Consider the following 453,882-nt stretch of genomic DNA (forward strand, 5'->3'; position numbering starts at 1 on the left):
GCATCGCGTTGAGCCTGGACGCGCCCACGCCGGAGGTGCACGACGAGTTCCGCCAGGTCAAGGGCTCCTGGCAGCGGACGATGGACATCCTCCACAACGCCCACGAGATCGGGCTCAGTGCCCAGATCAACACCACCGTGACCACCCACAACCTGCACCTGCTGCCGCAGATGGTGGAGTTCGTCCGCGAGGTCGGGGCGGTGCAGTGGAGCGTGTTCTTCCTGGTGCCGATGGGCCGGGGCCAGGAGCTGTCGATGATCACCCCCGAGGAGCACGAGCGGGTGCTCAACTGGCTCTTCGAGCTGTCCCTGGCCGGCGACTTCGACGTCAAGGCGACCGCCGCACCGATGTACCGACGCATCGCGGCCACCCGCGGCGGCCAGGGCGTCTCCGGTGCCGGGTTCGCGTTCGGCGACGGCCTCGCGCGGCCCAAGCACGGAGTGAACGACGGCCGCGGCTTCCTGTTCATCTCCCACCTCGGCGAGATCATGCCCTCGGGCTTCCTGCCGATCTCCGTGGGCAACGTGCGCACCGACGACGTCGTCGACGTCTACCGCAACCACGAGCTGTTCCGGGCCCTGCGCGACCCCGAGGCCCTCACCGGCAAGTGCGGCGTGTGCGAGTTCCGCGACGTCTGCGGCGGCCAGCGCGGCCGCGCGTACGCCGTCACCGGGGACCCGCTCGCCTCCGACCCGGCCTGCGCGTACGTGCCGGCCGCCTGGGCCGGCTGAGGGCTGGGCTGGGCTGGGGTTGGGGGCAACGTCCCACTGGCCTCACCCTCCCCGGCGTTCACGAGTTAACGTGTGAAACCCGCACCTCCCACACGAAGGAACACGTGGGAAGCGCCAGTTTCGTGTGGCCAGTACGCCGTACGCCGCACCTCGCTAGCCCGCCCCCGCGTCGTGTGCCCGACGACGCGCCGCAGCGCGTGCTCAGGCACACGACCGAGCCTGGCCGGCTGGCAGGCGCGCACAGCGAGTGCGCCGCGCCCCGCTGGCCCCACCCTCCCCGGGATTCACGAGTTAACGTGTGAAACCCGCACGCCCCACACGAAGGAACACGTGAGAAGCGCGGGTTTCGTGTGCCCAGTACGCCGTACGCCGGTCCTCGCTGGCCCGCGCCCGCGTCGTGTGCCCGACGCCGCGCCGCAGCGCGTGCTCAGGCACACGACCGAGCCTGGGCGGCGGCTGCGAGGCGCGCGCAGCGAGTGCGCGTCGCCCCCTCAGAACCGGAGGATCGCGGCGGCGTACTCGATCTCGGGAAGGTCCTCCTCGGCGAGGACGTGTACGGCGCCGCCGTGGGCGAGCGTCATCGCGGCGGCGCGCTCGACCAGGTCCTGGCAGCTGGGGTCGGGGGTCTCGCTGATCGTGATCGTGCCGGCCTCGGCGTCGAAGGTGCCCCACACGGTCGGGTCCATCCGGAGCATCAGCGTCTCGACCTGGCCGCGGTGCGCGGACTTCACCAGGTGCTCCAGGCCCCAGGCGACCTTGGGATCGTGCTTGCCCTTGAGCGCGGCGAAGCGCGCGACCGCGTCGCGCCGGGTGGCGTCGAGCCGGGGGCGAGCCGCCTCGTAGGCGACCTCGTGCAGGCGGGCGCGGTCCAGCGAGTCGGGGTGGGTGTCGATGACGGCCTCGAGCAGCGCCCCCAGGCCGCTGGCCTTGCGGAAGTGGCCGCCGAGCTCCGCATCCGCCACGAGTACGACGGGCAGCTTGCGGTGCGCGGTGACCGCGTCCATCACCGCGGCCACCTTGTGGGCGAAGTCGACGAGCTGGCCCTTGCGCCATTCCGGCGGGCTGTCGCCGTACACCTGGGAGTTGGCGATGCTCCCGCCGGTGCCGACACCGCGCGCGGCGGGCGAGGCCTGGACCGGGTTCTGGTAGTCGGACTCGGCCGCGTCGTCCTGGATGCCGTGCGGCATCTGTGCCGCCCGGTTCTCGACCAGGGCGAACCGGGAGGCGGTGTAGAGGGTGACGTGGCGCGCCGCCAGCGCGAGCACCCGGAAGCCGCCGTCGGCGGCCAGCAGCGGCAGCAGCGGCTTGGCGTGGAAGCCCGGTCCCACGGTGACCCCCTCCTCCAGCTCGAGGGGTACCCGGTAGGAGCGCATCTCCTCGCGATCGAGGAAGAGGGCGAGCCCGGCGTCGCGGTGCTGCCAGAAGAACTCGTCGTCGAGCAGGGCGAGCGCCGGCCTCAGCGTCGCGTCCGCCTCACCGGCGGGCAGGCCCGCCTCCACCAGTCCCTCGCGGGCCCGGCCCACGAGGTTCTTCAGACGGATCTGGTCCTGGCGGGCATCGGCCCCGGCGACATGGGTCGGCAGGAAGAGCGACACCGCGAACGGGGTCTCGACGGCGGCCAGTCGGGTCAGGTCGGACGTGGTGAACATGCGCTCTCCTTCAACTCCGGGAGGCTGCGAGCCAGGCGCCGCAGCGACGAAGGGGCCGGCTCTCGATCATGCCTGGCCGGCCCCACCGGGCACACCCCCCGCAGTGAAGGGAACGTCAGTTCACCGACTCCCGGCGCAGCGCCTCGAGCGCGGCGGGGTCCAGCGGCGGCAGCGCCGCGTCCCGGGTCAGCGAGGGCGACATCGACGCGGTCGGCACCGCGCCGCTGCGGCCGCGGTAGACCACGTAGGGGCGCCACAGGTAGGCCAGCGGCGCGGACCAGACGTGGACCAGCCGGGTGAAGGGCCACATCGCCATGAACAGGAACCCGCCCAGGGCGTGCAGCTGGTAGGCCAGCGGGGCCTCGACCATCAGCGCGGACTCGGGACGGAACCAGAAGACCCCGCGGAACCACACCGAGATGCTCTCGCGGTAGTCGTAGCCGTGCCCGACGTACTGGCTGAGCACCGAGATCATCCCGAGCCCGATCATCAGCACCAGGGCGGCGTAGAGCACCCGGTCCGACATCGTGGTCGTCATCCGCACCCGCCCGTGCAGCACCCGGCGGGCGAGCAGCAGGATCAAGCCGATCACCAGCATGATGCCGGTGACGGTGCCGCCACCGACCGCGACCACGTGGTAGGCGTGCTCGGAGATGCCGAGCGCCTCGGTCCACGAGGCGGGCACCAGCAGGCCCATCACGTGCCCGGCGATCACGCCGAGGGCGCCGAGGTGGAACAGCGGCGAGCCGAGACGCAGGATCCGGCCTTCGAGGAGCTGGCTGGTGTGCGTGGTCCAGCCGAACTGGTCGTGGCGCCAGCGCCACACGTGGCCGACCAGGAAGACGGTGAGGCACAGGTAGGGCACGACGACCCAGAGGAAGTGGTTCATGCCGAGACCTCCGACGAGGGGCAGGTGGGATAGGGGGCGACGCCGATCCGGGCGAGCTCGTCCGGACCGTTCAGGTCCGGTCCGTTCAGGTCGGAGCCGTAGGGGTCCAGGCCGACCGACTCCACCGGCGGGCCGTCCACCGCGAGCGCGGCGATCGCCTCGATGTCGGCGGCGGTCAGCGGCGGCAGGGAGAGGGTGATGGTGTCCAGCACGTGCAGGTACGGCGAGCCGGTGGAGTCCAGCGCCGCGCGGAGCAGCTCCAGCCCGCGCCGGTGCTGGCGCAGCGGGGCCTCCCCGTCACCGGGGCCGACCATCGCCGCGAACTCCAGCACCACCGGGAGCAGGTCCGGCAGCTCGCCGTCGGCCAGCTTCAGCCCGCGTGCCCGGTAGCGCTGCTTGAGGGTGAGCAGCGCGACGCCGCGCTTGCGGGTGTCGCCGTGCAGGTAGTAGGTCAGGTAGAGCCCCGACTTGCGCTGCAGGTCGAACGTCGCGACGTAGTGGCGCTGGACGGCGCCGAGCTCGGTCTCGCTCAGCCAGGCGAGGAAGGCCTGGAGACCCTCGCGCGCCTCGTCGTGCTCGATCGCGGCGGCGGCCGCGGCCAGCCCGTCGCGGGCCGCGAGCAGCTCGTCGTCGGGGTAGGTCAACAGCAGCGCGGCCAGCTCGAAGACCCGGACGCGGTCGGCCGGCTCGACGCTCGAGACGCCCCTCACGCCAGGCCTCCGGCCGGCTCGATCGACAGCCCGGGACGGCCGTCCTTGCGGCGGAAGGAGAGACCCTTGCCGCCGATCCGGACGTCGTCGTCGGACTCGACGAGGTGGAAGCTCTCCACCGACGCGCCGACGGCGGCACCTTCGCCGCCCATACCCGGCCCACCTTCGCAGTCCAGCGAGCAGTCGTTCTGGGCGGCCGCCTGCGCCTCGAGCGCGGCGGCGTCCTTGCTGTAGGCCACCGGGATCACGTAGCGCTCGTCGTACTTGGCGATGGCGAGCAGGCGGTACATCGCCTCCACCTGGTCCGCGGTCATCCCGATGCCCTCGAGGAGCTCCTCGGCGACGGTGCCGTCGAGGGTGCGCACCCGCATGTAGGAGCGCATCGCGGCGAGCTTCATCAGCACGCCGGCGACCGCGTCGGCGTCACCGGCGGTGAACAGCTCGGCGAGGTACTCCACCGGGATCCGCAGGTCGCGGATGGTGTGGAAGACGTCGTCGGCGTCGGTGTCGTCGCGCCCGGCCTGACCCACCGCGTCGAGCACCGGCGAGAGCGGCGGGACGTACCAGACCATCGGCAGCGTGCGGTACTCCGGGTGCAGCGGCAGCGCGATGCGGTACTCGCTGATCAGCTTCCACACCGGCGAGGCCATCGCCGCGTCGAGCCACTCCTGCGGCATGCCCTCCTCACGCGCGGCCTGCTGGACGGCCGGGTCGTGCGGGTCGAGGAACACGTCGCGCTGGGCGTCGAGCAGGTCGTGCTCGTCCTCGACCGAGGCCGCGGCGAGCACCGCGTCCTCGTCGTAGAACACGATGCCCAGGTAGCGCAGCCGACCCACGCAGGTCTCCGAGCAGATCGTCGGCTGGCCGGCCTCGATGCGCGGGAAGCAGAACGTGCACTTCTCCGCCTTGCCGGTGGCGTGGTTGACGTAGACCTTCTTGTAGGGGCACGACGAGACGCACATCCGCCAGCCACGGCACTTGTCCTGGTCCACCAGGACGATGCCGTCCTCCTCGCGCTTGTACATCGCGCCCGAGGGGCAGGCCGAGACGCAGGCGGGGTTGAGGCAGTGCTCGCAGATCCGCGGCAGGTGGAACATGAAGGTCTTCTCGAACTCGAACTTGACCTTCTCCGCCACCACCGCGGGGTCCATCTTCACGATGTTGGGGTCCTGGTCGGCGCGCTCGTGCGCACCGCCGAGGCTGTCCTCCCAGTTGGCGCCCCACTCCAGCGACATCGGCTTGCCGGTGAGCGCCGAGCGCGGCTGCTTGACCGGGGTGTCCTTGAGCCCGGCCGGCGCGTTGACCAGCACGTCCTTGTCGAACGTCGCGGGCTCGTAGTAGTCCTCCAGGGCGGGGAGGTCGGGGTTGGCGAAGATCCGGCTGAGCCGCTTGGTGCGGGTGCCCGAGCGCAGCGTGAGCCGGCCCTTGCGGTCCAGCATCCAGCCGCCGTGCCACTTGTCCTGGTCCTCGTAGTGCTTGGGGTAGCCGATGCCGGGCTTGGTCTCGACGTTGTTGAACCAGACGTACTCGGTGCCCTCCCGGTTGGTCCACGTCTGCTTGCACGTGACCGAGCACGTGTGGCAGCCGATGCACTTGTCCAGGTTCATCACCATGGCGACCTGCGCGCGAAGCTTCATCAGTACTGCACCTCCTGCGCGCGACGGCGGATGACCGTGATCTCGTCGCGCTGGCTCCCGATGGGGCCGTAGTAGTTGAAGGCGTAGGTCAGCTGGGCGTGACCACCGGCCAGGTGGGTCGGCTTGATCAGGAGCCGGGTCATCGAGTTGTGGTAGCCGCCGCGGCGACCGCTCTCCTCGGTCTTCGGCACGTTCACCGTGCGCTCGGGAGAGTGGTACTGGAAGCTGGTGCCCTCCGGCATCCGGTGGCTGACCACGGCGCGGGCCACGATGACGCCGTTGCGGTTGACCGCCTCGATCCAGTCGTTGTCGGCGACCCCGATCTTGGCGGCGTCCTCGACGCTCATCCAGACCACCGGGCCACCGCGCGAGAGCGCCAGCATCAGCTCGTTGTCGTGGTACATCGAGTGGATCGACCACTTCGCGTGCGGCGTCAGGAACCGCACGGTCACCCCGCCGTCGACCAGCTCACCGGGCGGCCCGAAGTGGCGCGCCATGTTGAGCGGCGGACGGAACGCCGGCAGGTGCTCGCCGAGCTCGGCGACCCAGTCGTGCTCGACGAAGAAGTGCTGGCGCCCGGTCAGCGTGTGCCACGGCTTGGAGCGCTCGACGTTCAGCGTGAACGGCGAGTAGCGGCGCCCGCCCTTCTCCGAGCCCGACCACTCCGGGCTGGTGAAGACCGGCTGCGGCGCGCGCTGGGTGTCGGGGTAGGAGATCTGGTCGCGCTCGTGGCCCTCGATCAGGTCGACGAACGGCTGGCCGGTGCGCTCCTCGAGACGACGGAAGCCCTCCTCGGCGACCCGGCCGTTGGTGGTGCCCGACAGCGCCAGGATCGCCTCGCACATCCGGTCCGCGGTGGCCAGCGACGGGCGTCCCGCGAAGGGGCCGTCGGCGACCACGCCGTTCTCGCGGCGCAGGTACTCCAGCTCGGCGGTGACGTCGACGGTGATCGCCTTGGTGGTGGTGCCGAGCTTGTCGAGCAGCGGCCCGACCGCGCGCATCTTCGCACCGATCAGCGTGTAGTCGCGCTCGATCTCGACCAGCTTGGGCATCGTCACGCCGGGGATCGGGTCGCACTCGGCCGGGTGGCCCGGGCGGGCCTTCCAGTCGCGGACCCGGCCGCCCGGGGTGGCCAGCTCGTCGGCGGTGTCGTGCTGCAGCGGCGCGGCGAGCACGTCGCGGCGCACGCCGAGGTGGGTGACGGCCAGCTCGCTGAACCGGTCGGCGATCGCCAGGAACGCGTCGTAGTCGGTGTGCGCGTCGGCCGGCGGCGGCACCGCGGGGCTGAACGAGTGCACGAACGGGTGCATGTCGGTGGTCGAGATGTCGTGCTTCTCGTACCAGGTGGCGGCCGGCAGCACCACGTCGCTGTGCAGGCCGGTGTTGGTCATCCGGAAGTCGATCGTGGTGAGCAGGTCGAGCTTGCCGGTGGGCGCGTCCGGACGCCAGGTGAGGTCGCGCGGGCGCTCGCCCTCGCCGCACTCCTCAGCGCTGGCCAGGGAGTCGACGCCGAGCAGGTGGCGCATGAAGTACTCGTTGCCCTTGCCCGAGGAGCCGAGCAGGTTGGCCCGCCACAGGGTGAGGCAGCGCGGGAAGTTGGCCGGGTCGTCGGGGTCGTCGGCGGTGGCCTTGAGCCTTCCCGCCTGCAGCTCGGAGACGATGTGCTGCGCGACCGGGACGCCGGCGGCGGCCGCCTCGTCGGTGAGGTCGAGCGGGTTGCGGTTGAACGCCGGGTGGCCCGGGGACCAGCCCATCCGCTGCGCGGCGGCGACGGTGTCGGCGAAGGACATCCCGTCCAGGCGACCGGTGCCCAGCGGCGAGGACAGCTCGTCGGCCGGGACCCGCTCGTAGCGCCACTGGTCGGTGTGCAGGTACCAGAACGGGGTGCTCGCCTGGTGGCGCATCGGGCGCTGCCAGTCGAAGGCGAAGGACATGTGCTGCTGTCCGGTGATCGGACGGGCCTTCTCCTGACCCACGTAGTGCGCCCAGCCGCCGCCGTTCACGCCCTGGCAGCCGGTCAGGGTGACCAGCGCGATGAAGGCGCGGTAGGTCATGTCGGAGTGGAACCACTGGTTGGCGCCGGCGCCCATCGCGATCAGCGAGCGGCCCTTGCTGCGCTCGGCGTTGCGGGCGAACTCGCGGCCGATCTTGGCGGCCATGGTGGCGGGGACGCCGGTGATCGTCTCCTGCCAGGCCGGGGTGTTGGGCTCGGAGGCGTCGTCGTAGCCGGTGGGCCAGGTGCCGGGCAGGTCGCCGCGCTTGACGCCGTACTGGGCCATCAGCAGGTCGAAGACGGTGGTGACCAGGTGCTCGCCGATCTGACGGACCGGTACGCCGCGGCGCATCGTGGTGCCGCCCTCGGTGTCGCCGATGTCGAAGCGGGCCAGGTCGACCTCGACCGCGCCGCTCTCGTGGCCGGCCAGGCCGACCGCGGGCACGACGTCCTCGAGGTCGAGGTTCCACTTGCCCATGCCGGAGTCGTTCCAGCGGAAGCCCAGCGAGCCGTTGGGCACGACCAGGTCGCCGTTGCGGTCGTCGACGAGCACGGTCTTGTGGGCCGCGCCCTCCTCGGTGTCGCCGAGGTCGGCGGCGGTCAGGAACCGGTCGGAGGTCCAGGCGCCGTCGCGCTCGCGCAGCGTCACCAGGAACGGCAGGTCGGTGAACTTGCGGACGTAGTCGGTGAAGTAGGGGACCTGGCGGTCGCGGAAGAACTCCGCGAGCACGACGTGGCCCATCGCCATCGCCAGCGCGCCGTCGGTGCCGGGGTGCGGGGCCAGCCAGTCGTCGGCGAACTTCACGTTGTCGGCGTAGTCGGGGCTGACCGCGACCACCTTGGTGCCGCGGTAGCGGGCCTCGGCGAGGAAGTGCGCGTCGGGCGTGCGGGTCACCGGGATGTTGGAGCCCCACATCACCAGGTAGGTGGAGTTCCACCAGTCGCCGGCCTCGGGGACGTCGGTCTGGTCGCCCCACACCTGCGGGGACGCGATCGGCAGGTCGGCGTACCAGTCGTAGAAGCTGAGCAGGGTGCCGCCCATCAGCGCGTGGTAGCGGGTGCCGGCGGCGAACGAGGCCATCGACATCGCCGGGATCGGGGAGAAGCCGACGACCCGGTCCGGCCCGTACTTCTTCGTGGTGTGCACGTGGGCGGCCGCGATCATCGTGGTCACCTCGTCCCAGTCCATCCGGACGAAGCCGCCGCGGCCGCGCTGGCTCTTGTAGATGTGGGTCTTGATCGGGTTCTCGACGATGTCGGCCCAGGCGAGCACCGGGTCGCCCAGGCGCGCCAGCGACTCGCGGTACATCTGCGCGAGCGCGCCGCGCACGTAGGGGTGACGCACCCGCGACGGGGAGTACTCGTACCAGGAGAACGACGCGCCGCGCGGGCAGCCGCGGGGCTCGTAGTCCGGGGAGTCGGGTCCGGTCGTCGGGTAGTCGGTGGCCTGGTGCTCCCAGGTGATCAGGTCGTCCTTGACGAAGACGTTCCACGAGCAGGAGCCGGTGCAGTTGACCCCGTGGGTGGAGCGGACGACCTTGTCGTAGCTCCAGCGGTCGCGGTAGAAGGACTCCCACGCCGAGCCGTCGACGCCCTCGATGTGGTGCAGGGTGCGCCCGGAGTCGCCCACCGTGTCGCGGGTGAGGAAGCGTCGGGCGGCCAGCAGCGGGCCCGTCCCTGGCACGTGGTCGGTACTGGCCGACGCGGCGGGGCGGGGTTCTCCATGGCGCACGAGGACGGCTCCTTCTCGGGGGGTGAGGGTGGCGGGTCGTGGCGCCGGGCCACGGCGTCCTCCAGGAAAGGAGACGACCGCCGAGAGAACCTTCCCCTTTCGGCGCCGCGTAGGGACCTGCGATTGGGCCCCACCGCACGGGACCTTGGACCCCGTGGAAAAGGGGACCCTGGGCCGATCGGCCGTGGTCAGACCCTCTCGACACCGATTCAATATCGTATATTGTGTAGGAAACACCTGATCGTGAAGGGAGCCGGCATGCCGATCCAACCCGGTGGCGCCGGTCTGTCGATCGCCGCCGGCGTGCGCGAGTTCGCTCGCGCCACGCCGCACGCCACCGCCGTGATCGACGGCGACCGCACCCTGAGCTTCGCGGCCCTCGGCGAGCGCTCCAGCCGGCTCGCCCAGGCGCTGCTCGCCCGCGGGCTCGCGCCCGGCGAGCGCGTCGCCGTACTGCTCGGCAACCGCCTGGAGTACCCCGAGCTGGCGGCCGGGATCGCCAAGGCCGGGCTGGTGATGGTGCCGCTCAACCCGCGGCTGACCGCCCCCGAGGCGCGCTTCATCCTCGAGCACTCCGGGGCCCGCGCGGTGGTCCTCGACGACGCGCTGGCGCACGTGGTCGGCGACGCCGTCGCCGAGACCGGGCTGGTCGCCCTCTGCCTCGACGGCACCGGGCTGGGCCCGTCGTACGAGGACGCGCTGGCCACCGCGCGCGCCGCCGACCCGCTGGTCGCGGTCGGCGAGCTGGACCCGTTCTGCATCGCCTACACCTCCGGCACCACCGGCCGCCCCAAGGGCGTGCTGATCTCGCACCGCAGCCGGGCGCTGACCTTCTACCTGAGCGCGCTGGAGTGGGGCCTCGGCCCGGGCCGCAGGTCGGCCGCCGTCGCGCCGATGTACCACGGCGCCGGCTTCGCGTTCGGCTACGCGCCGGTCTTCGCCGGGGGCACGGTGTCGATGCTGCGCGCGTGGGATCCCGAGGAGTTCCTCGCCCTGGCCGAACGGGACCGCGTGCAGTCGACGTTCCTGGTCCCGACCCACGCGCAGATGCTGCAGGGCCTGGGCGAGGGCGCGGTCGCGCGCCACGACCTGAGCGCGCTCGACACGCTCTACTTCAACGCGGCCGCGCTGCCGTGGACGCTGAAGCAGTGGGTGATGGCGCAGTTCCCCCAGTGCGGCATCCACGAGCTCTACGGCTCGACCGAGGCGGGCATCATCACCAACCTGCGCCCGGTCGACCAGCACACCCGGCCCGGCTCGGTCGGCCACGCCTGGTTCCTCACCGACCTCCGGGTCGTCGACGCCCAGGGCGAGCCGGTCGGGCCCGGGGAGCCGGGCGAGCTCTTCAGCCGCTCGCCGTTCCTGATGAACGGCTACCACGACGATCCCGAGGCGACGGCCGCCTGCACCACCGCGGACGGCTTCGTCACCTGTGGCGACGTGGTGGTCCGCGACGAGGACGGCTACGTGCACATCGTCGACCGCCTCAAGGACCTGATCATCTCCGGCGGCCTGAACGTCTACCCGCGCGAGGTCGAGGACGTCCTGCGCGAGCACCCCGCGGTCCTCGACGTCGCGGTCGTCGGCGTCCCGAGCAGCACCTGGGGCGAGGAGGTCGCGGCCTACGTCGTGCTGCGCGGCGACCTCGACGACGCCTGCCGCGAGGAGCTGGTGGCGCACTGCCGCGAGCGGCTCGCCGGCTACAAGACGCCCCGGCACTGGAGCGCGCTGGCGGCGCTCCCCCGCAACGCCGGCGGCAAGGTCCTCAAGCGCGAGCTGCGCGACAGCCTCGTCGCGGGCGACTGAGCACACCACCGACCCACCCCACCACCCGAAACGAGGAGCACCTGTGCGACCCCATGTCGAGCTCATCCAGGAAGACGACTACGTCTGGCACGGCGCCGAGCTGCCCGGCGGCGAGGGCCGCGCGAGCGAGCGCCGGCTCTCGGTCGACGAGGAGGACGGCTCGTCGTCGCTGCGCGTCGACTTCCACACCGACTGGGGCCGCGGTCCCGGCATCCACCACGCCAACACCGAGTACTACGTGCTCGAGGGCGAGATCGACTACGGCGGGCGGCGGATCGGCAAGGGCGGCTACGTCTACGCCCCCAAGGGCGTCCCGATCGACTACCTCAAGGCTGCCGAGGGCACCAAGATCCTGCACTACCGCGAGTACGGCGACGCGGGCTTCGACCCGGTCGACTCGCTGGCCGGCGCCTCCCGCTGGGCCGACGCCCGCGAGGACCTCATCGTCATCGACTCCGAGGCGATGAAGTGGGACGCGGTGCCGAACCCGGGGCCGATGCCCGGCCTGTTCATCAAGTACCTCCACGTCGACCCGGTCAGCGGCTTCTACACCCGCCTGGTGCACGCGCAGGAGGGCTGGTCGGACCACCGCCTGGCCCACCACCCCTGCTACGAGGAGGCCTACACGACCCAGGGCCACATGGAGTACAACTTCGGCACCCTCGACCTCGGCACCTACTTCTTCCGCCCCGCGCGGGTCAAGCACGGCCACTTCACCACGATGGAGGGCGGCGCCACCTGGCTGCTGCGCTCCGACGGGGAGCTGGCCAACTGGTACACCCAGAACGAGTGGGTCCGCTGGGGCGGCGAGGGCGTGAACTACGGCCCCGACGGCCTCGACGAGGCGCCGCACCCCGCCGCCCGGTGGGCGCACTCCACCCACGAGATGGCCCAGCCGTGGCGCACCGAGGAGGACATGCGCCAGCTCACCGCCTCATGGCAGTTCCAGCGCGACCAGGGACAGCACGACGCGCCGGTCGCCCACCACGGCTCGGGCGCCAACAAGGCCGACATCGCGATCGCCAAGGCGCTCGACGCCTTCAACCTCCAGGGCGGGCACGGCGGCGGCGAGCACACGCACTCCCACGACCACGACCACTCCCACGAGCACGGTGACGCCCACGAGCACGGTGACGCGCACTCCCCCGAGGCCGCCGGACTCGACTGGGGCTGGAGCGGGCGCGAGACCGAGCACGCCGACGAGCGCTCCAGCCACAACTGGGCCGAGGGCCGCCCCTGGAAGAAGGGCGACCCGATCCCGGCGCCGATCCTCTCGAGCCTGCCGGTCCGCAGCCGCTCGCGCGGCCGCTGGGACGGCGACGGGATGTGATGGAGGCCGTCCACGGGTTCAACGGACACAGCTTCGCGGTCCTCCTGCACATCGCGCTGTTCGCGTACTGGCTCGGCGGCGACGTCGGCGTCTACTACGCGAGCCGCTACATCCTCAAGTCCGACCTCGGGCCGGAGGCCCGCGCGGTGTCGACGAAGATCATGCACGGCGTCGACATCGCGCCGCGGGTCTCGCTGGTGCTGATCCTGCCCAGCGGCATCACGCTGATGGCCTGGGGCCCGCTCGGCGAGGAGTTCTTCGTGCAGGGCTGGCTGCTGGCGCTGGTGTGGGTCGCCACCCTGGCCTGGCTCGCGGTCTCGGTGATCGACTACCGCGGCGGGGACACCCCGATCGCCCGGTTCTCGCAGCGCGCCGACCTGCTGGTGCGCTACGGGCTCAGCGCCGGGCTGGGCGCGGCCGGGCTCTACGCGATGGTCGCCACCGACCCGTTCGGTGTCGACACGAACCCCAAGTGGCTGGGCGCGAAGGTGGTGGCCTACGCGCTGTGCATCTTCTGCGGCGTGATGATCCGGCGCCGGCTGCTGCCCTTCGGCCCGGCGTTCGGACAGCTGGTCACCTCCGGCTCCACCCCGGAGGTGGAGCGGGCGATCAGCGCCTCGATCCGCCGGTGCGAGCCGTGGGTCTACGGGATCTGGGCGCTGGTGCTGCTCGCCGCCGCGCTCGGCGTCATCAAGCCCGGCTCGTCGGCCTTCTGAGACCGGCCCCACCGGTCACCGAGCAGCCGCCCGAAGACCAGCGCCGGGGTAAGCAGCATCCCGGAGCAGAAGCTGTTGCCGCAGGTGGCGCCGGCGCCGATCACCTCACCGATCGCGAACAGGCCGGGGATGACCTCCCCGGCCTGGTCGCGCACGGCGAAGGTGTCGTCGATGTCGAGACCGTCGAAGGTGACCACGGCGATGCCCTGGTTGAGCAGCGCGTAGAACGGCGCGACGGCGATCGGGGCGGGCAGGTGGGTGCGCCCGTGCTCGGGGTCGACGCCGGTGGCCACCGCACGGTTGTACGCCGCGACGGACTCCACCAGGCCCTCGGCGTCGATGCCGGCGAGCGCGGCCAGCTCCTCGAGGGTGTCTGCGGCGTGCACGCCGGGGCGCGCGTTCGCGTGCCGACGCAGGTCGTCGGGTTGCCACCCCACCACGATCGGGGGCTGCCCGGCCCCGGAGCGGGCGACGGTGTCGTCGTCGAAGACGGTCCAGAAGACCTGGTCCGGCAGGTCGGTCAGCGCCCGCTCCTTGGCGTCGATCGACGGCTCGTCCTCGGCGATCCAACGGCGCCCGGCGCGGTCCACGTAGATCTCGCGCGGCGCCCGCTCGGTGGTGAGCAGCACCCGCTCCGCCCAGTTGGCGCGATGCGGCGTCTGCGGGTCGGGCATCCCGCCGAACGTCGGCAGGTAGGTGCCCGCTCCCTGCAGGGCGGCCCCCACGGCGCGGCCGAGGTGGATGCCGTCGCCGGTGGAGGTGCGTGAGGCGACGGTGACCAGGGCGACGCCGTGCCGCTCGGCGAACAGCTCGGGGTCGGCGCCGTACCCGCCGGTGGCCAGGACCACCGCCTCGGCAGTGACCTCGTGCTCGGCGCCGTCCCGGTAGACCTCGACGCCGCCGACGCGCCCCGCGCCGTCGGTGACCAGCCCGGTGACCGGGGCCTGGGTCCACAGCGTCAGGTCGTAGGACGCCCGGACCGCCTCGAGCTCGGCCTCGAGCACGTGCAGCACCGAGAGCCCGCCCTCGACGCCGTAGACGGTGCGCGCGATCTCGTAGGGCTCGTGGCCGTAGACCAGCCGCGGCGTCTCGGGGTCGAAGGGCATCCCGCGCGCGACCAGCCACTCGACGACCTCGGGCGCGTGCTCGGTCACCAGGCGGATCAGGTCGCGACGCCCGGTACGGCGGCTGATCCGGTCGATGTCGGCCAGGTGCCGGGCCGGGTCGTCGTCGATGCCACGCGCACGCTGCAGGCTGGTCCCGCCCGCGGAGAGGTGCCCGCCGCTGAGGTGCAGCGTGCCCCCGATGCGCCGGTCCTTCTCGAGCAGCAGCACGCGGGCGCCACCGCGGGCGGCGCGCGTCGCGCAGGACAGTCCGGCCGGGCCGGCGCCGACGACCACCAGGTCATACCGTTCAACCGTCATCCCTAGATCATATATGATCTTTGGGATGAGCAGCCTGCCCGCCCCGCCCTCCCCCACGCCCGGCCCGGCCACCGGCCCGCTCGCCGGGATCCGGGTCATCGACGCCTCGACGATCCTGGCCGGGCCGCTGGCCTGCCAGATCCTCGGCGACTTCGGCGCCGAGGTGATCAAGATCGAGCATCCGGTGGCCGGGGACGGGATGCGCGGGCACGGGCCCTCGCTGGACGGCAGCCCGATCTGGTGGTCGGAGATCTCGCGCAACAAGCGGGCGATCGGGCTCAGCCTCTCCCGGCCCGAGGGCGCCGCACTGTTCCTGCGGCTGGCCGCGAGCGCCGACGTGGTGGTGGAGAACTTCCGGCCCGGCACGCTCGAGCGCTGGGGGGTCGGGCCCGAGGAGCTCCACGCGGCGAACCCCGGCCTGGTGCTGCTGCGGGTGACCGGCTTCGGTCAGAGCGGCCCGTACGCCGGGCGGGCGGGCTTCGGCACGCTCGCCGAGGCGATGAGCGGGTTCGCGCACCTGACCGGCGACGCCCAGGGGCCGCCGACGCTGCCGGCGTTCGGCCTGGCCGACTCGATCGCCGGCATCGCGGCCTCCTCCGCGGTCTCGATGGCGCTGCTCGAGCGCGCGAACAACGGCGGGCTCGGCCAGGTGATCGACCTGAGCCTGCTGGAGCCGATCATGGCCGCGGTCGGCCCCGGGCCCTCGGTCTACGGGCTCACCGGCGAGGTCGGCACCCGCCACGGCAACCGCTCCACCAACAACGCCCCCCGCAACGCCTACCGCACCAGCGACGGCCACTGGGTCGCGGTGTCGACCAGCGCCCAGGCCATCGCCGAGCTGGTGATGCACCTGGTCGGGCACCCCGAGGTCATCGAGGAGGCCTGGTTCGCCTCCGGCCACACCCGCGCCCTGCACGCCGACCTCCTCGACGGCTACGTCGGCGACTGGATCGCCGCCCGCACCCGCGACGAGGTGGTCACCGCGTTCACCGAGGCGGGCGCCGCCGTCGCCCCCGTCTACAGCGCCCGCGACGTCGTCGAGGACGAGCACGTGCGCGCCACCCGGATGCTCACCGAGGTCGACGACCCGGCGCTGGGCCCGGTGCTGCAGCACAACGTGATGTGGCGGATGTCGCGCACCCCCGGCCAGATCCGCTTCCCCGGACGCGCGCTCGGCGAGGACACCGACGCCGTCCTCACCGAGCTGGGCCTCAGCGCCGAGGAGCTCACCCGCCTACGCGACCAGGAGACGATCCGATGACCACCTCCCAGCTCCTCGACCTGGCCGCGGCCGGGCTGCGGCTGATCGACCTCGGCCGCCCGCTCACCGTCGGGATGCCGCAGTCGCCCAACCACCCGGCGTACTGGCACGCGCACCCGCGCCGGCACGGCGACATGGTGCGCGCCGACGGCGGCTCGGCGGCCAACGACATGATCTCGATGGGCACCCACGTCGGCACTCACGTCGACGCGCTGGTGCACGTCTCCCAGGACGGCCGGCTGCACGGCGGGCTGGACGCCCGGGATGCCCTGCAGGGCGGGCGCTACGTCGGGCTCGGCGCCCAGACGATCGAGCCGATGGTGCGCCGCGGCGTGCTGCTCGACGTGCCCGGCGCCCTGGGCGTCGGCCGGCTCGAGGCGGGGCGGGAGATCACCGTGGCCGACCTCGAGGCCACCGTCGCCGCGCAGGCCAGCCGGATCGGCGCCGGGGACGTGGTCCTGGTGCGCAGCGGCTGGGGCCAGCACTTCGACACCGGGGACCACGAGCTCTTCATGGGGCAGCGCTCGGGCGTCCCCGGTGTCGGCGAGGCCGGGGCGACCTGGCTGGCCGGCCAGGGCGTGCACGCCGCCGGCGCGGACACCATCGCCTTCGAGCGGCTCGCGCCGGGCGCCGGGCACGGCCTGCTGCCCGCGCACCGCGTGCTGCTGGTCGAGCACGGCATCTACATCATCGAGACGATGGATCTCGAGGAGCTCGCCCGCGAGGGCGTCCACGAGTTCCTCTTCGTGCTCTCCCCGCTGCCGCTCGTCGGCGCGACCGGCTCGCCGGCCCGGCCGCTCGCGGTGGTGTCCCGGTGAGCGCGCAGACGCTGGGCGAGCGGGTTGCCGACTTCGCGGTGACCGCGGCCACCCAGGGAGTCCCCGACGCCGTGTCGGCCAGCGTGCAGCAGCGCGTCCTGGACGTCCTCGGCCTCTGCGTCGCCGCGCACCGGCTGCCGACCAGCGCCGCGATCCTCGGCCACGTCACCGACCAGGGCGGGCACCCCCAGGCGACCGCCGTCGGGCTGAGCGGGCGGGTCACGGCCGCCCAGGCGGCGCTCGCCAACGGCGTGCTCGCGCACTCCCTGGACTACGACGACACCCATCTCCCCTCGGTGCTGCACCCGAGCGCCGGGGTCGTCCCCGCCGCGCTGGCGGCGGCCGAGCACTGCGGCGCCTCCGGCGAGCAGGTCGTCCGGGCGATCGCGGCCGGGCTCGAGGTCGCCGTCCGTCTCGGGATGGCCGGGTACGACGAGGAGCTCGGCAACTCGGTCTACTTCGAGCACGGCCAGCACGCCACCTCGATCACCGGCGCGATGGGCGCCGCGGTCGCTGCCTCGCTGGTCTACGGGGCCGACCGCGCCGGCGTGCTCGACGCGCTCGGGCTGACCGCCTCGATGGCCTCGGGGATCATCGAGGCCAACCGCACCGGCGGCACCGTGAAGCGGCTGCACTGCGGCCTGGCCGCGCAGTCCGGGGTCACCGCCGCCCAGCTGGTGCGCCGCGGGTTCACCGGGCCGCCGACCGTGCTCGAGGGCCGCTTCGGCTTCTTCGAGGCGTGGCTGCACGGGCAGTACCGCGCCGGCGCGGTCACCGACGGCCTGGGCAGCGACTGGTCGGTGCCGGGCATCTTCTTCAAGCCCTACCCGGCCAACCACTTCACGCACGCGGTGATCGACGCCGGTCTGGCGCTGCGGGCCCGGGGCGTCGCGCCGCAGGACGTCGAGTCGATCGTCGTCGGGGTGGCCCCCTCGGTGATCCGCACCATCGGGGAGCCGATCGAGGTCAAGCGCGCACCCCAGACCGGGTACCAGGCGCAGTTCAGCGCGCCGTACGCGGTGACGGCGGGGCTGTTCGGGGGCGGCGGCCTCGGCCTCGGCCTCGACGACTTCACCGACGCGCTCGCCCAGGATCCGGCCCGCCGGGCCGTGATGGCGCGCGTCAGCGTGGTCCCCGACGAGCGGTGCGCGGCGATCTACCCGCACCAGTTCCCGGCCGTGGTCACGCTGCGCACCGTCTCGGGCGAAGTGCTCGTCGAGGAGGTGTTCGCCAACCGCGGCGGCCCGGCCCGCCCGCTGAGCGACGACGAGCTGTCCCGCAAGTTCACCGACAACGTCGCCGGGCGGCTCGCCCCGGAAGCGGCCGACGCGGTTCGCCGCGGCGTCCTCGCCCTGCGCACCGCGCGCGACCTGTCCGCCCTGCTGACCCCGCTGTCCACCCTCTCCACTCCCGAGGAGCACCTATGAGCGAGCTCGACCTGATCATCACCAACGTCTCGGTGGTCGTCCCCGGCCAGGCCGACCCGCAGCCGCTCGACATCGGCGTCAAGGACGGCACGATCGTCCGGCTCGAGGCCGGCCTCGCCGCGGCGTCCGGGGACCGGGCCGCCCGCGTGCTGGACGGCGGCGGCAAGGTGGCCTTCCCCGGGGTGGTCGACGCCCACCAGCACTGGGGCATCTACAACCCGCTCGCCGAGGACGCGGCCAGCGAGAGCCGCGCCTGCGCCCAGGGAGGCGTGACCACCGCGCTGACCTACATGCGCACCGGGCAGTACTACCTGAACAAGGGCGGCGCCTACGCCGACTTCTTCCCCGAGGTCCTCGCGCTGACCGAGGGCCGGGCGATGGTCGACTACGCCTACCACCTGGCGCCGATGAGCCGCGAGCACATCGAGGAGATCCCCGACCTGGTCGGCGAGCACGGCGTGACGTCGTTCAAGATCTTCATGTTCTACGGCGGGCACGGGCTGCACGGGCGCAGCACCGACCAGAGCTCCTTCCTGATGACACCCGAGGGCGAGCGCTACGACTACGCGCACTTCGAGTTCGTGATGCGCGGCATCCAGGCCGCGCGGGAGAAGTTCCCCGAGATCGCCGACCAGATCTCGCTGTCCCTGCACTGCGAGACGGCCGAGATCATGACGGCCTACACCCGGCTCGTGGAGGAGGACGGCACGCTGAGCGGCCTGCCCGCCTACAGCGCCTCCCGCCCGCCGCACTCGGAGGGCCTGGCGGTCACGATCGCGTCGTACCTGGCCCACGAGACCCAGCTGCCCACGATCAACCTGCTGCACCTGACCTCGCGCAAGGCCGTCGAGGCCGCGCTGCTGATGGCCGACGCGTTCCCGCACATCGACTTCCGCCGCGAGGTCACCGTGGGGCACCTGCTCGCCGACTGCGACACCGCGCACGGGGTGGGCGGCAAGGTGAACCCGCCGCTGCGCCCCCGCGAGGACGTCGAGGCGCTGTGGGCCTACCTGATCGACGGCAAGATCGACTGGGTGGTCTCCGACCACGCCTGCTGCCGCGAGGAGCTGAAGTTCGGCGAGCCCCGCGACGACGTCTTCCTGGCCAAGTCCGGGTTCGGCGGCGCGGAGTACCTGCTCGCCGGGATGGTCTCGGAGGGCTCCAGGCGCGGCGTGCCGCTGGGCAGGATCGCCGAGCTCACCGCGACCAACCCCGCGACCCGCTACGGGCTCGGCGCCACCAAGGGCGCCCTCGCCGTCGGCAAGGACGCCGACATCGCGCTGGTCGACACCACCGTCACCTGGACCGTGCGCGCCGAGGAGTCGGAGTCGACCCAGGAGTACACCCCGTTCGAGGGCGCCGAGCTCACCGCCAAGGTCACCGACACCTTCGTGCGCGGCCACCAGGTGATGGCCGCGGGCGTGGTCGGCGGCGACCCGGTCGGGCGCTACCTGCGCCGGCCGACGGCCTGAGGGAGCACTCGTGTCCCAGACCGACGTGGCTGCCGTCGCGCTCGCCCGGATCCCGGACGGCGCGCCCGTGCCGGAGGACTTCCGGCTGGTGCGCCTGCCCCGCTCGCCGCTGAGCGACGGCGAGGTGCGGATCGCGGTCCGGTGCCTGTCCCTGGACCCCTACCAACGCTCGACGCTGGGCGGCCGGCACCTCGGTGACGCCGCGGTCGGACCGGGCGACGTCCCGGGCGGCCGCGCGCTGGGTGAGGTCGTCGAGTCGCGGCACCCGGGGCTCGCGCTGGGTGCGCTGGTGCTCGCCGAGACCGGCTGGCGCGCCGAGGCGGTGGTGCCCGGCACCGCCGCGACACCGGTGGCGCTGCCCCCCGACGTGGCGCCGTCGCACGCGCTGGGCGCGCTGGGCATGCCGGGCCTCACCGCGTACGCCGCGCACGTGCGGCACCTGCGCCCGCGCGCCGGCGAGACCGTCGTGATCGGCTCCGCGACCGGCGGGGTCGGCGCCGTCGCCGGCGCGCTGGCGCGGCTCGCGGGCGCCCGCGTGGTCGGCATCGTCGGCTCCGCGGAGAAGGCCGAGCTCGCCACCTCACGCCTGGGCTACACCGCCGCCGTCCGGCGCGGGCCGGGCCTGGACGACGAGCTCACGCGCGCCTGCCCGGACGGGATCGACGCCTACCTGCACCTCGGTGACCAGGCCACCCTCGACGTGGTGATGGAGCGGCTCGTCGTCGGGTCCCGGGTGTCGCTGTGCGGGCTGATGGACCAGACCAACGGCAGCGCGCCGACCCGGCTCCGCGCGGGGGCGGTGATGGCGGCGCGGGCGGAGGTGCGCGGCATGGTCGTCTACGACCACGCCGACCTCGCGCCCGAGCATGCCGCGCGGGTCGGCGCCCTGCTCGCGAGCGGCGAGCTGGTCAGCGTCGAGGACCGTTACGCCGGGCTCGAGCGAGCGCCCGAGGCGTTCGCCCGACTGATGAGCGGGCGCAACGTCGGCAAGGTCCTCGTCGACGTGAGCTAGAGCCCGTAGCGGGCGAGCTTGTCGTCCTTGGCGCCGCGGGCGAACTTGCGGGCCATCCGGGCGGTGGTCAGCCAGGAGATCTCGTCCCCGTTCTTGGTGCTGGCCAGCATCCGGTCGACCAGGTACGGCGCGACGTCGTCCACGTGGTCGGTGAGGATGTTGAGCATCTTGCGCTGGCTGGAGACCGACTCGGGGCTGGTGGCGGCCTCGCGCAGCCAGCCGTCGGTGAGCAGGATGCCGGGGCGCACCTGCCCCACACGCACCGTCGTACCCCGCACCTCCTTGACCAGGGCCTTGGTGAACATGTCCAGCCCGCGCTTGGTCGCGGAGTAGACACCCATCCCGGGCCGCAGCGAGCCGTCGCTGCCGCCGCCGAGGACGTTGAAGACCCGACCGCCGCCGGCGGCCGTCATCTCGCGGACGGCGACCTGGGCGCCGTTGATGGTGCCGATCATGTTGGTGCCGACCATCGTCGCGACCTCGTCGGGGGTGGTCTCCACGATGGTGCGCATCGTGTAGGCGACGCCGGCGTTGTTGACCCACAGGTCGACGGCCCCGAACGCGGCGGTCGCCGCGTCCCACAGCGCCTGTACGGCGGCGGGGTCGGTCACGTCGGTGGGGACGCCGATGACCCGTGCGTTGCCGGCGGCCTCGGGCTGCAGCTTGCCGACCGCCTCGTCCACGGCCTGCTGACTGCGACCGGAGACGGCGACGTGGTGGCCTCGGCGGAGCAGCTCGCGTGACAGCGCGAAGCCGATCCCCTTGGTGCTGCCGGTGACGACGGCGTTCGTCGACGAGGTGGTCATACGGTCCTCCTGGGCTACTCGGACGAGACGGTGCCCCGGCCCTTCGAGGAAGGACCGGGGCACCGTCAGCGGATCAGTGGTTCAGCGGGTCAGCAGGCCGCCTTGGCCGCCTTGACCGCGGCCGCGTGCTTCGCCTTCTCCGACGCCAGCGTCTTCGAAGCGGCCTTCGCGCCGGACTGCGCCTTCTTCAGCGCGGTCTTGGCGGCCTTGAGCTGCTTCTTGGCCTTGGCCTTGGCGGCCTTCTTCTTGGCCTTCTTGACGGCCTGGTTCGCCTTCTTGACCTTGGCCTGGGCGTTCTTGACCACGGCCTGGGTGCTCTTGACCTTGGTCTCGGCAGCCTTGACCTTGGCCAGGGCGGACTTCACGTTGGCCTCGGCGGTGGTGCAGGCTGCCGAGGGTCCGACCTGGACGGTGCCCATGGCCTGGGCGGAGGTGAGCGCGCAGTCGATCGGAACAGCCATCTCCGCGTCGCCGAAGGTGACCGTCAGGGTCGCGGAACCCTTGGCCCCCGACATGCTGGCGGCGTGGTTGCCGGCGGCAGCCGGGGTGACGGCCGCGGTGCCCGTGCCGTTGATGGTGACGAACCCAGGCACGGGCTGCCCGATGGCATTCCCGGGCGCCAGGGTGCGCTCCCACGTGCTGAGCTGGACGTCGCCCGTGGCAGCGGCCGAGCCCACGGTGATCGCCGGCGTCACCTTGCCGGTGACCTTCTTCACCGGCGAGGTCTGCAGGTAGTCGGAGAACTCACGGCCCATGGTGAGCGTGGTGCTGACCGGGATGCTCAGCGCGGTACCGACCGTGCCGGTCGCGGGTGTCGTCGCGGTCGTCTCCAGCTTGGCCGGGTAGGAGCCCTTGCCGCCGAAGCCGCTCTCGCTCATGTCGATGGTGCAGACCGCGTTCATGTCGGCGAGCTGCAGCTCGTCGGCGAAGGAGACCTCGACCGGAGCGGTCAGCGAGCAGTCCTGAGCGGCTGCCGAGCCACCCGCCGCCTTGTCGACCTGGTAGGAGTAGCTCTTGATGCTGATGCTGCTCGGGCGCGAAGCGAGAGAGCCCTTGGCCTCCGGCATCTTCGTCGGCGTGCCGCCGATGAAGTCGGCCTTGTGCGAGCCGGTGAGAACGACGTCGGTCTCGTTGGCCGCCACGGTGAGCTTGTTCGAGATCGTCGCCCCCGGGAAGTTCACGAACTGCGCCGGCGCGCCGTTGGGCATGTCGCTGAGCTTGGCACTCAGCTGCGCTCCGCCGTTGCTGTGCGCGAGCGTGAGGGTGATGTTCGCGTTGTAGGTCGAGGTCTGCACGCCGGTGCCACAGCTGAAGTTGGCGGTCGTTGTCGACGTGACGACAGCGTTGGCGGGGGCCATGAGGGCCGGTACCGAGAGCACGCCCAGGGTCAGGGCTCCGGCAGACAGGCCGGCAAGCTTGCGAAAACGCATTAATCCTCCTCGGGGCGACCACACCACCACAAGGCGTGATCTACGTCTCATGGGAAGATATACGATATCGAGGGCTTGTCCAGCGTTTCCGGGAACGTCTGTGTTAATTCGCCGCGTCGGATGGGTTGGTACCGACGCCGGGCCCCGCAGGCGTACGTCGCCGGCGGCGCGGGCGGACGTGACGGCCGTGGGTGGCCGTAGGCAGGCGCCAGCGCAGCGCGCGCCGTACTCCCGGGACAAAAGCAGCCTCGTGGTGCCCCTGAGGTAAGGCCCGCCGTCAACTACTGATGTGGTCGGGCGAAGCTTCGGCCGACAACATCAGGCTTCCCCGGCCGACCGGGGAAACCGACACCGCCCGAGCCGCCCGCAGGCCGTACGCCGCGGACGCGCCGCCGGTCAGCTCCGCACCCGCGCCAGGATCAGGCGCGCCTGCCGGACCACGGCCTCGTCGATGAAGCGGCCGTCGTCGTCGACCGCGCCACCCGAGCCCGCGAGCTCCCACCGCTCCACCAGGCGGCAGGCCGCGTCGACCTCCTCGGCCGACGGCGTGAAGACCTCGTTGGCGACGGCCACCTGCCCGGGGTGGATGCACGCCCGGCCGACGAAGCCGAGGCGGGCCAGCTCGACCGTCGAGGCCCGGAAGGCGTCGAGATCGCGGAAGTTCGTGGAGACCGGTGCGATCGGCGGCTTGATCCCCGCAGCCGCGGAGGCCAGGACGACGTGCGAGCGGGTGTAGAGCAGCTCCCGCTCATCGGGTCCGGGGGTGATCCCGACGTCGGCACGCAGGTCGGCCTCGCCGACCTGGAGACGCTGTACCCGCGGTGCCAGCCCGATCTCGCCGGCGCGCAGGACCGCCCGGGCGCTCTCCAGCAGCGGCACCACCCCCGCGGTCGAGCCGAGCGAGGCCAGCAGCCGGTCGAGGTCGACCAGCTCCTCGACGCTCTCGGTCTTGGCGAGGAGGAACCCGGTCAGCGCCGGGGCGCCCGCCATCGCCCGCACGTCCGCCTCGCGCAGCGCACCGGGGTTGACCCGCACCCAGACCCCGACGTTCTGCAGCACCGGCAGGTCGTGCAGCCAGATCCGGGTGAGGTCGCGGGCCCGGTCCTTGTCCTTGGGCGCGACGGCGTCCTCGAGGTCGACGATGACCTCGTCGGCGCCACGCTCCAGGATCCGCTCCAGCTTGTCCTCGGCGTGGCCGGGCACGTAGAGCGCCGAGCGGGCCAGGAAGTCGCGGTGCTCAGCCGACACGGGTCTCCCCCTTGATCAGCGACTTCGCCACGACGGTGCGCAGGATGTCGTTGGTGCCCTCGCCGATGCTCATCAGGATCGAGTCCCGGTAGAGCCGCTCGACCTCGAACTCGGTGGAGTAGCCGTAGCCGCCGTGCACCTTCATCGAGTCGATCGCGGCCTGGAGCGCCACCTCGGAGCAGAAGATCTTCGCCATCGCGGTGGCGCCGTCGGCGCGACCCGCGCGCACGGCGTCCGCGGCCCAGTAGGCCATCAGCCGGGCGGCCTGGACCTGGGTGCCGAGCTCGCCGAGCTTGAGCTGGATCGCCTGGAAGTCCGAGATCGGCTTGCCGAAGGCCTTGCGCTCCTGGGCGTAGGCGAGCGCCTCGTCGTGCGCGCGCTGGGCGATGCCGACCGAGCGGGCCGCGATGTTGACCCGGCCCCACTCCAGCGCGGAGAGCACCTGCTGCATGCCGCGGCCCTCGACGCCGCCGACGAGCTGGGAGACCGGCACCTCGACGTTGTCGAGCAGGATCTCGCAGGACTCGGTGCCCTTGTAGCCGAGCTTGGGGATGTCCTTGGTGACCTCGAAGCCGGGGGTGCCGGCCTCGATCAGCAGCACGCTCATGCCCTTGTGGGCCGGCGAGGCGCTCGGGTCGGTCTTGACCAGCACCGGCAGCGGGTCGGCGTAGCGGGCGTTGGTGATCCACATCTTGGTGCCGTTGACGACGTAGTGGTCGCCCTCCAGGCGCGCGGTGGTGCGGATGCCCTGCAGGTCGGTGCCGGCGTCGGGCTCGGTGAGGCCGATGCCGGTACGGCGCTTGCCGGTGGCTAGGTCGGGCAGGTACTTCTGCTTCTGCTCCTCGGTGCCGTGCATCGAGATCAGCCGGCAGGACAGCGAGTGGCTGCCGAGGATGCCGGCGATGCCCATCCAGCCGCGCGCGATCTCCTCGAAGACCAGCGCGAAGGCGACCGGGTCGAGGTCGAGGCCGCCGTACTCCTCGGGGACGGTGATGCCGAACAGGCCCATCTCCTTCATGCCCTCGACGATCTCGGTCGGGTAGCGCCCGGCCTGCTCCCACTCGCGGGCGACCGGGACGATCTCCTTGTCGACGAACTGGCGCAGCAGCGCCTTGAACTCGCGCTGGTCCTCGTCGAGCGTGAAGTGCATCAGTGCTCCTCGGTGGTGTCGGGGGTGTAGTACGGCAGGGCGCGGCCGTCAGGGAGGTCGACCCAGGCGACGGTGACCGCGTCGCCGATCCGCCAGCCGGCCTCACCCGGGACGGCCGGCTCGAGCCGGGTCAGCACGACCGGCCCTTCGCTCAGCCGCACCCGCGCGAGCGTGTACGGCGTCGTCAGCCCCGGGCGTGGCGCCCGGTGCACGACGGTGAAGGTGTCGACGGTCCCGGTGCCGGCGGCGTCGACCTGGCTCAGGTGCGCCATCGAGCCGCAGCCGGTGCACAGCGCGCGCGGCGGGTGCTGGACCCCGCCGCAGCCGGTGCACGACTGCACGGTGAGCCGGTGCTCGCCGGTGGCGGCCCAGTAGTCCGCGCTCGTCTCGTCGGCGGGCGGCACCTCGCCGGGCACCCACTCCGCGCTCATCGGTCGACCCCCAGGACCACGGTGGCGTGCGTCGAGAGGATGCCGCCGGTGCCGTGGGCGACCGCGATCTCGGCCCCGGGGACCTGACGCGCGCCGCACTCGCCGCGCAACTGGCGGACCGCCTCGACGAGCAGCAGCACGCCGTACTGGCCCGGGTGGCAGTACGACAGCCCGCCGCCGTTGGTGTTCAGCGGGTGGCTGCCGCCGGGGCGGATCGTGCCGCCCTGGATGAAGTCCAGCGCCTCGCCCTCCCCGCAGAGCCCGAGCGCCTCGACGCTCAGGGCCGCGGTGATCGTGAAGGAGTCGTAGACCTCGGCCACGTCCACGTCGGCGGCGCCGATCCCGGCCCGCGCGTAGGCGTCCCGCACGGCGCCGCGGGCACCCGGCACGGCCAGGTCGGCCACCGCGGTGAACGAGGAGTTCGTGGTGCGCTCGCCGTAGCCGAGCACCTCGACCGGCTGCCTGGCCAGGTCGCGGGCCCGCTCCAGCGAGGTCACCACCACCGCTCCCCCGCCGTCGGTGACCAGGCAGCAGTCGGCAGCGGTCAGCGGCGAAGAGATCATCGTGGAGTCCACGACGTCGGAGACGCTGAGCGAGCCCTTGCCGTGTCGGAACGCCTTGGGGTTCAGCAGCGCCCACTCCCGGGCCGCGATCGCGATCTCGGCGAGCTGCTCGCGGGTGCCGCCGTAGCGGTGCAGGTAGGCCTGGGCCGCCATCGCGTAGTACGACAGCGGGTAGAGCATGTCGTAGGGCTCCTCGAACTGCGCCTCGGGGACCCACGGCTCGTGCACGCCGCCGAGGCGGCGCGAGCGGGCCGAGCGCTGGTTGGAGGCGAAGGAGATCACCACGACGTCGGCCTGCCCGGCCTGGATCGCCTGGGTGGCGCGGGCGAGGTACATCTCGAACGCGCTGCCGCCGGCGAACGTCGAGTCGGTCCAGGTGGGCACCACGCCGAGGTAGTCGGCCAGCTGGGTCGCGGAGAACCGCGAGATGCCGTTGGTGGCGATGCCGTCGACGTCGGCCAGGCTCAGCCCCGCGTCGGCCAGCGCGCGGGTGACCGCCTGGGTCTGCAGGGTGAGGATCGAGGAGCCGGTGACGCCCAGGTCGCACTCCGCGGCGCCGACGATCGCGACACCGGTGCTCACCGGGCCCCCGGCCCGTCGGGGGTGCCGAGCAGCACCACCGCGCGGCACGGCGCCGCCGCCGCCCGGGCGTCGGTGCCGTCCTCGGCCACCACGACGACCCGCATCTCCACGACGATCCGGTCCTCGCCCACCTCGGTGACGGTGCCCGAGCAGCGCAGCCGCTCCCCGGCGAAGACCAGGTTGCGGAACGTGAAGCCGAGCTCGTGCACGAAGGACTGCGGGCCGAGCCAGTCCTGGAGCATCTCGACCAGCAGCGCGCCGTAGACCTGGCCGTCGACGATCGGGCCAGGCAGGCCCTTCTCGGCGACGTACGCCGTGTCGTAGTGCAGCTTGTGCCAGTCCCAGGTGGCGCCGGCGTAGGCGACCATGTCGGTCAGGGCGAGGGTGCGCTCGAGCACCGGCACGGCGTCGCCCACCGCGATCGCGGCGTGGTCGGCGGCCCGGCTCGGGAGGGTGTCGCTCATGGTTGCTTCTCCAGACCCACGAAGATGATCGTCTCGGCGTTCTCGGCGAGCAGCTCGCCGTCCTGGTTGGTGTACGCCGCGGTCGAGGCGACGACGAGCATCTCGTTGCCCGAGCCGGTGACCTTCTCGGTCACCGAGGTGATCCGCCAGGTCGCGGTGATCACGTCGTCGGGGCGGATCCGGCGGTGGAAGGTGTAGGCGTTGCCCCCGCGGACCTGCCGGGTGCCGGGGATCTCGAGGCCCCAGGTGTGCCCGGCGTAGCCCTCGTGGTCCATCGGCAGCGCGGCGTACTGGTTGGTCTCGCAGACCAGGGTCAGCGGCGCGGTCACCCCGCTCAGCCCCTGGGACCGGGCGTAGGCCGGGTCGCTGTAGAGCGGGTTGTCGTCGCCGATCGCGAGGCCGAAGTAGCGCCCGGCGGCGGCGCCGAGCGGCTCGGGCGCGGTGTAGACGGCGGTGCGGCCCTCGAGGGCGCGGACCTGGTCGGTGAGCAGCGTCATGCGCGGTCCTCGGGGTAGAGCGCGGTCGGGAAGACCTCGAGCAGGAACTCCGGGCGCAGCAGGCTGTGGCACAGCGCGCCGGTCGAGGCCGGCCACGGCGGGCCGAGGAGGCGCCGGCGGACCTCGGCGACCTCCCGGTAGTCGCCGACGGCGGAGGCCACGCAGTACTCGGTGGTCTCCAGCAGGTCGGCGGCGCCGAGGCCGGCGTGCTCGAGCAGCTGCAGGATCGCGCCGTACGTCGTCTCGGCCTGGGCGCCGAGGTCGTCGGCGTGCAGGGCCTGCTGGGTCTCCATGTCGAGGGCCGCGAAGCCGGACATGAACAGGGTCCGCCCGGCCTTGACGCCGGGCGCGTAGGTCAGGGTGTCGTAGCGGCTCCAGCCGGGGTTGACGATCTCGAGCGGGTGCCGCGACGCGGTGACGTCGATGGCGACCAGCGCACCCGGCGCGTGCAGCCGGCTCATCAGGATGCCACCGGCGCCGGGGTAGACGCCGCCCTCGTTGTTGCCGAGCAGCTCCTTGCGGACCCGGTGGGTGCCGCGGTAGACCGCCCGGGTCTCCGGCGTGGAGTAGTCGTAGGTGGTGACCGCGTGGCCGAGGCTCAGGCCGACGGCCTCCAGCATCGCGCCGGCCCGCTCGAGCACGTAGCGGTACTGCGCCACGAAGTCGCCGGGGGCGACCACGTCGCCGTGCGCGTCGATCGGGGTCACGGTCGGCAGGTAGACCACGCCGTCCTGTCCCTCGGTGATCGAGGAGGCCTGCCAGGTGCCTGCCTCGCGCGTCTCGGAGGCGACCCGCAGCTGCCGCCCGCCGCCCTTGACCGCGTGCAGCTCGACCTCGATCAGCGCGGCGCGACGCACCAGGCGCTCGACGACGACGGTGCGCACGGTGGGGCGCTCGCCGAGCAGCTCGCGGCGTACGCCGGCGGCGTCCTCGTAGGCGGGCAGGCCGGCGACGGTGACGTTCTCGCTGACCCGGGTGACGTCCTCGGGGCCGAGGCCGGCGGTGGCCAGGATCTCCAGGCACTTGGCATAGGCGATCCGCGCCTGCTGCTGCATCGTGCCCTGGACGGTCATCTTGCCGAGCGCGTCGTCGAGGCGCGCCGAGGTGTGCCCCGAGGTCCAGGCGCTGTCTCCCTCGCTGAGCCCCAGGGAGAAGGTGAAGCCCTCCTCGGGCAGCCACGCGAACTCGGCGGGCCTGATGGCGGACAGGGTCATGCGGGGGCCTCCTGGCGGGTGGGGGTCGGCTCGGCGGCGGCGGCCGCGGCCAGGGTGAGGATCTCGGTGAGGTCGGGGGCATCGCCCAGCGCGCGCACGGCCGCGGCGAGCTCACCGGCGAGTGCCCCGACGTTGCCCTCGAGCTTGGCGAGCAGGGCGTCCTCGGAGAGGGGGTGGGCGCCGCCGCCGGGGCTGCGCTCGAGGTGGGCGGCGACCCGGCGCCCGTCGGCGAGGCTCAGCACCACGTCGCCGGCGGCGTCGGCGGCAGCGACCCCGGCCACGTCCTCGGTGGGGCTGACGTCCCAGGTGACCCGCTGTGCCAGCGCGCCGATCTCGGGGCGTTCGAGGTTGGCCGCGGTGTAGGTCTCGATGCTGACGCGGCCGTCGAGCAGCAGTGCCGCGACGCTCCACGGCAGGCTGAACTTGGCGGCGTACGGGCTCGCCGGACGGGCCAGGTCGCGCCCGCTCGCGCAGACCACGGAGGCGGAGTCCGGGTGCACCCGGGCGTGCAGGCCGACGATCTCGCCGGCGTCCGCGCCGGACCGGTCCAGGGCGAGCCGGGCGGCGGCCATGGTGACGTGGGCGAGCTGGCAGGTGGGCCAGGGCTTGATCCCGATCCGGGTGGTCTCCCAGTCCTGCGGGGCGTCGCCGCCCAGGTCGCGCAGGATGACCCCGGTGTCGACCGTGCCGGCGGCGAGCGCGGCGGGGGCGAGCGCGTCGTAGAGGCCGTGCGGGCCGTCGAAGACGGTGTGCGGCCCGGTCGCCCCGGCGGCCGCGAGGCGCGCGGCGAGGATGCCGGACTGCGAGGCGAAGCCCGGGTGCAGCTGCTTGGTGCTGGCGCCGGTGGCGAGGAAGGCGAGCAGGCCGCCGGCCTGGCTGCCGGCGATGCCGAGCGCGTGGGTGGTCGTCGCCGCGTCGAGCCCCATCAGCCGGGCGGCGACGGCGGCCGAGGAGAAGACCCCGGCGACCATGGTGGCGTGCAGGCCACCGGCGTGGAAGCCGTTCGGCGCGGCCGCCGCGACCCGGCAGGCGACCTCGTAGCCGACGACGGCCGCCTGGAGGATCTCCCGGCCGCCGGCGCGGACCTGCTCCCCCACCGCGAAGGCAGCCGGCAGCACGACCGCGGTCGCGTGCACCAGCCCTGCGGCGTGGGTGTCGTCGAAGTCGAGGGCGTGCACCAGGGTGCCGTTGGCCAGGGCGGCGGCGGGCGCCGAGAGCCGGGTCCGCGCCCCGAGCACGGTCGCCTCCGGGGGTCCGCCGAGGCCGGTGGCGACGGCGACGGCCGGGGCCGCGGCGCCGGCGCGCTGGCCGGCGACCGCGGCGCCGAGCCCGTCGAGCAGGTGGCGCAGGGCGGCCTGCTCGACCTCGGCCGGGATGTCGACCGGGCCGACCGCCCAGCCGGCCAGGGCGGGGGCGATCGTCACGTCTCGGCCCCGAAGGCCCCGGCCGCCTTCAGCTCGGCGATCCGGGCCGGGTCGTAGCCGGCGACCTCGCGCAGCACCTCGTCGAAGTGCTCGTTGCGCTGTGGGGCCCGCACGTAGTCGGGCGGCGCGTCGCCGACCCGGACCGGCGAGGCGAGCTGACGCACGGTGCCGTAGTGCGGGTGCTCGGTCTCGACGATCAGGTTGCGCTCGATCGTGTGCGGCTCCTTGAGCGCCGCCTCCACGTCGTTGATCGGCCCGCACGGGATCGAGGCCGGATAGAGCCGTGCCAGCCAGTGGTCGACGGACTCGGCGCGGAAGATCTCCTCGAGCAGGCCGGTCAGCTCGTCCTGGTTCTGCTGGCGCAGCGAGAAGGTCGCGAACCTGGAGTCGGGGGCGGCCCACTCGGGGTGGCCGATGACCTCGGCCAGCCGCACCCAGAACTTCTCCTTGGCGCAGCCCACGATGAACCAGCCGTCGGAGGCCTCGAAGGCCTGGAACGGCACCAGCGAGGGGTGCGCGGAGTGGCTGATCCGCCGCGGCGTGTAGCCGGCGTTCATGTGCCAGGTGGCCGGGTAGGTCAGCATCGACATGGCCGTGTCGTAGAGGCTGACGTCGCAGTCCATCCCGACCCCGTCGCGGCGCGCGGAGTGCAGTCCGGCCAGCAGCGACAGCGCGGCGACGTAGCCACCGGAGAAGTCGACCAGCGAGAGCCCCGACTTGGTCGGCGGCCCGTCCGGCTCGCCGGTGAGCTCCATCCAGCCGGCCAGCCCCTGGAGCACGTAGTCGTAGCCGGGCTCCTGCTTGCGCGGACCGGTCATCCCGAAGCCGGTCAGCGAGCAGCACACGATCGCCGGGTTCAGGTGCTTGAGCTGGTCGTAGGTGATGCCGATCTTCTCCGGCACGTCTCCGCGCAGGTTGGAGTAGACCGCGTCCGCGTTGCGGACCAGGTCCTCGAAGACCTCCCGGCCGGCGGCGGTCCTGATGTCCAGCGAGAGCGACTTCTTGTTGCGGTTGAACGTCTCGAAGAACAGCGAGTCCTCGCCGCTGAAGTACGGCGGCACGTAGCGCCCGACGTCGCCGCCGACGCCCGGGTCCTCGATCTTGATCACCTCGGCTCCGAGGTCGGCGAGGTGCACGCTGCCGAACGGACCGGCGCCGTACTGCTCGAGGGAGATGATGCGGACGTCCTGAAGCGGCTTCACGGCCGACCTCCTGTGAGGGTCTCGATGAGGCCGATGACCTCGTCCTGCCCGGCGCGGATCTGCGCCGGGCTCAGCCCGTGGGTGGGCGCGGAGAGCTTCACCGCGTCGGCGAGCCCGTGGTAGGCCGCGAGCTGCTCGGCGACCCGGTCCCGGTCGCCGTTGAGGGTCAGCGCATCGACCATGGTGGGGGTCACCGCCTCGGCGAGGTGCTCGGCGCCCCGGCCTGCGCGGAACGCGTCGATCACCGACTGCTGGGCCTCGCCCAGGCCGTGGAAGGCGAAGAAGTCGGCGTAGGTGCGGACGCTGGCGTAGAAGCCGACGTGCCCGCGGACCCGCTCCAACGCCTTGGCGGGGTCGGCGTCGACCGAGCAGCAGGCCGAGACCACCAGCTCGACGTCCTCGCGGCGGCGGCCCTCGACCTGGGCCAGGCCGGCCTCGATCTCGGGCAGGATCCGCTTCTCCAGGTACGCCGGGGAGCACAGCTCGTGGCTGATCCAGCCGTCGCCGATGCGGGCGGCCAGCCGGGTCATCGCCGGGCCCATCGCGGCGAGGTAGAGGGGGATCTCGCTGCGCTGCACCGGGTAGGGGCGCTGGTAGCCCCGGATCCGCATCGGCTCGAAGTCGCCGGCCAGGTCGATCTCCTCCCCGGTGGTGGCGCCGGCGACGAAGTGCCGGATGTTGCGCACCGTCTCGCTCAGGTGGGTGACCGGCCGGCCCCAGCGGGCGTGGTGCCAGTCCTCGTTGAGGCGCTGCACGCCGGTGCCCAGGCCCAGCACGAACCGTCCGCCGGACAGCTCGTCGAGGTCGAGGGCCTCCAGCGCGGTCACCATCGGGCTGCGGGTGAACGCCAGCGCGATCGCGGTGCCGACCTGGGCGGTGGTGGTGGCCTGTGCCACGGCCGCTGCCGCGACGGTGGCACTGCGGTGCAGCTCGGGAACCCACACCGCCTCGGCACCGGCCAGCTCGGCCCGGCGGGCGGCGTCGGCCAGCTCGGCGAGCGTCTCGCCCCAGGGCGCGAAGGTGATCCGCATCGTCAACGCGCTCAGGCCTCGGCCAGCGCGGTGCCGTCGAGGAGGTCCCGCTTGCCCTCGGGGAAGATGCCCTCGAGCTGCTCGGCCCCCTGCTTGTAGACGTAGAACATCCGGCGGAACGAGCAGACCTCGTCGCCGTCCTGGTTCAGGGTGCGGGTCTTGACCGTGACGATGCCGGCGTGCGGGCGCGTGGCCGACTCGCGCTTCTCCAGCACCACCGACTCGCTGAAGAGGGTGTCGCCGGCGAAGACCGGGTGGGTCATCTTGATGTCGTCCCAGCCCAGGTTCGCGAAGGCGTTCTGGGTGAGGTCGGTGACGCTCTGGCCGACCGCGATGGCGACGGTCAGGGTCGAGACGACCAGCGGCTTTCCGAACTCCGACTTCGCGGCGTACGCGCTGTTGAAGTGCATCTGGTTGGTGTTCATCGTCAGCAGCGAGAACTGGATGTTGTCCGCCTCGGTCACGGTCCGCCCGAGCGGATGGCGGTAGATGTCGCCGATGGTGAAGTCCTCGAAGAACCGTCCCCGCCAGCCGGGCTGCACGCTCACTGTGATCCTCTCGTCGGGCTGTCACGGAGGTCGGCTGAGGCGACCTCCAGGTGTGGTGCTGCGCTGCGCAGCAGCAGGTCCGCGACCAGGTCGGGCCGGGTCAGCGGCGCGTCGTGCCCGGCGTCGAGGACCTGGTACGGCGTGCCGCGCGCGTCGAGGCGGCGCCGGGTGGTGCCGCAGGGGTAGGCCGGGGGTGTGTCGGTGAAGAAGACGTAGGTCGCCGGGACCATCGGCTCCTCGCCCGAGGCGCGGTCCAGCGACGGGGCGAACGGGGTGGGCACCAGCCGCTGCTCGAGCCACGCCGCGGTGGCCGCGTCGAGGTCGCCTCGCGCGGGCTCGGGCCGGGGCATGATCAGCGCGTCGCGGGCCGGCAGCAGGGCGTCGTCGGCGGGCGCCGGCGCGACGTCGACCGCACGCTCGCCCGGGTCGGGCACCGCGGCGTCCAGGTAGACCAGGCGACGCAGCCGGCGCGGGGAGTGCACGGCGACCTCGCGGACCACCACACCGCCCTGGCTGTGGCCCACCAGCACGACGTCGCGCAGGTCGTGGCCCTCGAGGAGCCCGACGACCTGGTCGGTCCAGGTCGCCAGCGCGGTGGCCGCGGGGTCCAGCGTGGGCGCGTGCGCCGCGTGGCCGGCGGCGAGCAGGCGCGGCACCACCCGGGACCAGGCCCAGCCCTCGCGGAACGCTCCGTGGACCAGCACGAAGGTGCTCATCGCGCGCCCTCGCGGTAGCCGGGCTCGTCCAGGACGACCTCGAGGTACTCGCGCGGGTAGGAGTCGTAGGGCTGCAGGTGCTCGTACATCGCGACGAGATGCTCGGTGTAGCCCGGTCGGCGCGTGCACTCCTCGTAGTCCGCGACGGTCTCGAAGTAGCGCAGGTGGGTGAAGTGCGTGCGGTCCTCGACGCCGCGGACCAGGCGCCGGCCGCGGTAGCCGGGGTGGTCGGTGAAGAACCGACCGAACTCGCCGGAGAGCGCGACGTACGCCGCGGCGTGCTCCTCCCCGGGCTTGGTCCAGGCCTGGCTGACGACGACGAACATCGCTCGACCTCCTCGTCGCTCGGCAGGGCACGGACACAATCAATGACAACATAGATCATATATCTGTAGCGTGGTGGCATGAGCAGCAGTGCGCAGACCAAGACGATCCACGAGTTCCTCGCCGAGGCGCCCGACGTCGACAGCTCCGAGCTGTGGGCCGCGTTCTGGGAGATCCTGAGCGAGGCCAAGGACCGGATCACCGCCGAGCTGCCGGTGCAGGCGCACCCGTCCGGCACGGGCCTGGAGTACTGGACGACCGACGACGGCAGCTACGAGGGTTCGCTGAGCCCGTTCGTCGGGGACCCCGACGAGGGCGTCGAGTGGCTGGTCCACTCCTGGATCGGCAACCGCAAGGCCTCCATCCTCGACATGAACCTGCAGGTCTGGCTCGGCCCGCACATCGACGTCCCGCACCTGATCATCGTGTTCGGGACCGTCCCGCAGGTCTTCTTCTTCACCGACCTGGTCCCCCGCCGCGACCTGATGGTCGACACGGACCACCTGGGGCGCTACTACGAGCCGCTCAACGACGCGTTCCTGAGCCTGCGCGGCGACGACCGGTTCACCTGGTCGGTGAGCCACGGCAGCTACATGCGCGCGTTCCTGTCCCCCGTCGGCCACTCCTACGTCGCCGAGCGCACCGACGACGTCGTGGAGACCCTGCGCGCCGTCGTCCGCGAGCGGGTCGACACCTGGCTCGGCTGGGTCCGCGACGCGGCACCGGTCCCGGCGGCCCAGCGCGACGCGCTGCGCGAGCGCGACCACCTGGTGCGCACCTATGGCTACACACTCGACCCCATGAACGAGCTGTCCAAGAGGTTCCTGGGCGCCGAGCGCGTCGAGGAGCTGGTGGCGATCCGCGCCGGTCTCGGACAGATCCACCAACGACAGACCCACGAACACGGAGGCAACGCATGAAGGTCCTGATCATCGGAGCAGGGCTGGTCGGCTCGGCCGCCGGCGCCCGGCTGCGCGAGCTCGGCCACGACGTCGCGGTCACCACCACGACCCCCGGCAAGGTGGAGGGGCTCTGCGAGCGCTTCGAGGAGGTGCTGGTGCTGCGCGGCAGCGACGCCGAGGCGGTCGAGGCCGCGATGGCCGGCCGGGACGCGGTCGTCGTGGCGGCGGGCCCGTCGGCCCAGACCTCGATGACGCCGGAGCAACGGGCGGTCACCTACCGGGAGATCCTGGTGGAGACCGCCGAGTCGGTGGTGGCCGCCGCCGACGACGACGCGCCGTACCTGGTCGCGCTCTCCTCGCTCTCGGTCTACGGCACCGCCGCCGATCATCTCGAGGCGGTCGCGGAGGACTCGCCGGTGACCGACTCGACCGATCCGAGCCCGACCATGTTCCTGGCCATGGAGAAGGTCTACCGCGAGCGGGCCGGCGACCGCTCGTGCGTCTTCCGTTGCGGCGACATCTTCGGCGCCGAGGACCCGCCCATCGAGGCCAAGATCGCGATGGCCCACCAGTACCTCGGCGGGTCGGTGCCGTTCTCCGCGGACGCGCTGTTCTACCGGCTCGCGGTGCAGGACGCGGCCGACGCCATCGTGCACGCCCTCGAGTCCCGGCTGCTGGGGGTCCACAACCTCACCCACCCGCAGACGCCGCCGACCAACGCGGCCCTGTTCGACGCGATCTGCGCCGCCCAGGGGCTCCCGCCGCTGGCCTACCGCAACGAGATCGCGTCCCCGACCCGGCCGATCTCGGTGGACCGGCTCACCGCGTCCGGCTTCGTGGCGCACCGCTCCTACGACGGCGCCGCCCTGACGGCCGCCACCACGACGGCAGCCGCCGAGGACTGAGCGGCACCCGACGACGAGGGGCCCCCGCCGCAACCGGCGGGGGCCCCTCGTCGTACGGCGTCAGCGTGCGCGGCGACGCTGCGGCACGCACAGCAGCCCGGCGGCGCCGAGCAGGGTCAGCGCCAGCGCCCACAGGCCGATCACCGGCAGTGAGTCACCGCCGCCGGTCTTGGGCAGCGAGGCCGTCGAGGCCCCGGTGGACGCGGCGCCGCCGGCCCCGCCTGCACTGCCGCCGGGGTTGGCGTCGGAGACGGGCTCGATCTTCTCCGAGCCGACGGTCATCTCCCCCAGCACGGTGCGCGCGGCCACGCACTCGGCGCTGATGCCGGCCGAGGGGAAGTCGAAGGCGAAGGTCGAGACCGCGACCTCGTGCACGTCGCCCTCGGCGGCGACGCTGCCCGACAGGTCGCTCACGGCGACCTCCTCGTTCGGCGCCGCCTTCACGTTCGCGGTGCTGGTCAACGTGGTGGCCTTGCCGCCCACCTCCGCCTCGAGGGTGTACTCCATCGAGCCGTCGATGGGCACCGGGGCGATGCCCGGCAGGTCGCTCATCGTGGCCACCAGGGAGACGTCGTCGCCCTCATTGACGCGGTAGCCGCTGACCGTGATGTTCGCGTCGTAGTCGAACTTGCTACCGATCGACAGCGTGCAGGCGAAGCTGGCCTTGCCCTTCGCGGGCTTGCCCGCCGCGGAGGCCGGCGGCGTGGTCGAGGGGGGCACGGTGGGGCTCGCCGTCGGCGTGCTCGTGGCGCTCGTGGTGGTGGTCGGGGTGGGGCTCGCCGTGGGCACGGTGCCCTCGGTCAGCGGCAGCGTGCCGAGCTTCTCGCCCGCCGTGGGCGTGCAGACTCCGCTCATGGCGAACGCCGTCACCGTGAACTTGTAGCCGGTCACCACCACCGCCACGTCGGCGGCGCTCGAGGTGAAGGTGCCCTGCAGGTCCGGCATCTCGAAGGGCTGGTTGCCGCCGGAGTTCGTCACCTTCCCGCTGCCCTTCAGCGTGACGGCCGTACCCCCGAGGGTGAGGTCGAGGCTGTTGGTGAAGTCGTAGTTGTTCATCTTGACCGGGGCCACGCCGTCCATCTGCGAGAGGCTCGCGGTGACCGTGACGGTCGTCGAGCCAGCCGGTCGTACCGCGGTCAGGCTGATCTCGCCGGACCAGTCGTAGGCGGGGAACTCGCCCAGCGCGCAGGTGAACTTGGTGGTGCCGACCAGCCCGGCATCGGCCGCCGTCGCCGGGGAGCTGACCGCCGCGACCGCCCCGATCACGATCCCGGCGACCCCCAGCGCCGCCGCGGCCTGATGGCGCAGTCGGGCGAGACCGCCGCGAGCCGCCCTCATCGTGCGCTCACCTCACGACGGCGACCGGGCACCAGCAGCATCACGCCGACGCCCGCCGCGAGCAGGGCGGAGGCACCCAGCCCGAGCACCGGGAGGGAGTCGCCGGCACCGGTCTTCGGCAGGGCGTCGGGGGCGGCAGCCGCCGGCGGTGCCGCGGTCGTCTCGGCCGGCGGCGCCGCGGCGGCGGCGGGAGCCGCGCTGGCGAAGCTGATCGGGATCACGTGGGTGTTCGCGTCGACCGTGGCCTGGTCGATCGCGGTCGGCAGCGGACCGGCCGCGATCACGCACTGCTGCGTGGTGCAGTCGATGCTGCCGAACTTCTCCTTGACCACGATCGTGAAGCTGGCCACGTTGCCGCTCGCGTCGGCGTCGCGGAACACCGCACCGCCCTGCAGGTTGCAGTCGGCCGGCCCGACGTAGCCCTCCAGGCACTGACCGATGGCGATGCCGGCCATGTTGGCGTCGAAGCCGGTCCCCGAGATCGTCACGGTCTGACCGTCCTCGAGCCCCTCGGAGGCACTGACGGTGAGCGTCGGGGCGGCGAAGCCAGGAGGGGCGGTCAGCAGCACCATCACCAGTGCGGCGCCCAGGCCTCGAAGCAGCAGGGTCACTCGTCTTCTCACGTCGGTCTCCTCGGTTGGTCAGCTGGTGGGCACGGGTTGTGCCCGCGTCACCAGCGGGTCAGGCGTGGGCTGGTCGGGACCGCTGGCCAGGCGCAGGCCCGAGCGGTGGATGGCGGCCTGGTCGGCGCCGAGGTACGACGTGACGACAGCCGGGTCGTTGCGCACCTCGTCAGGGGTGCCGGTCGCGATGACCCGGCCGAGGCTCATCGCGAGCATCCGGTCGGAGAGCCGCGAGAGCAGCGGGAGGTCGTGCTCGATCACGATCATCGTGGTGCCGACCTCCTGGCGGATGGCGAGCAGCAGGTCGCCGAGCGCCTCGCTCTCGCTCTGCGCGATGCCGGCCGACGGCTCGTCGAGCAGCAGCACGCGCGGCTCGAGGGTGAGCAGGCAGGCCAGCTCGACGACGCGGCGGGTGCCGGTCGACAGGGAGCCGACGGGAAGGCGCGCGTAGCGGGTCAGCCGCATCCGCTCGAGCACCTCGTCGGCGGCCAGGGCCTTGTCCTTCTCCGCGGTCCGGATGCCGAGCGCGGAGGTCCACAGCCGGGTGGGATCGGCGCGCTCCTGGGCCACCATCAGCGTCTCGTGCACGGTCAGCGTCGGGAACAGTGCGGCGTCCTGGAACGAGCGGACCAGCCCCTCGCGGGCCCGCTCCTCGGGACTCGCGGTCGTGACGTCGATGCCGTCGAAGAGGACCCGGCCCCGGTCGGGGCGGGTGAAGCCGGCGACGATCTCGAAGCAGGTCGTCTTGCCCGCCCCGTTCGGCCCGATCACGCCGAGGATCTCGCCGGGCGCCACCTCGAAGGAGACGTGGTCCACCGCGACCACCCCACCGAAGCGGCGCGAGACGCCGTCGACGGTGAGGACCGGGCCGGCGGTGGCGCTCTGGGCTGCGACCCGGGGCACGAGCCCCTCCAGCCGCGGCTTCTCGTGCAGCGGCGACGACGTGTGCCCGCTCGGGTCGACCACCCCGTGCCGCTCGCGCAGCGGGTCGATCCCGTGCCGTCGGGCGAGGGCGTCGTAGACCAGGTCGCGGCCGCGGCCCAGCACGCCGCCGAGTCCGTCGGGCAGGAAGATGACCACCAGCAGCCAGCCCACGGCCAGCACCGCCTGGCCGACCATCCCCATCCCGGTGAGCGCGGGGAGGCCGACGATCAGCAGGGCGCCGATCAGCGGGCCGAGGGTGACGGTGAGACCGCCGATGACGGTCACCGCGACGACGTCGATGCTGGCGTCGGCCGGGAACGAGTTCACCGTCAGCTGCGACTGGCTGTGGCCGATCACGATGCCGCCGAGGCCCGCGAGGGCGCCGGAGACGGCGTAGAGCTGCATCATCCGCATCCGGTGCGGCACCGTGTAGGCGCGTGCCGCGGACTCGTTGTCGCGCAGCGCCTGCACCATCCGGCCGAAGCCGCCGTGCCGCAGGTTGTTGGTGACCCACACCCCGACGCACAGCACCAGCAGCGCGAAGAGGTAGTAGTCGACGGCGAAGGAGAGCGGGTAGTTCCACCAGGTGGGCTTCGCCGGGGCGATGCCGTCGCCGAGGAAGAGGCCCTGGCGCAGCAGCCAGGTCGAGGTGGCCAGCGCGAACGCCAGCGTCGACACGGCGAGCGCCAGCCCGCGCAGCTTCATCGCCGGGATGCCGACCAGCGCGGAGGCGAGCGCCGCCGAGACCACACCGCACAGCACGCCGAAGAGGAAGTTGCCGGTGGACTGCGCCACATGCACCGAGGCGGCCGCGGCGATGCCGGCGTAGGCGAACTGGCCGAGCGAGAGCTGGCCGGAGACCCCGGTCAGCAGGCCGACGCTCAGGCCGACCAGCGTGTAGCCGGCGACCAGGGTGAGCACCGAGGCGGTGTCGTTGCTGACGACGTAGGCGAGGCCGATCGAGAGGACGACGCCGGCGACGGCCAGCACCCGCGGCAGCCAGACGATGCTGCGCACGTTGCGGTAGGCCGCGGGCATCGGCGGCAGCACCACCCGGCGCCACAGCCCCTTGTCGTGGCTGGAGCGCCCGAGCTGCGGCTGACGCAGCAGAGCGGTGACGATGACCAGGGCGATGACGACGGTCACCAGCCCACGGGTGTCGGGGTTGGAGAGCAGCACCTGCTCGATCACGCCGATGCCGAGCGAGGCGGCGATCGCGATCGGGATCGAGGACATCCGCGCGATCACGGCGCCGGCCAGACCCTTGAGCAGCAGGTCCGGCCCCAGGCCCTCCATCCCCGCGCCGGCGGTGGTGGGGGTGACCAGGATCGCCGAGAAGGCCGCGATGCAGCCCGCGATCGACCAGGCCAGGGTAGCCATCCAGCGGGCCGGGATGCCCTCGAGGAGGGCGACGTCGGCGTCGTCGGCGGCGGCCCGGATCGCCATCCCCATCCGGTGGTGGCGCAGGAACCAGCCCAGCCCGACCAGCAGCACCGGCGCCAGCACCAGCATCGCGACGTACGGCGTGCCGATCGGCAGCGACCCGATGTCGAAGGTGGGCAGGTGGGTCGGCCGGGGGTAGGTGAACCCGCTGACGCCGTCGGAGTTGATCAGCAGCGACAGCACCAGGATGAGCTGGGAGAGCCCCAGCGTCGCGATCATCCCGACCAGGTTGGGCCGGCCCTCGAGGCGCCGGATCACCACGATCTCGATCAGCCCGGACAACAGCCCCGCGAAGACGATGGCGACCACGAAGGCCAGCCAGTACGGCGCGCCCCAGTCGACGACGAGCAGGGCCAGGATCGAGGCCCCGAACGCGCCCACCGAGCCGTAGGCGAAGTTGACGAACCGGCTGGAGCGGTAGACCAGGACCAGGCCGGCGGCGAGCAGGCCGTAGGTCACGCCGGTGAAGAGGCCGATGACCAACCGGTCGACGCCGAAGTCGAAGCCGCTCATCCGGCCACCGCCGCGTGGCCGCCGAGCATCAGGGAGCGGACCCGCTCGGGGTCGGCCGCCAGGGTGGCCGCGGCCTCCTCGGCGATGATCTCGCCCTTCTCCATCATGTAGACGCGGTCCACCAGCGAGAGCGCGACGTTGACGGACTGCTCGACCAGCAGCACCGAGGTCCCGCGCTCGTTGATGCGGCGCACCAGCTGGACCAGTCCCCCGACGACGACCGGGGCGAGGCCGAGGGAGAACTCGTCGATCACCAGCACCTTCGGCTCCGCCACCACGGCCTTGGCGAGCGCCAGCATCTGCCGCTCCCCGCCGGACAGGTGCGAGGCGGGCTGGTCGCGGCGCGCGTGCAGGCGCGGGAAGACCGCGAGCGCGGCCTCGACGGCCTCCTTGGTCCGGCGCCGGCTGCCGCTCGGGTAGGTGTGCATCGCCAGGTTCTCGGCGACGCTGAGCGAGGGGAAGGTGGCCTGGCCGACGACCTGGCACAGCCCCAGGTCCACGCGCTTGCGGGTGGAGACCAGGGTGACGTCGACGCCCCGGAGGCTGACCGTGCCCTCGTCGGGACGCAGCAGCCCGCCGATCACCTTGAGCAGCGTGCTCTTGCCGACGCCGTTCGGTCCGAGCAGGGCGACCATCTCGCCCTCCTCGACCACCAGGCCGGCGTCGAAGAGCACCTGCACGGGGCCGTAGGAGGCCCGGATGCCGTGGCAGGCCAGTGCCGGCGCGCTGCCCGGGCTCGGGCTCGGCCGGCGCGGCGCCTCACTCGTCATCGAAGGGCACCTCGGGGCCCTCGTAGACGAACGTGCCGACTTCCTTGTCGTAGCGCAGCACCCGGTAGCTGCCGACCGCCGCGTGCCCTCCCCCGCCGAGCGCGTTGCCGAAGCCGGACGAGGTCTGGAAGGTCGAGCCGTCGCGGTGCACGATCTCCGCCCAGGCCGCGGCGTTGAGGTCGCCGTCGATGCCGTCGGCCCCGATCTTCAGCAGCCGGACGGCGTCGCAGTAGGGCAGCGCGACGCGCGCGGCCTCGCGGCTCTCGAACGTGATGCCGGCGTCCTCGTAGACGCCGATGCACTCGTTCTCCGCCTCGCCGGTGGGGAACTCCATCACCGAGTCGGGGACGTCCTGGGGTGGGTGGAACCCGATCCCGACCATGCCCTCGAGGGTGTCGGCGGGGATGGTGTCGGGGTTGGTGACGAAGAACGACGGGTTGTCGAAGCTGGAGATCGCGTAGCGGGCCGAGAAGCCGTCCTGCGAGCCGGCGACCGTGGCGAAGACCGACGCGAGCCGGGAGCCGCCCAGGAACATCACCCGGTGGACGTCCTTGCTCCGGAACGCGACCGCGGCCTGCTCGAGGCCCTGGAAGAGGGTGCCGGTGTCGGTGGTGTCCACCCAGGCGACCTCCGGGTCGAGGCCCTGCTTCTCCAGGAGCGGCACCGCGAGCCGCTTGACCGTGTCCTGGTTGACCGGCGAGTCGGCGACGACCACGCCGACGCCCTTCTCGCCCTCGAAGAACTTCTGCTCGCCGAGCACCCGCAGGTAGGTGCGGACGAAGGCGTCGTACTCCGGGAAGCTGGCCGTCCACAGGTACGGCGCGAGCTCCTCGTGGTACGACGTGCTGGCGGCGTAGAGCGAGGCGTCGAGGACCAGCGTGCTGCGCTTGGCGTAGCAGGGCCGGGCGTTGACCTGGTACTGCCCGGTCATCACCACCGCGAAGGCCTTGTCGTCCTGGGTGATCTTGTTGCACAGCTGCTCTTCGGCCGCCGGCGAGTCGGTCTGCGCGTCGTAGACGTGGAAGACGGCGTCCAGCTTCTTGCCGCCCAGCCCGCCGTTGTCGTTGACCCAGTCCTCGAGCGCCTGGACCTGCGCCTCCTGGTCACCGACGGAGGCGGTCTCGAAGCCGGTCATCTTCTTGACCGCGTCGAGGTCGACGGCGACGAAGACCACCTTCACGGAGTCGTCCGTCACGCCCGGGCCCGGTCCGGCCGCGGCCGCGGCGGCGAGGTCCGTGCCGCCGGTGTTGCCACCCGGCATCAGCGTGCCGCAGCCGGCCAGCGCGAGCGCGAGCGCCGCGCCGACACCGGCGACGCGCACCTGGGTCGACCGGTCGCGGGTCCATCTCCTGGGGGGCAGCACTTTGGACGTCACTCCGCTCGCTCGGGATCGGCTCACGCGACTCGACCCGTGTCGTCACGTCGGAATAGAGAATATACGATATTAAGATGCACGAGAAGACCTGCCCCACCATTTCTCGGCCGCCTCGAGGTCGATGATCGCCTCGCCGCCCTGGGCCTCGCCCGGGGCTCCTCGGCCGGCCGCACCGGCGGCTGCCCACCAGCGGTCGGCCGCGGCCAGGTCGACCACCGCGTCCTCGGTCCCGGGCAGCGCGAGGGCCGCCACCGCCTTCCGGCGGTGCGGGGCGAGGCGGTGCCACAGGCCCCAGCCGAGCAGCCCCAGCGCGCCCGCGTTGAGCACGAAGAGCCCGGCGGGGTACGTCGTCCAGTCGACCTCGAACGCGCCGGTCTCGGCGTCGCCCACCTGGCCGACGACCCGGTACTTCCCGAACGCCGCGATCGGCAGCTGCAGCGGGACGGTCACCACGGTCTGCTCACCCGGCTCGAGGTCACCCACCTCGGCATCGACCAGCAGCGGCTCGACGTCCTCGGAGCGACCGACCGCCACCCGCACGACCGGATTCGAGACGGCCGCCTCGCCGACGTTGCGCACCAGGAAGATCAGGTTGCGCCGCGGCGAGCCGCCGAACAGCTCCGTAGGCGTGGCCCGGCCGTCGAGACGCACCTCGGAGACCACGAGCTCCTCGGCCACCGCGGCGTCCGAGGGCGTCGCCGGCGGGGCGACCGGCTCGACCACCGGGAGGTTGCCCGGCAGTGGGATGTCGGCCGCCGTCGGGGCGGCCGCCGACGGCGCGCTCGCCGTCGGGGTGCTCGCGGTCGGGGTGCTCGCGGTCGGGGTGCCGGCCGAGGGGGTGGTGCTGCCGCCGGCGGAGCTCGGCGGCTCGGCCTCGTCTCCCCCGGTGCCACCGGCCGGCTCCTCCGGCCCGGCGGGAGTCTCCTCGCCACCCGGCTCGCCCGCGCCGCCGATCACCCCGGAGATCAGGTACTCGGCGCCGATGTGGCCGCTCGCGCGCGCCTGGTCCACCACGACGGTCCCGGTGTCCGCATCGGCCACCTCGAACGTCGCGGTGAACTGCCCGGCGGCGTCGACCTCGACGACCACGCGGGGGTCGGAGGTCGCCGGCGCGGAGCTGTCGGGGCCGGCGTGGCCGCGGATGGTGACCTGGCGCAGCGGGTCCCACCCGGTGCCGGTCAGGGTGACGAGCGTGGAGTCGCGGGTGAGCTTCTCGGCTGCAGCCACGCGCTGCACCTCGAGCACGGTGAAGCCGACGTCGACCCGGCTGGCGCCATCCGCGACGCGCAGCGTGCCGGCCCCCACGCCGGCGAACCCCGGCACCGTGAACCGCGCCGTCGCCGTGCCGTCCGGCTCGGTGACCACGCCGCCGACGGCCGTGCAGACCCCGGCCGCGGTGCACAGCTGCAGGGCGACCGGCGCCGCCGAGGCGAGGCCGGCGAGGGCGGCGGTGACCTCGTCCCCGGGACGGGCCGCGTCGAGCACGTCCTGGTCCGTCACCGAGGTGACGGTGGCCGAGGAGGACGCCACCGCGGCGAAGTCGGTGGTGACGTCGGTGGGCACGGGATCGGTGGCCGGGTTGGGTCCGCCCGGCGTGCCCGACTCCTGGCCGTTGCAGGCGACCCGGAGCCCGGCGCTCGGGGCGTCGAAGTACACGGCGTCGAGCCGGACCACCTGCTCACCGGCGGCGGGGATCGCGATCTCGGCCTGGGCCACCAGGTCCGAGACCGGCTCCCCGGCCGCGACCTCGAACGGCACGACGACCGGCTCGGCCAGCGGCACCTCGCCCAGCGAGAACAGGAACGACGCGGTGCCTGCGAGGTCGGCGGTCTCCGAGACGACGGGGCCGTCGGTGATGGTCATGGTGGCGGTGCGGGTGCCTCCGGCGGCGGTGGCGCCGGCGCTCTCCAGCTTGACCTCGCCCACGAGCGAGGACAGCCACGGGCCGAGCTCGGTGGAGTGGTCGAGCGCAGGCGGGGAGTCCAGCGCGGCGGCGCTGGGCGCGTAGGACCAGCACCCGCCGGACGGCGGCAGCAGCGCCTGGGGCGCGAGCTCGTCGGCCTGGGCGGCGACGACTCCGAACGAGGAGGTGGCGCCGGCGATCATCAGCGCGGCGAGCGCGCGAGCCCCTGATCTCATTGCCTCACCCCCGTGAACGGACGTCGATCGACGATTCGGCGATGATATATTCATTTGGTGGACCTGCGGCGGATTTCTGTGACCAGATTCATAGTGCGGGCATTCGCGGAGCTCGCGATCACCGCGGGGCTGGTCCTCACCGTGTTCGTCTTCTACGTCCTCGTCTGGACCAACCACCGCACCGCCGGGGAGCAGGACGACCTGCTCCGCGACTTCCAGGTCCAGCAGCGCGAGGGCCGCGACAGGACCCAGAAGAGGGCCGCACCCGAGTCGGGCGAGGGCTTCGGCATCCTGCACATCCCGGCCCTGGGCGACTGGAGCTGGGTGGTGGTCGAGGGGGTCGACGACGACGACCTCGCCCGCGGGCCCGGACACTTCCCCGAGACCGCGCTGCCCGGCGAGGTCGGCAACTTCGCCGTGGCCGGGCACCGCGCCACGCACGGCGAGCCGTTCGCCGAGCTGGACCGGCTCACCGAGGGCGACCCGATCGTCGTGGAGACCGTCGACGGGTGGCTGGTCTACGAGGTCACCTGGGTGCGGATCCTGACCCCCACCGCCACCGAGGTGCTCGCCCCCGTGGCCGGGCACCCCGGCGAGAAGGCCGTCCACCGGACCCTGACGCTGGTGACCTGCCACCCGCGGTGGAGCTCCACCGAGCGGCTCGTGGTCGGCGCCCAGCTCGTCGAGCGGCGCAAGGCCGACGCCGGGCCGCCCGCGGTGCTGGGCTGATCCGCCGGCGCTACTCCCCGACGGTGATCTGGTCGAAGGGCAGGTGCGGCTCGACGGCCGGGAACACCCAGCCGAGCAGCGCCCAGACCACCAGCGCGAGCAGCGCCAGCGCCTGAAGCGCCTTCAGCGGTGTCGGCCCGGGCAGCAGGCGCCAGAGGACGGCGTACACGACGGGCAGCCTAGTGCTCGCGCAGCAGCGAGCCGTAGCCCTGGATCCGGTCCTCGATGCCGTTCTCGCGCAGCGCCATCCACCAGGTGGCGGCGTTGATCGCGATCACCGGCTTGTCGAGCCACCGCTCCGCCTCGTCGGCGAGCTCGGACATGCACAGGTTGGTGCCGCACTGCACGATCGCGTCGACGTCGTCGTTCACCGCGAGCAGCGACTCGCGCAGCGTCTGCTCGCTGACGTGGGCGATGGACACGGCGGTGGGGCAGCTCAGCCCCCGGATCTCACCGACCTCGAAGCCGAGCTCGGTGAAGAACTTGCGCACGTTCTCGTCGCCGATCGGGGTGTACGGCGTCACGATGCCGATCTTGCGCGCGCCGTAGAGGTTCAGGGCCCGCTCGCAGGCCTCGGCTCCGGTGGCGACCCCGAGACCTCCGGAGAGCTCCTTGATCTGCTGCACGAACTGGCGGTTGCCCTCGACGCCGTCCCAGAAGGTCTCGGCGCTCATCCCCATCACCATGTAGTCCGGCTCCATGGTCATCACGCCCTCGACGCAGTCGGCCATCGCGGCCCGGATCTGCACCAGCAGGTTCTGCATGCCCTCGTCGTCGGCGATCCGGCCGTCGCGGATCAGGATCCGCCCGTAGTGCGAGGTCACGCCGGGCACGCGCATCGCGTCGAACTCGGGCTGCACGATCGTGTTGGTGCTGGGGGCGATCACGCCGAACTTGCGGCGCCAGCCGAGGCGGTCGGTCACTGGGGAACTCCTACGGTTCGGGGGGAGGTCTCGGTGGCCGGCACGTGCCTGCGGAGCCCGAAGGCCCCGAGCAGGAAGCACAGCTGCACCACGGAGTTGGTCAGCTGCTCGGCCCACTGCAGCTCTGCTGACTGGTGGGGCCGGGCGGCCAGCGGCGGCAGCACGAGGGTGCCGACGATGTAGACGACGAAGAACACGACTCCGAGGGAGTGCCCCTCGCGGCGGGAGAGGCGGATCCCGAGGATCCCCACGAAGACCGCGCCGATGGCCGAGACCACCAGCAGGGGCCAGGTGTCCGAGGTCTGCAGCGCCATCAGCGCGCCGACGCCCGGGATGACCAGGAAGGGCCACCACGGTGCCGGCTCGCGGCGCCACACCCCGACCAGCGCGCAGGCGATGCCGGCGAAGCCGAACGCCAGGCACGGGAAGAGCAGGTTCTCCAGGATCGGGTAGTTGCGGCACGGCTCGGCCGCGACCAGCAGCTTCCACACCGCCTTCGCCAGGCCGCCGAGGGTGACCAGGGCTCCGGCGAGGAGGGCCGGCACGCGCACGGAGGGCAGCACCCGGCCCGCGGCGAGCGCCATCACCACGGTGCCGGCGCCGGCCAGCAGCACGGGCACGAAGTCCTCCACCGCGAGCGCGAGCCCGTACTCGGTGCACGGATCGATCGCCATCACGCCACCGTGGCGGAGTCGGGCGTCTCGGACGCGAAGATGTCGCGCTTGCGCAGGCCGGCGGTGAGGAACCGTCCCATCGCCTTCGGCGTGGTCAGCCACGCGACGCGGGCTCCGCTGCGGTGGGCGGCCAGCAGCCGCTCGGCCAGCCAGGGGGTGACGGTCTCGACCCGGTCGCCCAGGATGTTGAAGATCCGGCGGGCCTTCTCGAACGCCTCGGGCTGGCCGTCGTAGTCGTCGGTGAGCAGGTCGGTGGCGACGATGCCCGGCGACAGGAACCCGACCTTGACCCGGCCGCCCTTGGTCTCCTTGACCAGCGACTCGGTCAGGTAGGTCACCGCACGCTTGGAGGCGCCGTACGTCGCCAGGCCGGGCTGGTGCTGGCCGTTGGAGCCGAAGCCCTCCATGTTCCAGATCCACCCGCCGCCGGGCTGCGCCTCGAGGCCGGCCAGGGCGACCGTGCAGCCGTTGACGACGCCCGCGACGTTCACCGAGAGCACCTCGGCGACGGTCTCCTCGGGGATCTCGGGCAGCGGACGGCGCGGGGCGGACAGCCCGGCGTTGTTGATCCAGACGTCGACGCGCCCGAAGGTCGCGACGGCGTGGTCCCACAGCGCCTGGACCTGCGTTCGGGAAGCGACGTCGGTGGCCAGACCGGTGACCCGGTGCGCGCCGGCGCCTCGCGCCAGCTCGCCGACAGCTGCCTCGACGCTGCTCGCGGAGCGGCCGCACACCACGACCCGGCAGTCGCGGGCGAGCAGCTCGCGGGCCAGGCCGAGGCCGATCCCGCGGGTGCCGCCGGTGACCACCACGACGCGTCCCTCGGCAGCCCTCACGTGGGCTGCCAGGTGAGCAGGCCGTGCACGAAGTGGGTCGTGGTGTCCCCGCGGAACAGCTGCCACACCACGGCCAGGTCCCGGGTCTCGGTGTCGATCAGCACCTCGCGGCCCCTGATCTTCTCGACGCCGCGGGCCTCGGGGCCGACCAGGTGCTGGCTGGTGAACAGGGCCCGGCCGTAGGACGTGGCGTTGCCGAACACCTCCGGTCCCTCGTACTGGGTGCGGGCGCCGTCGCGGACCCGCTCGAAGCCGTAGCTGCGCTCCAGCGCGCCCGACCAGGTGACCTGCTGGTGGGTCCGGCGCAGCGAGAGCGGCGTGTGCTCGATGACGACCTCCACCTCGCCGAGCGAGCTCTGGTCGGCCGCGTTCACGAACAGGCTCCCGCTCCAGGTCCCGCGCTCCTTGGTCGGCAGCACCTGCGGGACCGAGCCGCGCCGGGTCTCCAGCGCGATCCAGTCCTCGACGAAGCGCTGCGTCTCGGGGTTGGTCTCGTGGTCGAAGGTGCGCCGGTAGATGCCGTTGAAGACCGCGCAGACCGCCCAGCCGTCGTGCAGCACCGAGGAGTAGACCTGGGTCTCGCCGTCGGGCAGGACCTGGTTCCAGGTGCGCAGGTCGGCCTGCCAGCCGGGCGAGTAGTAGTGGGCGTCCACGAACAGCCCGTAGGGCTGCCCGGTGCCGTAGAAGTCCGGCCCGCAGTAGACGCGGTTCTCGTCGGAGTCGACGATCCCGAAGTCGAACTGGGCACCGAGCTCGAAGCGGTTGCGCAGCGGGCCGCTCGCCTCGAGGCGGGTGTTCATCCAGTACCGGGCGACGCCGTCCTCGATCACGCTGGCCCGGTCCACCCGCTCGAAGCCGACATGGTTGCCGGTCGCGTCGAAGAGGCCGGGGCGGCCGTGCCACTCCCCCTCGATGCGCTTCTGCCACTCGCTGGTGGCCTGCTCGTCGGCGTCGACGGCCGGCGACACCGTGCTCACGCGGGCTGCTCCGCGGGGATCGCGTTGTCCACCAGCAGCGCCCGGACCGCCTCCGCCTGCTCCTCGCCCAGCAGCCGGGAGATCTGCGCCCACACCTTGTCGACCTGCGGGCTGAACAGCAGGGCCCGGTTGCGGGCGTCGCGCGCAGCCAGGTCGGTGTCGGCGATGTCGGCGGCGACCTCCGCGGGCACCTCGCCCTCGAGCAGCGTGAACCAGTGGTCCAGGTAGGACCGCACCGCGACGTCGAGGCCGGCGAAGGCCTCCACGGTGGAGCGGAAGGCGAGCATCCACGAGGACATCACCGTCAGCTGCCGCGGCTCCAGCGCGGCCGGGGTGAAGCCCTCCTCGGCGCACACCCCCAGGTAGGTCTCGGTCAGCGGCGAGTGCGCCCAGTCGTTGTAGGCCATGTGGGTGCCGGCGTCGACGCGCTGGATCAGGTCGAGGTGGAAGGCGTGGTGTCCGCCCGCGTGCACCGAGTCCAGCGTGAAGTGCGGGACCGGGCTGGTCTCGGGGGTGAAGGCGAACACCATGTGGCTGTCCATCTGGATCTGCGGGACCACGATGCCGACGTAGACGACCTTGGCGACGCGCGGACCGGTGAAGATCCGTGCCTCGCCGACCGACATCGGCGGCCCGAAGGCGGCCGAGGTCAGCGGCAGGTACGGCGCCCCGTCCGGGCCGGCCACCTCGGTGAGCTCGGCGCGCTCGACGAGCGCGTCCAGGGCGCCGTGGCACAGGGCCGCGGGCAGGCTGACGTCGGCGCTCATGCGGGGACCTCCTCGGTGCTGGTCGGGGCCTCGGGGGCGGGCGGGCCGGTGCGCGGCACATCGCCACGCGCCGCGCGCTCGGCGTTGCCGCTGAGGATCTCCTTGCTGCGGACCTCCTTGAAGTTCCACGCGCTGGCGAGCTCGGGCACCTCGCGGCGCACCGGCGAGGGGATCACCCGCGCCTCGACCCGTGCCGGGCCCTCGCCGGCGATCGTGTTGCCCTCGACGGACCAGCCCATCTCGATGAGCTCCTGGCGCCGGCGGCGGTACAGCACGGCGTTGAGGTCGCTCTTGACGTGCAGCTCGTCGGACAGGTCGAAGGGCAGCAGCTCGGGCCGCACGTTGTCGACGATGGTCTGGTCCTCGTAGAGCACCTTGAAGACGCGGCGCCGGGCGTCGCGGTCGGCCCACTTGCCCTTGAAGAACGTCCGCAGCGCGACGAACTTGACCATCGTGGTCTCCTCGTCGATCGGGATGTTGACGTCGAAGATCTTCAGGTCGCCCATCGGCGTCTGGATGTGCAGCAGGATCATGTTGGGCAGCCACCAGGTCGTGGAGACCGGGACCGGGGGCCGCTCGGCCAGGGACTGCTTGTTCGGGTTGATGGCGCCCCACAGGCCCTTGGAGCGCGGCGGGTTCAGGACCACCGAGACCTTGCAGTGCCACGGCCCGCTCTCCACCTCGAAGTCCGGCACCTCCGGCTTCTCGCGGTTGCCGAACACGCCGCCGTGCACGAACGGCGTGTGCGCGACGTCGACGCCGTTCTCGAGGATCCGCTCGTAGTTGGACTTCCACAGGAACTCGCCGGTGACCGCCCGGTACTTCTCGGTGTCGTCGATGTCGGACCAGTCGGGGATCGGCGGGCGCTCCTCCTCGGGCAGGTCGCCCATGTACACCCAGACGAACATGTACTTCTCGACGACCGGGTAGGAGTCGACGCGGGCCTTGCGCGGGATGCCCTTGTCGGGGTGCGCCGGGATCGTCTGCACCTGGCCGTCGGGCTTGTACTCCCAGCCGTGGTAGGGGCAGACGATGCAGTCGCCCTTGATCTCGCCGCCGGACAGTGCCGCGCCGCGGTGCACGCAGAGGTCGGACATGCAGACCACCGAGTTGTCGCTGGTCTTGCGGTAGAGGACCAGCTGCTGGCCCAGCAGCTTGATCTTCTTGGGCTCCCCGGGCTTGACGTCCGTGCTGAACTCGACGGCGTACCAGAAGTTCTTGAACATGGTCTTCTCCTAGCGTCGCCGGACGGCGGCGATCTCGGGCGGGGACTGCTCGGCGAGCAGCTCGAGCTGGGACTTCGCGGACGGACTGCTGCTCAGGTGGGCGCTCATGAAGGCGGTGACGACGTCGGCGAGCACCGCGCGGAGGCGGTCGTGGTCGGCGTCGGTCGGGGTCTCGAGGAAGCCCCGGGCGGTGGACGGGTCCTCGGGGTGCGCGGCGAGCATGTGCCCGGCGCCGGCGAGGTGGACCAGCCAGCACTCGGTCGTCGCGGCGACCCCCTCGCGCCAGGTGCGCGCGACCGGGTCGTGACCGGGTGCCCCCGGCGCCGCGCCGTACCGGATCGCGCTCGCGGCGACGACCCCGTCGTCGGTGCCCGCGATCAGCATCGTGGGCGCCTCGACCGGCGCCGGCAGCAGCGTCTCGGGCGGGTGGCCGAGCATCTGCGAGGCCATCGTGTGCGCGCCGTAGGTGACCACGGCGCGGATCTCGGGGAACCAGGACGGGCTCGCCGACTGCAGGGCGACGGTGCCACCGGCCGAGTGCCCGAACACGCCGACCCTGTCCAGGTCGAGCAGGCCCGCGAGGGGTCCGCTCTCAGCCAGCCCGGCCAGCGCGTCGAGCACCGGTCGCAGCGCGGGGGTCGTCGGCCGCTGGCCGTAGTGCTGCGGGCCGGCGGCGACCACGTCGACACCGGGGGTCAGCCCGGGCTCGCCGGGGAAGAGCTCCCCCACCCAGTCGTAGCCGACGACGACGAGGCCGGCCTCGACCAGCCGCAGCGCCAGCCAGCGGTAGGCCTCGGCGGGACAGTTCACGCCGGGCAGCAGGACCACCACCGGGTACGGCGCACCGTCGGTGTCCGCAGCGAGCCTGCCGCTCATCCGCTCGGCGTCGTCGCGCGCCGGCAGCGCCGGGTAGCGCACGGCCAGGTGCACGGTGTCGTACGGCGCCTGGGCGCCAGGCACCCGGCAGGCCGTGCGTAGCGCGCGGACCAGGACCGACATGGGTCAGTCCTGCTCGTGCGCGCGTGGCAGGACCCGGTCGCCGCCCCACAGGGCGCGGACCAGGGTGGAGGTCATGTCGGGGCCGAAGAAGCGGTCGCCCATCTCGTTGGCCGGGTCACGCTCGGCGATGTTGCGGCGGATCAGCTCGTCGCTCGCGGCCAGCGCGGCCTGCTCGTCGGCCGGCACCCGCTCGGCCTCGTCGACCCAGCCGATCCACCGCTCGAGGTGCTCCTCGGTGATCTCGGCGACCAGGTCGGTGGTGCGCCGGTCCGGCGGTGCCATGTAACAGTGCGCCGTGGGCGAGAGGCCGGCGCGGACGAAGGCGCTGCGGCTGACGAACGGCTCCAGGAAGGGGTTCTCGGTGCGGATCTGCTCCCACCGGGCGTTGACCGGGCCGTAGTAGCGGTCGTAGGCGTCGGTGTCGGTCATCAGGTAGGAGCGCGGCACGGAGTCGAGGTAGACCCAGCCCTGCGGGAAGGCGCCGAGCGCCATCCCGAAGTGCGGCACCCGGACCTGCGGGCCGAGCCAGACGGTGAGGTGGACGTTGCAGAACCCGAGGGCGGCGTTCTCCATGTGGGAGTGCACCATCCAGTCGATCTCCGGGCCGGCGTAGGTGCGCACCCGACCGGTGGGACCGCCGTCCGCGCCGAACGCCTCGAGCTTCTCGGAGGACGGGTCGCGGGTCAGGTCGAAGCGCTGCGCCAGGCGGGCCTGCAGCCGGTCGACGAGCGCGAGCCACGCGCCGAAGGTCTCCGAGACGTCGGTCGGGGCCGCCTCGTCGAAGTGCTCCTGCACGGACTTCAGGTTCTGACTCATGCGCGCGCGCTCCCTGTGGTGAGGTCTAGATATGAGACTATATATGATCTAGATGTAGAACAAGGGCTCTTCCCGCCGTCGCGCCTCCATCTTGGGCTGACCGCCGCTCTCCCGGGGGCGAATCCGGCAACCCGGCTCAGCCGGTGGGATAGGCCGCCGCGCCGAGCCCCCCGCCGCCGGCCCGGAAGGCGGCCGGGGCGTGCACGACGCAGGGCTGGACGTACTCGAGGACTCCCTCGTCTCCGTACTCGCGTCCCCAGCCGGAGCGCTTGACCCCGCCGAACGGCGCCCGCAGCGCCAGGCCGGTGCGGTTGTGGGTGTTGACGAACGTGAAGCCGGCCTCCAGGCGAGCCGCGAGGGCGAACGCCCGGTCCTCGTCGGCCGACCACACCGACGCGCCGAGTCCCAGCTCCCCGGCGTTGGCGCGGGCCAGCGCCTCGTCCTCGGCGTCGAAGGCGAGCACCGGCAGCGTCGGGCCGAACTGCTCGGCGGCGACCAGGGGATCCGCGTCGGCCGCGCCCAGCACCAGCGTCGGGCGCACGTAGTAGCCACGGCCCAGATCGGTGCCCGGGTCGACGGTGCCGAGCATCAGGGCCCGGGCGCCGCGGTGCACGGCGGCGCCGACCAGGCCGGCGACCCGGTCCGCCGAGGCGGCGCTGACCACCGGGCCCATCGACACGCCGGGGTGCAGCGGGTCGCCCACGCAGAGCACCCGAGCGGCCGCGGCGCGCAGCGCCTCGACGGTCTCGTCGTAGCGCGAGCGGTGGACGTAGAGCCGCTTCACCGCCATGCACACCTGGCCGCTGGTGGCGAAGGCCGCCATCACCAGCCGCTCGGCGCCGGCGTCGTCGAGGACCACGTCGTCGAGGAGCACGGCCGGGTCGTTGCCGCCGAGCTCGAGCAGCGCCGGGGTGAGCGCGCGGCCCGCGAGGGCGCCGATCGCCCGCCCGGCGGCCTCGCCGCCGGTGAAGGCCACCCGGTCGACCTGCCGGCTGCCGACCAGCGCGGCGGCGGTCTCGGCGTCTCCCTGCACCACCCGCAGCAGCCCGTCCGGCAGGCTCGCGGCGAGCACCTCGAGGAAGCGCTGCACCGCGAACGGCGCCAGCGGGGACGGCTTCACCACCACCGCGTTCCCCGCGACCAGCGCCGGGCCGACCTTCAGCGCCGCCAGCACCACCGGCGCGTTCCAGGGCGTGACCGCGCCGACCACCCCGAACGGGCGGTGTCGGACCAGGAGCCTGCCCTGGGCGTCGTCGATCTCCCGGTCGACCAGCAGCGCCTCGGCACGGTCGGCGGCCCAGCACAGCACGCTGAGCGCGAACCCGACCTCGCCCCGGCTGTCCGAAAGCACCTTGCCCGTCTCCCGGGCCATCAGCTCGGCCAGCTCGTCGAGGACCGGCTCGAGCGCCGTCGTCGCCGCACGCAGGGCGCCGGCACGCGCCGGCACGGGCAGGCGCGACCAGCCACGCTGCGCGTCCTGCGCCTGTGCCACGACCTGGTCGACGTGGGCGGTCGTGGCGACCCGGAAGGTCCCGACCAGCTCGTCGCGGCGCGCCGGGTTCTCGCGGGCGATCTCGTCGACCCGCAGCCGCGGCGCGGTCGTCGACGCGCTCACCGGGCCTGCCCGAGCACGGTCCGGGGCTCGCGCAGCGAGTCCAGCATCGAGGTCCGCATCAGGTGGGCGCGGGCCGCGGCGGGGTCGGCCGCGAGCGCCCGGAGCCGGTCGTGGTGCGCGCGGCGGACCTCGGGGTCGCGCTCGCGCAGCTCCTGCCAGTTGTCGTGGGTGACGGTGCGCACGTAGGACAGCGCGACGTCGCGGCGCCGGTCCAGCACCTCGTCAAGGAGCGCCACATCGGCCCCGCCGACCACGTCGGCCAGCGCGGCACCGGCCAGGCAGGCGTCGTGCAGGCCGCTGTTCATGCCCATCCCGCCGAGCGGGTTGTTGACGTGGGCGGCGTCGCCCACCAGCAGCACCCGCCCGACGCGGAACCGGTCGGCGACCCGCTGGTGCACGCGGTAGAGCGAGGCGTGCAGCAGCCCCCACTCGCGCCCGAGGTCGGCCACCCCCCGCAGCCGCTGCTGGACCCGCGCGGCGTCGGTCTCGGTCGCGTCCGGGGTGTCGGGGTCGGTCGGGAACAGGATCCGCCAGTGCTCCGGGGTCTGCAGGAGGACCAGCCACTCCTCGGGGTCGAAGACGTAGTTCACGGCCGCGATCCCCGGCAGCGCCACGGTGAGGTCCTCGGTGGTGGAGACCACCAGGAAGCGCTCGGGGTAGGTGATGCCCTCGAACGCCGCGCCGATGCTCTTGCGGACCGCGGAGCTCGCCCCGTCCGCACCGACCACCCAGTCGGCGCGCCACTCCCGGCCGGCGCCGGTGCGCACCACCGCGCCCCGCTCGTCCGCCTCGACCGCGGTGACCTCCTGGTCGAAGTGCACGGCGCAGGCCCCGCTCTGGCGCAGCGCCTCGAGCAGGATCGGGGTGAGCTTGCTCTGCTCGCACTGCACCCGGAACGGGTAGGCGGTGTCCGCGGCGAGGATGCCCAGGTCGAGCTCGGCGATCGGGCCGGTGACCCGGTCGCGGTACTGGAAGGTGGTGGAGACGATGCCCCGCTGCATCAACGGCTCCAGGACCCCCAGCTCGGCCAGCATCTCCAGGCTCGGCGGGTGGTACGTCGAGGCGCGCGACTCGGCCGCGAGACCGGGGCCCGCCTCCAGGACGACCACCTCCAGCCCGCGGCGGACCAGGGTGAGCGCGGTGGTCAGGCCGACCGGCCCGGCCCCCACGACGATGACCACGTTGCTCATGAGTCCTCCAGGGAAGCGGCGTAGCGTCGGTCGAGCTCGAGCTGGTCGTCCAGCCCGAGCAGCTGCGTGAGTTCGGCCCACTCCAGGCGTCGGGTGGTGCCCGCGTGGCCGTCGCGGACGATCGCGGCATACACCGCGGCGGCCGCGTCGGCGGCGGCGAGCAGCGCGGAGACCGGGTGGATCACCAGGCGCACCCCGAGACCGCTCAGCTGGGCGTCGCGGGGCCCGGCCTCGACCGGCCCGCCCGCCTCCGAGCGGTTGTGCACCAGCGGGACCCGGCCGACGGCGCGCTCCAGGGCGCCGCTGACCGCGGTGAGGGCGGCCAGGTCGGCGCCCTCGACGAAGATCGCGTCGGCGCCGGCCCGGGCGTAGGCGATCGCGCGCTCGACCACCGAGTCCAGGCCCTCGACCGACAGCGCGTCGGTGCGCGCGACGATGACCAGGTCGGTCCCGGCCTCGGCCGCGGCGCGGACCCGCCCGGCGGCCTCGGCGACGTCGACCACCGCCTTGCCGGCCAGGTGGCCGCACCGCTTGGGCGAGGCCTGGTCCTCCAGGTGCAGCCCGGCCACCCCCGCGGCGGCGTAGAGCCGGGTGGTGCGACGCGCCTGGAGGGCGTTGCCGTAGCCGGTGTCGGCGTCGGCCAGGAGCGGCAGCCCGTCCAGGACGGCGGCGAGCTGCGCCGCGCGGGCCGCGATGTCGGTGGCGTGCACGTGTCCCAGGTCGGGCAGGCCCAGCGCCACCGCCGAGGTCGCGGCGCCGGACAGGCACACGGCGCGCGCGCCGGCCCGGGCGGCCAGCAGCGCGGTGACCGCGTCGTACACGCCGGGGAGGTGGACCAGGTCGGGCCCGGCCAGCAGCGCGCGCAGGCGCGCCGGCGCACGGTCGTGGGGAGTCACCGCGCTCACCGCGAGTGCAGCGCGAAGCCACTCTCGACGCCGACGACCCGGGCGCCGGTGAACACCCGGATCGTCTCCAGGGTGCCCTCCTCGCCGAGTCCGGACAGCCCCCAGGCGGGCCGCGGCGTCATCAGGTGCAGGCTCATCATGCTCGAGCCGTTGACCTTGACCTCGCCGGCGCGCACCCCGCGGGCGAAGTCCAGCGCCTGCTCGGTGTCGGCGCCGAGCACGTAGCCCTCCAGCCCGTACGGCGTGGCGTTGGCCAGCTCGAGGGCGTGGGCGAGGTCGCGGTAGGGGTGCACGGTCGCGACCGGGCCGAACACCTCGTGCAGCGCGTCCTCGGAGGCCACCGCGGTGAGCAGCGTCGGGGTGAGGAAGTGGCCCCGCTCGGGCAGCGGCGTGCTCGCCGCGGCCACGCCACCGCGGGCCACCTTCTCCTCGACGGCCGCGCGCAGCCGGGCCAGGTGGAGCGAGTGCACGACCGGCCCGAGGTCGGTCGCCTCGTCGAGCGGGTCCCCGGCGCGCAGCTCGGCGAGCCGCTCCAGGGCGAGCGCCACGATGGCCTCCGCCGACTCGGCGGGCAGCACCAGCCGGCCCAGGGCCCGGCACCACTGCCCGTTCAGGGTGGTGAGCAGGTCGACGACCGCGCGCGCGGCGTCGCCGTGGTCGGCGTCGGGCAGCACCACCAGGGCGTTGTTGCCGCCGAGCTCGAGCTGGGTGGCGGTGAAGTCGGGGGCGCAGGCCAGCGCGATCGCGCGACCGCCCTCCAGACCGCCGGTGAACGAGACCGCCCGCACCCGCGGGTCGCGCACCAGCGCGCCGCCGACGGCGGGTCCGCCCTGGACGAGCTGGAAGGTGCCGGCGTCGGGCCCGGCGTCGAGGCCGGCCTCGGCGAGCACCCGGGAGACCACGCGCGCCAGCTCGGTGGTGGCGTAGGGCGCGTACTCGCTGGGCTTGAGGATCGTCGGGCAGCCGGCGGCCAGCGAGCTGGCGACCTTGTGGGCGGCCATCGGCGCCGGCGCGTTCCACGGCACCAGGCACAGGGCCGGGCCCAGCGGCAGCCGGTGCACCTCGACAGGGTGACCGGTCGGGCCCTCGAGCCGCTCGAGAAGGGCGCCGTCGCGCAGCATCTGCGCCGCGAGGCGGAAGGCGCCGGGCACGATCACCGCGGCGATGGCGGTCTGGCGCACCGGCACCCCGGTGGCGAACGCCTCGAGCGCGGCCAGCCGGGGCAGGTCCGCCTCGAGCTCGCCGGCGATCGCGTCCAGCACGTCGGCGCGCGCGTCGGGCGACATCCGCGCCCAGGCGCCGGACTCGTACGCCGTGGCGGCCGCGGCGGCCGCGGCCTCGCAGTCGGCGGCGGAGGTGGCCACGGCGGCGCCGAGCGGGGTCGCCAGGAACGGGTCCTCCAGGACCAGGTCGAGGCGCTCGGTCGGCACCGACCAGCGCCCGGCGACGAGCTGGGCGACCTCGGGCAGCTCGATGCGCAGCCGGCCCGCGCCGTACGACGTCGTCGTCACCCGTCAGCCTGTCCTGCCAGGGCCGGCTGGGGGGCCGGCGGCTTGTCGAAGGAGTCGCTGGTGGTCAGCCCGGCCCATGATTCCTTCTCGACCAGCATCCGCGCCAGGTCCAGGCGTCCACGTTCGGCAGGAAATGCCTGGACCAGGCCCATCGCGGTGTCGCGCACGGCCCGGCCCACCACGTTGTCGAGCAGCGCGCCGGAGGTGCCGCACATCTTGAGCGCGCCGATGGCCACGCCGAACGCGCGCTCGCAGATGGCGCCCTTGGCGAGCTTCCAGCTCTGCACTACCTCGGCCTTGGGCAGGATCGGCGGGTCGCTGGCCTCGAGCTCGATCTGGCGGCGCAGCCACAGGTGCGCCTCGGTGAGCTGCTGCTCGCCGTCGCCGACGAGCACCTGGTGCATGGGGCTCGAGGCGATCGGCTTGCCGGTGTCGGCGAAGGTGGCCTTCATGGTGCGGTCGAAGGCGTACTCCCAGGCGCCGCGCGCGATCCCGGCGTAGATGGCGGCGATGGCGATCTGGTTGCCCACCCACGACCCGCGCGACATCTCGGTGGCCCGGCCGAACCCGCCGGGCACGGTCAGCGCCTTGTCTGCGGGGACGAAGCAGTCCTCCATCACCAGGCCGTGGTTGTCGGAGGCCCGCATCCCCAGCCCGTTCCACTGCTGGCGCGGGCGCACGCCCACGGAGTCGCGGGCGACCAGGAAGAGGCTGAGCGCGTCGAGGCCGTCGACGTCCTCGCGGCGCGCCGTCACCAGGTAGTAGTCCGCGGTGCCCGAGAGGCAGCCGAACGACTTCTCGCCGTTGAGCAGCCAGCCGCCCTCGGTGGCGGTGGCCAGGGTGCTGATCAGCACGTTGGCGTTGCTGGCCTTGACCGCCTCGCTCGCGAAGTTCGCCAGGCACCGCTGGTCGCGGCCCATCAGGTGCAGCACCTGCTCGGCGAACGCGCGCACCTCCTCGCGCTCCTCCTCGGCGTACAGCCCGGCCTCGATCGCCGCGAGCGGCAGCAGGCCCCGCGAGGAGGCCGAGCAGTGGAAGAAGAACGCCAGCGCCGTCGAGCCGCACGCGGTGCCCAGGGCGTACGTCGTGGCCGCGAGGTCGCGCAGACCGCCGCCCAGGCCGCCGTACTCGGTGGGGACGACGAGGCCGAGCAGCCCGGCATCGGCCAGCAGCGCGACGTGGCTCTTGGGGAACTCACCGCGGGCGTCCGCCTCGGCGGCGGCGGCGCGGATCGTCGGCAGCACCGACTCGACACGGGCGGCGCGCTCCCTCTCGGCCTCGGTGAGGTCGGGAAGAAGCAGCTCAGCGGTCAGTTGTGCCGTCATCCTGCGGCTCCTACGTGGTCGGCGGTGAGTGGAGTGGCGTCGTGGCGCCTCGCGGGCAGGTCCGCCCGGTCGGCGAGGCGCTGGCGCGCGAGCGCGGCCAGCTGGGTCAGGGCGGCACCGTCGACGGGGGTGTGCACGTCGATCGTGCCGAGCAGGCGGATCAGGTCCTCGGTGGCGAGAGCACCGTCGAGTCCGGCCAGGGTGGCGTCGAAGTTGGTGACGCCGCTCTTGAGCGCCGTGAGCGCCTTGACCAGGCCGAGGCGGTCGCGGTCCTCCAGGCGCACCCGCAGCGGCACCGGCCGGGCCACCCCCACCGCCTCCTGCAGCACGGCCCGGATCTGCAGCGGGGTGGCCGCGCCGGCGGTGTCGTCGAGACAGATCTCGAGGACACCGCTCTCGGCGAGCACGTGCACGGCGGCGAGGACGTCGTCGGCGCGCTCGGCGGCGAACGCCCCGCGCAGGATCACCGAGGTGCGCGCGGCCAGCGGCCCCAGCTTCTGGACCGCCTGCGCCACCTGGCGCGGGTCGGCCGCGGTCAGGGCCAGCTCGAGGGTCTCGACCCCGAGGTCCACGGCGATGCGCGCCTGCTCGGCGCTCGCGACGAGGGCCGAGCCGGTGGCCACGCCGGGGAGCGCGACGGGCGGGGTCGCCCCGCCGGTGAGGTCGAGCACCCGGACCCGGATGCCGGCCGCGCCGACCCGGGCCGCGGTCTCCGCGCTCCAGGCGGCGTCCTCGCCGCGCGCCAGGAGCGCGGCGACCAGGCCGCTGTCGGAGAGCGCCGCGACGTCGGGCAGGACGTCGGCGAACTGGCCCCAGCCGCGCGAGTGGAACAGCAGCGGCGCGGTGCGTCGCGCCCGGTGCGCCGCGGTCACCTCGCCCACGAAGATGGTGTGGTCCCCGCCCGGGTGCTCGTGGACGACGCGGCAGTCCACCCAGCCGAGCCCGGAGTCGAGGAGCGGGACGCCGGTGGTCGCGGTCGACCAGCTCTCACCGGCGAAGCGGTCGGTGACGCCGGGCACCATGCCGGCGAAGCGGCGGGCGACCTCGGCCTGGTCCTTGGCCAGCACGCTGACCCCGAACACCCCGCTGCCCGAGATCAGGGCGTGGGTGTAGAGCGAGCGGTCCAGGCAGATGGACACCAGGGGCGGCGACAGGCTGACGCTGGAGAACGAGCTCGCGGTCATCCCGTGCCGGACTCCGTCGACCAGCGTGGTCACGATCGTGACCCCGCTGGGCCACTGCGACAACATGTCGCGGAACGCAGCCGCTTCGACCATGTGGGCCTCCCCTCCGTTGTGTGTAGATAATATACAATATCTTCGATAGCGGAAGGCAAGCGCGGCGAGGAAGTCCGATCCCTCACCGGAGGTGGCGAAGATCTAGGATCTACTCAGCGTCACCCCCGCCACACCAACTGAGGAGCCCGTGCCATGGCCCGACGAGTCCGGTCGACGTCGACCGTCCGACCGATCGAGCACCTGTCCCTGGTGGACCGGGTGACCGACGAGCTGCGTCGCGCGATCCTGGTCGGCGACATCCTGCCCGGGTCCGCGATCTCCATCGTCGAGCTGTGCGAGCAGTTCGACGTCAGCCACATCCCGGTCCGCGAGGCCCTGCGGCGCCTGGAGAGCGAGGGCATCGTCAGCCTGCGCCCCGGCCGGTCCGCGCTCGTGGCGTCCCTCAGTGTGCAGGACCTCACCGACATCTACCGGCTGCGGCGCATCATCGAGGGCGACCTCGTGGAGCGGGCGGTGGCGAAGATGACCGACGAGCGGATCGCCGAGGCCGAGGAGGCGCTCGAGGACTACATCACCATCGAGCGCGAGCCCGCCTCGCTCGCCGTGGCGCACCACCACTTCCACGCCGTCCTGCTCGAGGACGTGATGGGCGCGACCGACCTGCGAGTCCTCGAGCTGCTCTGGCACACCGCCGACCGCTACCTGCACCTGCTGATGAACGACCTCGACGTCGCACCCGAGACCCAGGAGCACCGGATCGAGGAGCATCGCAGGATCCTCGACCTGGCCCGCGCCCGCAAGGCCGACGAGACCCGTGACGCCTGGGTCGCCCACCTCGACGCGAGCGAGCAGGCGCTGCGCGCGGCCCTCGAGGGGCGCGCGGTCCCGCTCGAGGCCTGAGCCTCAGGCTCTGCTCACCAGCGCGTCGGCCAGCAGCGCGCCGGCCAGCGCCCACGGCCGGCCGTCGACCAGGTCGGTACCGCGGGTGACGAACCGGTTGACCGCGCAGGCCGGGCGCAGCGTCGCGAGGGTCACCGGTCCGTCGGCCGGCACCGGGTCCGGCCGGCTGATGACGCCCGCGAACGGCGTCTGCCACGGCGTCCAGAGCGTGAAGTCGGGAGAGAGCGGCACCAGCGCGCCGGCCCCGAGCTCGCCGGGCCGGCTGGCCACCGCCAGATTGAGCCGGTTCTCCGCCGCGCGCTCGAGCAGCAGCAGGTCCAGGTCGTGGGCCGCCCCCACGGTGAACGGCACGGCGACCACGTCCACGTCCTGCAGGGCCGCTAGCCGGAACGTCTCCGGGTAGAGCGCGTCGTCGCCGACCACCACCGCCAGGCGGCCCCAGGGCGCGTCGTACACCTCGACGCGGTCGCCGAGCGCCGTCGCCCAGCCGGCGTGCCGCTCGCAGCGGTGCAGCTGCGGCTGGCGCAGCCGGATGCCGCCGGCGCCGACGACGAGCCCGACGTGCGCTTGGCCCTCGGCGAGGCTGGTCACGACGAGGGCGTCGGTGTCCTCGAGCAGCGCGACCAGCTCCTCGACCGAGGGGCCGGCCAGCTCGGGCAGCACGACCAGCTCGGCACCCTGTGCCAGCGCCTCGCCGACCAGCGCGACCATGTCGGCGCCGGGCGGCGGGGTCACCACCGCCGCGACCACCGCCTCGGCGCCGGCGGGCGCGAGGCGACCCACCGGCGGCGCCACGATCGGCCCGTAGAGCTCCGGGCGACGCGAGGCGAACACGTCGGTGCCGTCCGCGCGGCGCTTGTCGTCGGCGCGCTCGACCTCGATGTCGGCGACCACGACCGCCTCGCCGGCGCGCGGAGCGATCGCCAGCACCGACCCGTCCGGGGCGACGATCTGGCTCTCCCCCGCCCCGTGCAGCAGCGACTCGGGCACGCCGGTGCGCTCGAAGACGGTCGCGATGCTGTGCGCGGGCACGAGCGGGCCGACCTTGTTGGCGGCCACCACCCAGACCCGGTTCTCGACGGCCCGGACCGGGACGTGCAGCGAGGCCTCGTCGAGCGCGAACGAGTTCAGGCTGTTGAGCAGGATCTGGGCGCCGCCCAGCGCCAGCAGCCGCGGCGTCTCGTTGATGACGCCGTCCATGCAGGAGTACAGCCCGATCCGCCCGTACGGCGTGTCGACGACCGCCGAGGCCTCGGTGGCGGGGTCGAGGTGGTCGCGCTCGCTGCCCATCAGCACCTGCTTGTCCGCGGTGGCGACGATCGTGGCGTCGGGGCCGAAGAGGATGTTGGTCCCGGTGGCGCGGCCGTCCTCACGGGCCACGACGCAGTTGGCCATCAGGTAGATGCCGTGGCGGCCCGCGCGCTGCGCCAGCTCGGTGACGAACCGGCTCTCCAGCGTCACCGCCATCCGACGCGCGTGCGCGCGGTCGGCGTACCAGGAGACGTGGTGGGTGAACTCCGGGAGCACCACGATCCGCGCACCCCGGGCGGCGGCCTCGTCGGTCATCCGCAGCGCGGTGGCGAGGTTCTCCTCGATGTCCTCGGACACGGCGAACTGGACGGCGGCGACGCGGACGACGGTCACAAGAGGCTCCTATATATCTTCTACGATTACCGATAGCCTGCTCAGAGTATCCCGGTGACAGGAGCATGAGGCATGTCGAAGACCGCCAACGAGACAGTCGCTGGGTCGGACACGGTGCAGGTCCAGGCCTTCGCCGGCAGGCCACCGGTCAGCGTCGACCTGGCCAAGGCCGCCCCCTTCGGGTGGTGGCCGGCCGTGTTGATCGCCCTGGTGGCCTTCATCGACCGGGTCGAGGTCAACCTGATCGCGGGCGCGCTGCCCCAGATCCAGGACCACTTCGGCTTCAGCGACGCCTGGGCCGGCGCCATCCCCACGGCCGCCTCGGTCGCCGGAGCCCTGCTGGTGCTGCCGGCCGGTCGGCTGGCAGACCGGGCACCGCGGGTGGTGACGATCTCGCTGGTCGTGCTGATCTGGTCCCTGTGCTCGGTGGCGAGCGGCCTGGCGACCAGCTTCCTGATGTTCTTCATCGTCCGGATCGCCATCGGCGGCGCCGGCCAGCTCTACAACCCGCCGGCCTCCTCGCTGCTGGCCGACTACTACCCGGCGCGCAGCCGGGCGAAGGCCTACGGCTTCGAGCGCGCGGGCTACTACATGGGCCTGCCCTGCGGGGTGATCCTGGGCGGCGCGGTGGCCGACGCCTACGACTGGCGCACGGTCTTCTTCGTCGCCGCCGTGCCCGGCCTGCTCGTCGCCCTCCTGGTCCTCACCGTCAAGGACCCGCTGCGCGGCCTCGGCGACCGCCTCGCCCAGACCAGGGCCGGCGACAAGGACGCCGCGCACGCGCTGCACGTGGTCGACGACCGGACGATCTGGGCGCAGACCGCCGACCTGCTGCGCATCCCCACCCTGCGCGGGGTGACGGTCTCCCTGGCCATGCTGTCGCTGGGCGTCGCCGGCCTCTTCTACTGGGTCCCCACCTTCCTGGTCCGCGTCGAGGGCGTCAGCGAGTCGACCGGGTCCGCGCTCTCTGGGGCGGTCGGCGGCACCGGCATCGTGATCGGCATCGTGCTGGGCTCGCGGTTCGGCGACCGGTACCACGGCATCCGCAAGGGCTGGCGGATCAACGTCTCCGCCGCCTTCCTCCTCGTCGGCGCGCTGGGGCTCACCGGGACCGTCCTGCTGCCCGGCGTGGAGGTGCGCAGCGCGATGATCGCGCTCGCCTGCATCGGCTTCGCCGCGGCGATCCCGAACATGACGGCCGCCAACGCCGACGTACTGCCGGCCAACGGTCGCGGCATGGGCTTCGCGGTGCTCACGTTCCTGGTCACCCTGGGCGGCTCCGCCGGCCCACTGCTGATCGGCTTCGTCTCGACCATGCTGCGCGACAGCTTCGAGCTCAGCAAGGCCGACTCGCTGCAGTACGCGATGCTGACCCTGCTGCCCCCGCTGTTCGTCTGCATCGGCATGGCCGCGCGGATCCGCCACACCTACGACGAGGACGCCGCCAGGGCGCTCGCCGCGACCTGAGGGCGGCGCGCCGGCGCGGTCAGCCGTAGCGGCGCGCCGGCGCGGTCAGCCGTAGTGGCGCACGACCGCACGGCCGGGCCGGGCGGGCACCGTGGTGCCGGCCGGGGCGTGCACCCAGCTCGGCTCGTCGAGCCATAGCACGTCCACGTCGGTCTCGAAGGCCTGCTCGGCCAGGTCGTCGTGGACGCTGAGGGTGCCGACGAGCTCGTCGTGCGCGCCCCGCTGCTCCCCCACCGCCAGGGGCGCCACCTGCGCGGTGCCGGCGTCGGCGGCGGGGCCGTCGGTCCAGCCGCCGCCCGGCCCGGAGAACCAGACCAGGGCGCGGGTGCCGTCGGCCACCGAGGTCGCCGAGCGGGTCGCGCGCGGCTCGACGACCAGGAGGTCGCCCAGTCCGGCGGTGAGACCGCTGATGCTGAGCGCCCCGGAGAGGATCACCATCTCCTCGCCCGCCGGCTGGTGGCCGACCGCGTCACGGCGCCAGCCGTCGGGGAACTGCACCATCACGGTGCGGGTACCCCGCTCCGCGTCGGCGTGCAGGAGCACCATCCGGGCCGGCTTCTGCGCACCCGCGATCTGGTGGTCGCGCCAGTCGAGGTCGGGGGCGTCGAGGTCGAGAACGGTCATCGTGGTGCTCCTAGGGTCGGGTCTGGGTCTGGGGTGCCGGGTGGGCGACGAGGTGGGCGACGACCTCGGCCTCGGACAGCACGTCGGCGTACTTGGAGTCGAGGTCGAAGAGGTTCTGCTCGTGCGTCGCGGCGTCGCGGTCACCGCACGCCTCGGCCACCACGACCGGGCGGAAGCCGTGCTGCAGCGCGTCGAGCGCCGAGGCCCGCACACAGCCGCTGGTGGAGAAGCCGGTGACGACGACGGTGTCCACGCGGGCCGCGGTCAGGGTGGCGGCGAGGCTGGTGCCGAAGAACGACGACGCGTACTGCTTGCTCACCACCAGCTCGCCGGGCTGCGGCGCCGGGGCGGCCGGGAAGGCGCCGTACGGCGAGTCCGGCTCGAAGACCGACAGGCCCGGGACCTTGACCGCGAACCAGCCGGCGTCGGCGCCGCCCGCGGCCAGCACCACCTGGGTGAACAGCACCGGGTGGCCGGCGGCGCGGGCCGCGTCGACCACCCGCGCGGCGCTCGCGCGGGCGGCCTCGAAGCGCCCGCCGGCGTCGGTCAGCGGACCGTCCAGGTAGGCGCGGACGACGTCGACGACCAGGACGGCCGGCCGGGTGCCGAACCCGATCCGGCCGCGGAAGCCCACCGCCTCGTAGTCGGCCGCGCGGTCCATCCTCAGATCACGCCGTCCGCGGCGAGCGCCACCCGCTCCTCGGCGCCGAGGCCGAGCAGGTCGCCGTAGACCTCGTCGTTGTGCTGGCCGAGGTCGGGCCCGGTCCACCGGATGCTGCCGGGTGTGGCGGAGAGCTTGGGGACGACGTTCTGCATGGCCAGCTCGCCGAACCGCGCGTCGGGCACCCGGACGATGGCGTCGCGCGCCTGGAAGTGCGGGTCGCTGATCATGTCGGCGGCCTTGAAGATCCGGCCGGCCGGCACCCCGCCCTCGTGGAGCTTGGCGAGCAGCTCCTCGGAGTCGTGCTTGGCGGTCCAGACCGCGATGTGGTCGTCGAGCTCCTGCTGACGCTCGCCGCGCCCGGAGTGGTCGCCGTACCGACTGCCGGGCTCGGCGAGCTCGGGCTCGTCCATCAGCGCGGCCAGCCGGCGGAACACCGAGTCCTGGTTGGCGGCGATCAGGATCAGCTGCCCGTCGGAGGTCGGGTAGACGTTGCTGGGGGCGACGTTCGGCAGGACCGCGCCGGTGCGCTCACGCTGGTAGCCCTGGACGTCCCACTCGGTGACGGTGCTCTCCATCATGGCGAGCACGGACTCGTAGATCGCGCTGTCGACGACCTGCCCCTGGCCGGTGAGGTCGCGGTGGCGCAGCGCGGAGAGGGCGCCGATCGTGGCGTGCATCGCGGCCAGCGCATCGCCGATCGAGATGCCGGTGCGCGAGGGCTGACGGTCCGGCTCGCCGGTGATGTAGCGCAGGCCGCCCATCGCCTCGCCGATCGAGCCGTAGCCGGCGCGCGAGGAGTACGGCCCGGTCTGGCCGTAGCCGCTGACCCGGACCAGGACCAGGCGCGGATTGATCTCGCGGAGCCGGTCGTAGCCGAGGTTCCACTTCTCCAGGGTGCCGGGACGGAAGTTCTCCACCACGATGTCGGCCTCGGCGACCAGTTGCTCGAAGAGGCGCTGGCCGGGGGCCTCGCGCAGGTTGAGGGTGACCGAGCGCTTGTTGCGCCCGACCACCGGCCACCACAGCGAGCTGCCGTCGGCCTTCTCGCGGCCCCACTGACGCATCGGGTCCCCCACGCCCGGGGGCTCGACCTTGATCACGTCGGCGCCCATGTCCCCCATGAGCTGCCCGGCGAACGGACCGGCCAGCAGCTGGCCGGCCTCGATGACGCGGACGCCCGCGAGGGGGCCGCTCGATGCGATCGTCATGATCGGATCATATATCCGATAGTCTTTGAGAGTGAGTCAGGTCCAGATCGTCGAGGTGTCCCCGCGCGACGGGTTGCAGAACGAGTCGCGCCTGATCTCCACCGCGGACAAGGCCGCGCTGGTACGACGGTGTCTCGACGCCGGCGCCCGGCGGATCGAGGTCACCGCCTTCGCCCACCCCGAGCGGGTGCCGCAGATGGCGGACGCGGAGGCGGTGATGGCCGAGGTCCGCGACGACCCGCGGCTGCGCTCGATCGGCCTGGTCCTCAACCGCCGGGGACTCGACCGCGCCATCGCCGCCGGCTGCGACGAGGTGACCGTGGTGGTGGTGGTCTCCGACGGGCTGGCGGTGCGCAACCAGGGTGTCGACGCGGCCGCCCAGGTGGCCGCCTGGCAGGCGATGGCCGCCGACGCCCGGTCCGCGGGGCTGGCCACCACGGTGATCCTGGCGGCGGCGTTCGGCTGCCCCTTCGACGGCGAGGTGTCGACCGCGCGGGTGCTGGAGGTGGCCCGCGGCGTACTCGACGGCGGCCCCGACGAGCTGGCGATCGCGGACACCATCGGCGTCGGCGTACCGGCCCAGGTCCGCTCGCTGGTCGCGGGCCTGCGCCGCCTCGACGCGGACATCCCGTTGCGCGCGCACTTCCACAACACCCGCAACACCGGATACGCCAACGCACTGGCCGCGGTCGAGGCGGGTGTCAGCGTCCTGGACGCCTCCGCGGGCGGCATCGGCGGGTGTCCCTTCGCGCCCGGCGCCACCGGCAACATCGCGACCGAGGACCTGCTCTACCTGCTGCACCGCTCCGGCATGAGGACCGGGCTGGACGCCGCGTCGCTGGCGGACACCGGCACCTGGGTGAGCGACCTGCTCGGCCTCCCGCAGGCCCCGGCGCAGCTCGGCCGGGCCGGCTTCTTCCCCGGACCCTGAGCGTCACCCCGGCGGCCACTGGCCACACGAAACCCGTACTTCCCACGTGTTCCTTCACGTGGGAAGTACGGGTTTCACGAGTTAACTCGTGAAAGCCGAGGGGCCCGCGACCCTCCCCTTGTGCGTCATCACCTGCCGGTAGTAGTCGACGAGCTCGAGGCGGGAGGCGGCCGCCTCGTCCACGACGACGGTGGCGCGGGGGTGCAGCTGGAGCACCGACGCGGGGCAGCGCGCGGAGAGCGGGCCCTCGACCGCCGCGGCGACGGCGGCGGCCTTGTGCTCCCCGGTGGCGATCAGCACCAGCTGCCGCGCGCCGGTGATGGTGCCCAGTCCCTGGGTGATCACGTGCAGCGGGACGTCGTCGGGGGTGGCGAAGAAGCGGGCGTTGTCGCGGCGGGTCTGCGCGGTCAGCGTCTTGACCCGGGCCCGCGAGGTGAGCGAGGAGGTGGGCTCGTTGAAGCCGATGTGCCCGTTGGTGCCGATGCCGAGGAGCTGGACGTCGACCGGGCCCTCGGCGCCGATCAGCTCGTCGTACGCCGCCGCGGCCGCGGCCGGGTCGGGCGCCATCGAGTCGGGGCTGTGCACCCGACTCGGGTCGAGGTCGACGTGGTCGGTGAACACGTCGCGGATCACGCGGTGGTAGGAGGCCGGGTGCTGCGGCTCGAGGCCGACGTACTCGTCGAGCAGGAAGGCGGCGAGGCCGGCGAAGCTGAGGCCCTCCCGGTGGCGCCGGATCAGCTCGGCGTACACGGCCAGCGGCGAGGAGCCGGTGGCCAGGCCGAGCACCCGGGCGCCGTCGCCGATGGCTGCGGTGATCAGGTCGGCGACCTGCACTGCCGCCTGGTCGGCGTCCGCGGCGATGACGATCTCCATGGTCAGGGTCCTTCCGGGTGCGTGCTCGGTGATGGGTGTGGAGGCCGTGGGAGCCAGGCGCCATGTCGCATCACGCCGACCGGCGCCAGGTCGTCGTCGAGGGCCAGCAGGTCGGCGTCCAGCCCCGCGATGAGCCGGCCGACGCTGTCGCCCAGCCCGAGCAGGCCGGCCGGCACCGCGGTGGCGGACCGGACCGCGTCGCGCATCGGTACGCCGGCGCGCACGGCCCGGCGCAGGATCGACGCCAGGCTCGAGGTGCCGCCGGCGATCGAGCCGCCGGCGCCGCCGTCGGCGATCCGGGCGACGCTCCCGGTGACCTGGACGTCCATCGACCCCAGGCGGTAGCGCCCGTCCGGCATCCCCGCGGCGGCCATCGCATCGGAGACCAGCGCGATCCGCTCGGGGCCGACCAGCTCGAAGACCATCCGGACGGTCTCGTCGGACAGGTGGACGCCGTCGCCGATCAGCTCGACGACGAGGTCGCCGCGGGCCGCGGCCGCCAGGCAGGCGGGGACGGCGCCGGGGTCGCGGTGCTGCCAGGGCGACATGGCGTTGAACAGGTGGGTGGCGCTGAGGGGGCCGGCGCCGGCGACGCGGATGGCGCCGCGGGTGACGGCCGCGGTCGCCGCGGTGTGGCCCAGGCTGGGCAGCACCCGGTGCTGGCGCAGGGTCTGGGCGACCTCGGCGAAGCCCGGCACCTCGGGCGCGACGGTCATCGAGCGCAGCGACCCGCGCCCCGCCTCCACCAACCGCTGCACGAGGTGGCGGTCCCCGGCGATCAGCGTCGCCGGGTCCTGTGCGCCGCACTGGTCGGTGGAGAGGAACGGGCCCTCCAGGTGCACGCCGGCGATCTCCCCGGCCTCGGCGAGGTCGGCCAGGACCGCGAGCCGCTGCTCCAGGACCTCGATCGGCGCCGAGACCAGGCTCGCCAGCATCGTGGTGGTGCCGTGCGCGCGATGGTGGCGGACCGCGGCGCGGCAGCCGGCCGCGTCGGACTCGGGGAACCCGAAGCCGCCCCCGCCGTGGTTGTGCAGGTCCACCAGGCCCGGGACCACCCAGGCGGCCTCGGTGGCGTCTGCGAGGACGTCGGCGGGGCACTGCGCGGCCGGGCCGACCCAGTCGATGCGCGACCCGACGATCACCACGACGCCGTCGGCGAGGATCGAGTCCTCGCCCACGACCGACCCCCGGACCGCGCTCACGCGCGGCGCCGCAGGGGTCCCGTCGCCCTGGTCGGGACGGGAGCGCGAGGGGTCTGGCTGCGGCGAGGTCACAGCGGAGGCGTCCCCGCGAGGGCCTCTCGACCGAGGCGGCCCGGCATCCGGTCCCCGGCCATCTCCGCGGCCATCAGCGCGGCGCCGAGGGTGGCGGCGTCGGTGCCGATCACCGAGGCGCGCACCTGCGGCGGCCGGCGCCAGGTCAGCGCCTCGGCGAGGCCGGCGCGGACCGGGCCGAGCAGCGCCTCGCCGGCTTGGGCCATGCCCCCGCCCATCACGATGAGCTCGGGCTCCAGCACCAGCGTGCAGGTGGCCAGGCTGGTCACCCAGGCCGAGACCGCCTCGTCCCAGACCTGACGCGCCACCGGGTCGGTGTCGAGACGCTCCGCCACCTCGCTGGCGCTCGCCGCGCGCCCGGACAGCGCCAGGTAGCGCCGCGCCACGCCGCCGCCGGAGGCGTAGACCTCCAGGCAGCCGCGCTGACCGCAGGGGCACTGCTCGCCGCCGGGACGCACCGGGGTGTGGCCCAGCTCCCCGGCGCCGCCGGCGCTCCCGCTGACCGGCGTCCCCCCGACGACCAGGCTGGCCGCGATGCCGGTGCCCACCGAGACGTGCACGAAGTTGCGGCACCCGCGCGCGGCGCCCAGCGACCACTCGGCCTCGCCGGCGGCGCGCGCGTCGTGACCCACCGCCACCGGTACGTCGACGACGGACTCGACCACCGAGCGCAGTGCCACGTCGGTCCAGCCGAGGTTCGAGGCGTAGTGGACGATGCCCAGCACCGGGTCGATCACCCCGGGAGAGACCACCCCCGCGCCCACGATCAGCAGGTCCAGGCCACCGGCCCGGGCGGCCAGCTGCGCGGCGACGTCGCGGACGGCGTCCTGCGCGGCCAGTCCACGCCCGGTCGTCACTGAGTGCCTCGCCCGGATGTGGCCGCCCTCATCGACCAGCGCGGCCTTCACCGTGGTGCCGCCGACGTCGATGGCGAGGACCGACGGGGCGCTCACCGCCCGTCCTCGAAGGCGCGTACGGCCGCCAGCACGTCGGCGACGACCTGCTCGCTGGTCACGGTGCGCGAGCCCGCGTCGTACTGGCGGGAGGAGACGGCGCTCGCCGACTCCACGACGCCCGGGGCCCGCAGGTGGACCTCCCGGCAGCCGGTGGCCTCGAGCAGTGCGGTGACGTTGCCGGGGCGGACGCCGCCGGCCACCACGACGCGGATCCGGTCTCCGGCCGCGCCGACCAGCTCGGTGAGGGAGTCGAGGTGGTCCATCGCGGCGCCGTCGCCGCCGGAGGTGAGCACCGCGGACACGCCGAGTCTCGCCAGTCGGTCCAGCAGCGTCGCGGCGTCACCGCCGGCGAGGAGGGCGGTGTCGAAGGCCTTGTGGAAGGTCACCGGGCACGAGTCGCAGGCCGCGATCAGCTCGGCCAGCGCCGACTCGTCGAGGCCGCCGTCGGGGGCGAGCGCACCCACTGTGAAGCCCAGTCGCGCGTCGTCGTCCAGGGCGGCGCGGATCGCGGCGATGTCCACGAGCATCACGTCCAGCTCGGCCCGGGTGTACACGAAGTCGCCACCGCGAGGCCGGATCAGCACCTGGATTCCCGCGGCACCGGCGACGGTGGCGGCCTGCAGGCAGAAGCCGATGGTGGGGGTGGTGCCCCCCTCCGACAGCGAGGCGCACAGCTCGACCCGGTCGGCGCCGGCGCGGCAGGCCGCCGCAGCGCCCCCGACGTCGTCGACGCAGATCTCCACCGCGGTCATCGCGCGCCGTCCAGGGCCAGCATGTCGGCCCCCAGGTCGATCTCGCCGACCCGGACGCCGCCGCCGAGCAGCGGCAGGTCCATCAGCGGCGCGGCGGCCGAGACGTCCACGCCGAGCGAGCGCAGGGCCGCCAGGCCCACCAGGGTCGTGGCGCGGGGGTTGCCGTCGGTGACCTTCATCGCCACCGCCTCGCCGGTCGGGGCAGCCATCGCGATCACGCCCTCGGCGCCGCCCTTGGCCAGCAGCCCGGGCACCAGCGTCATGGCGTCGGAGTTCTGGTGCGGGTGGCCGCCCACGAAGAAGGGGTGGGCCCGCATCGCCGCGGCGACAGTGGCGGGCGCGGACCCGTCCTCGGCGAGCACGAGCCGGCGGAACGAGGTGGCGAGCCCGCGCACGGTGACACCGAAGAGCGGCGCACCGCAGCCGTCGACGGTCACGTGGCGCACCGGCTCGCCGGTCAGCTCCTCGACGACGTCGCGCACCAACAGCTGCAGCGGGTGGGCGGGGTCGAGGTAGCCCGCGACGTCCCACCCCTGGGTGGCGCACGCGAGCAGCATCGCGGCGTGCTTGCCCGAGCAGTTCATCCGCAGCCGGTCGGGCCCGGCGCCGGCGGCCAGCAGGGCCCGGCGGGTGGGCTCGTCCTCCGGCAGGTCGACCGGGCAGCCCAGGGCGTCCTCGTCGACCCCGGCCCGCTCGAGCAGGCGGCGCACCACCTCCACGTGCCGGTCCTCACCGGTGTGGCTGCCGGCCGCGATCGCCACCTCCTCGTCGACCAGCGGGGCGCCGGCGCGCACGCAGGCCAGCGCCTGCAGCGGCTTCACCGTGGAGCGGGGCAGGATCACCTCGTCGGCCGACCCGATCTCCACGGCGACGGCGCCGTCGCGGTCGAGGGCCACCAGGTGGCCGGCGTGGCGGCTCTCCACGAAGCCTCCGCGGCGTACGACGGCAAGCTCAGTCATGACGGACCCCTTCCGAGGCGAGGGCGGTAGCGGCGACCGGGCCGGTGGTGGCCAGGGCGGGTGGCGGCACGGGTGCGTCGGCGCGGGCACGCAGCCGCGCGGCGACGAACGACAGGCTGCCGTTGACGATCAGGTACATGAGGGTCACCACGACGTAGGTCTGGATGAGGAGTCGGTTGTAGGAGGTCAGCACCTGGGCGCGGTAGAGCAGCTCGGTGAACGCCACCACGTAGCCCAGGGAGGTGTCCTTGAGCAGGCTGACGAGCTGGCTGACCAGGGAGGGCGTGACGTGGCGCAGCGCCTGGGGCAGCACGACCTTGCGCACCACCTGCGCGCGGCGCAGGCCGAGGCTGAGCCCGGCCTCGCTCTGGCCGCGCGGGAGGCTGAGGATGCCGGCGCGGACGATCTCGGCGATGGCGGCGGAGTTGGCCAGTGCCAGCGGGATGACGAGCTTCCACAGCACCGGGGGGTTGATGCCGTAGGCCGGGAGCGCGAAGAGCATCACGTAGATCAGCAGCAGCACCGGGACGGTGCGGAACAGCTCGACGAAGACCACCGCCGGCACTCGGATCGCGGCACTGCGGCTGGTGCGGGCCACGGCCAGCAGTACGCCGCACGGCAGGCTCAGCAACCCGACCACGGCGGCCGCCTGGAGGGTGCCGCGCAGGCCGATCAGCAGGTACTCCGCGATCTCGGGGGAGAACAGCGGCGTCCATCGATCGGCGGCGAGCTGCCCGGACTCCTGGAGCTTGAAGAGCCCGACACCGACGACACCGGCGATCACCAGCAGGCTGAGCACCGAGGCGATCCGGTTGCGCCGCCGGGCGGCCGGGCCGGGGTTGTCGTAGAGGTAGGCCAGTTGGTGGGTTCGAGCACTCATCGCTGGACCGCCACCTTCTTCTCGACACGACCGGCCAGCAGCCCGAGACACAGGGCCATCGCCATGTAGACGGCGCCCACCGCGACGTAGATGGTGATCGGCTGGGCGACCACGTTGTTGATCCGGTTGGCCGCGCTGGTCAGCTCGACGACGCCGACGGTGGCGGCCAGGGCGGTGTTCATCAGCAGCGCGATCATCACGCCGCCGAGGGGCTGGACGACCGCCCGCAGCGACTGCGGGACCACGATCTTGCGCATCACCTGGTCGAAGCGCATGCCCAGGGCGCGCGCCGCCTCGACCTCACCGGGTGCGACGGTGTTGACGCCGCTGCGCACCGCCTCCGCGACGTAGGCCCCCTCGTAGAGGGCCAGCACCACGATCACGGTGGTCGTCAGCGGCATCATCAGCCCGGCGTCGGGCAGCGCAAAGACGGCCAGCAGCAGCAGCGCCAGCAGAGGGACGTTGAGGAAGTACTGCACGTAGCAGAATGCGGTCGCGCGCAGCACCCGCACGGGGCTGATCCTGGCCACGGTCACCAGCACCCCGATCACCAGGGCGCCCACCGAGGAGAGCCCGGCGATCATCAGCGTGGTGCCGAGTGCCTCGACGACCAGGTCGCCGTTCTGCGTGAGTGCGTCCATCCTGCTTCCTCAGCTCGTCCCTCTGCCGACGGGGTGGATCAGGAACCCGGGACCGAGCCGATGGCCGGCGGGTTCGGGGCGTCGCTGCCGATGGCCTCGCCGATCGAGTCCTCGAAGGCCTGGGCCCACTGGCCGCCCTCCTGGATCTCGAGCAGCCAGTCGTTGACGAACGCCTTGAAGTCGGCGTCGTCGGGCGGGAGGCCGACGCCGTAGGGCTCCTCGGTGAACGGGTCGCCGACGACCTTCAGGTCCGGGTTGGACGCGGCGTTGGTGGCCAGCAGCAGGAAGTCCTGCACGTAGGCGTCACCGCGACCCTGCATCAGCGCCTGGACGGCCTGCGGGTCGGTGCCGAAGGTGACCAGCTCGGCGTCGGGCGCGTGCTCGGGCACCGCCTCGACGGCGGGGGTGTTGGCCCCGACGATGACCTTGCGTCCGTCGAGGTCCTCGATGCTCTCGATGCCGTCCTCGTCGGCCTGCACCGAGATCGCGAGACCGGACATGAAGTACGGGCCGGCGAAGGAGATCTGCTCGGCGCGCTCCTCGGTGATGGTGTAGGTGTTGAAGACGACGTCGACGGTGCCGTTCTGCAGCAGCGCCTCGCGGGTCTCCGAGGCGGGCGGCACGATCTTCACGTTGGGCTCGCCGATGATGTAGGTGGCCAGCAGCTTGGCGAGCGTGATGTCGAAGCCCTCGACGTCGTCGGGGTTGGTGGGGTCCTGCTGGGAGAGCAGCGGCGCGTCGAGCGCGGCAGCCACGACGAGCTCGCCGCGCTCCTTGATCTCGGCCATCGTGGTGTCCTCGCCGATGACCTTGTCATCGGCGACGGGCGCGTCGGCGAAGATGCCGGTGGGTTTGCCGGCCGAGTCGCCCTCGCTGTCCGAGCCGCAGCCTGCGAGTACCAGGGAGAGCGCGGACACGGCACCGAGGGCCGTGCCCAGGCGCCTCCAGCGTCGGATGTCAGACATGGTGTTCCTTTCGCGTTGCTCCACGGTGCGGAGCTTCAGGTTCAGTGGGACATGACCGAGTCGAGGAACGCGCGCGCACGGGCGGTGCGGGCGTTGGTGAAGAAGGTCTCGGGCGTGGCTTCCTCGACGAGCCGGCCCTCGTCCATGAAGACGATCCGGTCGGCGGCCCGGCGGGCGAAGCCCATCTCGTGGGTGACCACGACCATCGTCATCCCGTCGCGGGCGAGGTCGGTCATCACCTCGAGCACCTCGTTGATCATCTCCGGGTCCAGCGCCGAGGTGGGCTCGTCGAAGAGCATCGCCTTGGGCTGCATCGCCAGCGCCCGCGCGATCGCGACGCGCTGCTGCTGGCCGCCGGAGAGCTGCGCCGGGCGACGGTCCGCCTTCTCCGCGAGACCGACCCGCTCGAGCAGGGTCATCGCGCGCTGGCGTGCCTCGGCCTTCCGCAGGCCGCGGACCAGGGTCGGGGCGAGCATCACGTTGTCCAGCACCGAGAGGTGCGAGAAGAGGTTGAACGACTGGAAGACCATGCCGACGTCGGCACGCACCCGGGCCAGGGGGCGACCCTCGACGGGCAGCGGCACGCCGTCGATGGCGATGCTTCCCGAGTCGATGCTCTCCAGCCCGTTCAGGGTGCGGCACAGGGTGGACTTCCCCGACCCGGACGGGCCGACGACGACCACGACCTCCTGGCGCGCCACCTGCAGGCTGACGTCGCGCAGCACGTGCAGCTCGCCGAAGTGCTTGTCGACGTGCGACAGCTCGAGCATCGGGACCGTGCTCTGCTCGGACACCTGCGGCCTCCTGACGTTCTGGGATGTGCTGGGGGTTGCGTGAAGCCGAACTTAACGCAAGATTGTTTCTAGGAATACAGACTATGAATCTACAACTTTGGAGTAACCCATGGCTGACCCGCATGCGCAGGTGCTCGAGTTGGTCCGCCTGGGTACGGCGACGTCTCGCGCCGACGTCGCCCGAGTCCTGTCGATCTCGGCCTCCACCGCCTCGACCCGGGTGGACGCCCTGGTACGCCGCGGGCTGCTGGTGGAGCACGCCCACACCGAGGCGCGCGCCGGCCGGCGCCCCCGGCTGCTGGCCCTGCGGCCCGGGCTGGGCACCATCGCCGGCATCGACCTGCGCCACGACGCCGCGCGGATCCGGGTGGCCGACCTCACCGGCGAGCCGCTGTCGACCGCCGAGATCGCGATCTCCCTGGACCGGGGCGCGACCGCGGTGCTCGGCGCGGTGGCCGAGGCCCTGCGCGACCTCGACGGCGCCTCCGACCTGATGGCGGCGTGCGTCGCCGTTCCCGGACCGGTCGGGCCGACCCGCGACCAGGTGGTCGCCCCCGCCCGGATGCCCGGCTGGCACGGCGTCGACGTGGCCGCGCTGGGCAAGCAGCTCTTCGGCGTGGTGACGCTGCTGGAGAACGACGCCAACCTGGTCGCGGTCGGCGACCACCTGCGCGACTCCGGACCGGGCCCCAAGATGGTGGTGAGCGTCGACACCGGCATCGGCTGCGGGGTGCTGGTGGACGGGCGACTCTTCCGCGGCGCCACCGGGATGGCGGGCGACATCAGCCACACCGCCGTGCCGGGCGCCCCGGAGGTGCCCTGCTCGTGCGGGCACACCGCCTGCCTCGACGTCGTCGCCAGCGGCTCCGCGCTGCTGGAGGCGCTGGCCGCGGCCGGAGCGGACGCCACCACGGTGGAGGACCTGATCCGGATGGTCGACGACGGCCACCCGCTGGCCACCGGGCTCGTCCGCGAGGCCGGCGAGCGGATCGGCGGTGTGCTGAGCCCGGTGATCAGCTTCTTCAACCCGACCGAGCTGGTGCTGGCCGGACCGGTGAGCTCGCTGCCGACGTTCATGGCCGCGCTGCGCTCCATGGTCTACGCCTCGTGCCTGCCGGCCACCACCGCCTCGCTCACCATCAGTCGCGTCGACAACGGCAGCGAGGCGACGCTGGCCGGGGCCGTGCACGTGGCAGCGGACGAGGCGTTCGCCAGCGGCCCGCTGGCGGCGCGGATCCGCTGAGCCAGGTCACGGCGAGGCGTCGCCCTCGACCTCGGCTCCCTGCGCGACCTGCACCGGCGTGCCCTCGACGTCGACCTCGTTGCCGGTGAGCTCGATGCCCCGGCCGGCCTCGACCGCGATGCCGTTGGCCGCGCCGGCGAGCCGGTTGTCGGCGATGAGCACGTCGGTGGCGGCGCCCGCGCCTCGCCCGTCCGCACCGGCGTCCTCGGCCACCAGGATGGCCCAGAAGCCCTCGCCGGCGCCGATGCCGCTTTCGGTGCCGGTGACGGTGTTGTCGCGCACGACCGTCCCGGGCGCGTTGCGCAGCTCGACGCCGGCCGTGGAGCCGTCGCCCCCGACGATCTCGTTGGCCTCGATGAGGGTGTCGCGGGTGCCGAGGATGACGAGCACGCCCTGCTCGTTGGCGACCAGCCGGTTGTCGTGGACCCAGTTCCCCTTGCCGCTCGCGTCGTGCCGGTTCTCCTCGCCGCCGGAGTTGCCCAGCGCGACGGCGGCGGCGCCCACCCCGGTGACCGCGTTGCCGCGGATCTCGTTGAGGTACTCCCCCTCGCCGTGCAGGTCGATGGCGTCCAGGACGGTGGAGTCGATGACGTTGTCGGCGATCAGGTTGTTGTGGGTGGGGAACTGCAGCAGGATCCCGTGGCGCAGGTGCGTGCCGTCCAGGCGGTTGTCGAGCACCACGTTGTAGCGCGAGTCGTCGTCGGCGTCGGGATCGCGCTGGTCCGCCTTGCCCTCGACCACGATCCCGTAGCCCGACCCGCCCGGGCCGACGCTGGTAGCGTCGGCGACCTGACAGCGTGTCACGGTCACCTCACGGCTGGCCTTCACCGTGATCCCGTGACGCTGGAACAGCTCCACCGCGACGTCCTTGACGAGCACCCGCCGGCTGCCCTCGCCGTCGTCCTCGCCGATCTGCACGCCGTACATCGGCCCGCCCCCGGGCCCCTCCTCGTCCGGGTCGCTGCCGAGGTCTCCGTCGTGCTCGGAGGTGATGGTGAGCCCCACGACGGCAGCATCCTCGACGCCCACTGCGCGCACCACCGCGCTGTCGTCCTCCCCGTCGAACGACGTGCGCAGCAGGGTCTCGCCGCTCCCGGCCCCGCGCAGCCGCACCCCGTCGGGGAGCAGCAGGTTCGCCTCGTCGTCGTCGGGATGGGCCGAGCGCAGGTCGTAGACCCCCGCCGGCAGGACGACCTCGTCGCCCTCCTGCGCCGCGGCCAGCGCCTCGCGGATGGCCGGGGCGTCGTCCCCGGTGCCGGGCTCCGGGTCCGCTCCCGCGTCGGTGACGTCGCGGGAGGCCCCGGTCGGCGGGGGCGGCACCCGGACCTCGACGCGCGAGCCGTCGGGAGCCACCAGTCCGGCCGCCGACGCACCGCGCGCGTCGACGCTCGGCTCGGGCGTGGCACGCGGCGGTGCGGGATCGTCTCCGGTGCAGGCGCTCAGGGAGAGCGCGAACAGCACGATGACGATCCCGCACCGCCGAGGGGCCGACACGTCCGTGGACGACTCGGCCGCCGGCGCCCCTGCTACCTCCTCCGCACCCGGATCACCAGCGTCCGGGTGGCACGCTGCGCGTCCTCCGAGCCGGTGTAGATCAGCCGGAGCCGGTGGGTGCCGGCCCGCAGCCGGGGCAGCCGGACGGTCGCGACGCCGCGCGCGTTCAGGGTGTCGCGACCTCGCACCCTGTTGCCCTCGCGGATCACGACCGAGCCCGCGGCGGGCTCCCCGCCCGAGAGCACCCGGAAGGTGACGCGGGCCCGGCGCGACGGAGTGATCCGCTTCGGGCGCACGGTCGGCTTCAGGATCTGCGAGGCGGTCTTGCCCGCACCGATGCTCAACGGCACCGTCTGCCGCAGCGCGATGTCGGCAGAGGACCCGCCCACGTTGACGGTGTAGTCGCCGGGCGCCGTGGTCCACTCGCCGTCCGCCCAGGCCCTGAGGTCGTCGGGGTCCTCGGGGACGAAGTAGGAGAACGGGTGGTTGGCGGCGTTGGCGTCGAGCACCACCGTGACGCGCTTGCTCTCACCGGGAGCCAGGCTGACCTTCTCGAAGCCCACCAGGCGGTTGAAGTTCTCCCGGGCCGCTCGGGGCAGCCTCAGGTAGACCTGCGAGGCCTCCTTGCCGGCGACGTTGCCGGTGTTGGTGACGGTGTAGCTGACCCGCAGACCGGCCTGCCGCTGGCCCCGGCGGATCTTGGTCACCTGCAGGCCGCTGTAGTCGAAGGTCGTGTAGGACAGGCCGTAGCCGAACGGGAAGAGCGGCTCGGTGCCGGTCGCCTGGTACCAGCGGTAGCCCATCTTCAGGCCCTCGGTGTACCGGACGACCCGCTGCGGCTCGCCGGGGATGGGGTCGCGGCCGATGCCACCGGGCACCCCGGTGTCCTCCTTGTAGCCCGGGTACTGCTCCTGGGTCTGGTAGGCGGCCTCCCGGTCGGTCTTGCCGAAGGTCACCGGCAGCTTGCCGGAGAAGTTGTTGACTCCGAACAGCGCCTCGGCCACGACGTTGCCGTCCTCCTGGCCCGGGTACCACGCCTCGACCAGGGTGTTCACCTTGTCGATCCACGGCATGTTCACCTGACCCTGGGTCTTCAGCACCATGATCGTGTTCGGGACGGCGTCCAGCACCTGCGGGATCAGCTCCTGCTGGTTGGTGCCCTCCACGGTCGGCAGGTCGAGGTCGGGGACCTCGTTCGCGGCGCCCGCGGGGTTGCCGCCGGGGTTCTCGTCCTGCCAGTTGCTGTTCTTGTCCCACGTCTCGCGGGCGACGTCGCCGGCCATCAGGATGGTCACGTCGGAGCCCTCGGCCAGCTCAACGGCGCTGTCGATGTCGGTGCCGTCGTTGTAGGTGACCGTGGCGTCGGACCCGAGCTGCTCGAGGACGTTCTCCAGGCCCTCCTCCGGGCTGACGGAGTACGGCGCGTTGACCGAGACGTTGTTGCTCCGGTCACCGCTGCGCGGCGGCAGGGTCGCCTCGCCGGCGAACCACTCCGCGCCGATCAGGGCGATCGAGTCGACGGCGCCCGCGTTGATCGGCAGCTGGCGGCGCGCGTTGCGCAGCAGCACGAGGCTCTCCGAGGCCGCGTCCTTGGCCACCTGGGCGTGGGTGCCGCCCGGGACCATCTCGTCCTCGAGCTCGTCCCAGGTGAACTCGGTGTGCGGGTCGTCGAAGTCGCCGAACTGGAACATCTTGATGTAGCGCTCACGCAGCATGTCGTCGATGTCGGCCTCGGTGACCTCGCCGTCGCGGATCGCGGCCTTCACCAGGTCCGGCTGGTACCACTCCGGCTCCTCGTCGACCTCGACGTCGGTGCCGGCCAGGATCGAGGGCACCGTGCTCTGCTGGGCGCGACGGTCGGAGAAGACGTAGCCGTCGAAGCCCCAGTCCCGGCGCAGGGTCTGGCGCAGCAGCGGCCGGCTCTCGCAGTTGTAGCTGAAGTTCACGTAGCCGTAGGCGCACATCACCGAGGAGACGTCGCCGTCCTTGACGGCCATCTCGAAGGGCAGCAGGTAGAGCTCGTGCATCGCCCGTGCGGGGACCCGGATGGCCGCGGTCCACCGCTCGAACTGGAACTCGGAGTCGTTGGCGACGAAGTGCTTGGCCGTCGACTGGCTCACGCTGCGCTCCTGGATGCCGCGGATGATCTGCGAGCCCAGGGCGCCGGTCAGGTACGGGTCCTCACTGAAGAACTCGTTGTTGCGTCCGCCGTACGGCGTGCGGATCAGGTTCAGCACCGGCCCCCACAGCACCTGGTGCGCCCAGGCCCGCAGCTCCACGTCGAGCACCCGGCCCCAGTCGAGGTTCGTGGTGCGGTCGAACGTGGCGGCGGACGAGATCTGCGCCGGCAGCGCCGTCGCGGTGGGCTCGGGGAGGCAGTCGCCGCCCCGGATCCCGGTGCCTCCGTTGGCCATCCGGAAGTCGGGGATGGCCAGCGCCGGGATCCCCTCGATGTGGCGGCCGATGAGGGTGAAGTCGCAGCCGACGCCGTTGTCGGGGTCCCCGTCGTCGAGGTCCTCGTTCCAGACGGGGCGGTTGAAGATCTGCTCCAGCTTCTGGTCGAGCGTCATCGCGTCCAGCAGGAGCTCGGTCCGCTGTGGCGCCGGGAGGCTGGTGTCCATCCAGGGCAGCTCTTCCTGGGCGCCCGCCGGCTGCTGGATGCCGACGGTGGCCCCGAAGGTCGCAGCCAACAGGGCGAGAGACGTAAGCGCACTGACGATTGGTCTTTTCATGGGTACGAACCGATCCGTCGAGACGTGACGTGGATCACTCACGATGCGCCTCTGTCCCAGGGACTTCAAGGGTGCCCACGTCGCACCCACGGGCTCTCGACGGACGTCGCGCGGCAGCACAGGACAACAGCACGAAACTCGACCAAACCGGGCTCAGGAGGCGTTCACCGAAGACGCTGGGCGCATGCCCCGGTCGCTAGCCTGGCTCGGGTGACCCCCCACGACGTGCGCCGGCTGGCGCGATCGGCGCCCGAGCGGTGGACCGAGCTGGAGCTCGTGCACCGCTCGGCCTGGTTCGACCACGTGCAGGCCACGCTGCGGCACGGCGAGCTCGACGGCGTACGGCTCTCGGACGGCCAGCGGATCCGGGAGCGCGGTGCGCCGCCGTCGTCGTGGGCGGTGAGGCCGCTGGAGCCCTACGCCACCAACTACGAGTGGTCGGCGATGCTCGACCCCTTCGAGCTGACCGAGGCAGTCACGATCACCGAGGTACGCCGCGAGGAACTCTTCGGCCGGCCGGCGCTGGCGTTCGTCGCCCACGCCGTGCCCGGCTACGACCCGGTCTGCGCCTGCTGCCCACTGGTCTTCTCCGAGGTCTCCGAGCGACTCGAGCACGGCGAGGAATGGACCGCGCAGCCCGGCGAGCTGCCCGACGGCGTCGACCTCGCCCTCGACCTGGAGGTCGGGATCGTGGTCAGCAGCCGGGATCGGGGCGGGCGCCGCGGAGGCTGGTTCACCAACGAGCTGCTCCACGTGTCCTGAGCAGAGGCCCGGAGCTCGGAGGGTCGCTCGGCCACGCCGGACCTGAGCGATCCGTGGCATGCTGCGGCGATGCCCCAGGTGACAGCGCAGGCGTGGGTCGCGGTTCAGCCGGACACGGCGTTCGCGGTGTCACAGACGACCGGCGAGGTGAGGCTGGGCTGGGACCCGTTCATCCGCCACCAACACCTGATGGACTCCGCCGACCGGCCCGGCAAGGGTGTCCGCACGCTGACCAAGGCCCGCGTCGGGCCGACGATGATCAGCCGCTACGTCTCCTACCGCCCACCCACCTCGGTCGGTATGACGATGGAGAAGGGGCCGTGGTTCTTCGCGACCTTCGGCGGCGGCTGGCGCTTCACCCCCGAGGAGCGGAACGGGGTGGCCGGGACCCTGGCGGTGTGGAAGTACACCTGGTCCGCTCGCCCGGCCTGGCTGGGCCCGCTCGCCGACCCGATCGGCCGGTGGCTGCTGGACCGCGAGATCCGGGCCCGGATCGCTGCGTTCGCCCGGGCCTGCGAGGACCCGGCGGTCATCGCTGCGGCGTAGGTCGCGGACCCGTGCCTACGGTGCGATGCTGCCGTCATGAGCACGGCGACCGAGGTCTCGGTGACGTGGGACCAGGCACTGGCCTGGCGACTGGAGCGGCACCTGCTCGACCCCGTCGGGTCCGGTTCGGTGGCCGACGTGGTGGCCCGGCTCGGCGCCGTGCCGTCGATGGACGAGTCGCTCGCCGAGCTCGCGGTGCGGACCCGCCGGCAACGTTCGGGTCCCGGCGAGCTCGCGCAGGCGCTGGCGGAGGGGACGGTGATCAAGGCGTTCGCGTTCCGCGGGTCGATGCACTACCTCTCGCCCGAGGAGGGCGGCATCTACCTCGCGCTCCGCTGCGCCTCGCGACAGTGGGAGCTGCCCAGCTGGGTGGAGTACTACGGGCTCACCGCGGCGGCCTGGCCGGACTTCCGGGCGGCCGTGCGCGAGGCGCTCAGCGGCGGCCCGTTGACCGTCTCCGAGCTCGGTGAGGCGCTGAGCGAGCACCGCGCCTACCGGCACCTGGCACCGGTCTTCGACGAGGGCGCGGGCACCCTGGTCAAGCCGCTGACCTGGCAGGGAGACATCAGCCTCGGGTCGCCTCGCGAGGGCCGGCCCACCTTCCAGCGCCTCGACGCCAACCCGCGGTGGCGCGGCCTCCCGGACCTCGACGACGCGGGCCCGCAGGCGATCACGGCGTACCTGCGCACCTACGGGCCGGCGACGTTCGCGCACCTCCACTACTGGCTCGGCGACGGCCTGAGCGCCGGCCGCAGGCGGCTGGACAGTTGGCTGACCCAGCTCGGCGACCGGCTCGTCGCGGTGGACGTGGAGGGCACCACCGCCTACGCCGTGCGCGACGACGTCGACTCCCTGAGCGGCGCACGGCCCTCGGACGCGGTGCGGCTGCTTCCCGGGCACGACCAATGGGTGATGGGCCCCGGCACCAAGGACGTCCACATCACTGCCCCGTCGCACCGGGGCCCGGTCACCCGCAAGGCCAACCTGGTGATCGTCGGCGGTGTCGTCTGCGGGACGTGGGCGCGCAAGGGCGAGGAGCTCACGGTGACCTGGCTCGGCGAGCGGAGAGCCCCCGGGAAGGCCTTGGCGCAGGAGGCCGCCCGGCTGGCCGGCATCCTCGGGAGCGACCTCCACCTGAGACCGACCACCTAGCCCCGCCGCCTGCGCCGGCCGCCCGCCGTACTCCGTGCGGAGTACGGCGAAGTGTCTGCCGTGGCCAGACGCGTCAGCCCCGCCTGCTTGGCAGCGTGATCGCCATGACCACTGAACTAGCGGCGCCCGACCACATCGGCGCCCACAAGAGACCGAAGAGATCACGGACCAAGACCCTGCTGCCCTGGCTCATGGTGGCCGTGTGGGTCGCGCTGGTGGTGGGCGGCTACTCACTCGCCGGCAAGCTCGACTCGGTGACCCGCGATGGGCAGGCCGACTACTTGCCGGCCAGCGCCCAGTCGACCAAGGTGCTCCAGGCCGAGGCCGGCCTGCCCGGCGGCGAGAGCGGCCTGCTCATGGTCGTGTACGAACGACCGGGCGGCCTCCAGCCGGGCGATCGGGAGGCGGTCGAACGCGGCCAGTCCGAGCTGGCGCAGCGATTCGGCAACGACACCGACGCACTGCCCGAGATCGTCGACTCCGACGACGGCACGGCCCTGTTGTACGCGCTTCCGCTCGACCGTGAGGCGGTCGCCGAGGAGGCCGGCGCCATCGCGGATGCGCGTGCCCTGCTCGACGACCGGCCGAGTGGCCTGAACGCCTATGTCACCGGTCCGACCGCGCTGGGGGCCGACATGGACGAGGTCTTCGATGCCGTCGACGCGAGGTTGATGCTCGCTACTGCGGTGGTGGTGGCGCTCCTGCTGATCCTGACGTACCGCAGTCCGCTGCTGTGGCTGGTCCCTCTCGCCTCGGTCGGGGTCGCGGCGCTCACGTCGATGGGCGCCGTTTACGCGCTGACCCAGATCTTCGGATTCACCATCACCAGCATGAGCTCAGCGCTGCTGATCGTGCTGGTCTTCGGCGCGGGCACCGACTATGCCTTGCTTCTCGTGTCTCGCTACCGCGAGGAGTTGCACCGCCACGAACGGCCGATCGACGCGATGCTGCCGGCGCTGCGTGGGGCTGGCCCGGCCATCCTCGCTTCGGCGGCGACGGTGGTCGCCGGCCTGCTGTGCCTGTTGGCCGCGGATCTCAACAGCATCAGCAGTCTCGGCCCGGTGGGTGCGGCGGGCATCGGGGCCGCATTGCTGGTCATGCTGACGCTTTTTCCGGCCCTGCTGGTGGTGCTCGGGCGCCGGGTCTTCTGGCCGTTCGTTCCGCAACTCGGGGGTGAGGCACACAAGCCCCGTTCTGGGTGGGCTCGACTCGGCGAGCTGGTCGCGCGCCACCGCGTCGTCAGCTGGGCGGTGCCGCTGGTGATCCTGGGCGGTCTCGCGCTGGGCACGGTGGGTGCCAGCGGCTCGCTTCCGCAGCTGGACCAGTTCGCCCGTTCGACACCGGACTCGGTGACCGGGGCGAAGCTGATCGAGGCGCGCTACCCCGACGAGAGCGGTCAGCCGCTGACCGTGATGAGCCGGCCGGACCAGAGCCGCGAGGTGCTGGCCGCCGTCGAGAGTACGCCGGGGGTCGCCCAAGCCGAGATCGGCCGGGCCAGCGACGACTGGGTCGAGATCTCCGTGCTCCCGGTCGACTCTCCAGAAAGCGCGGGTGAGACGGCAACGATCAAGCAACTGCGGGAGAACGTGGGCAAGGTCGCCGGTGAGGCCGCGCTGGTCGGCGGTCCGAGTGCCGAGAAGCTCGACGAGGCCGAGACCAACACGACCGACCGCAATCTGGTGATGCCGCTGATCCTGCTGGTGGTGCTCGCCATCCTCGGGCTACTGCTGCGGGCGATCGTGGCTCCGCTGGTGCTGGTCGCCACCGTCGTGGTGTCGTACTTCGGAGCCCTCGGACTGTGCAACCTGTTGTTTGACCATGTGCTCGGATTCGCCGGGTTGGAGTCGTCGGTGCCCCTGATCGGGTTCCTCTTCCTGGTCGCGCTCGGTGTCGACTACAACATCTTCTTGATGACCCGGGTGCGTGAGGAAGCCGTCCGGCACGGCACGGTCGATGGCACGAAGCGTGGCCTCGCAGTGACAGGTGGCGTGATCACCTCGGCCGGCATCGTGCTGGCGGCGACGTTCGCGGTGCTCGCCTCGCTGCCGCTCGTCATGCTCGTCGAGATTGGGATCCTGGTCGCCGTCGGCGTGCTCATCGACACCTTGCTGGTGCGGTCCATCGTGGTTCCCGCACTGACGATGTCGCTGGGTCCGCGGATCTGGTGGCCCAGCAAGCTCTGGCGCACGGGATAGGACTGTGTCGATGGCCCTGTCGATGACACTGTGTGAACCATGAGGCCGCTCCGTCCGCCAGTAGTCGATTGGCTGCTGGCGGCGGCGGCGTTCGTGCTCGGCGTCGTCGTCGCGATCACGCTCGAGGCGGTCGATTTCGACGGCGAGCGAAGCGTGGATCTGGGGGCGATCGCGCTCCTGGGCGCGATGTCGGCTCCCTTGCTGGTCCGCCGGCGCTGGCCGATCCTCGTCGTCCTCGCGGTCCTCGCCGTGTCGACGCCGTACCACCTCCTCGACTATCCCCATGAGGCCACGATGCCGGCCTCGCTGGTGGCGGCGTTCACGGCGGCGCGCTACAGCGAGCCACAGCGGCGGGCCCTCGCCGCCCTGGTGGCGGTGGGTGCGGTGACCGTGCCTGTCGTCGCCGACGAGGCGTCAGGGGCACCTGGCGATGCTCTCCTCGGCGTCGGCTGGCTGCTCATGGCCTTCTTCGCCGGGCTCGCGGTCCGCTTCCACCAAGCCTGGAAGGCCTCCGTCACCGCGCGGCTCGAACAGGAGCGTGCCGGCGAGGTCGAGCGGCGGGTCGCCGAAGAGCGGGTACTGATCGCCGCCGAACTGCACGACGTCCTGGCACACGGCCTCGCGGTCGCGAACGTCCAGGCGTCAGTCGCTGCGCATCTGATCGACCAGCTGCCGAGTCGGGCCGATGCACCGCTGCGGGAGCTGTCCAGCACACTGCACAACCTGTCGGACACGAGCCGAGCCACGCTCCATGAGCTGCGTGCCATTCTGGACATCCTGCACGGTGGCGAGGCCGAGCCAACCGAGCCAGTGCCCCAACTCGGCGAGCTGCAACGTCTGGTGGACATGGCCGAGGCGGCTGATGTCCGGGTCGACGTGGAGGCTGCCGGGCTGCCGGACGAGTTACCGTCGACGGTGTCCGTCGTGGCCTATCGGATCATCCAGGAGTCGTTGACCAATGTCATTCGACACTCGATGGCCAAGCACGCGATCGTCCGGCTCGACCAGGACGGCCACCGGCTGCGGATCGCGGTCGTCGATCACGGGCCTGCGCGACCGGACTCGACCGTGACATCGGCCGGCTTCGGGATCGTCGGGATGACAGGCCGGGCGCAGGCCGTCGGCGGTGAGCTGTCCGCCGGGCCTGGCGAGTCCGGAGGATTCGAGGTACTGGCCAGCCTGCCGCTACCGGAGATCTGGCGGGTGCCGTCGTGATCCGGGTCCTGCTCGCCGACGACCAGACTCTGGTGCGCGGCGCGTTCGCGCTGCTGGTCGAGTCCGCTGCGGACATGGAGGTGGTCGGGGAGGCCGGCACCGGCGACGAGGCGGTGACGCTGACCCTGGACCTGCGCCCCGACGTCGTCTTGATGGACATCCGGATGCCGAGCACCGACGGCATCGAGGCGACTCAACAGATCTTCGCTGCCGATGGATCGAGCGGCCCCAAGGTGCTGATCCTGACCACGTTCGAGACAGACACCAACGTACTGCGCGGCCTTCGCGCGGGGGCGTGTGGATTCCTGCCCAAGGACACCCGTCCGGACGCGCTGCTGGACGCCATCCGCACCGTCGCGGCGGGCGAGGCGCTGCTGTCGCCCGGCGCGACCAGGACGGTCATCACCCGTGCGCTGAGTCGCCCGGACGCGCCGGCGCCCGAGCGGCTGGCCAGCCTCACGGCGCGCGAACGCGAGGTGCTTCGGCTGGTCGCCGCGGGCCGAAGCAACCAGGAGATCGCGGACGAGCTGGTCGTCAGCCCGCTGACCGCCAAGACTCACGTGGGCCGCATCCTCGCGAAGATGGGCGCTCGTGACCGGGTCCATCTCGTGATCGCCGCGTACGAAGCAGGGCTCCCCTAGGCGCTTCGCCCAGCGGTTCGCGCGGCCCACGCCAGAAACAGAAAAGCCCCCGCCCCGGCATACCGCCAGGTCAGGGGCCTTCTTGTGTTGTGCGCCTGTAGGGATTCGAACCCCAAACCTTCTGATCCGTAGTCAGATGCTCTATCCGTTGAGCTACAGGCGCCCGTCCCGCACCGTGGCGCGAAGACTGGATGAGAATAGCGGACCCGGTCGCAGAACCCGAAATCAGTCCCCCCTCCGGACCGCCCATCCCCTGACAGCGACCGACTTTTGGGGCAGCATCAGCCACGGACACGGTTCTGAATCGAAGGAGCTGGCTGACGATGGCAGACGTTGACGCAGCACTGGACGCGGCTGGGCTGAGGAATCCCGAGGTTCGCGACTACGTCCACTACTGGGCGGACCTCACCGGTGCCGCCCGGGTGGAGGTGGTCAGCGCCGCGGACGACGCACGCCTGATCCAGGAGGCCCTCGAGGCCGGCGAGCTGCATCCGGCGGGGCCCGGGCGCTACTACTCGCGCAGCTACCACAAGGACACCGCCCGCTCCGAGGAGCGCACCGTGGTCGCGACGAGCAACCCCGAGGATCGCGGCGTCTACAACAACTGGCACCCCGCCGAGGAGATGACGCCCCTGCTCGAGGAGCGGATGCGCGGCGCCTCGGCCGGCAAGACGATGTACGTCATCCCCTACCTGATGGCGCCGCCCGGCAACACGCTCGCGCCGTACGCGACGGGCGTGGAGCTCACCGACGCGCGCACCGTCGTGCTGCACATGATCCGGATGTCGCGGGTCGGCGTGGAGTTCGTCGAGGACCTCGCCGACCCCGGCCAGTTCGTCCGCGCGGTCCATGTCACCGGCGACCTGGAGCACCTCGGCCAGGGCACCGAGCACGACCAGCGCTGGTTCGTCACCGTCGCCGACCGACGCACGATCCTGCACTTCGGCTCCTCCTACGGCGGCAACGCGCTGCTGGGCAAGATCGCCCACGCGCTGCGCCAGGCGGCGTACGACGGCTGGACCTCGAAGCTGTTCCTCGCCGAGCAGTACATGCTGATCGGGATCCGCGACAAGGAGACCGGGCGGACCTACCACGTCTGCGGCGGCTTCCCGAGCGCGTCGGGCAAGACCAACCTGGCGATGATGCTTCCGCCGGACACCCTGGGCGACCGCTACGACGTGTGGTTCTACGGCGACGACATCGCGTGGCTGTGGGTGGACGAGGCGAGCGGCAAGCTCTACGGCATGAACCCCGAGTACGGGGTCTTCGGCGTCGCCAAGGACACCAACGAGCGCACGAACCCCACCGCGCTGGCCTCGGTGGGCGACGACACCCAGGTCATCTTCACCAACGTCGCCTACAACCCCACGACCCAGGAGGTCTGGTGGGAGGGCCGCACCCCGCAGCCGCCCGCCGACCCCACCGGCTGGCTGGACTGGTTGGGCGCCCCGATCGCCGAGCGCGAGCCGGGCGACACCAGCCCGTGGGCGCACCCCAACAGCCGATTCACCACCCAGCTGGACCACGTGCCCAACATCGCGCCCGACTACAACGCGGCGCCGGGGGTGCCCATCGACGCGATCATCTTCGGTGGGCGCACGCGCGACCGCGAGCCGTTGATCCGGGCGATCCACGACCTCGCCGAAGGCGTCTACGACGGTCTGACCCTGGGCGCGGAGGCGACCTTCGCCGCGGAGGGCGTGGAGGGCAAGCTGCGCTACGACCCGATGTCCAACCGCCCGTTCATGGCCTACGCCGAGGGCGACTACGCCGCCCACTACCTGCGCATCGTGGGGGCCGCGACGGACCAGCCGATCTTCGCCCACGTCAACTGGTTCCAGCGCGACCCCGAGGACGGGCACTTCCTGTGGCCGGGCTACCGCGAGAACCTGCGTCCGCTGCTGTGGCTGCTGCAGCTCAAGAACGGCGAGGCGCAGGGCCGCCAGACCCCTGTGGGGATCCTGCCGACCAAGGAGGAGCTCGACCTCACCGGCCTCGAGATCGACCCGCACGACCTGGACCGGGTGCTGTCGATCGACGTGCCGCGCTGGCGCCAGGAGATCGGGTTCCGCGAAGCCCACCTGGAGCAGTTCCCGCGGCTTCCCGAGGCGATCTGGGAGGCGCACCGGCGGGTGGCCGCCGCGCTCGAGGCCGAGGCCGACTGAACCCACCCCGCGCACGACCCGCCGGCCCGCGCCGTTTCTTTAGTGGATCGATCCAATATGTGACCCCGCAGGCCGGACGTTACCCTCACCCCACCAGAGGACGCGGCGGCAAGCCTGTCGCACCTCATGGCTAACCAGCCGCGACAACGACGCCGCGCGATCACACAGACACTCCACGACACCTCCATCGATACGCTCGATGGGCGAGGTCGGCACCCTACTGGGCGGCCTCGCGATGCGCGAGAGGGAAACGAAGACATGACCGCCGAACTCCAGGTGCCCACCACCCACGAGGGCATCCTCGCCTGGGTCAACGAGATCGCTGAGCTCACCCAGCCCGACAACATCCACTGGTGCACCGGCTCCGACGAGGAGTGGACCCAGCTCACCGAGGCCCTCGTCGCCTCGGGCACCTTCACGCAGCTGAACCCGGCGATCAAGCCGAACTCCTTCCACGCGGCCTCCGACCCCACCGACGTGGCGCGCGTCGAGGACCGCACCTACATCTGCTCGGTGGACGAGAAGGACTGCGGGCCCACCAACAACTGGATGGACCCGAACAAGATGAAGGACCTCATGCGCGGGCTGTACGCCGGCTGCATGAAGGGCCGGACGATGTACGTCATCCCGTTCGTGATGGGCCACCTCGACGCCGAGAAGCCGATGTTCGGTGTCGAGATCACCGACTCCGCCTACGTCACCGTCTCGATGCGGGTGATGGCGCGCATGGGCAGCTCGGTGCTGCGGCGCATGGAGGAGCTCCAGGCCTCCGGTCAGGACGTGCACTGGGTGCCGGCGCTGCACTCGGTGGGTCACCCGCTGGCCGAGGGCGAGGCGGACGTCGCCTGGCCGTGCAACGAGACCAAGTACATCGTCCAGTTCCCCGAGGAGCGGATGATCTGGTCGTTCGGCTCGGGCTACGGCGGCAACGCGCTGCTGGGCAAGAAGTGCTACGCGCTGCGCATCGCCAGCGTGATGGCGCGCGACGAGGGCTGGCTGGCCGAGCACATGCTCATCCTCAAGCTCACCTCCCCCGAGGGCGTGCGCAAGTACATCGCCGCGGCGTTCCCCTCGGCGTGTGGCAAGACCAACCTCGCGATGCTCGCGCCGACCGTCCCGGGCTGGAAGGTCGAGACGCTCGGCGACGACATCGCCTGGATGCGGATCGGGGAGGACGGTCGCCTGTGGGCGGTCAACCCCGAGTACGGCTTCTTCGGTGTCGCCCCCGGCACCAACCAGGACACCAACCCCAACGCGATGAAGACCATCGACAAGGGCAACTCGGTCTTCACCAACGTCGCGCTCACCGAGAACGGCGACGTCTGGTGGGAGGGCCTGGAGAACCCGCCGGCCAAGGCGACCTCCTGGAAGGGCGAGCCGTGGACCCCGGAGTCCACCGAGCTGTCCAGCCACCCGAACTCGCGCTACTGCACGCCGATCAAGCAGTGCGACATCCTCGCGGCCGAGTACGACGACCCGCGCGGCGTGCCGATCGACGCGATCCTCTTCGGCGGTCGCCGCAAGACGACCATCCCGTTGGTGACCGAGGCCCGCGACTGGGTCCACGGCACCTTCATGGGCGCCACCCTCTCCTCGGAGACCACCGCCGCCGCGGTGGGCGCGGTCGGCGTGGTGCGCCGCGACCCGATGGCGATGCTGCCCTTCATCGGGTACAACGCCGGTGACTACTTCAGCCACTGGATCAACGTCGGCAAGGACAACGACGCCGCGAAGCTGCCGCGGATCTTCTACGTCAACTGGTTCCGTCGCGACCAGGACGGCGGCTTCCTGTGGCCCGGGTTCGGTGAGAACAGCCGCGTGCTGAAGTGGATCGTCGAGCGCATCGACGGCCAGGCGGCCGCGGTCGAGACCCCCATCGGTCACGTCCCGGCTCCCGGCTCCCTCGACGTCGACGGCCTGGACATGTCCGCCGAGGACCTCGAGGCCGCCCTCAAGGTCGACCCGGAGGAGTGGAAGGCCGAGATCCCGCAGATCCAGGAGTGGTTCGAGAAGTTCGGCGACGACCTGCCGACCGTGCTGTGGAGTGAGCTGGACGGCCTGAAGCAGCGTCTCAACGGCTGATCCTCGACCCCGCGGCCCACGCTGCGGAGCGAGTCCGTCCCAGGGCCCCATCCGATGACTTCGGGTGGGGCCCTGCGCCGTACCGCGATCGAATGGATAATGCGCACGGGGCTAGGGAAGGGACAGCGTGGATCAGTACGGGCCAGAGGAACGCGAGCTCTTCGAGACTGCGGGTAGCAACCTCTACGAGGAAGCGTTGAGCACCGGCGGCATCAAGATCGAGGATCCGCGCCTCGGCGACGGCGGGCCGCTCAAGCGCGCCTGCGATCTCCTCCTCGACCTTGGGCTCCTGACCCTCGACACCGCCACCGACTACCTCGTGGCCACCGACCCGTCGGCTGTGCAGTCGCGGGTGGTGACTCCGCTGGGACAGCAGGGGGCCGAGTTGCTCCATGAGTCCTCCCAATGGGCCGAGGCCTTCACCAGCCTCTCCCAGGTGTGGCGCCGCGCACCCCACCCCGCCCAGGGCGTGATCACCGAGCTGCGCTCCGAGGCCATCAACCCGTTCCTCACCTCGCTGGTCCGCGACGCGGAATCGGAGCTGCTCACCGCCCAGCCACAGAGCGGGCGGGCAGCCGCACTGGAGACGGCGCTGCAGCGCGACATCGCGGCACTCGATCGCGGAGTACAGATGCGCACGCTCTACCAGCACGCGGCGCGACGCAGCTCCGACACCCACAAGTACGTCTCGGCCGTCACCGCCCGGGGAGCCGAGGTGCGCACGCTCGACGAGTTCTTCAACCGACTCATCGTCGTCGACCGCAGGATCGCGGTCATCCCCGGCCACGAGGGGCTCTACGTGGCCCTGGCGATCCGCGACCCCTCGCTGGTGGCCTACCTCGTCGACATGTTCGAGAGGCACTGGGAGCGTGCCCGGCCGTTCACGAACCGCGAGACGTCGATGATGAAGGACATCGCCGCGGAGCAGCGGGCGATGACGATCCGGATGCTCATCGAGGGTCACGCCGATCCGGCCAGCGCGAAGCGGCTAGGCGTCAGCCCACGGACATACGCCGGCTACATCTCCGACCTCAAGGAGGAGTACGAGGCACAGACGCGATTCCAGCTCGGCTACGCCATGGGCCAGCGGGGAATCTCGGGCCACGAGAGCCACGACGCCTGACCTGCGATGCCAGGACCCGCCACCGCCGGCCGTGCGCCGGCTCAGGCGGGCGACGGGTCGTCCTGGTGCAGAAATATCACAAGGGCAGTGACGTTGCCGTCACTGCCCTTGTGCCTTGAGACGGGCCGGGGGGGATGGCTCAGGGACCGAACATGTGGGGGTTGGTTGGTCCGCGTCTCAGGGATCGTGGGGTTCGGGGGTCTGGGTCAGTACCCCCAGCTGGTGTCACGCAGCTGGACTACCTTCGAGGAGTCCGTCTTGCCACCAGGAGCTGCCTGCGCAGGCACCGTGGTCCCGAGAACAGTAAGGCTGATGACCGCAGCCGCCAGTGCAACACCGAAACGACGCACGTTCTTCATAGTGACCTCACCTTCTTGCGAGGGTCACCGGCGACCCTCCCTGGGAAGCATTCTGCTGGGACTCGAAGGCAGTTACACGGAAACGCTGCCTCACAAACTTGCATTGCATCAAATTGCAAACCCGGGGCCTGCTTTTGCGGCGGGGCGTCGGCTTCCCCGGTCGGCCGGGGAACCCTGAACTCGGCGGCCGAAACTTCGCCTGACACGTCCAGGAACTGCCCCGCTCCGCACCCTCCGCGCCGCCTACCCGCAGGTAACTGGTGGATCGCACGCACCAGGTGCACGGGAACCTCCAGTTACCCGCCGGTCGCCTTGTGACAGCCATCCAGGTGGGGACGGGCGGGGTCTGGTTGGTGGGTCGCTGAGCTGGGCTCTAGTACGACCGGTCCCGGTCCCGGTCCCGGTCCGGCACGGCTCGAACCGGGGCGGGCAGGGGCGTCGGCTTCCCCGGTCGGCCGGGGAACGCTGCACTTGGCAGCCGAAACTTCGCCCGACAAGTGCAGTAGTTGACAGCGCGGCTCGCCTCAGCGGACGCGTGAGTCACACCACCACCGCCGATAGGACCCGCGCACCCGCCTGCCAGCCACTGACGACGCCCCCCGCCGTACGCCGCACCCCCGCAGCACAAGGGCCCACGGCCAAGCCCAACCCAGCCCACGCCCCCGCGCACCCTCCACCACCTCGACGTCTCGAGAGCTGCCGGGCCACCGCCCCACCCGGAACGCCCGCAGCCAGGAGCGTCGGTTCCCCCGGCCGACCGGGGAAACCTCCACCCGAAAGCCACCGAATCACCCGCAAGCACCCGAAAGGGACCGAAATGACGAGAGCCGCCCCGGTTCCCGGTCTCCCGGGCCTGGGGCGGCTCCTGCACCGACTCACGTCGGTCCGACTCACGACTCTCGTCGTGAGCCCACTGCGGAGGCGGCGGGATTTGAACCCGCGAGAGGGCACAACCCTCAACCCGCTTAGCAGGCGGGCGCCATAGACCGGACTAGGCGACGCCTCCTCGACAGCCGTCACAGGCTACAAGGCACCGTGCGCTCTTGCCGAATCAGGGGTGGGACCGGCGCGTCCTCGGGGCTCGCAGCGACGCCGGCTCAGAGCCGACGCAGGCCCTGTCCGCGCTGGAGGTGGTCCTGGAGGTCACGCACGAAGGCCTCACGCTGGACCGCCAGGACGGTGACCGGGATCGTCGTCGTCCTGCCGTCCTTCAGCCGGATCACCACGCAGGGGCTTCCGCCGACGTTGGCGGTGACGGCGTCCTCGACGTCCTTCCACCGCGCCTGGGTCACGCCCGCGCCGCGCACGTGGCGGACCTGGTAGCCCTCCTCCCCCAGCCGTACGGCGTACCCGCGGGTGAGCACGACGACGCCGAGCGCACCCAGCGCCACCAGGCACACCACACCCACCACCGGCAGCAGCCAGCCGGGCAGCCCGACCGCGACGAGCAGCAGGGCGAGGAGCACAGCCACCCCCGCGACGACCAGCGTCGAGCCCAGCAGGCGAGCGGTCAGCGAGGCGGAGAGTCGGTAGTCGGACACGACACGATTGAAGCAAGACCGGCCCGCATCCTGCTCATCGGGGGCGCAGTTGTGATCGCCGGGTGCGGCACGCCACACTCTGTGCCCGAGGCGCGCCATCTTCGCGCCCACCGGACGCCGGGAGGGCGCAGATGAGTACGACGCCGAGCGCGGCCCTGCAGGGGGTCCTGCAGGCCCTGGACGCGGCCCCACGTCCGAGCGGCCGCACCTCGCAGACCGCCGACGTGGCGCTGGGAAACTGGCGTTGGACGGTGCGCCAGCGCATCCGGGCGGTCCGCGACATGCTCGTCGACGAGAGCGCCTACGAGGGCGAGAGCTGGGTGACGGCACACGGGGGCAGCGTCCTGCGCGAGCGCAACGAGCTGCTGCTGCGCCTGAGCCGGATGATGCCGCAGGTCCTCGAGGCCAGCGACGTGAGCGCGCTGCGTGAGGAGTTGCGGGGGCTGCTGGGCGACATCTCCGAGCACCTGCAGCGCCCGCGCGAGCTCGCCACCGAGGACGGCACCTAGACTGCTCCGCGCACGGTCACGACGCCGCCGAGGTGGCTCGCGCCGGGCGAGGAGGGGTGCCGGAGTGGCCGATCGGAACCGCCTTGAAAGCGGTCGCTGGCAGTGATGTCAGCCGCGGGTTCGAATCCCGCCCCCTCTGCCAGCAGCTCAGTCGAGCACGACCAGCACGTCGCCCTCCTGGACGACGTCCCCGGGGGTGACCCGGACCGAGACCACTCGCCCGGCGACCTCGACCAGCACCGGGATCTCCATCTTCATGGACTCCAGCAGCACGACCGTGTCCCCCGGTGCGACCGTGTCGCCTGCCGCGACCGGGACCTCCATCACGTTCGCGACCATCTCTGCCACGATCTCGATCTGCTGGGTGCGAGCCATGATCGTGACGGTAGTCGTTACTTGCAGGTACCCCGAATGGCTAGAGCAGCGGCTGGCTGCGGGCCGGCTCGGGGCGCACCGCGGCGGCCTCCTCCAGGCGCCGGGCCCGGGCGCCCCTGGGCCCGGTGAGGACCAGGTCGAGGCGGATCACCAGGTAGCCGACCAAGAGGCCGAGCAACAGGCTGTAGAGGACCGAGAGCCCCGCCTCGGCCAGCGAGGCCGCGGGGTTGACGATCATGTGGACCAGCGGCACGGTCGCGGTGATGCCGAAGGCGCAGAACCACCAGCCCTGGCGGCGGCGCGCACGCATGTGACATCCCCAGACCAGGGCCGGCACCCCGAGCAGCACCATCATCGGGCGCGGCACGCCGCCGAGGTGCTCACGTGCCCAGCGCGTCGCCTCCATCACCGACTCCACCACGTCCGGCATGCCGTAGCGGCGCAGCATCTCGGCGTACGCCAGCGTGACGGCCAGCAGCAGGCTGCCCACGAGCACCGCGAAGAAGCCGCGCCGGCCCAACCCGTGCAGACCCGCACCGAGGCGGTAGACCGTGGCGAACGAGGCCACCAGGGCGAGCGCCAGCGTGACGTACTCGAAGCGGTCCAGCACCACGACGGGCTCGTAGCCCACCGCCGCCAGCCCGCCACCGGTAGCGACGACCAGCGCCACCAGCAGCTCCCGCACGGCCTGGGCGAAGGTGACGGCGGGCACGGTGGCCATCACCGCGAAGACGCCCGCCACCACGCACACCAGCACCGCCGCACCGCTGCGCAGCAGCTCGTTGCCGACCACCAGGACCCCGGTCCCCAGGACCACGGCGAGCAGGGTGAAGACGAATGCCCGCCCGCCGGTGCGCACGGCCAGACCCCACACGTACGCCGCCGTGAGGGTGACGGTGCCGGCCCCGCCCAGCCATGCCGGGCCGACCGGCACGATCGGGGCGATCATCCCAGCCACGCCGACCAGCACGACCAGGGCCCACAGCAGCTGCCGGGTACGAGGCGCGGGTGGCTTCCTCCACCGGCCGGCGCCGCCGGCGCCGAGCCGCCCGGTCCCGCGCGACGGCGCCGCCTCGCTCCGGTGGGCGCGCCGGTCCGCGGGGCGGACGGCGGGCTGCTCCATCGTGATCGGCTCGGAGGGGAACGGCGCCACGGCCGCGGTGACCGCGGGCTGCTCGGCGGTCGGCGCCTCGCTCGACGGAGCCGGCTGCGCGGCGTGCGGAGGCGCGGCCGCGATCCCGGCGCCGCGGGCACGCAGACGCGCCAGGCGCGAGGGGGGTCGCGCGGCGGCACGACGCGGAGCCGCGCGACGGCCCTTGGAGGTGGACGACACGACGAGGAAGGTTACAGACGCCGGTTGGACAGCGACGGGTTGGTGCGCCGGGCCCGGTCCAGCACCTCACGCTCCAGGGTGGCCCGCAGCACCCCGGGCTCGGGCCCGGCCTGGGCAAGCGTCTCCCCCATCGGGTCCACGACCAAGGAGCAGCCCGTGTAGCGAGGCGCCGGCTGGCCCACCGCCAGCACCCAGGTGGTGTTCTCGATCGCCCGGGCGCGCGCGAGCGTGCGCCAGTGGTCGACCTTGAGGGGGCCGGCCAGCCACGCCGCCGGCACCACCAGCACCTCGGCTCCCCGGTCCACCAGCGCCCGGGCCAGCTCGGGGAAGCGCAGGTCGTAGCAGGTCATCAGCCCGACGCGGAAGCCCGCGACGTCGACGACCACCGGCTCGGTCGTCCCGGCGCTCAGCCGGTCGGATTCCCGGTAGCCGAACGAGTCGTAGAGGTGGATCTTGCGGTACGACGCGGCGACGCCGGGCCCGCGCGCGACCAGCGTGTTCCAGGGCCGCGCCGGGTCGGCGGAGGTCTCGAACATGCCGGCCACGATCGTCGTGCCGCGCTCCTCGGCCACCCGCTCCACCTCACGCACGAACGGCCCGTCCATCGGCTCGGCGAACGGGCTCACGTCGGAGCCCGACGGCCCGAAGTCGCGCGCCCACGCCTCGGGCAGCACGACCAGGTCGGCGTCCTCGGGCACCAGTGCGGCGAGCCTGCGGCGATTCTCGGCGGGGTCGAGCCCGGAGGCCTCCTGGACCAGCGCGATGCGCAGCGAGTCGCTCATCCCCTCAGGGTGACAGACTGCGCCGGTGGACTTCGACCTCAGCGCCCAGGGTTTCTCAGCCGTCGTCCTCGCCGGCGGCACCGCCGCCCGGATGGACGGCGTGGACAAGGCCGCGATCGAGCACGCCGGGCGCACCCTGCTGGCCTACGCGCTCGATGCGCTCGTCGATGCCGACGAGATCGTGGTGGTGGGCGAGCAGGTGTCGACCGAGCGTCCCGTCACGTTCACCCGCGAGGACCCGCCCCGCGGCGGCCCCGTCGCCGGGCTGCTCACCGGCCGCGACGCCCTCTACGCCACCCCGAGGCTGCTCGGCGTCCTCGCCGTCGACATGCCCCGGGTCACCGCGCACACGTTCCGCCGGCTCCGCGAGGCCGCGGCAGGCCACGACGGCGCGTTCCTCGTCGAGTCCGGCGGCGAGCGGCGCCGCCAGCTGGCCGGGGTGCTCGACGTGCGCCGCCTCGAGGAGGTCCGGCCCGGCCGGGAGGAGCAGCACGGGATGGCGCTGCACCGGCTGCTGGCCGACCTCGACCTCGCCGAGGTGCCGGCCAGCGGCGACGAGGGCGCCGACGTCGACACCTGGAGCGACCTGCGCGACCTCCGCGGCTGACGCGACACGCCGCAAGTTGCGGACCCTGCCGGGTTGGGCGAGGGTGGGACTCGTGAACCTGCACGACTGGATCGACGAGCTGTGCGACGTCCTGGATCTCGACGCCGACGTCGAGGTGGACGAGGGACTCGTCCTCGACCTGGCCCGGATCGCCGCGCACCAGGTCGAGCGCCCCGCCGCACCGATCACCACCTACCTGCTGGGCCTGGCCGTCGGGATGACCGCGGCCGACCCGGAGCGCACCGAGCAGCTCGCGGGGCGGGCCCAGGCCCTGGCCGAGGGCTGGGAGCGGCCCGCCGGCGCACCGGACCCCCTGGACGTCTCCGAGCCCGTCCCCGACGACTCGGGCGTCGACCACTCCGCGGACGTCTTCGAGGCCTGAGCGGCCGGTGTCCGGCGCCGACACGGGGTCTCCTGGACGGCGCCCTGGACGGGGCTCCTAGGGTGGACGTCATGCGTGCCGTCATCGCCCCTGAGCCCGGGGGCCCCGAGGCCCTGACCATCATCGAGCTGCCGGACGCCGATCCCGGCCCGGGAGAGGTCGCCATCGCGGTCGTGGCCACAGCCGTGAACCGCGCCGACATCCTGCAGCGCCAGGGCTTCTACCCGCCGCCGCCCGGGGTCACCGACGTCCTCGGCCTGGAGTGCAGCGGCACCATCGCCGCCGTGGGCCCGGACGTGACCGGCTGGTCGGTGGGCGACGAGGTCTGCGCGCTGCTCTCCGGCGGCGGCTACGCCTCACGGGTGGTGGTGCCGGCCGGCCAGGTGATGGCGGTCCCCGCGGGCGTCGACCTGGTCACGGCAGCCGCGCTGCCCGAGGTGGCCTGCACCGTGTGGTCCAACGTGTTCATGGTCGCCGGCCTCCAGCCCGGCGAGCACTTCCTCGTGCACGGCGGCGCCGGCGGCATCGGCACGATGGCGATCCAGCTCGCCTCGGCGTACGGCGCGAAGGTCTTCGCCACCGCCGGCTCTCCCGAGAAGCGGGCGTTGTGCGCCGAGCTCGGTGCCGACGTCACCATCGACTACCGCGAGGAGGACTTCGTCGAGGTGCTGCGCTCGACCGGGGACGGCCACGGCGCCGACGTCATCCTCGACAACATGGGCGCGAAGTACCTGCCCCGCAACGTCTCCGCGCTCGCCGTCGAGGGCCGGCTGGTGGTGATCGGCATGCAGGGCGGCACCAAGGGTGAGCTCGACCTCGGCAAGCTGCTGGCCAAGCGCGGCACCGTCACCGCCACCTCCCTGCGGGCCCGGCCCGTCGAGGAGAAGGCAGCCATCTGCGCCGCGGTGGCCGAGCACGTCTGGCCGCTGGTCGCCGACGGGCAGGTCCGGCCCGTCGTCCACGAGCGGATGCCGCTCGACGAGGTGGCCCGAGCGCACGCACTGATGGGCGAGGGCGGGCACAGCGGCAAGATCCTGCTCACCCTCTGAGCAGCGGCCCCCGTCTGGAGGCCCGGACTAGATTGGGCCCATGAGCGACCACACGCAGCCTCCCGCACGCTCCGCTGGCGCCTCCTCGGAGCCCGGTGAGCACATCGTGATCGTCGGGCCGGACGGCCAGCCGATGGGCACCGTGCCGGCCAGCGCGGTGAACGCCATGCCCGCCGAGCAGCCAGACGAACAGGACGAGGAGCGCAGCCTCACCGACCTCGTCGAGCAGCCGGCCAAGGTGATGCGGATCGGCAGCATGATCCGCCAGCTGCTCGAGGAGGTGAAGGCGGCGCCCCTGGACGAGGCGAGTCGCGCCCGGCTCAAGGAGATCCACCACTCCTCGATCCGGGAGCTCGAGGCCGGCCTCGCCCCCGAGCTGGTCGAGGAGCTGCAGCGGCTCTCGCTCCCGTTCGCGGAGGGCACCCCCAGCGAAGGCGAGCTCCGCATCGCCCAGGCTCAGCTGGTGGGCTGGCTCGAGGGCCTCTTCCACGGCATCCAGACCGCCATCTACGCCCAGCAGATGGCCGCCCGGGCCCAGCTGGAGCAGATCCGCCGCTCGCTGCCGCCGGGGATGTCGGCCGCGGCCGGTGCCCCGCACCCCGCCCCCGCGGAACGGCAGGGCCCGACGGGTCCCGGCACCTCCGGGGGCATGTACCTCTAGCGTTCGGGACGCTCGCCGATCCGGACCAGGATCAGTCCGAGCAGGCCGACCAGGACCAGCGCAGCGCCGGGTGCGGCCAGCCGCACCAGCGGCGTCGGCTCGTCCTCCTCGACGATGCTGCGCTCGGCCGTGGTCGGCGGCGGCGTCGGCGCCGCCCCCTCGCCCAGCGCCCGGGCCACCCGGTCGGTCAGCGACGTCGTGGCCGGCGCCGAGCCGCTGCACGGGCGCACCGCCCAGCCCCCGCGCTCACGCACCAGGAAGAGCACGTAGGAGCCCCCCTCCTGCAGCCGGACCACGTCGAGCAGCGGCGGCAGCGTGACCTCGAGGGTGCTCGCGTCGGGGGTGCCGGCGAAGACCCGCTGCACGGTGACCAGCCAGACCTCGGCCTCGGTGGCCGGCGGGGTCTTCTGGCCCGGGCTGCTGCTCGTCGCGCCGGCCCGGTTGCGTGCGGTACCGAGCAGGACGACGTCCGCGTTCGCGGCGTGCTCGGCGACGGACTGGACGGCGCAGCGCGGGGCCGACGGCTCGGCGGCGGCCATGGGCGTGAGGCCGAGCGGCGCCAGGCCGGCCACCACCGCCAGCAGGAGCGCGCTCAGGCGGCGTGCGGTCAGGCGGCGTGCGGACGACCGGGAGGGACGTCGTACGTGGTGAGTGTCGTGCGTGGTGGTCATGCCGCCCTTCCCAGGTGCTGCTCGAGCGTCTGTGCATGGGTGGGACGCCGGCGCCGCGTGGCTCCCTCCCCTGCTTCGCGGCCCCAGTCAATCAGGCCGGGGCCGAGGCCGGTGCCCCCCGCCCCGGGGGCAGCGGCGCTCAGATCTCGAAGATCTCGGCCAGCACGCTCGCCACCCCGTCGGCGTCGTTGCCCGGAGCGCGCCGCGTCGCGCTCGCGTGCACCGAGGGGTGAGCGTTGCCCATCGCGTACGACGTCCCGGCCCACTCGAGCAGCGCGATGTCGTTGGGCATGTCGCCGAACGCGACCACCTCGGCGGACGCCACGCCCATCTCCTGGCACAGCAGCTCGAGGGTGGAGGCCTTGGTGACGCCGTGCGCGCTCATCTCGACCAGCGCGCCGGAGGAGGACCAGGTGGTCGTGACCAGGTGGCCGACCGCCTTCTCGACGTCCGCCCAAAACGACTCGGGGTCCCTGGTGTCGTGGCGAGCCAGCACCTTGACCACCGAGTCGTCGGCGATGTCCTCCAGCGCCCCCACCGGTACGGCGTGCGGGGGCGCCACCCGGGGCAGGAACGACTCCTCCCGCGCGAACCCGTCGGTCTTCTCCAGCGCGAACGCGGTGCCCGGCACCAGTCCGCGCACCAGCTCGCCGACCTGCACGGTCGTCGCCGGGGCGATCGTGCGCGCCGAGCGGACCTCGTGGCGCGACACGTCGTAGACGATGCCGCCGTTGGAGCAGATGGCCAGCCCGTGCCCGCCGACATCGCTCCACAGCGCCTCCATCCAGCGCAGCGGACGACCGGTCACGAAGACCACCGGCACGCCGCGCCGGTCGAGCTCCTCAAGGACCTCGCGGGTGCGTGCGGTGACGGTGCCGTCGCTGTGCAGCAAGGTGCCGTCCAGGTCGGTCGCCACCAGCCGGGGCACGGGAGTCGGCGCGCTCACGAGGTCAGCTGAACCAGCGGTCGATCTCGACGGCCGCCCCGTCCTCGTCGACCCCCAGGGTGGACGCGTCGGCGGTGTCGTGGACGATCTGCACGGCCTGGCCCATCGCGACCCCCCGGCCCGCCCAGGCGAGCATCTCGAGGTCGTTGCGGCCGTCGCCGATCGCCAGCACGTCGCTGGCCCGCACGCCGAGGGCATCGACCACACGCTGCAGGCCGGAGGCCTTGGAGACGCCGACCGGGGCGAGGTCGAGCCACGCCGTCCAGCCCACGACGTAGTCGGTGCCGTGCAGGCCGAGGCGCGCGGCCAGCTCCATGAAGTCCTCCGCGGTGGCCTCGGGGTCGCGGATGATCACCCGGCTGACCGGCTCGGCGACGATGTCCTCGACCGCGGTGATGATCATCTCCCCGGAGAGCTCGCCGTCGGGGAAGTGCCGGTTGACCCGGTAGCCCACCCCACGCTCCTCGACCCCGACCAGCGCCTCGGGGTGGTGCTCCAGCACCGCAGCCACCGCCGGCGCCGCGTCGAAGGTCTCCTCGTGGACCACCTCCATCGGCGGGTAGCGGAAGATCACCGCACCGTTGGAGGCGACGATCCACAGCGGCTCGTCGCCCTCGGTGTGCAGGTCGAGCAGGTCGGCCACGAACGTCATCCCGTGCGGTGAGCGGCCGCTGGCCAGCACGATGTGGGCGCCGGCGTCCTGGGCGCGCTGCACCGCGGCGTGCACCGCCGGGGTGATCTCCTCGCGCGGGCTGCTGCCGGCGTCGCTCCAGCGGATCAGCGTCCCGTCGATGTCGAGGGCCACCACCTTCGGTCGCCAGCCCGGGGAGCCGGGGGCGCCGGCCGTCGTGGTGGGGTCCTGGCCCGGACCGGACGCGGCCTCGCCGGACGGGGTCTCACCGAGCGGGGTCTCACCGGGCAGCACGCCGTCGCGCAGCGAATCAGCCACGGACCGGCTCCAGCAGCTCGCGTCCGCCGAGGTAGGGCCGCAGGGCGGCCGGCACCCGCACCGACCCGTCGGCCTGCTGATGGGTCTCCAGGATCGCCACGATCGTGCGGGTCATCGCGCACAGCGTGCCGTTCAGGGTCGCCACGTGCTTGATCCCGTCGTCGCCGAAGCGGGCCCGGATGTCGAGGCGCCGGCTCTGGAACTCGGTGCAGTTCGAGGTCGAGGTCAGCTCGCGGTACTTGCCCTGGGTGGGGATCCAGGCCTCGCAGTCGAACTTGCGCTGCGCCGAGAGCCCGAGGTCGCCGGCCGCCACGTCGATCACCCGGTAGGCCAGCTCGAGCTTGCCGAGGAACTCCTTCTCCCAGCCCAGCAGCCGCTGGTGCTCGGCGTAGGACTCCTCGACGGTGGTGTAGACGAACATCTCGACCTTGTCGAACCAGTGCACCCGGATGATGCCCTTGGTGTCCTTGCCGTGCGAGCCGGCCTCCTTGCGGAAGCAGGGGCTGAAGGCGGCGTAGCGCTTGGGCAGCGACTCGCCGTCCAGGATCTCGTCGCTGTGGTAGGCGGCCATCGGCACCTCGGAGGTCCCCACCAGGTACATGTCCTGGCCCTCGATGCGGTAGACGTCGTCGGCGGCCTGGCCCAGGAAGCCGGTGCCCTCCATCGCCCGCGGCTTGACCAGCGACGGTGGGATCACCTCGATGAAGCCGGACTCGCGGGCCTGGTCCATCGCCATGTTGACCAGCGCGCGCTCCAGTTGGGCGCCGACGCCGGTGAGGAAGTAGAAGCGGCTGCCGGAGACCTTGGCGCCGCGCTCGATGTCGATCGCACCGAGGATCCTGCCCAGCTCGATGTGGTCGCGCGGCTCGAAGCCCTCGGCGGCGAAGTCGCGCGGCGTGCCGACGGTCTCCAGGACGACGAAGTCCTCCTCGCCCCCGGCCGGCGCCTCGTCGGCCGCCGGGTTCGGGATGCTGGCGAGGGCCGCCTGCCACTCCTCCTCGGCCGCGCCCTGGGCGGCCTCGGCGGCCTTCACCTCGGCGGCCAGGAGCTTCGTGCGGGCGAGCAGGTCGGCCTTCTCGTCCCCGGTGGCCCGGGGGATCAGCTTGCCGAGCTGCTTCTGCTCGCCCCGCTTGGCCTCGAACTGCGTGATCGCGGTACGGCGCGCCTCGTCGGCGGCCAGGGCGCGGTCCACGACGTCGTCGGACAGACCGCGCTTGGCCTGGGCGGCGCGCACGCGGTCGGGGGCTTCACGGAGGAGTCGCGGGTCGATCATGCGGCAAGGCTAGCCGTCGGCCGCGATGAGGGCGGGGACGGGCCGCACGCCATACTTGAGCGTCTGTCCACCGCATGATCGCCGAGCATTCGCTCGTGCCTGTGAGAGGAGCCCCACGAGTGCTCGACCGTTCCCGCCTGGTCACCCTGGTCTGGGCCGCGACGGCCCTGGCGGCCTACCTGGCGCTGGCCGGGCTCGTCGTCACCGACTGGGCGCCGCTGCGCGAGCTGGACGGCCGGGGCGAGTCCGCGACCGCGTGGACGGTGGACCACTCCGCGCTGCGCACGGCCCTGGGCATCGTCGAGGACGTCTTCAGCTCGATCGCGATGACGATCTACACCGCGGTCCTGGCGATCGCGCTCTTCGTCAAGGCCTACCGGCGGGCGGCGTACTTCACCGTCGCGGTGATGGCCTCGACGGCTCTGGCCACGACCGGCTCCAAGCTCCTGTTCGGCCGCGACCGGCCCGCCTGGCAGGACGGTGTCGACATCCACCTCAACAACGCGTTCCCCTCCGGGCACGCCTCCTCGGTCGCGGCCATGGCCGGGGTCGTCATCGTCCTGGTGACGATGCTGGTACGCCGCGCCAACGTGCGCCGGGCGGCGACCGTGCTGTCGCTGGCGGTCCTGGTGCTGGTCTGCCTGGACCGGGTCCTGCTGGGGCGCCACTACCCCTCCGACGTGGTCGGCGGCGCGCTGCTGGCCCTGACCTTCGTGCTGCTCTCGCTGGCCCTGATCAACCCCCGCCCGCGCAGCATCGCGGAGAGCACCGAGCCGCTGCAGGAGGTCTACACCTCCCAGCGACGGCTCTCGGTGGTGCTCAACCCGATCAAGGTCGAGGACCCCGGCCAGTTCCGCTCGATCGTGTCCACGATGGCCGCCGAGGCCGGCTGGTCCGAGCCGCGCTGGCACTACACCTCGATCGAGGATCCCGGGCGCGGGATGGCCGAGGCGGCCGCCCTGGAGGGCTCGGACCTGGTGATCGTCTGCGGCGGCGACGGGACGGTGCGCGAGGTGTGCGCCGTGCTCGCCGGCACCGGCATCCCGGTCGGGATCGTGCCCGCCGGCACCGGCAACCTGCTGGCCCGCAACCTCGACATCCCCCTCTACATCCGCTCCGCGATCGACGTCGCGCTCAACGGCCAGGACCGGGCGATCGACCTGGTGAAGGTCTCCGGCGACGGGCTCGAGGACACCCACTTCATGGTGATGGCCGGGATGGGCTTCGACGCCGCGATCATGGAGGGTGTCAACGAGGGTCTCAAGAAGCGCGTCGGCTGGATGGCCTACGTCGTCTCCGGGCTCAAGTCGCTGATGTTCCCGGCGGTCCGGGTCGAGGTCTCCGTCGACGACGGCCCCTTCACCAAGCACCGCGCCCGCACCGTCGTGGTCGGCAACGTCGGCTTCCTGCAGGCCGGGATGCCGCTGCTGCCCGACGCGACGATCGACGACGGCGAGCTGGACGTGGTGATCCTGCACCCGAAGAACTTCTTCGCCTGGGTCCCGCTGGCCTGGCGGGTGATGCTCAAGGGCAAGCACACCGACGAGCTCGTCAACCGGATGACCGGTGCCACCGTGGTGGTGCGCGCCGCGATCGACACCCCCCGTCAGCTGGACGGCGACTCGATCGGCTCCGGGCGCGAGCTGCGGATGGAGTGCATCCACGGCCGGCTGCTGGTGCGCGTCCCCCGCTGACCGCCCGCGCCGCGCAGCGCCGCGTCGAGTGGTGACTCACGGGTAACTGGAGGATCGCCTTCACCTGGTGCGTGGGAATCTCCAGTTACCTCTGGGTAGGCCGGGTCCAGCGGGGTGGAAGCGGGATGGGCGCGTGGGCAGCCACGGACGAGGAACGTCGCCTCGTCGCAATCCCCCCACGCGCCGTCTGTCGCCCGCAGCCGTCTGTCGCCCGCAGCCGGCGCTTCCCGCGCCCACGCTGCCCGCCCAGGGCCAGCCCGGCCACGCGCCGCCAGCACCACCAAGCCCCGCCCCGCCCCGCGCCGCCCCCGCGCAGGCCACACCCTGGGTCGCCCCACGCAGCGACTCACGGGTAACTAGAGGATCGCCTTCATCTGGTGCCTGGGAATCTCCAGTTACCTCTGGGTATGCCGGGCCCCGCGGGGTGGAAGCGGGATGGGCGCGTGGTGGCAGCCGTGGACGAGGAACGTCGCCTCGTCGCAATCCCGCCACGCGCCGCCCAGCCCCGCGCAGCCCGCCCCGCCCCGCCCAGCCCAGCCCCGCCCAGCGACCCACGGGTAACTGGAGGATCGCCTTCACCTGGTGCCTGGGAATCTCCAGTTACCGGTCAGTCACCCGTCGGGGTGAGCGCGAAGACGGGGATCAGGCGCTCGGTGCGCGCGGCGTACGCGCGGTAGTTGGGCCAGGTCTCGACCATCGCGGCCCAAGCCTCACTGCGCTCGGGGCCGCTCAGCTCCTGGGCACGGGCGGCGAGGGCGCGTCCCTTGAACTCCACGCGCGCCGTGCCCTCCGCCTCGATGACCGCGCGCAGGTTGGCCACCCACAGCGGCGTCTTGGCGGCGCCCCAGTTGGAGCCGGCGACCAGCCAGGCCCCTTGGTGGGGCACGCACAGCAGCGGCGTGGTGCGCGCGACCCCGGACTTGCGCCCGGGCACGGTGAGGAAGAGCTCGGGCAGGCCGGCGAAGGTGAGCAGCGTGACCCGGCCACGGGAGACCCGCCGCAGCGTCTGGTCGACGCGGACGATCACCGGCAGGTACCTGGGCAGCCACGGCTGGCGGCCCAGCGCGATCGCGGCCGGGCGCAACGGGTTCATGGCCGCGACCCTAGGCGCGGCAGACCGCGCTGTCAGCGGCTTCAGCGCGGGCGCGCGTGCGCGATCGCCTCGTCCTCCTCCGGCGAGAGCTGCTGCTCGCTGGACCACGAGGTGATCGACTTGGCGTACGTGCGGGCCTCGCTGCGGCCGTGGATCGAGGTCAGCACGACGCCGTGCCCGGCGTCGTCGAGCAGCGCCAGGGACCAGGACAGGTGCCCGCCCATGTCCCCGAACGCGTCGTAGCGCACCACGGCGAGGTGGCGCAGCGCGTCGGCCGCCTCGGCGCGCAGCGCGGCGACCTCCTGGCGCAGGCCGTGCACGTCCTCGGGCAGGGCGTCGGAGGTGGCCGGCCGCTCCTCGGGCCGGGCGCGACGCAGCGCGAGGACGGCGAGCGCGAGACCTCCCAGGGCGACGATCAGGGCGAGGGAAGCGAGGGCCACGGGCATGGCGCCAGAGCCTAGTCGTCGTCAGGCGCGCCCTTGGTAGGCCCGCCGCCGCGAGCAGGTCGCGGCGTGTGCCTCAGTGGCCGCGTCGCAGCGCCTCGAGCCAGGCGGCGGCGTCGCGGAAGTCGCGGTCGGAGGTGCCGGGGCGGATCTCCGGCGCCACCTTGTCCACCCGGGGGTAGCTGCCGAGGAAGCGTACGTCGGCGGAGGTACGGCGCAGGCCCGTGAGCGCCTCGCCGACCCGGGCGTCGGCGAGGTGGCCCTCGCAGTCGATCGAGAAGCAGTAGCGGCCGAGCCCGACGCCGGTGGGGCGCGACTCGATGCGCGAGAGGTTGACGCCGCGCAGCGTGAACTCCTCGAGCAGTTCGAGCAGCGCGCCGGGGTGGTCGTTGCGGATGAAGACGACCAGCGAGGTCTTGTCCGCGCCACTCGGCGGCGCCACCGGCCCCGGTCGGGTGACCAGCACGAAGCGGGTCACCGCGTCGGGGTTGTCGCCGATGCCCTCGGCCAGCGTGGTCAGGCCGTAGCGCGCGGCGGCCAGCGGGGCGGAGATCGCGGCGTCCCAGGTGGCGCTGCCGTCGGCGAGGCCGGCGGAGGCGGCGGCGGTCGAGGTGGTGTGCACCACGCTCGCGCCCGGCAGGTTCTCGGCGACCCAGCGCCGGGTCTGCGCGGCGGCGTGCGGGTGGGTCGCCACCACGCGGACGTCGGCGCGCGTCGTACCGGGGCGCACGGAGAGCGAGAAGCGGATCGGCACGGTCATCTCGGCGGTGATCATCAGCGGCGCGCCGGTGGCCAGCTCGTCCAGGGTGACCGGGACCGATCCCTCGACCGAGTTCTCGATCGGCACCACCGCGCCGTCGCACTCGCCGCTGCGCACCGCGTCGAGGGCGACGGTCACCGTCGCGGCGGGGCGCCGCTCGGCGTCGGCGGCCTGCGGCAGCGAGCCCAGGGCCTGCTCGGTGAAGGTCCCCTCGGGACCGAGGTAGGAGAAGCGCGCGGAGGCTGGGGAGGGCACCCGCTCACCCTAGTGTGCGCCCGCGCGCGCCCCGATGGGATCCTCGGCGCGTGGATCTCGTCGTCGTCGCGCTCACCTTCGCCGCCATCTTCGTGGTGGAGCTGCCGGACAAGACCTTCCTGGCCACGCTGGTGCTCTCGACGAAGTTCCGGCCGCTCTACGTCTGGATCGGCGTCGGTCTCGCCTTCGCGGTGCAGGTGGGCATCGCGGTGGCCCTCGGCAAGGCCGCGGCGCTGCTGCCCGAGGACCTGGTGCACGGCGCCGCCGCCGTGCTGTTCCTCGCCGGGGCCGTGCTGCTGCTGCGCGAGGCGCGCGCCCACGACGCGGCCGACGACGGCGCGGAGTTCGCCGAAAAGGCCCCCGAGGCGCAGGGGTGGAAGGCCATCGGGGCGAGCTTCCTGGTGCTGTTCGCCGCCGAGTGGGGCGACCTCTCGCAGCTGCTGACGCTGTCGCTGGTGGCCAAGTACGACGACCCGGTCAGCGTCTTCGTCGGCTCGCTGGGAGCGCTGCTCGCGGTGAGCGGCCTCGCGGTGCTGGCGGGTCGCTGGCTGCTGGGCCACGTCAGGCTCAGCGTCCTGCACTACGTCGGGGCGACCGTGTGCCTGGCGCTGGCCGCGCTCACCACCTACGACCTGCTGCGCTGAGCGGGCGCCTCGGACGGGCGCCTCGGACGGGCGCCTCGGACGGGCGCCTCGGACCGGGCCCGCAGGCCGGGTCGCCCGGTCTAGAGTCTCGTCCATGAGTGCCGACACCGCCGCCGCGCCGGAGGCCGACCGCCGCGTCGCCACGACCACAGGGGCCGACAGCGAGGTCGGCAGGCTCCGCACGGTCCTGCTGCACCGGCCCGGCCCCGAGCTCAAGCGACTCACCCCCCGCAACAACGACCGGCTGCTCTTCGACGGCATCCCGTGGGTCGCCCGGGCCCAGGACGAGCACGACGCCTTCGCCGCGGCGCTGCGCGAGCGGGAGGTGGAGGTGCTCTACCTGACCGACCTGCTCGCCGAGACCCTGCAGAGCGAGGCGGCGCGCGAGCACGCCATCACCACCGCCCTGTCCGGCCTGCACCTGGGCGACACGCTGCGCGACTACCTGGTCGGCGCCCTGCACGACGCCTCCCCCGAGGAGCTGACCACCCACCTCACCGCCGGCATCCGCAACGACGAGGTCCGCGGCGGACATGGGCTGGTCACCTCGCTGCTGGCCAGCGACGACTTCCTGATCGACCCGCTGCCGAACCTGCTGTTCACCCGCGACTCGAGCGTGTGGGTGCGCGACCGGGTGACGGTGACGTCGCTGGCGATGCCGGCCCGGGCCCGCGAGACCCAGCTGACCGAGCTGATCTACACCGACCACCCCCGGTTCGCGGGGACCGCGAAGCTGCACGGCTGGCAGTACGAGCACGTCGAGGGCGGCGACGTGCTGCTGCTCGCCCCCGGCGTGATCGCGGTGGGGGTCGGCGAGCGGACCACGCCGGCCGGGGTCGAGCGGCTCGCCCGACAGCTCCTCAACGACGCGCTGGCGCACACCGTGCTCGCCGTACCCATCGCCCAGGAGCGCGCCACGATGCACCTCGACACGGTGTGCACGATGGTCGACGTCGACAAGATCGTGATGTACCCCAACATCGCCGACTCGCTGCAGGCCTACGCGGTGACCGCGCCGGAGGGGACCGTCGCCGACGACCGCGACCTCCGGCTGCTGGTCAGCGGACCGGAGCCGTTCCTCGTCGCCGCGGCGAAGGCGATGCACATCGACACGCTGCACCAGATCGACACCGGCCTGGACCCGGTCACCGCCGAGCGCGAGCAGTGGGACGACGGCAACAACACCCTCGCCCTGGCGCCGCGGCTGGCGGTGGCCTACGAGCGCAACGTGGAGACCAACGACCGGCTCGAGGAGGCCGGCATCGAGGTGGTCCGGATCGCCGGCTCCGAGCTGGGCTCCGGACGCGGCGGCCCCCGCTGCATGAGCTGCCCCGTCACCCGGGACCCGCTCCCCACCCCCTGACCCGCCTCCCCCGCCCTCCCCGCCTCCCCCCGCCCGGCCAGCTGTAACGCGGGGTTACTCACACTGACGCAGCGCTATTTCGCTGCCATAGTGGGTGTAACACCGCGTTACAAGCCTCGTGCCGGCGCGCGGCGTGACATCCAGGCGCCCCGGCCGTTGAGACGGCCGTGGACGGACCACAGCAGAGAGGCAGGACCCCGATGACGGGAATCTTCGACGGGCTCGCTCCCCAGGACGTCGCCCGGATCAAGGCCGCGGCGACGCCGGTGAGCGTGCCGGCGGGCTGGTCGCCGATCTGGGAGGGCACCCCGGCCGACAAGGCCTACATCATCGAGGCGGGCGAGGTCTCGGTACGGCGCCACGGCCACGAGATCGCCACCCTCGGCCCCGGCGACATCGTCGGCGAGACCTCGATCATCAACCACACCCTGCGCACGGCGACCATCGTCAGCCTCTCCGAGCTGCGGCTGCTGCACCTCTCGCGCGAGAAGCTCGAGCAGCTCTGCGTCCAGGTCCCGGCCTTCCAGCAGGCGCTGGAGAAGGCCGCACACGACCGGATGTCGCCGCACCCCGACAACCTGCAGGCCTGAGACGTACCCGCCGACCCGGCGCCCACGACGAGCTCTGCCTCGAGCACGACCTCGACCATCCGACGGGGCGCGACGAGGGATCGCCGTTCCGCTCCAGCGGCTGCGGCGGTCAAGGGTTACTCGCGACTCGAACCATGGGTGCTGCGGCGCCGCTAGGCTGCCCCCGGCGCCCCGGCCGGGGCGGCACGACGACACGCCTGCACAGGCACGCACGAGGGGGTGGCAGTGGCGACGCTGACCGCGGACAAACGGGTTCTGCACGCTGATCTGACGGGGGACACCATCCGCGCCGCGGCTGGGTCGATGGTGGCCTACTCCGGCAGCATCGACTTCAAGCACGCCGGCATGGGCGGCGGCGGAGGCTTCCGGGCCGCGCTCAAGCAGAAGGTCGCCGGCGAGTCCCTCATGCTGATGGAGTGCACCGGCACCGGCCGCGCCTACCTCGCCCAGGACGCCCTCGACGTCACGGTCGTGCACCTCGACAACGACACGCTGACCGTGGAGTCCGAGCACATCCTCGCGGTGACCGCCGGCCTGAAGCTCGACGTCCAGTTCGCCGGCCTGCGTGGGATGACCTCCGGCCAGGGCCTGGCCACCACGAAGGTCACCGGCACCGGCCAGTGCGCCATCATGTCCGACGGTCCACTGATCGGCCTCGAGGTGGTCCCCGGCCAGCCCCTGGTCGTCGACCCGGACGCCTACGTCGCGGGGACCGGCCAGCTGCAGATGTCGCTGGTCTCCGGGGTGTCGTGGCGCTCGCTGATCGGCGAGGACGGCGGCGAGCCCTTCTCGCTGCGCTTCGAGGGCCAGGGACTGGTCTACATCCAGCCGGCAGAGCGCTGAGGAGGCTGCGATGACGTTCGAGAAGGTCAACAGCAAGGTGGTCCGGGTCCAGGTCGACCCGCAGCGCCCGGTCCTCGCCCGGCGCGGCGCGATGCTCGGCTACGACGGCGCGGTCAGCTTCCGCCCGATCGCGGGCCAAGGTCAGGGCGTCGGCGGGATGATCGGCGCCGCGATGTCCGGAGAGTCCAGCCGGATGATGGCGACCGAGGGCACCGGCTCGGTGCTCTACGGCTACGAGGGTCTCTACATCACGGTGATCGAGCTGACCGGCGACTCCCTCATCGTGGAGGCCGACCGGCTGCTCGCGCACGACGCCAACCTCCAGACCAGCGTCGAGTTCATCGGCCAGGGCGGCGTGCGCGCCGCCGTACGCGGGGCGATGACGGGCCAGGGCCTCTTCACCACCCGGGTCTCGGGGCACGGCTCGGTGGCGGTGCTCTCGCACGGCGGCACCTTCGACCTCCAGCTCAACGGCGACACCGTGGGCGTGGACCCGCAGGCGTACGTCGGACACGTCGGCGCGCTCAACGTCGACCTCAAGGCCAGCGTCGGGATGCGCGACCTCATCGGTCGCGGCTCCGGCGAGGCCTTCCAGCTCCACGTGACGGGCCACGGCACCGTCTACGTGCAGGCCTCGGAGGAGAAGTTCTGATGATCGGTGGGTTGAACATGTCCGTCTTCAACGCCCAGACGCTGCCCAGCAACGACAACGTCAACGCCTACGCGTTCTCGATCGACCTGGCCGGCGAGTGGTTCCTCAACAAGGGCGCGATGATCGCCTACTACGGCAACATCGACTTCTCCGGGGTCGCGGCGTTCGCCTCGCGGGCCTCCTGGGTGGCCGCCCGGTTCTCCTCCCCGCTGTACGTGCAGGACTGGATCGTCGCGGCCGGCCAGGGCAAGCTCGTGATCGGCGACCACGGCAACGACATCAACTCCTACGACCTCGAGGCCGGCAACCTGACGATCAAGCAGGTGAACCTGCTGGGCTTCGAGCCGGCCCTGGAGCTCAAGCAGTCGATCGTGCCCGGCTTCGTCACGCTGATCGGGACCGGCAAGTTCCTGGCCTCCTCGAACGGGCCGGTGATCTTCGTGGAGCCGCCGTTCCGCGCCGACCCGGACGCGCTGCTGGGCTGGGCCGACTGCCCGTCGCCCTCGCAGCACTACGACCTCAACTGGATGGCCGCCTCGTTCATGGCCGGCGTCCAGGGGATGTTCGGCCGCCAGTCGGGCGAGGAGCGCCAGTACGACTTCACCGGCGCGGGCACGGTGCTGATGCAGTCCTCGGAGAGGCTGCGCGAGGACCCGGCGATGATGCGGATCGTGGAGTCCCACACCAACCTGCTCGACGCCGCCAGCGCCGTCGAGCTCGGGCGCCGGCTGGTCGCCCGGGGCCAGCAGCAGTAGGCCCGGGGAGCTCTCAGCGGCACTCTCGCCGCCGCGATAGCCACCCACCCGATAGAACTGACACCACGACAGCACCACCAAGCGAAAGGGAATTCAATGGGAGTCTCGCTCAGCAAGGGCGGCAACGTCTCGCTCTCCAAGGAGGCGCCGGGTCTGACCGCCGTCAACGTCGGTCTCGGCTGGGACACCAACACGTTCTCGGGAGGTGAGTTCGACCTCGACGCCTCGGCCATCATCACCGGCGCCAACGGGAAGGTGCTCTCCGACCAGCACTTCGTCTTCTTCAACAACCTCAAGTCCGCCGACGGCTCGGTCGAGCACCTCGGCGACAACCTCACCGGTGAGGGCGAGGGCGACGACGAGGTCGTCAAGATCAACCTCGCCGCGGTGCCCGCCGAGGCCGAGAAGATCGTCTTCGCGGTCTCGATCTACGACGCCGACACCCGCAAGCAGAACTTCGGCGCCGTGCGCAACGCGTTCATCCGTGTGGTCAACCAGACCGGCGGCACCGAGATCGCTCGCTACGACCTGACCGAGGACGCCTCGGTGGAGACCGCGATGGTCTTCGGCGAGGTCTACCGCAGCGGCGCCGAGTGGAAGTTCAAGGCCGTCGGCCAGGGCTACGCCTCGGGCCTGCGCGGCATCGCCGCCGACTTCGGCGTGAACGTCTAGGACCTGTCTCCCATGGTCGACTACACCAAGCGCCCCGCTCCCTCCGGCGACGGAGGGAGCGGGGCGGGCGTGTCCCTGAGCAAGGTCACGCTGACCAAGTCCGCCCCGTCGATCTCGCTGGCCAAGGGCCAGGGAGCCTCGGGGCGCATGCGGATCAACCTCAACTGGGCCCAGACGCAGCAGGCTCCCGCCAAGGGCCTCTTCCGCAAGGCCCGCTCCTCCGGCGTCGACCTCGACCTGGCCGCGCTGTGGGAGCTGCAGGACGGCCGCAAGGGCGTCGTCCAGGCCCTCGGCAACTCCTTCGGGTCCCTCGACGCCGCGCCGTACGTGATGCTCGACGGTGACGACCGCTCCGGCCAGAACGCCGCGGGCGAGACGCTCACGGTCAACCTCGACCGGCTCTCGGAGATCAAGCGGGTGCTGGTCTTCGCGTTCATCTACGAGGGCACGCCCAACTGGGCGGCGGCCGACGGCGTCGTGACCCTGCACCCGGTCGGGGCGGCCCCGATCGAGATCCGCCTCGACGAGACCTCGAACTCGGCGATCACCTGCGCGATCGCGATGCTCACCAACGACGGCGGCGCGCTGCGCGTCGACCGCGAGGTGCGCTACATCAACGGCTCCCAGGCCGAGCTGGACCGCTCCTACGGCTGGGGCATGCAGTGGGCGAAGGGTCGCAAGTGACCCACCAGCTCCAGCGGGGCGGCAACGTCGGCCTCGCTGGAGCCGGTCTCGGCGCACGCGTCGTGGTCACCCTGACCTGGGTGGCGCGCAGCGGTGTCGACGCCGACCTGTCCGCCTTCCTGTGCGACGGGGGCGGGCGGGTCCGCTCGGACGCCGACTTCGTCTTCTACAACCAGCCCTCGGGCGCGGACGGCGCGGTGCGCCACCTCGGCAAGTCGGCGCGCGGCGCCACCACGCTCGACCGGGTGGCGATCGATCTCGCCGGCGTGCCCGCCGACGTGGACAAGATCGTGATCGGCGCCTCGCTGGACGGAGGCCGCTTCGGCGACCTGGCCGGGCTGGGCGTGGAGGTCACCGACGAGCAGTCCCCGGACTCGGCGCCGCCCGCGGTGCGCACCGAGCTCGAGGCGGGCGCGGAGACCGCGATGGTCTTCGCGGAGGTCTACCGCCGCGGAGCCGAGTGGAAGGTCCGCGCGGTCGGGCGCGGCTGGACCGATGGCCTGGCCGCGATGGCCACCGACGTGGGCGTCTCGGTCGACGACGAGCCGGCTGCTGCCTCGGCGCCCGCGCCCGCGGCGGCCCCCGCCCCGGCGGAGGCGGTCAGCCTCGAGAAGCGCCGGGTGATCGACCTGGAGAAGAAGCTCACCTCCACCGGTGACACCCAGATGCTCAGCCTGGTGAAGAAGGCCGGCGTGAGCCTGGAGAAGCGGGGGCTCGGCGAGCACACCGCCCGGGTCGCCCTGGTCCTCGACATCTCGGGGTCGATGAACCGCCTCTACTCCCGCGGCGCCGTCCAGCGCCTGGCCGAGCGGGTGCTGGCCCTCGGGCTGCGCTTCGACGACGACGGCGAGGTCGACGTCTTCCTGTTCGGCAAGTCCGTGCACCAGCCCGGCGGGCTGCGCCTGGAGGGCTACCCCGAGTACGTCAAGGCGATGCTCAAGCAGCACCCCCTCGAGTTCGACACCCGCTACGGGGCGGCCGTCACGGCGGTGCGCAGGCACTACTTCGGGAGCAGCGACGAGCGGACCCAGCCGCATGCGGCCGACGTGCCGGTCTACGTGATGTTCGTGACCGACGGGGAGCCCTCGGACAAGCCGCTGGCCACCAAGCAGGTCAGCGCCGCGTCGTACGAGCCGATCTTCTGGCAGTTCATGGGCATCGGCTCGCGCGGCTTCCCCTACCTGGAGAAGCTCGACGATCTGGAGGGGCGCTACACCGACAACGCCGACTTCTTCTCGGTCACCGAGGACGAGCTGCTCGGGACGAACCCGATCAGCGACGACGCCCTCTTCGAGCGGTTGATGACCGAGTACCCCGGCTGGCTGAGCCGTGCCCGAGCCCAGGGGCTGCTGACCCGCTGAGCCCTCCCGGCGAGGTTTCGCCGCCTCGCCCCGCGGGGACGTAGGCCGCATGACGCGAACTGTGACGGCCGTGGGGTCGCTGCTCCTGGCCCTGCTGATCGGCTTCGGCGCGGCCTGGTTGGTCCTCGGCCGAGACCCCGACGACCGCGAGCTCGCCTGCGCCGGCGCCCGCTCGCTGCCGCAGGACCTCGGAGACCGGTGGAGCCTCGCCGAGCTCGACAAGGTCGATGGGGTGGCGATGCTCGCCAAGGCCGCCGGCTCGACCGGCGACGACTACGACGACCTCGACGCGCTCGGTCGAGCCGGGCGCGAGCTCCAGGAGGTCGTGACCGGCGCCAGGTCCGAGCGCTACGCCAGCGCCCGTGAGGCCCTGCTCGACGCCTGCTAGCGGCACGCTCGGGTCGGCCGCCCGTAAAAGGCGAGACGTCCCGGCCTCCACGGAGGCCGGGACGTCTGGTGGGCGATCAGGCAGCGCTGATCACGCGTCGCTGATCAGGCTCGCGCCGGCTCCGCGAGCGGGACCAGCGCGCACAGGATCGAGCCGAGGACCGGCAGCTCGCACAGGTCCTCCGGTGTGGGCGTCGGTACGCCGCCACCGCCCTCGGCCAGCGCGCAGAGCTCGCTGATGCCCTCCATCGCGCACAGCTGGGTGACGATCTCGTCGAAGCTCGGGGCCGCACCCCCGCCGATGGCCTCGCACAGCTGGGCCGCACCGGGCAGGGCGCACAGCTGCTCGGCGAACTCCTCCGGGCTGGGCACCGGCGCGCCCTCGCCGCCACAGATCCCCGGGATCGGGAGCACCGCACACAGCTGCTCGGGGCTCAGCGGGGAGGACGGCGGGTCGGCCGGCCCCTGCTGGCAGGCGGCGAGCCGCTGACGCGCGCCGGACTGGGCCGAGCGGGCGCGCTGGAGAGCCTTCTTGGCGCGTGCCTTCTTGGCCCGGGCCTTCTTCACGGCCTTGGCGGCCTTGGCCTTCTTGGCACCCTTGGCACCCTTGGCCTTCTTGGCCTTCTTGGTCGCCTTGGTCAGCGCACGGGTGGCCTTCTTGAGCTGCGCCTTCTTGGTCTGGACGCGCTTGGTCGACGTGGCCAGCGCGGTGCGCTCCGCGCTGCAGTCCGCTGCTCGGGCGCTCCCGGCGGGAGCGTCGGCTGCCGCGGCTGTCGCTGTGGCACGGGCCGGGCCGGTCAGCGCTACCGAGGCGGCGACGGCGACGAACAGGGCGATCAAGAGCCCGATGAGCTTGCGTGGATGCACGGTTTCCTCCCGGAATGCGGTGGCCTGCCCTACGCCGAGGGCTGCCGAATGTTAGCCACGTCACAGGGAGCCTCCCGATTTCTTGCATCTCGCGCGGAGTAAAGAAAGCGCCCACGCACCTCAAGTCCCGGGTCCAGATACCGATCAGGAGGACTACGGCGCGTCCGCCGAATGCCCGGACAGCGCCCCGTCACCACGGGGGACAACATGTCGCGCACCAAGCACCGAGCCTTCTTCGTCACCGCACTGCTGACCATGGCCACCCTGACCGCGCTGTCAGTCGGCACCGGCGACGAGAGCGCTGCGGTCACCGCGCTCGACCGGGCCCACCAGGTCCAGCAGGCTCCCGCCGCGACCCCGAGCCTGCGCCCCGCCCGCAGGTGCCGGCCGGCCAACCACCCCAGCCGCCGGCCACCTCGCCTGCACAAGCACCGGCACTGCCCGCGGGCGAAGCCCGCCGTGGCGCCGACCCGGGCTCCGGCTCCGGCTCCCGCGCCGGCGGCTCCGGCACCGGCAGCTCCGGCACGACCGGCTCCCGCACCAGCGGCTCCCGCACCGGCAGCTCCCACACCAGCGGCTCCCGCACCGGCGACTCCCGCACCGGCAGCGCCGGACGGCTGGACGCTGGTGACCGCCGACGAGTTCGGCGGCGGCACGCTCGACACCACCAAGTGGGTGCCCTACACCGGCGTCCCGGGCTGCTGCTCGGACACGCGCTGGCACCCGTCGCAGGTCGAGGTGTCCGAGGGCACCTTGAAGCTGCACTCCCGACCGGAGGGTGGGGTATGGCGCTCCGGTGGGGTCGGCGGCTGGAACTGGGCGGGGGCCGCGCGCACCTACGGTCGCTTCGATGCCCGGATCCGGTTCGACGCCGGAGCCGGGGTCTCGGCCGCGGCGCTGCTGTGGCCCGCGGACAACTCCTGGCCTCCGGAGATCGACTTCTACGAGATCGCCGAGACCTGGGGCGACCGCTCCCGAATGATGGTGACCACCCACTGGCCCACCGCGTCGGGACGCCAGCTCTCCCAGCACGTCACCACCAGCGACTTCACCCAGTGGCACACCGTGTCGGTGCGCTGGTCCGCCGAGGCGATCACCTACCTGCTCGACGACCGCGTGCTCAAGGTCGAGACCGACCCGGCCCGGATCCCCGACACCAGGATGTGGGTCGGACTGCAGACCCACACCCACCGCATCGACGGAGCCTGGCCCACGCTCGCGGGGGGCCGGTCTTCGGTCGCGCTGGAGGTCGACTGGGTGCGGGTCTACCGAGCCGACTGAGCAGCTTCCGGCTCAGCCGGGCGAAGGAGTCTGAAGAGACCTCCGTGGAAAACGCTGAGTGCGCAGGTCACGGCTTCACCCTCGACCTGCCCCTGACGCTCGCGACCGACTTCCTCCGTAACGCCGCTGAGCCGAAGCGGCTTGGACAAGCGCGACGACCCGGAGCCGGTTGCTGACTCTTCCCCTTCACGGGGCCCGGCGATCCATGGTGTCGACGCATGAACAGCGGCGCGGGGTCGAATCCCTTGCGCGGCTCCGAAGAGCCGTTACTCATGGTCGACGTATCGGCATGGTGACCCGCCGGGTGGACGTTCTCAGCGTGCCTGACATGCGAGGCTAGATTGCTTCAGGAGTCCACCCTTGTGCCGATACTCCATACGATGACCCCGCTGAGGAAAGTGCTTCCCGTGAGCGACCGCCTCAGCGCCTCCCGTGCGGCCGCCGCCCGCCCTCAAGGCGAGTTCAGGGCAGCTATGGCGCTCCGTCGGGCGCGGCTGCTCGCCTTTCTCACCTCCGGGGCGATCTGGATCGCCGGGGTTTCGATAGGCACCGGCATGTGGCCCGTACTGTCCTTGATCGCGGCCGCCTACGTCTTGGTTGGCAGTGTGGCGTTCGCACGTGCCGAAGCGCGTACCCGCCCGACGTTGGTTGCGCTGTGGGTGTTTGCAGTCGCGTTGTGGTCGCTCGCCTTGAGCCCTGTCGGGGAGCCCTGGGCCATCTGGGGGATCGTCATCGGATTCGTGGTCGGGTCGCTCTGCTTCGGTGCGTGGATCGGTGCGGGCTTCATGTTGCTGCAGTTCTTCAGGCCCACCGCCCGACCCTGACTCCACGCAAACCCACCTCCCTCGCCCAACTGCTTGAGCGGTCGTCGCAGCGGCGGGGCGCGCACCTTGGACCTCTGCGCTTCTCGGCGCGTTCCTGGCCATCAACGCCATCGCCTGGCAGGTGCACCTACAGGCTCATCGCGAGCCGAACCGGGGCTCGGGGAGACCACCGGGATCTCCGCACGGTTTCCGCCGGAAGATCTGAAGACCCGGCCGTTGCTGACGGGGGATACAACAACGGCCGGGCACAGGAGAATGTACGGGACGCTCAGGCCGTGGAACAGCCAAAATCCCCGATTTCTTGCGAAGTGATGTACCTCACCGGATGGTGACCTGGCGGTTGGTCAGACCCGCCCGTGTCGCACGCTCCGCGGACGTCAGCGGCGTGGGGTCGGCCAGCACCTCGGCGAGGTCCGCGGCGAAGCGAGCGGCCGGTTCCTCGAGCACCTGCGCACCGGTCCCCAAGGGGAGGTCCCACACCGGAGCCAGCAGTCCGTGGGCGCGGAACATGCCCACCAGGCGCGAACCCTCGACCAGGCGGTCGCGGCCCGCGGCGTGCAGCCGGGCCAGGGCGTCGAGGAGCCGGTCCTCGGGCTCGGGCATCACCCAGCGCAGGTGCTCCTTGGTGCCCACGTCGGTCCAGTACGCCGCCTCGACGCTGCGCAGCCGCACGGTCGGGGAAGCCGCGCCGTTGGCCTGCTCCAGGGCCGCCAGCATCGCCGGGGACTGGTCCTCGACGTCGGCGAGCCAGTAGCCGAAGCCCTCGTGCACGGTGATCTCCAGCGGCTCGTCGACGACGAGGTCCTGCAGTCGCGGGCCCTCCCCCGGCGCCTCGATCAGCCCGACCACGTCACCGGGCGCCGCCTCCAGCGCCCGCTGGAGCACCGCGCCGGCGTCCCGGGCCGGGTCGCCGTACTGGTGCTGGACCTGCAGGCCCAGCCAGATCGTGCCGTCCTCGCGCACCAGCGCCGGGGCTGCCCCCGGCAGGAGCGAGCAGAGCAGGACGGGACGCTCGGAGTCCTTGAGCCTCAGTGGGGCGGTCGCGGCCGGCACCAGCTCGCGCAGCGCGATGACGTCGCACTCCGAGGGCATCCCCTCGAAGGGACGCACCACGAAGGTCGCGGCCCCCGGGTCGGACGAGCCGTGGCAGGCCTTGTAGCGGCGGCCCGACCCGCACGGGCAGGGCTGGCGCGGCGCCACCTCCCCGGGAGTGCCGGGGGCTTGGTCACGGGCCTTGGTGCGAGAGCTCTTTCCCATGACAGTCGAACCTATACGCCGAGCAGTTGGCGCAGGTAGGCCGGCCTGTCGGTGATGACCGAGGCCACTGCGTAGCGCTGGCACACCTCGAGGTCCTCGGGGGTGTTGACCACCCACACGTTGACCTCCCGGCCGCTCTCCACCAGCCGCCGGGCGAAGCCGGGATGGTCGCGCAGCTCGGCGACTCCGGGGCCCAGCGCCCAGTGCGGCCCGATCAGGCGTCGCAGCATCGGCCAGTGGTGGGCCTTGTCGATGAGCATCACCAGCCGCAGGTCGGGGGCGAGCCGCTCGACCCGGCGCAGCGCCGTCGCCGAGAAGCTCATCACCTTGGCCGGTGAGTCCGCGCGGTCCCATCCGAACTCCCGCAGCAGCTCCACCACCCGCCGCTCGACCAGACCGGCGAAGCGCGTCGGGTGCTTGGTCTCGATCGCGATCTCGATGGGCCGCTCGTAGTCGGCGACGGTCTCCAACAGCCTGCGCAGCGTCAGGACCCTGCCCAGCTCCTCGTCGCGCTCGGTGTGCTCGTCGTCCAGCTCGGCCCAGGGGTTCTTCCACGAGGCGAAGTCCAGGTCGCTGAGCTCGGCGAGCTCCATCGTGGAGACCACCCCGCGGGTGCGCGCCGTACGACGCAGGTCCCGGTCGTGGACGCAGACCAGGTGGCCGTCGGCCGTCAGCCGTACGTCGCACTCGAGGCCCTCGGCACCGGCGTCGAGGGCGGCGAGATAGGCGCCGAGTGTGTGCTCGGCGAGCTCGTGGCTGGCGCCGCGGTGAGCGACGACCTTCGGCCTCATGCGTCTCCTCGTGAACGGCGAACGGCGGGCCGGGTACCCAGCTCGGATCGGCATCGCGCCGCCCCGAAATGGTGCACCCGGCCCGCCGCGGTGTCCACGCCGGGGCCCCGGCACTACGCCCGGTGGGCGCCGTCAGCCGGGGCGAGAGGGGATCAGCGACCGCCCAGGGCCGGCAGCGGCAGCTGGCCGATCAGGTTCTTCAGCAGCCCGGTCAGCCCGCCGAGCAGGGTGTCCACGATCCGCACGACGGTGCCCAGCGGCGTCTCGTTGATCTTCTCGACGATGTCGCGGATGAGCGAGATCACCCCGGCCAGGGGCTTGCCCAGCGGAGAGCCCTCGAGCAGCTCGAGCACGTCGCGGATCGCGCTGGGGTTCTCCTGGGCGTAGAGCGCCGTGACGGCCACCGTGCCCATCTCGCGCAGCTCACCGGGGTCGAGGGCGCGCAGGCGCTTGATGATCTGGGTGGCGCGCTGCGGCCGCTTCGCCTGACGCAGGCTGCGCTCCAGCTGGTTGATCCGGGCCAGGCCCTGCTTGGCCGCCCGCTCGAGCTGGGGGCCGAGACCCTCCAGGTCCGTCATCTTCGGGTCGGCGAGGATCTCGCGGTACGCCGCGCGCTTGCGGTCGGCGACGTTGGCGCCCACCCGCTTCTTGCGCGCCAGGCGCTTGGCCCGGGTGGCCGCAGGCCGCGCAGCCGACGCCTCGGCGGCAGCCGCAGCCGTCTTCGCGGTCGGTTCCGCGGACCGGGCGACCAGCTGGGCCGGCGCCGCCGAGGCGCCGGTGAGCTGGGCCCCCGAGACGGCCACCGCGCCGGACAGGACGGCCGAGGTCAACAGTCTTGCTACGCGCGTCATCTGCACGGTTCTCTCCCTCATCAAGTGCTCCGGGCGGCTCCCGCGCCCGCTTGCCCACAACGTACCCACGAGATGTCACACCGAGTAACACCGAGCGTGACATCTCAGTGTGCGGTCACAAATGGCCCCTCCCGGGGCGCCTCAGCGGCTCAGCAGGGGGCGCGCTCAGCGGGAGCGGAGGAAGGCCCCGAAGTGCGGCACCGTGAAGGCGACGCTGCCGCGCTCGGCGGAGAAGACCAGCCCCTTCTTGATCAGGCCGTCGCGCGCCGGGGAGAGCGACTGCGGCTTGCGCTCCAGGTGCCGCGCCACGTCGGCGGTCGACACCGGCCCGTCGGCGTTGTCGGCTCCGAGGTCGGCCATCGCCACCATGTAGTCGCGCTCGGCCGGCGTCGCCCGGTCGTAGCGGGCGCCGAAGAAGCCCACCGCGAGCTCGGCCTCCGCCTCGGGCGCCGCCACCCGCACGTCCTCCACCCGCACCGGCGACCCGACGGCCGCGTCCCAGGTCACCTTTCCGTACGCCTGCACGAAGTAGGGATAGCCGTCGGTGAGTCGGTAGAGCTCGTCGAGCGCGTCCGCCTCGAAGTCGACCTCCTCGGTCGAGGCCGGGACCCGCCAGGCCCGGTCGGCCATCTCCCGGGGCAGGCGATCCACGGACACGTAGCGGAACAGCCGCTCGGCGTACGACTTGGAGGCGGCGAGCGCCACCGGCAGGTGCGGCAGGCCGGCGCCCACCACGATCAACGGGGAGCCCTGCTGGCTGATCTCGTGGCAGGCCCCGCACAGCGCGGCCAGCTCGGGCGCGGGGATGTCCTGCATCTCGTCGATGAACACCGCCATCCCGACGCCGAGGTCGCCGGCCAGCTCGGCCACGTCGGAGAACAGCTCGACCAGATCGAGCTCGAGGTCACCGGAGTCCGCACGGCCGCGGGTGGCCGGCACGTCGATCGGCGGCGTCCAGCGCATCCCCTTGCGATCCTCGACCGACGTGCGCAGAGCGAAGCTCTTCAGCACCCCCGCCACCGCGTCCACCCGGTCGGGGTCGCGGTGGCGGTGCGACACCTCGCGGATGCCCGCGTGCACCGCCTGGGCCATCGGGATCCGGATGCTCTGGTCCGGGCGGGCCTCGATCTTGCCCGTCCCCCACGCCCGCTTCACGGCCTGCGAGCGCAGGGCGTTGAGCAGCACCGTCTTGCCCACCCCCCGCAGTCCCGAGAGCACCATGCTCCGCTCCGGGCGTCCCGCGGCCACCCGCTCGAGCGTCACCTCGAACTGGCGCAGCTCCCGGTCGCGCCCCGCCAGCTCGGGGGGACGCTGGCCGGCCCCTGGGGCATACGGGTTGCGGATCGGATCCATGTGCGGACGATATCTGCGCGTCTAGGGTGGGGGCTAGATTTGGGTAGCGTGTCCTGTGTTGGGCGCCCTCCCGGTCGCCGTTTGGTCCCCAACGGATGCGATTCCAGGCGCCGAGGGTCCGTTTCTGCCCAATCGACGACCCCGGCACCCCTCACGGGGCCACGTCCGGGTCCGCGGGCCAGCTTGCGACGTACGCCGCTGTGGCGCCGACCTTCGACCGAAGCGCACGGATGCACCTCGTTTGGTCCCCAACGGGGGTGATGTGCGGCCGCGAGGGTCCGTTTCCGCCCAATCGCGGCGCCTCGGCGTGCCTTGCCCGTTCGAGGGAAAGCCGACGTCGTACGCCGTTGCGTCGAGGCCGGCGAGGAGGTCACGCGGAGGCATTCCGGTCGAGGCCGGGCCAGGGCCGTAGGGATGGGTCGGGGGTCGCCGAATGGTCACTAACGGCATGCTCCTGCGCGAAATATGCCCCGTTGGGGACCAAACGGCGACAAGGGACGGCGCCGGGCAGCGGTCGACGCCCCCTGCGCGGGGCCCCGGCGCCCTAGACTGAGCGGCGTGCCCGAGCTGCCCGAGGTGGAAGCCCTGGCCCTCGATCTGAAGGGCCGGCTCAAGGACCACGCGATCACCAAGGTCCACCTGGCTGCGTTCAGCGCCCTGAAGACCTTCGACCCGCCGCTGTCCGCGCTGGAGGGGACGCTGGTCGACGACGTCACCCGGCACGGCAAGTTCCTCGACGTCGAGGCCTCGGGCCTGCACCTGGTGCTGCACCTCGCGCGGGCCGGCTGGGTGCGCTGGCGCGACGAGGTGCCGACCCTGCCGCCCAAGCCCAGCAACAAGTCGCCGATGGCCGCGCGGGTGGTGATCGACGACGTCGCCGGCCTCGACATCACCGAGGCGGGCACCAAGAAGAGCCTGGCGATGTACGTCGTGCGAGACCCCCAGGAGGTGCCCGGGATCGCCCGGCTCGGACCCGACCCGCTCGGCGAGGGGTTCACCCGCGACCTGCTCGGCCAGATCCTCGCCGACGCGGGCCGCGCCCAGATCAAGGGGATCCTGCGCAACCAGGGCACGATCGCCGGTATCGGCAACGCCTACTCCGACGAGCTTCTCCACGCCGCGCGGCTCTCGCCGTTCAAGCCCGCCAACAGCCTCAGCGACGACGAGCTGGAGATCCTCTACGCCGCGATCCGCACGGTGCTCGGCGATGCGGTCGAGCGTTCGCGCGGGCTGGCACCCAGCCAGCTCAAGGGCGAGAAGAAGTCGCACCTCGCGGTGCACGGGCGCACCGGCGAGAAGTGCCCGGTCTGCGGTGACGTGGTCCGCGAGGTGTCGTTCGCCGACTCGAGCCTGCAGTACTGCCCCACCTGCCAGACCGGCGGCAAGCCGCTCGCCGACCGGCGCATGTCCCGACTGCTCAAGTGAGCCCGCTCGGATGAGCCCGGCCCGTTCCGAGGTCGCGCGCGTGGCCGCCTCGCCCGAGGCCCGCCGCGCGCTGCATCGCCGCACCCTGCGCGTGGTCGTCGTCTCCCAGGTCTTCGGCGGCGCCGGCCTGGCCGCCGGCGTCACGGTCGGCGCGCTGCTGGCCCAGGAGATGGTCGGCGGCGCCGGGATCGCGGGGCTGCCGGCCGCGTTGTTCACGCTGGGCTCCGCCCTCGCGGCGTACCTGGTCGGCATCGTCTCCCAGCGCTCGGGTCGCCGGCTGGGCCTGGCCGCGGGCTTCCTGACCGGCGCCGCCGGCGCCGTCGCGATCGTCGTCGCCGCCGTGATCGACAGCCCGCTGCTGCTCTTCTCCGCGATGTTCGTCTACGGCGCCGGCACGGCCACCAACCTGCAGGCGCGCTACGCCGGCACCGACCTGGCCCCGGCGCAGAGCCGGGCCAGCGCCGTCTCCATCGCGCTGGTCGCGACCACCTTCGGCGCGGTCGCCGGACCCGCCTCGGTCGGCCTGCTCGGCGACCTCGCCGCCGCGCTCGGCATCCCCCGGCTGGCCGGCCCGTTCCTGCTCGGCGCGGTGGCGTACGGCGTGGCGGGGCTGGTGCTGTTCGTCGCGCTGCGCCCCGACCCGTACCTGGTCGCCCGCGCCGCCGCCGCCCTCACCGACGCCGACGCCGACGCAGACGCCGACCCCGACGAAGCCCGCGCCCCGTCCTCCCCCGCAGCACCCGCACCCACCAGCCCACCCACCGGCGCACCCCCCACGAGCGCCCGCCGAGGCGTGGCCGTCGGCGCGACGGTGATGGTGCTCACCCAGGTCGCGATGGTGGCGATCATGACGATGACGCCGGTGCACATGCGCCACCACGGCCACAGCCTGGACGCGGTGGGGTTCGTGATCGGCATGCACGTCGGGGCGATGTTCCTGCCGTCCCTGGTCACCGGCCGCCTGGTGGACAAGGTCGGGCGGGTGCCGATGGCGATCGCGGGAGGCGCCACCCTGCTCGCGGCCGGGCTGGTCGCCGCGCTCGCCCCCGGGGACTCCCTGCTGACCCTGACCCTCGCCCTGTGCCTGCTCGGGTTGGGCTGGAACTTCGGCCTGATCAGCGGCACGGCACTGGTCGTCGACGCGGCGCCGCTGGAGACCCGGGCCCGCACCCAGGGCGCCCTCGACGTCCTGGTCGCCCTGGCCGGCGCCTCCGGCGGCGCGCTCTCGGGGCTCGTCGTGGACGCCTCCAGCTTCGCCACGCTCTCGTTGGCCGGCGGCTTCCTGGCCCTGCTGCTGGTGCCGGTGGTGGCGTGGTGGCGACGCGACCCCGCGGCCGCCTCGGCATCGGGCACGGGGACTAGCGTGGGGGCATGACCCAGATCCCCACGGTGACCATCGACGGCGTGCCCGATCCGCTGCCCGAGGGCCTGCACGTGCTCGACGTGCGCGAGCAGGTCGAGTGGGACCACGCCCACATCGAGGGGGCGCTGCACGTTCCGCTCTCGCAGCTCGTGCAGCGCCTCGACGAGGTGCCGGTCGAGCAGACGCTGGTGGTCTGCAAGATCGGCGGTCGCTCCGCCCAGGCGGTGGCCTGGCTCAGCCAGCAGGGCCGTGACGTGGTGAACCTGGACGGCGGGATGGTCGAGTGGGCCGCCGCCGGTCGCCCCATGGTGAGCGAGACCGGTCAGCCGCCGCGCATCGCGTGAGGCCTGCTCAGCGCTGCGGGGTCACTCCGACTCGGGGGCGCTCGGTGCACCGTCGGGCATGAGCTCCTCCATGGACTTCTCGATCTCGTCCTTGCAGGTGGTGCTGACGTACTCGCCGAACGCGTCGAACTTCTTCTCCTCCGACTCGCTCATGTCGGGGTCCTCGATGTCGGCGGCCTTCGCGTCCTCGTCGACGTCCTTGGCCCACTTGACGAGCAGCTCGAAGCCCTCGCGCTCCTCGTCGGAGATGCTCTTCGGGGTGCCCGTCTCCTCGAGGTCCTCGGCCCAGTCCTTCAGGTCGCCGCCGGTGGTGTCCTCGCCGCCCATCGTCGAGGCCTCGATGTAGGCGTTGCAGAAGTCCCCCTCCGAGGCGTCTGTCGGGGCGCCGTCGCTGCCGCAGCCGGCGAGCGCGCCGCCCATCAGGATCAGGCCTGCGGCCAGGGATACGTGCTTCATGTGCTCTCCTGTCGTGGGTGATGTCTCGGGGCGGGACCCTGCCCAATCCACCCGCTGTTCATGCCTGCGGGCCGGATCGGCGGTTCAGCGGTCCAGCGCCCGTGGCAACGGTACGGCCAGGGCCTGACCCAGCCGCCGCAGGTAATGGGCCCGATCCACCTCGACGACGCCGAGGGAGGCCAGGTGCGGCGTGCTCCACTGCACGTCGAGCAGGCGCCGCTCGGCGTGCTCGTCGGTGAGCAGGTCGACCAGCCCGACCAGGGCGACCTTCGAGGCGTCCCGGGCCCGGTGGAACATCGACTCTCCGGCGAACAGGCCCCCGATCGCCAGCCCGTAGAGCCCGCCGAGGAGCTCTCCGCCGCGCCAGGCCTCGACCGAGTGCGCCCACCCCAGCTCGTGCAGGCCTACGTACGCCGCGCGAACGTCGGCGTCGATCCACCCGCCCGGCCGGCGCGGGTCGCCACAGGCGTCGACCACCTCGGCGAACGCGGTGTCCACCCGGATCTCGTAGTCGCGCACGGCGCGGCGCAGGGAGCGCGAGACGACCAGCCCGTCCAGCGGCAGCACGCCTCGGCGTACCGGGCAGAACCAGTGCGGCGGCTCGTTCGCCATCCCCGAGGGCATCGGGAAGAGGCCGCGCCGGTAGGCGGCCAGGATCGTGCCGGGGGCCAGGTCCGCCCCGATCGCCACCAGGTCGTCCTCGGCCAGCTCCCCGCGCTCGTCGAAGCGGGCGGGGTCGCCGAAGTCCCAGACGGTGGGCGGCGGCTCGACGGGCACGATGCTCACCGTAGCGACACACCGCCCCGGGAGCGTCCGAGCCCCGGCACCATCGTCGGCTCCGTAGGATCGCTGCATGAGCGTCAAGCAGAACGTGAGCCGGGTCCTGCTGCCGAAGGCCGCCCAGCTGGCCCCCGGCCTCAGCAGCAGCTTCGTGCGTGAGGCGCTGCACCGCGCGATCCGAGGCGTCGGTCCCCTGCCTCCGGCCGCCGAGGCCGCCGACAAGCACCTCGCCGACCACGACGGCGACCACAAGCGCGCGATCCGCGAGCTGATCGACAACCACGTCCGCTACGCCGGCGCGCAGGGGTTCGTGACCAACCTGGGCGGCCTGGTCACCGCGGCGGTGACCATCCCGGTCAACGTCACCGGCCTGGCGCTGGTGCAGAGCCGGATGATCGCGGGCATCGCCCACCTGCGCGGCTACGAGCTGGAGGACCCGCGGGTGCGCAACGCGCTGCTGGTGTCCCTGCTCGGCGAGGAGGAGATCGAGAAGCTGCTCAAGAAGCGCAAGATCCCCGCCCCGCCGATGGCGCTGGCCACGGCGCCGGCCCACGACCCGGCGCTGGACCGGATCGTCTCCGCCGAGGTGGCCGCGGCGATGCTGGCCAAGGTGGCCGGCAAGCAGATGGTGACCACCGTGGGCCGGCGGGTGCCGGTCGTCGGCGGCCTGGTGGGCGCCGGCAGCGACGGCTGGTCCACCTGGCGGATCGGCCGCTACGTCGACAAGGAGCTCCTGCCCCGCGCGCGGCGGTAGACCCGCATCACCCGGGCGCCGGCGCTGGAGGAGTCCAGCCGGCGCACGATCTTCTCGCGCAGCCGGTACGTCGGGCGCAGGTAGGCGCGCTCCAGGGCCTGCCGCGCGTCGGCCAGCTCCGCGGCGAGGTGCGCCTCGCTGTGCCGCAGCCGGGTGTTCTCCATCAGCAGCGCGCGGGTGGCGTCGACCGCGGCCGCGGCGACCAGGCGCTCACGCGGCCGGTCCGGGTCGGCGTACTCGAGTGCGGGCGGGCCGCCGCGCAGGTCCTCGAGGTCGCCGACCACGTCGTACCCACGCTCGGCGATCGCCTCGATCCACCGCCCGGCCACCTCCTGGGCCCAGGGATGCACCTGCGGCGGGAGCGCCAGGCGCGGTGACTCGGTGCGCCGCGACAGCGTCTGGTGGGCCAGCAGCTCGCGCACCAGCGGCCGGTAGTCAGCGGGCTCCAGCACGTTGTTGACGGCCAGGTTGAGCCGGCGGATGAACGTCGTCTCGGGCACCCCCAGGGACGGGTTGACCCGCTCGGCCTCCAGGTCGAGGTCGAGGCCGTCGAGACCGAAGACCCTGCTGAACCGTTGCCACAGCAGATCGCGCGGGGCACCGGGGGCCGGCACCGTGACGAGGTGGACCCGCTCGGGGGGCAGCGCGTGGCCCCAGCGGTGCAGGATGTCGGGGATCTCCTGGGCCGCCCAGAACCAGCTCGCGATCCGGCCCGGGCGCTCGGGGTCGCGGATCATCTCCAGGAACCGCGCATAGGTGACGGTGCTGCGGTGCTTGACGTTCTCCTGCCACTCGGCCGGGATCTGGCGGACCAGGTCACGCACCGAGAGCACCAGGTGCACCTCGGCCCCCGCTCCGTGGCCCAGCGACTCCAGCGCCCGGTCCGCCTCCTGGCGGGAGGCGGTGGCCAGGATCTCGTGGCTGATGATCGCGGTGCCGTCGAAGTCGGCCACCTCGCCGGCCAGCTTGTCCCAGGCGCCGACCGCGTCGGTCTCCAGCCCGCCCCACGGCAGCCGCATCAGGTCGAGCGCGGCCAGGAACTGGGCGTCGAAGCGCTCGGCGGGATAGAGGATCCCCTGCTCGCGCAGCACCTCGCGGTTGCGGAACAGGACGTCCTGGAAGTACGACGTACCGGTCTTGGGCGTGCCGACATGCACCAGCACCCGCTTGCTCGTCACGCCTTGTTCCTCGTCTCTCGTCGTCCCCGTTGCTGGATGGGTCCCCTGGCGCCGTCGAGCAGCATCCGCACCGCCAGGGCGAGGGCCGCCGCGTCGAGCGACGCGGGGCTCGCGGGCGCGTCGGCGGAGGACTCGGCGGGCAGCAGCGCCTCGAGCCGGCCGTGCACAGGGTACTGAGCCGCGGCGAGCGCCCGGCACTGGTCGGCGGCCTGGAGCCGCAGCCACGCGCGCTGCTCGGCGGGGACCACCGGCGGCAGCGACCAGCCGCGCACCGAGGCGTCGGAGCCGTGCCCGCCCGGCGCGACGGCCGAGCGGGCGACGGCGGCGATCGCGTCGTCGAGCACCGCGCGGATCAACGTCGTACGCCGCGGCGCGGGCACCATCAGCCCGAGCACGCGCGAGACCCGGCGGGTCACCTCGAGGGCGACGCTCGGAGCCGGTGCCGGAGCGACCGGCGGGCGGCGTGCCGGCACCAGGTGGGCGAGGGCGCCCGGGTCCATCACCACCTGCACCTCGCGTCGGCGCTGCGCCCACACCGCGGCCTGGGCGGCGAGGTCGGCGCGCGGCGGCAGCTGGTCACGGGCGTGCCAGCTCGCGCAGAAGTCCCGCCAGGAGGCGGTGCCGCCGTCGAGGATCCGGACGGTCCACACCGCGCCCATCAGGTGCTCGAGGTCTCCGCCCAGCACCAGCACGTCGCCGCGACCGGGCGCACAGCGCTCGGCCGCGAAGCCGGCGCGCAGCGCACGCGCCAGCACCGGGTCGCCGACCAGGCGGGGGTGGCGTCGCCAGGGCAGCGGCCGTGGCCGCGCGGAGGCGCGGGGTCGCCACCGCGCGCGGCCCGGCTCGTCGGGGGCGGCGACCGCGTCGTCGGCCAGCAGCCCGACCGCCGGGCGCAGCAGCTCGCGGGGAGCCAGTGCCGCGGGGTCGACCGCCGGCGCGCCGAACGGCTCTCCGGCCAGGGTGCCGGCCAGCGGCAGGTCGAGCGCCCCCCGGCCGGGCGGGCTGGACGCCAGCACCCGCTCGACCAGCGCCGGCTCGACGGCCGCACCCGCGGCAAGGTTGATCCGGCGCAGCAGCTCCAGCTGCTGGGCGCCGGGCAGCGGCCCGTCGCTCGGCGCGCCGGGCCCCGCGGATCCCGCTGCGCGCGCGCTGCCCGCGGCGGCCTCCGGGTGCCACGCGAGCCAGGGGGTGGTCCCGCCGGTGCGCAGGTGGTCGACCCACGCCCAGGCGCGGGCGCGAGCGTCGCCGGGGACCGCGCCGCTCACGTGTTCCGCAGCCTGTTGACGTGGGAGCGGATCCGCTGCCCGAGGGCCCGCTCGGGATCGGGCCGGCTGGCGGCCTCGCGGGTCATCGCCTCCAGGGCGTCGAGCGCCGCCTCGAGCTGGGGCCGGGCGCCCACCCGGTCGGGGTTGTGCCAGACCTCGTCCTCGGCCGGCCGCACCGGCCGCAGGTCCTCCACGTCACCGACGACGTCGACGCCGCTGCCCTCGATCCACTCGATCCAACGCTCCGCCTGCGCCTCGGCCCAGTCGAAGCGTCGCGGGGAGAGCCGGACCGGGGTGGAGCGGCGATGGGCGAGGCGCTCGTGGGCCAGCAGGTCGCGGACCAGGACGTCGTAGCGCTCCTCGCGACGTACCTCCCGCCCCATCCGGCGGTTGAGCCGGCGGATCAGCTGGGTCTCGGCGATGCCCAGGGAGCGGTTGGTGCGCTCGCTGTCCAGCGGCGCCCAGGCGGGGTCGATGCCGAACACCCGACAGAAGCGCAGCCACAGCTCGTCGCCCGGCCCGGACGCGCTCGCCTGGGGCACGGTGACCACGTGGATCTGATCGGGCGACAGGTTCGCCCCCCAGGTGGTCAGCACGCTGGGCAGGTCGAAGGCGGCGCGGAACCAGGGGCCGCCGCGCTCGACGCCGTCGAGGAAGCGGCTGAAGCTCCACTTGCGGCCCTGCTTGATGCTCTCCTGCCAGGCCGCCGGGAGCTGGCGGCCGAGGTCGCGGGCGCTGTACACGATGTGGATCTCGCTGCCGGCCAGGTCGTTCATCACCCGGGCGACCTTCTCGGCCGGGGCCGGCGCCAGGATCTCGTGGCTGATGATCACGGTGCCGTGGGCGCGGCGGACCCGGCGCACCATCGTCTCCCAGCTGCCGGCCGCGTGCCCGGGGGCTCCGCCCCAGTCCTGCTCGAGCAGATCGAGGGCGGCGCGGAAGTGGAAGAGGTCGGCGTCCAGCAGCCGCGACTTCGACGGCAGCACCACGCCGTGCTCGGCCAGGGTGGCCGCGTTGCGCATCAGCCGGTCCTGCAGGTAGGTGGTGCCGGTCTTGGGCGCCCCGATGTGGAGGTAGACGCGACGGCTCATGTGGTCGATTCTGCCGTACGCCGTTCAGCCCTCACCCAGCGCACGGACCACCGCCGACGGGCTGGGGCGACGCAGCCGCCCGGCCATCCAGGTGCTGGTCGCGGCCAGCGCCTCGAGGTCGACGCCGGTGTCGATGCCGAGCCCGCGCAGCATCCACACCAGGTCCTCGGTGGCGAGGTTCCCGGTGGCGCTCTTGGCGTAGGGGCAGCCCCCGAGTCCGCCGGCGGAGCTGTCGAAGGTGGTGATGCCGACGCCCAGCGCGGCGTACGCGTTGGCGAGGGCCTGGCCGTAGGTGTCGTGGAAGTGCATGGCCAGCTGGTCGGGGCGCATCCCGGCAGCGGTGAAGGCGTCCACCAGCGCGGTGACGTGGCCGGGGGTGCCGACGCCGGTGGTGTCGCCGAGGCTGAGCTGGTCGGCGCCGAGGTCGAACAGGCGCCTGCCCACGGAGACGACCTGCTCGATCGGGACGTGACCCTCCCACGGGTCCCCGAAGCACATCGAGACGTAGGCCCGGACCCGGACCCCAGCGTCGCGGGCGCGGCGCACCGTCGGCTCGAACATCGTGAACTGCTCGTCGAGGCTGCGGTTGAGGTTGCGCTGGGCGAAGGTCTCGGTCGCGGAGCCGAAGATCGCGATGTGGCGCAGCCCGAGGTCGAGGGCGCGGTCGAGCCCGCGCTCGTTGGGCACCAGCACCGGCAGGTCGCGCGCGTAGTCGCCGTGCTGGTCGACCAGCAGCGTCATCAGCTCGGCGGCGTCGGCCAGCTGCGGCACCCACTTCGGATGCACGAAGCTGGTCGCCTCCACCACCGGCAGCCCGGCGGTGAGCAGGCGGCCGACCAGCTCCGCCTTCACCTCGAGCGGGACTCGGGTCGCCTCGTTCTGCAGGCCGTCGCGGGCGCCGACCTCGTAGATCGTCACCTGCTCGGGCAGGCCGGGAGTGGGGACCTGCTGGGGACTGCGCACGGCGCGCTCCTCTCCTGCTCGGACGACTGGGCCCGACGCTACTCGGACTCGGCGGAGACGGTGGGCTCAGCGGCGGTGGGCTCAGCGGCGGTGGGCTCGACCACGAGCAGCCGGGCGCCCAGCGCGACCTGGGCGCCGGCCACGGCGTCCACGACGGTGACCGTGCCGGCGAACGGCGCCCGCAGGGTGAGCTCCATCTTCATCGCCTCCATGGTGGCCAGCACGTCGCCGTGCGCGACCGGGTCGCCCGCGGCGACCGGGAGCGTGAGCACCGTGCCCGGCATCGGCGCGAGCACGGTCCCGTCGCCGAGGTCCGCCGCGTGGTCCAGGAACGGGTCGGGGCGGGTGAACACGTGTCGCTGGCCGCGGTGCACCACCTCCACCGCGTGCGCGGTCACGTCGACCACCGCCTGCTCGCGTCGGCCGTCGATCGCGAGCACCACGACGTGGCGCTGCGCGCTGAGCTCGCGCACGGCCCGCTCCGTCTGGTCCCGGACGATCCCGGCGGCGCGGTCGACGGTGACCGGGCGGTCCAGCTCGATGCACTGGGCGGCGGGCGGCGCCCCGAGCCGGAACCCGTCCGCGCGGAACGGGTCCCCGGCCCCCAGCCCGCCGGGCAGGAGGCCCTCGGCGACCAGCATCGCCTGGGTCCAGGCGGCGAAGACCCGGGCCAGGTCCGCGGCGGGCGGCTCGAGCCGCGCGGTGTCCAGCCAGGCGGTCTCGACGGCACCGGCGCGGAACTCCTCGCCGGCCACCAGCGCGCGCAGGAACCCGACATTGGTGGTGAGACCGAGGATCGCGGTGTCGTCGAGGGCGGCCAGCAGCGTGCGCCGCGCGCTCTCCCGGTCGGCCCCGTGCACGACGACCTTGCCGAGCATCGGGTCGTACGACGTGCTGACCACCTGGCCGCTCTCCAGGGCGTGGTCGACGCGCGCCCCCTGCGGCCAGCGCACCAGCGTCGCGGTGCCGGCCTGCGGCAGGAAGCCGCCGAAGGAGTCCTCGGCGTAGATGCGCACCTCGATCGCGTGCCCGGTGATGGCGAGGTCCTCCTGGCGCAGCGAGAGCCGCTCCCCGGCCGCGACGCGGAGCTGGTGCTCGACCAGGTCGAGGTCGCCGCAGATCGCCTCGGTGACCGGGTGCTCGACCTGCAGGCGGGTGTTCATCTCCAGGAAGTAGGCCTCACCGGTGTCGGCGTCGACGAGGAACTCCACGGTGCCGGCCCCCTCGTAGCCGACGTGGCGGGCCAGCGCGACCGCGGCGTCGGTGAGCCGCTCGCGCAGGGCCGGGTCCAGGCCGGGAGCAGGGGCCTCCTCGATCACCTTCTGGTGGCGTCGCTGGGTCGAGCAGTCGCGCTCGAAGAGGTGCACGACGTTGCCGTGCGCGTCGCCCAGCACCTGCACCTCGACGTGGCGGCCGTGCTCGACGTACTTCTCGACGAGCATGGTGTCGTCGCCGAACGACGACAGCGCCTCGCGCTTCGCGGCGGCCAGCGCCGCGTCGTACTCGCTCGCGTCGCGGACGATGCGCATGCCCTTGCCGCCGCCGCCGGCCGCGGCCTTGACGAGGACGGGGAACCCGGCGTCCTCGCCGCGGGGCACCACCGGCACCCCCGCCGCCACGGCGATCTCGCGGGCGGCGTCCTTGCGGCCCATCTGCTCCATCACCACCGAGGAGGGCCCGACCAGCTTGATCCCGGCCCCCTCGAGGGCGCGGGCGAACTCGGCGCGCTCGGAGAGGAAGCCGTAGCCGGGGTGGACCGCGTCGGCCCCCGACGCCTGCGCGGCGGCGAGCACGGCGTCGATGTCCAGATAGCTCGACACGCGCAGCGCCTCGTCGGCCTCGCGCACGTGCAGGGCGTGCGCGTCGAGGTCGGTGAAGATCGCCACGCTGCGGATGCCGAGGCGCCGGCAGGTGCGGATCACCCGTCGGGCGATCTCGCCGCGGTTGGCGACCAGGACGGTGTGCAGATCGAGGGCCAGCATGCTCATCACATCCGGAAGACGCCGTAGGAGGGGTCGGGCAGCGGCGCGTGCGCGGCCGCGGCCAGGCCCATGCCGAGCACCCGGCGGGTGTCGGCGGGGTCGATGACGCCGTCGTCCCAGAGCCGGGCGGTGGAGTAGTAGGGCGAGCCCTGGTGCTCGTACTGCTCGCGGATCGGGGCCTTGAACGCCTCCTCCTCCTCGGCCGACCACTCGGCGCCGCGGGCCTCGAGGCCGTCGCGGCGCACGGTGGCCAGCACCGAGGCGGCCTGCTCGCCGCCCATCACCGAGATCCGCGCGTTGGGCCACATCCACAGGAAGCGGGGGTCGTAGGCGCGCCCGCACATGCCGTAGTTGCCGGCGCCGTAGGAGCCGCCGATGACGACGGTGAACTTCGGCACCACCGAGCAGGCCACCGCGGTGACCAGCTTGGCGCCGTCGCGGGCGATGCCGCGGTTCTCGTACTCGCGCCCGACCATGAAGCCGGTGATGTTCTGCAGGAAGACCAGCGGGATGCCGCGCTGGTTGCACAGCTCGATGAAGTGGGCGCCCTTGAGCGACGACTCGCTGAACAGGATGCCGTTGTTGGCCACGATGCCGACCGGGTAGCCGTGGATCCGGGCGAACCCGCAGACCAGGGTCTCGCCGTAGAGCCGCTTGAACTCGTGCATCCGGCTGCCGTCGACCAGGCGCCGGATCACCTCGCGCACGTCGTACGGCGTGCGCGGGTCGGTGGGCACCACGTCGTAGAGCGTGGCCGGGTCCTCCAGCGGCTCCTCGGAGGCGTGCCGCTCGAGGGTGGCCGGGCGCCGGCGCTCGAAGGTGTCCACGATGCTGCGCACGATGGCCAGGGCGTGCGCGTCGTCCTCGGCCAGGTGGTCCACGACGCCGGAGGTGCGGGCGTGGACGTCGCCGCCGCCCAGCTCCTCGGCGGTGACGACCTCGCCGGTGGCGGCCTTCACCAGCGGCGGGCCGCCGAGGAAGATCGTGCCCTGCTCCTTGACGATCACGGTCTCATCCGACATCGCCGGGACGTAGGCACCGCCGGCGGTGCACGAGCCCATCACCGCCGCGACCTGCGGGATGCCGCGCGCGGAGAGGTTGGCCTGGTTGAAGAAGATCCGGCCGAAGTGCTCCTTGTCGGGGAACACCTCGTCCTGCATCGGCAGGAAGGCGCCGCCGGAGTCGACCAGCGCGATGCACGGGAGGTGGTTCTGCGCGGCGACCTCCTGGGCGCGCAGGTGCTTCTTGACCGTGACCGGGTAGTAGGTGCCGCCCTTGACGGTGGCGTCGTTGGCGATCACCACGCACTCGCGGCCGCTGACCCGGCCGATGCCGGTGACGATGCCGGCGCTGGGCACGGTCTCGCCTGCCGCGACGCCGGCGTCGGAGCCCGCGCCGTACATGCCGGTGGCGGCGAGCGGGCTCAGCTCCAGGAACGGGCTGCCGGGGTCCAGCAGCCGGTCGACCCGGTCGCGCACCAGCAGCTTCCCGCGGCCGGCGTGCTTGGCGCGCGCGGACTCCGAGCCGCCCTGGCGCACCACCGCGAGCCGCTCGCGCAGCTCGGCGACGAGCTCCTTCATCTCGGCAGCCATCCGCCCACCTCCGGGTTAATGTTCGCTAACCAACGTCGGGATGCTACCGCCTGGTGGCTCGCCAGGCCATGGCTGGCGACGAAAGCCGCCGTGCGCGAGTAGCCTGCCTCACGTGGAGCCCGGGTTCGTCGCCGCCGTCGACCGGTGGCACCGCCGTCACCCGCGCACGTCGATCCCGTTGGCGGTGCTCTACAAGTTCCTCGACGACCAGGGCAACTACCTCGCCGCCGCGCTGACCTACTACGCGTTCATCGCGATCTTCCCGCTGATGCTGCTGGGCACCTCGATCCTGGGTCTGGTGCTCGAGGGCCGGCCCAGCCTCCAGGAGAGCCTGCTCGACACCGCGCTCAGCCAGTTCCCGATCATCGGCGATGAGCTCGGCCGCCCCGGTGGGCTGCAGGGCTCGACCGAGAGCATCGTGATCGGCGCGAGCGTCGCGCTGTACGGCGCGGTCGGCCTGGGCCAGGCGATCCAGAACACCCAGAACGCCGCCTGGGCGATCCCGCGCAACAGCCGGCCCAACCCGATCCTGGCGCGGGTGCGCAGCCTGGGGATCCTGCTGGTCGTCGGCGCCGGGCTGCTCGCGGTGAGCGTGGCGAGCGAGGTCGCGAACGCCACCGACGTCTTCGGCTCCGACCCCGACTGGTGGGCGGGCTGGGCGCTGCGGCTCATCAACGTCCTGCTCGTCGGCGGTGCCTTCACCGTGCTCTTCCGGCTCGCCGCGGCCCGCGGCCAGCAGCTTCTGCGCGCCGCCCCGGGCGCCTTCGCCGTCGCGATCATGTGGCAGGGCCTGCAGATCATCGGCGCGTACTACGTCTCCTCGGTCCTGGTCGGGACCTCCTCGATGACCCAGACGTTCGGCCTGGTGCTCGGCCTGATGGGGCTGATCTATCTCAGCTCGGTGGTCTCGGTGATCGGCATCGAGATCAACGTGGTGCTGGCCAAGCGGCTCTACCCGCGGGCGCTGCTCACGCCGTTCACCGACCGGGTGCGGCTCACCGAGGGCGACCGACGCGCCTACGCCGGGCTCGCCCAGGCACAGCGGTTGAAGGGCTTCGAGACGGTCAGCGTCACCTTCGCCGCCTCGCCGCTGGAGAAGGCGGACGAGGAGGACGACCCGGCTGCTCTCGAGGGGGACGATGGGGCCGATGCCGCCGCTCCGATCGGTCCTGGGGCTCAGTCCGCGCCGGGGGTTCCGGCCGCGCCGGCCGCGCCGGGGGGTCCGGGGGCGCCGGGAGTGTCCGAGGCGCGCGAGGGTCCCGATGCCCCCCGCTAGCGACGCATCGGCGCCGGTGAGCCGGCGCGAGCAGATCCTCGACACCGCCGCAGAGCTGTTCGCTGCCCGCGGCTTCCACGGTGTCTCGGTGGTCGACCTCGGCGCGGCCTGCGGGATCTCCGGACCTGCGCTGTACAAGCACTTCGCGTCCAAGGACGCGGTGCTCGCCGAGATGCTGGTCTCGATCAGCGAGGAGCTGCTCGCCGTGGGCCGGGACCGCGTCGCCGGGATGGCCGACGCCGACGCGGCGCTGAGCGCGCTGATCGAATGGCACGTGGACTTCGCGCTGCGCCACAAGCCGCTGATCGTCGTCCAGGACCGCGACTGGCAGTCGTTGCCCGAGGACGCCCGCGAGCGGGTCCGCACGCTGCAGCGCGACTACGTCGACCTGTGGGCCGCCCAGCTGCGCCGCCTGCACCCCGGGCTCGGCCTCGACCCGGCCCGCGCGATGGCGCACGCGGCGTTCGGTCTGATCAACTCCACGCCCCGCAGCGCCCTGCTCCCCGAGCCGACGATGCGCGACCTCCTCACCACGATGGCCCGCGCCGCGCTCGCCGTACCGCCCCGGCCACGCCCCATGTAACGCGGGGTTATGCCCACCACCACAGCGCTGTGACGCGGTGGCAGTGGGCATAACCCCGCGTTACAAGCAAGGGGGGTGGCGCGGAGGGGGTGTGGTGCGGGGGCGGGTTGGGGGATGGCTAGCCTCACTTCGTGGTGACGACCCCCTCCTCGTTGGTCTGGCGGATGCTGCGCCGCAACTGGCGACCGCTGAGCGTGTTCATGGCGCTGCTGGCGGCCTGGCAGCTGTGCGAGGCGCTGGTGCCGGTCGTGGTGGGGCTGCTGATCGATCGTGCCGTCGCCACCTCCGACGCCGAGGCCCTCGCCCTGTGGGGTTCGGTGCTGGTCGGGCTGTTCGTGGTGCTCAGCCTCTCCTGGCGGTACGGCGCGCGGCTGGGCGTCGGCGTGATGGAGCGCGAGACCCACCGGATGCGCGTCGAGACGGCCGGGCGGGCCCTCGACCCCCGCGGCACCAGCAGCCCCCTGCTCCCCGGGGAGACACTGTCGCTGGCCACCTCCGACGCGGAGGCGGTCGGCCAGCTGATCAACTCGCTCGGCTACACGCTGGCCAGCCTGATGGCGATCCTGGTCAGCGCCTGGGTGCTGATCGGCATCGACCTGCGACTCGGCCTGGTCGTGCTGATCGGGGTGCCGGTGGTGCTGGCGATCATCCAGCTGGTGACGCCGACGATCTCGCGTCGCAGCCACCACCAGCAGGAGACCGTCGCCCGGGCCACCGGCGTCGCGACCGACCTGGTCCGCGGCCTGCGCGTGCTCAAGGGGATCGGCGCCGAGGACGTGGCCGGGCGCCGCTACCGCAGCCACAGCGCGGCGGCCCGCGACGCGAGCATCCGCACCGCCGACGCCTACGGTGTGATGACCGGCCTCGCCACCGGGTTGAGCACGCTCTTCCTCGCCCTGGTCGCGCTGCTCGCCGGGCGGCTCGCGGTGGAGGGCGAGATCTCCATCGGCGAGCTGGTCGCCATCGTCGGTCTCACCCAGTTCCTCGCCGAGCCGATCAGCGCTCTCGGCGAGGTCGGCGCGCACGCCGGCCGGGCCCACGCCTCGGCGCGCCGGATCGTGGCCTACCTGAACAGCCCCCCGCTGCTGAGCGCCGGCGAGGCCACGCCCCCGCCCGGGGCGCCGCCGGGCCTGCGGCTGGGCGACATCGCCTCGGAGCCCGGCGAGCTGCTCGCGGTGGTCACCGACCCGGCCGACGCGGCGCGCACGATGCGCATCCTCTCCGGGGAGCTGCGCGAGGACGAGCACGACTGCGCCCACCTCGACGGCGTACCGCTCGGGGAGCTCAGCGTCGAGGCCCGCCGCAGCCGGCTGGTCGTCGCCCCGCACCACCCCGACCTGTTCGAGGGCACGCTGCGCAGCAACGTCGAGCCCCCCGGCGGCTGCGACGAGGCGACCGTGGACCGGGCCCTGGCCGCGTCGGCGGCCACCGACGTCGCCGCGCTGCGCGAGGAGGGCGTGGACCAGCCGGTCACCGCGCAGGGCTCGACTCTCTCCGGGGGCCAGCGCCAGCGCGTCGCCCTGGCCCGGGCGCTGGCCTGCGACGTCCCGGTGCTGGTGCTGCACGACCCCACCACGGCGGTCGACGCGGTCACCGAGCACCGGATCGCGGCGGGCATCCGCGCCCTGCGCCACGCTCCCGGGTCGCGGCACACCACCTGGCTGCTCACCACCAGCCCGGCCCTGCTCGCCCAGGCCGATCGCGTCGTCGTGCTGACCCAGGGGCGGGTCACCGCGAGCGGGACCCACGCCGAGCTCAGCGACGACCCCGACTACCGCGAGCTGGTGCTGCGATGACCCGCGACCTGCTGCCCATCGCGAGCCGCCAGGAGACCGTGCGGACCGCCTGGCGACTGATCGCGACGCGGCCCTGGCCGCTCCTGGCGGCCGTGGTCTCGTTCGCCGTGGCCGGGCTCAGCGGACTGGTCGCGCCCTGGGTGCTGGGCGGGCTGGTCGACGACATCCGCGCCGGTGCCGACTCCGCCGACGTCACCCGGGTGGCGCTGCTGATCGCCGGCTCGGCCCTGGTCGCGGCGCTCAGCAGCGGCCTGGCGGTCGCGGCCCTCGCCCGGGCCGGAGAGCCGGCGCTGGCCGACCTGCGCGAGGAGGTCCTCGACCGGGCCCTGCACCTGGACGCGGCCCGGGTGGAGAGCGCCGGTGTCGGCGACCTGCTCTCCCGCGTCGGCGACGACGTGCGGATGATCGCCGACGCCCTGGTCCGGGTGATCCCGACCCTGGTCACCGCCGTCGTCACCATCTCCTTCACCGCGCTCGGGCTGCTCGCCCTCGACTGGCGCCTGGGGCTGGTCGGCCTGCTCACGGTGCCGGCCTACGTCACCGCGCTGCGCTGGTACCTGCCGCGCTCGGGTCCCCGCTACCGCGACGAGCGGGTCGCCCAGGGCGAGCGCGCCGAGGTGCTGGTCAGCTCGATCGAGGGCTCGCCGACCGTGCGCGCCTACGCCCTCGAACACGAGCACAACGCACGCGTCGAGACCACCTCCCAGCGTGCGCTCGACATCGCCCTCGACGTGTTCACGCTGCTGACCCGCTTCTTCACCCGGATCAACTCCACCGAGCTGCTCGGCCTGGTCCTGGTCATCGGCGCGGGCTTCTGGCTGGTGCGCGAGGACCTGAGCACGGTCGGTGCGGTGACCGCGGCCGCGCTCTACTTCCACCGGCTGTTCAACCCGATCGGGGCGCTGCTGCTGCTCTTCGACGAGCTGCAGTCCACCGGCGCGTCGCTGGCCAGGCTGGCCGGCGTCGCCGCGCTGCCCGAGCCGACCCAGCCCGACGCCGAGCTGCCCGAGACCCCGGGCGCCCTGGTGCTGCGCGGGGTGGGCCACGAGTACGTCGCCGGCCGGCCGGTGCTGCACTGTGCGGACCTGCGCCTGGAGCCCGGACGACGCGTCGCCCTCGTCGGTGCGACCGGGGCCGGCAAGACCACGCTGGGCGCCGTGGCCGCGGGAGTGCTGCGTCCCACCCACGGCGAGGTGACGCTCGCCGGCGTCGACTACGAGGAACTGCCGGCCCACGCCGTACGGCGCCGGGTGGTGCTGGTCAGCCAGGACGTCCACGTCTTCTCCGGCACCGTCCGTGAGGCGGTCACCCTGGCCGCGGAGTCGGCGAGCGACGCCGAGGTGCTGGCCGCGCTCGAGGTGGCGCACGCGGGCGAATGGGTCGCGGCGCTGCCCGAGGGGCTGGACACGCTCATCGGCGACGGCGCCCATCGCGTCACCGCCGCCCAGGCCCAGCAGCTCGCGCTGGCCCGCGTCGTCCTGGCCGACCCGTGGGTCGTGGTCCTCGACGAGGCCACCGCGGAGGCCGGCTCCGCCGGCGCCCGCGAGCTGGAGGCCGCGGCGCTCGCGGTGACCCGCGGCCGCGCCTCCCTGGTGGTGGCCCACCGGCTCACCCAGGCGCGCACCGCCGACGAGATCCTGGTGCTGCACGACGGCGAGGTCGTCGAGCGCGGCACCCACGAGGAGCTGCTGGCCCGCCAGGGCAGGTACGGCGAGCTGTGGGCGGCGTGGTCGGCAGCGGACTGAGCCGCTGACTCACGAGGCCGCCCGCAACGCAGTGACGGGCCGTGCGAGGGCCTCGGCGTCGAGCTGGATCGCGTGGACGCCGACCTGCTCGAGCAGGGCGCGCAGCGCGGACAGGCTGAGGGCCTGGCGGGGATGTCCGGCTCCCATCGCCTGCTCGAGGGCCGCTGTCGAGCTGAACGCCAGACCGGTGCGCACGCCGTCGGGTCGGCGGCACAGGCTGAGGCTGGTCGCACCGGAGGTGCCCACCCGGACCGGGACGAGGACCGTGCGGGGTTCGTGGGAGTGATTCACGCCCCTCACCCTGTCCGCCGGCCGCCGGGCCGGGGAGGGGTCATGCCGTCAAGATCCGCTGCCGAGCCGTCAATATCTCGTCATCGTTGCGCCAACCCCCTACCGGCGGGCGAGCCGGGAGCCGCAGCATCGCTCCATGACCGACCCGGACCTGCCCTTCCTGCTCTCCTCGACCGCGGATGCCTTCACGAGGTCGCTACGCGCCGCGCTCGACGGCGACGCCGCCGCGGCCCGCGCGGTGCTGGCCGGCTCGGCGCAGCGGCACGACGTCTGCGCGGCCGTCAGCAGCCGGATGCGGCACCGGGCTCCGGTGGCGATGCCGCAGCTGGTCGACGAACTGCAGTTCCTCCGCGACCTGCGCGACGCCGGTGACCTCATCGACCGGCTGGCGCACCAGGTCATCGGTGGCAGCGTGGCGCTGAGCCAGGTGCAGCACCGGGAGGTCACCGCGCTGCTCGAGGCGGGAGGCCGCCGGCTCGGCCAGCTCGCCGAAGGCCCGCGCGGACCGGGGCTCGGACCGGGCTACCTGAGCTGCGGCAACGCGCTGCGCGAGCTGGCCGCTCGCTGCTCCCGAGACCGCTCGCCGATCCTGTTGCTCTGCTCGGCGCTGGCCTCAACGCTGCTGCACGCCTCGCGTCACGCGACGCGGGCCGCCTGACGCGCGGACCGCCTGACGCCACGGACCGCCGGCCAGCAGGGCTCAGAGCACAGCGTATGGCCTGGTCCTGCTGGGCGCGGCGGTCACCGGTGACCTCGACGCCGTCCCCGGTTCAGCGCCTGCCGCTGCCGGCACGACGGTGTCGGCCGAGGAGCTGACGCGTGATCGCGACTGGTCACACCGGCACGCTAGGCCCGCCCGGTCGCTCCGCTCGGCGTCTTGTCGCGGAGTTGTCTCGCCTTGATGCGCTCTTGTCGGCTGCGGGCTCGCGCGCGGTCGTACAGTCCTCCCCCGTCGCGTCGTCGTCCCTCCTCAGTCGAACCCTGAGAGGTGGAACCCTCAGAGCGCGTGCACCAGCGACGTCGCGCCGACCAGCCGCCGGACGGCGTCCTCGCTGCCGCTGACGCTGACGCCCGGCAGCCGCTCCAGCGGGACACCGCCGATCACGCAGGCCTTCCAGTCCGCGGTGCTGGCCTCCACCACGGCGTCGGCCGCCTCCGGCGCGAGCTGCCTGTCCACGGTCGTGGCCCGCTCGGAGACCCGGGCCAGGTAGGTGACGGGCTCCGCATCCGTACGGCGCGAGTCCGTGAGGCTGAGCACCACCTCGTGCTCCCCCCTCCCGGCGCCCGGCCGTGCGTGGGCGCGCATCGCCAGGACCAGCGTGTCGGGGCTCATGTCCGCCCCGAGCGGCAGGGCCGGGGACGCGACCGCCCATAGCGACAGCGCGGTGTTGACGGCCTCGAGGCGCCCGCCCCACTCGGTGAGCTCGTAGACGTCGGTGCGCCCGGGCCCGGGCAGCCGCCGCCGGCGCGCGATGCCGTGGGCCTCGAGGTCGTGCAGACGCTGGGTGAGCACGGCGGGGCCGATGCCGACCACGTCCCGCTGGAGGTCGGAGAAGCGCTTCGGCCCCAGCAGGAGCTCCCGCACCACGATCAGCGTCCACCGCTCGCCGATGAGATCGAGCGCGTGGGCCGCGGCGCAGCCGTCGTTGAACGACCCGTAGGACCGTCGAGTTGCCATTGATACAGATTACTACGACTACAGTAGTGTCCACTTCACTATTCGTAGTATCAGGCGAGGAGCGGGACATGCGCGCATCAGCTGCGGCGACCTGGCAGAGCGTCCACGCCGAGCGGCGACGGCTGGTCGCGGACCTCGCCGACCTGAGCCCCGACCAGTGGACACGTCCCTCCCTCTGCCCGGGATGGGATGTCCACGACGTCCTGGCGCACCTCCTCGACACGGCACGAACCGGCCGCCTGGGCTTCGTCCGCTCCATGGTGGCGGCCCGGATGGACTTCGACCGCGCGAACGCGCACGGGATCGCCCGAGCGAGGCACGCCGACCCGCGCGACACCCTCGCCGCGCTCCGGCAGGCGGCCGACCTCACCCGGACGCCGCCGGCGAACCTCGCCACCCGCCTGGTGGAGGCCATCGTGCACGGAGAGGACATCCGCAGGCCGCTGGGCATCCCCGGCCGGTACCCGGAGCCCGCCATCGTGCAGGCCCTCGCCCATCAGCTGCGCACCCCCGTCGCCTTCGGCGGAGGGCGCGAGCGAGCCGCCGGCCTCCGCCTGATCGACCGGAGCACCGGAGCCGCCTGGGGCGAGGGCGAGGCGGTCGAGGCCGAGGCCCTCGACCTGCTGCTGCTGGTCTCGGGACGCGGCCCGGCCGAGCAGCCCGACACCAACGAGACGGAGACCTCGTGAGATGAGAGCCGGAGAGCGGGAGAGGTCCGAGAACGACCGGCTCTGGGCCCTGGCCCACCGCGAGCGTGCCGCCCTGGCCGAGGACCTCTCGAGTCTCAGCGCCGCGCACTGGCGGCGCAGCACGCTGTGCGGACAGTGGGACGTCGAGCAGGTCGTCGCCCACCTCACGGCCGCCGCGAGCCTGACCCAGTGGTTGTGGCTGCGCAGCATGCTCGGCGCGCGCCTGCGTCCGCACGTGCACAACGAGCGCCGGCTGGCCGAGCACCGCGGGACGACGCCCGCGGACACCCTCGAGCGGTTCCGCGCCGTCGTCGACAGTGTCACCGCGCCGTCGGGCCACACCGCCGCCTACCTCGGCGAGATCGTCGTCCACGCCCAGGACATCCGCCGCCCGCTGGGCCTGACCCACACCCCGAGCATCGAGGCGTTGACACCGGTGGCCGAGTTCTACGCCCGCCGCGACTTCGCCGTGAACAGCCGCACACACGTGGCCGGGCTGCAGCTGCGCGCCGACGACGGGCCGTTCGCGACAGGGTCCGATGCGACGGGCCCCCTGGTCACCGGGTCGACGCTCGCCCTGGTGATGGGCATGGCCGCCCGCGCCGCCTATCTGGACGACCTCGACGGTCCGGGCGTGGCCGTGCTCCGGTCGCGTCTGTCCTGAGGGCGCCCCACGGACCGCACCACCTCAGAACAGGTGGTCCACCGGCTGCCCCGGCTCCTCCAGCAGCTCCAGCAGTCGCCGGGCGCGGGCGGCGGCGTCGAGCGCGGTGTCGAGGTCGTCCTCGAGCCGCGGGTCCACCTCCGCGTCGGCGCCGGGGTCCTGCTCGACCGCCGTCGTGCGCGCGTGCAGCCGGGCGAGCAGCTCCTCGCGGGCCAGCCCGCGCAGCTGGAGCAGCACGAACGGGTCTGCCGCCGCCAGCCAGCCCAGCTGGTAGAGCACCGCCAGCGCGTGCCGGCACGGGTCGACCCAGGCATCGCAGGTGCAGGCGGCGCCCAGCTCCCCGCCGTAGGGCAGCAGCTCCACGCCGGACTCGTCCGCGTCCTCGACCAGCTGCAGGGGCAGGTCGCCGGCGAGCAGATCGGCCACCCGCCCCGCCTCGGCCGCGACCAGCTCGACGAGGGTCTGCAGGCCGGCCGCGTCGATGACCGGGACGGCGCCGGTCACCGTCCAGGCGTCATCGCCCTCGCGGACCGCGGCCAGGAACGTGCCCGCGTCCACCGTGATCGCCCCCACGCCGCCCGAGCGGGCCAGCGCCCGGGCCTTGCGCAGGTCCTCCTCGGCGTAGGCCGACTCCTCCACGGCTCGCACCCAGGCCCGCGCCCACCAGGTGGTCGCCCGCGGGGCACGCCGCGCCGGGAAGCGGGGATGGGTCACCGCGCTCACGCATCACCGTCCCCATCCGGCTCGGCCGCCGCGGCCGGGCGGCGCAGCTGCACCAGGTCGCGCAGCTCGGCGTCGTCGAGCTCGGTGAGCGCGCTCTCGCCGCGGCCCAGCACCGCGTCGGCCAGGGCCCGCTTGCGGCTCAGCAGCTCGGCGATGCGCTCCTCGATGGTGCCCTGGGTGATCAGCCGGTGCACCTGCACCGGGCGGGTCTGCCCGATCCGATAGGCGCGGTCGGTGGCCTGCTCCTCGACGGCGGGGTTCCACCAGCGGTCGAGGTGGATGACGTGGTCGGCGCGGGTCAGGTTCAGGCCGGTGCCGCCGGCCTTGAGCGACAGGATGAAGACCGGAACCTCGCCGGCCTGGAAGCGCGCCACCATCGCCTCCCGCTCGCGCACCGGGGTGCCGCCGTGCAGGAACTGGTGCGGTACGCCGGTGCGCGCGAGGTGGGTCTCCAGCAGCCGCGCCATCGCGACGTACTGGGTGAAGATCAGCACCTCGCCCCCCTCGGCCAGGACCGTGCCGAGCAGCTCGTCGAGCAGGTCGAGCTTCTCCGAGCGCCCGGCCAGGCGGGGGCTGGCCTGCTTGAGGAACTGCGCCGGGTGGTTGCAGATCTGCTTGAGGCCGGTCAGCAGGGCCAGCACCAGTCCGCGGCGCGCCTCCTCATCGGAGCGCTCGATGCGCTCCATCGTGTCGCGCACGAAGGCCTCGTAGAGCACCACCTGCTCGCGGGTCAGGGAGAGCAGGTGGTCGGTCTCGGTCTTGGCGGGCAGCTCGGGGGCCACGCCGGGGTCCGACTTGCGCCGGCGCAGCAGGAAGGGGCTGATCAGGTCCGCGAAGCGAGCCGTCATCTCGGGGTCGACGCCCCCCTCGATCTGGGCGGCCCAGGCGCGCCGGAAGGCGTTGCGGCTGCCCAGCAGACCCGGGATCGCCCAGTCCAGGATCGACCAGAGCTCGGTCAGGTCGTTCTCGACCGGGGTGCCGGTCAGCGCGACCCGGGCCCGGCTGTCCAGCGTGCGCAGTGCACGGGCAGTGGAGGAGCGCGAGTTCTTGATGTGCTGCGCCTCGTCAGCGACGACCAGGTCCCAGTCCACGCCGCCGAGTGCCCGGGCGGCGGCGGCCGGCGCGGCACCGGCCTTCGCCGCGGCGGGCAGGCAGTCGCGGCGCATCGTGCCGTAGGTGGTGAGCACGATGGCGCCGGCCCGGTCGTCGCTGCCGCGCAGCCCCTCCAGCGAGCGCTGCGCGCCGTGGAAGCGGCGCACCTCGACCTCGGGGGCGAACCGGTGGATCTCCGCCTCCCAGTTGCCGAGCAGGGAGGCCGGGCAGACCACCAGCGTCGGCCCGCGCGCGCCGGCCTCGCGCCGATGCAGGTGGAGCGCGATCAGCGTGACCGTCTTGCCCAGGCCCATGTCGTCGGCCAGGCAGGCGCCGAGCCCGAGCGAGGTCATCTCGGCCAACCAGGTCAGCCCCTGCAGCTGGTAGTCGCGCAGCTGCGCGCGCAGCAGGGCCGGCGGGGCCACCGGGTCACCGGTCGCGGCGGAGCGCAGCCGCTCGCGGACCTTCTCCAGCGTCGCGCCGACGATCACCTTCTCGGTGACGTCGCCGACCTCGACGACACCGCTCAGCGTGGCGGCGAGCGCCTGGACGGGCGTGGCCGTGCGGACCAGGCGCTTCTTGGCCTTCTTGACCATCGCCGGGTCGACCACAGTCCAGCTGCCGCGCAGCTTGAGCAGCGGACTGGCCGAGCCGGCCAGGTGGTCCATCTCCTCGGGCGTCAGCGGGTCGCCGTGCACGGCCAGCTGCCACTGGAAGCTGAACATCTGCTCGGCGCCGAACAGGCCCTCGACGAGCTGGCCCTCCCGCGTGGCGGGGGTCCGGGTGGCGGGCGCGGCCCGGTCCAGCACCGTGGCGGCGGTCAGGTCGCGCCCCAGCGACTTGGGCCAGAGCACGTCGACGCCGCGCTGCTTGAGCGCGGCGACGCCGTCGTCGAGGAGGCTGACCAGCTCGTCGGTGTCGAGGGTGATCTCGTCGGGGACCCGCATCTCCAGGAACCGGTCCAGCACCGGCCACGCCTCGGCGGCCGCCCGCAGCGCGATGATCGCGTGGGTGCGCGCCCGCTCGCCGAACCCGTGCGCGCCGGGCTCGGTCCACAGCAGCGCGGCGTCGCAGACGTGCAGGAAGTTGAGCTCGTCGTGCACCTGCAGCACCAGCCGGACCGCGCCGGCCACCAGCTCCTCCTCGTCGGCCTCGACCCGCAACGAGAGCGTCACCAGCTGGGCCGGCTCCTGGTGGCCCTCCGCCTGGACGCGGTCCAGGCGCGCCTGCAGCCGGTCGGCGAACCGTCCGCCGCGGCGCCTCTGCCCGCTCGAGCCGCCCCGTCCGCCGCTCAGGCCTCCCCGTCCGCCGTCCGGTTCGCCGCTCGAGCCGGTCGCGCAGGTCGCGCCGGTCGCGGCTCGCGGCGCGCTGCGCGGCATCGCGTCGACGACGGCGTCCAGCACGCGGCGTACCACCCCCTCGGCAGCGGCGACGTCGAGCCCGTCGTGGGCGCCGGCCCGGGCCAGCATCACGATCCGGTCCTCGTCGTCCTCGCTCAGCTCGCTGAGCCGCCAGCTCGGCACCGCCATCGGCGAGTGCGCCGGCGCCGGCTCGAAGCGGCCCGCGGCCACCAGCCGCATCCCCAGCAGGGCCGCGCCCGCGAGCAGCCGCACGCTGGGGTGGGCGTCGTCGCGGGCGTGCGCCCGGGTCAGCACCGGCAGGGCCGCGCGCATCGGCAGGGCGACCTCGCGGGCCGCCGCACCGGGGGCGGCGGTGAACTCCACCACCGCGTCGCGGGGCGGTACGGCGTCACGCAACCGGGCGGGCCCGGTGACGGGGACGAAGCTCAAGTGGGACCTCTCGAGGCGGACGAGGACGAAGACGGCGACTCGACGCTAACGCCCGGGACCGACACCGAGTTCCCGGCGGATCGCTACGCTCGGCCCATGAGTCTCCTCGACGCACCCCTGGCCCGCCTCGACGGCGCCCCCGCCACGCTCGGCGAGATCCTCGAGGGCCGCGCCGCCCTCGTGGTCAACGTCGCCAGCAAGTGCGGCCTCACCCCCCAGTACTCCGCGCTCGAGCAGCTGCACGAGAAGTACGCCGAGCGCGGCTTCACCGTGGTCGGCGTGCCGTGCAACCAGTTCATGGGCCAGGAGCCGGGCTCCGCGGAGGAGATCCAGGAGTTCTGCTCCGCGACGTACGGCGTGACGTTCCCGATGACCGAGAAGATCGAGGTCAACGGCGAGGGCCGTCACCCGGCGTACGACGAGCTCGTGCGCACGCCCAACGAGAAGGGCGCGGCCGGCGACGTGGAGTGGAACTTCGAGAAGTTCCTGCTCGCGCCCGACGGCTCGGTGGTGGCCCGGTTCAGCCCCGGCGTGGTCCCCGACGACCCGCAGTTGGTCGCCGCGGTGGAGTCGGCCCTCAGGTAGCCGGGTCCCGGCCCTCGGCCCGGGCGGTCCAGCGCACCGGACCCGTGCCGCGCTCACCGAGCGTGTCGTGCAGGTTGTAGAGGGTGCACGACTGCAGCGACAGGCAGCCGCACCCGATGCAGCCGTCCAGCGAGTCGCGCAGCCGCTCGAGGTAGGCGAGGCGCTCGTCGAGGCTCCGCCGCCAACGGCGCGACAGGCGCGCCCAGTCGGCCTTGGTGGGCGTCCGCCCCGACGGCAGGGAGGCCAGCGCGTCGGCGATGTCGCTCAGCGACGCGCCGATCTTCTGCGAGACCCGGATGAACGCGACTCGCCTCAGCACGTCGCGGTGGTAGCGGCGCTGGTTCCCGGTCGTGCGGATGCTCTCGATCAGCCCCTGCCGCTCGTAGAAGTGCAGGGTGGACACGTTCATGCCCGAGCGACGCGCCACCTCCGCCGGCGTCAGGTAGCGGCGGCGGATCTCCTGGTGCGATGTCACGCTCACTCCTTGACCTGAACCATGGTTGAGGTTGTTGCATCGTGTCATGACCCACGACCCGCTCGACACCCTCGATGAGGCCTACCACCGGCTCCGCTCCACCGGCCCGGAGTTCGACGGCTGGCTGAGCAACCACGGCCCGATGGCGGCCGAGGCCCTGGCCCGGCACGGACACGGAGACCAGATCGCCACCTGGCTGGACGGCTACTGCCGGCGCCTCGAAGCCGCACCCGGCCGCTCCAGACGGATCGAGAGCTGGCGCCCGGCGCTGGGTGATCCCCGACGACTGGGCGACTGGCTCGCCTGGTTCGCGGACGAGCTGCGCGAGCGCCCGTGGGCCGAGGTGCTCCACACCTGGTGGCCCCGGTTGACGCCCGGCATCGCGGCAGGGGCCACCCACGGGGTGATCCGGGTCGGCCACGCGGTCCGGGTCCTGCGCGAGGAGGGTGAGAGCCCCGAGCGCCTCGCCGAGCTCGCGCAGGGGCTGGGGTACTGGGCGGCCCGCTGGCAGCCGGTACCCGCTGCCACCGGGCCCGACGGACGGCTCAGCGCGGCAGCCGCCCTGGCTGCGGTACCCCCGGTCCCGCAGCAGGTCGGCGGCATCGGAGCCAGGCTCGCACAGCTGAGCGGGACCCAGGGCTGGGCCGACGCGCAGCGGGCGATCGCGCCGTCGGCCGACTGGCCGCAGTTCCTGCGCGACGTGGTCAGCGCCGCCGTACGGCGATATGCCACGCATGCCCACGGGAACCCGGTGATGCTCGTCCATGCCGCCACCGCCCCCAACGCGGTCCTGCGGGGTCTCCCGTCCCTCCCGACCGAGCAGTGGGCCGCCAGCGCGGCGGCCGCGTGGTCGGCGTCGGCCGCCGTCCAGTCGGCCTACGCACCCGCGGTCGCCCGGCCCCCGGCCAGCGCCCAGGCGACGAGCGCGGACGCGTTCGCCCGCGCCGCCCAGCACGGGGACGAGCACGTCATCAAGCTGGCCGACACCGCGCTCGACGTCTACGCATGGACCGGCGACGACCTGGCCCTGCGTGCGGTCGAGTCGGCTGCGCTTCTGGTCGAACCGGAGCAAATGTGACCCACCGCATACCCTGCAAGGGTAAAACGGGGGTGACGCGGACGCACCCGTCTCCCTAGGGTCGCCGGGTGTCTACGAGCCTCGACAAGCAGCAGCCCTCCGACGTCCCCGGGAGCGACAAGCTGGACAAGGACGTCCTGATCATCGCCGGCGTGGTCGTGCTGGGGGCGATCATGTCGATCCTCGACATCACGGTCGTCTCGGTCGCCCTGGAGACGTTCCAGAACGAGTTCTCCGCCACCGCGGCCGAGGTCGCCTGGACGATGACCGGCTACACCCTGGCCCTGGCCAGCGTGATCCCGCTGACCGGCTGGGCCGCCGACCGGTTCGGCACCAAGCGGCTCTACCTGCTGGCGGTGCTGCTGTTCACCGCCGGCTCGGTGCTCTGCGCGGTGGCCGACAGCCTGCAGACGCTGGTCATCTTCCGGGTGCTCCAGGGCCTCGGTGGCGGCATGCTGATGCCGCTGGGCATGACCATCCTGACCCGCGCCGCCGGCCCGCACCGGGTCGGCCGGGTGATGGCCGTGCTCGGTATCCCGATGCTGCTGGGCCCGATCTTCGGCCCGATCCTCGGCGGCTGGCTGATCGAGGCCGCGTCGTGGCACTGGATCTTCCTGATCAACCTGCCGATCGGCCTGCTGGCCCTGATCTACGCCTGGATCGTGCTGCCCAAGGACCACGTCGAGCCGTCGGAGACCTTCGACTGGCTGGGCATGGTGTTGCTCTCGCCGGGTCTCGCGCTGTTCCTGTACGGCATCTCCTCGATCCCCGAGGCGCAGCAGACCGAGGGCACCATGTGGACCACCGAGGTGGTCGGCACCATCGTGGCCGGCGTGCTGCTGATCGCGGCGTTCGTGCCGTGGGCGCTGAACCGCAGGAACGCCCACCCGCTGATCGAGCTGCGCCTGTTCAAGAGCCGCCAGCTCACCTCCGCGGTGCTGTCGATGGCGCTGTTCGCGATCGCGTTCTTCGGCGCCAGCCTGCTGTTCCCGCTGTACTTCCAGCAGGTCCGCGGTGAGGACGCGCTCGGCGCCGGCCTGCTGCTGGCGCCGCAGGGCCTCGGCGCGATGCTCACGATGCCGATCGCCGGCGCGCTCGCCGACCGCAAGGGCCCCGGCAAGGTCGTGCTGGTGGGCATCAGCACGGTGACCCTCGGGATGGCGATGTTCACCCAGCTCGAGGCGGACACCTCCTACGCCTACCTGCTCGGGTCGCTGTTCGTGATGGGCCTGGGCATGGGCGCGACGATGATGCCGATCATGTCCTCGGCGCTGCAGACGCTGACCGACCACACCATCGCCCGCGGGTCCACGCTGATGAACATCACCCAGCAGGTCGCCGCCTCCGCCGGGACCGCGCTGTTCTCGGTGCTGCTCACCCAGGGGATGCGCGAGAGCGAGTCCGTCGGGACCTACCTGGGGGTGCGCTCGATGCTGTCCCAGGCGAGCGGCGCCGAGGCGGAGGGGCTCAAGGCCAAGCTCGCCGAGATCGCCCCGATCGCGCTGCCCGAGCTGGCCGACTCCTTCGCCACGGTCTTCGTGGTGGGCACGATCCTGGTCGGCTGCTGCCTGATCCCGGTGTTCTTCCTGCCCCGCAAGCCCCCGGCCGAGCCGGTGGACCCCACCGCCATGATGGGCCACTGACCCCCTCCCCCCTCCCCACCCCCACCCTCACCCCCGCCCCGCGACCCGTCACTGCCTCGACGTATTCGTCGGCGTGTCGCGGCGGGGGTGACGGGTCGGCGCGGCGGCACGCTCGCCTCCTGACCCAGCGCGCCGCCCGAACCCACCTGTGCGCGGCGCCCATGGTGTGCCGGGTCGCCGGTTCCTAATGTGAGCGGCGTCACACCATCTCGGGCACTGGCGTCGACACAGGTCCTCGCCGCATCACGCCCTCCATCCGCCTTGGAGACGAGCATGCGCACACGCACCGGCATCATCAGCACACTGGCCACGGCGGGAGCCCTGATGGCCTCCCTCCTCACGGGCGCGGGCGGCCTCGCCCCGGCGTACGCCGAGAGTCCCTACGAGCGAGGACCGGACCCGACCCGGACCAGCATCGAGGCGGCGCGCGGCCCGTTCGCGGTCACCTCGACGTCGGTCTCCGACCTGTCCACGCCGGGCTTCGGCTCGGCCACGATCACCTACCCCACCAGCACCTCCGAGGGGACGTACGGCGCGGTCGCCGTCTCCCCCGGCTTCACCGCCTCCGAGTCCACCATCGCGTGGCTCGGCCCGAGGCTGGCCTCGCAGGGCTTCGTCGTCATCACCTTCAACACCCAGAGCCGGCTCGACCAGCCGGGCGCCCGCGGCGACCAGCTGCTCGCCGCTCTGGACTACCTCACCCAGCGCAGCAGCACCGCCATCCGCTCGCGCATCGACCCCACCCGGCTGGCGGTGATCGGCCACTCGATGGGTGGCGGCGGCACGCTCGAGGCGGCCAAGGACCGGCCCTCCCTCAAGGCGGCCGTCGGCCTGACCCCGTGGAACCTCGACAAGACCTGGCCCGAGATCCGCACCGCGTCGCTCATGATCGGCGCGGAGAACGACACGGTCGCGGCGACGAGCTCCCACGCCATCCCGTTCTACAACTCGATCCCGGCGAACACCCCGAAGGCCTACCTGGAGCTCAACAACGAGGACCACTTCGCGCCCAACACGTCCAACACCACGATCGCCTCCTCGACGATCAGCTGGCTCAAGGTCTACGTGGACGCCGACACGCGCTACCGCCAGTTCATCTGCCCCGGGCCGGCCGAGTCGACGACCGGTCCCGTCTCGGACTATCGCAACACCTGCGCGGCCTGAGCTGAGCCCGCGCTCCACCCTGGGCACCCCGGCGGTGACCGCTGACTCGGTCGCCGCCGGGGCGCCGATCCGTCACTGGCTCCGCGACACGCCGACAAAATGGTCGAGGGAGTGACGGGTCGCGGTCAGGACTCCACGGCGAGGGTCAGCGGGAGCACCTCGCTGGCGCCGGCCTGGCGCAGCGCCCGGGCCGCGAGGGTCAGCGTCCAGCCCGTCACGACCAGGTCGTCGAGGAGCAGGACCGGGCCGGCCGGCACCTCGGCGTGCAGCGCGAAGCGGCGTCCCACGGCCGCCACCCGCTGGGCGGAGTTCATCGCGCCCTGGCCGGGGGCGACCTCGGGGTCGACGATCGCCCAGATGCCGACGACGGGGATCTTCAGGTAGCGCGAGAGCCCGTCGGCGAAGTCACGGGTGAGCGTGGGCCGGGTGGCGGACTCGACGTAGACGATCGCCTCCGCGCGCGGGCGCCAGTCGCCGAGGACCTCGATCACCGCGCGCACCAGCGGCACCGGCACCGGGCCGTCGGGGGTGTCGGGGCGGAACAGGTCGCGCAGCGCCTGGCCGTGGCCGAGGTCGGTGAGCCGGGCGATGGCCCGGCCCTCGGACGCGCCCTCGCTGATCTTGCCCTTGAGGTCGATGCCGAGATTGCCGAGCGCCGTGGGCCACATCTTGCGCGGCGCGATCGCCACCCCGGGGCGGGCCAGGCGGGCGTGCGCGTCCTCGATCGCCTGCTCGGACACGCTGGTGGTGAGCTCCAGTCCTCCGCAGTTGTCACAGCGCCCGCAGCGCGCCGCCTCGGGGTCGTCGAGCTGGTGGCGCAGGAACCACATCCGGCACTCGGAGGTGTCGAGGTAGTCGAGCATCGCCTGCTGCTCGCGCTCGCGGGCCTGGGCGACGCGGGCGTAGCGCTCCGCGTCGTACTCCCAGGGCTGGCCGGTCGCCTCCCAGCCGCCCTTCACCCGGCGTACGGCGCCGTCGACGTCGAGCACCTTGAGCATCGTCTCCAGCCGGGTGCGGTTCAGCTCGACCCGGGTCTCCAGACCGGCGGTGCTCATCGGGCGGCCGGCCTCGGCGAGGGCGTCGATGGTCTGGCGGACCAGCTCCTCGCGCGGGAAGGCCAGCGAGGCGAAGTACTTCCAGATGTCGCGGTCCTCGGTGGCCGGCAGCAGCACCACGGTGGCCTCGTCGGTCCCGCGCCCGGCGCGGCCCACCTGCTGGTAGTAGGACACCGGGCTGGCCGGGGCGCCGACGTTGATCACGAAGCCGAGCGTCGCGTCGAAGCCCATCCCCAGCGCGCTGGTGGCCACCAGCGCCTTGACCCGTCCCTCGGCCAGCGCCTGCTCGAGGGCGTTGCGCTCGGTGGGGTCGGTCTGGCCGGAGTAGGCGTGCACCTCGTGGCCCCGGTCGCGCAGGTAGGCGGCGATCTCCTGGGTGGCCGCCACCGTGAGGCAGTAGATGATGCCGCTGCTCGGCTGCTCGGAGAGGTGGTCGGCCAGCCAGGCCAGGCGCTGCTCGGGGGTGCGCAGCCGGACCACGCCCAGGCGCAGCGACTCGCGGTCCAGCGAGCCGCGCAGGACCAGCACGCCGGCGTCCTCGGCGCGCTGGTCGGCCGACTCCTGGGCCTGCGGCAGCCCGCCACCGAGCTGCTCGGCCACGTCGTGGGTGACCCGCTCGTTGGCGGTGGCGGTGGTGGCCAGCACGGGCACGCCGGGGCGCAGCTCGGTGAGCAGGGTCCGGATCCGGCGGTAGTCGGGCCGGAAGTCGTGGCCCCAGTCGGAGATGCAGTGCGCCTCGTCGACCACCAGCAGGCCGGTCGTCGCCGCAAGCTGGGGCAGCACCTCGTCACGGAAGCCCGGGTTGTTGAGCCGCTCGGGGCTGACCAGCAGCACATCGACCGCGCCGGACTCGATGTCGGCGTGGATGCGCTGCCAGTCCTCGATGTTGGTCGAGTTGATGGTCACCGCACGGATGCCCGCGCGCTCGGCGGCCGCGATCTGGTTGCGCATCAGCGCCAGCAGCGGGCTGACGATCACCGTCGGGCCGGCGCCGCGGGCCCGCAGCAGGGCGGTGGCGACGAAGTAGACCGCCGACTTGCCCCAGCCGGTGCGCTGCACCACCAGGGCCCGGCGCCGGTCCACCGCGAGCGCCTCGATGGCGGTCCACTGGTCCTCGCGCAGCACGGCGTCGTCGCGGCCGACGAGAGCGCGCAGGCGCTGCTCGGCCTCCTGGCGCACGGCTGCCCGGTCGGTGCTGGGGGCGGCGGGGGCCTCGGGGGCGGGGGTGGTCATGTGCTCCTGTCTACCAGCGGCCGCCGACAGCCGGCGTACGCCCTCCACAGCACCGCGTACGGCGGGCGGGGGCGAGGGCCGGCACGGTCAGTGCGGGCGCGGCGCCTGCCCCAGCCGCGCGCGAGCCGCGTCGTACAGGGCGACCACCTCGCGGCGGATCTCCCCCCGCTCAGTGATCACGCCGCTCGGCCACGCCACCCGTACCTCGTGCTCCCCGTCCGCCGTGGTGGCCCGCCACACCCCGGCCTCCTGGTCGAGCCCGGTCATCGTGGCCGCGGTGGCGGCGGGCACCCCGAAGGCACGCACGATGCTCAGGCTGTCCTCGGCGTGGTCGTCGTTCATGTGGCGCAGGACGGCCTCGACCACCTGGGGTTCGAAATGCCCCTCTTTCACCAGATCCGCACCCGCTCGGCCGGCTCCAGCCACAGCCCGTCCCCGGGGCGGGTGGCGAAGGCCTCGTGGAACTCGTCGAGGTTGCGCACGATGTTGGCGCGGAACTCCGGCGGGGAGTGCGGGTCGATGGTGAGGTACTGGCGCTCCTGCTCGGGGCGGCGCTTGGTGCGCCACACGAAGGCCCAGTTCATGAACAGCCGCTGGATGCCGGTGAGCCCGTCGGCCTCGGGCATCGGCCGGTCACCGAGCCAGATCCGGTAGGCCTTCAGGGCGATCGTCAGGCCGCCGAGGTCGCCGATGTTCTCGCCGACGGTGAGCGAGCCGTTGACGTGCTCGCCGGGCAGGGCGCGCGGGGAGAACCCGTCGTACTGCGCGACCAGGGCCTTGGCCTTCACCTCGAAGGCGGCCTTGTCGTCGGGGGTCCACCAGTCGTGCAGGTTGCCGGCGCCGTCGTACTGGGCGCCCTGGTCGTCGAAGCCGTGCCCGATCTCGTGACCGATCACCGCGCCGATGCCGCCGTAGTTCTCGGCCGGGTCGGCCTCGGGGCTGAAGAACGGCGACTGCAGGATGCCCGCGGGGAAGCAGATCTCGTTGGTGCCGGGGTTGTAGTAGGCGTTGACCGTCTGCGGCAGCATGAACCACTCGTCGCGGTCGACCGGCGCGCCGATCTTGGCGAGCTGCCGGTCGGTCTCGAACGACGAGGCGGAGGCGACGTTGCCGACCAGGTCGTCGGGGCGGATGTGCAGCGCGGAGTAGTCGCGGAACCGGTCGGGGTAGCCGATCTTGGGTCGGAAGGTGGCGAGCTTGTCGAAGGCCTGCTGCTTGGTCTCCTCGGTCATCCAGTCCAGCGTCGCGATCGACTGGCGGTAGGCCTCCAGCAGGTTCGCGACGAGCTCGTCCATCATCGCCTTGGAGTGCGGCGGGAAGTGCCGCGCGACGTACTCCTTGCCGACCGCCTCGCCCAGCGCGCCCTCGACCAGGGACACCGCGCGCTTCCAGCGGGCGCGCAGCTCCGGCGTGCCGTTGAGGGTGCGGCCGTAGAAGTCGAAGTTGGTCTCCACGAACGCGTCGGTCAGGTACGGCGCGGCGAAGCGCAGCACCCGCACCGCGACCCAGGGCCGCCAGTCGTCGATCGGCACCTGCTCCAGGGTCGAGGAGAGGTGGGCGAAGAACGAGGGCTGACGCACGCAGGTCTCGGCGATGGTCCGCTCGGCGCCGCCGAGGTTGGTGACGTAGACGTCCCAGTCGAAGCTCGGGCACAGCTCGCGCAGCTCCGCGACCGTGAGCAGGTTGTAGGTCTTCTGCACGTCGCGGCACTCGGCGCGCTCCCAGTGCCCCTGCGCCAGCCGGGTCTCGAGCTCGAGCACCTTCGCGGCCGCGGCGGCCGGGTCGGAGATGCCGGCGGGGGTGACGTCGGCGAGGCTGAGCAGCCGGGTGAGGTAGGCGACGTACTGCTCGCGGACCGGGGCGAACTTGTCCTCGCGGTAGTACGACTCGTCGGGCAGGCCGAGGCCGCCCTGGCTGAGGTGGAACAGGTAGCGCTCGGAGTTGCGGCTGTCGGTGTCGACGTAGGAGCCGAACACGCCGTGCCCGCCGACCCGCTCGAGCTCGCCGAGGTAGGCCGCCAGGTCGCGCACGTCGCGCAGCCCGCCGACCGCGGCGAGCAGCGGTCGCACCGGCGCGTCGCCCAGCCGGTCGATCGCGTCGGTGTCCATGAACGAGGCGAACAGGTCGGCGATCTTGCGGCTGTCGTCGCCCAGCCCGGCGCGGTCGTGGGAGGAGATCTCCAGGATGATCTCGCGCACGTGCTCCTCGGCCGCGTCGGCGAGCTGCACGAACGGGCCCCAGCTGGAGCGGTCCGAGGGGATCTCCGTCTCGGCGAGCCACCGGCCGTTGACGTGACCGAAGAGGTCGTCCTGAGGCCGGGTGTCGGGGTCCATGCCCTCGCGGGCGTCATCGAGAGTCGTCACCTGACGACCCTAACGCTCCCGGGGTTAGCCTGCCCTCAGCAGCAGCAGCAGCGGCTGGACGGGAGGCGCGATGACCGGCACGACGCTGGCAGCGGTGGCCGACCGGGTACGCGACCGGCTGGGCGCGCTCGCCGACGACCCGGCGCGCCCGCGCCCCGACGTACCTGCCTGGGCCGGGGAGGCGCTGCGCCCGGCGGCCGTGTGCGTGGTGCTGTTCGCCGACCCCGAGCCCGACCCCGGCCACGATCCCGGCCGGGGCGACGAGGCGTCGTTCGTGCTGATCCGCCGGGCCCGGCGCGGGCGCAACGCCGGGCAGTGGGCGCTGCCGGGCGGCAAGGTCGAGGCGGGCGAGTCACCGCGCGAGGCCGCGCTGCGTGAGGCCTCGGAGGAGGTCGGCCTGGACCCGGCGGCCGCCGAGGTGTTGGGCGCACTCGACGACCTGCCGACGGTCTCGGGCTTCGCGATCACGCCGTACGTCGTCGTCGCGCCACCCGGCTGGCGACCGGTGGCCGACGCCGTCGAGGTGCGCTCGGTGCACACGTTCGCGGTGGCGCGGCTGCTCGCCGACGACGTGGTCCACTGGGTCGCCACCGAGGACGGCGGCCGCGTCCTGCAGCTGCGGCTGAGCCACCACGACCGGGTGCACGCGCCGACCGGCGCGATGCTGCTGCAGTTCCGCTCGATCGCGCTGGGCGGCTACGAGCCGGTGGCCCACCTGACCCAGCCGCGGTTCACCCACACCTGAGGGGCGGGCCCGTGGCTCAGTCGCGCAGCCGCACCACGGACTTGCCCAGCGTCAGCCGGTCGTCCATGTCCTGCAGCGCCTTGCCCAGCTCCTCGAGCGGGTACGACGCGCCGATCGGCGGCTTGATCGCACCGGACTCCATCATCGGCACCAGCGCGGCCCACTGCTCCTGCATGTAGCCCGGCCGGACCATCGCGTAGGCGCCCCAGCCGACACCGCGGACGTCGACGTTGTTGAGCAGCAGCCGGTTCACCTTGATCTCGGGGATGCCCGCGCCGGCCGCGAAGCCGACCACCATCAGCCGGCCCTGCGGCGCCAGCACCCGGAGGCTGTCGGTGAACGCGTCGCCACCGACGACGTCGACGACGAGGTCCACCCCGATGCCACCGGTCAGCCCCTTGACGGCGTCGCGGAAGCCCTCGAGCAGCACGGTCTCGTCGGCGCCCGCGGCCTTCGCCAGCTGGGCCTTCTCCTCGGTGGACACGACCGCGATCACCCGCGCGCCGTACCCCTTGGCGACCTGGATGCTGGCCGTGCCGACGCCGCCGGCCGCGCCGTGCACGAGCACGGTCTCGCCCTCGCGCAGGCCGCCGCGCTCGGCGAGGGTGAAGTGGGCGGTGAGGTAATTCATCGGCAGCGCCGCACCCTCGTCGAAGGAGAGCTCGTCGGGAAGCGCGAAGGTGAACATCGCCGGGACCACCGCGCGCTCTGCGGCGCCGCCGTGCGGCACCACGCCGACCACGCGCTGGCCGGGGGTGAACCCCTCGGGGCCGCTGAGCACGGTGCCGGCGACGTCCACGCCGAGGGTGAACGGCGGCTCGGGCTTCATCTGGTACTGGCCCTTGCTCAGCAGCAGGTCGGGGAAGGAGACGCCGACCCGGTGCACCTCGATCAGCACGTCGTCGGAGCCGGGCGTCGGGTCGGGGACGTCACGCACGACGACGTCGGCGGGACCGGTGGTGGTGAGGACCTGGGCTGCTCGCATGCAGGGAGCCTAGCCACGTCCGCGTCCTCCGGCACCGACCTTGGGCTCAGCGCACCAGCCACGGGTCGCGCGGTCGGGCGCTGCGCCTCAGCCGCTGCGCGGGGCGTACATGATCACCGCGACCCCGCCCAGGCACACCAGGGCGCCCAGCACGTCGTACCGGTCGGGCCGGAACCCGTCGACGACCATCCCCCAGGCCAGCGAGCCGGCCACGAAGACCCCGCCGTACGCCGCGAGGATGCGCCCGAAGTTCGCGTCGGGCTGCAGCGTCGCCACGAAGCCGTAGGCGCCGAGCGCGAGCACGCCGAGCCCGGCCCACAGCCAGCCGCGGTGCTCGCGCACCCCCTGCCAGACCAGCCAGGCCCCGCCGATCTCGAACAGGGCGGCCACCGCGAAGAGCAGCAGCGATCGGGTCACGGTCATGGGCTCATCGTGCCTGGACGATGCGGTCCATCTCGAAGTGCATGGGGTCGGTCCACTTCCAGTCGCCGCCCCAGGCGAAGCCCCACTTCTTGAAGATCGACACCACGGTGCGGTCCATCTCGCCGACGGTGCCGCGCTGGTTGCCGGGCACGTTGAGGTCGACGGCGATCCCGAAGGAGTGCAGCGAGAGCGAGGTGCTGCCGGCGATGAAGCGCGGGTAGTAGCAGCCGGCGTACTCGTCGGGGTTGATCTTGGCGGCCAGGCCGGGGGTGGCCGCGATCTCGGTCAGCGCCGCCCGGAACTGCGGCAACATCACCTTGTGGCAGGTGACGTTGCCGAGGATCGGCACCGCCTCGGTGCGGATGTTGGCGCGCACCCAGGCGGGGTCGGGGGCGATCCGGCCGCCGCCCAGGACGCCGTAGCTGAAGGTGCCGACCGCCGCCGCGACCGAGCCGCCGGTCAGGAACGCGGTCTGCTGCACGCTGATGTCGAGGTCGGGCCCGAGGATCTGCACCGACGCCTTGTCGCCGGCGATCCTCTCGATCGGCTCGCGCACCGACTGCGGCGAGGTGAGCCGTCCGGTGGAGATCAGCAGGGCGTTGCCGGGCTTCATCCCGAACTCCTCGGCCCAGCGCTGGTTGACCACCGCGTCGACCTGCGGGACCTGCGGCGCGAACGCCCCGATGTGCAGCTGCGGCGCGTCGACGTCGTTGCCGAGCTGGACGTAGCCCGCCTCGTCCTGCAGCCGCTTGCCCAGTCCCGGCGTGATCGCCATCTCCCCGCCCGCGACGCGGTCCCAGATCTCCTGCAGACCCGCACTCTCGCGCCGGGTGAACCGGCGGTACGACCCGGGGTCGACGGCGGCGAGCATCAGCACCCGGTCCTCGACCGCGACCTGGGACAGCGAGAGCTGCTCGACCTCCGAGACGCCCTCGAGGTCGCCGATCTCGCTGACCATGTCGTCGCTGAGCGGCTCCTGGCTGTACACGAGCATGTCGGCGGGCAGCAGCGTCTCCTCGAGCGGGCCGGGCGGTTTCACCGCGTAGTCGGCCGGCGACTCGGGGCTGCCCGAGGAGGCGCCCGCCTGCGGCTCCGGGGTGGTCGCCGACGGCGCCGAGGCGGCGGGCGAGCCGCTCGCCGCCGGCGCGCCGGACGTGGTTGCGCCCGGGCTCGGGGCGGCGGTGCCCGGGCCGGCGCCGGGTCCGGCGCTCGGGTCCGCGCAGGCGGCGAGCAGCACGGCCCCCAAGGCCAGCGCCGCGGCAGCACTGCTCCCACGGCGCGACGATCGCACTGCCCTCATGGCGTCCTCCCGGGGACGAGGGTAACCCCCGTCACACGACGGCTCAGCCGCCCTCCCCCGCGCACCCGCCCCCCACCGCCCGCCGCGCCCCGCCGCGCCCCCGGCGGGCCGCACGCCGCTTGTAACGCGGGGTTATGTCCTCCACCACAGCGAAATAACGCTAAGGCAGTGGGCATAACCCCGCGTTACATACGGCGAGGGCTCGGCGGGGGCTCAGGGCGGGGGGAGGGTGCGGGCTACGACGGCGGCGATGCCGGCGGCGGTGCGCGCGGGGGTGTCGGAGGGCTGCATCACGTGGCTCAGCACGACGCGGACGATCATGTCGATCAGCGCGTCGAGCTCGCGCGCCGGCAGCGTGAGGGGGTAGGTCGCGAGGCGCTCGGCGATCACGCCCTTGGCGGTGGCGAGCAGCGACTCGGCGTTGGTAGTCAGCAGCGGGAGCAGCTCGGTGTCGGCCCCGTGCGTGGCGGACACGACGGCGCGCAGCAGCTGGTTGTCCTCGGCCAGCTCGAGTACGCCGCGCGAGGCGGCGCGGATGGCGGCGACCAGGTCGTCGCGGTGGCTGTCGAACGCCTCGCTCACCACGCCCAGGAACCGCTCGAGCTCGGCGAAGACCATCGCCTCGGCCAGCGCGGGCTTGGAGCCGATCTCGTTGTAGACGGTCTGCCGGCTGACGCCCACCTGATCGGCGAGCTTCGCCATCGTCACCGCGGCCCAGCCCTGCTCGGTGGTGGTGAGCCCGGCCGCCGCGACGATGCGCTCGCGCAGGGCGCGCGGGCGAGCCGACGGCTCGGGCGCGGGAGAGGTGGGCACGGCCGTCAGTCTAGGTACCGCGACCCCTCCCGCACCCGGCGTACCTGTTCAGCCCTTCAGGGAGAGGGCCAGCACGGGACAGCTGTTGACCGCGGCGGTGAGCTGGGTGCGGTGCTCCTCAGCGGGGCTCTCGTCCAGGACGTGCATCACGTCGTCGTCGTCGAGCGCGAAGAACTCGTGGGCCATCGCCTCGCACATGCCGAGGCCCTCACACAGGTCGCGGTCCACCTCGATGATCATCGCGACGCCACCGAGGTCAGCGCCACGAAGTCGACCTTCTCGCGTACGCCGCAGTCGGGGCAGCACCAGGTCTGCGGGATGTCGGCCCACGCCGTACCGGCCGCGAAGCCCTCGTGCTCGTCGCCCGCGTCCACCTCGTAGGTGTAGCCGCAGCCGGGGCAGCGCGCGGCCATCACCTCGTCGGGACCGGGTCCCGCGGCGCTGGCGCCTCCCTGGCCCACCTGGCCCACCACCGTCGAGACGCTCACGCCTGCCTCCTGCGCCGCCTCGGCACCCGGCGCGGCGTGCGTCGCCAGGATCCGCTCGCGCTTGTGCGGGGCGATGTTGGCCAGCGTGACGTCGCCGTCGAAGTGGTCCAGCACCCGCTTGTCCATCACCCGGCGCCACACCGGCGGCACCAGCGCGAGGACGATCATCCCGGCGTACCCGGTCGGCAGCACCGGCGACTCCTCGAAGTCGCGCAGCGTCTGGTAGCGCCGGGTCGGGTTGGCGTGGTGGTCGCTGTGACGCTGCAGGTGGTAGAGCAGCACGTTGGTGGCGATGTTGTTGGAGTTCCAGCTGTGCCGGGGCTCGACGCGCTCGTAGCGCTCCTTGCCCGGGCGCCCCACCTTCTGACGGCACATGCCGTAGTGCTCCATGTAGTTGACGACCTCGAGCAGCGAGAACCCGACCACCGCCTGCACCAGCAGGAACGGCACGATGCCCACGCCGAGCCAGGTGATCATCGCGCCCCAGAGCACCGCCGACATCAGCCAGGCGTTCAGCACGTCGTTGCCGAGGCGGAACGGGTGCTGGTCCTTGCGCGCGTAGCGCCTGCGCTCCAGGCGCCACGCGCTCCTCAGCGACCCCAGCACGGTGCGCGGCCAGAACCGGTAGAAGCTCTCGCCGAGCCGGCTGCTGGCCGGGTCCTCGGGGGTCGCCACCCGGACGTGGTGGCCGCGGTTGTGCTCGATGTAGAAGTGGCCGTAGAAGCTCTGCGCCAACGCCACCTTCGACAGCCAGCGCTCGTGGCTCTCCTTCTTGTGCCCCAGCTCGTGGGCGGTGTTGATGCCGATCCCGCCGATCACGCCGATCGTCGTGGCCAGGCCCAGCGCGTCGACCCAGGAGAGGTCCCCGGTGCCGATCATCCAGAACGCGGTGAGGAAGCCGGCGTACTGCACGGGCAGGAACAGATAGGTGATCCAGCGGTAGTAGCGGTCGTTCTCGAGCTCCTCGATCACGTCGTCGGGCGGGTTGGAGCGGTCCAGCCCGGTCAGCAGGTCGATCGCCGGGACCACGCCGAGCACCACGACCGGGCCGATCCAGAACCACACCCCCCAGCCGGTCAGCGCATGCATGCCCAGGGCCAGGAAGGCCAGCGACGGCACCACCAGCCCGATCAGCCAGAGGTAGCGCTTGCGGTCCTTCCACTGCTCGGTGGAGCCCTCGGGGATGCTCCCGGTGCCGTCGGCGGTACGACGGCCGGCGAGGGGACCCGCGGTCGCTCGTCGGTCTGTGGCCATCACGGCCTCCCTTGGTCTACGTGCGCTCCGGTCGGGACCGGCGCGGGCGAGTGGTTTACATGAACCTAGTATTTGTAAACCACGTTGACAAGGGCTTGCCGAATGTAAAGCGACTACTGCAGGCCGGGCTCGGGTTGCTCGGGGTCGACCTCGAGGCCGACGGTGCTCTGCGCGAGCCGCACCGCCCCCAGCAGGCCATCGGCGCCGGGCACGTCGTCGGCGACCAGCGCGCCCACCCGCTCGTGCAGCCCGGCCAGCGTGACCCCGCGCTCGGTGACCAGCTCGGAGCCCTTCATCAGCTGGGCCAGGTCGGCGGTCGCGGCCACCAGCTCCCAGACCGAGGAGGGCGGGCGCTGCGGGTCGGCCGCGACGAGGTCCACCGCCACCTGCTGCTGGGTGCCGCCCTCGGTGTCCGGGCTGCGCCAGCGGATCTGCGCGGAGCCGATCGCCGCCCCGGGGGCCACGCCCGGGGCCAACCGCACCTCGTACAGGGCAGTGGCGTGGTGGGCCGATCCCAGCTCGCCGGCGTCGACGCCCGGGTCGGCGAACTCCTCGTCGGCCAGAGCGCGGTTGTCGTAGCCGACCAGCCGGTACGACGAGACGGCCCCCGGGTCGAAGGAGACCTGCGCCTTGGCGTCCATCGCCACCGGGACCAGGGCGGTGGTCAGCTCCTCGACGAACAGCCGCCTGGCCTCGGCGAAGTCGTCGACGTAGCCGTAGAACCCGTCCCCGCGGTCGGCGAGCTGCTCCATCAGGTGGTCGTTGTAGTTGCCCATCCCGAAGCCCACGGTCACCAGGTGGATGCCGTCCCGGCTCCCCCGCGCGATCCGCTCCGCGATCACGCCCGGACCGGTGGCGCCGACGTTGGCGACGCCGTCCGAGGCGAGCAGCACGATGTTGGAGGCCTCCGCGCGGTACGACTCCCGGGCCTGGGCATAGCCGAGCTCGAGGCCGGCGGCGAGGTTGGTGCTGCCGCCGGGTCGCAGCTTGTCGATCGCGGCCAGGATCGCGTCGGTGTCCTCGACCCTGGTGGGCTCCAGGATCGGCGTCGCCCGGTCGTCGAAGGACACCACCGAGACGATGTCGTCGTCGCGCAGCTGGTCGGCGAGGAGGGCGAGGGAGGCCCGCACCAGGCCGAGGCGCTCGCGGATGTCCATGCTGCCCGAGCGGTCGACCACCAGGGTGACGTTGACCGGTCGCCGTCGCGCGGGGTCGACCTCCCGGGCGCCGACGCCGATCCGGACCAGCTGGGTGGCGTCCTCGGCGCCCGGCGCGATCCCGGTCTCGGCGCTTACCGCGAGGTCGGATCCGGTGGGGGCGGCGTCGGAGTGCGGCTGGGCGTTGATCCACTCCTCCACCCGGATGGCCGCCGGGGGCGGTTGCTGACCCGCCTCCAGCAGCGCCTGCGCGACGCCCCACGAGCCGGTGTCGACGTCGAGGGCGAACGTCGAGCGCGCGTCGCGGGCAGTCTCGACGAAGCCGCTGGTGCCCGCCTCGACGAAGACGTTGTCCTCCCCCGGCGCCGGCGGCGTCCCGGGCCGGGCACCGGGCGTCGCGGCGCCGGGCGGCAGGGTCGACCTCATGGAGTCGTCCTGACCCTGGGCGTCGGCTCCGTCCTGGGCCGGGCCCGGCGCACTCGGCTGCGCTGGGCCGGGCTGCCCCTGGGAGTAGACGGTGCCGTCGGTCTGAGCGGAGGAGTAGTCCTCGAAGTAGGCGCGTGCGTCGATCCCCCGCCCCGGGCCCCCGGGGCCACCGGGGTCGCTCTCCTGACCGTCGCAGCCGGCCAGCACCAGGCCGGCGGTGAGCGCGGTGGCACCGATCGCCGCGGCCAGTCTCTGCGGGCTCTTCGTTCGCCTGTCCATGGGGGGTGGGACGCGGCGGCGGCGGACCGGGTTCCGCGGTTCGGCGGGCCCGGAGTTCGCGCCCGATCCGAGGCAAGGGAGGGCAGGTCGGCTCGGCGCGTGATCGTATGGGGCCATGAGCACAATGAGCGGACTTCCTCTGGGCATCGACTTCGGAGGCACCGGCATGAAGGCGGCGCCCGTCGACCTCGACACGGGCGACTTCGCCAGCGAGCGGGTACGGATCGCCACCCCGCAGCCGGCGACCCCGGAGGCGGTCAGCGCGGTGATGCGGCAACTCGTCGCCGCCCTGCCCGCCTCGAACGCCCCGATCGGGGTCACCGTGCCGGGGATCGTGCGCCACGGCCGGGTGCACTCGGCCGCCAACATCGACGACTCGTGGGTCGGCGCCGACGCCGACCGGATCTTCACCGACGCCCTCCAGCGCGAGGTGCACGTGGTCAACGACGCCGACGCCGCCGGCCTCGCCGAGGTGCGGTACGGCGCGGCGCGCGGCCAGGACGGACTGGTCATCGTCACCACGCTGGGCACCGGCATCGGCTCCGCGCTGGTCAACGACGGCGCCCTGGTGCCGAACTCCGAGCTCGGCCACCTCGAGATCGACGGGGTCGCCGCCGAGAGCCGCGCCGCCAACAGCGCCCGGGTCCGCGAGGGGCTCACGATGGCCGAGTGGGCCGAGCGATTGAGCGTCTTCTACCGCACGCTGGAGCGGCTGTTCTCCCCCGAGCTCTTCGTGGTCGGCGGCGGCATCAGCAAGCGCAGCGCGGAGTTCCTGCCGCTGCTCGACATCGACACCCGGATCGTGCCGGCCGCGCTGTTGAACAAGGCGGGCGTGGTGGGTGCGGCGCTCTTCGCGAGCGGGGTGTCGCAGGGCTGAGCCCCGGTCAGGACACCGAGTCCGGCCCGCGATGCTCGGCGATGACCGCGTCCATCGCCGCGATCGCGCCCTTGAGGTAGCGCTCGACGATGGCCCGCTCCTCGGCGGAGAAGGCGGCGTCGGACTCGGCCAGGGCGCGGAACATCGGCACCAGGTGGCCGAGCACCTCCTCGCGCGCGGAGTCGGTCAGGTGCACCTCGGTGCGGCGCCGGTCGGCGATGTGAGGCTGGCGCTCGACGTGTCCGCGCTGGGCCAGTCGGTCCACGATCCCGGTCGAGGCCGCCGAGGAGACCTCGAGGCGGCGGGCCAGCTCGGCCGGCCCCAGCGCCTCGCGGGTGAGATGCTCGACGGCGGCGAACTCCCGGTCGTTCATCCCGGCGCGGCGCGCCACCACGTGGCGCAGCTCGCCGCCCTTGTCGATCAGCGTCCGCAGCGCCAGCAGGGCCGGATTCGGCTGCCAGGAGGCGGCGAAGGACGTAGCCGGACGCGACTCAGCGGGCACCGCATCCGGCGGCGTGGAGGACTCCGGCATTTGATTCACCAACTTAGCGACTAATCTATTTACAGACTACCTTGTCAGCTCCGCCCCCGTCCTGACCTCTGGGAGACCCGATGACCGAGACCCGTTCCACCCGCGGGCGCTCCCTGGCCGCCGCCGTCACCGGCTTCATCACCGGCCGCCGCACCGCCGCCGTGGTGGCGCTGGTCCCGATCCTGATCGCGCTGGCCATGCTCGGCCTGCTCGGCGAGGGTGAGCGCGACGCCGGCCCCACGGACGGCCTGCCGCGCGACGCCGACTCCACGCTGGCCACCGAGCTGCGCGACCAGCTGCCCGAGGACGACGCCTCGGTCGCGATCGTGCTGTGGACCGCCGAGGAGGGCGAGCTCTCCCCCGAGGCCATCGACGAGATCCGCTCCAGCGCCGGCGAGCTGCTCGGCGCCGCGTCCGGGCCGCGGCTGACCCCCTCGGAGGACGGCACCGCCGCGCTGCTCGTCGTACCCGTCGAGTCCGCCACCTCCTCGGAGAACGCCGACGTGGTGGCCGATCTGCGTGAGCAGGTGGACGAGAGCCTCCCCGAGGGCGTCGAGGGACAGGTCACCGGCCCGGCGGCCGTGCAGGCCGACCTCGCGGCGGTCTTCGAGGGCGCGAACTTCCGGCTGCTGACGGTCACCGCGGGCGTGGTCGCGCTGCTGCTGGTGATCACCTACCGCAGCCCGGTGCTCTGGATCGTCCCGCTGACCGTGGTCGGCATCGCGGATCGGCTCGCCGCGATCCTGGCCACCCAGGTGATGGCGGTGCTGGACGTGAAGTGGGACGAGTCGACGATCGGCATCCTCTCGGTGCTGGTCTTCGGCGCGGGCACCAACTACGCGCTGCTGCTGATCTCGCGCTACCGCGACGAGTTGCGCACCACCGAGTCGCGCAACCAGGCGATGGCGCACGCGCTGCGTCGTACCGCGGAGGCCGTGCTGACCTCGGCCACCACCGTCGTCATCGGCGTGCTCACGCTGCTGCTCTCGGTGACGCCCACCACCCGCGGCCTGGGGTTGGCCTGCGCGATCGGGATCGTGGTCGCTGCCAGCTTCGTGCTGATCGTGCTGCCGGCGGCGCTGGTGATCTTCGGGCGGTGGATCTTCTGGCCGCGGGTGCCGCACCTGGGCCAGGACGCCCTGGTGGAGTCCGGCACGTCGCTGTGGCGCCGCGTCGGCAACCAGGTGGCACGACGTCCGCTGGTCTTCATCGGCGCGACACTCCTCCTGCTCGCGGTGATGGCCACGGGGCTGTTCCGCATCCAGATCGGGCTGGGCACCGCCGACCAGTTCCTCGACGAGCCGGAGGCGATCTCGGCGAGCGAGCGGCTGGCGGAGTCGTTCCCGGCCGGCACGTCGCAGCCGACCCAGGTGCTCACCCGGGCGGACCCCCGCGAGGTCGTCCAGGCGGCCTCGGCGGCCGAGGGCGTCGACTCGGCGCGGCCCTCCGCCCAGGGTGAGGGCATCGCCCAGATCGACGTGGTCCTCGACGCCGACCCCAGCTCGGGCGAGGCCCGCGCCGCCATCGAGTCCCTGCGCGAGGCGCTCGCGTCGTACGAGGAGACCTACGTCGGCGGGCCCGAGGCCGAGTCGCTGGACGAGCGCAAGGCCGCGGAGCAGGACCGGATGGTGATCCTGCCGCTGATCCTGGGCCTGGTGCTGCTGGCGCTGTTCGTGCTGCTGCGCTCGTTCGTGGCGCCGCTGCTGCTCGTCGCGACCGTCCTGGGCACCTACGCCGCCAGCCTCGGGGTGTCCTGGTGGCTGTTCACCGGGGTGTTCGGGTTCGAGGCGCTCGACGTCTCGACGCCGCTGTTCGCGTTCCTGTTCCTGGTGGCGCTGGGCGTCGACTACAACATCTTCCTGGTCACCCGGGCCCGGGAGGAGGCCGCCGGCCACGGCACCCGTCAGGGCATGCTGCGCGCGCTGACGGCCACCGGCGGCGTCATCACCAGCGCCGGGATCCTGCTCGCGGCGGTGTTCGCGGTGCTCGGCGTACTGCCGCTCGTCGTACTCGCCCAGCTCGGCGTCGTCATCTGCATCGGCGTCCTGCTGGACACCCTGCTGGTGCGTACCGTGCTGGTTCCCGCGCTGGCCCTGGCCCTCGGCGACCGCTTCTGGTGGCCCCGCAAGGTCGACGGCCGCCCCACCAGCCCGGCCCTCGACGCCCCCAGCCCCGCCCCCGCCGGCCACCGCTGACCCGCCCCCGCCGTACCCGCGCCCGCCGCCCGCCCCGCCACAGCCCGCTGTAACGCGGGGTTATGCCCACTACCGGAGCGTTATTTCGCTGTGGTGGTGGGCATAACCCCGCGTTACATGAGGCGGGTACGGCGCGCGCGGCGCGGCGCGGGCGGCGCGGCGCGGCGCGGGCGGCGCGGGCGTACGGCGCGGCGCGGGCGCGCGGCGGCGCGGGCGCGGGCGGCGGTCAGCGACCGGCGATGGCGGCGGCGACCGTCCGGGTGACGTCGGGGTGGAAGACCGAGGGGATGATGAAGTTCGCGTTGAGCTCCGCGTCGGTGACGACCCCGGCGATGGCGTAGGCGGCGCGCAGCAGCATGTCGGTGTCGACATCGGAGGCCTGGGCGTCGAGGAGACCGCGGAAGACACCGGGGAAGGCCAGCACGTTGTTGATCTGGTTGGGGTAGTCCGAGCGTCCGCTGGCGACGACCGCGGCGTACTTGTCCGCCTCGGCGGGGTCCACCTCGGGATCGGGGTTGGCCAGCGCGAAGACCACCGGGTCGGGGGCCATGTCCTTGATCCACTCGGCGGGCAGCAGGCCCGGGCCGCTGACCCCGATGAACACGTCGGCGTCGGCCAGCGCGGCACGCAGGTCGCCGCGCACCAGGCGCGGGTTGGTCATCGCGGCCAGCCGCGCCTTGCTCGGCGACAGCGTGTCGTCGTCGCCGGACAGGCAGCCCTCCCGGTCCCAGACCACGACGTCGCAGGCGCCCGCGGCCAGCAGCAGGGTGACGATGGCGGTGCCCGCCGCCCCTCCGCCGGAGACGGCCACCCGCACGTCGGGCAGCTTCTTGTCGACCACCCGCAGCGCGTTGGTGAGCGCGGCCAGCACCACGATCGCCGTACCGTGCTGGTCGTCGTGGAAGACCGGGATGTCGAGGCTCTCGCGCAGCCGCCGCTCGATCTCGAAGCAGCGCGGGGCGGCGATGTCCTCGAGGTTGATGCCGCCGAACCCGGGCGCGATCATCTCGACCGCGCGCACGATCTCGTCGGTGTCCTGCGAGGCCAGGCAGATCGGCCAGGCGTCGATGTCGGCGAACCGCTTGAACAGCGCGGCCTTGCCCTCCATCACCGGCAGCGCCGCCCCCGGCCCGATGTTGCCGAGCCCGAGGACGGCCGAGCCGTCGGTGACCACGGCCACCGTGTTGCCCTTGCTGGTCAGCTTGCGCACGTCCTCGGGGTGCCGCGCGAGCGCGGCGCTGACCCGGCCGACGCCGGGCGTGTAGGCCATCGACAGGTCGTCGCGGGTGCGCAGCGGGACCTTCGAGCTGACCTCGATCTTGCCGCCGATGTGGAGCAGGAAGGTCCGGTCGCTGACCTTGTGGACCTTGACGCCCTCGATCAGCCCCACCGCCGCGGCCAGCGCCCGCGAGTGCGTCTCGTCGATCGCCGAGCAGGTGACGTCGACGACCAGCAGCTCGTGGCTGGACTCGGTGACGTCGATGGCGGTGACCACGCCGCCCGCCTGCGCGATGGTGGTGGCCACCGCCCCCGCCACCCCGTGGTCGGGATCGGCGTGCAGGCGCATGGTGATGGAGTACGACGAAGCGGTGGCGGACATGGCCCGAACTCTGCTATCCGAGCCGGGTTACCGCCAAGTCGGGGTCATTGCGGTCCGGCGTGCACCAGAGCGGAGATCGTCCGCTCGATCTCGTTGAAGTCGGGCGAGTTGACGTCGCGGACCGCCCCCAGCTGGACGGGGACGACCTGGGCGATCGAGCCGGGTACGCCGTGCGAGGCGCCGCCGGTCATCACCACGACCCGGTCGGCGAGGAAGACCGCCTCCTCGATCGAGTGGGTCACGAACACGACGGTGGTGCCGGTCTCGACGTGCAGCCGGCTCAGCTCGCCCTGTAGCGAGGTCCGGGTGAGCGCGTCCAGGGCCCCGAACGGCTCGTCCATCAGCAGCACGGCCGGGTCGTTGGCCAGCACCCGGGCGATCGCCACCCGCTGCTGCATCCCGCCGGACAGCTCGCCGGGGAACCGGTCGGCGAACCGGGTCAGCCCGACCAGCTCGATGAAGGTCTCCGCCTGGCGCCGGGCGGCGGCACGCGGGATCCCGCGCTGACGAAGCCCGAACCGGACGTTCTCGGCGACGCTCAGCCAGGGGAACAGCCCGTAGTCCTGGAACACCACGCCCCGCTCGGGACCGGGCCCGCGCACCGGCTCGCCGCCAACCTCCACGTGGCCACCGGTCGCGGTCTCGAAGCCGGCGAGGATCCGCAGCAGCGTGCTCTTGCCGCACCCGCTCGCACCGACCAGGGCGACGAACTCGCCCGCCGCGATGTCCAGGTCCAGCCCGGCGAGGGCGTCCACCCCCGTGCCCGCCGGCCCGTAGCGCTTGGAGAGCCCCTGGACCCGGACGGTGCCGGTGCCCGCCTTCAGCTGGGCCAGGGCCCTGGTCGTCTCGATGGTCATCGTCGCCTCCTCAGCGCACGAGCGGGCGGCGCCCGAAGGCGCCCCGCAGGATCAGGAGCAGAAGCCGGTCCGAGAGCAGACCCGCCAGCCCGATGTAGACCATGCCGACCACGATCAGGTCGGTGCGGGCGAGCTCGCGGGCCAGGTTGATCACGCCGCCGAGGCCGAGCTCGATGCCGTTGCTCTCGCCGAGCACCAGGATCACCCAGGCCAGGCCGAGCCCGATCCGCAGGCCGCTGACGATCCCGGGGGTGGCGGCCGGGACGACCACCTTGGTGAGGATCCCGAGCCGGCTGGTGCCGAGCATCTGGGCGGCCTCCACCATCCGTTCCGGCACCTGGCGCACGGCGGCGACGGTGTTGATCAGGATCGGGAAGAAGCTGGAGATCAGGATCAGGAAGATCGTCGCCTGCGAGCCGAAGCCGATCACCAGCAGCACCAGCGGGACCCAGGCCGTGGCCGGGATCGGGCGGAACAGGTTCACGGTCGGATCGAGCGCAGCGTTGACGAGCGGGAAGCGCCCCATCAGCACCCCGAGCGGGATGGCGAACAGCGCGGCCAGACCGAAGCCCGCCAGCACCCGCGTCGTACTGGCCCACAGGTGCTCCCAGAGCTTGCCGCTGTAGGCGTCGTCGAGCAGGCCACCGAAGGCGAAGTCCCACATGCCGCGCGCGACCTCCCACGGCGGGGGCAGGAAGCCCATCTTGATGTCGAAGGGCAGCACCCAGCGCTGCTCGACGCCCTGGTGCCAGCCGATCACCAGCAGCACCGGGACCACCAGCGCCAGCGCGGTACGCCGGGCCACCCCGGCCAGGGTGCCGGTCACGACGCCTCCGGGGCGAACGAGTCGTCGACGACGTCGGCCAGCTCGGGGGCGCCCTTCACCAGGCCGAGGCGCTCGAGCTGGTCGATCAGCGCCTGGATCTGGGTCTGGTACTGCGCCGACAGGTCCGCGCGCAGCCAGAAGTTGTCCAGCGCGAAGTCGAAGGTGTCCTCGTCGCCACCGTAGGTCTCGACCAGCTCGGGCAGCCACTCGTCGCGGTGGTCGACCATGTAGTCGGTCGCGGCGGCGTGGGTGTCGACGACCTCCTGGACCAGCTCGGCGTCCTTCTCGATCATCTCGCCGGTGGTGATCAGGCCGAGGTTCACCTTCGCGATCGGGGTCTCGTACGGCGACACGATCTCGTGCCCGCCGGCCCCCAGCGCCAGCGAGACCGCGATCTCGGGGGCGAAGAAGGCGTCGATCTGCCCGGAGTCGAAGGCGTTGAAGAACTCGGTGGGCTTGAGCGAGACCAGGTCGATCTTCTCGATGTCCACCCCGGCCTGCTCCAGGGTCAGCCGCAGCGCGACCTCCTGCGAGCTGGAGGCCAGGTAACCGAGCTTCTTGCCGACCAGGTCACCGACCTCGCCGATCGACTCGTTGCCGACGAAGCCGCTGCCCCCGTCGGCCGCACCGGCGACGATCCGGAGGTCCCTGCCCTGCGCGGCCGAGCCGATGGTGGCGGTGATGCTGCCCAGCGCGAAGTCGATCTGGCCGCTGACCAGCGCGTCGCTCAGCGCGGGAGCGGTGTCCAGCGCGACCACCTCGTAGCTGACGTCGCCCGAGGCGTGGTCCTCGTAGAGGTAGGGCGCATAGAAGTGCGGCTGCCCGCGCAGCGTGCCGATCTTGACGACGTCGTCGGCCGAGGCGTCCTCCTCGGAGCTGCAGCCGGCGGCCAGGCTCGAGGCCAGGAGCACGGCGGAGGTGAGGGCCAGGACGCGGCCGAACCGGGACGAGGAGGCGAGAGGACGCATGTGAAACCCCACTGGATGATCGCGCTGGGCGGGCTCCCTGCCCGCCGCGATCACTGTGCGGTGGTCTCGTTGCGCGGACGTAAAGCAGCGGTTAACGCACCCGACGCATCCCGCAACGCGTGTTTCATCAGCAGCAGCGCCCCTCCGGATGGGCGTCGCGATGCGCCGAGCGGTGCCGCTCGTAGGCGTCGCGGTCGCGGGCCGGCTCCCCCGCCTGCGCGCACCGCTCGACGTAGCGCTGGTAGCGGGCGTCCCCGGAGATCTCCGCGAGGTACCAGCGGACTCGGCCCCACAGGGCCGCCGCGCGGGAGCGGGCCGGGTGGCCCACGATGTCGCTCACGTGGCCACCAGCTCCGACTCCACCCGTGGCACCTCGGTGGTGGGCGCCTGACCGCCGGCGCGCAGCGTGCGGACCACGACCCAGGCGGCGTTGGCGACGATCACGATCACCAGCACCGCGAAGGTGGCCTGCAGGGTCCCGTTCAGGATGGAGTTGTTGATGATCTGCTGCATCTGGTCGGCGTCCGCGGCGGGCGCCAGCACCTCGCCGGCGTCCTGGGCGTCGCGATAGACCGAGGCCTGCTTGAAGTAGCCGAGCTTCGGGTCGTCGCTGAAGATCTTCTGCCAGCTGGCGGTCATCGTGACGATCAGGTCCCAGGCCAGCCCGATCCCCGGCACCCACGCCCACTTCGCCTTGCCGTGCTTGACCAGCAGCGTCACGCACAGGGTCAGCGCGATGGCGGCGAGGAGCTGGTTGGCGATGCCGAACAGCGGGAACAGCTGGTTGATCCCGCCCAGCGGGTCGGTGACCCCGACGTAGAGCATGTAGCCCCACAGCCCGACCACCACGGCGCTGGCCGACCAGGAGGCCGGCTTCCAGGAGACGTCGCCGTAGCGCGGCCAGAAGTTGCCGATCGTGTCCTGCAGCATGAACCGGCCGACCCGGGTGCCGGCGTCGACGGCGGTGAGGATGAACAGCGCCTCGAACATGATCGCGAAGTGGTACCAGAACGCCGCCAGGCCGCCGCCGAACGCCTCGGTGAAGATCTGGGAGATGCCGAACGCGAGCGTGGGCGCGCCGCCGGTGCGCGAGATCAGCGAGTCCTCCTCGATCGAGGCCGCCGCCGCGCTCAATTCGGCGGGGGTGATCGTGAACCCGAGCGTGCGCACGAACTCGGCGGCGGTCTCGGGGGTGCCCCCGGTCGCGCCGACGGGCGAGTTGATCGAGAAGTACAGGCCCTGGTCGATGACGCACGCGGCGATCAGCGCCGAGATCGCCACGAAGGACTCCATCAGCATGCCGCCGTACCCGATCATCCGGACGTGGCTCTCCTTCTGCACCATCTTCGGGGTGGTGCCCGAGGCGATCAGCGCGTGGAAGCCGGAGAGCGCGCCGCAGGCGATGGTGATGAACACGAACGGGAAGAGCTTGCCGGCGAAGACGGGCCCGTCGCCGTTGGTGGCGAACGAGGAGACGTCGGGCGCGGCCAGCACCGGGTTGGCCAGGATCAGCCCGACGGCGAGGAGCAGGATCACGCCGATCTTCATGAACGTCGAGAGGTAGTCGCGCGGGGTGAGCAGCATCCACACCGGCAGGATCGAGGCGACGAAGCCGTAGGCCACCAGCAGCAGCGTCAGCGTCTCCTTGTCGAGGGTGAGCGCGCTGTCGAGCCCCAACTCCTCGACGTAGGAGCCGCCGATGATGGCGAGCAGCAGCAGCGCCACGCCGATGGCGGTGACCTCGAGGACCTTGCCGGGACGCACCGAGCGCAGGTACCAGCCCATGAACAGCGCGATCGGGATCGTCAGACCGATGGAGAACACGCCCCACGGCGACTCGGCGAGCGCGTTGACCACGACCAGGGCCAGCACGGCGAGGATGATGATCATGATCGCGAAGACCGCGATCAGCGCGGCGATGCCGCCGACGACGCCGATCTCCTCGCGCACCATCTGGCCCAGCGACTTGCCGTCGCGGCGCATCGAGAAGAACAGCACCACCATGTCCTGGACCGCGCCGGCCAGGATCACGCCGACGATGATCCAGATGGTGCCGGGCAGGTAGCCCATCTGGGCGGCGAGGACCGGCCCGACGAGCGGACCGGCGCCGGCGATGGCGGCGAAGTGGTGTCCGAACAGAACCCGCTTGTCGGTCGGCTCGAAGTCGACGCCGTTCTCGAGCCGCTCGGCCGGGGTGGCTCGGGTGTCGTCGACGCCGAGCACCTTGTAGGCGATGAAGCGCGAGTAGAACCGGTAGGCGATCGCGTAGGAGCACAGCGCCGCGAACAGGATCCACAGCGCGGAGACCTCCTCGCCCCGCGACAGGGCGAGCACCGCCCAGCACACCGCCCCGACGGCGGCGACGGCCCCCCAGATCGCCAGCTGTCTCGGGTCGAGTCGGCCCCGTGACGTCGGCGGCGGGGAGGAGGGGTGGGTGGTCGTGGTCGACATCTGCAGCTCCCGAGGTGCCCGGCGGTCGGGATGACCGCACAACAGACCCCCATTCCCCGTTGCGACGTAGATCACACCTGGGCCGGGGCGCCGATCCTCTCGGCTTGCGAGGGGCGTGTGCGCGGTGGGTACCGTCGTCGCCATGACCGAGGTGAGGCACAACCCCGACCAGGCCCGTTTCGAGATCCACGACGACGGCCGGCTCGCCGGCTTCGTGGACTACCGGCTCTCCGACGACGTGGTGGACTTCACCCACACCGAGGTCGACTCGGCCTTCGAGGGGCGTGGGCTCGCCAAGGAGCTCGCCGTCGGGGCGCTCGACCACGCCCGCGAGCACGACCTCGCGGTCATCCCCACCTGCGCCTTCTTCGCCAAGTTCCTCCAGCGCAACGGCGAGTACGCCGACCTGGTGCCGGTGGCGCGGCGCGAGGAGTTCGGACTCGGCGTAGCCGCCGGCTGAGCGCGCGCCGGGGTCAGCCGCGCCAGGCGGAGCCCCAGGTCCCGCCGTACACGAACTCCTCGAGCGGCTTGCGACCGCGGAGCTTGGCCTCGCGCTCGCGCAGCGCCTCGTCCGCCGTCGCCGGGTCGCCGTGCCGGCCGATCGCGACGCACGTGGTCACCGTGAAGTGCGCGGGCACCTCGAGGCGCTGCGCCACGAGATCGTGGTCGAAGCCCGCGAACTGGTGGGTGTGCAGCCCCATCGCGGCGGCCTGCAGGCTCAGGTGGGCGACCGCCTGACCCAGGTCGTACGCCGCGAAGCCGGTGAAGGCGGGACCGTTGCCGTCCGGGTCGGCCGCGGTCTGGGCGAGGTTGACCAGCACCGCCGAGGCCCGCGGCACCCAGCCCAGGTTGCCGCGGCTGAGCGCCTCCACGACGACGTCGTGGGCCTTGGTGCCGCGCCGAGCCACCACGAACGCCCAGGGCTGGGAGTTGCCGGCGCTCGGCGCCCAGCGCGCCGCGGTGAGCAGGGTCTCCAGGTCCTCGTCGGCCAGCACGTGGCCCGGGTCGAAGATGCTCGGGCTCCAGCGCTCGCTGAGCAGGGGGGTCAGTGCGGGTTCGGACATGGGCCCAGTATCAGCAGTCCGGGTGGGCCGGCGGGCCAAGTCCAGAGGCTGGGCGGGGCGGTTGGGAGCAGGATCACACGACGCCGGCGCTGCACTTTTGACAGAGAGTGCAAAACTGCACTGCGTGACCGAAAGTGCAACCTCCCGGGCCGATCGCCGCGAGGCGACCAGGCACCGCATCGCGGTCTGCGCCCAGAAGCTCACCGAGCAGCACGGCCTCGACGGCTTCACGATGGAGAACCTCAGTGAGGCCGCCGGGGTGTCGCGGCGGACGCTGTTCAACTACTACCCCAGCAAGCTCGACGCCGTGCTCGGCCTCGCCCCGGTGCTCTCCGCCGAGGCCGCCGAGCGCTTCCGGGCGCGGGGCGCGGGCAGCGACCTGGTCGGCGATCTGCGCGACCTGTGCGTGGACCTGCTCAGTGACCAGGAGCTCAGCCGCGAGGACGTCGCCCGGGCTCGGAGCATCCTGCTCGCCTCGCCCCGACTGCTGGCCGCCGCCCATGACCGGTTCTTGGCGCTCAGCGGCCAGGTCGTCGAGGAGATCCGCCGGCGCGAGGGTGCCGCCTTCGACGCCCGGCGCGCCCAGATCGCCGTCCGCCTGATCGCCTGCCTGTTCGACTCGGCCCTGGAGATCTTCCTGACCGACCCCGACCAGCACGATCTCGGCGAGGCCTACGACCACGTCCTCAACACCGCCCGACAACTGCTCGCCTGATCTTCCTCCCACGCCCCACCCGGGCACCGCCCACGCCCACCAGGAGACCTCCCCAATGGCAACCCTGCTCTACCGACTCGGCAAGACCGCCTACCGGCGGTGGCCGATCTTCCTCGCCGCCTGGCTGATCGCTCTGATCGCGGTCGGCACCTTCGCGGCCACCATGTCCAAGCCCATGTCCGACGCGTTCTCGATCCCCGGGATCCCCTCGGAGAAGGCCGCCGACCTCCAGGCTGAGCTCTTCCCGGGCGCGCAGGACGCCTTCGACCAGGCCAGCGTGAAGGTGGTGGTCGCGGCCCCCGAGGGCGAGAAGCTGGCCGACCCGGAGAACCGCGAGGCCGTCGACGCCCTGATCGCCGACCTCGCCGAGCTGCCGCAGATGCCCGAGACCCCGTTGGCCAACCCGGTCGACGCCGCCGCGGCGCAGCAGAAGCAGCTGGTCGAGGCCTCGATGGCGGCCGGCACTCCCGAGGACGTGGCGAAGGCGAACGCCGAGGCGCTCTCCCCGCTGTCGAAGGACGGCCGGGTCGGCACCATCACCTGGGACTTCGACGTGGAGACCGTCACCGACGTCAAGCCGGAGACCATCGAGGCGCTGATGGAGACCATCGACGAGGCCAGCACCGACGGCCTGACCGTCGAGGCCAACGGCTCGGGCAGCACCGCCATGCTCGAGGTCAGCGCCAAGTCCGAGCTCATCGGCATCGCGGTCGCCGTGCTGATCCTGATCCTGACCTTCGGGTCGCTGGTCGCCGCCGGACTCCCCGTGGTCACCGCACTGATCGGCGTCGGCATCGGCATCGCCGGCATCACCGGCATGACGGCGTTCACCGACATCGGCTCGACCACCCCGATGCTCGCCACGATGATCGGCCTCGCGGTCGGCATCGACTACGCCCTGTTCATCCTGGCCCGCTACCGCAACGAGCTCGACCACACCGACGACCGGGAGGAGGCCACCGGCGTCGCCGTCGGCACGGCCGGATCGGCCGTCGTCTTCGCCGGCCTGACGGTGCTGATCGCGCTGGCGGCGCTCGCCGTCGTCCGGATCCCCTTCCTCACCTCGATGGGCTTCGCCGCCGCTGCCACCGTGCTGGTCGCGGTCCTCGTCGCGCTGACCCTGCTGCCGGCCATCCTGGGCATGCTCAAGACCAAGGCGTTCGGCGCCCGCGTGCACACGATGCACCCCAAGCGCGAGGCCGACGGCCGCCTGCTGAACAACGGCGTGCGCTGGGCGCGCCTGGTGCGCCGCGCTCCGCTCGTGGTGGCCGTGCTGGCCATCGTCGCCCTGGGCGCCCTCGCGATCCCGCTCAAGGACCTGCACCTGGCCTTCCCGACCGACAGCACCGCGTCGCCGGAGAAGACCCAGCGCCAGGCCTCCGACCTGATCGCGGAGTCGTTCGGCCCGGGCCGTGACGCCCCCATGCTGCTCGTCGTGGACGGGCGCGACATCGACGACGACCAGGAGCGGATGGCCGCCTTCGGCGCCGTCACCGAGTGGGCCTCGGGCCAGGAGGGCGTCGCGAACGCCCAGATGGTGATGACCAACGCGGAGACCGACGCCCAGGGCCGGCCCGCCGGCCCCGCGACCGGCGCGCAGATCATGATCACCCCCGAGTTCGGCGGCGACGACCCCGAGACGCACGACCTGCTCGTGGACCTGCGCGACGGCCAGGAGCAGATCGAGGAGGAGACCGGCACCACCATGGGTGTGACCGGGCTGACCGCGATCACCACCGACGTCTCCGACCGGCTCTCCGACGCGCTGCCGATCTACCTCGCCGTGGTCATCGGGCTGGCCTTCATCCTGCTGATCCTGGTGTTCCGCTCGATCCTGGTGCCGCTCACCGCGACGTTCGGGTTCCTGCTCTCCGTGCTCGCCACGCTGGGCGCCACCGTCGCGGTCTTCCAGGAGGGCGCGTTCGGGTGGTTCGAGGGTCAGCCGATCGTCAGCTTCATGCCGATCTTCCTGATCGGGCTCGTCTTCGGTCTCGCCATGGACTACCAGGTCTTCCTGGTGACCCGGATGCGGGAGGCGCACGTGCACGGCGCCACCACCGACCACGCCGTGGTCGACGGCTTCCGCAACAGCGCCCGGGTGGTCTCGGCCGCCGCGGTCATCATGATGGCCGTGTTCGCGGCGTTCATCCTGATCGACGAGCCGATCATCAAGTCGATGGGCTTCGCCCTCGCGATCGCGGTGTTCTTCGACGCCTTCGTGGTCCGGATGGCGCTGATCCCGGCGCTGATGTACCTGCTCGGCGAGAAGGCCTGGTGGCTGCCGAAGTGGCTGGACCGGATCCTTCCCGAGGTGGACGTCGAGGGTGAGAAGCTCGAGCGCCCGCACATGAAGGACCTGCACTCCAGCGACGACTCGCTCGTCGACGCCTGAGGCGGAAGGCCCCACCCGCGACATGACCCCGAACGATGCGAGCTCCCCGTCGCTCGGGGTCATGTCGCGCCTCGGTGACCTGCGGGTCGCCGGGGCCTCGGTCCGCTCGCTGGTCACCGAGCTCGGCCAGCTGCTGCTGGCCTTCGCCGTCTACAACCTCGGGCGCATCCTGGCCGCCCAGGACGTGGCTCGCGCCGACGAGAACGCACGCTGGATCCTGCGCGTCCAGGAGTGGCTCCCGCTGCCCTCCGAGGCGTGGATCCAGGCTCAGGTCATCGACCACGAGTGGCTCATCGAGGCCGCCAACCGCTACTACGCGGCCGCGCACTTCCCGGTCGCCTTCGGGGTGCTGCTGTGGCTGTTCCTGTGCCGCCGCGACACCTACCACTGGGCCAAGCGCTCGCTGATCGCCGCGACCGGGGTCGGGATGGTCATCCACATGGTGATGCCGGTGACGCCGCCTCGTCTGCTCACCGAGCTCGGCATGGTCGACACCGCGCTGCAGGGCGGCGACTCCGTCTACGCCGCCCCGATCCTGTCCAGCCTGTCCAACGAGTACGCCGCGATGCCGAGCTTCCACGTCGGCTGGGCGCTGCTGGTCGCGGTCGTGCTGATCAGCGCCGGCCGCACCCGGTGGCGCTGGCTGTGGGCCCTGCACCCCACGCTCACCCTGGCCGTCGTCGTGGTCACCGCCAACCACTACTGGCTCGACGCCGTCGTGGGCTGTGCGATCGTCGTGGGTGCGCTGCGGGCGATGCGGGTGGGGCGGGGCGGAGCCGGAGCGGCCGCCGGAGCCGCCGTTGGGGACCAAACGGCGACGAAAACCGCTGAAGACCTGCCGTCTCTGACCAATCGGCGCACCTCCTAGCCCCTGATGCCGGGCGCGGGCGGGCCGTCGGGTGATGGCGGGCCGGGCCAGGGGATGCAGCGGCTCGCGCTCCTTGTAGGCGAGGTGGCTGAACAGGGCGTCGGTGGGCACGTCGACCTGCCAGCGGCAGGCCCTCCGGCGCGGCCGGGTCCCCCGTACGTCGCCGGCCAGGGCCACCGGGGCCCGGTCCACCGGTCCATGCAGCGCGTGGATCACCACGTGCTCGGACTCGAGCCGCTCCAGCACCGGCTCCACCGCCGGCTCGGCGCGGCGCAGGTGCGGAACAGTTCGTCCGGTCCTCGAGCGTGTGGTGACGGTGACGATCCGGCAGTACAGCCCGATCACGGCGCGCAGGGTCCCGGCATCGAGGAGGGCGAGCGGAATGCACTGAGCCCGGTCACGGGGACCGGGCTCAGTGCAGGTTGTCGGTAGTGGAGGGGACAGGATCAGTTGACGGGGCTCTCGCCGAGCGTCACGGTGGCGGAGCGGGTCGCGCCGGCCGCGGTCGTCCAGCTCAGCTCGACCTCGTCGCCGGGCTCGAAGGTCGACAGCGCGCGGGTCAGGTCGCTCATCGAGCGCACGGAGGTCTGGTCCAGCGCCGTGATCGTGTCACCGGCGACCAGCCCGGCCTCGGCGGCGGGACCGTCCTGCTCGACCTCGGCGACGACGACCCCGTTGCGCGCGGACTGGGCCCCGATCCCGAGGAACGCCCCGGGACCGATCCGCACCGTTCCGCTCTGGTCGCCGTCCTCGACCTGCTCGACGATCTCGAGGGCCTTGTCGATCGGCACCGCGAAGCTCTGCGACGCATCGCTCGCGGCCGCCGTGGTGACGGCGACGACCTCGCCCTCCTCGTCGAGCATCGGGCCACCGGAGTAGCCCGACACGACCGCGGCATCGGTCTGCACCAGGCCGGTCAGGTCGGCGCCGGACGCGCCGAACTCGAGGCCCTGGGAGGTGGTGATGTCCTGGTTCAGCGCGGTCACCGAGCCGGGCATCGCGGAGAGGTAGCCCTGGCCCTGCGCGTTGCCCACCGCCGTCACGCTGGCGCCCACCTCGGCGTCACCGTCGTCGTCGAGGGTGACGGTGTCCAGGTCCGAGGCGTCCTCGAGCTGCAGGACGGCGACGTCGGCCTCCTCGTCGGCGCCGACCACGTCGGCGTCGTAGGTCTTGCCGTCGTCGGCGACCGTCACCCGGACCTGGGTGGAGTCCTCGACCACGTGGTAGTTGGTCAGCACCAGCCCGTCGGATTCGAGGACCATGCCGGTGCCGGCACCGGAGCCGCCCTGCATCACCGACTCGACCAGTACGACGCCGCGCGACTGCTCGTCGGTGGGCTCGACGCCGGAGGGCCTGGCGGATCCGTGGGAGTGGTCACCGAAGCCGGAGCCGCCGTCCGGGGATCCGAATCCGAAACCGGACCCGCCGTCGGAGTCGCCGTCGGAGCCACCGTCGGAGCCCCCGTCGGGCGCGCCGAAGCCGAAGCCGGGCTGGGAGTCCGAGCCGGAGCCGGGCATCGTGTCGCCCTGCATCGGGCCGGACGGGGCGTCGCTGTCGGCGGCCGCCATCGTCACCGGTACGGCGATGCCGGCGGCGAGGACGGCGCCGGCCACGGCACCGGCCAGGCCGCTGAGGATCATCGGCTTGCGGTTCGACCGCGCCGGCGACCCGGCGGGGTAGGGCTGAGCCGGCTGGCCGAACGGGAACTGACCGGCCGGCGGCTGGCCGCCCGGCGGCTGGTTGCCCGGCGGCTGGCTGCCGGGGGCCTGGCCCACCGGAGGCTGACCGGCCGGAGTCTGGCTCATCGGAGGCTGACCGGCCGGAGGCTGGCCGGTCGCGGACTGCTGCGGGTAGGGGTAGGGGTAGGGGGACTGGGGCTGGTTCGCCGCGGGTCGGCTCTCCGTAGAACCGGGAGCCGCCTGCGGCCTCGGGGCGGGTTCTCTGTTCATGCCTCTAGGAGACCGCCGCAACCTCGCACCCAGATGGGAGCGACCTGTGGATCCCCTGTGAGCCTCGACGGGCCTCGACGGGCCCCGGCCTCAGGCCTCCAGGCCCAGGTGCCGGCGCAGGTTGGCGGAGAACTGGTGCCCCATCGTCAGCACCACGCCCTTCATCGCGACCTGCACCGCCGGGGCCGCCACCCGGGCGAGCGGGAGCTCGACCTCGATGCCGACGCTGATCGCGAGGTGCGTGCCCCCGTCCACGTCCCTCATGTCGTACCAGCCGTTGACCCCCGCGTGCTCGGTCGCGCCGGGCGGCGGCTCGTGGACGTAGTCGATGCGGCGCAGCTCGTCGAAGGTCATCCGCTCGGTGAACGCCGGCGCGACGCTGATCCCGAGCACCGGCAGCTTGCTCATCTCCCAGCGCCAGTGGTCACCGTCGACCTCGATGCGGGCCAGGAACGGCGTGAACCGGGTGAGCAGGACCGGATCGACCAGCACCTCCCAGATCCGCTCGCGCGAGGCCGGGACGACCGCCTGGGACTCCGTCGAGGTGCGGAAGCGGTTCATCGTCGCGCTCCGGTGCCCGGTCGCGTCCTGGGAGCGCACATCGGCTCGCTGTCCCTTCCGTCGAGGCTGGTCCACGCCGACCGTAGCCGAGCCGCCGCCGCTGCCGCGCGTGGCGAACGGGCGCTCACCGAGATCCGGTGAGCGCCCGTGCGCAGGCCCAGGGGCCGGGTACGACGCTCAGCTGGCCTTGCCGTCGCGCTCGGCGACCATGTTGAGGGCGATGTCGACGATCATGTCCTCCTGGCCGCCGACGAGCCGGCGCCGGCCGGCCTCCATCAGGATCGAGCGGACGTCGATGCCGTAGCGCTGCGAGGCCGCCTCGGCGTGGCGCAGGAAGCTCGAGTACACCCCGGCGTAGCCCAGCGTCAGGGTCTCCCGGTCCACCCGGACCGGACGGTCCTGCAGCGGGCGCACGATGTCGTCGGCGGCGTCCTGCAGCGCGAACACGTCGCAGCGGTGGTCCCACTCGTAGATGTCGGCGACCGCGATGAACGCCTCGATCGGGCAGTTGCCGGCGCCCGCGCCGTGACCGGCCAGGGAGGCGTCGACGCGGGTCACGCCGTTCTCCACCGCGACCACGGAGTTGGCCACCGACAGCGAGAGGTTCTCGTGGGCGTGGATGCCGATCTCGGTGCCGGCGTCGAGGACGTCGCGGTAGGCGCGCACCCGATCGGCGACGCCGTTCATGGTGAGCCGGCCGCCGGAGTCGGTGACGTAGACGCAGTGCGCGCCGTAGGACTCCATCAGCTTGGCCTGCTTGGCGAGCTCGTCGGCGGGGGCCATGTGGCTCATCATCAGGAAGCCGGCGACGTCCATGCCGATCTCGCGGGCGGTGGCGATGTGCTGGGCGGAGACGTCGGCCTCCGTGCAGTGGGTGGCCACCCGCACCGAGCGCACGCCCAGGCTGTAGGCGTGCTTGAGCTCCTCGATGGTGCCCACGCCGGGCAGCAGCAGCGTGGTCAGCCGCGCCTTGTCGATGTGGGCCGCGGCCGCCTCGATCCACTCCCAGTCGGTGTGCGAGCCGGGACCGTAGTTGACCGAGCCGCCGGCGAGGCCGTCGCCGTGGGCTACCTCGATCGCGTCCACCCCGGCCGCGTCGAGCGCGGCGACGATCCTGCCGACGTTCTCGGGGGTGATCCGGTGGCGCACGGCGTGCATGCCGTCGCGCAGGGTGACGTCCTGGATGAAGAGCTTCGTGGTCATCGGGTGGCCCCCTTCTGGGCGATCCGCTCGGCCATCTGGAGCGCCGCGGAGGTCATGATGTCGAGGTTGCCGGCGTAGGCCGGGAGGTAGTGGGCGGCGCCCTCCACCTCGAGGAAGACCGACACCTGGTGGGTCGGGCGGGTGCTGGTGCCGTCCTTGAACAGCGTGTGCACCGGCTGGTCCTCGGGGATCTCGGTGATCTGCACCTGCTGCTTGAGCCGGTAGCCGGGCACGTAGGCCGCGACGTCGGCGACCATCTTCTCCACCGAGGCGCGGATCTCCGCGTGCACCGACTCCTCGGGCGCCGCGACCAGGCAGAACACCGTGTCGCGCATGATCAGCGGCGGCTCGGCCGGGTTGAGGATGATCACCGCCTTGCCGCGCTCGGCGCCGCCGACCTTCTCGATCGCGTGCGAGGTGGTCTCGGTGAACTCGTCGATGTTGGCGCGGGTGCCGGGGCCGGCGGACTTCGAGGCGATCGAGGCGACGATCTCGGCGTAGGCGACGGGTACGACGCGCGAGACGGCCGCGACGATCGGGATCGTGGCCTGGCCGCCGCAGGTGACCATGTTGGCGTTGGGGGCGTCGAGGTGCTCCTCGATGTTGACCGCCGGCACCACGAACGGGCCGATGGCCGCCGGGGTCAGGTCGATCATCCGCTTGCCGAGCGGCTGGAGCTTGGCGGCGTTGGCCACGTGGGCCTTGGCGGAGGTGGCGTCGAAGACGATCTCGATGTCGTCGAAGCCCTCCATCGCCATCAGCCCGTCCACGCCCTCGTGGGTGGTCGGCACCTTGAACCGGGCCGCGCGGGCCAGGCCGTCGGAGTCGGGGTCGATGCCGACCATCGCGCCCATCTCGAGGTTCTTCGAGAGCCGCATGACCTTGATCATCAGGTCGGTGCCGATGTTGCCGGAGCCGATGATGGCGACCTTCGTCTTCCCGGACGGCTGCTGGGTGGGCTCGCTCATGACGGGTGCTCCTGGGTGGGGTGCGGGGTGCTGGACGTGGACTCGGTGGGCTCGTCGGCGCTGAAGCGGGCGGTGACGCTGCCCAGGCCGCTGATCTCGGCGGTGACGACGGAGCCGGGCTCGACCAGACGCATCGGGCCGAGCGCGCCGGAGAGGATGACCTGGCCGGCGCGCAGCGGCTCGCCGTGCTCGCGCGCCATCCGGGCCAGCCAGGACAGCGCGTTGAGGGGGTCGCCGAGGCAGGCGGCGCCGTTGCCGGTGGAGACCACCTCGCCGTCGATGCTCATCGACATCTCGACCTCGACCGGATCGACCTCCGCCAGCGTCCGGCGCTCGGTGCCGAGGACGTACAGGCCGCTGGAGGCGTTGTCGGCGACGGTGTCGCCGAAGGAGATGTTCCAGTCCCCGATCCGGGAGTCGACGATCTCGAGCGCCGCCACGGCGTACTCGACCGCGCCGCGGACCTGGGCCACGTCGAGCGGGCCGTCGGCGAGGTCGGCCGACAGCACGAACGCGACCTCGGCCTCGACCTTCGGCTGCAGCAGCCGGTGCATCGGGACCTCGCCGTCGGCGGTGCAGTCCATGTCGTCGAACAGCACGCCGAAGTCCGGCTGGTCGACGCCGAGCTGGGTCTGCACCGCCTCGGAGGTGGCGCCGATCTTGCGCCCGACGATGCGCGCGCCGCCGGCCAGGCGCGCCGCGGTCAGCTGCTCCTGGACACGGTAGGCGGCCGCCACGTCGTCGGCGCCGATCAGCTCGCGGACCGGGGCGCAGGGCGCGCGGTTCTCCAGGGCGGCGATCAGCCGGTCGGCGGCGGTCTTGATCGCCTCGGGGCTGGGCGACCCGGCGGGCGCCTGCGGGCCGGCCGGTTCTGCGGGGGTGGTGGTCATCGGGTCTTTCCGGGTCGGGGGCGCGACGCGGCGCGCTGGGTCGGTGCTCCCCAGCCTGTGCCATCACCCGCCCCCCGGACAGCCGTAGGTTCCGGTGAGTGGAACGCCCCGCCCGGTGCGCGGCGCCGCTCAGTCGGTACGACGCAGCGCGTCGCGGCGCGCCAGGGTGGCCGCGATGCCGGCGGCCGCCGCGTGCACCGAGGCGGCGTGGCGCTGCGGGGAGAACCGGGTGACCGGGCCGGTCACGCTGACCGCGGCCACCACCCGGTCGGCACTGTCGAGCACCGGCGCGGCCACGCACGCCAGCCCCACCGAGGACTCCTCGAACTCGAAGGCCACCCCGGTCTCCAGGACCGCCGCCAGCTGCTGGGCCAGGATGCCGGGCGCGACGATGGTGCGCGGGGCGTGGCGCGTCAACGGCCCGGTGAGCACCCGCGCGCGCACCTCCCCGGGGGCGTGGGCCAGCAGCGCCTTGCCGATCGCGGTGGCGTGCAGCGGCATCCGCCCGCCCAGCCGCGAGGGCGCCTTGACCTGCTGGTGACCGCCGACCTTGGCGACGTACACGACCTCGGTGTCCTCGCGCAGCCCCAGGTGCACGGTCTCGTGGGTGCGCTCGTAGAGGTCCTCGAGGAACGGCGTGGCCACCTCGAGCAGCCCGCGCTCCACCGAGGCGCGCATGCCGAGGGCGAACAGCTGCCCGGAGAGCCGGTAGTGCTGCCCGTCCCGGTCGAGCAGGCCACCGGCGACCAGGTCGGTGGCGACGCGGTGCAGGGTGCCCTTCGCCAGCCCGGTGCGCCGGCCCAGCTCGGCGAGGGTGACGCCGGTGTCCTCGGCGGTGAACGCGTGCAGCACCTTGAGCACCTTGGCCAGCACGCTGTCGGGGTTCAGCGCGGGCACCCGGTCTCGCTGGGCGGCGGCGTCGCTCAGCCGAACTCCGCCCGGGCCCCGCGCAGCGCCGGGCGGCCGTCGGCGAGCGCCTCGAAGCGGACCGAGGAGCCGCTCACCCAGGCGTCCACCGCGAGGGTGTCGCCGGGGAAGACCGGCGCCCCGAAGCGCCCGTCCAGGGCGACCAGGTCGGCCGGGTGCGCGCCGGCGGCCCGGGCCAGCGGAACGGTGACGCTGGCGAGCGTGGCGAGCCCGTGCAGGAACGGCCGCGGCTGCCCGGCGGCCTGCGCGGCCGCCGGGTCGACGTGCATGTGGTGCCGGTCGCCGAGCAGCCGGTAGAGCGCGGCCTGGTTCGGCGCGGTGGCCACCTCCAGGCGCGAGGTCGCCTCGCCCTCGGCAGCCGCCGGGGCCGAGGGGCCCCGGTCGCCGCCGAAGCCGCCGCAGCCGGGCGCGAAGATCGCCCAGGTCGCCACCGAGTAGTCGCTCTCCACGGCCACCTCGAAGATCGCCGCCGAGCCCTTGTCCCAGACCGCGGCGACCGAGGCGCGCATCGTCACCTCACCCGAGCGCGGCAGCTCGCGCAGCACCTCCAGGCGCTGGGAGCCGTGCACCGCGGTGGAGGTGTCGAAGGCGCCCGCGGAGCCGAGCGCGTCGGGCGCCCACTGCGCCAGCGTCAGCGCGAACGTGGGCAGCACCCGCAGCCGCTCCTCGAAGACCAGGTCGAGGTCGTCGGCGGGCGCGCCGACGGCCAGCGCGTAGAGGATCGCGTCGCGCTCGTCGTAGGCCACGGTCCGCTCGCCGAGGACCTTCCCGACCCAGTCGCCGGCGTTCTCCATCTGCCCTCCCAGGCTCGTCGTCGGATCGGTGCTGTCGGACTGCGCGCTGCTCATCGGTCGCTCCCGAGCACGAGGCCGCTGGTCGGGACGCCGGTGCCGGCGGTGACCACCACGTTGTCCACGCTGCCGGGCTGGTTCACCGACTCGCCGCGCACCAGCCGGACCGCCTCGGCGATCCCGTTCATGCCGTGCAGGTAGGCCTCGCCCAGCTGGCCGCCGTGGGTGTTGAACGGCAGCGACCCGTCCAGCTCGAGGTGGCCGTCGGCGATGAAGTCGCGGGCCTCGCCGCGTCCGCAGAAGCCGAGCTCCTCGAGCTGCGGCAGCACGAACGGGGTGAAGTGGTCGTAGATGATGCCGGCGTCCATGTCCTGCGCGGTGAGCCCGCTCTGGCGCCACAGCTGCTGGGCGACCACGCCGAGCTCGGGCAGCCCGGAGATCGTCGGGCGGTAGTAGGACGTCATCATGTGCTGGTCCTTCGCCTGCCCCTGGGCCGCGGCGTGGACCAGCACCGGCGTGTGCGCCAGGTCGCGCGCCCGCTCGGCGGAGACGACCACGATCGCCTGTCCGCCGTCGGTCTCCTGGCAGCAGTCGAGCAGGTGCAGCGGCTCGGCGATCCAGCGCGAGGCCTGGTGCTCCTCGAGCGTGATCGGGCGGCCGTGGAACCACGCCTTGGGGTTGGTCGCGGCGTGCTTGCGGTCGACCACCGCGACCCGGCCGAAGTCCTGCGACGTCGCGCCGTACTCGTGCATGTAGCGGCGCGCGAACATCGCCACCCACTGCGCCGGGGTGGAGAGCCCGAACGGCGTCATCCAGGAGTACGCCGCGCGATCGGCGTTGGTGTCCATCGGCCGGTTGGCCTGACCCAGCCCGTAGCGCTCACCGGAGCGCTCGTTGAAGGAGCGCCAGCACACGACGACCTCGGCCAGCCCGCTGTGGATCGCGGCCGCGGCCTGGGCCACCGTGCCGCAGGCGGCTCCCCCGCCGTGCCCGACCCGGGAGAACCAGCTCAGGTCGCCGATGCCGACGTTGCGGGCGATGTGGTTCTCCGAGCTGGACTCGGCGGTGAACGTGATCATCCCGTCCACCTCCGAGGGCGCGATGCCGGCGTCGTCCAGCGCCGCCTGCACGGCCTCGCAGCCCAGCTGCAGCTCGCTGCGCCCGGAGGCCTTGGAGAACTCGGTGGCGCCGATGCCCGCGATCGCGGTGGCGCCGGAGATGGGCATGCTCACGAGGCGCCTCCCGCGGTCTCGACCCGGGCGTCGGCCGCGGGCAGCTCGACGACGACGGTGCCGCCGACGTGCGTGCCGAGCGCGTTGTCGCCGCGCACGGCGACCTCGACCCGGTTGCCGTCGACCGCGGAGACCGAGCCGGTGAAGGTCATCGTGTCGCCGGGGTAGTTGGGCGCGCCGAGGCGGATCTTGATCCGCTTCACGACCGCGGCCGGCCCGGCCCACTCGGCGACGTAGCGCTCGGTGAGGCCGTTGCTGGTCAGGATGTTCATGAAGATGTCCTTCGAGCCGCGCTCCTGGGCCAGGGCCGGGTCGTGGTGGACGTCCTGGTAGTCGCGGCTGGCCATCGCGGTGGCCACGATCAGGGTGCGGGTGATCGGGATCGCCAGCTCGGGCAGGGTGTCGCCGACGGCGACCTGCGCGGGGGTCCGGGTGGGGGCCAGGGAGGTCGCACTCATGAGCGGACCTCCTGGGTGGCCAGGACGCCGCCGAGCTCGGCGAGGGTGGCGGCCGACCCGCCGAGGGTCGAGGAGAGCTGCTTGCCCCACAGGAAGAAGCGGTGCACGGGGTAGTCGACGTCGACGCCGATGCCGCCGTGCACGTGCTGCACGCGGTGCACCACGTCGAGACCGCCCTGGTCGCACCACCAGGCCGCGACCAGCGCCGAGCGCGCGGCGGCGGTCCCGGCCGGGTCGTCCTCGAGGTCGCTGAGCGCCTGCCACACGGTGACCCGCATCGCGTCGATGTCGATCCAGCAGTCGGCGAGCTGGTGCTGCAGCGCCTGGAAGGTGCCCAGCGGGCGGCCGAACTGCTCACGCTCGGCCAGGTACGACGCGGCCAGCGCGAGCGCGCCGGAGGCGACGCCGACCTGGATCGCGGCGAGCGCGACCTGGGCCTGGCGCAGCAGCGCGGTGAGCGCCGGCCCGCCGGGCTCGCCGACCGGCTCGGCGGCGACCGCGTCCAGGGTGAGCTCGCCGGCCAGGTCGTGGCTGGTGACCGCGGCCAGCTCCCAGCCCAGCCCGGCAGCGCCGGCCTCGACCAGGAAGAGGCCGGGCCCGGCGGCGGTGGCGGCGGCGACCAGCACGTGGCTGGCGCCCTGCGGGGAGGGCACGACCGCCTTGACGCCGGTGAGCGTCCAGCCGTCGCCGGCGCGGGTGGCGGTGGCGCGCGGGGCGGCCGGGGAGGCGCCGTCGTACTCCTCCAGCGCCAGCGTGATCCGCAGCGAGCCCTCGGCGGCCCCGGGCAGCAGCGCGGCGCGCTGGGCGTCGGTGCCGTGCTCGGCGATCGCCAGAGCACCGAGCGCGGCGGTCCACAGCGGGACCGGGGCCACGCAGCGGCCCTGCTCCTCGAGCACGACCGCGAGCGCGGCCGGACCGAGGCCGGCGCCGCCGTGCTCCTCGGGCAGCGCGATCCCGAGCAGGCCGGTGGTGGCCAGGTCGGCCCACAGCGTCTCGTCGATGCGGCTCTCGGTGGTCTCGACCGCGCGGACCCGGTCGGTGGTGGCCTTGTCGGTGAAGACCTCGCGGGCCAGTCCCTGGACGGCCTGCAGATCCTCGTCGAGGTGGAAGTCCATCAGTGCTCCTGGGGGTCGGCCGGGGCGCTCGCGCCCGCGGTGGCGGGACGGAAGACCGGCAGGGTCAGCTCGGGGTCGGCGTCGAGCCACTGCAGCTCGAGCGCCATGCCGATCTCGAGGTCGTCGGCGGTGCACTCGACGAGGTTCGTGATCAGCCGGGTGCCCTCGGCGAGCTCGACGACCGCGATCAGCTGCGGGTAGTCGAAGGCCGGGTGCTTGGGGTGGTGGGCCACCACCCAGCTGTAGAGGGTCGCCGCGCCGCAGGCCTCGACGGTGTCCCACTCGAAGGAGCCGCAGTGCGGGCAGCCCGGGCCGGGTGGGTGGCGCAGCGTCTGGCACGAGGCGCAGCGCTGGATGACCAGGCGGTGCTCCTTGGCCGCGTCGAACCAGAACTGGTTGTCGAGGTTGACCGCGGGCCGCGGGCGCAGCGCTCGCGGCGCCTCCTCCTCGGACGGGGCGGGGGCCGCGGCGGCCGCCTTCGGCTTGAAGCGCAGCGTGCGCCAGCGCTGGGTGGCGACCACCTCGCCGTCGGCGTCGCGGTAGGTCTTCAGCGTGGTGACGAAGCGGCCGGTGCCCAGGCCGGTGGTCTTCTCCGGCGAGATCGCCTCGACGATCTCGTCGGAGCTGACGTGGTCGCCGGGCACGAGCTCGCGGACGAACTCGAAGTCGGAGTCGGTGGCCACCACCGAGGTGTAGCCGCCCTCGGCGAGCAGGTCCACGAGCTCGCCGAAGGCGCCCGCGGCGGCGTTGGGCCGCACGGTCGCGGCGTACCCGCGCATCACCCAGGCCTGGGCCATCGAGGCGGGTGCGACGACGCTGTCACGGCCGGTGGCTCGGGCGGCGTCCGCGTCGAGGTGGACCGGGCTGGAGAGCTCCATCGCCTCCACCCAGTGCCGGATCATCGCCACGTTGACCGGGTCCTGGGCGGGCTTGGCCTCGCTGAGCCGGCGCCCGACGAAGGCCATCAGCCGCTCGTCGTACGACGTGTCGGTCGCGGCGGTCTCGGCGGCGCTCACCGCTTGCCCCGCGGCATCTTGAGCCCCTGGGTGGCGATCATGTCGCGCAGCACCTCGTTGACGCCGCCACCGAAGGTGTTGACGATGCCCTGGCGGGAGAGCTGCTCGACCTGGCCGTGCAGCACCGCCGCCGGGGAGCCCGGCCGGATCCGGCCGGCCGCGCCGAGCACCTGAGTGAGCGTGCGCTGGACGTCGATGTGGGTCTCGGTGCCGTAGGTCTTGGCGGCGCCGGCGGTGGCGCCGGTGAGCGTGCCCTCCTTGACCTCCGCGGTCATCTTCCAGTTCATCAGCCGCATCGCCTCGAGCTTGGCGTAGGTGCGCGCCATCTCCGCCTGCACCCAGGGCTGCTCGATGGTGCCGTTGTCCTTGGCCCAGGCCAGGACGGTCTCCCAGAGCTGGATCATCCGGCCGCCGAGCGCGGCCAGCGCGACCCGCTCGTGGTTGAGCTGGGCGGTGATCAGCCCCCAGCCGCCGTTCACCTCGCCGACGACCTCGTCGGCGGGCACCCGGATGCCGGAGTAGTAGGTCGCGGTGACGCTCATCCCGCCGACGGCCTTGATCGGGCTCCAGGTGTAGCCGGGGTCCTCGCACGGCACGATCAGGATCGAGATGCCCTTGTGCTTGGGGGCCTCGGGGTCGGTGCGGCAGGCGAGCCAGACGTAGTCGGCGGTGTTGCCGCCGGTGGTGAAGATCTTGTTGCCGTCGACCACGAACTCGCCGGTCGACTCGTCGCGCACCGCACGGGTCGACAGCGACGCCAGGTCGGTGCCGGCGTCGGGCTCGGTGTAGCCGATCGCGAAGACGATGTCGCCGGTGAGCATGCCGGGCAGGTACTTGGCCTTCTGCTCCTCGGTGCCGAACGCCATCAGCGTCGGACCGACGGTGTTGATGGTGACCAGCGGGAACGGCACGCCGGCGCGCTGCACCTCGTCGTAGAAGATGAACTGCTCCTCGGCGGTCAGCCCGCGCCCGCCGTACTCGGTCGGCCAGCCGACGCCCAGCCAGCCGTCGCGACCGAGCATCTTGACGACCTCGCGGAAGCGCGGGCCGCCGGCGCCCTGCTCGCCGACCTCGCGCCGCTCGTCGTCGGGCAGCAGGGCGGCGAAGTAGGCGCGCAGCTCCTTGCGCAGCGCCTGCTGCTCCGGTGTCTCACGAAGGTCCACGGGTGGCTCCTGTTCCGAGGTACGGCGGGGCGCGCGACGGGCGGAGTGGCTCGTCCAGCGGCGCTAGTAGACACATGTTAACCACGCGTCTATCCATCCGTCTATGGCGCCGGTAGGCTGTCCGGCATGGAAGGTCCCCGCGTCGTGCACCACGTGCTCTCCCCTGCCCGGGCGGCCACCCGCGACAAGCTCATCGCCGCCGCCATCGAGCTGGCCAGCGAGGGCGGGTACGACGCGGTGGCGATCCGGCCGGTGGCGGCCCGCGCGGGGGTCTCGGTGCCGACCGCCTACCAGCACGTCAGCTCCAAGGACCAGATCCTCACCGAGGCGCTGATGGCGCTCGGCCAGCGCTCCGCCGAGGGGGTGCGCCAGCGCCGCCCGCGCGGCGACTCGCCGGCGGACCGGCTGAGCGCGGTCTTCGCCCGGATCATGCGCGAGGCCGCCGAAAAGCCGCTGCTCTACCAGGCGCTCTACCGCGCCTACGTCGCCAGCGCCCCGGCCCTGCTGGAGTCCGACACCCAGGTCGGCTTCGGCCCCGAGCGGGCCACCTGGATCGGCGACACCCTGCGCGCCGGCGACACCGCCGGCCACTCCGACGCGGACCTCGAGGCGGCCGCCCGGATCCTCAGCACCCTGTTCCTCGGCGCGATGATCGGCGTGGCCGCGGGCCGCCCCGTCGACGAGGTCACCGCGCTGCTCGACGACGCCGTACACCGACTGCTGCCCGGAGGCACCCGATGACCCAGACCACCTCCCCCGCCACCACCTTCGGTGCGCTGGTCGAGGCGCGCGGCGAGGACGACTCCGTCGCGCTGCACTTCGAGGACCGCAGCTGGACCTGGCGCGAGGTCGTCGCCGAGGCCCGGCTGCGCGCCGGCCTGGCCGCGTCGCTGCGCCGCGAGGGCGAGCCGTGGCACGTCGGGCTGTTCCTGGAGAACACCCCCGAGCACCTCTTCTGGTGGCTGGGCGCCGCGCTGTCGGGGATGAGCGTGGTCGGGCTGAACCCGACCCGCCGTGGCGCCGAGCTGGCGCGCGACGTGACCTTCACCGAGTGCCAGCTGCTGGTCGTCGACGACGCGCGGGCTCCGCTGCTCGACGGCGTCGACCTGGGGCCGGGGCTGGACGACCCGCGGGTGCTGCGCGTCGGCGCCGCGTCGTACGACCGGGCGCTCGCGGGGGCCACCCCGTTGGCCACCCAGGAGGTGGCGCCGGAGACGATCCTGTCGCTGATCTTCACCTCGGGCACCACCTCGGCCCCCAAGGCGGTGATCTGCACGCAGGCGCGGATGGGCCGGATCGCGCGCCAGCAGGTCGAGCGCCGCGAGCTCACCGGCGACGACGTGTTCTACGTGGTGATGCCGATGTTCCACTCCAACGCGATCATGGCCGGCGTCGCGCCGGCGGTGTGCACCGGCGGCACGCTGGTGCTGCGGCGCCGGTTCTCCGCCTCCGGGTTCCTGCCCGACGTGCGCCGGCACGGGGTGACGTTCTTCAACTACGTCGGCAAGCCGCTCAACTACGTGCTCGCCCAGCCCGAGCGCCCCGACGACGCCGACAACACCCTGCGCATCTGCTTCGGCAACGAGGCCAGCGAGCGTGACATCGCGGAGTTCTCCCGGCGCTTCGGCTGCCGGGTGATCGACTCGTTCGGCTCCAGCGAGGGCGAGATCGCCATCCAGCGGGCGCCCGGGACGCCGCCGGGCTCGCTGGGCCGGGCGCCGGAGGGCACCATCGTGGTCGACCCCGCGACCGGGGTGGAGTGCCCGCGGGCGCGCTTCGACGGGTCGGGGCGCCTGCTCAACGGCGAGGAGGCGACCGGGGAGATCGTCAACACCGTCGGCGTAGCGCTGTTCGAGGGCTACTGGCGGAACCCCGAGGCCGAGGCCAGCCGCACCCGCGGTGGCTGGATCTGGTCGGGCGACCAGGCCTACCGCGACGACGAGGGCTGGTTCTACTTCGCCGGGCGCAACGGCGACTGGCTGCGCGTGGACGGCGAGAACCTCGCCGCCGCGCCCATCGAGCGGCTGCTGGGCCGCTTCCCCGGGTTCGCGGCCGTGGCGGTGCTCGCCGTACCCGACGAGACGGTCGGCGACCAGGTCCTCGCCGTCGTCGAGATGACCCCGGGCGCCGTCTTCGACCCCGACGCGTTCGGGGCGTTCCTGCAGGCCCAGCCCGACCTCGGCACCAAGTGGCCCCCGCGCTACGTGCGGGTGGTCGAGGAGATGCCGCGCACCGCCTCCAACAAGCTCCTCAAGCGCGCGCTGCAGGGCACCGCGAGCGGTGAAGCGGTCTTCGAGCGCGTCGGCAGCACGCTGACCTACCGCTGAGCGGCCCGGCGGTCGAACGGGGGACCAGAGCGCCGAGGCCAGCGGGACCAGCGAGCGCTCCTGGGGCTACTGAGGTAGTGCGCGCTGTCAACCACTGATGTTGTCGGGCGAAGCTTCGGCCGACAACATCAGCGTTCCCCGGTCGGCCGGGGAAACCGCCTCATGAGCCCGGCGCCTCGAACCAGTCCCACTCCCACGGCGTGATCGTGCGGTACGGCGAGCGCAGCAGCGCCGTGAGCCCGGGCCGGTCGGGGTCGGCCGCGACCAGCCGGTCCAGCCGGCCGGCGACGTCCACCGGGTCGGCCTCGCAGTAGTACAGCGTGACCCGGAGCCGGCCGGGGTCCCGGACGCCGGCGAGCGCCGCGGCGTCGTCGCCGTCCCGCGGGGCCACCGAGACCTGACGGCTGGCGAAGGTCCAGGCGCCGACGACGCCGGGCAGCGCGACGACCGACGGCACCCGCACCGTGTGCAGGTGGGCGAAGGCCCGCTCGGCGTCGGCCGAGCCGGGCTCCTCGACGCGGTGCACCTCGGCCAGCACGCCGCGCACCGGGCGGAACGGCAGCGCGGACACCGAGATGCCGATCGCCGGGTCGACCCAGCCCTGCACCGGGCGGAACATCCCGGTCAGCCGGCGCTGCGTCCAGGCGAGCTCGGGGCGGCGCCCCTGCTGCAGGGTGGTGTCACCGAGGTCGGACCACTGCGCGATGCTCGCCGCGGCGGGCTCGCGGAACCAGTACATCGCGAGGTACTGCGCGGCCGAGAGGGTCGGCGCGAGGTCGGCCCCCGACGCCTCGCGGCACTGCGGCGTGCGGACCCAGCGCTCGCCGTGCAGGACGCCGGGCAGCGCGAGGTTCTCGGGGCGGTGGTCGAGCTGGTGCCAGGCGTTGTAGTCGCGGTGGCGCCCCGGGTCGGTCACCTCGGGGAAGGACAGGAAGACCCGGGTGGAGCGGTCGAGGACGGACATCTAGGAGACGTACCCTTCCGGCTTGCCCCAGGTGGCGCTGCGGGTGGTGTCGCGGTCGACGAGCACGCAGCGGGTGCCGGTGAAGTTCGTCGGCATGCACTTGTTGCAGTGGATGCACAGCGACGGGGTCGCCGGGTCGCGCTGGATCTTGTTGACCAGGTCGGGCTCGCGCAGCAGCGCGCGGGCCATCGCGACGAACTGGAAGCCCTCGGCCATCGCCAGGTCCATCGCCGCCTTGTCGGTGATCCCGCCGAGCAGGATCATCGGCAGGTCCACGGCGTCGCGGATCTGGCGGGCGTCCTCGAGCAGGTAGGCGTCGCGGTAGGGGTAGGCCTTGATCAGCGACTTGCCGATCAGCTTGACGCCGAAGCGCACCGGCTGCGGCATCACCGCCGCGAACTCCTCCAGCGGCGCCTCGCCCTTGAACAGGTACATCGGGTTCTTCAGCGACGACCCGGCGGTCATCTCCAGGGCGTCGACGCTGCCGTCGGCCTCGATCCACTGCGCCACCGGGATCGCCTCGTCGAGCCAGAAGCCGCCGGGGTACCCGTCGTCCATGTTCATCTTGGCGATGATCGCGACCCGGTCCCCGACCGCGTCGCGCACGGCGCGCAGGATCGCGCGCGGGAACCTCGCCCGGTTCTCCAGCGATCCCCCGTAGGCGTCGGTGCGCTTGTTGAGCGCCGGGCTCAGGAACGAGCTCGGGAGATAGTTGTGGCCCAGGTGCACCTCGACCGCGTCGAAGCCCACCTCGATGGCCCGGCGCGCCGCCTCCGCGTGCGCCTCGACCACCCGCTCGATGTCGGCGACGGTGGCCGCGCGGGTGATGCTCTGGGTGACCAGCGACATCTGCCGGCTGGGCGCGATCGCCGGCAGCCGGTTCGCCTTCGCCCCGGCGACCGGCCCGGCGTGGCCGATCTGCGCCGAGACGGCGGCGCCGTGCGCGTGCGGCGTCGGTCAGCCGGCGCATCCCAGGCGCGGACTCGTCGTTCCAGAGCAGCTGGTGGCGATCCGTGCGCCCCTCGGGGGCCACCGCGCAGTAGGCCACGGTGGTCATCGCGACCCCGCCCGCGGCGTACCCGACGTGGAAGTCCACGAGGTCCTGGGTGACCAGGCCCTGGTGGCTCAGCCCCTCGTACGTCGCCGCCTTGATCACCCGGTTGCGCAGGGTGAGCGGGCCGAGCCGGGCCGGAGCCAGTACGTCGGGCAGCGCGGATGCGTCGGGCGTCGAGGTCACGCGCCCGACCCTAGGGGACATTCGCCTGCCGTGCCGGGGATCACGCCACCGCAGGCCGGCGCCGGGGTACCGCGGTTGGGCGGCAATGTCACCATCGCCCGAGATCGTCTCGACCGCACACACTGACTCGACCGCACACTGAGGAGAGCATGCGCCCCCGACCACCCGCCGCAGGGAGCACACGTCGCCAGCCACCCGCACCGGGTGAGCTCTGCCGGCCCGGGAGGCGCTGGTGAACGGGATCCTGGACTGGCTGGTCTGGGTGATGCGCACGATCGGCGCCCCGGGCGTGGGCCTCGCGACCGCCGTGGAGACGGTCTTCCCGCCGGTCCCCTCCGAGGCGGTGCTGCCGCTGGCCGGGTACACCGCGAGCCTGGGGCACTACAGCCTGCTCGCCGCGATCCTGTGGGCGACCGCGGGCTCGCTGATCGGGGCGCTCGTGCTCTACTACGCCGGCGCGGTGCTGGGCGCACAGCGGCTCGGCGCGATCGCCGAGCGGATCCCCCTGCTGCACGCCCGCGACATCCACCGCTCGATCGACTGGTTCGACCGGCACGGGCGCTCCGCGGTCTTCCTCGGTCGGCTGGTCCCCGGGGTGCGCAGCCTCATCTCGATCCCCGCCGGCGTGAACCGGATGCCCTGGCCGCAGTTCGTCGGCTACACCACGGCCGGCAGCCTGCTGTGGAACGCGGTGCTGATCTCGGCCGGCTACGAGCTGGGCGCGCGCTGGCACCTGGTCGAGGGGTACCTGGGCGACATCTCCAACGTCGTCTACGTGCTGCTCGCCCTCGCCGTCGGGTGGTTCGTGGTCCGTCGGTGGCGACGACGCCACCACCCCCACCACGAGGCCCCCGAGTGAGCCGGGTCAGCCGCGCTCGCGCAGCGCGGTGATCAGCCGCTCGGTGCGGTCCTCGCCCTCCACCAGCTGGCGCAGCAGCCACAGCCGCAGCACCGCCGCGACGGCCGCGCCGACGTACAGCGCCGCGCCCGTGACGCTGAGCGCCAGGCAGCAGAGCGCCAGGATGATGCCGGAGCTGATGTCGCGGGTGTCGTCCTGGGACAGGGAGGCCTGGTAGGCGACGAACGCGCCGACCACCCCGCCGACCATCAGCAGGACGCCCAGCACCCGCAGCGGCCGGTCCGACCTGGAGCCGTCGGACCTCAGCTTGAGCCGGGACACGTCGTCGTGGAACTCGGTGCGGCGCTCGTCGGTGAGCATGGTCAGCCTCCCAGGTAGGTGGTGGAGAGTTCGTGCTCGATCTCGGCGGGTGCGCCGACCTTCACGACCCGGCCGCCGATCATCAGCGCCGCGGTGTCGGCGAGAGGGAGGACGACACGCGCGAACTGCTCGGCGACGAGGATCGAGATCCCCTCCTCGGCCAGCGCGGCCACCGTCTCGTACATCTGCGAGACCACCATCGGCGCCAGGCCCATGGACAGCTCGTCGAGCAGCAGCACCACCGGGTCGGTGCCCAGCGCCCGCGACAGCGCGAGCATCTGCTGCTCGCCGCCCGACATCGAGCCGGCCAGCTGGTTGCTCCGGTCGCCCAGACGCGGGAAGCGGGCGAACGCGGCCTCCTCGATCTGCCGGCGGCCGGCTCCGGTGCCGGTGGCCAGCCAGAGGTTCTCGCGCACGGTCAGGTTGGGGAAGACGCCGCGGCCCTCGGGGATCGCGCAGATCCCGACCCGCGCGGCCTGGTCGGCGCTGATCCCGTTGAGCCGCCGACCGGCCACCCGCAGCTCCCCGCCGGTGGGGGCGATCAACCCGGCGCAGACCCTCATCGTGGTGGTCTTGCCGCCGCCGTTGGGGCCCAGGAGCGCCACCACGCGGCCGGCGCCGACGCTCAGGTCCACCCCGTGCAGCACCTCGATCGCGCCGTACGACGCGCGGACGCCGACCAGCTCGAGCACCGGCTCAGCCTCCGGCTCGGCGGCGCCCACCGGGCTCGGCGCGGACACGCTCATGCCACCGCCTCCGCTCCGATGTAGGCCTCGATCACGGCGGGCGAGGCCTGCACCTCGGCGGGCGTGCCGGAGGCGATGAGACGTCCCTGGTCGAGGACGTGGATGCTCGTGCACAGGCTCATCACCAGCGGGAGGTCGTGCTCGACCAGGCAGATCGCCAGACCGTCGGCGGCGAGCCCGCGCAGCATCGCCTCGAACGCCGCGGTCTCCTGCTCGGTCTGGCCCGAGGCCGGCTCGTCGAGCAGCAGCAGCCGCGGGCCGGTCATCAGCGCTCGGGCGACCTCCACGACGCGCGCCCGCCCGGTCGCGATGTCGGAGACGTCGAGGTCGGCGATGTCGCTGAGCCCGGTGAGCTCCAGCACCCGCTCGGTCTCGGCGTCGACGTCGATGCGCCGGCGGTGGCTGGAGCGGACGATGTCGCCGGCGACCCGGACGTTGTCGCGCACCGAGAGGGACAGGAACAGCTCCAGGCGCTGGAAGGTGCGCGCCACCCCCATCCGGGCCCGCCGGCCCGGGGAGAGCCCGGTGACGTCGCGGCCCTCGAGCAGGACCCGTCCCGCGGCCGGGCGCTGCATCCCGGTCATCGTGTTGAACAGCGTGGTCTTGCCGGCCCCGTTGGGGCCGATCAGCCCGGTGACGGTGCCGGCAGCGAGGGTGAGGCTGACGTCGTCGACGGCGGTGTTGCCGCCGAAGCGGACGCTGATCCCCTCCGTGCTGAGCAGGGCGGGGGGCTCAGACGGGGGCATGGCGGGTCTCCTCGCGGGTGGGGTCGGCGGCGTGCCGCCCGGGTGGCGCCGAGTGCGGGTCGAGGCCGGCCCGGGCGCCGACGAGGGAGTGCGTCGGCAGCCCGAGGGCGCGGTCCAGCGACTCGGCCAGGTCGTCGGGGTAGGGGGCGTCGAGGCCCACCAGCTCCGGCGGGGTCGGGTGACGGGCCCCCAGCTCGGCGGGCGTGAGCACCGCGCCGGGCATGATCCGCTCCGCCAGCGCCGGGTAGCCCAGCCAGAGCGCCAGGCTCAGCGTCGAGAACAGCCAGGTGTTGAGCGCGCCCGCATAGGCCAGCGCGTAGAGGACCACCTGGACGCCCAGCGCGCCGTACAGCACCGGGCGGGCCGCCCGGACGCGCCGGTAGCCGGCGAAGATGTCGTGGACGAGGCCGGAGGGGTTCCTCGCCACCCCGATCCCGACCAGCGCGATGCCGACCGTGACCAGGTGCGAGAGCAGGGAGAACGTCTCGGCGTAGTGGGGGTGGCTGATCGAGAGGTCGTTGAACGCGCCGCCGGTGAGGGTGAACCCGATCCCCGCCATCAGGCCACCGAAGAGGGCGCCGCTGACGTAGCCGATCCCACCCACCACGGTGAGCATCACCACCGACAGGCTGATCGTGATCAGGAACGTGTCGGCCGAGACGGTGCTCAGCGCCATCGCCATCATCAGCCCGCCGAGACCGGCGATCGCCGAGGAGATGCTGAAGACGCTGAGCTTGAGCCACACCAGTCGCTGGCCGAGCATCGCCGCCGCGACCGGGCTGTCCTTCATCGCGGCCAGCCGGCGCCCGTACCCGCTGTTGCGCAGCGCCACCACGCCCACCGCGAGCGCCGAGAACACCACCGCGTAGACGACCAGCGCCACGTCCTGGTCGGCCAGGTCGAGCGGGCCCACCTCGAGCGCCGGCACCACCAGCACCCCGCCGGGGAACACCGTGAACGTCTGCCCGAACAACTCGTGCTCGGTGGTGTCGCGCAGCACCATCGTGGAGACGAAGACGCCGAAGGCCATCGTGGCGAGGGCCAGGTAGAGGCCGCGCAGCCGCAGGGCGGGCAGCGCCACCAGGGCGCCGACCACGGTGGCCGCGAGGACGCCGAGGACCAGGCCACCGATCGACATCCGGGTCTCGAGCCCCTCACCGGAGAGGCCGAGGTGGAAGGCGACGATGGTGGCCACGGCGCCCAGCGAGACCGGCGCCAGGTTGATCTCGCCGGCATAGCCGGTGAGCAGGGTCAGGGACAGCGCGATCACCGCGAAGGCCAGACCTGTGAGCAGGCCGCCGACCGAGGAGGAGTCGATCAGCTGGCGCAGGGCGAGCACGGCGAGCACCAGCACCAGCCCCCAGCGGGCGGCCTGGCGCACCGACGGCGCGCGGTAGCGCTCCCGGGTGCGGACCGCGGCGGTGCGCAGCCGGTCCTGGGGCAGCACGACCAGCACCACGAACAGCACGATCATCGGCAGCGCCACACGCAGGTTGTTCACCCACGGGTCGGTCGGGGCGTAGGCGACCAGGTACGTCGCGCTCAGCCCGAGCACCATCGCGCCGGCGAACGTGCGCGGGATGCTGCGCAGCCGGCCGAACATCGCGGCCGCGAAGGCGTCGATGACCAGCACGGTCAGCGCGTCGGCCGAGAGCGCGCCGCCCCCGACCGGGGTGATCAGGATCCCGGCCAGCACGGCGAGGGTGGACCCCAGCGCCCAGGAGAGGGCGGCGACCCGCTCGGGATCGTGGCCGTTGAGCCGCAGCAGGTCGGGGTCGTCGACCACCCCCCGCATCACCACGCCGACCCGCGAGCGGGTGAAGAGCAGCCGCAGACCGAACGCGATCACCACGGCGGCCACCAGGCACAGGATCTCGTGGTAGCTGACCACCACCTCGCCCAACCGGATCTCGGCGGTGGGCCCGAAGAACATCTCCACCACCCGGGCCTCGTCGGGCGACCAGAACCAGTGCGACAGCGAGACGAAGCCGAGCAGCACGGCCACCGTGACCACGATCTTGGTGACCTCGGCGGTGTCGCGCAGCCCCCGCATGATCACCCAGTGCAGGGCGAAGCCCATCAGCGGCCCGACCAGCCCCAGCACGATCAGCACCGAGACCAGGGTGGGCAGCTGCCAGCCGTAGTGCAGCTGCCAGAACAGGAACGCCCCGATCATGGCCTGCGCGCCGTGCGCGAAGTTGAAGATCCCGGAGGTGTTGTAGGTCAGCACCAGCCCGGAGGCCGCGATGGCGTAGACCGAGCCCAGCACCAGCCCCAGGACCGTGAACGTCAGGAAGGTGGTCATGCCGGCCGGCTCAGGCGGACGGCACGAGGAGGTCGTCGGTGAGGAAGTCGGTGGCGATGCGGTCCTCGTTGAGCTCGATGCCCCACGTGGACTTGTCGGTCTCCTTGATGAACGCCTCGTCGCAGGTGAACTCGCCGCGCTCGGCCGGCGAGATCTGCTTCCAGTCACCGCCGTCGAGCTCCATCACGACCGCGCAGCTCATCGACTCGTTGGCACCCGGGTCCGAGGGAGCGTGCAGTCCGCCGCCGTCCCACTCGTGGATCTGCGAGAGGGTGTCGACCATGCACTGGCGGGTCAGGTCCGAGCCGCACTCCTTGGCTGCGGTCGCCCACAGCAGGAAGGCCGAGGTGGCCTGCATGCCCAGCTGCGAGCGCTTGCCGCCGGACTCCTCGATCAGCTCCAGGTACTGCGCGACGGCGGGGACGACGTCGGCGTTCTCGAACGGCTGGAACTGCAGCCCCACCACCACGTTGTCGCCGGCGCCGGACTTGGCGTTCCAGCTCGAGACGTCCTCGTCGTACCAGGTCGACTCACCGACCACCAGCGGGTCCGCGCCGACGCGGTCCATCGCCTCCATGAAGCTGAACAGCCGGGCGTCGGGGTTGTCGGTGACCCAGAGCGCCTCCACGCCGCACTCCTTGAACTTCTCGGCGAACGGCACGTAGCTGGCCTCGCCCTCGGAGGCGATGGTCACGCCGCAGTCCTTGGGCGTGGCGCCCATGTCGCCCAGCACGGCCTCGACCTTGACCAGCCCCTGGGTGACGGCCGCGGAGGTGCTGCGCACGAAGTCCATGTTCTCGAGGAACTCGGGGTACTCCTCGCCGATGGTGGTCAGCATCGCGCCGTTGAACCGGTCGACGGGGAAGGGGACGGGCTCGTACTTCATCGGCCCCATCGAGACGGCCGGGCCGATCGCGAAGCCGGGCACCGTGGGCATCTTGCACTTGACCCGGTGGGGCTCCGCGGCGATGTCCATGGCGAAGCCCTGGCCGACCATCATGAAGTCGGACTTGCACGACTGCTGCATCACGCTGGCGGCGTTCATGTACGCCGCGTCGTACTGGTTGCCCTTGATCTCGCGCCCGTTGATGCCGCCCTGGGAGTTGCACCAGGCGATCATCGCCGTCATCGCGTCGCCCATCTCCTGCAGCAGCCCCGGCCGCGCGCTGAAGCCGCGGTCGTCGCCGTAGCCGATGGTGATCGCGTCGTCGGTGATCCCCTGGTCGGTCGCGCCGGAGGCGTCGCCGTCGCCGCAGGGCGACTCGAGCTCACCGAAGAAGCCCTCCTTGACCTCGGCCCTCTGGTTGCCCTGCTCACCGCCCGCGTCGGTCTCCGAGCGGTCGGACCCGCACGCGCTGGCGGCCAGCGCGAGGGTGATCGCGACCACGGCAAGCCTGGCGCTCCTGGGGTGTCTCATGAGGCAGCTCTCCTTCTCGCGGACCGCCGGCCGGCGGCGGGCACATCATTGGGTGTGATGCACGCCACGCCGCCGGCGGCTCCCGCTCAGTGGGATCTCCGGTACAGCCCTCTCGGCGACCTGTTACGCCCCTCGGGTCGGCGGATGTGTCCGCGCAGCGCGGAGCGGGCTGGGCCAAAGAGCGGTGACCTGCCCCACAGCCTGTCTATAGTCAGGCGCGTGAGCCCCCTCGTGACCGACACCGAGCCCTCACCGGCGCACTCCGTCTCGATCGTCGTCCCGGTCTACCGCGGGGAGCAGCACCTGGAGCAGCTCTGCGCGGAGATCGAGGCGCTGACCGCTCCGCAGTGCTCGCCGGACGGGAACCCCTACCGGATCGTCGAGCTGCTGTTGGTCCACGACTGCGGCCCGGACGACTCCGCCACCGTGATCCGCCGCCTCGCCGGCGCGCACGACTGGGTGCAGCCGGTGTGGCTGAGCCGTAACTTCGGCCAGCACGCCGCAACGCTGGCCGGCATCGCCTCCAGCCGCGGCGAGTGGATCGTCACCCTCGACGAGGACGGCCAGCACGACCCCGCCGACATCGGCCGGCTGCTGGACTCCGCGCTGCACCACGGCGCCCCGTTGGTGTACGCCGCCCCGGTCAACGCCGCCCCGCACTCGCTCTTCCGCCGGGCCACCTCCCGGGCGTCCAAGCGCCTGGTCAACGTGCTGAGCGGCGGCGCGGACGCCTCGGTCTTCCACAGCTACCGACTGGTGCTCGGCGAGGTGGGGCGCAGCGTGGCCGCGTACGCCGGTCAGGGCGTCTACCTCGACGTGGCGCTGGGCTGGGTCGCCGGCGCGCCCGCCACCGCCCCGGTGAGCCTGCGCGACGAGGGCGAGCGCCAGTCCGGCTACCACCCCCGCGCGCTGCTCTCGCACTTCTGGCGGATGGTGCTCACCAGCGGCACCCGGGCGCTGCGGATCGTCAGCGTGCTCGGCCTCGCGGTGGCCGTCCTGGGGGCGCTGCTCGCCCTCTTCCTGGTCGTCGACTACCTCGACGGCGGCTCCGACGTGCAGGGCTGGACGTCGCTGATGGTGATCACCCTGCTGTGCTCGGGGTGCGTGCTCTTCGCGCTCGGGGTGATCGCGGAGTACGTCGGCGTCGCGGTGAGCATGGCGATGGGCCGCCCGCCGTACCTGATCGGCAGCGACCCTGCGACCGGCCCGCTGGGGCGACGGGCTCGCCATGACGTCCCCGACTAGCCCCACCCACTGGGTCGTCGGCAGCGGTGGTCTGCTGGGCGGCGCCGTGGCCCGCCAGGCCGCGCGCTCCGAGCTGGCCCTGCACACCACCGCCGTCCCGTGGGGCGACCCGAGGACCGCGCTCGACACCCTCGAGGGCGAGGCGTGTCAGCTGCTCGACACCCGGCCGCACGTGCGCCTGCTGTGGTGTGCCGGCGCGGGGGTCGTCGGCACGTCGCCCGAGGAGCTCGCCGGCGAGCTCGAGCTGCTGACCGCGTTCGTCGGGCGGCTCGCGGCGGCGTTGGCGCGCCGGCCCGAGGCGTCGGTGTCCTTCTTCCTCGCCTCCTCGGCCGGCGGCGTCTACGCCGGGTCGGCGGACGGCCCGTTCACCGAGAGCACCCGCCCCCGCCCCCTCGCGCCGTACGGCGAGGCGAAGCTGGCCGCCGAGCAGGTCCTGACCCGATTCGCCGAGCAGACCGGCTCGTCGCTGCTGATCGGCCGGATCGCCAACCTCTACGGCCCCGGCCAGGACCTCCGCAAGGCCCAGGGGCTGATCTCGCAGCTGTGCCGCTCCCAGCTCCAGCGTCATCCGTTGATGGTCTACGTCCCCCTCGACACGGCGCGCGACTACCTCTACGTCGACGACGCCGCCCAGATGGTGCTGGCCGCGATGCCGCTGGTGGAGGCGGGCGACGAGGTGGTCGTGAAGATCCTCGCCTCCGGGCGGGCCACCGCGCTGGCGGCGATCATCGGCGAGCTGCGCCGGCTGACGAACCGCCGTGCGCCGATCGTCCTCGGCGCCACCCCGCAGTCCCGGCTCCAGGCCTCCCAGCTGCGCTTCCGCTCGGTGGTCCTGCCGGAGGTCGACCGACTGGCCCGCACCCCCCTGCCGGCCGGCATCCACGCCACCTACCAGCACATCGCCGCCGAGCTGCGGAGGCCCGCGTGAGCGCTCCACGCCGGGCCGGGCTGGCCGCTGTGCTGCGCCGCGAGCAGGTGCGCTTCCTGGCCGTCGGCGCGGTGAACACCGCGGTCGGCCTGGGCAGCTTCGCCGTCCTCTACGAGCTGGCCGGCGGGGTGCTGCACTACCTCGGCGCCCTGCTCCTGGCCTACGCGATCGGGACCGTCGTCGGCTTCGTGCTGCACCGGCGCCTGGTCTTCGACGTGCGCGGTCAGCTGATGGTGGACTTCGCCCGCTACGTCGGGGTCCAGGTGGCGGCGTTCACGCTCAACTCGCTGCTGCTGCCGGTGCTGGTGGAGGGCGCCGGGCTACCGGTGCTGCCCGGTCAGGTGCTCGCGCTGGGCATCGTGGTGGTGGTGTCGTACTTCGGGCACAAGCTCATCTCGTTCCGCCGGCCGGGCCGGGAACCGGCGGACGCCGTGCCACCACCACCACCGAGGAGCCGAACGGGAGGTCGCCTCGACCCAGCAGCCGGTCGTCGATCCTCCCCAGAGCGCTGAGCAGCCGGTCGAGTGCGGCCGGGGTGCGCGGCAGGGAGACCACGTCCGCCGCCTCGCCGGGCCCGCTGCGCCCGGCCGCCCGCTTGACCTTGCGGGCGAGGCGCTCGGCGGCGAACAGCGGGAAGGTCGAGGCGAACGCGTACGTCGCACGCCGTACCTCCAGGCCACCCGCCTCCAGGGCCGCCACGGCCCGCTTGCGGGTGTAGCGGCGGTGGTGGCCGTTCTCCTCGTCGAAGTCCGACCACGCCCACTCGTAGGCGGGCACCGACACGAAGAGGTGGCCTCCGGGTCGCAGCACCCGGGCCAGCTCGGCGACCGCGTGGCCCTCCGGGTCGCAGTGCTCGATCACGTCGAAGGCGCCGACCACGTCGAAGGAGCCGCTGCGGAACGGCAGCGCGAGCGCCGAGCCGCAGACCCCGGAGCCGGCCTCGAGGCCGCGCGGGTCGAGGTCGAGGGAGACGTGCTGGACCTGTCCCCGCAGCCAGCCCACGCTCGGGCCGTCCGCGCTGCCCACGTCGAGGACCCGCTCCCGGCCGTCCAGGTACGGCTCGAGGATGGTGCGCAGCAACGCCGAGCGCACGCGGTACCACCAGTAGTCGGACTGCTCGATGGAGGCGGAGCCGCCCCGGACCCCAGTCGCTGTCATGCTCGGTGACTCTAACGCCCGGTGCGCCTCGGCGCGCGGCATCTGTCGATGTCGCGTCCCGGTGACCGGAACCCCCTGGCGCCGCCGAGCGTGCTGCCGATCACACTTCCGTGTAACCACCCCCCGTTCCTGAGGAGTCCGAGATGACCACCAGCGTCGACCCTGCTGCCGCGGCCGCCGCCATCATGGGCGGGCTGACCGGTCCCGGCGGCCCGTTCGAGCTGGTCACCGAGGACGTACTGGGCACGTCGCTGCCGGTCTTCCGCAACCGCGCCCGCGCGCTGCACGAGGTGCTCGCCGAGTCCGTCGTGCACGGCGAGCGGGTCTACATCGCGACCCGCGAGGGCCGGCTGACGTTCGCCGAGCACGCCGCGCGCGTCTCCTCCCTGGCCGCTGCGCTGCGCGAGGAGTACGGCGTGCGCCCCGGCGACCGGGTGGCCATCGCCGCCGCGAACAGCGCCGACTGGATCGTGACGTTCTGGGCCACGGTCTCCATCGGCGCGGTCAGCGTCGGCTTCAACGCGTGGTGGTCGCCGCGCGAGCTGGTGCACGGCGTCACGAACTCCCGCCCGGTGCTGGTCGTGGCCGACGCCAAGCGCGCCGCCGCGCTCACCGAGACCGGCGTCGAGGTGATCAGCCTGGAGACCGACGTGCCGCGCCTGGTCGCGGCGTACCCGGACGCGGAGCTGCCCAGCGCGGACGTGGCCGAGGACGACCCGGCCGTCATCCTCTACACCTCGGGCACCTCCGGGAAGCCCAAGGGCGCGGTGCACACCCACCGCAACGTCTGCTCGGTGATCGAGTACCACCGGATGATGGACGCCCTGCAGGCGGCGTTCGGCGACCCGACCGACCCCCGGGACCGCACCTACCTGCTGGTCCTCCCGCTGTTCCACATCGCCAGCCTGCACAACCTGGCGATCCCCCGGCTCGCCACCGGCAGCAAGGTGGCGCTGCACCTGGGCGCGTTCGACGTGGACAAGGTCTGCCGGCTCATCGAGTCCGAGCGGATCACCAACTGGGGAGCGGTGCCGACGATGGCCAACCGGCTGCTCGAGCACGGTGACCTCTCCGCCTACGACCTCTCCTCGCTGCGCGCGTTCGCGCTCGCCTCGGCCCCCTCCTCGCCGGCGTTCAAGGACCGGCTCAAGGAGGGCCTGCCCTTCGCCAGCTCGCTGGTGGACAGCTACGGCCTGACCGAGTCGTGCACCGCCATCGCCGTGGCCAACCCGATGGACCTGGTCGAGGCGCCCGGCACGCTGGGCCGCCCGATCGTCGGCGTCCAGCTCGAGGTGCGCGACCACCTCGGCAACGCGCTCCCCGAGGGCGAGGAGGGCGAGATCTGCGTGCGCAGCGCCTTCAACATGCTCGGCTACTGGGAGAACCCCGAAGCCACCGCGCAGACGGTCCGCGAGGGCCGCTGGCTGCACACCGGTGACATCGGCATGCTCGACCAGGGCCGGGTCCGGCTCAGCAGCCGCCGCTCCGACCTCATCATCCGCGGCGGCGAGAACGTCTACCCCGCCGAGATCGAGGCGGTCCTGCTCGAGCACCCCGACGTCGAGGAGTGCCTGGTGATGGGCGTGCCCCACCCCGACCTGGGCCAGGAGGTCGCCGCGGTCGTCGTACCCAAGGAGGGCCACACGCTCGACACCGACGCCCTGCGCGCCTTCGCCGCCGAGCAGCTCGCCTACTTCAAGGTGCCCGCCCACTGGCGGATCAGCGCCGAGCCCCTCCCCCGCAACGCCACCGGCAAGGTCATCCGCACCGCCGTCCACGCCTGACCCGGGCCGGGGGGCCGGCCCTGCCGCCGGTCCCCGGCCGCCGGCCCCGTCGCGGCCCCGTCGCGGCCAGCGCTGGGCCCAAACCCGCTTGTAACGCGGGGTTATGTACACCACCGCAGCGCTATTTCGCTGTGGTAGCGGGCATAACCCCGCGTTACAAGCGCCCCAGGCCCGCCGCCGCGCTCCGGGGGCGCTCGGGGCCGCGCTGGGGGCGGCGCTGGCTTCGGACCCGGCTGTAACGCGGGGTTATGCGCTCCACCACAGCGTTATTTCGCTGTGCCAGAGGGCATAACCCCGCGTTACAAGCGCGGCGGGCGTGCGGCGCGGGCGCGGCGCGGGGCCCGCACGTCGCCCCCGGGGTCAGCGGGGGCGGGCCACCATCTTGTTGATGAAAAGGCCCTCGGCGGAGACGCAGAGGGTGCCGTCGGCGGTGGTGATGGAGCCGACGGTGCGGATCTTGCGGCCCTCGATCGACTCCTGGCGCCCGGTGATCACCAGCTCCTCGAAGAGCGGGGTGGGGCGGTGGTAGCGCACGGTGAGCGTGCCGGTCATGCCGGACTCGCCGGCCCAGTCGTTCGCGACGCCGAGGGTGTGGTCGAGCAGCAGCGCGGAGACGCCGCCGTGCACGTGCCCGGGCGGGCCCTGGTAGGGCAGGCCCAGGGTGACCACGCCGCGGATCGAGCCGTCGGCCTGGCCGACCAGCGCGAGCGGCGGGGCGATCGCGTTCTCGGGGCCGGTGACCGGGTCGTGGCGGGTGACGCCCTCGCCGGCCCACATGTCCACCAGGCGTACGTCGCGGGCCGGCGCGCAGGCGTCGAGGTGGTCGGCCACGGCATGGAGCTGCTCGGCGATCCGGGTCATCTCCGCCTCGGTGCCCTCGCCCGCGCCCAGCAGCGAGGCCACGACCCGTCGGGCCGCCTGCACCGCGGCGTCGACGCCGTCGTTCTGCGGCTGGGCGCTGAGCTCGGGGGTGGGCCGGCGCCGACCGGCCCCCAGCACCAGGTCGGGTCGGCTCATCAGGAGATCTCGGCGGTGGCGTGGCTGAGCACCGGGGCGCCGTCGCGCTCTGGGCAGGTCGCCGACAGCGCCAGCGTCGTGCCGTCGCGCCACACCGACGTGGTGATCGACTCCCCCGGGCAGATCGAGCCGGAGAAGCGCACCGCCAGGCTGCGCAGCCGCGCGGCGTCGCCGTCGAGCAGGCCGTCGACGATCGCCTTCGCGACGATGCCGTACGACGCGAGCCCGTGCAGGATCGGCCGGTCGAAGCCGGCCGCCTTCGCGAACTCGGGGTCGGCGTGCAACGGGTTCAGGTCGCCGTTGAGGCGGTAGAGCAGGGCCTGACCGGGCGTGGTGCTCGACTCCAGCACCGCGTCCGGCTCCCGCTCGGGCGCGGTCCAGGTGGTGTCCGGACCGGGCTCGCCGCCGAAGCCGCCCTCGCCGCGGGCCCAGATCTGCATCTCGGTGGTCCACAGCGGCTCGCCGGCCTCGTCGGTGGCGGCGTTCTCCAGCACCACGACGGCGGCCTTGGTCTTGTCCCAGACGTGCTTGACCCGCGAGGAGATCGTGGCGGTCCCGGCCACCGGCAGCGGGCGGTGCACGCTCAGCGCCTGACCGGCGTGCAGGATGCGGCGCAGGTCGATGTCGATACCCGGCAGGCTGAGCCCGGGTGCGCCGACGTCACCGGCCGAGACGCCCTGGCCGGCGACCATCGCGAAGGTGGGCAGCACCTGCAGGTCGCGCTCGAAGGTCCAGCGCAGCTCGGGATCCAGGGCCGCGTCGCGACCGGCGCCCAGCGAGAGGTGGTAGAGCTGCACGTCGCGACGCGTCCAGCTGATCGGGCGGGTGGTGGGCTCGGCGCTCAGCGCCACGTCGAGGTCGATCGGCATCGGGGTTCAGGCCTTCCAGCTGCGTGCGGGGGTCAGGAGGGGCGGGCGGCCAGCGTGCCCTTGGCCCAGCGGTAGTCCGCCTTGCCGGTGGGCGAGCGGAGGACCTGCTCGACGAAGGTCAGCGTGGCGGGCACCTTGTAGCCGGCGAGCATCGTGCGGCAGTGCGCGCGCACCTCCTCGACGGTGGCCTCGTGGCCGGGGCGCAGCTCGACCACCGCGCCGACCCGCTCGCCGAAGCGCTCGTCGGGGACGCCGGCGACCAGCGCGTCCATCACCGCCGGGTGCGCCTTGAGCGCCTGCTCGACCTCCTCCGGGAAGATCTTCTCCCCGCCCGAGTTGATGCAGCCCGAGCCGCGGCCCAGGACGACGATCGTGCCGTCCTCCTCGACGCGCGCGAGGTCGCCGGGCAGGACGTAGCGCACGCCGTCGATGACGGGGAAGGTGCGCGCGCTCTTCTCGGGGTCGTTGAAGTAGGCGAGCGGGACGTGGCCGCTGCGGGCGAGCTGGCCGATCTCGCCGGGCGCCGGGGAGGCTCCCGACAGGCCGAGCTCGATGACCCGCACCGAGGGCTTCGGGCTGAGCCGCATCAGTCCGTCCTCGCCCAGTGCGACCTCGCCGTCCAGCCCGGACTCCGAGGCGCCGAAGCTGTTGCGGATCATCACCGAGGGCAGCTGCTCGTGCAGCTCGGCCTGCACGGCCGGGGACAGGATCGCCCCGCCCGAGCCGATCACGAACAGCGACGACAGGTCGTACTCGTCGCGGTGGGTGCGCAGCGTGTCGACCAGCGGGCGCACGATGGCGTCGCCCACCACGGTGACGATCTGGATCCGCTCCGCCTCGGTGAGGCGCAGCATCTCGAGCGGGTCGTAGGTGCGCATCAGCACCACGTGGCCGCCGCTGAACAGCGCCATGAACAGGCTGTAGCTCGCCGCCCCGTGCATCAGCGGGACCGTGATCAGGTAGTTCAGCACGCCGCTGTCGGCCGCCGCCGAAGCCACCGTCTCGAGGTCGGTGTGCGGCGGGCCGTAGGGGTTGCCGCCGGCCAGGCAGGCGATGAAGAAGTCCTCGTGGCGCCACACGACGCCCTTGGGCATCCCGGTGGTGCCGCCGGTGTAGAGCACGAACCGGGCGTCGGGGCTGCGCTCGGCCGCCGGCGGTACGTCGTCGGGCTGGGCGGCGAGGGCGGGCTCGTAGTCCGCGACGCTCACCCGGTCCGACCACGCCAGGCCGGCGTGGTCGACGTCGCTGTCGTCGGCCACCACCAGCACGTGGGCCAGGTCCGAGCACTGGTCGACCAGCGGGGCCACCCGGGGGGTGAACTCGCGGCCCACCACGACCGCCGCCAGTCGGGCGTCGTTGAAGAGGTAGAGCAGCTCGTGCTCGGTGTAGCGGTAGTTGATGTTGATCGGCACCGCGTTGACCTTGAAGCAGCCGAGCATCGCCTCCACGTACTCCACGCCGTTGAGCAGGTAGAGCCCGACGTGGGCGCCTTCGCCGACGCCGACCGAGACCAGGTGCGCCGCGAAGGCGTTGGCCCGGCGGTCCAGCTCGGCGAACGTGCGGCGCTCCTCGCCACAGGCGAGGGCGGCGCGGTCGGGGACGGTGGCGGCGACCGCCTCGTAGAGGCTGGCAAGGTGGAGGGTCACGGGTGTGACATTGCCCGCAACCGCCGCGCGCAGGGCGTCGAGGGTCCCACTGAGTGGGGCGACCCCGCGGCCCGGGGAGCCGGCTCTCCTACCTTGCTGGAGGCCCGCCACCTCCCACCTCTCAGGAGCACCCCCATGAGCAGCACGAACCTCGCCGGCCGCGCCGCCATCGTCACCGGCGCCGGAGCGGGCCTGGGACGCGCCGAGGCACTCGCCCTCGCCGCGCAGGGCGCCAGCGTGGTCGTCAACGACATGGGGCCCGCGGCCGACGACGTCGTCGCCGAGATCGAGGCCTCCGGTGGCCGCGCCGTCGCGGTGAAGGGCGACGTGGGCGAGTGGAAGCTCGGCCAGGAGATGGTCGACGCCGCGGTCGACACCTTCGGCAGCCTCGACATCGTCGTTAACAACGCCGGCATCACCCGCGACACGATGCTGTTCAACCTGACCGAGGCCGACTGGGACGCCGTCATCCACGTGCACCTCAAGGGCCACGCCTCGCTCTCGCGCGCCGCCGCCGTGCACTGGCGCAACGCCAGCAAGGCGGCCGGCGGCCCGGTCTACGGCCGCGTGGTCAACACCTCCTCCGAGGCGTTCCTGTTCGGCCCCGCCGGTCAGCCCAACTACGGCGCCGCCAAGGCCGGCATCACCGCGCTCACGCTGTCCACGGCCAACGGGCTCTCGCGCTACGGCGTGCGGGCCAACGCGATCTGTCCCCGGGCGCGCACCGAGATGACCGCGGCCGTGTTCGCCGAGGGCGAGGCCGGCGGCCTCGACATCCTGGCGCCCGAGCGGGTGGCGACGTTCGTGTCCTACCTCGCCTCCCCGGCGGCCGAGCAGATCAACGGCCAGGTCTTCGTGGTGTACGGCGACATGGTCGCGCTGATGCACGCCCCCGAGGTCGAGCAGAAGTTCACCGCGCCGGAGGGCACCTTCTCCCTCGACGAACTGGACGCGCAGGTCACGCCGTACTTCGCCGGGCGAGGAGCCCACGAGACCTACGCGGCGTACTCCGTCGCCAAGCTCGACACCACCGGCACCCAGAAGTAGTCCGGCGCCGGCTCAGTCGGCGCGGATCAGCTCGCGCACGTCGTCGAGCTCGCCGATCTCCTCGCGCAGGTCGGTGAGGATCCGGCGCAGCAGCCGCGAGACCTGCATCTGCGTGACGCCGAGCGCCGCGCCGATCTCGGCCTGGGTGGCACCGTCGACGAAGCGCATCTGCAGGATCCGGCGATCCCGTGCCCGCAGCCGGCGCACCACCGGGCGCAGCAGCACGCGCGCCTCGATCGCGTCGCGGTCCCCCTCGTCGTCGGTGGGGACCAGGTCGCCGAAGGAGGTGCTCTGGTCGCCCATCGGGGCGTCCAGGGACATCGTGGAGAAGCAGCCGTGCGCCTGCTGGGCCTGGCGGACCAGGTCCTCGCTCTCGCCCAGCACCTCCGCGATCTCGGCCGTGCTGCGGGGCTGACCCTCCCCCTCGGAGCCGGACTCGACCTCGAGCAGGCGACCCTGGAGCTCCTGGAGGCGGCGCGGCGGGCGGATCGACCAGGCCAGGTCGCGGAAGTACTTGCGCACCTCGCCGCGGATGGTGGGCACCGCGTAGGCCAGGAAGTCCAGCCCGCGGGCCGGCTCGAAGCGCTGGGCGGCCTTGACCAGGGCCATGCAGGCGACCTGCTCGAGGTCCTCGCTGGGCACGCCACGGTTGCGGTAGCGCCCGGCGATCGAGCGGGCCACGGGCAGGCTCAGGACCACGATCTCGTCGAGCGCCTCCTTGCGGTCCTCAGGGGCGCTCGCCGTGGAGGCGGCGTCGAACAGCTCTGCGATCCTGCGCTGCCGTGCATCGCGCGCAAGCGTTTCGTCGTTGAAGTCTCGGTGCGCCATGCACCAAGGTCTCCCCTGGTCTAGACAGATCAAAACCTCAACTTCTGCTTTTTCTTTCTCCGCGCGCTCAGTAGTGGTCGTGAGAGCGCAGGCTCGCCTCGGCGCCACCGTCGACGTAGATCACCTGGCCGGTGACGTGCGTGGGCTCCTCGCTGACCAGCCAGGCCAGCACCCGGGCCACGTCGTCGGCCTTCGCGTAGCCGTTGAGCGGCATCGGCACCGCCGCGTCCATCACGTTCTTCATCTCCGGGTCGGCGAAGAGCTCGTCGGTCATCGGGGTGAGCACCACGCCGGGCGCGACCGCGTTCATCGCGATCCCGGCGTCCGCCCATCCGGGCGACACGCAGGTGCGGCGCATCCACTGGGCCACCGCGGCCTTGGACGAGCTGTAGAGGAAGTACGCCCTGCTGGCCATCAGCTCGTCGGCGCGCGCCATCGCCTTGTCGCGGTCGCCCTCGAGCAGCAGCCGGACCAGGTCCGGGTCGTTGGGCTGGGTGCCCGCGATGGAGCCGACCAGCCCGACCCGGGGCGCGGAGGACGCGGCCAGCTCCTCGCGCAGCCCCTCGACCAGCTCGGTGGTGCCGAAGAAGTTCACGCTCGCGGTCTCGAGCACCGGCGCGGAGAGCCCGGCGCAGGTGACCAGCGCGTCGAGCCGGCCGGCGCAGGCGGCCTTGACCGCGGCGAGGGCGTCGGCGCAACCCTGGGCGGTGGAGAGGTCGGCGACCACGTCGGCGTCGTGGCGGTCGACGGTGATCACCCGGTCCCCCCGCTGCTGCAGCTGGGTGGTCAGTGCGGCCCCGATGCCGGAGGCGGCTCCGGTGACGGCGATGGTGCGGGACATGGGGACTCCTGGGTGTGGTTCGCGGATGTGGGGGCTGGGGGGCGAAGCGGGCTCAGATGTGCGCGCCGCCGTCGACACGCAGGTCGACGCCGGTCAGGTACGCCGCGTCGGGCGAGGCCGCGAACGCGATGGTGCCGGCGACCTTCTCCGGCTGACCGGTGTCGAGCTGCGGCAGGATCCGCATGAAGTAGGCGAAGTCGAGCTCGCCGAACTGCACGTTGCGGGTGAGCGGGGTGTCGATGGAGCCCGGCGAGATGCTCACCACCCGGACGCCGCGGCCGACCAGCTCGGCGGCCAGGCTCAGCGAGAACGCGACCACGGCGCCCTTGGAGGCGGCGTACGCGGTCATGTAGGGGTTGCCGTGGGTGGCCGCGACCGAGGCGACGTTCACGATCACGCCCTGCCGCCCGGGCTCGGTGGGGTCGGCGAGGTGCGGCACGGCCTCGCGACAGAAGAGCGCGGTGCCGACCAGGTTCACCTCGAAGAGCGCGCGCAGGTCCTCGACGGCGAGCTCGGCGATCGGCGTGGTGCGGTGCATGCCGGCGACGTTGACCAGCACGTCGATCCCGCCGAGCTTCGCCGCGGCCGCGGCCACCACGGCCACCACCCCGGCCTCGTCGGTCACGTCCACGACCGCGGTGACGATCTCCCCGGCCGCCTCGCCCTGGGCGCCCAGCGCGGCGACGGTCTCATCGAGCCCCTCGGCGTCGCGGTCCACGGCGAAGACCCGCGCCCCCTCCGCCGCGAGGCGCAGGGCGGTGGCGCGGCCGATGCCCGAGCCCGCCCCGGTGAGCAGGACGCGGGCGTCGCGGAAGCGTGGCATGGCGCGCACGCTAGGGCAGCGCCCGAGTGACCCGGCTCACTCGATCCCGGTGAACGGAAAGCCGCGCTCCACCGAGATCGGGGCGAGCAGCAGCCGGCAGGCGATGGCGATGTCGGCGAGGGCCTCCTCCTCGGTGGTGTGCCCGTTGAGCGTGGAGATCAGCACGCCGTACCAGCTCTGCTCGATCAGCCGGGCCAGGCGCACGTCGCGCTCGGTCGGCTCCTCGATGCCCGCGGTGCGCAGCACCACCTCCAAGAAGCGGGCGCTGGTCTGGGCGAAGGTGGAGTTGGTCACCGCCTGCGCGGCGTTGTTGGACTGCATCATCGCCAGCGCCAGGCGCGGGCGCTGCAGCAGCCGGCGGCTGGACACGATGAGCAGCTCGAGCACGGCCTCGGCGGGGTCCTGGCCGGGCTGCGGCGGCGCGGTGATCGAGTCGAGCTGCTCGACCTGGGCGTGCAGGAGCGAGGCGAACAGGTGGGTCTTGGAGGGGAAGTAGCGGTAGAGCGTCGCGATGGCGACGCCGGCCTCCTTGGCCACGTCGTGCATCTGGACACGCTCGAGCCCGTGCTCGGCGCCCAGGCGCGCCGCCGCGCGCAGCATCCGCTGGTAGCGCAGCTTCTGCTCCGGCGACGACGGCTCGGCCGGCGTCCGCGCCTCGGCCACTCTCGGCACTAGGTCCCCCTCTGACGTACGTCGCCAGATGATCCGTCCCGCCCCGTGAGGTCACCGACGACCTTACCGGTCAGTGGGATCCAGATCACGCGGTGCCGCGGGCCTGGGTTTGGCTGCCGCCCGATCCCCCCTCAAGGAGCCACCGTGCCGGACCAGACCTCCACGCCCACCTCCCGCTCTGCAGCCGACGCCTACGACGTGGTCGTCGTCGGCTCCGGCGCCGGGGCCCTCACCGGCGCCTACCTGGCGGCGCGCGCCGGCCTGCGGACGCTGGTGCTGGAGAAGACCGACAAGCTCGGCGGCACCTCGGCGTACTCCGGCGCGGCCGCCTGGCTGCCCGGCACCCAGGTCCAGCAGCGCGCCGGCATCGGCGACTCCACCGAGTCCGCGCGCACCTACCTGCGGGCGCTGCTGGGAGAGGAGAGCGCCGAGCACCAGGAGGCGTTCGTGAGCACCGCGCCGGGGCTGGTCGCACGCCTGGAGGAGGACCCGCTGCTGGCCTTCGAGTTCCAGGCCTTCCCCGACTACTTCGACCGTGCGGGGCGGGTGCCCGGCGGCCGCTCGTTCATCCCGCTCCCCCTGCCCCTCGACGAGATCGGCGAGCGCGCCGCGCTGGTCCGTCCGCCCGTCGACCGCGACCGGGCCGGCAAGGGCCACCACCTCGGCCAGCCGATGACCCAGGGCCGCGCGCTGATCGGGCGGCTGCTGCTCGCCCTCGACGCCACCGGGAACGCGACCGTGCGCACCGGGGCCGCCGTCGACCGCCTGGTCGTCGAGGGCGACCGCGTCACCGGCGTGGAGGCGGCCACCGCGCAGGGCCGGGTCGTCTTCGGCGCCACCCACGGCGTGCTGCTCGCCTCCGGGGGCTTCGAGCACGACGACGCGATGCGCGCCGAGCACGGCGTGCCCGGGGCCTCGGACTGGGCGATGGCGCCGGCCGGCACCAACACCGGCGAGCCGATCCGCGCGGCCGCGCAGAGCGGCGCGGCCCTCGCCCTGATGGACCAGGGCTGGTGGAGCCCCGGGCTGGCGATGCCCGACGGCACCGCGTCGTTCACGCTGGGCTTCCGCGGCGGGATCGTCGTCGACGCGCACGGGCAGCGCTTCGCCAACGAGTCGCTGCCCTACGACCAGATGGGCCGTGCCATGGCCGCCGACCCCGCACGCTGCCCGGCGCACCTGGTCTTCGACCACCGCGAGGGGGGCCGGCTGCCGGCGATCTCGCTGCCCGGCGGCACCCCCGAGGAGCACCTGGCCGCCGGCACCTGGCAGCGCGCCGAGACCCTGGGCGAGCTGGCCGCGCTGATCGGGGTCCCCGCCGACGCGCTCGAGGCGAGCGTGGCGCGGTTCAACGGCTTCGTGGCCGCGGGCGTCGACGAGGACTTCGGCCGGGGCGCCGACGAGTTCGACAACTACTTCGCCCGCCCGGTGCTGGTGCCGATCGACCAGGGCCCGTTCTACGCCGCCCGGCTGGTCCTCGCCGACCTCGGCACCAAGGGCGGCGCGGTCACCGACGTCGACGGCCGGGTGCTGCGCGCCGACGGCTCCGCCATCGAGGGCCTGTACGCCGCGGGCAACGCCAGCGCGTCGATGACCGGCGAGTTCTACCCCGGCCCCGGCATCCCCATCGGCACCGCGATGGTCTTCGCCTCCCGCGCCGTGGACGCCATGCTCGACTGACGCCATGCCCGACTGACGACATGCTCGACTGACCCGGCGCACGTTTCCCGCCGCTGGGGCGCACGTCACCCGCGATAACCCCGCGCCGGCCTCGCGCCGCGGGGGATAGTGGCCTTCTTCCGTTGAGTGGGACACTCCGCGCGACCCCTTCGGAGCGGTTCCACACTGCAAAGGAAGACAACCGCCCCCCGGATGGAGACGCACCATGACCGCTGTCAACGACGAGGTCCGCAAGATCGAGGCGGACGCCGCACCCACGCGCTTCGCCCGTGGCTGGCACTGCATCGGCCTCGAGAAGGACTTCGTGGACGGCAAGCCCCACCAGATCATGGCCTTCGGCGAGAAGCTGGTCGTGTTCGCGGGCGAGGACGGCAAGGTCAACGTGCTCGACGGCTACTGCCGCCACATGGGCGGCGACCTGTCCCAGGGCGAGGTCAAGGGCAACGAGATCGCCTGCCCCTTCCACGACTGGCGCTGGGGCGGCGACGGCCGCTGCAAGTCGATCCCCTACTCCCGCCGGGTGCCGCTGCGCGCGCGCACCGCGGCCTGGCCGACGATGGTCCAGGACGGCATGCTCTTCGTCTGGAACGACCCCGAGGGCAACCCGCCGCCGGCCGACGTGACGATCCCGCGGATCCCGGCCTACGAGGACGACAGCTACACCGACTGGGTCTGGTACACCACCACGATCGAGGGCGCGAACTGCCGCGAGATCGTCGACAACGTCGTGGACATGGCGCACTTCTTCTACGTGCACTACTCGTTCCCGACGTACTTCAAGAACATCTTCGAGGGCCACACCGCCACGCAGTTCATGAACGGCGAGGGCCGCGAGGACATCATGTCCCAGGCCAAGGGCAAGGGTCCGGTCTCGAAGGGCAACTCGTCGGTGGCGGCCTACCACGGCCCGTCGTTCATGATCGACGACCTCGTCTACCACTACGAGGACTTCGACGTCCCGAGCGTGCTGATCAACTGCCACTACCCGATCGACGCCAACTCCTTCGTGCTGCAGTACGGCGTGATGGCCAAGAAGTTCCCCGGGCTCGACGACGAGGCCGCCACCAAGATGGCGAAGAAGATGGGCGACTTCATCCGGATCGGCTTCGAGCAGGACGTCGCCATCTGGAAGAGCAAGGCCCGCATCGACAACCCGCTGCTGTGCGAGGAGGACGGGCCGGTCTACCAGCTGCGTCGCTGGTACGAGCAGTTCTACGTCGACGTCGCCGACGTGACCCCGGAGATGACCGAGCGCTTCGAGTTCGAGATCGACACCACCCGGCCCAACGAGGCCTGGAAGCGCGAGGTCGAGGAGAACATGGCCAAGCGGAAGGCTGCCGCCGCCGACGCCACCAGCGTCCAGGGCATGTCGGTCTGATGGCGGTCCGTCCCGACGTCCGGCTCGAGACGGCTCCGATGGAGCCGGTCTCGTGCCACACCTGCGCGGCCCGGGTGGAGGTGCGCAAGAGCAGCTGGGAGCAGACCAGCATCCAGTGGCACGCCGACGCGGTCGAGGCCTGCCTCGAGCGTCGTGCGGCCTCCCCGCGCCCGGGCCCGAACGGCGCTGCCTTCCGCGGCTGCGGCGCCCTGCAGGACTCGGTGCGCGACGCCGCGCTGACCGGCAGCATCCACGTCGTCACCGACGAGCCGCTGCTCACCAACCCCGATGCGGCCAACGCCGCCCACGAAGCCGCTCACGAAGGAGCCCACTGATGACCGACGTCGCGAAGTACGGACCGTGGGCGGTCATCGCCGGCGGCTCCGAGGGGGTCGGCGCGTCGTTCGCCCAGCAGCTGGCCGCTGACGGCTTCAACCTCGTGCTGATCGCCCGCAAGCCCGGCCCGCTCGAGGAGACCGCCGCCTCGGTGCGCGCCCTGGGCGTCGAGGTGCGCACCCTCGCGGTGGACCTGACCGACCCCGGCTCCGTGCCGGCCATCGTGGAGGCGACCGACGACGTCGAGGTCGGGCTGCTGGTCTACAACGCCGGCGCCAACTCCTACGGCTCGCCGTTCCTGGAGGGCGAGCTGGCCGGGTTCCAGGGCGTGATCGACCTCAACGTCACCGCGCAGCTGGCGCTCGTGCACCACTTCGGCCGGCTGATGAAGCAGCGTCGCCGCGGCGGGATCATGCTGGTCGGCTCGCTGGCCGGCTACCTCGGCTCCGAGCGGGAGTCGATCTACGGCGCGGCCAAGGCGTTCGGGCGGATCTTCGCCGAGGGCCTGTGGCTGGAGCTGCGCCAGTACGACGTGGACGTGCTCGAGCTGGTCCTCGGCGTCACCCGCACGCCGGCGATGGAGCGGGTCGGGCTGAACTTCGACCTGCCCGGGATGAACGTCTCCGAGCCCGACGACGTCGCCCGCGAGGGCCTCGCCCACCTCGCGGACGGCCCCGTGCACGTGGTCTCCGGCAACGAGCGCACGGTCGAGATGCGGATGCGCGGCAACCGCTCCGAGCTGGTCCTGGCCACGCACGAGTTCATGAAGAAGCTCGTCCCCTCCCACTGAGCAACCGGCCCCCGGTGGTCGAGGTGGTCGCCCCGGCGACCGTCTCGTGCCACCGGGGGCTCGCTGTATCCGGCTAGCCCAGCGGCGGGAAGACCGGCCCTCCGCCGAACATCACCCGCGGCGACACCGGCCGCCCGCCGTCGGGCTCCGCCACGCCGTACTCCTCGGCGGCCTCGGCGGTGATCACCACCCCGCCGGTACGCCGGTGCCGGTCGGGATCGGCGGCCAGCGCGGCCAGCACCCGCCCCTGGAGCTCGGGGGTCTCGGCGTCGCTGACCGGGACGCCGGCGATGTCGCGCACCCCGCTGGCCAGCAGCTGGGCGGTGCGCACCAGCCCCGGCCACAGCGAGACCACGCTCACCTGGTGCTCGCGCAGCTCGAGCGCGGCGTCGTGGGTGAGCTTGTCCAGGCCGGCCTTGGCGACGCCGTACAGCGTGGAGTGCAGGTAGGCGCGGGTGCCGATCGAGGACACGTTAACCACCAGGCCCTCGCCGCGCGCGACCATGGCCGGTACGGCGGCGCGCATCGCGACGAAGTGGGCACGCAGCCCGACCCCGACCAGCTGGTCCCAGTCCTCCAGCGGGCGCTCCCAGAACCGCGAGGGACGCCGGGGGTCGATCCCGGGCCCGGCCCAGACGTTGTTGACCAGCAGGTCGATCCGCCCGTGCGCGCGCTCGGCCCCGGCCACCAGCGCCTGCACCTGCGCGTCGTCGGTGTGCTCGCAGGCGACGGCGCTGCCCCGCCCGCCGGCGGCGTCCACCCGGGCGACCGTCTCGGCGAGCCGGGCCTGGTCGCGGCCACTGACCACCACCGTCCAGCCGGACTCGGCGAGCCCGACCGCGATGCCCTGCCCGACGCCCTTGCTTCCCCCGGTGACGAGTGCGACCCGGCCCTGCCCCGAGGCGCTCACGAGAAGCTCTCCTCGAGGGTGAACCCCTCGGCCAGCGGCTGGCTGAGCGACCAGAGCACCCGCACGGCGCTGGCCGCGATGCGCCACTGCCCGTCCTCGACGCGGTAGCGGTCGTCGTACTCGATGGCGCTGACCCGCTCCAGCTTCCGCTCCAGGTCGACCTGGCGCATCCGCAGGCTCCACGCGCCCCGCGCCGTGCCCGGGCCGGTCAGCTCGATGACCGGGTGGCCGGCGTGGTGCATGTCGAGGACGACGTGGCGCCCGTCGACCTTCTTCAGCGCGATCGCCGCGAACACCGCCGCGATCGCGTCGGCGTCCTCGAAGCGCCCGAGCCGCGGGCCGTAGTCGATCGAGGCACCCTCGGCGACGAAGCAGTCGCGGAACTCCTCGGGTCGCTTGGCGTCGCAGGCGCGCAGGTAGCGGTGCTTGAGCGTGCGGATCTGCTCGACGACCTCGAGGGCGGCGATCCGCTCCTCGAGCGTGGGATCGGACATGGGGTCCCTCTCGGTGGGGGGGGCGGACGGTCAGGAGTGCGAGCCGCCGTCGACGCGCAGCTCGACGCCGTTGAGGTAGGCGCCGTCGGGCGAGGCGGCGAACGCGATCGCGCCGGCGATGTCCTCGGGGCTGCCGGGGCGGCCCCACAGCGGATAGGTGCGCGCGTACCAGGCGGTGTCGATGTCGGCGTAGGTCTGCTTGTTCGCGGTCAGCGGCGTGGCGACCCCGCCCGGCGAGACGGGCACGACGCGGATCCGGCGCGGCGCGAGCTCGGCGGCGAGGGTGTAGGAGAACGACAGCAGCGCGCCCTTCGAGGCGGCGTACCCGGTCATCCCGGGGTGCGCCTTGGTCGCGGCCGTCGAGGTGGTGTTGACGACCACGCCGGTGCCCTCGGGCAGGTGCGCGACGAGCTCGCGGCACAGCGTCACCGGCGCCCACAGGTTCACGGCCATGATCTGGCGGCAGACGTCGAGGTCGAGCCCGGCGATGGGGGTGGTGCGCAGCATCCCGGCGACGTTGACCAGCGCGTCGAGCCCGTCCAGGCTGCTCAGCGCGGCCGCGGCCGCGGCGACGACGGCCGTCTCCTCGGCCAGGTCGGCCACGTGCGGGCGGAAGCGCGCCGGGTCCGCGACCAGCCCGGCGGTGCCCGCCAGACCCTCCTCGTCCCGGTCGATCGCGAAGACGTCCGCGCCCTCGGCGACCAGGCGCACCGCGGTGGCGCGGCCGATGCCGGAGCCGGCCCCGGTGAGCACGACCCGGCGTCCCTCGAAGCGGTTCATCGCGTTCTCCTCGTGAGGTGGCGCCGGCTCGGCGGGTGGATGGTGCCTAGGGCGCGGCTGTGCCAGCGGCGGCTCGGCCGGCCCGGCGGCCGAAGAACGTGCCGTCGCCCAGCGAGGTGCCGGAGATGTAGCCCTCGCCGTGGATGCCGGAGGTGGCCCGACCGGCGGCGTACAGCCCGGGGATCGGCTCACCGGAGACCGCGATCACCTCGCCGTCCACGCCGGTGCGCAGCCCGCCGAGGGTGAAGCCGGAGAAGCCGGTGCCGTGCGCGGCGGCGTTGCCGTCGCCGAAGAAGCCCAGCCGCGGGTCGACCGCGGCCCACGGGCCCTCCAGGCGGCGCACCCAGCGCGACGCCTTGTGGAAGAGCAGGTCCGCGCCGGCCTCGGCGTGCGCGTTGTACTGCGCCATGGTGGCGACCAGCGAGCCGGGCGGCAGCCCGATCTCGGACTCCAGCTCCTCCAGCGTCTCCGCCGCGTACGACGGGCGCACGCCCCAGGTGTCCTGCGCCGGCACCGACTCCAGGCCCTCCTCGTCGAGGATCACCCAGCACGGGCCCGGCTGGTGCAGCGCGGCGTGGCTGTAGAGGCCGGGGTAGACGTCCTCGTTGATGAAGCGCGCCCCCAGGCCGTTGACGAGCATGCCGCGCACCGCCATCGCCGGCAGCGCAGTGTAGGCGGCCTCGACGAACCCCATCCGCCGGGTCGCCGCACCCAGCGCGGCGGCCATCGCGATCCCGGAGCCGTCGTCGGTGCCGTCGCTGACCTTGCCGTGGCCGAGCAGCTCGGGGGCGTGGTCGGCGAGCATCTCCTCGTTGTCGACGAACCCGCCGGTGGTGAGCACGACGCCGCGCCGGGCCCGGTAGTGCACGGTCTCGCCGAAGCGGGTGGCGCGGACCCCGACCACGCGTCCGGCCTCGTCGACGACCAGCGCGCGGGCGCGGGTGTCGGCGTGGGTGAGGACGCCCAGCGACGCGCAGGTGGCGGTGAGCGCGCCCATCAGCGTGTGCCCGGCCCAGCCCTCGGTGGCCGGGCGGTGCCCGCGCGGGACGGGGCGGGCCAGCTCGTCGTAGGGCCAGGCGTTCTCGCCCAGCCACATCAGCCCGTCCTTGGTGGGCGGCATCCAGGTGGGCGCGTCGTAGAGCGACTCGTGGAAGTCGACGCCGCAGGCGCGGAACCACTCGAAGTGCTCCACCGAGCCGTCGCAGTACAGGCGCAGCTTGGCCTCGTCGACGTGCGGGCCCAGCGCCGCGGCGAGGTAGGCGTACATGTTGTCGGCGTCGTCGTCGAAGCCACACGCCTTCTGCACGCTGGTGCCGCCGCCCAGGTAGAGCTCCCCGCCGGACTGGGCCGAGGAGCCGCCCGGGCCGCTGGCCCGCTCGAGGACGACGACCGAGGCACCGGCGCGGGCCGCCTCCATCGACGCGGCGGCGCCGGCGCAGCCGAAGCCGACCACCAGCACGTCGACCTCGACGTCGAAGACCTCGACCTCGCCGAGCGGGACCGGGCGGACCATCGTCTCAGCCCTGCGGAGGGGTGAACGCGGCCAGCGGCTCGGCCCCGGACTGGTCGTGGCCCCAGTAGCTGTCGGCGGTGATCTCCTCGGCCGTGTAGTGGGCCTCGTCGACCAGCATCCCCTCGCAGCCGTACTCGATGTCCCAGCCGCCGGGGGCGCGCACGTAGAACGAGATCATCTTGTCGTTGGTGTGGCGACCCAGCGTCGAGGAGATCGAGAACCCGCGCTTGTTGACCCGGTCCAGCGCGCGGCCGACGGCGTCGAGGGTGTCCACCTCGACCATCAGGTGCACCATGCCGGGTGCCTCGCCGTGCGGGGCGGGGCAGACCGCGAGGCTGTGGTGGCGCTGGTTGATGCCCAGGAACCGCACCCGCGCGTTGGCGCCGGGGGGACCGACCTTGATCGCGCCGCGCGGCAGGAAGCCGAGCACCTCGGCGTAGAACGAGACCGTCTCCTCGCAGCGCGGGGTGGGCAGCACCACGTGGCCCATCCCCTGCCCGCCGGTGACGAACTTCTGCGCCAGCCCGGTGAGCAGCGGGCTGTGGTCCAGGACCGGGCCGAAGAAGACCTCGGTGGGCGTGCCGGCGGGGTCGTCGAAGCGGATCGCCGCCTCCACGCGCCGTTCGTCGCACTCCTCGCGCCCCAGGACCTTGACCGCGAACCCGGCCGCCTCGACGGCCCGGCCGACGGCGGCGAGCGCGAACTGGTCGCGCACCTCCCAGCCGATGGCCAGCACCCGGTCGACCTCCCCGGGGAGCACGATCAGCCGGGCCGTGCGCTCGTCCATGCGCAGGTAGAGACCGTCGGCCTCCGGGCCGTCGACGGCCTGGAAGCCCAGGCAGTCGACGGTCAGCTCGCGCCACCGGGCGAGGTCCTGGGACTGCACCTTGACGTAGCCGAGGCCACGGATCAGCGTCATCGTCGTTCTCCCGCTCGAGGTGATCAGATCATCGACAGCATCGGCCCGGGCGCCGGCGGCGCGTCGAGCTCGAAGAGGGCCGCAGCGTGGAACACCGAGCCGGGCACGTGGATCGCGTGCGCCAGGCCCATGTGCCCGTCGCGCCAGAAGCGCTGGATGGGGTTGTCCATCCGCAGGCCGTTGCCGCCGGAGCGGTTCACCACCTCGTCCATCGCGTTCACCGCACGCCACGCGCACGAGACCTGCGTACGACGCGACGCGGCGCGCTCGGCCATCGTGACGGCCTCGCCGCGCTCGGCCTTGTCGTAGAAGTAGTCCAGGTTCGAGAGCATCATCGTGCGCGCGGTCTTGATCTCCTCCGCGGCGGCGCTGATCGCGCTCAGCACGTAGGGGTCGTCCTTCGGCTTGGTGCCGGTGATCTGCACCCGGGTGCGCTGGTAGGCCAGGTGCGCGGCGAGCGCGCCCTCGGCGATGCCGATCACCGCGGAGCTGATCCCCATCGGGAAGGCTGTGGTGAACGGCACGTGGTAGGTGGGGTTGGTCAGCCCGGCCTCGCGCGGCTGGGAGCCGTCGAGGAACTTCGAGAACGGCACCGCCCGGTAGTCGGGGATGAAGGCGTCCTTGACGATGATGTCCTTGGAGCCGGTGCCGCGCAGGCCGACGACGTCCCAGGAGTCCTCGACGATCTCGTAGTCCGAGCGCGGCAGGATCACGTGGTAGGCCTGCGGCGGCATCGCCATCTTGCCCTCGGCGTCGCCGAGCATCGCGCCCAGGAAGATCCAGTCGCAGTGGTCGGTGCCCGAGGAGAACTGCCAGCGGCCGTTGAAGACGTAGCCGCCGTCGACGGGGCGGATGATGCCCATCGGCGCGTACGGCGAGGCGATCCAGGTCTCCTGGTTCTCGCCCCAGATCTCCTCCTGCACCCGGGCGTCGCACATCGCCATCTCCCAGGGGTGCACGCCGACGATGCCGGCCACCCAGCCGGTCGAGCCGTCGTAGGAGGCGATCTTCATGACCGCCTCCGCGAACTCGCGCGGGTGCGCCTCGGCGCCGCCGTACTTGGCGGGCTGGAACATCTTCATCACGCCCGACTCGCGCAGGATCTCCGCGGCGCGGTCGTCGAGGCGGCCGAGCTTCTCGTTGGCGGGGGCGAGCGAGGCGATCTCCTCGGCCCTCTCCTCGATGACGTCGATCACGGGGTTGGTCATGGTGTGCTCACTTCCTGCGCGTCGCGGTTGTCCGCGCCTTCACGGTGTCACCGCAGACAGCTCAGGCGGCCGGGGTCTCCCGCTGAACGGGAGTGAGATTCAGCCGTCGAAGCTGACCCGGAGCCGCTCGCTGCGCGGTCGGGCCTGGCAGGCCAGGATCAGCCCGTCGGCCAGGTCGGCGGCGTCGAGGACCTCGTTGTGCTCCAGGTCGACCTCGCCGTCGAGCAGCACGCAGGCGCAGGCGCTGCAGGCCCCCTCACGGCACGAGTACGGCGCCTCGAGGCCGGCCGCGAGCAGCACGTCGAGGAGCTTGGCCTGCTCGGGCCAGGCGTAGCTGCTCGTGGACCCGTCTAGGGTCACCTCGACCTCGCTGGTGGCCGCCCCGCCCGCCGCCACGGGGACCTCGACCTCGGCGAACGGGTCGCCCTCCAGGGAGGTGAACCGCTCGGTGTGGATGCGGTCGCGCGCGACGCCTAGGCCGCTCAGCACCCGCTCGGAGAGGTCCATGAACGCCTCCGGGCCGCAGATGAAGGCGCGCCGCGACGCGTACCCGGCGAAGATCGCCGCCAGCGCCTCGGGGGTGGGGATGCCCTGCACCGACTCCAGCCAGTGCACGGCGGTGAACCGCTCGGGGTAGCGGGCGGCCAGCTCGCGCAGCTCGGCGGCGAAGATCACCGAGGCCTCGTCGCGGTTGCCGTAGACCAGGTGCACGCTGCCGGTGCCGGCGTGCAGCACCGACTTGAGGATCGACAGCACCGGGGTGATGCCGCTGCCGCCGGCGACGAGCAGCAGGTCCTCGTCGAGGCTGGTGGGCACGAAGGTGCCGCTGGGGCGCAGCACCTCGATCTCGTGGCCCTCGGCGACGTGGTCGCAGATCCAGTTCGACGCGTAGCCCTCGCGGGTGCGCTTGACGGTCACCTTGAGGCGCTCGTCGAGCCCGGGCGCCGAGCTCAGCGAGTAGCAGCGGGCGGCGCCGCCGGGGCGCTCGCTGGGGATGCGCAGGGTGAGGAACTGTCCCGGGCGGTAGTCGAAGGGCGTGCCGGAGGTCGGCTCGAGGACCAGGGAGAGGGCGTCGGGGGTCTCACGGACCACCTCGACCACGCGGACGGTGGGCACGGCTCAGCCCTCGACCGTGCCGTCGGGCCGGGTCAGGAACGCGACCACCGTCGCCTCCCAGGCGTCCTTCTGCTCGATCATCGCCCAGTGCCCGCAGTTGGGGAAGATGTGCACCTCGACGTCGCTGATGGTGCGCATCGGGACCAGCATCATGTCCACCGGGCTGACCCGGTCGTCGCGGCCCCAGGTGATCAGCGTGCGGGCCTTGATCTGGTGCAGCATCGCCCAGTACGGCGGCTCCGGCGAGCGGTCGGCCCGGCTCATCATCTCGACGATCTTGCGGCCGTACATCTTGCGTGCGCTGGCCAGCGTCTCCGGGTCGGTCGCCTGGGCCCAGCGCTCCTCGATCATCTGCTCGGTGACGATCCGCTTGTCGAAGACCATCGAGTGCAGCCACTCCACCAGCCGCTCGCGCGAGGGCGCCTCGGTGAACTCCATCAGCAGCTTGATCCCCTCGCCGGGCGACGGGCTGAAGATGTTGCGCCCCATCCCGCCGACGGTGACCAGGCTGCGCACCCGCTCGGGCTGGGCGATCGCGAAGCGGGTCGCGACGATGCCGCCCATCGAGTTGCCGATCACGTCGACCCGGTCCAGGCCCAGGGCGTCGAGGAAGGTGCCCACTGCGGGCAGCGCGGCCATCATCGGGTGCTGGTCGGTGGCGTCGCTGACCCCGAAGCCGGGGAACTCCAGGATCAGGCAGCGGAAGTGCCGGGTCAGCGCCGGCAGGTTCGCCGAGAAGTTGCGCCACCCGGTGACCCCGGGCCCCGACCCGTGCAGCAGCAGCAGCACGGGGGCGTCCGGCGACCCCGCGTCGTGGTAGCGCAGGATGCCCTGCTCAGTCTTCAGCTCGCGCAGCGTGCCGTCGTGGCTCAGGTCCAGGGTCGTCTGCTCGTTCACCGCGCAACCGTAGGAACCCCGACCCCTCGGCGTCGTCGCGGCATCCCGATGACCGGGAGTGTGGGCGTGGGGGTGGGCCGGGGTTGTCGGTTTCCCCGGTCGACCGGGGAACCCTGAACCTGTCGGCCGAAACTTCGCCCGACAACATCAGTAGTTGACAGCGCGCCCTACCTCGGCGGCCCCACCGGGATCCGCGCGACGAACTCCTCGACCCGCTTCTCCCAGCCCTCCTCGAGCGGGCCCTTGAGGTCGGTGACCTGGACTTTGCCCTCGGCGACCTCGACGAGCCCCTCGCCCTGGAGGGTCTCGTTCATCATCGGGATGACCTGGCGCCAGCGGGCCATCTCCTGGTCGGCGGGGACGCGGCCGGTCTTCTTGTCCGGCGTGGCCATCCCCTCGGTGATGAGCAGCGCGTACTTCGTGCCCGCGGGCAGGTTGAGCTTCTTGAGGAAGCGACGCATGTTGCCCTTGGGCTTGCCCATCCGCCCGGGAGAGCTGAACAGGTAGAGATCGGCGTCCGGCAGATCACGGGGGTCCATGTCGTTGATGTGGTGGACGTCGACCTCGACGCCCTTCGCGGCCATCTGCGAGCTGAACTCCTCGGCGACCTTCGCGCCGTTGCCGAACTTGGAGGCGTGCAGGTACTCGATCCTCATGGTGCGCTCCCTGCCCTCGGTCGAGGGCCTCGACGAATCGGTGGTCCCCTTCAGGCTCTCGCCGTCGGGGACCACCGACCAGTGCCGGAGGTCACCAGGTCTATCTCAGAAGAGGTCGCCGGCCTGCACGGTCATCAGGTGGCTGAGCTTCTCCGGCGACCAGTCGGCCCGGTCGTCCACGCGACGCTCTGCCGGCGGGCGCCCGGTGGGACGGCGCCGGTTGCCCGGCGTCCGGGTGATCCCGGGGAACAGCTCCATGGAGATCTGGCGGGCCGCGTCGAGGACGAGCGGGGCGACCCGCTCGAGCTGGGTGTCGATGTCGCCCACCAGCGAGATCGCGGCCAGCGGACCGTCCGGACCGCGCACGGCGGCGGCGGCGCAGGCGATGTCGGGGAAGCACTCGCCGCGCTCGAAGGCGAGCCCGCTGCGTGAGCGGACCCGGTTGAGCTCCTGGTGCAGGCGGTTGAGGTCGCCGATGCTCTGCGCGGTGTGCGTGCTCAGCCGCGGGCCGACCAGCACGTCGACGTCCTCGGCGTCGTGCCAGGCGAGCATCGCCTTGCCGAGGGCGGTGCAGTGCAGGGGCGCGCGCCCCCCGACCCGGGAGGGCACGGCGGCGGCGAAGCGGCCACCGACCTTGTCGAGGTAGAACACCTGCGCGCTGTCCAGCACGGCGAGGTGGACCACCGCGCCGGTCTTCATCAGCAGCTCGTGCAGTAGCGGGGCCGCGGCGGCCCGGATGTCGGCGTGCCCGTGGTCGCCGCCGCCGAGCTCGAGGGAGCGCCGGCCGAGGGCGTAGCCGAAGCTCGAGTGCTCCAGCCACTGCAGCCGTACGAGCTGATCGAGGATCCGGTGGGCGGTCGAGCGGGGCAGGTGCGTACGACGCGCCACCTCCTCGAGGGTGAGGCGCGAGGAGCGGCCCTCGAACGTGTCCAGGATGAGCGTCATCCGCTCCACCATCGACGGGGGCAGCTGACGCTCCCCGGCCGGCTCCACGACTGCGGCGACCATGTGATTCCTCCCCAAACCTGTTCCAGCGTTCCCCCGAAAACTGAAATGAATTCTCTCTCGGTTGAAGGTAACACCGACCGGGGTGTGACGGAAGCCATTCCGGCTGATTTTTCCCGGTGACCGGGAGGCTGTCGGGAGGCTCGCCGGGGATCGGCTTGGATGCCCGCAATCCCCCACCCACAGGAGAGCCATGCGCCTGGGCATCGTCAGTCCCGTCCTCACCGCCGTCCCCGGCGCCCATTCGGCCTGGGAGCGCAGCGCCGGCATCGAGGAGGTCGCGGTCGTCGCCGAGCGCGCCGACCGCCTGGGGTTCCACCACCTCACCTGCAGCGAGCACGTCGCCGTACCCACCGACATCGCCGAGCAGCGCGGCGCGACGTACTGGGACCCGCTGGCCACCTTCGGCTACCTCGCCGCCCGCACCACCCGGATCCGGCTGGCCACCCAGGTGCTGGTGCTCGGCTACCACCACCCGTTGGAGATCGCGAAGCGCTACGGCACGCTGGACCGGATCTCCGGTGGCCGGCTCGTGCTCGGTCTCGGCGTCGGCTCGCTGGCCGAGGAGTTCGAGCTGCTGGGGGTCGAGTTCGAGGGCCGCGGCGCCCGGGCCGACGACGCGATGGCCGCGCTGCGCGCCTCGCTGTCGCAGGGCCGCCCCGAGTACCACGGCAGCCACTACGACTTCGGCGACCTCGTCGTCGAGCCGCACGCGGTCCAGGACCGGGTGCCGATGTGGGTCGGCGGGCGTACGCCGCGCTCGCTGCGCCGGGCCACCACGCACGGCGACGGGTGGGTGCCCTTCGGCCTCTCCCTGGAGCGGCTGCGCGAGATGATCGACGGGGCCGACCTGCCCGAGGGCTTCGAGGTGGTGCTGCCCGGCGGCCGGGCCGCGGACCCGATCGGCGACCCGGACGGCACGCTGGCCCGCCTGCAGCGGGTCGCCGACGCCGGCGCGACGCTGATCAGCACCTCGGTGCAGGCCGAGTCGCACGCCCACTACCTCGAGCAGCTCGAGGCGCTGGCGAAGCTCGCCGGCCTGACCCCGGCAGGTGCAGCATGAGCGACACGAGCCAGGACACCGCCGCCCCGAGCGTCGAGGAGCGGCTGGCCACCCTCGAGGGCCGACTGCGCGAGGTCGAGGACGAGCGGGAGATCGCACACCTGATCTCCGCCTACGGGCCGCTGGTCGACGCCGGCTGCGCCGAGGAGATCGCCGGCCTGTGGACCGAGGACGGCGTGTACGACGTCGACGAGGTCTACCTCGCCGGCCACGAGCAGCTGGCCGCGATGGTGCGCTCCAGCGGCCACCAGGGCTGGATCACCGGCGGCTGCGCCCACGTGGTCAGCCCGCCGCACGTCACCGTCACCGGCGACCGCGCGGTCGCGGTGTGCCACTCGCTGATGGTGGTGCGCACCGAGGGTCGCTTCGAGATCCGCCGGGTCACCGCGAACCACTGGGAGCTGGTCCGCACCGACCAGGGCTGGCGCGTCGAGGTACGCACCAACCGGATCCTGGACGGACGCACCGAGTCCCCGACCCTGCTCGCGGCCGGCGCCCGCGCCGAGTCCGCCGCGGAGGCGCTCAAGGACTACCCGCCCACCCCGAGGATGCCCCGGCGCGGCTTCCAGTGAGCACGGCGCCGGGTCCGGCGGCCTGGCGCCGCTGAGTCAGGCGCGGGTCGGTAATCTCTCCATCCGTGCACTCCGCTCCCACCATCGCCGTCGCCGTCTACCTCGCCGTGGTGGCGATCCTCGCCGGCGTCGCCCTGTACCGCCCCGCGCTGGAGCGGGTGGCGCGCCTGGCGATGACCGGCGCCCTGGTGGCCGTGGCCGGGCTCGTGCTGTACGACGTGATCACGCTGCTGCAGGGTCACCTGCCCGACGACCGGTGGACCCACATCGGCTACGCCGTCGCGTCCATCGGCGTGCCCGTGCTGCTGCTGCACCGGCCGGTGGCGCCCGGCGAGGAGCCGGAGACCGACGAGGACGGCGACCCGGTCGAGCCCGAGCCGGCCCATCTCGCCGTCGTGGTGGTGGCCTGCGTCGCGACCATCGTGCTGGTCGTCCGGCTGATGCAGACATGGTGAACGGCGCGGGCGGGTCGGGCGGCGCGGGCGGCGGGTCGGGGGGCTCGGCGAGCCGGGGGCGGCGCGACCGGGTGAGCGCGCCGGCCGGTCAGCTGCTGGTGGCGGTGTACGCGGTCTTCGCGGTCGCGGCTGGCGCCCGCTCCGCCGTACAGATCGCGACCCGCTTCGACGACGCCCCGGTCGCCTACCTGCTCTCGGCGCTGGCCGCCGTCGTCTACCTGGTCGCCACGATCGCGCTGCGCTACCGGGGCACCCGGGCCTGGTCGGTCGCGGTGGCGGCCTGCAGCGTCGAGCTCGCCGGCGTCCTCGTGGTCGGCACGATCAGCCTGCTCGTCCCGGACTGGTTCCCCGACCAGACGGTGTGGTCGCACTTCGGCGCGGGCTACGGCTTCGTCCCGCTCCTGCTCCCTGCCCTCGGCCTCGTCTGGCTCCTCCGCCACCGCTGACCGCCCCGCGCCCCCGCGCCGCTTGTAACGCGGGGTTAGACCATCCACCACAGCGAAATAACGCTGAGGCAGTGGACATAACCCCGCGTTACAGCCGGCGGGGGTACGGCGGGCGGGGGCGGGCGGGGGGGCGGCGGGCGGGGGCGTCAGCGGGCGGCGAGCAGCTCGCGGACCCGCGGGATGACCTCCTCGCCGTAGAGCCGGATCGACTCCAGACGCTGCTCGTGCGGCAGCGCGCCGACGGCGTACTTGAGCTGGAAGCGCGAGAGTCCCAGGGTGCGCACCGCCCAGGCGATCTTCGTGGCGACGGTCTCCGGCGAGCCGACGAACAACGCGCCCTGCGGCGACGCGCCGGCCTCGAACTGCTCGCGGGTGTAGGGGCCCCAACCGCGCTCGCCGCCGATCCGGGTGAACGCCGCCGCCTGGTGCGGGAACATCTGCTCGCGGGCCTCCTCGTCGCTGGCTGCGACGTGGCCGGGGCTGTGCATGCCGATCGGCAGCTCCTCGTGGCCGTACTCGGCCAGCGCCCGGCGGTAGAGGTCCGCGAACTGCACGAACCCCGCCGGCGACCCGCCGATCACGGCCAGCACCAGCGGCATCCCGTACGCCGCGGCGCGCACCACCGACTTCGGGGTGCCGCCGACGGCGATCCAGGCGGGTAGCGAGCCACCTTCCGTACGCGGATGCACCTGCTTGCCCTCCAGCGGCGCGCGGACGCTGCCCTGCCAGGTCACCGGCTGCTCGGCGCGCAGCGCGGCGAAGAGGTCGAGCTTCTCGTGGAAGAGCACCTCGTAGTCCTCCAGCGAGTAGCCGAAGAGCGGGAACGACTCGGTGAAGGAGCCGCGCCCCAGCTGCACCTCGGCGCGCCCGCGCGAGATCGCGTCGAGGGTGGCGAAGCGCTGGTAGACGCGGATCGGGTCGTCGGAGCTGAGCACGGTCACGCCGCTGCCGAGCCGGATCCGCGACGTCTGGGCGGCGACGGCCGCCAGCACCACGTCGGGTGCGGAGATCGCGTAGTCCTCGCGATGGTGCTCGCCCAGGCCGAGGTAGTCCACGCCGACCTGGTCGGCCAGCACCCCCTCGGCGACGACCTCGCGGATCGTCTGGGCTGCGCTGAGCGGGCTCCCGTCGGCGTCCACCCCGACGTCGCCGAAGGTGTCGAGCCCGAGCGTGGGCTCCTCGGGCGTGCCCAGTTGCTCGTAGGCCATGGCGTTCCTTCCGGTCGTTGCGTTCTCAACAACAAGGCTCGCACGCCCGGCCAGCGCGGCGGTGAGGGCCCCGCCGGCCGGGGCCGGGTCTGCTCACTATCTGTGGGCGGACAGATAGTGAGCGCCGGATCTGGGTACGGCGTGGTGCAGGACTCCAGCACAGTCCGTACACGTCGCACACTCAAAGCACGGTTGGGAGCATGCAATGGTCGGTGGCCCTCAGGCGGCACACCCCCCAGCGGCCCCGCGCTTCGTGCACGAGGCGGTCTTCTACGCCGGCGCCGAAGCCCAGTCGGCGGCTGTCCTGCCGTTCATCCGCGAGGGGATCGCCCTCGGCGAGCCGGTGCTCGTGGCGTTGCCGCCCGACCGCTGCGAGGTGCTGCGCGAGATGCTCGGCCACGACACCCCCGGCGTGGAGTTCACCGACATGACCGACCTGGGCGCCAATCCGGCCCGGATCATCCCCGCTGGCGCGAGTTCGTCGAGGACCACCCCGGCCGACTCTGCCGCGGCGTCGGCGAGCCCGCCTGGCCCGGGCGCCGTGACGTGGAGCTGGCTGAGACCGCCTTGCACGAGAGCCTGATCAACCTCGCCTTCGAAGAAGGCAGCCAGGGTGGCCGCCTGCTGTGCCCCTACGACGTGCTCGCCCTGCCCCCGGAGGTGATCGAGGAGGCCCGGCGCAGTCACCCGGGGGTGCGCGCGGACACCGACGCGCAGCCGGACGGCTCCCCGACGCCGTACGCCGGCCCGGAGCACGCCCGCAGGATGTTCGCGCAGCCGCTGCCCCCGGCTCCCGCGGAGAGCGCAGAGGTGCCCTTCACCGCCGACGACCTCACCGCACTGCGGCAGCGGGTCCGCGCCGCGGGTGAGCGGGCGCGGCTGCATCGCGACCGGGTCGAGGACCTGGTGCTGGCCGCGCACGAGATGGCCACCAACAGCACCCTGCACGGGGAGGGCCGGGGCCGCCTGCTGTGGTGGGAGGAGCCGGACGCCCTGGTCGTGGAGGTGCGCGACAGCGGACGCATCGACGACCCGCTGGTCGGGCGCAGCCTGGTCGATCCCTACCAGCAGCAGGGCCGCGGCGTGTGGATGGCCAATCAGCTGTGCGACTTCGTCCAGATCCGCTCCGGCGCCGCCGGCACCCAGGTCCGGCTCTGGTCCTGGCGCTGAGCGCCCCACAGCGTCAGCAGCGCCCGCAGACGCCGACGAGCGCCGGGCGGTGTCCGCCCGGCGCTCGCCGTACCTGACGTGTGACCTCGAGGGTCAGGCGTCGATGACGATCGGGATGATCAGCGGGCTGCGGCGGAACTTCTTCTGCGCCCAGCGCCCGACGTCGCGGGCGATCATCTGCTCGAGACGGTGCGCGTCCCCGATGCCCTCGGCAGCCGCGCGCTCCAGGGTCTTCTCCACCACCTGGGTGGCGTCCTTGAACGCGGACTTGTCCGGGATGAAGCCGCGGATCAGGAAGTCGACCTCGTCGGCGAGCTTGCCGGTGTCGGCGTCGACGATCGCGAGCACGGTGACGACACCCTCCTCGGCCAGCGTCCGGCGGTCGCGCAGGTGCACGTCGGTGACCCCGCCGACGGTCTGCGCGTCGACGTAGATGTAGCCGGCCGGGACCTTGCCGGTGATCTTGGCCTTGCCGTCGATCAGGTCGACCACGACGCCGTCCTCGGCGATGACCACCCGGTCCTTGGGGACCCCGGTGGCGACCGCGAGCGCGGCGTTGGCGGTCAGGTGGCGCCACTCGCCGTGGATCGGCATCACGTTGCGCGGCTGGACCAGGTTGTAGCAGTAGACGAGCTCGCCGGCGCTGGCGTGGCCGGAGACGTGCACCTTGGCGTTGCCCTTGTGCACGACGTTGGCGCCCCAGCGGCCGAGGCCGTTGATCAGCCCGGAGATGGCGTTCTCGTTGCCCGGGACCGCCGAGCTCGCCATCAGGATGGTGTCGCCCTCGGCGATGCGGATCTTGTGCTCGCGGTTGGCCATCCGGGCCAGCGCGGCCATCGGCTCACCCTGCGAGCCGGTGCAGATCAGCGCGGTCTTGGTCGGCGACATCCGCTCGAGCTGCTCGAAGGGGACGACCAGGCCCTGCGGCACCTTGAGGTAGCCGAGGTCCTGGGCGACGCCCATGTTGCGCACCATCGAGCGGCCGACGAAGGCGACCTTGCGGCCGTGCGCGTGCGCGGCGTCCAGCACCTGCTGGATGCGGTGCACGTGGCTGGCGAAGCTGGAGACGATGATCCGCTTCGGGGCGGTGCGGAACACGTGCTCGATGGCCGGCGCGAGGTCCTTCTCGGCCATCGTGAAGCCGGGGACCTCGGCGTTCGTCGAGTCGGTCATGAACAGGTCGACTCCCTCGTCGCCGAGCCGCGCGAAGCCGCGCAGGTCGGTGATCCGCTTGTCGAGGGGGAACTGGTCCATCTTGAAGTCGCCGGTGTGCAGCACGGTGCCGGCCGCGGTCCGGATCGCGACGGCCAGGCCATCGGGGATGGAGTGGTTGACCGCGAGGAACTCGCAGTCGAAGGCGCCCAGGTCGAGCCGGTCGCCCTCCTTGACCTCGCGCAGCTCCGGGCGGATCCGGTGCTCCTTGAGCTTCTCCTTGATCAGCGCCAGGGTCAGCCGCGAGCCGATCACCGGGATGTCGGCGCGCTCGCGCAGCAGGTAGGGGACGCCGCCGATGTGGTCCTCGTGGCCGTGGGTGAGCACCAGCCCGACGATGTCGTCGAGGCGGTCACGGATCCAGGTGAAGTCGGGCAGGATCACGTCGACGCCGGGGTGCTCCTCCTCGGGGAAGAGCACGCCGCAGTCGACGATGAGCAGCTTGCCGTCGTGCTCGAAGACGGTCATGTTGCGACCGATCTCGCCGAGGCCGCCGAGGCCGACGATGCGCAGCCCCTTCTTCGGCAGCTGGGGTGGGCTCTGCAGCTCGGGGTGGGGGTGGCTCACAGGCGTACCGCCTTCTTGTCAGTGTCGGGTGTTGTGGTGGTGCCACGAGAGGTACGCCGCGTGGCCGGCGAAGTGTCAGGTGCTGCTTGCGGGCAGCTGGTCGAGCCGTACGTCGGGGTTCTCGCGCGCGATGGTGCGGGCGCGCCACTTGTCGGGGAAGAGCACCAGCAGGGCTCCGTCCGAACGGGTCATGATCTCGATGCCGCGCACCGAGGAGAGGATCTCCGCGCCCTCGGCGTCGGTGACGCGAGCCACCTGGTAGCCGAGCCGCTCGAGGCGGATGGGCGCCTTGAACTCGGCCTCCATCCGGGCCTCGACGACCTCGAACTGCATCGGGCCGACCGCCGCCAGGACCGGGGTCTGGTCACCGCGCAGGTCCGAGCGGAGGACCTGGACGACGCCCTCCTGGTCGAGCTGCTCGATGCCGCGGCGGAACTGCTTGTAGCGGCCGGTGTCCACGGCGCGGGCCGAGGCGAAGTGCTCCGGGGCGAAGCTCGCGATCGGCGGGTACTGCACCGGCTGGCCCTCGAAGATCGTGTCGCCGACCCGCAGGGTGGAGGCGTTGACCAGGCCGATGATGTCACCGGGCCGGGCCACGTCGACCGACTGGCGCTCGCGGCCGAAGACCGCCTGGGCGTACTTCGTGGCGAACGGGCGCCCGGACTGCGCGTGGGTGACGACCATGCCGCGCTCGAAGGTGCCCGAGCAGACCCGGGCGTAGGCGAGCCGGTCGCGGTGCGAGGCGTCCATCCCGGACTGCACCTTGAAGACGTAGGCGCTGAAGTCGTCCTCGACCGCGCGCTGCTCGCCGGTGACCGCGGGAGTGGGCGAGGGCGGCGGCGCCAGCTCGATGAGCACCTCGAGCAGCTGGGCGACACCGAAGTTGGAGAGCGCGGAGGCGAACAGCACCGGCGTGGTCTCCCCGGCCAGGAACCGCTCCTGGTCGTGGTCGGCGCCGTCCGCGGCGAGCAGCTCGTGCTCCTCGACGGCCGCGGACCAGGCCTCGCCCTGGGTCCGCGCGGCCTCCTCGGCGCTGAGGTGCTGCTCGGGCGCGCGGGTCGCCCCGCCCGCCGTACGGGTGTAGTGGATGAACCCGCCGGTACGGCGATCCAGGACGCCGCGGAAGTCGCCGGCGATGCCCACCGGCCAGGTCAGCGGGGTCGGGCGGATCTTGATCTGCTGCTCGATGCTGTCCATCAGCTCGAGCGGGTCCAGTCCGGGGCGGTCCCACTTGTTGATGATGGTGATCACCGGGATGCCGCGGTGCGCGCACACCTGGAAGAGCTTGAGCGTCTGCGGCTCCAGGCCCTTGGCGGCGTCGACCAGCATCACCGCGCAGTCGACCGCGGACAGCACCCGGTAGGTGTCCTCGGAGAAGTCCGCGTGACCGGGAGTGTCGACGAGGTTGACGACGTGGTCGCCGTAGTTGAACTGCAGCGCCGCGGAGCTGATCGAGATGCCGCGGGCCTTCTCCATCTCCATCCAGTCCGACACGGTCGCGCGTCGGCCGGCCTTGCCGTGCACCGCGCCCGCCTGCGAGATGACCTCGGCGTGCAGGGCAAGGGCCTCGGTGAGGGTCGACTTGCCCGCGTCCGGGTGGCTGATCACGGCGAACGTGCGGCGCGGACGATCATCCGTGTGAGCTGACATCACCCCCGACTCTACTGTCGCCGGCCCCCGGATCCGGAATCGCACTCCCGCCCCACCCCCGCCGACCCCCCGCCGACCGCTCGCCGTACCCCCGCCGGGCCCCCACGGACCCCTGTAACGCGGGGTTATGCCCTCTACCGCAGCGAAATAACGCTGAGGAGGAGGACATAACCCCGCGTTACAAGCGGCGGGGGGCCGCGGGGGCGCGGGGCGGGGCGCGGCGGGGGGGGTCAGGGGGTCAGGGGTTGCGGGCGCCGGTGCGGGCCTGGCGGGCGGTACGGGCGATGCGGCGGTCGCTGACCACGATCCACGCCGAGAGCGACACGCCGCCCAGGACGGCCAGCAGGAAGCAGACCATCGCGATCGCCGGGTAGCCGAAGATCTGGGTGTCGCTGGGCACCCGCATCAGCAGGGCCGCCCCCAGCACGGTGGCGGCGATGACGATGCCGAGCACCAGCCGGTTGGCGATCTTCTGCAGCACGGTGAGCAGCCGCTCCTCGTCGAGGGCGTCGACGCGGACCAGGAACTCGCCGTCGGCGAGGGTGTCCAGGATCCGGTTGGCGCGGCGCGGCAGCTGGGTGGTGAACTCCTTGGCCTCCAGCGCCGCCGTCAGGATCCCCCCGGCGGAGGACTTCAGGCCGCTGGTGAGCACACCGCTGACGTGGGTGCGGACCACCTCGGTCGGGTCGAACGACGGGTCGAGGTGCATCGTGGACTGGTCGAGGTTGAGCAGGGTCTTGCCGATCATCGACATCTCCGCGGGCGGGCGCAGCCCGTGCGTGCCCGAGAGCCGGGTCAGCTCCATCACCACGGTGCCCAGCTGGAGGTCGGCGCCCGCGGACATCGCCCGGGACACCAGGTGCGCCACGTCGTCGCGGAACGCGGCCGCGTCCCAGCCCTCCAGGGGGTGGCCCAGCTCGGCCAGGATCAGCGCGACCTCCTCGCCGTTGCCGTCGCTGATCGCCAGCAGCATCTTCACGACCCGCTCCTGCAGCCGCGGCGGCACCGTCGCGACCATGCCGAGGTCGAGCAGCGCCAGCCGGCCGTCGTCGGTGAGCATCAGGTTGCCCGGGTGCGGATCGGCGTGCAGGAACCCCTCGTCGAGGATCATCCGCAGGTAGGCGCCGAACAGCTGGTCGGCGATCTGGGTGGTGTCGTAGTCGAGCAGCCCGAGCGGGCCGACGTCGGTGATCTTGGAGCCGTCGATGCGCGACATCGTCAGCACCCGCGAGGTCGAGTGGTCCAGCACCGGCTCGGGTACGACGAGCAGGTCGTAGCCGCTGGTCAGCTCCCCGATCCGGATCAGGTTGCGCGCCTCGCGCCGGTAGTCCAGCTCGTCGGCCAGCGCCCGCTGGAACTGGCGCAGCAGCTGGGAGAACCCGTAGCGCCGCCCGATCTGGGTGCGGGCGTCGGCCAGCGCGGCGAGCTTGGTGAGCACTCCCATGTCCTCGCTGATCAGCTCGCGTACCCCCGGCCGCTGCACCTTCACCACCACCTCGCGACCCGAGGGCAGCGTGGCCCGATGCACCTGCCCCAGCGACGCGGCCGCCAGCGGAGTCTCCTCGAAGTCGGCGAAGAGATGGCGCAACGCGACCCCGAACTCCGCCTCGATGATCTCGCGCACCCGCTCGAAGGCGAACGGCTCGACGGTGTCCTGCAGCCGGGTCAGCGCCTGGGTGTACGCCGGCGGCAACAGGTCGAAGCGCGTGGAGAGCAGCTGACCGAGCTTCACGTACGTCGGCCCCATCGCCTCCAGGTCGGCGACGAACCGCTCCGCCTGGTCGCTGTCCCCCTCCGCCACGTCGTCGTCGACGCGGTACTGGTCGAGTCCCGACCCCGAGAGCAGATCCGAGCGGCCGTGGCGCATCAGCAGCCGGGCCAGAGCCGCGTAGCGGAAGGTCGAGGAGCGAGTGGTCATGAGCCCCACCGTGCCCAGTTGACGGCGGATCTACCCCACCCTGTCCGGGCACTCTCCCACCCGCATGTGAGACAGATCACATCCAGGGCGATCCGTCGTACGCCCGAAAGCCCACGCGCGGGAGCCCGAACACGTTGAGTGGGCCGCGCACCGACGCCGTCCGACCACGACCCGAGGCAGTTCCGTGACGCCCCTCCCCTCCCGACAGCTCGCCCTCGCGACGCTCGCCACGATCGGCGCGCTGACCCTCGCGGGGCTGCAGCCGCCCGAGTCGCAGGCGGCCGACTCCGCGGCCCTCCGGGCCCCCGGGGCGGCGACGTCGATGTCCATGTCGCTGTCGGCGCCCACGTCGGGGTCCCCGTCCGCGCGCGTCGGCCGGGCGAAGCGTCCCAACGTGCTGGTCCTCACCGCCGACGACGCCACCGTCTCCGACCTGGAGCACATGCCCCGGGTACGCCGGCTGCTGATGGCCCAGGGCACCACGATGACCGAGGCGATCGCACCCACGCCGATCTGCGTGCCCTCGCGAGCCTCGATGCTCACCGGTCAGTACGCGCACAACCACGGCGCGCGGGGCATCGTGGGGCGCCACGGCGGGCTCACCGCGATGCGCGACACCAACACGCTGCCGGTCTGGCTGCGCCGCGCCGGCTACGACTCGATCTTCGCCGGGAAGTACCTCAACGGCTACGGGCCGAAGAACCCGCGCTACGTCCCGCCGGGCTGGCACGACTGGTACGGCGCCCTCGACCCGAGCACGTACCGGCTGTTCAACACCCGCTACAACCGCAACGGCCGGCTGGCGACGCGCCGTACCCACAACTCCGACGTCCTGGCCACCTTCACCACCGAGACGATCACCCGGCGCGCCAAGATGGCCAAGCCCTGGTTCGCCTGGATCAACTTCGTGGCCCCCCACAACGGCGGCGGCGACACCTCCGGTGCATCCGAGGGGATGCGGACCACCACCCCCGCCACCCGACACCTGCACAGCTTCCGCGACCACTCGCTGCCGACGCACCCGGAGATGCTGGTCGCCGGCCAGTCGCCCTGGAGCGGGACCGCGTCGGTGCTGAGGAACCCCGCCGGGGTGCGGACGGTCTATCAGCGCCGCCTCGAGGCGCTGCAGTCGGTGGACGAGGCGGTCGGCAAGGCCGTGGCCCGACTGCGCCGCACCGGCCAGCTCGCCCGCACCTACGTCGTGTTCACCTCCGACAACGGCTACCTGGTCGGGCACCACAACCGGGTCGGCAAGCTGCTCCCCTTCGACCGGTCCCTGCGGATCCCCCTGGTGGTGCGCGGTCCGGGGATCCCGGCCGGGCGCGAGCTCGCCACCCCGACCACGGTCCCCGACCTCGCGGTCACCATCGCGGCGATCGCCGGTGCCACGCCCCCGCGCAGCGTCGACGGCGTCGACATGCTGTCGTTCTGGCGCTCGGGCACGACCTACGACCGGATCGTCCCGATCGAGGCCTACCCGGTCCGCGACGCCGACCATCGCCTCTACACCGGCATCCGCCGCGGGCAGTACACCTACGTGTCCACCCCGGCGGCCGGGGAGGTCCTCTTCGACCGGGCCACCGACCCCGGGGAGCTGCACAACGTCGCCGGCGACGAGAGCTACGCGAGCGTGCTGACGCAGATGCGCGAGTGGGACAGCCGCTACCGCGACTGCTCGGGCGCCTCCTGCCCGGGTCCGGAGACCTTCGCGGCCCGGCGGTGAGCGCCCCGCACGCGGCGACGCCCGGCTTCCATGTGATGGCGAAGCCGACCGGCGCGCTGTGCAACCTCGACTGCAGCTACTGCTTCTTCCTGACCAAGGAGCAGCTCTACCCCGGCGCCGCGCCGGTGATGACGCCCGCGGTCCAGGAGACCTACGTCCGCCAGCTGCTCGAATCGCAGCGCGAGCTGGCCGAGGTGACGATCGCGTTCCAGGGCGGCGAGCCCACGATGGCGGGGCTGGACTTCTACCGGCGCGGCGTCGAGCTCGCCGCGACGTACGCCGCACCCGGGCAGCGGGTGGTGTTCGCGATCCAGACCAACGCGACCCTGCTCGACGACGAGTGGGGGGCCTTCCTCGCCGCGCACGACTTCCTGGTGGGCGTCTCCATCGACGGACCGCGCGAACTGCACGACGCCTACCGGGTGGACAAGGGCGGCAAGCCGACCTTCGACCGGGTGATGGCCGGCCTGGAGGTGCTGCGCCGCCACGGGGTGGAGTGGAACGCGCTGACCACGGTGCACGCCGCGAACGCCGCGCACGGCCTGGCCGTGTACCGGTTCCTGCGCGACGTGTGCGGCGCACGGCACCTGCAGTTCATCCCGATCGTGGAGCGGGCCGGCGCCGACACCCTGCCCCTGCTGGAGCTGGGACGCGAGCTGCCGTTGCGCGACCGGCCGCTGTACACGCAGAGCGGAAGCCTGACCAGCAGCCGCTCGGTGTCCGGCGAGGCGTACGGCCAGTTCCTGGTCGAGGTCTTCGAGGAGTGGGTGCGCCACGACATCGCGACGGTGTTCGTGCAGGACTTCGACAGCGCGCTCGCCCGGCAGGTGGGCCAGGGCCAGCTGGGGATGTGCATCCACGCCGAGGACTGCGGGCGGCAGGTGGCGCTGGAGCCCAACGGCGACGTGTACTCCTGCGACCACTTCGTCGAGCCCGACCACCTGCTGGGCAACATCGCCCGCACTCCGCTCGCCGGGTCGGTGTTCTCGGAGCAGCAGATCGCCTTCGGCGCCGCCAAGTCCGCCACCCTGCCCGACGCCTGCCGGACCTGCCCGTTCCTCGACGCCTGCAACGGCGGATGCCCCAAGGACCGGTTCGTGCCCGCCCCGACCGGGGCGCCGCAGAACCACCTGTGCGCCGGCTACCTCCGCTTCTTCGGCCACGTCGCCGACCCGGTGCGCCGGATGGGTCGGCTCCTCGGCGAGCAGCAGCCGGTCACCGCGCTGATGGCCGAGGCGGCCGCCGCGGATGCCCGCCGCGGCCGCAACGACCCGTGCCCCTGCGGCAGCACCCGCAAGTGGAAGCGGTGCCACGGCAGCCGCTGACCCGCTCCCCTGTGGCGGGTCAGCGGTGGCGGCTCAGCGGTTGCGCCCCATCCGGTCATGGCTGCTGACCCAGTCCCCGGCGAGCACCGCGCAGGACAGCGAGACGTCGCCGGCCAGCACCACCGCGGCGCAGATCTCGGCCAGCTTGCGCACCTTGCCGGCGCCGTAGCAGCCGAGCATCTCCAGCCCCTCGCGCTGGGTGGCCAGCCCGGTGCCCCCGCCGTACGTCGCCACGATCAGCGCCGGGAGCGTGATCGACCAGTAGTAGGTGTCGTCGTCGAGGAGCTGGGTGTAGACGATGCCGGCGTGGGACTCCGCCACGTTGGCGACGTCCTGGCCGGTGGCGATGAACAGCGCGGTCAGCCCGTTGGCGGCGTGGGCGCCGTTGTTCGCGGCCCCGGACAGGAGCGCGCCGGTCTGGCTGATCTGGCGGGCCCGGAACAGGGTCCGCGGGTCGACGCCCATCTGCTCGCGCAGCAGGTGGCCGGGGATCCGCGCCTCGGCCACCACCCGCTTGCCGCGGGTGCGCATCAGGTTCATCTGCGAGTGCTTCTTGTCGGTGTCGATCTGTCCCGAGAGGATGAACTCCGGGTGGCCGGGGTGCTGGTCGCGGATCCACTCGCAGGCCGCCAGGGTGGCCTTGCCGGTGAGGTTCTGCCCGGCGGCGTCGCCGGTGGAGTAGTTGAAGCGCAGGTAGCGCAACGGCCCGACCGAGTACTGCTCGATGTCCAGCAGCCGGCCCGTGCGCGTGGTCGCCTCGGCGGCGGCCACGATCTGGGGGTGGTGCTCGACGATCCACTCCCCCAACTCGCGGGCCTGGAGCGCGTCGTCGAGCACGAACACCGGGGCGCGCTGCATCCGGTCGTCGACCACGGTCGCGCGCACGCCCCCGGCCGCGCTCAGCAGCCGCATCCCGCGGTTGTAGCTGGCCACCAGCGTGCCCTCGGTGGTGGCCAGCGGCACGTAGAAGTCGCCCTCGGCGTGCTCGCCGTGGACCCGCAGCGGACCGGCCACCCCGATCGGCACCTGCGCGACGCCGGTGAAGTTCTCGACGTTGCCCGGCAGCGTCGCCGGGTCCAGGGAGAACCTCCCGACGTGGTCGAGCCGGGCGCCGGTGGCCTCCTCGACGAAGGCCCGACGCACGGCCGCCTGCTCGGCGGTGTGGTCGTCGCTGGGGTGGCGGGGGACCTGGGTGGCCAGGGTGTCGCTCATGACGAGCCGCGCAGTGCGGTCTTGAGGATCTTGCCGGTCGGCCCGTGTTCCATCTCGGCGCGGAACTCGACCGAGCGGGGGTACTTGTAGGCGGCCATCCGCTCGCGCACGTGGTCGATGATCTCCTGCTCGGTGAGCTGGACGCCCGGGTGCGGGGTGATGAACGCCTTGACCTCCTCGCCGAGCCGCGCGTCGGGTACGCCGATGACGGCGGCCTCCAGGACGCCGGGGTGGGTGTAGAGCACCTCCTCGATCTCCCGCGGATAGACGTTGTAGCCGCCGCGGATGATCAGGTCCTTCTTGCGGTCGACGATGAACACGTAGCCGTCCTTGTCGAGGTAGCCGATGTCCCCGGTGCGGAACCAGCCCTCGGTGAACGCCTCGGCGGTCGCCTCCGGGTCGTTGTAGTAGCCCTTCATGGCGTTGACGCCGCGGGCCACGATCTCGCCGGCGTTCTCCGCCCCCGGGGGCAGCGGCTGGTCCTCGGCGTCCCGGATCTCCACGTCGACCCCCCAGATCGGCTTGCCGACGCTGTAGATCCGCCGGTCGTCGACGCCGATGTTGAACGTCGTGGTGGACGCGGTCTCGGTGAGGCCGTAGCCCTCCAGGATGTAGATCCCGAACCGCGACTCGAACGCGTCGAGCACCTCCGCCGGCAGCGAGGCGCCACCGGAGATGCCCACCCGCAGGCTGGCCAGGTCCTCGTCGCGCACGCCCGGCTGGTGCAGCAGCGCCAGGTACATGGTCGGCACGCCGACGAACACGGTGGCCTGGTCCCGCTTGATCGCCTCGACCACCTTGTCCGGCTCGAACCGCGTCACCAGCGTCATCGACGCACCGAAGCGCACCGAGACGTTGAGCTGGCTGGACAGTCCGAACACGTGGAACAGCGGCAGCACGACCAGGCTGACGTCGTCGGAGCGCAGGCCGAAGATGCGCCCGGGGGTGTCGGCGTTCATCAGCAGCTGGAAGTGGGTGAGCTCGGCGCCCTTGGGGGTGCCCGTCGTGCCGGAGGTGTAGACGATGACCGCGGTCTCGTCGGGGTCGCACTGCACGTACGGCGCGGGCGTCGAGGGGTCGGCGGCGAACAGCGCCTCGTAGGGCATTCCCACCCCGCCGGCGGGCAGGCCCGGCGTCTCGACGACGTACATCCTCTGCAGGCCCACGGCGTCGCTGGCCTTCGCCCCCTCGGCCGCCACCCCGGACCAGACGATGAAGCCGACGGCGTCGCTGTTCCCGAGCTGGTAGGCGACCTCCGGCGCCTTGAGCAGCACGTTCATCGGCACCGCGACGCAGCCCGCCTTGAGGATCGCGAAGTAGGAGATGACGAACTGGGGAAGGTTGGGCAGCTGCATCCCGATCTTGTCGCCGCGGCCGAATCCGGCCTCGCGCAGCCCGCGCGCCATCTGGTCGGAGAGGTCGTCGAGCTCGGCGTAGGTGATCCGGCCGCCGTCGAAGACGAGCACGGCCTTGTCGGGATAGGTCTTCGCGGACTCGCGCAGGATGGTGGCGAGGTTGAGTGTCATGACTGCTCCTGAGAGGACTGGACGCCCTAAGCGGCATCCGAGGGGTGGAGAGCGTCAGTGAGCAGGGCGCTGACACTCAGGTGCATGACCTTGCGGGCGCGCACGACGCCCAGGCCGAGGTGCTGGCGCAGCACGTTCCAGCTGCCCCAGGTGGTGGAGACGGCCAGCGCGTGGACGAGCTCCTGGTGATCGCGACCGCCCGCGGCGGCCTGTTCGAGCTCGCCCGCGAAGAGCGTCTCGATCTCGTGGGCCACGCCCCGGACGTGCTGGGCGCGGTAACGCTGGAGCATGGGCGAGACGGGCTCGCGCAGCTGTGAGGCGCCGGCGTACGGCGAGAGCTGCTCGAGCAGGCGTGCCCGCTGCTTGCAGAACTTGTCGATGCGCTGGTCCAGGGCCAGCTCGGGGGGAATCGGGTGGTGCGCGGCCCGCTGGGCCTCGAGCACGGTCTGCGCGGTGGCCTGGAACAGGCTGTCCATGTCGGCGAAGTGGATCCACAGGGTGCGCACCGACACCCCGCAGCGCTCCGCGATCTGCTGGGCCGTCGGCCGCAGCTGCCCCTCGTCGAGCATCGCGAGATGCGCAGCCACGATCGCGGCGCGCGTGCGCCGGCTTCGCTCGGCGCGCCCGTCCACCGCCTGGGCCGCGTCCTCTGCCGGGTGCGGATCGGCCACCTTCGCCATCTCCACCCCCTCCGCCGCCGACCGGTCCACCACGGACCGTCCTGCTCATCGTCTCGCCGGGGTGGCGTCCTCGCTACGACGAAAGTCCCTACTCATTGCACTCGCAGTGCAATAACGTCGAGGGCTGCCCGGAGGGCGGGTGGCGCGTTGTGTGATGAGACGACACGAGGCCGGGACCCCCATCTCTGGGTGTCCCGGCCTCGGGTTTCGGGGATGTACCCCGGTGGTGGTGTGGTGAGGTGTTTGCGTAACTCGCTGACCTGCTAGAACACGTGCCGCGCCAAACGCTGATCCTGCGGATGGCGTTCAAAAATCCCACAAGTCTGTGGACCACCCTGCGCGCTGGCGGACACGTCGTCTACATCCGTCGTGATCGGACCTTCGCTTGGCCCCGGTGCTCGGACTGCACCGCTCGCCCGTCGCCGGAAGCGTCACCACGGAGGGGGCATGTCCTGTCACATGCTTCTGCGAAGATGCGAGCATGGATCCTCGCGCCTTGCTGACTCGTCTGTGTGATCTGATCGACGCCCACCGATGGACAGACCTGTCGTCGCTGCTCCATGAGGACTTCGTGTGCCGATACGTGCACACGGGTGAGACGTTCGACCGCGAGTCGTGGGTGCGTCTCAACGCCGAGTACCCCGATTTCGATCACCTGGTCCTCCAAGACTTGGTCGGTTCGGAAGATCGAGCCGCTGCCCGCTGTCATGTCACCGTGTACGCCGAGGGCCAATTGGTCCACTTCGAGGTAGCCACCTTCATCACCGTTAGCGATGGGCAGATCAGGGAGATGACCGAGGTCTGGACGGACGTGGCGCAGACCCCTCCCGTCGGTGCGCGACCAGACTGACCCGGCCCTCGCCTCGATCCTTCCGTTGGGGCCCCTGCGACTCAGTTGATACCGGGGCCAAGCGTCTACCGACCGGGTGGCGAGAGTTGAGGGCGGTGCAGGACGGTCAGGGTCCGGTGTTGCGGAGATTCCCGAGGACGCGTTCGAGGGCGGCGAGGTGGGTGAGGAGCAGGGGTCGGTCTCCTCGGATGACCTTGCCGAGGACGGAATCGCTGACTCCGGATGCCGTGCTCAGGGCGTCTTGGGTGAGGTTGCGGGGGACCATCTTCACCCGGGTCCTGAGGACGATGTCGTGCTGAATTTTGGCGGCGGCAAGTTCGATCTCTTCGTCGCGCGTGTTCGCTGGGTGCCAGTCGGTTCCTGCGTCCTTGCCGAACTTGTAGCTCGCACTTGGGGCAAGAAGGGGTCACCGGTGCCGCCGAAGAAGGGCAGCAAGGACAAACGTGACCCGGCCCAGGACCGGATGAGCCCGGAGTTCCAGTCCGGTTGGTACCACCGCGACGAAGAAGACCACGCGGACACCTCCGCCAAGAACGGACGGCGCAGCGCGACGTCTGAATGGGGCTACGAGGCCCACCTCGCCACCATGGTCGCCAACAAGCCCGGAGAAGACCCCACGTTCCCGCTCCTCACCCTCGCCATCAGCATCGACAAACCTGCGGGTCGGGTCGCCGAGAACGCGCTCGATGCCATCAACTCCCTCGTCCACCGTGGACACCCCACCGGCTGGTTCCTCTCCGACCGCGCCTACTTCCCGAACCCCAAGGCCGAGAAACTGCAGTTGCCCTTGCGGGCAATCGGATACCGGCTCATCGGTGACTACCGCGAGGACCAACTCGGCATCCAAGCCGAATACGGCGGAGCCATCCTCGTCGAAGGGTCCTGGTACTGCCCGTCGATGCCTCGGCCGCTCATCGACGCAACCAAGGACCACCGGGCCAAGCGCATCGACGACGCCACCTACGACCAGCGCATCGCCCAGCGCGTCCAGGACGCGTTCCGGCCCAAGCACAAGCCCGGCCCCGATGGGAACACCGCCTACATGTGCCCGGCACGTGGCCCCGGCGCAACCGCCGACTGCCAACTCGCAGCACCAAGCACGTCGCCGACCTCGCTGGGGATGCCGACGACAAGGACCCGTGTCCTGAGCCCGCCAGCACACCCCGACACGTGCTGCACGAACAAGAACTCCGTCACCATCCCAGTCGTACCCGATGTCACCGGCCCACGCGGGGTCCGCTCAGCGCGCAACAACGCCGCCAAGTACGCCCAAGACATGCCGTTCCAGTCCAAGGAATGGCGTGCTCTGTACGGGCTACGCAATACCGTCGAGACGTTCAACTCCTACACCAAGTCACCCACCGAGGAAGACCTCGAAGAGCCCGCCCGCCGCCGCGTGCGCGGCTACGCCTTCCAGACCCTCCTGCTGACCGCCATGGTCACACCGCCACCTCCGCAAGATCAACGCATGGCTCAAGACGCGCAACGAGCCCGTCGTCGTACCGACAACGACGCCGCGCACCAAGAAGAAGGCAACCGGGCTGCAAGTCCACAGGCCCCTGGCGAACGCACCGCCATACGCCATCCCCGCCTGACCCCCACATTGCACTCCACGCGCATCACCCGCCTCGGCGGGAGCCTGCCCCGAACAGGGCCACGAGCACCGCCACAGCGCTTCCAGCCGCCTCATCAGGTCTCACATTCCCGTGCAGAAGGTGCCGAGGGCGCTTAGAACACGAAAAGGGCCGGTCACCCATCTCTGGGTGACCGGCCCCTACTTCGTTCTGAGGTTTCGCAAACGTGGAGACCACGTTTCGCAAGAACCTCGTGGTGCGCGAGGGGGGAGTTGAACCCCCACGTCCTTTCGGACACACGGACCTGAACCGTGCGCGTCTGCCTATTCCGCCACTCGCGCTTGAAGCATCCGAAGGTTATCCCAGCCTCACCGACATGGCCAAACCCGCCCCCCATCGGCTCCGAACCGGCTCGGCTCCGGGAGCGAGCGGGGCCGCGGTGAAGGCGTCCGGCGGGCCGGGTAGCCCGCGCGCGCCGCCGACCTCGCTACCATCGTCGGAGTCCCGGCGACCCGGGGCGCTTCGTCCTGCGTCTGACGCACCGCCAAAGTGGGTATGACGGGGCAGCACCACCCGGCACCCGCCGGACGCAGACGACGAGAGGAGGCGGACGGTGAGCAAGCTCCAGGACTTCGAGAACAAGCTGGAGCAGATGATCTCCGGCGTCTTCGCCCGGGCCTTCCGCAGCGCGGTGCAGCCGGTGGAGATCTCGGCGGCCCTGCAGCGCGAGGTGGACAACAACGCCCAGATCCTCAGCCGCGACCGGCGCCTGGCGCCCAACGACTTCCACGTCGAGCTCTCCGCGACCGACCTCGAGCGGCTCGCGCCGTATGACACCACGATGGCCGAGGAGCTCACCAGCAGCCTGCGTGAGCACGCCGAGCAGCAGGGCTATGTCTTCCCCGGGCCGGTCTCGATCGGGTTCGAGGCGGCCGAGGACCTCACCACCGGCCGGTTCCGCATCCGCAGCCGCGCCCAGGCCAAGGTGACGAGCAACCCGGCCGCCCCGGCCCGCGGCGGCGCCGTACGACGCGCCCGGGCGGTGCTGGAGATCAACGGGACCCGACACCCGATCCCCTCGCCGGGGGCCGTGGTGGGCCGCGGCACCGACGCCGACATCCGGATCAACGACCCCGGGGTCAGCCGGCGCCACATCGAGTTCCGCGTCGGCGAGAGCCGCGGCGGCGTGCCGCAGGTCGCCGTGCGCGACCTCGGCTCGACCAACGGCATGCTCGTCGACGGCACCAAGGTCGCCCAATCCCCCCTCGACGACGGGTCGCGCGTGAAGATCGGCAACACCACCATGACCGTCCGCTTCGTGAGCGAGCCCGGGGAGGCCGGCGGTGTCTGAGGTCACCCTTTTCCTGGTCCGCATCGCCTACCTCGCGATCCTGTGGATCTTCGTGATCTCCGCGGTCTCGGTGATCCGCTCCGACATGTTCGGCGCCCGGGTCCCGCAGGCCGACCGGGCCGCGGACCGCGCGGCGCGCAAGTCCCAGAAGGCCGCCAAGCCGCCGAGCCGCAAGCGCGGCGCGCCGACCCACGTCCTCGTGGTCGAGGGCGCCAACGCCGGTGAGCGCGCCGACCTCGACCAGGCTCCGGTGCTGATCGGACGCGGCAGCGACGCCGCCATCCGTCTCGACGACGACTACGTCTCCACCCGCCACGCCCGGATCGCCGCCTCGGGCGACCAGTGGTTCGTGGAGGACCTCGGGTCGACCAACGGGACCTACATCGGCAGCGCCCGCATCACCCAGCCCACGACGCTGAATCTCGGGACCCAGGTCCGGATCGGCAAGACGATCCTCGAGCTGCGCAAGTAAGGCGACGATGACCTCGACCGATTCCACGCCGGACACAGCGACGACGCTGCGGCTGAGGTACGCCGCGCTCTCCGACGTCGGGCGGGTCCGCAAGGACAACCAGGACTCCGGCTACGCCGGCCCGTGGCTGCTCACCGTCTGCGACGGGGTCGGCGGTGCCGCCCGCGGCGACGTCGCCTCCAGCACCGCCGTCCAGCAGCTGCGCCGCCTCGACGAGCCGCCGACGCCGGGCGCCACCGGCGAGGCGCTGCTCGGTCTGGTCGCCGGCGCGCTGCACCGCGCGCACGACCGGATCGCCGAGCTCGTCGACGAGGACCCGGCGCTCAACGGCACCAGCACCACCGCCACCGTCGCCCTCTTCGACGGTCACCAGATCGGCATCGCCCACGTCGGCGACAGCCGCGCCTACCTGCTGCGCCAGGGCACCCTGTCCCAGCTCACCAAGGACCACACCTTCGTCCAGAGCCTGATCGACGAGGGCCGGATCACCGAGGCCGAGTCGCGGGTGCACCCGCACCGCAACCTGATCCTCAAGGCCCTCGACGGGGTGCACGAGACCGATCCCGACCTCTTCCACGTCGACCTGGCCGCCGGCGACCGGCTGCTGCTGTGCAGCGACGGTGCGAGCGGCGTGCTCGACGACGCCCGGCTGACCGACATCCTCAGCACCGGCACCCCCGACTACGCCGCCGTCGAGCTGGTCCGCGCCAGTCTGGAGGCCGGCAGCTCCGACAACGTCACCTGCGTGGTCGCCGACGTCGTGCCGGCCGACGCGGTGGGCACGGCCGAGGGCGAGGAGGCCGAGGAGCAGCAGCCGCTGCTGGTCGGCGCCGCCGCGGACCTGCCCCGGCGCCGCGGGCACGGGCTCTTCCGCGGTCACCGCTCCGGCGACACCGGCGAGCTGGAGGCCGTCGAGGCCGACCTGCCCCCCGACGTCGAGTACGCGATCCCCTCCGACCCGCTCGACCCCGAGCAGCTGCGCTACGCCCCGCGCCCGCCGCAGCGCTTCGTGTGGCTCAAGCGGCTCCTGCTGGGCCTGGTCATCGTCGGCGGGCTGTGGATCGTGCTCGCCGCGGCGTGGACCTGGAGCCAGCAGCAGTACTACGTCGCCGAGAACGACGGCGTGGTCGCGATCTACCGCGGCCTGGACGCGGACATCCCCGGTCTGGAGCTGTCGCACGCCTACGAGGACACCGACGTCCAGCTCGACCGGCTCTCCAGCTACCACGCCAACCAGATCCGCGAGGGCATCTCCGCCGACGACCTCGAGGACGCGCGGCGCATCGTCGACAACTTCGCCGAGAAGCAGGGTGACCCCGCCAGCGAGGACGAGACCACCGAGCCGAGCGCGACACCCAGCGACTCCGCCACCCCGGAGCCGAGCGAGACGAGCAGGCCGCTGACCGGCACGGAGCTCGGGTGAGTGTGCAGCAGATGTCCCAGACCGGCTCCCTGATGGGCTTCACGCACCGGCGTCGCCGGGGCGCGGAGCTCTTCCTGCTGGTGCTCGCGCTCCTGGTCGGCATCGGCGGCTACGCCGCGGTCGGTCTCGGGGTGGACGGCACGGTGCCCACCGACCTGATCGGGTACGGCGGGTGGCTGGCCGCGCTGGTCGTCGCCGCCCACGTGGTGGTGCGCCTGACCGCGCCGTACGCCGACCCGGTGCTGCTGCCGGTGGTCGCCGCCCTGAACGGGCTCGGCCTCGCGGTGATCCACCGCCTCGACCTGGCCGAGGACAAGAGCAACGCCCCCCAGCAGCTCATCTGGATGACCCTGGGCGTGGTGCTGTTCGTGCTCACCCTGGTGTTCCTGCGCGACCACCGGATCCTGCAGCGCTTCACCTACACCTGTGGGCTCTCCGCGATCGTGCTGCTGCTGCTGCCGATGCTGCCGCTGATCGGCAAGAGCGTGAACGGCGCGCGGATCTGGATCCACCTGGGCCCGTTCAGCTTCCAGCCCGGCGAGGTGGCCAAGGTGCTGCTGGTCATCGCCTTCGCCGGCTACCTCGTCCTGCACCGTGACGCGCTGGCCCTGGCCGGGCGCCGACTGGTCTTCATCGACCTGCCGCGCGGTCGCGACCTGGGGCCGATCCTGGCGATGTGGGCGATCAGCCTCGCCATCCTGGTCTTCCAGCGCGACCTCGGCTCGAGCCTGCTGTTCTTCGGCCTCTTCCTGATCCTGCTCTACGTCGCCACCGAGCGCCCCGGCTGGCTGGTCGTCGGCGGGCTGCTGTTCTCCAGCGGCGCGTTCGCGGCGTACACGCTGTTCGGGCACGTGCAGAACCGGGTGAACATCTGGCTGCACCCGATGGAGTACTTCGACCAGTCGCCGGGCAGCGGCCAGATCGTGGAGTCGATGTTCGGGATGGCCTGGGGCGGGCTGATCGGACGCGGCTTCGGCGAGGGCAGCCCCGACCGGGTGCCCTACGCGGAGTCGGACTTCATCATCGGCGCGATCGGCGAGGAGCTCGGGCTCACCGGGGTGATGGCCGTGATCCTGATGTACGGCCTGATCGTGGAGCGCGCCCTGCGCGCGGCGCTGGTGTGCCGCGACGGCTTCGGCAAGCTGCTGGCCACCGGCCTGGGCGGCGTCTTCGCGCTGCAGGTCTTCGTGGTCATCGGCGGCGTCACCAAGCTCATCCCGCTGACCGGCCTGACGACCCCCTTCCTCTCCTACGGCGGCTCCTCACTGGTCGCGAACTGGGTGATCATCGCTTTGCTGCTGCGCATCTCCGACCAGGCCCGGCGCCCGGTGCCCGACCTCTCGGTCGACCTCACCAAGCACGACGACGAGGCCACCCAGGTGGTGAAGCTCGGGTGAACAAGCCGATCCGCACGATCGCCGTCTTCTGCCTGCTGCTCTTCGGGGCCCTGCTCATCAACGCGACCTGGCTGCAGTACGTCCGCGCCGGCGAGCTCGGCGACGACCCGCGCAACCGCCGCGTCGTCGAGGCCGCGTTCTCCCGCGAGCGCGGCGCGATCATCGTCGGGCGCGACCCGGTCGCCGAGAGCGTCCCCTCCCGGGACAGCTACCAGTTCCAGCGCAAGTACCCCCAGCCGGCGAAGTACGCCCACACCACCGGCTACTTCTCCTTCTACAGCCAGGCCGGCATCGAGCGCAGCGAGAACGCCGTGCTGTCCGGTGACGACTCGCGGCTGTTCGTGACCCGCCTGGTCGACCTGCTCAGCAACACCGAGCCGGAGGGGGGCAGCGTCCAGCTGACCCTCGACCGGCAGGCCCAGGACGCCGCCTACGAGGGGCTCAGCGCCCTCGGCGACAACACCCGCGGCGCCGTCGTCGCGCTCGAGCCCTCCACGGGCAAGATCCTCGCCTCGGTCTCGCTGCCGACCTACGACCCCAACGAGCTCGCCAACCACGACCTGAGCGCGGTCAGCAAGACCTACGACCGGCTCAACGGGGCCGAGTCCCAGCCGCTGCTCAACCGGGCGAACCAGACCACGCTGCCGCCCGGGTCGACGTTCAAGCTGGTCACCGCCGCGGCCGCCCTGGAGACCGGCAACTACGACGCCGACTCGCTCGTGCCCGGGGGCAGCAGCTACCGGCTTCCGCTCTCCTCGACCACGATCGGCAACGGCGGCCGTGCCTGCGGCACCGACAAGATCACGATGACCCAGGCACTCCAGCAGTCGTGCAACACCACCTTCCTCGCCCTCGCCGACGAGCTCGGCAAGGACAAGATGCGCGCGCAGGCCGAGGACTTCGGCTTCAACAGCACCTACCTCGACGACCTGCCGATGTCGGAGAGCGTCTACCCCGACAACGGCGACGCGGCCCAGACCGCGCTCACCGGGATCGGCCAGTGGGACGTGCGGGCCACGCCGCTGCAGATGGCGATGGTGGCCGCCGGGATCGCCAACGGCGGAGTGGTGATGAAGCCCTACGTGGTCGACGAGATCCTCTCCCCCGACCTCGAGGTCCTGAACAAGAAGAACCCCAAACAGCTCTCCAAGGCGGTGGAGCCCTCCACCGCGACCGAGCTGAAGAAGATGATGGTCGCCACCGTCTCGGGCGGCACCGCCTCCCCCGCCGCGATCTCCAACGTCGACGTGGGCGGCAAGACCGGCACCGCGGAGAGCTGCGACGAGTGTCGCCCCTACGCGTGGTTCGTCTCGTTCGCACCGGCCGACGACCCCCAGGTGGCGGTGGCGGTGATGCTCGAGGACCTCGACTCCTCGGTGACCGAGATCGCCGGCGGCCAGCTGGGCGGCCCGATCGCCAAGGCCGTGATGGAGGCGGTGATCGACCAGTGAGCGGACCGGAGACCGGGACCAGCGGACGTTTCGTCGACGACGCGCACCGCTATCAGCTGGACTCGCGCATCGCCACCGGCGGCATGGGCGAGGTCTGGCGGGCCCGCGACACCGTGCTGGACCGGGCGGTCGCGGTGAAGCTGCTCAAGGCCGAGTACGCCGACGACGCGACGTTCCGCTCGCGCTTCGAGACCGAGGCCCGGCACGCGGCGGCGCTGCACCACCCCGGCGTCGCCGCGGTCTACGACTTCGGCGAGGCCGGCTCCCTCGACGGCTCGGGCGTCCCGCGGCCCTACCTGGTGATGGAGCTGGTCGACGGGCAGCCGCTCTCCGCGCTGCTGCGTCCGGGTACGCCGCTCGACCCGCGCGCCACCCAGGACCTGATGGCGATGGCCGCCGACGCGATCGGCGCCGCGCACGCGGCCGGGATCGTGCACCGCGACGTGAAGCCGGCGAACATGCTGGTCACCCCCGACCGAACCCTCAAGATCACCGACTTCGGGATCGCGCGGGCCACCGAGGGGATGGCGCTCACCCAGACCGGCCAGGTGATGGGCACCCCGCAGTACCTCTCCCCGGAGCAGGCGCGCGGCTTGACCGCGACGCCGGCCTCCGACGTGTACTCCCTGGGCGTGGTGGCCTACGAGTGCCTCACCGGGCGGCGTCCGTTCACCGGGGACACCCCGGTCACCACGGCGCTGGCCCACCTGCGCGAGCCGGTGCCGGAGCTGCCCGAGTTCGTCCCGGCCGACCTCGCCTACGTCGTACGCAAGGCGCTGGCCAAGGACCCGGCCGACCGCTTCCCCGACGGGGCCAGCCTCGCCGCCGCCTTCCGGGACCCGGCCGCCGCGGCCGCGGCCGACGCGGGCGAGCGCACCACGGTGCTCGCCGCGCCGGCGGCCGCTCCGGCCGACGCCACCCGGGTGATGCCGGCCACCGGCGCGCTGCCGGCCCAGGACACGGACCCGGCCACCGAGCCGGCGGCCGAGGACGACCGAGCCAAGAGGTCCCCGTGGCTGTGGGTCCTGCTGGGCACCGCCGTCCTGGTGCTCGCGGTGGTCGCCTTCCTTGCCTTGCGCGGCGACGACGGGGACACCCCCTCGGACGAGCCGACCAGGACCCCCAGGTCGTCGGAGCCTCGGACCCCGAGCCAGCAGGCCGGCATCGAGGTCGACGAGGACGACTACATCGGTCGCGACGTCGACGCGGTCACCGCCGAGCTCGAGGGGCTCGGGCTCTCGGTCCGCGCCGAGGAGCTCGCGAACCCCGGCAACCAGGGTGAGGACCTCGTCGCGGGGGTCAACCCCAGCGGCATGCTCGAGGATGGCGACCGCGTCACGGTGACCTTCTGGGGCCCGGTCCGCGAGGAGCCCGAGCCGGAGCCGGAGCCGACCACCCCGGAGCCGACGCAGGAGCCGACGCCCACGGAGCCGACCCGGGAGCCGTCGCCGGAGCCCTCCTCGACGGAGCCGAGCCGCCCGGCCAGCACCGAGCCCGGCGAGGACGACACCACGTCTGCGGACCCCAGGCCGCAGAGTCCCGAGAACCAGACCACCCCCCAGACGCAGAGCCCGAGCGCAGGGTGAGAGGGCAGCACCGATGACGAACCACGGGTCCACCCCGGGACCGACGCTGGTCGGCGGACGCTACGAGCTCGGCGAGCTCCTCGGACGCGGCGGGATGGCGGAGGTCCGCAAGGGCACCGATCGGCGGCTGGGCCGCACGGTGGCCGTCAAGCGGCTGCGCACCGACCTGGCCAGTGACTCCACCTTCCAGGCGCGGTTCCGGCGCGAGGCGCAGTCCTCGGCGTCGCTGAACCACCCCGCCATCGTCTCGGTCTACGACACCGGCGAGGAGTGGTCGCAGGCCGACGCCAACGGCCACGAGGGCGTCGCGCAGCCGTACATCGTGATGGAGTTCGTCGCGGGACACACCCTGCGCGAGATCCTGCGCGAGGGCCGCAAGATCCTGCCCGAGCGCGCCCTGGAGATCACCAGCGGCGTCCTGTCCGCGCTGGACTACTCCCACCGCGCCGGGATCATCCACCGCGACATCAAGCCCGGCAACGTCATGCTCACCCCGTCGGGCGACATCAAGGTGATGGACTTCGGTATCGCCCGTGCTATCTCCGATGCCTCCTCGGCGATGACCCAGACGGCCGCCGTCGTCGGGACCGCGCAGTACCTCTCCCCCGAGCAGGCCCGCGGCGAGACCGTCGACTCCCGATCCGACGTCTACTCCACCGGCTGCCTGCTCTACGAGCTGCTCACCGGGCGCCCGCCGTTCATCGGCGACAGCCCGGTCGCGGTCGCCTACCAGCACGTGCGCGAGCCGGCGACGCCTCCGTCCCACTACGAGGCCGACCTGACGCCCGAGATCGACGCCATCGTGATGAAGGCCCTGGCCAAGCGGGTCGAGGACCGCTACCAGAGCGCTGCCGCGATGCGCAGCGACATCGAGCGCTACCTGGCCGGACGGCCCGTGCAGGCGCCGCCGGTCGACGCCGAGCCCAGCCACCAGCTCGAGGGCCCCTCCTCGGACTCGTCGGTCAACGGCACCGTGCAGGGCTCGGGTGACGACCGCCGCAACGGCAACCGCGGCTGGCTGATCGCGCTGGTGGCGCTGCTGCTGGTGATCCTCGGCGGTTTCGCGGCGCTCTTCCTGATGGACTCCGAACCCGAGCCGGTCCAGGTCCCCGACCTCAGCACGATGACCGAGGACGAGGCCCGGGCAGCCCTCGGTGAGCGGGGCCTCGGGGTGGGCCAGATCGAGGAGGCGACCAGTGACGACGTGCCGCAGGGCCAGGTCAGCGACCAGGACCCCAGCGCCGGCTCGTTCGTCGTCCCCGACTCCTCGGTGTCGTTCACGGTCTCCCTGGGCAAGCCGCAGGTCGAGGTGCCCTACGTCCTGGGCCAGGGGCGCCTCGCCGCCACCGAGACCCTGGAAGCCGCCGATCTCAAGGTGAAGATGGTCGAGCGCGACGACGACGCCGAGCGCGGCCGGGTGATCGAGACCCAGCCCGCCCCCGGCACCCCGGTCGCCGTGGACACCATCGTCACGGTCTACTACTCCGATGGCCCCGAGGAGGTCCCCGACGTCGTCGGCCTGAGCGTGGCCAAGGCCACCCAGCTGATCGAGGAGGCCGGCTTCACCAAGGTCAAGGTGTTCAAGAGCGACGACACCAAGAAGAAGAAGGGCACCGTCCTGGAGCAGACGCCGCTGGGTGGGGAGTCCGCGACCACCGAGACGACCGTGGTGCTGGTGGTCTCCTCCTACGAGCCCGAGCTGGAGCCGACGACGCCGCCCACGCCCAGCGAGTCGCCCACCGAGATCCCGCCGACGACACCCCCGACCACCGAGCCGACGACGCCCTGATCCGCGGCCCGGACCACCCCGCGCACCAGCCAGGTGCCGGGCGGGGTGTCGGGCCGGGTGCGGCTACGCGCCGGTGTCGGTGTCCGGCAGGGCCTCGGCGTACTGCAGGTCGACGAGTCCTTCGTAGGCCGGGGCGACGAGATCGTCCTCGAGCTCGAGGTCCCAACCGATCGCGATGTCGGGGTTCTGCGACTGCTCGCGGTAGACGCTGACGGCCTCGTCCGCGGCCAGTGAGTCCAGGATTTCGCCCTGATCCCCGATCGCGGAGATCACGAACGGCTGGGGGTAGGGCACGCTCTGCAGGCGCACCGAGTTGCCCTCGCACTTGATGCCGGTGGTGGACACGACCCGCTGGCCGGCGATGGTGACGGCGCGAGCCCCGCCCTTCCACATCGCGTTGACGACCGCCTGGATGTCCTGCTGATGCACCACCAGCAGGTTGGCCGGGGTCTCGTCGGCGGCGGTGTCCGGCGCGTCCGAGAGCGTGACGGTGACCCCGGTGCCCCGACGCGGGACGAGGCCGGCGGGGTCCTCGAGCCGCTCCATCCTGCCCCGGTAGCGGCGCACGGTGGTGTCGTCGATGCTCCGGCTCAGCTTCGCGATCTCCTTGTTGAGCCGGGCCACGCGGTCGCGCTTCTTCTCCACCTGCCGGCTCTCCGCGCTCACCAGCGAGGCGAGGTCGGCGTAGCGCCCGGGGCGCAGGTCGGTGCCTCCGCTGTTCTCGGCGCTGGCCACGAACAGCGCCCCACTCAGCGCGAAGATCAGCGGGGTGGCCACCGCCCAGGCACCTCGACCACCGCGCCCGCGCGGGGACAGCGAGGAGACCGCGTGCGCCGAGAGCCGCTTGATCCGCGAGACGCGACCCTCCGGCGTACCCGGGTCGGTCTGCTCCGGGTCGGGCACGCCCGGGTGGTCTGCGTGAGAACCGGGGGTCATGACGACTACGCTAGCCCGCGGCGCGTGAGGTATCACCGTCAGCCCGCCCGTGTAGCCAAGGAGATCTGGTGTCCAAGCCGAAGGCCCACCAACCGACCGAGCCGACCCTGACCGGGAAGGTGTTCTCGATCCGGTTCCTGATCACCCTGCTGCTGGTGGTGCTCGGCATCGCCTGGATCGCCGTCTACTACTCGACCGTGCGGGTGGCGCCGCTCTCCGACGCCGAGCCCGGCGGGCCGGCGTTCATGGCGGACCTGGAGATGTGGAACTACCTGATCGGCTTCGGGCTGATCATGCTCGGCCTGGTGATCGCCGCCCATCCGTCGACCCCGCTGGGCCGTGGCCGCGGCGTGGTGGTCGGCATGCTCGGCTGCTTCCTGATCGGCCTGCTGTGGATCTGCACGTTCTACGTGTTCAGCGGCACCAAGCTCGACGAGGTGTGGGTGCTCAACGACCTCGACCAGTGGAACCTGGTCGTCGGCATCGGGTTCATGGCGGTGGGCTTCGCCTTCGCCACCCGCTGGGAGTGACCCCTCCCCCGCATCCGGTGCCCCCGGCACCCGCACGCGACGAAGGCCCGGACCGAGTGGTCCGGGCCTTCGTCGTTCCCCGGTGCGGCGAGGTTCTCCACATTGGGGATAACTCCTGTGGAGAACTTACAGCGATGTTATTCACCGGTTATCCACAGGCTGTGCAGAACTTTCGGACCGCTCAACCGAGGCCGGCCACCCGCACCGCCGTGGCCGCGAGCAGGGCCAGCAGCAGCGCTGCCAGCCCGAGTCCCTGCCACAGCGTTCGGTGCTTGCGCGGGGCGTAGACGATGATCGCGGCGACGAGGAGCCCGCCGACCAGGCCACCGAGGTGGCCCTGCCAGGAGATGAACTGGCTGCCCAGCACGGTGATGACGACGTTGATGCCGATCCAGCCCAGCAGGGAGGACGTGTTGGCCCCGACCCGCAGGGCCACGACCAGCAGCCCGCCCATCAGCCCGAAGATGGCTCCCGAGGCTCCCAGCGTGGTGCTGGTCTCGGGAGCGAGCCAGAGCACCGCCACCGACCCGCTGAGCGCCGAGAGCAGGTAGAGCGCCAGGAACCGCGCCCGCCCGATCGCCAGCTCCAGCTGCGGCCCGAGGAACCACAGCGCCAACATGTTGAAGCCCAGGTGCATGGGCTCCACGTGGGTGAAGGCGCTGGTCAACATCTGCCACAGCGCCCCGTCGGCCACTCCCGGCAGCCACAACCCGTCCCCCGGCGGGTTCGTGCGGGTCAGGCAGGAGGACTCCGAGAACAGCGCGTAGGTGCCCTCGGGGGACTGCCGGGACTCGCAGGTGCCGACCGGCGAGAGCGCCAGTCGGTAGAACCACGAGCTGGCCTGTCCCCCGGTGCCCAGCAGCGCCAGCCAGATCCCCACGTTCGTCACGATCAGCACGATCGACGTCAGTGCGGGGTTGCTCGAGCGCTTTCCGCCGTACGGCGCGCGCCCGGCGCGCGTCGTACGCGCACCCTCGGCCACGCACTCGACGCACTGGAAGCCCACGGCCGCGTCGCGCATGCAGTCGGGACAGATCGGACGGTCACACCGCTGGCAGCGGATGTAGGTCTCGCGGTCGGGGTGCCGATAGCAGGTCGGAACCCCGGCCGCGGGGGCCGGCTCGCCGGGCATCGGGGGCGTGCTCAGGAGCGGACGATCTGGACCGTCTCGATGACGACGGGCTCGACCGGGCGGTCACGGCCGTCGGTCTTGACCTTGTCGATGGCGTCGACGACGTCGCGCGACGCCTGGTCGGCGACCTCACCGAAGATCGTGTGCTTGAAGTTCAGCCACGGAGCGGTCCCGGTGGTGATGAAGAACTGCGAGCCGTTGGTGCCCGGCCCCGCGTTGGCCATCGCCAGCAGGTAGGGCTTGTCGAAGACGAGCTCGGGGTGCGGCTCGTCCTTGAACGTGTAGCCCGGGCCGCCGGTGCCGGTGCCCAGCGGGCAGCCGCCCTGGAGCATGAAGCCCGCGATGATGCGGTGGAAGCCGAGTCCGTCGTAGAACGGGCCGGTCTTGCCGCCGTCGGCCTTGTAGTCCTTGGTGCCCTCGGCGAGGCCGACGAAGTTGTCGACCGTCTCCGGAGCGTGGTTCGGAAGGAGGTTGATGACGATGTCACCGTGGTTGGTCTTGATGATGGCCTGCAGGTCAGCCATATGTCTGCCTCTCGATGGACGATTGGTGCGGCTCTGATCCTCCCACGATCGACCAACCCGGCCATTGTGGGTACTGCACCGGCACCGCCCCCGGCTCGGCGTGTGTCGGGAGCCGTTTGCCGGGGCATGATCGAATGTGTGGGACACGACAAGAGGAAGGCCACCATGGGCATCCGCAAGAAGAAGTCCGTCATCGACCAGGCCATTGACCAGGCGACCGAGTTCGCCGAGTCCGTCCGCCCCCAGCTCGAGTCCGCGCTCGTGACCGCGAGGGAGAAGGCCGGCCCTGCGCTCGCCGACGCCCGCGAGCGCGCCGTCGAGCTGTCCACCGAGGCCCGGGAGAAGGCAGCACCCCTCCTGGCAGACGCTCGTGATCGGGCTGTCGAGCTCTCGGCCGAGGCGCGCGAGAAGGCCACCCCGCTGATCGCGGAGGGTCGCACCAAGGCCGCGGCCGGTGCCGCCGTCGGCGCGGCGTACGCCGCGGAGAAGGCCGCGCACGGCAAGGAGCTGGCCGCCGCCAAGCTGGCCGAGCTCAAGGCCGAGCCGGAGCCGGAGCCCAAGAAGGGCGGCAAGCTCCGCAAGATCGTGCTGTTCAGCGCCCTCACGGGGCTGGCTGCGTTCGCGGTGAAGAAGCTGACGGCCGACAAGTCCTCGGACAACTGGCAGTCGTCGTACACGCCGACGCCGCCGTCGCAGACGGCTGCTCCGAGCACCCCGGCCAGCCCCGTCGCCACCGCGGCCGCGGCCGTGGAGGAGGACGACCGGGCCGCCGCGTCGCCCGACGAGGCGCTCTCGGACGCCACCGACCAGCCGCACGAGCCGACGACGCCCGACGCACCCGCCGAGGTCATCGACATCGACCCCGACAACCGGGCCTGATCCCGGGGCGCCGTACCGGCGCCGCGTCGTCAGCGGGACCGGCCGGAGGGAAGATCCTCCGGCCGGTTCTGTGCTATCCAGGCGTCGATGCGCTCCCACCAGTCGTAGAGCCACTCGATGCGCTCCTCGCGTCCGGCGGGGATCTCGGCGCGCGGCACCTGCCACCAGCGCATGATGATCTGCTTGTCCATCGGCAGCTCGCGCCAGACGTCGGCCACGGTCAGCAGGTGGTCGAGCCCGGTGTGGGCGACCAGGACCACGTCGGCGTCGGGTGCCGCGTCCAGCGCTGCGATGAAGCCCCCGGGCCGGGGCGCCAGCACGTGGGTCATCGACTCGGCGCGTACCGCCATCCGCTCCAGGCCGAGTCGGCGAAGCCGGCTGATCGCCCGCTCCCGGCGCTTCGGGGTGAAGTTGCCTCCCTCGGGGAAGATCACGAACGCGTCGTTCTCGTCCAGGCCGCTGACCAGCTCGCCGATGTGCGACTCGAGGTCCTCGCCGGCACCCGGGTTGGGGGAGATGAACCGGGCCGGGAGCCGGCCCAGCAGGACGTCGATCATCGGGTCCCAGGCCAGGGTGTCCTTGAGGACCACCCGCGGCTCGCGGTGGTACCAGTGCAGCAGCGCGTACATCAGCGTGAACGAGTCCCCCGGTCCCGCGTGGCGACAGCACACCAGCAGTGGTCGACCGGGGTGGGCGTCCGGGGCGGGACCCTCGGTGACGATCCGCAGCCGGACCACCCGGCGCGCCTCGCGGAAGAAGACCCAGAGCAGGCCCTGGGCCAGGTCGTAGTGGATGCCCTCGAAGTAGGGGGTGCGGATCCGGCGGCCGAACCCCGAGGAGAGCCACCAGCCGAACATCACGATCAGCAGCAGGCTCTCGCAGGTCAGGTAGAGGACCACGACCCACAGCAGGCGCAGCGCCCGCCACCGGCCCGGGGCCAGCGGGGAGATGGCCGCCGCGAGGATCAGCCACAGCGGCAGCGTCACCCAGATCAGCGCCGTCAGCGCGATCACGGCCGGAGCGAGCACGAGCCGGCGCAGCAGACGGACCAGGAGCGAGCGCCAGGTCACGCGCCCACTCCGTGCTCGCGCAGGTAGGACAGCGACTCCTGGTAGGTCGCCGTGATGCGCTGGTGCACGGAGGAGAAGTCACGGTGGGCGCGCAGGGAGTCGTCGAAGGCAGAGGTGCCTGCCGCCGGGAGCACGTGCGCCTCGATGTGCGCGGGCAGCTCGGCCATCTCGCGCACGAAGCGGTGCCGGCGGGCGATCTCGAAGGAGACCCGCGCCACCTCCCACGGCTTGCGGGGCACGGTGAGGGGCCGGTCGATCCGGCCGACCTGGAGCACGAAGATGCGATCGGCTCCCAGCTGGGCCGCGCGGCCCACCGGGATCGTGTTGACGATGCCACCGTCGAGGAAGTGCTCCCCGCCCACCCGGGCCGGCGGCAGCAGACCCGGTGCGGCGGCGCTCGCCACGACCGCGTCGACGACCGGGCCCTCGCTGAACCAGTGCTCCGCGGCGCGCTCGATGCTGGCCGCGCACACCTGGAACTCGACAGCGAGGTCGGCGAAGGTGATCTCGCCGAGCTCGTCGCGCAGCCGCTGGATGAGCGGCTTCGCCGAGTAGATGTGGGTGCCGGTCACCATCGCGCGCCGTACCGTGCGCAGCGGGCGGTCGCCGTACACGTCGCCGCTGTCGGCCGCCGACTGCCACAGCTGCGTGAGGCGGGCGATCACCGAGCCGTCCGGCTGGCGGGCCACCATCGCCCCGTTGATCGCGCCGACGCTGGTGCCGAGCACCAGGTCGGGGACGACGCCACGCTCGAAGAGGGCCTGCAGCATGCCGACCTCGGCGGCGCCGAGGACCCCGCCGCCACCGAGCACGAATGCGGTGGTCGTCACCCTCGGGAACGTATCAGGCGAGCTCGGGGTGGTGCGCCTTCACGCGCTGGGTCGCCCGGTGCTCGGCCCAGAAGGAGAGGATCGGCACGGTGCCGCAGATCAGCGTCACGAGCGTGAAGCCGATGTCCCAGTCGTCCTTGCGCGAGAGCATGAACGCCATCAGCACGAAGATCATGTAGAGCCAGCCGTGGGCGACGCCGAGGTACTCGGTGATCGCCTCGCCGACGTGCTGGGCGTCGCCGCCGGTGGGGAACCAGTTGGGGGTGCTGTCGAAGAGGCCCCACATGCCGGTGCCGTCGAAGTTGGCGAGCGGTACGCCGACCAGGCACAGCACGATGAGCAGGACACCGACGATGCTGGCCATCACCCGGTAACGGAGGAGCGCGGCTTTCACGACCTGGACGGTACCGGGTCAACCTGAGGGGTGGCTGAGTCGGGGCTGGGCTGATCCTGATCCCCCCGGTCCTCGTCGTCCGGGCCGTCGTCGGGCTCGTCGCCGCTGGACTTCGCGAGCTCGTCGCGGACGTAGCGCCACCAGATGTAGACGGCGAAGGCCGCGAACATCCACCACTCCACCGCGTAGAGCAGGTTGCGCAGGCCGGTGGACCCGTCCGACTTCGGCAGGGCGTCGAGGGTGGCCTGGCTGAGCCCGTCCACGGCCTCGACGGCGCCGTCCGCCTCGGGCCAGCCGGTGGCGCCGGCGTCGACCGCCTCGCGCACCGCGTCCGGGCCGATGGCCACGGCGTAGCCGCTGTAGAGGTCCTGCTCGACGTGCTGGATCGCGTCGGCCAGCCGCAGCTGCGGCAGCAGGTCGTCGCTCGGGTCGGGGTCGGTGGCCCCGGTGCCCTCGGCCGGCTGCAGCCAGGCGAGGATCTCGGCCTCACCGGTGGGCGGCTCGGGCGCGCTCGCCGGGTCGGGCTCGGCGTCGTCGAGGAAGCCGCGCACCACCAGCAGCGCCGGCGCGTCGGCGCCACCCCCCACGGCCATCGGCGTGACCACCCACGAGCCCTCGACGCCGTCCTGGGTGCGGTCGGTGACGTAGACCGTGCCCCCGGGCACCCAGGTGCCCTCGACCAGCACCGGCTGGCCCACCCGGTCGGCGGGGAACGGGTCGTCGGGGCCCATCAGCTCCGCCAACGGCACCGGTGCCTGAAGGGTCAGGTCACGCGCCTCGGCGTCGCGCTGGGCCTGCCAGGACTCCATCTGCCACAGCCCGAGGCTCACCGCCACGACCGCGCACAGACCCCCCACCAGGTGCGCCAACCAGAAACGACGGGCAAGGACAGCAGGCACGCTCCCAGGGTACGCCGCCCCCCACCGCCCCCTGACTCGGCGTGAACTAGCAGCGTACGCACCCCGAGTCGGCGTGAACTCACCGTCGAGAGGCGCCGAGTCGGCGTTACTTCGCGATCGGCGGCTCATCGCACGCCGACTCGACCGTCGTACGACGCGAGTTCACGCCGACTCGACCGTCGTACGACGCGAGTTCACGCCGACTCGACCGTCGTACGACGCGAGTTCACGCCGACTCGGCGCAGGGGCGACGGTGATGTAGCTGCCGTCCGGCCGAGCGTCGCCGCATCTCTCGCCCGCTTACCCGCAGGTAACTGGAGGATCGCACGCACCAGGTGCACGGGAATCTCCAGTTACCCGTCAGTCACCTGAGGCGCGCCCAGCCAGGGCGGCGGGGCGGGCGCGGCTGTGCGGGTGGTGGGCGCGAGCAGGCGGCTGGGTCAGCAAGGAGAGGAGACCGCAGGCCGACCTTCGCGTTCAGTGGGTGGAGCCTAGGGGACTCGAACCCCTAACCCCCTGCTTGCAAAGCAGGTGCGCTACCAATTGCGCCAAGGCCCCCGAAGCCGGCCCAGCGGGCCGGCGGTGGGTCTGATCAGGCCTTCGCGACCGGGTCGGTCGCCTCGGCCCACAGGGCCTGCTCGCGCTTGCTGTCGTCGACCTTCTTCTTCACCATCACGGCGCCGAGGGCGGCCAGCAGGACGAGGGTGAGCTTCTTCACGGGATCTCCCAGGTGGGTCGTGCCACGTCGAAGGGGCGAGGCGTGGCGGAGAAGCAGACGCGGGTGGTGGGCCTAACAGGACTTGAACCTGTGACCTCTTCCTTATCAGGGAAGCGCTCTAACCGTCTGAGCTATAGGCCCGCGTGGGTATCGCCGATCATCGGCAACGACCGAGGGGGAACATTACCCCACGCCCGCGGAGGCCGACAAAACGGCCCCCGCGGGCGTCACACCAGGCTCAGTGCTCGTCCTCGGCCAGGGTGACGTCGATGCCGCCGAGCAGGGCGGCGGCCATGTTGTACAGGAACGCGCCCAGGGTCGCCATCGCGGTGATCAGCACCACGTCGATGACCGAGACCAGCATCGTGAAGCCCATCACGCGGGAGAGCCCGACGTAGTTCTCGACGTCGAAGTCGGCCGCCTCCTCGCCGCCGATCACGTCCTGCACGGTGCCGTTGATCGACTCCCACACGCCGGCGATCCCGAGCACCGACCACACGATGAACACCGAGACGATGGTGACGATCGCGAAGGCGATCGAGAGCAGGAACGCGGTCTTCATCACCGACCAGGGCTCGATCCGCGTCAGCCGCAGTCGTGCCCGGCGCGGCGGGCGGCGCGTGCCGGACGTGCTCGCGGCCTTCGCCGCCTTGCTCGGCGAGTGCGGGTCGGCGTTGGCGGCGTGCTGGTCGGCGACGCCGGAGAACGCCGCCTGCAGCCGGCTGGTCATCGCGGGTCGCACCGCGGTGTCCGAGCTGCGCGCGTCCCCGCCTGCCTTGGTCGGTGGTGTGCCCCTATTGGCCGGGGTATCGGTCATCGGCGTCACTCCCTGGTCTCGTCGGCACCGGAGTCGCCGTCCACGTCGTTGTTGTCGGCAGCGCTCATCGTGTCTTCCTCGGACGACTCGTCAGCGATTGTTGCATCCGCCTCCACGGCCGAGGCCTGCGCGGAGCCCTCGGCGCCAGACTCGGCGCCGGACTCGTCGACCGGCTCGCCGTCCGGCCCGACCTCCTCCTCAGCGTCCTCCTTGGCCTCCACCGAGCGGGCCACGACCGCGACCGCGTCGCCCTTCTTGGGCTTGGCGAACTTCACGCCCATCGTGGATCGGCCGGTGGGCCGGAACTCGGCGTTGATCGGGCTGCGCACCACCTGACCGGCCTGGGTGATCAGCAGCACCTCGTCGCCCTCCTCCACGATGAACGCGCCGACCAGGCTGCCGCGCTCCTCGTTGGCCAGCGACATCGCCTTGATGCCGATGCCGCCGCGCGACTGCAGGCGGTACTCCGAGATCCGGGTCCGCTTGGCGAAGCCGCCGTCGGTGATCGTGAAGACGTACTGCTCCTTGACGTCCGGCAGGTCACCGGGCGCGGTGGACTCGCCGGCCTCGGCCGCCTTGGCCTCAGCGGCCTCCTCGGCCGCCACCTGCTCGGCGCGGATGACCGACATCGACAGCAGCGCGTCGCCGTCGCGGAACTTCATCCCCGAGACGCCCGAGGTGGCGCGTCCCATCGGCCGCAGCTGGCTGTCGTCGGCGCGGAACCGGATCGCCTGGCCCTTGCGCGAGACCAGCAGGATGTCGTCCTCGGCGTTGACCAGCTCGGCGCCGATCAGCTCGTCGTCGTCCTCGCGGAAGTTGATCGCGATGACGCCGGCCTGACGCGGGCTGTTGTAGTCGCCCAGCCGGGTCTTCTTGATCAGCCCGGTCCGGGTGGCGAGCACCAGGTACGGCGCCTGCTCGTAGTCGCGGATCGCCAGCACCTGCGCGATCTTCTCATCGGGCTGGAAGCTCAGCAGCCCGGCCACGTGACCACCCTTGGCGTCGCGCGAGGCCTCCGGCAGGTTGTAGGCCTTGGTCCGGTAGACCCGCCCGGCGGTGGTGAAGAACAGCAGCCAGTGGTGGTTGGTGGTGGCGATGAAGTGCTCGACGACGTCGTCGCCGCGCAGCGTCGCACCGCGCACGCCCTTGCCGCCGCGCTTCTGGGTGCGGTACTGGTCGGCCCGGGTCCGCTTGGCGTAGCCGCCGCGGGTGATGGAGACGACGAGCTCCTCGTCGGGGATCAGGTCCTCCATCGAGAGGTCGCCGTCGGCCGCGATGATCTGGGTACGGCGGTCGTCGCCGTACTTCTCCACGATCGCCTCGAGCTCGTCGGCGACGATCTGGCGCTGGCGGGTGAGGTTCGCCAGGATGTCCTCGAGGTCGGCGATCTCGAGCTCGATCTCGGCGAGCTCGTTGATGATCCGCTGGCGCTCCAGGGCAGCCAGCTTGCGCAGCTGCATGTTGAGGATCGCGTCGGCCTGGATGTCGTCGATCTCCAGCAGCTCGATCAGGCCCTGCCTGGCCTCGTCGACGTCCGGGGAGCGCCGGATCAGGGCGATGACCTCGTCCAGGGCGTCCAGGGCCTTCGCCAGACCACGCAGCACGTGGGCGCGCCGCTCGGCCTCGGCGAGCCGGTAGCGCGTCCGGCGCTGGATGACCTCGACCTGGTGCTCGACCCAGTTGCTGATGAACTGGTCGATGCTCAGCGTGCGCGGCACGCCGTCCACCAGCGCCAGCATGTTGGCGCTGAAGTTGGTCTGCAGCTCGGTGTGCTTGAGCAGGTTGTTCAGCACCACCCGGGCCACCGCGTCGCGGCGCAGCACCACGACCAGGCGCTGGCCGGTGCGGTCGGAGGTGTCGTCACGCACGTCGGAGATGCCCTGGACGCGCCCGGAGTCGGCGAGCTCGGCGATCTTCAGCGCGAGGTTGTCGGGGTTGACCATGTAGGGCAGCTCGGTGATCACCAGGCAGGTGCGACCGCGCTTGTCCTCGTCGATCTCGATCACCGCACGCTGGGTGACCGAGCCGCGACCGGTGCGGTAGGCCTGCTCGATGCCCTGGCGACCCACGATCAGCGCGCCGTTGGGGAAGTCAGGGCCCTTGATCCGCTCGATCAGCGCGTCCTGCAGCTCCTCGCGGGTGGCGTCGGGGTGCTCGAGCGCCCACTTCGCACCCTCGGCCACCTCGCGCAGGTTGTGCGGCGGGATGTTGGTCGCCATCCCCACCGCGATGCCGGCCGAGCCGTTGACCAGCAGGTTGGGGTAGCGCGCCGGCAGGACCACCGGCTCCTGGGAGCGGCCGTCGTAGTTGGGCTGGAAGTCGACGGTGTCCTCGTGGATGTCGCGCACCATCTCGAGGGCCAGCGGAGCCATCCGGCACTCGGTGTACCGCATCGCGGCGGCCGCGTCGTTGCCCGGGGAGCCGAAGTTGCCCTGGCCCTGCACCAGCGGCGCGCGCATCACCCACGGCTGCGCCAGGCGCACCAGGGTGTCGTAGATCGCGGTGTCGCCGTGCGGGTGGTACTGACCCATCACGTCGCCGACGACGCGGCTGCACTTGGAGAAGCCGCGGTCGGGCCGGTAGCCGCCGTCGTACATCGCGTAGATCACCCGGCGGTGCACCGGCTTGAGCCCGTCGCGTACGTCGGGCAGCGCGCGGCCGACGATGACCGCCATCGCGTAGTCGATGTAGGCGCGCTGCATCGACGTCTGCAGCTCGACGGGCTCGATCCGCCCGCCGAGGGGGGGCTCAGTGGTGTTGTCAGTCACGATTGTTCTCTCTGCTCGGCTCTACTCGAATCTAGGGAAAGCGCTAGAAAGCGGAATACCTAGATGTCGAGGAAGCGGACGTCCTTGGCGTTGCGCTGGATGAAGGAACGGCGCTGCTCGACGTCCTCGCCCATCAGGATCGAGAAGATCTCGTCGGCCTGGGCGGCGTCGTCCAACGTCACCTGCAGCATCAGGCGCTGGTCGGGATCCATGGTGGTCTCCCACAGCTCCTTGGCGTTCATCTCGCCCAGACCCTTGTAGCGCTGGACCGGGTTCTCCTTGGGCAGCTTCTTGCCCGCCTCGATCCCGGCGGCCATCAGCGCGTCGCGCTCGGAGTCGGAGTAGACGAACTCGTGCTCGTGCGGCTTGTTCCACCGCAGCCGGTACAACGGCGGCTGGGCCATGTAGACGTGGCCGTGGTCGATCAGCGGCTTCATGAAGCGGAACAGCAGCGTCAGCAAGAGCGTGTTGATGTGGTGGCCGTCGACGTCGGCGTCGGCCATCAGCACCACCTTGTGGTAGCGCAGCTTCGCGATGTCGAAGTCCTCGGTGATGCCGGTGCCCAGCGCCGAGATGATCGACTGGACCTCCAGGTTGCCCAGGATCCGGTCCAGGCGCGCCTTCTCGACGTTGAGGATCTTGCCGCGGATCGGCAGGATCGCCTGGATCCGCGGGTCGCGTCCCTGTCGGGCGGAGCCGCCTGCGGAGTCACCCTCGACGATGAACACCTCGCACTCGGCGGGGTTGGTCGACTGGCAGTCCGACAGCTTGCCGGGGAGTCCGCCGCCACCGAGGATGCCCTTGCGGTTGCGGGCCAGGTCGCGGGCCTTGCGGGCCGCGACGCGAGCCTGGGCGGCCGCCTGGGCCTTGCGGACGATCTCCTTGCCCTCGGCCGGGTTCTGCTCCAGCCAGGCGCCGAACCGGTCGTTCATCAGGCGCTGGACGAAGCCCTTGGCCTCGGTGTTGCCGAGCTTGGTCTTCGTCTGGCCCTCGAACTGCGGCTCGCCGAGCTTGACCGAGATGATCGCGGTCAGGCCCTCGCGGATGTCGTCGCCCTTGACCCGGTCCTCGGACTTCTTGATCAGGCCCCACTCCTCGCCCCAGTGGTTGACCAGGGAGGTGAGCGCGGCGCGGAAGCCCTCTTCGTGCGTGCCGCCCTCGTGGGTGTTGATGGTGTTGGCGAAGGTGTGCACCGACTCGCTGAACGTCGTGTTCCACTGCATCGCGACCTCGAGGCTCATGTGGTTCTCGACGCGCTCGGGCGTCTCGGCCTCGAAGGCGATGATCGTGGGGTTGGCCGGGACCTTGCGGCGGTTCAGGTACCCGACGTAGTCGATGAGACCGCGGTCGTACTTGAAGATCCGCTCCATGCCACCGGCCTCGCCGGGCTGGATGGCGTCGACGCCGGCCTGGTCGACGTCGTCGTCGACGGTGTTGTCCTCGACCGCCTCGAGGACCTCCTCGGCGGCGGGCCGCTCGTCGCGCAGCACGATCTCGAGGCCCTTGTTGAGGAAGGCCATCTCGCGGATGCGGTTGGTGATCGTCTCGAAGTTGAACGTCGTGGTCTCGAAGATGTCGGCCGAGGGCCAGAACGTGATCGTGGTGCCGGTGTGCTCGCCGGGCTCCATCTCGCGCACCTGCTCGAGCGGGGCGTTGGGCACGCCGAGGGAGAACACCTGGCGCCACAGGTGGCCGCGGTTCTTCACGTCCACCTGGAGGGTGGTCGACAGGGCGTTGACCACCGAGACACCGACGCCGTGCAGACCGCCGGAGACCTTGTAGCCGCCGCCGCCGAACTTGCCGCCGGCGTGCAGCATGGTCAGCGCCATGGTGACCGCGGGGATGCCCTCGGTGGGGTGGATGTCGGTGGGGATGCCACGGCCGTTGTCCTCGACCTTGACGCCGCCGTCGGCGAGCAGGGTGACGATGATCCGGTCGCAGTGCCCGGCCAGCGACTCGTCGACGGAGTTGTCGACGATCTCCCACACCAGGTGGTGCAGTCCGCGCTCGCCGGTGGAGCCGATGTACATGCCCGGGCGCTTGCGGACGGCCTCGAGGCCCTCGAGCACCTGGATCGCGGAGGCGTCGTAGGCGTCCCCCACGGGTCCGGTCTGGCGCAGCTTGTCGTGCAGGTCGCCGAGCTCGGCGTCGTGCTCGAACTCGGAGCCGGAGGCGGGGGACTCGGTGGGGGTGGCGGCGCTCTCGTCGGACACGCAGACCTCTTCCTGATGCGGGACGACCACGGCGGGGCGCGCACTAGGACCGAGGTCCGAGGATCGCGCGGCACTGCCCAGCCTGACTGTCTGCACGAGTGGAACTCATGCAGAGGGCCGCTGCGTGAAAGGAGCCAGCGACCCAGGAGCCATCCTACCTGGCTCCAGGCCCCTAACCCACGTGATCCTCCCCAGGAAACGGGGGAGAGTCTGCAGGAATTGCCCTCTGTGCGGCCCAGGAAGGCCTCGGCAGCGCACGCAGGGGGGTCCGGACGGGTCCCGGTACGTCGACGGGGGCCCCAGTTCGTCTGGCGCAGGCATGGCACCGGCCGATTCGGGCCGGGGCTACTCAGCCGTAGGTGTCGCGCGGCCCGCGACCGTCGCGCACCGAGCGGGGACCCTTCTTCCAGGTCGGCAGGTGCGGGCCGAGCACCTCGATCAGCACCACGCTCCCGTGCCCGAGCTCCTCGTTGAGACGCCGCACGATGGTCGGCGCCAGCAGCCGCAGCTGGGTGGCCCAGGCGGTCGAGTCGGTGCGCACGGTGAGCTTGCCGTCGGCGAACGCCTCCGGGGTGCAGTGGCTGGCCACCTCGTCCCCGACCAGCTCGGCCCACCGCCCGAACACCCCGTGCACGCGCAGGTCCAGCGCCCAGCCGTGGTCGGAGACCAGTCGGCCCAGCGTGCTGTCGAGCGTCTGCGGGTCGCGCTCGTCGGGGTGCGCGCCCGAGACCCGGCCGGTGCCCCGGCGCCGCAGGCTGCCGCCCGTCGTACGACGCCGCGGGCGCACGCCGGTGGGCAGCGCCCGCGCGGTCGCCCGGGCCAGGGAGCGGGCCAGCTCCAAACCGTCGTCGTGGTGCTCGGGCTCGGCATCCGGACTCTCCGCGACGCTCTCGGCTGCGGCGTCGTCGGCGCTCTCGGCGGCCTGATCGGCGTCGCCCGGATCGGGGATGGGCCGCTCCTCAGTCATCGCTCAGCCTCCGTACCTCGCCGTCGGCGACGGCGTACCGCACCCCGGCCAGGACCTCCGGGACGTCCTCGGGGACCGCCGCCGTGACCAGCACCTGCTCCGCGCCGGCCACCAGGTCGGCGAGCTGGCGCCGGCGACCGGTGTCGAGCTCCGCGAACACGTCGTCCAGGATCAGGATGGGATCGTCGCCGTCCGCGCGCAACAGGTCGTAGGAGGCGAGTCGCAGCGCGAGCGCGAACGACCACGACTCCCCGTGCGAGGCGTAGCCCTTGACCGGGAGCCGCAGCTCGCCGTTGCCCAGGGTGAGCACCAGCTCGTCGCGGTGCGGGCCGACCAGCGAGACGCCGCGGTCGAGCTCGTCCTTGCGCCGGCGCTCCAGCTCGGCCAGGAACGACTCGACCAGGGAGCCCTGGGTGGGCTCGAAGGACGGCTTGTAGGAGATCTCGGCGTCGTCGCGGCCGGCCCCCTTCGCGACCGTGGCGTAGGCCCGGCCCACGTAGGGGAGCAGCGACTCGACGAGCGCGCGCCGCTCGGCCATCAGCTCGGCCCCGGTCCGCGCCAGGTGGTCGTCCCACACGCCGAGGGTGGACAGCGCCGACTCGTGGCCCTCGCCGCGCCCGCGCCGGGCAGATCCCATCGTCTTGAGCAGGGTGTTGCGCTGGCGCAGGACCCGCTCGTAGTCCGCGCGCACCCCGGCCAGGCGCGGGGCGCGCAGCACCAGCAGGTCGTCGAGGAAGCGGCGCCGGTCCGACGGGTCGCCCTTGACCAGGGTCAGGTCCTCGGGGGAGAAGACCACCGTGCGGACCAGGCCGAGCAGCTCGCGGGCCCGGGGGAGCACCGACCGGTTGATCCGGGCCCGGTTGCTGCGCCCCGGGTTGAGCTCGACCTCGAGGGTCGCGGTGCGGCCGTCGCGCACCACGGCCGCGCGGATCAGCGCCTGCTCGGCGCCGGCCCGGATCAGCGGGGCGTCCGAGGACACCCGGTGCGAGGACAGCCGTGAGAGGTAGTCGATCGCCTCCACGAGGTTGGTCTTGCCCTGGCCGTTGCGGCCGATGAACGCGGTGACGCCCGGCTCGAGGGCCACGTCCACGTCGCCGTAGGAGCGGAAGTCGTGCAGGAAGAGGTGGGAGACGTGCACGCGATCAGGCGGGGTCGGGATCGGGGCCCGGGTCGTCGTTGGCCGGACCCGAGGCGTCGGGACGGTCGGGGCCGGGAGTGTCGCCGCTGGCCGCGGCCGCCTGTACGGCGTGCCCACCGAACTGGTTGCGCATCGCGGCCACTGCCTTCATCGCGGGGGAGTCGTCCTGGCGGGAGACGAAGCGGGCGTAGAGGGCCGCGGTGATGGCCGGGGTCGCGACGGCGTGCTCGATGCCCGCCTCCACGGTCCACCGGCCCTCGCCGGAGTCGTCGGCGTAGCCGCGGATCGACGCCAGGCCGGGGTCGGCGTCCAGCGCGGCCACCATCAGGTCGAGCAGCCACGAGCGGATCACGGTGCCCTCGCGCCAGGAGCGGAAGACCTCGGTCACGTTCTCGACCATGTCGACCTTCTCCAGCAGCTCCCAGCCCTCGGCGTAGGACTGCATCACGGCGTACTCGATGCCGTTGTGGACCATCTTCGAGAAGTGGCCGGCACCGACGGTGCCCGCCCGGACCGCGCCGAACTCGCCGGCCGGCCTCAGGGCGTCGAAGGCCGGCTGCACCTTGGCGATGTCCTCCTCGGAGCCGCCGTACATCAGGGCGTAGCCGTTCTCCAGGCCCCACACACCGCCGGAGACCCCGCAGTCCACGAAGCCGATCCCGCGCTCGGCGAGCAGCTCGGCGTGGGCCAGGTCGTCGGTCCAGCGGGAGTTGCCGCCGTCCACCAGCACGTCACCCTCGGAGAGCAGCTCGGCGAGCTCGGCGACCGTGGCGCGGGTGGCGTCGCCGGAGGGCACCATCACCCAGACCACGGCGGGGGAGGGGAGCGCGGCGACCAGGTCCGCCAGCGACCCGACGTCGCTGACCTCGGGGTTGCGGTCGAAGCCCACCACCGTGTGGCCGGCGCGACGCAGCCGCTCGCGCATGTTGCCGCCCATCTTGCCCAGGCCGACGAGTCCGATCTCCATGCGTTCCTCCGTGGTGGTTCGCCGCTCGCGTGCGCTCCTTCAGGCTCAGGAGAGCAGGCGACGCGGCATCAGCAGGTAGCGGAAACCGGGGTCCTGGTCGGGCTCGGCGGGGGAGCCGCTCATCACCACGGGCTTGGAGGCCTGGGTGAAGGCCAGCTCGACCACGGTCTCGTCGATGGCGCCGAGGCCGTCGAGCAGGAACTGCGGGTTGAACCCGGTGGTGATGTCCTCGCCCTCGATCGTCGCCTCGATCGACTCCGAGGCCTGCGCCTCGTCGCCCGAGCCGGCGTCCAGGGTCAGCACGCCCTCGCTGAAGGCCAGCTGCACGGCGGTGTTGCGCTCGGCGACCAGCGCGACGCGCTTGACCGACTCGATCAGCGAGGCCTTGTCGACGCGGGCCACGGTCAGGTGGTCGCTGGGGAACAGGCTGCGGACCTTCGGGAACTCACCGTCGAGCAGCCGCGTCGTGGTGCGTCGTACGCCGCCGGGGGCAGCGCCCTCGAAGCCGATGATGCCCTCGCCCGACCCGCTGGCGGACAGCGCGATGGTGACCTCGCCGCCGGCGGTGAGCGACTTGGCGGTGTCGCCCAGCACCTTGGCCGGGACCAGGGCGGCGACCGACTCGTCGGGGGTGCGCGGACTCCAGGTCAGCTCACGGTGGGAGAGCCGGAAGCGGTCGGTGGCGAGCAGCGAGATCGTGGACCCGTCGATCTCGATGCGCACACCGGTCAGCACCGGCAGCATGTCGTCGCGTCCGGCGGCGGTGACGGCCTGGGCCACCGCGTGGGCGAACGCCTCGCTGCGCACGGTCCCGGTCGCGGCCGGCATCTCGGGCAGGCTCGGGTAGTCCTCGACGGGCATGGTCTGGAGGCTGAAGCGCGCCGACCCGCAGGTGAGCGAGACCCGCGAGCCGTCCAGGACCATCTCGACCGGCTTGGCGGGCAGGCTGCGGCAGATGTCGGCGAGCAGACGGCCGCTGACCAACGCACGACCCTCGTCGGCGACCTCGGCGTTGAGCGTCGCGCGAGCCGAGGTCTCGTAGTCGAAGGTGGACAGCACGAGTCCGGCGTCGCTGGCGTCGATCAGGAGACCGGCGAGCACCGGGACGCTCGGACGGACCGGCAGGCTGCGGGCAGCCCAGGCAACGGCATCGGCGAGCACGTCGCGTTCGACGCGGAACTTCACGTGAGGTCCTCCGTGGTCGTGTCGTCTGGTCAGGAGCAGTGGGCCGCGGTCGTCGGGGGATCGCGGGTGGGGCTGCCACGACAAGTCTGGAAGCTGAATCCTGCCATGCGTCCGGCCGGTGCGGGGGCCTCGGTGGTGATTCGGGTGACCTGGGCGACTCCGAAGCCGTGACTGGAACTTGTAGTTCGAGCTCCGAAGCGGTGCTCGTCGAGAGCGTTGTCCCCAGGTTGGGCCGCCGAGAGACGTTGATGGGGAGGTGTGTTCATTGTCTGGTGTTAGTCGTCATAGCAACGGTGGAAACTGTGGAGGAAGTGCATAACCGCAGGTCACCGCGCTCGATCCCGGTGCACAGGGGCTGTGGAACTACAAGGGGAGGAACTGCGGCCCGGTGTGCACGACCGTTCGCCTCGTTGTGGTTGCTACCGCTTCTCCACAGGTGATGTGGAGAAGCGGCCGGCTGGTGCACACGTTCTCCACAGGCGGGCGAACCACAATTTTCTTGTCATCGCCGCTGTCCTCCGACCGTCCTACGATCGTGTGATGCCCGTCGACCCCGCACCGCCCGCCGGCCCCGAGCTGCCCGCCGCGGTCCACCCCGAGCATCCGCAGCTCGCCCTCGACGCGCAGCTGTGCTTCCCGCTGTACGCCGCGACGCGGGCGGTCACCCGGCACTACGCGAGCCTGCTCGAGGAGGTGGGTCTGACGTATCCGCAGTACCTCACCCTGCTGGTGCTGTGGGGCGAGGGCGGCTCGGCGAGCGTGGGCGAGCTCGGACGCAGGCTGCGCCTGGACTCGGGCACGCTGACGCCGCTGCTCAAGCGACTCGAGGCGATGACTCACGTCGTACGCCGTCGCGACGCGGCCGACGAGCGTCGGGTCGTGGTCGAGGTGACGCAGACGGGCTGGGAGCTGCGCGAGCGTGTCGCGGGCGTGCCGGAGCAGGTCGCCGTCGCCACGGGGCTGACGGCGACCGAGGGGGCCGAGCTGCGGGGGCTGCTGGAGCAGCTGATCGCCGGGATGGACCGGGCGCGGGGTCAGGTCTGACGGGCCTGCATCTTGATCCGGTTGGTCAGCTCGGAGACCTGGTTGAACACCGAGCGACGCTCGGCGAGGAGCTGGTTGATCTTGCGGTCGGCGTACATCACCGTGGTGTGGTCGCGGTTGCCGAACTGGGCGCCGATCTTCGGCAGCGACAGCGGGGTGAGCTCGCGGCACAGGTACATCGCGATCTGACGCCCCTGGACCAGGTGCCGGCCGCGGCTGGGGCCGGTGAGGTCCTCGATGGAGACCCCGAAGTAGGCCGCGGTCTGCGCGATGATCGTGGCCGCGGTGATCTCGGGCTCGCCGCCCTCGGGGATCAGGTCCTTGAGCACGATCTCGGCCAGGGTGAGGTCGACCTCCTGGCGGTTGAGGTTCGCGAAGGCGGTCACCCGGATCAGCGCACCCTCGAGCTCGCGGATGTTGGTCTGGATCTTCGAGGCGATGAACTCCAGCACCTCCGGCGGAGCCGTCAGCCGGTCCATCGCCGCCTTCTTGCGCAGGATGGCGATCCGGGTCTCGAGGTCGGGGGGCTGGACGTCGGTGATCAGGCCCCACTCGAACCGGTTGCGCAGCCGGTCCTCGAGTGCCTCGAGCCGCTTGGGCGGACGGTCGGAGGTGAGCACGATCTGCTTGTTGGCGTTGTGCAGCGTGTTGAAGGTGTGGAAGAACTCCTCCTGCGTCTGCGTCTTGCCCTCGATGAACTGGATGTCGTCGATCAGCAGCACGTCCACGTCGCGGTAGCGCCGCTTGAACCGGTCCTGCCGGTCGTCGCGGATCGCGTTGATGAACTCGTTGGTGAACTCCTCGCTGGACACGTAGCGCACCTTCGCCCCGGAGTAGAGCGAGCGCACGTAGTGACCGATGGCGTGCAGCAGGTGGGTCTTGCCCAGCCCGGACTCGCCGTAGACCAGGAGCGGGTTGTACGCCTTGCCGGGAGCCTCCGCCACCGCGACCGCGGCCGCGTGCGGGAACCGGTTGGAGGAGCCGATGACGAAGGTCTCGAAGGTGTATTTCGGGTTCAGCCGCGTCTCGAGGGCGGTCGGGCGCGAGCGGTCGTGCTCGGGAGCCGACCGGTCGGGCAGCGACGGCACGCTGGTGAGCCGGGGTCCATTTGTCGACATGTAGCCCGGGCGGTCGTCCGCCCCGTCGGAGTCGACGGACTCGGTCTGGTCGCGGCGGTGCGGGTCGATCCCGTGCTGATCGACCGGCTGGGCGTCCACGCCGTGGTCGCGCGGAGCGTGTTCCTCGACACCGTGGTCGTTGAGCGGCTGGTCCTCGAGGCGGGGGTTCACCGTCACCGCGATCCGGGTCTCGCGACCGAAGGCCTCGCTGAGGGCGTCCTCGAGCTGGGGACGGAGCCGGCCCTCGAGCTGGCCGCGGGTGAAGTCGTTGGGCACGGCGATGATCGCGGTGCTCTCGTGCAGCGTGACCGGCTCGCTGGCCCGCAGCCACGCGCGCTGGTTGGGCTGCAGGTCGCTGAGCACGCGGCGCCAGACGGTCTCGAGATCGGCAGCGTCGTTCACGCTTTTCCCGCCTTCATGTTCGTCCTAAGGGGTCGTCACGGCCGTCGGTCGTGACCTTGGTCCACAAGTTTCTCCACAGGTTGTGGACCGTGGGTCCCACGGTGTGGGGACCGGGCGCCGAGACGCTCCTGACTACCGGCCGTGCTGGCTGTCTGCGCAGGTCAGACCCATGATGGCGGTCCTTGCTGGGCGGTGCGACAGTTGCGGTGAGGCCCGGAGTCGGGGGCGGCGGGGAACCTCGACAGGTCTGAACGTAACAACTGCCGCGCTCCCCGAGCAAGACGTCATCCACAGGTCGCGGCGGTGTCGGTTTGACCCTGTGAAAGCGCGGCGCGTACCGTGGGCCGGTCACCGGCGTCGACTGGTGCCGCATGTCCACGGACGGGCCCACGCCCGGCCGTGGGTGGGCGGTGCCTGCCGACAAGTTCAGTTGGACTGCCCGCCGCGTCGGTGTGGACATTCCTGTAATCCCCGACATCGGAGAAGTTTCGTGAGCAAGCGTACGTACCAGCCGAACAACCGCCGCCGCCACAAGGTCCACGGTTTCCGCCTGCGCATGCGCACCCGCGCTGGGCGCGCCATCCTGTCCGCGCGGCGCCGCAAGGGCCGCAAGGACCTGGCCGTCTGACGTCCCCTCCCTCCGCACGCCAGCCTTCTCGTGCTGCCACCGGCGAACCGGCTCACCACTGGTGAGTCTTTGCGCCAAGCGGTGCGGCGAGGGCGTCGATCGGGGTCGCGGACCGTGGTGGCCCATCTCTGGGTCGCCGACGGCACGACACCTCCTCGCATCGGCTTCGTGGTGAGCAAAGCGGTGGGAAACGCCGTCACACGCAATCGCGTGAAGCGCCGCCTTCGACACCTGGCCCGGGAGCACCTCACGGTGCTCCCGGGCTCTGGCGTGCTCGTGGTCCGGGCGCTCCCCGCGTCGGCGACGGCCACCTACGCGGAACTCGGGGCCGATCTCGCACGTTGTCTCCAACGTGTGCTTCCTGACCCCGCCCCGGCTGGTACGCCGTGATTGAGCGCGTCGGGGGGACCCCGGCGTGAAGTTCCTGCTGATCGGTCTGCTGCGCGCCTACCGCGCGCTGATCAGCCCTCTGTACGGCCAGGTCTGCCGCTATCACCCCTCGTGCTCGGCCTATGCGCTCGACGCGGTGCGGGTCCACGGGTCGGTGCGAGGATCATGGTTGTCCGTACGCCGTCTCGTTCGCTGCCACCCGTGGGCGGCCGGCGGGTACGACCCTGTTCCCCCGCGCGGTCACGCGCGTTCCTCCCGGATTCAAGGAGCCTGAGTGTTCGACTTCTTCGGCGCGATCGGCAGCTTCATCATGACGCCGCTGTATTACGTCATCTCCGTCGTGCTGGTCGGGTTCCACAGCGCCCTGAGCAAGATCTTCGACCCCTCCTCGGGCGCTGCCTGGGTGCTGTCCATCGTCGGGCTGACGCTGGTGATCCGCTCGGCGCTGATCCCGCTGTTCGTCAAGCAGATCAAGTCCAGCCGCAACATGCAGCTCATCCAGCCCAAGGTCAAGGAGCTGCAGAAGAAGTACGGCCACGACCGGGAGCGTCTCGCCCAGGAGACGATGAAGCTCTACAAGGACACGGGGACCAACCCGTTCGCCTCCTGTCTGCCGATCTTTTTGCAGATGCCAATCTTCTTCGCCCTGTTCCGGCTGATCGACTCGGCCGCGAACGGCAAGGCGCACGGTGTCCTGACCGACGAGAAGGCGGACATGTTCGCCGACGCCGAGCTCTTCGGCGTGCAGATCTCGAAGACGTTCATGAAGGCCGACGGCGACGTCGGCGTGATGGTCCTCGCCGCGATCCTGGTGATCGCGATGACGCTGACCACCTTCCTCACCCAGCGTCAGCTGATGAGCAAGAACATGCCTGCCGACGCTCTCACGGGCCCCTACGCGCAGCAGCAGAAGATGCTTCTCTATGTGCTGCCGTTGGTCTTCGCGGTCGGCGGTGTGGCCTTCCCGATCGGCGTCCTGGTCTACTGGACCACCTCCAACCTGTGGACGATGGGCCAGCAGTTCTACGTGATCCGTCGCAACCCGGCCCCGAACACCGAGGCGGCCAAGGCGAAGGCCGAGCGCGACGCGGCCAAGGCCGCCCGCAAGGGTCATGGCTCCACGGGCGACGTCTCGCTCACCAAGGGCGGCACCGCCGTTGTCGAGGCGCCGGCCGAGCCGGTGCGCCCGGCTCCGCGTCAGCAGCCCAAGAAGCAGCCCCGCAGCCAGCGCAAGAAGAAGTCGCCGGGCAAGGGCCCGGGACGCCCGCGCTGACCCTCTCTCGACCTGCCCGCCCGCCAGCCTTCTCAGGAGTTCCCGTGAGTGACGCCCCTACCCCAGAAGCGCCCGCCCCCGACACAGCTCCCTCCGAACCGCTGGCGAGCGACGAGGCGCCTGCTGCTGTCGAGTCCGTCGACACGGAGCAGGGTGAGGCCGAGCAGGGTGAGGCCGAGTCGACCGGGGCCGGGCGCCTCTCCCGCGTCCAGCGCCTGGAGCAGGAGGGCGACATCGCCGCCGACTACCTCGAGGAGCTCCTCGACATCGCCGATCTGGACGGCGACCTGGACATCGACGTGGACGGGGACCGGGCCGCTGTCTCCATCGTCGGTGCCGACCTCTCGCAGCTCGTGGGTGCCCAGGGTGAGGTGCTGGACGCCATCCAGGAGCTGACGCGGCTGGCGGTGTACCGAGAGACGGGCGAGCGCTCCCGGCTGATGCTCGACATCTCCGGCTACCGGGAGGCGCGGCGCGCTGCCCTGGTGCAGCTTGCCCAGGAGGCCATCGCCGAGGTCCGTGCGTCCGGGGAGCGGCTCCCCCTGGACCCGATGTCGCCGTTCGAGCGCAAGGTGGTGCACGACGCGGTGGCCGCTGCCGGGCTGGGTTCCGAGAGCTCCGGGACCGAGCCGCGCCGGTTCGTCGTGGTGCTCCCCGCGTGACGTTTCAGTGGTGAGATCGCTTCATGAGTGACGTTTCACGTGAAACACCCTCCGCGCCCGAGGTGGCCCGGAGGGTTTTCGCTGCCGGCAGGCTCCCCCTCGTGGAGCGCTACGCGGAGCTGCTGGCCGGCGAGGGGGTCGTGCGCGGACTGATCGGTCCGCGCGAGGCGCCCCGGCTGTGGTCGCGACACCTGTTGAACTGCGGGGTGCTCTCGGAGCTGGTGCCCGACTCGGCGTCGCTGTGCGACATCGGCACCGGGGCCGGCCTGCCTGGCCTGGTGCTGGCGATCGCGCGCCCCGACGTACAGGTGACGCTGGTCGAGCCGCTGCTGCGGCGCACGGTCTTCCTTGATCTCGTGGTCGAGGACCTTGCGCTGGAGAACGTCGAGGTGGTGCGGGCCAAGGCCGAGGCCCTGCATGGTGAGCGTACGTTCGGCATCGTCACCTCCCGTGCCGTCGCGCCACTGGAGCGCCTGCTGGGCTGGTCGATGCCGCTGGTGGCCCCCGACGGCGCGCTCGTCGCGATGAAGGGCTCCTCGGTGCAGGAGGAGTTGCAGCAGGCGCACGGGTTGCTCGAAGAGCTGCGCGTCGCTCCGCCCGCCGTCCACCTGCTCGGTGACGGGATCCTGGAGCAGCCGACCACGGCCCTACGAATCGCCTGGGGCCCCGATGGCCGGGTAGGTTGGCGTCCGCCACGCACGGCACCGGCCGGTGGAGCGCGGTCAAGCAAGCGTGCGCGGAAACAGAGGAGATCGGGATGACAGAGAACGATTCTGACCCCACCGGGCACCGCGGTACCGCATCCGTGGAGTCGTCGCCCACAGAGTTATCCACCGCTCCGGGGGGTGCCTCTGAGCGTAACCATCCACAGAATGGGTCAAGTTCTCCACAGGTCCCCGCCCAGGCGACCGATGTTTCACGTGAAACCGGATCCGCTGCCCCCAGCGACGTTTCACGTGAAACAGGGTCCACGGCCGGGGCCGACGTTTCACGTGAAACACGACGCCCTTCTCCCTATCGGGTCCGCACGGCGGCAGACCTGGACACCGGCGAGTCTCCGCTGCACGACGAGACCACTCCCCTGGCTCGCGCGGCGGAACACTCGGTGCTGGCGCGCAGCGGTGCTCGGATGCGACCGGCGATGGGCCGCCCCGATCGCACCCGGGTGCTCGTGGTGGCCAACCAGAAGGGCGGCGTGGGCAAGACGACGTCCACGGTGAATCTGGCCGCCTCCCTGGCCCAGCTGGGTCAGCGTGTGTTGGTCATCGACCTGGATCCGCAGGGAAACGCGTCTACGGCGCTGAACATCGACCATCACCGCGGCACGCCGTCGACCTACGACCTTCTGGTGGAGGGCGTGCCGTTGACTGAGGTCGTGCAGCCCTGCCCCGACGTGCCCAACCTCTTCGTGAGCCCCGCGACCATCGACCTCGCCGGCGCTGAGATCGAGCTGGTGAGCGTGGTCGCCCGGGAGAGCCGTCTCCACAAGGCGATCCAGGCGCACCCGCTGGTCGGTGTGCACGAGGAAGTGGGCGAGGAGTGCTTCGACTTCATCCTCATCGACTGTCCCCCGTCGCTGGGCCTGCTGACGCTGAATGCGTTGGTGGCCGGCCAGGAGATGATGATCCCGATCCAGGCCGAGTACTACGCCCTCGAAGGGCTCGGTCAACTGCTGGAGACCGTCGAGATGGTCCGGCAGCACCTGAACCCGGATCTGCGCGTCTCCACCATCCTGGTCACCATGTACGACGCGCGCACCCGCTTGGCCGCCGGTGTGGCCAGCGAGGTCCGCGAGCACTTCGGTGGGCAGGTGCTGCGCACGATGATCCCCCGCTCGGTCCGCGTCTCCGAGGCTCCGTCGTACAGCCAGACGGTGATGACCTACGACCCCGGTTCTCCGGGCGCGTTGAGCTACCTGGAGGCTGCTCGCGAGATCGCCACCAAGGGAGCACCGGTATGAGCAACAAGGCACCGCAGCGGCGCGGTCTGGGTCGTGGCCTCGGGTCCCTCATCCCCACCGGACCGAGCCAGCCCGTCTCCGACACGGCTGGGTCGAGCGACGCCGGAGTCCCCGGAAGGGCCCAGGAGGGCGCTTCCTCCCCCACAGCGGCCCCAGATCGGGCCGCTGAGCCTTCTGTGGCAGCCAAATTGAGCGATTCTGGCGTTGAAGGCGACGCCGCTGGCTCAGAAATCGGCTCAGATTCCCGCTCTCAGCACGCTGAACGGGGTGGGACGCCGGTTTCCAGCGCCTATTTCGTCGAGTTGCCCATCGATCAGGTGCGTCCGAACGCTCGGCAGCCGCGTGAGGTCTTCGACGAGGAGGCGATGGCGGAGCTCGTCCACTCGATCCGCGAGGTCGGTCTCCTCCAGCCGGTGGTGGTGCGGCCGACCGGCCCGGACAGCTACGAGCTCGTCATGGGCGAACGGCGCTGGCGTGCCTCCCAGGAGGCCGGCGCGGAGACGATCCCGGCCATCGTGCGCGAGACCGGCGACAACGTGATGCTCCGTGACGCGCTCCTGGAGAACCTGCACCGCTCCCAGCTCAACCCTCTCGAAGAGGCCTCGGCCTATGCGCAGCTTCTCGAGGACTTCCACTGCACGCATGACGAGCTGGCGCAGCGGATCGGACGATCCCGGCCCCAGATCAGCAACACTCTGAGATTGCTGAAGCTCTCCCCCGCGGTGCAGCGGCGCGTGGCTGCCGGCGTACTGTCGGCCGGTCACGCGCGGGCCCTGCTCTCGGTCGAGGACGGCGAGTTCCAGGACCGCCTCGCCCAGCGGGTGGTTGCCGAGGGCATCAGCGTGCGCGGCCTCGAAGAGATCGTCGCCGTGGGGGATCCTGGCAAGCCGGCCCGCGCTCCTCAGCGCCGTACGGCCGCCCCGGGGCTCTCCGACCTCTCAGATCGCCTCTCTGACCGCTTCGAGACCCGGGTGAAGGTGGACGTCGGCAAGTCCAAGGGCCGGATCACGGTGGAGTTCGCCACTCTCGACGACCTTCAGCGGATCGTGGACATCATGGACCCCCGCAATCGCACCGACCGGCCCATCTGAGCATCGATATATCGCTTTGTCGACATAGCGATATAGCCATGTATCGCTAAGGTGATCTAGCGCTTAAGCGGTTAATGGCTTTACCGTGCGCATGTTGGCGCCATGTCGTGTGCCTGAGAGCGCGTTGGGTCGCGACGTGGGGTACACGAACGGGCTGCGGGGGCCGCTTGGGCCGGGCGTGGGTTGGGTTGTGTGCCTGAGAGCGCGCTGGAAGGCGCTGTGGGGTACACGACCGGCCTGAGGAGCCTCGTTTGGGCGGGGCGTGGCTGGGTTGCGTGTGTGAGGGCGCGTTCGAACGCGTTGTGGGGCATGCGACCGGCCCGCGTGGGCTGTGCGGGCCGCTCAGACGGGGCGTGGGCTGGATTGTGTGCCCGAGGGCGCGCTGGGAAGCGTTGTGGGGCACACAACCGGCGCGTGGGGCCTCGTTAGGCGAGGCATGACCCACCAAGCGGAGCGGCGTCCGGGGCGGCGGGGAGCTGGACGGCGGGGGTGGGACGGGTCGGGCGGGGCCGGGTCAGGAGCGCTTGGCGGCGCGCTTCTCGGCGCGACGGCGGGCCCGGGCCACCTTCTCCTCGGCGTCGAGGCGGGCGGCCTCCTCCAGGGTCGGGGCGCCGCCACCGAACCGGGCCGGGACCCACCAGGCGCCCGGGGGCTTCTCCTCGGCGGGGTAGGCGGCGATGGTTCGGTCGAGCAGGGCCCCCAGGGCCGCCTTCAGCTCCGCGGTCTCGGCCACGGGATCGGCGCCCGAGGGGTAGAGCGGCTCCCCCACGGTGATCGCGATGGTCTTGCCCCGCGAGAAGTCCTTGGGGTGGTCCTTGGTCATCATCCGCTGGGTGCCGAACAGCGCGACCGGGATCAGCGGCACTCCGGCTGCCGCAGCGATCCGGACGGTGCCGGTCTTGAACTCCTTGAGCTCCATGGCCCGTGAGATCGTCGCCTCGGGGAAGATCCCCACCGCCTCGCCCTGGCCGAGCAGCTCGACCGCCCGGTGGTAGGAGCCCAGGCCCTCGCCCCGGTCCACCTCAATGTGATGCATGGAGCGCATCACCGGGCCGCCGATCGGGTGGTCGAAGATCTCCTTCTTGGCCATGAAGCGGACCAGCCGCCGCGAGGGGTGCGCGGCGAAGCCGCCGTAGACGAAGTCCGGGTAGCCGATGTGGTTGAAGGCCAGCAGCACGCCGCCCTGGCGCGGGACGTTCTCCGTCCCGGTCATCTGGAAGCGCTGCCCGAGGAGTCGGAAGCAGGTCTTCGCCGTAGCGATGATGGGCGGGTAGGTGACGTCGCGCATGGGTCTCCTCGCTGGGTGGGTGGGCCGCACTCTACTGCCGGTGGGTCCCTGCCCTGCCGGGCGGCCGGCGGTAAGGTGGCCTCGCGTGTCGACCCTGCCCGGCGACGTCGGAGGTGCCTCTTGTCCCGCAAGATCGTGCGGTTCAACCTCGAGCATCTCGCCATCCTCGACCCGCCGTGTCGCGACTGCCTGTTCTGGGAGCTCGACCCCGTGCTGCGCCGCCGCGTCCCACGATCCGACGTCGTCGCCGAGAAGGAACGCCACCTGGCCGAGGTGCTGGACGAGTGGGGCTCGTGCGGACGGGTGGCGCTGGTGGACGAGGTCCCGGTCGGCTACGTCCTGTACGCCCCGGCCGCGTACTTCCCCGGCGCAGCGGTCTTCCCCACCGCGCCGGTGTCGCCCGACGCGGTCCTGCTCACCACCGCGTACGTCGCACCCGACGCGGCGGGCGGGGGACTGGAGCGCACGCTGGTCCAGGCGATGGCCCGCGACCTGCTGGAGCGCGGTGGGGTCCGGGCCGTCGAGGCGTTCGGAGACGCGCGCCCGGCGAACGCACGCAGCCGCAGCGGCGTCCTCGGCTCGAGTCCCGGCTGCGTCCTGGCCAGGGACTTCCTCGCCAGCGTCGGCTTCAAGACCCAGCGCAGCCACCCCACCGTGCCGCGGATGCGGATGGACCTGCGGATGGCGCTCACCTGGCGCGACGAGATGGAGCTGGCCCTCGACCGGCTCCGCGGGGTGGTGCGTCCGGTCCGGCGGCCGGTGGCCGGGCCGGTCCCGCGTGAGACCCAGGAACCGGTGGCGCCACAACGCCGACCGCCGGCGTCCCAGAGCGGGACACCGGCGGTCGGGACAGCGGTGGGACTCAGCCGATGAAGGGGGCGAGCTCCTTGAGCAGCGCCGCCTTCGGCTTGGCGCCGACGATCGACTTGACGACCTCGCCGCCCTGGTAGACGTTCAGCGTCGGGATGCCGGTCACCCGGTACGACGCCGGCGTGACGGGGTTCTCGTCGACGTTCATCTTCACGAAGGTCAGCTTGTCGCCGTGGGTGGAGGCGATCTCGTCGAGGATCGGCGAGACCTGACGGCACGGGCCGCACCACTCGGCCCAGAAGTCGACGAGGACGGGCTTGTCGGACTTGAGGACCTGCGCCTCGAACTCGGCGTCGGTCACGGCAGCGATGTTCGCCACGGTCATCCCTCTTTCTGGAGCGTTGGTCTTCTCGGCTGAGTCAAGAACAGCGGGTGCGCCGTAGATGTTCCCACCCACGGCACGGCAGGACCGCAGGCTCAGGCGCCGGCGATCTGCACGGTCTCGGTCACGATGGCCGCCGTCTCCTCCGCCGAGCCCGCGGTGGAGGCCGCGTGGTCGAGGACGGCGAGGTAGCGCTCGGCGTCCAGCGCAGCCGAGCAGCCGGTCCCTGCGGCGGTGATCGCCTGACGGTACTGGTGGTCGACCAGGTCGCCGGCGGCGAACACACCGGGCAGGTTGGTGGCCGTGGAGGGCTGCTCGACGAGCACGTAGCCGTTGTCGTCGAGGTCCACCTGGCCGGTCAGCAGCTCCGAGCGCGGGTCGTGGCCCACGGCGATGAACAGGCCGGTGACGTCCAGCGGGCGGGTCTGACCGCTCACCGTGTCGCGCAGGGTGACGCCAGCCAGCTTGTCGTCACCGTGGATCTCGGCGACCTCGCTGTTCCACAGGATCTCGAGCTTGGGGTCGGCGAAGGCCCGCTCCTGCATGATCTTCGAGGCGCGCAGCTCGTCGCGGCGGTGGATCAGGTAGACCTTTGAGGCGAACCGGGTCAGGAACGTGGCCTCCTCGATCGCGGAGTCGCCGCCCCCGACGACGGCGATCGCCTGCTCGCGGAAGAAGAAGCCGTCGCACGTCGCGCACCAGGACACGCCGCGCCCGGAGAGCTCCTCCTCGCGGGGCAGGCCGAGCTTGCGGTAGCCCGAGCCGGTGGCCAGGATCACCGCGCGGGCGGTGTAAGTGTCGGTGGCGGTGCGGACCACCTTCTCCTCGCCGGTGAGGTCGACCTCGACGACGTCGTCGGCGATGAGCTCGGCACCGAAGCGCTCGGCCTGGGCGCGCATCTCGTCCATCAGCGCCGGACCCATGATGCCGTCGCGGAAGCCGGGGAAGTTCTCGACCTCGGTGGTGTTCATCAGGGCGCCACCGGCGGTGACGGAGCCCTCGAAGACCAGGGGAGCGAGGTTGGCGCGGGCGGCGTAGACCGCTGCGGTGTATCCCGAGGGCCCCGATCCGATGATGATCACGTTGCGGGGGTCAGACTGGCGCTGCTCGGACATGCGCGGGCGCTCCTCGACGTTGAGACGTAGATGGTGGGGACATCAAGCAGAACCGATCGTAGGGGAGTCGCATTCCCGGCCCTCACGGCGCCGGAAGCACCGTGGTCCGGGTGAGCTCGGGCTGACCGCACACGATCACCTGGTAGCGGCGCTCTCCGTCCACGCGCGGACCCACGATCAACACGCCGGGGCGACCGCCGTACGACGAGGGGTAGACGTCACCGGCGACGTTCTCGGGCACGCACTGGGTCAGGTCCGCGGGGAGGTGCCCGCGCCCGCGGCTCCTGCGCAGGGCGCCGTCCTCCACGGCCCTGGCCGCAGCCTGGACGTCGGCGGCGAAGTGCTCCGGGCGGATCGGGACCGCCTTCGAAGCGGTGTAGCCCTCGAGCAGCTGCTGGTAGGCGTCCTGCGACAGGTCGGATTGGGGTCGGGGATCGGCGGGGGCAGGGTTGGGAGCACGGCTGGGGGAGGCGGGGCCGTCCTCCTGTCGGACGTCGCTGTCGGCCGCCGAGCCGGCCGTGTCACTGTCCGCGCTGGTGGACTGGTCCCCGGAGCCGGTGCCGACGGGCAGGACCGCGGGCAGCGTCGCTCCGGCCGCGACCACGGCCGCCGCCGCCACCAGCAGCCTCAGCCGACGGGTACGCCGCCGCGCGCCCAGGTCGACGACCGGCGCCGCGCTGGGAGCGCCGCCGTCCGCGGCCCGATCGGCCAGGTCGGCCAGCGCGGCCTCGATCCGCGCCACGACCGGCTCGGGCATCGGCTCGGTGTGACGCGCGTGCGCCAGTAGACGGGCGACCTCGCGCTCCTGGCGCGGTGAGAGCTCCTGCTCGGCGCTGCCGTCCTCGTCGTCCTGCACGGTGCTGTCACCTCCTCCGCCGGTGTGGTCGCGACTGCCTCTGTCGGGCTCGCTTTATCGGAACTGCGTCTGCTCAGGGCTGGGCTGCGTCCTCGCTGTCGAGGGGAGCGCCGGGTGCACGGGCCGCCGGGGGCCCGCGTGGGGACGCCGCGGATGGGACGCTCGAGGAGGCGCTGCGGTTCCGGTGGCCCGGGTCACGTCCACCCGGCGGAGCGAAGAGGTCCAGCTGCGCGGCGAGCCGGGCGCGCCCCCGCGAGCAGCGCGACTTCACGGTCCCCTCGGGGCAGTCCAGGATCGCCGCGGCCTCAGCCACGGAGTACCCCTCCATGTCCACGAGCACCAGCGCGGCCCGCTGCTCGGCCGGCAGGGTGGCCAGCGCGGCCAGCACGGCACGGCGTCGCTCCGCGCGCACCGCGTGCTCGGCCGGGTCCTCGCTGGCCTCGGTGGCCGAGGCGAGCGAGCGGTGGGAGTCGTGCTCGTCCAGGTCGTCGGGGAGCGGGTCGGTCGAGCGGACCTTCGCGGCCCGGATCCGGTCGAGGCAGGCGTTGACGACCACCCGGTGCAGCCAGGTGGTCACCGCCGCGTCGCCCCGGAAGGAGGCCGCGCGACGGTACGCCGCGACCATGGCGTCCTGGAGGCCGTCAGCGGCGTCCTCGGGGTTCCCCATCGTGCGCAGGGCCACCGCCCAGAGCCGGTCGCGATGGCGGGCGAAGAGCTGGCCGAAGGCCTCGGGGTCCCCGCCGACGTGCGCCTGCAGCAGCTCTGCGTCGCTGGCTGCTGCGGGCGCGTTCACCCCCGGACCACCACGTCGGCGATCTCGCCGCGGAACTCCGCGCCCACCGAGGGGATCCGGGTCAGCCAGAGCGTCAGGTAGCGCCCGGAGGCACCCTGGTCGGGCTTCAGGGTGAGGGTCTCGCCCTCGGAGGTGCCCTCGGCGACCGGCTTCATCGTGGTGACGTCGGTGGGCACCTCGTCGCTCAGGTACGCCTCGAGCGTGGTGGGCGCACCCACCAGGCGCACCTCGACGCTGCGCACCTCCTCGGTCTTCTGGAGGTCCAGCACCACGCCGACGCCGCCCTTGTAGCCGCCCTCGGCGAACTGGTCCTTGTAGGTCATCGTGATCCAGGTGGTGGCCGGGTCGCCGTCCAGGATCAGCGGGACCCGCTCGGGATACTCCTCCGCGGGGTCGCCCTCGGGGTCGAAGTCCGTCGCGGTGATCCCCGAGATCGGGGTCGGGGCCGCCCGGCTCGGTGTGGCGCGCGGTGACGCGTCGTCGTCGGAGGCGTTGAACGGGGTGTCCTTGCCCAAGGAGAGCCCGATCACCACGGCGACCAGGAGCAGCGTGCCCAGCCCCACCAGTGCGGCGGCCAGCAGGGAGCGTCGACCGGGCAGCGGCTCGGGGTCGGCCTCCTCCTCGAAGGGGGCGATGGAGTGGCCGGTGCCGGTGCTGACCTCGGCGCCCCACGGCCAGAACTCGCCGCTGCCGGAGGTCGGCGCGGCCCCCGGGCGGGGCCGTCGCACGGGCTGGCCGTCGGGCGGGTCGGGCGCGAAGAGCGGGCGGACCGGCGGGTCCTCGAACGGCGGAGGCGGCGGCGGAGCCTCGGTGCGCGCGGTCAGCCAGGAGACGTCGTCCGCCTCGTCGTCGAAGATCGGCATGCCGGCCTGGGTGGGCAGCTCGGTGACCGGAACGGCCGGGGGAGACGGCTCGGGGACCGGCGCCGCCGGCGGCGGCGGCTCGGTGGCGCGCTCGGTCGGGGGCGGGCTCGCCGGCGTGGGCGCGAAGCGGCGGGTGGGCTCGTCGTCGTGGGTCGCCTGCGGGACGGAGTCCTTCTCCACCAGCGGGACCCGCATCGTGGGGGAGACGTCGGGATCCGAGAGCGGTGCCGGGGAGAGCGGCCCGGTGACCGGACCGAGGGGACCGTTGACCGGGAGGACCGAGCGCGACGGCAACCGGTGCAGACCGTGCTCACGGGCCGCCTCGACGGCGATCAGGGCCGACGGGTCGCCGACGAACGAGCGCAGCAGCTCGGCGATCGCGCGCGCCTCGTGCTCGACCACGCAGGCGGTGGGCGCCCCGTGGGAGTTGAGCACCTCGTCGCACAGCTGGTCCAGGGAGCGAGGAACTCCGGCGCGCACCTGCCGCGGCCGCAGCACTCGGCCGGCCTCCTCCGGTGCGGCGGGAACCTCCGAGCGCGACGCTCCCGCCCAGCGGCCGGTCAGGCCGGCGTAGAGCAGGGCGACCAGGTCGACCAGGTCGGTGCCGCGGCGGGCCGGGGACAGTCCGTACAGCGCCGCCTCGACGGCGTACCCGATCACCCGGATGGAGCCGGTGGTGTCGATCAGCACGTTCTCGGGGACGAGCCGGCCGTGCGCCACCCCGACCGCGTGGCCGGCGGCGACCGCGTCGGCGACCTCGGAGACGATCCACGCCGCGCGCCGGGGCGTCAGCGGCCCTTCGGTGGCGAGCAGGGCGTCCAACGAGGTGCCGTTGCCCCACTCGTTGACCACGTAGCAGAAGCCGTCGCCCTGCTCGGCGTCGAGCACGCGCAGCAGGTGGGGATCGCTCACGGTCGCCGAGCGGCGTGCGGCCTCGAGCAGGCCGGGCGCGCGCGGGTCGTCCGCTTTGATCACGTGGACCGCCACGTGGCGTGCGAGCACGCGGTCGTGGGCGCGCCAGAAGCGGCCCTCCCCACTCTCGCTCAGCAGGTCCTCGAGCCGGTAGCGGCCGGCGAGTACGTCGCCGTGGCGGATCGTGTCGGGCACGGACCTCCTCACCTCAACTGGGCCTGACGCCGGGTCCTGGCATGCGCATCCATCCTAGGGCCGCTCGTCATCGCCGGTGGGAGGGTGCTCGTCGGGTCACGGTGTCGAGTATGGCGGTCACCTCGCCGATGCGCAGCGCACGCGCCAGAGCGAGGAAGATCGCGGCGTCGACCAGGGTGATGGCCGCGCCCACCACCAGGGCGACCAGCTGGCTGGGGTCCTCCGCGCGCTCGTGCAGCACGTGGGCCAGCGCCGCGGCGACCGCCGTGGCGATGCCGGCGGCGATCACGATGCGGACCAGGAACCGGATCGTCCGGCGGGTGTCGAGGCCGCCCAGCAGCCGCCCGAGCACCAGGTAGGACAGCAGCGACCCGACCGCGTAGGAGATGCCGTAGGCGGCGGCGAGGGCGGGGGAGGTGTGCTCGGGGTCGGTGCGCGCCACCAGCACCACGGCGGCGGCGATGTTGACCGCGGCGATCACGCACTGCACCCAGAAGACGGTGCGGGTCCGCTCGAGGGCGTAGAAGCCGCGCAGCATCAGGTAGTGGACGGTGAAGAAGAGGATGCCGGGCCCGAAGAAGGCCAGCGACAGCGTGTAGAGCTGGTAGGTGTCGCGCGCCGCGCCGTAGGAGATCACGTTGGCCACGTCCGGCGCGACCAGCGGCAGCAGCGCGGCGAACGGCACGATGACCGCGAGCGCGCTGCGCAGCGTGGCGCCGAGGCTGGCGCCCAGCCCGGCCAGGTCGCCCTCCGCGGCGAGGGCCGAGAGCCGCGGCAGGATCGCGGTGGCCAGCGACACCGTGATCACCGAGTGCGGCACCATCACGATCAGGAACGCGGTGGCGTAGACCGCGTAGCCGGTGCCCGAGCTGGTCGTGGTCGCCCCGCAGACGTCCGTGGCCGCCTGGGCGGTGCCGCTGGAGGCGAGCCGGACCACCACGGTGTAGGCGATCTGGTTGACGATCACGAAGAGCACCGTCCACGTCCCCAGCCGCAGGGTGTGTCCGAGCCCGGTGTTGCGGAAGTCGAAGCGCGGGGAGTACCGGAAGCCGGCCGCCCGCAGGTAGGGGACCAGGATCAGCAGCTGGGCGGCGATGCCGAGCGTGGAGCCGACGCCCAGCATCAGCTCCTGGCCCGAGGTGAACCCGCCGCACCTCTCGTCACCCTCGGCGGGGCCGTAGCTCAGCAGGTACAGCGCGAGCACCAGCACCGAGATCACGTTGTTGGCGATCGGGGCCCACATCATCGGGCCGAACCGGCCGCGGGCGTTGAGGATCTGACCGACCAGCACGAACATGCCGTAGAAGAACACCTGCGGCAGGCAGTAGCGCGCGAAGTCGATCACCGACTCGCGCTGCGCGGCGAGGTCGGGGGAGTCGAAGCGGCCGTCGAGGTAGATCGACATCACCCAGGGGGCGGCGAGGACCAGCAGGATCGTCACCGCGCCCAGGAAGAGCCCGGCCAGAGTGATCACCCGGTTGGCGTAGCCGTCGCCGCCGTCGGGGTCGTTCTTCATCGAGCGCACCAGCTGCGGCACCAGGACGGCGTTGAACACGCCACCGGCGAGCAGGATGTAGAGCATGTTCGGGATCGTGTTGGCGATCGAGAACAGGTCCGCGTGCAGCATGTTGCCCAGGGCGGCGGCGAGCAGGAACGCCCGCACGAAGCCGCTGAGGCGCGACACGATCGTGCCGGCCGCCATCACGGCCGTGGAGGAGAGGATCTTCTTCTGCTCGTCGGTGTTCGTCATCACTCGTCCGGGGTCGGCGGGGTGTCGGACCGGCTGCGCCGCACGCGGCGGACCAGGCGCAGGGCGATCGCCGCGAAGAGCAGCCCCGCTCCGATCGCCATGATCACCCAGATGATCTCGCTCACCTGGGCGGTGCGCAGCGGGAGGGTGTCGGAGGAACCGAGGCGCTGGCCGGACAGGTCGGTCACCTCGAGGGTCACGGTGTGCACCCCGATCTGGTCGGAGCTCGCCTGCAGCAGCACGGTCGTGCTCGACTCCGCCTCGAGCCGAATCTCGCGCGGTGCCCGGATGCTCAGCGGCGAGTCCGTCACCGCCTCGATCCGGACGCCCACGGGCTGGTCCAGCCCGTTCACGAGGGTAGCGGCGAAGCGACCGCTCTCGCTGGACAGCGTCACCGAGCGGGGCGCCTCGATGCGGACCATCGCGAGCTGGTCCTCGACCCACGCGCGGGCCTGCTCGGTGCGCTCCAGGAAGAGGTGGGGCCGGTTGCGCGCGAAGTAGGAGGCGTCGCCGAGCGCCTCGTCGGTGATCTGGCCGGCCACGGAGTCGTTGCGGATGAGCACGTTCTGCAGCGTCTCCCCCGCGGCGACCAGCGCGGTGGACGCCACCAGGTTCTCGGCCGGGAGCTCCAGCTCGGCCTGCTTCTCGGGGTAGACCAGGCTCTCGGAGGGGACCGCGCGGGCCGGCACGGAGCCGGTCGCCTCCTCGAGGGTGGCCAGCTCCAGCCAGCCGGCCTGGTCGAGCCCCTCGAAGAACTCGCGCGCGCTCGTGGGGTTCCAGCTCACCGGCAGGGAGGCGACCAGCGGACTGTCGTCGCCGGCCAGGACGCGCAGCGCGGTCTCGGCCAGGATCCGCTGGCGCACCGACAGCGGCGTCGCCTCGGACGACGGCTCGGAGCCCCCCGAGCTCGCGCCGGAGCGGGCGAGGACCACCCGGCGGCCGTCCACGGCCGCCACCGCCGGCGCCGGCTCGGAGCCTCCCTCGCCGGTGGTCGCGACGGCGTCCTCGGAGAGCAGCACCGTGGTGTCCTCGTCGGTGACCCCGAGGCCGGCCGCGTCGAGGTACCCCTCGGGCGGCACCACGGCCGGGGTGCCGTCCAGGGAGAGCTGCTTCAAGGCGGCGTCCGTGCGCCGGCGCGCCAGGGCGTAGAGCTCCGGTTCGAGCTCACCGGCGGCGGCGACGTCGAGGTCGCCGTACGGGAGGGCGAGCACCTGGCCCTCGCGCAGCACCTCGCGCAGCCGTTCCAGCCACGGCCCGCCGAGCGCCATCGCGGTCAGCTCGGCCGCCGTCGGCGTGACGTCCGGGTCAAGGGGCGAGTCGTCGGGCGGCACCTCGGTGAGCTGGGGAGTCTCGGGCGAGGGGCCGGACTCGGCCTCCTTCTCGGGCCGACGGTCGCCGGTCGGCCCCAGGAAGCGGGTGGGGTTGCCGGCGACCAGCGAGGTCACCGCGGCCGGCACCGCCGGGTCCAGCGCCCAGGTGAGCGGGCGGTCCTCGGCCGCCTCACCGAGGGCGACGATGCTGTTCAGGCGGCCGCCGGGGCCCAGGTCGCGGTTCCACCGGGCGACGCCGGTGATCTTGCCGTCGGCGGTGTGGGTGACGTTGCGGCGCACCGGCAGCACCAGCGAGGTCGCCACTTTGCGAGTGGTCCGGCCCACCAGCGGGATGAACGTGCGGACCCGGCCGTTCGCCGAGTCGGTGCGACCGGTCGGGCTCTGGCCCAGGGCGTGCACGCCCAGCCAGTACACGCCCGGGGCGCCGCTGATCTCCGCGTCGAGCTCGGCGCGCGGCACGGTGATCACGAACGACGCGGTGGACCCGGCCGGGAGGTCCGCGACGGTGGCGAAGCTGCCCTCGCGGGTGATCCGGTCGCCGATGTACTCGTCGGCCGGTGTCTGCGCCGCGGCGGAGAGCTCCGCGGCGGTGGTCATCGGCACGGACGAGACGACCGGGTGCAGGTTGACGTCCGACCAGTCCTCGTCCGTGGTGTTGGTGACGTGCCCGCGCAGGGTGAGCGGTCCCCGGCGGGGGATCACCGCCGGGGAGACGCCGTCGAGGGTGATCTCCAGCGGATCGAGGGACTCGGCGTCCTCCTCGACCGCGGGCGCCTCGACCGACACCGGGGCCGACTGCGGAGCCGAGGAGGGGGCCGACAGGGGGGCCGACGCGAGCGCCGGCGCGACCCCGGTTGCGCCGAGCCACGTCGCGAGAGCCAGGACCAGGGCAGGCAGCATCGACGGGGGGCGGAGCACCCGTCGACTCTAGCGGCCGACCCGTCGCCACCCGGCAGGGGCGACTAGAGTGACCTCTCGTGTCCGACGCCGCGCCGCCCCCGCTCAACATCGCCGAGGTCCAGCGCACCGTGACCGCCCAGCTCGATCGGATCGGTCCGGTCATCGACGAGCTCGGCGCCCGTTTCGCCGACGCCGGCGAGAGCCTGGCCCTGGTCGGCGGGCCGGTGCGCGACGCGATGCTCGGCCGGCTCCAGAACGACCTGGACTTCACCACCTCGGCTCGTCCCGAGGTCACCGAGCGGCTGCTCAAGGGCTGGGCCGAGGCGCTGTGGGACATGGGGCGCGACTTCGGCACGATCGGGTGTCGCAAGGGCGAGTGGCAGATCGAGATCACCACCTACCGCTCCGAGACCTACGACCCGGACTCCCGCAAGCCGGAGGTCGACTTCGGCGACTCCCTGGTCGGCGACCTGGGCCGGCGCGACTTCACCGTCAACGCGATGGCGGTCGCCGTGCCGGGACGCACGTTCGAGGACCCCTACGGCGGTGTGGTCGACCTCGCCCACCGCGTGCTGCGCACCCCCGGGCGCCCGGAGGACTCCTTCTCCGACGACCCGCTGCGGATGATGCGCGCCGCGCGGTTCGCCGCCCAGCTCGGGTTCACGGTCGCGCCCGAGGTGGTCGAGGCGATGCGGGCGATGGCCGCGCGCATCGAGATCATCTCCGCCGAGCGGGTCCGCGACGAGCTGGTCAAGCTGGTCTGCGCGCCGTACCCGCGCCGCGGGCTGAGCCTGCTCGTCGAGACCGGGCTGGCCGATCACGTGCTGCCCGAGCTGCCGGCCCTGGCCCTCGAGCGCGACGAGCACCACCGCCACAAGGACGTCTACGAGCACACCCTGACCGTGCTGGAGCAGTCGATGGAGCTCGAGCACCGGCTCGTCGAGACCGGCCAGCCGGCGCGCCCCGACTTCGTCTCGCGCTTCGCGGCGCTGATGCACGACGTGGGCAAGCCGCGGACCCGCAGGTTCGTGGGGGACGGGACCGTGACCTTCCACCACCACGACGTGGTGGGCGCCAAGATCACCCGCAAGCGGATGAAGGCGCTGCGCTTCTCCAACGACGAGATCGACGCCGTCTGCACGCTGGTGGAGCTGCACCTGCGCTTCCACGGCTACGGCACCGGCGAGTGGACCGACTCCGCGGTACGCCGCTACGTCCGCGACGCCGGCGACCAGCTCGAGCGGCTGCACATCCTGACCCGCGCGGACTGCACGACGCGCAACAAGCGCAAGGCCGATCGGCTGCGGCGCACCTACGACGACCTCGAGGCGCGCATCGAGCGGCTCTCGCAGCAGGAGGAGCTGGCCTCGATCCGGCCCGACCTCGACGGCAACCAGATCATGGAGATCCTGGGCATCGGCCCGGGTCGCGAGGTCGGTGAGGCATACAAGCAGCTGTTGGAGCTGCGCATGGACCACGGACCGCTGGGGTATGACCAGGCGCGCGCGGCCCTGCTGGCATGGTGGCAGTCGCGCGCGGCCGACTAGGTCCGGGCCCACCCGGGTCCGAGCCGTCGGTGCGCGCGAGCCGCGTTTCCGTGTCCCGAGACCCCGGAGTGTGTGAATGTCTGAGTTCGAGCCGTTGATCGAGGAGTCGATCGAGGTCGACGCCCCCCAGGTGAAGGTCTGGGCGCTGGTCTCCGACCTGCCCCGCCTGGCCGAGTGGAGCCCGCAGGTGGTGCGCACGATCGTGCGCGGCGGCCCGATCCAGCTGGGCACCTCGATGGTGAACATCAACCGCCAGGGCCTCAAGGTGTGGCCCACCCGCACCAAGGTGGTCCGCTTCGAGCCGCACGACGAGATCGCCTTCCGGGTCAAGGACAACTACACGATCTGGTCCTTCAGCCTGGAGGCCACCACCAGCGGCGGCACCCGGATCACCCAGCGTCGCGCGGCTCCCGACGGCCTCTCGGGCATCTCGATGAAGCTGACCGAGAAGGTGCTCGGCGGCCAGCAGGCGTTCACCGCCGAGCTGCGGGCCGGGATGCGCCAGACGCTGGAGCGGATCAAGGCCGAGGCCGAGTCGGCGATGGCGGGGACCCGATGAGGAGCGAGCTCTTCGAGCAGAGCAACCTGCAGGCGGCCGGGGACGAGCGCTTCGCCCTGCAGAACAGCCAGATGCTGCGGGTCCGGGTCGGCCCCGACCTGCTGGCCACCAAGGGCACGATGGTCGCCCACCAGGGCCACGTTCAGTTCCACCACGAGAAGGCCGGCAGCCTCGGCAAGCTCGCGATGAAGGTGCTGACCAGCGAGAACCTCAGCCTGATGCGCGTCAGCGGCCAGGGCGACGTGTGGTTCGCCGACGAGGCCGGCTTCGTGCACCTGCTGCACCTGGAGAACGAGGGCGTCTCGGTCAACAGCCGCAACATCCTCGCCTTCGACGCCAGCCTGCAGTGGGACATCAACCGCACCAAGGGCGCCGGCATCGCCTCGGGCGGGTTCTTCAACACCACGATCGGCGGCACCGGCACCCTGGCCGTCACCGTCGTCGGCAAGCCCGTCGTGCTCGACTGCTCCCAGCGCCCGACGTACGTCGACCCGCAGGCCGCCGTGTGCTGGTCGGCCAACCTGGTCCCGGGCATCCACAACTCGATGAACGTCTCCTCGGTGCTGCGCGGCGGCACCGGCGAGGCGTTCCAGTACGTCTTCCACGGACCCGGCTTCGTGGTCGTCCAGGCCTACGAGTGGAAGCCGGTCACCAGCAGCTGAGGCACGAGCCCCCTACGAGAGACGGCCCGCCCGGATGATCCGGGCGGGCCGTCGTCTCTGCTGGCTCAGCAGGGCGGAGAGGAGGTCACTCCTCGCCGCGGATGAACGCCTCCACGCGAGCGCGACCCTCGTCGTCGGGCAGCTGCACCGGCGGGGACTTCATCAGGTAGGACGACGCGGAGATGATCGGGCCACCGATGCCGCGGTCCTTGGCGATCTTCGCCGCACGGATGGCGTCGATGATGATGCCGGCCGAGTTGGGCGAGTCCCAGACCTCGAGCTTGTACTCGAGGTTGAGCGGGACGTCACCGAACGCGCGACCCTCGAGGCGCACGTAGGCCCACTTGCGGTCGTCGAGCCACGCCACGTAGTCGGACGGGCCGATGTGGACGTTGCGGTCGTTGATCTTGTCGGCCAGCGAGCCGGTGAGGTTCGACGTCACGGCCTGGGTCTTGGAGACCTTCTTGGACTCCAGACGCTCACGCTCGAGCATGTTCTTGAAGTCCATGTTGCCGCCGACGTTGAGCTGGTAGGTGCGGTCCAGCGTCACGCCGCGGTCCTCGAACAGCTTCGCCATCACGCGGTGGGTGATGGTGGCGCCGACCTGCGACTTGATGTCGTCACCGACGATCGGGACGCCGGCGTCCTCGAACTTCTTCGCCCAGACCGGGTCGGAGGCGATGAAGACGGGCAGGGCGTTGACGAACGCCACCCCGGCGTCGATCGCGCACTGCGCGTAGAACTTGTCGGCCTGCTCCGAGCCGACCGGCAGGTAGGAGACCATCACGTCGACCTGGCGCTCGCGCAGCACCTGGACCACGTCGACGGCCTCGGCGCTCGACTCCTCGATGGTCTGGCGGTAGTACTTGCCCAGACCGTCGAGCGTCGGGCCACGCAGGACCTCGACGCCCAGGGTGGGGACGTCGCTGATCTTGATGGTGTTGTTCTCCGAGGCGTTGATGGCCTCGGAGAGGTCCTTGCCGACCTTCTTGTCGTCGACGTCGAAGGCGGCGACGAACTCGACGTCCTTGACGTGGTAGTCGCCGAAGGCGACGTGCATCAGGCCAGGCACGCTGGCGTTCGGGTCGGCGTCCTTGTAGTACTCGACGCCCTGGATCAGGGAGGTGGCACAGTTGCCGACCCCCACGATTGCTACTCGTACCGAGCCCATCGGGATCTCCTGTCTTCTCGGTTCGTTGGTGGTGGTCAGCCCTGTGGCTGTGCCTCGGGTAGGTGGGGTTTCGCGACGCCCGGGGGCGACTCCGGTGCCGGCTCCGGGCTCTTCGCGATGCTGCTGCGACGGGCCTCGTGCTCGGCGTTGATCAGGTCCGAGAGCCATCGGACCTCGCGCTCGACGGACTCGACACCGTGGCGCTGGAGCTCCACGGCGTACCGGTCCACTTCCTTCTGGGCCCGCGACAGCTGGCTCTGGACCCGCTCGAGCCGCTCCTGGAGGCGGGTGCGGCGTCCTTCCAGGACACGCAGCCGGATCTCCATGTCGGTGCGACCGAAGAAGGCGAAGCGGATGTCGAAGTTGTCGTCCTCCCACGCGGTGGGACCGACCTCCGACATCAGTCGCTTGAACTCCTGCTGCCCGGACTCGGTCAGCTGGTAGACGATGCGCGGGCGCCGGGTCACGGTGGCCGGGGCCACCGTGGTCTCGGCGATCAGGTTGCTGCGCAGCATCTTCTTCAACGCCGGGTAGAGCGAGCCGTAGGACAGCACGCGACCCCACCCGAGCATCAGGTTGAGCCGCTTGCGGAGCTCGTAGCCGTGCATGGGTGCCTCGTGCAGCAGTCCGAGGACTGCTAGCTCGATGGTCTCTCCACGACGTGCCACGCGACCTATCGTAGCGATATATCCGTGCACGGCGAATACCCGGGCCACCCCACGAGTTGCGTACGCTGGGGGGTGCGCTCGGGTGGCGGCCTGTCCGCCTGCCCGGGTGCGGCCACGTCGTCGACCAGCGGAGACCCCAGTTGAGCGGAAAGCGCAAGGCAACCGAGCAGACCCCCGGCGGCAAGCAGACCAAGCCCAAGAAGGGCCTGGTACGCCGCATCTTCCACTGGTTCCTGTGGCTTCTGCTGGCGGCCGCCCTGCTGACGACGGCGATCGTGGTCTACCTCTACCAGAGCACCGACCTGCCGGATCCCAACAAGGACTTCCAGACGCAGACGACGAACATCTACTACGAGGACGGCAAGGCCGAGGTCGGCGAGTTCGCCACCCAGAAGCGTGAGTCGATCACCCTCGACAAGATGCCCGACCAGCTCAAGGACGCGGTCGTGGCCGCGGAGAACCGGAGCTTCTGGACCGACCGCGGCATCGACCCCAAGGGCATCCTGCGCGCGGCGTTCAGCAACGCCAAGGGCAACGCCCGCCAGGGCGCCTCGACGATCACCCAGCAGTACGTGAAGGTCGCCTACCTCAGCCAGGAGCAGACCGTCACGCGCAAGGTCAAGGAGGCGTTCCTGGCGCTGAAGATCCAGCGCCAGATGAGCAAGTCCGAGATCCTCGAGGGCTACCTCAACACGATCTACTTCGGGCGCGGCGCCTACGGCGTGGAGACCGCCGCCGAGGCGTACTTCAACAAGCCGGCCAAGAAGCTCAACCTGCGCGAGAGCGCGGTGCTCGCCTCGGTGCTGAACAACCCCTCGGGGATGGACCCGGCGAACGGCCCGGAGGCCAAGGCCCGGCTGCTCGACCGCTACGAGTACACCCTCAACAGCATGGTCGAGATGGAGACCGCCACCGCCGAGGAGGCCGAGAAGGCCGCCCGGCGCCTGCCGAAGTTCCCCCGGATCAAGGAGAACAGCCAGTACGGCGGCCAGCGCGGCCACGCCCTGACGCTGGTCAAGGACGAGCTGCTGCGCCTGGGCTTCAGCGAGGAGGAGGTCAACGGCGGTGGCCTGAAGGTCACCACCACCTTGAGCGAGAAGGCGATGAACGCCGCCAAGGAGGGGGTGCTCGAGGAGCGTCCCGACCTCAGCGACAAGGAGATGCACATCGGCGTGGCCAGCGTCGAGCCCGGCACCGGCGCGCTGCGCGGCTTCTACGGCGGCCAGGACTACCTGCGCTCGCAGATCAACTGGGCCCGGGCCGGCGGCATGGCCGGCTCGACGCTGAAGCCGTTCGCCGTCGCGACCGCCCTCAAGGAGGGCTTCGCGCTCAAGGACACCTTCGACGGCAACTCGCCCTACGAGCTGCCCGACGGCGGCGAGGTGGAGAACCAGGGCGACGAGGACTACGGCACGGTGAGCCTGCTGACCGCGACCGAGAACTCCATCAACACCGCGTTCATCGACCTCACGCTGGCGCTCGAGGACGGGCCGCGCAAGATCATCCGGACCGCCAACCAGATGGGCATCCCGGCCGAGGACGGCAGCAACTACGGCTTCCCCCGTCGCAGCCCCGGGCTGGAGCCGGTCACCGGCGTCGCGCTGGGCAGCGCGGTGGTCAGCCCGATCAACATGGCCAACGCCTACGCCACCATCGCCAACGAGGGCGTCTGGTCCGAGCCCTACCTGATCGAGAAGGTCGTCGACCGCTACGGCGACGTCAAGTACAACCACCGGGTCAAGAACCGCCAGGCCCTGGAGCCGGACGTCGCCGCCGACGTCTCCTACGCGCTGCAGCAGGTGGTCTCCTCCGGCTCGGGCACGGCGGCGCTGTCGCTGGGCCGCCCGGCCGCGGGCAAGACCGGCACCGCCACCAACGGCGACGGCGGCGTCTCGTCGGCCTGGTTCACCGGCTACACCCCGCAGATGGCCACCTCGGTGGTGTACCTGCGCGGCAAGGGCAACGAGGACCTGGAGGGCTTCCTGCCGGAGTTCTACGGCGGCTCCTACCCGGCCCGGACCTGGACCTCGGTGATGCTGCGGGCGATGGACGGCCTCGAGGTGCAGGACTTCCCCGAGCCGGCGTACGTCGACGGTGAGGCCCCGGCCAGCGGCCACGCCCCCTACGTCCCGCCGCCGACGCAGGAGTCGAGCCCGAAGCCCACCAAGAAGCCCAGCAAGAAGCCGAGCAAGGAGCCGACGCCCACCCCGACGCCGACGCCGACGCCGACCCCCACCCCGACGCCGAGCGACACGCCGTCGCAGCCGACCGTGCCGTCTCCTCCCGTCACGCCGCCCACGACGCCCACTCCGGGCGGCCTCGGGGGTCGCGGCGGCGACACCGACACCGACAGGTGACCCGGCCCGTGGCCCGGATCGCACCCACCCGTGACGACGGGGTCGTGCGAGCGCTCAGCGAGTCGGTCGGAGGACCGCTGGGCCACCGGGCCACCAGGCACCCGTGGTGGACGCCGCTGCGGGTGCTGCTGGCGCTGACCGCGATCAGCTTCTCCCTCGGGCTGGTGCAGAAGGCGCCGTGCTGGACCGGGGGCTGGCACGACGACCACACCCGCTACAGCGCGATGTGCTACTCCGACCTGCCCTACCTCTACACGGGCCGGGGCTTCGTGGAGCTGGCCTGGCCCTACGACGACGACGTGGACGTGCGTGAGCGCCACGAGGTGATGGAGTACCCGGTCGGGATCTCCTACTACGCCTGGGCCACGGCGTGGGTGACGCACTGGATCAGCGGCTCCCCCGACCTCGAGGAGCGCTACCGGACCCCCGAGGACCAGCTCTGGGCGGCGCCCGGCGTGGAGCAGGAGCGCAAGCTCTACGTGGCGGTCAACGCCATCGGCTTCGCCCTGGTCGCGCTGCTCACGACGTACTTCCTGAGCCGGGTGAACCCGCGCCGGCCCTGGGACGCCGCGGGCTGGGCGCTCTCGCCGGCGCTGGTGCTCACCGCGATGATTAACTGGGACCTGCTCCCGGTGGCGCTGGTCGCCGCCGCGCTGTGGGCCTGGGCGCGCGACCGGCCGCTGCTCACCGGCGTGCTGATCGGGCTCGGCACGGCCGCCAAGCTCTACCCGCTGTTCCTGCTCGGCGGGATCCTGGTGATCTGCCTGCGCCAGCGGCGCTGGCGCGACCTGGCGCTGGCCAGCGTCGCGGCCGCGGTGGCCTGGGTGCTGGCCAACCTGCCCGCCTACCTGAGCGGGCCCGAGCAGTGGAAGGTCTTCTGGAGCTTCAACTCCGAGCGCGGCCCCGACCTGGGCTCGCTGTGGCTGGTGGTGGCGCAGGCGGGGGACCTCACCATCTCGGCCGACGTAGTCAACAAGGGCTCCTGGGGGTTCTTCCTGCTTTGGTGCGTGGGCGTGCTGATCCTCGGGCTGCGCGCGCCGCAGACCCCCCGCCTGGCCCAGCTGGGCTTCCTGATCGTGGCCGGGTTCCTGCTGGTGAACAAGGTCTACTCGCCGCAGTACGTGCTGTGGCTGCTGCCGCTGGCGGTGCTGGCCCGGCCGCGCTGGCGCGACCTGCTGATCTGGCAGGCCGGCGAGATCCTCTACTTCGCGATGGTGTGGTGGTACCTCGGGGGCTACCTGGCCCCGGCCGGAGGCGGCGACGCCGGGTTCTACTGGCTGGGCATCGGGCTGCGGGTGGCCGCCGAGATCTACCTGGTGGTCGTCGTCGCCCGCGACGTGCTCGTGCCGCGCCACGACCCGGTGGAGCGTGACCCGGTCCGGGCCCCGGTGCCCGCCACCGCCGAGCCGCCGCCGCTCGCGCGCAGCTGACGGCTCAGCGGACGGCTCAGCTGACCTCGACCCGGTCGAACCAGGTGGCGGTGTAGCGGACCCGTACGTCGAGCTGCTCGCCCGGCGCGGGCACTCGGGCGTCCTGGGGCAGGAACAGCATCGAGGCCTGCATGTGCGGCGGCTCGGCGAAGAGCCGCTGCTTGCCGTCGATGCTGAACGGCGAGCGCACGAAGCCCATCGCGTCCAGCCCGCCGCGGGCCAGCGAGGCCGCGCGGGCCTTCATCGAGGTGTCCCCGGTCGGCGCCTCCAGCCCGATCCCGTGGGCGGTGCCTCCGCTGACCACGAGGATGGTGCCCGAGCGCGGCGCCGTACGGCCGCGGTAGCCGAAGAGGTCGCCCCGCTCCACGGGGTGCACGTCGAGCACCGTCGAGCTGACCTGCAGGGCCCCGCGGTCACCGAGCCACAGGGCGGTGCCGATCCGGGGCCGGATCGTGAAGTCGGCGTACGACGCGCGCAGCTGGGTCAGCTCGGCGCCGGTCAGGTGGCTGACCCAGACCGTCGAGGTGTCCAGCCCGGCGGCCACCACGTCGGTCATCAGCCGGTGCACCTGGGAGAGGTGGGAGCCCTGGGCCAGCGGCAGGTGGAAGGCCACGCCCTCCAGACGGGCGTGCGGGTGGGCCTGCAGCAGCGGCGCGACCGTGCGCAGCTCGCGCGCGCCCATCCCGTGGCGCAGCATCGTGGTGACGTGCTCGAGGACGAAGCGGGCGTGCGGGTCGAGCGCGAGCAGCGCCGGCAGGTCCTCGGCCCGGCTGACCGTGTGGATGACCCGGCGGGCCAGCGCGGGGTCGATCTCGGGGCTCACCTCGAGCGCGGCGCCGAAGGGTCGCCAGGGGGTGAGCACCAGCAGGTCGCCGTGGAAGCGCTGGGCCACCTCGGGCAGCTCGCTGTAGGTGCCCACGGCCAGCGTGTCGCCGCCGAGGCCGTTGTCGTGCAGCCACTGCGTCTTGCGGGCCAGCCGGGCCAGGCCCAGGCCGTAGCCGTTGCCCTTGGCGACCGGGACCAGGCCCGGGGCCTCCTCGGCGACCCGCTTGAGGTGCGCGCGCCAGCGGGGGCCGTCGACGGTGAGGGTGAGGCTCATCGCGTCACCGCCGCTTCATGTAGAGGTCGAAGGCCTTGTACAGCGGCCGGTTCAACGGCAGGTCCCACTCCCCGGCGTACTCGACAGCCTCGCCGCCGGTGCCGACCTTGAACTGGATCAGCCCCAGGTGCGGGTCGTCGGCGGCCAGGGTGTCGGTGATGCCGCGCAGGTCGTAGACCTCGGCGCCGGCGGCCAGCGCGTCGCGGATCATCGCCCACTGGATCGCGTTGGAGCCGCGCACCTCGCGCTTCTCGGTCGACGAGGCGCCGTAGGAGTACCAGGCGTGGGTGCCGACCCGGATCGCGATCGTGGCGGCGACCAGGTCGCCCTCGTGGTGGGCCAGGTGCAGGGTGAACCGCTCCGGTGCCTCGGCGCTCAGCGCGTCGCGCATCGTGCGGAAGTAGGAGAGCGGACGCGGGGTGAAGTGGTCGCGCTCGGCGGTGTGCAGGTAGAGGGCGTGGAAGGCGGCGAGCTCGTCAGGGCCCGAGCCGGTGCTGAGCACGACGCCGGACTTGTCGGCCTTCTTGATGTTGCGCCGCCACAGCTGGTTCATCCCCTTGAGGACCTCGTCCTCGGTGCGTGGGGTGCCGTCGGGGTGGGTGAGCGGGACCTGGAAGACGTACTGCGGCTGGCCGGCCGCGAACCCGCCCTCGACCGCCTGCGGTCGCCACCCGAGCTCGTCGAGCTGGGAGACCACGCAGGCGCCGACCTGGCTGCGCTCGGTTGGCGGCAGCTCCCCCAGGAGGCGGACCGACTCGTCGGCGATGCCCTCCTTGACCTGGGCCGCGCTCCAGCGCCGGGTGATCACCGGCGGGCCCATCCGGACCCCGAAGGCGCCCTTCCTGCGCAGGTGCGCGGTGAGCGGGGCCAGCCAGGGCTCCAGCTCGTCGCAGCCCCAGTCGATGACCGGGCCCTCGGGCAGGTAGGCCAGGTAGCGCTTGAGCTTGGGCAGCTGGCGGTAGAGCACCAGGGCCGCGCCCACCATCTCCTCCGCACCGTCCGGCCCGGGCCGGAACCAGCCCAGCGACTCGCGGCGCCATTCCTGCTTCACCTTCCCCCAGGCGGGGGTCTGCAGGAAGCTCGCCGAGGGCCGGCTCGCCACGAAGGCGAGATGCTCGGCGTCGGTGACGGTGCGGACGATCAGGGGAGCGGACACGGCCCCGAGGCTACCTGCGCCGCGCCCTGCGCGCGCCGTGCGCCCGCCCACCCCCGGAGGGTCGTGTGCCCCACGCCGCGCTGCGCCGCGTCCCCAGGCACACGACCCGGCGGGTACGACGCGCTCACAGGCGGCTGGTGACCGCCTCGAAGTCGGCGCGGTGCTGGGCGGCGTCGCCCGGGGTCTCGAAGACCACGGGGGCGCCGGCCTCGCGGACCACGGCGGCGATCAGGTCGGCGCCGATCGTGCCCGAGCCGAGGTTTGCGTGCCGGTCGGCCCCCGAGCCGAACGCGTCGCGGCTGTCGTTGCAGTGCACCAGGTCGATGCGCCCGGTGATCGCGGTGACGTCGGCGACCACCGTCTCCAGCGCGTTGCCCCCGGCGTGGGCGTGGCAGGTGTCGAGGCAGAAGCCGACCCGGTCGAACTGCTCGGCGGCCGAGATCGCGTCCCAGACCCGGCCGATCCGGTCCAGGTGGCGGGCCATCGCGTTCTCGCCCCCGGCGGTGTTCTCGATCAGCAGCGGGACCTTGAGGTCGGTGGCCTCGACGGCCTTGCGCCAGTTGTCGAAGCCCTTCTCGGGGCTGTCGGTCTTGTTGACGTGCCCGCCGTGCACGATCAGGCCCTTCGCGCCGATCGACGCCGCGGCGTCCACCTGCTGCTGCAGGATCTTGCGCGAGGGGATCCGGATCCGGTTGTTGGTGGTGGCCACGTTGAGCACGTAGGGGGCGTGCACGTACAGGTCGATCCCGGCCTGCTCGGCGTCCGCGCGCAGCGCCTCGGCGCCGCCGGCGTAGGCGATCTCCGGGCCCTTCCAGCCCTGCGGGTCGCCGAGGAAGAACTGGACCAGGGACGCGCCGCGGGCCTTCGCCTCGGCGATCGGGTCGGTCTGGTCGACGTGGGCACCGAGGAGGAGGGTCATGGCCGCCAGTCTAGGAAGCCCGCCCGAGGCTCAGGAACGCCCCTGCATCACCTGGGCCAGCATGGCGAAGTCGGCGTTCCCCCCGGTGTGCACGACCGCGACCCGGCGTCCGGCGACCCGCTCGCGCTCGGTGAGCAGCCCGGCCAGCGCGAGCGAGCCCGCGGGCTCGGCCAGGTTGTGGGTGGTGCGGTAGGTGAGCGCCATCGCCTCGGCCGCCTGCTCCTCGGAGACCCGGACGATCCGGGCGGCGCCGGCGTTGATCCGTGAGACCGCGGTGGGGTCGGGCTCGCGGCAGGCGACGCCGTCGACGAAGGTGCCCGCCCGCTCGGTGGCGACGGGGCGCCCGGCCTCGAAGGAGCGCGCGTAGGCGTCGGCCTCGGCGCTGACCACGCCGACCACCTCGGTCTGACGGGCCAGCAGGTCGCGCACCACGAGGTGGGCGCAGATCCCGCTGCCCATCCCGACCGGGACGTAGACCACGTCCAGGTCCGGCACCGAGGTGTGCAGCTCGGCGGGGTACGACGCGACGCCCTCGACCAGCCACGGGTGGAAGGCCGGGACCGGGATCAGCCCCCGCTCGGCGGCGAGCCGGCCGGCGTGCTCGCGCGCCTCCTGGAAGTCGGCGCCGTGCACGACGAGCTCGGCGCCGTAGCCCTCGATCGCGGCGTTCTTGTCCGGGCTGTTGTGCTCGGGGACCACGATCACCACGGGCACCCCGTGTGTGGCCCCGGCGAAGGCGAGGCTCTGCCCGTGGTTGCCGCGGGTCGCCGCGACCAGGCCGGGCACCGGCCCGGCGCCGGGGTCCCGCTCGGTGAGCAGCCGGGCGAGGAAGTTGAGTCCGCCGCGCACCTTGAAGGCGCCGGTCGGCAGGTGGTTCTCGTGCTTGACCCAGGTCTGGGTGCCGGTGAAGCGCTCGAGCAGCGGCCAGCGCCGGGTGGGGCTGGGCTCGACGTGGCGGCCGACCCGCTCCCGGGCCAGCGCCAGGGAGGCCGCGGTGATCCCCAGGGCCGCGGCCGCGCCACCGGTCGGCACCCCGGACCCGTGCCGCCCGGGCTGGATCGGCATCGAGGGTGGCACCCCGGGCACCGGCGTCGTGGCGACCTTGATCTGGGCGAGGGTGAGCGCGATGTCGGCGCGGTCGGCCACGCCTGCCTCGAGGTGGCCCAGGAAGTCGTGCAGCATCCGCAGCCGCAGGATCGCCAGCGGGTTCCCGAAGCGCGAGCGCCGACCCTCCAGCACCTGGATGAACATCGGCACCGAGACCCCGATGGTGCGCGCCACCTCGGCGGCGGGCAGACCGAGGACCTGGTGCAGGCGGCGTGCCAGGACGTCGACGGACTCGCCGTACAGCTCGGACTGCCGGCGGCGCCGTTCGCTCACGTCGTCCACGTCCACCCCCTCGGCTCGCGACCTCGGCAGCCTAGCGGGCCGCGCGAGCGGGCGGTCAGTCGAACATCAGGTAGAGCGCCAGCACGCACAGCCCGAGGGCGGCCACGAAGCAGGCGATCGCGACGATCAGCGCGGCGTTCGAGGTGGACGGCTGGGGCTGGTGCCCGATCCGTGCGCCCGGGCCGGAGCTGTGGGCGAGGGCCGCGCCCGGGACCGGGCGGCTGCCGCCGCGGCTCGGCGGGCCCTGCGCCGGTCCACCGGCCCGCGGTGGCGCCCAGGGGGAGGGCGAGGCGCCGGACGGGCCGGACGCGGGGCCGGCAGCGCCGGAGGGGCCGCCCCGACCGGGCCCGGACGCGCCGGGTCCGGAGGCGCCGGGCCGGGACCCACCGGGCCGGGAGGGCGTCGAGGCCCGGGCGGGGGACTTGACCAGGGACGGGCCGGCACCGGAGTCGCCGCCGCCGTACGACGGGCCGTCGGGGACGTCGACCTCCCCGAGCTGGTCGAAGACCTCGGGCGGCTCGGGGTCGCTCTGCCACGGGGCGCCGGGCGGGACGCCGAGCTGGCGCAGCTGGCCCAGAGCCGCGGTGGCGGAGGCCGGCCGGCGCTCGGGGTCGGGATCGATCAGCGCCTCGAGCAGCGGACGCAGCCGGCAGTCGGGCACCCCGGACTGCTGGCGGGGCGCCAGGCCGGTGAGCAGCTGGATCGCGACGATGCCGACGGCGTAGAGGTCCTGGCGGGGGTCGGGGTGGGCGCCCAGCGCCTGCTCGGGCGCCATGTAGCCGTCGGTGCCGATCGCGCCGGGGAAGCGGGTCAGGCGCACCTCGTCGATCAGCGCCGCGACCCCGAAGTCGCTGAGCCGCACGTGCGGTCGGCGGGTGCCGGTCGCCTCCAGGAGCAGGTTGGCAGGCTTCACGTCGCGGTGCACCACCCCGGCGCCGTGCACGGCCTCGAGTGCCTGCAGCGTCTGGTCGATGAGCACCGCCACGTAGCTCTCCGGCAGGGGACCGTGGTCGCCCAGCAGCGTCTGCACGGAGCCACCGCGGACCAGGTCCATGGTGAAGATGACGAGGTTGTCCTCGGCCGCCCAGCCGCCGGGGGCCACCACGTGCGGGTGCTGGATGCGCACGGACTGCTCGCGCACGAAGCGCAGCAGCATGCCGCCGTCGTGCTGGCCGAGCACCTTGGCGGCCACGAAAGCCCGGGTGCGCAGGTCCCAGGCGCGCCAGACGGAGCCCATGCCCCCCGCGCCGATCTGGTCGATCAGCACGTAGCGGCCGGCGAGTGGAGGTGAGTCGGTTCCGGTCATCGCGCCGGACCCTACCCCCGGTTGCCGGGGTTCATGCCTGTGGATCGCCGGTGGCGCCCGGGGCCCGTGGCGCCGGGATTCGCCGCCGGGTCGGGCAGTTGCTAGCCTTGAGCGTCTTTGCGTCCGGTCCCACCGACGGGATCCCGGCCGCGAAGGACTCCCGCACCACCCACGGCGTGCCTCCTGCGAGGGCGTCGGGAGCGGGAGAACGCAGCGCCCTCCTGCCACGGAGATGCCGTGGCCGCCGAGTCCGAAGGAGGTGGAGACCGCTTTGCGTGCCTACGAAGTAATGGTCATCCTCGACCCCAGCCTTGAAGAGCGCACCATCGAGCCGTCGCTCGACAAGTACCTCAACGTCATCCGCAAGGATGGCGGCAACGTGGAGAAGGTCGACGTCTGGGGACGTCGCCGCCTGGCCTACGAGGTCAAGAAGAACGCCGAGGGCATCTACGTCGTCATCTCGCTGCAGGCCGAGCCGGCCACGGTCAAGGAGTTCGACCGCCAGCTCACCCTGAACGAGTCCGTTCTCCGCACCAAGGTCATGCGCCCCGACGCTCACTGAGCGTCGGGCGGTCCGGCAGCTCGTCGAGCGGTCGAGACCACCTGTGGATGACCCCTGTGCAGTGTCGGCGCCAGCGGCAACGATGGTGCCGACACCTCACGCACACCTCACAGTTACAAGCTAGGGAGACCTCATGGCAGGCGAGACCGTCATCACGGTGGTCGGCAACCTCGTGGACGACCCGGAGCTGCGCTTCACCCCCTCGGGTGCGGCCGTGGCGAACTTCCGGATCGCCTCGACGCCGCGGACGTTCGACAAGCAGACCAACGAGTGGAAGGACGGGGACGCGCTGTTCCTCTCCTGCTCGGTCTGGCGTCAGGCCGCGGAGAACGTCGCCGAGTCCCTGCAGCGCGGCATGCGTGTCGTGGTCCAGGGTCGCCTGAAGGCTCGCACCTACGAGACCCGCGAGGGCGAGAAGCGCACCGTCTTCGAGATCGAGGTCGAAGAGGTCGGTCCGTCCCTGAAGTACGCCACCGCCAAGGTGACCCGTGCCCAGCGCTCCGGCGGTGGCGGCGGGGGCTACTCCGGCGGCGGCGGGGGTGGCGGCGGCTACTCCGGCGGCGCCCAGGGCGGAGCCCCGGCTCAGTCCGGCGGCGACGACCCGTGGGCCACGCCCGCACCGGCCCCCCAGCAGGGTGGCGGGTACGGCGGATCCGGTGGCGGCTCGCCCGCTGCGGACCCGTGGGGCGCCCCCGGTGGCGGCTCCGACGAGCCTCCCTTCTGATCCACCAGCACCTCCCATCCGAATCCCTCAACCATTCCGGCGCGAGCCGGGCTCATGTAAAGGAGCACCACAATGGCCAAGGCAGTGATTCGCAAGCCTAAGAAGAAGGTTTGCCAGTTCTGCAAGGAGAAGGCGACCGGTGTCGACTACAAGGACACCACCCTGCTCCGCAAGTTCATCTCGGACCGCGGCAAGATCCGCGCCCGTCGGGTGACCGGCAACTGCGTCCAGCACCAGCGCGACGTGGCCATCGCGGTCAAGAACGCCCGCGAGGTCGCCCTGCTTCCGTACACCTCCACCGGTCGCTGAGAAGGAGCGAGAACATGAAGCTCATCCTGACCCAGGAAGTGTCCGGCCTCGGCGCCGCCGGCGACGTGGTCGAGGTCAAGGACGGCTACGGCCGTAACTACCTCGTCCCGCGTGGCGTGGCGATCCGATGGACCCGTGGTGGCGAGAAGACCATCGAGTCCATCAAGGCTGCGCGCGCCACGCGTGCGGTCCGCGACACCGAGCACGCCGCCCAGATCAAGTCGAAGCTCGAGGCCTCCACGGTTGCCGTGAAGGTCCGGGCCGGCGAGGGCGGGCGCCTCTTCGGCGCCGTCACCGTCGCGGAGATCGCCTCGGCCCTCAGCGAGGCGTCGGGCGAGACCGTCGACAAGCGCACGATCGCGGTGAAGAACCCGATCAAGACCCTCGGTGCTCACACCGTGACGGTCAAGCTGCACGACGAGGTCGCCGCCACGGTGAACCTCTCCGTCGTCGCCGCCTGATCCAGCGTCTGTCAGCTCAGTAGGACAGATGAAGGGCCACACCTCCCCCGTGGAGGTGTGGCCCTTCACCATTTCCCGGCCAAGCCCCTGATGTGCGGGCGCATCACAGCCGGGCAAACGCGCCCAGAGCAGAGTTTCTGTGATCTCGGCTCTGGCGGGGAGTAGGGATCCGGCTTATTCCGTCGCCGTCGCCGTCGCCGTCGCCGTCGCCGACTCGATGAGTGCGGCGATCCCGGCCCGCGAGGAGAGCGCCCAGCGGCGCAGCACGTCGCCCACGTGCTTCTCGACCGTGCCGATGCTGACGCCCAGCTCGGCGGCGATCTCGGCGTTGGTCCGACCGCGCGCGACCAGCACGGCCACGGCCCGCTGACGCTCGGTGAGCGCGGGAGGTGGCTGTTCGGGTGGCGCGGCCAGGGCCGCGACCTTGGTGCGCGAGGCCACCCCGAACGCGGTGAGGACCCGGGAGACGTGGATGCGCACCGTGTGCTCGGAGAGGAACAGCCGCTGCGCGATGGCGCGGTTGGTCAGCCCCTGGGCTATCAGCGTGGCGACCTGCTGCTCGCGTGGGGACAGGCCGTGCCACCCGCTGCCCGCCAGCGGCGCGAGTCGCCGGCCGATCTGCTTGAGCTCACGGGCGGCACGACGCTGGACCGCGAGGTGCCCGCGGGTCTGCGCCAGCTCGACCGTGCGCTGCAGGTCCCGGGTCGCCTCGCCGGGCCTCGCCTGGGCGATCCGCACGCGGGAGAGCAGCAGCCGTGCCCCGGTGACCTCCAGCTCGCGGCCCGCCTCCTGGGCCTGGGCCAGGGCGAGCTCGGCCCACGCGTCGGCCTCCTCGACCTGACCTCGGGCGATCGCGAGGCGGCAGACCGCCCGCGCGGCGATGGAGTCGGAGATCGGAGAGGCGTGCAGCGGGGCCAGCTGGTCGATCCAGGCCTCGGCCGCGTCGAGGTCCCCGGCGGCCTGGGCAGCGGTGCTGAGGACCTCCAGCGCCAGGGCGCGGTCCAGGACGGGCAGTGCGCGCAGATCGCCTCCCCGCCCGGCCAGCAGGACCAGGCGGGCGGCGCGCTCCACGTCGGAGGACCAGGCCATCCCGTAGGCGCTCAGCAGGTAGGCCCGGATGGTGACCAGGTCGCGGGGGACGGGCAGCTCGCGCTCGATGCGCGCCGCCAGCTCGCTCAGCGGCGCCCTCTCCGCCCGGTTGCCCCACACGAAGCAGCGGGTGCCCTGCAGGTGCAGGCGCGCCGAGGCGGGACCCGGGAGGTCGGTGAGCGCGGCGAGGTGTCCCATCGCCTCGTCGATGCGGCCCAGGGAGGCCAGCAGTCGCACCAGGGAGCACACCATCACGGTCCAGTACGGGTGGGCGCTGCCGTCCTCACGGGTCAGCAGGTGAGGACCCCGCCAGCGGGTGAGGTCCAGGGAGCCCGCGATCCGCTGGGCCAGCACCAGGTCGTTGGCGGTGAGGGCGGCCTCGAGCAGCTGGTAGCAGACGAACCGGGCCAGCGCGTCGCCGGAGCCGGCCAGGGCCGGCAGGGCCTCGCCGAGGCCGGCCAGCGGATCCGCGGGCGAGGTCGCGTCGTCCAGTACCCCGGCACGTCCGTGCGCCCAGGCCCCGCGGACCAGCCAGTGCGCGACGAGGTCGCCGGGCGGGGGCAGCTGCTCGGGGCGCTGCGCCGCGGCGTACCAGTCCAGCGCGAAGACCTGCGCCAGGCGCGACAGGCCGGCGCACCAGTGCGGGTCCGCGGCAGCCTCGGTGGCGCCCGGCGCCCACTCGGCCCCACGACGCTCGAGCACCGCGTCGAGCAGGCTGAGGAGCTGATGGAGGCGCGTCCGCTCACCCTCGGGCGCGGCGCCGTGCGCACGCTGCCCGAGAGACGTCATTCGCTCAGCCTGTCCCGTCTGCGGCGACCTCACACCTGCTCGCCCAGGGGCGCTCCGCCCAGACCAGGGTGAGCACCACGAGGACCAGCAGCGCGAGCCCACTGCCCGCGTAGGCGGCGGTCTCGAGGTCGCCCGACCCGGTCACCTCGACGAGGACGGGGAGGACGATCAGCACCACCTGGGTGCCGGCCAGCAGCGCCGCCCAGGTGCGGGCGGAGGGGTCCTCCTCGCCCGCGAGGTGCCTCAGCTCGCGGCACAGCAGGAGCACGAAGACCAGTTGCGGCAGGTTGAGCGCCCAGTTGAGCGAGGCGTCGGCGGCCGCGATCGAGTCCTGCACGCCGGGGAACCAGACCACCGCGGCGACCACGCCGGCGAGGGCGCCGGCCGCCAGCAGCGTACGGCGGCGCTCGGTGCGCGCCGGCAGGTCACGGACACCGAGCAGCACCAGGAGCCAGCCGGCCGGGTCGTAGAGCAGGTCGTAGCCGCCCTGGCGGGCGACGAGCAGGACGATGAGCAGCCCCATCCCGAGGCTCTGCAGGGGCTTCACGCCGTCACCCTAGAGGGACCACCGGCCCGGCTGGCCCGGGGCTCACGCGCCGGTGACCATCCAGACGTCGCCGCGGGCCCGATGCACCAGCACCACGCAGCGCATCCCCATGAAGACCAGGCCGAAGGCCGCCCAGAGCCAGACGAGGTGCCCGAGCGCGCCGGCGGTCAGCAGCGCGACCGGCGCGTAGACGAGCAGTACCAGCAGGCCGCCCCAGGCGAGGTAGGCACCGTCCCCGGCGCCGATCAGCACGCCGTCGAGGACGAACACGACGCCGGCGATCGGCTGGGCCAGGGCGGCGACCACCAGGACCGGTACCAGCAGGTCGCGCACGGCCGGGTCGGAGGTGAACAGCTGGCCCAGCACGGGGCTCAGGGCGGCGAGCAGGAGTCCGGTCAGCACGCCGCCGGCCACTCCCCACTGCACCATCCGCCGGGTGAGGGCCCGGGTCCCCGCGGTGTCCCCGGCGCCGAGGGCTCGCCCGGTGAGTGCCTGGGCGGCGATCGCGATGGCGTCCAGCACGAACGCCAGGAAGGTCCACAGGGTCATCGCCAGCTGGTGGGTGGCCAGGTCGACGGCGTCCTGCTCGCCCGCGGCGTCCCCGACGGCCAGCAGCGTCACGGCGTACGTCGTCACGAGCAGGGCGGCGCGCAGGGTGAGGGTGCGCACCACCAGGGCGACGGCGGCGTGCGCGGCGGCGCGGATGCCGGGCAGGTCCGGGCGCAGCGAGGCCCCCTCGCGGCGCGCGCCGGCCACCACGACGCCGACCAGGAGGGCGGCGCTGACCAGCTGGGCGATCACCGAGCCCCAGGCGGAGCCCGCCAGGCCCAGGGCGGGGACCGGTCCCGCGCCGTACACCAGCAGGAGGTTGAGCAGGACGTTGAGGACGTTGCCGACCACGGCGACGACCAGCGGGGTGCGGGTGTCTTGCAGGCCGCGCAGCACGCCGGTGGAGGCGAGCATCACCAGCAGGGGCGTGGTGCCGAGGAAGGCGATGCGCAGGTAGGTGGTGGCGTGGTCCTCGACGACGGCTCCGGTGCCGAAGAGTCCGACCAGGGGGCCGGTCAGCAGGACCCCGAGGACGGTGGCGACGACGCCGATCGCGATGGCCAGCCAGACTCCGTCGATCCCCTGGGCCAGCGCGCGCCGCCGGTCGCCGGCGCCCAGGTGGCGGGCCACCGAGGCCGTGGTGCCGTAGGCCAGGAACACGCACAGCCCGACCACGGTCTGCAGCACGACCCCGGCGACCCCGAGCCCGGCCAGCTCGGCGGTGCCGAGGTGGCCGACGATCGCGGCGTCGGCGAGCAGGAAGAGCGGCTCGGCGACCAGGGCCAGGAAGGCCGGCACCGCAAGCCTGAGGATCTCCCGGTCGACCGGACGGGACGCCGAAGTCATGGTCAGCAGTCTAGACACTGTAAGGGGCAAGTATCCGAGTTGCCTCTGTCCTCTGGACAAAACCGGAGCCTGTGTGTAACTGACCCCTTCCTGTGGAATTTCCGACGCGCACCAGCAGTCGACCACCCGCGTTCGGCGTGTCGCGGGCGTGTTGGGGAGAGGAATCCCACTCGGCAGCAAATTCTTTTGCTCCACAGCCCGAACCCGGTGTTTCCGCAGGTCAGAGCGGTGTCTGCGATGGTTGCCGCGAAGTTGTCCACAGGAAGCTCCCCAGGCTGTGCACACTTCGCCGCGTGTCGTCCACGGGCAACCGGTAGTTATCCACAGGACCTGTGGATAAGCCCCTTTTGCTGGGGGTCCGCGACCCCGTAGCGTCCGAGCATCCAGTGGGTGCCGTCAGGCGGAGCCGAGGTGTGTCGGCGGCCCCGGCTAGCGTCCGGTGACGACCCGATCCGGGCGCCTCGCCATACGCTTCACCCCCCAGCAGGAGGCTTCGCATGAGCACGACCGAGCACGACACGCGCGGTCTGCAGGAGCCTCCCATGGAGGACTGGGGAGACGGCCCGGCGGCCTTCGAGCCGGGCGACTCCCCGCGCCGCGGCGGCATGGATCGCACCCCGCCGCAGGACAACGCCGCCGAGCAGAGCGTGCTGGGCTCGATGCTGCTCAGCAAGGACGCGATCGCCGACGTCAGCGAGGTGCTGCGCGGCACCGACTTCTACCGCCCGGCGCACGAGATCATCCACGACGCGATCGTCGACCTCTACGGCCGCAGCGAGCCGGCCGACCCGGTCACCGTCGCGGCCGAGCTCCAGCGTCGCGGGGAGCTGCAGCGCATCGGCGGCGCGCCGTACCTGCACACGCTCTCGGCCAACGTCCCGATCGCGGCCAACGCCGGCTACTACGCCGAGATTGTCCGCGAGAAGGCGATCCTGCGCCGCCTGGTCGACGCGGGCACCAAGATCGTGCAGATCGGCTACGCCGGGGAGGGGCAGGTCGACGACGTCGTCGACCAGGCCCAGGCCGAGGTCTTCCGGATCACCGAGAAGCGCTCCTCGGAGGACTACGCGCCGCTCTCGGACATCATGGAAGGCGTCCTCGACGAGATCGAGGCGATCTCCAACCGTGACGGCGGCGTCTACGGCGTGCCGACCGGCTTCGCCGACCTCGACGAGCTGACCAACGGCCTGCATTCGGGGCAGATGATCATCGTCGCGGCTCGTCCCGCGATGGGGAAGTCGACGCTCGCTCTGGACCTGTGCCGGGCGGCGTCGATCCACAACAACATGACCAGCGCCTTCTTCAGCCTGGAGATGACGCGCTCGGAGATCACCATGCGGCTGCTCTCGGCGGAGGCCAAGGTCCCGCTGAACCACATCCGCAACGGCAACATGAACGACGACGACTGGGCCAAGCTCGCGCGCAAGATGGGCGAGGTCTCCTCGGCGCCGATGTTCATCGACGACAGCCCCAACATGACGATGATGGAGATCCGGGCCAAGGCGCGCCGGCTCAAGCAGAAGCACGACCTGAAGCTGATGGTGATCGACTACCTGCAGCTGATGAGCTCGGGCAAGAAGGTCGAGTCGCGCCAGCTCGAGGTCTCGGAGTTCTCCCGGCAGATCAAGCTGCTCGCCAAGGAGCTCGAGATCCCGGTCATCGCGCTGTCCCAGCTCAACCGTGGTGCCGAGCAGCGCGCCGACAAGCGCCCGATGGTCGCCGACCTGCGTGAGTCCGGCTCGATCGAGCAGGACGCCGACATGGTGATCCTGCTGCACCGCGACGACGTCTACGAGAAGGAGTCGACCCGCCCGGGCGAGGCCGACCTGATCGTGGCCAAGCACCGTAACGGCCCGACCCGCGACATCGTGGTGGCCTTCCAGGGTCACTACAGCCGGTTCGTGGACATGGCGCACTGAGCGGGGTCGGTGCCGACAAGTCGCGAATCTGAAATTCGCGACCTGAGGCTGAAATCCTTTCAATCTCGCTTGTCTGTCACTAGGCACGATGCCGCCACGAGCGCAGCCAGACCGGACGCGCGGGTCACACGGTCGCAGCCAACGCACCAGGAGCCTGCCTCAGCGACTTGGCACTGCCGTCCCCTGCTATCGCTGACACGTCAGGCTCCCCATGAGTGCCGCCGCGACCGCCCTCGCCACCCGCGTTTGCGGGGCATCGGCCTCCCGATGGGGTCAGTCTTGCCCGAAGTGATGGCGCGACCCGCGCACGCGTGCCCTGGTCGCTAGACCGGGCCTCCCGTGTGAACAGGGGTTCACCGCAGTATGGCGCGGGGGCTGCTCCACCGACCGGGATGCCTGCGGCATAGTCCATCTGACACCGTTGAACCATGGCGAGCAGAACTGTGCCTCGTCCAGCATTCCAAGGAGTATGTCCATGATGGTCGACGCCCGAACCGGCAAGCCGCAGTCGATGTCCGCGTGGGTCTGGGCGATCTCCGACCTGCTCCGGGGCGTCTACAAGCCGCACGAGTACGGCCGCGTGATCCTGCCGTTTACGATCCTGCGCCGCATGGACTGCGTCATGGAGCCGCCGACCGGACCTGACCGGCGCGCCGCGGCGCAGAACTACAGCAACACCTCGGGTCTCAACCTGCCCGTGATCGTCGAGCAGGGCTCGAACATCCGCGACAACCTGGTCTCGTTCGTGGCCGGGTTCGAGGGTGACGCGAAAGACATCTTCGACCGGTTCGGGATCTACGCCCACATCGACAAGTTGGAGTCGGAGAATCTCCTCGCGCCCGTCGTGAAGCGATTCGCCGACCTGGACCTGCACCCCAAGGCGGTCTCGAACACCGACATGGGCGTCCTGTTCGAGGACCTCATCCGGCGCAGCCACCATGACTCTCCGGGCGAGGACTTCACGCCCCGAGACGCGGTCGCCCTCCTGGTCGACCTGCTCATCGCCGAACGTCGCGACCACATCGCCACCACGAACGTCTCCCAGCGCATCTACGACCCGACCGCAGGCACCGGCGGCCTCCTGACAACGGCCTCCGACAGGTTCCGGGACCTCAACCCGAATGCCTCCCTGCGCCTGTTCGGCCAGGAGATCAACGATCAGTCGTACGCCGTCTGCAAGGCCGACGTGCTGTCCAAGGGCAAGACGTCGGGCGACATCCAGTTGGGCAACACTCTCATCGACGACAAATTCCCCACCCACACCGGCACGAAGGGCTTCCACTACGTCGTCTCCAACCCGCCTTACGGTGTCGACTGGAAGTCCCATGCCGCCGAGGTGAAGGACGAGCACGCGCGCGGCGAGAAGGGCCGTTTCCCGGCAGGGCTCCCGCGTGTCTCCGACGGCGCCATGCTGTTCCTCCAGCACGTCGCCTCGAAGATGAAGGCCCCGAAGAAGCGTCTCGAAGACGGTGCCTTCGACTGGCTCGACGGAGGCCGCGGTGCGATCGTCCTGTCCGGCTCCCCCCTGTTCAACGGCGGCGCCGGGTCCGGCGAGTCCGAGATCCGCCGCTGGCTGCTGGAGAACGACATGGTCGAGGCGATCGTGGCGCTGCCCGCCGGACTGTTCACCAACACCGGCATCGGCACCTACATCTGGCTGCTCGACAACACCAAGCGCCCCGAGCGCCGAGGCAAGGTCCAGTTGATCGACGCCCGCGAGATCTACTCCAAGATGCGTAAGAACGTCGGCGACAAGAACCGCGAGATGACCGAAGCCGATCGTCAGCGAGTCCTGGAGGCGTACGACAAGTTCGAGGACGCCGATCCCGACATCTCGAAGGTCTTTCCCAACGAGGCGTTCGGCTACTGGTCCATCACGCACGCCCGGCCCGTCCCGATGCGCTACGTCGTCGATGACTCAGCCCTGTCCCGCGTGACCGACTCCGACGTCGAGGACACCGAGGTCGCACAAGTCCTCCGGGGCCGCGAGTTCGACACCGCCCAAGGGCTCTTCGAGGCGCTCGCCGCGGCCGCGAAGGCCCGCGGCCGAACCGTCAAGGCTGCCGACGCCCGCGTGATTGTCCGCGCCGTCGGCCAGGCCGTCGACGAGCACGACCCTGTCAACTACAAGGGGGCGTCGCTGACCCCGGCGCCGCTGACCGATACCGAGACGGTCCCGTTCGGCTACATGGGCGCCGACACCGACCCGGACTACGCCCGGACGCATGCCGAGTGCATCGCCTCCTACATGGAGGCCGAAGTGCTCCCGTACTACTCCGACGCCGAGGTCGTCGAGGCGAAGACGAAGGTCGGCTACGAGATCCCGTTCACCCGCCACTTCTACCGCTACGTCCCGCCCCGGTCGCTCGAAGAGATCGACGCGGACCTCAACAAGCAGGCCGCACTCGTGATGGACATGCTGCGGAAGGTGGAGGCGTCGTGAGGCCAGGGTGGACGGGTGGGCGCCTCCGCCACGGCTTTCGAGCCGTTAGCGGCGTCGGTTTCTCTGTTCATCTCCAGGGCGGCGCGGTTGGTGCACCTGTCTACAAGGCCAACGCCCTCTCCCGTCGCGCGCAAGACGGAACACTGCCGTCTCAGGCGGACCGCGTCCAGCCAGACACCGCCCGGATCATGGGAGCCGCGCTAGTCCCCGCGGGGTCTCTCGTCATCGCAAAAATCGGCGCCGCCATGCTGCTGGGTCGAGTCGGCATCACCCCTGAGCCGTGTCACCTTGACAACAACTTGTTGGCCTTGGTCCCCAGCGGGCGCGTCCAAGCGCGATACGCGGCTTACATGCTCGGGTCATGGGACTTCAACCAGATCGGTACACACGGAACGATCCCTTTCTTGAACGCCAGTGATGTGCTGGATCGTCCCGTGACTCTCCCGCCCCTCCCCGAGCAGCGTGCCATCGCCGCCTACCTGGACCGGGAGACCGCCGAGATCGACGCGCTCGTGGCGGCGCAGGAGACGCTCATCGGGACGCTGCGGGAGCGCCGCGCTGCGGTGATTGAGCGTGCGCTCGAAACCCCGCAGGCACCTCTGAAGGCCGCAGCAACTGTGCTCGACTGCCTGCATCTCACAGCCGAGTTCGTCGACGACTCCCCGTACCGCGTCGCGTCCGTGAGACAAGTCGTCAACAGCAGCATCGTGGATCTTTCGGAAGCGAAATGCACCACGGCGCATTTCTTTGAGCGGCTTCGCTCCGAGGGACGTGATCCGCGCCCGGGTGACCTGCTCTTCATCCGAAACGTCTCGGCCGGTGCTGTCGCCGAAGTGCGCAACAACACTGACTTCGCTGTTGGCCAAGAGACGGTGATCGTGCGTGCCCGCACCAATGCGGTGCCGCGCTTCTTGCTTTGGGCGTTGAAGTCTGCGTCGGTTCAAGACCAGGTGCGTCTGGCGTCGGTGGGCGCTACGTTCCTTCGAGTGAATGTGCCAGATGTGCGTTCTCTCCGTATCCCCCTTCCTCCCCTCGACGAGCAGCGCCGCATCGCCGACTACCTCGACGAGAAGACGGCCGAGATCGACGCGCTCATCACGGGAACGGAGCGGCTCATCGCGTTGTCGAACGAACGCCGTTCCGCGCTCATCACGGCTGCGGTGACCGGACAGGTCGACTGCACCCACCTCATCGACGAAGGGGCCGCGGCCTGATGGATGTCCACAAGGAGCGTCTCTTCGAGGGCCTCATCTGCAAGCACCTGAAAGAGCACCGCTGGCTCCACAGCACCAACGACGCCGGGTACGACGCCGAGCGGGCCCTGTTCCCTCAGGACGTCTACGACTGGCTCGCTGACGCCTACCCCGACGAGTGGCAGCGACTGCCGGAGGCGACCCCGCACGGCCGCGACCCGCGCGAGTTCCTTCTCGACACCATCGTCAAGCGGCTCGACAACGTCGGATCCCCGCTCGGCGGGACGCTCGGCGTGTTGCGCAAGCCGGTCGAGATCGCGGGCCGCGGCAAGACGCTGCGCGTCCAGATGTGCCAGTTCGCGCCGACCTCCCGCACCGGCACCGACGCGCTCGCGGCCAGGCACGCGAAGGTGCGACTGCGGGTCATGCAACAGGTGCACTACTCGGCGCGCAACCGCAAAAGCATCGATCTGGTGCTGTTCGTCAACGGCCTGCCCGTCGCGACGCTGGAGGTGAAGTCCGAATACACGCAGACGGTCGCCGACGCCATCGAGCAGTACAAGCGCGACCGCGACCCTGGTCAGGGCCGGACCGTCGAGCCGTTGCTGGTCGCCGGTGCTCGCGCGCTCGTTCACTTCGCGGTCAGCCACGACGAGGTCTTCATGACCACCCGCCTCAACGGCCACGACACGATCTTCTTGCCGTTCAACACCGGCCGCAACGGCGGCGCTGGGAACCCCGCCAACCCGCACGGGCACGCTGCCTCTTACTTGTGGGAGCGCGTCCTGGACCGCGATAACTTCCTGCACATCCTCGGCAACTTCCTGCACTCCGAGCGCCTGCCTGAGTCCGAGAACATGGATAAGTCGCGGCGTCCGAAGGCCAAGTTGCTGTTCCCGCGCTACCACCAGTGGGACTCGGTCGAGGCGATCGTCGACGACATCAAGGGCCACCTCACGGCGACGGGCACCTTCGACGTTGGGCGCCGCTACCTCATCCAACACTCTGCCGGGTCCGGGAAGACGTCCTCGATCGCATGGACCGCGCACGAACTCGCGACTCTCCACGCGCCGGTGCCTGGCGGTGCCGACGAGAAGGTCTACTCCTCCGTCGTCGTCCTCACCGACCGTCGCGTCCTCGACGACGCGCTCCAGAAGGCCATCAAGGAGATCGACCAGACCGGCATCGCGGTCACCCCGATCAGCGACACCGAAGCGCGTCGCCGCGGCCTGAACTCGAAGAGCGAACTGCTCGCCCGCGCCCTCAACAACCGTGACCCGATCATCGTCACGACCATCCAAACGTTCCCGCACGCCCTGGCGAAGATGGACGAGCAGGCAGGCCGCCGGTTCGCGGTCATCATCGACGAGGCACACCAGTCCCAGGACGGCGAGACCGGCCGGACTGTCGACGCCGCCCTTGCCAGGGCCGAGGGATACCAGTGGGATGCGGACCTGAAGGTCTTCATCGACGCCGACGGTGTCGAGGTCAGCGCCGAGGACTTCGACGACCGCATCGAGACCGAGATGTCGAAGCGTGCGCTAGGCGACCACGTCACCTACGTCGCGTTCACCGCGACCCCGAAACCGACCACCCTGGCGTTGTTCGGGACCACCGACCCGGCCACCGGCGAGGTGAAGCCGTTCCACCTGTACACGATGAAGCAGGCGCTGGAGGAAGGTTTCATCCTCGACGTCCTCGCCAACTACCGTCCCGTCGATGCCCGGGCGTTGCTGGACGAGAACCGGCTCCCCGGCCTGACCCCGTTCGACGAACGCCTCGTGGACCCGCGGCGTGCGCGCAGAGAGTTGAACCGTCGCCTCTACGAGGACCCCGACCTGATCGCAGCGAAGGCCGACTGGATCGTCCAGCACTTCGACTCCCGCATCCGGCCACTGCTTTCGGGCAAGGCGAAAGCGATGGTCGTGACGTACTCGCGGGTCGCAGCCGTGCGGTACCTGCGCGCCATCGGCGCCGCGGCGGCCCGCCACGGCATCGACGTGCACGCGCTCGTCGCGTTCTCCGGCACCGTCGCCGAAGGCGGCCGCGAGGAGAGCGAGACGACGCTCAACGGCTCTTCGAGCGAACCGGCCGACATGTTCAAGGACGGCGACACCTACCCAGTCATCGTCGTAGCTAATAAGTACCAGACCGGCTTCTCCGAACCGCGACTCTCGGCCATGTACCTCGACAAGCCGATCAGCGGCATCAACGCCGTCCAGACCCTCTCGCGGCTCAACCGGACAATGCCCGCTGAGGGCAAGAGGAACGTCTTCGTCGTCGACTTCACCGGCCGCGGCGAGCAGATGCTGGCCGCCTTCCGGCAGTTCTACAAGGAAGCGTCCCTGCCCGAGCAGGTCGACATCGCCCAGATCTACGAACTCCTCGCCGCCATCGAAGACGTCGGCCTCTACGACGAGGTAACCGTGGACCGGGCTGCGCGTGCCGCTCTCGCCGGAGACCAGCAGACGATGGACGCCGAGGTGGGGCCTGTGGCTCACGACTGGCAGACGATGCTCGCCGACGCGAAACGAGACCAGGACGTCGAGGAGGCATCTCGGCTGCTGAACTTCGCCGCGAACATCTCCAACTTCCTGACCGCCTACTCGTTTATGTCACAGGTCCACGATTTCGCTGAGGCGCGCCTGGAGAAGAGCCACGTGTTCTTGACCCTGCTCGACAAGCGGTTCCAGCGTGACCCTTCGCCCAAGCCCGACCTATCCGGCCTTACCATCCAGGTGCTCGGACTCGACGAAGGTGAAGAGACCCGCCTTCTAGTCGGCGACGAGACCGACCCGCTTAACCCGCCCGAGTTTGCCGTCTCCAAAGCCGTCTACGAGGACCCCGTCGAGGAGACGCTGCGCGAGATCATCGACGACTTCAACGCCAGCCTCGGCGACGCCGGAGTCGACGTCGACGTCGACACCGCGGCCCCATGGCTCGGAGCTCTCGTCGACCTGGTGCTCCGCGACGCCGCGCTCCGTGGGCAGGCCCGCGACAACGACCCCGACGACTTCGAGGACTCCCTCGACCTCCAGCGCGCCATCGCCGAAGCGGTCCGTGGGTTCGGCCAGGACACCACGAGCCTGACTGACGGGTTCCAGGGCAACCCCGACGTCCAGCGGGCCGTCATCCAGGCGGTCAGCCAGATGGCGCACGTCTACGCTACCGAGGCCAGCGGCAAGCGGAAGACGGAGGGAACGGGGTAGGGATGGCTGAGCGTGTTGCGCGAGTAGCGGCACATGGACAGTCGCGATGGCTGGGACTGATTAGTCCGACCGACTGCTAGTCGGCACTCCTGAGTCGGCGGGTGGGCCTGTCAACCGGTGCCGTCGCTGCCGGGAGCCGATTTCGCCAAGTGACTCCTTGACCTCTTGGAGTCGTTCCCATTGTTCCTCATCGAGTTCATCCTGATGGGCACGTAGGGCCGCGCGGACAACCCATGGGAGATGACCGACCCCCTCGTCGCGCGATGGCGTGGCCCGCCCCTGGTCTGCTTCGTCTTCGCGCGGAGGCGACGCGCTGCGAATCACCGGCGACGAGGCGTACATGCTGTGCTGCGCGGATAGCCAGTTCAGCAAAGCCCGCACACGCTGGACCTCGCGGTGGCTCAATCTGTCGGAGTTCAGTGCTTCTTCGAGTACTAAGCAGGATCGGGTCAAGTAGGCCAGACGTCGGCGATGGGTCTGTGCGCACGCCGGATGGTGGAACCACTTGGGGCGTCCGCGGTCGCCGCTCTTGTACTGCACACGTTCATTGCAGGTAGGCAACCGACATGTTGGCGCGGGATCGCCGGTTTCCTTGTCGAATAAGAAGTCGAGGCCCCGCCGCTCGTCCGGTGTCAGGTAGGCGCTGAATGCGTCTTTGTCCATGGGTTCCACCTCCAGTGACTTTTTATTATGCGCTGCGTTCGGCGTCAGCAGCTCTGGTGCTGACTTTTTTGATCGCGCCGATCACTGTCGAAGGCGGCGATGTCCGAGTAGAGTCCGAATAGACGTGGCGTCGCAAAAGGACGCGAGGCCCCGAACCGCGCCAACGGTTGGGGCCTCACTGGCGGCGCCTTCGTCGGAGCACTGGATGCAAGCACGACGGAAGGGCACCGCTGTGCCCATTGTTCCTCATCGGGCCGACGGTTTGAACCCGAGTGGGATGTGGGCGGCGTGTCCTCTGTTCGAGACGAAAGGTGGGCAGCCGATGGTTGAGTCGTACCTTGATCGCGAGATCATGCCCGAGCGACCAGATGGCCTCGCTCAGCCGCACCCGTTGATCCCGAAGGCGACGGCGCGCCGGGGCACAAGGCGAATGTCGGCTGAAGTGCGCGCGGTGGCGGGGCCGACCCTGACGCGTCGGCGGGCGGCGGAGTTGATGGCAACGGGGAAACTCGATCCGGGCCGCTGCTCGGTGGTGTGGAACTTGCGGAGCGGACCGGTCACTCACCCGATCGCGCAGGTTCGGATCCCCTCCCTCGACTCGTTGTTGCCGGTGCGCAGGATCGGCACTCACAAGCGGGCCGAGAGCCAGATCGCCTGGCTCCCGGTGATGCGTGGTGGCGAGGTGACGATTCTGGAACTGGAGTCGCTTCTGGAGTTGCATCACGCCATCGAGTTGAGTCTCGACCCGCGCGTAGACACGCTGCTGGCTCAACCGTTCTTGATGGTGTGGCGCCACAAGGAAGGCGCGATGGTCCACGTCCCTGACCTCGCCGCACGGATCGGTGGCCAGTTCACCGTGTTCGCAGTTAAGCCGGACGATCGACGAGAAGGGGAGCGGACGCGGCGGCTGTTCGATTTCGTTGGCGAGACCTTGCGACGTGGTCGAGTCGAGTTCCGCGTGATGGGCTCGATGACCCCGCAGCGCAAGGTGAACCTGGCCCGGATCGGCAGGTACCGCTGGCCAGATCACAGGCTGCAACGCCTCCTGGAGGTCGTGGGGCCGCGCGCCCCTCGGACGGTCGGGGGCCTATGCCGACTGGTGAACGACCACTTGGGCATTAGTGCGGATGGCTATCCAGGTACCGCAGGACCTGCCGAGATGGTCGGAGTGGACGTTGCGCTCTATGCGTTAGCCCACGGTTGGGCACGGGTCGACCTGGAATCTCCGTTGCAGGTGGCTACGAGACTGACGTGGGCGATTCGGGCAGTGGCATGACCGACAGCGCAGAGGTGAGCCTCGCCCCCGACAGTCTCGTCCAGTCGCTCGTCGGACCGGGCGCCCGGATCCTTGGGGCGCGGCTGGACCGCGGTGAGTTGAAGGTGGCGATCGAACGCGACGGCGAGGTCGAATACGTCTCGCCCCAAGAGGTGATCCGTCAGGAGACAGTCGTAGTCCGCGACATGGCACAAATCGCTCCCTTCGGTAGCCATCACGAACACATCGCCTGGGTGCCACCGTCGAAGAGGACCGAGGCGTTGGAGATGGAGTCCCATCTCGTCGACATCCTGTATGGGCGCCCGCAGACAGCAAGTGCGCCGAAGGGACCTTATGACGCGGAGAGCACCACGCTCACGCAGCGTCGGGCCGCGAAGGTCGAGGAACTGGGCATCAGCCAGGCGACGATGACGCGGCGTCTGCAGGACTATCAGGAGTCCGGAGTGTTGGGCCTGATTCGGCACGCGAGTCGTCTACTGCAGGCATCTGGTGCCTTGGATGTCGACCCTGAAATTCTCGCCGCGGTCCGGGAGTTCGTATCGGCTCGTCTCCTCGACAGCCGCAGGGACCTTCTCAACGACTACGCCCTGGCGATTGAGGACTTGCGGCGGCGCGGGCTTGTCACCATTCACCCGGAGGCGGGGGGCTCGCTGCCGTATGCCAAGGAAGTCCTGCCGTTTGCGAAGTTCAAGAAGATGGTGCGGCACCTGAGCCGGGGACGGAATCCTCGGACAGCGAAGACTCGTCAGCAACAGGCGAACCGGCCCTTAGTGATCAGTCGCCGACATCGCGCCTTCGACTTCAACGACCGGGTCGAGATGGATTCCACGCCGATCGACCTTCTGGTGCGCGGCCCCAATGGTCCGATCCGGGTGCATGCGGTGTTCGCGATCTGCACGGCTACTCGCTACCTATGGGTTCGGTTGGTCGCCGGGGCACCCCGGGGGCGGGATCTGGCGTTGTTGCTGTGGGACATGGCTGGCGGTGAGTCAGCCATGGTCCCGGGCAGCCCCATCGGTGCCGACGCCGTCCCGAATCTGCCGCGCCGCGAACTCATTCTCAACGCCTGGCGCAACGCCAGCGAGCCGCCACCGTCATTGCCGGGCTGTGTAGTGCTGGACCACGGCTCAGAGGAGGAGAACGGCCGCCTCCTGCGCTACCTGGCCCAACTCGGCATCATCGTGATCTGGGCAAGAACCAGGAATCCCGACGACAAGCCCTTTGTTGAGTCGTCGATCCACGGGTTCGGCGCATGGTGCCAATTGCTCTTCGGGTACAAGGGAAACACGGTCGAGAACAGATTCGCGGTCGATCCGGATCCTCAAGCGCGGCCGACGATGGAAATGCTGAACGCCGCGCTCCGGGTATGGCAGCACCGCCACGTCAACACCCCGCACACGGGCCTTCCCCACCCGCACCGACCGGGACACTTCCTCACCCCCATGGAAGCCGTGCTTTCGTCGGTGACGCGCGGGATCCCAGTCCGGGGATTCACCGATGCGACCCGCGCACTGGGGCTTCTTGAGCACAAGAGGCTGACCCCCCAAGATGACGGCTTCACGATCGGGCGCCGCCGCTACACCGGTCCCGGCTACGAAGACGTGATCCAAGCCAGCCTCGACCGCAGCGGACGACGTAGCCCCGTGACGGTCTACTACGACCCCAACCGTCCAGGCCGTCTCTACTGGCCCACTCCCGGCACTTTCGACGTGCATGTGTTCACCACCCCCGAGGAAAACCCCGACGTGGTGATGCCCTTCGCTGATGTTCGGGACGACTGGCTCGCCGCGGTCCAAGGGACCAAGGAACCCTCGGGTAACCGGCAGGCAATGGAGCGAGCACGCCTCCTTGCTGCGATGAACGAGGCAATGGACGAAGTCAGGGACTATGACAACGTCGTGCCCCTTTCTTCGGATCTGCCCGGACCGATGCTGCGGAAGCAGCGCTCCACGTTCGGATGGGATCTGACCAACGAGGCGGACCTGCTCGGCGACGCTGAGGAGGACGAGCGATGAGGGCATTCTCCTACTCCCAACTGGACCGATGGCGAGAGTTCCACGAGTTCCGCAACGGCCCACCGCCCGCGGACGAAACGGGCCTGTATGCCTGGATCCACGCCCTGCACGTGCCAGGCCCGTTCGAGGCCAGGATCGCGGCCGAATTCGACAGAGTGCAACGCCAACACACCGGCAGCAACGAGGCCTGGCTCGGGGTCAGTGGGCCTGCTCACCTGGGCAAGACCCGCGCGGTCACCAACATCCTGCTGAACCGCGCGATGACGCAGCCCGACCGATGGCGAGCGAGGTCACGAGCGGGCGGCCTGAATACGCCGTACGTGTACGTGGAGGCCGCCTCCAACCAGGAGGCCCGCGGACTGCTGGCCTCGATCGCGCGCGGCTGCGGTCTGCCCGACCAGGGAAGCGAGAAGGACCTGCACGGCATGCTCACCGCGGTGCTGCCGCAGTTGGGAACTCGTCTGATCGTGGTGGACGACGCCCAGATGTTCCGTCGCCGAAGCGAAAACGCGTCTCGTGTTACCGACGGACTCCGCGTCGCGCTTCACCTGCCGGTGCCTTTCGCGTTCGTCGGAATCGACCTTCATGCATCCGCACTCCTGTACCGCAGCACCCGCAATAACGACACCGCCCGCCAACTGGAGCGCCGCCATATCCCCCTGGTCCTGACACCACTGGACCCCTCAGAGAGTCGCGCGGCGATGCGATTGATCGCTGAGTACAAGAAGAAGATCACCCAGATCCCCGGTCTCGACGTGACGGCAGTTTTCACCGACCTCACGGCACTCGCCCACGTCGTCGGCGCGTGCGACGGCCGCCCTGGCAGCCTGTTGGCCGCACTTAAGCGCGCCACCGCTGAAGCCCTTGCCACCAACGCAGGCACCCTCACCGCCGACCTCCTGGTCGCCGAGGTCGAACACCCAGACCTGTCCACGGCCTCGGAAAGGGCCTGACATGACCGCCGGGCAGGCCTCACAGACACGTCCCGGTTTCGTGCCACCTCCGCTTGAGGACGAACCGCTCGACGGATACCTGGAGTACGTAACGCATCGCCTCCAGTTGCCGCCCGGCGTGGTCCGCGCCCACTTCGGTCTACCCCACCGCGAATTACCCGCGGTAGTGCAGGGCCTCACTGATATCGAAGCCCTACAGGTGGCTGTGGCCACCGGTTGGCCGGTGAGCCAAGTTCACGCCATGTCCTTGCGCCGTTACGCCGCCGCGGGATTGGCGCCCACCCTGAACGTGGGAGGGGGAGGGCCGGGCCCATGGCTTCGACGCAGGGGATCACGATTCTGTCCTGCATGCCTGCGTGAACGCGGCGGCCGCTGGCGGTTGTCCTGGCACCTGCAATGGACTTTCATCTGCCTGGACCACGTCACCCTCCTCGACGTCGCCTGCCCAGCCTGCGGACGACCGCCGCGAACACGACGCAGTGGCCATCCCCTGAGCACGGCGTCCAACCACGCGGACACAGAACGCATGGCTGGGACATGTGCGTGCGAGATGGCCCTCCTCGCCACCGCAGATCTCCATCGCGACCCATCCGAGGCGGATCTCGATCAGCGCGTCCCCGAACCGCTCCTGAGGGCACAACAAGCGATCACCGAACACATCACCACCCCCGGTCGAGTGCCCTACCTCGGGCTCGAACGCCCCAGCATCGAATGGGTGCACGACCTGGCCGCGCTCACGCGACTCATCGCGGTCAACGCCCCACACGACCACATCCCCGGCACCTACGCCGAGGTGATCGAAAGCGCCAACGGCTGGCCGCAAGACCATCCCGAAATGGCACTGCTACGGCATCTCATTCGGCACTGGGGACGCCACTGGCGCCTGGAGGCGTACACGGCACCCGCGGCCCGCTTCACGCAAGCAGGCTCGTCCCGGGTCACATTCTCGATCTTCGCCACCGTCGCAAGCACGATCCTTGCCGTCGGGTCCACCGAGCTCGCCGCTGATCTGCTTACCCGCCTCCTGCCAGCCGAGAACCGAAGAGCAGCGGCGTTCCAGAGTCGCGGTCGAGGGATCTCCTGGCCCCTTGCCCAAGCACTCTGGCTCGGCGAACACCACGTTCCACCCTCACGCGCTAGGACGATCAGGCTGGGCGGGGACCGCTTCCGCGCCGATGGAACCGAACGAGTCCCGCTGGACCCCGCCCGCATCCCGACCCGTCCCTGGCCGGCGGTGCGAACGGCCCTGCCGTGGACGAACCGAGATGGATTCACGGGCCTAACGTTCACCGCGGCTTTGCTCTGCGCGGTGACCTCACGTCCCCTGAGCGTTGCCTGTGACCTCATCGGCCACAAGTCGCACGCATCCAGGGTGGCCTACGAGACGCGCCGGTTCTTCGCAATCGTTGCCGAAGCAACCGGTGGAGACGTCTTCGATGACCTGCTGGCACTTCACGACGCCATCACCACCGGCACCGTCCCGATCGACTATCAGCGCCGCCGCCTGGTATTCGCACGACCCGTCGCGCTGGCCCAGCGGACAGCAACCAAGGCAGCACGAGACCTCGGTCTGCGACCCACCCCGCGACTCGCCCGCTTCATGTCCTGGTGGATCCACGAACAACTCACCGGCAACGACATCTTGCTCCACCCGAACCTGCTCCTGCTGCCTGGTGCGATCCGCTCGCTCTACGCCAGCCAACGCGCCCAATGGGATGCCGAACCCCCGCCTGCGCTGCTGCGCCGAGCCGAACATGCACTCCTCGTCAATTGCATCGACGAACCCATCACTTGGTCACCGGCCCTGGCCCCGGACGGCACATGGACATGTCCAACACCCGATCGGACCCGGCAACTGGACTGGACCAACCGGCGACCGCGCGCCATGGCTCGTCCGACCCGGCGCGTTACCCAGGGACTGACCCTCGAAGAAGCACTCGTCTTGGGCAGATCTGGCCAGTCCGCACGAACCGACCGCCTCGCGCGCATGCTCGCCCGCTTCCACGCTGTCGTCGAAGCACCGACCATCGCCGCCGCCGCCAAGAGTCTCAACATGAGCCAAGCGACGCTCAGCCGTGTTATCGCCACCTTGGAAGCCGAACTCGGCATCGCCCTGTTCACCCGGACCCACCAGGCCAACGTGCTGACCGAGCGCGGTCACCGACTCCACCGACTACTGCGCACGCAGCCCATCACCCATGTCAGCCCGGCCCGCGTCCCACGGCCAGATCGCACTCCAGCAACTAGCGGAACGAAGGATTGACATGCCCGCCCAATGGCACGGTGAAGGCGCCGCCCGGCCCCCCCGGGCCTCGATCCGCATCAACCGGACTCGGGAGCACGGCAAGGGGCATGAACCGGCAGAAGATGTCCCCGACGACCCCGAAGCCCTCCAAGTCCATCTCAGCCTTGCACAGCCTTCAGGCGAGCGCGTGGCCTATCTGCGCGACTACTACGTCGACCACCCGACGTCGGTCAGGGATGCCCCGGCGTGCATTGATCAGTGCAACGAGTACATCGAGTTCACGATCGAGGGTTGCTGGGTGTGCGGCGCCGGGGTCCAGCCCCACCAGCAGGCGTGCCCGATTCACTAGGCACCGACCGCCGACACATAAGCACGCGGACGTCCCGACGGAACACCCGCACAACGGCGCCCCGCAGCCGCCATCCGAAATCCCGATCTGTGACGACCTTATGAGGGCCCGGTCATGACCACTACAGCCCGCACCATCCAAGTCCCGAACCTCCCCAGCGCGCCTTCCCACGCCCCCGCAGGCTGGGCCGACCTCATCGATCAGGCCATCGAACTACTTGACCGCGAGTACTCCGATGCGTGGGAACTGGTCCAGATCAAGCAGAAGTGCGGCGGACTGCGCATCTACTACACGCCACTCGGAGCGGCCGGCGGACTCCAAGATGCTGCTCGTCCGGCGATCGGCGAGATCGAGGCTCGCTCCTATCAAACCTGCGACATCTGCGGCGCGGCCGCCAGCGGCGTGACCGAAAAGTACACTCGCCGAACACGATGCGGAGGACACCATCGAACCGCGGACGTCGACCTCGACATCGTGCAACGGCCAGTCAGGCAACTCAACGCACGGATGGGCTGCGTCTGGCTGGTCGAAACACGGGATTCCAGCCACCGCTGGGACCTCGACAATATGACCTATACCGCACGGCCCGGGGCCAGCAGCGGCTCTGTTGGCACGCGGTTCGACGGCAACGACATGCCCATCACCCGAGTCGAGGCCTGGCCAACCATCGGCGAATCCTTCCTCGTCTGGTTTGCCGACCCCGAGGACCCCGATCTCACCGAGCACGTTCGGATCTCATCGCCCGTCCGATGCATCGATCGCATCGAGGCAGGCCCACTTTCGACAAACGCAGCCATCGCAACCATCGCGGATGGCGCCGAGGCTCTCTGCCCAGTACCGAGCGGCCGAGCGGACACCCTGTACGAGCATGGGACTCAGCCCTACACACGGCCGAGGCCGCTTCCTTTGGGCTGCGCGGATCGAGGTCTCTTGTGATGGGTGGAGGAGACGACCTCATTGCCCTCGCAGGCGATTGGCACGGCAACGGGGTATGGGCCCGCCCGGATCACGAGCCTCTGGGGGAGCGGGGGGTGACGACGATCCTGCACGCCGGAGATCTGGGGATTTGGCCGGGTCCGAGGGGCAAGAAGTACCTCATGGGCATCGACAAGATCTGTGCCGCGTGTGGCGTCACGATCTACGTGACAGCGGGGAACCATGAGGATTGGCCGCGGCGGCTGGCCATGAAGCCTGAGCAGCGCAACGACCTCGGCCCGAGGCTGTGGCTCACCGACCACGTGGCCGCGTTTCCCAGGGACCTGGCCGGGCACCGCTTCGAGATGGGCGGTCGCTCCTTCGTGAGTCTTCCGGGCGCGCCGTCGATCGACTTCGAGGACCGGTCTCGCGGTACTGATTGGTGGCCCGAGGAGATCATCCCGCGCAAAACCGCCGAGCAGGTGGCAGCCGATGGCTACGCGGACGTGATGATCACCCACGACAGCCCGGACCATCCCTGGCTGACACCCATGGTCGCCCAGATCTGCGCAACGAATCCCCTCGGCTGGTCACGCCCGGCGCTGTCGTACGCCGCTGTCGGACGCGGCCGACTGACCATTGCGTTCCTCGGGGTACAGCCGCGTGTCTTGGTGCACGGGCATTATCACGTGCCCGACGAGGCTGTCGTAGACCTGCCGGACCGCGGCCACGACTGCCGGATCGTCAGCCTGGCCCGCGACGGGATGGACGGCAACGTCGCCCTCCTGGACCTAAGCACACTGGAGCGGGCATGAGCGACGAGAATTCGCTGCTCGACCAAGTCGCCCCCCTGTGGTCGGAGACGTGCGTCCGCAAAGCACTGCGAGTCTCTGCCGCGGACCTGGGCCAGCGGCGCAGGGCGGGCTTGTTACTCGGTCTGCGGAGCACCGACGGGGACTTCTTCTACCCGGTGTTCCAGTTCGAGAAGGCCGACGGCAAGACCCGAGTGAAGTCCGCGCTGATCGGCTTCCTGATAGCGCTGCGTGAGCACGACCCGTGGACGGTCGCAGTCATGCTCACGTGTGAGGCCGACGAACTCGACGGCCTCACCCCGCTCGACTGGGCGCGGCACAGCCGAGACTCGGAAGCCCTGGAGAACTACGCCCGCGCGCTGGACATTGAGTGGTCACGATGAGCGCGTCCCACCTCACCGAAACACTGCGCCAGATCCGCGGCCTGCACCAGCGGATCGTCGTGGACTGCGCGGGCTGTGGGATGAGCGGACCGTGGGGGTCGTGCCTGGAGGAGCCCACATGCGAGCAAGTGCTCGGCGCCTGCAGCGTGTGCGGTGGCCTTGAGTGGCCCTGCCAGACCGTCGCACTCATTGACCAGGCGCTCGAACTCGACCCAGGAGACGGAAGATGACAGAGGTCGAGCAACTTCCCCAACAGGTCACTGGTACCTGGAAAGTCACCACCGCGCACGGGACGACGACCCACTTCGACTTCGACGACGCCCTGTTCCACCGCAACCCAGCCGCGCGGCCGGGTCGAGAGCCCAACCACTTCGTCGGCGACGGCCAGTGGAACCGGCTCGGACTCGGACCGGTCGCTTGGCGTAGGGGCGAGCCGAGCCCAGGCAGGATCCGCGTCGGGTGGGGGATGGTCTACGGCATCGGCCTCAAGGATGAGATCTACTCGACCGAGGTCGTCTCCATCCGCCCGGTCAGTGACGACGAGGCCCCGCCACCGAACCCCGTGCGCATTGAGCACAACGACCCGGCCGAGGCCCCCGACTGGGAGTCCGCGCCGGACCTCCGCGCCTACGAGGTCTTCGGGTCCTGGGACACCAACGGGATTCGTGGCAGCGGCCCCACAGCCGAGGCAGCGATCCAGATGTTCGCCAGCGAGTTCAACGAGTGGCTCTGGGAGCGCATCAAGGACGGCGACGACACCCGGACGATGCGGTGGTGGATGAGCAGACTCGACGATGACCGCTCCGTCCTCACCTGGTTACGAACGTACCTCTCAGAAACGGGGGAGTTGGGACTCCTATGACACTTTCGTGGTCTGGTCTCCCGCCGACCGGTGGCTCGGGATGCGCCATGGGCGGGCCTACCCCGACATCGATGGCGCCCGGCTGGCGCGACCGTGTGAAGATGCAGTTCGCCCGCCGCCCAACGTGGGTCCACAAGCCGTGCGACGCTTGCTGCGGACTCGATCAGCCCTTCTCGATGCCAGAGTCCCAGGACGACCAGTGACCGGGCCAGTCTGGGGCGATCCTGGGACACGCTGGGTCATCGACACCGCATCCGGATCACGACATCTCTTCGCCTTCGGTGAAGGCACGACCTACGTGCGCCTGCCCGACGAGACCAACGCTGGTCCGGACCCGAACACCCCGGATCGCTACTGGAGCAGCACGCTGCGCAGCGACGGCGAGGCGCTGGCCGTCATCGGCGATCCTCCCCAGCCGGCCGTTGGCGAGCGGTACGAGTTCTGGGTCACCGGACTCGACCCAATGGCCGTAGGGACGCTGCGGTCGACGACGCCTGTGGTCGGCTTCGCCCTCATCCGTGGAACGCCTGGCACCGAGCGCGGCGCCCCGTGAACAGCCGGAGGAGCGGCGCGGCCCTCTCCAAATTCCTGGTGTGGTGCGCCTCCGTGGTGGCGTCGAGCCAGACGAGCGTGCTCGGTTATTGACCAGTGCCAGGGTGTGTGCGGGTTGAGGACCGGGGCCAGGCGACTCTTCAAGTGTAGGAAAGTGGCCTGCCGTATACGAAATTTGTATAGGGCCCTATAGATGTGAATGAGTTGGTGCTATCGGGCGCGACAGGATTCGGATGAGCGAATATGAGGTGTACGGTCCAATGGACTCAAGGCCCCGTGCGAAACGGCCAGGAAAGGCAGCATCGTCGCTGGAAAGCAGTCACGTCGACGTCTATGGGCAGGCGCCCTGAGTCCAGGGGCATATATGCGGGTCGAAGTCGGGCTGGGTTAGTCGCTGCCTCGCCCAGTGGGGGGTCGTCGCCTCCCACCCGGCGGAAAGCCAACGAGCGAGTACGAGAACCGACACCTGGGTGGCACCTGCGGCCCGTGCAGCGAGGGCAGCGGAGGTTGCGTGGCCACCACCGGTCCAGGTGTCGTCGATGACTAGGACGTGCTCGCCGTCCGCGTTTGCACTAGCGGTGTAGTGACCCCGGCTGACCTCACGCGGGTTGGACGCCGAGGCAGTGGCAGTCAAGGTCACCTCGGTTGCTGCGGGGCGCGCAAGTTTGCCGACGATGTTGTTGAGGGCGTGCTTTGGATGCCCCGGTTTCGGCGGCAATGATGGAACTGTCGCCCAGGCCGAGACGGGAGTGCCCGTTATGTGGCCAGGACACGCGACGTGCCCAAGGAGGCCGAGCGCCGACATCAGGGCGACGGTCTGACGATGGACGCCCGAATGGACGTGGGGGTTCTTGTATCCGCGCATGACGTGGCCCGACTGGGTGACCGGGTCGAGGTAAGTGCCGTAGGCCATCACTCCGAGCAGATCTGGCCCGTCGGCGTACGCCAACAACGTGCTGCAGCGGCCGCAAATCGCTGCGGACACGATGGGGGTGAAGCAGCGTGTGCATGTCCCCTCGAGAATGGGGTTGCGTAGGAAGCCACCCGCTGTAGCCGACAGCGCTCGTTGAATCTGCGCGACGCGGGCGTCTGTCACAGACCGGCGCCCAGGAGGCCATGTAGAAGTCGGTTGACTGCATTCTCCTTGTCCAAGATCGCGCCTATGTGCTCCATTGCCTCGTTGTGCCCGTGTGCGACGTAAACGCCAGGGCGCTCGACGAGCGCTTTGGCCCATAGGTTGTCGTTCACGACTTGATCGGTAAGGACGACCGGGCGGCCGTGTTCGACTGCCATACGAGCTTGAGCACGTGCGCCGCTCTTCTCGCTGGCCTGCACTACGACGGTAGCCCGGCCGTAACCGGACATGACGGCGTTCCTCATCAGGAAGTTGTGCTGCTGGGGAGGCGCGTCTGGCCAGAACTGAGACAGGACTAGACCCTTGTCCATGATCTGCTGTTGGAGAGCCCGATTGGTTGCCGGGTATTGCTTGTTGATGCCGGTTCCGATCACTGCGACGGTGCGTCCACCAGCCGCAAGTGCAGCGGTGTGGGCGGCTGCGTCGATGCCCGCTGCGAGGCCTGACAGGACGGTCACTCCCATGCGGGCGAGCGCATCGGCGATGGCGGTTGCGATTTTGAGTCCTCGGTCGGAGGCCTTACGTGACCCAACTACTGCGATGGCGGGGTCGTCCGCCCTGAGTTCTCCAGCCGCGAAGAGGAAGGGCGGGGCTTGGTGAATCTCGCGTAGTCGGACCGGGTAGTCGTCATCGAGAATCCCGACCATCACGTACCCCGCGCTCGCCCACGAGTCCACGTCCGTTATCGCCTGATCGTAGGCAGCGCTGAGGGTGGGATCGGGTAGCAGCGATTCGCCGAACTTGTCTTCCCAGACGGCGACCGCGCTGCCCTGCTCCAGGACCCGCTCAGTCACCGATGCCCATCGCTCTCCTCGGCTGAGTGTTCGAAGCAGCGCGACTAGCGCGACATGTTCCTCATTGGCCGTGGTCATGTGGTCAGCGTAGGTCAGTCTTCGTGAGCCGAGCTCCACCTAGTCACCTCCTGGGGCTGTTGGGGACAGACTCCCATCGACCGCCGACGCTGCCGCTGACTACAGATCATCACGCGCACAGCACGCACGCGTCGCTCCTCCACTCCCTACCGCAACGATCCTGATAGATCGTCTCGGTGCTTCCGAAGTGATTGCTCGGATTGAGTTGGCGTCCGAGCGTAAGGACGGTGACGTGCACAGCCCCGGACTCCTTCAGCGCTGCGGCGGTACTTGCGGCGGAGGATCCTGAAGTCCAGGTGTCGTCCAGAAGCAGCACCGAAGCGCCCTGCACGTTCACGCCGCGGACTTCGTACGCCCCTGGCTTCAACTCGCCACGCCCGGGGCGAGCGGTGCGCATGTCACGCACAACAGCACCAGAGATCCAGTTGAACCGTTTTGCTAAGGCGTCGCCCTTAACGCCTTGCAGCAGCAGATCGAGATGGCTGAACGACCGGTGCGTGTTGTTCGACGGCACGATGGTGGCGATGTCGATGCCTAGGGCGTCTCGGTCGATGCAATCGGCATGCTCCTGAATGAACGTGAAGAGCAGGGATGCCAGGGGAGCGCCGAGCCATCCGACTCCGCGATCCTTAAACGCATGCAGCATCGACTCCAAGCCGGAATCGACGCTGTATGAGGCCGGAACGAGCGAGTCGATCACATCCCCGTAGATGCCGCAGTTCCAGCAGGTCGGCCATGTGCTGCCGTCGTCCCGATAGGTGCATGCCCCGAAGCATCGCGCGCAGCTCTGTTCGTGCACAGGCGCGACCGGAAGAAGGGTGGCGTCCTGCTGCTGCATCCAGTTGAGCCAACGCCCAACAGTCTTGGGGCCGTCGCCGTCCGGACGTGCGAAGTTGCGGTATGTCACCGTGCCACCTCCTGCTTCAGCGGAGGGTATGGCGCATAGGCGCGACACCGCATCCAAACCGGAAGGTTGACCGGCAGGCGACGACTGCACCATCCCGTCAGGCGCACGAGACGGGCCACGTACTCGCCGCTTGTCGTGCTGCTATCCGCGAGCCCAGGGCTTTGGGTTCTCGCGGAGGGTCTGCTCGGTGAGGAGCATCGGGCCAAAGTCGTGGCGGGCGCTGGCGATGAGGTCGGGGTCTGGTTGTTGGGTGTAGAAGGCGTGGGCGTCGCGGTGGCGTACGAGGTGGCGTTGGTCGCCCAGAGGGGTGATGTCCCAGTCGGTGAGGTCGTGGGCCTTCTCGAGGTGGGCGTCGGTGAGGACCTGGACGCCGTGGGCGTCGACGGCGTAGGTCTCCAGCAGGTGGTAGATCCGCTGCGCGATATCGACTGGAGGGTGCGGACCGGGGCCGATCTTGAAGTCTTCCCAGGTGTGTGGCAGGGCTCGGGTGGAGCGGATGAAGGCCTGCCGGACGATCCCGCGCTGGGCTACGACGGGTGCGAGCAGCCGGCCGATCAGTGCTTCGAGGTCCAGGCCGGGCGCGCCGCACTGCTGCACGACGGTGCCGTGGACGCTGAACTGGATGTCGGTGAACTCGCCCCGGCGTGGCCCCACGGTCCGCAGGCCAGCCCTGGTCTTGGGGTGTGCCAGAGCTGAGCGGAGGAGGGGCGCGACGTCGGGTCCGGTCTCGAAGGTGTGCAGCTCGCGGCGCACGTAGATCCGGGCGCGGTCACGCTGTGCCCACTCGACTGCCTGGGTGACGATCTGGCGAGTGAGGTCCTCGGGCACCAGCCATTCGGAGCGGGCCTGGTGGGTGGTGAGCGTGCTCTCCTCGACAACCTGGTAGGCCACGAAGCAGGCGGGGATCCACGGTGAGTCGAGGGGGGAGGGGAGCCCGGCCGGGTGTCGAGCCTCGGGTGCCACGCCCAGGGTCCCGCTCAGGCCGGCGGCCTCAGCGTGGCGGGTGAAGGAGTCCATCCAGGCCTCGAACGCCGGTGGGGTGCCACCCTTGTCGTCGAGGGCGGCGACGGGGCCCTTGTTGGAGGCGCCGACGCACACGACGCCGATCTCCTCCTCCAGCCCGGCCGCGTCCATGTCCTGAGCAGCCAGCTCGAGCACGCCTTCGAAGAGCGTGACCACGTCCACGTCCGAGTCCGCTAGCGCCTGGTCGGGTCGGAACTCCAAGAACAGCTCCGACCAGTCCGTGCGCCGCCATGCCCGCTGCAGCTTCTGCCGCTGCACCTCGACCTCGCCCACGTGCGCCCCCTAACCCGTCCTGAACAATCGGTTCCCGATCGGGGCAAATAATAGACACACCGCTCGACGGCCCGATATACATCTCGCGACCCAGCCTCAACGCAGGGCTGACAGCATTCACCGGGGGTTCCAATGCGCTATGTCATGCCCATGCCGCGATTCTGTGCCGCGCTGGTCGCAATCGTGCTAGCGGTTGCTGGGTTAGTGATTACTCCCCTAGGTTCCGGGGCGGCCGCAAGTTCGGTCGACCCTGTGGTGCCCGCACCTCTGTCAATCGGCGTGGAGTGTCCCGACAACAGCGACGCCGCAACCCCGATAAGCGGCCAGCGGTGCATCGCCGAGCGGACACGCGCAGCTAGGTCCCGCATCGCGCCTAATTGCCTCACCTCGGAAAACATAAAACCGCGTCGCATCTATCGGCCGAAGGAGTGCGGAGAGGGCTGGGGCGTTCAGGTAGAGAAGATCGCCCAAGCCCGACTGGTCGCCCGCCTCAACAAGGCCAACTTCGAACTTTACGAGGAGTTTCCCGAGGTAGCGGGGATCTCCGCCAATGTGCAGTGGGAGGTTGGCATTGGGTCCCGCCGGATCGATGTGCTCGTTTACCCGAGAAACCGCCCGGTCACAGACGACATCAGTAGCGCGGTCCGACTCATCGAAGTGAAGGTCCGTCGCGGCGCCCTTTCCACCACCTATGAAAGGGCAAGGGCGCAACTAACGGGGTACGTCAACGACTTCGAGGCGGATCGCACGGTAACAGAGTTCGGTCTGGTCGGGTCGGGTGTTGAAACGGACAAGTTCAGTATCTTGATTGAGGACTGCGGAGAATCCGGTGGAGGCCGTCGGGTGATCGACAGATGGTCCACCGAGGCCAACGCCGCCTTCCCCGGCGTGCTGATGGTTGTTAAGGAGGGCCGGTCGGAGCGCAACTGTGGCAAGGACGAGAATGAACTGCCGGCTGAGGCTGTCGATGAGGAAGAGCATCAGGGAGATGAGCCCAAGGAGAGGCCGGAGTACAGCCGCCCGGGCAGCGACGCTGACGACGACGGAGTCGATGACTTCATTCGGGACTTCTTCGACAGGTTCCCTGAGCTGCTGCCGCCCCGCTTCAGCCCTAACGACCCAGGCCCCCCGAAAAAGGATCCACGTCCGTGGCGCATGACGCCGGAACTGGAGGAGGCCCTCAAGGAGGCGGTAGCTGCCTGCCAGGGAAAGCCGGACTGTGTGTTGGCTGCATTCGAGGCGACCGCGGCTGCCTTCGAACAGATGGTGGAGTTGGCCGGTGAGTCAGCAGGAGCCGTCTTGGACAGCGGTCTGGCCATCTTCACTGCCATCACCGAAACCTTGCTGTCAGACTTGCGAAAGGCGGTAGTCGCAACGGCGGCGTGGTGGAGTCAGCAACAGATCGAGAATCTGGTGGCGCTCGGGGACCTTGCGCAGGCATTCGTTGTCGGGGATCCGCACTTGGCGACCTTTGACGGATTGAGCTACGACATGCAGTCCGTCGGGGAATTCCACCTCGTGGAGTTCCCCGACGTCGAGGTCGACATCCAAGCGCGCTTCAGGGCCACAAGCGCTTCAAGCAACCTGTCGGTCCTCGACGCAGTTGCTGCCGAGGTCGGGGACTCCGTGGTGCAGATCGATGACCACGACCTGTGGGTGGACGGCGAGATGGTCACGCTCGAGGACGGGATGTACTCCCTCGGCGAGGGGGCCAGCGTCATGCGCCGCGGAACGAAGTGGGCCGTCACGTGGCCCGGCTACAGGGACCGCTTGGTGATGGTGGTGAACGGCGCAAGCGCCTCGTTCTACGTGCCGGGGGGCAATGCGACGCGTGGGTTGCTCGGAAACGCCGACGGTGCTCCACGCAACGACCTGGCGCTGCGCGACGGGACCGTGCTACCCGCTACGGCTACGGCGACAGAGCTTCACGGGCGGTATGCCGACTCCTGGCGCATCAGCGATGAGGAATCTCTGTTCACCTACGCCGATGGTCAGTCGACGGCGTCGTTTACTGACCGCTCATTCCCCGCGGACGTCATCACGCTTGCAGACTTCAGCGAGGCTGAGGTCGCGGCCGCCATCGAGGTGTGCCAAGCCTCCGACGTGGTGCCAGGTCCACAGTTTGAGGACTGCGTGTTCGACGTAGCGGCAACAGGCGATGACACTTACGCCGACGCGGCCGCCACCATCACAGATGTGCTGGTCGATGCTCACGCTCGCGAGTTCGACGATACGGGTCGTCTCGCCGAGAACTTCGAAGGCGCCGTCGGACGCAACTTCACCTCACCCAGATACACCATGGACACCGCTACCTCCCGAGTGGCGGGACCCCTGTTTGACACGCCCGGCTACCAGGTGACGGCTCGCTCCATCGGACGTCACAGCGCTGTCAATGTTGTTGCCGACCTGTACGCCTACGGGAACATTGGCGACGATTCGGTCGCGCAATCGGTGCAGCTCAAGCTGGGTAAAGAGGTTGTCGGAGGAGTGCGCTTCGACGGTCCCGACGGCCCCGTCCTCACCGGCGCACTCGACGGCACCGTCACGAGAACCGGGGCTAACACCACAACCGGTGGAGTTGCCTACAGCAAGTACGCCCTCACGGTGAACCTTCCCCATAGCTCACCTGCACTGGACATCACCTTCGCCCCCACCAACTTTCGAGGCGTCCTGGGCACTTCGATGGGCCTCGACAACATTGCGTTGACCCTCGAGGTTCCTCCCGCCGACACCTTCGCCGCCCAGCTGCCGCTCACCGGCGAGCCAGAAGGACAGGGCGCTGGCGCCCTCGAAAGCGGTGGCCAAGACACTTACACCTTCGCCGTCCAGGGGCCCACTGCACTGGTGCTCACCCCCAGCACCTGCCTCACCGGCCTGAAGGTGATGCTCAGAGCACCTGATGGAAAACGCACGACCCTGACGAATTCATGCAGCGCTGCCATCTCCGATGTCTTGGTTCCTGGCTCCTATGCCCTAGAGATCACCTCGGCCGCGGCAGGTGACTACGCCTTGAAACTAGCCACGGTCCCTGCACCGCAGGTCTTCGACTATGCGCTGGGGTCCACCGTCTCGAACGGTGTCCCGGCTGTGGGGGCGGGCAACTTGGAGACCATCGCTTCTAAGGACCGCTACGACTTCACCGTCCCCGCGGGTGGGGTAACGATCCAGTACGAGTACCTGACCGGGACGAAGACGAGCTCGTTGGTCGACTTGAGCACTGGGGAGGTGTTGGGGACTGGGGCACTCGATCGCCAGTTCACACTCCCGGCCGGGGAGTACCGCCTCGAGTTCGGCAACGGCAAGGAGGTGGGAGCCTACTCGTTCAAGATGTTTGTCGTCCCTGAACCCCAGACCTTCCAGTACTCGTTGGGGGACACCGTCTCTGATGGTGTCCCTGCCGCGGGGGCAGGGAATCTGGAGACGATCGCGTCGAAGGACCGCTACACCTTCACGATTCCTGCTGGGGGTGCGACGGTGCAGTACCAGCCGCTAGGGCCGTCGTGGCTGCGCTACAGACTGACGAAGGCCTCAACCGGCGATCTGGTCGGCTCCGGTACGGGCGTGGCGGCGTACACCCTTGCGGCGGGTGAGTATCAACTGGAGTACGGCAGCGGATACGACTCAGGCAAGTACTCGTTCAAGATGTTCCCGGTCCCGATCCCCGAGGACTTCCGGTACACGTTGGGCAACACCGTCTCTAATGGAGTCCCAGCCGCAGGAGCCGGCAACCTGGAGACGAGCGCGTCCAAGGACCGGTTCACCTTCACTGTGCCAACTGGCGGTATCTACCAGCACGAACCACTCGCGGGTCAGGTGGCTTACGCGCTGGTCCGTGTAGACAGTGGCGAGAAAGTCGGGAGCAGCGAGGGAATGCTGTCCCGGCAGTACACCCTCCCTGCCGGGGACTACCGCTTGGACTACGGCAACGGCAAGCAGTCCGGTATCTACTCGTTCAAAATGTTCGCCGTTCCCGCCCCGCAAAACTTCGCCTATTCACTGGGAGCGACGGTCTCCAACGGTGTCCCCGCTGCGGGGGCCGGCAATCTGGAGACAATCGCCTCCAAGGACCGCTACACCTTCACCATTCCCGCGGGCGGTGCGACCGTCCAGCTCGAGAGCTCAACCTTCAAGTCCTACCGGATCCTCGCCACCTCGACAGACGCCACGGTTGCCACGGGCGATGCCAGCAAGCAGTTCACCCTGCCGGCTGGCACCTACCGTTTGGAGTACGGCAACGGCAAGCAAACGGGCACCTACTCGTTCAAGATGTTTGTGGTCCCAGCACCTCAGGATTTTGAATACACGTGGGGTTCAACTGTCTCGAATGGTGTCCCTGCCGCCGGTGCGGGCAATTTGGAGACCATCGCTGCTAAGGACCGCTACAACTTCACCGTGCCCGCGGGTGGGGCAACGATCCAGTACGACGAACTGAGCGGTACGAAGACGAGCTCGTTGGTCGACGTGAGCACTGGGGAGGTGTTGGGGACTGGGGCACTCGATCGCCAGTTCACACTCCCGGCTGGGAGCTATCGCCTGGAGTTCGGCAATGGTGCTCAGGCGGGGACCTACTCGTTCAAGATGTTTGTCGTCCCTGATCCGCAGGTCTTCCAGTATTCGTTGGGGGACACCGTTTCTGACGGTGTTCCTGCCACGGGGGCAGGGAATCTGGAGACAATGGCGTCGAAGGATCGCTACACCTTCACGATTCCTGCCGGTGGCGCGGCGGTGCAGTACCAGCCGTTGGCGGGGTGGCTGCGCTACAGACTGACGAAGGCCTCGACGGGGGATCTGGTGGGCTCCGGTACCGACGCGGCTGAGTACACCCTCGCGGCGGGTGAGTACCAACTGGAGTACGGCAATGGATACGACTCAGGCAAGTACTCGTTCAAGATGTTCGTCATCCCCACCCCGGAGGTGTTCGACTACGTCATGGGAACAACGGTCTCCAACGGAGTCCCGGATGCGGGGGCGGGAAACGTTGAGACAATCGCATCGAAGGACCGCTACACCTTCACCGTTCCGGCAGGCGGCGCCACGATCCAACACGAACCCATCAACGGGTACATGGCGTACAAGCTCATCGAGGAGGAGACCGGCGCGACCATAGGCATCGGCAACAACACGTCAATCAAGCAGTACACCCTTGCCGCCGGTGAACACCACCTTGAATACGCCACGGACGCGCAGCCGGGCAAGTACTCGTTCAAGATGTACGTCGTTCCCGATCCGCAGGACTTCGACTATGTGGTGGGGACCACGGTCTCGAACGGGGCCCCCGCTGCAGGCGCCGGCAACTTGGAGACCAAGGCATCAAAGGACCGGTACACATTCACCATCCCCACTGGAGGCGCCACGCTGCAACTCGAAAGCAGCAGCACGATCAGATACGCGCTCATCAACACCGAGACGAACGAAGTGCTTGAGACCCGCTACGGCCACATGCAGCGTGCCTTCAGCGCCGGGACCTACCGACTCGAGTATGGCAATGGCCTGCAGTCCGGCACCTACTCGTTCAAGATGTATGCAGCCCCCCCGCCGCAGGACTTCGCCTACACGCTGGGGACTACGGTCTCCAACGGAGTACCTGGTGTAGGTGCCGGCAATCTCGAGAGTGTCGCGGCGAAGGACCGCTATACCTTCACTGTCCCGAGCGGCGGGGTCACAGTCCAGTACAGCCACCTGTCTGGAGTGAAGACCTACACCTTGATCAACGCCACCACCCAGGCTGAGATCGGAACTGGATGGGCAGACAAGAAGTACACCCTCCCCGCAGGCGACTACGTCCTGGTGTTCGGGAGCGGCGCACAGCCGGGCACCTATTCCTTCAAGATGGGGGCAGTGGGGGCGTAACGAAGCGGCGTACATGCCGAACTCGAGGTCATCATCTGTACCGTTGACTCGTAGACGTTGTGTCTGCGGTCGCGCGCGGCGCCCGCTCCGGTTGTCCGGGCGGGCGCTTGGTGTATCGGACTCCACCAGGATTCTGATGACGTAGTCCTGCTTCTAACGGGGCCTGCTGGGTGTCGTGGCGTTGCAGACTCACAGTCCTGGGGATTTCACTTTCGCGATTGTTGAGCGCGGCCATGTTGCACACTCGCCAATCGTCGGCAGTCGGCGCCTGCCGCGCTGCCGTCGAGCTGCGGGGGCCCGCCGTGATGCTTGCCATGTGGGCAAGTGGAGGCTAACTTGCCTACATGGCAACCAACGATTTCGGACCGGGCGACCCCGACTCTGCCCGTGCGAGAGGTGATGTGGAGGGGGCTCGACGAGACCTCCGGGACCTGGACGACGTCCGGGCTCGTTTCGGCCGGCGGCTGTCCACGCCGTGGTGGTACAAGGTCGTGGCGGCCCTGATCGTGGCTGCCCTCTTCGCCGGCGCGGGCATGCCGTACGCGAGCGGCTCCTTCGGCTCCTTCGGCACCGGTGTCTTTCTGGTGGTGCTCGCCGTCGCGGTGGGGCCGGTGCTCTTGCGAGAGCTCCTCAAGCGCAGCACGGGCGCCTCCCTCGACCGCTACAGCAACGGGTGGACGCTTCCTTCGATGGCGTTGATCGCCTTGCTGGTGGCCTGCGTATCCCTCCAGGCCTTCGCCAACATCGACCTGGCGCCACTGGCTGGTGCCGGGGTAGGGGCCGTCTTCACCTACCTCTACGAGCAGTGGACCGACCGGCGTCTTGTTCGTGGGGAGTTCCCCGCCGGGAGTGCTCAGGCGTGAGCAACGCTCCCAAGTTCGACGAGGTGATCCATGCCCGCAACAGGCTGCACATCTGTGCGCTGCTGGCCGAGGTGGATTCCGTCGACTTCGTCACCGTGCAGGAGACGCTCGGCGTCAGCGACTACGTCGTCAGCAAGCACGTCAAGGTCCTCGTGGACGCCGACTACGTGCGCCCCCACAAGGAGAAGCGGCAAGGCCGGGCGCGGACGTGGCTGAGCCTCACCGACACCGGTCGGACGGCACTGGACGCCCACCTCGCCGAGCTGCGTCGGATCACCGGACTCGGAGGCTGAGGTCGTCGTGCCCCACGATCCACAACTCCTGTTTGACTGTGGTCGTGCTGACGCTCCTCGATGAGCACCGGGCGACGATCCGGGCCCCGCGACCGCTCGTGTGGGCGTCGGTCCGCGCGTTCGCCGTCTCCCTGGCGGCGTCCGAGCATGCCGTTCTGGGCCGGGTGCTGGGCACCGTCCCGCGATCGGGGTTCGCCCTGGACGGCGAGGTGGAGGGTCGGCAGGTCGCGCTTGTCGGTGAGCACCGCTTCGCCCGCTACCGCCTGCTCTTCGCGGTCGACGACGAGGTGGGCGGCGCCACGACGCTGAGCGTGCGGTCCTACGCGGCCTTCCCGGGCCGGCGCGGCCGCCTGTACCGCAGCCTCGTGGTGGGGACCGGCGGCCACGTGCTCGCCGTACGGCAGATGATCCGGGCGGTGCGGCGCGGCTGCGGGTAGTGCTCCTCGGCTGAGGCCCGCGGGCGGCCACCGTGGCGCTCAGCTCGCCGTGCACCGCCCGTCGGTGGCCCGCACGGCCATCCTCTGGGCACCGTCCTCCTCACGCGTGACCACCACGGCGAGGCACATGGTGGGGCCGCCGTCCCGGGCGCGCAGCGTGACGTCGTACGCCGTCTCCTGCCGCTCGGCGGTGTTGGGGCCGGTGTCGACGCGTGCGGCCAGGTCGACCGGGTGGCCGAGCTCGGCCCCCACCTGACGGCGCAGCTCCAGCGCCGGCAGCACGAAGGTCTCTCCGTCGAGCCGGTCGGCGACCCGCTCGACGGCGTCCGCCAGCTCGCCCTCGGAGGTGGTGAGCTCGTCCCAGGTGAGGAAGGCGAGCGCTACCACGGCGAGCCCCGTCAGGAGCCAGGGGACCAGCAGGAGCCGGGACCGGGGGCCGCGGCGGGCCGCCCACGTGCCGAACGCCGCACTGATCAGCAGCCCGACAACGAGAGCCCAGCTCCACCAGAGGTTCACCGCCTGTGTCTACCCTGCGGCCGCAGGAGGAAACGTGGCGTTTGGAGACGCCCCGGTGGGGCAGGAGACCGCCAACCTCACGGATGGACCTCACATGACCGCTGCCAGCTACGCCAACCTCGACACCCTCGTCGGAGAGCTCAAACGCGCCGCCATCGACGCCTACATGGTCGGGCAGGGCTGGGACCTGCGCGACGGCAAGTACAACATGAGCTCGTCCAGCAACTCCTACGACGTCACCCGCCCGGGAGCCGACGGCAGCGGGGGCGGGGACTGGGACTGGAACGGCTTCTTCGACATCGGCGACGAGGGTCAGGATGCCAAGTGGCAGGGGGCCTTCGACACGATCCGCTCGCGCATCGACGACGCCATCGAGCCCTGGCGCGACCTCGCCGACCCCGACGGCATCGCGAGCCTCGTGGAGAGCATGCGGTTGGTCAACGGGCGTCTGTCCGTCGGGGGCGTGGGCGCCAACGGGACCGTCACGGGCGGCGGGACGATCGCGGGCAACCTCAACCTCGCCCTCGAGAACTCCGATGCGATGGCCGGGGGCATGATCACGGCCTTCAAGGCCAACTTCATGTCGCAGCTCGGGCGCGCGACCGGCGGTCTGCACGCCGTCACGGTGATCCTCGGCGGCTTCCTGGCCGCCGAGGAGAAGATCTGGCGTGGCGCCGAGGAGTCGGTGGCGAGCATCGTGGCTGCCGCGCGCGACAGCTGCCGCAGCATCGCCGAGGGCGGCGGAGTCGACTGGGACGTGGTCCTCAAGGTCGGGGGGTACGCCGTGGCCGGGGCGACGATCTTCGCCTCGGGCGGCGCCAAGGCCGCCATGGAGGTGGCCGGCCTCGGGCTGAAGATCCTCGACGAGGGGGTCCCCAGCCCGAAGAGCACGACGAAGTCGCCCGCCGACGACTACGACTCGGTCCTCGGTGCCTACGAGAAGGCGCTGAGCCAGCTCAACACCGAGATCACCACCGAGGAGCGCAGCCTCTCGACCAACCTGACCACCAACCAGCAGCAGATCGAGGCCCAGAAGGCCTCCTATGACCTGAGCCGGCCGCCGATCATGGACATCGACGACGGCAGCGACCTCGGTGAGATCCGGGTCGACAAGGTCCTGGCCCTGGAGATCACCGGCACCTACCTGCCCAACGTGGCCGAGGAGCTGCTCGCCGCCAAGAACGACCTCTGGGACGTCTCGCAGCTGAGTGCTCTGCAGCGCGACGACTCCCTGGGTTACGGCGGGACGTCCGGACCGAGCGCCCAGTTCCACGAGCTGCGCTGGCTGCTCCAGGAGCTGCTGGGCAACCTGGGGACCGAGACCAAGTACGCCGCCAAGTCCCTCGACCTCGGCATCAAGGACATCGGCGAGGCCGACACCGGTGTCAGTGACGCCCTGGAGAAGCACTCGAACAAGGTGCGCGAGCGGGGGATCGGCAAGCCGGGTGGTGCCTTCGACCCGTGGAGCTGACCGGGCGACGAACGTGCGCAGGACCGCCCGCGTGGTGAGGGCGTCGCGCTCAGGCGACGAGTGACGACTGCGCGTGCCCGCCGTCGTCCCCGGTGTCGCGATCCCCGTCGGCGCCGAGCTCTGCGGCGGTGGCGACGACCAGGCCGCCCACCATGAAGGCGACGATGAGCGCGACCAGGGTGGAGGTGGGCAGGGTCGGGATCAACCGGCGGGCGCCGGTGGGCTCGGTGCTCGTGGCCTGGAGCCCGTGCGTGAGCGCGTGCCCCTTGCCGCGTGCCAGCAGGTAGCGGTTGACCGGATAGGCCGCGAGGAACGCCACGGCGAGGGCGATCATCATCGCGACCCAGAACACGACGTTGACCAGGCCGGCGTCCATCGCCCCGGGGATCAGCGCCATCACCGCGTTGTCGACGACCTCCATGGTGGCGATGGAGAGGGTGTCGGCGGCCAGCACGAGGGTGAGCGCGCTGGTGAGGCCGAGGCCGGCCTTGAGCAGCGGCAGGGTGGACAACCCGTAGCCGAAGAGGAACGCCAGGCCGACGGCGAGCACGATCGTCCACCCGGCGCTCAGCCCGATCGCGGTGCCGATCATCAGGCCCGCGATCTCCCCGATCGCACAGCCCGTCAGGCAGTGCAGCGTCGCGCTCAGCGCCATCGCGCGCGAGCTCATCGCCGCGTGGTCGTGGGCGCCGTGCGGGCTGTGGTGGTGCCGGTGGTCCGTCGGCTTCATGACCGTCCAACGGATACCCCCCAGGGGTAATTCCCGCGCCGCTCGGCTTTGGTCGTACGAGGTGGCGTCGGAGGGGACTGGCCACGTGAAACCCGCACTTCCCACGCGTTCCTTCATGTGGGAAGCGCGGGTTTCACGAGTTAACTCGTGAAACCGCAGGCCCCAGCAGCCCCAGCAGCGTGTGCCCGCGCGCGGCGTCGGCGCCGCCTCCTACGGTGTCGCCATGACGCGCGAGCTCTGGGACCGAGAGGCCGCCTGCTTCGACGACGAGGCGGACCACGGCCTGGCGGACCCGCGCACCCGCCGGGCCTGGCGTGAGCTGCTGCTCGGGGTGCTGCCGGCCGCCCCGGCGCGCGTCGCCGACCTCGGTTGCGGCACCGGGACGCTGACCCGGCTGCTCGCCGACGCGGGGTACGACGTGCGCGGCGTCGACTTCTCGCCCGCGATGCTCAGCCGGGCCCGGGCCAAGGTGCCGGAGGCGGCGTTCACCCTCGGCGACGCCGCGGCGCCGCCCCTCGAGCCCGAGGCGTACGACGTGGTGCTGAGCCGGCACGTGCTGTGGGCCATGCCCGACCCGGCGGACGCCGTGGCCCGCTGGGTCGGCCTGCTCCGCCCGGACGGGATGCTGCTGCTCGTCGAGGGACGCTGGGGCACCGGCGCCGGACTGAGCGCCGCCCAGGCGGAGGCCGTCGTGCGCAGCGTGCGCCGGGAAGTCACGCTGCGCCACCTGCCCGAGCGGATCTACTGGGGCAGGGACATCCAGGACGAGCGCTACCTGTTGGTCAGCCGCACCTGAGCCGGCCCCGTTGGCCGAACCGGCAGACCCGAACTTCCCGATCCGGCGCCGTCCCCTCAGGCTGGAGGCAGCGGCATCGACGATGTCGAGGACGAACGAGAGGTACCCCCGATGAGCGAGCACCAGCACGAGCGCCAGAACCAGGACCAGGACCAGCACGAGCACCAGAACCAGGACCAGCACGAGCACCAGCACGAGGACGAGGCCGCCGCCTTCTTCGAGCCCGAGGGCTGGGAGGAGCGCTACACCGGCGAGGAGAAGATCTGGAGCGGCAACCCCAACCCGCAGCTGGTCGCCGAGGTCTCCGCGCTGTCCCCGGGCACCGCGCTCGACGTCGGCTGCGGCGAGGGCGGCGACGTGATCTGGCTGGCCCAGCACGGCTGGCAGGTCACCGGCGCCGACTTCTCCGCCAACGGCCTGGCCCGCGCCGCCCGGCACGCCGAGGAGGCCGGCGTCGCCGACCGCACCGACTGGTGGCAGGTCGACGCTCGCACGTTCGAGGCGGGCGGGCGCACCTTCGACCTGGTCACCACCCACTTCCTGCACCCGCCGGACGGGGGCATGGTCGAGGTGACGCGGCGGCTGACCGAGGCGGTGGCGCCCGGCGGGCACCTGCTGGTGGTGGGCCACGCCCCCTCCGAGGAGTTCACCCACCTCAGCGCCAGCCAGCATCGCGCGATGTTCCTCGCCGAGGACCTGCTCGGGGCCCTGCCCGACGACTTCGAGGTGCTGGTGGTCGAGCAGCGGCCCCGCTCGACGGTGCGCGACGGCGTCCACGTCGACATCGCGGACTCCACGCTTCTCGCCCGCCGTACCGGCTGAGCCTGCGAGGGTGGCCGGGTGATGTCGACATCGGCGGTGCCGGTTCCGACGTACCGGTGACGGCGGGACGGACCCGTCGCGGACCGCGAGGAGCACGAGGCCATGAAGTACGTCCTGCTGATCCACTCCCACCCCCAGCCCTGGGGACACCCCACCGGGGACTACGTCGCCGAGCTCCAGGCGCTGCCCGCCGAGGAGCGCAAGCGCCTCGACGACGCCTTCGAGGCCGAGCTCACCCGCCTGCAGGAGAACGGCGAGCTCGTCGGCGGCGAGGCGCTCGGCGACGCCGCCGCGGCCCGGCTCTACCGCTGGGGTGACGACGGCCCACTGGCCACCGACGGGCCCTACTCCGAGACCAAGGAGCACCTGGCCGGCTTCTTCCTCATCGACGTCGAGAGCCAGGCGCGCGCCGAGGAGGTCGCGGCCTCCTTCTCCGGACCCGGTGAGACCGTCGAGCTGCGCCCGACGATGTGGCCCGGGGGCGACGAGGGGTGAGCCGCACTCGCGTCGAGGGCGTGTGGCGAGCCGAGTCGCCGCACGTCCTCGCCGCGCTGCTGCGCCGCCACGGCGACCTCGCTGACTGCGAGGACGCCGTCGGCGAGGCGGTCGAGGCCGCCCTTGTCCAGTGGCCGGCCACCGGCGTGCCGCGAGACCCCCGGGGATGGCTGATCCGCGTCGCCTCCCGCCGCCTGGTCGACCGGGTCCGCGCCGAGACCGCGCGCACGCGCCGCGAGCAGCGCGCCGCCGCCCTGGCCGTGCCTGCCTCACCGGCGCCTGCCAGCGAGGCGGACGACTCGCTGCGGCTGATCCTGCTGTGCTGCCACCCGGCGCTGAGCCGTGCGTCGCAGGTCGCGCTGACGCTGCGCTCGGTGGCCGGACTCGGCGTCGAGGAGATCGCGGCGGCCTACCTCGTCCCGGCGCGCACGATGACCCAGCGGCTTACCCGGGCCCGAGCCACGCTGCGTGCGCACGGCGCCCGGTTCGAGCTGCCCGACGCCGCCGAGCTCCCGGCCCGGGTCGCGGCCGCGCTGGACGCCTGCTACCTGACCTTCAACGAGGGCTACACGCGCACCGCCGGCGGCGCGCTCGTCGACGTCGACCTCTCGGGCGAGGCGATCCGGCTCACCCGGCTGGTGCTGCGCGCGATCCCCGGCCACGCCGAGGCCGCCGGAGCCCTCGCGCTGATGCTGCTCACCCAGGCGCGGGCGTCCGCGCGGGTCGACGCGCGCGGTGACCTGGTGCCGCTGGCGGAGCAGGACCGCGGCCGCTGGGACCGCGACCTGATCGCCGAGGGGGTGGCCCTGCTCGAGGCCACCCTCCCGCGCGGCCACCTCGGGCCCTACCAGCTGCAGGCAGCCATCGCGGCCGTGCACGCCGAGGCCCCGACGTACGACGCGACGGACTGGCCGCAGATCGCGCTGCTCTACGCCCGGCTGCACGACCTGGCGCCCGGGCCGGTGGTGACTCTGAACCGGGCCGTGGCGGTGGCGATGGTGCGCGGGCCCGAGGCCGGCCTGGAGATGGTCGGGCCGCTGCTCGCCGACCCGGCCCTGAAGGGCCACCACCGGCTGCACGCCGTGCACGCGCACCTGCTGGAGCTCGCCGGCGACCCGGCGGCGCCGGCTGCCTACCGCCGGGCGGCCGGCCTCACCCGCAGTCGGCCCGAGCAGCGCTACCTCAACAACCGCCTCACCGCCCTCACCCGGAAACCAACCAGCGGGTAACTGGAGGATCCCACGCACCAGGTGACTGCGATCCTCCAGTTACCCGCCGGTAAGGGGGGCGGCCGGGTTAGCGGGCGCGCAGGGTGACGGTCGGGGACGGGGCGGTGGTGGGCGAGCCGAGGTAGCGGACCCGCACCACGGCGCCGGTGCGCACCCGGCGCGGCCAGGTCACCCGCACCCGGCCGCGGGCGGCGGTGGTCACCCGGACGACCCGCTTCACCGCGCCGACCTTGATCCGGACCCGGCCGGCGGCCTGCCCGCCGTTGTCCAGCCGGCCCAGAACGACCCGCACGACGGCGGGCGTGCCGCGGCGCACGGTGACCCGCGGGGTGCCGGCCAGCGCGGCCTTGCGCACCCGCAGCACGATCGCGGCCGACGGGGCGCTCGGCTCGCGCTCCGCGTCGCCCAGGTAGCGGGCGCTCACCCGGTGCCGGCCCACCGCCAGGCGCCGGGGCAGCGCCACGGTGGCGCTGCCGTGCTGCACCGTCGCGCGCGCCACGCTGCGCCCGTCGACGAGGACCTCGACGTCACCGGTGAGGGTGTGGTCCACGCGCACCGTGGCCGTGACCGCGGCGCCGCCGTAGCCGACCTCGGTGCGGCTCAGCGCCACCGTGGGGGCCACCGTGGGGGCCGCCGGCTCGGGGGCGGTCTTCGCAGCGCCCAGCAGGTAGGCCGAGACGGCGTTGCCGCCCCCGGCGACGACGTCGTCGGTGCCGTTGCCGTCGAGGTCTCCGGCCGCGCCGAGGGCGGAGGGCCGGCCCTCGCCGAGGAGCTGGCCGGCCTCAGCCGGCAGGCACGCCAGGCTGACCCGGTCGGTGGTGGCCGAGCCGTGCACCAGCCAGGTGCCCTGGCTGCCGCTCTGGGCGCCGATCAGGATCTCGGGAGCGTCGTCGCCGGTGACGTCGGCGATCGAGCCGACCGTGAAGCCGGCCTTGTCGCCGTCACTCGCGCCGTCGATCCAGTAGCCGCGCCGGCTCGCGCTGGAGCCCGCGCAGGTCGGCTCGCTCGCGCCGTCGGCGCAGGTGAAGACCGTGGCGCCGGCCGCGGCCGGGTCGACCAGCACGGTGGCCGTCGACCGCGCGCCGAGCACCACCGCGGCTCCTCCCGAGCGCGGGGCGCCCGCGGTGGAGACGCCGTCGGCGCCCACGACCACGTCGGCCAGGCCATCACCGTCGACGTCACCGGCCGGCGCGACCGAGACGCCCAGCCGGTCACGTCCGCGCGCCGGGCCGCGGATCTCGAAGCCGCCCTCGCCGAGGGCGGCCAGGTCGACCTGCCGCGCCGCCTCGGCGCCGCCGAAGACGACGTACGCCGCGCCGGCCACGGGGGCACTCGCGCCCCAGGGCGTGGCGGTGTAGCTCGACATCACGAAGTCGTCGACCCCGTCGCCGTTCACGTCGCCGCCCGCGGCGACCGAGCCCAGCCGGTTGTTGGCGGCCGCGCCGTCGACGGTGAACAGCACTCGCGCGGCGTCGGTGGAGACGTCCACGTTGCGCACGCTCTTGCTGCCGGCCACGACCCAGACCCGCCCGGAGTTGGCGCGGCCGTCGCGGTCGGCGAGCAGGTCGACGATGCCGATGTCGTCCAGCCCGTCGTCGTCGAGGTCGCCGACCGCGCCGACGGCGAACCCGAAGTTGTCGCTGGCGCCGTCCAGCACCGGCTGGCCCTGCGCGTCGGTCTTGAGCGCGGCGCCGGGGTCCTTGATCACGAAGCCGCGGGCGCCGAGGTGGTCGAGGTCGATGCTCTGCAGGTCCCGGTCGCCCAGGATGACGTGCACCGACTGGTAGTTGCGGCTGCCGGAGCCGAGCGCGAAGTCCTCGATCCCGTCGCCGTTGACGTCGCCGAGGCAGGAGGCCGACCAGCCGACCCAGGCGCCGCCGGTGACCTCGAGCGACGGCCCGTCGATGCGGCGGGTGCGGGCGGCGTCGTAGTCGGCCACGTCGCCGCCGGTCAGCTCGTCGCCGCCGAGCAGGACGTAGCCGGCGCCGGTGTCGACGTAGCCGGGGCGGTCCCAGCCCCAGTCGCCGACGATGACGTCGTCGCGGTTGTCGCCGTTGACGTCGCAGGCGGTACGGCTGAGCGCGGTGCCGAAGGTGCCGCCGGTCTCGCCGGCCCAGGTGACCTCGGTGACGGGCAGGGGAGTCCCGGCGGCGGAGGGGGCCGCCTGGGCGGGCCACGACACGAGCGTGGCCGCGGTCAGGGCGCCGACCGCCAGCAGGCTGGCGCGGCGCACGGAGGGGGGAGTGGTGCTCACAGGTGTTCCGTTCGGGGTCAGTTGGGGGCGTGGACGCCGTTGGAGGTGCCGTCGGCAGCCTTGGCGTGGTCGGCGTTCGCGTCGAGCTTCTGCGATGCCAGCGTCGTGCCGGTTCCGGTGGCGGTGCCGGGGACCAGGTGCTGGGCGATCAGGCCATGACCCGGCGTGGTGGTCGCGTTGGCGCCGTACGGGTCGGTGTAGAGCCGGGGCGTGCTCACCGAGGCCGAGACGTAGGCCTGGTTGAGGTAGAAGTCGCGCTGGGAGCCGGAGAACGGCGAGCGCGGGTCGCGCCAGTCGAACGGCTCCTGGTCGCCGACCAGGCTCCAGGGGTGGGCGGTCGCCGGGTTGGCGCCCCAGGCCAGGTCGAGGGTCCGCGCGACGCCGTTGGAGGTCGCCGTGCTGAGCGCCGGGTCGTAGTAGCGGCTGGGGTTGCGCACGCCGAACCACGGGTCGTGGAAGGCGAGCACGGTGCCGTCGGCCGCGGTGATCTGGGTGCTCGACTCCCACAGCTCGTAGATGCCCCACTGGCTGGCCGTCTCGCCGGTGGCGTGGGCGGTGACGCAGCCGGCGTCGGGGATGATCCGGCGTCCGCCGGTGCCGTCCGGCAGCTTGGAGCCGACGGTGGTCACCGCGGTGGCCGGCGCGCACGAGCGGTGGAACTCGTTGGGGTCGCCGAAGCGGGTCAGCCCGGTCGAGATCAGCTCGGTGCCGTCGGTGCAGCGGGTGGCGAAGAACGACTCGTGGGCGTTGTTGCTGGTCGCGTCCGGGCTCCAGCTGCCCTGGTGCTGCTTGATCAGGTAGTCGCAGACCACCGGCTCGCCGGCGGGGTCGAGCAGCCAGTCCCGCTCGGCGGTGAGCAGCTTGACGTCGTTGGCGACGAAGACCTTGTGGCCGCCGTTGTCCTCGTGGCGCATGGCCATGCCCGCGTGGTGGTGGCCGTAGTCGGCGAGCGCCTCGCTCACGTAGCCGAAGGGCAGGCCCTTGGCCGTGGTGCCGCCCTCGGGGGCGTAGAAGTCCGTGACCCAGTCATAGATGTCGGAGGTGGCCGGGTCCGTACCGTGCTCGTGGCCGAACGTGCAGAGCTCACCGGTGGCCGGGTCGACGACCTGGGCCGGGTGCCAGGTCGGGTAGATCTTCTGGTCCGGGCCGACGGCCTGGTAGCTGGCGTGCAGCTCGGCGGTGCAGGTGTCGTACGCGGTGGGCGTCCAGTTCCGCTCGCGGTAGGCGATGGAGTACTCGCGCTGGGGCTCGGGCTGGGGCGTCGGCTGGGGCGTGCTGGCGCGGGTCAGCGTCACCACCCGGGTCAGGGTGCGCGCCGCCGGCCGCTGCTGGCGCACCTTGAGCGTGGCGCGCAGGCTGCCGCTCTTGGTCAGCCGGGCGAGCTGGCCGGGGCGCAGGCGCAGGGTGACCGACGCGGTGCGGCCCGCACGCACGGTGAAGCGCCGCGTCGCGGTCGAGCGCTGGCCGGTGGTGCTCTTCGAGGTGAGGCGGGCGGTGCCGGCGCAGACCCGCTTGCCTGCGCAGCGCAGGGCCACGCTCACCTGGCGGTCGTCGCCGACCGTGCGGTCGACGGTGCGGATGCGTACGCCGTTGTCCGGCCGGGCGGAGGCCGGTGCCGGCGTGAGCAGGCCGGCCAGGGCGACGGCGAGGGCGAGGGTGAGCAGGAGCGGTGAGGAACGAGGGCGTCCAAGGGACATCAGGGCATGACTCTCTGAGGGGATGGGGTGAGGGGTGATGCGGCCGGCGCGCCCATCCGAGGCGCGCGAAGGAAGGTTAGCCTAACCAAACTTTCTTCTCCGCCGTGCGCCGATCTCACTCCCGGAGGAGGGGTGACGCGGGCGCGCCTGTGGGGCACGCTGCTGGTTCGGTCCGGTCACCGCCGCTCGGACCGGGACGAACCGCCGCCGAGGAGCCCGCCGTGAAGATCACCTCCACCGCCATCTCCCTCAACGTCGCCGACGTCGAGGCGTCCGCCGGGTTCGCCCGTGACCAGCTCGGCTTCACCGAGGCGATGTCCGCCGAGGGCTTCGTGTCGCTGTCCCACCCGACCGCTGGGGTGAACGTGATCTTCCTGCGCACCGGGCTGGAGAGCTTCCGGCCGCCGGAGATCGCCGGCCCGGCCGGCCAGGGCACCCTGCTGGTCTTCGTCGTCGAGGATGTCGATGCCGAGTTCGCCCGGATCGCGGCCAGCGGGGCGCGGGTCGTCACCGCGCCCGAGACCGAGCCGTGGGGCGAGCGCTACTGCCAGTTCGCCGACGGCAACGGGCTGGTCTGGCAGCTGGTGCAGTGGGTGGCCGACTGACGGGGCGTCGCCGGGGGTGGGATGCGACCGTTCAGAAGGAAAACGCCGCCCGCCCGGCGGCGCTTCGCGCGTGGAACCGCCGGATCCGTCGGGAGTTTTCCTTCCGAACGGTCGCCGGTCGAGGTCAGGCCGTGTCCGCGCGGGCCAGTACGAACGCCTGGCCGTCCCTCTCCGTGCCCTGGGCCGCGCGCACCAGCCGGCTGACCTCGCGCAGCCCGGCCGCCCGCACGTGCGCCGCGATCTGGTCCGGCGGGTAGCAGTGGCGCTCCAGCCGGATCTCGTGACCGAGGCGCCGATAGGCCTCCGACACGTCGCGGCTGCCCTCGCCGGTCTGGAAGCCGACCAGCAGGTGGCCGCCGGGGCGCAGCACCCGCGCCGCCTCGGTGAAGATGCCCGCCACGTCGCCCGGCAGGGTGTGGATGATCGAGTACCAGAGCAGGACGCCGGCGAACTGGGCGTCTCGGTAGGGCAGCCGGGTCACCGAGCCCACCGCGCACGCCAGGTCGGGATGCGCGCGGCGGGCCATCCCCACCATCCCGGGCGACAGGTCCACCCCGTCGACCCGGCAGCCGCGGTCGCTGAGGTACCGGCTCATCCGGCCGGCACCGCACCCGGCGTCGAGGACGCGCGGCTCAGCCTCCGCCGTCACCGCGGCGACGAACGCGTCGACCATGGCCAGGTCCGGCGCCGCCTCGGCGCGGGTGTCGGGCAGGTGGCGGGCATAGTCGCGCGCCACCGTGTCGTAGGCGGCCCGGACACCGCGCAGATCCGCGGAACCCGACGCTGAGGACGTCATCCTCGGATGATGACACGGGCGGGGCGAGGCCGTCAGCGGTGCGTCGGCTCCCCCACGTAGGTCGCCAGGTGCTCGCCGGTCAGGGTCGATCGGCCGGCGACCAGGTCCGCGGGGGTGCCCTCGAAGACGATCCGACCACCCTCGTGGCCGGCCCCGGGGCCGAGGTCGATGATCCAGTCGGCGTGCGCCATCACGGCCTGGTGGTGCTCGATCACGATCACCGATCTCCCGGAGTCGACGAGGCGGTCCAGCAGCGCGAGCAGGTTCGCCACGTCGGCCAGGTGCAGGCCGGTGGTGGGCTCGTCGAGGATGTAGACCTCGCCCTTCTCCGCCATCTGGCTGGCGAGCTTGAGCCGCTGTCGCTCGCCGCCGGACAGGGTGGTCAGCGGCTGCCCGAGGCTGAGGTAGCCCAGCCCGACGTCCTCGAGCCGCGCGAGGATCTTGTGGGCCGCCGGCGTGCGCGCCTCGCCCTCGGCGAAGAAGGCCGCGGCGTCGGTGACCGACAGGTCCAGCACGTCGGCGATGTTCTTGCCGCCGAGGGTGTACTCCAGCACCGCGGCCTGGAAGCGCCGGCCCTCGCACTCCTCGCACGGCGACTCCACCGTCGCCATCACCCCGAGCTCGGTGAAGATCACCCCCGCCCCGTTGCAGGTCGGGCAGGCGCCTTCGGAGTTCGAGCTGAACAGCGCGGGCTTCACGCCGTTCGCCTTGGCGAAGGCCTTGCGGATCGGCTCGAGCAGACCGGTGTACGTCGCGGGGTTGCTGCGCCGCGAGCCGCGGATCGCGCCCTGGTCGACCACGACCACGCCGTCGCGCCCGGCCACCGAGCCATGGATCAACGAGCTCTTGCCGGAGCCGGCGACCCCGGTGATCACGCACAGCACCCCCAGCGGGATGTCCACGCTCACGTCCTGGAGGTTGTGGGTGGAGGCCCCCTTCACCGAGAGCCGGCCGGACGGGGAGCGCAGCTCCTCGCGCAGCGTGGCCCGGTCGTCGAAGTGGCGCCCGGTGACGGTGTCGCTGCCGCGCAGCCCCGCCACGCTGCCCTCGAAGCAGACCTCGCCGCCGCCGCTGCCCGCGCCCGGACCCAGGTCGACCACGTGGTCGGCGATGGCGATCGTCTCGGGCTTGTGCTCGACCACCAGCACCGTGTTGCCCTTGTCGCGCAGCTGCAGCAGCAGCTGGTTCATCCGCTCGATGTCGTGGGGGTGCAGCCCGATCGTCGGCTCGTCGAAGACGTAGGTGACGTCGGTCAGCGACGACCCCAGGTGGCGGATCATCTTGGTGCGCTGGGCCTCGCCGCCCGACAGCGTCCCGGCCGACCGGTCGAGGGAGAGGTAGCCCAGCCCGATCGCGGTGAACGAGTCCAGCAGGTGCTGCAGGCCCGTGAGCAGCGGCGCGACCGACGGCTCGTCGAGGGCCCGGACCCACTCGGCGAGGTCGCTGATCTGCAGCTGGCAGAGCTCGGCGATGTTCCTGCCCTCGATCCGCGAGGACAGGGCCTCGGGCGTGAGCCGGGTGCCCTCGCACTCGGGACACCGCTGGAAGGTCACTGCCCGCTCGACGAAGCGGCGCACGTGCGGCTGCATCGCCTCGGGGTCCTTGGACAGCATCGACTTCTGGATCTTCGGGATGATCCCCTCGAAGGTCAGGTTGATGCCGTCGACCTTGAGCTTGGTCGGCTCGGCGTAGAGCATCGTGTCGAGCTGCTTCTTGGTGAACTTCTCGATCGGGGTGTCCATCGGCAGCCCGGCGCCCTCGAACAACCGCCCGTACCAGCCGTCCATGGAGTAGCCGGGGATGGTCAGCGCGCCGTCGTTGAGCGACCGGCTCGCGTCGTAGAGCGCGGTGCGGTCGATGTCGCTGACGTTGCCCATGCCCTCGCAGCGTGGACACATGCCGCCCAGGTAGACCTGCTCGCGGACCACGCTGCGCTCGACGTGGGTGCCCTTGTCGGTCGACATCACGCCGCTGGCCCGCCGCGTCGGGACGTTGAAGGAGTACGCCGTGGGCGGGCCCACGTGCGGCGACCCGAGCCGGCTGAACAGGATGCGCAGCATCGCGTTGGCGTCGGTGGCGGTGCCGACCGTCGAGCGCGGGTTCGCGCCCATCCGCTCCTGGTCGACGATGATCGCGGTGGTCAGCCCCTCCAGCCGGTCCACCTCGGGGCGGGCCAACGTCGGCATGAACCCCTGCACGAAGGCGCTGTAGGTCTCGTTGATCATCCGCTGCGACTCCGCGGCGATGGTGGCGAAGACCAGGGAGCTCTTGCCGGAGCCGGAGACCCCGGTGAACACCGTGAGCCGGCGCTTGGGGATCTCGACGTGCACGTCCTTGAGGTTGTTCTCGCGCGCGCCCTGCACCCGGATCAGGTCGTGGCTGTCGGCCGGGTGCTGCCCCGTCGTCGTGCTCATGGAGCCCCTATCTCACGTGGTTGATGCGGATCAGGTTGCCGGAGGGATCGCGCACGGCGCAGTCGCGGATGCCGTAGGGCTGGTCGATGGGCTCCTGGACGATCTCGGCGTGCTCGCTGGCTTGCAGGCGGGCGAAGGTGGCGTCGAGATCAGGGGTGGCCAGGGTCAGCATGGCGTAGGTGCCCTTGGCCATCATCTCGCTGATCACCCGCCGCTCCTCCTCGGTGACGCCGGGGTCGGCGACCGGAGGGTGCAGCACCAGGTTCGTGTCGGGCTGGCCGACCGGGCCGACGGTGAGCCAGCGCAGGCCCTGGTAGCCGACGTCGTTGCGCAGCTCGAAGCCGAGCAGGTCGCGGTAGAACGCCAGCGCGGCGTCCGGGTCGTCGTGGGGGAGGAAGGCGGAGTGGATGGTGAGGTCCATGCCGGCCACGCTAGGGACCTCCCGGGCCGTGCGCTTCTCGATTCCTGACCGGTCTGGTCCGGACCGGGCGGGTGGCCCGCTGCGCGACGCACGAGGGCATCCCCTCGGTCGTGCGCCCCGCCTCTCGGCGATAGGTGCTCGGCGGCATCCCGACCAGCTCGCTGAACCGGGTGCTGAACGTGCCGAGCGAGGAGCAGCCGACCGCGAAGCAGACCTCGGTGACCGACAGGTCGCCACGGCGCAGCAGCGCCATCGCGCGCTCGATGCGCCGCGTCATCAGGTAGGAGTACGGCGACTCCCCGAATGCGCGACGGAACTCGCGGCTCAGGTGGCCCGCGGACATGTGGGCGCCGCGCGCGAGCGCCTCCACGTCGAGCGGCTGCGCGTAGTCGCGGTCGATCCGGTCCCGGACCCGGCGCAGCGTCACCAGGTCCCGCAGGCGCTGGGCCTGGGCCGGGGTCTCGGCGGGCCTCGCGTTCACCTCACGCATCGTGCCACGCGGCGCGGCCAGAAGGCACGTGCCGGACCGGTAGTGTCGCCGGACATGCCTCGATCCCACTCTGTCGCTGTCCCTACTGCCGCCGTCCACGCTGCCCCGGCCCGCTCGCGCCTGCGACTGACGCTGGTGACCTCGGCGCTGACGTCCGTCCTCGCCGCCGGGGTGCTCGTCGCTCCGTCCGCCCAGGCCGCCTGGGGCACCTCCCTGACGGTGCACGGCGCGAAGGTCCAGGTCTGCAAGGTGCCGCTGGCCGGCGGCGACCTGCGGGTCAAGGTCCGTCTGGACAACCGGGCGGCCAAGCACGCCCACATCGCCATGGTCTACCGCCACCGAGGCGACCAGCAGACCCAGGTCAAGGTCCGCGCCCCGCGCGGCGCGTGGTCGGGGGTGAAGGCACTGCGGCTGAAGCGTGGGGACGTGGTCGGGACCGGCATCTCCGAGGTCACCGTCGGCGGTCTCGGCGGCTCGATCAGCAGGTCGTCCATCCCCCGCTGCTGATCGCCCGGCTGGGCGACCGGCTGAGGCTAGGGCGTGGGCGCGTCCGCGGACCTGCCCGGCTGGTTGGTCTCGCACTCGGTGTTGGTGCACACCCGGTCGTCCACGGTCCCGTCCGGGTCGCCGGGGCCGGGGGTGCGGTGGCTGCGCAGCCGGACCTCGCTCCCGCAGACCACGCACGGCTTGTTGTCGAAGTACATCTGGGCTCCTCTGCCTTGTCCCTGAGGTGATGCGCGAGGTGGACTGTCGGTGTCGATTCTCGCGTCCCCCGTTCGACCTTGGGTGGAGAGGGTCCACCCCGGGCCCCGGACACAGGAGCAGACCATGAAGTACATGCTGATCATGCGCGCCGACGACGAGTCCATGGCGGCCTTCGAGAACGTCGACTTCGACGAGATCCTGAACACCATGGGGCGGTTCAACGACGAGATGGTCTCGGCAGGCGTGCTGGTCGCGGCCGAGGGCCTCGACGACGCCGCCAAGGGAGTGGTCGTCGACTACGCCAGCCAGCCGCCGGTGGTCACCGACGGCCCGTACGGCGAGACCAAGGAGCTCTTCGGCGGGTTCTGGGTCCTCGACGTGGCCTCGCAGGAGGAGGCGGTCGAGTGGGCCAAGCGCGCGCCGATGGCCGGCCCCGGCATGAAGACCGAGATCCGGCGCGTCGCCAGCATCGACGAGTTCCCGCAGGACAACGTCTGGGTCCAGAAGGAGCGGGCATGGCGCGAGGCGACCGGCCAACTGTAGACACCCCGCGCCGCGGCCGGGACGCCGTCGAGGCGGTGTGGCGCATCGACTCCGCCCGCATCGTCGGCACCCTGGCCCGTTACACCGGCGACTTCGCGCTGGCCGAGGACCTGGCGCAGGAGGCGCTCGCCGAGGCGCTGGTCAGCTGGCCGCGCGACGGCGTCCCGGGCAACCCGACCGGCTGGCTGCTCACCGTCAGCCGGCGCCGCGCCATCGACGCCTTCCGGCGCCGCGCGGCCCTCGACGAGCGCTACGCCGCCCTCGCCCGGGCCGGTGAGGGCGACGGTCCGGGCCCGGACGACGTGCCGTGGGATCCCGACCGGATCGACGACGACGTGCTGGCGCTGATGTTCGTCGCCTGCCACCCGGTGCTCCCCCGGGAGGCTCAGGTCGCGCTGACCTTGCGCGTGCTCGGCGGCCTGACCAGCGACGAGATCGCTCGGGCCTTCCTGGTCCCCACCGCCACGGTGCAGGCCCGGATCACCCGCGCGAAGAAGACGCTCGCGGCCGCCCGGATCCCGTTCGCCGTCCCCACGACCGAGGAGCGGCGCGAGCGGCTCGGCTCGGTGCTGAGCGTGCTCTACCTGCTCTTCACCGAGGGCGCCTCGGCGACCGGCGGCAGCGAGTGGATCCGCCACGACCTGGCCCGCGAGGCGATCCGGCTGACGCGGATCCTCGCTCGGCTGGTGCCCGACGTCGCCGAGACGCACGGGCTGTTGGCGCTGCTGGAGCTCACCGCGGCTCGCTTCCCCGCCCGGCTGGACGAGGACGGCGAGCCGGTGCTCCTCGAGGACCAGGACCGGCGGCGCTGGGACCGCAGCGCGATCGGCCGCGGCCGCGCGGCCCTGACCCAGGCCGGGCAGACCGGTCGCGGCCTGGGGGCGTACGGCGTGCAGGCCGCGATCGCCGAGTGCCACGCGGTCGCCGGGTCGGTGGCGGCCACCGACTGGGCGCGGATCGTGCTGCTCTACGAGATCCTCGGGCACCTGGCACAGTCGCCGGTCGTGGACCTCAACCGTGCGGTGGCCGTGTCGATGGCACAGGGTCCGGCCGCCGGCCTGCGGATCGTCGACGAGCTGGCCGCCGCAGGCGCTCTGCCCGGGTCGCACCTGCTCCCGAGCGTGCGGGCCGAGCTGCTCACCCGGCTGGGCCGGGTCCAGGAGGCGCGGACCGAGCTCGAGAGCGCCGTGCGCCTGTGCGTCAGCGAGCCTGAGCGACGGCTCCTGCGGCGCAAACTCGTCGACGGCCGCTGAGCCGGCGACGGTGTGCTGCGGCGTACCCCTGGGGGCGGATCAGCCGCAGCAGGCGGGGCGGAACGTCGGGAAGACGTCCTCGGCGTGGTAGATGAGCGTGCCGTCGTCCACCATCTCCCAAAGAGTGGCCAGGACGTGGGCGCGCTCGAAGTGGAGCTCAGCGAGATCGGTGAGGATCTCCATCTGCGACCAGGAGCCTTCGTGGATCGCGCGGAGCACCGCGTCCCTCAGGTCGACCTGGGTGTGCTGGGCGGCAAGCGACAATGCGTTCTCTCCCCTTCGTCGAATGGCGTGGGCTTGCACCTCCATTGTCGACCCGGAATCAAGTCCGGCGCCCGGGGCCCCCGCACTGCCCGCTGTGTGACGAACGCATGACGTTTTCCCGCATTCGGTGGATCTTCGCCAAGTTGTCCGGCTTCCGCTCTCCCCAAGCGCGAATTCCTGGTGCAGACTGACGCGGCACGACTCGGAGGCAGCACGACCCGGAACAACCGCCGGATCATCTCCGGCGTGTTCTCGGGCGCATCGGTCCTCCTTGCGCTCTTCCGCCCGTCCCCGCCCGCTGATCCGGGCCGAAAGGGGGAAGAGATGGCTCACCGTCGTAGCGGTGCCTCTCGTTTCCGTCTGGCCGTGGCTGCCCCAGCCCTGGCCCTCGTCGTGACCGGTCTCGCATCGACCGGCGTGAGCACCAGTGCCGCTCCATCGCAGGACGACACGACGAGCCCCACCGACGCCCCAGCGGTGTCGGAGAGCTACATCAACTACGTCGCACCCCAGGTCGAGAAGGCATTCGGGTCCGACTCGCGCGTCCGCAAGGGCGCCAAGGCCGCCGCCCAGCGCGAGGAGGCCATCGCCGAGGCGATGAAGTTCGACGCCAAGCATGCGCAGGGCAACCCGGTCGCCGCCCGCGAGCTCGCGCGGCTGGAGGCGAAGTCGATCCGCACCGGCAAGTCGCCGCACTACTTCAAGTCCCGCTTCAAGAAGGCCAAGAAGACCCAGGAGGCCAAGCTCCTGACGATCCTGGTCGAGTTCAACGAGCAGGCCAACGACGACTTCACCGACGTCATGGTCCCGACCGAGTACGGCGCCACCGAGTGCCAGCCCGGATCGGTCCAGAACGGGCCGCTGCACAACAACATCGAGAACCCGGCCGAGGGCAGCATGCCCGACAACAACTCGATGTGGGTGGAGGACTTCTCCTCCGAGCACTACAACAAGATGCTCTACACCGAGCGGGGGATCACCAAGCGGATCCGCCCCGACCTGCGCGGCCCCGACGGGCGCAAGGGCATCGACATCTCCGGCTACACGATGAAGAACATGTACGAGGAGATGTCGCAGGGCGCCTACACCGTCGACGGTGAGGCCACCCCGTGGGTCAAGGTCGACCACTCCGAGGGCTGGTACGGCGCGTCGGTGTGCCACCCCAACGCGGAGGGCGTCTACGAGGCCGGCGCCGTGCAGGACATGCAGGGCCACCCCGACAACGAGCTCGGCGCGGGCCAGCTCCCGATCGACGCCGTGGCCGCGCTGGCCGAGTCCGACCCCGACTTCCCGTGGGCCGACTACGACATCGAGGACCAGGGCGACCGCGACGGCGACGGCAACTACTACGAGCCCGACGGCGTCATCGACCACGTCGTGCTGGTGCACGCCGGTGCCGACAAGTCCGGCGGCGGCGGCACCGAGGGCACCTACGCGCTGTGGGCGCACTCCTCGGCCGTCCCCGGCGGTGCCAGCATCCCCGGCACCGACCTGCGGCTGTCCAACTACATCGTGCAGCCCGAGGACTCCGGCGTCGGCGTCTTCGCCCACGAGTACGGTCACGACCTCGGTCTGCCGGACCTCTACGACACCGCCAGCGGTGGCGACTCCGACGTCGACTTCTGGGACCTGATGTCGTCCGGCTCGCACGCCGGCCCGATCTTCCAGTCGATGCCCACGCACATGGGCCTGTGGGACAAGTACATGCTCGGCTGGGTGGACCCGCTCGAGGTCAACCCCGGGGACCGCTCCCGGACGGTGCTGGTCGGCCAGAACTCGCGGCCGCTCAAGGGCACCCAGGACGGCGTCAAGATCAACCTGCCCGACAAGACCCTCACCCTGGCCGAGCCGCACAGCGGCGAGAACATGTGGTGGAGCAACAACGACCAGAGCTGGGCGATGAACACCATCACCCGCTCGGTCGACGTCCCGGACGCCGCTGACGCGAGGTTCTGGATGTGGAACAACTACGTGATCGAGCAGGACTGGGACTACGGCTTCGTCGAGGTCTCCACCGACGGCGGGACGACCTGGAGCCAGCTCAAGGTGTACGACGAGGCGGGCGCCGAGGTCAGCACCCCCGACGGCTACCCCGACCCGAACGGCAACCTGGCCTCGATGGGTGGGCGCAAGTACGGCCTCACCGGCTCCTCCGGCGGCTGGCGCCACGACTACGTCGATCTCTCGGCGTACGCGGGCAGCACGGTGCAGCTGCGGCTGATGCAGGCCACCGACGCGGCGTTCACCGAGCGCGGCTGGTTCGCCGACGACTTCTCGCTGACGGCCGGCGGCGAGACCGTCTGGTCCGACGACGTGGAGTCCGGCGAGAACGGCTGGACCGCTCAGCGGGGCACCTTCGTCGACGGGGAGGCGCTGGGCGAGGGCTGGGTCATCGACACCGGCACCAGCTCGCAGGCGCAGTACTACCTGGTCGAGTGGCGCAACTTCGACGGGTTCGACGAGGGCCTGAAGTACGCCTACGACACGACCTACCAGAGCGCGGACGGGTCGTGGAAGGTCGAGAAGATCAAGTACAACGCTCCCGGTGCCCTGGTCTGGTACCGCGACACGGCGTACGGCGACGCGAACCACGTGCTGAACAACCTGACCACGCTGCCCAGTGAGGGCGCCAAGGGTGGTCTGCTGATCGTGGACAGCCACTACGACCCGCTGCGCCGTACCGGTGCCGCGGCCGCGCTGGACCCCACGACGCTGAAGAACGTGCCGTCGCGGGTGCAGTCGTCCAACGCGGCGTTCGGCCTGCAGCGGACCTACTCGTTCCGCGAGTGCGTGACCTCGGCGGACCTGAGCGTCGAGGAGTGCACCTTCTTCAAGCCGCTGCAGGCGGTGCGCTCGTTCACCGACGACCTGGGCTGGTACCCGGGCCTGGAGGTCCGTGAGGGTGGGCAGCTGTTCTACCGCGACGCCGACGCGTCGGTGGTGGTGCCGTCCTTCGGCAACGCGCCGTACTCGACGCGGGTCGTGGACGCCCAGGGCAACCCGTTGCCGGACTACTACGGCCAGAACATCGGCCTGGCGACGCCGCTGGGGACCGGCAACCCGGTCGACGACGGGGTCTCCTACGGAACCCGGGTCACCGTGAAGATGGCCCTGATGGGCAACGAGGCGGCGCTGATCAACATCGTCGCCCCGAAGAAGGGCTGATCGGCACCCGTCGATTCGCTCGGTCGTGAGGCGTCGGTCCCCTCGGGGGCCGGCGCCTCACGCGCGTTCAGCGGGCGGCGTTCAGCGAGTGGCGCGCTGGGCGGCGCGGACCAGCCCGCCGCCGATGATCAGCCGTTGGATCTCGCTGGTGCCCTCGTAGAGGCGCAGCAGTCGCACCTCGCGGTAGATCCGCTCGACCGCCACCTCGCGCATGTAGCCCGTGCCGCCGTGCACCTGCACCGCCAGGTCGGCGACCCGGCCCACCATCTCGGTGCAGTGCAGCTTGGCCACCGACGGGGCGATGCGCCGGTCCTCCCCGCTCACGTAGAGCCGGGCCGCCTCGCGCACCAGGGCGCGGCCCGACATCACGCCGGTCTGCATGTCGGCGATCATCGCCTGCACCAGCTGGAAGTCGCCGATCGGCGTACCGCCCTGGGTGGCGTGCGCGGCGTAGGCGACCGACTCGTCGAGGGCCCGCTGGGCGGCGCCCACCGCCAGCGCGGCGATGTGGATGCGGCCCCGGGCCAGCGACGTCATCGCCGCGCGGTAGCCCGCGTCCTCGTCGCCCCCGACCAGCGCGCTTGCCGGCAGCCGTACGCCGTCGAGGTGCACGTCGGCGGTCCAGGCGCCCTCCTGGCCCATCTTGCGGTCCTTGGGACCGATGGAGAGGCCGGGCGTGTCCGCCGGGACCAGGAAGACCGCGATGCCGGTGCCGTGCTCGTCGGCGGGGCGGGTGCGGGCGAAGACCAGGAACAGGTCCGCGATCGGGGCGTTGGTGATGAACCGCTTGTCGCCGTCGAGCACCCACTCGTCGCCCTCGCGTACGGCGCGGGTGCGCAGGCCGGCCGGGTTGGACCCGGCGCCGGGCTCGGTCAGCGCGAACGACGCCACCACCTCGCCCGCGGCGATCCGCTCGAGCCACTCCTCCTGCTGGGCGCGGGTGCCGAAGCCGACGAGCACCTGTCCGGCGATGCCGTTGTTGGTGCCGAACATGGAGCGCAGCGCCAGGGACGTGTAGCCGAGCTCCATCGCGAGGTCGACGTCCTGGGTCAGGTCGAGCCCCAGGCCGCCCCACTCCTGACCGAGGGCGTAGCCGAACAGCCCCATCCGCGCGGCCTGCTCGCGCAGGTCGTCGGGGATCGCGTCGGTCTCCATGATCTCCAGCTCGCGCGGCACCACACGCTCGCGCACGAACGAGCGGGTCTGGGCGAGGATCTCGGCGAAGTCGTCGGCGTCGACGGCGGGTTGGGCGGGGGATGGGTGGAGGGTTGGGCGGGGGGACGGGTGGCGGCGGGGGTGGCGGACTCGGCGCTGGGCATGGCGACAGTGTCGTGGGGCGCAGGCGCCGGGCCAAGGGGTACGCGGCCCGAACCGGTGGTGCGCACCGCCCAGGGGCAGCCGCGGCGATGAGTTCGGGTGATCGGCGCGGTCGACACCGGTGATGACCACGCCCCGGCGGCGCCCACCTGCGAGAGGACGGAATCCGATGAGCACGAAGCTGACCCCCTACCTCAACTTCCCCGGCACGGCCCGGGAGGCGATGACCCACTACCAGCAGGTCCTCGGCGGCACCCTCGAGCTGCACACGTTCGCGGAGTACGGCACGAGCGATCAGGCCTTCGCCGCGCAGATCATGCACGGCTCGCTGGAGACGCCGGCCGGCCTGACGCTGATGGGCTCCGACATGCCCCCCGGGGAGGAGTTCCGACCCGGGAACAACCTCACGGTCAGCCTCGCCGGCTTCGACGGCGAGGACGGCGACGACCTGCGTCGGTGGTGGGCCGGGCTCAGCGAGGGCAGCGAGATCACCGCCCCGCTGGAGAAGCAGGTCTGGGGCGACGAGTTCGGGATGTGCACCGACAAGTTCGGCGTCGCCTGGATGGTGAACATCGGCATGGGCGCCCCCGCGTAGGCCCGTCGCCCGGCGTGCCCGCGTCGTACGGGGCGGCGGGGGTGCTTGCGTCGTACGGGCGGCGGGCGTGCCTGCGTCGTACTGGCCACACGGAACCCGCACTTCCCACGCGTTGCAACGTGTGGGAAGTGCGGGTTTCACGAGTTAACTCGTGAAAGCCACAGCCCCACGCATCACGCCGCCCCCACCACCCCCTGCTGACCCAGCGTCATCCGGGCGAGCTTTGCCAGCTGCGCCGGCGCCGTGGCGGGGGTGAGATCGGCGAGCCAGCCGTTGGGAAGCGAGAGCCGCAGCACCTTGTGCCAGGCGGAGGCGACCTGCTGGGGCAGCGGCGCGGAGTGGTAGCGCAGCCCGTAGCGCTCGAAGAGCGCCTGCACCCGGGGGGCGATCTCGCCGTAGCGGTTGCTGGGCAGGTCGGGGAAGAGGTGGTGCTCGATCTGGTGGGACAGGTTGCCGGTGAGCAGGTGCAGCAGCGGCGGTCCGGAGACGTTGGCGGAGCCGAGCATCTGGCGCAGGTACCACTCGCCGCGCGTCTCGCGCTCGTCGAGCTCGGCCTGCTCGAAGGTCTCGACGCCCTCGGGGAAGTGCCCGCACATGATCACCGAGTGCGACCAGACGTTGCGGATCAGGTTGGCGGTGGCGTTCGCGGCCAGGGTCCGCCGCCAGCCCGGCCCGGACAGCAGCGGGTGGATCAGGTAGTCCTTGGCGACCTGCTTGCCGGCCTTGCGCAGCGCCTGCTTGATGCGCCCCTTCAGCTCGGGAGTGATCCCCTTGCCCTGGCGCAGGTGGTCGCCGAACTCGATGTCGTACATCGCGATGCCGTACTCGAAGATGCAGGCGTTGACGAGGTTCCACACCGGCTGCACGAGGTAGCGGGGCTGCCAGGGCTGGTCCTCGTCGACGCGCATGATCCCGTAGCCGAGGTCGTTGTCCTTGCCGAGGATGTTCGTGTAGGTGTGGTGCACCTCGTTGTGGGCGCGCTTCCACTGCTCGGGCGACGAGGCGTGGTCCCAGTCCCAGGTGGTCGAGTGGATCTTGGGGTCGCGCATCCAGTCCCACTGCCCATGCAGCACGTTGTGGCCGATCTCCATGTTGTCCAGGATCTTGGCCAGCGCCAGGGCACCCGTGCCGAGCACCCACGCGGGGCGGAACGCGCCGGCCAGCAGCAGCGCCCGGCCACCGAGCTCGAGCTTGCGCTGCACGTCGATGACGCGACGGATGTACGCCGCGTCGCGCTCGCCGCGGCTGTCCAGGACGTCCTGGCGGATCGCGTCGAGCTGCCGGCCGAGCTCCTCGACGTCCTCGGCGCTCAGGTGCGCGACCTGGTTGTCGGGCTTCTTCTGCAGGGCGGTCATGTGGCTCCTCGTGACGGTGGCGCGGGCCGGCTCGGTACCCGTCGGGGTCGGGGCGAGCGGGCCTCCATCCCCACTAGTCTTCCCCACCGCGGCAAGGCGAACACCTCTCGGCCCGGAGAACGGCCTCGGTGGGGATCACGCCGGGGGGCGAGCGGAGCCGGCGCCCGAGCCTGCGGACCGGTTGAGGACGGGCAGCCGGCGTAGCAGCTTGCCGATCTCGGCGATCCACAGCACGGTCGAGCCGATGCCCAGCGCCGCCAGCCACTGCCCCGAGGTGAGGTCGGTGGTGGTCAGCAGCCCGTGCAGCACATCCATCTCCACCAGCAGCACCAGCAGCACCACGACGACCGCGGTGGCCACGAACGCCGAGGTGTTCTCCAGGGTCTCGCGGCGGAAGACGCTGCGCTGGAGGTGGCGCACGTTGAGCAGGTTGAAGACCTGGAAGAACACGAACGTCGCGAACGCCATCGTCGCGGCGGTGCTCGCCTCGCCCAGCTCCGGCTCGGGACCCGGTCCCCACTCCAGCACCGCCAGCGTGCCGAGCGCCATCACCACGCTGGCCACCAGGATCGGCAGCAGCCTGGCCGTGCTCAGGATCCGCTCGCGGGCGGGTCGCGGCGGCCGGGTCATCGCGTCCTCGCTGACCGGGTCGACGCCCAGCGACATCGCGGGCGGGCCGTCCATCACCAGGTTCACGAAGAGGATCTGCAGGGCGGTGAACGGCGCACCCCCGGCGAGCCCGGTCAGCGAGGCGACCAGGAAGGTGAGCACGAACCCGAGTGCGGTGGAGATCTGGAACATCGTGAACTTGACGATGTTGTCGTAGATCCCGCGGCCCTCGCGCACGGCCCGGACGATGGTGGAGAAGTTGTCGTCGGTGAGCACCATCGTGGCGGCCTCCTTGGTGACCTCCGTGCCGGTGATCCCCATCGCGACCCCGATGTCGGCGCGGCGCAGCGCCGGGGCGTCGTTGACCCCGTCGCCGGTCATCGCGACCACGTCGCCGCGCTCCTGCAGCGCCCGCACCATCCTGATCTTGTGCTCGGGGGAGACCCGGGCCACCACTCCGACGTCCTCGAGCCAGGTGCCCAGGTCCGGCTCGGGCACCGCGTCCAGGTCGGCGCCGGTCACCGCGCGGCCCCCGATGCCCAGCTCGCCGGCGATGGCGCCGGCGGTCACCGCGTGGTCGCCGGTGATCATCCGGACCCGGATCCCGGCGTCGTGGCACTCGGCGATCGCGGCGCGCACCTCGGGACGCGGCGGGTCGACGATGCCGACCAGCGCGACCAGCTGGAGCCGGTCGAGCATCGTCTTGGGGTCGAAGCCCGCCTCGGAGGTGTCGGCGGTGGGGAAGCCCGCGGCGGGGAAGTCCTCGATGCCGACGGCGATCACCCGCAGCCCCTGGGCGGCGAGGTCGTCGTTCTGCTCCGCGATCGCGGTTCGGTCGGCGTCGGTGAGGGGCACGGCGCCACTCGGGCCGAGGACCGAGTCGGAGCGGCGCAGCAGCACGTCGGGCGCGCCCTTGACGAAACACCGCACGATCGGCGCGCCCTCGGCGTCCACCCAGGCGTGGAAGGTGGCCATGAACTTGTGCGCGGAGTCGAACGGCACCTCCAGCACTCGCGGCCGCGCCTGCCGGATCGCCGCGACGTCGTAGCCGGCCTTCTCCGCCAGCACCACCAGCGCGCCCTCGGTGGGGTCGCCGACCACGGCGTCGCCCTGCAGGGCGGCGTCGGTGCACAGCGCCAGCGCCAGTACGGCGTCGTCGAGGGACGCGGGCAGCGCGTCGCCGTCGGTCGAGCGGACCCGCCCGTCGGTGGAGTAGCCCTCCCCGGAGACCGTGAACCGGCGCCCCGCATGCAGCACCACCCGCGCGGTCATCTGGTTGAGGGTCAGGGTCCCGGTCTTGTCGGTGCAGATCTGCGAGGTGCTGCCCAGCGTCTCCACCGAGGCCAGGCGCTTCACGATCGCGCCGCGCCGGGCGAGCCGGCCGGTGCCCATCGCCAGGGTGAAGGCGACCACCGCCGGCAGGCCCTCGGGGATGGCGGCGACGGCCAGCGAGACGGCCGTGACGAACAGGTCGCCGAAGTCCTGGCCGCGGGCCAGGCCCAGGGCCAGCACCACCACGATCACCACCGCGGAGAGCACCGCGAGGCTGCGGCTCAGCGCGTCGATCTGCTTCTGCAGCGGGGTCGCCCCGGGCTCGGCGCCGTGCAGCAGGTCGGCGATCCGGCCGGTCTCGGTGGCCATCCCGGTGGCGGTGACCACGGCCTCGCCCCGGCCGCGGGTCACCGCGGTGTTCAGGTACAGGCAGGTGACCCGGTCGGCCAGCGGCGCGTCGGGACCGACGGCGGCGCGTGCGTCCTTGGCCACCGGCTGGGCCTCACCGGTCAGGCCGGACTCCTGCACCTCCAGCGAGACCGCCGCCAGCAGCCGGGCGTCGGCGGGCACCCGGTCGCCGGCCTCGACCGCGATCACGTCGCCGACGACGAGGTCGGTGGAGGCCACGCTCACCTGCCGGCCGTCGCGTCGTACCCGCGCGGTGGTCACCACCATCTCGCGCAGCGCGGCCAGCGACGCCTCGGCGCGCGACTCCTGCACGAAGCCGATGGTGGCGTTGAGCAGCACGACCACGGCGATCGCGATCGGCGTCTCGATCTCCCGGGTGACCACCAGGCTGACCCCGGCGGCGGCCAGCAGGATGAGGATCAGCAGGTCCTGGAACTGGCGCAGGAACGCACGCCAGCGCGGCTCACGGGGCGCCTCGTCGAGCTGGTTGGGCCCGTCCCGGGCGAGTCGGCGCTGCGCCTCCTCGCTGCTGAGCCCGGTGGCCGGGTCGACCTCCAGCTCGCTCGCCACCGACGCCGCGTCGAGCGTGTGCCAGGCAGGGGCGGGGGCGCCCTGCTGGTCGGTGCCGGACGGCGTCGCTGACCGCATGAGCCCAGTGTGCTCCTGTGCCGTGGCCGGGTCAGCCCCTTCGACGGGTGTGCGCGTCATGCGCCGACGCGATAGGGCAGGCTGATCCCATGTACTTCGTGGGCGTGGATCTCGCATGGGGGGAGAAGCGGCCCACCGGAGTGGCCGCGCTGGACGCCGAGGGTCGGCTGGTCCACCTGTCGGCGCAGGGGCCCGACGAGGCGATCGCGGCCGCGCTCGCGCCGTACGTCGCCGACGGCTGCCTGGTGGCGATCGACGCGCCGCTGGTGGTCACCAACGCGACGGGCAACCGGCCCGCGGAGGCCGCGCTGAACCGCGACTTCGCCCGCTTCGACGCCGGTGCCCACCCGGTCAACACCGCCAAGGCGGAGCTGAGCCCGCAGCCGCGCGGAGCCCGCCTGGCGCAGCTGCTGGACCTCGACATGGACCCCGAGTCCACCTCGTCGCGGCGCGCGATCGAGGTTTACCCGCACCCGGCGACGGTGGCGCTGTTCCGCCTCGGGCGGACGCTGAAGTACAAGAACAAGCCCGGTCGCCCCTTCGCGCTGCTGCGCGACGAGCTGCTGCGGCTGATGGACTGTCTCGAGGACCTGGCCGACGCCGAGGTCCCGCTCCTCCTCGACGGGCCCGACCAGGCGTGGGGCTCGCTGCGTGCGGGCGTCGTGGCCGCCGAGCGCAAGGCCGACCTGCGCCGTGCCGAGGACCAGGTCGACGCGGTCGTGTGCGCCTACGTCGCCCTGTACGCCGAGCGCCGCCCGGCCGGCGTCACGACGTACGGCGACTACGCCACCGGCTACATCGTCACCCCCACGCTGCCCGAGGGGCACCGACCCACCAAGCGCGAGCCCCGGGTGGTGACGCCACCGCCCGAGGAGGTCGCCCGGCGGGCGGTGAAGGCCTACGCCGCGATGCGCCCGCAGTTGGAGGCGGCGACCGAGCGCTACGTCGCGCTGATCACCACGCTGCTCGACGACGCCGGCATCAACTACCTCAGCGTGGCCGGGCGCACCAAGAGCCTGGCCTCGTTCGCGGCGAAGGCGGAGCGCACCGTGGACGGCCGGCGGCTCTACACCGACCCGCTGACGCAGATCACCGACCTGATCGGGGTGCGGGTGATCGCCTACCTGCACAGCGACGTGGCCGCGGTGGCCGATCTGCTCTCCGACCAGCTCAGCGTGCTCGACGACCGTGACATGGGCCAGGAGACGGCCAGCGAGGGTCGCTTCGGCTATGCCAGCCGACACCTGCTGGTCGCGCTCGATCCGGCGCGTCCCACGCCGCCGGCCTACGAGCCGCTGGTGGGCCGGGCCGCGTCGGTCCAGGTGCGCACGGTGCTGCAGCACGCGTGGGCCGAGTTCGAGCACGACATCCGCTACAAGGGCTCGGTCCCGGCCGAGCACGCGCCCGACCTGGACCGGCGCTTCACGCTGGCCGCCGGCCTGCTCGAGCTGGCCGACCGCGAGTTCTCGATGATCCGCGACCGGCTGCAGGAGTCGATGACCGACCAGCGCGGCGAGCCCGAGGACGTCGACGACCCGCGGATCAGCGCCCAGGACCTGGCCGCGTTCCTGGCCGGCAAGTACGCCGACGCCGGCTGGTCGCGCACCGACCACTACGCCTGGGTCTCCGGGCTGCTGCTGGAGCTGGGGATCACCTCCCTCGACGAGCTGGCCCAGCTGCTGGCGGGTGTGGACAGCGCCTCGATCAACGAGCGGATGGGCTACCGCTACCCACCCGGCGCCGTACGCCGCCTCGACGACGCCCTGCTCGCGGCGTACGGCGAGCGCTACGTGCACCTGCACGGCAACTCCCACCGGGTGCCGCTGCTGCAGGCGCGGCTGGAGAAGCTGATCGGCTGAGGGCGCCGCACCTGGTGAGCAGAGCCTTGTGAGCCGGACCACTTCGACCTAGGTTCGACTCCTGCGGTCCCGGCCGGGCCTGCCGACGAAGGAGGCGGGCGTGCGCGAGACCTTTGACTACGTGATCGTGGGGGCGGGCAGCGCGGGCGCGGTGATCGCGGCGCGGCTCAGCGAGGATCCGCAGACCTCGGTGCTGCTGCTGGAGGCGGGCGGCCCCGCCGACGCCGACGAGATCTCGGTGCCGGCCGCCTTCGCCAACCTGTTCAAGACGCGCTGGGACTGGAACTACCAGACCTCCGAGCAGAAGCAGCTCGGCAGCCGGCGCGCCTACTGGCCGCGGATGAAGGCGCTGGGCGGCTGCTCGTCGATGAACGCGATGATCTACATCCGCGGCAACCGCGCCGACTACGACACCTGGCGCGACCAGCACGGCGCGAGCGGCTGGGGCTACGAGGACGTGCTGCCGTACTTCGTCCGCGCCGAGGGCAACCAGCGCCTCGGCGCGCCCTTCCACGGCCAGGACGGACCGCTGCACGTCGAGGACCGCCGCTACACCCACCCGCTCACCCTCGCCTGGGTCGAGTCGGCGGTGGCGAGCGGCTTCAAGCCCACCGACGACTTCAACGGCGCCGAGCAGGAGGGGGCCGGGCTCTACCAGGTCACCTGCCGCAAGGGCCGGCGCTGGTCGACCGCGAAGGCCTACCTGGAGCCGGCCATGGAGCGGGCCAACCTGACGGTGCGCACCGGTGCGCTGGCCGAGCGGGTGCTGCTCGAGGGCGGCCGAGCGGTCGGCGTGAGCTACCTGGCCGGCGCCGAGACGCGCACGGCGTACGCCGCGGCGGAGGTGGTGCTCGCCGGGGGCGCGGTCAACTCGCCGCAGCTGCTGATGCTGTCCGGGATCGGACCCGGCGCGCACCTGCGCGAGGTCGGCGTCGAGGTGCTCGCTGACCTGCCCGGGGTCGGCCAGAACCTGCACGACCACCCGGCCGTGCCGCTGGTCTTCCACACCCGGGAGAGCACCGACCTGGCCGAGCACAACAACCTTCTCAACCTCGCCCGCGCCAAGCTCACCGGCAGCGGGCCGCTGGTCTCCAACGTGGGGGAGGGCGGCGCGTTCTGGCGCAGCCGCGACGACCTGTCCGCGCCGGACCTGCAGGCCCACATCGTGCCCAGCGGCTACTGGGACAACGGGATGCACGAGCCGACGACCCGCAAGGTGACGGTGGCCGCCACGGTCGTCGACGTGTTCAGCCGCGGCCGGCTCCGGCTGCGCTCCACCGACCCGCGCTGGCACCCCGACATCGACCCTGCCTACTACGACGACCCGGTGGACCTCGACGCGATGCTCAGCGGGGTGCGCCGGCTGCTGGAGACCACCCGCACCGGCCCGTTCGCGCGGCTGATCGACCGGCCGTTCATGCCCGCCTCGCGCGAGCCCGACGACGCCGAGATCCTCGAGCTGGTGCGACGCGAGACCCAGACGCTCTACCACCCGGTCGGGACCTGCGCGATGGGCACCGGGGAGGACGCGGTCGTCGACCCCGAGCTGCGGGTGCACGGCGTCGAGGGCCTGCGGGTCGCCGACGCCAGCGTCATGCCGACCGTCCCGCGCGGCAACACCAACGCCCCCACCATCATGATCGGCGAGAAGGCGGCGGACCTGCTCCGCGGTCGCAGCGCCGGGAAGGCCACCTGATGCCCGAAGCAGTCACCAACGCCCCCACCGCCCCGTCGGCCGACAAGCTCGAGTCGCTCAACCCGGCCACCGGGGACGTGGTCGGGGTCTACGCCGTCGACGACGCGGCCGCGGTGGACGCGGCCGTCGCCCGGGCCCGGGAGGCCGCCCGCTGGTGGCGCGGCATCGGCTTCGACGGTCGCAAGGAGGTGCTGGCCCAGTGGCGCGGGGTGATCACCCGGCGGATGGGGCAGCTCGCGGACGTCGTACACCAGGAGACCGGCAAGCCGCACGGCGACGCCGCGCTCGAGATCGGCCTCGCCATCGACCATCTCGCCTGGGTCGGGTCGCACGCCGAGAAGGTGCTCGGTCGCCGGCGGGTCTCGCCGGGGCTGCTGATGGCCAACCAGGCGGCGACGGTGGAGAACCTGCCGCTGGGCGTGGTCGGCGTGATCGGTCCGTGGAACTACCCCGTCTTCACGCCGATCGGCTCGATCGCCTACGCGCTGGCTGCCGGCAACACCGTGGTCTTCAAGCCCAGCGAGCTCACCCCCGGCGTCGGGGTCTGGCTGGCCGAGAGCCTGGCCGAGGTGGTGGGAGACCGGGCGCTGCTGCAGACCGTGATCGGGTACGGCGCGACGGGCGCCGCGCTGTGTCGCTCCGACATCGACAAGCTGGCCTTCACCGGCTCGACCGCGACGGGCAAGAAGGTGATGGCGACCTGCGCGGAGCGGCTCACCCCGGTGCTGATCGAGGCCGGCGGCAAGGACGCGCTGCTGGTCGACGAGGACGCCGACGTCGCTGCCGCTGCGGACGCCGCCGCCTGGGGTGCCTTCTCCAACGCCGGGCAGACCTGCATCGGGGTGGAGCGGATCTACGTGCACGAGCGGGTCTACGACGACTTCCTCGCCGAGCTCACCCGGCGCGCCGGCGAGATCCATGCCGGCTCCGACACCGAGGCCAAGTTCGGCCCGATGACGATGCCCAGCCAGGTCGAGGTGATCCGCAGCCACGTCGAGGACGCGCTGGCCAAGGGTGCGCGGGCGCTGGTCGGCGGGGTCGGCGCGGTCGGCGAGCGCTACGTCCAGCCGACGGTGCTCGTCGATGTGCCGGAGGACTCGCTGGCCATCACCGAGGAGACGTTCGGGCCGACGGTGACGGTGAACAAGGTCGCCAGCATGGACGAGGCGGTCCGGCTCGCCAACGCCGGGCGCTACGGCCTCGGGTCGACGGTGTTCTCGGCCAAGCGCGGCCCCGAGCTGGCCCGCAAGCTGCGCTCGGGGATGACGTCGGTGAACTCGGTGATCTCCTTCGCCGGTGTCCCGGGCCTGCCCTTCGGCGGCGTCGGCGACTCCGGCTTCGGGCGCATCCACGGCCCCGAGGGGCTCAAGGAGTTCACCTACGCCAAGGCGGTCGCCCGCCAGCGGATGAAGCCGGTGATGAACCTGACCACCTTCGACCGCTCCGCGAAGGTCGACCAGACCTTCGTCACCCTGATCACCGCCCTGCACGGCCGCGCCAGCCAGATCCCCAAGCGCGCCCGCGACCTGACCCGCCCGCTGCGCCTGATCCGCCGCTGACCCGCGAGTCGGCGCAACCTCACGCTGCAGGGCGGTCGAGTCGGCGTGAGTTCGCGTCGTACGGCGGTCGAGTCGGCGTGAGTTCACGCCGTACGGCGGTCGAGTCGGCGCAACCTCCCGACGCAGGGCGGTCGAGTCGGCGCAACCTCCCGCCGACTCGGCCCTCGGAGGATGCGACTTCACGCCGACTCGGCCCTCGGAGGATGCGACTTCACGCCGACTCGGCCCTTGAGGGCTGTGAGTTCGCGCCGACTCGGCCCTTGAGAGCTGTGAGTTCGCGCCGACTCGGCGCTCGGGGGGTGTGAGTTCGCGCCGACTCGGCGCGGGTTAGGCGCGGCGGGCGCGCAGGAGGCGGTACTCCCACTCCATGCCGTGGGGGGTTCCGGCGCCGAAGAGCAGGGCCAGCTCCGCCAGGCGCTCGTCGAGCTCGGCGACCTTGGCCGGGTCGTGGGCGATGGTCTCGTAGGTGGACATCGCCGGCCCCACGTGCGTCTTGAAGTAGTCGCGGAACTCCTCACCGGCCTCGAACCGGGAGGTGCGCAGGGAGCGCGGCTCGGTCTCGAGCTGGTCGATCCCGTCGCCGAAGAGCGCGCGCACGTGCTCGGCGGTCCCCCACAGAGTCGGCGAGAACCGGCCCGTCTGCGGCGTGTTGACGCTCTGGCGCAGCGCGTCGATCACCTGGCCGAAGAACCCCTCGGGGGTCCAGCTGACGACGCCCAGCACCCCGCCGGGCCGGCAGACCCGGACCATCTCGTCGGCCGCCGCCTGGTGATCGGCGACGAAGGTGACGCCAAGGCAGGACAGCACCACGTCGAACGCGCCGTCGTCGAAGGGCAGCGCCTCGGCGTCCGCGGCCTTGAAGCGCACCCGCAGGCCGGCCCGCTCGGCGAACACGCGCGCCGCGTCGAGCATCTCCGGCGTCTGGTCGGAGGCCGTCACCTCGGCACCGAGACGAGCCGCGGGGATGGTGGCGGTACCGGCGCCCGCGCCGATGTTGAGCACCCGCAGCCCGGTGCGGACGTCGCAGTAGCGCACCAACGCCTCGCCGAGCTCGGGGAGGAACTGGGTCGCCACGCTGGGGAAGTCGCCCAGCGCCCACATCCGCTGACGCGCCTGGAGGTATCGGTCGCGTTGTCGGGCCCTGATCGAGTGGTTCATGACGTCCTTGTGCGGGTCTACCGAAGGCGGAGTCGTCTCTGCACCGTCACCTTCGAGTCTGCTCCGCCGCGCTGGCCCCGACAAGGGTCGCGCGTGGTGCCCGGTGCCCCGAGGCACCGGGCGCGGGCCTCAGGCCCCGATCTTCGCGAACTCCTGGGCCACCTCGGCGCCGAGGCGGGCGTTGCTGCGCACCAGTGCGATGTTGGCGGTCAGGCTGGCACCGCCGGTGATCTCCACGATCCGGCCCAGGAGGTACGGCGTGGCGTCCTTGCCGCGGATGCCGAGGGAGTCCATGTCGGCCAGGGCCTGCTCGATGATCTCGCCGATCTCGTCGGCCGGGATCTCGTCGGCCTCGGGGATCGGGTTGGCGACCACGACGGCGCCGTTCAGGCCGAGGCTCCACTTGGCGTCCATCACCGCGGCGATCTCGGCGGCGCCGTCGACACGCAGCGGCGCGGCGAACGGGCTGCGACGCGAGTAGAACGACGGGAACTCGTCGGTGCCGTTGACCAGGACCGGGACGCCCAGCGTCTCCAGCTTCTCCAGGGTGAGCCCGATGTCGAGGATCGACTTCACGCCGGCGGAGATCACCGCGACGTCCGTCTGGCCGAGCTCGGTGACGTCGGCGCTGATGTCGAAGGAGTGCGCCGCCCCGCGGTGTACTCCGCCGAGCCCGCCGGTGACGAAGGTGCGGATCCCGGCCAGCGACGCGAGCCGCATCGTCGAGGCGACGGTGGTGGCGCCGTGCAGGCCACGGGCCATCACGTAGCCGAGGTCGCGCACGCTCACCTTGAGCACGTGCTCGTCGGAGGCCAGCAGCTCGAGGCTCTCGGCGTCCAGGCCGATGCGGGCCTGGCCGTTGAGCACCGCGATGGTCGCGGGCACGGCGCCGAGGTCGCGGATGATCTGCTCCACCTCGAGCGCCATCTCGACGTTCTGCGGGTAGGGCATGCCGTGGCTGATGATCGTGCTCTCGAGCGCCACCACCGGGGCCCGGTCGCGCAGGGCCTGCTCGACCTCGGCGGTGAGGGTGAGCGCGGGGTGGGGGGTGGGGAGGGTCATCGGGGGCTCCTGGGCTGGGTGGTGACGGAGGTGTTGGGGGCGGAGGTGTGGGGTGCGGAGGTAGGGGACTCGGGGGCGCTCGCCAGGCACTGGGACACCAGGCGGGCGGTGAGGTCGGGACGGACGGTGTCGCTGCTGGCGATGGTCAGCGCGGACGCGGCGTGGCCGAAGCGCGCCGCGTGGGTGGGGTCGTCGCCCTCGAGCAGGGCGTGGCAGAAGGCGGCGAGGCCGGAGTCGCCGGCGCCGGTGACGTCCTCGACCCGCTCGGCGGGCACGGCGTCGAGGAACTCGTGGCCGTCGGCCCGGCTCAGCAGCGAGCCGCGCTCACCCAGACGGACCCAGGCGATCTCGACCCCACGCTCGTGCAGGGCCCGGGCCGCACGCAGCAGGTCGTCGTCGGTGACGGTGGCCAGGCCGGTGAGCGCCGCGAGCTCGTCGCGGTTGGGGGTGGCGGCGTAGAGGGGCCGGTCGGGACCCAGGAGCGGCGCGACGAGGCGTGCCTTCGGCGCGCTCACCGGGTCCAGGACGACCCGGCATCCGGCGGCGGTGGCCAGGTCGAGCGCGTGGGTCAGGGTGGGACGCGACAGGTTGCCGTCCAGTACGACGAGGCCGGCGGCGGCGAGCAGGTCCCGGGCGGCGTTGACCTGCTCGACGCTGAGCTGGTCGGTGGCGGCCATGTCGGCGACCGCGACGAGCAGCTCGCCGTCGGCGTCGAGGACGGCGGTGTAGGTGCCGGTGGCGCCGGGCCAGCGCCGTACGTGCTCGACGTGGACGCCGGCGGCCGAGGTCGAGCTGAGCAGGGAGTCGCCGAGGGCGTCGCTGCCGATCGCGGCCACCAGGTGGGTGCGGGTGCCCAGGCGCGCCAGGTTCTCGGCGATGTTGCGGCCCACGCCGCCGGGAGCCATCGAGCCGGTCCCCGGGTTGGAGGTGCCCAGGGCCGCGGTCACCGTGCTGCGCGCCTTGATGTCGACGTTGGCGCCGCCGATGACGACCACGCCGGGCTGCTCGCTGAGGACGTAGCCGCGCCCCAGGATCACGCCCTTCTTGCCCAGGTTGGACAGGTGGACGTTGACGGCCGTGCGGGTGGTGCCCAGCGCCTGCGCGATGGACTCCGAGTCGATCGTCGGCTGACGACGCAGCAGGCCGACGATCTCGCGCTCGCGCTCAGTGAGGTTCACGCTTACTAACGTAAAGGATCTTTATTAAAGTTAGCAAGCGGCACGCCGCGCGACTTCTCGCGCCGCGACCGGCCTCACAGGTGACGCACAGGCCCAGCAAAGCGTCGCCCCAGCGCGGTCGCCGGTAATGGGGGCAGCACCCGCTCACCGGAGGCTCGATGTCCCAGCTGCCCATGGTCGCCGCCGACCTGGTGGTCGCCTTCCGCTGCGTCAACGTCGGCGACCGGGACGTAGCGGCGCCGCCGACTCGGGCGACCCCCTGATCCACGGAAGGAAGCACCTATGTTCAGACGCACCCTGGCCTCCACCCTCGCCGCCACGGCTGCGCTGGCCGCGCTGGCCGGCTGCGGCGGCGACGACGACACGGACCGCGACCCCGACGCCGGTGGCGGCGTCGGCGCCGGCCGGGTCGCCGGCGCGGGCACGACCGGTGAGGAGGCGCTCGAGGCCAACGCCGAGAGCCATGCGGCGGACGACTCGAAGATCGACGAGAGCGGCGCCGTCGCCGTCACCCTGGCCGACGGGGCGAGCTCCGTGGCCGACGCCGCCGCGGGCGTCCAGGTCGACGGCGACGTGGTCACGATCTCGGCGGCGGGGACGTACCGCCTCAGCGGGACGCTGAGCGACGGCCAGGTGGTCGTCGACAGCCCGGACGAGGGGCAGGTCGTGCTGGTCCTCGACGGCGTGGACCTGACCTCCACCTCCACCTCCCCGCTCGTGGTCGAGGAGGCCGAGGAGGCGGTCGTCGTACTCGCCGAAGGGACCCAGAACCACCTCAGCGACTCCACCGCCTCCGCAGCCGACGACGAGCAGAGCGACGCACCCACCGCCACGCTCTTCTCGAGGGCCGACCTGACCCTCACCGGTGCGGGCTCGCTCAGCGTCGAGGGCATGGCCACCGACGCGATCGTCAGCACGGACGGCCTGGTCGTGGACGGCGCCCAGATCACCGTGCAGGCCGCCGCCGACGGGGTCCGCGGCAAGGACTACCTGCGCGTCGAGGACGGCACCCTCGCCGTGACCGCGGGCGGCGACGGGCTCGTGTCGGACAACGACGAGGACCCGGACGCCGGCTACGTCGCGCTCACCGGCGGCAACGTCGTCGTCGACGCGCGGGGCGACGGCGTCGCCGCGACCACCGACAGCATCGTCACCGGGGGCACCCTCCAGGTCACCGCCGGCCAGGGCAGCGGCGCCGAGGTCGCCGAGGACGCCTCGGCGAAGGCGATCAAGGCCGGTGTCCTCACCGTGGTCTCGGGTGGTGCGCTGACCCTGAACGCCGCCGAGGACGCTCTGCATAGCGACAGCGTGGTCTCGGTGACCGGCGGGACGGCCCAGCTCGCGGCCGGCGACGACGCCGTGCACGCCGAGGAGGACCTCACCGTCAGCGACGGGTCGCTCACCGTGACCACCTCCGTGGAGGGGCTGGAGGCCGCGCAGATGACCCTGGCCGGCGGCACCGTCGACGTCCGCGCCAGCGACGACGGCATCAACGTCTCCGGCGACAGCGAGAACCGCTGGCTCTCGATCACCGGCGGTGACGTCCGCGTGAACGCCGACGGCGACGGCATCGACGTCAACGGCTCGTGGACGATGACCGGGGGCACCGTGCTGGTGGACGGGCCCACCGTGGAGATGGAGGGCGCGCTCGACGTGGACGGGACACTCACCGTCGACGGCGGGACGCTGGTGGCGGCCGGCAGTGCGGGCATGCCCGTGGCGCCGGTGGAGGAGTCGGAGCAGGGCTTCGTCTCCGTGCGCCTCGACACCCCGCTCGCGGCCGGCGCGGAGGTCAGCATCGTCGGCGCGGACGGCGAGCAGGTCGCCAGCCGCACCCTCGCCAAGGAGGCCGCGGCGCTGGTCGTCAGCGACGACGCGATCGTGGACGGCGAGGAGTACGCCGTGCAGGTCGGCGGCGAGGAGGTCGCCACCGTGACCGCCGGTGAGGGCGCCGGCGGCCGAGGCGGACCGGGCGGCTCGGGTGGCACCCGGCCGGAGGGCTCCGACGGTGAGCGTCCGGAGCCGCCGGAGGGGGCCGAGGGTGAGCGTCCGATGCCGCCGGAGGGGGCCGAGGGTGAGCGTCCGATGCCGCCCGAGGGCTCCAAGGGTGAGCGTCCGATGCCGCCGGAGGGCTCCGCGGGCTGACCCGTGCGATCCAGCGAGGAATCCTCGGACGAATCACGCAGCGCGGGCGGGGCGAGGTAGTAACGTCGCCCCGCCCGGTCGCCTCCCCGGTGGCGACCAGGGCGATGCCGACCCGGGGCTGACCCGGGCTGACTCAGGTCGAGGCCGACCGGACAAGGAGGGTGGCGGTGCGTCTCTCGGGTCTCGTCGCCGACACCCGGCCGCTGCGCAACGACCACTTCCGCCGGCTCTGGCTGGCCAACATCATCACGGTCATCGGGGCTCAGCTCACCGTCGTCGCGGTACCGGCCCAGATCTATGCCGAGACCGGCTCCTCGGCGTACGTCGGGCTGACCGGCGTCTTCGGCCTGGTGCCGCTCGTCGTGTTCGGGCTGTGGGGCGGGGCGCTGGCCGACGCCATGGACCGGCGCACGCTGCTGATCGTCACGACCGGCGGCCTGATCGCGACCAGCGCGCTGTTCTGGGCCCAGGCCGCGGCCGGCTCCACGAATGTCTGGTTCCTGCTCGGGCTCTTCTCGGTCCAGCAGGCGTTCTTCGCGGTCAACCAGCCCACCCGCAGCGCCGTACTGCCCAAGCTGCTGCCCGCCGACCTGCTGCCGGCGGCCAACTCCCTGAACATGACGGTCTTCCAGGCCGGGGCGATCGCGGGGCCGCTGGTGGGCGGTGTGCTGATCCCGATCGTCGGGTTCTCGTGGCTCTACCTGATCGACACCGTCACGCTCTTCGCGACGCTGAGCGCCGTGGTCCGGCTGCCGAGGCTCACCGTGGAGGGCGTCGTCGGGACGCCCGGGATCCGCTCGGTGCTCGACGGCCTGCTGTACCTGCGCGGGCACCCGGTGCTGATGATGTCGTTCGTCGTCGACATCATCGCGATGCTGTTCGGGATGCCGCGCGCGCTGTTCCCCGAGATCGCGCACGACAGCTTCGGCGGCCCCGAGGGCGGCGGTTTGGCGTTCGCGCTGCTGTTCGCCGCGATCCCGGCCGGTGCCGTGCTCGGCGGCATCTTCTCCGGCTGGGTCTCCCGGGTGCAGCGCCAGGGACTCGCGGTGATCGTCGCGATCCTGGTCTGGGGCGTCGCCATCGTCGGCTTCGGCGTGGCGACCGGGATCGCGGGCGGGGTCGACGGCGCCGCTGGGCCGATGCTGGTGGTCGCGGTGGTGATGCTCGCCATCGGCGGTGGCGCCGACATGGTCTCCGCCGCGTTCCGCACCAGCATGTTGCAGAGTGCAGCCGCCGACGAGGTGCGCGGCCGGCTGCAGGGCGTTTTCATCGTCGTCGTGGCCGGCGGGCCCCGGCTCGCCGACGTGGCCCACGGCGGGGCCGCGGCGATGGTGGGTACGGCGACCGCTGCCGCCGGTGGAGGCGTGCTGGTCGTGGTCGGCACCGTGCTCGCCGCGCTCGCCGTACCGGCGTTCGTGCGCTACCGGATCCGCCAGGGGCCAACCGTCCAGCCGTGACGCGTGAGGAGGTGCGGCATTCGGCGGTGACGTGGTCGTGCGGTGACGTGGTCGTGCGGATCTGCTGTGATGGGAGCCCGTACTCCTCCGTGGGAAGTGATCTGTGGCCGCCGAGCTCCCCGAACTGCTGGTGCCGGACGCCGCCGCGTGGCGTTCCTGGCTGGTCCAGCACCATGCCGAGTCCCCGGGGGTCTGGCTGGTGCTGCACAAGAGCGGCGGCGAGGTCACCGCGCTCACCTACGAGGCGGCGGTCCAGGAGGCGCTGTGCTTCGGCTGGATCGACGGGCAGGCCCGCCGCCGCGACGCAGGGTCGCGACTGCAGCGGATGACCCGGCGCCGGCGCGGCAGCGTCTGGTCGGCCAGCAACGTCGCGCGGGTGGAGCGGCTCGAGCGCGAGGGCCGGATGACCCCGGCCGGGCGGGAGGCGGTGAGCGCCGCCCGGGCCGACGGCCGCTGGGAGGCTGCGCTCGACGAGCATCCGGTGGTCCCCGACGACCTCGCCGCGGCGCTGGCGGCGGCACCGGCCGCGCTGGAGATGTTCGGCGCGCTGACGAAGACCAACCGCGCCGCGATCCTCGGGGGCGTCACCGGCGCCAAGCGCGCGGAGACCCGGTCGCGCCGGATCGCGCGGTACGTCGAGGCGCTCGCCCGCCACGAGACGCCGTACCCGCAGAAGCGCCGGCCGGGCTGAGGGGCGGCCGTACGGCTGGTGGGGTGCCGATTGGTCAGAGACGGCGGGTCGGTGGGCCGTTTCTGATCCGTTGGGGACCAAACGGTGGCCTTGAGGCGCTGGGATCTGGCCGTTGGGCGGGCGTGGGGCGTGAGGTCGGCGCCGATTGGTCAGAAACGGCAGGTGGGAGGGCCGATTCTCGTCCGTTGGGGACCAAACGGCGGTCTTTTCGCGGCCTTTCGGCGTCGGCGTACGGCGTCGTGCGCCGGGGGTACGGCGGTGTCAGCGCCAGCGCGCGGGGACCGCGCCGCCGGCCAGCTCCTGGCGCGCCGACGGCTTCTGGGCGTAGTGCGCGAGCCGCTTGGCGAGCACCTCCAGCGGGAGCTGCATCTCCAGTTGGGGGATGTCGATCTCGGTGTCGGCGGTGCGGACCTGCAGCTGGGGGAGGCCGCCGGGGACCAGCTGGACGGCGCTGATGTCGTCCCAGGCCAGGTCGCCGCGGGCGAAGCCGCCGCGGTAGACGAGCGTGGTCGGGGTGAGCAGGAGGTGCGGTCCGCGGGGCAGCCGGATCAGGCGACCCACGACCACGCCGACCAGCAGCAGGGAGACCAGGGTGACGATCGCCGGGAGCCACGGGGAGGTGATGCCGACGAGCTCGCCGCGCCGCAGCGCCAGGCCACCGGTCACCGCGCCGGCGAGTCCGGCGGCGAGCCCGGCGGCGCTGATGGCATAGAAACGGCCGGCCGCTCCGGCGACCAGAAGCCCTTCGGGGGTCATCCGTACGGCGCTGCTCGGTCCGGTCTGGTTGGCCACTCCACCATTGTCCCCTCCCCGCGGACAGCCGTCGGAGAGGGGCCCGGGTGGTTCACCAGGGGCTGGGCTCGAAGTCCTTCAGGAAGCAGCCGAGCAGGTCCTCGCCGGCCTCCCCGCGCACGATCGGGTCGTAGACGCGGGCGGCGCCGTCGACCAGGTCCAGGGGGGCGTGCCAGCCCTCGGCGGCGATCCGCAGCTTGTCCTGGTGCGGCCGCTCGTCGGTGATCCAGCCGGTGTCGACGGCGGTCATCAGGATCCGGTCGGTCTCGAACATCTCCCCGGCGCTGGTCCGGGTGAGCATGTTGAGCGCGGCCTTGGCCATGTTGGTGTGCGGGTGACCGGGGCCCTTGTAGCGCCGCGAGAACTGGCCCTCCATCGCCGAGACGTTCACGACGTAGGCGCGACGCGCGCCCTGCTGGACCGCGGCCCGCATCGACGCGCGCAGCCGGGAGATCAGCAGGAACGGCGCGGTCGAGTTGCACAGCTGGACCTCGAGCAGCTCCAGCGGGTCGACCTCGTCGACGACCTTGGTCCAGGAGTTCACCGACTGCAGGTCCGGCAGCAGGCCGCCGGCGTCGACCGCCGTACCGGCCAGGTGCGCCTCCAGGCTGGCGTTGCCGGCGGTGAGCGCCAGCGCGGTCATCGCGGCCGCGGAGCGGGTCAGCTCCTGGGCGGCCTCGACCACCTCGGCCCCTCCCGCCGCGACCCCACCGACCTGGTCGGCGGCGACCTCGAGCGCCTGGTGGGCGACGGCGTGCTGGGCCAGGGTGCCGGCGATCGCGGCCGGGTGCGCCTCGCTGATCCGGTCGAAGCTGACCATCTCGGGCAGCGCCCGGTCGGTCGGCAGCGGCGCCGACTCCATCTCCACCAGCTGGCTGTAGGCGCCCGGCGAGCGGCGCACGGTCTGGGCGGCGTTGTTGATCAGGATGTCCAGCGGTCCCGCGGCGGCGACGTCGTCGGCCAGCGCGATCACCTGGGTGGGGTCGCGCAGGTCGATGCCGACGATCTTGAGCCGGTGCAGCCACTCGGCGCTGTCCTCGAGCTCGGAGAAGCGGCGTACGGCGTCCTTGGGGAAGCGCGTGGTCAGGGTCAGGTGCGCCCCGTCGCGCAGCAGCCGCAGCGCGATGTACATCCCGATCTTGGCGCGGCCACCGGTCAGCAGGGCACGGCGCCCGGTGAGGTCGGTGCGCTGGTCGCGCTTGGTGTGCGACATCGCCGCGCAGGAGGGGCACAGCCAGTGGTAGAAGCCGTCGACCAGCGTGTAGTCGCTCTTGCAGATGTAGCACCCACGCGGCTTGAGCAGCTCGCCGGCGAAGGCGCCGGTCGTGCCGGAGACCAGCGGGATGCCCTTGGTCTCGTCGTCGATGCGCATCGGCGAGCCGGTCGCGGTGGCCTCGATGACGGCGCGGTCCGCGGCGGCCTCGGCGGCCCGCTTGCGCTCGCGCCGGGTGCGCTTGAGCGCCTTGTACATGTGCGAGGCGGCGTGCTTGACCGTCGTCACGTCCGGGTGGTCGTCGGGCAGCCGGTGCAGCTGGCCGAGCACCTTCACGGCCGTGGCCAGCTCGTCGGGGTCGAGGCGGTCCAGCTCGGGGTGGCTGGAGTCGGGCGAGGCAGGCACGTCTTGCGGGGGCACCGCCCGATGGTAGGGGCTCTCGGGTGCGCACCCCGGATCGCCGGGCCCCGCCCGCAGGCGCCCCAGGCCCCGCTGGGTGAGACACCTCACGCGCGCGAGCGCGTGGACCGGCGATCCTGCGGGGTGAGAGAAGCTCGCGACTGAGGAGAAGACCGCCCCGATGACCACGCCCTCGCCCGCCGTTCCCTACGCCACGATCGCCGAGCTCCTGCTCAACCGTGCCGAGGACGACAACACCGCCCTGCTCTTCGAGGACCAGCGGTGGACGTGGCGCGAGTTCGTCGCCGAGGGCGCCGTGCGGTCGGCGGTCCTGCAGGAGCTGCGTCCCGCCGAGGGCCCCTGGCACGTCGGGGTGCTGCTCGACAACACCCCCGAGTACCTGTTCCTGATCGCCGGCGCCGCGCTCAGCGGCGCGACGCTGGTGGGCATCAACCCGACCCGCCGGGGCGCGGAGCTGGCTGCCGACATCCGCGCCACGGACTGCCAGGTGATCATCACCGCCCCGGCGTACGGCGACCTGATCGTGGGCCTCGAGCACGGCGCCGAGCAGGTGATCGCCGCCGACGGCGAGGAGTATGCCGCCCTGCTCGCCGCGCACGGCGACGCCCCGGTCGCGGCGACCCCGCAGGGTCTCGACCCGCGCACCACGCTGCTGCTGCTGTTCACCTCCGGCTCCACCGGCGCCCCGAAGGCGGTGATCTGCTCCACCGGCCGGTGGGCCTTCATCTGCCAGGTCAACCCGATCGAGTTCGGCCCCGACGACGTCGCCTACAACGCGATGCCGCTGTTCCACGGCAACGCGCTGATGGGCGCGTTCGGCCCCTGCCTCAACTCCGGCGCGGCGTACGCGATGCGCCGCAAGTTCTCCGCCTCCGGCTTCCTGCCCGACATCCAGCGCTTCGGCGCGACGTTCTTCAACTACGTCGGCCGCTCGCTGGCCTACGTGCTCGCCCAGCCCGAGGTGCCCGGCGAGTCCGAGAACCGACTCCGGTTCGGCTTCGGCACCGAGGCCTCCTCGCGCGACCGCTCGGAGTTCAAGCGCCGCTTCGGCTGCGACCTGTTCGAGTCCTACGGCTCCTCGGAGGGCACCTGCTACATCATCGCCACCCCGGACACACCCGACGGGGCGCTCGGCCTTCCCCAGCAGGGGCACTTCCCCGAGATCGTCAACGGCGCCGGCGAGATCTGCCCGCCGGCCCGCTTCGACGACAACGGCGTGATGGTCAACCCCGAGGAGGCGATCGGCGAGATCGTCTCCCGTGGCGCGGCCGCCAAGTTCGAGGGCTACTACAACAACCCCCAGGCGAGCGCAGAGAAGCTGCGCGACGGCGACTTCTACACCGGCGACCTGGCCTATAAGGACGAGCGCGGGTTCTTCTGGTTCGCCGGACGTACGGCGGACTGGCTGCGCGTCGACTCCGAGAACTTCGCCGCCGCGCCGATCGAGCGCATCGTGAGCCGCTACCCGGGGGTGGCGGTCGCCGCGGTCTACCCGGTGCCCGACCCGCACACCGGCGACCAGGTGATGGCCACCCTGCAGATGCCCGCCGAGGACTTCGATCCCGCCGGGTTCGCGGCCTTCCTGGCCGAGCAGCCCGACCTGGGCACCAAGTGGGCGCCCAAGCTGGTCCGGATCACCCAGGACCTGCCGGTCACCGCGACCCGCAAGGTCGACAAGCCCCGGCTGCGCCGGATGCTCTGGGAGGGCGACGAGCCGGTCTACGAGCGGACCCGGGACGGCTACGTGCGCCTGGACCGGGAGCGCGTGGAGGCCCTGCGCGCCGAGTTCGCCGAGCAGGGGCGCTCCCAGCTGATCGCCGGCTGAGCCGGGCAGCGCCCGCCTCCCGCGACCCGGGGTCAGGTCAGCGAGATTCTCTGTCCGCGCTCCACCGGCCGGACCTGGGACGGTACGCCGCGCGCGGTGCAGGCGCGCAGGAAGTCGGCCAGCGGGGAGCGGAAGACCGTGTAGTCGTCGAAGTGGACCGGCACGGTGACCGTGGGCGCGAGCAGCTGGACCAGGTCGGCGCCCTGCTCGCCGTCCATGGTCACCAGCACGCCGAGGGCCCGGGTGCCGCCCAGGTGCACCACGGCGGCGTCCAGGGGCCCGGCGCGGTCCACGATCTCGCGCAGCCACGGCCGGTACAGGGTGTCGCCGCTGAGGTAGAGCCGGAACGTCCGCCCGCGCTCCTCGAGCTCGAGCACCGTCCCCATCACCGGCGGGAAGATCCGGTCCAGCGGGCCCGGGGCGTGCTGTCCGGGCACGGCGGTGAGCGTGAGCCGGGCCTGCCCCGCGGTCAGCGTGGTGGACTCCCAGGTGCCCATCGCCTCGGCGGAGACGAAGCCCCAGTCGCGCAGCCGCCCGGAGGCCTTCGGCGTGGTCCAGATCGGCAGGTCGCGGTCGAGCCGCTCGCGGGCGATGCGGTCGAAGTGGTCCCCGTGCAGGTGGGACAGGACGACGCCGTCCAGGTGGGGCAGCGCGTCGGGCTGCAGCGACGGCTCGCTCACCCGCTTCGAGAAGAGCCCCTTGCCCAGGTAGGCGCGCTGACCGCGGTGCAGGAAGTTGGGGTCGGTCAGCAGCGTGAACGGGCCCAGTCGCAGCACCGTGGTCGCCGTACCGACGAACTCCAGTGACGGGCTCCCGGGTGTCGCCACGTCCCCCTCCTCCGGCTCGGGTGTGCCAGGCAGGTGCCCGCCGGGGGGCCGAACCATGCCGTCGGGGACCGCCCTGCCGCCCGCCGGGACCAGCTCGGTATTTGTTGCGAAGGCGCGGACTGGACGGGGGTGTTATTTAACTTCCGCTGGGCAAAGTCTTGGCTACAGTCAGTCCATCGCGCAGCCGTGGGGGCTATGGGTCGTGGGGGCCCGAGAGCGCGAGATAAACGCATATGGAGGGACCGATGCGTCTACGCATCAAGGCCGGGGGGCCGACAGGGTCGAGGACCGTCGGGGATGCAGGATGATCCCCGGCGGTCCCCGAGATGACCCGCGACGTCTGCGCGCGCTGATCGAGCGTGGCCGGGCGACCGGGCAGCAGCCGGAGTCCGTCGAGCACGACGGTGCGGCAGGCACGCCGTCGGAGGGCAGTGCGGAGGGCGACGACGTCCCTGCCCGTGCCCTGCGTCTGCCGGCGCAGGTTCAGCGGCTGACGCCGACGATGCGCAGCGCCAGGTCGGCGTAGAAGTCGGCCACGTCCTGCGGCGACCATGACCCGTCGTCGCGGTACCAGCGCGCGATGTCGATGCCCAGCGAGAGCAGGGCCACCGCCGCCATCTGCGGCGAGGGGGTCGTGAAGACCCCGGCGCGCACCCCGCGCTCGACCAGCGCGCGCATCTCCGCCTGGATCTGGTGGCGGATCTCCCGGATCTCGGCGAGGTGCTCGGGGCTGAGCGCCGCGAGCTCGTAGTTCACGATCCGCGCACCGGTGTGGCCCGTCGCGTGGTGCACGGCGAACGAGCGCACCACCCGCTGCAGCTGCTCGACGGGGTCCTCGCAGGAGCCCACCGCCTCGCGGACCAGGGCCAGCGTGGCCTGGTGGCCCTGGCGCGAGATCAAGTGGAGCAGCTCCTCCTTGGAGCTGTGGTGCACGTAGAGCGCGGCCGGGCTCATCCCCGCCGCCGCGGCGATATCGCGCGTGGTCGTGGCGTGGAATCCCTTCGCGGCGAACGCCTCGACGGCCGCCGCCAGCAGTCGGGCGCGCGTGGACTCGGCCCGCCGGGGGGCCGGATCTGCGCCTGGCTCGGTCATCGGGAGCGGCCCTTCGGGGTGCGACGGGGATGGTTGACGGGCACTCGGTGGTGCGGCACCCTGAGCCTAGCGAATAAGCAAGCGCTTAGTAACCGTCTCGAGAGGACGTCGATGCCCCCCAGCACCCCCGCGCGCAGGTTCGAAGGCAGGACCGCGATCATCACCGGTGCCAGTCGGGGCATCGGCCTCGGCATCGCCGAGCGACTCGTCGCCGAGGGCGCCAAGGTGGTGATCACCGCGCGCAAGCCCGAGGCCCTGGCCGAGGCGGTGGCCGCGCTGGGCGGACCCGAGCACGCGCTGGCGGTCGCCGGGCGCGCCGACGACGTCGAGCACCAGGCCCAGACCGTGGCCCGGGCCATCGAGACGTTCGGCTCGGCCGACCTGCTGGTCAACAACACCGGCATCAACCCCGTCTACGGCGCTCTGCTGGACCTCGACCACGACGCCGCGCGCAAGATCTTCGAGGTGAACTGCCTGGCCGCGCTGTCGTGGGTGCAGCAGGTGCACCGGGCCTGGATGGCGACCAACGGCGGGGCGATCGTCAACGTCGCCTCGGTGGCCGGCGTCAGACCGGCCCCGGGGATCGGCTTCTACGGCGCGTCCAAGGCGATGCTGATCCATCTCACCGAGGAGCTCGCCGTCGAGCTCGGCCCGAACGTGCGGGTCAACGCCGTCGCGCCGGCGGTGGTCAAGACCCGGTTCGCCACCGCTCTCTACCAGGGCCGGGAGGAGGAGGTCGCCGCGGCGTACCCGCTCAAGCGGCTCGGGGTCCCCGAGGACATCGCCGGGGCGGTGGCGTTCCTGCTCTCCGCCGACGCCGGGTGGCTGACCGGCCAGCTGATGGTCCTCGACGGCGGCGTCACGCTGACGGGCGGCGCCTGATGAGCGGCCAGGAGCTGAGCGGAAGCGGCGTCGTGGTCACCGGCGCCGGTCACGGCATCGGCCGGGCGCTCGCCGCTCGGATGGCAGCCGCCGGCGCCCGGGTGGTCGTCAACGACCTCGACGCCGACGCCGCGCGGGCGGTCGCCGACGAGCTCGGCGGGTACGCCGTGCCCGGCGACGCCGCGAGCCAGGCGGGGGTCGAGGCCCTGGTCGGCGCCGCGACCGAGCACCTGGGTGCGATCGACGTCTGGTTCGCCAACGCCGGGATCGACCGCGGCAAAGGGCTCCAGGCGCCGGAGGACGACTGGGCCGCCTCGCTCGAGGTGAACGTGATGGCCCACGTCCGGGCCGCGCGCCTGCTGGTGCCCGGCTGGATCGAGCGCGGCGCGGGCCGCTTCGTGGTCACCGCCTCGGCGGCCGGGCTGCTCACCATGCTCGGCTCCCCGACGTACTCGGTCTCCAAGCACGCCGCGGTGGGCTTCGCCGAGTGGCTCTCCGCCACCTACCGACACCGCGGCGTCGTGGTGCAGGCGATCTGCCCCCAGGGGGTGCGGACCCGGATGCTCGAGGAGTCGGGGCCGCTGCAGGAGCTGCTCAGCGCGGACACCGCGCTGGAGCCCGCCGACGTGGCCGAGCGGGCCTTCGAGGCGCTGGCCGACGACCGGTTCCTGGTGCTGCCGCACCCCGAGGTCGGCGACTACTACCGCCACCGGGCCGGCGACACCGACCGCTGGCTGCGCGGGATGAACCGGCTGCAGCAGGGTCTCGAGCAGCTGGAGCAGCAGCCCCACGAGCAGCAGCCCCACGAGCAGCAGCCCCACGAGCAGCAGAGCGGGAGCCGATGAGCGAGCCACTGCGCGGCCTGGACCTGGACGCGCTGCGGCGCTGGCTGGACGAGGAGGTGCCCGGTCTCGTCGGCGGACCGCTGAGCGGCAGCCTGGTCGCCGGCGGCAAGTCCAACCTGACCTACATCGTCGGCGACGGCATCGGTGAGTGGGTGGTGCGCCGCCCGCCGCTGGGCCACGTGCTCGCCACCGCCCACGACATGGCCCGCGAGCACCGGGTGATGACCGCGCTGCGCGACACCGACGTCCCGGTGCCCGAGACGTTCGCGCTGTGCCGCGACGACAGCGTGATCGGCTCGCCGTTCTACGTGATGCAGCGCGTGCACGGCACGCCGTACCGCACCGCCGCCGAGCTGGAGCCGCTCGGCCCCGAGCGCACCCGTGCCGTCTCCCAAGGCATGGTCGACGCCCTGGCGGTGCTGCACGAGGTCGATCCCGGCGAGGTCGGGCTCGCCGACTTCGGTCGCCCCGAGGGGTTCCTGGAGCGCCAGGTGCGGCGCTGGAAGAAGCAGCTCGACGCCTCCCACACCCGCGAGCTGGCCGGGATCGCGGAGCTGCACGAGCGGCTGGCGGCTCACCAGCCGACCCAGTCGCCGACCGGTGTCGTGCACGGCGACTACCGCCTCGACAACGTCCTCACCGACGAGCGCGACCGGCCGGCGGCGGTGATCGACTGGGAGATGGCCACGCTCGGCGACCCGCTCACCGACATCGGTCTGCTGGTCGTCTACAAGCGCCTGGGCGACATCGGCGGCCACGCCATCGCCGACGCGGCCTCCGCCCCCGGCTTCCTCAGCGAGGAGGAGATGCTTCAGCGCTACGCCCAGGGCAGCGACCGCGACCTCTCGGCGCTCGGGTTCTACCTCGGGCTGGCGTCGTTCAAGCTCGCCGTGATCCTCGAGGGCATCCACTACCGCTACGTCCATGGACAGACCGTGGGCGAGGGCTTCGACGGGGTCGGCGAGCTGGTCGAGCCGATCGTCGCCGCAGGCCTGGAATCGATGAAGGAGCACAGCTGATGGACTTCACCTTCGACGCCCACACCGAGCAGATGCGCGCCGACCTGCTCGACTTCATGGACACCCACGTCCACCCCGCCGAGCCGGTCTTCCACGAGCAGCTCGCGGCGCTGGAGAACCGCTGGGCCTGGTCGGAGGTCGCGATCCTCGCCGAGCTGCAGGACGAGGCACGCCGACGTGGGCTGTGGAACCTGTTCCTGCCCGGCGAGCACGGGGGCGGGTTGACCAACCTGCAGTACGCCCCGCTCGCCGAGATCACCGGCCGCAGCCCGCACCTCGCGCCGGCCGCGCTCAACTGCGCCGCCCCCGACACCGGGAACATGGAGGTGCTGACGATGTTCGGCACCCCCGAGCAGAAGGAGCGCTGGCTCAAGCCGCTGCTCGACGCCCAGATCCGCTCCGCGTTCGCGATGACCGAGCCCGACGTGGCCTCCTCCGACGCCACCAACATCTCCACGCGCATCGAGCGCGACGGCGACGAGTACGTGATCAACGGTCGCAAGTGGTGGACCACCGGGGCGATGAACCCGCACGCCGAGATCATGATCGTGATGGGCAAGACCGACCCCGGCGCGGACCGGCACCGCCAGCAGAGCCAGGTCCTGGTGCCCCGCGACACCCCCGGCGTCACCGTGGTGCGCGGGCTGGACGTCTTCGGCTACGACGACCACGAGCACGGCGGGCACGCCGAGGTGCGCTTCGAGGACGTCCGGGTCCCGGTCTCGAACCTGATCGGCGAGGAGGGCGCGGGCTTCGCGATCGCCCAGGCCCGCCTCGGCCCCGGCCGGATCCACCACTGCATGCGCGCCATCGGCTCCGCCGAGCGGGCCATCGAGCTGATGTGCGCACGCGCCGACGAGCGGGTCGCGTTCGGCAAGCCGCTGGCCGACCAGGGGGTGGTCCGGGACTGGATCGCGGAGTCGCGGGTGCGCGTGGAGCAGCTGCGGCTGCTGGTGCTCAAGACCGCCTGGCTGATGGACACCGTCGGCAACAAGGGCGCCCACACCGAGATCCAGGCGATCAAGATCGCCACCCCCAAGACCGTGGAGTGGATCCTCGACAAGGCGATCCAGGTGCACGGCGGTGGCGGGGTCTCGCAGGACTTCCCGCTCGCCGCGGCCTTCGCCGGCAACCGCACCCTGCGCTTCGCCGACGGCCCCGACGAGGTCCACAAGAGCGCGCTGGCCAAGGCCGAGCTGCGCCGCCAGCGGACCGCACGGGGGGTCAGATGAGCGACGACGCCGAGGTCCGCGCCGACCTGCGCCGGCGCGTCGAGGAACTGCTCGCCGCGCACGATCCGGCCGCGATCGGGACCCCGCAGGAGAAGCTGGACTACCTGCGCGCCCGCTTCGACGCCGGCCTGGCCTGGGTCGGCTTCCCCGAGGGCCTCGGCGGGCTCGGTCTGCCGCGGGCCTTCCAGGGGTACGTCGAGGAGCTGCTCGCCGCGGCGGGCGCCCCGGACAACGACCCGCGCCGGATCGGCATCGGCCTGGGCATGGCCGCCCCGACGATCCTGGCCTTCGGCACCGACGAGCAGAAGCAGCGCTTCCTGCGCCCGCTGTGGACCGGCGAGGAGGTGTGGTGCCAGCTCTTCAGCGAGCCCGGGGCCGGCTCCGACCTCGCCGCGGCGGCGACCCGCGCCGTACGCAGCGGTGACGAGTGGGTGGTCAACGGCCAGAAGGTGTGGACCTCCAGCGCCCACACCGCCCGGTTCGCGATCCTGCTGGCGCGCACCGACCCGGACGTGCCCAAGCACGCCGGGCTGAGCTACTTCCTGTGCGACATGTCCGACCCGGGCGTCGAGGTCCGCCCGCTGCGCCAGATCACCGGCGAGGCGGAGTTCAACGAGGTCTTCCTCACCGACGTGCGCATCCCCGACTCCCAGCGCCTCGGCGCGGTGGGCGAGGGCTGGCGGGTCGCCAACGCCACGCTCAGCAACGAGCGCGTCGCGATCGGCGGCGGCGCGACCCCGCGGGAGGCGGGGATGCTCGGCAAGGTCGCCGACGCGTGGCGCGAGCTGCCCGAGCGGCGCACCCCCGAGCTGCACGCCCGGCTGATGCAGCTGTGGGTGGAGTCCGAGGTGTCCCGGCTCGCCGGCCGGCGGCTGGGCCAGAAGCTCGCCGTCGGGCAGCCCGGACCGGAGGGCTCGGCGATGAAGCTGACCTTCGCCCGCCTCGCCCAGGAGCTCAGCGCCCTGGAGGTGGAGCTGCGCGGCGAGGACGGCCTGCGCTACTCCGAGTGGACCATGGTCCGCCCGACGATCACCGACTTCACCGCGCGCGACGCGGGCTTCCGCTACCTGCGCGCCAAGGGCAACTCCATCGAGGGCGGCACCTCGGAGATCCTGCGCAACATCGTCGCCGAGCGGGTCCTGGGCCTGCCGGCCGAGGCCCGCGTCGACAAGGACGTGGCATGGAAGGAGCTCCCCCGATGAGCGCGCGAACCGAGCTGTCCCTGCTCTACACCGACGTCGAGGACGACCTGCGCGCCTCGGTGCGCCAGTTGCTGGCCGCGCGCTGCTCGCCCGAGGCGGTGACGGCGGCCTACGACGGCGACGCCTCGCTCACCGGGCCGCTGTGGAAGGCGCTCGCCGGTGAGCTCGGGCTGGCCGCGCTGCTGGTCCCCGAGGAGCTGGGGGGCGCCGGCGCCTCGGCCCGCGAGGCCGCGGTGGTCCTCGAGGAGCTGGGCCGCACGGTCGCGCCGGTGCCGTTCTGGGAGAGCGCCGTGGTGGCCACCTCGGTGCTGCTGGCGGGGGAGGGGTCCCCGGCCCGGCGCGACCTGCTCGCCGCGCTCGCGGCGGGACAGCGGACGGCGGCGCTGCTGGTGCCGCTGCCCACCGCCGCGCACGACCCGCTGAGCGGTCTCGCCGTCGAGGACGGCCGCGTCCGCGGCACGGTCACCAGCGTCGCCGGCGCGCTCACCGCCGACGTGCTGCTGGTCCCGGTCGCGAGCGCCGACGGACTCGCGCTCGTCGCCGTCGAGGCGGCCCAGGCCACGATCACCGCGGTGGTCTCCCTGGACATGAGCCGGCCGCTGGCCGACGTGACCCTCGACGGCGTCGCGATCGGCGAGCCGCTGATCGGGCCCGGCGCCGAGGACGCCGTACGGCGCGGGCTGGGCGCGGGGGCCGCGCTGCTGGCCTCCGAGCAGCTCGGCGTGGCCCAGTGGTGCCTCGCCTCGACCGTCGCCTACCTCAAGGAGCGCCGTCAGTTCGGCCGCGTCCTCGGCGGCTTCCAGGCGCTCAAGCACCGCCTCGCCGACCTGTACGTGCTCGTCGAGTCCGCCGGCGCCGCCGCGCGCTACGCCGCGGCGACCCTGGCCGAGGGCGACCCGGACACCGCGGTGGCCACGGCCGTCGCGCAGGCCTACTGCAGCGACGTCGCGGTCCGCGCGGCCGAGGAGATGATCCAGCTGCACGGCGGCATCGGGATGACCTGGGAGCACCCTGCCCACCTCTACCTGAAGCGGGCGAAGGCAGACTCGATCGCTGCCGGCACCGCCGGCGCGCACCGGGCCCACCTGTCCGGACTCGTCGCGCTGCCCGCCTGACCCCCACCCCCACGCGAAGGAGCGGCACATGTTGTCCACCCAGATCCGGCTTGCTGCCCGGCCCGTCGGCGAGCCCCAGGACAGCGACCTCGAGTTCGCCGAGGTCGAGTTGCCCGCCCTGGAGGAGGGCCAGCTGCTGGTCCGGGTCGTCTACCTCTCCCTGGACCCCTACATGCGCGGGCGGATGAGCGACGCCCGCTCCTACGCCGCGCCGGTGCAGATCGGTGAGGTGATGGTCGGCGAGGCGGTGTGCGAGGTGCTCGAGTCGCGCTCCCCCGACCGCGCCCCGGGCGACTTCGTCACGGCGTACGCCGGGTGGCAGACCCATGCGGTGGTCCCGGCGAAGTGGACCCGCAAGCTCGACCCGGCGCAGGCGCCGATCTCGACCGGCGTGGGCGTGCTCGGCATGCCCGGCTTCACCGCCTACGCCGGGCTGCTGGAGATCGGGCGCCCCCAGGAGGGCGAGACGGTGGTCACCGCGGCGGCCACCGGGCCGGTCGGCTCCGCGGTCGGGCAGATCGCGAAGCTCAAGGGCGCGCGCGCCGTCGGCATCGCCGGGGGGCCGCGCAAGTGTGAGCTGCTCCTCGAGGAGTACGGCTTCGACGCGGCCGTCGACTACAAGGCGCCCGACTTCGCCGAGCGGCTCAAGGCGGCCGTCCCGGACGGGATCGACGTCTACTTCGAGAACGTCGGCGGCGCGGTCACCGAGCAGGTGCTGCGCCGGCTCAACCTCTACGCGCGGATGCCGGTGTGCGGCCTGGTCTCGGGCTACAACGCCACCTCCGCGCCCGAGGGGCCCGACAAGCTGCCCGGCTTCCTCAGCAAGGTGCTGACGCTGAGCCTGACCGTGCGCGGCTTCATCCAGACCGAGTTCGTGCCGACGCACTACACCGACTTCCAGCGCGAGATGAGCGGTTGGGTGCGCGAGGGGAAGGTGCGCTACCTCGAGGACGTCGCCGTCGGCCTGGAGTCCGTGCCCGAGGCGTTCCGGGGCCTGCTGGCCGGACGCAACGTCGGCAAGCAGCTGGTCCGGATCGGGGACGACCCGACGCGGGGAGCCGGCGCATGAGCATGGGGCCCGGGCTCCCGTCGTACGACGAGGTCCTCGAGCTGCCGGTGGCGCTCAAGGTGAGCGTGCCGCCGGAGTTCGAGGACCGCAACGGGCACATGAACATCCGCCACTACTTCGACGTGCAGTCCGACGCGGTGGCCAGCCTCTTCGAGCGGGTGGACTGGTTCGGCGACTTCGACGGCCGGGCGATGGGGCCGTTCACGATGGAGCAGCACCTGCGCTACCACCGCGAGTGCCACGTCGGCGACCAGCTCTCCGCGCACCTGCGCCTCGTCGAGCGCACCGACAAGGTGGTGCACGGGATCGCGCTGCTGGTCAACCACTCCACCCGCGAGCTCTCCTGCACGCTGGAGTTCCTGCTGGGCAACGTCGACCGCGGCCAGCGTCGGATCGCCGAGTTCCCGGAGCCGGTCGCGCTCGCCTTCGACGAGCTGCTGGCCGAGCACGCGGCGCTGTCGTGGCCGGTCCCCGAGCTCGGAGCGGTCGGCGTACGCCGGGGCTGACTGGGTACCTCGCCCGGGCCCGTGACCTCCCACCGAAGGAGCCCCATGACCGCGAACGCGACCAGCACGACCGGAGCCAGCGACGACGTCGTCGCCCTGCTCGTGCGTCAGCACCAGCACATCCGCGAGCTCTTCACCGAGGTCGGGCGCGCGCGCAGCTCGGAGACCAAGCAGGAGCGCTTCGAGGAGCTGCGGCGCTTCCTCGCCGTGCACGAGACGGCCGAGGAGCTGATCACCCATCCGCGGGCCCGCACCTGCGAGGGGGGCAACGAGGTGGTCGACGTCCGCCTCGAGGAGGAGACCGAGGCCAAGAGGATGCTCGCCGACCTCGACGGCATGTCGGTCGACGACGAGGGGTTCACCGAGCGGCTGGCGACCCTCAAGAAGGCGGTCCTCGCGCACGCCGAGGCCGAGGAGCGCGAGGAGTTCCCGCTGCTGCGCCGAGACGTCGCCGCGGACCGGCTGCGGCTGATGGCGCAGGCGGTGCTGGCGGCCGAGGCGATCGCGCCGACCCACCCGCACCCCAGCGTGGGCAGCTCGATGACCACCAACCTGCTGGCCGGGCCGCTCGTGTCGGTCCTCGACCGCACCCGCGACGCGGTCAAGGCGGTGCTGGCCAAGGGCTGAGCCGGCGCCGGGCCCGGGCTCAGGTCGCGAGCAGCCCGCGCAGGTACGCCGCCTGGCCGACGTGCTGGGTGTCGTCGTTGACGACGCTCACCAGTCGCACGCCCAGCGTCACCGGCGGGTCCCAGCCCTCGTCGACCACCCGGTCGAGGTCCTCGGCGGTGACGCCGGGCAGCCAGGCCACGGTCTGGGCGTGCACCGCGCGCAGGTACGACGCGAGCAGGTCGGCGTCGGCGCGCACCACCGCCACCTGCTCGGGGCTGTGGCCGTAGCCGGTGTCGCCCACCTCCAGAGGAAGGGCGAACCGGTCGGCGAAGCCCTGGGCGGTCCACACCTGCTCGAGCCCGGCGACCTCCGCGACATGATCGTCCTGGACGCGGGTGAGATGCCAGACCAACCAGGCGATGGAGTTGCTGCCGGTGCCCGGGCGGTGGGACAACTCCTTGGCCGAGAGCCCCTCGACGACCGCGAGGCCGTCCTCCAGGACGCGGCCGAAGGCGTCGGCGAGCAGGTCAGCGGGGGTCATGGGGAGACTGTGCCCGGCCTCGGTCTCGGTGTCCAGGCCCGCTCGAAGTCGGCGAGCGCGACCAGCGCGACCTGGCTGATGCCGCTGATGCGCAGCTCGCCACCGGCAGCCAGGACCTGGTCGGTGCACTGGCGCAGCGCCTGGGCCCCGTCGAGGTCGAGGGCCCGGACCCGGGTCAGGTCCAGCGCGAGGCGGCGCCGGCCCGCGGCCAGGGCGGCGTCGACCGCGTGGTGCAGGTCGTAGGAGGTGACGCAGTCGAGGTCACCGTCGACCTCGAGGACCTGATGCTCGCTGTCGGTGACGACGCGAAGGCTCATGGGGGTGCTCCGGTGGTGAGTCCCAGGGTGCTGGGAGCTTCGTGCGGGGAGGCCGGGGTCGACCTCCGTCCTCACGGTAGGGCGGACAGGTTTCCGGCGCGGTGTTCCTGCGCTAACACCAGATGACGAAGAGTGGGGCGGCCCCGCAGCGCGGCCCCGCCGGCTCGGTAGGTTGGGAGGATGACCAACGAACTCACCCCCGAGGAGCTCGAGTTCCTGGCGTCGGCCTTCGAGCTGGCCCGCAACGGCGAGACCGAGACGCTGGCCGCCTACGTCGACCAGGGCCTGCCGGTGAACCTGACCAACAGCTCGGGCGACACGCTGCTGATCCTCGCCGCCTACTACTGCCACGCCGACCTGGTGCGTGCGCTGCTCGAGCGCGGCGCCGACCACGCCCGGGTCAACGACCGCGGACAGACCGCCCTCGCCTCGGCCGTCTTCCGCCGCGAGAAGGAGATCGTCACCGACCTGCTCGCCGCCGGCGCGGATCCCGATCTCGGCGCGAAGTCGGCGGTCGCCATCGCCACCTTCTTCGAGCTGCCGGAGATGCTGGAGCTGATGGGCCGCTGACCCTGTTGCCATCCTGGAAACAGGCGTCTACTGTTTCCTACATGGAAACAGGATCTGGATCGCCGACCCCCGAGCAGGCCCGCGCGCTGCTGGAGCAGCTGGGCCGCGACGAGAGCGCCGTGCGCTACCCCCCGCTGCCGCGCTGGTTCTTCCTGGCGATGAGCGCGATCGTCGCCGCCCTCTACCTGGTCCGGCTGCTGCCGGCGGAGGCCGCGGCGGTGCTGAGCGTCGCGCTGAGCGCCGCGGCCGGCCTGATCGCGTCGCGGTACTGGCTGCGCCGCGACGGCGTGTGCTGGGCCTCGATGAGGTGGCGGGACATGGTCGGCTTCCTGGTGGCCGTCGTCGGCACCTTCGCGGTGTGCGCGCTGGTCGCGGACACCACCGGCGCCCAGTGGGTCTGGGCCCTGGGAGCGGCGGTGGCCGCCGCCGTCGTGCTCGGCACCGGCCGCTCCTACCGCAAGGAGTACGGCGATGCCCGCTGAGGGCGACTTCAACGAGGTCATCCACGCCCCCCAGCGGCTGCGGATCTGCGCGATGCTCAGCGCCGCCCGCAAGGTGGAGTTCGCGGTGCTGCAGGAACAGCTCGGGCTGTCCAAGTCGGCGCTGAGCAAGCACCTCTCCCAGCTGGTCGAGGCCGGGTACGTCAGCCAGGAGCGGACCCTGCGCGACTCCCGCAATCGCTTGTGGCTGTCCCTGACCGGCCCGGGCGCGGCCGCCTACGCCGCCCACGTGCGCGCGCTGCGCGAGATCGTGACCGGCCCGATCGTCGACTCAGGTGCCGCAGAAGGTCCGGTAGCCGGCAGCGAAGTCGCCCGGGGCGGGCTCTGAGTAGCGCTCCAGCCCGGGCCGCTCGTCGTACGGCGCGGTGACCGCCTCGAGCAGCCGCTCCAGGGGCGCGAGGTCACCGGCGGTGCCGGCGGCCAGGGCCTCCTCGACCAGGTGGTTGCGGGGGACGTAGAACGGGTTCACCCGGTCCATCGCGGTCCCGTCCGGACCGAGTGCGCGCCAGCGCTCGAGCCAGGCGTCGATGCCCGCCAGGTCGAGGACCATCCCCCGCACGGGCTCGGCGTCCCCGCCGGCGGCGGCGCCGAGGCGGCGGAAGAAGGACGTCAGGTCGACGTGGTTGTCGCGCAGCAGCACGAACAGGTCGTCGACGAGCGCGCCGACGACCGCCTCGTCGAGACCGTCGGGAAGTCCCAGCTTGGCCCGGACCCCGGCTGTCCAGGCGGCCTCGTACTGCCCCGCGAAGGCTCCCAGCGACTCGCTCGCGAGCGCGATCGCCTGCTCCTGGTCGTCGTGGAACAGCGGCAGCATCGCCTCGGCGAGCCGGGCCAGGTTCCACTGCGCGATGCCCGGCTGGTTGCCGTAGGCGTAGCGCCCGCCCTCGTCGATCGAGCTGTAGACGCATCCCGGGTCGTAGGCGTCCATGAAGGCGCACGGGCCGTAGTCGATGCTCTCCCCGGAGATCGTCATGTTGTCGGTGTTCATCACGCCGTGGATGAAGCCGACCAGCATCCACCGCGCGACCAGCGACGCCTGGGCCGCGACCACGGCGTCGTACAGGGCGAGGGCGGGGTTCTCGGCCTCGGCGGCCTGCGGGTGGTGGCGCGCGATCGCGTGCTCGGCGAGGCGACGCAGCAGGGCGGCGTCGCCCGTGGCGCGCGCGTACTGGAAGGTCCCCACCCGCAGGTGGCTGCTGGCCACCCGAGCCAGCACCGCGCCGGGCAGCACGCTCTCGCGGCGCACCGGCCGGCCGGTGGCCACGACCGCCAGCGAGCGGGTGGTGGGGATGCCGAGCGCGTGCATCGCCTCGCTCACGACGTACTCGCGCAGCATCGGCCCGACGGCCGCCAGACCGTCGCCGCCGCGGGCGAACGGCGTGCGCCCCGAGCCCTTCAGGTGGAGGTCGCGCAGGCGCCCGTCCGGGCCGAGGAGCTCGCCCAGCAGCAGCGCGCGACCGTCGCCCAGCCGGGGGGAGAAGCCGCCGAACTGGTGGCCCGCGTAGGCCTGCGCCACCGGGGTGGCTCCCTCGGGCAACCGGGTGCCGACCAGGAGCCCCACCCCGTCCGCACCGCGCAGGGCGGCAGGGTCGAGGCCGAGGTCGGCGGCGAGCGGCTCGTTGAGGACGAGCAGCCGGGGGTCGGGCGCCGGTTCGGCCTGCCAGGACAGCGCCAGCTCGGGCAGCTCGCGGGCGAAGCGGTCCTGGAGGACGAAGGTCGGTGCGGAGGTGCTGGTCACCTCTTCGAGAATACGGACCGCCACCAGGGCCAGCCGTCCGCGCGCCCCGGAGGCGGCCGGATTCGGCTCCGGAGCCGCCGCGCGGCCCCTAGGGTGTGCGTCCATGACCCTCACGCCCGAGAACGCCACGCGGTTCGCCGAGACCTTCGATCGGCTGACCGCCAACGTCGGGCAGGCACTGCTGGGCAAGACCCCGGCGATCCGGCTGGCGCTGACCTGCATGCTCGCCGAGGGCCACCTGCTGCTCGAGGACGCGCCCGGAACCGGCAAGACGGCCCTGGCCCGCGCGATCGCGGCGAGCGTCGAGGGCTCGCACAGCCGGATCCAGTTCACGCCCGACCTGCTGCCCTCCGACATCACCGGCGTCACGATGTTCGACCAGAGCGCCGGGACCTGGACGTTCCACCGAGGCCCGGTCTTCGCCTCGATCGTGCTGGCCGACGAGATCAACCGGGCCTCGCCCAAGACCCAGTCCGCCCTGCTGGAGGTGATGGAGGAGTCCCACGTCACCGTGGACGGCACCCGCTACGACGCGGGTCGGCCGTTCATGGTCATCGCGACCCAGAACCCGGTCGAGCAGGCCGGCACCTACCGGCTCCCCGAGGCACAGCTGGACCGGTTCCTGATGAAGACGTCGGTGGGCTACCCGGATCGGGCGGCGGCCATCGAGGTGCTCGCCGGATCGGCCAGCCCCGACCGCGCCGCCGGCCTCTCCCCGGTCATCGCGACCTCCACCGTCGCGGAGATGGCCGACCTGGTGCGCCTCAACCATGTCGACCACGCGGTCCTCGACTACGTCCAGCGCCTGGTCGAGGCGACCCGCGAGGACCCCGACACCACGCTGGGGGTCTCCACGCGCGGCGCCATCGCGATGGTGCGGGCCACCCGGGTCTGGGCCGCCTCCGCCGGTCGCCCCTACGTGCTGCCCGACGACGTGAAGCAGCTCGCGGTGCCGGTCTGGGCCCACCGGCTGGTGCTCGCCCCCGACGCCGAGTTCAGCGGCACCCGGCCCGAGGACGTCGTGGGGCGCGTGCTGGAGACCGTGCAGCCTCCCGCGCTGCGGACCGTCGGGTGAGCGGTACCACCCCGCTGGGCCGCGCCACCCTGGCGTGCTGCCTGCTGGCCGCGGGGCTGGGCGCCTGGCAGGGGTGGCTGGAGTTCCTCACGCTCGCGCTGGTCCTCGCGGGCGCCCTGCTGCTGGCGGTGCTGCGCACCCGCGGCCGGGCCGACTACGCCGTGCGGTTGGAGCTGACCACGCCGCGGGTCGTGGTGGGCGAGCCCGCCACCGGGCGCGTCGTGGTCCGCAACCGGTCGCGGCGCCCGCTGAGCGGGGTCCGGGTGGAGCTGGGGCTCGGGACGCTGGCCCTGCCGCGGCTGGCGGGAGGCGAGGAGCGCGCCGAGGAGTTCACGGTGCCGACCGGGCGCCGCGCGGTCCTCCCGCTCGGCCCGGTCACGGCGGTGCGCGGCGACCCGCTCGGGCTGATCCGCCGCAGCCGGGTCTGGCCGGAGGTGGTGGAGCAGTACGTCCACCCCCGCACCTTGCGCCTCGAGGGCGCCGGCGGCGCCTTCCTGCGCGACGTCGACGGCGCGGCCACCCTCGACCTCTCGTCCTCGGACCTGGCCTTCCACTCCCTGCGCGACTACGTGCCCGGCGACGACCGCCGCGCCATCCACTGGCGGACCACGGCGCGGGTGGGCCGGCTGGTGATCCGCCAGTTCGAGGAGAGCCGGCGCACCCAGCTGCTCATCGCCCTCTCCGTGCGGTCCGAGGACTACGCCGCGCCCGCCGAGCTCGAGCTGGCCGTGGCCGTCGCCGCGTCGCTGGGCGTGCACGCGATGCGCGAGGGCCGTGAGGTCGCCGTCGTCACGCAGGCCGGCCCACTGGTCTTCCGGACCCCCACCGTGCTGCTGGACAGGCTCGCGGGTCTCGAGGTGCGACCCGGCGCGGCCGCGCTGCACGAGGTCGTCGCGCGCGGGCTCGCACGCTCTCCGCACACCTCGGTCTGCGCGCTGGTGCTGGGCGGCGGTGCCGACCCCGACGAGATCGCCTCGTGCGCGGCCGCCGTGCCCCGCGACCTCGCCGCGTTCGCCGTGCGCTGCCAGCCGGGCGAGCAGGCGGCCCGGCACCGCGTCCAGCAGGTCGACGTGCTGGACGTGGCCACCCTGGGCGACCTGCCGCGCGGACTGCGGACCCTGCCATGAGAGCGCGCATGCACCGAAGCGCCCACACCTCGCGGACCGCCGCGCGCGGCACGCACGAGCTCTCCGCCGGCGCGGTTGTCGACGTGCTGGCGCTCAGCGTGCTGCTCGGCGTCGCTGCGATGGCCTACGGCCCCGCCTTCGAGGGCCTGTCCGGCTACCGCGCGGCCGGTGGAGGCGTCCAGATCGGCCTGGTGGTCGCGCTCGTCTCCGCGTGGCGCGGCTGGTCACGGTGGGTGACGGTGTCGGTGGGGGCCGGGGCGTTCCTGCTGCTCGGAGGGCTCTTCGCGCTGCCGCACGACGCCGTGGCCGGGGTGTTCACCGGGCCGGGGACGGGGCGCCGGCTGCTCTCGCTCTCCGGGTCCGTGTGGGCCGACCTGCCCACCCTGAGCGTGCCGGCTCCCGAGGAGTCGGGCGCCACCGTGCTGCCCTACCTGGCCGGGACGATCTGCGCCCTCGCGGCAGGCATGCTGGCGTTGCGCGGGCGTCGGCCGCTGCTGGCGATGGTGCCGGTGCTGGCCTTCGTCGCCAGCGGCATCATGTGGGGCACCGACGAGGCGAGCTGGGCGGTCGGGCAGGGGCTGGTGCTCGGTGTGGTCGGGCTCGGTTGGGCGTCGTGGCGCAGCGGCCGAGGCCGCACCCAGCCGGGTGCTGTCGCCCTCCGCTCGTCCGGGGCCCGGCCGCTCTGGGCGGGGGTGGCGGTGCTCGCCCTGGCGGCCGGTGCCGCGGGCGCCGGCGGGGTCGGCCTCTCCGGCGTCGCCGAGCGCCAGGTGCTGCGCGACGCGGCGGTGCCGCAGCTCGACGTCGGGGCCTACCCCAGCCCGCTGATCCGCTACCGCCACTTCGCGCAGGGTCTGCGCGAGGAGACCCTGCTCACGGTGCGCGGTCTGCCGCGCGCCGGCAGGCTCCGGGTGGCGACCCTGGAGAGCTACGACGGCTTCGTCTACGAGCAGGCAGGCGGAGCGGACTACGCCGAGCTCGACGGCGAGGACATCGAGCCGGCCGACGAGGGAGACGGCCCCGACCGCACCGGCGGCGGCTCGGGCACCGAGCCCACCACCGTCCAGGTCACCGTCGGGAAGTACGACGGGGTCTGGGTGCCCGGGGGCGGAGACCTGCGCCGGATCACCTTCGACGGGCCGCGCGCCGGGCTGCTCGCCGAGAGCGCCCACTACGACGCCACCACCGGCAACGTGCTGGCCACGGCCGGGCTGGAGGAGGGCGACGGCTACCGGGTGCAGCTCGTGCTGCCCCGCCGGAGCGTGTCCCTGGCAGACCTCGGCGGGGTGGGCGCCGCCGACCTGCGGCTGCCGCCGGTGCTTCGGGTGCCCGCCGTCGTCCGCGAGCGGGCCGTGGAGTTCGCCGGGGAGGAGAGCGACCCGGCCCTGCGGATCGCGCGGATCGTGGAGACGCTGCGCTACTGGGGGTTCTTCTCCGACGGCTCCGACGGGCGCTCGCAGCCCGGGCACGGCGCACCGCGGATGCAGCGACTGCTCACCGATCCCGTGCTGGTCGGGGACGACGAGCAGTTCGCGGTGGTGACCGCGCTGATGGCGCGCACGCTGGGCATCCCCGCGCGGGTGGTGCTGGGCTTCCACCGCGACGCCCGTCCGCAGGGCGCCGGAGACGCCCAGCGACAGGTCGAGCTGACCGGGGCAGACCTGCGCGTGTGGGCGGAGGTCGCCTTCGAGGGGCAGGGCTGGGTGCCCGTCGAGGCCACCCCGCCCCGCGACAAGACGCTGCCGGCCGAGGCCTCGGCCAAGGGCGGGAAGCGGCCGGGCCGACAGCGCCAGGACCGCGAGCAGGACGCGGCTGCCGACGACGCCGCGGACGCGGAGTCCGATGCTGAGCGCGGCTCCGGGCGGCCGCTGGGATGGGTGCTGTGGTGGGTGCTGGCGCTGGTGGCGACGTTGCTCCCCGGCGCGAGCGTCGCGGCGGCGAAGGCGCTGCGGCGTCGTCGGCGCCGCAGCCGCGGCGGCGTGCTGCAACGACTCGGCGGGGCCTGGGAGGAGGTCCTCGACACGGCCACCGACGTGGGCAGCCCGCTGCCGGCGACACGGACCCGGCACGAGGCCGCGCAGAGCCTGGCCGCGCGGCACCCCGCCGCGGTGCTCGTGCCGCTGGCCGACGAGGTGGACGCCTGGGTGTTCGGCCCCGCGGAGCCGAGTGAGGAGGACGTCGCGCTGGTCTGGGTCGCCTCCGACGCCGCCCGCGCCGCGGTGCGCGGCGGCGTCACCCGGCCCCGCCGCTGGTGGGCGCTGCTCTCCCCGGCCTCGCTGCGGCGGCGAGGCTAGTACCGTCCAGGGAATGAGGACTCTGCCGCGCGCCCTGTCCGTGTGTGCCGTCGCTGTGGGAGCCCTGCTCTCCGGGTGCGGGGGCGAGGACGAGTCCAGTGAGAAGGCCGACGCGTCGACGAGCGAGTTCAACGACGCCGACATCGCCTTCGCCACCGAGATGATCCAGCACCACGCCCAGGCCCTGTCGATGGTGGACCTCACCGTGGGCCGGCCGCTGAGTCCCGGGACCTCCCAGCTGGTCGAGGACATCCGGGACGCGCAGAGCCCGGAGATCGAGACGATGAGCGACTGGCTGGTCACCTGGGACGAGCCGGTGCCCGAGACGGTGCGTGACCACGCCAACTCCCACGGCGGGGGTCACGGCGGGGGTCACGGTGACGCCGAGGGCGGCGACATGCCCGGGATGATGTCCGCGGCCGAGATGACGGCGCTGGAGAAGGCCCCGGACGCCGGGTTCGAGGACCTGTGGCTGGAGATGATGATCGAGCACCACGAGGGCGCCGTCACGATGGCCGAGGAGCAGCAGGAGGCCGGGCAGTACGGGCCGGCCCTCGAGCTCGCCGAGGACATCGAGACCAGTCAGCAGGCCGAGATCGAGATGATGGAGGGCATGCTCGAGTCCTGAGCGGCCCGCGGCTCAGCCGACGGCCCGCAGGAACTGCTCGAGGATCGGGCCGGAGGTCCGCGACCCCGACTGGCCCCTCTCCACGAACACCGCCACCGCCAGGTCCCCCTGGGCCGCGACCATCCAGGTGTGGGTGGCCAGCGGCGTGGCGGTGCCGAACTCCGCCGTGCCGGTCTTGGCGATCACCTGCCCGGGCAGGTCGGCCAGGAACGCGCCGCTGCCCTCGGTGACCACCGCGCGCAGCAGCGCGCGCAGCTCCCGTGCCTCGGCCGGGGTGAGCGGCTGCTTCGGCGGCGTCCGGGTCACCTCGACGTCCGGCAGCAGCACCGGCAGCACGGCCTCGCCGGCGCTCACCGAGGCCATCACGGTCGCCATCGCCATCGGCGAGGCCAGCACCTGGCCCTGGCCGATCAGGTCGGCCGCGGCCGTCGTCTCGCTCGCGGGGGGAGGAACCTCGCCGAAGAAGGCCGGGAAGCCGAGGTCGTGGTCGACGCCGAGCCCCAGGGCGGCGGCCGCGTCGGCCAGCGCACCCTCTGCGACCCGGGCGCGCGAGGAGATGATCGCGGTGTTGCAGGAGTGGGCGATCGCGGTGCGCAGCGGGACCCGGCCCAGGGCGGAGGCGGGGTAGTCGTCGTAGTTCTTGAACGCCTTGCCGTCCACGCTGACCGTCGGCGCGCAGGTCACCGGGGTGGCCGCGGTGAGGCCCCCCCGCAGCAGCGCCAGCGAGCTGACCACCTTGAAGGTGGAGCCCGGTGCGTACTGGCCGAACGTCGCGGTGTTGTAGCCCTGGGAGCCGGGCCCGCTGGCCGCGGCGACGATCTCGCCGGTGCTGGGCCGGAGCGCGACCAGCGCGCTGGGGGGACGGACCCCGGCCAGCGAGGCCTCCGCCGCGCTCTGGGCCCGAAGGTCGAGGGTGGTGCGCAGCGGCTCGCCGCTGGTCTCCTCGACGTCGAAGAGGGAGCGCGCCTCGCCCGCCGCGTCGGCCGACTGCGCAACGGCGCGGACCGCGATCCCGGGGGTGCCGGCCAGCTGCTCGTCGTAGCGCGCCTGCAGGCCGGAGATCCCGACCACGTCGCCGGCCTCGAGCTCGCCGTCGGACTCCTCGATCATCTCGGCGGTGGCCTCGCCGACCGTCCCGAGCAGAGGGGCGGCGAAGCCACGGGTGGGAGGCAGCGAGAGCTGGTCGCCGACGACCAGCACGCCGGGCAGCCCCTCGGCCGCCTGGAGCAGCGCGGGGGCGGCGTCCTCCTCGCGCAGCACGACCGCCTCGACGTACGCCTTGGCCCCGGCGGTGCGCACCCGCTCGACGTACGCCGCGACGTCGAGGTCGAGCAGCCCGCCCAGCTGTCGGGCGGAGGCCACCGCCCGGGCAGGTGGGACCTTCGTCTTGTCGACGCCGAAGCGCAGCACCCCCCGGCTGGTGACCAGCGGGCGATCGCCGGCCCCCAGGATGTCGCCGCGTCGCGCGGGCAGCACCTGGGCGTCGAGCACCTCGCCCTCGGCCAGCGACGGCTCGACCAGCGCGGGGTCCCACGACAGGGCCCACTCCTCGCCCGCTCGGGTCAGCTCGGCGGTGGTCTCGTAGGTCCAGGTCTCGCCGCCGACCTGCCAGGTCCAGGTCAGCGGCGCGCTCGCGGAGTCGTCCTCCACCTCGGGCTCGCCCGCCTCCACGGTGACGGGAAGGTCGCCCATGCCCTCGAGGATCGCGCTCAGCTGGTCGTCGGCGTCGGAGTCCTCAGCCGCGATCAGCACGTTCGGGAGGCTGCGCTTGGTCAGCGACGCCGCGAGTGTGTCGGCGAGGTCCGCGGCCTCGTCGGCTGACGAGGATCCCGAGCAGCCCGAGGCGAGCAGGCCCAGGGCCACCACGGCCGTCGTCGAGAGGCGGACACGGTTCCACGAGTTGCGCACCCGAGGAGCCTGCCACAGGACGGGGACGGTCGGCTCAGCTCTTGCCGAACAGGCGGCTCAGCAGGCCGCCGGAGCCGCGCTGGGCCTTGACCTCGGCCTTGGAGTGGCCCGGGCAGCGCTGCGACTTCGGTACGCCGGCCAGGACCTGGTCGACGTGCATCCCGCAGCCGGCCCAGCCGGTCTTTCCGCAGGTACGGCAGGTGATCGCTCGGCACATGGTGGTTCTCCTTCGATGTGGGGTGGGTGAGGGTCGGTCAGTCGTGCGAGAAGCGGACGGCGGGCAGCAGGCGGGTCAGCCAGGCGGGCGACCACCAGGCGGCGGCACCGGTCAGCCGCAGCATCACCGGAAGCAGCACCAGGCGGACCAGGAAGGCGTCGAGCAGCACCGCGACGCCGAGCACGATGCCCATCTCCTTGGGCGGCAGCGGGCCGGACAGGGCGAAGGTGAAGAACACCGCGACCATCACCGCTCCCGCGGCGAAGATCACCCGGCCGGAGTGGGCCAGCGAGCCGACCATGGCCTCCTTCGCGTCACCGGACTTCTCCCAGTGCTCCTTGGCCGAGGCCAGCAGGAACACGGTGTAGTCCATCGCGATCGCGAAGATCATCGCGAAGAAGAACACCGGTGCCCAGGCGTCCAGGAAGCCCTGGCTCTCGAATCCGAGGAGCCCCGATCCGTGCCCGTCCTGGAAGACCAGCCGGGCCACGCCGAAGGCGGCGGCCGTGGAGAGCAGGCTGACGAGCGTGCCGAGCAGGGAGATCAGCGGGGCCTGCAGCGCGAAGAGCAGCAGCGCGAAGCCCAGCGCCAGGACCACCCCGATGACCACCGGGGTGGACTCGTCGAGCTGGCTCTTGAGGTCGAGGTTCTCCACCGGGGCGCCGCCCACCAGGGCGGAGCCGGGGAGCTCGGCGCGGAGCCGGTCGACGGTGTCGGCGAGCTCGGGGTCCGAGGGGTCGACCGTGGGCACGGCCTGGATCAGGACCCAGTCGCTGCCGTCCGCCGCAGGAGCGGCCGGCATCGCCGCGGCGATCCCCTGGTCGCGCTCCAGCACGCCGGCGGCGGCGTCGGCGTCGGCGGCGTCGGCCACGATCGTCAGGGTGCCGGGGGCGCCGTCGCCGAACGCCTTCTGGACCTGGTCGTAGCCGACGCGGGCGCTCGCGTCCTCGGGCAGCACCTTGATGGAGGGCATCGCGGTCTTCAGGCCGATCACCGGCGCGGCCAGCGCGAGCAGCACGATCAGCGAGCCCAGGCCCCAGGCGACCGGGTGCTTCCACAGCCGCTCACCCCAGGCGGCGAACCTCGGCGAGCGGTGCTGCTCGGGCCGCGCCCACCGCAGCGCGCCCTTGTTGATCCGGTGATCGAGGCTGAAGAGCACCAGCGGGAGCAGGGTCAGCGTGGCGGCCAGCACGAAGACCACCGAGAGCATGATGCCGCCGGCCATCGAGCGGAACGACGGCGAGGGCACGATCATCACCGCGGACAGGGAGATCAGCACCGTCGCACCGGAGAGCAGGACGGCCTTGCCGGCGGTGTCCATCGTCTCCGCGATCGCCTGTCGGGCGTTCGCGTGATGGGCCTTGCGGGCCGCCCGGAAGCGGACGACGAGGAACAGGGCGTAGTCGATGCCCAGGGCGAGGGCGAACATCATCGCGAAGTTCATCGCCCAGATCGACACCGGCACGAGTTCGTTGATCAGCACCAGCGACCCGGCCGAGGCGACCAGGCCGGCCAGCGTCAGGATCAGGGGCAGGCCGGCCGCGACCAGGGCGCCGAACGCCAGCACCAGGATGGCCAGGGTCACCGGCCAGGACACCATCTCGGACTTGAGCATCGCCTCGAGGTTGGCCTCGTTGAAGTCCGACCAGAGCAGCGAGGCTCCCGTCGGGTTGACCTGGATGTCGCTGCGCGAGAGCTCCTCGAGCGGGCCCTTGAGATCGTTGGCGACCCGGACCATCTCGTTCGGGTCCGCCCCCGCGCCGGCCAGCAGGATCGCGGTGCTGCCGTCCGGGCTGAGGGTGGCTCCGGCCATCGGCTGGACGATCTCCGCGATCCGGGAGTCCGCGTCGAGCATCTCGGTGGCCTCGGTGAGGACCTCGGCGCCCGCGCCCTCGGTGACCGAGCCGTCCGGGTCGTGCACGACGACCTGGATGGCCGAGCTGGCGTTGCCGCCGAAGCGCTCCTGGGCCAGCTCGCGGGCCGCGACCGACTCCGATCCGTCCGCCTGCCAGCCGGCACCGGACAGGTTGCGCTCCACCTGGGGGGCGAAGACCCCCAGGCCGACGATCACGATCAGCCAGGCGACGGCGGTGAGCCTGCGGTGCTCGGTGACCCACAGCCCGACCCGGCCGAGGGGACCGGGGCGAGGTGTCGGGGAGCCGACGGCGGGATCGCGGGGTGGGGTGGGGTGGATGTCCGTCGTGGACATGGCGGATCTCTTTCTGCTGGGCGGGGGGAGCGTGGGAAGAGGGCGGGGGACGCGCGTCAGAGGAGCGCGGGCAGCGCCCGGGCCGCGGTGTAGAGCGCGACGAGAAGCACCATCACGGTGAAGGCGCCGGCCAGGCGCCGGGTGTCGGTGCGCGCGGCGAGGCGGGCCCCGAGGAAGCCGCCGACGGCGGAGGCCGCGGTCAGCGCCAGCACCAGGTCCCAGTCCGGGGAGACCCCGGAGCCGGTGCGGACCGCGAGCGCGGCGGCGGTGGTCAGGGTGATCACCACGAGCGAGGTGCCCGCGGCGTAGCGCATCGGCAGCGCGAGCACCAGGACCAGGGCGGGTACGACGAGGAAGCCGCCGCCCACCCCGAGGAACCCGGTCAGCACGCCGACGGCCGTGGCGGTGAGCAGCACCGCGGCGGCGCGCCGGCAGTGGCACACGAACGTGGGGCGCAGGCCGATGATCGGCTCGTCGGCACCGGGCCGCTGGCCGTCGCCTGAGGGGTCCGTGTTGCGCAGCTGGCGGATCGCCATCAGCGCGCCGACGAAGAGCATCAGCACCGCGAACGCCGCGAGCAGCACGTCGTCGGCGACCAGTGCTGAGGCGCGGGCGCCGATCACGGCGCCGCCGATCGCGAGCACGCCGAAGGCGACTCCCCGGCCGAGCAAGACGTTGCCGGCGCGGTGGGCGGTGGCGGCGCCGATCAGCGAGGTCACCCCGACGACGACCAGCGAGCCGGTGGTGGCCTGGGCCGCGCTCTGGTCGAGCGCGTAGACCAGGACCGGGACGGCGAGGATCGAGCCGCCGCCGCCGAGGGCCCCGAGGCTGAGACCGATCAGGGCCCCGGCGAGCAGGGCGACGACGAGCAGGGTCACCCGTCCGCCTCGGGGCCGGTCAGGTGCAGGCCCGCCTGGCGTGCCTCGTCGAAGGAGTCGTCGACGGCGACCACGTCGCGGCCCGCCGCGTCGAGCAGCGAGGCGGCGATGGAGGCGCGGTAGCCCCCGGCGCAGTGCACCCACACCTCGCCGCCCGGCACCTCGCCGAGACGGTGCGGGAGCTCGTGGAGGGCGATGCTGACCGCGCCCGTGAGGTGCGCCGCGGCGTGCTCGTCGGTGCGCCGCACGTCCAGGACCACGATCGCGCGGTGGTGCAGCACCTGAGCCAGGTCGGCGAAGGTGGCGGTGGGGAAGCTGGCCAGCGGCGCGCGGGTCCAGTCCTCGGGCCGGCCGGTGGCGTGCGCGGCGGGCCGGTCGATGCCGATGCGCACCAGCTCGCGCTGCGCCTGGGCGACCGCCTCGGGCGTCTCGCCGAGCAGCGTCACCGGGGTGCCCCAGGTGATCAGCCAGCCGAGGTACGTCGCCAGGGCGCCGTCGAGGCCGAAGTTCAGGGTGCCCGGCACGTGCCCGGCGGCGAACGCCGTCCGGTTGCGCAGGTCGACGACCCACTCGCCGGCCTCGATCCGCCGGCGCAGCTCGTCGGCGTCGGCCAGCGACGGGGGGCTGAGGTCCGGCTCGGCGGGCCCGGCGGAGTTCGCCGGCGCCATCTGGGCGTAGTACGCCGGCCAGGCGCCGAGCCCGGCGAGCAGCTCGCGGACGTAGGTCTCCTCGTCCTGGGTGAGCGCCGGGTTGGCGCTCTTCTCCCGGCCGATCGTGGACTCGGTGGCCGCGGACTGGGTGGCCGAGCAGAACGAGCCGAAGCCGTGGGTCGGGAAGAGGTCCGCGCGATCGGGCAGCAGGTCGGCCAGCCGGTGCGCCGAGGCGTGTTGGTGGCGGACCAGGGCGTCGGTGTGGTCGGGGCCGAGCAGGTCGGGCCGGCCGGTGGCGCCGTAGAGCAGCGACCCGCCCGAGAAGACTCCCACCGCCTGCTCCAGCGACCCGCCGGCGTCGCTGAGCGCGTAGGAGAGGTGCGTGAAGGTGTGGCCCGGCGTGGCCAGGGCCGTCACTCGCATCCTCGTGCCCACCCGCACGACGTCATGGTCACGGATCGGGGTCCGCTCGAAGGTGACCGGGTCCTCGGCGTTGACGTGGTAGCGCGCGCCGGTACGCCGGGCCAGGGCGAGTCCTCCGGTCACGTAGTCGTTGTGGATGTGGGTCTCGAAGACGTCGCTCAACCGCACCCCGTGCTCCTCGAGCAGCGCGAGGACGCGGTCGATGTCGCGCTGCGGGTCGACCACGAAGGCGACCTCGCCGTCGTGGACGAGATAGCTGCGGTCACCGAGCGTCGGGGTGTCGATCGTCAGGACCGTCAGGTCGCGGTGCGCCGGCGTCGAGGTGGGGTGACTCATGCCGTGCCCTCGTCGATCGGGTGGCCGGCGCGTGCCCAGCCCTGGGTGCCGCCGCTGACCGACCAGGCGTCGTAGCCGGCGGCGCGCAGCAGGTCCGTCATCGGCCGGGAGCGGTTGCCCGACGCGCAGACCACGAAGATCGGCCTCTCGCGAGGCAGCTGCGCCATCCGGTCGGCCAGTTGGCCCATCGGGATCGGCAGCGCGCCCCGGACGTGTCCCGCGGCGTACTCGGCGGGCTCGCGCACATCGACGACCACGCCGTCGGGGAGGCGGTCGGCGAGCTGCTCGACGGTGATCTCGGGTGTCGTGTCGGTCATGTCGGGGGTTCCTTCCGGGAGGGGATCCGGTTGTGGCAATACCCTAGGGGGTATGGTGGCGGCAATGCAAAACACCCCTGGGGGTATTCTTTCCTCCTGGGGTGCGACCCCCCAGTCGAGGAGCCGTTCATGAGCACCACCTGTCCGGGCGCCGAGAGCCTCGAGGCCACCGCGGTGGCCGGGGGTCTGGGTGGGACGCGATGATGGAGTCGCTGGGCGCGGCCTCGCACCACCGCCGCGGACCTGACACCCGACCACGAGGAGAAGTGATGGAGCTCGACCCCGACGAGATGGGCCCGGTCATCAACCGGATCAAGCGCGCGCAGGGCCAGCTCGCCGGCGTGCTGCGGATGCTGGAGGAGGGCCGCGACTGCGAGAACGTGGTCACCCAGCTGGCCGCGGTCTCCAAGGCGCTCGACCGGGCCGGCTTCGCGATCGTCGCCCAGGGCCTGCAGCAGTGCCTGACCACCGGCGACGGGATCGACGGCGTCGACGTGAAGAAGATGGAGAAGCTCTTCCTCTCCCTCGCCTGAAAGCGGCCGAGTCGGCGCAACTTCGCGTCGTACGGCGGCCGAGTCGGCGCAACTTCGCGTCGTACGGCGGCCGAGTCGGCGCAACTTCGCGAGCCCCCGGGGGTGTCCGCGCCCGGTCCTAGGCTGACCGGGTGACCTCCTCTCCCGTCCCGCTGCAGCTGCCCGAGCCCGACGCCACCCACGACTGGCTCGAGGCACGCACCCGCGCCGGACTGGAAGCGGCGCGCGCGCTGGTCGACCGGCTGCGCGCCGAGTCGCCGGCCGGCGCCCTCGAGGTGCTGCGGACCTGGGACGAGGCGACCCGTCACCTCAGCAACGTCGCGGCGATGGGCTCCCTGTTCAGCAACGTGCACCCGCTCGAGCCGGTCCGCGACCGCGCCGAGCAGGCCGAGCAGGAGGTCGACCGGCTGCACACCGAGCTGGGTCTCGACCGGAGGCTGCACGACGTCTTCGCCGCGCTGGACCCGGCCGAGCTGGAGCGCGAGGACCCGTCGGGACAGGCCTCCCGTCTGCTGGCCAAGACCCTCGACGACTTCCGGCGAGCCGGCGTCGACCGCGACGCGGCGACCCGGGCCCGGATCACCGAGGTAAACCAGCGGCTCACCGAGCTGGGCCAGCAGTTCGGCAAGGCGATCCGCGACGACGTGCGCACGGTCCGGGTCCGCGCCGAGCTGCTCGCCGCGATGCCGCAGGACTGGCTCCAGGCGCACCCGGTGGACGCCGACGGCCTGGTCGCGGTCACCACCGACTACCCCGACGCGATCCCGGTGCGCACCTTCTGCACCGATGCCGGGGTGCGCCGCGAGCTGACCACGCAGTTCCTCAACCGCGGCTGGCCGGTGACCGAGCCGCTGCTGCGCGAGATGTTCGCGCTGCGCCAGGAGCGCGCCGAGCTCGTCGGCTACCCCGACTGGGCCGACTTCGACGCGGCGGTGAAGATGATCGGCTCCGGCGCCGCGATCCCCGCCTTCGTCGACCGGATCGCGGATGCCGCCCTGGCGCCCGCCGAGCGCGATCTGGAGGTCCTGCTCGATCGGCTGCGCCGCGACCGTCCCGACGCCACCGGCATCGACGCCGCCGACCTGGCCTTCTACGAGGAGGCGGTACGCCGTGAGCAGCTCGATGTGGACGCCCGGCTGGTACGCACCCACTTCGCCTTTGACAAGGTCCGCCAAGGTCTCCTCGACGTGACCGGTCGGCTCTTCGGCCTGCGTTACGAGCCGGTCCCCGGAGCGCTCACCTGGCACGCCGACGTCGCGACGTACGACGTCTTCGCGACCGATCCGGCGCTGGCTCAGCCGCAGGTTCGGCTGGGTCGCATCCACCTCGACCTCCACCCGCGGGCGGGCAAGTACAAGCACGCCGCGCAGTTCTCGCTGACCGACGGCCTGGCCGGTCGCCAGCTCCCCGAGGGCGTGCTCGTCTGCAACTTCTCGCGCGACCTGATGGAGCACGACCAGGTGGTCACGCTGTTCCACGAGTTCGGCCATCTCCTCCATCACGTGCTCGCCGGGCGCGCCGCCTGGACCCGGTTCTCGGGTGTCGCCACCGAGTGGGACTTCGTCGAGGCGCCCAGCCAGATGCTCGAGGAGTGGGCCTGGGACGCCGAGATCCTGCGCAGCTTCGCCACCGACGCCCAGGGGGCGCCCATCCCCGCCGATCTGGTCGAGCGGATGCGGCGCGCCGACGACTTCGGCAAGGGCTACCACGCTCGGACCCAGACATTTTATGCGGCGATGTCCTACTGGTTCCACCAGGACCGGCCCGACGACCTGACCGCCGCGATGCGTGCGCTGCAGGAGCGCTACTCGCTGCTCGGCTGGATCGAGGGCACGCACATGTTCGCCAGCTTCGGCCACCTCGGCGGCTACTCCTCGGGCTACTACACCTACGCGTGGTCGCAGGTGATCGCCAAGGACCTGTTCGGCGCGTTCGATCCCGACGACCTGTTCGCCCCGGAGGTGGCGGCCCGGTACCGCGACCGAGTGCTGGTGCCGGGCGGCAGCCGCGACGCCGCGGACCTGGTCGAGGACTTCCTGGGCCGGCCCTACACGTTCGAGCCCTACGCCGCCTGGCTGGCCCGGTAGCCGCCCGCCCCGGGAGCCTTGTCTCGGTCGATACTCCGGCGTATTGTCGCGATATATCGTTCGTAACCGACAGGAGGAGAACCGATGACGCACGGATTCGACGCACACGGGGCCCAGGGCCCCGAGGAGCAGGCGGCGCCGTACGGCGAGAGCCGGCCAGGCGACCGTCGACGGGGAGGCGCTCGGGGTCCCGGCGGCGGCCATGGCGGCGGGCACGGCGGCGGCCCCTGGGGCGGCCACAGCAGCGGCCACGGTGGCGGACGAGGCCGGCCCGAGTGGGGGCCGGGTCGCCAGGCGCCGCCGTGGGTGGCGGGGCTGCTCGGCTTCGATCGCGGGGAGCGCCGCCGCGGACCGCGGGTGCGGCGCGGTGACGTCCGCTCCGCGATCCTGGACATCCTGCGCGGCGCGCAGGAGGGTGAGCCGGTCAATGGCTACCAGGTCATCCAGCAGATCGCCGAGCGGACCCACGACGCCTGGCGGCCGAGCCCCGGATCGGTCTACCCGACCATCCAGCAACTTCAGGACGAGGGGCTCGTGGTCGAGGACTCCAGCCGCGGGCGTCGCGCGCTGCGGCTGACCGAGGCGGGCGTCGCCCATGTCGAGGAGCACGCCGAGGAGCTGGCCGCGGTCTGGGCGCCGTTCAGCGACAGCGCGGGCGAGGACGTGGCCGATGGCCTCGACCTCAAGCCCGAGATCGGGCAGCTGATGAGCGCCGTGTGGCAGGTGGTGACCACCGGCTCCCAGGCACAGCGCCGGGCCGCCGCGGAGCTGCTCGTCGAGACCCGGCGCCGGCTCTACGGCATCCTGGCCGAGGACGACGTCGAGCCCGAGGAGGGCTGAGCCCCGAGGCGCGAGACCCAGCCCGGCGGCCCGGACCGCGCCGTAGCATCGGCGCGGTGACCACCCCCTCGTTCGACCTCGACCAGGACCACCTCGACCTGCGGGCGTGGGTGCACGCCTTCGCCCGCGACGTGGTGCGCCCGGCCGCCGCGGAGTGGGACGAGCGCGAGGAGTTCCCCTGGCCGGTGCTGGAGGAGGCCGCCAAGATCGGGCTCTACTCCCTGGACTTCTTCGCCACCCAGAGCTTCGACGAGACCGGCCTCGGCATCCCGGTCACGATGGAGGAGCTGTTCTGGGGCGACGCCGGCATCGGACTGTCCATCGTCGGTACGACGCTCGCGGCCGCCGCGGTCAGCGCCAACGGCACCCCCGAGCAGGTCGGGGAGTGGGTGCCGCAGATGTTCGGCGAGCCGGGCGACCTCAAGCTCGCGGCGTTCTGCTCCTCCGAGCCCGACGCCGGCTCCGACGTGGGCGCGATGCGCACCCGCGCGACCTACGACGAGGCCAGCGACGAATGGGTCCTCAACGGCACCAAGACCTGGGCGACGAACGGCGGGCTCGCCGACGTGCACGTGGTGACCTGCGTGGTCGACCCCGAGCTGCGCACCCGCGGCCAGGCCAGCTTCGTCGTCCCGCCCGGCACCAAGGGGCTCAGCCAGGGGCAGAAGTTCCACAAGCACGGCATCCGCGCCTCGCACACCGCCGAGGTGGTGCTCGACAACGTGCGGGTGCCCGGCCGCTGCCTGCTCGGCGGCAAGGACAAGCTGGACGCCCGGCTGGCCAAGGCCCGCTCCGGGACGTCCGGCTCCGGGCGCGCCAACGCGTCGATGGCGACGTTCGAGCGGACCCGGCCGGCGGTCGGCGCGCAGGCGATCGGCATCGCCCGCGCCGCCTACGAGGTGGCGCTGGACTACGCCAAGACCCGGGAGCAGTTCGGCAAGGCGATCATCGAGAACCAGGCGATCGCCTTCGCCCTGGCCGACATGGCCACCTCGATCGAGGCCTCCCGGCTGCTCGTCTGGCGGGCGGCGTGGATGGCGCGCACCGGCAAGCAGTTCACCGCCGCGGAAGGGTCGATGTCCAAGCTGCACGCCGGCGAGACGGCGGTGAAGGTGACCGGCCAGGCCATGCAGATCCTCGGCGGCAACGGCTACACCCGCGAGTACCCGGTCGAGCGGATGGCGCGCGACGCCCGGATCTACACGATCTTCGAGGGCACCTCCGAGATCCAGCGCCTGGTCATCGCGCGCGCGATCTCGGGGGCCCCGATCCGGTGAGCGCCGGCCCGGCGCGCGGGCGGGGCCGCTTCGACGGCTTCATCGCCGGCGCCGGCAGCAGCAGCGGCGTGCGCCTGGTCGTCGGGCACTGGCCGAGCACCCCGTTCGGGCCGTTCTCGGACGTGATGGTGGAGACCGCGCACGGGCATCGGCTGCTGCTCGCGCCGAGCGCCGAGGTGCGCGACTTCGTCGCCGGGACCTACGCGTTCGACGAGACCCGGGTGGAGCCGGTGGAGGTCGCCGTCGGCGACGCCCGCTGGCAGGTGCGCTCACCCTCGCTGACCCTGGACCTGGAGGTGGGTCGGCGAACCGCCCTGGGCCGGCTGCTGCGCGCCGTACCGCGTGGACTCGCGGCCAGCCCGCTGTTCTGCACGCTCACCGACCCGGTGGCGCGGGTGGTGCTCAGCGGCGTGCGCACCCGCGGCACCGCCCTGGCCGGGCGCCGCGAGTGGTACGGCGCGACCGACGCGCGTGCGCTCACCGGGCTGCGCGGCAGCCTGGACGGGGTGGCCCTGGGTGCGCTGGCGCCGGTCGACCCGCCGTGCCGCTTCGGCTTCTCCTCCACCCCGCGCCGACCCAGCGTCACCACGGTCGTCACCACCGTGGACGACCTGCTCTGAGCCGGGGCGCACATGCGGCGGCGCCGGCCTCCGGATGCGAGATCCGGGAGCCGGCGCCGGCGGGCAGGGGTCAGGCGCTCTTGATCGCCGAGACGTCGAACTCGAGCTTGACCTTCTCGGAGACGAGGACGCCGCCGGTCTCGAGCGCGGCGTTCCAGGTCAGGCCCCAGTCCTTGCGGTTGACCGCCAGGCCGCCCTCGAAGCCCACCCGGATGTTGCCGAAGGGGTCCTTCGCCGAGCCGGTCTGCTCGAAGGCGATCGTGACGGGCTTGGTCACGTCCTTGATGCTCAGGTCGCCGGTGACGGCCCAGTCGTCACCGTCGCGCTCGACCGAGGTCGAGGTGAAGGTGATCGAAGGGTAGGTCTCGGCGTCGAAGAAGTCCGCGGAGACGAGGTGGCCGTCGCGGTCCGCGACCCCGGTGTCCACCGAGGAGACGTCGATGGTGAGGGTGACCGACGAGGCCGACGGGTCGGCGGCGTCGAGGTGGGCGGCTCCCTCGAACTGCTTGAACGACCCGCGCACCGTGGTGACCATCGCGTGGCGCGCCGAGAAGCCCAGGCGGGTGTGGGTGGGGTCGATGGCGTAGTCGCCGGTGAGGTCGCTGATCGCCGTGGTGCCGGGCTCGAAGGCGGCCTCGGTGGTGACCTGGTCGGACTTGCGGCTGAAGATGCTCACGTTCTCTCCTGATGATTGAAGTTTGAACTACTGGCGTGTGGTCTGAACGCAGGTGGCGTGCAGAACATTCCTTCGCCGGGGACAAACTCTGGAGCGCCGTTTCCTGCCCGATTTCGGGCAGGAATTTGATCTTTGCCGGGTGAGGGCGCATCGTCGGCGATGTGCCTGCCTCGCGTGCCCCGTCGGCTCTGGTGGCGCACGTCGTCGCGACCACCGGGCTCGAGGCCGCCGAGGCTGCCCGGGTGGTCGAGGACGTCGTCGCGTTCTACGCCGAGCCCGTCGAGGAGCTCGTCCGGCGCAGGCACGCCCACCTGAAGACCTTCGGGGCGCGGAACGACGAGATCTTCGCCCAGATCGCCGAAGAGCTGTCCCGGCGAGTGGTGGCACCGCCACCGCTGACCCAGCGCCAGCTGCGGCGCATCGTGTACGGCTGACCTACCTCTCAAGGAGACACTGCATGTGCGGAATCGTCGGCTACATCGGGACCCAGCAGGCCGCCCCCCTGGTCATCGAGGGCCTGGCCCGTCTTGAGCACAGGGGCTACGACTCCGCCGGAGTCGCGGTCCTCGCCGCGTCCGGGGTGCGCGTCGCCAAGCGCGCCGGACGGGTCCGCGACCTGGCCGACGCCCTCCCCAAGCGCTTCAGCGGCGGGATCGGGATCGGTCACACCCGCTGGGCCACCCACGGCCCGGCCACCGACGCCAACGCCCACCCGCACACCGACGCCAAGGGCGACGTCGCGGTCGTGCACAACGGCATCATCGACAACGCCGGGGCCCTGCGCCGCCAGTTGGCCGAGGACGGGGTCGACCTGGTCTCCGACACCGACACCGAGGTGCTGGCCCACCTGGTGGCGCGCTCGAGCGCCGAGACCCTCGAGGGCCGGGTGCGCGACGCGCTGGCCGTGGTGGACGGCACCTACGGCATCGCCGTGGTCCACGCGGACTTCCCCGACCGGATCGTGGTGGCCCGCTACGGCAGCCCGCTGATCATCGGCGTCGGCGACAAGGAGATGTACGTCGCCTCCGACCTGGCCGCGCTGGTGCGCTACACCACCACCGTGGCCCACCTCGACGACGGCGAGATGGCCACGGTCACCGCCAGCGGGTTCACGACCTTCCGCAGCGACCTGAGCTCCACCGGCAAGACGGCCACCACGCTCGACATCGACCCGGCCGCCTACGAGGCCGGCGAGCACGCGTCGTACATGCGCAAGGAGATCCAGGAGCAGGTCAGCACGGCCGAGCGGATGCTGCGCGGGCGACTCGTCGAGCGCTTCGGCACCGCACACCTGGGCGGGCTGAACATGGACGTGCGCGAGACCCGGGCGATCAGCCGGGTCAAGATCCTGGGCTGCGGCTCGGCCTACTACGTCGGACAGATGGGCGCCTCGCTGCTCGAGGAGCTGGCCCGGATCCCCGCCGACGCCGAGGCCGCCAGCGAGTTCCGCTACCGCAACCCGGTGATCGAGCCCGACACCCTCTACGTCGCGGTGAGCCAGTCCGGCGAGACCGTGGACACCCTCCTCGCCGTGCAGGAGATCCAGCGCAAGGGCGGGCGGGTGATCGGCCTGGTCAACGTGGTCGGCAGCGCGATCGCGCGCCAGTGCGACGGCGGCATCTACCTGCACGCCGGGCCCGAGGTCGCGGTCGCCTCGACCAAGGCGCTCACCAACATGTTCCTCGGCTTCGCGCTGCTCGCCCTGCAGCTGGGCCGGGTCCGCGACCTCTCGATCGCCGACGGTCAGCGGCTGATCGCCGGCCTGGAGCGGATCCCCGCCCAGATCGAGGAGATCCTCGCCGGCGAGGAGGCGCTGGTGCCGATCGCCCAGCGGCTGGCCGAGGCCGAGAGCCTGTTCTTCGTGGGCCGGGTCCGGGGCTTCCCGGTGGCCCGGGAGGGCGCGCAGAAGTTCAAGGAGATCTCCTACCGCCACGCCGAGGCCTACCCGACCTCCGAGCTCAAGCACGGCCCGCTGGCGCTGATCGCCCCCACCCTCCCGACGGTCGCGGTCGTGCCCGCCGACGAGCTCGTCGAGCGCAACGTGGCGGCGCTCCACGAGATCGCCGCGCGCGGCGGCCCGCTGGTCGTGGTGACCCACCCCGGCGTCGACCTCGGCGACCTCGACGTCGCGCGCATCGACGTACCGCGCAGCGAGCCGGAGCTCGACCCGATCCTGCTCACCATCCCGCTGCAGCTGCTCGCCTACCACGCGGCGCTGCACCTGGGCCACGACATCGACAAGCCGCGCAACCTGGCCAAGTCGGTCACGGTCGAGTAGGGCGCAGGAGGGCGCGACCCCGGCGTGACCGGGGTCGCGTCCCCACGAATCGGTGGCGTGGCGGGGCCGCGATACCCTGGGGTCCTATGAGCGACGCGGAGCAGCAGGCGAACCCCGACCAGAACGACCTCGGACCGACCACCACCGAGGAGGCGGCCGCACAGCCGGTGGCCGCAGAGCCGGTGGCGGACCAGGGTCCCACCTTCGCCGACCTCGGTCTGGGCGAGAAGATCCTCAAGGTGCTGGCCGACGTCGGCTACGAGACGCCCTCGCCGATCCAGGCGGCGACGATCCCGCCGCTGCTCGCGGGCCGCGACGTGGTCGGCCTGGCCCAGACCGGCACCGGCAAGACGGCGGCGTTCGCCCTGCCGATCCTGTCCCAGCTCGACGTCAAGCAGAAGTCCGTCCAGGCGCTGGTGCTCGCGCCGACGCGCGAGCTGGCGCTGCAGGTCTGCGAGGCGTTCGAGAAGTACGCCGCGCACACCAAGGGCGTGCACGTGCTCCCCGTCTACGGCGGCCAGGGGTACGGCGTGCAGCTCAGCGCGCTGCGCCGCGGCGTGCACATCGTCGTGGGCACCCCCGGTCGGATCATGGACCACCTCGACAAGGGCACGCTCGACCTGACCGAGCTGCGCTTCCTGGTCCTCGACGAGGCCGACGAGATGCTCAACATGGGCTTCGCCGAGGACGTCGAGACGATCCTCGCCGACACCCCCGACACCAAGCAGGTCGCGCTCTTCTCCGCGACGATGCCGGCGCAGATCCGCCGCATCTCCAAGAAGTACCTCAACGACCCCGCCGAGATCACGGTCAAGAACAAGACCGCGACCGCCGCGAACATCACCCAGCGCTACCTGATGGTGTCCTACCCCCAGAAGGTCGACGCGCTGACCCGCATCCTCGAGGTCGAGAACTTCGAGGGGATGATCATCTTCGTGCGCACCAAGCACGAGACCGAGTCGCTGGCCGAGCGGCTGCGTGCGCGCGGCTTCTCCGCCACCGCGATCAACGGCGACGTGGCCCAGGCCGTGCGCGAGCGCACGGTCAACCAGCTCAAGGCCGGCAAGCTCGACATCCTGGTCGCCACCGACGTCGCGGCCCGCGGCCTCGACGTCGAGCGGATCAGCCACGTCGTCAACTACGACATCCCCACCGACACCGAGTCCTACGTCCACCGCATCGGCCGCACCGGCCGCGCGGGGCGCAAGGGCGACGCGATCTCGTTCATCACCCCGCGTGAGCGCCACCTGCTCAAGCACATCGAGAAGGCGACCCGCCAGCCGCTCACCCAGATGCAGCTGCCGAGCGTCGAGGACGTCAACCAGACCCGGCTGACCCGCTTCGACGAGGGCATCACCGCGGCCCTGGCCGACACCGCCCAGATCGACAAGTTCCGCGACGTGATCGCCCACTACGTGCGTGAGTACGACGTGCCCGAGGTCGACGTGGCCGCCGCGCTCGCCGTCGTGGCGCAGGGCGACGAGCCGCTGCTGCTCGACCCCGACAAGGTCCGCCCGGTCCGCACCGATTCCTACAGCGACGACCGGGGTGACCGCGGCGGCGACCGGGGCCGTCCCGAGCGGGCTCCGCGCAAGCCGCGCGGACGCACCGACGTGCCGATGGCGACGTACCGGATCGCGGTCGGCAAGCGACACAAGGTCGAGCCGCGCCAGATCGTCGGCGCGATCGCCAACGAGGGCAACCTCGGGCGCAACGACTTCGGCCACATCGAGATCAAGGGCGACTTCTCGCTCGTCGAGCTCCCCGCCGAGCTGCCCGAGGGCAGCCTGGAGAAGCTGCAGAGCACCCGGATCTCCGGCAAGCTCATCGAGCTGACCCGCGACAATGGGCCCGCTCGCGGTGGCAGCAGCGGTGGCTACCAGGGACGCTCGTCGGGTGGCTACCAGGGCGGCGACCGCAAGCCGCACCGCGGTCAGGGCGGCGGCGAGAAGAAGCCGCGCTGGCGCAACAGCGACGGCTGAGACCCGGCAGACCGAACCCCTTGTCGCATGGGGTCGACAAGGGGTCCGGCGCCAGGGAGAAGGACGCGCTCGAGGTGCGGTTGGGCCTTCGCTACGACCATGACACGCCGGATCTGGCATGTCAGCCATTTCCCTCGATCCTGGGGTAATGACAAGGTTGGCCCATGACTGGTCTTGACATGCTCGGCCCGCAGCATCGGGGCGTGTTCATCGCAGGCACCTGGCGCGAGGCGCAGGGCGGCGCGAGGTTCGAGGTCCTCGATCCCGCTGACGGCTCGGTGCTCACCACGGTGGCCGACGCGACGCTGGACGATGCGCGTGCCGCCCTCGACGCGGCCGCGGGCGCGCAGGCCGACTGGGCCGCGACCGCGCCGCGCGAGCGCGGCGAGATCTTGCGCCGCGCCTTCGAGCTGGTCGCCGCGCGCGCGGACGACTTCGCGCACCTGATGAGCCTGGAGATGGGCAAGCCCGTCGCCGAGGCCAAGGGCGAGGTCAGCTACGGCAACGAGTTCCTGCGCTGGTTCGCCGAGGAGGCGGTGCGCATCCACGGACGATGGATGAGCGCCCCCGCCGGCGGCAGCCGGCTGCTGACGATGAAGAAGCCGGTCGGGCCGTGCCTGATGATCACCCCCTGGAACTTCCCGCTCGCGATGGGCACCCGCAAGATCGGGCCCGCGGTGGCGGCCGGGTGCACGATGGTGATCAAGCCGGCTCAGCAGACGCCGCTGTCGATGCTGGCGCTGGCCGCGGTGATGGAGGAGGCCGGGCTGCCGGCCGGCGTGCTCAACATCGTGCCCACCACCGGGGCCCGCGAGCTCAGCGAGACGCTGATGGCCGACCCGCGGCTGCGCAAGGTCAGCTTCACCGGCTCGACCGTGGTGGGGCGCACCCTCGTCCAGCAGTCGGCCGGCCAGCTGCAGCGGATGAGCATGGAGCTCGGCGGCAACGCGCCCTTCGTGGTCTTCGAGGACGCCGACCTCGACGCCGCGGTCGACGGCGCGATGCTCGCCAAGATGCGCAACATGGGCGAGGCCTGCACCGCGGCCAACAGGTTCCTGGTGCATGCCTCGGTCGCCGAGGAGTTCGCGAACCGTCTCGCCGAGCGGATGGGCTCGCTGAAGGTCGGACGCGGCCAGGACGACGGCGTCGACGTGGGCCCGCTCATCGACGAGCGCGCGGTGGACTCGGTCGACGAGCTGGTCCGCGACGCCGTCGACCGTGGGGCGCGGGTGCTGACCGGTGGCGGGCCGGGGGAGGGCGCCGGCTTCTTCTACACGCCGACCGTGCTGGTCGACGTACCGTCCGGGGCCCGGATCGCGGCCGAGGAGATCTTCGGCCCCGTCGCCCCGGTCACCGCCTTCACCAGCGAGGAGGAGGCGATCCGGCTCGCCAACGACTCCGAGTACGGACTGGCCTCCTACGTGTACACCCGCGACCTGGCCCGGACCATCCGCGTCAGTGAGGCGCTGCAGTTCGGGATGATCGGCATCAACACCGGGCTGATCTCCAACCCCGCGGCCCCGTTCGGCGGCGTCAAGGCCAGCGGCTTCGGGCGCGAGGGCGGCTTCGAGGGCATCGAGGAGTACCTGGACACGACCTACGTCGCGCTGCCCGGCTGAGCCAGGTCGGCCTCGACCCGTCAGTCGCGCCGCGACACGCCGACGGATGGGTCGAGGCAGTGACGGGTCGGCTCAGCCCACGAAGATGCAGAACGGGTGGCCCGAGGGGTCGGCGAAGACGTAGAGCTCCTCCTCGGGGTCGTCGCTGCGGTCGTGGAGCACCTTCGCGCCCAGGGCCAGCGCCCGCTCCTTCTGCCGGTGCAGCTCGTCGACGCCGGAGACGGTGAAGTCCAGGTGCAGCTGCATGGGGACGTCGGGGGCCGGCCACGTGGTCGGGGTCAGCTCCTCGACCAACTGGAAGGCGAGACGACGCGTCTGGTCCTCCTCGACCAGCACCAGCCAGTCCGCGTCGTCGGGCTCGCCGCCGGTGGGCGGCTCGTCGCCGGCGCGGTAGCGCAGGCCCAGCAGCCGGCGGTAGAACTCGGCGAGCTCGCGGGGACGGGTGGTGTCGAGGACGGTGTGCAGCAGCTGCGGATACTCGGCCATGGTCGCTCCTCGCGGTCGTCGCTGTCGGCTCCGACGCTAGCGGGGTTCGCCGACAGCCCGCGCGAGATACCGGCGATGGGTCACAATGCGCGCGTGGACCTCTTCGCCGACGTCGCCGCGCAGTACCGCGAGTTCGCGGCGTACGCCGTGGACGACTCGCCCTGCCTGGCCGACTGGGCCCGGCGGACCGCCGAGGACGAGCGGCTGCTGGAGTGGATCCAGGAGCTGCCCCGCGCCAAGCGCCAGCCGAACCTGGTCTTCGCCGCGGCCCGCTGGCACGGCGTACCGGCGCCCGGCGAGTACGACGCACTGCGCTCGGCGCTGCTCGACGACGGCGGCGAGATCCGCGAGACGATCCGGCGACGCTCCACCCAGACCAACGAGGTCGGCCGGCTGGCGACGCTGCTCCCGGCGCTGGCCCGGATCGCCGAGGAGAGCGCGCGCCCGCTCGCCCTGATCGAGGTCGGGGCGAGCGCCGGGCTGTGCCTCTACCCCGACCGCTACTCCTACCGCTGGGACACCGAGCAGGGCCCGCGGCTGCTGGGCCACGACGGCCCGCTGCTGACCTGCTCGACGACCGGTGACCTGCCCGTGCCGACGGCGCCCCCGGAGGTCGCCTGGCGCGGCGGGATCGACCTGAACCCGCTCGACGTCGCCGACGCCGACGCGATGGCCTGGCTGACCACGCTGGTCTACCCCGAGTCCGAGGAGCGCCGCGAGCGGCTCACCCGGGCGATCGCGATCGCCCGCGAGGAGCCGCCGACGCTGGTGCGCGGCGACCTGCTGCTGGAGCTGCCGGCCCTGGTCGACGTGGCCGCGCGGCACGGGCAGGTGGTGGTGTTCCACAGCGCGGTGGCCCCCTACCTCGAGCCCGACGACCGGGAGGACTTCCAGCGCACCATGTCCCGGCTGGTCGCCGAGGGCGCGTGTCGCTGGGTCAGCAACGAGGGCAAGTCGGTGCTGGCGCAGGTGAGCGCCACCGGCCCCGCGATCCCCGAGGACGTCCCCACGTTCGTGCTCGGCCTGGACGGGCGCGCGGTCGCCTGGACGCATCCGCACGGGCGATCGATGCGCTGGCTCGGCTGAGCCGACGCGCCCTCGGCCGGTCGCGGCGGCGATGAGTTCGGTCGGCGGGATCGGTCCGCACCTGCATGCTCGTCCCGCCCGGGAGGAGGTGCGACGTGGACGACCCGGTGACCGAAAGCAGCACCGATGCGGTGAGCGACCCGCGCCACGAGCGTCCACTGCCGCGCCCGCTCCGGCCGTTTCGCACACCCGCCTACCGACGGCTCGCGGTGGCGCTGGTGTTCAGCACCTTCGCCTCCGGGGTCTGGATGGTGGGGCTGGTCTGGGAGGTGATCCGGCTCGGGGGCGGCCCCTCCCAGCTCTCCGTGGTGTCCACCGCCGCCGCGGTGGGCGTGCTGCTGCCGGCGCTGCTGGGCGGGGTCGTCGCCGACCGGGTCCCGCAGAAGTCGATCCTGCTCGTCGTGGCCGGCGTCGAGCTGACCGGGATGGGGCTGGTCGCGCTGGCCTCCCTCGCCGACGTCAGCGGCATCGCCCTGCTGACCGGGGTGGCGTTCGTGACCGGCGCGGCGATGGCGTTCTACTACCCGGCGTACTCCGCCTGGCTGCCGGCGCTCGTCCCGGAGTCGGAGCTGATGGCGGTCAACGGGTTCGAGGGCATGGTCCGCCCCACGGTCGGGCAGGCGGTCGGCCCGGGCGTCGCGGGCGTCGTCGTCGGATCGCTGTCGCCGGGTGCGGCGCTCGCGGTGGCCGCGCTGGCGTCGTTCGGTGGGCTGGTCGCGCTCACCGCCGTGCCGCTCACCCCGGTACGGCGCGACCTGGCCGCCGGTGCCGGTGCGCATCCGGTGGCCTCGGCGCTGAGCGACATGCGCGAGGCCTTCGCCTACATGGCCCGCACGCCGTGGTTCCTGGCGTCGCTGCTGTTCGCGGCGCTGATGGTCCTGGCGTTGATGGGTCCGTTCGAGGTGCTGGTGCCCTTCCTGATCAAGGACCGTCTCGGTGGCGGGCCGGGCGACCACGCGCTGGTGCTGGCCAGCTTCGGCGTCGGGGGTGCGGTCGGCTCGATGACGATGGCGGCGTTGCGGATGCCGCGGCGCTACCTGACCTGGATGAACCTGATGTGGGGTTTCGGTTGCCTGCCACTCGTGGTGATGGGCGCGACCAGCCGGATCTGGGTCGTGGTTCTCGCGGCGTTCGTGCTGGGCGCGCTGTTCTCGGCGCCGATGGTGATCTGGGGGACGTTGCTCCAGCGCCGGGTCCCGCCCGAGCTGCTCGGCCGGGTGTCATCGCTGGACTTCTTCGTCTCGGTCAGCCTGATGCCGGTCTCGATGGCCCTCGCCGGCCCGGTCTCCGACGCGATCGGGCTGCGCGCCACCTTCACCGTCGCCGGAGTCGTGCCCGGGATCGCGGCGGTGGTGGCGATCCTCTGGGCGCGGCTGCCCCACGACGAGCTCGCCCACCCCCTGCGCGACTGACGCCCGCCCCCGCCCGCCGTAGGCCCGCGCCGGCCCCGGTGGCCGCTGTAACGCGAGGTTATGCCCACCACCGCAGCGTTATTTCGCTGAGGTAGAGCGCATAACCCCGCGTTACAAGGGGGGCGGGGGCGGCGGGGCGGCGGGGCGGCGAGGGGCGGCGGGGCGGCGGGGCGCGGTCAGAGCTCGCCGAAGAGGGCGGGCAGCCGGTTGCGGGTGCGGATGCCGAGCTTGCGGTAGGTGTTCGACAGGTGCCACTCGACGGCCTTGATCGTGACGAACAGCTGCTGTGCGATCTGCCGGTTGGTCAGCCCCTCGGCGGCGAGCTGGGCCACCCGGCGCTCGGAGCTGGTGAGCGCGGCGACCGCCTCGACGCGGCTGCGTCGCGCGGACTGGCCGAGCCGGGCGAGCAGCCGCCGGGCCCGGTCCTGCAACGGGCTCAGCTCCTGCTCGCCGGCGTACTGCTCGGCCGAGCGGAGCAGGCCCACCACCTCCTCCTCGTCGGCCGCGCCGGCGAGGACGAGCATCCCGGCGAGGTCCGTGGCGATCTGGGCAGCCAGCCGGGGGGCGGGCGTGTCGGCCAGTACGGCGAGCGCCCGGCGCAGCAGCTGCACCCGATCGACGGTGGGGTCGACGGCCGCGACCGTGCGCAGTGCCTGGGCGATCGCGAACGGGGCGCCGAAGTCCTCGGCGAGGCGCAGGTCCTCGCGGCCCAGCGCGACGGCCTCGGGGACGCGCCCCAGGCGCACCAGCGACAGCGCCGCTCCGATCCGCCAGGCGAGCACGGCGGGGTTGTCGATGCCGGCGCGCATCCGCTCGCCGACCTCGGTGTAGTGGCGCAGTGCGCCCTCGTCGTCCCCGGCGGTCGCGGCCAGGTCGCCCAACGCGTGCAGCGCCACGGCTCCGACCAGGCCCGGGCTGCGCGCCAGGAGGGCCAGCGGCCCGGAGCACGCCGCGGCCTGCTCCAGCTCGCCGCGCGCGATGTGGCACTCCACCAGGCTCGCCAGGGCGGCCGCGTAGTCGGCGCGCGGGCTCCCCGCGCCCCCCTGAGCCGTCCGCGCCGAGGACCGTACCGCCACCTCGAGGTCGAACATCGCCTCGCTCACCAGACCCATCCGGGTGCGCAGGTAGCCCCGGCACGAGGACTGCTGGGCGAACCACAGCGTGGAGCCGCGGTCCTGCGCGACCGCGATGGCCTCGCTGAAGATGGTCTCGCCCTCCTGGAAGGCGCCGGTCCAGGCCAGCACCCCGGCCGCGAGCCACAGCGGGCCCGGGCCGGCGTCCTCGGAGAGCACGAAGCCGGTGGCCAGCCCCCGCAGCGCCGCCGAGCGGGACTCGGCCGCGTCGCCGCCCCGGAGGGCGTGCACGGCGGCGACGGTGGTCAGCGCGAATCCGTCCGCGGGATCGCCTGCGGCCTGCGACAGGTCAGCGGGGGTCGGCAGTCCGATCGCGTCGGCGGGGGGCTCGGTGCCCTGCACCAGGCAGGTCAGGGCGGCGCGAGCGGCGAGCCGGCGCCAGGCGCGATCGTGCGGGCGCGCGCCGAGCAGCACGTCGTAGACCCCGCGGGCGTCCTCGGCCCGGCCCGCGAAGGTGAGGGCGCTGGCCGCTTCGATGCGCAGCGTGTCCGCGGTGCCGCCGTCGCTGGCCGCGGCCGCCTGCTCCCACACCGCGACGGCCTCGTCCACGAGCCCCGCCTCGGCGCGGGCCCGGGCGGAGGCCGCGAGCAGCTCGACCCGGGTCGCGCCCTCGGCGCCCTCGGCCAGTGCCCGGTCGAGCAGTCGCCCGGCCAGGGCCGGGTTGCCCGCGTGCAGGGTGCGTCGGCCCTGCTGGGCGAGCAGTTCGCGGGCGCGTGGGTCGCGACTCACCGCGGAGCGCAGCAGGTGCGCCGCGACCAGGTCGGCGGGGGCGTCGGCCTCCTGGAGTGCGGCGGCGATGCGCGAGTGCCAGGCCGCCCGCTGTCCCGGCTCGAGCTCCTGGGTGAGCGCGTCGGCCACCCGCGGATGGCGCACCCGGACCAGGCCGCCGTCGACCCACAGCACCCGGCGGTCGGCGAGCTCCTCGAACTCGTCGGCGACCGCCTCGGGCGTGCGCCGTACCACGGCGGCGACCAGGCTCACGGCCACGTCGTCGCCGAGCAGCGCCACGACGCGTGCCGTCTCGAGCAGGGTCCGGGGCAGCGCGCGGACCCGGTGTGCGAGGACGCCGTCGCCGCGCGTGGCTCCCGGTTCGTCCTCGGCGAGCAGCTCGTGCAGGAGGAGCGGCACCCCACCGCTGTCGTGGTGCAGCCGGACGGCGTCCGCGTCGCCGAGGTCGGGGCGCGCCGAGCGCACCAGGGAGGCGGTGCCGCCGGCCCGCAGAGGGCGCAGCGCCAGCTGCTGCGAGGCGTCGAGGAGCCGCGGCGGGGCCCGGTCGACGTCCTCGACGGCATAGGCCAGCACGCAGGGAAGGGTCGCCAGCGCCGGCGCCAGCAGTTCGAGCACCTCGCGCGAGGCGGCGTCCGCGTGCTCCAGGTCGTCGACCAGCAGCAGGACCGCCTGGTCGCTGGAGATCTCCTCGAGCAGCCAGCGCGTCGCGTAGACGAGGTCGGCGACGGTACGGGTCCGTCCCGCGCAGAAGTCGGTGAGCGCGGCGCCGGGGCCGTCGAAGGGGTGCACCCCGGCGGCGCCGCGGCGGGCCAGGTCGCCGAACCAGGACCACAGGACGCCGTGCGCCACGTCCCCGGACAGCGGCGTCAGCCGGCAGTCCAGGATGCGCCATCCGCTGACGACCGCGCGGTTGCGGGCGTGGGCGAGCAGGCGGGACTTCCCGATCCCCGAGGGGCCGGTGACCGCCAGGAGCGATCCGCGGCCGGCCATAGCCCGCCCCATCACCTTGGTGAGGGCGGCGAGCTCCGCGTCCCGCTCCAGCAGAAGCGACGGGAGCATGGGCACAGGCTAGGAACCCGACGCCGCGGCCGTGCCGTTTTGAGCTATTTGGTGCCGGTTCGTGGGGGGTTGGGGACCATCGGCGAGCCCTCTCGCCCCAACAGCCCCAGCAGGACCACGTCGTACGGCGCGTCCGGGGCGGTGGGGAGCGGGGAGCCGAAGCGGAGACCGCGGTCCGCGGGCGAGATCGTCGTCGTGGCCACCGGCAGCAGCGCCTGGGCCAGCTGTCCCGGCAGGCGGGCCCCGGAGCCCGTCGCGCCTGCGACGTCCCAGCCGTGCACCGCGACCTCCAGCGCAGCGGTGGCCGCGAGCAGCCCCGATCCCATCCGCCGGCGTCCGATCTCGATCTCACCCGGGCCGCGGCGCGTCCAGGCCCCGAGCAGCGCGCAGGCCTTGGCGGTCAGGTCCTCCCGGGCGCGGGCCTCGGGGGCGGCCGCGGCCGAGGGCACGGTGACCTCGACGCGCCCGTGTGCCGCCTCCAAAAAGGCGTCGAGGGAGTCGGCCATGTGGGTCAGCAGCGCGGCGAGGTCCCAGCGCGAGCAGGGAGTGGGCCGGTGGAGGTCGGCCTCGGTCATCTCCACCAGCCGGACCCGGGTCCAGCCGAGGGATCGTTCGAGGAGCTCGAGCCCCTGGTGGTGGTCCATGACGACCAGCCCGCTCCTGGTCCCGGATCAGTGCGAGGCGACGCCCGCGGGATCCGGCAGCCGGTCGGGCAGCCCGAACCGGGCGAACAGCGCGGGGTCGAAGAACGCGCTGACGTGGCGCACCCGGTCATCCTCGAGGTCCAGCACCTGGAGGTGGAACGGCACGAACCCACCCTCCGCCGCCCGCATGTAGAGGCCGAAGGCCGGCTGCGCGTTTGCCGAGGTCCGCACCATCACCATGTCGTGCACGCCGCCCGGGCACTGGGTGTCGATGAGCCGGCCGATGTTCTCGGCGCCGCGGTACCAACCCGTGAAAGGGGGCATCTCCCAGACGGCCTCCGCGGTCAGCAGGCTCACGATGGTGGCGATGTCCTTGCGCCAGAACGCCTCGACGTACCGCTCCAGCAGCTGGGCCTGCGCGGGGCTGAGCTCCGGCTCGACCGTCTCGGCGGTGAGCCCGCGCTCGGCCATCTGGGCGTGGGCCCGCTGCAGTGCGGAGTTGACCGCGGCGGGCGTGGTCGCCAGCGCGGCAGCCACCTCCGCGGCCGACCAGCGCAGCACGTCGCGCAGGATCAGCACCGCGCGCTGGCGGGCGGGCAGGTGCTGCAGCGCCGCCACGAACGCGAGCCGGATCGAGTCGCGCTCGGCCACCGTCACGGCCGTGTCCGGCACCGGTTCGAGCCAGGGCACCTCGGCGTCGCGCTCCAGGGCGTCCCCGGCCAGCGAGTCGGCGGTGCCCAGCCCGGTGGGCAGCGGACGGCGGGGCCGGCCCTCCAGGCTGGTCAGGCAGACGTTGGTGGCGATCCGGTACAGCCAGGTGCGCACCGAGGAACGGCCCTCGAAGCGGTGGTAGGCCTTCCAGGCGCGCAGGAAGGTCTCCTGGACCAGGTCCTCGGCCTCGTGGACCGAGCCGCTCATCCGGTAGCAGTGGGCCAGCAGCTCGCGCTGGTAGCGCCGGGTCAGCTCGGGGAAGTCGGTGTCGATGTCGCCGGTGAGGTCCTCTTGCGGCCCGGGCGCGACCGGCCCCGCCGCCGGTGGGGCGGTGGAGGGCGGTGCCGTGGTAGCCGACGCCGTCGGGTGCGCTGTCATCGGTGGCTCCTCGCGTGCGATCTCTCCAGTGTGCCGTCCACTAGGACCCGTGGCGAGGGAATAACTCATCGCCGCGGCGAGGGGTGCCCGCGATGAGTTGGCTCCGGGGCGCCGGTCTGCAGAGCCAACCGATCCCTGAGGAGGACCCCATGAGCCGCATGCTCTTCGTCAACCTGCCGGTGCGGGACGTCTCGGCGAGCCGCGCCTTCTGGGAGGGCCTCGACTTCGACTTCGACGAGGACTACTGCGACGGCAAGGCCTGTTGTCTGCTGCTCAACGACCAGACCTGCGTGATGCTCCTGGAGCAGGGGTTCTTCCACGGCTTCCACAGCACCGCCCACCACACCGGCGACCAGGTGGTCCTGTGCATCTCGGCGCGCTCACGCGAGGAGGTCGAGCAGCTGTGCGAGCGGGCCTTCGCGGCCGGGGCCACCGCTGCCGGCGAGGTCCAGGACGACGGCCCCATGCACGGCTGGTCGTTCCGCGACCCCGACGGTCACATCTGGGAGGTGCTCTGGCTCGACGCCAGCTGAAGGGCAGAGCGCGCGGCCGGCTCGGCCAGCGCGCGGTCGGCGGCCACCAGCCCCACCCGGGTACGCCGTTCGAGCAGGTCGTCGACGTCGCAGGCCCCCTCGTGGGTGATCCCGAAGAGCAGCTCGGCCAGCGTCACCGCCACTCCCGGCGCGATCGGGGCCAGCAGCTCCTCGTCGTCCAGCCCGCTGGCAAGGCGGGCCTGCTCCAGGACGAGCGCGGCGTCGGTGCCGTAGCGGCGCACCAGTCGCTGCGGCGCCTCGAGCGCCGCCAGCTCGGCGCGCGGGGCGGCCCCGAGCAGCGGGAGCGTGCTGGTCCGGCAGGGCCCGGCGCTGAGCCGGGGGGCCGAGGCCAGGGCCACGTCGACGGCCTCCTCGGCCATCTGCCGGTACGTGGTCAGCTTGCCCCCGACGACGGTGACCAGGCCGGTGGCCGAGGTCAGCACCGCGTGCCGGCGGGAGAGGTCCGCGGTGGAGCCGGTGCCGTCCCCGGCCTGCAGCAGCGGGCGCAGCCCCGCGAACGCTCCGACCACGTCGGCGCGCCGCAGCGGCCGGGTGAAGGCGGCGGCGACCACGTCGAGCAGGAAGCCGATCTCGGTCTCGGTGGGCTCCGGCACGTCGGGGACCGGCCCGTCGGCGGGCTCGTCGGTCAGCCCGACGTAGAGCGTGCCGTCGGCCTGCGGCAGCACCATCACGAACCGGTTCAGTGTGCCGGGGACCGGCACGGTGACCACCGAGCGCAGGCCGGGCAGGGTGCCCTCGCGCAGCACCAGGTGGGTGCCGCGGCTGGGGCGCAGCGTGATCTCGTCCGCGAGCTGGCCGGCCCAGACCCCGGTCGCGTTGACGACGGCGCCCGCCGCGACGTGATGGGTCAGGCCGGTGCGCTCGTCGCGCAGGTCGACGCCGGTGCCGCTGGCCGCGGTGACGCGGGCCCGGGTGCGCACGTGCGCGCCGTACGCCGCGGCGGTGCGGGCCACGGTGATCACCAGGCGGGCGTCGTCCTCGAGCTGGCCGTCCCAGGACAGCAGGGCGCCGCGCAGCCCGGGCTGGCGCAGCCCGGGCGCGAGCTGGAGTGCCTCGGTCGTGGTGATCCGGCGGGGTCGGGGCAGCGTGTCGCTGGAGGTGTGCGCCGAGCGGCGCAGCAGGTCGCCGGCCCGGAAGCCGGCCTGGGCGAGCGCGGCCGCCGACCCGGAGACGCTCGTGGTGAGCGGCATCAGCATCGGCACCGGATGGGTCAGGTGCGGGGCGGTGACGTCCATCAGGATCCCGCGCTCGACGGCGCTCTCGTGGGCCACGCCCACCTGGCCGCGGGCGAGGTAGCGCAGCCCGCCGTGGACCAGCTTCGAGGACCATCGCGAGGTGCCGAAGGCGAGGTCGTGGGCGTCGACCGCGAGCACGCTCAGGCCGCGCGTGGCGGCGTCGAGGGCGACGCCGGCGCCGGTGATGCCCAGCCCGACGACCACCAGGTCGACGGCCTCGGGGACTCCCGCCAGCCCCGCGGCGATCCGCCGGTCGGTCATGGCCGGAGCGCCCGGACGAGGACCTCGCGGAGCTCGGCCAGGAGCGCCTCCTCGCTCACCGCCGCGTCGACCATCGTGTGCAGCGACAGCACGAAGCCGTGCGCGGCCAGCGCGACGCCGCGGGCGATCGCGGTCGGGTCGCCGGCCCGGATGGTCCCGTCCGCCTGCCCCGCGCGGATCGCCCGCTCGGCGAGGGCGAGCACCGAGTCCTGCGAGCGGCCCCGGCGCACCAGCAGGTAGGGCAGCAGCAGCTCGGGGTCCAGCTCGACGATCCGGACGAAGAGCTCGTTGCGGCGCAGCTGGACGATCGTGGCGACGGCGTCGTCGACCAGGCTGTCGAGGCCGGTGCGGCGGCCGATCTGCGGCGCGGGGGCCGACTCGGCGGTCGCCCGGGTCACCACGGCGCGCCACTCGCGGGTCATCAGGTCGCCCAGCAGCCGGGGCATCTCGCCCCAGGTGCGGTAGATGGTCATCCGTGAGACGCCGGCCCGACGCGCCACCTCGGTCAGCGTCGTACGCCGCCACCCGACGTCGAGGAGGCAGGCCCGGGCCGCGTCGAGGTAGGCGTCCTGCGCGCTGCCGGGGGCGGGGAGACCCGCCCCGGAGGAGTCCTCCGCCGGCTCACCCGGTGTCTCCAAGTCGTTGTGACGAAGTGACGTCATGTGTCACAGTGTAACCCATGACACGCGAGATGCATCCGAACCGCTGGGGCGCCGCCGACCGGGCCACCGCGCTGCCCGACTCCGCGCGCGGCCTCGTCGAGCTGGCCTTCGGCCTCGACGAGCGCCCAGCCGTCACGGACCCCGAGCTGGCTGCGTCCGTCCTCGGCGGCGAGGTGCGCAGCGCGCTGGCGGACATCGTCGGGGAGGAGCACGTGCTCGTCGACGACGCGACCCGGCGGCTGCGCACCCGCGGCAAGTCCACCCCGGACCTGCTGCGCGCCCGCGCCGGCGACCTCGCCGACGCCCCCGACGTCGTGGTCCGCCCCGCGAGCCACGACGAGGTGGCGGCGATCCTCGACCTCGCGGTCCGGCACCGGCTGGCGGTCGTCCCGTTCGGGGGCGGCACCTGCGTCACCGGTGGGCTGGTCGCGCGCCGCGAGGGCTTCGCCGGCGTGCTCAGCCTCGACCTGGTCCGGATGAACCGGCTGCTCGCCGTCGACCCGGTCTCGATGACCGCCACCCTCGAGCCCGGCCTGCGTGGCCCCGAGGCCGAGGCGCTGCTGGGCGAGCACGGCCTCACCCTCGGTCACTTCCCGCAGTCCTTCGAGCACGCCAGCATCGGCGGCTTCGCGGCGACCCGCTCCAGTGGGCAGTCGAGCGCCGGGTACGGCCGCTTCGACTCCATGGTCGTCGGCCTGGCCGTGGCCACCCCCAGCGGTCGGCTCGATCTCGGCACCGCGCCCGCCAGCGCCGCCGGCCCGGACCTGCGCCAGCTGATCCTGGGCTCCGAGGGCACCCTGGGCGTGATCACCGCCGTCACCGTGCGGGTACGGCGGGTGCCGCAGGTGACGCGCTACGAGGGGTGGCGCTGGCCCGACTTCGAGTCCGGCACCAACGCGGTGCGCCGGCTCGTCCAGGACGGCCTGCAGCCGACGGTCCTGCGACTCTCGGACGAGGCGGAGACCGCGCTCAACCTCGCCGACCCCGAGGCGGTGGGCGCCGAGTCCGCCACCGGCTGCCTGATGCTGGTGGGCCACGAGGGGGAGGCCGCCACCGTCGCCGCCCGCCGGGCCGCGGTGACCATCGCCCTGGAGGACCTGGGCGGCACGCCGCTCGGGACCGGGCCCGGCGAGTCCTGGGCGCACGGCCGCTTCGCCGCGCCGTACCTGCGCGACGCGATGCTCGACGTCGGGGTGCTGGTCGAGACGCTGGAGACGGCGACGTTCTGGTCGCGCATCCCGGCTGTCTACGCCGCGGTGCGCACCGCGCTGGAGGAGTCGCTCGGCGGCGACGGGGAGAGCGTGCTGGTGCTGTGCCACGTCTCGCACGTCTACGAGACCGGCGCCTCGCTGTACTTCACGGTGGCCGCCCGGCAGGGGCCCGACCCGCTCGCCCGCTGGGAGGCGGCGAAGGCGGCCGCCAGCGACGCGATGCTCGCCGCCGGCGCGACGATCACCCACCACCACGCCGTCGGCACCGATCACAAGCCGTGGCTGGCCCGCGAGATCGGCCCGGTCGGCGTCGGCATCCTGCGCGCGGTCAAGGCCGAGCTCGACCCGGCCGGCATCCTCAATCCCGGTGTGCTGATCCCGTGAGGGCGTTCACGCTGCTGGTCAACCCGACCTCCGGCGGCGGCGCCGCGCCGGGCGCGGTCGTCCCGGCCGCGCGGCTGCTGCGCGACGCCGGCGCCCGGGTGGAGGTGACCTACCCGCCGGGCCCGCTGGCCTGCATGGAGCTGGTCGACGCCGCGGTGGCCCGCGGTGACGTGGTGGTCTCGGTCGGCGGCGACGGGATGCTGTCCTCGCTGGCCGGCCGGGTCGCCGCGAACGGCGGCTTGCTCGGTCTGCTCCCGGTGGGACGCGGCAACGACTTCGCGCGGATGCTGGGCGTCCCCGAGGACGCCGCCGGACAGGTCGAGGTGCTGCTCGGGGCGGTGCCGCGCCGCGTCGACCTGCTCGAGCTGCGGCTGCCAGGCAGCGCCCCGCGCGCGGTCGCCGGCTCGGTCTACGCCGGCGTCGACGCCCGCGCCGCGGCGTACGTGGCCCGGATGCGCCGCGTGCCGAGCCGCATGCAGTACCCGCTGGGCGCGGTCGCCGCGCTCGCGACGTACCGGCCGGCCTCGTTCCGCGTCGTCGTGGACGGACCCGACGGGCGCCACGAGGCCGAGTACGAGGCGGCGACCGTGGTGGTGGCCAACTCGCGCTTCTACGGCAAGGGGATGGCCATCGCTCCCGCCGCCGCGATCGACGACGGTCTGCTGGACCTGATCGTGGTGGAGGCCGCGCACAAGCGGGCGCTGATCCGGGCGCTGCCCCGCCTCTACGACGGCACCCACGTCGACCTGCCCCAGGTGACGGTCCTGCGCGGCACCCGGATCGAGCTCACCGCCGACAGCGCGGTCGCGGTGCCGATGGGCGGCGACGGCGAGCCGTTGGGTGACCTGCCCCGCCTCGGCGCCCCGCCCGCGGTGATCGAGGTCCGCGCCGACGCCCTGGACGTGCTCGCCTCCGTGCGCTGATCCCGCCCCCGCCACCTGGGGGTCGTGTGCCTGAGCGCGCGCCCCGGTGCGTCGTGGGGCACACGACCCGGGGATCCGTGGTCCACTGCTCGGGTCGAGAGGGGGAGCTCGCGATGGATCCGGTGGCCCGTGGGGTTCAGGAGCGCCGTATGGCCGGCCTGGAGTCGTTGAGCCTGGGCGCCTCGTGCGGGACCGCGGTCTTCTTCGGCTGCCTGCTCGTCGCGGACGCCGGCGTCACGCTGGCCGTCTCCGGGGGACTCGCGGCCGCGCTGCTGGCGGCCGTGCCCTGGCTGGTGCATCGCCGCCGCCACCCGCCGTCTCTGGAGCCGGATCCCGCCGAGATCCAGGACGAGGAGGACGACGGGGAAGGCGGATGGACCCTCGGGTCCCTCCTGCTCGCGGTGATCGTGGTGCCGCTGTTCGTCGTGGTCGGGATCCTGTTCCGCTTCCTGCTTCCGTTGGCGATCATCGTCGGGTTCTGGGTCGCCAACGGCTCCGCGTCGGCGGTGTCGGTGCTCGGTGCCGCCGGAGCCTGCCTGGCCGTCCTGGCCTGCGTGGAGTTCGCGCTCGAGGTGCCGCTGGCCCGCCGCTGGGGGCTTCCGCTCGGTTGACATCGGCCGGCAGCGACCGTTCGGAAGGAAAACTCGTCGGCGCCCACGCTCGGGCCGGACTCGATCGGCCCGCGTTTTCCTTCTGAACGGTCGCCCGCTCCGCGCACTAGCCGACGGCGTCGCGGAACGACCACACCAGCAGCTCGGTCGCGGCGGTGGCGCGCACGCGCCGCCCCGGCTCGCCGCTCAGCCGTACGGCGTCGGCCTCGCCCAGCACCGTCGTCGCCGGGGCGTCGCCCCCCTCGAGGAGCGCGCCGCCCCGGGCGACGAACACGTGAGCGAGTGGGTCCTCGGGCAGCGCGACGACCGCGCCGGGGGCCAGCCGCGCCGCGTGCAGGGTCGCTGAGCGCGCGCCGATCGGCAGCAGCGCCGCCGGGTCGTGGCCCGAGACGACCGGCACCAGGCCCCCGGCGGCGAGCGCGTCGCCCAGCTCGGTGTCGCGCAGGACCGGCGGCGTCCCCGCCTCGTCGGGCCGCACCCACACCTGGACGAACCGGGTGGGTCCGGAGGCAGGGTCGCCGACCTCGCTGTGCACGATGCCCGCGCCGGCCGAGGTCACCTGGACGCGGCCCGGGGAGGTCGTGCCGCGCCCGCCGGTGGAGTCGGTGTGGACCAGCGCGCCCTCGAGCACCCAGGTGACGATCTCGAGGTCGGTGTGCGGGTGGTCGGGGTACCCGGCGCCGGGCGCCAGCCGATCGTCGTTGTGGCACACCATCGGGCCGAAGCCGAGGTTGGCCGGGTCGTAGTGGGGCCCCCAGGAGAACGAGTGGTCGGTGGCGCGCCCCTCGGCGCTCGTGCGCTGCCGGGTCCCGGCGCGCCGCACCTGCACGCTCACCGAGCGCTCAGCTCCCCGTCGGCGACTGCGGCGCCGCCGTCCCCGTCGGCGTCGGCGCCGCCGTCCCCGTCGTCAGCGTCGTCAGCGAGGCTGAGCAGCCGGGCGAGCAGGTCGTCGGTGAGGCTCACCGCCTCGGCGAGCCGGTCCTCGCCGAGCTCGGCGAAGGACCGGTCGAGGCGCTCCAGGGCGCTCCTGCTCCGCGCGACCAGCGTCTCGCCGGCGGGGGTGAGGCCGTGCTGGATCCGCCGGCCGCGCCCGGGGGAGCGCTCGAGCAGGCCGTCGCGGACCAGCCCGGCGGTGGCGCCGCTCAGCGACTGCGGGGTCTGGGTGGTGAACTCCGCCAGCTCGGCCCCGGAGGCGCCGGGGTTGCGCTCCACCGCGTCGAGGACCAGGTACTGCGACAGGGTGAGGCCGACCCGGCGCAGCGCGGAGTCGGCGGTGCGGCCGTAGAGCTGGACGATCAGCCGCAGCCGCAGCGGCAGCCACTGCACCCCGTGCGGGTCGGGGTGGGCGAGCAGCCGGGTCAGGGCGGGGCTCTCCCCGCGCCAGCGTCGCTCGGTCATGGAGCCACCGTAGTGCCCGGGAACAGATCGGGAGCGGCCACGGTTGGGCTCATGTCAGGAACCTGACACAGACGTCGCACCCGCAGGAGAAGTCAGTGAGTCACACCGCCACCGGAGGAGCCGACACGGCCCCCTCCGTCCCCAGCGCCCCCGGGACACCGGAGCCCCGAGACGGTGGCCCGAGCGACGGCAACACCCTGGTCATCGGGCTGCTGCTCGCCTCGACCTTCGTGGTGATCCTCAACGAGACGATCATGGGCGTCGCGCTGCCGCAGCTCACCCGGGACCTGGCGGTCTCCACCTCGACCGCGCAGTGGCTGACCACCGGGTTCCTGCTGACCATGGCCGTGGTGATCCCGGTGACGGGCTTCCTGCTGCAGCGCTTCCACGTGCGCCCGCTGTTCCTGGCCGCGATGACGCTGTTCAGCGTGGGCACCGTGGTCGCGGCCAGCGCGCCGGGCTTCGCGACCCTGCTGGGTGGGCGGGTGATCCAGGCCTCCGGCACCGCGATCATGGTCCCGCTGCTGTTCACCACGGTGCTCAACCTGGTGCCCGCCGAGCGGCGTGGCCGCACCATGGGCAACATCTCGATCGCGATCTCGGTGGCCCCGGCCATCGGCCCGACCATCTCCGGGCTGATCCTCGACGTGCTCGACTGGCGCTGGATGTTCTGGCTGGTCCTCCCCATCGCCCTGGGCGCCCTGACGCTGGGCGCGGTCAAGCTGCGCAACGTGACCGTGCCGCGCGCGGTCCCGATCGACGTTCTCTCCGTGGTCCTCTCCGCGCTGGCCTTCGGTGGGCTGATCTACGGACTGAGCAGCATCGGCCAGGCCGCCGAGGGCGAGGTCCCGGTCTCCCCGTGGATCACCGTCAGCATCGGCGTCGTCGCGCTCGCGCTCTTCGCCTGGCGTCAGCTGGTGCTCCAGCGCACCGCCCGGGCCCTGCTCGACCTGCGCACCTTCCGCAGCAGCCACTTCACCATCGCGGTGCTGCTGGTCGTGGTCAGCATGATGTCGCTGTTCGGCACGATCATCCTGATCCCGATCTACACCCAGGGCGTGCTCGGCCTGGACACCCTCGACACCGGCCTGCTGCTGCTTCCCGGCGGGCTGGTGATGGGCCTGATGGCGCCCTTCGTCGGCCGCCTCTACGACCGCAGCGGCCCGCGGGCGCTGGTCATCACCGGCGCCTCGATCGTCGCCGTCGCGCTGTGGGGCCTGGCCCAGGTCGACGTCAGCACCGAGGGCTCCTACGTGATGGGCTGCCACGTCGTGCTGAGCATCGGCCTGGCGTTGACGTTCACGCCGCTGTTCACCTCCGGCCTGGGCTCGCTCGACCCGCAGCTGTACTCCCACGGCAGCGCCATCGTCAGCACCATGCAGCAGCTGGCCGGTGCCGCCGGCACCGCGCTGTTCGTGACGCTGCTGGCCCGCGGCGTCGCCGACGCCGGTGCGTCCGCGAGCCCGGCTGCCGCGACCGCGGACGGCGTGCAGGCGGCGTTCCTGGTCGGCGCGGTGATCTCGACCCTGGCCGTGGGACTCGCCCTGTTCGTCCGCAGGCCTCCCGCTCAGGAGCCCGCTGCCTGATGCGGGGGCGGTGACTCACACCGCCCGCCCCCCATTGCCGCCGTTCTCGTGCCCACCGGCCGCCAGCGCCGCGGCCAGGCGCCGCACCGCCTCGGTGAGCCGCTCGGGCGAGGTGGCGATGTTGACCCGCACGTGGCCCTCCAGGCCGGGCTGGTAGTCCGAGCCGGGGGCCAGCGCGACGCCGTGCGCGCGGCCGGCGGCGGCCGGGTCCGCCACGCCGTACCCGCGCAGGTCCAGCCAGGCCAGGTACGTCGCCTCGAGCGGCCGCATCCGGGCGGCGGGCAGGTGGGTGGCGACCAGGTCGGCGAGCAGCGCGCGCTGGGCGTCGAGGCGGGCCACCAGCGCGGCCAGCCAGTCGTCGCCCTCGCCGTAGGCGGCCCGGGCGGCGACCATGCCCAGCGGTGAGTAGCCGTGGTTCTGCGGGAGCGGGACGTTGCGCAGGGCGCGCTGCTCGTCGGCGTCCAGGGTGAGGACCTGCGCGCAGTGCAGCCCGGCGGTGTTGAAGGACTTCGAGGCGCTGGTGACCAGGATCCCGCGCGGGTCCACCGACAGGTACGGCGTGAACCGGGCGCCGGGCAGGGTGAGCGGCGCGTGGATCTCGTCGGCGATCACCCGGGCGCCGTACCCGGCGGCGAGGTCGCGCACGGCCTCCAGCTCGGTCCGGGTGGCCACGCCCCCGAGCGGGTTGTGCGGGTTGCACAGCAACAGGGTGCGGGCGCCGGCGGCGAAGGCCCGCTCCACGGCGACGAGGTCGAGGGCCGCGCCGGCGTGGTCGAGCGGGGCGTCCGGGTCGGTCTCCACGCCGACCAGCTCGCGCCCGGTCACCGCGACCAGCTCGCGGAACGGCGGGTAGCACGGCAGCGGCACCGCCACCGGGCCCGGCGGGCAGAGCACCTCCAGGGCCAGCCGGATGCCGGCGATCACGTCGCCGGCCAGCACGCAGGCGCTCGCGGGCAGGTCCCAGTCCCAGTGGCGGCCCGCGAAGCCGGACAGCGCGGCGCCGACGCCGCCGTCGCCCGGCGGTGGGTAGCCGGCCATCTGCGCCTGCACGGCCCGGGTCAGCGCCGCGCTCACCGGCGGGGCGAGGGCGTAGTCCATCTCGGCCACCCAGGCCGGGATCACGTCCGGGCCGTAGACCCCCCACTTCAGCGGCAGGGCGGCGCGGGCCTCGTCATCGCTCAGGTCACGGATCACGGATCGAACCTAACCGCGCCCCCCGACAGGGACCGGGTGCGTAGCCTCGGCCCATGCAGCAGGTGCGCCGAGCCGCCCGCGCACCGGGGCTCCTCGCCCTGGTGCTGCTGGCCGGCGTCGCCTGCAGCTCGGCCTCCGACCCCGCGGGCCGTGGCGAGGCCCCGTCCCGCAGCGCCGATCCGGCGTCCCCCGAGTCGCGGCGGACACCGCAGGGATCGCCCACCCAGCCGCTGGTGCTGAGCGTCGACCCGCGGGTGGGCCCGCTGGACCTCCCGCTGCGCACCGCGCGACGGCTGGTGCGCGGCGACGAGGTGGCCGGTCTCCCGGCGGTCGAGGTGGCGCCGGCCAGCGAGGTGGGGCCCGAGCGGCGGGTGGTCCGGGTGGGCGGCGTGCACCCACTGCGCCACCCGGGGCGCTACCGGTTGAGGACCCCCGGCCGCGCCACGCCCACCGGCGAGGTCCCGGTCGTCACCACGGTGACGGTGACCGGTGACGTGATGCTCGGGCGGGCGGTGGCCGAGCGGGGCGCGCAGGTGGGCGACCCGGGCCACGCGCTGCGGCCGATGGCGCGCCGCCTCGCTTCCGCCGACCTCACCGTCGGCAACCTGGAGAACACGCTGTCCCGCGCCGGCGCCCCCACCCAGGGCGGCGACTCCTTCGCCGCGCCGCCGGCGGTCGCCCGTGCTCTGCGCAGCGCCGGGTTCGACGTGCTCGGGCTGGCCAACAACCACCTCGGCGACTTCGGGCCGGACGCGCTCGCCGAGACCGTACGGCGCCTGCGCGGCGCCGGGCTGAAGACCTTCGGCGCCGGCCGGGACGCGGCCCAGGCCTGGCAGCCGGTGGTGGTCGAGCGCAACGGCGTGCGCTTCGGCCTGATCGGGTTCAACGCCATCGGCGAGACCCCCGAGGTGGGCCCCGACAGCCCGGGCGCGGTGTCGGTGAGCATGCCGCCGCGCACCGGCCCGCTCGACCGCGCGGAGCTGGCCCGGTTCCTGCGCGCCGTACGCCGCCTGGACCGGACCGTGGACGTGACGCTGGTGCTGCCGCACTGGGGCACCCAGTACACCCAGCGTCCCGAGCCGATCCAGCGCCGGGTGGCCCGCGACTTGGTCGCCGCCGGCGCGGACGTCGTGGTCGGCGGGCACCCGCACTGGGTCCAGGGCACCTCCGTGCTGGCCCGGCCCGGCGGCGGCGACGCCCTCGTCGTGCACTCGCTGGGCAACTTCGTCTTCGACATGGACTTCATGGAGCCCACCCAGGAGGGCCTCGTCCTCGAGCTGGTGTTCTGGGGCGACGAGCTCAAGGCCGCCGAGCCGGTGCCCTACCGGATCGGCGCGGACTACGCCCCGCGGCTGGTGTCCTGGGCCGACGCGGCCGCCAACCTCGGGCTCTTCTGGGAGTTCAGCGACCTGCCAGCCAGGACCAGGTGAGCCGGCCGACCCGGTCCAGCTGGGCCCGTTCCACGACCGCCGCGACGTCGCCGCTGGAGTGGTAGCCCGGGTACGGCGTGCTGCCGATCCGGGCCACCGTGAAGCCGGCCTTCTCGAACGACCAGTGGTCGCTGGTCCGCAGCTCGGTCCGGGTGCTGGGGATGTCGAGCTCGTCTGCCAGCGCGAGCAGCCGGTCGCGGACCCCGGTCGGCGAGAGGCCGCCCAGCCCCACCGGCACCCGCGCGCCCACTCCGACCCGGTCCAGCGACACCATCGCCCGCAGGTTCGCGCGCGCGGCCGGGCTCATCTCGCGCACGTAGTGCTGGGAGCCGAAGTGGTGCTCGTCGTCGCCGGGCCCGCGCGGCTCCTCGGCGCCGAACGCGACCAGCACCGTGGGCAGTCGGGGATCCTGGGCCGCGGCCAGCCGGGCCAGCTCCAGCAGCACCGCGACGCCCGAGGCGTTGTCCTCGGCGCCGGGGGCGACCGCGACCGTGTCCAGGTGCGCGCCCACCAGCAGGTACGGCGCGCCCGGGTCGAAGCCCGGCGGCGTCGCCACCACGTTGGACGAGCGGCCGGCCGCCACCGGCACCCCCCAGGAGTCGCCGGCGGGGACGGGGAAGCGCTGCCGGGTCACGTCGTAGCCGTAGACGGCGAAGTGCGCGGCGACGTACGCCGCGGCCTCGCGGTACGCCGGCCCGGTGGCCAGGCGCGGCCCGATCCGGCCCGCCAGCACCCGGACGTGGCCCAGGGCGCGTCCCGCGCCGAAGCGGACCGTGGGGCGAGGTGACTCCTCCGGGACGGGCGCGGTGGGCGAGGCGGTGCCGGGCGGGGGAGCGGCGCGCCGCGACGCGGAGTCGGAGGCGACCGGGGGAGGGGCGTCCTGCCCGCTGCAGCCGAGGCCGCCGGCCAGCACCGCGAGGACCAGTGCGCAGCCGGCCGCCGTACGACGCGTGCAGGATGCCATCGCGAGCTCCCGGGCTGATCGTGTCGCCGTGGACCGTGAGGGCGCCAGCATGACACGCGGGGCGGACCCCGGACGCGGTCGCGCTGAGCGCTCCGTCGCCGGCCGGGGCTGTGACGTCCCGCACGTCGGACCGAGGCCTGCCACCGTGACAGTTCACCTGTCATGATCGCGCCATGAGCTATGAACTCGGTCAGGGAACCGGCCCGCTGCAGGGCGTCAAGGTCGTCGAGATCGCCGGTATCGGGCCCAGCCCGCACGCCTGCATGATCCTCGCCGACCTCGGTGCGGACGTGATCCGCGTCGAGCGTCCCGGCGGCCAGGCGCTGACCGGGGGCTCGACCGACCTGCTCAACCGCGGGCGCCCCAGCGTCGCGCTGAACCTCAAGGACCCCGCCGCGATCGCGGTCGTGCTCGACCTGATCGAGGGCGCCGACGTGGTGATCGAGGGGATGCGCCCCGGCACCACCGAGCGGCTCGGCCTGGGTCCCGACGTGTGCCTGGAGCGCAACCCGCGACTGGTCTACGGGCGGATGACCGGGTGGGGCCAGGACGGCCCGCTGGCCAAGGCCGCCGGGCACGACATGAACTACATCTCGATCACCGGCGCCCTGCACGGGATGGGCCAGGACAAGGCCCGCCCGCACTTCCCGGCCAACCTCATCGGCGACTTCGGTGGCGGCTCGACGTACCTGGTGATCGGCATCCTCGCGGCGCTGCTGGAGGCCCGGACCAGTGGCCAGGGACAGGTCATCGACGCCGCGATCGTGGACGGCACCGCCCACCTCAACGCGATGGGCTCGGCGATGCTGGCCTCGGGGTCCTTCCGGGAGGAGCGGGCCGCCAACCTGCTCGACGGCGGCCAGCCCTACTACGACATCTACGAGACCTCCGACGCCCGCCACATGTCGGTGGGTGCGCTGGAGCCGCAGTTCTACGCCGAGTTCGTGCGGCTGCTCGGCATCGAGGAGTCCGCGCCGGACCGCTTCGACGCCGAGCGCGGCGACGACCTGCGCAAGATGATCACCGACGCCTTCCTCACCCGCACCCAGGCCGAGTGGGCCGAGGTGTTCGAGGGCACCGACGCCTGCGTGGCGCCGATCATCCCGCTCAGTGAGGCCGCCACGCACCCGCACATGGCCGCCCGCGAGGTCTTCGTCGAGCACCAGGGCGTGCTGCAGCCGGCGCCCGCGCCCCGC

The 453,882-nt window shown here is 72.1% G+C and carries 406 protein-coding genes, 6 tRNA genes and 5 pseudogenes (2 of these 417 cut by a window edge); 186 read left to right on the forward strand and 231 right to left on the reverse strand.

Translation table 11 applies throughout. The features are described from left to right. Positions 1-731, forward strand: the 3' portion of a protein-coding gene (locus tag AC6EI4_RS01100; protein WP_498420543.1) for a TIGR04053 family radical SAM/SPASM domain-containing protein. It extends 382 nt beyond the left edge of the window; the window shows 731 of its 1,113 coding nt (coding positions 383-1,113); the start codon falls outside the window, past its left edge; it ends in the stop codon at positions 729-731. A 491-nt stretch (positions 732-1,222) separates the two neighbouring features. Here the strand turns inward: AC6EI4_RS01100 and AC6EI4_RS01105 are convergent, their stop codons facing one another. The 5 genes from AC6EI4_RS01105 to AC6EI4_RS01125 all read right to left on the reverse strand — a co-directional run bounded on the left by AC6EI4_RS01105 (position 1,223) and on the right by AC6EI4_RS01125 (position 9,293). Then, complete coding sequence (locus tag AC6EI4_RS01105) at positions 1,223-2,380, reverse strand: baeRF3 domain-containing protein (protein ID WP_498420541.1); 1,158 nt, start codon at positions 2,378-2,380, stop codon at positions 1,223-1,225. Positions 2,381-2,495: 115 nt separating this feature from the next. Then, a complete protein-coding gene (gene narI, locus AC6EI4_RS01110) occupies positions 2,496-3,269 on the reverse strand; it encodes a respiratory nitrate reductase subunit gamma (protein ID WP_498420539.1) in 774 nt (257 codons plus the stop codon). Then, a complete protein-coding gene (narJ, locus tag AC6EI4_RS01115; protein ID WP_498420536.1) occupies positions 3,266-3,979 on the reverse strand; it encodes a nitrate reductase molybdenum cofactor assembly chaperone in 714 nt (237 codons plus the stop codon). The genes narI and narJ overlap by 4 nt, the downstream gene beginning before the upstream one ends. Next, positions 3,976-5,616, reverse strand: a complete 1,641-nt coding sequence (narH, locus tag AC6EI4_RS01120; protein WP_498420535.1) for a nitrate reductase subunit beta — start codon at positions 5,614-5,616, stop codon at positions 3,976-3,978. Before narH ends, narJ begins: the two co-directional genes overlap by 4 nt. Next, positions 5,616-9,293: a nitrate reductase subunit alpha gene (locus tag AC6EI4_RS01125; protein WP_498450307.1), complete on the reverse strand. Its 3,678-nt coding sequence runs from the start codon at positions 9,291-9,293 to the stop codon at positions 5,616-5,618. Before AC6EI4_RS01125 ends, narH begins: the two co-directional genes overlap by 1 nt. A gap of 306 nt (positions 9,294-9,599) precedes the next feature. On the opposite strand from AC6EI4_RS01125, the gene AC6EI4_RS01130 reads away from it, so the two are divergent. Genes AC6EI4_RS01130 through AC6EI4_RS01140 form a run of 3 tightly spaced genes read left to right on the forward strand, consistent with a single transcriptional unit; the run spans position 9,600 to position 13,193 of the window. Then, positions 9,600-11,147: a class I adenylate-forming enzyme family protein gene (locus AC6EI4_RS01130; RefSeq protein WP_498450308.1), complete on the forward strand. Its 1,548-nt coding sequence runs from the start codon at positions 9,600-9,602 to the stop codon at positions 11,145-11,147. 43 nt (positions 11,148-11,190) lie between these two features. Next, positions 11,191-12,477 (forward strand): DUF4437 domain-containing protein, encoded by a 1,287-nt coding sequence (locus tag AC6EI4_RS01135; protein ID WP_498450309.1) that lies wholly within the window; start codon positions 11,191-11,193, stop codon positions 12,475-12,477. Beyond that, positions 12,477-13,193, forward strand: coding sequence for a hypothetical protein (locus AC6EI4_RS01140; RefSeq protein ID WP_498420524.1), 717 nt, complete (start codon positions 12,477-12,479; stop codon positions 13,191-13,193). The genes AC6EI4_RS01135 and AC6EI4_RS01140 overlap by 1 nt, the downstream gene beginning before the upstream one ends. Here the strand turns inward: AC6EI4_RS01140 and AC6EI4_RS01145 are convergent. Beyond that, positions 13,121-14,617 (reverse strand): FAD-dependent oxidoreductase, encoded by a 1,497-nt coding sequence (locus AC6EI4_RS01145; RefSeq protein WP_498450310.1) that lies wholly within the window; start codon positions 14,615-14,617, stop codon positions 13,121-13,123. The genes AC6EI4_RS01140 and AC6EI4_RS01145 overlap by 73 nt on opposite strands. A gap of 25 nt (positions 14,618-14,642) precedes the next feature. Here AC6EI4_RS01145 and AC6EI4_RS01150 point away from each other — a divergent pair, with 25 nt between their 5' ends. From AC6EI4_RS01150 to AC6EI4_RS01170, 5 genes are read left to right on the forward strand one after another with little or no spacing between them, the layout of a single operon-like run. Continuing rightward, positions 14,643-15,878: a CaiB/BaiF CoA transferase family protein gene (locus AC6EI4_RS01150; protein ID WP_498420520.1), complete on the forward strand. Its 1,236-nt coding sequence runs from the start codon at positions 14,643-14,645 to the stop codon at positions 15,876-15,878. Further along, positions 15,875-16,696 carry a cyclase family protein gene (locus AC6EI4_RS01155; RefSeq protein ID WP_498420518.1) on the forward strand — a complete coding sequence of 274 codons (822 nt, stop codon included), beginning with the start codon at positions 15,875-15,877 and terminating at the stop codon, positions 16,694-16,696. The genes AC6EI4_RS01150 and AC6EI4_RS01155 overlap by 4 nt, the downstream gene beginning before the upstream one ends. Beyond that, positions 16,693-18,123 (forward strand): MmgE/PrpD family protein, encoded by a 1,431-nt coding sequence (locus AC6EI4_RS01160; protein ID WP_498450311.1) that lies wholly within the window; start codon positions 16,693-16,695, stop codon positions 18,121-18,123. Before AC6EI4_RS01155 ends, AC6EI4_RS01160 begins: the two co-directional genes overlap by 4 nt. Next, positions 18,120-19,595, forward strand: a complete 1,476-nt coding sequence (locus AC6EI4_RS01165; RefSeq protein WP_498420513.1) for a dihydroorotase — start codon at positions 18,120-18,122, stop codon at positions 19,593-19,595. Before AC6EI4_RS01160 ends, AC6EI4_RS01165 begins: the two co-directional genes overlap by 4 nt. 10 nt (positions 19,596-19,605) lie before the next feature. Next, positions 19,606-20,607 carry a zinc-binding dehydrogenase gene (locus AC6EI4_RS01170; RefSeq protein ID WP_498450312.1) on the forward strand — a complete coding sequence of 334 codons (1,002 nt, stop codon included), beginning with the start codon at positions 19,606-19,608 and terminating at the stop codon, positions 20,605-20,607. Here the strand turns inward: AC6EI4_RS01170 and AC6EI4_RS01175 are convergent. The 15 genes from AC6EI4_RS01175 to AC6EI4_RS01245 all read right to left on the reverse strand — a co-directional run bounded on the left by AC6EI4_RS01175 (position 20,604) and on the right by AC6EI4_RS01245 (position 34,239). Continuing rightward, positions 20,604-21,413 (reverse strand): SDR family oxidoreductase, encoded by an 810-nt coding sequence (locus AC6EI4_RS01175; protein WP_498420509.1) that lies wholly within the window; start codon positions 21,411-21,413, stop codon positions 20,604-20,606. The two genes, AC6EI4_RS01170 and AC6EI4_RS01175, sit on opposite strands and share 4 nt — an antisense overlap. 89 nt (positions 21,414-21,502) lie before the next feature. Further along, positions 21,503-22,843, reverse strand: a complete 1,341-nt coding sequence (locus AC6EI4_RS01180; RefSeq protein ID WP_498420507.1) for a hypothetical protein — start codon at positions 22,841-22,843, stop codon at positions 21,503-21,505. 396 nt (positions 22,844-23,239) lie between these two features. After that, on the reverse strand, positions 23,240-24,091 hold the full coding sequence (locus tag AC6EI4_RS01185) for an HpcH/HpaI aldolase/citrate lyase family protein (protein ID WP_498420504.1): 852 nt from the start codon (positions 24,089-24,091) through the stop codon (positions 23,240-23,242). Then, complete coding sequence (locus tag AC6EI4_RS01190; protein ID WP_498450313.1) at positions 24,081-25,241, reverse strand: acyl-CoA dehydrogenase family protein; 1,161 nt, start codon at positions 25,239-25,241, stop codon at positions 24,081-24,083. Before AC6EI4_RS01190 ends, AC6EI4_RS01185 begins: the two co-directional genes overlap by 11 nt. Beyond that, entirely contained in the window at positions 25,241-25,672 is a 432-nt protein-coding gene (locus tag AC6EI4_RS01195; RefSeq protein WP_498450314.1) for a Zn-ribbon domain-containing OB-fold protein, read from the reverse strand. Before AC6EI4_RS01195 ends, AC6EI4_RS01190 begins: the two co-directional genes overlap by 1 nt. Continuing rightward, entirely contained in the window at positions 25,669-26,817 is a 1,149-nt protein-coding gene (locus tag AC6EI4_RS01200) for an acetyl-CoA acetyltransferase (protein WP_498450315.1), read from the reverse strand. The genes AC6EI4_RS01195 and AC6EI4_RS01200 overlap by 4 nt, the downstream gene beginning before the upstream one ends. Further along, a complete protein-coding gene (locus AC6EI4_RS01205) occupies positions 26,814-27,281 on the reverse strand; it encodes a MaoC/PaaZ C-terminal domain-containing protein (RefSeq protein WP_498450316.1) in 468 nt (155 codons plus the stop codon). The genes AC6EI4_RS01200 and AC6EI4_RS01205 overlap by 4 nt, the downstream gene beginning before the upstream one ends. Beyond that, the gene (locus AC6EI4_RS01210) at positions 27,278-27,778 is read right to left on the reverse strand and encodes an FAS1-like dehydratase domain-containing protein (RefSeq protein WP_498420492.1); all 501 of its coding nucleotides are present in this window, start codon (positions 27,776-27,778) and stop codon (positions 27,278-27,280) included. Before AC6EI4_RS01210 ends, AC6EI4_RS01205 begins: the two co-directional genes overlap by 4 nt. Continuing rightward, positions 27,775-28,992, reverse strand: coding sequence for a Rid family hydrolase (locus tag AC6EI4_RS01215; protein ID WP_498420489.1), 1,218 nt, complete (start codon positions 28,990-28,992; stop codon positions 27,775-27,777). Before AC6EI4_RS01215 ends, AC6EI4_RS01210 begins: the two co-directional genes overlap by 4 nt. Then, positions 28,989-30,416, reverse strand: a complete 1,428-nt coding sequence (locus AC6EI4_RS01220; RefSeq protein WP_498450317.1) for an MmgE/PrpD family protein — start codon at positions 30,414-30,416, stop codon at positions 28,989-28,991. Before AC6EI4_RS01220 ends, AC6EI4_RS01215 begins: the two co-directional genes overlap by 4 nt. Further along, a complete protein-coding gene (locus tag AC6EI4_RS01225; protein ID WP_498420483.1) occupies positions 30,413-31,618 on the reverse strand; it encodes a CaiB/BaiF CoA transferase family protein in 1,206 nt (401 codons plus the stop codon). Before AC6EI4_RS01225 ends, AC6EI4_RS01220 begins: the two co-directional genes overlap by 4 nt. Continuing rightward, positions 31,615-32,649 (reverse strand): LLM class flavin-dependent oxidoreductase, encoded by a 1,035-nt coding sequence (locus tag AC6EI4_RS01230; protein ID WP_498450318.1) that lies wholly within the window; start codon positions 32,647-32,649, stop codon positions 31,615-31,617. Before AC6EI4_RS01230 ends, AC6EI4_RS01225 begins: the two co-directional genes overlap by 4 nt. Positions 32,650-32,660: 11 nt before the next feature. Further along, positions 32,661-33,197: a MaoC family dehydratase gene (locus tag AC6EI4_RS01235; protein WP_498450319.1), complete on the reverse strand. Its 537-nt coding sequence runs from the start codon at positions 33,195-33,197 to the stop codon at positions 32,661-32,663. Next, positions 33,194-33,913 (reverse strand): alpha/beta fold hydrolase, encoded by a 720-nt coding sequence (locus tag AC6EI4_RS01240; protein WP_498450320.1) that lies wholly within the window; start codon positions 33,911-33,913, stop codon positions 33,194-33,196. Before AC6EI4_RS01240 ends, AC6EI4_RS01235 begins: the two co-directional genes overlap by 4 nt. Beyond that, on the reverse strand, positions 33,910-34,239 hold the full coding sequence (locus tag AC6EI4_RS01245; RefSeq protein ID WP_498450321.1) for an antibiotic biosynthesis monooxygenase: 330 nt from the start codon (positions 34,237-34,239) through the stop codon (positions 33,910-33,912). The genes AC6EI4_RS01240 and AC6EI4_RS01245 overlap by 4 nt, the downstream gene beginning before the upstream one ends. Positions 34,240-34,317: 78 nt before the next feature. Here AC6EI4_RS01245 and AC6EI4_RS01250 point away from each other — a divergent pair, with 78 nt between their 5' ends. After that, entirely contained in the window at positions 34,318-35,157 is an 840-nt protein-coding gene (locus tag AC6EI4_RS01250; protein ID WP_498420469.1) for a hypothetical protein, read from the forward strand. Next, positions 35,154-36,044, forward strand: coding sequence for an NAD-dependent epimerase/dehydratase family protein (locus tag AC6EI4_RS01255; protein WP_498450322.1), 891 nt, complete (start codon positions 35,154-35,156; stop codon positions 36,042-36,044). The genes AC6EI4_RS01250 and AC6EI4_RS01255 overlap by 4 nt, the downstream gene beginning before the upstream one ends. A 60-nt stretch (positions 36,045-36,104) precedes the next feature. Here the strand turns inward: AC6EI4_RS01255 and AC6EI4_RS01260 are convergent, their stop codons facing one another. The 6 genes from AC6EI4_RS01260 to AC6EI4_RS01285 all read right to left on the reverse strand — a co-directional run bounded on the left by AC6EI4_RS01260 (position 36,105) and on the right by AC6EI4_RS01285 (position 45,169). Beyond that, a complete protein-coding gene (locus AC6EI4_RS01260; protein ID WP_498450323.1) occupies positions 36,105-37,382 on the reverse strand; it encodes a hypothetical protein in 1,278 nt (425 codons plus the stop codon). Beyond that, positions 37,379-38,005: a neocarzinostatin apoprotein domain-containing protein gene (locus AC6EI4_RS01265; RefSeq protein WP_498420461.1), complete on the reverse strand. Its 627-nt coding sequence runs from the start codon at positions 38,003-38,005 to the stop codon at positions 37,379-37,381. Before AC6EI4_RS01265 ends, AC6EI4_RS01260 begins: the two co-directional genes overlap by 4 nt. An 18-nt stretch (positions 38,006-38,023) precedes the next feature. Further along, on the reverse strand, positions 38,024-40,885 hold the full coding sequence (locus AC6EI4_RS01270; protein WP_498450324.1) for an ABC transporter permease subunit: 2,862 nt from the start codon (positions 40,883-40,885) through the stop codon (positions 38,024-38,026). After that, the gene (locus AC6EI4_RS01275) at positions 40,882-41,655 is read right to left on the reverse strand and encodes an ABC transporter ATP-binding protein (protein ID WP_498420456.1); all 774 of its coding nucleotides are present in this window, start codon (positions 41,653-41,655) and stop codon (positions 40,882-40,884) included. The genes AC6EI4_RS01270 and AC6EI4_RS01275 overlap by 4 nt, the downstream gene beginning before the upstream one ends. Next, positions 41,645-43,030 (reverse strand): ABC transporter substrate-binding protein, encoded by a 1,386-nt coding sequence (locus AC6EI4_RS01280; protein ID WP_498450325.1) that lies wholly within the window; start codon positions 43,028-43,030, stop codon positions 41,645-41,647. Before AC6EI4_RS01280 ends, AC6EI4_RS01275 begins: the two co-directional genes overlap by 11 nt. Before the next feature lie 69 nt (positions 43,031-43,099). Next, complete coding sequence (locus AC6EI4_RS01285; RefSeq protein WP_498450326.1) at positions 43,100-45,169, reverse strand: hypothetical protein; 2,070 nt, start codon at positions 45,167-45,169, stop codon at positions 43,100-43,102. 93 nt (positions 45,170-45,262) lie between these two features. On the opposite strand from AC6EI4_RS01285, the gene AC6EI4_RS01290 reads away from it, so the two are divergent. Next, the gene (locus AC6EI4_RS01290; protein WP_498450327.1) at positions 45,263-45,898 is read left to right on the forward strand and encodes a class E sortase; all 636 of its coding nucleotides are present in this window, start codon (positions 45,263-45,265) and stop codon (positions 45,896-45,898) included. Between the two features lie 10 nt (positions 45,899-45,908). On the opposite strand, the gene AC6EI4_RS01295 is transcribed toward AC6EI4_RS01290, so the two are convergent. From AC6EI4_RS01295 to AC6EI4_RS01365, 15 genes are all read right to left on the reverse strand, one after another. Beyond that, entirely contained in the window at positions 45,909-46,067 is a 159-nt protein-coding gene (locus AC6EI4_RS01295; RefSeq protein WP_498420446.1) for a hypothetical protein, read from the reverse strand. 10 nt (positions 46,068-46,077) lie between these two features. Beyond that, positions 46,078-46,821 (reverse strand): maleate cis-trans isomerase family protein, encoded by a 744-nt coding sequence (locus tag AC6EI4_RS01300; protein ID WP_498420444.1) that lies wholly within the window; start codon positions 46,819-46,821, stop codon positions 46,078-46,080. Further along, positions 46,818-47,495 (reverse strand): hypothetical protein, encoded by a 678-nt coding sequence (locus AC6EI4_RS01305; protein ID WP_498420442.1) that lies wholly within the window; start codon positions 47,493-47,495, stop codon positions 46,818-46,820. Before AC6EI4_RS01305 ends, AC6EI4_RS01300 begins: the two co-directional genes overlap by 4 nt. Continuing rightward, positions 47,495-48,331 (reverse strand): SDR family NAD(P)-dependent oxidoreductase, encoded by an 837-nt coding sequence (locus tag AC6EI4_RS01310; protein WP_498450328.1) that lies wholly within the window; start codon positions 48,329-48,331, stop codon positions 47,495-47,497. The genes AC6EI4_RS01305 and AC6EI4_RS01310 overlap by 1 nt, the downstream gene beginning before the upstream one ends. Further along, positions 48,328-49,308: a calponin homology domain-containing protein gene (locus AC6EI4_RS01315; RefSeq protein WP_498450329.1), complete on the reverse strand. Its 981-nt coding sequence runs from the start codon at positions 49,306-49,308 to the stop codon at positions 48,328-48,330. The genes AC6EI4_RS01310 and AC6EI4_RS01315 overlap by 4 nt, the downstream gene beginning before the upstream one ends. Beyond that, a complete protein-coding gene (locus AC6EI4_RS01320) occupies positions 49,305-50,075 on the reverse strand; it encodes a hypothetical protein (protein WP_498450330.1) in 771 nt (256 codons plus the stop codon). The genes AC6EI4_RS01315 and AC6EI4_RS01320 overlap by 4 nt, the downstream gene beginning before the upstream one ends. Continuing rightward, positions 50,072-51,301: an aromatic ring-hydroxylating dioxygenase subunit alpha gene (locus tag AC6EI4_RS01325; RefSeq protein WP_498450331.1), complete on the reverse strand. Its 1,230-nt coding sequence runs from the start codon at positions 51,299-51,301 to the stop codon at positions 50,072-50,074. The genes AC6EI4_RS01320 and AC6EI4_RS01325 overlap by 4 nt, the downstream gene beginning before the upstream one ends. 9 nt (positions 51,302-51,310) lie before the next feature. Continuing rightward, a complete protein-coding gene (locus AC6EI4_RS01330) occupies positions 51,311-52,300 on the reverse strand; it encodes an alpha/beta hydrolase family protein (RefSeq protein WP_498450332.1) in 990 nt (329 codons plus the stop codon). A gap of 3 nt (positions 52,301-52,303) precedes the next feature. Beyond that, positions 52,304-53,116 (reverse strand): hypothetical protein, encoded by an 813-nt coding sequence (locus AC6EI4_RS01335; protein ID WP_498420427.1) that lies wholly within the window; start codon positions 53,114-53,116, stop codon positions 52,304-52,306. 136 nt (positions 53,117-53,252) lie between these two features. Beyond that, on the reverse strand, positions 53,253-54,731 hold the full coding sequence (locus AC6EI4_RS01340) for an aldehyde dehydrogenase family protein (RefSeq protein WP_498450333.1): 1,479 nt from the start codon (positions 54,729-54,731) through the stop codon (positions 53,253-53,255). After that, on the reverse strand, positions 54,728-55,921 hold the full coding sequence (locus AC6EI4_RS01345; RefSeq protein WP_498450334.1) for an FAD-dependent oxidoreductase: 1,194 nt from the start codon (positions 55,919-55,921) through the stop codon (positions 54,728-54,730). Before AC6EI4_RS01345 ends, AC6EI4_RS01340 begins: the two co-directional genes overlap by 4 nt. Continuing rightward, complete coding sequence (locus AC6EI4_RS01350; RefSeq protein WP_498450335.1) at positions 55,918-56,817, reverse strand: isocitrate lyase/PEP mutase family protein; 900 nt, start codon at positions 56,815-56,817, stop codon at positions 55,918-55,920. Before AC6EI4_RS01350 ends, AC6EI4_RS01345 begins: the two co-directional genes overlap by 4 nt. Positions 56,818-56,822: 5 nt before the next feature. After that, entirely contained in the window at positions 56,823-58,337 is a 1,515-nt protein-coding gene (locus tag AC6EI4_RS01355) for an aldehyde dehydrogenase family protein (protein ID WP_498450336.1), read from the reverse strand. Beyond that, complete coding sequence (locus AC6EI4_RS01360) at positions 58,334-59,662, reverse strand: acyl-CoA dehydrogenase family protein (protein ID WP_498450337.1); 1,329 nt, start codon at positions 59,660-59,662, stop codon at positions 58,334-58,336. Before AC6EI4_RS01360 ends, AC6EI4_RS01355 begins: the two co-directional genes overlap by 4 nt. Beyond that, positions 59,659-60,939 (reverse strand): flavin reductase, encoded by a 1,281-nt coding sequence (locus AC6EI4_RS01365; RefSeq protein ID WP_498450338.1) that lies wholly within the window; start codon positions 60,937-60,939, stop codon positions 59,659-59,661. Before AC6EI4_RS01365 ends, AC6EI4_RS01360 begins: the two co-directional genes overlap by 4 nt. A gap of 153 nt (positions 60,940-61,092) precedes the next feature. Between AC6EI4_RS01365 and AC6EI4_RS01370 the strand changes: the two genes are divergently transcribed. Next, a complete protein-coding gene (locus AC6EI4_RS01370) occupies positions 61,093-61,800 on the forward strand; it encodes a GntR family transcriptional regulator (RefSeq protein ID WP_498420413.1) in 708 nt (235 codons plus the stop codon). 3 nt (positions 61,801-61,803) lie between these two features. Here AC6EI4_RS01370 and AC6EI4_RS01375 read toward each other — a convergent pair whose 3' ends face one another. Continuing rightward, the gene (locus AC6EI4_RS01375; RefSeq protein WP_498450339.1) at positions 61,804-63,444 is read right to left on the reverse strand and encodes a nitrilase-related carbon-nitrogen hydrolase; all 1,641 of its coding nucleotides are present in this window, start codon (positions 63,442-63,444) and stop codon (positions 61,804-61,806) included. Between the two features lie 72 nt (positions 63,445-63,516). On the opposite strand from AC6EI4_RS01375, the gene AC6EI4_RS01380 reads away from it, so the two are divergent. Beyond that, complete coding sequence (locus AC6EI4_RS01380; RefSeq protein WP_498450340.1) at positions 63,517-64,911, forward strand: MFS transporter; 1,395 nt, start codon at positions 63,517-63,519, stop codon at positions 64,909-64,911. A 45-nt stretch (positions 64,912-64,956) separates the two neighbouring features. On the opposite strand, the gene AC6EI4_RS01385 is transcribed toward AC6EI4_RS01380, so the two are convergent. The 3 genes from AC6EI4_RS01385 to AC6EI4_RS01395 are packed head-to-tail and all read right to left on the reverse strand — an operon-like array spanning position 64,957 to position 67,407. Then, positions 64,957-65,535, reverse strand: coding sequence for a hypothetical protein (locus AC6EI4_RS01385; RefSeq protein ID WP_498450341.1), 579 nt, complete (start codon positions 65,533-65,535; stop codon positions 64,957-64,959). A gap of 10 nt (positions 65,536-65,545) precedes the next feature. After that, complete coding sequence (locus tag AC6EI4_RS01390) at positions 65,546-66,196, reverse strand: isochorismatase family protein (RefSeq protein WP_498450342.1); 651 nt, start codon at positions 66,194-66,196, stop codon at positions 65,546-65,548. A 2-nt stretch (positions 66,197-66,198) separates the two neighbouring features. Continuing rightward, on the reverse strand, positions 66,199-67,407 hold the full coding sequence (locus AC6EI4_RS01395) for a CaiB/BaiF CoA transferase family protein (RefSeq protein WP_498450343.1): 1,209 nt from the start codon (positions 67,405-67,407) through the stop codon (positions 66,199-66,201). 31 nt (positions 67,408-67,438) lie between these two features. On the opposite strand from AC6EI4_RS01395, the gene AC6EI4_RS01400 reads away from it, so the two are divergent. Continuing rightward, positions 67,439-68,338 (forward strand): hydroxymethylglutaryl-CoA lyase, encoded by a 900-nt coding sequence (locus AC6EI4_RS01400; protein ID WP_498450344.1) that lies wholly within the window; start codon positions 67,439-67,441, stop codon positions 68,336-68,338. Positions 68,339-68,419: 81 nt separating this feature from the next. Here AC6EI4_RS01400 and AC6EI4_RS01405 read toward each other — a convergent pair whose 3' ends face one another. From AC6EI4_RS01405 to AC6EI4_RS01445, 9 genes are all read right to left on the reverse strand, one after another. Next, a complete protein-coding gene (locus AC6EI4_RS01405; protein ID WP_498450345.1) occupies positions 68,420-69,211 on the reverse strand; it encodes a glucosamine-6-phosphate deaminase in 792 nt (263 codons plus the stop codon). Between the two features lie 2 nt (positions 69,212-69,213). Continuing rightward, positions 69,214-70,413, reverse strand: coding sequence for an N-acetylglucosamine-6-phosphate deacetylase (locus AC6EI4_RS01410; RefSeq protein WP_498450346.1), 1,200 nt, complete (start codon positions 70,411-70,413; stop codon positions 69,214-69,216). 68 nt (positions 70,414-70,481) lie between these two features. After that, positions 70,482-71,438, reverse strand: a complete 957-nt coding sequence (locus tag AC6EI4_RS01415; RefSeq protein ID WP_498450347.1) for an ROK family protein — start codon at positions 71,436-71,438, stop codon at positions 70,482-70,484. After that, positions 71,435-72,193 carry a copper homeostasis protein CutC gene (locus AC6EI4_RS01420; protein WP_498450348.1) on the reverse strand — a complete coding sequence of 253 codons (759 nt, stop codon included), beginning with the start codon at positions 72,191-72,193 and terminating at the stop codon, positions 71,435-71,437. Before AC6EI4_RS01420 ends, AC6EI4_RS01415 begins: the two co-directional genes overlap by 4 nt. Next, the gene (locus tag AC6EI4_RS01425) at positions 72,190-73,152 is read right to left on the reverse strand and encodes an asparaginase (protein WP_498420394.1); all 963 of its coding nucleotides are present in this window, start codon (positions 73,150-73,152) and stop codon (positions 72,190-72,192) included. The genes AC6EI4_RS01420 and AC6EI4_RS01425 overlap by 4 nt, the downstream gene beginning before the upstream one ends. Beyond that, positions 73,145-74,032: an amino acid ABC transporter permease gene (locus AC6EI4_RS01430; RefSeq protein ID WP_498420391.1), complete on the reverse strand. Its 888-nt coding sequence runs from the start codon at positions 74,030-74,032 to the stop codon at positions 73,145-73,147. Before AC6EI4_RS01430 ends, AC6EI4_RS01425 begins: the two co-directional genes overlap by 8 nt. After that, a complete protein-coding gene (locus AC6EI4_RS01435) occupies positions 74,029-74,673 on the reverse strand; it encodes an amino acid ABC transporter permease (protein WP_498420388.1) in 645 nt (214 codons plus the stop codon). The genes AC6EI4_RS01430 and AC6EI4_RS01435 overlap by 4 nt, the downstream gene beginning before the upstream one ends. A 38-nt stretch (positions 74,674-74,711) precedes the next feature. Continuing rightward, positions 74,712-75,638 (reverse strand): glutamate ABC transporter substrate-binding protein, encoded by a 927-nt coding sequence (locus AC6EI4_RS01440; RefSeq protein ID WP_498450349.1) that lies wholly within the window; start codon positions 75,636-75,638, stop codon positions 74,712-74,714. A gap of 41 nt (positions 75,639-75,679) precedes the next feature. Further along, positions 75,680-76,408: an amino acid ABC transporter ATP-binding protein gene (locus AC6EI4_RS01445; RefSeq protein ID WP_498420620.1), complete on the reverse strand. Its 729-nt coding sequence runs from the start codon at positions 76,406-76,408 to the stop codon at positions 75,680-75,682. Between the two features lie 133 nt (positions 76,409-76,541). On the opposite strand from AC6EI4_RS01445, the gene AC6EI4_RS01450 reads away from it, so the two are divergent. Next, a complete protein-coding gene (locus AC6EI4_RS01450; protein WP_498420384.1) occupies positions 76,542-77,675 on the forward strand; it encodes an ROK family transcriptional regulator in 1,134 nt (377 codons plus the stop codon). 6 nt (positions 77,676-77,681) lie between these two features. On the opposite strand, the gene AC6EI4_RS01455 is transcribed toward AC6EI4_RS01450, so the two are convergent. Further along, positions 77,682-79,136, reverse strand: a complete 1,455-nt coding sequence (locus AC6EI4_RS01455) for a NosD domain-containing protein (RefSeq protein WP_498420383.1) — start codon at positions 79,134-79,136, stop codon at positions 77,682-77,684. A 65-nt stretch (positions 79,137-79,201) separates the two neighbouring features. Then, entirely contained in the window at positions 79,202-81,859 is a 2,658-nt protein-coding gene (locus AC6EI4_RS01460) for a glycoside hydrolase family 3 C-terminal domain-containing protein (RefSeq protein WP_498420382.1), read from the reverse strand. 252 nt (positions 81,860-82,111) lie between these two features. On the opposite strand from AC6EI4_RS01460, the gene AC6EI4_RS01465 reads away from it, so the two are divergent. From AC6EI4_RS01465 to AC6EI4_RS01490, 6 genes are all read left to right on the forward strand, one after another. Continuing rightward, positions 82,112-82,663: a hypothetical protein gene (locus AC6EI4_RS01465; RefSeq protein WP_498420381.1), complete on the forward strand. Its 552-nt coding sequence runs from the start codon at positions 82,112-82,114 to the stop codon at positions 82,661-82,663. Between the two features lie 69 nt (positions 82,664-82,732). Beyond that, entirely contained in the window at positions 82,733-83,209 is a 477-nt protein-coding gene (locus AC6EI4_RS01470; RefSeq protein ID WP_498450350.1) for an SRPBCC family protein, read from the forward strand. A 36-nt stretch (positions 83,210-83,245) separates the two neighbouring features. Next, positions 83,246-84,361, forward strand: coding sequence for a DNA glycosylase AlkZ-like family protein (locus tag AC6EI4_RS01475; protein ID WP_498450351.1), 1,116 nt, complete (start codon positions 83,246-83,248; stop codon positions 84,359-84,361). A 104-nt stretch (positions 84,362-84,465) separates the two neighbouring features. Then, positions 84,466-86,556, forward strand: a complete 2,091-nt coding sequence (locus tag AC6EI4_RS01480; RefSeq protein WP_498450568.1) for an MMPL family transporter — start codon at positions 84,466-84,468, stop codon at positions 86,554-86,556. Positions 86,557-86,595: 39 nt separating this feature from the next. After that, positions 86,596-87,771 (forward strand): sensor histidine kinase, encoded by a 1,176-nt coding sequence (locus AC6EI4_RS01485; protein WP_498450352.1) that lies wholly within the window; start codon positions 86,596-86,598, stop codon positions 87,769-87,771. Then, a complete protein-coding gene (locus AC6EI4_RS01490) occupies positions 87,768-88,412 on the forward strand; it encodes a response regulator (RefSeq protein WP_498450353.1) in 645 nt (214 codons plus the stop codon). The genes AC6EI4_RS01485 and AC6EI4_RS01490 overlap by 4 nt, the downstream gene beginning before the upstream one ends. 90 nt (positions 88,413-88,502) lie before the next feature. Here AC6EI4_RS01490 and AC6EI4_RS01495 read toward each other — a convergent pair. Next, positions 88,503-88,575: transfer RNA gene (locus AC6EI4_RS01495), tRNA-Arg, on the reverse strand. 160 nt (positions 88,576-88,735) lie between these two features. On the opposite strand from AC6EI4_RS01495, the gene AC6EI4_RS01500 reads away from it, so the two are divergent. The 3 genes from AC6EI4_RS01500 (at position 88,736) to AC6EI4_RS01510 (ending at position 93,782) form a co-directional block, all read left to right on the forward strand. Continuing rightward, positions 88,736-90,577 (forward strand): phosphoenolpyruvate carboxykinase (GTP), encoded by a 1,842-nt coding sequence (locus tag AC6EI4_RS01500; protein ID WP_498450354.1) that lies wholly within the window; start codon positions 88,736-88,738, stop codon positions 90,575-90,577. Positions 90,578-90,835: 258 nt separating this feature from the next. Beyond that, positions 90,836-92,659 (forward strand): phosphoenolpyruvate carboxykinase (GTP), encoded by a 1,824-nt coding sequence (locus AC6EI4_RS01505; protein WP_498450355.1) that lies wholly within the window; start codon positions 90,836-90,838, stop codon positions 92,657-92,659. Positions 92,660-92,855: 196 nt separating this feature from the next. After that, entirely contained in the window at positions 92,856-93,782 is a 927-nt protein-coding gene (locus tag AC6EI4_RS01510) for a LuxR family transcriptional regulator (protein WP_498450356.1), read from the forward strand. 1,275 nt (positions 93,783-95,057) lie between these two features. Here the strand turns inward: AC6EI4_RS01510 and AC6EI4_RS01515 are convergent. Together AC6EI4_RS01515 and AC6EI4_RS01520 are read right to left on the reverse strand one after the other, a co-directional pair. Then, positions 95,058-95,147, reverse strand: a tRNA-Ser gene (locus AC6EI4_RS01515). Between the two features lie 91 nt (positions 95,148-95,238). Continuing rightward, positions 95,239-95,682: a hypothetical protein gene (locus AC6EI4_RS01520; RefSeq protein WP_498420365.1), complete on the reverse strand. Its 444-nt coding sequence runs from the start codon at positions 95,680-95,682 to the stop codon at positions 95,239-95,241. Between the two features lie 131 nt (positions 95,683-95,813). On the opposite strand from AC6EI4_RS01520, the gene AC6EI4_RS01525 reads away from it, so the two are divergent. Together AC6EI4_RS01525 and AC6EI4_RS01530 are read left to right on the forward strand one after the other, a co-directional pair. Then, positions 95,814-96,191, forward strand: coding sequence for a hypothetical protein (locus AC6EI4_RS01525; RefSeq protein ID WP_498450357.1), 378 nt, complete (start codon positions 95,814-95,816; stop codon positions 96,189-96,191). Positions 96,192-96,241: 50 nt separating this feature from the next. Next, positions 96,242-96,333: transfer RNA gene (locus tag AC6EI4_RS01530), tRNA-Ser, on the forward strand. Between the two features lie 5 nt (positions 96,334-96,338). On the opposite strand, the gene AC6EI4_RS01535 is transcribed toward AC6EI4_RS01530, so the two are convergent. Genes AC6EI4_RS01535 through AC6EI4_RS01545 form a run of 3 tightly spaced genes read right to left on the reverse strand, consistent with a single transcriptional unit; the run spans position 96,339 to position 98,681 of the window. Then, complete coding sequence (locus tag AC6EI4_RS01535) at positions 96,339-96,566, reverse strand: biotin/lipoyl-binding carrier protein (RefSeq protein WP_498420360.1); 228 nt, start codon at positions 96,564-96,566, stop codon at positions 96,339-96,341. Between the two features lie 40 nt (positions 96,567-96,606). After that, positions 96,607-97,899: a hypothetical protein gene (locus AC6EI4_RS01540; protein WP_498450358.1), complete on the reverse strand. Its 1,293-nt coding sequence runs from the start codon at positions 97,897-97,899 to the stop codon at positions 96,607-96,609. An 11-nt stretch (positions 97,900-97,910) separates the two neighbouring features. Then, positions 97,911-98,681 (reverse strand): carbon-nitrogen hydrolase family protein, encoded by a 771-nt coding sequence (locus AC6EI4_RS01545; protein ID WP_498450359.1) that lies wholly within the window; start codon positions 98,679-98,681, stop codon positions 97,911-97,913. Between the two features lie 25 nt (positions 98,682-98,706). Between AC6EI4_RS01545 and mobA the strand changes: the two genes are divergently transcribed. From mobA to AC6EI4_RS01565, 4 genes are all read left to right on the forward strand, one after another. After that, positions 98,707-99,288 (forward strand): molybdenum cofactor guanylyltransferase, encoded by a 582-nt coding sequence (gene mobA, locus AC6EI4_RS01550; protein WP_498450360.1) that lies wholly within the window; start codon positions 98,707-98,709, stop codon positions 99,286-99,288. Between the two features lie 52 nt (positions 99,289-99,340). Beyond that, a complete protein-coding gene (locus AC6EI4_RS01555; protein ID WP_498420353.1) occupies positions 99,341-99,670 on the forward strand; it encodes a DUF6457 domain-containing protein in 330 nt (109 codons plus the stop codon). Positions 99,671-99,741: 71 nt separating this feature from the next. After that, entirely contained in the window at positions 99,742-100,719 is a 978-nt protein-coding gene (locus AC6EI4_RS01560; protein WP_498420351.1) for an NAD(P)H-quinone oxidoreductase, read from the forward strand. A 40-nt stretch (positions 100,720-100,759) separates the two neighbouring features. Further along, positions 100,760-101,380, forward strand: a complete 621-nt coding sequence (locus AC6EI4_RS01565) for a bacterial proteasome activator family protein (protein ID WP_498420348.1) — start codon at positions 100,760-100,762, stop codon at positions 101,378-101,380. Here the strand turns inward: AC6EI4_RS01565 and AC6EI4_RS01570 are convergent. From AC6EI4_RS01570 to serS, 4 genes are all read right to left on the reverse strand, one after another. Next, a complete protein-coding gene (locus tag AC6EI4_RS01570; protein ID WP_498450361.1) occupies positions 101,377-102,051 on the reverse strand; it encodes a hypothetical protein in 675 nt (224 codons plus the stop codon). The genes AC6EI4_RS01565 and AC6EI4_RS01570 overlap by 4 nt on opposite strands. A 139-nt stretch (positions 102,052-102,190) precedes the next feature. Then, a complete protein-coding gene (locus AC6EI4_RS01575; protein ID WP_498420344.1) occupies positions 102,191-102,997 on the reverse strand; it encodes an HAD family hydrolase in 807 nt (268 codons plus the stop codon). A gap of 4 nt (positions 102,998-103,001) precedes the next feature. Next, on the reverse strand, positions 103,002-103,946 hold the full coding sequence (locus AC6EI4_RS01580; protein ID WP_498420342.1) for an HAD family hydrolase: 945 nt from the start codon (positions 103,944-103,946) through the stop codon (positions 103,002-103,004). Further along, positions 103,939-105,219, reverse strand: a complete 1,281-nt coding sequence (gene serS / locus AC6EI4_RS01585; protein ID WP_498450362.1) for a serine--tRNA ligase — start codon at positions 105,217-105,219, stop codon at positions 103,939-103,941. Before serS ends, AC6EI4_RS01580 begins: the two co-directional genes overlap by 8 nt. A gap of 119 nt (positions 105,220-105,338) precedes the next feature. Here serS and AC6EI4_RS01590 point away from each other — a divergent pair, with 119 nt between their 5' ends. Beyond that, positions 105,339-106,913: a bifunctional phosphatase PAP2/diacylglycerol kinase family protein gene (locus AC6EI4_RS01590; protein WP_498450363.1), complete on the forward strand. Its 1,575-nt coding sequence runs from the start codon at positions 105,339-105,341 to the stop codon at positions 106,911-106,913. A 607-nt stretch (positions 106,914-107,520) separates the two neighbouring features. Here AC6EI4_RS01590 and AC6EI4_RS01595 read toward each other — a convergent pair. The 3 genes from AC6EI4_RS01595 to pheA form a co-directional block, all read right to left on the reverse strand. Beyond that, a complete protein-coding gene (locus tag AC6EI4_RS01595) occupies positions 107,521-108,006 on the reverse strand; it encodes a nitroreductase family deazaflavin-dependent oxidoreductase (protein WP_498450364.1) in 486 nt (161 codons plus the stop codon). 41 nt (positions 108,007-108,047) lie between these two features. Then, the gene (locus tag AC6EI4_RS01600) at positions 108,048-108,452 is read right to left on the reverse strand and encodes a DUF4446 family protein (protein WP_498420334.1); all 405 of its coding nucleotides are present in this window, start codon (positions 108,450-108,452) and stop codon (positions 108,048-108,050) included. A gap of 73 nt (positions 108,453-108,525) precedes the next feature. Beyond that, positions 108,526-109,464, reverse strand: coding sequence for a prephenate dehydratase (gene pheA / locus AC6EI4_RS01605; RefSeq protein WP_498420331.1), 939 nt, complete (start codon positions 109,462-109,464; stop codon positions 108,526-108,528). A gap of 50 nt (positions 109,465-109,514) precedes the next feature. Between pheA and AC6EI4_RS01610 the strand changes: the two genes are divergently transcribed. From AC6EI4_RS01610 to AC6EI4_RS01655, 10 genes are all read left to right on the forward strand, one after another. Then, positions 109,515-110,108, forward strand: a complete 594-nt coding sequence (locus tag AC6EI4_RS01610) for a TMEM165/GDT1 family protein (protein ID WP_498420328.1) — start codon at positions 109,515-109,517, stop codon at positions 110,106-110,108. 94 nt (positions 110,109-110,202) lie between these two features. Then, positions 110,203-111,471: an arginine deiminase gene (locus AC6EI4_RS01615; protein ID WP_498420327.1), complete on the forward strand. Its 1,269-nt coding sequence runs from the start codon at positions 110,203-110,205 to the stop codon at positions 111,469-111,471. Between the two features lie 200 nt (positions 111,472-111,671). Next, complete coding sequence (locus AC6EI4_RS01620; protein ID WP_498420324.1) at positions 111,672-112,061, forward strand: cyclic nucleotide-binding domain-containing protein; 390 nt, start codon at positions 111,672-111,674, stop codon at positions 112,059-112,061. A gap of 225 nt (positions 112,062-112,286) precedes the next feature. Continuing rightward, entirely contained in the window at positions 112,287-112,904 is a 618-nt protein-coding gene (locus AC6EI4_RS01625) for an AIM24 family protein (protein ID WP_498420323.1), read from the forward strand. Between the two features lie 10 nt (positions 112,905-112,914). After that, positions 112,915-113,556, forward strand: a complete 642-nt coding sequence (locus tag AC6EI4_RS01630; RefSeq protein ID WP_498420320.1) for an AIM24 family protein — start codon at positions 112,915-112,917, stop codon at positions 113,554-113,556. Then, positions 113,556-114,311: an AIM24 family protein gene (locus tag AC6EI4_RS01635; RefSeq protein ID WP_498420318.1), complete on the forward strand. Its 756-nt coding sequence runs from the start codon at positions 113,556-113,558 to the stop codon at positions 114,309-114,311. The genes AC6EI4_RS01630 and AC6EI4_RS01635 overlap by 1 nt, the downstream gene beginning before the upstream one ends. A 96-nt stretch (positions 114,312-114,407) precedes the next feature. After that, positions 114,408-114,983, forward strand: coding sequence for a TerD family protein (locus AC6EI4_RS01640; RefSeq protein WP_498420316.1), 576 nt, complete (start codon positions 114,408-114,410; stop codon positions 114,981-114,983). A 12-nt stretch (positions 114,984-114,995) separates the two neighbouring features. Continuing rightward, positions 114,996-115,667 (forward strand): TerD family protein, encoded by a 672-nt coding sequence (locus AC6EI4_RS01645; RefSeq protein ID WP_498420314.1) that lies wholly within the window; start codon positions 114,996-114,998, stop codon positions 115,665-115,667. Then, a complete protein-coding gene (locus tag AC6EI4_RS01650; protein WP_498450365.1) occupies positions 115,664-117,028 on the forward strand; it encodes a VWA domain-containing protein in 1,365 nt (454 codons plus the stop codon). The genes AC6EI4_RS01645 and AC6EI4_RS01650 overlap by 4 nt, the downstream gene beginning before the upstream one ends. A 49-nt stretch (positions 117,029-117,077) precedes the next feature. Next, positions 117,078-117,416 carry a hypothetical protein gene (locus tag AC6EI4_RS01655; protein WP_498450366.1) on the forward strand — a complete coding sequence of 113 codons (339 nt, stop codon included), beginning with the start codon at positions 117,078-117,080 and terminating at the stop codon, positions 117,414-117,416. A 104-nt stretch (positions 117,417-117,520) separates the two neighbouring features. On the opposite strand, the gene AC6EI4_RS01660 is transcribed toward AC6EI4_RS01655, so the two are convergent. After that, complete coding sequence (locus AC6EI4_RS01660; RefSeq protein ID WP_498450367.1) at positions 117,521-118,282, reverse strand: hypothetical protein; 762 nt, start codon at positions 118,280-118,282, stop codon at positions 117,521-117,523. Positions 118,283-118,489: 207 nt separating this feature from the next. On the opposite strand from AC6EI4_RS01660, the gene AC6EI4_RS01665 reads away from it, so the two are divergent. Both AC6EI4_RS01665 and AC6EI4_RS01670 read left to right on the forward strand, forming a co-directional pair. Beyond that, the gene (locus AC6EI4_RS01665) at positions 118,490-119,563 is read left to right on the forward strand and encodes a glycoside hydrolase family 16 protein (RefSeq protein WP_498450368.1); all 1,074 of its coding nucleotides are present in this window, start codon (positions 118,490-118,492) and stop codon (positions 119,561-119,563) included. A gap of 407 nt (positions 119,564-119,970) precedes the next feature. Beyond that, the gene (locus AC6EI4_RS01670; RefSeq protein WP_498450369.1) at positions 119,971-120,387 is read left to right on the forward strand and encodes a hypothetical protein; all 417 of its coding nucleotides are present in this window, start codon (positions 119,971-119,973) and stop codon (positions 120,385-120,387) included. 318 nt (positions 120,388-120,705) lie between these two features. On the opposite strand, the gene AC6EI4_RS01675 is transcribed toward AC6EI4_RS01670, so the two are convergent. The 4 genes from AC6EI4_RS01675 to AC6EI4_RS01690 all read right to left on the reverse strand — a co-directional run bounded on the left by AC6EI4_RS01675 (position 120,706) and on the right by AC6EI4_RS01690 (position 124,639). After that, on the reverse strand, positions 120,706-121,644 hold the full coding sequence (locus AC6EI4_RS01675) for a DUF5926 family protein (RefSeq protein WP_498420303.1): 939 nt from the start codon (positions 121,642-121,644) through the stop codon (positions 120,706-120,708). Positions 121,645-121,655: 11 nt separating this feature from the next. After that, positions 121,656-122,435: a glycerophosphodiester phosphodiesterase family protein gene (locus tag AC6EI4_RS01680; RefSeq protein WP_498420300.1), complete on the reverse strand. Its 780-nt coding sequence runs from the start codon at positions 122,433-122,435 to the stop codon at positions 121,656-121,658. Positions 122,436-122,587: 152 nt separating this feature from the next. Further along, a complete protein-coding gene (locus AC6EI4_RS01685; protein ID WP_498450370.1) occupies positions 122,588-123,265 on the reverse strand; it encodes a hypothetical protein in 678 nt (225 codons plus the stop codon). A gap of 186 nt (positions 123,266-123,451) precedes the next feature. Continuing rightward, positions 123,452-124,639, reverse strand: coding sequence for a DUF8462 domain-containing protein (locus AC6EI4_RS01690; protein WP_498450371.1), 1,188 nt, complete (start codon positions 124,637-124,639; stop codon positions 123,452-123,454). A 558-nt stretch (positions 124,640-125,197) separates the two neighbouring features. On the opposite strand from AC6EI4_RS01690, the gene AC6EI4_RS01695 reads away from it, so the two are divergent. Genes AC6EI4_RS01695 through AC6EI4_RS01705 form a run of 3 tightly spaced genes read left to right on the forward strand, consistent with a single transcriptional unit; the run spans position 125,198 to position 127,771 of the window. Beyond that, the gene (locus tag AC6EI4_RS01695; protein WP_498420294.1) at positions 125,198-126,064 is read left to right on the forward strand and encodes an Fpg/Nei family DNA glycosylase; all 867 of its coding nucleotides are present in this window, start codon (positions 125,198-125,200) and stop codon (positions 126,062-126,064) included. Between the two features lie 10 nt (positions 126,065-126,074). Then, a complete protein-coding gene (locus AC6EI4_RS01700; protein WP_498450372.1) occupies positions 126,075-127,439 on the forward strand; it encodes an MFS transporter in 1,365 nt (454 codons plus the stop codon). Then, positions 127,436-127,771: a rhodanese-like domain-containing protein gene (locus AC6EI4_RS01705; protein WP_498420291.1), complete on the forward strand. Its 336-nt coding sequence runs from the start codon at positions 127,436-127,438 to the stop codon at positions 127,769-127,771. Before AC6EI4_RS01700 ends, AC6EI4_RS01705 begins: the two co-directional genes overlap by 4 nt. Positions 127,772-127,792: 21 nt before the next feature. On the opposite strand, the gene AC6EI4_RS01710 is transcribed toward AC6EI4_RS01705, so the two are convergent. Both AC6EI4_RS01710 and aat read right to left on the reverse strand, forming a co-directional pair. After that, a complete protein-coding gene (locus AC6EI4_RS01710; protein WP_498420289.1) occupies positions 127,793-128,227 on the reverse strand; it encodes a hypothetical protein in 435 nt (144 codons plus the stop codon). Positions 128,228-128,311: 84 nt separating this feature from the next. Further along, positions 128,312-129,004 carry a leucyl/phenylalanyl-tRNA--protein transferase gene (aat, locus tag AC6EI4_RS01715; protein WP_498450373.1) on the reverse strand — a complete coding sequence of 231 codons (693 nt, stop codon included), beginning with the start codon at positions 129,002-129,004 and terminating at the stop codon, positions 128,312-128,314. Between the two features lie 76 nt (positions 129,005-129,080). On the opposite strand from aat, the gene AC6EI4_RS01720 reads away from it, so the two are divergent. Further along, positions 129,081-129,761: a hypothetical protein gene (locus AC6EI4_RS01720; RefSeq protein ID WP_498420285.1), complete on the forward strand. Its 681-nt coding sequence runs from the start codon at positions 129,081-129,083 to the stop codon at positions 129,759-129,761. Here the strand turns inward: AC6EI4_RS01720 and AC6EI4_RS01725 are convergent. From AC6EI4_RS01725 to AC6EI4_RS01750, 6 genes are read right to left on the reverse strand one after another with little or no spacing between them, the layout of a single operon-like run. Further along, positions 129,722-130,939, reverse strand: coding sequence for a hypothetical protein (locus AC6EI4_RS01725; RefSeq protein WP_498450374.1), 1,218 nt, complete (start codon positions 130,937-130,939; stop codon positions 129,722-129,724). The genes AC6EI4_RS01720 and AC6EI4_RS01725 overlap by 40 nt on opposite strands. Continuing rightward, the gene (locus tag AC6EI4_RS01730; protein WP_498450375.1) at positions 130,936-132,204 is read right to left on the reverse strand and encodes a hypothetical protein; all 1,269 of its coding nucleotides are present in this window, start codon (positions 132,202-132,204) and stop codon (positions 130,936-130,938) included. The genes AC6EI4_RS01725 and AC6EI4_RS01730 overlap by 4 nt, the downstream gene beginning before the upstream one ends. Continuing rightward, positions 132,201-133,295, reverse strand: a complete 1,095-nt coding sequence (locus AC6EI4_RS01735) for a hypothetical protein (RefSeq protein WP_498450376.1) — start codon at positions 133,293-133,295, stop codon at positions 132,201-132,203. The genes AC6EI4_RS01730 and AC6EI4_RS01735 overlap by 4 nt, the downstream gene beginning before the upstream one ends. A gap of 24 nt (positions 133,296-133,319) precedes the next feature. Then, the gene (locus AC6EI4_RS01740) at positions 133,320-134,258 is read right to left on the reverse strand and encodes a hydroxymethylglutaryl-CoA lyase (RefSeq protein WP_498450377.1); all 939 of its coding nucleotides are present in this window, start codon (positions 134,256-134,258) and stop codon (positions 133,320-133,322) included. A gap of 38 nt (positions 134,259-134,296) precedes the next feature. Continuing rightward, entirely contained in the window at positions 134,297-136,240 is a 1,944-nt protein-coding gene (locus AC6EI4_RS01745) for an acetyl/propionyl/methylcrotonyl-CoA carboxylase subunit alpha (RefSeq protein ID WP_498450378.1), read from the reverse strand. Between the two features lie 5 nt (positions 136,241-136,245). Further along, on the reverse strand, positions 136,246-137,832 hold the full coding sequence (locus AC6EI4_RS01750) for a carboxyl transferase domain-containing protein (protein WP_498450379.1): 1,587 nt from the start codon (positions 137,830-137,832) through the stop codon (positions 136,246-136,248). A 112-nt stretch (positions 137,833-137,944) separates the two neighbouring features. Here AC6EI4_RS01750 and AC6EI4_RS01755 point away from each other — a divergent pair, with 112 nt between their 5' ends. The 4 genes from AC6EI4_RS01755 (at position 137,945) to AC6EI4_RS01770 (ending at position 143,232) form a co-directional block, all read left to right on the forward strand. Then, complete coding sequence (locus AC6EI4_RS01755; protein WP_498450380.1) at positions 137,945-139,108, forward strand: YihY/virulence factor BrkB family protein; 1,164 nt, start codon at positions 137,945-137,947, stop codon at positions 139,106-139,108. Continuing rightward, positions 139,095-139,691 carry an SACE_7040 family transcriptional regulator gene (locus AC6EI4_RS01760; protein ID WP_498420271.1) on the forward strand — a complete coding sequence of 199 codons (597 nt, stop codon included), beginning with the start codon at positions 139,095-139,097 and terminating at the stop codon, positions 139,689-139,691. Before AC6EI4_RS01755 ends, AC6EI4_RS01760 begins: the two co-directional genes overlap by 14 nt. Before the next feature lie 131 nt (positions 139,692-139,822). Continuing rightward, entirely contained in the window at positions 139,823-141,487 is a 1,665-nt protein-coding gene (locus tag AC6EI4_RS01765; RefSeq protein WP_498450381.1) for an ABC transporter ATP-binding protein, read from the forward strand. Further along, positions 141,484-143,232 (forward strand): ABC transporter ATP-binding protein, encoded by a 1,749-nt coding sequence (locus AC6EI4_RS01770; RefSeq protein WP_498450382.1) that lies wholly within the window; start codon positions 141,484-141,486, stop codon positions 143,230-143,232. The genes AC6EI4_RS01765 and AC6EI4_RS01770 overlap by 4 nt, the downstream gene beginning before the upstream one ends. 9 nt (positions 143,233-143,241) lie before the next feature. Here the strand turns inward: AC6EI4_RS01770 and AC6EI4_RS01775 are convergent, their stop codons facing one another. Next, entirely contained in the window at positions 143,242-143,523 is a 282-nt protein-coding gene (locus tag AC6EI4_RS01775) for an SAV_915 family protein (RefSeq protein WP_498450383.1), read from the reverse strand. A gap of 136 nt (positions 143,524-143,659) precedes the next feature. Between AC6EI4_RS01775 and AC6EI4_RS01780 the strand changes: the two genes are divergently transcribed. Next, positions 143,660-144,181: a hypothetical protein gene (locus AC6EI4_RS01780; protein WP_498450384.1), complete on the forward strand. Its 522-nt coding sequence runs from the start codon at positions 143,660-143,662 to the stop codon at positions 144,179-144,181. A 339-nt stretch (positions 144,182-144,520) separates the two neighbouring features. Here the strand turns inward: AC6EI4_RS01780 and AC6EI4_RS01785 are convergent, their stop codons facing one another. Then, a complete protein-coding gene (locus AC6EI4_RS01785; protein ID WP_498450385.1) occupies positions 144,521-145,201 on the reverse strand; it encodes a winged helix-turn-helix transcriptional regulator in 681 nt (226 codons plus the stop codon). 68 nt (positions 145,202-145,269) lie between these two features. Between AC6EI4_RS01785 and AC6EI4_RS01790 the strand changes: the two genes are divergently transcribed. Continuing rightward, a complete protein-coding gene (locus AC6EI4_RS01790; RefSeq protein ID WP_498450386.1) occupies positions 145,270-145,890 on the forward strand; it encodes a maleylpyruvate isomerase family mycothiol-dependent enzyme in 621 nt (206 codons plus the stop codon). Between the two features lies 1 nt (position 145,891). Next, positions 145,892-146,554 carry a maleylpyruvate isomerase family mycothiol-dependent enzyme gene (locus AC6EI4_RS01795; RefSeq protein ID WP_498420259.1) on the forward strand — a complete coding sequence of 221 codons (663 nt, stop codon included), beginning with the start codon at positions 145,892-145,894 and terminating at the stop codon, positions 146,552-146,554. A gap of 24 nt (positions 146,555-146,578) precedes the next feature. Here AC6EI4_RS01795 and AC6EI4_RS01800 read toward each other — a convergent pair whose 3' ends face one another. Together AC6EI4_RS01800 and AC6EI4_RS01805 are read right to left on the reverse strand one after the other, a co-directional pair. Further along, on the reverse strand, positions 146,579-147,277 hold the full coding sequence (locus tag AC6EI4_RS01800; RefSeq protein WP_498420258.1) for an SWIM zinc finger family protein: 699 nt from the start codon (positions 147,275-147,277) through the stop codon (positions 146,579-146,581). Next, on the reverse strand, positions 147,274-150,159 hold the full coding sequence (locus AC6EI4_RS01805) for a DEAD/DEAH box helicase (RefSeq protein ID WP_498450387.1): 2,886 nt from the start codon (positions 150,157-150,159) through the stop codon (positions 147,274-147,276). Before AC6EI4_RS01805 ends, AC6EI4_RS01800 begins: the two co-directional genes overlap by 4 nt. Before the next feature lie 96 nt (positions 150,160-150,255). On the opposite strand from AC6EI4_RS01805, the gene AC6EI4_RS01810 reads away from it, so the two are divergent. After that, positions 150,256-150,744 carry a glutathione peroxidase gene (locus tag AC6EI4_RS01810; protein ID WP_498450388.1) on the forward strand — a complete coding sequence of 163 codons (489 nt, stop codon included), beginning with the start codon at positions 150,256-150,258 and terminating at the stop codon, positions 150,742-150,744. On the opposite strand, the gene soxR is transcribed toward AC6EI4_RS01810, so the two are convergent. Further along, positions 150,737-151,219 (reverse strand): redox-sensitive transcriptional activator SoxR, encoded by a 483-nt coding sequence (gene soxR, locus AC6EI4_RS01815; RefSeq protein WP_498420253.1) that lies wholly within the window; start codon positions 151,217-151,219, stop codon positions 150,737-150,739. The two genes, AC6EI4_RS01810 and soxR, sit on opposite strands and share 8 nt — an antisense overlap. Before the next feature lie 46 nt (positions 151,220-151,265). Between soxR and AC6EI4_RS01820 the strand changes: the two genes are divergently transcribed. The 3 genes from AC6EI4_RS01820 (at position 151,266) to AC6EI4_RS01830 (ending at position 155,104) form a co-directional block, all read left to right on the forward strand. Then, positions 151,266-152,297, forward strand: coding sequence for a questin oxidase family protein (locus AC6EI4_RS01820; RefSeq protein WP_498450389.1), 1,032 nt, complete (start codon positions 151,266-151,268; stop codon positions 152,295-152,297). 68 nt (positions 152,298-152,365) lie between these two features. Next, positions 152,366-153,940, forward strand: a complete 1,575-nt coding sequence (locus AC6EI4_RS01825; RefSeq protein WP_498420248.1) for a DHA2 family efflux MFS transporter permease subunit — start codon at positions 152,366-152,368, stop codon at positions 153,938-153,940. A 273-nt stretch (positions 153,941-154,213) separates the two neighbouring features. Then, complete coding sequence (locus AC6EI4_RS01830; protein WP_498420246.1) at positions 154,214-155,104, forward strand: alpha/beta hydrolase family protein; 891 nt, start codon at positions 154,214-154,216, stop codon at positions 155,102-155,104. A gap of 125 nt (positions 155,105-155,229) precedes the next feature. Here the strand turns inward: AC6EI4_RS01830 and AC6EI4_RS01835 are convergent, their stop codons facing one another. The 3 genes from AC6EI4_RS01835 to AC6EI4_RS01845 form a co-directional block, all read right to left on the reverse strand. Next, positions 155,230-157,392, reverse strand: coding sequence for a RecQ family ATP-dependent DNA helicase (locus AC6EI4_RS01835; protein ID WP_498450390.1), 2,163 nt, complete (start codon positions 157,390-157,392; stop codon positions 155,230-155,232). Between the two features lie 87 nt (positions 157,393-157,479). Then, positions 157,480-157,818 carry a DUF2470 domain-containing protein gene (locus tag AC6EI4_RS01840; RefSeq protein WP_498450391.1) on the reverse strand — a complete coding sequence of 113 codons (339 nt, stop codon included), beginning with the start codon at positions 157,816-157,818 and terminating at the stop codon, positions 157,480-157,482. Further along, a complete protein-coding gene (locus AC6EI4_RS01845; protein WP_498420240.1) occupies positions 157,782-159,755 on the reverse strand; it encodes a M13 family metallopeptidase in 1,974 nt (657 codons plus the stop codon). The genes AC6EI4_RS01840 and AC6EI4_RS01845 overlap by 37 nt, the downstream gene beginning before the upstream one ends. 70 nt (positions 159,756-159,825) lie before the next feature. Here AC6EI4_RS01845 and AC6EI4_RS01850 point away from each other — a divergent pair, with 70 nt between their 5' ends. Then, entirely contained in the window at positions 159,826-160,500 is a 675-nt protein-coding gene (locus tag AC6EI4_RS01850; protein ID WP_498420238.1) for an NUDIX hydrolase, read from the forward strand. A gap of 16 nt (positions 160,501-160,516) precedes the next feature. Here AC6EI4_RS01850 and AC6EI4_RS01855 read toward each other — a convergent pair whose 3' ends face one another. From AC6EI4_RS01855 to AC6EI4_RS01885, 7 genes are all read right to left on the reverse strand, one after another. After that, positions 160,517-161,485, reverse strand: a complete 969-nt coding sequence (locus AC6EI4_RS01855; RefSeq protein WP_498450392.1) for an NADPH:quinone oxidoreductase family protein — start codon at positions 161,483-161,485, stop codon at positions 160,517-160,519. 87 nt (positions 161,486-161,572) lie between these two features. Beyond that, complete coding sequence (locus AC6EI4_RS01860) at positions 161,573-161,908, reverse strand: YnfA family protein (RefSeq protein ID WP_498420232.1); 336 nt, start codon at positions 161,906-161,908, stop codon at positions 161,573-161,575. A gap of 4 nt (positions 161,909-161,912) precedes the next feature. Continuing rightward, on the reverse strand, positions 161,913-163,208 hold the full coding sequence (locus AC6EI4_RS01865; RefSeq protein ID WP_498450393.1) for a M15 family metallopeptidase: 1,296 nt from the start codon (positions 163,206-163,208) through the stop codon (positions 161,913-161,915). A gap of 213 nt (positions 163,209-163,421) precedes the next feature. Beyond that, on the reverse strand, positions 163,422-164,021 hold the full coding sequence (locus tag AC6EI4_RS01870) for a TetR/AcrR family transcriptional regulator (protein ID WP_498450394.1): 600 nt from the start codon (positions 164,019-164,021) through the stop codon (positions 163,422-163,424). Between the two features lie 48 nt (positions 164,022-164,069). After that, positions 164,070-164,261 carry a ferredoxin gene (locus tag AC6EI4_RS01875; protein WP_498420228.1) on the reverse strand — a complete coding sequence of 64 codons (192 nt, stop codon included), beginning with the start codon at positions 164,259-164,261 and terminating at the stop codon, positions 164,070-164,072. Beyond that, the gene (locus AC6EI4_RS01880) at positions 164,258-165,763 is read right to left on the reverse strand and encodes a fatty acid desaturase (RefSeq protein WP_498450395.1); all 1,506 of its coding nucleotides are present in this window, start codon (positions 165,761-165,763) and stop codon (positions 164,258-164,260) included. The genes AC6EI4_RS01875 and AC6EI4_RS01880 overlap by 4 nt, the downstream gene beginning before the upstream one ends. 113 nt (positions 165,764-165,876) lie before the next feature. After that, a complete protein-coding gene (locus tag AC6EI4_RS01885) occupies positions 165,877-167,625 on the reverse strand; it encodes a vWA domain-containing protein (protein WP_498450396.1) in 1,749 nt (582 codons plus the stop codon). Positions 167,626-167,740: 115 nt separating this feature from the next. Between AC6EI4_RS01885 and ppgK the strand changes: the two genes are divergently transcribed. Next, entirely contained in the window at positions 167,741-168,502 is a 762-nt protein-coding gene (gene ppgK, locus AC6EI4_RS01890; RefSeq protein WP_498450397.1) for a polyphosphate--glucose phosphotransferase, read from the forward strand. A 7-nt stretch (positions 168,503-168,509) separates the two neighbouring features. Here ppgK and AC6EI4_RS01895 read toward each other — a convergent pair whose 3' ends face one another. Then, the gene (locus AC6EI4_RS01895; RefSeq protein WP_498420220.1) at positions 168,510-169,034 is read right to left on the reverse strand and encodes a MarR family transcriptional regulator; all 525 of its coding nucleotides are present in this window, start codon (positions 169,032-169,034) and stop codon (positions 168,510-168,512) included. Positions 169,035-169,114: 80 nt separating this feature from the next. Here AC6EI4_RS01895 and AC6EI4_RS01900 point away from each other — a divergent pair, with 80 nt between their 5' ends. Beyond that, a complete protein-coding gene (locus AC6EI4_RS01900) occupies positions 169,115-171,229 on the forward strand; it encodes an MMPL family transporter (RefSeq protein ID WP_498450398.1) in 2,115 nt (704 codons plus the stop codon). Positions 171,230-171,455: 226 nt separating this feature from the next. Here the strand turns inward: AC6EI4_RS01900 and AC6EI4_RS01905 are convergent, their stop codons facing one another. The 6 genes from AC6EI4_RS01905 to AC6EI4_RS01930 form a co-directional block, all read right to left on the reverse strand. Beyond that, a complete protein-coding gene (locus tag AC6EI4_RS01905) occupies positions 171,456-172,829 on the reverse strand; it encodes an NAD-dependent malic enzyme (RefSeq protein ID WP_498450399.1) in 1,374 nt (457 codons plus the stop codon). 44 nt (positions 172,830-172,873) lie between these two features. Continuing rightward, entirely contained in the window at positions 172,874-173,686 is an 813-nt protein-coding gene (locus tag AC6EI4_RS01910) for an ABC transporter ATP-binding protein (RefSeq protein ID WP_498450400.1), read from the reverse strand. A 10-nt stretch (positions 173,687-173,696) separates the two neighbouring features. Beyond that, positions 173,697-174,512 carry an ABC transporter permease gene (locus AC6EI4_RS01915; RefSeq protein ID WP_498420213.1) on the reverse strand — a complete coding sequence of 272 codons (816 nt, stop codon included), beginning with the start codon at positions 174,510-174,512 and terminating at the stop codon, positions 173,697-173,699. Next, on the reverse strand, positions 174,509-175,480 hold the full coding sequence (locus tag AC6EI4_RS01920) for an ABC transporter substrate-binding protein (protein ID WP_498450401.1): 972 nt from the start codon (positions 175,478-175,480) through the stop codon (positions 174,509-174,511). Before AC6EI4_RS01920 ends, AC6EI4_RS01915 begins: the two co-directional genes overlap by 4 nt. 127 nt (positions 175,481-175,607) lie before the next feature. Continuing rightward, positions 175,608-175,820 (reverse strand): YbdD/YjiX family protein, encoded by a 213-nt coding sequence (locus AC6EI4_RS01925; RefSeq protein ID WP_498450402.1) that lies wholly within the window; start codon positions 175,818-175,820, stop codon positions 175,608-175,610. Beyond that, positions 175,817-177,931 carry a carbon starvation CstA family protein gene (locus AC6EI4_RS01930; RefSeq protein WP_498450403.1) on the reverse strand — a complete coding sequence of 705 codons (2,115 nt, stop codon included), beginning with the start codon at positions 177,929-177,931 and terminating at the stop codon, positions 175,817-175,819. Before AC6EI4_RS01930 ends, AC6EI4_RS01925 begins: the two co-directional genes overlap by 4 nt. A gap of 142 nt (positions 177,932-178,073) precedes the next feature. Here AC6EI4_RS01930 and AC6EI4_RS01935 point away from each other — a divergent pair, with 142 nt between their 5' ends. Further along, positions 178,074-178,391, forward strand: a complete 318-nt coding sequence (locus AC6EI4_RS01935; RefSeq protein WP_498450404.1) for a GNAT family N-acetyltransferase — start codon at positions 178,074-178,076, stop codon at positions 178,389-178,391. A gap of 13 nt (positions 178,392-178,404) precedes the next feature. Here AC6EI4_RS01935 and AC6EI4_RS01940 read toward each other — a convergent pair whose 3' ends face one another. Continuing rightward, positions 178,405-178,995, reverse strand: coding sequence for a nitroreductase family protein (locus tag AC6EI4_RS01940; protein ID WP_498450405.1), 591 nt, complete (start codon positions 178,993-178,995; stop codon positions 178,405-178,407). Between the two features lie 124 nt (positions 178,996-179,119). On the opposite strand from AC6EI4_RS01940, the gene AC6EI4_RS01945 reads away from it, so the two are divergent. The 3 genes from AC6EI4_RS01945 to AC6EI4_RS01955 are packed head-to-tail and all read left to right on the forward strand — an operon-like array spanning position 179,120 to position 182,970. Next, a complete protein-coding gene (locus tag AC6EI4_RS01945) occupies positions 179,120-179,710 on the forward strand; it encodes a TetR/AcrR family transcriptional regulator (protein ID WP_498450406.1) in 591 nt (196 codons plus the stop codon). Between the two features lie 55 nt (positions 179,711-179,765). Next, entirely contained in the window at positions 179,766-182,102 is a 2,337-nt protein-coding gene (locus tag AC6EI4_RS01950) for an MMPL family transporter (RefSeq protein WP_498420201.1), read from the forward strand. Between the two features lie 22 nt (positions 182,103-182,124). Continuing rightward, positions 182,125-182,970: a phosphatase PAP2 family protein gene (locus tag AC6EI4_RS01955; RefSeq protein WP_498450407.1), complete on the forward strand. Its 846-nt coding sequence runs from the start codon at positions 182,125-182,127 to the stop codon at positions 182,968-182,970. A gap of 446 nt (positions 182,971-183,416) precedes the next feature. On the opposite strand, the gene AC6EI4_RS01960 is transcribed toward AC6EI4_RS01955, so the two are convergent. The 12 genes from AC6EI4_RS01960 to AC6EI4_RS02015 form a co-directional block, all read right to left on the reverse strand. Then, a complete protein-coding gene (locus AC6EI4_RS01960) occupies positions 183,417-184,775 on the reverse strand; it encodes a S1C family serine protease (RefSeq protein WP_498450408.1) in 1,359 nt (452 codons plus the stop codon). A 234-nt stretch (positions 184,776-185,009) separates the two neighbouring features. Next, positions 185,010-185,480, reverse strand: a complete 471-nt coding sequence (locus tag AC6EI4_RS01965; protein WP_498420195.1) for an SRPBCC family protein — start codon at positions 185,478-185,480, stop codon at positions 185,010-185,012. Between the two features lie 177 nt (positions 185,481-185,657). Beyond that, positions 185,658-186,683, reverse strand: coding sequence for a 4-hydroxy-2-oxovalerate aldolase (gene dmpG, locus AC6EI4_RS01970; RefSeq protein ID WP_498420193.1), 1,026 nt, complete (start codon positions 186,681-186,683; stop codon positions 185,658-185,660). Further along, on the reverse strand, positions 186,680-187,651 hold the full coding sequence (locus tag AC6EI4_RS01975) for an acetaldehyde dehydrogenase (acetylating) (protein ID WP_498450409.1): 972 nt from the start codon (positions 187,649-187,651) through the stop codon (positions 186,680-186,682). Before AC6EI4_RS01975 ends, dmpG begins: the two co-directional genes overlap by 4 nt. Continuing rightward, complete coding sequence (locus tag AC6EI4_RS01980) at positions 187,648-188,541, reverse strand: 2-keto-4-pentenoate hydratase (protein ID WP_498420190.1); 894 nt, start codon at positions 188,539-188,541, stop codon at positions 187,648-187,650. Before AC6EI4_RS01980 ends, AC6EI4_RS01975 begins: the two co-directional genes overlap by 4 nt. A 129-nt stretch (positions 188,542-188,670) precedes the next feature. Then, positions 188,671-189,438 carry an IclR family transcriptional regulator gene (locus AC6EI4_RS01985; protein WP_498420188.1) on the reverse strand — a complete coding sequence of 256 codons (768 nt, stop codon included), beginning with the start codon at positions 189,436-189,438 and terminating at the stop codon, positions 188,671-188,673. A gap of 26 nt (positions 189,439-189,464) precedes the next feature. After that, positions 189,465-190,316 carry a MaoC/PaaZ C-terminal domain-containing protein gene (locus AC6EI4_RS01990; protein ID WP_498450410.1) on the reverse strand — a complete coding sequence of 284 codons (852 nt, stop codon included), beginning with the start codon at positions 190,314-190,316 and terminating at the stop codon, positions 189,465-189,467. Further along, positions 190,313-191,485 (reverse strand): lipid-transfer protein, encoded by a 1,173-nt coding sequence (locus tag AC6EI4_RS01995; protein WP_498420619.1) that lies wholly within the window; start codon positions 191,483-191,485, stop codon positions 190,313-190,315. The genes AC6EI4_RS01990 and AC6EI4_RS01995 overlap by 4 nt, the downstream gene beginning before the upstream one ends. A 2-nt stretch (positions 191,486-191,487) precedes the next feature. Next, positions 191,488-191,949, reverse strand: a complete 462-nt coding sequence (locus tag AC6EI4_RS02000; protein ID WP_498450411.1) for a MaoC family dehydratase — start codon at positions 191,947-191,949, stop codon at positions 191,488-191,490. Continuing rightward, positions 191,946-193,064, reverse strand: a complete 1,119-nt coding sequence (locus AC6EI4_RS02005; RefSeq protein ID WP_498450412.1) for an acyl-CoA dehydrogenase family protein — start codon at positions 193,062-193,064, stop codon at positions 191,946-191,948. Before AC6EI4_RS02005 ends, AC6EI4_RS02000 begins: the two co-directional genes overlap by 4 nt. After that, on the reverse strand, positions 193,064-194,080 hold the full coding sequence (locus AC6EI4_RS02010; RefSeq protein ID WP_498450413.1) for a bifunctional MaoC family dehydratase N-terminal/OB-fold nucleic acid binding domain-containing protein: 1,017 nt from the start codon (positions 194,078-194,080) through the stop codon (positions 193,064-193,066). Before AC6EI4_RS02010 ends, AC6EI4_RS02005 begins: the two co-directional genes overlap by 1 nt. After that, positions 194,077-195,243, reverse strand: coding sequence for an acyl-CoA dehydrogenase family protein (locus AC6EI4_RS02015; RefSeq protein WP_498420180.1), 1,167 nt, complete (start codon positions 195,241-195,243; stop codon positions 194,077-194,079). Before AC6EI4_RS02015 ends, AC6EI4_RS02010 begins: the two co-directional genes overlap by 4 nt. A 126-nt stretch (positions 195,244-195,369) precedes the next feature. Here AC6EI4_RS02015 and AC6EI4_RS02020 point away from each other — a divergent pair, with 126 nt between their 5' ends. Together AC6EI4_RS02020 and AC6EI4_RS02025 are read left to right on the forward strand one after the other, a co-directional pair. After that, the gene (locus AC6EI4_RS02020) at positions 195,370-195,984 is read left to right on the forward strand and encodes a TetR/AcrR family transcriptional regulator (RefSeq protein WP_498450414.1); all 615 of its coding nucleotides are present in this window, start codon (positions 195,370-195,372) and stop codon (positions 195,982-195,984) included. Next, positions 195,981-197,570, forward strand: a complete 1,590-nt coding sequence (locus AC6EI4_RS02025; RefSeq protein ID WP_498450415.1) for an AMP-binding protein — start codon at positions 195,981-195,983, stop codon at positions 197,568-197,570. Before AC6EI4_RS02020 ends, AC6EI4_RS02025 begins: the two co-directional genes overlap by 4 nt. 160 nt (positions 197,571-197,730) lie before the next feature. Here the strand turns inward: AC6EI4_RS02025 and AC6EI4_RS02030 are convergent, their stop codons facing one another. Beyond that, positions 197,731-198,534, reverse strand: a complete 804-nt coding sequence (locus AC6EI4_RS02030; RefSeq protein WP_498450416.1) for a hypothetical protein — start codon at positions 198,532-198,534, stop codon at positions 197,731-197,733. Continuing rightward, a pseudogene (locus AC6EI4_RS02035) lies at positions 198,535-199,792 on the reverse strand (NADH:flavin oxidoreductase). Between the two features lie 211 nt (positions 199,793-200,003). Between AC6EI4_RS02035 and AC6EI4_RS02040 the strand changes: the two are divergent. After that, positions 200,004-200,630, forward strand: coding sequence for a DedA family protein (locus tag AC6EI4_RS02040; RefSeq protein ID WP_498450417.1), 627 nt, complete (start codon positions 200,004-200,006; stop codon positions 200,628-200,630). A 6-nt stretch (positions 200,631-200,636) separates the two neighbouring features. Here the strand turns inward: AC6EI4_RS02040 and AC6EI4_RS02045 are convergent, their stop codons facing one another. The 5 genes from AC6EI4_RS02045 to AC6EI4_RS02065 are packed head-to-tail and all read right to left on the reverse strand — an operon-like array spanning position 200,637 to position 206,204. Then, complete coding sequence (locus tag AC6EI4_RS02045; RefSeq protein WP_498450418.1) at positions 200,637-200,990, reverse strand: hypothetical protein; 354 nt, start codon at positions 200,988-200,990, stop codon at positions 200,637-200,639. A 2-nt stretch (positions 200,991-200,992) separates the two neighbouring features. Continuing rightward, a complete protein-coding gene (locus AC6EI4_RS02050; RefSeq protein WP_498420169.1) occupies positions 200,993-201,736 on the reverse strand; it encodes an ABC transporter ATP-binding protein in 744 nt (247 codons plus the stop codon). Continuing rightward, positions 201,733-202,482 (reverse strand): ABC transporter ATP-binding protein, encoded by a 750-nt coding sequence (locus tag AC6EI4_RS02055; RefSeq protein ID WP_498450419.1) that lies wholly within the window; start codon positions 202,480-202,482, stop codon positions 201,733-201,735. The genes AC6EI4_RS02050 and AC6EI4_RS02055 overlap by 4 nt, the downstream gene beginning before the upstream one ends. Continuing rightward, positions 202,469-204,787, reverse strand: coding sequence for an ABC transporter permease subunit (locus AC6EI4_RS02060; protein WP_498450420.1), 2,319 nt, complete (start codon positions 204,785-204,787; stop codon positions 202,469-202,471). The genes AC6EI4_RS02055 and AC6EI4_RS02060 overlap by 14 nt, the downstream gene beginning before the upstream one ends. 10 nt (positions 204,788-204,797) lie before the next feature. Then, on the reverse strand, positions 204,798-206,204 hold the full coding sequence (locus AC6EI4_RS02065; RefSeq protein ID WP_498450421.1) for an ABC transporter substrate-binding protein: 1,407 nt from the start codon (positions 206,202-206,204) through the stop codon (positions 204,798-204,800). Positions 206,205-206,423: 219 nt separating this feature from the next. Here AC6EI4_RS02065 and AC6EI4_RS02070 point away from each other — a divergent pair, with 219 nt between their 5' ends. The 3 genes and pseudogenes from AC6EI4_RS02070 to AC6EI4_RS02080 all read left to right on the forward strand — a co-directional run. Continuing rightward, positions 206,424-207,449 (forward strand): glycosyltransferase, encoded by a 1,026-nt coding sequence (locus tag AC6EI4_RS02070; protein WP_498450422.1) that lies wholly within the window; start codon positions 206,424-206,426, stop codon positions 207,447-207,449. After that, entirely contained in the window at positions 207,433-208,377 is a 945-nt protein-coding gene (locus tag AC6EI4_RS02075) for an NAD-dependent epimerase/dehydratase family protein (protein WP_498450423.1), read from the forward strand. Before AC6EI4_RS02070 ends, AC6EI4_RS02075 begins: the two co-directional genes overlap by 17 nt. A gap of 71 nt (positions 208,378-208,448) precedes the next feature. Further along, positions 208,449-208,718 (forward strand): annotated as a pseudogene (locus tag AC6EI4_RS02080) (GtrA family protein); the annotation flags it as partial. Positions 208,719-208,767: 49 nt separating this feature from the next. Here the strand turns inward: AC6EI4_RS02080 and AC6EI4_RS02085 are convergent. Continuing rightward, positions 208,768-209,535 carry a class I SAM-dependent methyltransferase gene (locus AC6EI4_RS02085; protein ID WP_498450424.1) on the reverse strand — a complete coding sequence of 256 codons (768 nt, stop codon included), beginning with the start codon at positions 209,533-209,535 and terminating at the stop codon, positions 208,768-208,770. A gap of 143 nt (positions 209,536-209,678) precedes the next feature. Here AC6EI4_RS02085 and casG point away from each other — a divergent pair, with 143 nt between their 5' ends. Beyond that, positions 209,679-211,319: a steroid-24-oyl-CoA synthetase gene (gene casG, locus AC6EI4_RS02090; RefSeq protein WP_498450425.1), complete on the forward strand. Its 1,641-nt coding sequence runs from the start codon at positions 209,679-209,681 to the stop codon at positions 211,317-211,319. A 360-nt stretch (positions 211,320-211,679) separates the two neighbouring features. On the opposite strand, the gene AC6EI4_RS02095 is transcribed toward casG, so the two are convergent. Genes AC6EI4_RS02095 through AC6EI4_RS02105 form a run of 3 tightly spaced genes read right to left on the reverse strand, consistent with a single transcriptional unit; the run spans position 211,680 to position 214,851 of the window. Continuing rightward, positions 211,680-212,336 (reverse strand): PaaI family thioesterase, encoded by a 657-nt coding sequence (locus AC6EI4_RS02095; RefSeq protein ID WP_498450426.1) that lies wholly within the window; start codon positions 212,334-212,336, stop codon positions 211,680-211,682. Beyond that, the gene (locus AC6EI4_RS02100) at positions 212,336-213,205 is read right to left on the reverse strand and encodes a MaoC/PaaZ C-terminal domain-containing protein (RefSeq protein WP_498450427.1); all 870 of its coding nucleotides are present in this window, start codon (positions 213,203-213,205) and stop codon (positions 212,336-212,338) included. Before AC6EI4_RS02100 ends, AC6EI4_RS02095 begins: the two co-directional genes overlap by 1 nt. Positions 213,206-213,237: 32 nt before the next feature. Then, positions 213,238-214,851, reverse strand: a complete 1,614-nt coding sequence (locus AC6EI4_RS02105; RefSeq protein ID WP_498450428.1) for an acyl-CoA synthetase — start codon at positions 214,849-214,851, stop codon at positions 213,238-213,240. A 135-nt stretch (positions 214,852-214,986) separates the two neighbouring features. Here AC6EI4_RS02105 and AC6EI4_RS02110 point away from each other — a divergent pair, with 135 nt between their 5' ends. Beyond that, complete coding sequence (locus tag AC6EI4_RS02110) at positions 214,987-215,898, forward strand: 3-oxoacyl-ACP reductase (RefSeq protein ID WP_498420151.1); 912 nt, start codon at positions 214,987-214,989, stop codon at positions 215,896-215,898. Positions 215,899-215,910: 12 nt separating this feature from the next. On the opposite strand, the gene AC6EI4_RS02115 is transcribed toward AC6EI4_RS02110, so the two are convergent. From AC6EI4_RS02115 to AC6EI4_RS02130, 4 genes are all read right to left on the reverse strand, one after another. Beyond that, positions 215,911-216,726, reverse strand: coding sequence for a sigma-70 family RNA polymerase sigma factor (locus AC6EI4_RS02115; RefSeq protein WP_498450429.1), 816 nt, complete (start codon positions 216,724-216,726; stop codon positions 215,911-215,913). Positions 216,727-216,793: 67 nt separating this feature from the next. Then, entirely contained in the window at positions 216,794-217,567 is a 774-nt protein-coding gene (locus tag AC6EI4_RS02120; protein ID WP_498450430.1) for an SDR family oxidoreductase, read from the reverse strand. A gap of 52 nt (positions 217,568-217,619) precedes the next feature. Further along, on the reverse strand, positions 217,620-218,390 hold the full coding sequence (locus tag AC6EI4_RS02125; protein ID WP_498420145.1) for an SDR family NAD(P)-dependent oxidoreductase: 771 nt from the start codon (positions 218,388-218,390) through the stop codon (positions 217,620-217,622). Positions 218,391-218,426: 36 nt separating this feature from the next. After that, a complete protein-coding gene (locus AC6EI4_RS02130) occupies positions 218,427-219,062 on the reverse strand; it encodes a TetR/AcrR family transcriptional regulator (protein ID WP_498420143.1) in 636 nt (211 codons plus the stop codon). A gap of 144 nt (positions 219,063-219,206) precedes the next feature. On the opposite strand from AC6EI4_RS02130, the gene AC6EI4_RS02135 reads away from it, so the two are divergent. The 4 genes from AC6EI4_RS02135 (at position 219,207) to AC6EI4_RS02150 (ending at position 223,246) form a co-directional block, all read left to right on the forward strand. After that, the gene (locus AC6EI4_RS02135; RefSeq protein ID WP_498450431.1) at positions 219,207-220,742 is read left to right on the forward strand and encodes an FAD-dependent oxidoreductase; all 1,536 of its coding nucleotides are present in this window, start codon (positions 219,207-219,209) and stop codon (positions 220,740-220,742) included. Between the two features lie 205 nt (positions 220,743-220,947). Further along, the gene (locus tag AC6EI4_RS02140; RefSeq protein ID WP_498420139.1) at positions 220,948-222,120 is read left to right on the forward strand and encodes a 3-ketosteroid-9-alpha-monooxygenase, oxygenase component; all 1,173 of its coding nucleotides are present in this window, start codon (positions 220,948-220,950) and stop codon (positions 222,118-222,120) included. Then, complete coding sequence (locus AC6EI4_RS02145) at positions 222,120-222,455, forward strand: hypothetical protein (RefSeq protein ID WP_498450432.1); 336 nt, start codon at positions 222,120-222,122, stop codon at positions 222,453-222,455. Before AC6EI4_RS02140 ends, AC6EI4_RS02145 begins: the two co-directional genes overlap by 1 nt. Then, entirely contained in the window at positions 222,455-223,246 is a 792-nt protein-coding gene (locus AC6EI4_RS02150) for an SDR family NAD(P)-dependent oxidoreductase (RefSeq protein ID WP_498450433.1), read from the forward strand. Before AC6EI4_RS02145 ends, AC6EI4_RS02150 begins: the two co-directional genes overlap by 1 nt. A gap of 73 nt (positions 223,247-223,319) precedes the next feature. Here the strand turns inward: AC6EI4_RS02150 and AC6EI4_RS02155 are convergent, their stop codons facing one another. The 10 genes from AC6EI4_RS02155 to AC6EI4_RS02200 form a co-directional block, all read right to left on the reverse strand. Then, positions 223,320-224,156: an SDR family NAD(P)-dependent oxidoreductase gene (locus AC6EI4_RS02155; protein ID WP_498450434.1), complete on the reverse strand. Its 837-nt coding sequence runs from the start codon at positions 224,154-224,156 to the stop codon at positions 223,320-223,322. After that, positions 224,153-224,650 carry a nuclear transport factor 2 family protein gene (locus AC6EI4_RS02160; protein ID WP_498450435.1) on the reverse strand — a complete coding sequence of 166 codons (498 nt, stop codon included), beginning with the start codon at positions 224,648-224,650 and terminating at the stop codon, positions 224,153-224,155. Before AC6EI4_RS02160 ends, AC6EI4_RS02155 begins: the two co-directional genes overlap by 4 nt. Positions 224,651-224,680: 30 nt before the next feature. After that, on the reverse strand, positions 224,681-225,430 hold the full coding sequence (locus AC6EI4_RS02165; protein WP_498450436.1) for an SDR family NAD(P)-dependent oxidoreductase: 750 nt from the start codon (positions 225,428-225,430) through the stop codon (positions 224,681-224,683). 46 nt (positions 225,431-225,476) lie between these two features. Then, positions 225,477-226,943 (reverse strand): FAD-dependent oxidoreductase, encoded by a 1,467-nt coding sequence (locus AC6EI4_RS02170; protein WP_498450437.1) that lies wholly within the window; start codon positions 226,941-226,943, stop codon positions 225,477-225,479. A gap of 4 nt (positions 226,944-226,947) precedes the next feature. Continuing rightward, positions 226,948-227,862 carry a biphenyl-2,3-diol 1,2-dioxygenase gene (bphC, locus tag AC6EI4_RS02175; RefSeq protein WP_498420126.1) on the reverse strand — a complete coding sequence of 305 codons (915 nt, stop codon included), beginning with the start codon at positions 227,860-227,862 and terminating at the stop codon, positions 226,948-226,950. 23 nt (positions 227,863-227,885) lie between these two features. After that, a complete protein-coding gene (locus AC6EI4_RS02180; protein ID WP_498420123.1) occupies positions 227,886-229,070 on the reverse strand; it encodes an acyl-CoA dehydrogenase family protein in 1,185 nt (394 codons plus the stop codon). Positions 229,071-229,169: 99 nt separating this feature from the next. Then, a complete protein-coding gene (locus AC6EI4_RS02185) occupies positions 229,170-230,186 on the reverse strand; it encodes a 2Fe-2S iron-sulfur cluster-binding protein (RefSeq protein ID WP_498450438.1) in 1,017 nt (338 codons plus the stop codon). 3 nt (positions 230,187-230,189) lie between these two features. Continuing rightward, the gene (locus tag AC6EI4_RS02190) at positions 230,190-231,083 is read right to left on the reverse strand and encodes an alpha/beta fold hydrolase (protein WP_498450439.1); all 894 of its coding nucleotides are present in this window, start codon (positions 231,081-231,083) and stop codon (positions 230,190-230,192) included. Positions 231,084-231,250: 167 nt separating this feature from the next. Next, positions 231,251-231,739: a flavodoxin family protein gene (locus tag AC6EI4_RS02195; RefSeq protein WP_498450440.1), complete on the reverse strand. Its 489-nt coding sequence runs from the start codon at positions 231,737-231,739 to the stop codon at positions 231,251-231,253. A gap of 105 nt (positions 231,740-231,844) precedes the next feature. After that, positions 231,845-232,747, reverse strand: coding sequence for an IclR family transcriptional regulator (locus AC6EI4_RS02200; RefSeq protein WP_498420115.1), 903 nt, complete (start codon positions 232,745-232,747; stop codon positions 231,845-231,847). A 190-nt stretch (positions 232,748-232,937) separates the two neighbouring features. Between AC6EI4_RS02200 and AC6EI4_RS02205 the strand changes: the two genes are divergently transcribed. The 4 genes from AC6EI4_RS02205 to AC6EI4_RS02220 all read left to right on the forward strand — a co-directional run bounded on the left by AC6EI4_RS02205 (position 232,938) and on the right by AC6EI4_RS02220 (position 235,280). Then, positions 232,938-233,807, forward strand: coding sequence for an LLM class F420-dependent oxidoreductase (locus AC6EI4_RS02205; protein ID WP_498420113.1), 870 nt, complete (start codon positions 232,938-232,940; stop codon positions 233,805-233,807). Beyond that, positions 233,804-234,379: a nuclear transport factor 2 family protein gene (locus tag AC6EI4_RS02210; RefSeq protein WP_498450441.1), complete on the forward strand. Its 576-nt coding sequence runs from the start codon at positions 233,804-233,806 to the stop codon at positions 234,377-234,379. Before AC6EI4_RS02205 ends, AC6EI4_RS02210 begins: the two co-directional genes overlap by 4 nt. A 65-nt stretch (positions 234,380-234,444) precedes the next feature. Continuing rightward, positions 234,445-234,834: a hypothetical protein gene (locus AC6EI4_RS02215; RefSeq protein WP_498450442.1), complete on the forward strand. Its 390-nt coding sequence runs from the start codon at positions 234,445-234,447 to the stop codon at positions 234,832-234,834. Next, positions 234,828-235,280 carry a hypothetical protein gene (locus AC6EI4_RS02220; RefSeq protein WP_498450443.1) on the forward strand — a complete coding sequence of 151 codons (453 nt, stop codon included), beginning with the start codon at positions 234,828-234,830 and terminating at the stop codon, positions 235,278-235,280. Before AC6EI4_RS02215 ends, AC6EI4_RS02220 begins: the two co-directional genes overlap by 7 nt. A 146-nt stretch (positions 235,281-235,426) precedes the next feature. Here AC6EI4_RS02220 and AC6EI4_RS02225 read toward each other — a convergent pair whose 3' ends face one another. Next, positions 235,427-236,488, reverse strand: coding sequence for an LLM class flavin-dependent oxidoreductase (locus AC6EI4_RS02225; protein ID WP_498450444.1), 1,062 nt, complete (start codon positions 236,486-236,488; stop codon positions 235,427-235,429). A gap of 205 nt (positions 236,489-236,693) precedes the next feature. On the opposite strand from AC6EI4_RS02225, the pseudogene AC6EI4_RS02230 reads away from it, so the two are divergent. Continuing rightward, positions 236,694-237,658, forward strand: a pseudogene (locus tag AC6EI4_RS02230) (anti-sigma factor RsbA family regulatory protein). Positions 237,659-237,751: 93 nt separating this feature from the next. Here AC6EI4_RS02230 and AC6EI4_RS02235 read toward each other — a convergent pair. From AC6EI4_RS02235 to AC6EI4_RS02245, 3 genes are all read right to left on the reverse strand, one after another. Beyond that, positions 237,752-239,437, reverse strand: coding sequence for a ribonuclease J (locus tag AC6EI4_RS02235; RefSeq protein WP_498420102.1), 1,686 nt, complete (start codon positions 239,435-239,437; stop codon positions 237,752-237,754). 75 nt (positions 239,438-239,512) lie between these two features. Next, entirely contained in the window at positions 239,513-241,087 is a 1,575-nt protein-coding gene (locus tag AC6EI4_RS02240; RefSeq protein ID WP_498420100.1) for a peptide chain release factor 3, read from the reverse strand. A 238-nt stretch (positions 241,088-241,325) separates the two neighbouring features. Further along, a complete protein-coding gene (locus tag AC6EI4_RS02245; RefSeq protein ID WP_498420098.1) occupies positions 241,326-243,005 on the reverse strand; it encodes an ABC1 kinase family protein in 1,680 nt (559 codons plus the stop codon). A 184-nt stretch (positions 243,006-243,189) separates the two neighbouring features. Here AC6EI4_RS02245 and AC6EI4_RS02250 point away from each other — a divergent pair, with 184 nt between their 5' ends. Both AC6EI4_RS02250 and AC6EI4_RS02255 read left to right on the forward strand, forming a co-directional pair. Beyond that, the gene (locus AC6EI4_RS02250; protein WP_498450445.1) at positions 243,190-244,728 is read left to right on the forward strand and encodes a sulfatase family protein; all 1,539 of its coding nucleotides are present in this window, start codon (positions 243,190-243,192) and stop codon (positions 244,726-244,728) included. Further along, a complete protein-coding gene (locus AC6EI4_RS02255; protein WP_498420094.1) occupies positions 244,725-246,053 on the forward strand; it encodes an anaerobic sulfatase maturase in 1,329 nt (442 codons plus the stop codon). The genes AC6EI4_RS02250 and AC6EI4_RS02255 overlap by 4 nt, the downstream gene beginning before the upstream one ends. Before the next feature lie 33 nt (positions 246,054-246,086). On the opposite strand, the gene AC6EI4_RS02260 is transcribed toward AC6EI4_RS02255, so the two are convergent. From AC6EI4_RS02260 to AC6EI4_RS02270, 3 genes are read right to left on the reverse strand one after another with little or no spacing between them, the layout of a single operon-like run. Further along, positions 246,087-247,265: a hydroxymethylglutaryl-CoA reductase gene (locus AC6EI4_RS02260; RefSeq protein WP_498420092.1), complete on the reverse strand. Its 1,179-nt coding sequence runs from the start codon at positions 247,263-247,265 to the stop codon at positions 246,087-246,089. Beyond that, the gene (locus AC6EI4_RS02265) at positions 247,262-248,791 is read right to left on the reverse strand and encodes a long-chain-fatty-acid--CoA ligase (RefSeq protein ID WP_498420090.1); all 1,530 of its coding nucleotides are present in this window, start codon (positions 248,789-248,791) and stop codon (positions 247,262-247,264) included. Before AC6EI4_RS02265 ends, AC6EI4_RS02260 begins: the two co-directional genes overlap by 4 nt. 26 nt (positions 248,792-248,817) lie before the next feature. Beyond that, positions 248,818-249,471 carry a TetR/AcrR family transcriptional regulator gene (locus AC6EI4_RS02270; protein ID WP_498450446.1) on the reverse strand — a complete coding sequence of 218 codons (654 nt, stop codon included), beginning with the start codon at positions 249,469-249,471 and terminating at the stop codon, positions 248,818-248,820. A gap of 481 nt (positions 249,472-249,952) precedes the next feature. On the opposite strand from AC6EI4_RS02270, the gene AC6EI4_RS02275 reads away from it, so the two are divergent. Beyond that, the gene (locus tag AC6EI4_RS02275; RefSeq protein ID WP_498450447.1) at positions 249,953-250,321 is read left to right on the forward strand and encodes a nuclear transport factor 2 family protein; all 369 of its coding nucleotides are present in this window, start codon (positions 249,953-249,955) and stop codon (positions 250,319-250,321) included. Between the two features lie 106 nt (positions 250,322-250,427). Here AC6EI4_RS02275 and AC6EI4_RS02280 read toward each other — a convergent pair whose 3' ends face one another. Continuing rightward, the gene (locus AC6EI4_RS02280) at positions 250,428-250,586 is read right to left on the reverse strand and encodes a helix-turn-helix domain-containing protein (protein WP_498450569.1); all 159 of its coding nucleotides are present in this window, start codon (positions 250,584-250,586) and stop codon (positions 250,428-250,430) included. A gap of 27 nt (positions 250,587-250,613) precedes the next feature. Here AC6EI4_RS02280 and AC6EI4_RS02285 point away from each other — a divergent pair, with 27 nt between their 5' ends. After that, positions 250,614-252,053, forward strand: a complete 1,440-nt coding sequence (locus tag AC6EI4_RS02285; protein WP_498450448.1) for a hypothetical protein — start codon at positions 250,614-250,616, stop codon at positions 252,051-252,053. A 96-nt stretch (positions 252,054-252,149) separates the two neighbouring features. Here the strand turns inward: AC6EI4_RS02285 and AC6EI4_RS02290 are convergent. Beyond that, positions 252,150-252,236: transfer RNA gene (locus AC6EI4_RS02290), tRNA-Leu, on the reverse strand. A 272-nt stretch (positions 252,237-252,508) separates the two neighbouring features. On the opposite strand from AC6EI4_RS02290, the gene AC6EI4_RS02295 reads away from it, so the two are divergent. Genes AC6EI4_RS02295 through pknB form a run of 7 tightly spaced genes read left to right on the forward strand, consistent with a single transcriptional unit; the run spans position 252,509 to position 261,364 of the window. Then, the gene (locus tag AC6EI4_RS02295) at positions 252,509-253,246 is read left to right on the forward strand and encodes an FHA domain-containing protein (RefSeq protein WP_498420086.1); all 738 of its coding nucleotides are present in this window, start codon (positions 252,509-252,511) and stop codon (positions 253,244-253,246) included. Beyond that, a complete protein-coding gene (locus AC6EI4_RS02300; RefSeq protein ID WP_498420084.1) occupies positions 253,239-253,718 on the forward strand; it encodes an FHA domain-containing protein FhaB/FipA in 480 nt (159 codons plus the stop codon). Before AC6EI4_RS02295 ends, AC6EI4_RS02300 begins: the two co-directional genes overlap by 8 nt. A gap of 7 nt (positions 253,719-253,725) precedes the next feature. Beyond that, on the forward strand, positions 253,726-255,141 hold the full coding sequence (locus AC6EI4_RS02305; protein WP_498450449.1) for a PP2C family protein-serine/threonine phosphatase: 1,416 nt from the start codon (positions 253,726-253,728) through the stop codon (positions 255,139-255,141). 11 nt (positions 255,142-255,152) lie between these two features. Next, the gene (locus tag AC6EI4_RS02310; RefSeq protein WP_498450570.1) at positions 255,153-256,538 is read left to right on the forward strand and encodes an FtsW/RodA/SpoVE family cell cycle protein; all 1,386 of its coding nucleotides are present in this window, start codon (positions 255,153-255,155) and stop codon (positions 256,536-256,538) included. After that, on the forward strand, positions 256,535-257,989 hold the full coding sequence (locus AC6EI4_RS02315; protein ID WP_498420080.1) for a peptidoglycan D,D-transpeptidase FtsI family protein: 1,455 nt from the start codon (positions 256,535-256,537) through the stop codon (positions 257,987-257,989). Before AC6EI4_RS02310 ends, AC6EI4_RS02315 begins: the two co-directional genes overlap by 4 nt. Then, positions 257,986-259,575 (forward strand): protein kinase domain-containing protein, encoded by a 1,590-nt coding sequence (locus AC6EI4_RS02320; RefSeq protein WP_498450450.1) that lies wholly within the window; start codon positions 257,986-257,988, stop codon positions 259,573-259,575. Before AC6EI4_RS02315 ends, AC6EI4_RS02320 begins: the two co-directional genes overlap by 4 nt. A 13-nt stretch (positions 259,576-259,588) precedes the next feature. After that, entirely contained in the window at positions 259,589-261,364 is a 1,776-nt protein-coding gene (gene pknB, locus AC6EI4_RS02325; protein WP_498450451.1) for a Stk1 family PASTA domain-containing Ser/Thr kinase, read from the forward strand. Between the two features lie 63 nt (positions 261,365-261,427). On the opposite strand, the gene AC6EI4_RS02330 is transcribed toward pknB, so the two are convergent. Continuing rightward, on the reverse strand, positions 261,428-262,300 hold the full coding sequence (locus tag AC6EI4_RS02330; RefSeq protein WP_498450452.1) for a DUF881 domain-containing protein: 873 nt from the start codon (positions 262,298-262,300) through the stop codon (positions 261,428-261,430). A 68-nt stretch (positions 262,301-262,368) separates the two neighbouring features. On the opposite strand from AC6EI4_RS02330, the gene AC6EI4_RS02335 reads away from it, so the two are divergent. Next, positions 262,369-262,830, forward strand: a complete 462-nt coding sequence (locus AC6EI4_RS02335; RefSeq protein ID WP_498420074.1) for a cell division protein CrgA — start codon at positions 262,369-262,371, stop codon at positions 262,828-262,830. A gap of 181 nt (positions 262,831-263,011) precedes the next feature. On the opposite strand, the gene AC6EI4_RS02340 is transcribed toward AC6EI4_RS02335, so the two are convergent. Both AC6EI4_RS02340 and AC6EI4_RS02345 read right to left on the reverse strand, forming a co-directional pair. Beyond that, a complete protein-coding gene (locus AC6EI4_RS02340) occupies positions 263,012-263,851 on the reverse strand; it encodes a rhomboid family intramembrane serine protease (RefSeq protein WP_498450453.1) in 840 nt (279 codons plus the stop codon). 122 nt (positions 263,852-263,973) lie between these two features. Further along, complete coding sequence (locus AC6EI4_RS02345) at positions 263,974-264,486, reverse strand: peptidylprolyl isomerase (RefSeq protein ID WP_498420070.1); 513 nt, start codon at positions 264,484-264,486, stop codon at positions 263,974-263,976. Between the two features lie 138 nt (positions 264,487-264,624). Between AC6EI4_RS02345 and AC6EI4_RS02350 the strand changes: the two genes are divergently transcribed. Beyond that, a complete protein-coding gene (locus AC6EI4_RS02350; protein ID WP_498420068.1) occupies positions 264,625-265,365 on the forward strand; it encodes a hypothetical protein in 741 nt (246 codons plus the stop codon). A gap of 29 nt (positions 265,366-265,394) precedes the next feature. Here AC6EI4_RS02350 and AC6EI4_RS02355 read toward each other — a convergent pair whose 3' ends face one another. The 14 genes and pseudogenes from AC6EI4_RS02355 to dnaN all read right to left on the reverse strand — a co-directional run bounded on the left by AC6EI4_RS02355 (position 265,395) and on the right by dnaN (position 279,331). Next, positions 265,395-266,435 carry a 1-acyl-sn-glycerol-3-phosphate acyltransferase gene (locus tag AC6EI4_RS02355; protein WP_498420066.1) on the reverse strand — a complete coding sequence of 347 codons (1,041 nt, stop codon included), beginning with the start codon at positions 266,433-266,435 and terminating at the stop codon, positions 265,395-265,397. After that, positions 266,432-267,265: a patatin-like phospholipase family protein gene (locus AC6EI4_RS02360; protein ID WP_498420064.1), complete on the reverse strand. Its 834-nt coding sequence runs from the start codon at positions 267,263-267,265 to the stop codon at positions 266,432-266,434. The genes AC6EI4_RS02355 and AC6EI4_RS02360 overlap by 4 nt, the downstream gene beginning before the upstream one ends. Positions 267,266-267,278: 13 nt before the next feature. Then, positions 267,279-267,659, reverse strand: coding sequence for a DUF3817 domain-containing protein (locus AC6EI4_RS02365; protein WP_498420062.1), 381 nt, complete (start codon positions 267,657-267,659; stop codon positions 267,279-267,281). After that, positions 267,656-268,558, reverse strand: coding sequence for an SURF1 family protein (locus AC6EI4_RS02370; protein ID WP_498450454.1), 903 nt, complete (start codon positions 268,556-268,558; stop codon positions 267,656-267,658). Before AC6EI4_RS02370 ends, AC6EI4_RS02365 begins: the two co-directional genes overlap by 4 nt. Positions 268,559-269,043: 485 nt before the next feature. Next, positions 269,044-269,116 (reverse strand) — tRNA-Ala (locus AC6EI4_RS02375). A gap of 34 nt (positions 269,117-269,150) precedes the next feature. Continuing rightward, the gene (locus AC6EI4_RS02380) at positions 269,151-269,276 is read right to left on the reverse strand and encodes a DLW-39 family protein (RefSeq protein WP_498420060.1); all 126 of its coding nucleotides are present in this window, start codon (positions 269,274-269,276) and stop codon (positions 269,151-269,153) included. 64 nt (positions 269,277-269,340) lie between these two features. Further along, positions 269,341-269,417 (reverse strand) — tRNA-Ile (locus AC6EI4_RS02385). Positions 269,418-269,514: 97 nt separating this feature from the next. Next, a complete protein-coding gene (locus tag AC6EI4_RS02390) occupies positions 269,515-270,093 on the reverse strand; it encodes a DUF3566 domain-containing protein (protein ID WP_498420059.1) in 579 nt (192 codons plus the stop codon). 5 nt (positions 270,094-270,098) lie between these two features. Continuing rightward, entirely contained in the window at positions 270,099-272,861 is a 2,763-nt protein-coding gene (gene gyrA / locus AC6EI4_RS02395; RefSeq protein WP_498450455.1) for a DNA gyrase subunit A, read from the reverse strand. 59 nt (positions 272,862-272,920) lie between these two features. After that, complete coding sequence (gene gyrB, locus AC6EI4_RS02400; protein WP_498420610.1) at positions 272,921-274,963, reverse strand: DNA topoisomerase (ATP-hydrolyzing) subunit B; 2,043 nt, start codon at positions 274,961-274,963, stop codon at positions 272,921-272,923. Positions 274,964-275,423: 460 nt separating this feature from the next. Continuing rightward, positions 275,424-276,041: a DciA family protein gene (locus AC6EI4_RS02405; RefSeq protein WP_498450456.1), complete on the reverse strand. Its 618-nt coding sequence runs from the start codon at positions 276,039-276,041 to the stop codon at positions 275,424-275,426. Continuing rightward, positions 276,034-277,179, reverse strand: a complete 1,146-nt coding sequence (gene recF, locus AC6EI4_RS02410; protein WP_498450457.1) for a DNA replication/repair protein RecF — start codon at positions 277,177-277,179, stop codon at positions 276,034-276,036. The genes AC6EI4_RS02405 and recF overlap by 8 nt, the downstream gene beginning before the upstream one ends. Positions 277,180-277,183: 4 nt before the next feature. Next, positions 277,184-278,155: pseudogene (gene gnd, locus AC6EI4_RS02415) on the reverse strand (phosphogluconate dehydrogenase (NAD(+)-dependent, decarboxylating)); the annotation flags it as partial. Between the two features lie 36 nt (positions 278,156-278,191). Next, positions 278,192-279,331 (reverse strand): DNA polymerase III subunit beta, encoded by a 1,140-nt coding sequence (dnaN, locus tag AC6EI4_RS02420; protein ID WP_498450458.1) that lies wholly within the window; start codon positions 279,329-279,331, stop codon positions 278,192-278,194. Positions 279,332-279,871: 540 nt separating this feature from the next. Between dnaN and AC6EI4_RS02425 the strand changes: the two genes are divergently transcribed. Further along, positions 279,872-280,375 carry a MarR family winged helix-turn-helix transcriptional regulator gene (locus AC6EI4_RS02425; protein WP_498450459.1) on the forward strand — a complete coding sequence of 168 codons (504 nt, stop codon included), beginning with the start codon at positions 279,872-279,874 and terminating at the stop codon, positions 280,373-280,375. On the opposite strand, the gene dnaA is transcribed toward AC6EI4_RS02425, so the two are convergent. Continuing rightward, on the reverse strand, positions 280,366-281,895 hold the full coding sequence (gene dnaA / locus AC6EI4_RS02430; RefSeq protein WP_498420049.1) for a chromosomal replication initiator protein DnaA: 1,530 nt from the start codon (positions 281,893-281,895) through the stop codon (positions 280,366-280,368). The two genes, AC6EI4_RS02425 and dnaA, sit on opposite strands and share 10 nt — an antisense overlap. Before the next feature lie 490 nt (positions 281,896-282,385). Here dnaA and rpmH point away from each other — a divergent pair, with 490 nt between their 5' ends. From rpmH to AC6EI4_RS02470, 8 genes are all read left to right on the forward strand, one after another. After that, entirely contained in the window at positions 282,386-282,523 is a 138-nt protein-coding gene (rpmH, locus tag AC6EI4_RS02435) for a 50S ribosomal protein L34 (protein WP_498420047.1), read from the forward strand. A gap of 30 nt (positions 282,524-282,553) precedes the next feature. Next, the gene (gene rnpA, locus AC6EI4_RS02440) at positions 282,554-282,913 is read left to right on the forward strand and encodes a ribonuclease P protein component (protein ID WP_498450460.1); all 360 of its coding nucleotides are present in this window, start codon (positions 282,554-282,556) and stop codon (positions 282,911-282,913) included. Positions 282,914-282,938: 25 nt separating this feature from the next. Beyond that, positions 282,939-283,187: a membrane protein insertion efficiency factor YidD gene (gene yidD, locus AC6EI4_RS02445; protein ID WP_498420044.1), complete on the forward strand. Its 249-nt coding sequence runs from the start codon at positions 282,939-282,941 to the stop codon at positions 283,185-283,187. A gap of 36 nt (positions 283,188-283,223) precedes the next feature. Continuing rightward, complete coding sequence (gene yidC, locus AC6EI4_RS02450) at positions 283,224-284,186, forward strand: membrane protein insertase YidC (RefSeq protein WP_498450571.1); 963 nt, start codon at positions 283,224-283,226, stop codon at positions 284,184-284,186. Between the two features lie 101 nt (positions 284,187-284,287). Then, the gene (locus AC6EI4_RS02455) at positions 284,288-284,848 is read left to right on the forward strand and encodes a Jag family protein (RefSeq protein ID WP_498450572.1); all 561 of its coding nucleotides are present in this window, start codon (positions 284,288-284,290) and stop codon (positions 284,846-284,848) included. Between the two features lie 101 nt (positions 284,849-284,949). Next, a complete protein-coding gene (rsmG, locus tag AC6EI4_RS02460) occupies positions 284,950-285,609 on the forward strand; it encodes a 16S rRNA (guanine(527)-N(7))-methyltransferase RsmG (RefSeq protein ID WP_498450461.1) in 660 nt (219 codons plus the stop codon). Between the two features lie 380 nt (positions 285,610-285,989). Beyond that, on the forward strand, positions 285,990-286,808 hold the full coding sequence (locus tag AC6EI4_RS02465; protein ID WP_498420038.1) for a ParA family protein: 819 nt from the start codon (positions 285,990-285,992) through the stop codon (positions 286,806-286,808). Beyond that, on the forward strand, positions 286,805-287,899 hold the full coding sequence (locus AC6EI4_RS02470; RefSeq protein ID WP_498450462.1) for a ParB/RepB/Spo0J family partition protein: 1,095 nt from the start codon (positions 286,805-286,807) through the stop codon (positions 287,897-287,899). The genes AC6EI4_RS02465 and AC6EI4_RS02470 overlap by 4 nt, the downstream gene beginning before the upstream one ends. A gap of 514 nt (positions 287,900-288,413) precedes the next feature. Here AC6EI4_RS02470 and AC6EI4_RS02475 read toward each other — a convergent pair. Continuing rightward, positions 288,414-289,187, reverse strand: coding sequence for a lysophospholipid acyltransferase family protein (locus AC6EI4_RS02475; RefSeq protein WP_498420035.1), 774 nt, complete (start codon positions 289,185-289,187; stop codon positions 288,414-288,416). A gap of 120 nt (positions 289,188-289,307) precedes the next feature. Between AC6EI4_RS02475 and AC6EI4_RS02480 the strand changes: the two genes are divergently transcribed. Continuing rightward, positions 289,308-290,060: a GNAT family N-acetyltransferase gene (locus AC6EI4_RS02480; RefSeq protein WP_498450463.1), complete on the forward strand. Its 753-nt coding sequence runs from the start codon at positions 289,308-289,310 to the stop codon at positions 290,058-290,060. Here the strand turns inward: AC6EI4_RS02480 and trxA are convergent. From trxA to AC6EI4_RS02515, 7 genes are all read right to left on the reverse strand, one after another. Next, positions 290,050-290,382: a thioredoxin gene (trxA, locus tag AC6EI4_RS02485; protein ID WP_498420031.1), complete on the reverse strand. Its 333-nt coding sequence runs from the start codon at positions 290,380-290,382 to the stop codon at positions 290,050-290,052. The two genes, AC6EI4_RS02480 and trxA, sit on opposite strands and share 11 nt — an antisense overlap. A gap of 92 nt (positions 290,383-290,474) precedes the next feature. After that, positions 290,475-291,494, reverse strand: coding sequence for a thioredoxin-disulfide reductase (trxB, locus tag AC6EI4_RS02490; RefSeq protein ID WP_498450464.1), 1,020 nt, complete (start codon positions 291,492-291,494; stop codon positions 290,475-290,477). Positions 291,495-291,576: 82 nt separating this feature from the next. Beyond that, complete coding sequence (locus AC6EI4_RS02495) at positions 291,577-292,350, reverse strand: hypothetical protein (RefSeq protein ID WP_498450465.1); 774 nt, start codon at positions 292,348-292,350, stop codon at positions 291,577-291,579. Between the two features lie 73 nt (positions 292,351-292,423). Next, complete coding sequence (sigM, locus tag AC6EI4_RS02500) at positions 292,424-293,143, reverse strand: RNA polymerase sigma factor SigM (protein ID WP_498450466.1); 720 nt, start codon at positions 293,141-293,143, stop codon at positions 292,424-292,426. Further along, positions 293,140-295,113, reverse strand: coding sequence for a protein kinase family protein (locus tag AC6EI4_RS02505; protein ID WP_498450467.1), 1,974 nt, complete (start codon positions 295,111-295,113; stop codon positions 293,140-293,142). The genes sigM and AC6EI4_RS02505 overlap by 4 nt, the downstream gene beginning before the upstream one ends. Before the next feature lie 67 nt (positions 295,114-295,180). Beyond that, positions 295,181-296,863: a murein biosynthesis integral membrane protein MurJ gene (gene murJ, locus AC6EI4_RS02510; RefSeq protein ID WP_498420023.1), complete on the reverse strand. Its 1,683-nt coding sequence runs from the start codon at positions 296,861-296,863 to the stop codon at positions 295,181-295,183. Then, positions 296,863-299,112, reverse strand: coding sequence for a DUF6049 family protein (locus tag AC6EI4_RS02515; protein WP_498450468.1), 2,250 nt, complete (start codon positions 299,110-299,112; stop codon positions 296,863-296,865). The genes murJ and AC6EI4_RS02515 overlap by 1 nt, the downstream gene beginning before the upstream one ends. 59 nt (positions 299,113-299,171) lie before the next feature. Between AC6EI4_RS02515 and AC6EI4_RS02520 the strand changes: the two genes are divergently transcribed. The 3 genes from AC6EI4_RS02520 to AC6EI4_RS02530 all read left to right on the forward strand — a co-directional run bounded on the left by AC6EI4_RS02520 (position 299,172) and on the right by AC6EI4_RS02530 (position 301,862). After that, complete coding sequence (locus tag AC6EI4_RS02520) at positions 299,172-300,641, forward strand: CCA tRNA nucleotidyltransferase (protein ID WP_498450469.1); 1,470 nt, start codon at positions 299,172-299,174, stop codon at positions 300,639-300,641. Between the two features lie 76 nt (positions 300,642-300,717). Then, positions 300,718-301,200: an SRPBCC family protein gene (locus AC6EI4_RS02525; RefSeq protein ID WP_498420017.1), complete on the forward strand. Its 483-nt coding sequence runs from the start codon at positions 300,718-300,720 to the stop codon at positions 301,198-301,200. Next, entirely contained in the window at positions 301,197-301,862 is a 666-nt protein-coding gene (locus tag AC6EI4_RS02530) for an AIM24 family protein (protein WP_498420015.1), read from the forward strand. Before AC6EI4_RS02525 ends, AC6EI4_RS02530 begins: the two co-directional genes overlap by 4 nt. Before the next feature lie 85 nt (positions 301,863-301,947). Here the strand turns inward: AC6EI4_RS02530 and AC6EI4_RS02535 are convergent, their stop codons facing one another. After that, positions 301,948-303,033, reverse strand: coding sequence for an inositol-3-phosphate synthase (locus AC6EI4_RS02535; protein WP_498420014.1), 1,086 nt, complete (start codon positions 303,031-303,033; stop codon positions 301,948-301,950). A 35-nt stretch (positions 303,034-303,068) separates the two neighbouring features. Then, on the reverse strand, positions 303,069-303,701 hold the full coding sequence (locus tag AC6EI4_RS02540) for a PadR family transcriptional regulator (protein WP_498420012.1): 633 nt from the start codon (positions 303,699-303,701) through the stop codon (positions 303,069-303,071). 140 nt (positions 303,702-303,841) lie between these two features. Here AC6EI4_RS02540 and AC6EI4_RS02545 point away from each other — a divergent pair, with 140 nt between their 5' ends. Together AC6EI4_RS02545 and AC6EI4_RS02550 are read left to right on the forward strand one after the other, a co-directional pair. Then, positions 303,842-306,058 carry a transglycosylase domain-containing protein gene (locus AC6EI4_RS02545; RefSeq protein ID WP_498420010.1) on the forward strand — a complete coding sequence of 739 codons (2,217 nt, stop codon included), beginning with the start codon at positions 303,842-303,844 and terminating at the stop codon, positions 306,056-306,058. An 8-nt stretch (positions 306,059-306,066) separates the two neighbouring features. Further along, positions 306,067-307,488 (forward strand): glycosyltransferase family 87 protein, encoded by a 1,422-nt coding sequence (locus tag AC6EI4_RS02550; protein WP_498420008.1) that lies wholly within the window; start codon positions 306,067-306,069, stop codon positions 307,486-307,488. 16 nt (positions 307,489-307,504) lie between these two features. Here AC6EI4_RS02550 and AC6EI4_RS02555 read toward each other — a convergent pair whose 3' ends face one another. The 5 genes from AC6EI4_RS02555 to AC6EI4_RS02575 all read right to left on the reverse strand — a co-directional run bounded on the left by AC6EI4_RS02555 (position 307,505) and on the right by AC6EI4_RS02575 (position 313,357). After that, positions 307,505-308,587: an alanine racemase gene (locus AC6EI4_RS02555; protein WP_498450470.1), complete on the reverse strand. Its 1,083-nt coding sequence runs from the start codon at positions 308,585-308,587 to the stop codon at positions 307,505-307,507. 4 nt (positions 308,588-308,591) lie between these two features. Then, the gene (locus AC6EI4_RS02560; protein ID WP_498420005.1) at positions 308,592-309,743 is read right to left on the reverse strand and encodes a lipid II:glycine glycyltransferase FemX; all 1,152 of its coding nucleotides are present in this window, start codon (positions 309,741-309,743) and stop codon (positions 308,592-308,594) included. A 124-nt stretch (positions 309,744-309,867) separates the two neighbouring features. Beyond that, complete coding sequence (locus AC6EI4_RS02565; RefSeq protein ID WP_498420004.1) at positions 309,868-310,662, reverse strand: deoxyribonuclease IV; 795 nt, start codon at positions 310,660-310,662, stop codon at positions 309,868-309,870. A gap of 30 nt (positions 310,663-310,692) precedes the next feature. Further along, entirely contained in the window at positions 310,693-312,051 is a 1,359-nt protein-coding gene (locus tag AC6EI4_RS02570) for a threonine dehydratase (protein WP_498450471.1), read from the reverse strand. Between the two features lie 55 nt (positions 312,052-312,106). Further along, a complete protein-coding gene (locus AC6EI4_RS02575) occupies positions 312,107-313,357 on the reverse strand; it encodes a serine/threonine-protein kinase (RefSeq protein WP_498420001.1) in 1,251 nt (416 codons plus the stop codon). Positions 313,358-313,628: 271 nt separating this feature from the next. Between AC6EI4_RS02575 and rpsF the strand changes: the two genes are divergently transcribed. The 4 genes from rpsF (at position 313,629) to rplI (ending at position 315,413) form a co-directional block, all read left to right on the forward strand. Next, the gene (gene rpsF / locus AC6EI4_RS02580) at positions 313,629-313,919 is read left to right on the forward strand and encodes a 30S ribosomal protein S6 (protein WP_498420607.1); all 291 of its coding nucleotides are present in this window, start codon (positions 313,629-313,631) and stop codon (positions 313,917-313,919) included. Between the two features lie 133 nt (positions 313,920-314,052). Beyond that, positions 314,053-314,643 carry a single-stranded DNA-binding protein gene (locus AC6EI4_RS02585; RefSeq protein ID WP_498420000.1) on the forward strand — a complete coding sequence of 197 codons (591 nt, stop codon included), beginning with the start codon at positions 314,053-314,055 and terminating at the stop codon, positions 314,641-314,643. Between the two features lie 72 nt (positions 314,644-314,715). Beyond that, on the forward strand, positions 314,716-314,952 hold the full coding sequence (gene rpsR / locus AC6EI4_RS02590; protein ID WP_017933521.1) for a 30S ribosomal protein S18: 237 nt from the start codon (positions 314,716-314,718) through the stop codon (positions 314,950-314,952). 14 nt (positions 314,953-314,966) lie between these two features. Continuing rightward, on the forward strand, positions 314,967-315,413 hold the full coding sequence (rplI, locus tag AC6EI4_RS02595; protein ID WP_498419999.1) for a 50S ribosomal protein L9: 447 nt from the start codon (positions 314,967-314,969) through the stop codon (positions 315,411-315,413). 174 nt (positions 315,414-315,587) lie between these two features. Here the strand turns inward: rplI and AC6EI4_RS02600 are convergent, their stop codons facing one another. Genes AC6EI4_RS02600 through AC6EI4_RS02610 form a run of 3 tightly spaced genes read right to left on the reverse strand, consistent with a single transcriptional unit; the run spans position 315,588 to position 319,233 of the window. Continuing rightward, positions 315,588-317,291 (reverse strand): LuxR C-terminal-related transcriptional regulator, encoded by a 1,704-nt coding sequence (locus AC6EI4_RS02600; protein WP_498450472.1) that lies wholly within the window; start codon positions 317,289-317,291, stop codon positions 315,588-315,590. A gap of 4 nt (positions 317,292-317,295) precedes the next feature. Next, positions 317,296-317,838: a hypothetical protein gene (locus tag AC6EI4_RS02605; protein ID WP_498419995.1), complete on the reverse strand. Its 543-nt coding sequence runs from the start codon at positions 317,836-317,838 to the stop codon at positions 317,296-317,298. Positions 317,839-317,880: 42 nt separating this feature from the next. Beyond that, complete coding sequence (locus AC6EI4_RS02610; RefSeq protein ID WP_498450473.1) at positions 317,881-319,233, reverse strand: MATE family efflux transporter; 1,353 nt, start codon at positions 319,231-319,233, stop codon at positions 317,881-317,883. A gap of 542 nt (positions 319,234-319,775) precedes the next feature. On the opposite strand from AC6EI4_RS02610, the gene dnaB reads away from it, so the two are divergent. From dnaB to AC6EI4_RS02685, 15 genes and pseudogenes are all read left to right on the forward strand, one after another. Further along, complete coding sequence (gene dnaB, locus AC6EI4_RS02615; RefSeq protein ID WP_498420605.1) at positions 319,776-321,152, forward strand: replicative DNA helicase; 1,377 nt, start codon at positions 319,776-319,778, stop codon at positions 321,150-321,152. Positions 321,153-321,627: 475 nt separating this feature from the next. Then, on the forward strand, positions 321,628-323,595 hold the full coding sequence (locus AC6EI4_RS02620) for a type I restriction-modification system subunit M (RefSeq protein ID WP_498450474.1): 1,968 nt from the start codon (positions 321,628-321,630) through the stop codon (positions 323,593-323,595). Between the two features lie 188 nt (positions 323,596-323,783). After that, positions 323,784-324,809, forward strand: a complete 1,026-nt coding sequence (locus AC6EI4_RS02625; RefSeq protein WP_498450475.1) for a restriction endonuclease subunit S — start codon at positions 323,784-323,786, stop codon at positions 324,807-324,809. Further along, positions 324,809-327,997 (forward strand): type I restriction endonuclease subunit R, encoded by a 3,189-nt coding sequence (locus AC6EI4_RS02630; protein WP_498450476.1) that lies wholly within the window; start codon positions 324,809-324,811, stop codon positions 327,995-327,997. Before AC6EI4_RS02625 ends, AC6EI4_RS02630 begins: the two co-directional genes overlap by 1 nt. Before the next feature lie 985 nt (positions 327,998-328,982). Continuing rightward, the gene (locus AC6EI4_RS02635) at positions 328,983-329,936 is read left to right on the forward strand and encodes a hypothetical protein (protein WP_498450477.1); all 954 of its coding nucleotides are present in this window, start codon (positions 328,983-328,985) and stop codon (positions 329,934-329,936) included. Further along, the gene (locus tag AC6EI4_RS02640; protein WP_498450478.1) at positions 329,933-331,951 is read left to right on the forward strand and encodes a hypothetical protein; all 2,019 of its coding nucleotides are present in this window, start codon (positions 329,933-329,935) and stop codon (positions 331,949-331,951) included. The genes AC6EI4_RS02635 and AC6EI4_RS02640 overlap by 4 nt, the downstream gene beginning before the upstream one ends. Beyond that, positions 331,948-332,904, forward strand: a complete 957-nt coding sequence (locus tag AC6EI4_RS02645) for an AAA family ATPase (RefSeq protein ID WP_498450479.1) — start codon at positions 331,948-331,950, stop codon at positions 332,902-332,904. The genes AC6EI4_RS02640 and AC6EI4_RS02645 overlap by 4 nt, the downstream gene beginning before the upstream one ends. A 1-nt stretch (position 332,905) precedes the next feature. Further along, positions 332,906-333,325: pseudogene (locus AC6EI4_RS02650) on the forward strand (TniQ family protein); the annotation flags it as partial. A 129-nt stretch (positions 333,326-333,454) separates the two neighbouring features. Beyond that, positions 333,455-335,167 carry a helix-turn-helix domain-containing protein gene (locus AC6EI4_RS02655; protein ID WP_498450573.1) on the forward strand — a complete coding sequence of 571 codons (1,713 nt, stop codon included), beginning with the start codon at positions 333,455-333,457 and terminating at the stop codon, positions 335,165-335,167. Between the two features lies 1 nt (position 335,168). Then, complete coding sequence (locus AC6EI4_RS02660; protein WP_498450480.1) at positions 335,169-335,498, forward strand: hypothetical protein; 330 nt, start codon at positions 335,169-335,171, stop codon at positions 335,496-335,498. A gap of 114 nt (positions 335,499-335,612) precedes the next feature. After that, positions 335,613-336,434 carry a hypothetical protein gene (locus AC6EI4_RS02665; protein WP_498450481.1) on the forward strand — a complete coding sequence of 274 codons (822 nt, stop codon included), beginning with the start codon at positions 335,613-335,615 and terminating at the stop codon, positions 336,432-336,434. Continuing rightward, entirely contained in the window at positions 336,434-337,228 is a 795-nt protein-coding gene (locus tag AC6EI4_RS02670; RefSeq protein WP_498450482.1) for a metallophosphoesterase, read from the forward strand. The genes AC6EI4_RS02665 and AC6EI4_RS02670 overlap by 1 nt, the downstream gene beginning before the upstream one ends. Then, positions 337,225-337,608, forward strand: coding sequence for a hypothetical protein (locus tag AC6EI4_RS02675; protein WP_498450483.1), 384 nt, complete (start codon positions 337,225-337,227; stop codon positions 337,606-337,608). Before AC6EI4_RS02670 ends, AC6EI4_RS02675 begins: the two co-directional genes overlap by 4 nt. A 226-nt stretch (positions 337,609-337,834) precedes the next feature. After that, on the forward strand, positions 337,835-338,470 hold the full coding sequence (locus AC6EI4_RS02680; protein ID WP_498450484.1) for a hypothetical protein: 636 nt from the start codon (positions 337,835-337,837) through the stop codon (positions 338,468-338,470). 199 nt (positions 338,471-338,669) lie between these two features. Further along, the gene (locus AC6EI4_RS02685; RefSeq protein ID WP_498450485.1) at positions 338,670-339,023 is read left to right on the forward strand and encodes a hypothetical protein; all 354 of its coding nucleotides are present in this window, start codon (positions 338,670-338,672) and stop codon (positions 339,021-339,023) included. Positions 339,024-340,114: 1,091 nt separating this feature from the next. Here AC6EI4_RS02685 and AC6EI4_RS02690 read toward each other — a convergent pair. The 3 genes from AC6EI4_RS02690 to AC6EI4_RS02700 form a co-directional block, all read right to left on the reverse strand. Continuing rightward, complete coding sequence (locus AC6EI4_RS02690) at positions 340,115-341,029, reverse strand: DNA-processing protein DprA (protein ID WP_498450486.1); 915 nt, start codon at positions 341,027-341,029, stop codon at positions 340,115-340,117. 109 nt (positions 341,030-341,138) lie between these two features. Next, complete coding sequence (locus AC6EI4_RS02695; RefSeq protein WP_498450487.1) at positions 341,139-341,936, reverse strand: hypothetical protein; 798 nt, start codon at positions 341,934-341,936, stop codon at positions 341,139-341,141. Between the two features lie 141 nt (positions 341,937-342,077). Beyond that, on the reverse strand, positions 342,078-343,232 hold the full coding sequence (locus AC6EI4_RS02700; RefSeq protein ID WP_498450488.1) for a hypothetical protein: 1,155 nt from the start codon (positions 343,230-343,232) through the stop codon (positions 342,078-342,080). A 279-nt stretch (positions 343,233-343,511) separates the two neighbouring features. Here AC6EI4_RS02700 and AC6EI4_RS02705 point away from each other — a divergent pair, with 279 nt between their 5' ends. From AC6EI4_RS02705 to AC6EI4_RS02720, 4 genes are all read left to right on the forward strand, one after another. After that, positions 343,512-349,082: a VWD domain-containing protein gene (locus tag AC6EI4_RS02705; protein WP_498450489.1), complete on the forward strand. Its 5,571-nt coding sequence runs from the start codon at positions 343,512-343,514 to the stop codon at positions 349,080-349,082. 344 nt (positions 349,083-349,426) lie between these two features. Beyond that, the gene (locus tag AC6EI4_RS02710) at positions 349,427-349,945 is read left to right on the forward strand and encodes a hypothetical protein (RefSeq protein ID WP_498450490.1); all 519 of its coding nucleotides are present in this window, start codon (positions 349,427-349,429) and stop codon (positions 349,943-349,945) included. Beyond that, positions 349,942-350,238: a transcriptional regulator gene (locus AC6EI4_RS02715; protein ID WP_498450491.1), complete on the forward strand. Its 297-nt coding sequence runs from the start codon at positions 349,942-349,944 to the stop codon at positions 350,236-350,238. The genes AC6EI4_RS02710 and AC6EI4_RS02715 overlap by 4 nt, the downstream gene beginning before the upstream one ends. A 44-nt stretch (positions 350,239-350,282) precedes the next feature. Then, positions 350,283-350,675, forward strand: a complete 393-nt coding sequence (locus tag AC6EI4_RS02720; protein ID WP_498450492.1) for a hypothetical protein — start codon at positions 350,283-350,285, stop codon at positions 350,673-350,675. 39 nt (positions 350,676-350,714) lie between these two features. Here the strand turns inward: AC6EI4_RS02720 and AC6EI4_RS02725 are convergent, their stop codons facing one another. Then, positions 350,715-351,191, reverse strand: a complete 477-nt coding sequence (locus AC6EI4_RS02725) for a hypothetical protein (RefSeq protein WP_498419987.1) — start codon at positions 351,189-351,191, stop codon at positions 350,715-350,717. Positions 351,192-351,285: 94 nt separating this feature from the next. On the opposite strand from AC6EI4_RS02725, the gene AC6EI4_RS02730 reads away from it, so the two are divergent. Continuing rightward, entirely contained in the window at positions 351,286-352,662 is a 1,377-nt protein-coding gene (locus tag AC6EI4_RS02730; protein ID WP_498419985.1) for a hypothetical protein, read from the forward strand. 49 nt (positions 352,663-352,711) lie between these two features. On the opposite strand, the gene AC6EI4_RS02735 is transcribed toward AC6EI4_RS02730, so the two are convergent. Beyond that, entirely contained in the window at positions 352,712-353,392 is a 681-nt protein-coding gene (locus AC6EI4_RS02735) for a DUF4396 domain-containing protein (protein ID WP_498419983.1), read from the reverse strand. Between the two features lie 223 nt (positions 353,393-353,615). Between AC6EI4_RS02735 and AC6EI4_RS02740 the strand changes: the two genes are divergently transcribed. The 4 genes from AC6EI4_RS02740 to AC6EI4_RS02755 all read left to right on the forward strand — a co-directional run bounded on the left by AC6EI4_RS02740 (position 353,616) and on the right by AC6EI4_RS02755 (position 356,734). Beyond that, positions 353,616-354,188: a class I SAM-dependent methyltransferase gene (locus AC6EI4_RS02740; RefSeq protein WP_498450493.1), complete on the forward strand. Its 573-nt coding sequence runs from the start codon at positions 353,616-353,618 to the stop codon at positions 354,186-354,188. A 111-nt stretch (positions 354,189-354,299) separates the two neighbouring features. Further along, positions 354,300-355,010 carry a class I SAM-dependent methyltransferase gene (locus AC6EI4_RS02745; RefSeq protein ID WP_498450494.1) on the forward strand — a complete coding sequence of 237 codons (711 nt, stop codon included), beginning with the start codon at positions 354,300-354,302 and terminating at the stop codon, positions 355,008-355,010. 102 nt (positions 355,011-355,112) lie between these two features. Next, a complete protein-coding gene (locus tag AC6EI4_RS02750) occupies positions 355,113-355,505 on the forward strand; it encodes a YciI family protein (RefSeq protein ID WP_498450495.1) in 393 nt (130 codons plus the stop codon). Next, on the forward strand, positions 355,502-356,734 hold the full coding sequence (locus tag AC6EI4_RS02755; protein ID WP_498450496.1) for an RNA polymerase sigma factor: 1,233 nt from the start codon (positions 355,502-355,504) through the stop codon (positions 356,732-356,734). Before AC6EI4_RS02750 ends, AC6EI4_RS02755 begins: the two co-directional genes overlap by 4 nt. A 67-nt stretch (positions 356,735-356,801) precedes the next feature. Here the strand turns inward: AC6EI4_RS02755 and AC6EI4_RS02760 are convergent, their stop codons facing one another. Together AC6EI4_RS02760 and AC6EI4_RS02765 are read right to left on the reverse strand one after the other, a co-directional pair. Next, positions 356,802-358,988: an Ig-like domain-containing protein gene (locus AC6EI4_RS02760; protein WP_498450497.1), complete on the reverse strand. Its 2,187-nt coding sequence runs from the start codon at positions 358,986-358,988 to the stop codon at positions 356,802-356,804. 17 nt (positions 358,989-359,005) lie between these two features. Continuing rightward, positions 359,006-360,685: a hypothetical protein gene (locus AC6EI4_RS02765; RefSeq protein ID WP_498450498.1), complete on the reverse strand. Its 1,680-nt coding sequence runs from the start codon at positions 360,683-360,685 to the stop codon at positions 359,006-359,008. Positions 360,686-360,906: 221 nt separating this feature from the next. Here AC6EI4_RS02765 and AC6EI4_RS02770 point away from each other — a divergent pair, with 221 nt between their 5' ends. After that, positions 360,907-361,290: a VOC family protein gene (locus tag AC6EI4_RS02770; RefSeq protein WP_498450499.1), complete on the forward strand. Its 384-nt coding sequence runs from the start codon at positions 360,907-360,909 to the stop codon at positions 361,288-361,290. Between the two features lie 124 nt (positions 361,291-361,414). On the opposite strand, the gene AC6EI4_RS02775 is transcribed toward AC6EI4_RS02770, so the two are convergent. From AC6EI4_RS02775 to AC6EI4_RS02790, 4 genes are read right to left on the reverse strand one after another with little or no spacing between them, the layout of a single operon-like run. Beyond that, positions 361,415-362,086: a class I SAM-dependent DNA methyltransferase gene (locus AC6EI4_RS02775; protein WP_498450500.1), complete on the reverse strand. Its 672-nt coding sequence runs from the start codon at positions 362,084-362,086 to the stop codon at positions 361,415-361,417. Between the two features lie 32 nt (positions 362,087-362,118). Beyond that, complete coding sequence (locus AC6EI4_RS02780; RefSeq protein WP_498450501.1) at positions 362,119-364,500, reverse strand: ATP-binding cassette domain-containing protein; 2,382 nt, start codon at positions 364,498-364,500, stop codon at positions 362,119-362,121. Positions 364,501-364,507: 7 nt separating this feature from the next. Further along, positions 364,508-364,921: a VOC family protein gene (locus AC6EI4_RS02785; protein ID WP_498419964.1), complete on the reverse strand. Its 414-nt coding sequence runs from the start codon at positions 364,919-364,921 to the stop codon at positions 364,508-364,510. A 10-nt stretch (positions 364,922-364,931) separates the two neighbouring features. Continuing rightward, on the reverse strand, positions 364,932-365,411 hold the full coding sequence (locus AC6EI4_RS02790) for a helix-turn-helix transcriptional regulator (RefSeq protein WP_498450502.1): 480 nt from the start codon (positions 365,409-365,411) through the stop codon (positions 364,932-364,934). 135 nt (positions 365,412-365,546) lie between these two features. Between AC6EI4_RS02790 and AC6EI4_RS02795 the strand changes: the two genes are divergently transcribed. Further along, positions 365,547-365,918 (forward strand): hypothetical protein, encoded by a 372-nt coding sequence (locus AC6EI4_RS02795; protein WP_498450503.1) that lies wholly within the window; start codon positions 365,547-365,549, stop codon positions 365,916-365,918. A 26-nt stretch (positions 365,919-365,944) separates the two neighbouring features. On the opposite strand, the gene AC6EI4_RS02800 is transcribed toward AC6EI4_RS02795, so the two are convergent. Beyond that, positions 365,945-366,115: a hypothetical protein gene (locus AC6EI4_RS02800; RefSeq protein WP_498450504.1), complete on the reverse strand. Its 171-nt coding sequence runs from the start codon at positions 366,113-366,115 to the stop codon at positions 365,945-365,947. Between the two features lie 124 nt (positions 366,116-366,239). On the opposite strand from AC6EI4_RS02800, the gene AC6EI4_RS02805 reads away from it, so the two are divergent. Together AC6EI4_RS02805 and AC6EI4_RS02810 are read left to right on the forward strand one after the other, a co-directional pair. Continuing rightward, positions 366,240-366,659, forward strand: coding sequence for a YciI family protein (locus AC6EI4_RS02805; RefSeq protein WP_498419958.1), 420 nt, complete (start codon positions 366,240-366,242; stop codon positions 366,657-366,659). Next, positions 366,632-367,912: an RNA polymerase sigma factor gene (locus tag AC6EI4_RS02810; protein ID WP_498419956.1), complete on the forward strand. Its 1,281-nt coding sequence runs from the start codon at positions 366,632-366,634 to the stop codon at positions 367,910-367,912. Before AC6EI4_RS02805 ends, AC6EI4_RS02810 begins: the two co-directional genes overlap by 28 nt. A 39-nt stretch (positions 367,913-367,951) precedes the next feature. On the opposite strand, the gene AC6EI4_RS02815 is transcribed toward AC6EI4_RS02810, so the two are convergent. Beyond that, positions 367,952-368,176: a hypothetical protein gene (locus AC6EI4_RS02815; protein WP_498419954.1), complete on the reverse strand. Its 225-nt coding sequence runs from the start codon at positions 368,174-368,176 to the stop codon at positions 367,952-367,954. A gap of 477 nt (positions 368,177-368,653) precedes the next feature. Here AC6EI4_RS02815 and AC6EI4_RS02820 point away from each other — a divergent pair, with 477 nt between their 5' ends. After that, positions 368,654-371,341, forward strand: coding sequence for an immune inhibitor A domain-containing protein (locus tag AC6EI4_RS02820; RefSeq protein ID WP_498450505.1), 2,688 nt, complete (start codon positions 368,654-368,656; stop codon positions 371,339-371,341). A gap of 81 nt (positions 371,342-371,422) precedes the next feature. On the opposite strand, the gene AC6EI4_RS02825 is transcribed toward AC6EI4_RS02820, so the two are convergent. After that, complete coding sequence (locus AC6EI4_RS02825; protein WP_498450574.1) at positions 371,423-372,556, reverse strand: acyl-CoA dehydrogenase family protein; 1,134 nt, start codon at positions 372,554-372,556, stop codon at positions 371,423-371,425. A gap of 271 nt (positions 372,557-372,827) precedes the next feature. Between AC6EI4_RS02825 and AC6EI4_RS02830 the strand changes: the two genes are divergently transcribed. Then, positions 372,828-373,253 carry a VOC family protein gene (locus AC6EI4_RS02830; RefSeq protein WP_498450506.1) on the forward strand — a complete coding sequence of 142 codons (426 nt, stop codon included), beginning with the start codon at positions 372,828-372,830 and terminating at the stop codon, positions 373,251-373,253. A gap of 173 nt (positions 373,254-373,426) precedes the next feature. Here the strand turns inward: AC6EI4_RS02830 and AC6EI4_RS02835 are convergent, their stop codons facing one another. Further along, positions 373,427-374,608, reverse strand: a complete 1,182-nt coding sequence (locus AC6EI4_RS02835) for a fatty acid desaturase family protein (protein ID WP_498419948.1) — start codon at positions 374,606-374,608, stop codon at positions 373,427-373,429. Positions 374,609-374,743: 135 nt separating this feature from the next. Further along, positions 374,744-377,545, reverse strand: coding sequence for a cation-translocating P-type ATPase (locus AC6EI4_RS02840; RefSeq protein ID WP_498450507.1), 2,802 nt, complete (start codon positions 377,543-377,545; stop codon positions 374,744-374,746). Between the two features lie 89 nt (positions 377,546-377,634). Between AC6EI4_RS02840 and AC6EI4_RS02845 the strand changes: the two genes are divergently transcribed. The 3 genes from AC6EI4_RS02845 to AC6EI4_RS02855 all read left to right on the forward strand — a co-directional run bounded on the left by AC6EI4_RS02845 (position 377,635) and on the right by AC6EI4_RS02855 (position 382,659). Continuing rightward, on the forward strand, positions 377,635-379,404 hold the full coding sequence (locus AC6EI4_RS02845; protein WP_498419945.1) for a DUF429 domain-containing protein: 1,770 nt from the start codon (positions 377,635-377,637) through the stop codon (positions 379,402-379,404). A gap of 100 nt (positions 379,405-379,504) precedes the next feature. Next, complete coding sequence (locus AC6EI4_RS02850) at positions 379,505-381,100, forward strand: GMC family oxidoreductase (RefSeq protein ID WP_498419944.1); 1,596 nt, start codon at positions 379,505-379,507, stop codon at positions 381,098-381,100. Continuing rightward, entirely contained in the window at positions 381,100-382,659 is a 1,560-nt protein-coding gene (locus AC6EI4_RS02855) for an aldehyde dehydrogenase family protein (protein ID WP_498450508.1), read from the forward strand. Before AC6EI4_RS02850 ends, AC6EI4_RS02855 begins: the two co-directional genes overlap by 1 nt. Before the next feature lie 327 nt (positions 382,660-382,986). On the opposite strand, the gene AC6EI4_RS02860 is transcribed toward AC6EI4_RS02855, so the two are convergent. From AC6EI4_RS02860 to AC6EI4_RS02870, 3 genes are all read right to left on the reverse strand, one after another. Next, positions 382,987-383,817: a class I SAM-dependent methyltransferase gene (locus AC6EI4_RS02860; RefSeq protein ID WP_498419941.1), complete on the reverse strand. Its 831-nt coding sequence runs from the start codon at positions 383,815-383,817 to the stop codon at positions 382,987-382,989. A 129-nt stretch (positions 383,818-383,946) separates the two neighbouring features. After that, positions 383,947-384,879: a pseudouridine-5'-phosphate glycosidase gene (locus tag AC6EI4_RS02865; protein ID WP_498450509.1), complete on the reverse strand. Its 933-nt coding sequence runs from the start codon at positions 384,877-384,879 to the stop codon at positions 383,947-383,949. Beyond that, a complete protein-coding gene (locus tag AC6EI4_RS02870) occupies positions 384,876-386,057 on the reverse strand; it encodes a carbohydrate kinase (protein WP_498450510.1) in 1,182 nt (393 codons plus the stop codon). Before AC6EI4_RS02870 ends, AC6EI4_RS02865 begins: the two co-directional genes overlap by 4 nt. A 282-nt stretch (positions 386,058-386,339) precedes the next feature. Here AC6EI4_RS02870 and AC6EI4_RS02875 point away from each other — a divergent pair, with 282 nt between their 5' ends. From AC6EI4_RS02875 to AC6EI4_RS02885, 3 genes are all read left to right on the forward strand, one after another. Then, positions 386,340-388,202, forward strand: coding sequence for a carbohydrate-binding domain-containing protein (locus tag AC6EI4_RS02875; protein ID WP_498450511.1), 1,863 nt, complete (start codon positions 386,340-386,342; stop codon positions 388,200-388,202). A 167-nt stretch (positions 388,203-388,369) separates the two neighbouring features. Then, positions 388,370-389,659, forward strand: a complete 1,290-nt coding sequence (locus AC6EI4_RS02880) for an MFS transporter (RefSeq protein ID WP_498450512.1) — start codon at positions 388,370-388,372, stop codon at positions 389,657-389,659. 103 nt (positions 389,660-389,762) lie between these two features. Next, a complete protein-coding gene (locus tag AC6EI4_RS02885; protein WP_498450513.1) occupies positions 389,763-390,350 on the forward strand; it encodes a YdeI/OmpD-associated family protein in 588 nt (195 codons plus the stop codon). 261 nt (positions 390,351-390,611) lie between these two features. Here AC6EI4_RS02885 and AC6EI4_RS02890 read toward each other — a convergent pair whose 3' ends face one another. Then, on the reverse strand, positions 390,612-391,142 hold the full coding sequence (locus tag AC6EI4_RS02890) for a hypothetical protein (RefSeq protein ID WP_498419930.1): 531 nt from the start codon (positions 391,140-391,142) through the stop codon (positions 390,612-390,614). A 52-nt stretch (positions 391,143-391,194) separates the two neighbouring features. Then, positions 391,195-392,775, reverse strand: a complete 1,581-nt coding sequence (locus tag AC6EI4_RS02895; RefSeq protein WP_498450514.1) for an SDR family NAD(P)-dependent oxidoreductase — start codon at positions 392,773-392,775, stop codon at positions 391,195-391,197. A gap of 160 nt (positions 392,776-392,935) precedes the next feature. Here AC6EI4_RS02895 and AC6EI4_RS02900 point away from each other — a divergent pair, with 160 nt between their 5' ends. After that, positions 392,936-394,600 carry an AMP-binding protein gene (locus AC6EI4_RS02900; protein ID WP_498450515.1) on the forward strand — a complete coding sequence of 555 codons (1,665 nt, stop codon included), beginning with the start codon at positions 392,936-392,938 and terminating at the stop codon, positions 394,598-394,600. A 32-nt stretch (positions 394,601-394,632) separates the two neighbouring features. Here the strand turns inward: AC6EI4_RS02900 and AC6EI4_RS02905 are convergent, their stop codons facing one another. After that, positions 394,633-395,427 (reverse strand): MBL fold metallo-hydrolase, encoded by a 795-nt coding sequence (locus AC6EI4_RS02905; protein WP_498419924.1) that lies wholly within the window; start codon positions 395,425-395,427, stop codon positions 394,633-394,635. Positions 395,428-395,910: 483 nt separating this feature from the next. Continuing rightward, positions 395,911-396,519, reverse strand: coding sequence for a TetR-type transcription factor C-terminal domain-containing protein (locus AC6EI4_RS02910; RefSeq protein WP_498450516.1), 609 nt, complete (start codon positions 396,517-396,519; stop codon positions 395,911-395,913). Positions 396,520-396,630: 111 nt separating this feature from the next. Here AC6EI4_RS02910 and AC6EI4_RS02915 point away from each other — a divergent pair, with 111 nt between their 5' ends. Genes AC6EI4_RS02915 through AC6EI4_RS02955 form a run of 9 tightly spaced genes read left to right on the forward strand, consistent with a single transcriptional unit; the run spans position 396,631 to position 405,016 of the window. Then, positions 396,631-397,401, forward strand: coding sequence for an SDR family oxidoreductase (locus tag AC6EI4_RS02915; RefSeq protein ID WP_498450517.1), 771 nt, complete (start codon positions 396,631-396,633; stop codon positions 397,399-397,401). After that, entirely contained in the window at positions 397,401-398,246 is an 846-nt protein-coding gene (locus AC6EI4_RS02920) for an SDR family oxidoreductase (protein ID WP_498450518.1), read from the forward strand. The genes AC6EI4_RS02915 and AC6EI4_RS02920 overlap by 1 nt, the downstream gene beginning before the upstream one ends. Continuing rightward, the gene (locus AC6EI4_RS02925; RefSeq protein WP_498419917.1) at positions 398,243-399,265 is read left to right on the forward strand and encodes a phosphotransferase family protein; all 1,023 of its coding nucleotides are present in this window, start codon (positions 398,243-398,245) and stop codon (positions 399,263-399,265) included. Before AC6EI4_RS02920 ends, AC6EI4_RS02925 begins: the two co-directional genes overlap by 4 nt. After that, entirely contained in the window at positions 399,265-400,497 is a 1,233-nt protein-coding gene (locus AC6EI4_RS02930; RefSeq protein ID WP_498450519.1) for an acyl-CoA dehydrogenase family protein, read from the forward strand. The genes AC6EI4_RS02925 and AC6EI4_RS02930 overlap by 1 nt, the downstream gene beginning before the upstream one ends. Then, positions 400,494-401,699, forward strand: a complete 1,206-nt coding sequence (locus tag AC6EI4_RS02935) for an acyl-CoA dehydrogenase family protein (protein ID WP_498450520.1) — start codon at positions 400,494-400,496, stop codon at positions 401,697-401,699. Before AC6EI4_RS02930 ends, AC6EI4_RS02935 begins: the two co-directional genes overlap by 4 nt. Then, positions 401,696-402,814 (forward strand): acyl-CoA dehydrogenase family protein, encoded by a 1,119-nt coding sequence (locus AC6EI4_RS02940; protein ID WP_498450521.1) that lies wholly within the window; start codon positions 401,696-401,698, stop codon positions 402,812-402,814. The genes AC6EI4_RS02935 and AC6EI4_RS02940 overlap by 4 nt, the downstream gene beginning before the upstream one ends. A 28-nt stretch (positions 402,815-402,842) precedes the next feature. Next, positions 402,843-403,883, forward strand: a complete 1,041-nt coding sequence (curA, locus tag AC6EI4_RS02945) for an NADPH-dependent curcumin/dihydrocurcumin reductase (protein ID WP_498419909.1) — start codon at positions 402,843-402,845, stop codon at positions 403,881-403,883. Next, entirely contained in the window at positions 403,880-404,389 is a 510-nt protein-coding gene (locus AC6EI4_RS02950; RefSeq protein WP_498450522.1) for a thioesterase family protein, read from the forward strand. Before curA ends, AC6EI4_RS02950 begins: the two co-directional genes overlap by 4 nt. A gap of 45 nt (positions 404,390-404,434) precedes the next feature. Then, a complete protein-coding gene (locus AC6EI4_RS02955; RefSeq protein WP_498450523.1) occupies positions 404,435-405,016 on the forward strand; it encodes a hemerythrin domain-containing protein in 582 nt (193 codons plus the stop codon). Positions 405,017-405,035: 19 nt separating this feature from the next. Here AC6EI4_RS02955 and AC6EI4_RS02960 read toward each other — a convergent pair whose 3' ends face one another. Both AC6EI4_RS02960 and AC6EI4_RS02965 read right to left on the reverse strand, forming a co-directional pair. Then, positions 405,036-405,539 carry a mycothiol transferase gene (locus AC6EI4_RS02960; RefSeq protein ID WP_498419904.1) on the reverse strand — a complete coding sequence of 168 codons (504 nt, stop codon included), beginning with the start codon at positions 405,537-405,539 and terminating at the stop codon, positions 405,036-405,038. Then, the gene (locus AC6EI4_RS02965) at positions 405,536-405,856 is read right to left on the reverse strand and encodes an STAS domain-containing protein (RefSeq protein ID WP_498419902.1); all 321 of its coding nucleotides are present in this window, start codon (positions 405,854-405,856) and stop codon (positions 405,536-405,538) included. Before AC6EI4_RS02965 ends, AC6EI4_RS02960 begins: the two co-directional genes overlap by 4 nt. A 180-nt stretch (positions 405,857-406,036) precedes the next feature. Between AC6EI4_RS02965 and AC6EI4_RS02970 the strand changes: the two genes are divergently transcribed. The 3 genes from AC6EI4_RS02970 to AC6EI4_RS02980 are packed head-to-tail and all read left to right on the forward strand — an operon-like array spanning position 406,037 to position 407,254. Then, positions 406,037-406,426: an ankyrin repeat domain-containing protein gene (locus tag AC6EI4_RS02970; protein WP_498419900.1), complete on the forward strand. Its 390-nt coding sequence runs from the start codon at positions 406,037-406,039 to the stop codon at positions 406,424-406,426. 41 nt (positions 406,427-406,467) lie between these two features. Beyond that, positions 406,468-406,908, forward strand: a complete 441-nt coding sequence (locus tag AC6EI4_RS02975; protein ID WP_498419898.1) for a hypothetical protein — start codon at positions 406,468-406,470, stop codon at positions 406,906-406,908. Then, the gene (locus AC6EI4_RS02980) at positions 406,898-407,254 is read left to right on the forward strand and encodes a transcriptional regulator (protein WP_498419896.1); all 357 of its coding nucleotides are present in this window, start codon (positions 406,898-406,900) and stop codon (positions 407,252-407,254) included. Before AC6EI4_RS02975 ends, AC6EI4_RS02980 begins: the two co-directional genes overlap by 11 nt. On the opposite strand, the gene AC6EI4_RS02985 is transcribed toward AC6EI4_RS02980, so the two are convergent. After that, entirely contained in the window at positions 407,198-408,664 is a 1,467-nt protein-coding gene (locus AC6EI4_RS02985) for a protein adenylyltransferase SelO (RefSeq protein WP_498450524.1), read from the reverse strand. The genes AC6EI4_RS02980 and AC6EI4_RS02985 overlap by 57 nt on opposite strands. Before the next feature lie 103 nt (positions 408,665-408,767). Here AC6EI4_RS02985 and AC6EI4_RS02990 point away from each other — a divergent pair, with 103 nt between their 5' ends. From AC6EI4_RS02990 to AC6EI4_RS03005, 4 genes are read left to right on the forward strand one after another with little or no spacing between them, the layout of a single operon-like run. Then, entirely contained in the window at positions 408,768-409,739 is a 972-nt protein-coding gene (locus AC6EI4_RS02990) for an AAA family ATPase (protein WP_498450525.1), read from the forward strand. After that, positions 409,736-410,866 (forward strand): DUF58 domain-containing protein, encoded by a 1,131-nt coding sequence (locus tag AC6EI4_RS02995; RefSeq protein WP_498419891.1) that lies wholly within the window; start codon positions 409,736-409,738, stop codon positions 410,864-410,866. Before AC6EI4_RS02990 ends, AC6EI4_RS02995 begins: the two co-directional genes overlap by 4 nt. A gap of 8 nt (positions 410,867-410,874) precedes the next feature. Continuing rightward, positions 410,875-413,157, forward strand: coding sequence for a transglutaminaseTgpA domain-containing protein (locus tag AC6EI4_RS03000; RefSeq protein WP_498450526.1), 2,283 nt, complete (start codon positions 410,875-410,877; stop codon positions 413,155-413,157). Between the two features lie 13 nt (positions 413,158-413,170). Next, positions 413,171-413,785 (forward strand): DUF305 domain-containing protein, encoded by a 615-nt coding sequence (locus AC6EI4_RS03005; protein ID WP_498450527.1) that lies wholly within the window; start codon positions 413,171-413,173, stop codon positions 413,783-413,785. 12 nt (positions 413,786-413,797) lie between these two features. Here the strand turns inward: AC6EI4_RS03005 and AC6EI4_RS03010 are convergent, their stop codons facing one another. Genes AC6EI4_RS03010 through AC6EI4_RS03035 form a run of 6 tightly spaced genes read right to left on the reverse strand, consistent with a single transcriptional unit; the run spans position 413,798 to position 420,723 of the window. Then, positions 413,798-415,693, reverse strand: coding sequence for a penicillin-binding transpeptidase domain-containing protein (locus tag AC6EI4_RS03010; RefSeq protein WP_498450528.1), 1,896 nt, complete (start codon positions 415,691-415,693; stop codon positions 413,798-413,800). A gap of 34 nt (positions 415,694-415,727) precedes the next feature. Continuing rightward, a complete protein-coding gene (locus AC6EI4_RS03015; protein ID WP_498419884.1) occupies positions 415,728-415,910 on the reverse strand; it encodes a DUF8730 family Cys-rich protein in 183 nt (60 codons plus the stop codon). 37 nt (positions 415,911-415,947) lie between these two features. Next, positions 415,948-418,119, reverse strand: coding sequence for an MMPL family transporter (locus AC6EI4_RS03020; RefSeq protein ID WP_498419882.1), 2,172 nt, complete (start codon positions 418,117-418,119; stop codon positions 415,948-415,950). A 56-nt stretch (positions 418,120-418,175) separates the two neighbouring features. After that, entirely contained in the window at positions 418,176-418,997 is an 822-nt protein-coding gene (locus AC6EI4_RS03025; RefSeq protein ID WP_498419880.1) for a sulfite exporter TauE/SafE family protein, read from the reverse strand. Further along, positions 418,994-420,406 carry an MBL fold metallo-hydrolase gene (locus AC6EI4_RS03030; protein WP_498450529.1) on the reverse strand — a complete coding sequence of 471 codons (1,413 nt, stop codon included), beginning with the start codon at positions 420,404-420,406 and terminating at the stop codon, positions 418,994-418,996. Before AC6EI4_RS03030 ends, AC6EI4_RS03025 begins: the two co-directional genes overlap by 4 nt. After that, a complete protein-coding gene (locus tag AC6EI4_RS03035) occupies positions 420,403-420,723 on the reverse strand; it encodes a rhodanese-like domain-containing protein (RefSeq protein ID WP_498450530.1) in 321 nt (106 codons plus the stop codon). The genes AC6EI4_RS03030 and AC6EI4_RS03035 overlap by 4 nt, the downstream gene beginning before the upstream one ends. Positions 420,724-420,992: 269 nt before the next feature. Here AC6EI4_RS03035 and AC6EI4_RS03040 point away from each other — a divergent pair, with 269 nt between their 5' ends. The 5 genes from AC6EI4_RS03040 to AC6EI4_RS03060 all read left to right on the forward strand — a co-directional run bounded on the left by AC6EI4_RS03040 (position 420,993) and on the right by AC6EI4_RS03060 (position 426,080). Further along, positions 420,993-421,256, forward strand: coding sequence for a metal-sensitive transcriptional regulator (locus AC6EI4_RS03040; RefSeq protein ID WP_498419876.1), 264 nt, complete (start codon positions 420,993-420,995; stop codon positions 421,254-421,256). 131 nt (positions 421,257-421,387) lie between these two features. Continuing rightward, on the forward strand, positions 421,388-423,343 hold the full coding sequence (locus AC6EI4_RS03045) for a M3 family metallopeptidase (RefSeq protein WP_498450531.1): 1,956 nt from the start codon (positions 421,388-421,390) through the stop codon (positions 423,341-423,343). 84 nt (positions 423,344-423,427) lie between these two features. Continuing rightward, positions 423,428-424,183: a PadR family transcriptional regulator gene (locus AC6EI4_RS03050; protein WP_498450532.1), complete on the forward strand. Its 756-nt coding sequence runs from the start codon at positions 423,428-423,430 to the stop codon at positions 424,181-424,183. A 56-nt stretch (positions 424,184-424,239) separates the two neighbouring features. Next, a complete protein-coding gene (locus AC6EI4_RS03055; protein WP_498450533.1) occupies positions 424,240-425,460 on the forward strand; it encodes an acyl-CoA dehydrogenase family protein in 1,221 nt (406 codons plus the stop codon). Further along, positions 425,457-426,080 carry a hypothetical protein gene (locus AC6EI4_RS03060; protein WP_498450534.1) on the forward strand — a complete coding sequence of 208 codons (624 nt, stop codon included), beginning with the start codon at positions 425,457-425,459 and terminating at the stop codon, positions 426,078-426,080. Before AC6EI4_RS03055 ends, AC6EI4_RS03060 begins: the two co-directional genes overlap by 4 nt. A gap of 70 nt (positions 426,081-426,150) precedes the next feature. Here the strand turns inward: AC6EI4_RS03060 and AC6EI4_RS03065 are convergent, their stop codons facing one another. Next, the gene (locus AC6EI4_RS03065) at positions 426,151-426,756 is read right to left on the reverse strand and encodes a YceI family protein (RefSeq protein ID WP_498450535.1); all 606 of its coding nucleotides are present in this window, start codon (positions 426,754-426,756) and stop codon (positions 426,151-426,153) included. 161 nt (positions 426,757-426,917) lie between these two features. Here AC6EI4_RS03065 and AC6EI4_RS03070 point away from each other — a divergent pair, with 161 nt between their 5' ends. From AC6EI4_RS03070 to AC6EI4_RS03085, 4 genes are all read left to right on the forward strand, one after another. After that, a complete protein-coding gene (locus tag AC6EI4_RS03070) occupies positions 426,918-427,190 on the forward strand; it encodes a hypothetical protein (RefSeq protein ID WP_498419866.1) in 273 nt (90 codons plus the stop codon). Between the two features lie 23 nt (positions 427,191-427,213). Beyond that, on the forward strand, positions 427,214-429,034 hold the full coding sequence (gene glmS / locus AC6EI4_RS03075; RefSeq protein WP_498419864.1) for a glutamine--fructose-6-phosphate transaminase (isomerizing): 1,821 nt from the start codon (positions 427,214-427,216) through the stop codon (positions 429,032-429,034). Positions 429,035-429,120: 86 nt separating this feature from the next. After that, positions 429,121-431,016: a DEAD/DEAH box helicase gene (locus AC6EI4_RS03080; RefSeq protein ID WP_498450536.1), complete on the forward strand. Its 1,896-nt coding sequence runs from the start codon at positions 429,121-429,123 to the stop codon at positions 431,014-431,016. Positions 431,017-431,180: 164 nt separating this feature from the next. Beyond that, positions 431,181-432,635, forward strand: a complete 1,455-nt coding sequence (locus AC6EI4_RS03085) for an NAD-dependent succinate-semialdehyde dehydrogenase (RefSeq protein ID WP_498450537.1) — start codon at positions 431,181-431,183, stop codon at positions 432,633-432,635. A gap of 72 nt (positions 432,636-432,707) precedes the next feature. Here AC6EI4_RS03085 and AC6EI4_RS03090 read toward each other — a convergent pair whose 3' ends face one another. Beyond that, on the reverse strand, positions 432,708-433,121 hold the full coding sequence (locus AC6EI4_RS03090; RefSeq protein WP_498419858.1) for a VOC family protein: 414 nt from the start codon (positions 433,119-433,121) through the stop codon (positions 432,708-432,710). Positions 433,122-433,214: 93 nt separating this feature from the next. Between AC6EI4_RS03090 and AC6EI4_RS03095 the strand changes: the two genes are divergently transcribed. Continuing rightward, positions 433,215-434,207: a DUF2332 domain-containing protein gene (locus AC6EI4_RS03095; protein ID WP_498450538.1), complete on the forward strand. Its 993-nt coding sequence runs from the start codon at positions 433,215-433,217 to the stop codon at positions 434,205-434,207. Positions 434,208-434,302: 95 nt separating this feature from the next. Then, positions 434,303-435,619, forward strand: a complete 1,317-nt coding sequence (locus AC6EI4_RS03100) for an MFS transporter (protein WP_498450539.1) — start codon at positions 434,303-434,305, stop codon at positions 435,617-435,619. A gap of 176 nt (positions 435,620-435,795) precedes the next feature. On the opposite strand, the gene AC6EI4_RS03105 is transcribed toward AC6EI4_RS03100, so the two are convergent. From AC6EI4_RS03105 to AC6EI4_RS03115, 3 genes are read right to left on the reverse strand one after another with little or no spacing between them, the layout of a single operon-like run. After that, a complete protein-coding gene (locus tag AC6EI4_RS03105; RefSeq protein WP_498450540.1) occupies positions 435,796-438,540 on the reverse strand; it encodes an ATP-binding protein in 2,745 nt (914 codons plus the stop codon). A 44-nt stretch (positions 438,541-438,584) separates the two neighbouring features. Next, entirely contained in the window at positions 438,585-439,184 is a 600-nt protein-coding gene (locus AC6EI4_RS03110; protein ID WP_498450541.1) for a TIGR03086 family metal-binding protein, read from the reverse strand. A 27-nt stretch (positions 439,185-439,211) separates the two neighbouring features. Then, positions 439,212-440,273 carry a sigma-70 family RNA polymerase sigma factor gene (locus AC6EI4_RS03115; RefSeq protein WP_498450542.1) on the reverse strand — a complete coding sequence of 354 codons (1,062 nt, stop codon included), beginning with the start codon at positions 440,271-440,273 and terminating at the stop codon, positions 439,212-439,214. A gap of 149 nt (positions 440,274-440,422) precedes the next feature. Between AC6EI4_RS03115 and AC6EI4_RS03120 the strand changes: the two genes are divergently transcribed. Beyond that, the gene (locus AC6EI4_RS03120; RefSeq protein WP_498419848.1) at positions 440,423-440,806 is read left to right on the forward strand and encodes a VOC family protein; all 384 of its coding nucleotides are present in this window, start codon (positions 440,423-440,425) and stop codon (positions 440,804-440,806) included. Here the strand turns inward: AC6EI4_RS03120 and AC6EI4_RS03125 are convergent. Both AC6EI4_RS03125 and AC6EI4_RS03130 read right to left on the reverse strand, forming a co-directional pair. After that, positions 440,770-442,323 (reverse strand): glycerol-3-phosphate dehydrogenase/oxidase, encoded by a 1,554-nt coding sequence (locus AC6EI4_RS03125; protein WP_498450543.1) that lies wholly within the window; start codon positions 442,321-442,323, stop codon positions 440,770-440,772. The two genes, AC6EI4_RS03120 and AC6EI4_RS03125, sit on opposite strands and share 37 nt — an antisense overlap. Beyond that, complete coding sequence (locus tag AC6EI4_RS03130; protein ID WP_498419844.1) at positions 442,320-442,985, reverse strand: TetR/AcrR family transcriptional regulator; 666 nt, start codon at positions 442,983-442,985, stop codon at positions 442,320-442,322. The genes AC6EI4_RS03125 and AC6EI4_RS03130 overlap by 4 nt, the downstream gene beginning before the upstream one ends. Positions 442,986-443,002: 17 nt before the next feature. Between AC6EI4_RS03130 and AC6EI4_RS03135 the strand changes: the two genes are divergently transcribed. From AC6EI4_RS03135 to AC6EI4_RS03145, 3 genes are all read left to right on the forward strand, one after another. Further along, positions 443,003-444,580: an FAD-binding oxidoreductase gene (locus AC6EI4_RS03135; RefSeq protein WP_498419842.1), complete on the forward strand. Its 1,578-nt coding sequence runs from the start codon at positions 443,003-443,005 to the stop codon at positions 444,578-444,580. Beyond that, on the forward strand, positions 444,577-445,503 hold the full coding sequence (locus tag AC6EI4_RS03140) for a diacylglycerol/lipid kinase family protein (RefSeq protein ID WP_498450544.1): 927 nt from the start codon (positions 444,577-444,579) through the stop codon (positions 445,501-445,503). The genes AC6EI4_RS03135 and AC6EI4_RS03140 overlap by 4 nt, the downstream gene beginning before the upstream one ends. Positions 445,504-445,652: 149 nt before the next feature. After that, the gene (locus AC6EI4_RS03145) at positions 445,653-446,114 is read left to right on the forward strand and encodes a hypothetical protein (RefSeq protein ID WP_498450545.1); all 462 of its coding nucleotides are present in this window, start codon (positions 445,653-445,655) and stop codon (positions 446,112-446,114) included. Positions 446,115-446,220: 106 nt separating this feature from the next. Here the strand turns inward: AC6EI4_RS03145 and AC6EI4_RS03150 are convergent, their stop codons facing one another. Together AC6EI4_RS03150 and AC6EI4_RS03155 are read right to left on the reverse strand one after the other, a co-directional pair. After that, a complete protein-coding gene (locus AC6EI4_RS03150; protein WP_498450546.1) occupies positions 446,221-446,949 on the reverse strand; it encodes a pirin family protein in 729 nt (242 codons plus the stop codon). Beyond that, positions 446,946-447,512, reverse strand: a complete 567-nt coding sequence (locus AC6EI4_RS03155) for a MarR family winged helix-turn-helix transcriptional regulator (protein ID WP_498450547.1) — start codon at positions 447,510-447,512, stop codon at positions 446,946-446,948. The genes AC6EI4_RS03150 and AC6EI4_RS03155 overlap by 4 nt, the downstream gene beginning before the upstream one ends. 95 nt (positions 447,513-447,607) lie before the next feature. Here AC6EI4_RS03155 and AC6EI4_RS03160 point away from each other — a divergent pair, with 95 nt between their 5' ends. Then, on the forward strand, positions 447,608-449,098 hold the full coding sequence (locus AC6EI4_RS03160) for a DHA2 family efflux MFS transporter permease subunit (RefSeq protein ID WP_498419832.1): 1,491 nt from the start codon (positions 447,608-447,610) through the stop codon (positions 449,096-449,098). Positions 449,099-449,113: 15 nt separating this feature from the next. Here the strand turns inward: AC6EI4_RS03160 and AC6EI4_RS03165 are convergent, their stop codons facing one another. Next, positions 449,114-450,292 carry a MalY/PatB family protein gene (locus tag AC6EI4_RS03165; RefSeq protein WP_498450548.1) on the reverse strand — a complete coding sequence of 393 codons (1,179 nt, stop codon included), beginning with the start codon at positions 450,290-450,292 and terminating at the stop codon, positions 449,114-449,116. Between the two features lie 53 nt (positions 450,293-450,345). Between AC6EI4_RS03165 and AC6EI4_RS03170 the strand changes: the two genes are divergently transcribed. Continuing rightward, complete coding sequence (locus tag AC6EI4_RS03170; RefSeq protein ID WP_498450549.1) at positions 450,346-451,722, forward strand: CapA family protein; 1,377 nt, start codon at positions 450,346-450,348, stop codon at positions 451,720-451,722. On the opposite strand, the gene AC6EI4_RS03175 is transcribed toward AC6EI4_RS03170, so the two are convergent. Next, positions 451,694-452,686 (reverse strand): M28 family metallopeptidase, encoded by a 993-nt coding sequence (locus AC6EI4_RS03175; protein WP_498450550.1) that lies wholly within the window; start codon positions 452,684-452,686, stop codon positions 451,694-451,696. The genes AC6EI4_RS03170 and AC6EI4_RS03175 overlap by 29 nt on opposite strands. A 173-nt stretch (positions 452,687-452,859) precedes the next feature. Here AC6EI4_RS03175 and AC6EI4_RS03180 point away from each other — a divergent pair, with 173 nt between their 5' ends. Next, a protein-coding gene (locus AC6EI4_RS03180) for a CaiB/BaiF CoA transferase family protein (RefSeq protein WP_498419824.1) crosses the window boundary here: on the forward strand, positions 452,860-453,882 show its 5' portion. The gene runs 135 nt beyond the window's last position; the window shows 1,023 of its 1,158 coding nt (coding positions 1-1,023); its start codon is at positions 452,860-452,862; the stop codon falls past the right edge of the window.

The organism is Nocardioides sp. Z43_10, assembly GCF_059766615.1.

Bases quoted from the DNA above. Each gene is read 5' to 3' on its own strand.
- AC6EI4_RS01615 (WP_498420327.1), top strand. From the start codon at position 110,203: ATGAGTGCCGACACCGCCGCCGCGCCGGAGGCCGACCGCCGCGTCGCC.
- rpsR (WP_017933521.1), top strand. From the start codon at position 314,716: ATGGCCAAGGCAGTGATTCGCAAGCCTAAGAAGAAGGTTTGCCAGTTC.
- AC6EI4_RS01420 (WP_498450348.1), bottom strand. From the start codon at position 72,193: ATGACCGCGGTGGAGATCTGCGTCGACGACGTCGGGGGCGCTGCGGCG.
- AC6EI4_RS01905 (WP_498450399.1), bottom strand. From the start codon at position 172,829: ATGTCCGCCACCGCTTCGTCGTACTCCATCACCATGCGCCTGCACGCC.
- AC6EI4_RS01790 (WP_498450386.1), top strand. From the start codon at position 145,270: ATGCGCGCATCAGCTGCGGCGACCTGGCAGAGCGTCCACGCCGAGCGG.
- AC6EI4_RS01900 (WP_498450398.1), top strand. From the start codon at position 169,115: ATGACCGAGACCCGTTCCACCCGCGGGCGCTCCCTGGCCGCCGCCGTC.
- AC6EI4_RS02330 (WP_498450452.1), bottom strand. From the start codon at position 262,300: ATGACCCCCGGTTCTCACGCAGACCACCCGGGCGTGCCCGACCCGGAG.
- AC6EI4_RS01560 (WP_498420351.1), top strand. From the start codon at position 99,742: ATGCGTGCCGTCATCGCCCCTGAGCCCGGGGGCCCCGAGGCCCTGACC.
- AC6EI4_RS02100 (WP_498450427.1), bottom strand. From the start codon at position 213,205: ATGCCGATCGACCTCGACGTGGCGCTGAGCGCCGAGCCCACCACCCGC.
- AC6EI4_RS01655 (WP_498450366.1), top strand. From the start codon at position 117,078: ATGACGCGAACTGTGACGGCCGTGGGGTCGCTGCTCCTGGCCCTGCTG.
- AC6EI4_RS03130 (WP_498419844.1), bottom strand. From the start codon at position 442,985: ATGACGTCACTTCGTCACAACGACTTGGAGACACCGGGTGAGCCGGCG.
- AC6EI4_RS01485 (WP_498450352.1), top strand. From the start codon at position 86,596: ATGAGGCCGCTCCGTCCGCCAGTAGTCGATTGGCTGCTGGCGGCGGCG.
- bphC (WP_498420126.1), bottom strand. From the start codon at position 227,862: ATGACGCTGATCCGTGGCCTCGGCTACGTCAAGGTGCAGTCCCAGGAC.
- pknB (WP_498450451.1), top strand. From the start codon at position 259,589: ATGACGAACCACGGGTCCACCCCGGGACCGACGCTGGTCGGCGGACGC.
- narI (WP_498420539.1), bottom strand. From the start codon at position 3,269: ATGAACCACTTCCTCTGGGTCGTCGTGCCCTACCTGTGCCTCACCGTC.
- AC6EI4_RS01245 (WP_498450321.1), bottom strand. From the start codon at position 34,239: ATGTTCGTCGTCGTCAGCCAGGCCTGGACCAAGCCCGGGGAGGAGCAC.
- AC6EI4_RS01545 (WP_498450359.1), bottom strand. From the start codon at position 98,681: ATGAGCGACTCGCTGCGCATCGCGCTGGTCCAGGAGGCCTCCGGGCTC.
- AC6EI4_RS01175 (WP_498420509.1), bottom strand. From the start codon at position 21,413: ATGACCACCTCGTCGACGAACGCCGTCGTCACCGGCAGCACCAAGGGG.
- serS (WP_498450362.1), bottom strand. From the start codon at position 105,219: ATGATCGACCCGCGACTCCTCCGTGAAGCCCCCGACCGCGTGCGCGCC.
- AC6EI4_RS01305 (WP_498420442.1), bottom strand. From the start codon at position 47,495: ATGGCGATCGATCCGTGCACCGAGTACGGGCTCGCGCTCGCGGTGGAG.
- AC6EI4_RS02475 (WP_498420035.1), bottom strand. From the start codon at position 289,187: ATGCGCGACGTCACCTACCCGCCCATCATCGCTACGGCGAAGACCTGC.
- AC6EI4_RS02840 (WP_498450507.1), bottom strand. From the start codon at position 377,545: ATGCGGTCAGCGACGCCGTCCGGCACCGACCAGCAGGGCGCCCCCGCC.
- AC6EI4_RS02160 (WP_498450435.1), bottom strand. From the start codon at position 224,650: ATGTCCGATCCCACGCTCGAGGAGCGGATCGCCGCCCTCGAGGTCGTC.
- AC6EI4_RS01620 (WP_498420324.1), top strand. From the start codon at position 111,672: ATGACGGGAATCTTCGACGGGCTCGCTCCCCAGGACGTCGCCCGGATC.
- AC6EI4_RS03050 (WP_498450532.1), top strand. From the start codon at position 423,428: ATGACGCACGGATTCGACGCACACGGGGCCCAGGGCCCCGAGGAGCAG.
- AC6EI4_RS03105 (WP_498450540.1), bottom strand. From the start codon at position 438,540: ATGCTCCCGTCGCTTCTGCTGGAGCGGGACGCGGAGCTCGCCGCCCTC.
- AC6EI4_RS02030 (WP_498450416.1), bottom strand. From the start codon at position 198,534: ATGTCCGTCCTCGACCGCTCCACCCGGGTCTTCCTGTCCTTCCCCGAG.
- AC6EI4_RS02965 (WP_498419902.1), bottom strand. From the start codon at position 405,856: ATGAGCCTTCGCGTCGTCACCGACAGCGAGCATCAGGTCCTCGAGGTC.
- AC6EI4_RS03155 (WP_498450547.1), bottom strand. From the start codon at position 447,512: ATGACCGAGCGACGCTGGCGCGGGGAGAGCCCCGCCCTGACCCGGCTG.
- AC6EI4_RS03000 (WP_498450526.1), top strand. From the start codon at position 410,875: ATGCACCGAAGCGCCCACACCTCGCGGACCGCCGCGCGCGGCACGCAC.
- AC6EI4_RS03080 (WP_498450536.1), top strand. From the start codon at position 429,121: ATGAGCGACGCGGAGCAGCAGGCGAACCCCGACCAGAACGACCTCGGA.
- AC6EI4_RS02620 (WP_498450474.1), top strand. From the start codon at position 321,628: ATGATGGTCGACGCCCGAACCGGCAAGCCGCAGTCGATGTCCGCGTGG.
- AC6EI4_RS02020 (WP_498450414.1), top strand. From the start codon at position 195,370: ATGGAAGGTCCCCGCGTCGTGCACCACGTGCTCTCCCCTGCCCGGGCG.
- AC6EI4_RS01720 (WP_498420285.1), top strand. From the start codon at position 129,081: ATGAGCGTCAAGCAGAACGTGAGCCGGGTCCTGCTGCCGAAGGCCGCC.
- AC6EI4_RS01885 (WP_498450396.1), bottom strand. From the start codon at position 167,625: ATGGACAGGCGAACGAAGAGCCCGCAGAGACTGGCCGCGGCGATCGGT.
- AC6EI4_RS01255 (WP_498450322.1), top strand. From the start codon at position 35,154: ATGAAGGTCCTGATCATCGGAGCAGGGCTGGTCGGCTCGGCCGCCGGC.
- AC6EI4_RS01335 (WP_498420427.1), bottom strand. From the start codon at position 53,116: ATGAGTCAGAACCTGAAGTCCGTGCAGGAGCACTTCGACGAGGCGGCC.
- AC6EI4_RS01980 (WP_498420190.1), bottom strand. From the start codon at position 188,541: ATGACCACCACCCCCGCAGAACCGGCCGGCCCGCAGGCGCCCGCCGGG.
- AC6EI4_RS02530 (WP_498420015.1), top strand. From the start codon at position 301,197: ATGAGGAGCGAGCTCTTCGAGCAGAGCAACCTGCAGGCGGCCGGGGAC.
- AC6EI4_RS02990 (WP_498450525.1), top strand. From the start codon at position 408,768: ATGACCCTCACGCCCGAGAACGCCACGCGGTTCGCCGAGACCTTCGAT.
- AC6EI4_RS02665 (WP_498450481.1), top strand. From the start codon at position 335,613: ATGACCACTACAGCCCGCACCATCCAAGTCCCGAACCTCCCCAGCGCG.
- AC6EI4_RS02095 (WP_498450426.1), bottom strand. From the start codon at position 212,336: ATGAGCCGACCCGACCTGGTGCTGGGGGCCGGTCGGCGCCGGCCCACC.
- AC6EI4_RS02110 (WP_498420151.1), top strand. From the start codon at position 214,987: ATGAGCAGCACGAACCTCGCCGGCCGCGCCGCCATCGTCACCGGCGCC.
- AC6EI4_RS01285 (WP_498450326.1), bottom strand. From the start codon at position 45,169: ATGAGATCAGGGGCTCGCGCGCTCGCCGCGCTGATGATCGCCGGCGCC.
- AC6EI4_RS01975 (WP_498450409.1), bottom strand. From the start codon at position 187,651: ATGAGCGAGCCCACCCAGCAGCCGTCCGGGAAGACGAAGGTCGCCATC.
- AC6EI4_RS02200 (WP_498420115.1), bottom strand. From the start codon at position 232,747: ATGGTCGCCGCAGTCGTGGAGCCGGCCGGGGAGCGTCAGCTGCCCCCG.
- AC6EI4_RS02625 (WP_498450475.1), top strand. From the start codon at position 323,784: ATGGGAGCCGCGCTAGTCCCCGCGGGGTCTCTCGTCATCGCAAAAATC.
- AC6EI4_RS02780 (WP_498450501.1), bottom strand. From the start codon at position 364,500: ATGAGCACGACGACGGGGCAGCACCCGGCCGACAGCCACGACCTGATC.
- AC6EI4_RS01445 (WP_498420620.1), bottom strand. From the start codon at position 76,408: ATGCTCGAGCTGTCGCACGTCGACAAGCACTTCGGCGAGCTGCACGTG.
- AC6EI4_RS02670 (WP_498450482.1), top strand. From the start codon at position 336,434: ATGGGTGGAGGAGACGACCTCATTGCCCTCGCAGGCGATTGGCACGGC.
- AC6EI4_RS02875 (WP_498450511.1), top strand. From the start codon at position 386,340: ATGTTCAGACGCACCCTGGCCTCCACCCTCGCCGCCACGGCTGCGCTG.
- AC6EI4_RS02055 (WP_498450419.1), bottom strand. From the start codon at position 202,482: ATGCCCCCGTCTGAGCCCCCCGCCCTGCTCAGCACGGAGGGGATCAGC.
- AC6EI4_RS02390 (WP_498420059.1), bottom strand. From the start codon at position 270,093: ATGACCGATACCCCGGCCAATAGGGGCACACCACCGACCAAGGCAGGC.
- AC6EI4_RS02640 (WP_498450478.1), top strand. From the start codon at position 329,933: ATGACCGACAGCGCAGAGGTGAGCCTCGCCCCCGACAGTCTCGTCCAG.
- AC6EI4_RS02265 (WP_498420090.1), bottom strand. From the start codon at position 248,791: ATGACACTCAACCTCGCCACCATCCTGCGCGAGTCCGCGAAGACCTAT.
- AC6EI4_RS01855 (WP_498450392.1), bottom strand. From the start codon at position 161,485: ATGCGAGCAGCCCAGGTCCTCACCACCACCGGTCCCGCCGACGTCGTC.
- AC6EI4_RS02180 (WP_498420123.1), bottom strand. From the start codon at position 229,070: ATGACCAACCCCGTGATCGACGTCATCGAGGAGAGGGCCGAGGAGATC.
- AC6EI4_RS02855 (WP_498450508.1), top strand. From the start codon at position 381,100: ATGCCCGAAGCAGTCACCAACGCCCCCACCGCCCCGTCGGCCGACAAG.
- AC6EI4_RS01395 (WP_498450343.1), bottom strand. From the start codon at position 67,407: ATGACGATCGCATCGAGCGGCCCCCTCGCGGGCGTCCGCGTCATCGAG.
- AC6EI4_RS02565 (WP_498420004.1), bottom strand. From the start codon at position 310,662: ATGACCCTCCTCCTCGGTGCCCACGTCGACCAGACCGACCCGATCGCC.
- AC6EI4_RS02225 (WP_498450444.1), bottom strand. From the start codon at position 236,488: ATGGCCTACGAGCAACTGGGCACGCCCGAGGAGCCCACGCTCGGGCTC.
- AC6EI4_RS01430 (WP_498420391.1), bottom strand. From the start codon at position 74,032: ATGAGTGCTCGAACCCACCAACTGGCCTACCTCTACGACAACCCCGGC.
- AC6EI4_RS01425 (WP_498420394.1), bottom strand. From the start codon at position 73,152: ATGACTGAGCTTGCCGTCGTACGCCGCGGAGGCTTCGTGGAGAGCCGC.
- AC6EI4_RS01600 (WP_498420334.1), bottom strand. From the start codon at position 108,452: ATGCCCGTGGCCCTCGCTTCCCTCGCCCTGATCGTCGCCCTGGGAGGT.
- AC6EI4_RS03090 (WP_498419858.1), bottom strand. From the start codon at position 433,121: ATGGCCGAGTATCCGCAGCTGCTGCACACCGTCCTCGACACCACCCGT.
- AC6EI4_RS01140 (WP_498420524.1), top strand. From the start codon at position 12,477: ATGGAGGCCGTCCACGGGTTCAACGGACACAGCTTCGCGGTCCTCCTG.
- AC6EI4_RS01745 (WP_498450378.1), bottom strand. From the start codon at position 136,240: ATGCTGGCCCTCGATCTGCACACCGTCCTGGTCGCCAACCGCGGCGAG.
- AC6EI4_RS01130 (WP_498450308.1), top strand. From the start codon at position 9,600: ATGCCGATCCAACCCGGTGGCGCCGGTCTGTCGATCGCCGCCGGCGTG.
- AC6EI4_RS03175 (WP_498450550.1), bottom strand. From the start codon at position 452,686: ATGGCATCCTGCACGCGTCGTACGGCGGCCGGCTGCGCACTGGTCCTC.
- AC6EI4_RS01665 (WP_498450368.1), top strand. From the start codon at position 118,490: ATGTCGCGCACCAAGCACCGAGCCTTCTTCGTCACCGCACTGCTGACC.
- AC6EI4_RS02600 (WP_498450472.1), bottom strand. From the start codon at position 317,291: ATGACGTCTCTCGGGCAGCGTGCGCACGGCGCCGCGCCCGAGGGTGAG.
- glmS (WP_498419864.1), top strand. From the start codon at position 427,214: ATGTGCGGAATCGTCGGCTACATCGGGACCCAGCAGGCCGCCCCCCTG.
- AC6EI4_RS02535 (WP_498420014.1), bottom strand. From the start codon at position 303,033: ATGGGCTCGGTACGAGTAGCAATCGTGGGGGTCGGCAACTGTGCCACC.
- AC6EI4_RS02585 (WP_498420000.1), top strand. From the start codon at position 314,053: ATGGCAGGCGAGACCGTCATCACGGTGGTCGGCAACCTCGTGGACGAC.
- AC6EI4_RS01810 (WP_498450388.1), top strand. From the start codon at position 150,256: ATGAGTCTCCTCGACGCACCCCTGGCCCGCCTCGACGGCGCCCCCGCC.
- AC6EI4_RS02935 (WP_498450520.1), top strand. From the start codon at position 400,494: ATGAGCGACGACGCCGAGGTCCGCGCCGACCTGCGCCGGCGCGTCGAG.
- AC6EI4_RS02675 (WP_498450483.1), top strand. From the start codon at position 337,225: ATGAGCGACGAGAATTCGCTGCTCGACCAAGTCGCCCCCCTGTGGTCG.
- AC6EI4_RS02785 (WP_498419964.1), bottom strand. From the start codon at position 364,921: ATGGACCTCACCATCCACTCCGCCTTCCTCCCCCACGACGACCCGGAC.
- AC6EI4_RS01820 (WP_498450389.1), top strand. From the start codon at position 151,266: ATGACCCACGACCCGCTCGACACCCTCGATGAGGCCTACCACCGGCTC.
- AC6EI4_RS03115 (WP_498450542.1), bottom strand. From the start codon at position 440,273: ATGACAGCGCACCCGACGGCGTCGGCTACCACGGCACCGCCCTCCACC.
- AC6EI4_RS02305 (WP_498450449.1), top strand. From the start codon at position 253,726: ATGACCTCGACCGATTCCACGCCGGACACAGCGACGACGCTGCGGCTG.
- AC6EI4_RS02525 (WP_498420017.1), top strand. From the start codon at position 300,718: ATGTCTGAGTTCGAGCCGTTGATCGAGGAGTCGATCGAGGTCGACGCC.
- AC6EI4_RS01690 (WP_498450371.1), bottom strand. From the start codon at position 124,639: ATGGATCCGATCCGCAACCCGTATGCCCCAGGGGCCGGCCAGCGTCCC.
- AC6EI4_RS01595 (WP_498450364.1), bottom strand. From the start codon at position 108,006: ATGAACCCGTTGCGCCCGGCCGCGATCGCGCTGGGCCGCCAGCCGTGG.
- AC6EI4_RS03005 (WP_498450527.1), top strand. From the start codon at position 413,171: ATGAGGACTCTGCCGCGCGCCCTGTCCGTGTGTGCCGTCGCTGTGGGA.
- AC6EI4_RS01710 (WP_498420289.1), bottom strand. From the start codon at position 128,227: ATGAAGCACGTATCCCTGGCCGCAGGCCTGATCCTGATGGGCGGCGCG.
- AC6EI4_RS01880 (WP_498450395.1), bottom strand. From the start codon at position 165,763: ATGGCCACAGACCGACGAGCGACCGCGGGTCCCCTCGCCGGCCGTCGT.
- AC6EI4_RS02690 (WP_498450486.1), bottom strand. From the start codon at position 341,029: ATGACCACGGCCAATGAGGAACATGTCGCGCTAGTCGCGCTGCTTCGA.
- AC6EI4_RS02810 (WP_498419956.1), top strand. From the start codon at position 366,632: ATGGCGCGAGGCGACCGGCCAACTGTAGACACCCCGCGCCGCGGCCGG.
- AC6EI4_RS01150 (WP_498420520.1), top strand. From the start codon at position 14,643: ATGAGCAGCCTGCCCGCCCCGCCCTCCCCCACGCCCGGCCCGGCCACC.
- AC6EI4_RS03040 (WP_498419876.1), top strand. From the start codon at position 420,993: ATGGAGCTCGACCCCGACGAGATGGGCCCGGTCATCAACCGGATCAAG.
- AC6EI4_RS02960 (WP_498419904.1), bottom strand. From the start codon at position 405,539: ATGACCCCCGCTGACCTGCTCGCCGACGCCTTCGGCCGCGTCCTGGAG.
- AC6EI4_RS02835 (WP_498419948.1), bottom strand. From the start codon at position 374,608: ATGACCGCCCTGCAGAAGAAGCCCGACAACCAGGTCGCGCACCTGAGC.
- AC6EI4_RS02630 (WP_498450476.1), top strand. From the start codon at position 324,809: ATGGATGTCCACAAGGAGCGTCTCTTCGAGGGCCTCATCTGCAAGCAC.
- AC6EI4_RS02805 (WP_498419958.1), top strand. From the start codon at position 366,240: ATGAAGTACATGCTGATCATGCGCGCCGACGACGAGTCCATGGCGGCC.
- AC6EI4_RS02775 (WP_498450500.1), bottom strand. From the start codon at position 362,086: ATGACGTCCTCAGCGTCGGGTTCCGCGGATCTGCGCGGTGTCCGGGCC.
- AC6EI4_RS01180 (WP_498420507.1), bottom strand. From the start codon at position 22,843: ATGCGTTTTCGCAAGCTTGCCGGCCTGTCTGCCGGAGCCCTGACCCTG.
- AC6EI4_RS02120 (WP_498450430.1), bottom strand. From the start codon at position 217,567: ATGTCCCGCACCATCGCCGTCACCGGAGCCGCCTCCGGCATCGGGGCC.
- AC6EI4_RS01385 (WP_498450341.1), bottom strand. From the start codon at position 65,535: ATGACCGTTCTCGACCTCGACGCCCCCGACCTCGACTGGCGCGACCAC.
- AC6EI4_RS01435 (WP_498420388.1), bottom strand. From the start codon at position 74,673: ATGGACGCACTCACGCAGAACGGCGACCTGGTCGTCGAGGCACTCGGC.
- AC6EI4_RS02405 (WP_498450456.1), bottom strand. From the start codon at position 276,041: ATGACTGAGGAGCGGCCCATCCCCGATCCGGGCGACGCCGATCAGGCC.
- AC6EI4_RS01215 (WP_498420489.1), bottom strand. From the start codon at position 28,992: ATGACCCTGTCCGCCATCAGGCCCGCCGAGTTCGCGTGGCTGCCCGAG.
- AC6EI4_RS01780 (WP_498450384.1), top strand. From the start codon at position 143,660: ATGACCGACCCGGACCTGCCCTTCCTGCTCTCCTCGACCGCGGATGCC.
- AC6EI4_RS01990 (WP_498450410.1), bottom strand. From the start codon at position 190,316: ATGAGCAGCGCGCAGTCCGACAGCACCGATCCGACGACGAGCCTGGGA.
- AC6EI4_RS02075 (WP_498450423.1), top strand. From the start codon at position 207,433: ATGACGTCCCCGACTAGCCCCACCCACTGGGTCGTCGGCAGCGGTGGT.
- AC6EI4_RS01270 (WP_498450324.1), bottom strand. From the start codon at position 40,885: ATGAGCGGCTTCGACTTCGGCGTCGACCGGTTGGTCATCGGCCTCTTC.
- AC6EI4_RS01500 (WP_498450354.1), top strand. From the start codon at position 88,736: ATGGCAGACGTTGACGCAGCACTGGACGCGGCTGGGCTGAGGAATCCC.
- AC6EI4_RS01935 (WP_498450404.1), top strand. From the start codon at position 178,074: ATGACCGAGGTGAGGCACAACCCCGACCAGGCCCGTTTCGAGATCCAC.
- murJ (WP_498420023.1), bottom strand. From the start codon at position 296,863: ATGACGAACACCGACGAGCAGAAGAAGATCCTCTCCTCCACGGCCGTG.
- AC6EI4_RS02210 (WP_498450441.1), top strand. From the start codon at position 233,804: ATGAGCGACACGAGCCAGGACACCGCCGCCCCGAGCGTCGAGGAGCGG.
- AC6EI4_RS02150 (WP_498450433.1), top strand. From the start codon at position 222,455: ATGACCGACGTCGCGAAGTACGGACCGTGGGCGGTCATCGCCGGCGGC.
- AC6EI4_RS01190 (WP_498450313.1), bottom strand. From the start codon at position 25,241: ATGCACTTCACGCTCGACGAGGACCAGCGCGAGTTCAAGGCGCTGCTG.
- AC6EI4_RS02240 (WP_498420100.1), bottom strand. From the start codon at position 241,087: ATGTCAGCTCACACGGATGATCGTCCGCGCCGCACGTTCGCCGTGATC.
- AC6EI4_RS03030 (WP_498450529.1), bottom strand. From the start codon at position 420,406: ATGAGTCACCCCACCTCGACGCCGGCGCACCGCGACCTGACGGTCCTG.
- AC6EI4_RS01635 (WP_498420318.1), top strand. From the start codon at position 113,556: ATGATCGGTGGGTTGAACATGTCCGTCTTCAACGCCCAGACGCTGCCC.
- AC6EI4_RS02465 (WP_498420038.1), top strand. From the start codon at position 285,990: ATGGGCCGCCCCGATCGCACCCGGGTGCTCGTGGTGGCCAACCAGAAG.
- AC6EI4_RS01405 (WP_498450345.1), bottom strand. From the start codon at position 69,211: ATGGAGATCGTCATCGCCGCGGACGCCGACCAGGCGGCAGTGCAGGTC.
- AC6EI4_RS02765 (WP_498450498.1), bottom strand. From the start codon at position 360,685: ATGTCCCTTGGACGCCCTCGTTCCTCACCGCTCCTGCTCACCCTCGCC.
- AC6EI4_RS02340 (WP_498450453.1), bottom strand. From the start codon at position 263,851: ATGCGCGACGCGGCCGTGGGCTTCCAGTGCGTCGAGTGCGTGGCCGAG.
- AC6EI4_RS01965 (WP_498420195.1), bottom strand. From the start codon at position 185,480: ATGAACCGCTTCCGCACCTCGACGGAGTCCCAGGCGGTCGTCCCGGCC.
- AC6EI4_RS01750 (WP_498450379.1), bottom strand. From the start codon at position 137,832: ATGGCTGCCGAGATGAAGGAGCTCGTCGCCGAGCTGCGCGAGCGGCTC.
- AC6EI4_RS02260 (WP_498420092.1), bottom strand. From the start codon at position 247,265: ATGAGCGACACCCTGGCCACCCAGGTCCCCCGCCACCCCAGCGACGAC.
- AC6EI4_RS02680 (WP_498450484.1), top strand. From the start codon at position 337,835: ATGACAGAGGTCGAGCAACTTCCCCAACAGGTCACTGGTACCTGGAAA.
- AC6EI4_RS01795 (WP_498420259.1), top strand. From the start codon at position 145,892: ATGAGAGCCGGAGAGCGGGAGAGGTCCGAGAACGACCGGCTCTGGGCC.
- AC6EI4_RS01835 (WP_498450390.1), bottom strand. From the start codon at position 157,392: ATGACCACCCCCGCCCCCGAGGCCCCCGCCGCCCCCAGCACCGACCGG.
- AC6EI4_RS02045 (WP_498450418.1), bottom strand. From the start codon at position 200,990: ATGCTCACCGACGAGCGCCGCACCGAGTTCCACGACGACGTGTCCCGG.
- AC6EI4_RS02205 (WP_498420113.1), top strand. From the start codon at position 232,938: ATGCGCCTGGGCATCGTCAGTCCCGTCCTCACCGCCGTCCCCGGCGCC.
- AC6EI4_RS02930 (WP_498450519.1), top strand. From the start codon at position 399,265: ATGGACTTCACCTTCGACGCCCACACCGAGCAGATGCGCGCCGACCTG.
- AC6EI4_RS02145 (WP_498450432.1), top strand. From the start codon at position 222,120: ATGGCGGTCCGTCCCGACGTCCGGCTCGAGACGGCTCCGATGGAGCCG.
- AC6EI4_RS01940 (WP_498450405.1), bottom strand. From the start codon at position 178,995: ATGTCCGAACCCGCACTGACCCCCCTGCTCAGCGAGCGCTGGAGCCCG.
- AC6EI4_RS01145 (WP_498450310.1), bottom strand. From the start codon at position 14,617: ATGACGGTTGAACGGTATGACCTGGTGGTCGTCGGCGCCGGCCCGGCC.
- AC6EI4_RS02635 (WP_498450477.1), top strand. From the start codon at position 328,983: ATGGTTGAGTCGTACCTTGATCGCGAGATCATGCCCGAGCGACCAGAT.
- AC6EI4_RS01700 (WP_498450372.1), top strand. From the start codon at position 126,075: ATGAGCCCGGCCCGTTCCGAGGTCGCGCGCGTGGCCGCCTCGCCCGAG.
- AC6EI4_RS02610 (WP_498450473.1), bottom strand. From the start codon at position 319,233: ATGACTTCGGCGTCCCGTCCGGTCGACCGGGAGATCCTCAGGCTTGCG.
- AC6EI4_RS02000 (WP_498450411.1), bottom strand. From the start codon at position 191,949: ATGAGTGCGACCTCCCTGGCCCCCACCCGGACCCCCGCGCAGGTCGCC.
- AC6EI4_RS02065 (WP_498450421.1), bottom strand. From the start codon at position 206,204: ATGAGACACCCCAGGAGCGCCAGGCTTGCCGTGGTCGCGATCACCCTC.
- rplI (WP_498419999.1), top strand. From the start codon at position 314,967: ATGAAGCTCATCCTGACCCAGGAAGTGTCCGGCCTCGGCGCCGCCGGC.
- AC6EI4_RS01105 (WP_498420541.1), bottom strand. From the start codon at position 2,380: ATGTTCACCACGTCCGACCTGACCCGACTGGCCGCCGTCGAGACCCCG.
- AC6EI4_RS01645 (WP_498420314.1), top strand. From the start codon at position 114,996: ATGGTCGACTACACCAAGCGCCCCGCTCCCTCCGGCGACGGAGGGAGC.
- AC6EI4_RS02845 (WP_498419945.1), top strand. From the start codon at position 377,635: ATGTACTTCGTGGGCGTGGATCTCGCATGGGGGGAGAAGCGGCCCACC.
- AC6EI4_RS02655 (WP_498450573.1), top strand. From the start codon at position 333,455: ATGGCCCTCCTCGCCACCGCAGATCTCCATCGCGACCCATCCGAGGCG.
- AC6EI4_RS01865 (WP_498450393.1), bottom strand. From the start codon at position 163,208: ATGAGGGCAGTGCGATCGTCGCGCCGTGGGAGCAGTGCTGCCGCGGCG.
- AC6EI4_RS02220 (WP_498450443.1), top strand. From the start codon at position 234,828: ATGGTGAACGGCGCGGGCGGGTCGGGCGGCGCGGGCGGCGGGTCGGGG.
- AC6EI4_RS01390 (WP_498450342.1), bottom strand. From the start codon at position 66,196: ATGGACCGCGCGGCCGACTACGAGGCGGTGGGCTTCCGCGGCCGGATC.
- AC6EI4_RS01320 (WP_498450330.1), bottom strand. From the start codon at position 50,075: ATGAGCGCCGACGTCAGCCTGCCCGCGGCCCTGTGCCACGGCGCCCTG.
- AC6EI4_RS02730 (WP_498419985.1), top strand. From the start codon at position 351,286: ATGACCGCTGCCAGCTACGCCAACCTCGACACCCTCGTCGGAGAGCTC.
- dnaB (WP_498420605.1), top strand. From the start codon at position 319,776: ATGGAGGACTGGGGAGACGGCCCGGCGGCCTTCGAGCCGGGCGACTCC.
- AC6EI4_RS01525 (WP_498450357.1), top strand. From the start codon at position 95,814: ATGAGTACGACGCCGAGCGCGGCCCTGCAGGGGGTCCTGCAGGCCCTG.
- AC6EI4_RS03135 (WP_498419842.1), top strand. From the start codon at position 443,003: ATGACACGCGAGATGCATCCGAACCGCTGGGGCGCCGCCGACCGGGCC.
- AC6EI4_RS01475 (WP_498450351.1), top strand. From the start codon at position 83,246: ATGAGCACGGCGACCGAGGTCTCGGTGACGTGGGACCAGGCACTGGCC.
- AC6EI4_RS01330 (WP_498450332.1), bottom strand. From the start codon at position 52,300: ATGTCGGTCCTGGTCCGCGCGCTACGCACGGCCTGCCGGGTGCCTGGC.
- AC6EI4_RS02920 (WP_498450518.1), top strand. From the start codon at position 397,401: ATGAGCGGCCAGGAGCTGAGCGGAAGCGGCGTCGTGGTCACCGGCGCC.
- AC6EI4_RS01380 (WP_498450340.1), top strand. From the start codon at position 63,517: ATGTCGAAGACCGCCAACGAGACAGTCGCTGGGTCGGACACGGTGCAG.
- AC6EI4_RS01860 (WP_498420232.1), bottom strand. From the start codon at position 161,908: ATGACCGTGACCCGATCGCTGCTGCTCTTCGCGGTGGCCGCCCTGTTC.
- AC6EI4_RS01920 (WP_498450401.1), bottom strand. From the start codon at position 175,480: ATGCGTCCTCTCGCCTCCTCGTCCCGGTTCGGCCGCGTCCTGGCCCTC.
- AC6EI4_RS01705 (WP_498420291.1), top strand. From the start codon at position 127,436: ATGACCCAGATCCCCACGGTGACCATCGACGGCGTGCCCGATCCGCTG.
- AC6EI4_RS01165 (WP_498420513.1), top strand. From the start codon at position 18,120: ATGAGCGAGCTCGACCTGATCATCACCAACGTCTCGGTGGTCGTCCCC.
- AC6EI4_RS01785 (WP_498450385.1), bottom strand. From the start codon at position 145,201: ATGGCAACTCGACGGTCCTACGGGTCGTTCAACGACGGCTGCGCCGCG.
- AC6EI4_RS01440 (WP_498450349.1), bottom strand. From the start codon at position 75,638: ATGTCTGACATCCGACGCTGGAGGCGCCTGGGCACGGCCCTCGGTGCC.
- AC6EI4_RS02800 (WP_498450504.1), bottom strand. From the start codon at position 366,115: ATGTACTTCGACAACAAGCCGTGCGTGGTCTGCGGGAGCGAGGTCCGG.
- AC6EI4_RS01155 (WP_498420518.1), top strand. From the start codon at position 15,875: ATGACCACCTCCCAGCTCCTCGACCTGGCCGCGGCCGGGCTGCGGCTG.
- AC6EI4_RS02745 (WP_498450494.1), top strand. From the start codon at position 354,300: ATGAGCGAGCACCAGCACGAGCGCCAGAACCAGGACCAGGACCAGCAC.
- AC6EI4_RS02170 (WP_498450437.1), bottom strand. From the start codon at position 226,943: ATGGTCCGCCCGGTCCCGCTCGGCGAGGTCGAGGTCTTCGACGTCGAG.
- AC6EI4_RS03015 (WP_498419884.1), bottom strand. From the start codon at position 415,910: ATGTGCCGAGCGATCACCTGCCGTACCTGCGGAAAGACCGGCTGGGCC.
- AC6EI4_RS02280 (WP_498450569.1), bottom strand. From the start codon at position 250,586: ATGGTCCCCCGCAACCTCACCCAAGACGCCCTGAGCACGGCATCCGGA.
- AC6EI4_RS01630 (WP_498420320.1), top strand. From the start codon at position 112,915: ATGACGTTCGAGAAGGTCAACAGCAAGGTGGTCCGGGTCCAGGTCGAC.
- AC6EI4_RS03170 (WP_498450549.1), top strand. From the start codon at position 450,346: ATGCAGCAGGTGCGCCGAGCCGCCCGCGCACCGGGGCTCCTCGCCCTG.
- AC6EI4_RS01565 (WP_498420348.1), top strand. From the start codon at position 100,760: ATGAGCGACCACACGCAGCCTCCCGCACGCTCCGCTGGCGCCTCCTCG.
- AC6EI4_RS02245 (WP_498420098.1), bottom strand. From the start codon at position 243,005: ATGACCACTCGCTCCTCGACCTTCCGCTACGCGGCTCTGGCCCGGCTG.
- AC6EI4_RS02940 (WP_498450521.1), top strand. From the start codon at position 401,696: ATGAGCGCGCGAACCGAGCTGTCCCTGCTCTACACCGACGTCGAGGAC.
- AC6EI4_RS03120 (WP_498419848.1), top strand. From the start codon at position 440,423: ATGAGCCGCATGCTCTTCGTCAACCTGCCGGTGCGGGACGTCTCGGCG.
- AC6EI4_RS01535 (WP_498420360.1), bottom strand. From the start codon at position 96,566: ATGGCTCGCACCCAGCAGATCGAGATCGTGGCAGAGATGGTCGCGAAC.
- AC6EI4_RS02345 (WP_498420070.1), bottom strand. From the start codon at position 264,486: ATGGCTGACCTGCAGGCCATCATCAAGACCAACCACGGTGACATCGTC.
- AC6EI4_RS02050 (WP_498420169.1), bottom strand. From the start codon at position 201,736: ATGAGCGTGTCCGCGCCGAGCCCGGTGGGCGCCGCCGAGCCGGAGGCT.
- AC6EI4_RS02950 (WP_498450522.1), top strand. From the start codon at position 403,880: ATGAGCATGGGGCCCGGGCTCCCGTCGTACGACGAGGTCCTCGAGCTG.
- AC6EI4_RS01960 (WP_498450408.1), bottom strand. From the start codon at position 184,775: ATGAGCCAGACTCCGGCCGGTCAGCCTCCGGTGGGCCAGGCCCCCGGC.
- AC6EI4_RS02085 (WP_498450424.1), bottom strand. From the start codon at position 209,535: ATGACAGCGACTGGGGTCCGGGGCGGCTCCGCCTCCATCGAGCAGTCC.
- AC6EI4_RS01910 (WP_498450400.1), bottom strand. From the start codon at position 173,686: ATGACCATCGAGACGACCAGGGCCCTGGCCCAGCTGAAGGCGGGCACC.
- curA (WP_498419909.1), top strand. From the start codon at position 402,843: ATGTTGTCCACCCAGATCCGGCTTGCTGCCCGGCCCGTCGGCGAGCCC.
- AC6EI4_RS01360 (WP_498450337.1), bottom strand. From the start codon at position 59,662: ATGACGGCACAACTGACCGCTGAGCTGCTTCTTCCCGACCTCACCGAG.
- AC6EI4_RS01680 (WP_498420300.1), bottom strand. From the start codon at position 122,435: ATGAGGCCGAAGGTCGTCGCTCACCGCGGCGCCAGCCACGAGCTCGCC.
- AC6EI4_RS01770 (WP_498450382.1), top strand. From the start codon at position 141,484: ATGACCCGCGACCTGCTGCCCATCGCGAGCCGCCAGGAGACCGTGCGG.
- AC6EI4_RS01505 (WP_498450355.1), top strand. From the start codon at position 90,836: ATGACCGCCGAACTCCAGGTGCCCACCACCCACGAGGGCATCCTCGCC.
- AC6EI4_RS02575 (WP_498420001.1), bottom strand. From the start codon at position 313,357: ATGACCGGAACCGACTCACCTCCACTCGCCGGCCGCTACGTGCTGATC.
- AC6EI4_RS01570 (WP_498450361.1), bottom strand. From the start codon at position 102,051: ATGACCACCACGCACGACACTCACCACGTACGACGTCCCTCCCGGTCG.
- AC6EI4_RS02470 (WP_498450462.1), top strand. From the start codon at position 286,805: ATGAGCAACAAGGCACCGCAGCGGCGCGGTCTGGGTCGTGGCCTCGGG.
- AC6EI4_RS01875 (WP_498420228.1), bottom strand. From the start codon at position 164,261: ATGATCATCGAGGTGGACCGCGACCTGTGTGAGGGCCTCGGCATGTGC.
- AC6EI4_RS02555 (WP_498450470.1), bottom strand. From the start codon at position 308,587: ATGAGCCTCACCCTCACCGTCGACGGCCCCCGCTGGCGCGCGCACCTC.
- AC6EI4_RS02660 (WP_498450480.1), top strand. From the start codon at position 335,169: ATGCCCGCCCAATGGCACGGTGAAGGCGCCGCCCGGCCCCCCCGGGCC.
- AC6EI4_RS02115 (WP_498450429.1), bottom strand. From the start codon at position 216,726: ATGGCGCACCGAGACTTCAACGACGAAACGCTTGCGCGCGATGCACGG.
- AC6EI4_RS01895 (WP_498420220.1), bottom strand. From the start codon at position 169,034: ATGCCGGAGTCCTCCACGCCGCCGGATGCGGTGCCCGCTGAGTCGCGT.
- AC6EI4_RS03035 (WP_498450530.1), bottom strand. From the start codon at position 420,723: ATGACCGACACGACACCCGAGATCACCGTCGAGCAGCTCGCCGACCGC.
- AC6EI4_RS01240 (WP_498450320.1), bottom strand. From the start codon at position 33,913: ATGAGCACCTTCGTGCTGGTCCACGGAGCGTTCCGCGAGGGCTGGGCC.
- AC6EI4_RS01205 (WP_498450316.1), bottom strand. From the start codon at position 27,281: ATGAGCGACACCCTCCCGAGCCGGGCCGCCGACCACGCCGCGATCGCG.
- AC6EI4_RS01640 (WP_498420316.1), top strand. From the start codon at position 114,408: ATGGGAGTCTCGCTCAGCAAGGGCGGCAACGTCTCGCTCTCCAAGGAG.
- casG (WP_498450425.1), top strand. From the start codon at position 209,679: ATGACCACCAGCGTCGACCCTGCTGCCGCGGCCGCCGCCATCATGGGC.
- AC6EI4_RS01675 (WP_498420303.1), bottom strand. From the start codon at position 121,644: ATGGGAAAGAGCTCTCGCACCAAGGCCCGTGACCAAGCCCCCGGCACT.
- trxB (WP_498450464.1), bottom strand. From the start codon at position 291,494: ATGTCCGAGCAGCGCCAGTCTGACCCCCGCAACGTGATCATCATCGGA.
- narH (WP_498420535.1), bottom strand. From the start codon at position 5,616: ATGAAGCTTCGCGCGCAGGTCGCCATGGTGATGAACCTGGACAAGTGC.
- AC6EI4_RS01830 (WP_498420246.1), top strand. From the start codon at position 154,214: ATGCGCACACGCACCGGCATCATCAGCACACTGGCCACGGCGGGAGCC.
- AC6EI4_RS02060 (WP_498450420.1), bottom strand. From the start codon at position 204,787: ATGACCACCTTCCTGACGTTCACGGTCCTGGGGCTGGTGCTGGGCTCG.
- AC6EI4_RS01370 (WP_498420413.1), top strand. From the start codon at position 61,093: ATGGCCCGACGAGTCCGGTCGACGTCGACCGTCCGACCGATCGAGCAC.
- yidC (WP_498450571.1), top strand. From the start codon at position 283,224: ATGACGCCGCTGTATTACGTCATCTCCGTCGTGCTGGTCGGGTTCCAC.
- AC6EI4_RS02645 (WP_498450479.1), top strand. From the start codon at position 331,948: ATGAGGGCATTCTCCTACTCCCAACTGGACCGATGGCGAGAGTTCCAC.
- AC6EI4_RS01365 (WP_498450338.1), bottom strand. From the start codon at position 60,939: ATGGTCGAAGCGGCTGCGTTCCGCGACATGTTGTCGCAGTGGCCCAGC.
- AC6EI4_RS01275 (WP_498420456.1), bottom strand. From the start codon at position 41,655: ATGACGAGTGAGGCGCCGCGCCGGCCGAGCCCGAGCCCGGGCAGCGCG.
- AC6EI4_RS01210 (WP_498420492.1), bottom strand. From the start codon at position 27,778: ATGACGCTGCTCACCGACCAGGTCCGCGCCCTCGAGGGCCGCACCGCC.
- AC6EI4_RS01325 (WP_498450331.1), bottom strand. From the start codon at position 51,301: ATGTTCAAGAACTTCTGGTACGCCGTCGAGTTCAGCACGGACGTCAAG.
- AC6EI4_RS03145 (WP_498450545.1), top strand. From the start codon at position 445,653: ATGGCCGGCCTGGAGTCGTTGAGCCTGGGCGCCTCGTGCGGGACCGCG.
- AC6EI4_RS02740 (WP_498450493.1), top strand. From the start codon at position 353,616: ATGACGCGCGAGCTCTGGGACCGAGAGGCCGCCTGCTTCGACGACGAG.
- AC6EI4_RS01345 (WP_498450334.1), bottom strand. From the start codon at position 55,921: ATGAGCAACGTGGTCATCGTCGTGGGGGCCGGGCCGGTCGGCCTGACC.
- AC6EI4_RS02025 (WP_498450415.1), top strand. From the start codon at position 195,981: ATGACCCAGACCACCTCCCCCGCCACCACCTTCGGTGCGCTGGTCGAG.
- AC6EI4_RS02790 (WP_498450502.1), bottom strand. From the start codon at position 365,411: ATGCGTGAGGTGAACGCGAGGCCCGCCGAGACCCCGGCCCAGGCCCAG.
- AC6EI4_RS02310 (WP_498450570.1), top strand. From the start codon at position 255,153: ATGTCCCAGACCGGCTCCCTGATGGGCTTCACGCACCGGCGTCGCCGG.
- AC6EI4_RS03110 (WP_498450541.1), bottom strand. From the start codon at position 439,184: ATGGACCACCACCAGGGGCTCGAGCTCCTCGAACGATCCCTCGGCTGG.
- AC6EI4_RS01230 (WP_498450318.1), bottom strand. From the start codon at position 32,649: ATGCGGATCACCTTCGCGCCCTGGGGCGAGACGCTCGCCGAGCTGGCC.
- AC6EI4_RS01735 (WP_498450376.1), bottom strand. From the start codon at position 133,295: ATGAGCCGTCGCGTCTACCTCCACATCGGGGCGCCCAAGACCGGCACC.
- AC6EI4_RS02915 (WP_498450517.1), top strand. From the start codon at position 396,631: ATGCCCCCCAGCACCCCCGCGCGCAGGTTCGAAGGCAGGACCGCGATC.
- AC6EI4_RS02955 (WP_498450523.1), top strand. From the start codon at position 404,435: ATGACCGCGAACGCGACCAGCACGACCGGAGCCAGCGACGACGTCGTC.
- AC6EI4_RS03020 (WP_498419882.1), bottom strand. From the start codon at position 418,119: ATGTCCACGACGGACATCCACCCCACCCCACCCCGCGATCCCGCCGTC.
- AC6EI4_RS02970 (WP_498419900.1), top strand. From the start codon at position 406,037: ATGACCAACGAACTCACCCCCGAGGAGCTCGAGTTCCTGGCGTCGGCC.
- AC6EI4_RS02005 (WP_498450412.1), bottom strand. From the start codon at position 193,064: ATGGACTTCCACCTCGACGAGGATCTGCAGGCCGTCCAGGGACTGGCC.
- AC6EI4_RS02270 (WP_498450446.1), bottom strand. From the start codon at position 249,471: ATGGCGAAGGTGGCCGATCCGCACCCGGCAGAGGACGCGGCCCAGGCG.
- AC6EI4_RS02830 (WP_498450506.1), top strand. From the start codon at position 372,828: ATGAGCACGAAGCTGACCCCCTACCTCAACTTCCCCGGCACGGCCCGG.
- AC6EI4_RS02980 (WP_498419896.1), top strand. From the start codon at position 406,898: ATGCCCGCTGAGGGCGACTTCAACGAGGTCATCCACGCCCCCCAGCGG.
- AC6EI4_RS02275 (WP_498450447.1), top strand. From the start codon at position 249,953: ATGGATCCTCGCGCCTTGCTGACTCGTCTGTGTGATCTGATCGACGCC.
- AC6EI4_RS02735 (WP_498419983.1), bottom strand. From the start codon at position 353,392: ATGAAGCCGACGGACCACCGGCACCACCACAGCCCGCACGGCGCCCAC.
- AC6EI4_RS02910 (WP_498450516.1), bottom strand. From the start codon at position 396,519: ATGACCGAGCCAGGCGCAGATCCGGCCCCCCGGCGGGCCGAGTCCACG.
- AC6EI4_RS01930 (WP_498450403.1), bottom strand. From the start codon at position 177,931: ATGTCGACCACGACCACCCACCCCTCCTCCCCGCCGCCGACGTCACGG.
- AC6EI4_RS02140 (WP_498420139.1), top strand. From the start codon at position 220,948: ATGACCGCTGTCAACGACGAGGTCCGCAAGATCGAGGCGGACGCCGCA.
- AC6EI4_RS02860 (WP_498419941.1), bottom strand. From the start codon at position 383,817: ATGAACCACTCGATCAGGGCCCGACAACGCGACCGATACCTCCAGGCG.
- ppgK (WP_498450397.1), top strand. From the start codon at position 167,741: ATGAGCACAATGAGCGGACTTCCTCTGGGCATCGACTTCGGAGGCACC.
- AC6EI4_RS02425 (WP_498450459.1), top strand. From the start codon at position 279,872: ATGCCCGTCGACCCCGCACCGCCCGCCGGCCCCGAGCTGCCCGCCGCG.
- AC6EI4_RS02865 (WP_498450509.1), bottom strand. From the start codon at position 384,879: ATGACCCTCCCCACCCCCCACCCCGCGCTCACCCTCACCGCCGAGGTC.
- AC6EI4_RS02165 (WP_498450436.1), bottom strand. From the start codon at position 225,430: ATGAACCGCTTCGAGGGACGCCGGGTCGTGCTCACCGGGGCCGGCTCC.
- AC6EI4_RS01760 (WP_498420271.1), top strand. From the start codon at position 139,095: ATGCCCCCCGCTAGCGACGCATCGGCGCCGGTGAGCCGGCGCGAGCAG.
- AC6EI4_RS03085 (WP_498450537.1), top strand. From the start codon at position 431,181: ATGACTGGTCTTGACATGCTCGGCCCGCAGCATCGGGGCGTGTTCATC.
- AC6EI4_RS02710 (WP_498450490.1), top strand. From the start codon at position 349,427: ATGGCAACCAACGATTTCGGACCGGGCGACCCCGACTCTGCCCGTGCG.
- AC6EI4_RS01195 (WP_498450314.1), bottom strand. From the start codon at position 25,672: ATGAGCGCGGAGTGGGTGCCCGGCGAGGTGCCGCCCGCCGACGAGACG.
- AC6EI4_RS01995 (WP_498420619.1), bottom strand. From the start codon at position 191,485: ATGCCCATCTCCGGCGCCACCGCGATCGCGGGCATCGGCGCCACCGAG.
- AC6EI4_RS03125 (WP_498450543.1), bottom strand. From the start codon at position 442,323: ATGACCGACCGGCGGATCGCCGCGGGGCTGGCGGGAGTCCCCGAGGCC.
- AC6EI4_RS01250 (WP_498420469.1), top strand. From the start codon at position 34,318: ATGAGCAGCAGTGCGCAGACCAAGACGATCCACGAGTTCCTCGCCGAG.
- AC6EI4_RS01480 (WP_498450568.1), top strand. From the start codon at position 84,466: ATGACCACTGAACTAGCGGCGCCCGACCACATCGGCGCCCACAAGAGA.
- AC6EI4_RS02750 (WP_498450495.1), top strand. From the start codon at position 355,113: ATGAAGTACGTCCTGCTGATCCACTCCCACCCCCAGCCCTGGGGACAC.
- trxA (WP_498420031.1), bottom strand. From the start codon at position 290,382: ATGACCGTGGCGAACATCGCTGCCGTGACCGACGCCGAGTTCGAGGCG.
- AC6EI4_RS01850 (WP_498420238.1), top strand. From the start codon at position 159,826: ATGACCGGCACGACGCTGGCAGCGGTGGCCGACCGGGTACGCGACCGG.
- AC6EI4_RS02925 (WP_498419917.1), top strand. From the start codon at position 398,243: ATGAGCGAGCCACTGCGCGGCCTGGACCTGGACGCGCTGCGGCGCTGG.
- AC6EI4_RS01955 (WP_498450407.1), top strand. From the start codon at position 182,125: ATGACCCCGAACGATGCGAGCTCCCCGTCGCTCGGGGTCATGTCGCGC.
- AC6EI4_RS01450 (WP_498420384.1), top strand. From the start codon at position 76,542: ATGGCTGACCCGCATGCGCAGGTGCTCGAGTTGGTCCGCCTGGGTACG.
- AC6EI4_RS01950 (WP_498420201.1), top strand. From the start codon at position 179,766: ATGGCAACCCTGCTCTACCGACTCGGCAAGACCGCCTACCGGCGGTGG.
- AC6EI4_RS01470 (WP_498450350.1), top strand. From the start codon at position 82,733: ATGCCCCAGGTGACAGCGCAGGCGTGGGTCGCGGTTCAGCCGGACACG.
- AC6EI4_RS02975 (WP_498419898.1), top strand. From the start codon at position 406,468: ATGGAAACAGGATCTGGATCGCCGACCCCCGAGCAGGCCCGCGCGCTG.
- AC6EI4_RS02195 (WP_498450440.1), bottom strand. From the start codon at position 231,739: ATGAGGATCGAGTACCTGCACGCCTCCAAGTTCGGCAACGGCGCGAAG.
- AC6EI4_RS01260 (WP_498450323.1), bottom strand. From the start codon at position 37,382: ATGAGGGCGGCTCGCGGCGGTCTCGCCCGACTGCGCCATCAGGCCGCG.
- AC6EI4_RS02125 (WP_498420145.1), bottom strand. From the start codon at position 218,390: ATGCCACGCTTCCGCGACGCCCGCGTCCTGCTCACCGGGGCGGGCTCG.
- AC6EI4_RS02900 (WP_498450515.1), top strand. From the start codon at position 392,936: ATGACCACGCCCTCGCCCGCCGTTCCCTACGCCACGATCGCCGAGCTC.
- dmpG (WP_498420193.1), bottom strand. From the start codon at position 186,683: ATGACCACGAAGCTCTTCATCCAGGACGTCACCCTGCGCGACGGCATG.